The sequence below is a fragment of the Rubripirellula tenax genome (genome assembly GCF_007860125.1).
Lineage (GTDB): Bacteria > Planctomycetota > Planctomycetia > Pirellulales > Pirellulaceae > Rubripirellula > Rubripirellula tenax.
Window position 1 is genome coordinate 830,104 of record NZ_SJPW01000001.1, and the last position, 461,373, is coordinate 1,291,476.

Annotated in this window: 362 protein-coding genes, 5 tRNA genes, 1 other RNA gene and 1 pseudogene; 180 read left to right on the forward strand and 189 right to left on the reverse strand. The window is 57.2% G+C overall.

Features of this window, described 5'->3' with window-relative positions; genetic code table 11:
- Positions 1-500 precede the first annotated feature (500 nt).
- The 8 genes from Poly51_RS03020 (at position 501) to Poly51_RS03060 (ending at position 7,678) form a co-directional block, all read left to right on the forward strand.
- Positions 501-1,013 carry a hypothetical protein gene (locus Poly51_RS03020; protein ID WP_146454082.1) on the forward strand — a complete coding sequence of 171 codons (513 nt, stop codon included), beginning with the start codon at positions 501-503 and terminating at the stop codon, positions 1,011-1,013.
- A gap of 96 nt (positions 1,014-1,109) precedes the next feature.
- Positions 1,110-1,424: a hypothetical protein gene (locus Poly51_RS03025; protein ID WP_146454084.1), complete on the forward strand. Its 315-nt coding sequence runs from the start codon at positions 1,110-1,112 to the stop codon at positions 1,422-1,424.
- Between the two features lie 1,552 nt (positions 1,425-2,976).
- The gene (locus Poly51_RS03030) at positions 2,977-3,564 is read left to right on the forward strand and encodes a PEP-CTERM sorting domain-containing protein (protein WP_186775310.1); all 588 of its coding nucleotides are present in this window, start codon (positions 2,977-2,979) and stop codon (positions 3,562-3,564) included.
- A gap of 100 nt (positions 3,565-3,664) precedes the next feature.
- Positions 3,665-4,102 (forward strand): hypothetical protein, encoded by a 438-nt coding sequence (locus Poly51_RS03035; protein WP_146454088.1) that lies wholly within the window; start codon positions 3,665-3,667, stop codon positions 4,100-4,102.
- Between the two features lie 107 nt (positions 4,103-4,209).
- Positions 4,210-4,551 carry a zinc ribbon domain-containing protein gene (locus tag Poly51_RS03040; protein ID WP_146454090.1) on the forward strand — a complete coding sequence of 114 codons (342 nt, stop codon included), beginning with the start codon at positions 4,210-4,212 and terminating at the stop codon, positions 4,549-4,551.
- A gap of 157 nt (positions 4,552-4,708) precedes the next feature.
- Positions 4,709-4,891 carry a hypothetical protein gene (locus tag Poly51_RS03045; RefSeq protein ID WP_146454092.1) on the forward strand — a complete coding sequence of 61 codons (183 nt, stop codon included), beginning with the start codon at positions 4,709-4,711 and terminating at the stop codon, positions 4,889-4,891.
- 661 nt (positions 4,892-5,552) lie between these two features.
- A complete protein-coding gene (locus Poly51_RS03055; protein WP_146454094.1) occupies positions 5,553-5,948 on the forward strand; it encodes a hypothetical protein in 396 nt (131 codons plus the stop codon).
- Between the two features lie 641 nt (positions 5,949-6,589).
- Entirely contained in the window at positions 6,590-7,678 is a 1,089-nt protein-coding gene (locus Poly51_RS03060) for a transposase (protein WP_246114225.1), read from the forward strand.
- A 15-nt stretch (positions 7,679-7,693) separates the two neighbouring features.
- On the opposite strand, the gene Poly51_RS03065 is transcribed toward Poly51_RS03060, so the two are convergent.
- Positions 7,694-8,026, reverse strand: coding sequence for a hypothetical protein (locus Poly51_RS03065; RefSeq protein ID WP_146454096.1), 333 nt, complete (start codon positions 8,024-8,026; stop codon positions 7,694-7,696).
- A gap of 233 nt (positions 8,027-8,259) precedes the next feature.
- Positions 8,260-8,766: a MaoC family dehydratase gene (locus Poly51_RS03070; RefSeq protein WP_246114226.1), complete on the reverse strand. Its 507-nt coding sequence runs from the start codon at positions 8,764-8,766 to the stop codon at positions 8,260-8,262.
- Positions 8,767-9,018: 252 nt separating this feature from the next.
- On the opposite strand from Poly51_RS03070, the gene Poly51_RS03075 reads away from it, so the two are divergent.
- On the forward strand, positions 9,019-10,257 hold the full coding sequence (locus Poly51_RS03075; RefSeq protein ID WP_246114227.1) for an FG-GAP repeat domain-containing protein: 1,239 nt from the start codon (positions 9,019-9,021) through the stop codon (positions 10,255-10,257).
- Positions 10,254-10,622 (forward strand): nucleotide pyrophosphohydrolase, encoded by a 369-nt coding sequence (locus Poly51_RS03080; RefSeq protein WP_246114228.1) that lies wholly within the window; start codon positions 10,254-10,256, stop codon positions 10,620-10,622. The genes Poly51_RS03075 and Poly51_RS03080 overlap by 4 nt, the downstream gene beginning before the upstream one ends.
- Before the next feature lie 6 nt (positions 10,623-10,628).
- On the opposite strand, the gene Poly51_RS03085 is transcribed toward Poly51_RS03080, so the two are convergent.
- Both Poly51_RS03085 and Poly51_RS03090 read right to left on the reverse strand, forming a co-directional pair.
- Positions 10,629-11,294, reverse strand: a complete 666-nt coding sequence (locus Poly51_RS03085) for an MIP/aquaporin family protein (RefSeq protein WP_146454098.1) — start codon at positions 11,292-11,294, stop codon at positions 10,629-10,631.
- A 10-nt stretch (positions 11,295-11,304) separates the two neighbouring features.
- On the reverse strand, positions 11,305-11,829 hold the full coding sequence (locus Poly51_RS03090; protein WP_146454100.1) for an NUDIX hydrolase: 525 nt from the start codon (positions 11,827-11,829) through the stop codon (positions 11,305-11,307).
- A 14-nt stretch (positions 11,830-11,843) separates the two neighbouring features.
- On the opposite strand from Poly51_RS03090, the gene truB reads away from it, so the two are divergent.
- The gene (truB, locus tag Poly51_RS03095) at positions 11,844-12,860 is read left to right on the forward strand and encodes a tRNA pseudouridine(55) synthase TruB (protein WP_146454102.1); all 1,017 of its coding nucleotides are present in this window, start codon (positions 11,844-11,846) and stop codon (positions 12,858-12,860) included.
- A gap of 21 nt (positions 12,861-12,881) precedes the next feature.
- Here the strand turns inward: truB and Poly51_RS03100 are convergent, their stop codons facing one another.
- From Poly51_RS03100 to Poly51_RS03110, 3 genes are read right to left on the reverse strand one after another with little or no spacing between them, the layout of a single operon-like run.
- On the reverse strand, positions 12,882-13,697 hold the full coding sequence (locus tag Poly51_RS03100; protein WP_146454104.1) for a glycerophosphodiester phosphodiesterase: 816 nt from the start codon (positions 13,695-13,697) through the stop codon (positions 12,882-12,884).
- On the reverse strand, positions 13,694-14,593 hold the full coding sequence (locus tag Poly51_RS03105) for a lipase family protein (protein WP_222435777.1): 900 nt from the start codon (positions 14,591-14,593) through the stop codon (positions 13,694-13,696). Before Poly51_RS03105 ends, Poly51_RS03100 begins: the two co-directional genes overlap by 4 nt.
- Before the next feature lie 15 nt (positions 14,594-14,608).
- A complete protein-coding gene (locus Poly51_RS03110; RefSeq protein ID WP_146454106.1) occupies positions 14,609-15,202 on the reverse strand; it encodes a hypothetical protein in 594 nt (197 codons plus the stop codon).
- A gap of 128 nt (positions 15,203-15,330) precedes the next feature.
- Between Poly51_RS03110 and Poly51_RS03115 the strand changes: the two genes are divergently transcribed.
- The 4 genes from Poly51_RS03115 to Poly51_RS03130 all read left to right on the forward strand — a co-directional run bounded on the left by Poly51_RS03115 (position 15,331) and on the right by Poly51_RS03130 (position 21,162).
- On the forward strand, positions 15,331-15,723 hold the full coding sequence (locus tag Poly51_RS03115) for a hypothetical protein (protein WP_146454108.1): 393 nt from the start codon (positions 15,331-15,333) through the stop codon (positions 15,721-15,723).
- A 51-nt stretch (positions 15,724-15,774) separates the two neighbouring features.
- Positions 15,775-16,236 (forward strand): FKBP-type peptidyl-prolyl cis-trans isomerase, encoded by a 462-nt coding sequence (locus Poly51_RS03120; RefSeq protein ID WP_146454110.1) that lies wholly within the window; start codon positions 15,775-15,777, stop codon positions 16,234-16,236.
- 155 nt (positions 16,237-16,391) lie between these two features.
- Positions 16,392-17,984, forward strand: coding sequence for a citramalate synthase (gene cimA, locus Poly51_RS03125; RefSeq protein WP_146454112.1), 1,593 nt, complete (start codon positions 16,392-16,394; stop codon positions 17,982-17,984).
- 73 nt (positions 17,985-18,057) lie between these two features.
- Positions 18,058-21,162 carry a valine--tRNA ligase gene (locus Poly51_RS03130; protein ID WP_146454115.1) on the forward strand — a complete coding sequence of 1,035 codons (3,105 nt, stop codon included), beginning with the start codon at positions 18,058-18,060 and terminating at the stop codon, positions 21,160-21,162.
- Between the two features lie 23 nt (positions 21,163-21,185).
- Here Poly51_RS03130 and dgt read toward each other — a convergent pair whose 3' ends face one another.
- Entirely contained in the window at positions 21,186-22,328 is a 1,143-nt protein-coding gene (gene dgt, locus Poly51_RS03135) for a dGTP triphosphohydrolase (protein ID WP_146454118.1), read from the reverse strand.
- Between the two features lie 240 nt (positions 22,329-22,568).
- On the opposite strand from dgt, the gene uvrA (Poly51_RS03140) reads away from it, so the two are divergent.
- The 14 genes from uvrA (Poly51_RS03140) to Poly51_RS03205 all read left to right on the forward strand — a co-directional run bounded on the left by uvrA (Poly51_RS03140) (position 22,569) and on the right by Poly51_RS03205 (position 43,078).
- Positions 22,569-25,079, forward strand: coding sequence for an excinuclease ABC subunit UvrA (gene uvrA, locus Poly51_RS03140; RefSeq protein ID WP_146454120.1), 2,511 nt, complete (start codon positions 22,569-22,571; stop codon positions 25,077-25,079).
- The gene (locus tag Poly51_RS03145; RefSeq protein ID WP_146454123.1) at positions 25,076-25,930 is read left to right on the forward strand and encodes a hypothetical protein; all 855 of its coding nucleotides are present in this window, start codon (positions 25,076-25,078) and stop codon (positions 25,928-25,930) included. The genes uvrA (Poly51_RS03140) and Poly51_RS03145 overlap by 4 nt, the downstream gene beginning before the upstream one ends.
- The gene (locus Poly51_RS03150; protein WP_146454125.1) at positions 25,927-27,345 is read left to right on the forward strand and encodes an NAD(P)/FAD-dependent oxidoreductase; all 1,419 of its coding nucleotides are present in this window, start codon (positions 25,927-25,929) and stop codon (positions 27,343-27,345) included. Before Poly51_RS03145 ends, Poly51_RS03150 begins: the two co-directional genes overlap by 4 nt.
- A 490-nt stretch (positions 27,346-27,835) precedes the next feature.
- Entirely contained in the window at positions 27,836-28,039 is a 204-nt protein-coding gene (locus Poly51_RS03155) for a hypothetical protein (RefSeq protein WP_186775312.1), read from the forward strand.
- Positions 28,040-28,881: 842 nt separating this feature from the next.
- A complete protein-coding gene (locus Poly51_RS03160; protein ID WP_146454129.1) occupies positions 28,882-29,736 on the forward strand; it encodes an OmpA family protein in 855 nt (284 codons plus the stop codon).
- A 233-nt stretch (positions 29,737-29,969) separates the two neighbouring features.
- The gene (locus Poly51_RS03165; protein WP_186775313.1) at positions 29,970-32,969 is read left to right on the forward strand and encodes a dockerin type I domain-containing protein; all 3,000 of its coding nucleotides are present in this window, start codon (positions 29,970-29,972) and stop codon (positions 32,967-32,969) included.
- A gap of 123 nt (positions 32,970-33,092) precedes the next feature.
- Positions 33,093-35,150 (forward strand): phenylalanine--tRNA ligase subunit beta, encoded by a 2,058-nt coding sequence (pheT, locus tag Poly51_RS03170; RefSeq protein ID WP_146454135.1) that lies wholly within the window; start codon positions 33,093-33,095, stop codon positions 35,148-35,150.
- Between the two features lie 25 nt (positions 35,151-35,175).
- Complete coding sequence (locus Poly51_RS03175; RefSeq protein ID WP_146454137.1) at positions 35,176-36,156, forward strand: ROK family protein; 981 nt, start codon at positions 35,176-35,178, stop codon at positions 36,154-36,156.
- Positions 36,157-36,159: 3 nt separating this feature from the next.
- Positions 36,160-38,085 (forward strand): 6-phosphogluconolactonase, encoded by a 1,926-nt coding sequence (locus tag Poly51_RS03180; RefSeq protein WP_146454139.1) that lies wholly within the window; start codon positions 36,160-36,162, stop codon positions 38,083-38,085.
- 98 nt (positions 38,086-38,183) lie between these two features.
- The gene (locus Poly51_RS03185) at positions 38,184-40,508 is read left to right on the forward strand and encodes an alkaline phosphatase D family protein (protein ID WP_146454141.1); all 2,325 of its coding nucleotides are present in this window, start codon (positions 38,184-38,186) and stop codon (positions 40,506-40,508) included.
- Positions 40,509-40,587: 79 nt separating this feature from the next.
- Positions 40,588-41,196: a lysophospholipid acyltransferase family protein gene (locus Poly51_RS03190; RefSeq protein WP_146454143.1), complete on the forward strand. Its 609-nt coding sequence runs from the start codon at positions 40,588-40,590 to the stop codon at positions 41,194-41,196.
- Positions 41,197-41,338: 142 nt separating this feature from the next.
- Complete coding sequence (locus Poly51_RS03195) at positions 41,339-42,454, forward strand: hypothetical protein (RefSeq protein WP_146454145.1); 1,116 nt, start codon at positions 41,339-41,341, stop codon at positions 42,452-42,454.
- A 94-nt stretch (positions 42,455-42,548) separates the two neighbouring features.
- Positions 42,549-42,812 carry a hypothetical protein gene (locus Poly51_RS03200; protein WP_146454147.1) on the forward strand — a complete coding sequence of 88 codons (264 nt, stop codon included), beginning with the start codon at positions 42,549-42,551 and terminating at the stop codon, positions 42,810-42,812.
- Positions 42,809-43,078 (forward strand): hypothetical protein, encoded by a 270-nt coding sequence (locus Poly51_RS03205; protein WP_146454149.1) that lies wholly within the window; start codon positions 42,809-42,811, stop codon positions 43,076-43,078. Before Poly51_RS03200 ends, Poly51_RS03205 begins: the two co-directional genes overlap by 4 nt.
- 54 nt (positions 43,079-43,132) lie before the next feature.
- On the opposite strand, the gene Poly51_RS03210 is transcribed toward Poly51_RS03205, so the two are convergent.
- A complete protein-coding gene (locus tag Poly51_RS03210) occupies positions 43,133-44,242 on the reverse strand; it encodes a DNA glycosylase AlkZ-like family protein (RefSeq protein ID WP_186775314.1) in 1,110 nt (369 codons plus the stop codon).
- Positions 44,243-44,417: 175 nt separating this feature from the next.
- Between Poly51_RS03210 and Poly51_RS03215 the strand changes: the two genes are divergently transcribed.
- The 4 genes from Poly51_RS03215 (at position 44,418) to nadA (ending at position 49,429) form a co-directional block, all read left to right on the forward strand.
- A complete protein-coding gene (locus tag Poly51_RS03215) occupies positions 44,418-45,098 on the forward strand; it encodes a histidine phosphatase family protein (RefSeq protein WP_146454154.1) in 681 nt (226 codons plus the stop codon).
- A gap of 2 nt (positions 45,099-45,100) precedes the next feature.
- Positions 45,101-46,291 (forward strand): hypothetical protein, encoded by a 1,191-nt coding sequence (locus Poly51_RS03220; protein ID WP_146454156.1) that lies wholly within the window; start codon positions 45,101-45,103, stop codon positions 46,289-46,291.
- Positions 46,292-46,402: 111 nt separating this feature from the next.
- Positions 46,403-48,178 (forward strand): M48 family metallopeptidase, encoded by a 1,776-nt coding sequence (locus tag Poly51_RS03225; protein WP_146454158.1) that lies wholly within the window; start codon positions 46,403-46,405, stop codon positions 48,176-48,178.
- A gap of 135 nt (positions 48,179-48,313) precedes the next feature.
- A complete protein-coding gene (gene nadA, locus Poly51_RS03230; protein ID WP_146455149.1) occupies positions 48,314-49,429 on the forward strand; it encodes a quinolinate synthase NadA in 1,116 nt (371 codons plus the stop codon).
- Positions 49,430-49,552: 123 nt separating this feature from the next.
- On the opposite strand, the gene Poly51_RS03235 is transcribed toward nadA, so the two are convergent.
- Entirely contained in the window at positions 49,553-50,806 is a 1,254-nt protein-coding gene (locus Poly51_RS03235) for a M64 family metallopeptidase (RefSeq protein WP_146454160.1), read from the reverse strand.
- A 149-nt stretch (positions 50,807-50,955) separates the two neighbouring features.
- On the opposite strand from Poly51_RS03235, the gene Poly51_RS03240 reads away from it, so the two are divergent.
- Entirely contained in the window at positions 50,956-52,458 is a 1,503-nt protein-coding gene (locus Poly51_RS03240) for an aldehyde dehydrogenase family protein (protein ID WP_146454162.1), read from the forward strand.
- 98 nt (positions 52,459-52,556) lie between these two features.
- Here the strand turns inward: Poly51_RS03240 and Poly51_RS03245 are convergent, their stop codons facing one another.
- Both Poly51_RS03245 and tig read right to left on the reverse strand, forming a co-directional pair.
- Complete coding sequence (locus Poly51_RS03245) at positions 52,557-53,657, reverse strand: hypothetical protein (protein ID WP_146454164.1); 1,101 nt, start codon at positions 53,655-53,657, stop codon at positions 52,557-52,559.
- A gap of 322 nt (positions 53,658-53,979) precedes the next feature.
- A complete protein-coding gene (gene tig, locus Poly51_RS03250) occupies positions 53,980-55,485 on the reverse strand; it encodes a trigger factor (protein WP_146454166.1) in 1,506 nt (501 codons plus the stop codon).
- Positions 55,486-55,760: 275 nt separating this feature from the next.
- Between tig and Poly51_RS03255 the strand changes: the two genes are divergently transcribed.
- Together Poly51_RS03255 and Poly51_RS03260 are read left to right on the forward strand one after the other, a co-directional pair.
- A tRNA-Gly gene (locus tag Poly51_RS03255) sits at positions 55,761-55,833 on the forward strand.
- A gap of 61 nt (positions 55,834-55,894) precedes the next feature.
- Positions 55,895-56,896: a ketoacyl-ACP synthase III gene (locus Poly51_RS03260; protein WP_146454168.1), complete on the forward strand. Its 1,002-nt coding sequence runs from the start codon at positions 55,895-55,897 to the stop codon at positions 56,894-56,896.
- A gap of 27 nt (positions 56,897-56,923) precedes the next feature.
- On the opposite strand, the gene Poly51_RS03265 is transcribed toward Poly51_RS03260, so the two are convergent.
- Positions 56,924-57,310 (reverse strand): translation initiation factor, encoded by a 387-nt coding sequence (locus Poly51_RS03265; protein WP_146454170.1) that lies wholly within the window; start codon positions 57,308-57,310, stop codon positions 56,924-56,926.
- A gap of 377 nt (positions 57,311-57,687) precedes the next feature.
- On the opposite strand from Poly51_RS03265, the gene Poly51_RS03270 reads away from it, so the two are divergent.
- Together Poly51_RS03270 and Poly51_RS30930 are read left to right on the forward strand one after the other, a co-directional pair.
- Complete coding sequence (locus Poly51_RS03270) at positions 57,688-58,002, forward strand: hypothetical protein (RefSeq protein ID WP_146454173.1); 315 nt, start codon at positions 57,688-57,690, stop codon at positions 58,000-58,002.
- Between the two features lie 334 nt (positions 58,003-58,336).
- Positions 58,337-58,660: a hypothetical protein gene (locus Poly51_RS30930; RefSeq protein ID WP_222435778.1), complete on the forward strand. Its 324-nt coding sequence runs from the start codon at positions 58,337-58,339 to the stop codon at positions 58,658-58,660.
- 378 nt (positions 58,661-59,038) lie between these two features.
- Here the strand turns inward: Poly51_RS30930 and Poly51_RS03275 are convergent.
- The 7 genes and pseudogenes from Poly51_RS03275 to panB form a co-directional block, all read right to left on the reverse strand.
- Positions 59,039-59,290: pseudogene (locus tag Poly51_RS03275) on the reverse strand (dockerin type I domain-containing protein); the annotation flags it as partial.
- A gap of 553 nt (positions 59,291-59,843) precedes the next feature.
- A complete protein-coding gene (locus Poly51_RS03280) occupies positions 59,844-60,659 on the reverse strand; it encodes a PEP-CTERM sorting domain-containing protein (RefSeq protein WP_186775315.1) in 816 nt (271 codons plus the stop codon).
- Positions 60,660-61,769: 1,110 nt separating this feature from the next.
- On the reverse strand, positions 61,770-63,764 hold the full coding sequence (locus Poly51_RS03285; protein WP_146454180.1) for a vWA domain-containing protein: 1,995 nt from the start codon (positions 63,762-63,764) through the stop codon (positions 61,770-61,772).
- The gene (locus Poly51_RS03290; protein ID WP_146454183.1) at positions 63,761-64,654 is read right to left on the reverse strand and encodes a DUF58 domain-containing protein; all 894 of its coding nucleotides are present in this window, start codon (positions 64,652-64,654) and stop codon (positions 63,761-63,763) included. The genes Poly51_RS03285 and Poly51_RS03290 overlap by 4 nt, the downstream gene beginning before the upstream one ends.
- Positions 64,655-64,712: 58 nt before the next feature.
- Positions 64,713-66,248 (reverse strand): sulfatase family protein, encoded by a 1,536-nt coding sequence (locus Poly51_RS03295; RefSeq protein ID WP_246114229.1) that lies wholly within the window; start codon positions 66,246-66,248, stop codon positions 64,713-64,715.
- A 46-nt stretch (positions 66,249-66,294) separates the two neighbouring features.
- Complete coding sequence (locus Poly51_RS03300; protein WP_146454186.1) at positions 66,295-66,780, reverse strand: hypothetical protein; 486 nt, start codon at positions 66,778-66,780, stop codon at positions 66,295-66,297.
- A gap of 15 nt (positions 66,781-66,795) precedes the next feature.
- Entirely contained in the window at positions 66,796-67,620 is an 825-nt protein-coding gene (gene panB, locus Poly51_RS03305) for a 3-methyl-2-oxobutanoate hydroxymethyltransferase (protein WP_146454189.1), read from the reverse strand.
- Between the two features lie 215 nt (positions 67,621-67,835).
- On the opposite strand from panB, the gene Poly51_RS03310 reads away from it, so the two are divergent.
- The 7 genes from Poly51_RS03310 (at position 67,836) to miaA (ending at position 75,377) form a co-directional block, all read left to right on the forward strand.
- Complete coding sequence (locus tag Poly51_RS03310; RefSeq protein WP_146454192.1) at positions 67,836-68,630, forward strand: hypothetical protein; 795 nt, start codon at positions 67,836-67,838, stop codon at positions 68,628-68,630.
- 10 nt (positions 68,631-68,640) lie between these two features.
- Positions 68,641-70,326 carry a formylmethanofuran dehydrogenase subunit A gene (locus Poly51_RS03315; RefSeq protein ID WP_146454194.1) on the forward strand — a complete coding sequence of 562 codons (1,686 nt, stop codon included), beginning with the start codon at positions 68,641-68,643 and terminating at the stop codon, positions 70,324-70,326.
- A complete protein-coding gene (gene fhcD, locus Poly51_RS03320; protein WP_246114230.1) occupies positions 70,323-71,267 on the forward strand; it encodes a formylmethanofuran--tetrahydromethanopterin N-formyltransferase in 945 nt (314 codons plus the stop codon). Before Poly51_RS03315 ends, fhcD begins: the two co-directional genes overlap by 4 nt.
- Positions 71,264-71,989, forward strand: coding sequence for a GltB/FmdC/FwdC-like GXGXG domain-containing protein (locus tag Poly51_RS03325; protein ID WP_146454196.1), 726 nt, complete (start codon positions 71,264-71,266; stop codon positions 71,987-71,989). Before fhcD ends, Poly51_RS03325 begins: the two co-directional genes overlap by 4 nt.
- Before the next feature lie 275 nt (positions 71,990-72,264).
- Entirely contained in the window at positions 72,265-73,383 is a 1,119-nt protein-coding gene (locus Poly51_RS03330) for a TlpA disulfide reductase family protein (RefSeq protein WP_146454198.1), read from the forward strand.
- Positions 73,384-73,425: 42 nt separating this feature from the next.
- Positions 73,426-74,328, forward strand: a complete 903-nt coding sequence (locus tag Poly51_RS03335) for a metal ABC transporter permease (protein ID WP_146454200.1) — start codon at positions 73,426-73,428, stop codon at positions 74,326-74,328.
- A 65-nt stretch (positions 74,329-74,393) separates the two neighbouring features.
- The gene (miaA, locus tag Poly51_RS03340; protein ID WP_146454202.1) at positions 74,394-75,377 is read left to right on the forward strand and encodes a tRNA (adenosine(37)-N6)-dimethylallyltransferase MiaA; all 984 of its coding nucleotides are present in this window, start codon (positions 74,394-74,396) and stop codon (positions 75,375-75,377) included.
- Here the strand turns inward: miaA and Poly51_RS03345 are convergent.
- Both Poly51_RS03345 and Poly51_RS03350 read right to left on the reverse strand, forming a co-directional pair.
- Positions 75,374-76,813, reverse strand: coding sequence for a DUF1501 domain-containing protein (locus Poly51_RS03345; protein ID WP_146454205.1), 1,440 nt, complete (start codon positions 76,811-76,813; stop codon positions 75,374-75,376). The genes miaA and Poly51_RS03345 overlap by 4 nt on opposite strands.
- A gap of 7 nt (positions 76,814-76,820) precedes the next feature.
- On the reverse strand, positions 76,821-79,496 hold the full coding sequence (locus tag Poly51_RS03350) for a PSD1 and planctomycete cytochrome C domain-containing protein (protein ID WP_246114231.1): 2,676 nt from the start codon (positions 79,494-79,496) through the stop codon (positions 76,821-76,823).
- Positions 79,497-79,825: 329 nt separating this feature from the next.
- On the opposite strand from Poly51_RS03350, the gene Poly51_RS03355 reads away from it, so the two are divergent.
- Positions 79,826-80,632 (forward strand): CpsB/CapC family capsule biosynthesis tyrosine phosphatase, encoded by an 807-nt coding sequence (locus Poly51_RS03355; RefSeq protein WP_146454207.1) that lies wholly within the window; start codon positions 79,826-79,828, stop codon positions 80,630-80,632.
- Between the two features lie 13 nt (positions 80,633-80,645).
- Here Poly51_RS03355 and Poly51_RS03360 read toward each other — a convergent pair whose 3' ends face one another.
- Both Poly51_RS03360 and Poly51_RS03365 read right to left on the reverse strand, forming a co-directional pair.
- Positions 80,646-81,410 (reverse strand): metal ABC transporter ATP-binding protein, encoded by a 765-nt coding sequence (locus tag Poly51_RS03360; RefSeq protein WP_315853652.1) that lies wholly within the window; start codon positions 81,408-81,410, stop codon positions 80,646-80,648.
- Complete coding sequence (locus Poly51_RS03365) at positions 81,407-82,438, reverse strand: metal ABC transporter solute-binding protein, Zn/Mn family (RefSeq protein ID WP_146454209.1); 1,032 nt, start codon at positions 82,436-82,438, stop codon at positions 81,407-81,409. Before Poly51_RS03365 ends, Poly51_RS03360 begins: the two co-directional genes overlap by 4 nt.
- A gap of 172 nt (positions 82,439-82,610) precedes the next feature.
- On the opposite strand from Poly51_RS03365, the gene Poly51_RS03370 reads away from it, so the two are divergent.
- Positions 82,611-83,168 (forward strand): GNAT family N-acetyltransferase, encoded by a 558-nt coding sequence (locus Poly51_RS03370; protein WP_146455159.1) that lies wholly within the window; start codon positions 82,611-82,613, stop codon positions 83,166-83,168.
- Positions 83,169-83,249: 81 nt separating this feature from the next.
- Here Poly51_RS03370 and Poly51_RS03375 read toward each other — a convergent pair whose 3' ends face one another.
- From Poly51_RS03375 to yajC, 7 genes are all read right to left on the reverse strand, one after another.
- Complete coding sequence (locus tag Poly51_RS03375) at positions 83,250-84,293, reverse strand: FAD-binding protein (protein ID WP_146454211.1); 1,044 nt, start codon at positions 84,291-84,293, stop codon at positions 83,250-83,252.
- Positions 84,286-85,743: an FAD-binding oxidoreductase gene (locus Poly51_RS03380; RefSeq protein ID WP_246114232.1), complete on the reverse strand. Its 1,458-nt coding sequence runs from the start codon at positions 85,741-85,743 to the stop codon at positions 84,286-84,288. The genes Poly51_RS03375 and Poly51_RS03380 overlap by 8 nt, the downstream gene beginning before the upstream one ends.
- Complete coding sequence (locus Poly51_RS03385; protein ID WP_146454215.1) at positions 85,740-86,873, reverse strand: pyridoxal-phosphate-dependent aminotransferase family protein; 1,134 nt, start codon at positions 86,871-86,873, stop codon at positions 85,740-85,742. The genes Poly51_RS03380 and Poly51_RS03385 overlap by 4 nt, the downstream gene beginning before the upstream one ends.
- Before the next feature lie 76 nt (positions 86,874-86,949).
- A complete protein-coding gene (locus Poly51_RS03390; RefSeq protein ID WP_146454217.1) occupies positions 86,950-88,632 on the reverse strand; it encodes an L-lactate permease in 1,683 nt (560 codons plus the stop codon).
- A gap of 25 nt (positions 88,633-88,657) precedes the next feature.
- Complete coding sequence (locus Poly51_RS03395) at positions 88,658-89,632, reverse strand: 2-hydroxyacid dehydrogenase (RefSeq protein ID WP_146454220.1); 975 nt, start codon at positions 89,630-89,632, stop codon at positions 88,658-88,660.
- Positions 89,633-89,751: 119 nt separating this feature from the next.
- Positions 89,752-92,988 (reverse strand): protein translocase subunit SecD, encoded by a 3,237-nt coding sequence (gene secD / locus Poly51_RS03400; protein WP_246114233.1) that lies wholly within the window; start codon positions 92,986-92,988, stop codon positions 89,752-89,754.
- A gap of 66 nt (positions 92,989-93,054) precedes the next feature.
- Positions 93,055-93,477 (reverse strand): preprotein translocase subunit YajC, encoded by a 423-nt coding sequence (gene yajC / locus Poly51_RS03405; RefSeq protein WP_146454222.1) that lies wholly within the window; start codon positions 93,475-93,477, stop codon positions 93,055-93,057.
- Between the two features lie 212 nt (positions 93,478-93,689).
- Here yajC and Poly51_RS03410 point away from each other — a divergent pair, with 212 nt between their 5' ends.
- From Poly51_RS03410 to Poly51_RS03435, 6 genes are all read left to right on the forward strand, one after another.
- Complete coding sequence (locus Poly51_RS03410; RefSeq protein WP_146454224.1) at positions 93,690-94,757, forward strand: DegT/DnrJ/EryC1/StrS family aminotransferase; 1,068 nt, start codon at positions 93,690-93,692, stop codon at positions 94,755-94,757.
- 6 nt (positions 94,758-94,763) lie between these two features.
- On the forward strand, positions 94,764-95,474 hold the full coding sequence (locus Poly51_RS03415) for a hypothetical protein (protein WP_246114234.1): 711 nt from the start codon (positions 94,764-94,766) through the stop codon (positions 95,472-95,474).
- A gap of 189 nt (positions 95,475-95,663) precedes the next feature.
- Positions 95,664-96,803 carry a lactonase family protein gene (locus Poly51_RS03420; protein WP_146454226.1) on the forward strand — a complete coding sequence of 380 codons (1,140 nt, stop codon included), beginning with the start codon at positions 95,664-95,666 and terminating at the stop codon, positions 96,801-96,803.
- 169 nt (positions 96,804-96,972) lie between these two features.
- Complete coding sequence (gene rimO / locus Poly51_RS03425) at positions 96,973-98,388, forward strand: 30S ribosomal protein S12 methylthiotransferase RimO (RefSeq protein ID WP_146454228.1); 1,416 nt, start codon at positions 96,973-96,975, stop codon at positions 98,386-98,388.
- Positions 98,389-98,835: 447 nt separating this feature from the next.
- The gene (gene pgsA, locus Poly51_RS03430) at positions 98,836-99,429 is read left to right on the forward strand and encodes a CDP-diacylglycerol--glycerol-3-phosphate 3-phosphatidyltransferase (protein WP_246114235.1); all 594 of its coding nucleotides are present in this window, start codon (positions 98,836-98,838) and stop codon (positions 99,427-99,429) included.
- A gap of 57 nt (positions 99,430-99,486) precedes the next feature.
- Positions 99,487-100,338 (forward strand): CPBP family intramembrane glutamic endopeptidase, encoded by an 852-nt coding sequence (locus tag Poly51_RS03435; protein ID WP_246114285.1) that lies wholly within the window; start codon positions 99,487-99,489, stop codon positions 100,336-100,338.
- Between the two features lie 95 nt (positions 100,339-100,433).
- Here the strand turns inward: Poly51_RS03435 and Poly51_RS03440 are convergent, their stop codons facing one another.
- The gene (locus tag Poly51_RS03440) at positions 100,434-102,278 is read right to left on the reverse strand and encodes a hypothetical protein (protein WP_146454232.1); all 1,845 of its coding nucleotides are present in this window, start codon (positions 102,276-102,278) and stop codon (positions 100,434-100,436) included.
- Positions 102,211-103,695 carry an IMP dehydrogenase gene (gene guaB, locus Poly51_RS03445; protein WP_146454234.1) on the reverse strand — a complete coding sequence of 495 codons (1,485 nt, stop codon included), beginning with the start codon at positions 103,693-103,695 and terminating at the stop codon, positions 102,211-102,213. The genes Poly51_RS03440 and guaB overlap by 68 nt, the downstream gene beginning before the upstream one ends.
- A 385-nt stretch (positions 103,696-104,080) precedes the next feature.
- Here guaB and Poly51_RS03450 point away from each other — a divergent pair, with 385 nt between their 5' ends.
- Positions 104,081-104,722 carry a hypothetical protein gene (locus Poly51_RS03450; RefSeq protein ID WP_146454236.1) on the forward strand — a complete coding sequence of 214 codons (642 nt, stop codon included), beginning with the start codon at positions 104,081-104,083 and terminating at the stop codon, positions 104,720-104,722.
- A 298-nt stretch (positions 104,723-105,020) separates the two neighbouring features.
- Here the strand turns inward: Poly51_RS03450 and Poly51_RS03455 are convergent, their stop codons facing one another.
- The gene (locus tag Poly51_RS03455) at positions 105,021-106,439 is read right to left on the reverse strand and encodes an oxidoreductase (protein ID WP_146454238.1); all 1,419 of its coding nucleotides are present in this window, start codon (positions 106,437-106,439) and stop codon (positions 105,021-105,023) included.
- Between the two features lie 213 nt (positions 106,440-106,652).
- On the opposite strand from Poly51_RS03455, the gene Poly51_RS03460 reads away from it, so the two are divergent.
- The gene (locus tag Poly51_RS03460; RefSeq protein WP_222435779.1) at positions 106,653-107,486 is read left to right on the forward strand and encodes an AraC family transcriptional regulator; all 834 of its coding nucleotides are present in this window, start codon (positions 106,653-106,655) and stop codon (positions 107,484-107,486) included.
- Between the two features lie 4 nt (positions 107,487-107,490).
- Here the strand turns inward: Poly51_RS03460 and mutL are convergent, their stop codons facing one another.
- The 6 genes from mutL to Poly51_RS03490 form a co-directional block, all read right to left on the reverse strand.
- Positions 107,491-109,434: a DNA mismatch repair endonuclease MutL gene (gene mutL, locus Poly51_RS03465; RefSeq protein ID WP_146454242.1), complete on the reverse strand. Its 1,944-nt coding sequence runs from the start codon at positions 109,432-109,434 to the stop codon at positions 107,491-107,493.
- 174 nt (positions 109,435-109,608) lie between these two features.
- A complete protein-coding gene (trxA, locus tag Poly51_RS03470; RefSeq protein ID WP_146454244.1) occupies positions 109,609-109,938 on the reverse strand; it encodes a thioredoxin in 330 nt (109 codons plus the stop codon).
- 128 nt (positions 109,939-110,066) lie between these two features.
- Positions 110,067-110,753, reverse strand: coding sequence for an NUDIX hydrolase (locus Poly51_RS03475; protein WP_146454246.1), 687 nt, complete (start codon positions 110,751-110,753; stop codon positions 110,067-110,069).
- A gap of 10 nt (positions 110,754-110,763) precedes the next feature.
- The gene (locus Poly51_RS03480) at positions 110,764-111,510 is read right to left on the reverse strand and encodes a sugar phosphate isomerase/epimerase family protein (protein ID WP_146454249.1); all 747 of its coding nucleotides are present in this window, start codon (positions 111,508-111,510) and stop codon (positions 110,764-110,766) included.
- A gap of 210 nt (positions 111,511-111,720) precedes the next feature.
- Positions 111,721-112,458, reverse strand: a complete 738-nt coding sequence (locus tag Poly51_RS03485) for a hypothetical protein (RefSeq protein WP_146454251.1) — start codon at positions 112,456-112,458, stop codon at positions 111,721-111,723.
- Positions 112,459-112,489: 31 nt separating this feature from the next.
- Complete coding sequence (locus Poly51_RS03490; protein ID WP_246114236.1) at positions 112,490-113,041, reverse strand: rhomboid family intramembrane serine protease; 552 nt, start codon at positions 113,039-113,041, stop codon at positions 112,490-112,492.
- Positions 113,042-113,257: 216 nt separating this feature from the next.
- Here Poly51_RS03490 and Poly51_RS03495 point away from each other — a divergent pair, with 216 nt between their 5' ends.
- Positions 113,258-114,091, forward strand: a complete 834-nt coding sequence (locus Poly51_RS03495; RefSeq protein WP_146454253.1) for a phytanoyl-CoA dioxygenase family protein — start codon at positions 113,258-113,260, stop codon at positions 114,089-114,091.
- A gap of 87 nt (positions 114,092-114,178) precedes the next feature.
- On the opposite strand, the gene Poly51_RS03500 is transcribed toward Poly51_RS03495, so the two are convergent.
- Positions 114,179-115,027 (reverse strand): peptidase C39, encoded by an 849-nt coding sequence (locus Poly51_RS03500; protein ID WP_146454255.1) that lies wholly within the window; start codon positions 115,025-115,027, stop codon positions 114,179-114,181.
- 217 nt (positions 115,028-115,244) lie between these two features.
- Complete coding sequence (locus Poly51_RS03505) at positions 115,245-116,291, reverse strand: aldose epimerase family protein (protein WP_146454257.1); 1,047 nt, start codon at positions 116,289-116,291, stop codon at positions 115,245-115,247.
- Positions 116,292-116,516: 225 nt separating this feature from the next.
- On the opposite strand from Poly51_RS03505, the gene Poly51_RS03510 reads away from it, so the two are divergent.
- Positions 116,517-117,584: a tRNA dihydrouridine synthase gene (locus Poly51_RS03510; RefSeq protein ID WP_146454259.1), complete on the forward strand. Its 1,068-nt coding sequence runs from the start codon at positions 116,517-116,519 to the stop codon at positions 117,582-117,584.
- Between the two features lie 83 nt (positions 117,585-117,667).
- Here the strand turns inward: Poly51_RS03510 and Poly51_RS03515 are convergent, their stop codons facing one another.
- The 5 genes from Poly51_RS03515 to Poly51_RS03535 all read right to left on the reverse strand — a co-directional run bounded on the left by Poly51_RS03515 (position 117,668) and on the right by Poly51_RS03535 (position 123,431).
- Positions 117,668-119,323, reverse strand: a complete 1,656-nt coding sequence (locus Poly51_RS03515) for a COG1470 family protein (RefSeq protein ID WP_146454261.1) — start codon at positions 119,321-119,323, stop codon at positions 117,668-117,670.
- Positions 119,324-119,391: 68 nt separating this feature from the next.
- Entirely contained in the window at positions 119,392-121,068 is a 1,677-nt protein-coding gene (locus Poly51_RS03520) for a type II secretion system protein GspD (protein WP_246114237.1), read from the reverse strand.
- Between the two features lie 27 nt (positions 121,069-121,095).
- On the reverse strand, positions 121,096-121,572 hold the full coding sequence (locus tag Poly51_RS03525) for a hypothetical protein (protein WP_146454266.1): 477 nt from the start codon (positions 121,570-121,572) through the stop codon (positions 121,096-121,098).
- Positions 121,573-121,662: 90 nt separating this feature from the next.
- Positions 121,663-122,181, reverse strand: coding sequence for a hypothetical protein (locus Poly51_RS03530; RefSeq protein WP_246114238.1), 519 nt, complete (start codon positions 122,179-122,181; stop codon positions 121,663-121,665).
- A 530-nt stretch (positions 122,182-122,711) separates the two neighbouring features.
- The gene (locus Poly51_RS03535; protein WP_146454268.1) at positions 122,712-123,431 is read right to left on the reverse strand and encodes a response regulator transcription factor; all 720 of its coding nucleotides are present in this window, start codon (positions 123,429-123,431) and stop codon (positions 122,712-122,714) included.
- Positions 123,432-123,749: 318 nt separating this feature from the next.
- Between Poly51_RS03535 and Poly51_RS03540 the strand changes: the two genes are divergently transcribed.
- The 4 genes from Poly51_RS03540 (at position 123,750) to Poly51_RS03555 (ending at position 129,097) form a co-directional block, all read left to right on the forward strand.
- Positions 123,750-124,505, forward strand: a complete 756-nt coding sequence (locus Poly51_RS03540) for a TrmH family RNA methyltransferase (RefSeq protein ID WP_186775317.1) — start codon at positions 123,750-123,752, stop codon at positions 124,503-124,505.
- A gap of 173 nt (positions 124,506-124,678) precedes the next feature.
- The gene (locus Poly51_RS03545; protein WP_246114286.1) at positions 124,679-125,599 is read left to right on the forward strand and encodes an AAA family ATPase; all 921 of its coding nucleotides are present in this window, start codon (positions 124,679-124,681) and stop codon (positions 125,597-125,599) included.
- Between the two features lie 170 nt (positions 125,600-125,769).
- Positions 125,770-126,921 carry a DUF58 domain-containing protein gene (locus tag Poly51_RS03550; protein WP_146454274.1) on the forward strand — a complete coding sequence of 384 codons (1,152 nt, stop codon included), beginning with the start codon at positions 125,770-125,772 and terminating at the stop codon, positions 126,919-126,921.
- On the forward strand, positions 126,914-129,097 hold the full coding sequence (locus Poly51_RS03555; protein ID WP_186775318.1) for a transglutaminase family protein: 2,184 nt from the start codon (positions 126,914-126,916) through the stop codon (positions 129,095-129,097). Before Poly51_RS03550 ends, Poly51_RS03555 begins: the two co-directional genes overlap by 8 nt.
- 24 nt (positions 129,098-129,121) lie before the next feature.
- Here the strand turns inward: Poly51_RS03555 and Poly51_RS03560 are convergent, their stop codons facing one another.
- The 3 genes from Poly51_RS03560 to Poly51_RS03570 form a co-directional block, all read right to left on the reverse strand.
- Positions 129,122-130,114: a diguanylate cyclase gene (locus Poly51_RS03560; protein ID WP_146454278.1), complete on the reverse strand. Its 993-nt coding sequence runs from the start codon at positions 130,112-130,114 to the stop codon at positions 129,122-129,124.
- 96 nt (positions 130,115-130,210) lie between these two features.
- Complete coding sequence (locus tag Poly51_RS03565) at positions 130,211-131,356, reverse strand: PAS domain-containing sensor histidine kinase (RefSeq protein WP_146454280.1); 1,146 nt, start codon at positions 131,354-131,356, stop codon at positions 130,211-130,213.
- Positions 131,357-131,739: 383 nt separating this feature from the next.
- The gene (locus Poly51_RS03570) at positions 131,740-133,860 is read right to left on the reverse strand and encodes a glycoside hydrolase family 172 protein (protein ID WP_246114239.1); all 2,121 of its coding nucleotides are present in this window, start codon (positions 133,858-133,860) and stop codon (positions 131,740-131,742) included.
- Between the two features lie 370 nt (positions 133,861-134,230).
- Here Poly51_RS03570 and Poly51_RS03575 point away from each other — a divergent pair, with 370 nt between their 5' ends.
- The 3 genes from Poly51_RS03575 (at position 134,231) to Poly51_RS03585 (ending at position 138,274) form a co-directional block, all read left to right on the forward strand.
- Entirely contained in the window at positions 134,231-136,213 is a 1,983-nt protein-coding gene (locus tag Poly51_RS03575; RefSeq protein WP_146454282.1) for a sensor histidine kinase, read from the forward strand.
- Positions 136,201-136,881, forward strand: coding sequence for a response regulator (locus tag Poly51_RS03580; RefSeq protein WP_246114240.1), 681 nt, complete (start codon positions 136,201-136,203; stop codon positions 136,879-136,881). Before Poly51_RS03575 ends, Poly51_RS03580 begins: the two co-directional genes overlap by 13 nt.
- Before the next feature lie 181 nt (positions 136,882-137,062).
- Entirely contained in the window at positions 137,063-138,274 is a 1,212-nt protein-coding gene (locus tag Poly51_RS03585; protein WP_146454286.1) for a DUF1559 domain-containing protein, read from the forward strand.
- Positions 138,275-138,755: 481 nt separating this feature from the next.
- Here Poly51_RS03585 and Poly51_RS03590 read toward each other — a convergent pair whose 3' ends face one another.
- A complete protein-coding gene (locus tag Poly51_RS03590) occupies positions 138,756-140,567 on the reverse strand; it encodes an ATP-binding protein (protein WP_146454288.1) in 1,812 nt (603 codons plus the stop codon).
- Positions 140,568-140,755: 188 nt separating this feature from the next.
- Here Poly51_RS03590 and Poly51_RS03595 point away from each other — a divergent pair, with 188 nt between their 5' ends.
- Complete coding sequence (locus tag Poly51_RS03595; protein WP_146454290.1) at positions 140,756-141,784, forward strand: AAA family ATPase; 1,029 nt, start codon at positions 140,756-140,758, stop codon at positions 141,782-141,784.
- An 88-nt stretch (positions 141,785-141,872) separates the two neighbouring features.
- On the opposite strand, the gene pgsW is transcribed toward Poly51_RS03595, so the two are convergent.
- The 3 genes from pgsW to pgsB all read right to left on the reverse strand — a co-directional run bounded on the left by pgsW (position 141,873) and on the right by pgsB (position 144,834).
- On the reverse strand, positions 141,873-143,018 hold the full coding sequence (gene pgsW / locus Poly51_RS03600) for a poly-gamma-glutamate system protein (protein ID WP_146454292.1): 1,146 nt from the start codon (positions 143,016-143,018) through the stop codon (positions 141,873-141,875).
- Positions 143,015-143,497, reverse strand: coding sequence for a poly-gamma-glutamate biosynthesis protein PgsC (gene pgsC, locus Poly51_RS03605; RefSeq protein ID WP_146454294.1), 483 nt, complete (start codon positions 143,495-143,497; stop codon positions 143,015-143,017). The genes pgsW and pgsC overlap by 4 nt, the downstream gene beginning before the upstream one ends.
- A 137-nt stretch (positions 143,498-143,634) precedes the next feature.
- Positions 143,635-144,834 carry a poly-gamma-glutamate synthase PgsB gene (pgsB, locus tag Poly51_RS03610; RefSeq protein WP_146454296.1) on the reverse strand — a complete coding sequence of 400 codons (1,200 nt, stop codon included), beginning with the start codon at positions 144,832-144,834 and terminating at the stop codon, positions 143,635-143,637.
- Positions 144,835-145,166: 332 nt separating this feature from the next.
- Between pgsB and Poly51_RS03615 the strand changes: the two genes are divergently transcribed.
- Together Poly51_RS03615 and Poly51_RS03620 are read left to right on the forward strand one after the other, a co-directional pair.
- Entirely contained in the window at positions 145,167-146,411 is a 1,245-nt protein-coding gene (locus Poly51_RS03615; protein ID WP_146454298.1) for a metallophosphoesterase family protein, read from the forward strand.
- Positions 146,408-150,160 carry an ATP-binding protein gene (locus tag Poly51_RS03620; RefSeq protein ID WP_146454300.1) on the forward strand — a complete coding sequence of 1,251 codons (3,753 nt, stop codon included), beginning with the start codon at positions 146,408-146,410 and terminating at the stop codon, positions 150,158-150,160. The genes Poly51_RS03615 and Poly51_RS03620 overlap by 4 nt, the downstream gene beginning before the upstream one ends.
- Before the next feature lie 106 nt (positions 150,161-150,266).
- Here the strand turns inward: Poly51_RS03620 and Poly51_RS03625 are convergent, their stop codons facing one another.
- The 5 genes from Poly51_RS03625 to Poly51_RS03645 all read right to left on the reverse strand — a co-directional run bounded on the left by Poly51_RS03625 (position 150,267) and on the right by Poly51_RS03645 (position 156,100).
- Positions 150,267-150,614, reverse strand: a complete 348-nt coding sequence (locus Poly51_RS03625) for a histidine kinase (protein ID WP_146454302.1) — start codon at positions 150,612-150,614, stop codon at positions 150,267-150,269.
- Positions 150,611-151,459 (reverse strand): sugar phosphate isomerase/epimerase family protein, encoded by an 849-nt coding sequence (locus Poly51_RS03630; protein ID WP_146454304.1) that lies wholly within the window; start codon positions 151,457-151,459, stop codon positions 150,611-150,613. The genes Poly51_RS03625 and Poly51_RS03630 overlap by 4 nt, the downstream gene beginning before the upstream one ends.
- A gap of 23 nt (positions 151,460-151,482) precedes the next feature.
- Positions 151,483-152,166, reverse strand: a complete 684-nt coding sequence (locus Poly51_RS03635) for a hypothetical protein (protein WP_146454306.1) — start codon at positions 152,164-152,166, stop codon at positions 151,483-151,485.
- Between the two features lie 46 nt (positions 152,167-152,212).
- The gene (locus tag Poly51_RS03640) at positions 152,213-153,703 is read right to left on the reverse strand and encodes an oligosaccharide flippase family protein (RefSeq protein WP_146454308.1); all 1,491 of its coding nucleotides are present in this window, start codon (positions 153,701-153,703) and stop codon (positions 152,213-152,215) included.
- A 135-nt stretch (positions 153,704-153,838) separates the two neighbouring features.
- Positions 153,839-156,100, reverse strand: a complete 2,262-nt coding sequence (locus Poly51_RS03645) for a DEAD/DEAH box helicase (RefSeq protein ID WP_146454310.1) — start codon at positions 156,098-156,100, stop codon at positions 153,839-153,841.
- Positions 156,101-156,431: 331 nt separating this feature from the next.
- Here Poly51_RS03645 and Poly51_RS03650 point away from each other — a divergent pair, with 331 nt between their 5' ends.
- On the forward strand, positions 156,432-157,601 hold the full coding sequence (locus tag Poly51_RS03650) for a hypothetical protein (RefSeq protein WP_146454313.1): 1,170 nt from the start codon (positions 156,432-156,434) through the stop codon (positions 157,599-157,601).
- Positions 157,598-158,581: a hypothetical protein gene (locus tag Poly51_RS03655; RefSeq protein WP_146454315.1), complete on the forward strand. Its 984-nt coding sequence runs from the start codon at positions 157,598-157,600 to the stop codon at positions 158,579-158,581. The genes Poly51_RS03650 and Poly51_RS03655 overlap by 4 nt, the downstream gene beginning before the upstream one ends.
- A gap of 4 nt (positions 158,582-158,585) precedes the next feature.
- Here the strand turns inward: Poly51_RS03655 and Poly51_RS03660 are convergent, their stop codons facing one another.
- Together Poly51_RS03660 and Poly51_RS03665 are read right to left on the reverse strand one after the other, a co-directional pair.
- Positions 158,586-159,536 carry a ribose-phosphate diphosphokinase gene (locus tag Poly51_RS03660; protein WP_146454317.1) on the reverse strand — a complete coding sequence of 317 codons (951 nt, stop codon included), beginning with the start codon at positions 159,534-159,536 and terminating at the stop codon, positions 158,586-158,588.
- Complete coding sequence (locus tag Poly51_RS03665) at positions 159,529-160,278, reverse strand: sugar phosphate nucleotidyltransferase (protein ID WP_146454319.1); 750 nt, start codon at positions 160,276-160,278, stop codon at positions 159,529-159,531. Before Poly51_RS03665 ends, Poly51_RS03660 begins: the two co-directional genes overlap by 8 nt.
- A 144-nt stretch (positions 160,279-160,422) precedes the next feature.
- Between Poly51_RS03665 and Poly51_RS03670 the strand changes: the two genes are divergently transcribed.
- Positions 160,423-161,343 carry a lysophospholipid acyltransferase family protein gene (locus Poly51_RS03670; RefSeq protein WP_146454321.1) on the forward strand — a complete coding sequence of 307 codons (921 nt, stop codon included), beginning with the start codon at positions 160,423-160,425 and terminating at the stop codon, positions 161,341-161,343.
- A gap of 51 nt (positions 161,344-161,394) precedes the next feature.
- On the opposite strand, the gene Poly51_RS03675 is transcribed toward Poly51_RS03670, so the two are convergent.
- The 7 genes from Poly51_RS03675 to groL (Poly51_RS03705) all read right to left on the reverse strand — a co-directional run bounded on the left by Poly51_RS03675 (position 161,395) and on the right by groL (Poly51_RS03705) (position 170,837).
- Positions 161,395-163,275, reverse strand: coding sequence for a HEAT repeat domain-containing protein (locus Poly51_RS03675; protein WP_146454324.1), 1,881 nt, complete (start codon positions 163,273-163,275; stop codon positions 161,395-161,397).
- A gap of 47 nt (positions 163,276-163,322) precedes the next feature.
- Positions 163,323-164,606 carry a Gfo/Idh/MocA family protein gene (locus tag Poly51_RS03680; protein ID WP_146454326.1) on the reverse strand — a complete coding sequence of 428 codons (1,284 nt, stop codon included), beginning with the start codon at positions 164,604-164,606 and terminating at the stop codon, positions 163,323-163,325.
- Positions 164,607-165,005: 399 nt separating this feature from the next.
- A complete protein-coding gene (locus tag Poly51_RS03685; protein ID WP_146454328.1) occupies positions 165,006-165,593 on the reverse strand; it encodes a nucleotide exchange factor GrpE in 588 nt (195 codons plus the stop codon).
- A 17-nt stretch (positions 165,594-165,610) separates the two neighbouring features.
- The gene (gene dnaJ, locus Poly51_RS03690; RefSeq protein WP_146454331.1) at positions 165,611-166,753 is read right to left on the reverse strand and encodes a molecular chaperone DnaJ; all 1,143 of its coding nucleotides are present in this window, start codon (positions 166,751-166,753) and stop codon (positions 165,611-165,613) included.
- A gap of 219 nt (positions 166,754-166,972) precedes the next feature.
- A complete protein-coding gene (gene groL, locus Poly51_RS03695) occupies positions 166,973-168,592 on the reverse strand; it encodes a chaperonin GroEL (protein WP_146454333.1) in 1,620 nt (539 codons plus the stop codon).
- A 121-nt stretch (positions 168,593-168,713) separates the two neighbouring features.
- Complete coding sequence (locus Poly51_RS03700; protein ID WP_146454335.1) at positions 168,714-169,010, reverse strand: co-chaperone GroES; 297 nt, start codon at positions 169,008-169,010, stop codon at positions 168,714-168,716.
- A gap of 135 nt (positions 169,011-169,145) precedes the next feature.
- Positions 169,146-170,837: a chaperonin GroEL gene (gene groL, locus Poly51_RS03705; protein WP_146454337.1), complete on the reverse strand. Its 1,692-nt coding sequence runs from the start codon at positions 170,835-170,837 to the stop codon at positions 169,146-169,148.
- A 274-nt stretch (positions 170,838-171,111) separates the two neighbouring features.
- Here groL (Poly51_RS03705) and Poly51_RS03710 point away from each other — a divergent pair, with 274 nt between their 5' ends.
- Positions 171,112-171,306: a hypothetical protein gene (locus Poly51_RS03710; RefSeq protein ID WP_146454340.1), complete on the forward strand. Its 195-nt coding sequence runs from the start codon at positions 171,112-171,114 to the stop codon at positions 171,304-171,306.
- 46 nt (positions 171,307-171,352) lie between these two features.
- Positions 171,353-172,723, forward strand: coding sequence for an NADP-specific glutamate dehydrogenase (gene gdhA / locus Poly51_RS03715; RefSeq protein ID WP_146454342.1), 1,371 nt, complete (start codon positions 171,353-171,355; stop codon positions 172,721-172,723).
- Between the two features lie 11 nt (positions 172,724-172,734).
- Here gdhA and Poly51_RS03720 read toward each other — a convergent pair whose 3' ends face one another.
- A complete protein-coding gene (locus Poly51_RS03720; RefSeq protein WP_146454344.1) occupies positions 172,735-173,697 on the reverse strand; it encodes a hypothetical protein in 963 nt (320 codons plus the stop codon).
- A gap of 331 nt (positions 173,698-174,028) precedes the next feature.
- Between Poly51_RS03720 and Poly51_RS03725 the strand changes: the two genes are divergently transcribed.
- The 4 genes from Poly51_RS03725 to Poly51_RS03740 all read left to right on the forward strand — a co-directional run bounded on the left by Poly51_RS03725 (position 174,029) and on the right by Poly51_RS03740 (position 181,299).
- Complete coding sequence (locus tag Poly51_RS03725; protein ID WP_146455173.1) at positions 174,029-176,074, forward strand: ATP-dependent DNA helicase; 2,046 nt, start codon at positions 174,029-174,031, stop codon at positions 176,072-176,074.
- Positions 176,075-176,204: 130 nt separating this feature from the next.
- Entirely contained in the window at positions 176,205-179,210 is a 3,006-nt protein-coding gene (locus tag Poly51_RS03730; RefSeq protein WP_146454345.1) for a DUF1553 domain-containing protein, read from the forward strand.
- Positions 179,207-180,622 carry a DUF1501 domain-containing protein gene (locus tag Poly51_RS03735; protein ID WP_146454347.1) on the forward strand — a complete coding sequence of 472 codons (1,416 nt, stop codon included), beginning with the start codon at positions 179,207-179,209 and terminating at the stop codon, positions 180,620-180,622. The genes Poly51_RS03730 and Poly51_RS03735 overlap by 4 nt, the downstream gene beginning before the upstream one ends.
- Positions 180,623-180,918: 296 nt before the next feature.
- Positions 180,919-181,299, forward strand: a complete 381-nt coding sequence (locus tag Poly51_RS03740; RefSeq protein ID WP_146454349.1) for a DUF3127 domain-containing protein — start codon at positions 180,919-180,921, stop codon at positions 181,297-181,299.
- Between the two features lie 179 nt (positions 181,300-181,478).
- Here the strand turns inward: Poly51_RS03740 and bioB are convergent, their stop codons facing one another.
- Positions 181,479-182,492, reverse strand: coding sequence for a biotin synthase BioB (bioB, locus tag Poly51_RS03745; protein ID WP_146454351.1), 1,014 nt, complete (start codon positions 182,490-182,492; stop codon positions 181,479-181,481).
- Positions 182,493-182,640: 148 nt separating this feature from the next.
- On the opposite strand from bioB, the gene Poly51_RS03750 reads away from it, so the two are divergent.
- On the forward strand, positions 182,641-183,171 hold the full coding sequence (locus Poly51_RS03750; protein WP_146454353.1) for a hypothetical protein: 531 nt from the start codon (positions 182,641-182,643) through the stop codon (positions 183,169-183,171).
- Between the two features lie 8 nt (positions 183,172-183,179).
- Here the strand turns inward: Poly51_RS03750 and Poly51_RS03755 are convergent, their stop codons facing one another.
- Entirely contained in the window at positions 183,180-183,698 is a 519-nt protein-coding gene (locus tag Poly51_RS03755; RefSeq protein ID WP_146454355.1) for a gamma carbonic anhydrase family protein, read from the reverse strand.
- Complete coding sequence (locus Poly51_RS03760) at positions 183,695-184,351, reverse strand: toprim domain-containing protein (protein WP_146454357.1); 657 nt, start codon at positions 184,349-184,351, stop codon at positions 183,695-183,697. The genes Poly51_RS03755 and Poly51_RS03760 overlap by 4 nt, the downstream gene beginning before the upstream one ends.
- 120 nt (positions 184,352-184,471) lie before the next feature.
- On the opposite strand from Poly51_RS03760, the gene Poly51_RS03765 reads away from it, so the two are divergent.
- The 3 genes from Poly51_RS03765 to Poly51_RS03775 all read left to right on the forward strand — a co-directional run bounded on the left by Poly51_RS03765 (position 184,472) and on the right by Poly51_RS03775 (position 188,650).
- Positions 184,472-185,065 carry an RNA polymerase sigma factor gene (locus Poly51_RS03765; protein WP_146454359.1) on the forward strand — a complete coding sequence of 198 codons (594 nt, stop codon included), beginning with the start codon at positions 184,472-184,474 and terminating at the stop codon, positions 185,063-185,065.
- A 61-nt stretch (positions 185,066-185,126) separates the two neighbouring features.
- Positions 185,127-186,740 carry a protein kinase domain-containing protein gene (locus tag Poly51_RS03770; protein WP_146454361.1) on the forward strand — a complete coding sequence of 538 codons (1,614 nt, stop codon included), beginning with the start codon at positions 185,127-185,129 and terminating at the stop codon, positions 186,738-186,740.
- On the forward strand, positions 186,737-188,650 hold the full coding sequence (locus Poly51_RS03775) for an SHD1 domain-containing protein (RefSeq protein ID WP_146454363.1): 1,914 nt from the start codon (positions 186,737-186,739) through the stop codon (positions 188,648-188,650). Before Poly51_RS03770 ends, Poly51_RS03775 begins: the two co-directional genes overlap by 4 nt.
- A 39-nt stretch (positions 188,651-188,689) precedes the next feature.
- On the opposite strand, the gene Poly51_RS03780 is transcribed toward Poly51_RS03775, so the two are convergent.
- Positions 188,690-189,928, reverse strand: coding sequence for a hypothetical protein (locus Poly51_RS03780; protein ID WP_146454365.1), 1,239 nt, complete (start codon positions 189,926-189,928; stop codon positions 188,690-188,692).
- 449 nt (positions 189,929-190,377) lie between these two features.
- Between Poly51_RS03780 and Poly51_RS03785 the strand changes: the two genes are divergently transcribed.
- The 5 genes from Poly51_RS03785 (at position 190,378) to Poly51_RS03805 (ending at position 198,919) form a co-directional block, all read left to right on the forward strand.
- Positions 190,378-191,652: a trans-sulfuration enzyme family protein gene (locus tag Poly51_RS03785; protein ID WP_146454367.1), complete on the forward strand. Its 1,275-nt coding sequence runs from the start codon at positions 190,378-190,380 to the stop codon at positions 191,650-191,652.
- Positions 191,653-191,779: 127 nt separating this feature from the next.
- Positions 191,780-192,934, forward strand: a complete 1,155-nt coding sequence (locus tag Poly51_RS03790; RefSeq protein WP_146454369.1) for a trans-sulfuration enzyme family protein — start codon at positions 191,780-191,782, stop codon at positions 192,932-192,934.
- A gap of 9 nt (positions 192,935-192,943) precedes the next feature.
- Positions 192,944-195,391 carry an efflux RND transporter permease subunit gene (locus tag Poly51_RS03795; RefSeq protein WP_146454372.1) on the forward strand — a complete coding sequence of 816 codons (2,448 nt, stop codon included), beginning with the start codon at positions 192,944-192,946 and terminating at the stop codon, positions 195,389-195,391.
- Positions 195,392-195,562: 171 nt separating this feature from the next.
- Positions 195,563-197,725 carry a protein kinase domain-containing protein gene (locus tag Poly51_RS03800; protein ID WP_146454374.1) on the forward strand — a complete coding sequence of 721 codons (2,163 nt, stop codon included), beginning with the start codon at positions 195,563-195,565 and terminating at the stop codon, positions 197,723-197,725.
- A gap of 42 nt (positions 197,726-197,767) precedes the next feature.
- Positions 197,768-198,919 carry a hypothetical protein gene (locus tag Poly51_RS03805; protein WP_146454375.1) on the forward strand — a complete coding sequence of 384 codons (1,152 nt, stop codon included), beginning with the start codon at positions 197,768-197,770 and terminating at the stop codon, positions 198,917-198,919.
- A gap of 33 nt (positions 198,920-198,952) precedes the next feature.
- On the opposite strand, the gene Poly51_RS03810 is transcribed toward Poly51_RS03805, so the two are convergent.
- The 3 genes from Poly51_RS03810 to Poly51_RS03820 form a co-directional block, all read right to left on the reverse strand.
- Entirely contained in the window at positions 198,953-200,287 is a 1,335-nt protein-coding gene (locus Poly51_RS03810; protein ID WP_186775319.1) for an MFS transporter, read from the reverse strand.
- Positions 200,288-200,354: 67 nt separating this feature from the next.
- A complete protein-coding gene (locus tag Poly51_RS03815) occupies positions 200,355-201,656 on the reverse strand; it encodes an aminotransferase class I/II-fold pyridoxal phosphate-dependent enzyme (RefSeq protein WP_146454379.1) in 1,302 nt (433 codons plus the stop codon).
- A gap of 234 nt (positions 201,657-201,890) precedes the next feature.
- Positions 201,891-203,720 (reverse strand): peptidylprolyl isomerase, encoded by a 1,830-nt coding sequence (locus Poly51_RS03820; RefSeq protein ID WP_246114241.1) that lies wholly within the window; start codon positions 203,718-203,720, stop codon positions 201,891-201,893.
- Between the two features lie 572 nt (positions 203,721-204,292).
- Here Poly51_RS03820 and Poly51_RS03825 point away from each other — a divergent pair.
- The 3 genes from Poly51_RS03825 to trhA all read left to right on the forward strand — a co-directional run bounded on the left by Poly51_RS03825 (position 204,293) and on the right by trhA (position 207,637).
- On the forward strand, positions 204,293-205,993 hold the full coding sequence (locus Poly51_RS03825) for a S41 family peptidase (RefSeq protein ID WP_186775320.1): 1,701 nt from the start codon (positions 204,293-204,295) through the stop codon (positions 205,991-205,993).
- 73 nt (positions 205,994-206,066) lie between these two features.
- On the forward strand, positions 206,067-206,960 hold the full coding sequence (locus Poly51_RS03830; protein ID WP_146454384.1) for an alpha/beta hydrolase: 894 nt from the start codon (positions 206,067-206,069) through the stop codon (positions 206,958-206,960).
- Positions 206,957-207,637 carry a PAQR family membrane homeostasis protein TrhA gene (trhA, locus tag Poly51_RS03835; protein ID WP_246114242.1) on the forward strand — a complete coding sequence of 227 codons (681 nt, stop codon included), beginning with the start codon at positions 206,957-206,959 and terminating at the stop codon, positions 207,635-207,637. The genes Poly51_RS03830 and trhA overlap by 4 nt, the downstream gene beginning before the upstream one ends.
- A gap of 86 nt (positions 207,638-207,723) precedes the next feature.
- Here the strand turns inward: trhA and Poly51_RS03840 are convergent, their stop codons facing one another.
- Entirely contained in the window at positions 207,724-208,926 is a 1,203-nt protein-coding gene (locus Poly51_RS03840) for a HEAT repeat domain-containing protein (protein WP_146454386.1), read from the reverse strand.
- Between the two features lie 178 nt (positions 208,927-209,104).
- Here Poly51_RS03840 and Poly51_RS03845 point away from each other — a divergent pair, with 178 nt between their 5' ends.
- The 3 genes from Poly51_RS03845 (at position 209,105) to uvrA (Poly51_RS03855) (ending at position 217,037) form a co-directional block, all read left to right on the forward strand.
- Positions 209,105-209,899, forward strand: a complete 795-nt coding sequence (locus tag Poly51_RS03845; protein WP_146454388.1) for a phosphoadenylyl-sulfate reductase — start codon at positions 209,105-209,107, stop codon at positions 209,897-209,899.
- Between the two features lie 42 nt (positions 209,900-209,941).
- Positions 209,942-210,370 carry an Rrf2 family transcriptional regulator gene (locus Poly51_RS03850; RefSeq protein WP_146454390.1) on the forward strand — a complete coding sequence of 143 codons (429 nt, stop codon included), beginning with the start codon at positions 209,942-209,944 and terminating at the stop codon, positions 210,368-210,370.
- Between the two features lie 262 nt (positions 210,371-210,632).
- The gene (gene uvrA, locus Poly51_RS03855; protein WP_146454392.1) at positions 210,633-217,037 is read left to right on the forward strand and encodes an excinuclease ABC subunit UvrA; all 6,405 of its coding nucleotides are present in this window, start codon (positions 210,633-210,635) and stop codon (positions 217,035-217,037) included.
- Between the two features lie 6 nt (positions 217,038-217,043).
- Here uvrA (Poly51_RS03855) and Poly51_RS03860 read toward each other — a convergent pair whose 3' ends face one another.
- From Poly51_RS03860 to Poly51_RS03870, 3 genes are read right to left on the reverse strand one after another with little or no spacing between them, the layout of a single operon-like run.
- A complete protein-coding gene (locus Poly51_RS03860) occupies positions 217,044-217,238 on the reverse strand; it encodes a hypothetical protein (protein WP_146454394.1) in 195 nt (64 codons plus the stop codon).
- A gap of 34 nt (positions 217,239-217,272) precedes the next feature.
- Entirely contained in the window at positions 217,273-219,501 is a 2,229-nt protein-coding gene (gene feoB, locus Poly51_RS03865) for a ferrous iron transport protein B (RefSeq protein ID WP_146454396.1), read from the reverse strand.
- Positions 219,502-219,546: 45 nt separating this feature from the next.
- Complete coding sequence (locus Poly51_RS03870; RefSeq protein WP_146454398.1) at positions 219,547-219,777, reverse strand: FeoA family protein; 231 nt, start codon at positions 219,775-219,777, stop codon at positions 219,547-219,549.
- 249 nt (positions 219,778-220,026) lie between these two features.
- Between Poly51_RS03870 and Poly51_RS03875 the strand changes: the two genes are divergently transcribed.
- Both Poly51_RS03875 and pyrE read left to right on the forward strand, forming a co-directional pair.
- A complete protein-coding gene (locus Poly51_RS03875; RefSeq protein WP_246114243.1) occupies positions 220,027-221,325 on the forward strand; it encodes a L,D-transpeptidase family protein in 1,299 nt (432 codons plus the stop codon).
- A gap of 146 nt (positions 221,326-221,471) precedes the next feature.
- Positions 221,472-222,026, forward strand: coding sequence for an orotate phosphoribosyltransferase (pyrE, locus tag Poly51_RS03880; protein WP_146454399.1), 555 nt, complete (start codon positions 221,472-221,474; stop codon positions 222,024-222,026).
- Between the two features lie 5 nt (positions 222,027-222,031).
- On the opposite strand, the gene Poly51_RS03885 is transcribed toward pyrE, so the two are convergent.
- The 3 genes from Poly51_RS03885 to Poly51_RS03895 are packed head-to-tail and all read right to left on the reverse strand — an operon-like array spanning position 222,032 to position 224,736.
- Positions 222,032-223,729, reverse strand: coding sequence for a sulfatase-like hydrolase/transferase (locus Poly51_RS03885; RefSeq protein WP_146454401.1), 1,698 nt, complete (start codon positions 223,727-223,729; stop codon positions 222,032-222,034).
- 19 nt (positions 223,730-223,748) lie between these two features.
- The gene (locus Poly51_RS03890) at positions 223,749-224,435 is read right to left on the reverse strand and encodes a DUF2461 domain-containing protein (RefSeq protein WP_146454403.1); all 687 of its coding nucleotides are present in this window, start codon (positions 224,433-224,435) and stop codon (positions 223,749-223,751) included.
- Positions 224,428-224,736 (reverse strand): hypothetical protein, encoded by a 309-nt coding sequence (locus tag Poly51_RS03895; RefSeq protein ID WP_146454405.1) that lies wholly within the window; start codon positions 224,734-224,736, stop codon positions 224,428-224,430. The genes Poly51_RS03890 and Poly51_RS03895 overlap by 8 nt, the downstream gene beginning before the upstream one ends.
- Before the next feature lie 231 nt (positions 224,737-224,967).
- On the opposite strand from Poly51_RS03895, the gene tmk reads away from it, so the two are divergent.
- The 5 genes from tmk to speA all read left to right on the forward strand — a co-directional run bounded on the left by tmk (position 224,968) and on the right by speA (position 230,162).
- Positions 224,968-225,570 (forward strand): dTMP kinase, encoded by a 603-nt coding sequence (gene tmk, locus Poly51_RS03900; protein ID WP_146454407.1) that lies wholly within the window; start codon positions 224,968-224,970, stop codon positions 225,568-225,570.
- A 203-nt stretch (positions 225,571-225,773) separates the two neighbouring features.
- A complete protein-coding gene (locus tag Poly51_RS03905) occupies positions 225,774-226,919 on the forward strand; it encodes a hypothetical protein (protein ID WP_186775322.1) in 1,146 nt (381 codons plus the stop codon).
- Between the two features lie 280 nt (positions 226,920-227,199).
- A complete protein-coding gene (locus Poly51_RS31715) occupies positions 227,200-227,298 on the forward strand; it encodes a 50S ribosomal protein bL37 (RefSeq protein ID WP_390621734.1) in 99 nt (32 codons plus the stop codon).
- A 46-nt stretch (positions 227,299-227,344) separates the two neighbouring features.
- Positions 227,345-227,863 (forward strand): 3-hydroxyacyl-ACP dehydratase FabZ family protein, encoded by a 519-nt coding sequence (locus Poly51_RS03910; RefSeq protein ID WP_146454409.1) that lies wholly within the window; start codon positions 227,345-227,347, stop codon positions 227,861-227,863.
- Between the two features lie 379 nt (positions 227,864-228,242).
- Positions 228,243-230,162 (forward strand): biosynthetic arginine decarboxylase, encoded by a 1,920-nt coding sequence (gene speA, locus Poly51_RS03915; RefSeq protein ID WP_146454412.1) that lies wholly within the window; start codon positions 228,243-228,245, stop codon positions 230,160-230,162.
- 85 nt (positions 230,163-230,247) lie between these two features.
- On the opposite strand, the gene Poly51_RS03920 is transcribed toward speA, so the two are convergent.
- The 3 genes from Poly51_RS03920 to Poly51_RS03930 all read right to left on the reverse strand — a co-directional run bounded on the left by Poly51_RS03920 (position 230,248) and on the right by Poly51_RS03930 (position 232,428).
- Positions 230,248-230,466: a hypothetical protein gene (locus tag Poly51_RS03920; protein ID WP_246114244.1), complete on the reverse strand. Its 219-nt coding sequence runs from the start codon at positions 230,464-230,466 to the stop codon at positions 230,248-230,250.
- Between the two features lie 29 nt (positions 230,467-230,495).
- Positions 230,496-230,939 (reverse strand): HU family DNA-binding protein, encoded by a 444-nt coding sequence (locus Poly51_RS03925; protein ID WP_146454415.1) that lies wholly within the window; start codon positions 230,937-230,939, stop codon positions 230,496-230,498.
- A gap of 466 nt (positions 230,940-231,405) precedes the next feature.
- Complete coding sequence (locus tag Poly51_RS03930) at positions 231,406-232,428, reverse strand: DUF4272 domain-containing protein (protein WP_146454417.1); 1,023 nt, start codon at positions 232,426-232,428, stop codon at positions 231,406-231,408.
- A 180-nt stretch (positions 232,429-232,608) separates the two neighbouring features.
- On the opposite strand from Poly51_RS03930, the gene Poly51_RS03935 reads away from it, so the two are divergent.
- Positions 232,609-234,162, forward strand: a complete 1,554-nt coding sequence (locus Poly51_RS03935; RefSeq protein ID WP_146454419.1) for a hypothetical protein — start codon at positions 232,609-232,611, stop codon at positions 234,160-234,162.
- 23 nt (positions 234,163-234,185) lie between these two features.
- On the opposite strand, the gene Poly51_RS03940 is transcribed toward Poly51_RS03935, so the two are convergent.
- The 5 genes from Poly51_RS03940 to Poly51_RS03960 all read right to left on the reverse strand — a co-directional run bounded on the left by Poly51_RS03940 (position 234,186) and on the right by Poly51_RS03960 (position 241,536).
- Positions 234,186-236,114: a PDZ domain-containing protein gene (locus Poly51_RS03940; RefSeq protein ID WP_146454421.1), complete on the reverse strand. Its 1,929-nt coding sequence runs from the start codon at positions 236,112-236,114 to the stop codon at positions 234,186-234,188.
- The gene (locus Poly51_RS03945; protein WP_390621742.1) at positions 236,111-237,091 is read right to left on the reverse strand and encodes a S1C family serine protease; all 981 of its coding nucleotides are present in this window, start codon (positions 237,089-237,091) and stop codon (positions 236,111-236,113) included. The genes Poly51_RS03940 and Poly51_RS03945 overlap by 4 nt, the downstream gene beginning before the upstream one ends.
- A gap of 122 nt (positions 237,092-237,213) precedes the next feature.
- Entirely contained in the window at positions 237,214-239,061 is a 1,848-nt protein-coding gene (locus tag Poly51_RS03950; RefSeq protein ID WP_146454423.1) for a S1C family serine protease, read from the reverse strand.
- Positions 239,062-239,135: 74 nt separating this feature from the next.
- A complete protein-coding gene (locus tag Poly51_RS03955; protein WP_146454425.1) occupies positions 239,136-240,323 on the reverse strand; it encodes an NPCBM/NEW2 domain-containing protein in 1,188 nt (395 codons plus the stop codon).
- An 82-nt stretch (positions 240,324-240,405) separates the two neighbouring features.
- The gene (locus Poly51_RS03960) at positions 240,406-241,536 is read right to left on the reverse strand and encodes a glycosyltransferase family 4 protein (RefSeq protein ID WP_146454428.1); all 1,131 of its coding nucleotides are present in this window, start codon (positions 241,534-241,536) and stop codon (positions 240,406-240,408) included.
- A gap of 205 nt (positions 241,537-241,741) precedes the next feature.
- Between Poly51_RS03960 and Poly51_RS03965 the strand changes: the two genes are divergently transcribed.
- The 5 genes from Poly51_RS03965 to Poly51_RS03985 all read left to right on the forward strand — a co-directional run bounded on the left by Poly51_RS03965 (position 241,742) and on the right by Poly51_RS03985 (position 245,144).
- Positions 241,742-242,209, forward strand: a complete 468-nt coding sequence (locus Poly51_RS03965; protein ID WP_146454430.1) for a hypothetical protein — start codon at positions 241,742-241,744, stop codon at positions 242,207-242,209.
- Between the two features lie 78 nt (positions 242,210-242,287).
- A tRNA-Ala gene (locus tag Poly51_RS03970) sits at positions 242,288-242,360 on the forward strand.
- Positions 242,361-242,502: 142 nt separating this feature from the next.
- Complete coding sequence (locus Poly51_RS03975; protein WP_146454432.1) at positions 242,503-242,868, forward strand: hypothetical protein; 366 nt, start codon at positions 242,503-242,505, stop codon at positions 242,866-242,868.
- Between the two features lie 226 nt (positions 242,869-243,094).
- Complete coding sequence (locus Poly51_RS03980; protein ID WP_146454434.1) at positions 243,095-244,006, forward strand: DUF1559 domain-containing protein; 912 nt, start codon at positions 243,095-243,097, stop codon at positions 244,004-244,006.
- A 226-nt stretch (positions 244,007-244,232) separates the two neighbouring features.
- Positions 244,233-245,144 carry a PEP-CTERM sorting domain-containing protein gene (locus Poly51_RS03985; RefSeq protein WP_146454436.1) on the forward strand — a complete coding sequence of 304 codons (912 nt, stop codon included), beginning with the start codon at positions 244,233-244,235 and terminating at the stop codon, positions 245,142-245,144.
- Between the two features lie 20 nt (positions 245,145-245,164).
- Here the strand turns inward: Poly51_RS03985 and Poly51_RS03990 are convergent, their stop codons facing one another.
- The 4 genes from Poly51_RS03990 to Poly51_RS04005 all read right to left on the reverse strand — a co-directional run bounded on the left by Poly51_RS03990 (position 245,165) and on the right by Poly51_RS04005 (position 250,082).
- Entirely contained in the window at positions 245,165-245,659 is a 495-nt protein-coding gene (locus tag Poly51_RS03990; RefSeq protein WP_146454438.1) for a hypothetical protein, read from the reverse strand.
- Between the two features lie 7 nt (positions 245,660-245,666).
- A complete protein-coding gene (locus Poly51_RS03995; RefSeq protein WP_146455183.1) occupies positions 245,667-245,969 on the reverse strand; it encodes a P-II family nitrogen regulator in 303 nt (100 codons plus the stop codon).
- A gap of 74 nt (positions 245,970-246,043) precedes the next feature.
- Positions 246,044-247,744 (reverse strand): aldehyde dehydrogenase family protein, encoded by a 1,701-nt coding sequence (locus Poly51_RS04000; protein ID WP_146454439.1) that lies wholly within the window; start codon positions 247,742-247,744, stop codon positions 246,044-246,046.
- 28 nt (positions 247,745-247,772) lie between these two features.
- A complete protein-coding gene (locus Poly51_RS04005) occupies positions 247,773-250,082 on the reverse strand; it encodes an SO2930 family diheme c-type cytochrome (RefSeq protein ID WP_146454441.1) in 2,310 nt (769 codons plus the stop codon).
- Positions 250,083-250,588: 506 nt separating this feature from the next.
- Here Poly51_RS04005 and Poly51_RS04010 point away from each other — a divergent pair.
- From Poly51_RS04010 to Poly51_RS04020, 3 genes are all read left to right on the forward strand, one after another.
- Positions 250,589-251,281 (forward strand): PEP-CTERM sorting domain-containing protein, encoded by a 693-nt coding sequence (locus Poly51_RS04010; RefSeq protein ID WP_186775323.1) that lies wholly within the window; start codon positions 250,589-250,591, stop codon positions 251,279-251,281.
- 350 nt (positions 251,282-251,631) lie between these two features.
- Positions 251,632-253,566, forward strand: a complete 1,935-nt coding sequence (locus tag Poly51_RS04015; RefSeq protein WP_146454445.1) for an FG-GAP repeat domain-containing protein — start codon at positions 251,632-251,634, stop codon at positions 253,564-253,566.
- A 64-nt stretch (positions 253,567-253,630) separates the two neighbouring features.
- The gene (locus Poly51_RS04020) at positions 253,631-254,710 is read left to right on the forward strand and encodes a type II secretion system F family protein (protein ID WP_146454447.1); all 1,080 of its coding nucleotides are present in this window, start codon (positions 253,631-253,633) and stop codon (positions 254,708-254,710) included.
- Positions 254,711-254,855: 145 nt separating this feature from the next.
- On the opposite strand, the gene Poly51_RS04025 is transcribed toward Poly51_RS04020, so the two are convergent.
- A complete protein-coding gene (locus tag Poly51_RS04025) occupies positions 254,856-255,452 on the reverse strand; it encodes a hypothetical protein (protein ID WP_146454449.1) in 597 nt (198 codons plus the stop codon).
- Between the two features lie 297 nt (positions 255,453-255,749).
- On the opposite strand from Poly51_RS04025, the gene Poly51_RS04030 reads away from it, so the two are divergent.
- From Poly51_RS04030 to Poly51_RS04045, 4 genes are all read left to right on the forward strand, one after another.
- Positions 255,750-257,594, forward strand: coding sequence for a YVTN family beta-propeller repeat protein (locus Poly51_RS04030; protein WP_146454451.1), 1,845 nt, complete (start codon positions 255,750-255,752; stop codon positions 257,592-257,594).
- 50 nt (positions 257,595-257,644) lie between these two features.
- A complete protein-coding gene (locus Poly51_RS04035; RefSeq protein ID WP_146454453.1) occupies positions 257,645-258,424 on the forward strand; it encodes a class I SAM-dependent methyltransferase in 780 nt (259 codons plus the stop codon).
- A 220-nt stretch (positions 258,425-258,644) separates the two neighbouring features.
- Positions 258,645-260,333, forward strand: coding sequence for a BBP7 family outer membrane beta-barrel protein (locus tag Poly51_RS04040; protein ID WP_186775324.1), 1,689 nt, complete (start codon positions 258,645-258,647; stop codon positions 260,331-260,333).
- A 256-nt stretch (positions 260,334-260,589) separates the two neighbouring features.
- Positions 260,590-264,897: a beta strand repeat-containing protein gene (locus tag Poly51_RS04045; protein WP_146454458.1), complete on the forward strand. Its 4,308-nt coding sequence runs from the start codon at positions 260,590-260,592 to the stop codon at positions 264,895-264,897.
- A 169-nt stretch (positions 264,898-265,066) separates the two neighbouring features.
- Here Poly51_RS04045 and Poly51_RS04050 read toward each other — a convergent pair whose 3' ends face one another.
- From Poly51_RS04050 to Poly51_RS04060, 3 genes are read right to left on the reverse strand one after another with little or no spacing between them, the layout of a single operon-like run.
- Positions 265,067-265,528 carry a hypothetical protein gene (locus Poly51_RS04050; protein ID WP_186775325.1) on the reverse strand — a complete coding sequence of 154 codons (462 nt, stop codon included), beginning with the start codon at positions 265,526-265,528 and terminating at the stop codon, positions 265,067-265,069.
- A 56-nt stretch (positions 265,529-265,584) separates the two neighbouring features.
- The gene (locus Poly51_RS04055; RefSeq protein WP_146454460.1) at positions 265,585-266,826 is read right to left on the reverse strand and encodes a competence/damage-inducible protein A; all 1,242 of its coding nucleotides are present in this window, start codon (positions 266,824-266,826) and stop codon (positions 265,585-265,587) included.
- Complete coding sequence (locus tag Poly51_RS04060; RefSeq protein ID WP_146454461.1) at positions 266,792-267,352, reverse strand: DUF6702 family protein; 561 nt, start codon at positions 267,350-267,352, stop codon at positions 266,792-266,794. Before Poly51_RS04060 ends, Poly51_RS04055 begins: the two co-directional genes overlap by 35 nt.
- Positions 267,353-267,492: 140 nt before the next feature.
- Here Poly51_RS04060 and Poly51_RS04065 point away from each other — a divergent pair, with 140 nt between their 5' ends.
- Positions 267,493-269,199 (forward strand): HEAT repeat domain-containing protein, encoded by a 1,707-nt coding sequence (locus Poly51_RS04065; RefSeq protein WP_246114247.1) that lies wholly within the window; start codon positions 267,493-267,495, stop codon positions 269,197-269,199.
- Positions 269,200-269,285: 86 nt separating this feature from the next.
- On the opposite strand, the gene Poly51_RS31160 is transcribed toward Poly51_RS04065, so the two are convergent.
- Positions 269,286-270,008, reverse strand: coding sequence for a Dabb family protein (locus tag Poly51_RS31160; protein WP_146454465.1), 723 nt, complete (start codon positions 270,006-270,008; stop codon positions 269,286-269,288).
- Between the two features lie 372 nt (positions 270,009-270,380).
- Between Poly51_RS31160 and Poly51_RS04075 the strand changes: the two genes are divergently transcribed.
- Positions 270,381-270,806 (forward strand): ACT domain-containing protein, encoded by a 426-nt coding sequence (locus tag Poly51_RS04075; RefSeq protein ID WP_146454467.1) that lies wholly within the window; start codon positions 270,381-270,383, stop codon positions 270,804-270,806.
- Positions 270,807-271,080: 274 nt separating this feature from the next.
- Positions 271,081-272,424 carry a family 16 glycosylhydrolase gene (locus Poly51_RS04080; RefSeq protein WP_146454469.1) on the forward strand — a complete coding sequence of 448 codons (1,344 nt, stop codon included), beginning with the start codon at positions 271,081-271,083 and terminating at the stop codon, positions 272,422-272,424.
- An 80-nt stretch (positions 272,425-272,504) separates the two neighbouring features.
- On the opposite strand, the gene Poly51_RS04085 is transcribed toward Poly51_RS04080, so the two are convergent.
- On the reverse strand, positions 272,505-273,947 hold the full coding sequence (locus tag Poly51_RS04085) for a DUF1501 domain-containing protein (RefSeq protein WP_146454471.1): 1,443 nt from the start codon (positions 273,945-273,947) through the stop codon (positions 272,505-272,507).
- 39 nt (positions 273,948-273,986) lie between these two features.
- The gene (locus tag Poly51_RS04090) at positions 273,987-277,130 is read right to left on the reverse strand and encodes a PSD1 and planctomycete cytochrome C domain-containing protein (protein ID WP_186775326.1); all 3,144 of its coding nucleotides are present in this window, start codon (positions 277,128-277,130) and stop codon (positions 273,987-273,989) included.
- A gap of 34 nt (positions 277,131-277,164) precedes the next feature.
- Between Poly51_RS04090 and Poly51_RS04095 the strand changes: the two genes are divergently transcribed.
- Entirely contained in the window at positions 277,165-279,723 is a 2,559-nt protein-coding gene (locus Poly51_RS04095; RefSeq protein ID WP_186775327.1) for a PVC-type heme-binding CxxCH protein, read from the forward strand.
- A 25-nt stretch (positions 279,724-279,748) separates the two neighbouring features.
- Here Poly51_RS04095 and Poly51_RS04100 read toward each other — a convergent pair whose 3' ends face one another.
- From Poly51_RS04100 to Poly51_RS04120, 5 genes are all read right to left on the reverse strand, one after another.
- Positions 279,749-280,162: a hypothetical protein gene (locus tag Poly51_RS04100; RefSeq protein WP_146454478.1), complete on the reverse strand. Its 414-nt coding sequence runs from the start codon at positions 280,160-280,162 to the stop codon at positions 279,749-279,751.
- Between the two features lie 207 nt (positions 280,163-280,369).
- A complete protein-coding gene (locus tag Poly51_RS04105; RefSeq protein WP_186775328.1) occupies positions 280,370-280,963 on the reverse strand; it encodes a hypothetical protein in 594 nt (197 codons plus the stop codon).
- A 190-nt stretch (positions 280,964-281,153) separates the two neighbouring features.
- Positions 281,154-281,747 carry a hypothetical protein gene (locus tag Poly51_RS04110; RefSeq protein WP_186775329.1) on the reverse strand — a complete coding sequence of 198 codons (594 nt, stop codon included), beginning with the start codon at positions 281,745-281,747 and terminating at the stop codon, positions 281,154-281,156.
- 103 nt (positions 281,748-281,850) lie between these two features.
- Positions 281,851-281,926 (reverse strand) — tRNA-His (locus Poly51_RS04115).
- Positions 281,927-282,143: 217 nt separating this feature from the next.
- The gene (locus Poly51_RS04120; protein ID WP_146454483.1) at positions 282,144-283,820 is read right to left on the reverse strand and encodes a sigma-70 family RNA polymerase sigma factor; all 1,677 of its coding nucleotides are present in this window, start codon (positions 283,818-283,820) and stop codon (positions 282,144-282,146) included.
- A 297-nt stretch (positions 283,821-284,117) separates the two neighbouring features.
- Here Poly51_RS04120 and Poly51_RS04125 point away from each other — a divergent pair, with 297 nt between their 5' ends.
- Both Poly51_RS04125 and Poly51_RS04130 read left to right on the forward strand, forming a co-directional pair.
- A complete protein-coding gene (locus Poly51_RS04125) occupies positions 284,118-287,096 on the forward strand; it encodes a [protein-PII] uridylyltransferase family protein (RefSeq protein WP_146454485.1) in 2,979 nt (992 codons plus the stop codon).
- A 72-nt stretch (positions 287,097-287,168) separates the two neighbouring features.
- Positions 287,169-288,596 carry a sulfatase family protein gene (locus tag Poly51_RS04130; protein WP_146454487.1) on the forward strand — a complete coding sequence of 476 codons (1,428 nt, stop codon included), beginning with the start codon at positions 287,169-287,171 and terminating at the stop codon, positions 288,594-288,596.
- 7 nt (positions 288,597-288,603) lie between these two features.
- Here the strand turns inward: Poly51_RS04130 and Poly51_RS04135 are convergent, their stop codons facing one another.
- Positions 288,604-288,978: a GxxExxY protein gene (locus tag Poly51_RS04135; protein ID WP_315853659.1), complete on the reverse strand. Its 375-nt coding sequence runs from the start codon at positions 288,976-288,978 to the stop codon at positions 288,604-288,606.
- A 268-nt stretch (positions 288,979-289,246) separates the two neighbouring features.
- On the opposite strand from Poly51_RS04135, the gene Poly51_RS04140 reads away from it, so the two are divergent.
- Complete coding sequence (locus Poly51_RS04140) at positions 289,247-290,656, forward strand: sulfatase family protein (protein ID WP_146454491.1); 1,410 nt, start codon at positions 289,247-289,249, stop codon at positions 290,654-290,656.
- Positions 290,653-291,222 carry a DUF2585 family protein gene (locus tag Poly51_RS04145; RefSeq protein WP_246114249.1) on the forward strand — a complete coding sequence of 190 codons (570 nt, stop codon included), beginning with the start codon at positions 290,653-290,655 and terminating at the stop codon, positions 291,220-291,222. The genes Poly51_RS04140 and Poly51_RS04145 overlap by 4 nt, the downstream gene beginning before the upstream one ends.
- A 4-nt stretch (positions 291,223-291,226) precedes the next feature.
- Here the strand turns inward: Poly51_RS04145 and Poly51_RS04150 are convergent, their stop codons facing one another.
- From Poly51_RS04150 to Poly51_RS04180, 7 genes are all read right to left on the reverse strand, one after another.
- Positions 291,227-292,024 (reverse strand): hypothetical protein, encoded by a 798-nt coding sequence (locus tag Poly51_RS04150; RefSeq protein WP_146454493.1) that lies wholly within the window; start codon positions 292,022-292,024, stop codon positions 291,227-291,229.
- A gap of 15 nt (positions 292,025-292,039) precedes the next feature.
- Positions 292,040-293,323, reverse strand: coding sequence for a YiiX/YebB-like N1pC/P60 family cysteine hydrolase (locus tag Poly51_RS04155; RefSeq protein WP_146454496.1), 1,284 nt, complete (start codon positions 293,321-293,323; stop codon positions 292,040-292,042).
- An 8-nt stretch (positions 293,324-293,331) separates the two neighbouring features.
- Positions 293,332-294,237 carry a dihydroorotate dehydrogenase gene (locus Poly51_RS04160; RefSeq protein WP_146454498.1) on the reverse strand — a complete coding sequence of 302 codons (906 nt, stop codon included), beginning with the start codon at positions 294,235-294,237 and terminating at the stop codon, positions 293,332-293,334.
- A 64-nt stretch (positions 294,238-294,301) separates the two neighbouring features.
- A complete protein-coding gene (locus Poly51_RS04165) occupies positions 294,302-294,931 on the reverse strand; it encodes a phosphopantothenoylcysteine decarboxylase domain-containing protein (RefSeq protein ID WP_246114250.1) in 630 nt (209 codons plus the stop codon).
- An 8-nt stretch (positions 294,932-294,939) separates the two neighbouring features.
- Entirely contained in the window at positions 294,940-295,302 is a 363-nt protein-coding gene (locus tag Poly51_RS04170) for a TerB family tellurite resistance protein (protein ID WP_146454501.1), read from the reverse strand.
- A gap of 155 nt (positions 295,303-295,457) precedes the next feature.
- Entirely contained in the window at positions 295,458-297,476 is a 2,019-nt protein-coding gene (locus Poly51_RS04175) for a hypothetical protein (RefSeq protein ID WP_146454503.1), read from the reverse strand.
- A 201-nt stretch (positions 297,477-297,677) separates the two neighbouring features.
- The gene (locus tag Poly51_RS04180) at positions 297,678-298,223 is read right to left on the reverse strand and encodes a shikimate kinase (RefSeq protein WP_186775330.1); all 546 of its coding nucleotides are present in this window, start codon (positions 298,221-298,223) and stop codon (positions 297,678-297,680) included.
- Between the two features lie 9 nt (positions 298,224-298,232).
- Here Poly51_RS04180 and Poly51_RS04185 point away from each other — a divergent pair, with 9 nt between their 5' ends.
- Together Poly51_RS04185 and Poly51_RS04190 are read left to right on the forward strand one after the other, a co-directional pair.
- Positions 298,233-299,615: a GDSL-type esterase/lipase family protein gene (locus Poly51_RS04185; RefSeq protein ID WP_186775331.1), complete on the forward strand. Its 1,383-nt coding sequence runs from the start codon at positions 298,233-298,235 to the stop codon at positions 299,613-299,615.
- A gap of 49 nt (positions 299,616-299,664) precedes the next feature.
- Positions 299,665-300,888 (forward strand): hypothetical protein, encoded by a 1,224-nt coding sequence (locus Poly51_RS04190; RefSeq protein ID WP_146454509.1) that lies wholly within the window; start codon positions 299,665-299,667, stop codon positions 300,886-300,888.
- Between the two features lie 114 nt (positions 300,889-301,002).
- Here Poly51_RS04190 and lptB read toward each other — a convergent pair whose 3' ends face one another.
- The 3 genes from lptB to Poly51_RS04205 all read right to left on the reverse strand — a co-directional run bounded on the left by lptB (position 301,003) and on the right by Poly51_RS04205 (position 307,321).
- Positions 301,003-301,818, reverse strand: a complete 816-nt coding sequence (lptB, locus tag Poly51_RS04195) for an LPS export ABC transporter ATP-binding protein (RefSeq protein WP_146454512.1) — start codon at positions 301,816-301,818, stop codon at positions 301,003-301,005.
- A 142-nt stretch (positions 301,819-301,960) separates the two neighbouring features.
- Positions 301,961-304,006, reverse strand: coding sequence for a signal peptidase I (gene lepB, locus Poly51_RS04200; RefSeq protein WP_146454514.1), 2,046 nt, complete (start codon positions 304,004-304,006; stop codon positions 301,961-301,963).
- 231 nt (positions 304,007-304,237) lie between these two features.
- Positions 304,238-307,321, reverse strand: coding sequence for a vitamin B12-dependent ribonucleotide reductase (locus Poly51_RS04205; RefSeq protein WP_146454516.1), 3,084 nt, complete (start codon positions 307,319-307,321; stop codon positions 304,238-304,240).
- A 230-nt stretch (positions 307,322-307,551) separates the two neighbouring features.
- On the opposite strand from Poly51_RS04205, the gene Poly51_RS30275 reads away from it, so the two are divergent.
- The 4 genes from Poly51_RS30275 (at position 307,552) to Poly51_RS04220 (ending at position 311,211) form a co-directional block, all read left to right on the forward strand.
- A complete protein-coding gene (locus Poly51_RS30275; protein ID WP_186775332.1) occupies positions 307,552-307,692 on the forward strand; it encodes a hypothetical protein in 141 nt (46 codons plus the stop codon).
- A 290-nt stretch (positions 307,693-307,982) separates the two neighbouring features.
- Entirely contained in the window at positions 307,983-308,411 is a 429-nt protein-coding gene (locus tag Poly51_RS04210) for a DUF2780 domain-containing protein (protein WP_146454519.1), read from the forward strand.
- A gap of 229 nt (positions 308,412-308,640) precedes the next feature.
- A complete protein-coding gene (locus tag Poly51_RS04215; RefSeq protein ID WP_146454521.1) occupies positions 308,641-309,477 on the forward strand; it encodes a sugar phosphate isomerase/epimerase family protein in 837 nt (278 codons plus the stop codon).
- Positions 309,478-309,939: 462 nt separating this feature from the next.
- The gene (locus Poly51_RS04220; protein ID WP_146454523.1) at positions 309,940-311,211 is read left to right on the forward strand and encodes an HD-GYP domain-containing protein; all 1,272 of its coding nucleotides are present in this window, start codon (positions 309,940-309,942) and stop codon (positions 311,209-311,211) included.
- A 487-nt stretch (positions 311,212-311,698) separates the two neighbouring features.
- Here Poly51_RS04220 and Poly51_RS04225 read toward each other — a convergent pair whose 3' ends face one another.
- The 3 genes from Poly51_RS04225 to Poly51_RS04235 form a co-directional block, all read right to left on the reverse strand.
- Entirely contained in the window at positions 311,699-313,357 is a 1,659-nt protein-coding gene (locus tag Poly51_RS04225) for a SpoIIE family protein phosphatase (protein ID WP_186775333.1), read from the reverse strand.
- 327 nt (positions 313,358-313,684) lie between these two features.
- A complete protein-coding gene (locus Poly51_RS04230) occupies positions 313,685-314,509 on the reverse strand; it encodes a PEP-CTERM sorting domain-containing protein (protein WP_146454527.1) in 825 nt (274 codons plus the stop codon).
- Positions 314,510-314,687: 178 nt separating this feature from the next.
- Entirely contained in the window at positions 314,688-315,932 is a 1,245-nt protein-coding gene (locus Poly51_RS04235) for a DUF1559 family PulG-like putative transporter (protein ID WP_146454529.1), read from the reverse strand.
- A 355-nt stretch (positions 315,933-316,287) separates the two neighbouring features.
- Here Poly51_RS04235 and Poly51_RS04240 point away from each other — a divergent pair, with 355 nt between their 5' ends.
- The 3 genes from Poly51_RS04240 (at position 316,288) to Poly51_RS04250 (ending at position 319,839) form a co-directional block, all read left to right on the forward strand.
- On the forward strand, positions 316,288-317,409 hold the full coding sequence (locus Poly51_RS04240) for a cysteine desulfurase family protein (protein ID WP_261344102.1): 1,122 nt from the start codon (positions 316,288-316,290) through the stop codon (positions 317,407-317,409).
- Between the two features lie 571 nt (positions 317,410-317,980).
- A complete protein-coding gene (locus tag Poly51_RS04245) occupies positions 317,981-318,412 on the forward strand; it encodes a hypothetical protein (protein ID WP_146454533.1) in 432 nt (143 codons plus the stop codon).
- Between the two features lie 362 nt (positions 318,413-318,774).
- Positions 318,775-319,839 carry a hypothetical protein gene (locus tag Poly51_RS04250; protein ID WP_146454535.1) on the forward strand — a complete coding sequence of 355 codons (1,065 nt, stop codon included), beginning with the start codon at positions 318,775-318,777 and terminating at the stop codon, positions 319,837-319,839.
- 20 nt (positions 319,840-319,859) lie between these two features.
- Here Poly51_RS04250 and nusB read toward each other — a convergent pair whose 3' ends face one another.
- The 4 genes from nusB to Poly51_RS04270 form a co-directional block, all read right to left on the reverse strand.
- A complete protein-coding gene (gene nusB / locus Poly51_RS04255) occupies positions 319,860-320,267 on the reverse strand; it encodes a transcription antitermination factor NusB (protein WP_146455189.1) in 408 nt (135 codons plus the stop codon).
- 155 nt (positions 320,268-320,422) lie between these two features.
- Entirely contained in the window at positions 320,423-321,379 is a 957-nt protein-coding gene (gene hemQ / locus Poly51_RS04260) for a hydrogen peroxide-dependent heme synthase (RefSeq protein WP_246114252.1), read from the reverse strand.
- Positions 321,380-321,389: 10 nt separating this feature from the next.
- Positions 321,390-321,791: a hypothetical protein gene (locus Poly51_RS04265; RefSeq protein ID WP_146454538.1), complete on the reverse strand. Its 402-nt coding sequence runs from the start codon at positions 321,789-321,791 to the stop codon at positions 321,390-321,392.
- Positions 321,788-322,243: an acyl-CoA thioesterase gene (locus Poly51_RS04270; protein WP_146454540.1), complete on the reverse strand. Its 456-nt coding sequence runs from the start codon at positions 322,241-322,243 to the stop codon at positions 321,788-321,790. The genes Poly51_RS04265 and Poly51_RS04270 overlap by 4 nt, the downstream gene beginning before the upstream one ends.
- 99 nt (positions 322,244-322,342) lie before the next feature.
- Between Poly51_RS04270 and msrA the strand changes: the two genes are divergently transcribed.
- Together msrA and Poly51_RS04280 are read left to right on the forward strand one after the other, a co-directional pair.
- The gene (gene msrA, locus Poly51_RS04275; RefSeq protein ID WP_390621743.1) at positions 322,343-323,080 is read left to right on the forward strand and encodes a peptide-methionine (S)-S-oxide reductase MsrA; all 738 of its coding nucleotides are present in this window, start codon (positions 322,343-322,345) and stop codon (positions 323,078-323,080) included.
- 15 nt (positions 323,081-323,095) lie between these two features.
- Positions 323,096-323,608 (forward strand): hypothetical protein, encoded by a 513-nt coding sequence (locus tag Poly51_RS04280; RefSeq protein WP_146454544.1) that lies wholly within the window; start codon positions 323,096-323,098, stop codon positions 323,606-323,608.
- A gap of 5 nt (positions 323,609-323,613) precedes the next feature.
- Here Poly51_RS04280 and Poly51_RS04285 read toward each other — a convergent pair whose 3' ends face one another.
- A complete protein-coding gene (locus Poly51_RS04285; protein ID WP_146454546.1) occupies positions 323,614-324,402 on the reverse strand; it encodes a polysaccharide deacetylase family protein in 789 nt (262 codons plus the stop codon).
- A gap of 163 nt (positions 324,403-324,565) precedes the next feature.
- Here Poly51_RS04285 and Poly51_RS04290 point away from each other — a divergent pair, with 163 nt between their 5' ends.
- Positions 324,566-325,858 (forward strand): glycosyltransferase family 4 protein, encoded by a 1,293-nt coding sequence (locus Poly51_RS04290; protein WP_146454548.1) that lies wholly within the window; start codon positions 324,566-324,568, stop codon positions 325,856-325,858.
- Positions 325,859-325,917: 59 nt separating this feature from the next.
- Here Poly51_RS04290 and Poly51_RS04295 read toward each other — a convergent pair whose 3' ends face one another.
- Positions 325,918-327,198 (reverse strand): M14 family metallopeptidase, encoded by a 1,281-nt coding sequence (locus Poly51_RS04295; protein ID WP_246114254.1) that lies wholly within the window; start codon positions 327,196-327,198, stop codon positions 325,918-325,920.
- A gap of 477 nt (positions 327,199-327,675) precedes the next feature.
- Between Poly51_RS04295 and Poly51_RS04300 the strand changes: the two genes are divergently transcribed.
- Entirely contained in the window at positions 327,676-328,632 is a 957-nt protein-coding gene (locus Poly51_RS04300; RefSeq protein ID WP_186775334.1) for a sugar phosphate isomerase/epimerase family protein, read from the forward strand.
- A gap of 144 nt (positions 328,633-328,776) precedes the next feature.
- Here the strand turns inward: Poly51_RS04300 and Poly51_RS04305 are convergent, their stop codons facing one another.
- The 7 genes from Poly51_RS04305 to odhB all read right to left on the reverse strand — a co-directional run bounded on the left by Poly51_RS04305 (position 328,777) and on the right by odhB (position 338,502).
- Positions 328,777-331,242, reverse strand: a complete 2,466-nt coding sequence (locus tag Poly51_RS04305; RefSeq protein ID WP_146454550.1) for a serine/threonine protein kinase — start codon at positions 331,240-331,242, stop codon at positions 328,777-328,779.
- A 3-nt stretch (positions 331,243-331,245) separates the two neighbouring features.
- Positions 331,246-331,866: a sigma-70 family RNA polymerase sigma factor gene (locus Poly51_RS04310; protein WP_146454552.1), complete on the reverse strand. Its 621-nt coding sequence runs from the start codon at positions 331,864-331,866 to the stop codon at positions 331,246-331,248.
- A 229-nt stretch (positions 331,867-332,095) separates the two neighbouring features.
- Positions 332,096-333,004 (reverse strand): histone deacetylase family protein, encoded by a 909-nt coding sequence (locus tag Poly51_RS04315; protein ID WP_146454554.1) that lies wholly within the window; start codon positions 333,002-333,004, stop codon positions 332,096-332,098.
- Positions 333,004-334,734, reverse strand: a complete 1,731-nt coding sequence (locus tag Poly51_RS04320) for a hypothetical protein (RefSeq protein ID WP_146454556.1) — start codon at positions 334,732-334,734, stop codon at positions 333,004-333,006. The genes Poly51_RS04315 and Poly51_RS04320 overlap by 1 nt, the downstream gene beginning before the upstream one ends.
- 165 nt (positions 334,735-334,899) lie before the next feature.
- The gene (locus Poly51_RS04325) at positions 334,900-336,420 is read right to left on the reverse strand and encodes a carboxypeptidase M32 (RefSeq protein WP_146454558.1); all 1,521 of its coding nucleotides are present in this window, start codon (positions 336,418-336,420) and stop codon (positions 334,900-334,902) included.
- A gap of 32 nt (positions 336,421-336,452) precedes the next feature.
- A complete protein-coding gene (locus Poly51_RS04330; RefSeq protein ID WP_146454560.1) occupies positions 336,453-336,998 on the reverse strand; it encodes a hypothetical protein in 546 nt (181 codons plus the stop codon).
- 208 nt (positions 336,999-337,206) lie between these two features.
- Positions 337,207-338,502, reverse strand: coding sequence for a 2-oxoglutarate dehydrogenase complex dihydrolipoyllysine-residue succinyltransferase (gene odhB, locus Poly51_RS04335; RefSeq protein WP_146454562.1), 1,296 nt, complete (start codon positions 338,500-338,502; stop codon positions 337,207-337,209).
- A 360-nt stretch (positions 338,503-338,862) separates the two neighbouring features.
- Between odhB and Poly51_RS04340 the strand changes: the two genes are divergently transcribed.
- Positions 338,863-340,029: a deoxyribonuclease I gene (locus Poly51_RS04340; RefSeq protein ID WP_146454564.1), complete on the forward strand. Its 1,167-nt coding sequence runs from the start codon at positions 338,863-338,865 to the stop codon at positions 340,027-340,029.
- Positions 340,030-340,142: 113 nt separating this feature from the next.
- Positions 340,143-340,545, forward strand: an RNA gene (rnpB, locus tag Poly51_RS04345) — RNase P RNA component class A.
- An 11-nt stretch (positions 340,546-340,556) separates the two neighbouring features.
- On the opposite strand, the gene Poly51_RS04350 is transcribed toward rnpB, so the two are convergent.
- From Poly51_RS04350 to Poly51_RS04360, 3 genes are all read right to left on the reverse strand, one after another.
- Positions 340,557-340,766: a DUF5989 family protein gene (locus Poly51_RS04350; protein WP_222435782.1), complete on the reverse strand. Its 210-nt coding sequence runs from the start codon at positions 340,764-340,766 to the stop codon at positions 340,557-340,559.
- Positions 340,767-342,716, reverse strand: a complete 1,950-nt coding sequence (locus Poly51_RS04355; RefSeq protein WP_146454566.1) for a carbamoyltransferase family protein — start codon at positions 342,714-342,716, stop codon at positions 340,767-340,769.
- 125 nt (positions 342,717-342,841) lie between these two features.
- The gene (locus Poly51_RS04360; RefSeq protein ID WP_146454568.1) at positions 342,842-343,132 is read right to left on the reverse strand and encodes a hypothetical protein; all 291 of its coding nucleotides are present in this window, start codon (positions 343,130-343,132) and stop codon (positions 342,842-342,844) included.
- A 469-nt stretch (positions 343,133-343,601) separates the two neighbouring features.
- Here Poly51_RS04360 and Poly51_RS04365 point away from each other — a divergent pair, with 469 nt between their 5' ends.
- From Poly51_RS04365 to Poly51_RS04400, 9 genes are all read left to right on the forward strand, one after another.
- The gene (locus Poly51_RS04365; protein WP_146454570.1) at positions 343,602-343,817 is read left to right on the forward strand and encodes a hypothetical protein; all 216 of its coding nucleotides are present in this window, start codon (positions 343,602-343,604) and stop codon (positions 343,815-343,817) included.
- Positions 343,818-343,876: 59 nt separating this feature from the next.
- A complete protein-coding gene (locus tag Poly51_RS04370; protein ID WP_146454572.1) occupies positions 343,877-345,400 on the forward strand; it encodes a Do family serine endopeptidase in 1,524 nt (507 codons plus the stop codon).
- 129 nt (positions 345,401-345,529) lie between these two features.
- Positions 345,530-346,915 carry a sensor histidine kinase gene (locus tag Poly51_RS04375; RefSeq protein WP_146454574.1) on the forward strand — a complete coding sequence of 462 codons (1,386 nt, stop codon included), beginning with the start codon at positions 345,530-345,532 and terminating at the stop codon, positions 346,913-346,915.
- Positions 346,912-348,273, forward strand: a complete 1,362-nt coding sequence (locus tag Poly51_RS04380; protein ID WP_146454576.1) for a sigma-54-dependent transcriptional regulator — start codon at positions 346,912-346,914, stop codon at positions 348,271-348,273. The genes Poly51_RS04375 and Poly51_RS04380 overlap by 4 nt, the downstream gene beginning before the upstream one ends.
- 183 nt (positions 348,274-348,456) lie before the next feature.
- Positions 348,457-348,726: a hypothetical protein gene (locus Poly51_RS04385; RefSeq protein WP_146454578.1), complete on the forward strand. Its 270-nt coding sequence runs from the start codon at positions 348,457-348,459 to the stop codon at positions 348,724-348,726.
- A 2-nt stretch (positions 348,727-348,728) separates the two neighbouring features.
- On the forward strand, positions 348,729-349,289 hold the full coding sequence (locus tag Poly51_RS31535; RefSeq protein WP_261344103.1) for a type I restriction-modification system subunit M N-terminal domain-containing protein: 561 nt from the start codon (positions 348,729-348,731) through the stop codon (positions 349,287-349,289).
- 46 nt (positions 349,290-349,335) lie between these two features.
- Complete coding sequence (locus tag Poly51_RS31540; protein ID WP_261344107.1) at positions 349,336-350,208, forward strand: SAM-dependent methyltransferase; 873 nt, start codon at positions 349,336-349,338, stop codon at positions 350,206-350,208.
- 115 nt (positions 350,209-350,323) lie between these two features.
- Entirely contained in the window at positions 350,324-350,695 is a 372-nt protein-coding gene (locus Poly51_RS04395; RefSeq protein ID WP_146454580.1) for a Fic/DOC family N-terminal domain-containing protein, read from the forward strand.
- Positions 350,696-351,021: 326 nt separating this feature from the next.
- Positions 351,022-351,867, forward strand: coding sequence for a hypothetical protein (locus Poly51_RS04400; RefSeq protein WP_186775335.1), 846 nt, complete (start codon positions 351,022-351,024; stop codon positions 351,865-351,867).
- A gap of 243 nt (positions 351,868-352,110) precedes the next feature.
- On the opposite strand, the gene Poly51_RS04405 is transcribed toward Poly51_RS04400, so the two are convergent.
- The 6 genes from Poly51_RS04405 to Poly51_RS04430 form a co-directional block, all read right to left on the reverse strand.
- Positions 352,111-352,572, reverse strand: a complete 462-nt coding sequence (locus Poly51_RS04405) for a nuclear transport factor 2 family protein (RefSeq protein WP_146454582.1) — start codon at positions 352,570-352,572, stop codon at positions 352,111-352,113.
- Between the two features lie 43 nt (positions 352,573-352,615).
- Positions 352,616-353,236 (reverse strand): ANTAR domain-containing response regulator, encoded by a 621-nt coding sequence (locus tag Poly51_RS04410; protein ID WP_146454584.1) that lies wholly within the window; start codon positions 353,234-353,236, stop codon positions 352,616-352,618.
- A gap of 9 nt (positions 353,237-353,245) precedes the next feature.
- Positions 353,246-353,713, reverse strand: a complete 468-nt coding sequence (gene cynS / locus Poly51_RS04415; protein ID WP_222435783.1) for a cyanase — start codon at positions 353,711-353,713, stop codon at positions 353,246-353,248.
- Positions 353,714-353,793: 80 nt separating this feature from the next.
- Positions 353,794-354,726, reverse strand: a complete 933-nt coding sequence (locus tag Poly51_RS04420) for an ABC transporter ATP-binding protein (RefSeq protein WP_146454586.1) — start codon at positions 354,724-354,726, stop codon at positions 353,794-353,796.
- Positions 354,716-355,627 carry an ABC transporter permease gene (locus Poly51_RS04425; RefSeq protein WP_146454588.1) on the reverse strand — a complete coding sequence of 304 codons (912 nt, stop codon included), beginning with the start codon at positions 355,625-355,627 and terminating at the stop codon, positions 354,716-354,718. The genes Poly51_RS04420 and Poly51_RS04425 overlap by 11 nt, the downstream gene beginning before the upstream one ends.
- An 87-nt stretch (positions 355,628-355,714) precedes the next feature.
- Entirely contained in the window at positions 355,715-357,130 is a 1,416-nt protein-coding gene (locus tag Poly51_RS04430; RefSeq protein ID WP_146454590.1) for a CmpA/NrtA family ABC transporter substrate-binding protein, read from the reverse strand.
- Positions 357,131-357,471: 341 nt separating this feature from the next.
- Here Poly51_RS04430 and Poly51_RS04435 point away from each other — a divergent pair, with 341 nt between their 5' ends.
- Positions 357,472-357,819, forward strand: coding sequence for a hypothetical protein (locus tag Poly51_RS04435; RefSeq protein WP_146454592.1), 348 nt, complete (start codon positions 357,472-357,474; stop codon positions 357,817-357,819).
- Positions 357,820-358,243: 424 nt separating this feature from the next.
- On the opposite strand, the gene Poly51_RS04440 is transcribed toward Poly51_RS04435, so the two are convergent.
- Positions 358,244-358,317: transfer RNA gene (locus Poly51_RS04440), tRNA-Asp, on the reverse strand.
- A gap of 299 nt (positions 358,318-358,616) precedes the next feature.
- Between Poly51_RS04440 and Poly51_RS30280 the strand changes: the two genes are divergently transcribed.
- From Poly51_RS30280 to Poly51_RS04455, 4 genes are all read left to right on the forward strand, one after another.
- Positions 358,617-358,784 carry a hypothetical protein gene (locus Poly51_RS30280; RefSeq protein WP_186775336.1) on the forward strand — a complete coding sequence of 56 codons (168 nt, stop codon included), beginning with the start codon at positions 358,617-358,619 and terminating at the stop codon, positions 358,782-358,784.
- A 134-nt stretch (positions 358,785-358,918) separates the two neighbouring features.
- Complete coding sequence (locus Poly51_RS04445; RefSeq protein WP_146454594.1) at positions 358,919-359,245, forward strand: DUF6793 family protein; 327 nt, start codon at positions 358,919-358,921, stop codon at positions 359,243-359,245.
- A 121-nt stretch (positions 359,246-359,366) separates the two neighbouring features.
- Entirely contained in the window at positions 359,367-361,820 is a 2,454-nt protein-coding gene (locus tag Poly51_RS04450) for a hypothetical protein (protein WP_186775337.1), read from the forward strand.
- A 28-nt stretch (positions 361,821-361,848) separates the two neighbouring features.
- Entirely contained in the window at positions 361,849-362,790 is a 942-nt protein-coding gene (locus Poly51_RS04455; protein WP_146454598.1) for an ABC transporter ATP-binding protein, read from the forward strand.
- A 105-nt stretch (positions 362,791-362,895) separates the two neighbouring features.
- On the opposite strand, the gene Poly51_RS04460 is transcribed toward Poly51_RS04455, so the two are convergent.
- Entirely contained in the window at positions 362,896-363,765 is an 870-nt protein-coding gene (locus Poly51_RS04460) for a Vgb family protein (RefSeq protein ID WP_246114255.1), read from the reverse strand.
- Positions 363,766-363,930: 165 nt separating this feature from the next.
- Between Poly51_RS04460 and Poly51_RS04465 the strand changes: the two genes are divergently transcribed.
- Together Poly51_RS04465 and Poly51_RS04470 are read left to right on the forward strand one after the other, a co-directional pair.
- Positions 363,931-365,286, forward strand: a complete 1,356-nt coding sequence (locus Poly51_RS04465; protein WP_146454602.1) for a DUF6666 family protein — start codon at positions 363,931-363,933, stop codon at positions 365,284-365,286.
- 136 nt (positions 365,287-365,422) lie between these two features.
- The gene (locus Poly51_RS04470; RefSeq protein ID WP_146454603.1) at positions 365,423-366,430 is read left to right on the forward strand and encodes an alpha/beta hydrolase; all 1,008 of its coding nucleotides are present in this window, start codon (positions 365,423-365,425) and stop codon (positions 366,428-366,430) included.
- Here the strand turns inward: Poly51_RS04470 and Poly51_RS04475 are convergent.
- The 6 genes from Poly51_RS04475 to rpsB all read right to left on the reverse strand — a co-directional run bounded on the left by Poly51_RS04475 (position 366,415) and on the right by rpsB (position 372,858).
- Positions 366,415-367,845: a hypothetical protein gene (locus tag Poly51_RS04475; protein ID WP_146454605.1), complete on the reverse strand. Its 1,431-nt coding sequence runs from the start codon at positions 367,843-367,845 to the stop codon at positions 366,415-366,417. The genes Poly51_RS04470 and Poly51_RS04475 overlap by 16 nt on opposite strands.
- Positions 367,842-369,194: a GDSL-type esterase/lipase family protein gene (locus Poly51_RS04480; protein WP_146454607.1), complete on the reverse strand. Its 1,353-nt coding sequence runs from the start codon at positions 369,192-369,194 to the stop codon at positions 367,842-367,844. Before Poly51_RS04480 ends, Poly51_RS04475 begins: the two co-directional genes overlap by 4 nt.
- A gap of 247 nt (positions 369,195-369,441) precedes the next feature.
- A complete protein-coding gene (frr, locus tag Poly51_RS04485; RefSeq protein ID WP_146455202.1) occupies positions 369,442-369,981 on the reverse strand; it encodes a ribosome recycling factor in 540 nt (179 codons plus the stop codon).
- 85 nt (positions 369,982-370,066) lie between these two features.
- On the reverse strand, positions 370,067-370,819 hold the full coding sequence (pyrH, locus tag Poly51_RS04490; protein ID WP_146454609.1) for a UMP kinase: 753 nt from the start codon (positions 370,817-370,819) through the stop codon (positions 370,067-370,069).
- Between the two features lie 119 nt (positions 370,820-370,938).
- The gene (gene tsf / locus Poly51_RS04495) at positions 370,939-371,922 is read right to left on the reverse strand and encodes a translation elongation factor Ts (protein WP_146454612.1); all 984 of its coding nucleotides are present in this window, start codon (positions 371,920-371,922) and stop codon (positions 370,939-370,941) included.
- A 162-nt stretch (positions 371,923-372,084) separates the two neighbouring features.
- Positions 372,085-372,858: a 30S ribosomal protein S2 gene (gene rpsB, locus Poly51_RS04500; RefSeq protein ID WP_246114256.1), complete on the reverse strand. Its 774-nt coding sequence runs from the start codon at positions 372,856-372,858 to the stop codon at positions 372,085-372,087.
- Positions 372,859-373,266: 408 nt separating this feature from the next.
- Here rpsB and Poly51_RS04505 point away from each other — a divergent pair, with 408 nt between their 5' ends.
- From Poly51_RS04505 to Poly51_RS04520, 4 genes are read left to right on the forward strand one after another with little or no spacing between them, the layout of a single operon-like run.
- The gene (locus Poly51_RS04505; protein WP_146454614.1) at positions 373,267-375,699 is read left to right on the forward strand and encodes a PSD1 and planctomycete cytochrome C domain-containing protein; all 2,433 of its coding nucleotides are present in this window, start codon (positions 373,267-373,269) and stop codon (positions 375,697-375,699) included.
- On the forward strand, positions 375,692-377,128 hold the full coding sequence (locus Poly51_RS04510) for a DUF1501 domain-containing protein (RefSeq protein ID WP_146454616.1): 1,437 nt from the start codon (positions 375,692-375,694) through the stop codon (positions 377,126-377,128). The genes Poly51_RS04505 and Poly51_RS04510 overlap by 8 nt, the downstream gene beginning before the upstream one ends.
- Positions 377,129-377,172: 44 nt before the next feature.
- Positions 377,173-380,058 carry a PSD1 and planctomycete cytochrome C domain-containing protein gene (locus Poly51_RS04515; protein ID WP_146454618.1) on the forward strand — a complete coding sequence of 962 codons (2,886 nt, stop codon included), beginning with the start codon at positions 377,173-377,175 and terminating at the stop codon, positions 380,056-380,058.
- A 4-nt stretch (positions 380,059-380,062) separates the two neighbouring features.
- Complete coding sequence (locus tag Poly51_RS04520; RefSeq protein ID WP_146454620.1) at positions 380,063-381,517, forward strand: DUF1501 domain-containing protein; 1,455 nt, start codon at positions 380,063-380,065, stop codon at positions 381,515-381,517.
- Positions 381,518-381,548: 31 nt separating this feature from the next.
- Here Poly51_RS04520 and Poly51_RS04525 read toward each other — a convergent pair whose 3' ends face one another.
- Positions 381,549-383,129, reverse strand: coding sequence for an adenylate/guanylate cyclase domain-containing protein (locus tag Poly51_RS04525; protein ID WP_146454622.1), 1,581 nt, complete (start codon positions 383,127-383,129; stop codon positions 381,549-381,551).
- A 356-nt stretch (positions 383,130-383,485) separates the two neighbouring features.
- Between Poly51_RS04525 and Poly51_RS04530 the strand changes: the two genes are divergently transcribed.
- From Poly51_RS04530 to Poly51_RS04535, 3 genes are all read left to right on the forward strand, one after another.
- Positions 383,486-384,259, forward strand: coding sequence for a GAF domain-containing protein (locus tag Poly51_RS04530; RefSeq protein ID WP_186775338.1), 774 nt, complete (start codon positions 383,486-383,488; stop codon positions 384,257-384,259).
- Between the two features lie 548 nt (positions 384,260-384,807).
- Positions 384,808-385,041, forward strand: coding sequence for a transposase (locus Poly51_RS31665; RefSeq protein WP_315853653.1), 234 nt, complete (start codon positions 384,808-384,810; stop codon positions 385,039-385,041).
- Positions 385,041-385,496 (forward strand): hypothetical protein, encoded by a 456-nt coding sequence (locus tag Poly51_RS04535; RefSeq protein ID WP_315853654.1) that lies wholly within the window; start codon positions 385,041-385,043, stop codon positions 385,494-385,496. Before Poly51_RS31665 ends, Poly51_RS04535 begins: the two co-directional genes overlap by 1 nt.
- A 30-nt stretch (positions 385,497-385,526) precedes the next feature.
- Here the strand turns inward: Poly51_RS04535 and Poly51_RS04540 are convergent, their stop codons facing one another.
- Positions 385,527-386,288: a PEP-CTERM sorting domain-containing protein gene (locus Poly51_RS04540; RefSeq protein WP_146454626.1), complete on the reverse strand. Its 762-nt coding sequence runs from the start codon at positions 386,286-386,288 to the stop codon at positions 385,527-385,529.
- Between the two features lie 720 nt (positions 386,289-387,008).
- Here Poly51_RS04540 and Poly51_RS04545 point away from each other — a divergent pair.
- The gene (locus Poly51_RS04545; protein WP_146454628.1) at positions 387,009-387,743 is read left to right on the forward strand and encodes a hypothetical protein; all 735 of its coding nucleotides are present in this window, start codon (positions 387,009-387,011) and stop codon (positions 387,741-387,743) included.
- A 53-nt stretch (positions 387,744-387,796) separates the two neighbouring features.
- Complete coding sequence (locus Poly51_RS04550; RefSeq protein ID WP_146454630.1) at positions 387,797-388,207, forward strand: hypothetical protein; 411 nt, start codon at positions 387,797-387,799, stop codon at positions 388,205-388,207.
- Between the two features lie 356 nt (positions 388,208-388,563).
- Here the strand turns inward: Poly51_RS04550 and Poly51_RS30940 are convergent, their stop codons facing one another.
- Positions 388,564-388,977, reverse strand: coding sequence for a PEP-CTERM sorting domain-containing protein (locus Poly51_RS30940; protein WP_222435784.1), 414 nt, complete (start codon positions 388,975-388,977; stop codon positions 388,564-388,566).
- A gap of 837 nt (positions 388,978-389,814) precedes the next feature.
- Between Poly51_RS30940 and Poly51_RS04560 the strand changes: the two genes are divergently transcribed.
- On the forward strand, positions 389,815-395,433 hold the full coding sequence (locus tag Poly51_RS04560) for a Calx-beta domain-containing protein (protein WP_186775339.1): 5,619 nt from the start codon (positions 389,815-389,817) through the stop codon (positions 395,431-395,433).
- On the opposite strand, the gene Poly51_RS04565 is transcribed toward Poly51_RS04560, so the two are convergent.
- A tRNA-Arg gene (locus tag Poly51_RS04565) sits at positions 395,434-395,507 on the reverse strand.
- On the opposite strand from Poly51_RS04565, the gene Poly51_RS31545 reads away from it, so the two are divergent.
- From Poly51_RS31545 to rsmH, 6 genes are all read left to right on the forward strand, one after another.
- Entirely contained in the window at positions 395,480-395,611 is a 132-nt protein-coding gene (locus Poly51_RS31545) for a hypothetical protein (protein WP_261344104.1), read from the forward strand. The genes Poly51_RS04565 and Poly51_RS31545 overlap by 28 nt on opposite strands.
- Positions 395,612-395,621: 10 nt before the next feature.
- A complete protein-coding gene (locus Poly51_RS04570; protein ID WP_146454636.1) occupies positions 395,622-396,941 on the forward strand; it encodes a homoserine dehydrogenase in 1,320 nt (439 codons plus the stop codon).
- Positions 396,942-397,126: 185 nt separating this feature from the next.
- Positions 397,127-397,909 carry an ATP-binding cassette domain-containing protein gene (locus Poly51_RS04575; RefSeq protein ID WP_146454638.1) on the forward strand — a complete coding sequence of 261 codons (783 nt, stop codon included), beginning with the start codon at positions 397,127-397,129 and terminating at the stop codon, positions 397,907-397,909.
- Positions 397,906-400,137, forward strand: a complete 2,232-nt coding sequence (locus Poly51_RS04580; RefSeq protein ID WP_146454640.1) for an ABC transporter permease subunit/CPBP intramembrane protease — start codon at positions 397,906-397,908, stop codon at positions 400,135-400,137. Before Poly51_RS04575 ends, Poly51_RS04580 begins: the two co-directional genes overlap by 4 nt.
- A gap of 86 nt (positions 400,138-400,223) precedes the next feature.
- Positions 400,224-401,162, forward strand: coding sequence for a sugar phosphate isomerase/epimerase family protein (locus Poly51_RS04585; RefSeq protein WP_146454642.1), 939 nt, complete (start codon positions 400,224-400,226; stop codon positions 401,160-401,162).
- On the forward strand, positions 401,152-402,054 hold the full coding sequence (gene rsmH, locus Poly51_RS04590) for a 16S rRNA (cytosine(1402)-N(4))-methyltransferase RsmH (RefSeq protein WP_315853655.1): 903 nt from the start codon (positions 401,152-401,154) through the stop codon (positions 402,052-402,054). The genes Poly51_RS04585 and rsmH overlap by 11 nt, the downstream gene beginning before the upstream one ends.
- Positions 402,055-402,082: 28 nt before the next feature.
- Here the strand turns inward: rsmH and Poly51_RS04595 are convergent, their stop codons facing one another.
- The 3 genes from Poly51_RS04595 to Poly51_RS04605 all read right to left on the reverse strand — a co-directional run bounded on the left by Poly51_RS04595 (position 402,083) and on the right by Poly51_RS04605 (position 404,891).
- Positions 402,083-402,796, reverse strand: a complete 714-nt coding sequence (locus Poly51_RS04595; RefSeq protein ID WP_146454646.1) for a hypothetical protein — start codon at positions 402,794-402,796, stop codon at positions 402,083-402,085.
- A gap of 157 nt (positions 402,797-402,953) precedes the next feature.
- Positions 402,954-403,373: a hypothetical protein gene (locus tag Poly51_RS04600; protein WP_146454648.1), complete on the reverse strand. Its 420-nt coding sequence runs from the start codon at positions 403,371-403,373 to the stop codon at positions 402,954-402,956.
- Between the two features lie 144 nt (positions 403,374-403,517).
- Positions 403,518-404,891, reverse strand: a complete 1,374-nt coding sequence (locus tag Poly51_RS04605) for an EF-hand domain-containing protein (RefSeq protein WP_246114257.1) — start codon at positions 404,889-404,891, stop codon at positions 403,518-403,520.
- Between the two features lie 143 nt (positions 404,892-405,034).
- Between Poly51_RS04605 and Poly51_RS04610 the strand changes: the two genes are divergently transcribed.
- The 3 genes from Poly51_RS04610 (at position 405,035) to Poly51_RS04620 (ending at position 408,223) form a co-directional block, all read left to right on the forward strand.
- Positions 405,035-406,588 carry a sulfatase family protein gene (locus tag Poly51_RS04610; protein ID WP_146454650.1) on the forward strand — a complete coding sequence of 518 codons (1,554 nt, stop codon included), beginning with the start codon at positions 405,035-405,037 and terminating at the stop codon, positions 406,586-406,588.
- A gap of 122 nt (positions 406,589-406,710) precedes the next feature.
- Complete coding sequence (locus Poly51_RS04615; protein ID WP_146454653.1) at positions 406,711-407,382, forward strand: YqgE/AlgH family protein; 672 nt, start codon at positions 406,711-406,713, stop codon at positions 407,380-407,382.
- 22 nt (positions 407,383-407,404) lie between these two features.
- Complete coding sequence (locus Poly51_RS04620; RefSeq protein WP_146455208.1) at positions 407,405-408,223, forward strand: metallophosphoesterase family protein; 819 nt, start codon at positions 407,405-407,407, stop codon at positions 408,221-408,223.
- A 76-nt stretch (positions 408,224-408,299) separates the two neighbouring features.
- On the opposite strand, the gene Poly51_RS04625 is transcribed toward Poly51_RS04620, so the two are convergent.
- The 16 genes from Poly51_RS04625 to hflX all read right to left on the reverse strand — a co-directional run bounded on the left by Poly51_RS04625 (position 408,300) and on the right by hflX (position 423,294).
- A complete protein-coding gene (locus tag Poly51_RS04625) occupies positions 408,300-410,024 on the reverse strand; it encodes a Na(+)/H(+) antiporter subunit D (protein WP_146454655.1) in 1,725 nt (574 codons plus the stop codon).
- A complete protein-coding gene (locus tag Poly51_RS04630) occupies positions 410,008-410,277 on the reverse strand; it encodes a heme biosynthesis HemY N-terminal domain-containing protein (RefSeq protein WP_146454657.1) in 270 nt (89 codons plus the stop codon). Before Poly51_RS04630 ends, Poly51_RS04625 begins: the two co-directional genes overlap by 17 nt.
- Before the next feature lie 23 nt (positions 410,278-410,300).
- Positions 410,301-411,824 (reverse strand): proton-conducting transporter transmembrane domain-containing protein, encoded by a 1,524-nt coding sequence (locus Poly51_RS04635; RefSeq protein WP_146454660.1) that lies wholly within the window; start codon positions 411,822-411,824, stop codon positions 410,301-410,303.
- The gene (locus Poly51_RS04640; protein ID WP_146454662.1) at positions 411,821-413,302 is read right to left on the reverse strand and encodes a monovalent cation/H+ antiporter subunit D family protein; all 1,482 of its coding nucleotides are present in this window, start codon (positions 413,300-413,302) and stop codon (positions 411,821-411,823) included. Before Poly51_RS04640 ends, Poly51_RS04635 begins: the two co-directional genes overlap by 4 nt.
- Positions 413,302-413,751: a sodium:proton antiporter gene (locus Poly51_RS04645; protein WP_146454664.1), complete on the reverse strand. Its 450-nt coding sequence runs from the start codon at positions 413,749-413,751 to the stop codon at positions 413,302-413,304. Before Poly51_RS04645 ends, Poly51_RS04640 begins: the two co-directional genes overlap by 1 nt.
- Complete coding sequence (locus tag Poly51_RS04650) at positions 413,748-414,188, reverse strand: Na(+)/H(+) antiporter subunit B (RefSeq protein ID WP_146454667.1); 441 nt, start codon at positions 414,186-414,188, stop codon at positions 413,748-413,750. The genes Poly51_RS04645 and Poly51_RS04650 overlap by 4 nt, the downstream gene beginning before the upstream one ends.
- The gene (locus Poly51_RS04655; protein ID WP_146454670.1) at positions 414,185-414,748 is read right to left on the reverse strand and encodes a DUF4040 domain-containing protein; all 564 of its coding nucleotides are present in this window, start codon (positions 414,746-414,748) and stop codon (positions 414,185-414,187) included. Before Poly51_RS04655 ends, Poly51_RS04650 begins: the two co-directional genes overlap by 4 nt.
- Positions 414,745-415,146: a monovalent cation/H(+) antiporter subunit G gene (mnhG, locus tag Poly51_RS04660; RefSeq protein WP_246114258.1), complete on the reverse strand. Its 402-nt coding sequence runs from the start codon at positions 415,144-415,146 to the stop codon at positions 414,745-414,747. Before mnhG ends, Poly51_RS04655 begins: the two co-directional genes overlap by 4 nt.
- Positions 415,143-415,409 (reverse strand): monovalent cation/H+ antiporter complex subunit F, encoded by a 267-nt coding sequence (locus tag Poly51_RS04665; RefSeq protein WP_146455212.1) that lies wholly within the window; start codon positions 415,407-415,409, stop codon positions 415,143-415,145. The genes mnhG and Poly51_RS04665 overlap by 4 nt, the downstream gene beginning before the upstream one ends.
- Before the next feature lie 80 nt (positions 415,410-415,489).
- Entirely contained in the window at positions 415,490-415,972 is a 483-nt protein-coding gene (locus tag Poly51_RS04670; protein ID WP_146454672.1) for a Na+/H+ antiporter subunit E, read from the reverse strand.
- Between the two features lie 131 nt (positions 415,973-416,103).
- A complete protein-coding gene (gene carA / locus Poly51_RS04675) occupies positions 416,104-417,234 on the reverse strand; it encodes a glutamine-hydrolyzing carbamoyl-phosphate synthase small subunit (protein WP_146454674.1) in 1,131 nt (376 codons plus the stop codon).
- A 98-nt stretch (positions 417,235-417,332) separates the two neighbouring features.
- The gene (locus Poly51_RS04680; RefSeq protein ID WP_146454676.1) at positions 417,333-418,895 is read right to left on the reverse strand and encodes a glucan biosynthesis protein; all 1,563 of its coding nucleotides are present in this window, start codon (positions 418,893-418,895) and stop codon (positions 417,333-417,335) included.
- A gap of 30 nt (positions 418,896-418,925) precedes the next feature.
- Positions 418,926-419,909: an aldo/keto reductase gene (locus tag Poly51_RS04685; protein ID WP_146454678.1), complete on the reverse strand. Its 984-nt coding sequence runs from the start codon at positions 419,907-419,909 to the stop codon at positions 418,926-418,928.
- Positions 419,910-419,975: 66 nt separating this feature from the next.
- Entirely contained in the window at positions 419,976-420,971 is a 996-nt protein-coding gene (locus tag Poly51_RS04690) for an NADPH:quinone reductase (RefSeq protein WP_146454680.1), read from the reverse strand.
- Between the two features lie 222 nt (positions 420,972-421,193).
- A complete protein-coding gene (locus Poly51_RS04695; protein ID WP_146454682.1) occupies positions 421,194-422,021 on the reverse strand; it encodes an SDR family NAD(P)-dependent oxidoreductase in 828 nt (275 codons plus the stop codon).
- Positions 421,975-423,294 (reverse strand): GTPase HflX, encoded by a 1,320-nt coding sequence (gene hflX / locus Poly51_RS04700; RefSeq protein WP_146455214.1) that lies wholly within the window; start codon positions 423,292-423,294, stop codon positions 421,975-421,977. Before hflX ends, Poly51_RS04695 begins: the two co-directional genes overlap by 47 nt.
- Positions 423,295-423,593: 299 nt before the next feature.
- On the opposite strand from hflX, the gene Poly51_RS04705 reads away from it, so the two are divergent.
- Positions 423,594-423,857, forward strand: coding sequence for a hypothetical protein (locus tag Poly51_RS04705; protein ID WP_146454684.1), 264 nt, complete (start codon positions 423,594-423,596; stop codon positions 423,855-423,857).
- A 191-nt stretch (positions 423,858-424,048) separates the two neighbouring features.
- Here the strand turns inward: Poly51_RS04705 and Poly51_RS04710 are convergent, their stop codons facing one another.
- Positions 424,049-424,336 (reverse strand): lipopolysaccharide assembly protein LapA domain-containing protein, encoded by a 288-nt coding sequence (locus Poly51_RS04710; RefSeq protein WP_146454686.1) that lies wholly within the window; start codon positions 424,334-424,336, stop codon positions 424,049-424,051.
- A gap of 284 nt (positions 424,337-424,620) precedes the next feature.
- Here Poly51_RS04710 and Poly51_RS04715 point away from each other — a divergent pair, with 284 nt between their 5' ends.
- Together Poly51_RS04715 and Poly51_RS04720 are read left to right on the forward strand one after the other, a co-directional pair.
- Positions 424,621-425,493, forward strand: coding sequence for an ImuA family protein (locus Poly51_RS04715; protein WP_146454688.1), 873 nt, complete (start codon positions 424,621-424,623; stop codon positions 425,491-425,493).
- Complete coding sequence (locus tag Poly51_RS04720) at positions 425,411-427,186, forward strand: Y-family DNA polymerase (protein ID WP_146454690.1); 1,776 nt, start codon at positions 425,411-425,413, stop codon at positions 427,184-427,186. The genes Poly51_RS04715 and Poly51_RS04720 overlap by 83 nt, the downstream gene beginning before the upstream one ends.
- Before the next feature lie 545 nt (positions 427,187-427,731).
- On the opposite strand, the gene Poly51_RS04725 is transcribed toward Poly51_RS04720, so the two are convergent.
- From Poly51_RS04725 to Poly51_RS04750, 6 genes are all read right to left on the reverse strand, one after another.
- Complete coding sequence (locus Poly51_RS04725; protein ID WP_246114260.1) at positions 427,732-429,222, reverse strand: DUF1501 domain-containing protein; 1,491 nt, start codon at positions 429,220-429,222, stop codon at positions 427,732-427,734.
- On the reverse strand, positions 429,219-432,089 hold the full coding sequence (locus tag Poly51_RS04730) for a PSD1 and planctomycete cytochrome C domain-containing protein (protein WP_146454692.1): 2,871 nt from the start codon (positions 432,087-432,089) through the stop codon (positions 429,219-429,221). The genes Poly51_RS04725 and Poly51_RS04730 overlap by 4 nt, the downstream gene beginning before the upstream one ends.
- 45 nt (positions 432,090-432,134) lie before the next feature.
- A complete protein-coding gene (locus Poly51_RS04735) occupies positions 432,135-433,904 on the reverse strand; it encodes a serine/threonine-protein kinase (protein ID WP_186775340.1) in 1,770 nt (589 codons plus the stop codon).
- Positions 433,897-435,858 (reverse strand): NAD(+) synthase, encoded by a 1,962-nt coding sequence (locus tag Poly51_RS04740; RefSeq protein WP_222435796.1) that lies wholly within the window; start codon positions 435,856-435,858, stop codon positions 433,897-433,899. Before Poly51_RS04740 ends, Poly51_RS04735 begins: the two co-directional genes overlap by 8 nt.
- A 114-nt stretch (positions 435,859-435,972) precedes the next feature.
- Complete coding sequence (locus Poly51_RS04745) at positions 435,973-436,920, reverse strand: hydroxypyruvate isomerase family protein (RefSeq protein WP_146454698.1); 948 nt, start codon at positions 436,918-436,920, stop codon at positions 435,973-435,975.
- Positions 436,921-437,004: 84 nt separating this feature from the next.
- Entirely contained in the window at positions 437,005-437,751 is a 747-nt protein-coding gene (locus tag Poly51_RS04750) for an AraC family transcriptional regulator (RefSeq protein WP_146454700.1), read from the reverse strand.
- Between the two features lie 112 nt (positions 437,752-437,863).
- Between Poly51_RS04750 and Poly51_RS04755 the strand changes: the two genes are divergently transcribed.
- The 4 genes from Poly51_RS04755 (at position 437,864) to rpmA (ending at position 444,924) form a co-directional block, all read left to right on the forward strand.
- Complete coding sequence (locus Poly51_RS04755; protein WP_146455218.1) at positions 437,864-439,240, forward strand: DUF1501 domain-containing protein; 1,377 nt, start codon at positions 437,864-437,866, stop codon at positions 439,238-439,240.
- A gap of 232 nt (positions 439,241-439,472) precedes the next feature.
- A complete protein-coding gene (locus Poly51_RS04760) occupies positions 439,473-441,689 on the forward strand; it encodes a DUF1549 and DUF1553 domain-containing protein (protein ID WP_146454702.1) in 2,217 nt (738 codons plus the stop codon).
- Positions 441,690-441,699: 10 nt separating this feature from the next.
- Positions 441,700-444,507: a c-type cytochrome domain-containing protein gene (locus Poly51_RS04765; RefSeq protein WP_146454704.1), complete on the forward strand. Its 2,808-nt coding sequence runs from the start codon at positions 441,700-441,702 to the stop codon at positions 444,505-444,507.
- A 153-nt stretch (positions 444,508-444,660) separates the two neighbouring features.
- On the forward strand, positions 444,661-444,924 hold the full coding sequence (gene rpmA / locus Poly51_RS04770; protein ID WP_146454706.1) for a 50S ribosomal protein L27: 264 nt from the start codon (positions 444,661-444,663) through the stop codon (positions 444,922-444,924).
- 105 nt (positions 444,925-445,029) lie between these two features.
- On the opposite strand, the gene Poly51_RS04775 is transcribed toward rpmA, so the two are convergent.
- From Poly51_RS04775 to Poly51_RS04800, 6 genes are all read right to left on the reverse strand, one after another.
- Positions 445,030-446,223, reverse strand: a complete 1,194-nt coding sequence (locus Poly51_RS04775) for a hypothetical protein (RefSeq protein ID WP_146454708.1) — start codon at positions 446,221-446,223, stop codon at positions 445,030-445,032.
- A gap of 284 nt (positions 446,224-446,507) precedes the next feature.
- Positions 446,508-447,050, reverse strand: a complete 543-nt coding sequence (locus tag Poly51_RS04780) for a putative molybdenum carrier protein (RefSeq protein WP_246114261.1) — start codon at positions 447,048-447,050, stop codon at positions 446,508-446,510.
- 60 nt (positions 447,051-447,110) lie between these two features.
- Entirely contained in the window at positions 447,111-447,857 is a 747-nt protein-coding gene (locus Poly51_RS04785; RefSeq protein WP_146454710.1) for an RluA family pseudouridine synthase, read from the reverse strand.
- Positions 447,858-447,863: 6 nt separating this feature from the next.
- Complete coding sequence (locus tag Poly51_RS04790) at positions 447,864-449,642, reverse strand: SulP family inorganic anion transporter (RefSeq protein WP_146454712.1); 1,779 nt, start codon at positions 449,640-449,642, stop codon at positions 447,864-447,866.
- Between the two features lie 145 nt (positions 449,643-449,787).
- Complete coding sequence (locus Poly51_RS04795; protein WP_146454714.1) at positions 449,788-451,059, reverse strand: (Fe-S)-binding protein; 1,272 nt, start codon at positions 451,057-451,059, stop codon at positions 449,788-449,790.
- Positions 451,060-451,135: 76 nt separating this feature from the next.
- Positions 451,136-452,632 carry a Do family serine endopeptidase gene (locus Poly51_RS04800; RefSeq protein ID WP_146454716.1) on the reverse strand — a complete coding sequence of 499 codons (1,497 nt, stop codon included), beginning with the start codon at positions 452,630-452,632 and terminating at the stop codon, positions 451,136-451,138.
- Between the two features lie 277 nt (positions 452,633-452,909).
- Between Poly51_RS04800 and glgC the strand changes: the two genes are divergently transcribed.
- From glgC to Poly51_RS04815, 3 genes are all read left to right on the forward strand, one after another.
- Entirely contained in the window at positions 452,910-454,163 is a 1,254-nt protein-coding gene (gene glgC / locus Poly51_RS04805; RefSeq protein ID WP_146454718.1) for a glucose-1-phosphate adenylyltransferase, read from the forward strand.
- 97 nt (positions 454,164-454,260) lie between these two features.
- Positions 454,261-455,190 carry a GGDEF domain-containing protein gene (locus tag Poly51_RS04810; RefSeq protein WP_146454720.1) on the forward strand — a complete coding sequence of 310 codons (930 nt, stop codon included), beginning with the start codon at positions 454,261-454,263 and terminating at the stop codon, positions 455,188-455,190.
- Between the two features lie 156 nt (positions 455,191-455,346).
- Complete coding sequence (locus Poly51_RS04815) at positions 455,347-457,485, forward strand: peptide MFS transporter (protein WP_146454722.1); 2,139 nt, start codon at positions 455,347-455,349, stop codon at positions 457,483-457,485.
- Positions 457,486-457,552: 67 nt separating this feature from the next.
- Here the strand turns inward: Poly51_RS04815 and Poly51_RS04820 are convergent, their stop codons facing one another.
- Positions 457,553-458,575: a TonB-dependent receptor gene (locus Poly51_RS04820; RefSeq protein WP_146454724.1), complete on the reverse strand. Its 1,023-nt coding sequence runs from the start codon at positions 458,573-458,575 to the stop codon at positions 457,553-457,555.
- 555 nt (positions 458,576-459,130) lie between these two features.
- Between Poly51_RS04820 and Poly51_RS04825 the strand changes: the two genes are divergently transcribed.
- Positions 459,131-459,841, forward strand: a complete 711-nt coding sequence (locus tag Poly51_RS04825; protein WP_146454726.1) for a helix-turn-helix transcriptional regulator — start codon at positions 459,131-459,133, stop codon at positions 459,839-459,841.
- Between the two features lie 34 nt (positions 459,842-459,875).
- Here the strand turns inward: Poly51_RS04825 and Poly51_RS04830 are convergent, their stop codons facing one another.
- Complete coding sequence (locus Poly51_RS04830) at positions 459,876-461,345, reverse strand: RNA polymerase sigma factor RpoD/SigA (protein ID WP_186775341.1); 1,470 nt, start codon at positions 461,343-461,345, stop codon at positions 459,876-459,878.
- Positions 461,346-461,373: the final 28 nt, after the last annotated feature.

Sequence of the window (461,373 nt, forward strand, 5' to 3'; positions counted from 1 at the left end):
GAACGTGGGAGTCAACCTATGGCGCGGTCTTGAAGGCTAATGAGGCGTCGATACGACCTTACGCACCCAAAGCTACCACGAACCATCAATTGGCCGCGTAAACTCGCGCCCTGGCGAGACGACACCCCGTACGACATACTATTCTTCTGTTGCAATGAAATTAACATTTCCCGCGTCGAAAACGGCATGAACTATGTGGAGGCCACAGGCGGCCCAGAGTCCATGCAAAAATGGGTGAACAAAAACTATGACAACTTGAACATCTTCACGGACGCGAATAATATCCCCATGGAAATCAACAAAAGAGTGTTCCGACAATCTGACGAGATTTTTTCAGGATCGGATTCTGGGTGGGGCACGGCGATGATCGCGGAATAACAAAACGATGCACGCGAAGCCGGACTTGCGCGTGCCAATTGAAGCAATGATTTCCGTTCCGGCTCGGTGATCGTAACCGTTATCCGACTGGAGTTTCACCTCATCGAGTTGCAAGGTTCGCCATGAAAACGCTCACAAGCAGCACGCGTGACTACGCTTACTTCGTAGCTCCCGTGCTTACTGCGTTTACGGCTTTCGCTGCGTACGGAACACTGTCCGTCTACACTGGCTTGGTACCCGCAATCGAGCTAGCTGACGAGGCTAACTTCGTGCTGCCCCTGTTTTGCATTGCGTTGTTGCCCGCACTCGTTTGGTATGCCATTCGTTTGATTCACCCGATTTGTTGGACCGTTACGATTTCGACGAATTCAATACTGTTCTCCAAGAGCACTTCGACGGGCAATGATCTGTTGATTCAACGCCCGGAAATTCAGGCGTTCCTCCGACCTGCTAACTCCCTCCCATTTTCGGATCGAAGAGTTCCGCTTGTATTTCGGATGCGGGACGGTAAAACTGATCATGTGCCTCCTGAATACGTCATTCGTTTTGGCGTCCCGCAACTGCTTGATCTTGTCGATGCTGTTTGGGGATTTGGCTACGTTGAATCTCCCGAGCATGGCGAATGCGGCGGATAACCAAGCCATGCACACGGAGCACGGCTTGCGCGTTTTCACAAATAGATGCATCACTCTCCGTGCCCGGTGATGGCAGACGTTATCCGACTGGACGCCATGAATAACCGTAGCGACGCTACTGAACAATCGACTGACGACAAGCCGTACGTTCGGGTTCAATTTTCGATCTCGACCTTGCTCTACATCATGATCATTGCTGCGATCGGCTTGGCGGTGTACAACATCTCCCCTGATTACAAATTGCTCTCCGGGCTGAATGTGGTCTGCGCTGGATTTGCGTTTGCGTCGGCGTCGCACATTACTGGAATCTGGCCTTTTTCTGATCGTCTAACCCTGACTGAACTTGTTGCTCTATTCTTGTGCTGCCTAATTCTTAATGGCCTGCGCATTCCGCCTGTGACCACTCATTGAATGAACGGCTATGCCCAAGATCCCGCAAGGCCTTGCCCATGCTGGCGGCGTTCCGCCGTTGTTTGCTGCTCGCGCAGGGCATCGTGGCGACGTTCCGTCGATGTTTTCCGCTCGCGCGGCCCATGCTCGCTGGCGGTCCGCCTTGTAAACATAATTGCGGATAACCCTCCGATGCACCGGAGTCGGGCTTGCGGCCGTTTTCAAATGGAACATCAACACTCCCGACCCGGTGATCGGTAACGTTCTTCCAAGCACTACTGCCTGCTGTCGCCTGCGTTCTACCTACCTTACAATCACACTAAATCGGAACGGCAAACCTACCTAATCACCAACCGGAAATTCAACATGCCCAATAAACTTCTTTCTGCTTCAATGTTCGTCTTAGTTTTCATCTTGATCGCCGACGTTGCTTCTGCATGCGACCGGAGACGCCACCGATGTTGTTGCCAGCCTAGACGTTGCGTTGCGACATACCAATGCGCTGCTCCTCAACCCGCACACTGCGAAACGGTCGTTCATTTTCCAAACGGCGGTGCGTGCCTCACGGAAACCGCTGACTGCCTGCAACTCGATGCCACTGAGACGATTTATTCCGAAAGTTGTCCGATTGGCCGCGCTCGCAAGTACGAGGTTTGCAATTGGTACGGCTGCCATGATGAATGGAAGGCTCAGCGGTGGTCACCGCTTTCGCAACAATGGGTAGACTGTGGGCCATCATGGCTGACCAAACTGGAGGCATGTTCCTATGCTGCGTCACCTGGTTGCGCCGCTTTTCAGTAGTTGTCAAATATCAATCTGGAGTGTCGACAGATTGCAACACTCGGCCAGTCGTGAAGGAAGAACCATCGCATGCACCGGAGGACGGCAAAACGTTTTCACAAATGGAACGTCAACTCGCCGTCCCCGGTGATGCGTAACGTTATCCCAACTAATGCGCGGAGGTGCCGGCTGATCCTGCTTCGTTGCGGTTCGATCGGCAACACTCGACTGCCGGGGATGTCGGCCGACTTTGCTTCAAACGGTTTTCTCGAAATCACGTCCGAACGTGACGTACCGCATCGCCGGAAAATCTCTTGGTCGCGCTGATCTATTTTTTCCGGCGATGCGGAACGTCACGTTCTCGAAGTTGCTGCCCACGTTTCCCCATGCCCGAAGCTTGCGGTTCGTCCGGCATTGGAATGGTTTACTCCGCTGCAAGCTGCCGAAACGCGGACACTCTCGCCAATGGCTCCATTTGTCTTTTCCCACCGGGCCTCGCCATTGGCGAGAGAGTCCGCGTTTCGGCTCCCTTCGTTCGCCGTGCCCGACCCGCTGACGGTCGGCAACGCTCGAAACTTGCCGCACGATTCAATGCCCGCTATGCTGTCGAACGGTGGTCACCGCTGCCCATCGCTGATTCAATGCTCGATTCAATGCAATGGGATAACCACGGCATGCACCGGAGTGGCGGTGGCACGGTTTTCTCAAAATCACGATTTTCGCCGCCACCCGGTGATGCCAACCGTTATGCGTGAATCGTTGCCGCTGACCCCATACACTCGAGGAATACATGATGTTTAGACTGACTGCTTTGCTGACGCTACTCCTTACCGCCAACGCCTCGTATGTGAATGCGGATTTTGTCGACAGCTTCGACGTGGAGAATGGAGGAACTGGAGTGCTCGATTACACAAATTTCGAAAACTTTGTTATTACTGCAGGCTCCGTTGACCTTTTAGGTAATGGATTCTTTGATTATTACCCTGGAAACGGATTGTACCTCGACCTAAATGGCACATCGGGCGGCTCAGGATCGATTGAAACCAATTTTGATATCGCTCCCGGTCTGTATCGCCTTTCTTTTAACCTTGGAAATAACCGTGACTTTGCAGCCGAGAATATGGTGACCGTTTCGCTTGACGGCTACTCAGAAACTTTTTCCCGAACCGGAGTTGTTTCCTTAGAATCAATCGAACGTCTTATCACGGTTACATCTTCATCACGACTATCGTTCGTAACCCCCTCTTCTGATGCTGATTTAGGCGGCATCGTTTTGGATTCCGTTGCGGTTACATCCGTTCCGGAGCCCAGTTCTTCCGTTATGCTCGCGGCTCTGGCCTTCTCAATGTTTACATGGCGCAGGCACGCCAAACGCGCATAACAATGCCGTGCACACGGAGCACGGCTTGCAAGTTTTCACAAATGGAACGTCGTCTTTCCGTGCCCGGTGACGGCTGCCGTTATCCGCCTAGGAGACCATATTGAAGATCCATCACTCATTGCTGCCTCTTCTGTTGATGCTGTGTGTCGGGTGCGGCGAATCCAAGCCTGAGGCAACACTTTCGCTTGGGATGACCGAGACTGATGCTGTCACACAGCTTAAGCTTGTCGGCGCGACGGACATTAGCGATGGCATGCAAACAGCAATTCCTTACACTGGCGACGCTGTTGCGGACACGCCAGCAGCGAACAGTTCCAGTTGGCGGATGTGGTCAATTGACACTCCTGATGCGTCGATCGAAACAGCTTTCGAGCACGGCAAACTGACACAATTGAACTATTGGGATTGGCGCAATCGCAAAATGACGAGTTATCACCACACCATGGAATATGACGAACTATCGTCGCTTACTATCAACCCGAAGGACAACGATTTCACTGCGACTGTTGTTCAAACCCATAACGCAAACGACGGATAACAAAACGATGCACACGAAGCCGGACTTGCGCGTGCAAATTGAAGCATTGATTACCGTTCCGGCTCGGTGATCGTAACCGTTATCCGACTGAAGATGCAGGCTCCTCTATGACGCTTCCAGAAACAACGGTGGTCTATCGGTCACGCGACTACCAAGATGCGGAGGCATTTGCTGCTCATCTGGTTCAGGCTGGCATCAACGCGCGACTTGTCTCTCCACGGCAGGTTGGGCACGTTGGCGAGGGGCCGGTGTTCGATACCCTTCATGATGTACTCGCTTCGAACTGCAGTGAACCCGAAGTTCGTGAATTAATCTCGGACTGGCGTTCACGTTCAAATCAGGATGTAACTACACTCTCACCGTTCTGCTACCACTGTGGCTTTGAACTCGAGGCGGTGACACCAGCCTGCCCTAAATGCGGTAAACCTCTCGACTTTGGTGACGATTAGAAAACGGCGGATAACCACGTGATGCACGCGGAGTCGGGCTTGCGGCGGTCTCACCAATGGTAAGATTGTCTCTCCCGACCCGGTGATCACAACCGTTATCCGACTGAGAGATAACGTTTTCCCACTTGTCCTTCGACAATGCTACACCTCGACACCAATGAAACGCAACGCGATAGAGTGGAATGCAACAAAATGGGCACTCGGAATTGCGATTGTCGCTGGCGTGCTGCGGCAAAGCGGTTGGGGGTGGCAGGTGGGCGGCGATCTAGCCAACGCACTTGCACTCGCCGCTCTTGTTCTGGTAGCGGTCGTTATGGATGTGTTTCGCTCCCTGGATTGACTGCCGCGCTGAAACAACTCAGCATACCAGCTATTGCTGGATCGGCTACACTGCTGTGGCTGTTCCCCGTCCTGTACCAAAGCGGCGGATAACCATCGGATGCACCGGAGTGGCGGTGGTTCGCGTCTTGGCAATGGCAGAGTCTTTCGCCGCCACCCGGTGATCCGTAACGTTATCCGAATCGATCTTGTGCGCCCTAAGATGGTCTTGATTGAGCCTCAAGAATTGGTTCGCCAAATTTCAACCGCTATCTTGGAGCATTCTGTGTCCCGAATACAACGAATCGCTGAACGGTTGCTGCCGTCGCCATGGTTTCAATCCATGCAGGCGTCATCCCAGCAATGGATGATTCAATGCACTAAATGCGAATCTGAAAGGTCTGTTTGGGATGCCGGCGGCATTCGTTGGGGTGCTGCGTCCGTTGGAAAACGTATCATGGCCGCATGCTCATCTTGCCGGGCCGTTGTCCCCGCAAGGTACTACTATCGCGACTCCTCAGAGATCACGGCTGGTCACAATTCAACGAATGTCGGCGGATAACAATGCCGTGCACACGGAGCACGGCTTGCATGTTTTCACAAATGGAAAGTCGTCTCTCCGTGCCCGGTGACGGCGGACGTTATCCGAATGACATGCCACGATACATGGCGTTGAATTTACCGTGAAGCCTTCACTTGCAACTACCTCCGCCTTGACCGCATCCGCGCTGTGGCTTGTCGTCTTTAGGCTCAACTGGGGACTTGCGCTGTTCCTTGCAGCGATTGCCCCGCTCGCTCTAGGTGTTGCAAGACTCGTGCAAACCCAAGCGTCAAATCGCTGGGACTCGTTTTGGTTGATCTTCGGCGGCCTGCTGCTCGCTTACGCATTCGCTCCCGGCCCCTATGTGGGACTCGGACAACTCTACTACCAAGTTACTGGTTCGCCTGGCTTCTGGGGCGAGGCGTTTTCTGTCGTTTTTAGCCCTCACATGGCGCTGTCCGTCGGTCGCTTTGGAAGCGACCAGTTTAACACCGGACTCTGGGACTATATTGTACAATGGCAAATCCTTTGTTCATGACGTCCGGAAGATCCGACGTGGCTCCAGAACGGCGGATAACAATCGCATGCACCGGAGGACGGGTGGTTCGTTTTCTCTTCTGCTTGCATGCATTTCGCCCGTCCCCGGTGATGCGTGCCGTTATCGCGTCGGGGGTGATCGTTCAGTGCTCGTGATTGGTGCGCTTGATCCAGGGGCGTGATAGGTGCGCTCGAGTTGTGCTCGATCCGGAACGCTGATTTCAGTGCTCGATTCAGGACGGAAGACTTCACATGATGACGGTAGGGCAAGCCAATTGCCGATCCAAGCACGGACGTTTTGGGCCGGATCGAGATCGTGAGCAAACTGATTGCATCCGTGACTCGCCTGCGGTATTCTGGACTCTTCGGAGCCCATCACCGGTGGATTCCGGAGCGCCCCGATAACCAACGCGTGAACCGGAGAACGCGAGTTAAGCGATTTGGCCGTTAGAGACTTTCCCGCGTGTTCCCGGTTACGCGTAACGTTATCCGACTGGGCATACTCGATCCTGATGGACCGTCGAATCGTGCTTCCCACCCATAAAGCCAAAAAGGGACAGGCAACAACTTGGGTTGCCTACGGAGCTGGCGATCGGTAATTTATGCCTTGCCGACATAATCCACTCGTTTCGAGGCGGTCCCATGCCCAGGCTTGCTCGCGGTGAAGTCATTGATCCGGCTGAAATTCAGGTCGTCCATTGCATTCAACGCTGTGTCCGACGCGCTTTCTTGTGCGGCGATGATCCCGTCACTGGCCAGTCGTTTGAGCACCGACGGGAATGGATTCGGCAAAGGATGGAGTACTTGGCCAGTGTTTTCGCCGTCGACTGCCTGACTTACACGGTGATGCACAACCATATCCACGTGATTTTGCGGAGTCGGCCAGATGTGCTGGCTACGTGGACCGATGAAGAAGTGGCGCGGCGCTGGCTGCGTTTGTTTCCACACCGGCGTAACGAAGATGGTTCGCCCGCCGAGCCTTCGGCGCCCGAGATCAACATGATCGTGAACGATCCCGATCGGCTGTCCGAGCGGCGGCGAAGACTGAGTGACTTGAGTTGGTGGATGCGCTGTACGGCTGAAAACATTGCCCGCCGTAGCAATGCCGAGGACGGTGTGACCGGTCACTTTTGGGAAGGCCGTTACAAGGCGGTCGTTTTACTCGATGAAGCGTCGTTGTTGGCGTGCTCGGCTTACGTTGACTTAAATCCCGTTCGTGCCGCGATCGCAGCAGCGCCTGAGTCAAGCGAATTCACCGGGGCGAAGGACCGCATTGACGACTTGGCAACGCGTCAAGAAAGTGCCAGGAAAGATCGCTCGCGCATGAGTACTCATGATTGGGAACGAAGTCGCCGCCGCACCAAGAGTGGTTGGCTGAGTCCGGTTGAGATCAATGAGCGCGAAGATGCGATCGGCCCTGATGCGGACTCGAGTGGCCGTCGTGCGAGCAGGAAGGGCTTTCTGTCGATCTCGATGTTCAGTTACTTGGAGTTGCTGGATTGGACTGGGCGACAAATCAGCGAAGGCAAGAGCGGTTCGATACCGTCGCATCTTGCTCCGATTTTGGCGCGGATCGGCTTGGACTGTCACGGCTGGTGCGACTTGGTGAAGAAGTTCGGCCGGACTTTCAAGCGAGCAGCCGGAACGGCCGACAGCATGGCGAATGAAGCGGCCCGCCGCAGCCAAAATTGGCTGTGTTGCCCTGGCAATCCGCTCGCGCCAATCGCGTAGCTTCAAGCGACGTATCTATCGAGCCGATAGGAAGCACTGAAGGCTTCGCGCTGCGCCGTTGGCACCTGTGTTCGGCCTGCCTGGCAATGCCGGCTCAATCGCAACCGATTTCGGTGCGCGAGCAAGGTATTTCGCGATGCGTGAACAAAGCGGACAGCTCGAAAGCTTGTTGAAAATTGCCTGTCCCTTTTCTTTGTTTTCTTTGTTTTTCTTTTCTTTCTTTTGGGTGAGTTGGCCCTCGTTATTGCGATCCATCAAATCTTGCAATCGCTGGTCGGCTTGCTCAGGCAAGCGGAGCAGCGTGATGCTCTCGACCCATGGGCATGGTGCGACAACTGTCGTGTCCATCGGCCAATCTTCGGGTTGGGGTGTGTGGGGCCATTGCACCCACCGGAATTCAGCCCTGCGAAGCCCCGCTTTGAACGGGCCGCGGCGGGTGCGTTGGAGAATGTCCGCTGCCGTGAGGGAGGCAGCTCTTGGGGTACACAATCAAGCAATTTGAATCCAGGGTTTAAACGAACAGCGTCGCTGGCGATCCCTCTTTTGCGACCGGAGGCAGGCCCGTGATTTCCGCCGATCGACTACCTCGCCGGCAGTGTTCCTCGTTGCGTTTCTTCCTGTGTGGAAAGTCGTCTTGCGCGGGCCTTGGTTGCGACCAGCGAAACGAAGCGGCCGCGTTGGATGACGCGGCCTTCTTGATTGAGAAGTTGGCGAACCCATGTCACTCGACCGGCGCGGCGACCGTGTTGATCGATCGATTCGATCTCGGTGGAAACCTGGACTCGATCGCCAAAGAAAATCGGGGCTTCGAATCGCCAATCGGAAATTCCCACCAAGGCCAAGGTCGCGGCCCTGGGACGTTGGCTGCTCAGTCCCGCCAACACGCTCAGGCCGAGCAATCCGTGGGCCACCGGTTCACCGAACGGTGACGAATCGGCCGCCGGCGTATGCAGGGGATCATGGTCGCCGGACAGCGCCGCGAAATCGGCCACGTCGTCCGCCGTGATCTCGCGCCACTCGCTCATCCAGCGATCGCCGACTTTCATGTCTTCGAGGTAAAGCAGTTCGTTGTCGGTCGAGATTTCCAAAGCCGCCTCGATGGTTTAGTGAGTGCACTCCGCGTCTCCGACGTGGATGTCAATGACTACAATCATGTCGTGTGAAACCCATTTTCAACAGAGCGCTTCACGGCTTCGTGGCAAAACGAGCGATCAGCGGTCACGGTGGTCGCGATTGCATCAACCTTGCGCTCTGGGAAACCAGTACCTTTACGTGAGTGCTGAGTGGTTCCCTGCAGCCCCTATCTTAGTTGCCGATTCATCCGATTTTAGGATTTTGAAATGACAGTTCGACGATCCAGGCGGTTTTTTGTTGCTTTTTCCGCGGTCAGCATGATTCTGGGCGGGGCCGCCACAGCGGTGATCGGCGATGACAGCAACGTCGGGGACGGATCAAGTGTGCGATTTCGACCACGTCTGCTGACGCTCGATGCCAACGAAGGGATCGCAGCGGGAGATGTCGACGGCGATGGCCAGACCGATTTGGTCGCCGGCCGAAACTGGTTCCGCGGTGGCGACGGAACCGACGGCGGCAATTGGGAACCTCGTCCGCTGCGCGCGATCGATGACTGGAACGGCTACGTCGAAAGCAATGGCGACTACTTGATGGACGTCAACGGCGACGGTCGCTTGGACGTCATCGCGGGATCGTTCCTGCCCACGGAAGTTCATTGGTACGAAAACCCGGGCGACGAAGCACTTCGGTTGGGAAAGACGTGGCCCAAGCACTTGCTGGTCGATACGGGGAACTCGGCCAACGAAGGCCAGTTGATGCAAGATATCGACGGCGACGGGCGTCCCGAGTGGATCGTCAATAGCTGGAAGAATGATGTGCCGACGGTTGTGTGGCGATTGGTTCCGCGCGACAAGGGCGACGGCCAACGCGGCGGTGCGATGTTCGACGTGGTTTCGCATACGTTTGGTGACAAAGCCAACGGGCACGGCGTTGCCGTTGGCGACTTGAACAACGACGGTCGATCGGATTTGTTGGTCGGACAAGGTTGGTACGAACAACCGTCGTCCCAGCCATGGTCGGCGCCGTGGAAGTTCCATCAAGATTGGAAACTGCATTCGTCCGTCCCGATGATCGTTGTCGACCTGGACGACGATGGCGACGGCGACTTGATCTTTGGAAACGGTCACGATTTCGGTTTGTTTTGGTGGCAGAACGATGGTGCCGACGAAAACGGAACCGTCGGGTGGACCGAGCACGAAATCGACAAGCAATACAGCCAACCGCACTCGTTGGCTTGGGTGGACGTGACGGGCGATGGAAAGCCCGACCTGGTGACGGGTAAACGGTACTTCGCACACAACGGCAAAGACCCCGGTGGGACCGAGATGCCGTGCTTGTATTACTACGACTGGGATGCGAAGACCAAGACGTTCACGCGACACACGATCGAAGAAGGTCATGTCGGCACGGGCCTTCAAATCGTGGCCGAAGATCTTAACGGCGACTCGAAAACGGATATCGCCGTTGCCGGCAAGAGTGGCACCTACTTGATGATCGCCGAATGAACGACGACATGGCCATCAACCGCCAGGACCCGCCGCCGCTGTCGATCCGCGAGGCTCAAGACCGAGTCGACGAGTGGATCCGCACGATCGGCGTGCGCTACTTTCACGAGTTAACCAACTTGGCTCAATTGGTCGAGGAAGTCGGCGAGGTTGCGAGAATTTTGTCGCGATCGCATGGCGAACAGTCGTCGAAGGCGGGTGAATCGCCGGGCGACTTGGCTGACGAACTTGCCGATGTTCTGTTCGTGACGATTTGTTTAGCGAATCAGTCCGGGATCGACTTGACGGATGCGCTGGGCCGCAATCTGGACAAAAAAACGAAACGTGACGCCGACCGTCACAAGAACAACGACAAGCTGTTTTAGTTTCGGTTAAGCCGACGGGCTCAGCACACGGCGAAGGATGCCGCCGACAAGTGCGCCGACGATCGGGCCGGCGATGTAAACCCACAAGTTTTCCAGATGCCCCGATGCGATCGCCGGGCCGATGCTGCGGGCGGGGTTCATCGATGCAGCGGTCAACGGGCCGGCGACGAAGGCTTCCATCGCGATCGTCGCACCGACGGCGATGCCCGCGGTGATCGATTCTTCTTTCGCGCCGGTCGAGACTCCCATGACGACGAACATCAAGATCGCCGTCATCATCGCTTCGACCGCAAACCCGGCTATCGGCGTCAATCCGGCCTTCACCGTGGTCGCGCCCAACAACGATTCATCCAGCCCCAGCACCGACCGAATCGCCAAGGCGCCCAGCAGGGCGCCCCCGCACTGGGCGGGCACGTACGCAACGGCGTCTTTGATCGGCAATTTCTTGAAGCACGTGAACGCGATCGTGACCGCCGGATTCATGTGCGCACCGCTAACGCCGCCGACCGCATAGATCATGGTCATCACGATCAATCCCCACACGGTTGCGACGCCGACGTGAGTCAGCGCGCCGGTGCGGACATCGACGGCGATCGCGCCACAGCCGATGACGACCAGGAAAAACGTGCTCAAAAATTCAGACAGGCATCGCGTCGGCAACGGTGTCAGCATGGCAGCGAACTCATTTCGAAAGTGCAGGCGAATACAGAAACGCGTACAAACCGATCAGCGATTTCGCGTCACGGATTTTGCCCTCGGCAATGTATCGAGTGACTTGGGATCGCGAGGCAACGTGATTCTCGATTTGCTCGACGGCTTCCCGTTGGTGGTCTCCGGCCGACAATTCGGTGGCGACGTACAAGTGCATCAACTCGTCACAAATCCCGGGTGCGGAATAGAACTCGTGCAGCTTGGCTAGTTTCCCGGCCCGGTAACCGGTCTCTTCGATCAATTCGCGAGCCGCCGTGGTTTCGACGGGTTCACCGGCTTCGCGAGTCCCGGCGGGCAATTCCAAAAGCGTTTCGCCAACGGTCGGTCGCTGGTTCTCGATCAACACGACCGTGTCGAGATCGATCAACGGCAACAGCACCACCGCGCCGGGGTGGCGGATGACTTCACGAACGTACGTCTTCCCATCGCTGCCGGTCAGTTCCATCTGGTGAACATTGAAGCGGGCGCCTTCGAAGATCAATTTTTCAGGATTCAATTCACGGTTCCTTCATGTCTTTCGGTTTGGCGGGGTACTGGTCCGGCTTGATTTTTGTAAAGCTATCCCGACTGTCCCGCCCGCAACACCCCGACGCATTTCAGACGACATTGTTCGGATTCATCAACTGTTATAAGCCGCCCGGCATGACGTCGCGCGACGCTGTAAACGTCGTCCAGAGACGACTCAAGGGACTACGTACCGACGACGGCGCGAAAGTCAAAGTCGGCCACGCCGGCACGCTCGACCCACTTGCCGAAGGCGTGCTGGTGATGGGTGTCGGCCGCGCCGTGCGATTGGTGCCCTACGTCCAGCAGCAGCCCAAGCACTATCGCGCGAAGTTTTTGTTGGGGCAATCGAGCGAATCGGGCGACTTGGAAGATGGAGTTCAATTGCACCCGGACCTGCCCGTCCCCACGGCCGGCCAATTGAATTCAGCCGCCGCCACGATGGTCGGCCAGATCCAGCAGACTCCGCCAGCCCATTCGGCGATTTGGATTGATGGCAAGCGGGCCCATGAACGCGTGCGCGCCGGTGAAGTCGTCGAAATGCCGACTCGAATGGTCAATGTCTACTCGATGCAGATCCTGAATTACAGCTTTCCCGAAGTCGACGTCGACGTCGTCTGTGGCGGTGGCACCTACATTCGGACGATCGGGTTGGATTTGGGTTTGGCGGTGGGCTCGACCGCCGTGATGGCCCATCTGCGACGCGAAGGAGTGGGAAGTTTCGTTCACACCAAATCGGTATCGATCGAACGGCTTCGCGAAGACGACATCGAACCGATGTTGCTGCCACCGTCGATGGCGATTTCGCACATGCCGCAAGTCGCCGTCAACGAATCGGAATCGACGCGGCTCGGCCATGGGCTGTCGATTTCGATCGTCAACGACGTCGACGAAAGTGTGGATCCCGATGCCGAAATCGCAGCGGTCACCGAAGGTGGACAGATTCGCGGAATCGTGACGCGTCGTGAGGGTGCGTGGTGGCCCAAGCGAGTTTTCCCAGTCGAAGTGGAAGCGAACGACTGAGAACGCGTGACGCGAAGCGAACTAGCGCAACCCCTCGCCGATCACGGCGGGGACGTTGGTGGTGATGCCGATGCTGCCCAAGTCGGCGAAGTATTTGGCGTCGGCCACCGCGTCGACCGTCCAAACATGGAACTCGCCGCATCCGCCTTGCTTCATCGTCGCGACGAAAGCCGCATCGATAACGTCTCGGTTGGCTTGCATCCCGACGCCATCGGCTCCGATCCGCGAAATGGTGCTGACGATTTCGTCGGCGGTGGGGTGGAACGGAGCCGATGGAGTCGACTGCTTGAAACCGGTCAACCAATGGACTCTTTGTTTTGGCCGTTGCTTCTTGATCATGGCGACGGTATCGGCGTCAAACGCGATCACCAAAAATCGGATCGGCTCGTTTTGAAAACGGTCGATCGTTTCGATCAGTCGCGGCACGATCGACGCGTCCGATTTTAGCTCGATCACGATCGTTTTTCCGTCGGGTACGGTTTCGATCACGTCGTCCAGCGTGGGGATCGGTTCACCGTCGAACGACGCGTTTTTCCATCGTCCGTATTCCAGCGAACGAAGCTCGGCAAGCGTCGATGTTTCGACCGGTTTTTTGACGCCCGCCGTTCGTCGCGTATCCGCATCGTGAATGCAGACGATGTGGTCGTCGGCCGTCAAATAGAAATCGCCTTCGATGCCGTCGGCGTTCTGTTGCCAGGCCAACCGAAAAGCCGACAGCGTATTTTCAGGCGCATCATGCGACGCGCCTCGATGGGCAACGATCATTTGGGCATCCACCATCGAAGCAAACGACAACCAGGCAAGAACGGCGATGAAGGTGCGGCGAAACGAAATCACGCGACGTCTCCGTCGTTCAAGCGAGCCAAATAATTGTGCATCAAGTGCGACGGCATCCCCTTGGACAACTCGCCCCAGATCGCGTCGGCGATCGTCGGACTGATCACGCCCTCCATCGCACTGTCGATCGTCGCATTGGCCGTGGCGGTGGCGACATTCGAAATCACTTCGGCGGCTTTGACCAGCGACGACTTACCGACCACGATTTCGGTTTCGCAGTGGTTGTAGTCGTTGCTAAGCAGACTCATCATCGGCAGCCGCGGCACCAAGTCACCGGCATCGACGTAGCGATAGATTCGCCGTGGAAACTCGCGAGCAAACGCGTCGGCCGCCGCTTGGTTACCGATCATCGGTGCGCCGAAGGTAACGACTTGGTGAACGGGAATGAATTGTTGATGCAACCGCCACGCGCACAACAGCGCCAGCGCGCCACCGAGACTGTGCCCGGTCACCCACAATGGGCGTTCGCGTCGTCCAAAGACTTCATCGATCCGGTCATACAGCGGCGCCCAGATCTCGGCCAACGCTTCCAGGAACCCGCGATGAAAACGGGCTCCGACACCGGCGGCGGCAAAGTCGGTTCCGATGCGGCCTTCGGGCAGCACCAGAAAATTCCGTGCGTTGGTCAGCAGCCAATCTTTGACGCCATCGATGGACGTCGGCGACTGGGACCCTCGGAACGCGACGACGATGGAACCGTCGTTCTCGCCCACGAAGGCCTGCGTGTTATCGATGCTGACCAATTCGCCGACCAAACCCAATTGTCGGCGAAACTGCTTTGTCGCATCTTCGGGCCCCAGGTACGCCAAGTCGCATGCCGTGGCCAGATAGTGTGCGTGGTGTCGGTTGTGTTTGGCTTTGGCGTCGAGCATGTTGGTTTTTTGAGTCGAGTGCATGAGGGTTCTCTGCGGCTACCGGAACACGCGGCGGCCTTCACCAGCCGCTTTCCATTTTTCGATCGCTTCGTCGGACACCGTGGTTTCTCGCAAGTCCAAGCGTCGCAGGTCGGGCAAGCGTGACAAGTGTCGTTCCAGCCCCTCGTCCGTAATCTTGGTGGCTCGCAGTCGCAACGTTTGCAGCCCCGTCAATTTCGAAAGTTCCGCCATTCCCCCGTCGGTCACGGACGAGTCGTTCAAGTCCAATTCTCGCAGGTTCGCCATCGAAGACAAATAGCCGAGCGTTTGGTCGGTGACGTCCGCGTTCGCCATTTGCAGCACGATCGTTTCGGGATGGTTGCCCAAAACGGCGTAGCTCTCGCCGTCCCATCCAGTCAATGTGATGTGCTTTTCGCCCTGAACGAGTGCGATTCGCGGACCCAAATCGACGTCGCCAATGCGCGTGTAAATCGCCGGCGTCGCGATCGCGATCACGCCAAGTCCGATCATCATCAACGGAAACTGCGTGCGACTCCACCGTCGCAACACGACGGTCGCCAACAACCACGCCAAACCCGACCCCACCAGGATCAAGCCGGCGTAAAACAGAAACTCGGTCGCCAAGTACATGCGTTGAAAGGCCTGTGGGAAAATACGTTACGAGACAAACACCAAGCGGCAACTCATTCGTGCGGTTAGCTTAAGATAGATATAACGTGTCGCCCGCCCATTCCGAACGCAACCACCGGGTCCCTAATGTGAATGTTTTATCGATCAGTTGGATCTACATGATCACGACGTGCCTTACCTTCTTCTTTACGATCGGCGTTATCTTTTATATTGTCGCGAAGGTCAAAGACGGGACGGGAGCCAAGACGTATGCGATGATCGGCTTCGGCATGCAGTTGTTGCTGACGGTCATCGTTACGTTCAGCCCCATGGTGTTGGCCAAGGTGATCAGCGTTGACTCATACGGGACCGTGTTTGCGTGGCAAAACGTCGTCTTTCAGGTGTTGGCCATGGTCGCGACGGGCTTTCTGGTTGCGGCGATTGTGACCGGACGCGACCGCCGCGCCCCTGCAACTGATCCGTCGCTGGGTATTCCCCGGCCTAACACCCCCCCAAGCGACAATCCTTACTCGGTGAATTAGAAAACGGGCGTGTTTTCCTACTCCTTGCGAAATTTCCTTAAAACAAAACCCATGCAAAACCCAATTTCTCTGCTCACTCGCCGGTTCATGCTCTGTATCGCTGCCCTGGCATGCTTGTCGGCCGTCTCTTGTAGCGGACCACGACGCGGTCCCAACGAAGTTGATGCGGATGCGGAGACCGAATTCACGACGACCGAATCGGGGCTGAAGTACCGAATGCTGCGGAAAGGCTCGGGAAAACAACCCACCGCGAACTCCCGCGTGAAGGTCGACTATGCCGGATGGCTCGACAGCGGCCAGTTTTTCGATTCGTCGTACGACCGCAGTGAGCCGGCCGAGTTTGGGCTGGATCAGGTCGTTGCCGGCTGGACCGAAGGCCTGCAATACGTCAAAGAAGGCGGCATGATCGAGCTAGAAGTGCCCTCGGATCTCGGCTACGGCCCCAGCGGGCGGCCCGGAATTCCGCCCAACGCGACGCTTCACTTCAAAGTCGAATTGCACGAGATCCGGTGATCCCCCGTCGGCCGCGCCGAGTCGGGAAAAGGGACTGCGATTGACACGAAAACCCTGGTCCGTATGCTTTCGACACTGATAGACGACCCTAATCTACCCCCGAGGCCTCCATGGGTTCGGGGGTTTTTTCGTTATCTGCCCTTTCGAAGTATTCCATGACTGATCGACCGATCCAGATCTACGACACGACCCTTCGCGACGGTTCGCAGGGCGAGGGTGTTTCGTTTTCGCTGCAGGACAAACTGAACATCGCCCGTCGATTGGCCGAAATCGGCATCAACTTCATCGAAGGTGGCTACCCGCTGTCGAACGAGAAAGACGTCGCGTTCTTCAAGCAAATTCGAAAAGACAATCTGGGCGACTCGAAGATTTGTGCCTTCGGAATGACGCGTCGTCGTGCGATGAAAGCGGCCGATGATCCGGGCATGAAGGCGCTGGTCGCCGCCGAAACGCCTTGCATCACTTTGGTCGGCAAGACGTGGGATTACCACGCGACCGACGTATTGAACGTCACGCTAGAAGAAAACTTGGCGATGATCGGCGAGAGTGCCGAATTTCTTGGCCGCGGCGCCGAAGTGATCTACGACGCCGAACACTTCTTTGACGGCTACAAAGCGAACCCCGAATACGCCATCGAAACGTTGCGTGCTGCCGCGTCGGCCGGGGCGAAGTATTTGGTGCTGTGTGACACAAACGGTGGAACGCTTCCCGAGCAAGTCGCCGAAGTCACCCGCGCGGCCATCGATGGCACACGCGATTACGAAGTTCGCGTCGGCATTCACACCCACAACGATGGCGAACTTGCAGTCGCCAATTCACTGGCCGCCGTCGATGCCGGCGCCAGCCAAGTTCAGGGCACGATCAACGGCATCGGCGAACGATGTGGCAACGCGGATTTGATTTCCGTGATGGCCAACTTGGCGCTGAAAAAGAAGGGCTACCAAGTGCTCGGCGGTCGCGACATGAAGCACCTGACCGAATTGAGCCGGTATGTTTACGAAACTGCCAACCTGCAATGGCGGGGCGGCCAACCGTTCGTCGGCCAAAGTGCATTCGCGCATAAGGGCGGTATGCACGTTCATGCGATCAACAAAGCCGCGAAGACGTACGAACACATCGACCCGGCCCTGGTCGGCAACGAACGCCGGATCCTGGTCAGCGAATTGTCGGGCCGCAGCAACATCGTTGCCGTTGCGACGAAGCACAATATCCAAGACGACCGTGAATTGATGGACAAGATTTTGTCCGAAGTCGTGCGGTTGGAAAACCAGGGCTACCAGTTCGAAAACGCGGGCGCATCGTTCGACTTGTTGATCAAGAAACTGTCCAACACGTTCACGCCCCACTTTGAACCGATCAAGTACCGCATCGTCGCCGGTGATCGCGACTCGTCCAGTGGCGGAGTATTCGCCGAAGCGATCATCAAGTTGAAAGTCGGCGAGGAATTGTGGTTCGACGCGGCGGAAGGGCACGGGCCGGTCAACGCGCTCGATGCGGGACTTCGCAAGGCTCTCTCCGGTGCGTTCCCTTGCTTGCACGACATGAAGTTGATCGACTACAAGGTGCGCGTGGTCGATTCGGGTGCCGGAACCGCTGCGGCGATTCGCGTCAACATCGAAAGCGGCGACACGAAAGAAACCTGGGGCACGATCGGTGTCAGTGACAACATCATCGCGGCCAGTTGGCAGGCGCTGACCGATGCGGTCGAGTACAAGCTGCACAAAGAGCGATCAGCCAACAGTGTTTAGGAGCTCGGCTTTGCTCTCCGATTCCGAGTTCTCCCAATACCCAATACCTAAACCCTAAAACCTATCTCGCCCGATGAACGACGACTCGACGATCCCGACTCGATTTGAACATGCCGACGCGGCCGAGCGAATTGCGGCCCAATGGGATCTTGCAAAGTGCGCCCACGCGGAAGTGAATCCGAATAAAAAGCCCTTCACGATCGTGATCCCGCCGCCCAACGTCACCGGCGCGCTGCACTTGGGACACGGGCTGAACAATACCCTGCAAGACATGGTCATCCGCACCAAACGCATGCAGGGCTATGAAGCATTGTGGATGCCCGGCACCGACCACGCAGGCATCGCGACCCAGGCCGTCGTCGAACGACGGCTGAAGGAGAACGAAAATCTGACCCGCCATGACTTGGGTCGCGAAGAACTGGTCAAACGCATCTGGGCCTGGAAAGATCAATACGAAAAACGCATCCTCGGGCAACTCAAACGGATGGGGTGCAGTTGCGATTGGGAACGTGTCCGGTTCACGCTCGACGATCGCTGCGCCGCAGCCGTTCGCGCCACGTTCTTCGACCTATTCGGTAAGCAACTGATCTATCGTGGCAAGCGGCTGGTCAATTGGGACACGTTTTTGCAGACGGCCGTATCGAACGACGAAGTGGAGAATGTGACGCAAAAAGGTCACTTCTATCACTTCTTTTATCCCGTCATTGATCCCAAGGCCGGTGAACCCACGCGTGTCGAAATTGCCACGACCCGACCGGAAACAATGTTGGGCGATACTGCGGTGGCCATACACCCCGACCCGGAAAGAGCGTTCGATAAGGTCGCGGCCGAGTTGCAGGCGAAGCTCGCCGAGGCAACGCCCAAAGAAGAACCGTTGGTGCAAAAACAAATCGATGAACTGGAGTCGCGTCGCAAGACGATGTTGCCAGGGTTGATCCAATTGCGCGACATGGCCGCCGACGGACGCATGCTGATGCTGCCGCTTGTCGATCGGCCGATCCCGTTGGTGGCCGACATCTGGGCCAAGCCCGAACTGGGGACCGGATGCGTGAAGATCACGCCCGCGCACGACCCAAACGATTACGAAGTCGGAAAGCGAGTCGGGCTGCCGATGATCAATATTTTGAACCCGGACGGAACGCTGAACGCAGAAGCTGGTGCTTACGAAGGGCTGACGATTCCCAAGGCTCGCGTCGCCGTGGTCGAAGCACTCGACGAATTGAAATTGCTGGGCGACATCGAAGATCGTGACATCGAACTGCCGCACAGCGACCGCAGCAAGACGCCCATCGAGCCTTACTTGGCCGACCAATGGTTTGTCAAAATGGACGAACTGGCCGAATCGGCAATGACATTGGTGCGTGACGAAGACGTCAAGATTTTCCCCACGCGGTATCGTAAGAGCTACCTCGACTGGTTGAGCGAAAAACGTGACTGGCCCGTCAGCCGGCAATTGTGGTGGGGACACCAGATTCCGATCTGGTCCAAAACCGGATTGTCGGACGCCGAACTGAAGGACATCGTTGCCAAAGTCGACGAAGTCATTGGCAAGGGCGTTGATACGGCCAGTCACCAAGTCGATACCGCCGAGGACGGGACGCACGGAATCTTCGTTTGCTTGATGAGCGAAGGCGACGATCGTGAATCGAAGATCGAAGCGCTCGGGCTAGAACGTGACCCCGATGTTCTGGACACCTGGTTCTCGTCGGCGCTGTGGCCGCACGGCACCTTGGGCTGGCCCGAAGCCACCGAGGAACTGAGCTACTTCTATCCCACCAGCACGCTGATCACGTCGCGCGACATCATCACGCTTTGGGTCGCGCGGATGGTGTTGATGAGCTGGAACAATCTTGGCGTGGTTCCGTTCAAGGAAGTCTTCATCCACCCGAAGATCTTGGACGGATTGGGCGAGACGATGTCCAAGAGTAAGGGCAACGGCGTCGACCCGAACGACATCGTTGACAAGTTCGGACCCGATGCTCTGCGTTACGGGCTGGCTCGCTTGGCAACGGACACGCAAGACGTGCGGATGCCGGTCCAGTACGAATGTCCGGCGTGCGAAAAACTGATCGACCAAACGAAGAAGAATCGATCGCTGCCCAAAATGGCTTGCCCGGCATGTAAAGCCGAGTTTTCGACGCAGTGGGCCGAAACGGAAGCCGACAAGGCGTTGCCCAAGGGCGCCGTCGTCAGCGAACGATTCGAAACGGCGCGCAACTTTGTCAACAAATTGTGGAACGCGGCCCGGTTCGTGATGATGAACCTGGATGGTTACAAGCCGCAAGCGATCGATGTCGACAAGCTGCCGCTGGAAGACCGATGGTTGCTAAGCCGATTGTCGACCGTCACGTCGCAAGTCACCGAAGGCATCGAGTCGTATAAATTCGCCGATGTGACGCGGGTACTCTACGACTTCGCGTGGGATGAGTTCTGCAGCTTCTATGTCGAAATCGCGAAGCCACGATTGGCCGATGATGAACAACGGGCGCTGACCCAATCGGTGATGGCGTACGGACTGGACACGCTATTGCGATTGTTGCACCCGACGATGCCGTTTGTGACGGAATCGATCTGGGGATACCTGAACGAGCTGGCGCCGGAACGCGGTTTGACGCAGACGACCAAGGCCGGTCCGTTTGTGATGACGTCGGCGTGGCCCGAAGTGATCGCCGATCACCATGACGAATCGATCGAACAACAGTTCGCCGAGTTTCAAGAAGTCGTCGGTGCGATTCGGAAGATCCGCGCCAGCCAAAACATCGCGCCCCGAGAAACGTTGCCGGTCGCGATTCGCTGCAGCGAGTCGTCGACGGCGCGGTTGTTGCCGATGCGGACGTACTTGGAAGGTCTGGCCGGCGCCGAAGTCGTCGAGATCAGCCCCGATGCGAAGCCTTTCGAGACCGATGGGCCGCTGTCGATTCCCTCGATCGATATCGACGTACACGTCGACTTGGAAAAGTTCATCGATGTCGAAGCGGAGCTGGCGAGACTGGAAAAACTGCACGCCAACCTGATCAAACAGATCACCGGAAAGCAACAGAAGCTGAACAACGAGAGCTTTGTGTCGCGAGCGCCCGAGGAGGTCGTTCAATCCGAACGCGATAGCCTTGCCGACTTGGTCAAGCAGCGCGAATCCGTCGAGGGCGACATCGCAAGGTTACGCAAAAAAACGCGTTGATCAGCCGGTCGTCGGCACGCCGGTTACCAATCGGCCAGCGGGCCGGCGTCGTGCGCGGTCGCGTTGATGTACTGTTTGTCGCAAAACGAATCGGTCATTCCGGCCAGATATTCGCCCACGACTTTTTCGATGGGCGATCGTTCGGCACGTACGCGGAATCGCAGTGGTAAGCGACTCGGCTTCTTAACCAGCAGATGGAACAATGTCCGCAACCGATCGGCTGCCGCATCGCGAACGGGAATCAGTCGTTTGTGGCGGTAAACGGCGTCGAACAAGAACGCTTCGAGTTCGCTGCGCTCGCTGCCGACCAAGTCGCTGTGTCGCAGCCGCAGACCGGCTTGGCAAACCTCGCCGCTGCGGTGGCCTTCGAAAGGTCGAAGCTGATCGATTGCAACTTGCAGCAAGTCGCTGACTTGCAGGTCAATCAATTCGTGAACCAGCAGTTGCCGAAGTTGTGTCGTCGGCAGCATGCCGTGTTTGTCTCGAACCGATTCCAACGCCCGTTGAACGACGGCCAATTCCGACAACTCGTCGATCGACAGCAATCCCATTTGTAACGCATCGTCCATGTCGTGCGCGTCATAAGCGATCGAGTCGGCGAGGTCGACGATCTGGACTTCAAGAATTGGCGCCCGCCCGATGGCGGCTTCGGCCTTGTGCGCTCGTGTATCTTGGCCGGCCAATGTTTCTCGCGAAAGGTTCAGTCCGTCGAATCGGCTGTACCGTTGTTCCAGTTCGGTCACGATCACCAACGCGAAACCGTTGTGAGAAAACCCGCCGACCGATTCCATGGCTTCGCTAAGCACGTCTTCGCCACAATGACCAAACGGCGGGTGCCCGACGTCGTGCATCAAGGCCAGGGCCTCCGTCAGGTCTTCGTTCAATCGCAGGACGCGTGCGATCGTTCGGGCCACCGATGCGACTTCGAACGTGTGCGTCAAACGAGTGCGGTGATAGATGCCCATCTCGCCGGTGAAGACCTGCATCTTGCCGCTCAATCGTCGGAACGCGCTGCTGTGCAGGATCCGATCTCGGTCACGGGCAAATGGGCCGCGGTACGCGTGGATGGGTTCGTCGTGAATACGGCCTTCGCTGTCCCGGCTATGCATCGCATAAGATGCCAGCAGCAGGTGTTCGCGATCGGCAAACCGTCGCAGGTCGATCATCGGCTGAATTTCCGCCTGTTCCAACGTTCGCCTCGGAGTGTCATGTTAGGTAACGCTTCGGCCTTGACTCAGCGGGCCGTTTCGGAATTGTAGGTTGCCGTTGGGCATTGGGGGGGAATCAGTCGCCGGTCGCGTGACGGACCCTTTGCGGTCCTGACGCAGGATGGAAAATACTCTCCCAACCCTTACGATCCTACCACCCGGCCTCGAAAACGCCCACACTGATATACGGTCATTGCTTTGTCCGCAGCCATCGAAATTCGCGGCGCACGCGTCCACAATCTGCAAAGCGTCGACATCGACGTTCCGCGAGATGCGGTCACGGTGATCACCGGCGTCTCGGGCAGCGGCAAGAGTTCGCTGGCGTTCGATACGTTGTACGCCGAAGGCCAACGGCAATATATCGACAGCCTGTCGGCCTACGCGCGGCAGTTTTTAGACCAGATCGCCCGTCCCGACGTGGACTCGATCGACGGGTTGGCGCCGACGCTGGCCATCGACCAAAAGGCGGGCCAGTCCGGCGGCCGCAGCACCGTCGCAACGGTCACCGAAATTTACGACTATCTACGCCTGCTGTACGCGCGCATCGGTACGCCCCATTGTGCGAATTGTGGCAGCGCCATTGCCCAGCAATCGGCCGACGACATCCGCGCATCGCTGATCGGATTGCCCGAGAAAACGAAGTTGACCTTGATGGCGCCGATGATTCGCGGGCGCCGCGGCGAACATCGCGAAGTCTTCGAAACGATTCAAAAGTCGGGACTGATCCGCGCTCGTGTCGATGGCCAGACCTACTTGTTGGAAGAAGTGCCGGTGCTTGCGCCTCGCAAGAATCACACCATCGAAGCCGTCATCGACCGATTGGTGATCCGCGACGGTATCGATTCGCGGTTGCACGATTCCGTCGACTTGGCACTCCGCTTGGGTGAAGGCTTGATGTCCGCCATCGTTCAAAAACCGGACGAAGCCGAAGGCGAAACGATCTACAGCACGTCGATGGCGTGCGTCGAATGTGGATCCAGTTTCGAAGAACTCGAGCCGCGAACGTTCAGCTTCAACAGCCCCTACGGTGCCTGTCCCACGTGTGACGGTTTGGGAAAAGTCGGCGATGGCGACGATGCAGACATGTGCTCGGATTGCGAAGGTTCGCGTCTGCGTCGCGAAGCGCGGCGAGTCACGATCGGCGCCGTCTCGATTGATGCGCTCACCGCGATGCCGCTGTCCGATGCAAAAGCTTGGATGGAGACCGTCACGTCCCATACGTCGGCGCTGGCCACCAAGGTCGCCGAACCGATCGTGCGAGAAGTCAGGCGGCGGTTAGAGTTTCTGATGCGTGTCGGGGTCAGCTATTTGACGCTCGACCGGGCCGCCGATTCGCTTAGCGGTGGCGAACTGCAACGCGTGCGTTTGGCCACCAGCATCGGCAGCGGACTGGTGGGCGTTTGCTATGTCCTGGACGAACCATCGATCGGGTTGCATCCGGCCGACCACGATCGGTTGATCGACTGTATCCGCCAACTGCAAGTCCAGGGCAACACCGTTGTGATCGTAGAACACGACGAAGCGACGATGCGCCACGCCGACTTTTTGGTCGACGTCGGTCCGGGGGCCGGCAAGCATGGCGGCCACATCGTCAGCCGCGGAACGCCCGACGAAGTCGCCGCCGACCCGAACAGTTTGACCGGCCAGTACTTGCGAGGCGATCGCCGCCTTCCGATCCCCGCCACGCGGCGTGAATCGAAACAATGGCTGACGATTACCGATGTGACGACGCACAATTTGAAAAACGTCACCGCCGAAATTCCATTGGGCACTTTGGTTGGAATCAGCGGTGTGTCGGGCAGCGGCAAGAGTTCGTTGATCAACGATACGCTGTATCCCGCCTTGGCGAAAAAGTTGGGTTTGGTGTCGGCAAAGCCGGGGCCGTTCAAGAGTCTGCGCGGCGCTACGGCGATCGACAAACTGATCCCAATCGACCAAGCACCGATCGGTCGCAGTCCGCGCAGCTGCCCGGCAACGTATGCGGGGGTGTTGGATGAAGTTCGCAAAGTGTTCGCGAAGACGCGCGAGGCGAAAACGCGAGGGTTCTCGACCAGCCGATTCAGTTTCAATTCCAAAGAAGGTCAATGCGAATTGTGCAAAGGCCACGGCGTCGAACGCATCGCGATGAATTTTCTGAGCGACCTGTTCGTGACTTGCACGCGTTGCGGCGGCAAGCGGTTCAACCGACAAACGTTGCAAGTGCGATTCAAAGGGGCCAACGTCGCCGATATCTTAGAAATGTCGATCGACGCGGCGTCCGAATTTTTTGAAAACGTGCCCAAAATTCATCGCCAGCTCGTTTCGCTGCAAGACGTCGGGCTGGGTTACGTGCATCTGGGGCAAGCCAGCACGACGCTCAGTGGTGGCGAAGCCCAGCGGATCAAGTTGGGAACCGAACTGGCAAGAGTTTCGACGGGAAAGACGCTCTACCTGCTAGACGAACCGACGACGGGTCTGCACTTTGCCGACGTCGAACGGTTGGTAGGCGTGCTGCAGCGACTGGTCGACGGTGGCAATACGGTGCTTGTGATCGAGCATCATATGGACCTGTTGGCGGCCTGCGACTGGATCATCGACTTGGGACCCGAAGGCGGCGTCGGTGGAGGCGAAATCTTGGCCGCCGGGTCTCCCGAAACGATCGCGAAAACAAAGAAGAACGCAACCGGAAAGTACCTCGCGATGACCTTGGCGTCGGGACAGGCGAAATGAACAATCGCAACCCGTCACTGGATCCGGATCGCCCTTACGCCGTCGTCCGCGAACGGGAACCGGACGGCCGGGGCGGACAAGTTGATGTGACGACCGTTTTTTTGACCGCGTCGGAGTGCCCGATCGGTTGTTCGATGTGCGACTTGTGGCAAAACACCTTGCAGATTCCCACGCCCTCCGGTGCAATCGTGCGTCAATTGGTTGCGGCGATCGGTGATGTCTCACCCAGCGGTTGGATCAAACTTTACAACAGCGGTAATTTCTTCGACCCGCAAAGCATCCCGCCGAGCGACTATCGGGCAATCGCCGAGCGGCTAGCGGGCTTCGATCGCGTCATCGTTGAAAACCACCCAAAGTTTGGACGACGCCGATTGAGCGAATTTCGAGACTCGATCGATGCCAGGCTTGAAGTCGCCGTGGGATTGGAGACGGTCCAACCACGATGGCTGGACCGTTTGGGAAAACAGATGTCGCGTGGGGATTTTGATCGCTACGCGAGTTTGCTTAGGACCGAAGACGTCGATCTGCGAGTCTTCTTGATTGTGGGTGTGCCGGGTGTCAGCGCACGGGAAGCCATTCGATGGGCGCGTTTGTCGGTTCGCCACGCCGTCCACGTCGGGGCGCGTCACGTCAGCTTGATTCCAGCTCGCGCGGGTCACGGATGGAACGGGCGTTCGGACGAGCTGCCCGCGATCACAACGCCGGACCTTGCCGACTTGTTGGCGTCGTCGATCGACGACGCCGGCGGTCGCGCGTCCGTGACGATGGACTTGTGGGACCAGGACGTCCACGATCGGATGGTTGGCCAGATGAATGTTTGGAACTTGAATCAGCGAGTCACTGTGTCATGAACCGTATCGACGTTGCTGTCATCGGATCGGGATTCGCCGGGTCCATCATGGCCCGCGTTCTGGCTTCGCGAGGCTTGACGGTCGCGATGATCGATCCCCATCTTCATCCACGGTTCGCGGTGGGCGAGTCGTCGACACCCATCGCCGATTCGATTCTGCGGCGATTGGGAACGACCTACGGGCTTGACGATTTGGTGTCGCTGTCGACGTGGGGCGGCTGGATATGGGACCATCCGGATCTGACCTGCGGTCGCAAGCGTGGGTTCAGCTACTTTGCCCACGAAAAAGGGATGCCTTTTTCGGAAGCGTCGCTCGGCGAGCAGAGTTTGTTGGCCGCGGCCAGTCCGTCGGACGATGTCGCCGACACACATTGGTACCGCGCGGACGTTGATTTGCATCTTTGCCAGCAGGCAACCAGCGAGGGTGTTGCGTTGGCGGCCGGATTCTCGGTGGTTGGGATCGAGCGTGATGGCAACGGATGGAAACTCGAGCTGCAATCGTCCGACGAAACGGGCGAACGGTTGAGCATGCGGGTGGACTGGGTCATCGATGCCTCGGGCCGCGCCGCGGTGCTCGCAAAGGCCTTCGCCGCCCGAGACATGGCCGACCGAATGCGGACGCGGACGCACAGCACGTTCGCGCACTTGCACGGCGTTTCCCGTTGGGCCGATGCGCTGGACAGCCTCGGCATCGACGGCAAAGATCCCTTCGATTGCGACGATGCGGCTCAGCATCATCTGCTGGGCAACGGGTGGTTGTGGATGCTGCGTTTCGGCAACGGCGTCACCAGCGTGGGATACACCGCGCCGCTTGAATCGTCGCTCGATTGGACGGGCCATCCGTCCATTGATGCGATGATGAAGGCAGCGTGGTTGGTGCATCCAGGGATCGGCTGGCACCAGACCGAGCGACTGCAACGCTGGTACGATCCCCTGTGCGCCGAGCGCGCGATCATGTTACCGACGGCCGCGTTGACGATGGATCCAATGCACAGCACTGGCATAGCGCATGCGTTGGCGGGCATCGAACGAGCCGCATGTGTGATTTTAGATGGGCACTCGGCGGACGATTACGCGGCCAATTTTCACCGCGAGACCATGCTGTTGGACCGAATGATCAGCACGGCCTACCACGTCATGGACGACTTTCCCCGTTTTGCAGCCGCCTGCATGGTGTACTTCGCCGGCGCGATCGCGTGCGAGGAACGGCTGCAAGCCGGTGAAACGCCAGCAGCAATGTGGAGTGCCGACGACTCCGCGTTCGTCAGCGCCGTTGAGGTGGCATGCGCAGCGATCGAAAACCGCGAGATCGCTGATTTCGAATCGCGAGTACGAGAAGCGATCGCCCCGTGGAACACCGCCGGGCTAATGGATGCATCGGTAAACAATCGATATGCCTACACCGCAACAAAGTAGTGTGTGAATTACAGGGCGTGCGAAAGGGATGTTGCATCCATCGCGGACGAACTCCTCGGATGCAAGACTCTGCGTGCATCCGTGTTTATCTGTGGTTCCAAGTGGGACACCACTCTCCGGCCTTAAACGCGAGGGTCGCAGGCGGTCGTCCGCTCGCCATTCAACCCTCCATGCTCCGCCGGAGCGACGCGTCGCGCGACCTAACGCTATTGTCAACTCCATCGCCCAATTCCATCTACCCCAATTCCTAAACTCTGCGGCTCTGCTTACTTGCGTCTCTGCGTCGAATCGATCTCAATCCGCCGCACAACATGGTTTTAAGGCTAGTCGCTTCGCGATCACCTTCGCTCTTTGGCGACGTACGTTGACCTTGGTAGAATCACTCAAGCTTTAGAGTCAATCGCTTCGTTCACGGAGGTGATGGAGAACCTTTGCGTTGTGCGACCTGCCGCACATCTTTGGAACAACCAGAAGACAATTGATCGCCAAAATGGCTGCAAACCGAAAAGACCCAGCTGCGAAGTTCTACTACTTCATTGACATCGACTTGTACTCCCGTCAGATCGTGAGCTGGGACTCAGGCACGCAAAACAACGTTGATTTTGGCGAGCTCAAGAATGGCTGTTACCGCGTGTTTCTGTCAAAAGGGCAGTACAACAAACTCGTCAAGCAACTGGAAGAAGCCCGAGCGTAGTCGCTCCTCGTCTGAGGCTCCTGCTTGGTTCACCGGTCGCACAACATGGGGTTTTCTCATAGTCGCTTCGCGATCACCTTCCATGTTTCGCAGTTCGGACTTTTGGGGGTAAGCTGGTTAGCGATTCTGAGTCAACCGCTTCGTTCAGGGCGATGACTTGAGATCCTTCCGTTGAAAAAACTGGCTGGTGCCTATGGACGGTCCAAATCCTTACGAATCGCCTGCAATCGTTACGGAGACGCCGTCTCCGGAAACTGTGTATTCTCAATCGCTCCATTGGTTTGCGTTCGCTTGTCTGGTAGTGGCACAAATACCTTGTGCTAATCGTCGTTTTGCTCCCCGCAATGGTCGTTTTTATTTGGCTGCTCTCCTTCACACTTGAACAACTGATTGGTGGCTTCTGGACTACGGTTGTTCTCCTCACAATTGGTCTCAGCTCATTTGCGAGTTTAAACCTGCCGCTTTTTCGGCACCGCAAAGGCTGAGACGCGTTCATGCGACGGGCGACTCTTGGGTACTGCTGTTCACGAACTCGAACTCGAAATCTTGTTTCCGAGAGGAGCGTTTGGAAGGGGGGCGGATTCGCGTGCTTGGTGCGTTATTTTTACGGCCAAACATTCGCTTTATTTGCGGGCAGGCGGTCGTGGTCGTTTGCTTGCGAGCGAAAGCACATACGGTGATTCGAGTGTGCGGTCGGCTTGGATACCGGGTTGGCATTTTCGTGCGTCGGCTACCGACTTTGGCGGATTCGGAAGTACCTTTGCCCGAAATTGGTCTTGCCGGCGGTGGGGACCAATTCTTAAGGTCCGGCCATCCCCTGTCTGTGACTTTAGGAAAACAGGATGTTTTGCCTACAATTCTTCCGCCCAGCTCTGCCGACGACCGCCAGTCTTCTGGTGGCTATTTGCATGATTTCGTTGGCCGGCTGTAGCCAGAATCCCTATTGGGCTGCTCCTGGGGGAGCCGCTTGGAACATGCCTCAGAACGCGGCGATCTCGCAAAACGATGCTCGACTTGCAGAGTTGAATCGGCGCGTCCAACTGCTGGATGACAACAACCGCCAATTGCATACCCAGTTGGCTCAAAGCGATCAACAAATCCAGGTCTATAAAGACGAATCCGACCTGCTGAGAAACCAACTGGCGGCCGTCACAACACAAATGGAATCGACCGCGATCGCCGCTCGCGACGCTCAAAGCCAAGTTCGCGGCATGCAGGCATCGACCCAAATTCGCGGCGGTGCGGTGATTCAGCCGAACACGAATTTGACGCAAATGGCCAGCCGGTTGAACTTGGGCGGCATTCCCGTCCAACAAGACGGCGAAGTGATCCGCGTAGCTGTCCCGTCGGATCAGCTTTTCGCACCGGGAACGGCACAGCTGACGCCGCAAGCCGCGTCAACGCTCGATCCCATCGCAACTCAATTGGCCCGGGCATTCCCACGCAACCGTATTGGAATCGAAGGCTACACCGACAACGCGCCCATCTACGGTGGCGGCTATGCGAGCACCCATCAATTGACGGCAGCTCAGGCGTCGGCGGTACTGGATGTGCTGAGCCGCCGAAACGGGATGCCACCGAACCAACTGTTCACCGTGGCCCAGGGTTCCAACAATCCGCGTCAGTCCAACGAAACGCCTGCCGGACGGGCCGCCAATCGACGCGTCGAGCTGGTCATCTATCCGGACAATTACTAGTCTCCTGGTACTAGTCCTCTGTGCGGCCGCGTCCACCACGGACCGTTCGAAAGCCGGGCTGACATGGCATGGAACGCCAGGCGAAATTCGCCAAATTTCGGGTGAAACGCCTTTCATTGGGCTTCTTTGTTAAGCAAATTCCAGGGAATCGGGAACTCTTTCCCCCCTGAAGGGCGTCTAAAATGGCTCCTTCTAAAGTTTGCTTGTCCGATATCGGATCCCGAGGCGTGGTGATGAAAAAACGTCGATCGAATTTCGAGTCTCTTGAGACTCGCCAACTCCTTGCCGCGGGTCTGGAATCTTGTGTGGCCGCGGATTTTGGCGTTGCCGTACCCCCATCAAGCGACGTGTTCGTTGTTGGTGACAATCGAATCGGTGAAAGCCGCATCGCGGTCGGGATGGGCTCGGACGAACCGGCGATCGGGTACGACATTGCCTTGCCGGTTCTCTTCAACCCGGCCATCGATTTCGAACGTTACGACGCCCTACAGCAGCATGGCGATCGCATCTACGCGATCGACCGGAACCCGTATTCGCAGACGTCGGCCTTGTTCGTTTTCAGGCCCAACGACGAAGGTGCCTTGGAAGCGATTGCCGAAGTTCCGTTGGATTTTTTTGTTGAACGCATGATCGTCGATGGTGATCAAGTTTTGTTGCTGGGCCGCGCGTCCCCAATCTATTATTTGACCACCGCCGAAACGACGGCTGAAACGGTGACACCGGGACCCCGCGTCGATGGAACGATCGCGGTAACGATCACGTTGGGCGAAGAAACCAACGTGGTTCGCCAATCGCTGGACGGCGTGTTCCAAGATGCACACTACGACGACGGTCGGCTCGTCTTGACGTCGGCCGACTATGACTATGATCTGCCCGACGTTGCCGGGATTCCTCCGTTCACATGGCTATTACGGGCCTTTGAATTGAGTGACGCAGGCTTGCAAGAGACGGCGACAATCGAGCTTCCGTATGTGGTTCAGACCCTACTTCGTGGCAATGAGTTGTTTGTCGTGACTTCAATTTCAAGTCACTTCGAAGACGCGTTGCCCGATGAACCGGCGCCGGATGACTCGCCGGACGACGCGTCCGGGACTGCGTCGCGGGATATTCCTTCCTTCCGACGCGAGTCGTCACTGACGCGTTATCGGTTCACCGACGACGGAATCACGGAAGTCAGCAGTTCGTCGCTGGGCAGTGGTGAGTTCATCAGTCTGCGTGTTTCAGAAGACGCGACAACGGCGGTCGCGATTCGCGTCGATCAGGCGCCCTTTTCGCAGCAGTCGATCGTCGACCTACTGTCGTTTTCCGACGACTCGACGGACGTCTTTGAAACCGTTGCATTTGATTCGTTTCATCCAAGCATTTTGCATGCCGATTCCGACTACTTGGTCCTGCAAGATTGGAACGACGACGTCGTGATGATTATTTCGCTCGACCAAACGGTTGATCTAGCGTTGGAAGATCGCGTTCACAAAATTGAGTTCGGAGTCGCCGACGTTTGGAGTCTCAGTGCGGCGAGACTTGGTGACAGCCTTGTCGTGGCCCTGCCTTGGTCGACATCGCGTCCCGCCGATGATTCGACGGACATGAGAGCGCCGACGCAGTTGATTCCTGGTGCGGTAGTGACGATTGATTTGCCGTCAGCCGAAGTCGTCGCGAGAACGTCGCTTGAGGGAGGATTGTTGATTTCACAGTTCTTTGTGATCGATGCCGAGGAGCAGCGTTTCGGTTTCGAACAATACAATCCAGCCGCCTTCACAACATCACGTTCGTTTCAGTTCGGTCGGTTGAATGCGAACGGTTTGTTCGAGTCCGAGCACGCATTCACGCTGGATGAACAAGCCGAGATCGAGACAACGACTGACCACTTGGCTGTGACGACGAGTGATCAATTGATCATCCGACGCTGGAGTGATTTCGAGAACCCGATCGCGTTTCCGCTGGGTGATCCTGATCCGGTAACGACGGCGGTGAACGATACCTATTCGCTGCCGACGCTTGGCGAGGAATTCCTGCTTGAAGTGCTGGCCAATGATCAAATCGTCGGCTGGAATGGAGACGCCCAGATCGTTGAACTGATCGGCGCACCCCAGGGTACCGAGATCGTCCGTTGGCGGTCCATTTCAGTTCCGGTTTCAGCCCTGCGAGGTGTCGACTCGCTTGAGTTTCAGTACACGATCCAGTCGGGTACCCAGACGTCTACCGCGACCGTTCGCATCGAAGTGATTTCGGTCGATCGCGATCAGATCGATGCACTCGTCGATGCCGTTGTCGCTCGCGCGGCCGAGGATTTGGGTGTGTCCGTCGAGGAGATCGAACGAGGCTCTGTGCGTACCGATTACGAGGCAACGCCGCCGATCGTTCATTTGACGGTGTCTACGGTTGACGATGTGGCCAAGTACACCGTTGACCTGGACGGTCAGATCGAACAGCAATCCGTCGAGCAGCGAGAACTGTTGGTCGAATTGGCACTGCGTGCCGTCGATGGATTGGGGGACTCGATCACGACGATTCACGAGGGCGATGACTTCTGGTTGGAATTGACCGCGAAGGATCTGCGACCCGATGGGGATGGAGTGTACGCAGCGTTCTTTGACTTGGTCGTCCCCGAAGACCAACTGGCGCTGACTGGCAGATTGACGTATGCCGACGAATTCGGGCCGATCGGTCCTAGCAATATCACGCGGGCCCGGATCGACGATTTGGGCGCGATCAGCAGCGAGGTCACGCACCCCGGAAACGGTTTGCAATCCGTGCTGAGGGTTCATGTAATTGCGATGGCGGCCGGCGAAGTAATGCTGTTGCCCAACCAAGCCGATGAAGTCGGCCACGAAACGTTGCTTCGTGGCATCAACGAAGAGCCACCTGCATCAAGTATTCGCTACGTGCCGCTCGGGCTGACGATCTTGCCAGCTCTGGTCGACGATCCGCTGGATATTGATGGTGATGGAAAAATCAGTGCCGTCGATGCCCTGCGCGTGATCAATTTCTTGGGCCGTTACGGTTCGCTGACCATTGACGATGTCCTTTCGTCCAGCGGCGAAGTCGACGCCAACGGAGAGTCACGTGTTCAATTCGATTTCACCAATCTGCGCCGGATGGATGTCAACCGAAACGGTACGATCACGGCCCTGGATGCGCTGGTGATCATCAATCGATTGGGCCAGGTAACCACGCCGGCGGACGCCGAATCGATCGACGAGATCAAGCTGGTCACGCAAATCGGCGACTGAGAACGCAGGGGCGGTCGATCTCCGCTCGGTACGCCGCCAACACCTGTCTGGGAACGTGGACGAACATCCGATAGATTACCGGGCTCCCGATCTATCCCCGTGTTTGACGCGTGAAATCCCGCCATGCTTGTTTCGCTGAAATGGTTGACGAAGTACATCGAATTGCCGATGAGCCACGAAGAATTGGCCCTCCGGCTTAGCCTTTCGGGGCTCAATCACGAAGAAACGACCGAGATCGGTGGCGATGTCGTCGTCGATTTGGAAGTAACCAGCAACCGGGGCGATTGCTTGGGACACCTCGGTGTCGCTCGCGAGATCGGCGTGCTGTACGGGTTGGACGTGGCCACGCCGGCACCCAAACTGAGCTCGGGTGGTCCTAAAGTCGACACTCTGTTGTCGGTTGAAAACCAGTTCACCGAAGCCTGTCCGCGATACACCGCGCGAGTGATCCAGGGCGTCAAGGTTGCCCCCAGTCCGGCGTGGTTGGTCGAAGCACTGCAATCCGTGTTTTGGAAACGACGCATCGATGGAACGATCGAAACGTACCAACCGATCAACAACGTCGTGGACGCGACCAACTTTGTGATGATGGAATGCGGCCAACCGCTGCACGCGTTCGACTATGACAAAGTCGGCGGAAAGAAGATCGTCGTTCGTCCTGCGGCCAAGGGCGAAAGGATGGAAGCGATTGACCACCAAACGTACGACCTGGACGATTCGGTATGCGTGATCGCGGATGCGAGGGATCCTCAAGCGATCGCCGGCGTCATGGGCGGCGCAGCATCCGAAGTCTCCGATGCAACGACAAGTCTTGTCATCGAAGCCGCCGTGTTCACTCCGTTGTCGGTTCGCCGAACCGCGCGGCGATTGAAGCTCCACTCGCCGTCGTCTTACCGTTTCGAACGCAAAGTGGACCCCGTCGGTGTCGAGTGGGCTTCGCGACGCGTTTGCGAAATCATCGTCGACATCGCGGGCGGCAAAGTCGCCGACGGGATCATCGATACCGCTGCTGCATTGACACCCAATCCGCCGGTCGTGTTACGCCAAAGTCAGATCGAACGCATTCTGGGCATCAAGATCGATGCCGCCGAAGTCCAACGCATCCTGACGCGATTGGGTTGCCAACCCGGCAAGTCCGATGCGGCGTCAACGGTCTATGTGCCTCCGTCGTGGCGTCATGATTTGACACGCGAGGCGGATCTGATCGAAGAGGTCGCGCGAATCCATGGATACGACAAGATCCCCGAAGACGCACCGATCCCGGTCGCACCGAGTTCGAAACGAGACTTTGACACGGCGATGGAACGTGTGCGGACCGTGATGATCTCGGCGGCGATTAGCGAAGCGATGACGCCCAGCGTCGTGACGGCGAAATTAGATCAATCGCTCAGTCCGTGGACGACAAAACCCGCGCTGCAAACCGAAACGCCGATGCTCAAGGGTGCGCGCTCGCTTCGTCGATCGCTGATTCCCAGCTTGCTAGAAGGCCGTGCCAAGAACTGGTCATCCGCTTCGATCAGTGCAGACCTGTTCGAGATCGCGCACATCTATTTGCCATCGGGCGAAGGCGACGACACGTTGCCATCCGAACAGTATTCGTTGGGTATTGTTTCCGGCAACGACTTCTTCATCGTCAAAGGCACGATCGAAACGCTGTGCCAACGGATGGGTATCGACGGGCGATTGGAAGTCGAGCCGACCGATGTTCCGGGGTTTGCGAAAGGTGCCGGCGTCTCGTTAAAGATCGGTGATGCCCACCTGGGCTATCTGGGCATCGTCGATGCGAAGGTACTCAAAGGATGGAAATTGCCGGGGCCGGTCGTCGTCGCCGAGATTTCGTTGCCGACGCTGTTGGAACGGTCATCCTTGGTGCCCCAACAGAAGGCGGTCAGTATGTTTCCATCGATCCAACGAGACTTGAATTTCGTCGTCGCCGAATCGGTACGTTGGGTCGATCTTGAAAACGTCGTACGGGCAGCCGTGGGCGACTCGTTGGCCGATGTCAACTATCGGGAAACGTATCGCGACGAAGCAAAGGATGGAAAAGGTCGCAAACGCGTCCTTTTGTCGGTCCAATTGCAACGCCACGACCAAACGCTCAGCGGTGAACAGGCCGACGAGTTGATCGGAAAAGTGATCGCAGATTGCGGCAAAGAGCTTTCCGCCCAACTATTGTCATAGTCTTTTACCGATCGCAAATCTGAACATGCAACCCCCAAAACTTCTCGGTGACCTGTACCTCGGCATTGATGTCGGTGGCACCAATGTCAAAATCGGATTGGTGGATGACGCCGGAAATGTCTATGCCAGGACGGCCACCGCGACACCGCCACTTGGAACGCCCGAACGGGTGTTTCAGTTCGCACATCAATTTGCCATCGAACAATTGCGGTCTCATGACGTTCCGGCAACGCGATTGAAGGCCGTCGGATTGGCGGTCCCCGGTGTTCTTGACACGCAGAGGTCGGTGCTCCGCGAAGTTGTCAATTTGCCCGGTTGGCTGGGCGAGTCGCTGAAACAGATTCTTTCCGATGTGACGCGATTGCAAGCAGCGGTTGTCAACGATGCCAACGCGGCCGCGTACGCCGAACACGCGCTGCGAAATCTCGGCAACCAATCGCTCGCGCTGGTCACGCTTGGCACCGGAGTCGGATGTGGTGTTGTGGTCGCCGGACGCCCCCATGGTGGCGACCACGGGTGCGCTGGCGAACTTGGGCATATCGCGATCGACTTCAGCTCCGACGCAATCCCTTGCACCTGCGGCAGTCGCGGCCACTTGGAAAGCTATGCCGGATCGGCCGGTGTCGTCGCTCGGTTGCAATCGTTGTGGACCGATAACGCGGAATCCATGCCCGCAACGACGATCGAAATCGCTAGCCGTGCCGAACAAGGCGATCCGCTTTGTTTGCAGGCGATCGACGAGACGGCCATGTACGTGGGGCGAGCCATCGGCATGATGGGCCAGACCGTCAATCCGGCCGTCGTGCTGATCGGCGGCGCGATGACATTCGGTGGCAACGAAACCTCCACCGGCCTTCGTTTTTTGGACGGCATACGGAAATCGGTGGTCGCAACGACGTTGGTTCAGGTTGGTGGTAATTTGAAGATCGAGTATGCGTCGCTTGGAAATGATGCGGGTATGCTTGGCGCTGCACGGGTAGCGAAACGAACTTTCTTGGAAGGATGATCGATGGTTGCGAGTCCCAACGAACGAATTGCTTGTCGAATTTTCTCGCGAGCGTCGGACGCATCGATCGCCGCCGCAGCCGAGATCGCAAATCTGATCCGCGCCAAGTCGTCACGTGGTGAACAGACCGTGCTGGGCTTGGTTGCCGGGTCGTCCCCGGTTGGCGTCTATACCGAATTGGTACGATTGCATCGTGCCGGCGAGTTATCGTTCGCCAGCGTGGTGACGTTCAATTCCGATGAGTATCATCCGATGCATTCGGGTGAACTGCAAAGCACGTCGCGGTTCATGCACGATCATCTGCTCGATCACGTCGACATTGACCCGGCCAATGTGTATTTGCCCGATGGAACGATCCCCAAAGACCAAGCCGCCGCGTTTTGTGCGCGATACGAGCAATCCATTCGCGATGCCGGCGGAATCGACATCCAACTGCTGGGCGTCAATCGCGCTGGGCATATTGGATTGAATGAACCCGGTTCCGATCGCAGTTCGCGAACCCGTTTGATCACGCTGGACACACCGACGCGAACCGATGCGGCGAGCGACTTTTTTGGTGCCGAAAATGTCCCGCGTCATGCGATCACGATGGGCGTCGGAACGCTGTTGTCGGCACGCCGCATTTTGATGCTGGCGTTCGGCGAAGGCAAAGCAGACGTCGTTGCAAGGATGGTCGAAGGTTATGCCGGCGCGAACGTGCCGGCGACGTTCTTGCAAGATCACCCGAGTGCGGAAATTTTGCTGGACGAAGCATCTGCGTCGGCGCTCACTCGCATCCGATCTCCGTGGTTGTTGGGTGAAGTGGCTTGGGACGACGCGGCGATCCGACGGGCAGTGATCGATTTGGCCGAGGGTTTGGACAAGGCGATTCTGAAACTGACCGATGGTGACTACAACGAGAACGGGTTGCAGGATCTGTTGGCTGCCCATGGCAACAGTTACGACATCAACTTGACCGTGTTTCGACAGTTGCAATCCACGATCACGGGCTGGCCCGGCGGGAAACCCGAACATCGAAAACGACCGGGCGATCGTCCCGGGCATCGCGACGACATTTTTCCCAAACGCGTGATGGTGTTCTCGCCGCACCCCGACGACGACGTCATCTCGATGGGAGGAACTTTGATTCGATTGGTCGACCAGGGGCACGACGTTCACATCGCCTACCAGACGTCGGGAAATATCGCCGTGTTCGATGAAGACGCGCTTCGGTTTGCCGAGTTCGTCGAAGACTTCTGTAGCGAATTCGAAATCCAAGCCGACGGGCTGGATCAGCTATCCCAACACATCGATAGTTTTTTGCGAAAGAAACAGCCTGGCCAATTGGACAGCGATGAAGTCCTGCGGATCAAGGGTTTGATTCGACGCGGCGAGGCTCGCCAGGGCGCCCGCTGCTGTGGCGTGCCGGATGCCAACCTGCATTACCTTGACCTGCCGTTCTATCAGACCGGCCGAATCACCAAGAGTCCGCTGTCGAAAAAGGACGTCGATATCACGGTGGATTTACTTCGATCGACTCAGCCGCATCAGATCTACGCGGCTGGCGATTTATCGGACCCGCACGGAACGCACCGCACGTGTTTGTCGGCGATCCTTCAGGCCTGTGTGATCTGCCAGAACGATCCTTGGTACGAAGCATGTGCGGTGTGGATGTACCGCGGCGCTTGGCAAGAATGGTCGCCGCATCAAATTGAAATGGCGGTACCGCTTAGCCCGTTGGAAGTATCTCGCAAACGCGTCGCGATCTTCAAACATGAATCGCAAAAGGATCGAGCCCTGTTCCCCGGTTCGGACATTCGCGAGTTCTGGCAGCGGGCGGAAGCACGAAACGCCGACACGGCGATGCGCTATGATAAACTGGGTCTCGCCGAATACGCCGCGATCGAGGGCTTTGTACGCTGGGACGGAAAGACCGGCATCGACTTGTAGAATTTCGTTACAACCCGTGTTCTGCCACGGCAGGAAACGTCTTGGCCAGAGCGCTCTGTTCTGACTTGCAACTCACTTTTCACCCCGATCAAAACAGTATGACACCACTGACACGACGATTCGCACTGAAGTGCATTGGACTTGGCGGCGCATGGATCGGTTTTGCACCGAAGGTTTCGGCTCAAGACACCTTGACGGCCACGACCAGCACGGCGGCTTCGGTTTCTTGGTCCAACACCAACGACCGCGTATGGTTGGGCGGGAACGTTTGGGCGAACCCGATGGAAAATTGGCGCGTCGTTGACGGTGCCGCCGAGTGCCAATCGGCGGGAGGCAACCGAAACGTGCATTGTTTGACGCACCAAGTCACGAACGCGAAAGGATCGATGTCCATGTCGGTCGTCATTCGCCAAATCGAAAAGAAGATGTCCGACGGCGGAGTCGGGTTTCGCATCGGCGTTCGATCCGACATTGGTGACCACCGTGCGAACTGTTTCGCTGGCGGCGGAATCAACGCGGGAATCATTGGCGGCCAACTGGTGCTCGGCAACAAGCGGCAAGCGATCGATGTCGATGTCACGAAAGATACGCTGCTGTCGTTGATCGCAGTGCCCGGTGATGGCGGCGGAGTCGAATTGACGTTGGCGGTCGCTGATGACGAAGGCAACCCGATCGGCCAAATTTCTCGGATGGTCGATGCCGATGCCATCTTGGGCAACGTTTCAATCGTCAACAACTTTGACGGAGCCGCCAAGGTCAGCCAAGGGGCACGCTATCGGTTTAGCGATTGGTTGATTGATGGTGATGCGTTCGAAGCGAAACCGGAAAACGCGTTCGGTCCCATTTTGTGGTCGATGTATTCGCTAAGCGATTCACGGTCGGATGAGGGCTTTGTGTTGAAGTCCAGTGTGCTGACCGGGCCGATGGGCGACGACGACAACCAGCAAGCTGAATTCTGGGTCCAACGTGACGGCCAATGGAAGTCGATGGGAACGGCCAAGCTAGACACGGATGCCTGGACGGCAACCATTCGAATCCCCAATTGGGACGAAACGAAGGAAACAACGTACAAATGGGTTTACGTCGAAAAGCATCGTGATGGAACGGAAACGGTCAACGAATGGGTGGGAAGGATTCGTCCGAATCCTTCGGGACGGCCCCTTCGGATCGGTGCGTTGACATGCCAAAACGATTACGCGTTTCCCTACGAACCCGTTGCCAAGAATGTCGCCAAGATGGATCCCGACTTGGTCTATTTTTCCGGTGACCAGATTTACGAATCGCACGGTGGCTACGGAATCATCCGCCAACCCGCCGTGCCAGCGATTTTGAACTACTTACGCAAGTACTATCAGTTCGGCTGGTCGTTTCGCGAAGTGATGCGAGACCGTCCAACGATTTGCTTGCCCGACGACCACGATGTTTTTCAAGGAAACATTTGGGGCGAAGGCGGCGCGCCGATGGATGTCGACGACGGTGGCGCGTCGTCCAACGGCGGCTATATCGAACCGGCGCGGATGGTCAATGTGGTTCACATCACCAACACGGCGCACCATCCCGATGCCTACGATCCGGCACCCGTCAAGCAAGGGATCAGCGTCTACTATGGCGACATGGTCTACGGCGGCGTCGGCTTTGCGATCCTGGCGGATCGTCAATTCAAGAGCGGGCCCCAGCACGTCGATACCGGCAGTGGCCGCGCGGACCACGTCCACGATCAGGGCTTCGACACTTCGGTCTTGGACAAGCCGGGATTGATTTTGTTGGGCGACCGCCAGGAAGCTTTCTTGAAACATTGGGCCAACGATTGGCGCGGTCACTCGATGAAAGTGCTACTCAGCCAGACCGTTTTCGCCGGTATGGCGACGCACCACGGCGGTTACGATGGTTACTTGAAAGCCGATTTGGATTGTGGCGGTTGGCCGCAAACGCCTCGCGACCGTGCGATCGAAATCCTGCGACCCAGCAAGGCGCTGCACATCAACGGTGATCAACACCTGACGTCGCTCTGCCAGTACGGTGTCGATCGTCAACGCGATTCGAATTGGTCATTCTGTACGCCGGCGATTGCGGTGGGATATCCGCGTTGGTGGCGAGCCGACGAGATGAACATGCCGCACGCCAACCGGCCCAAGCATGGAAATTCCGACACCGGTGAATACTTAGACGGACTGGGCAACAAGGTTTACGTGTACGCGGTGGGCAATCCCGAAGTCGCGACAAAAAAGAACCGCTACGAAAAGGCTCACCAAAAGGCCAGTGGATTCGGGTTCGTGACCATCGATACGGACGCGAAAACGTACTTCGTCGAAGCGTACAAGTTCGCGATTGATCCGGCCGACGGAAATCCCGATAACCAGTTCCCGGGCTGGCCGGTGACGATACACCAAGATGAAAACGCAGGCGAGAATCGCTTGCAGTGATGGGCGGGCGAACAATGGTGTTGGTGATCGCGCCGATGGCGTCTGATCAAACCACGGACACCCGGGTAGAATGTCCACGATGACGTTGACTAGCCATGCAATCGTACTGCTTGCGAAGTTGTTTAGCGGGTTCACGGTCCGGTGGGTGGATTGCCAACCGGACACGTGCCAGCGAATCTACTTTGCCAATCACACAAGCCACCTGGACGCGGTGGTGTTGTGGTCTGCGCTGCCGCGTGAATTGCGGGCGGTGACGCGTCCGGTCGCGGCCAAAGACTATTGGTCGTCCAGCTGGTTCAAGCAGCACTTGGCCCACAGCTTCAACGCCTTGCTGGTTGACCGCAAAGAGATCAAGGTCCACAAGAGTCCAATCGACATCATGTTGAAACAGATGGGCGACGTTTACTCGTTGATCATGTTCCCCGAAGGCGGACGATCATCGGGCGAATCCGAAATGACGGACTTCAAGAGCGGGCTGTTTTATATGGCCAAGAAACGCCCGGACTTGGAACTGGTTCCCGTCTATATTGATAACGTGAATCGGATTTTGCCTCGCGGCGAGATTTTGCCGGTGCCGCTGTTGAGCTGCATCACGATCGGGCCGCCGATCTTCTTGGAAACGGGCGAGCCGAAGCACGTGTTTCTGAAACGGGCCAAAGCCTCGGTCCAACGGCTCAAAGAACTGTGATGCAGCGCTGCCAAAGATGCTGTAGCAGCCACGCGAATCGACCGAAAATTCGTCGTGGAAAATTCGTGAGGCACTTTGGCTGATCATCGGTATACTTTGGGGACACGCCCGTTCGTCATTCGCCACCGCTGGTGGGATGCCCATGCCACTTGTGCCCTCGTCGACTCCGCCCCAGCCTGATCGGTTGATTCCCGACGCCGCGCCGCCGTGGGCCGTTCCCGTCGGATCGGTCGCTGGCACTCGGTTTAGTTTGTCGTATGGCATTTTCATCGCGGCCGGTATCGTGATGGCGGTGGTCGTGATGGCTTCGGGACAACCGGGCAATGGTGACCTTCCGCTAACTGCCGCAATTGCAACGGCAATCTGGGTCACCGGTTGGGGCACGCAAGTGTTGGCGTACACCGCCATCGCTTGGATGGTTGGCATGCGAGTGGGTGAAGTGACGCTTGGTTTGATCGGTCCCGAGTCGCCACCGCGCCGATGGTCGGCCGTTTCAGCCATTACCGTTGCAATGGGGACCATGATATCGTTGTTGGTTTTGGTGATGGTGTTTCGTTGGATCGGTGGCGGCTTTCAAATGCCGACGATCGGCCCTGCGGATTCCGAAACGATCCCGGGCACCGGCACCATCGAGGCATTGGCGATGGGATCACCCGACGCGATTTGGCGGGCGGCGGCGTGGCTGTGTTCGCTGCAATTGTTGTGTCAAATGTTCCCGCTGCCGAGAACGTTGGGGCGACAGACTTTGGCCGCACTGACAGCGATCTGTGGGCGACGTTTGGATCTACCGACTCAAGTGCAACTTCTCGGTCGTGGCTTAATCGTCCTATCGATGCTGACGTTGGTTTCGGCCATTTGGTTTCTGTCCGAAACGGCAAACAGTTCCTCCGTCGAACGGGTGCCTCGATGGCCGTTGCTGTTTGCGTTGAGCATCTTGCTTTGGATTTCGTCACGCCGCAGTGACGTGTCCGAATCGCTGCGCGGTTTCGCACTGGCGTCGGACACCGTGTCGCAATCGGCGCCGGGTCGCACCAACGTGATCACCAAGATCCGCCAGTCGGCTACCAGTCGTCGACGACACAAAGACTTGCAGGCCGCTGTCCTTCGCGAACGGACCGAAGCGGTCGATGCGGATAGGTTGGACGGCATTTTGCAACAGCTTCACAACGAGGGTATCGACTCGCTCAGCGACGAAGATCGAAAGATTTTGAGCCGCGTCAGCGAACAACTTCGCAAAGCTCGCCAGCAACAGTCCTAGTCGTCGCCTTCCGCCGCAACACCTCGGCCGCCGTTGGGCTAGAATCTGCATCAAGATTCCCACTCACAGCCAACGTTGATCAAGGCCCGACCGGATGCGCCCATCGCTTTTCGTCGTCTTTCTTTTTCTCGGGGCCCTCTGCGGCTTCCCAGACGTAGCCTTGGTTGCCCAAAAAGTGGTCGATCTAGCCGCCATCGCCGGACTGATGGTCACCATCATTTTAAGGATTGAGCGGAAAACAACTGTCGTAATTCCGGCACTTTTGCCCGAGATGTTCGCGACGGACAAGAGTGCCCATCATACATTTATTTCCCGCTCGATCCTTAGCCAAGTGCTTCCTTTGCGAGCCGACCTGTGATTTGGAAATCAACCGCGGACGAACGGAGTACCGTATCGGCCGGCTGCATTCTGGCGATCGGATCGGCGCTGGTGACTTCGTTCATGTTATTCATCAACGGTTCGTTGGTGATGGCTCTGATCAGCGTCGTTTCACAAGCCGGTCCCGAATGGGCTTCCAACGCACAGTTGTCGCAATTCCTGCTCTTCACGTTGCCGGTGATTCTCGTGATCATCGAATGGATGATGATCGATTACGTTCGAACGCGTCTGCGCCAACGACGTTAGTTTGTCTCGCTTCATCACCCAACGAATATCGGTGCGGTTTCAACGTGACGCGATTCAAAGCGTAAGCTCCCAAGATCCACTTTCAAGGCCCAGGAACTTCGTCATCGCTTCCACCTCGGCTTCTGCTAGCGAACGAAAGTCCTTCGCCCTAGGCCGGCCTTCGACGTATCCGAATTCAACGTGCAAACGATCGTCGACGACTTTCGCGTTGGCCCAGCCAACCACTTGATCTCGCCACAGTACGGGCATCGCATAGTAGCCCCGCTCACGTTTCGCCTGCGGGACATACGCTTCGAATCGATAGGTCCAATCCCAAAGCATCTCAAATCTCTCGCGATCGCGGACCAACGGATCAAAGGGAGCAAGGATTCGAACTCGCGAGGGAATTTCGTCTGCCATCCAATCCCTTCGTCGCCAAAGATAGGTGACACCCGCGACTTCGACTTCGGCCAACGCCCCTGTCTGAACCAAGGACTTCACCGCAGCTAATCGGTCGGCGCGCGACGGAAGCAAATGGTTGTGGCTTCGCAGTTCGGAAACAAGAAAACGCTCGGTCGTCGGTCCAAAGACAAAAGAAGTCGTTAGGGCGAGATGGCGATATCGTTCCAACGCATTGGAAGGTTGCTCGCCCGGTTGCTCATCGGTGTCCGAGGGAACTTCGTAAACCCGAATTCCCTTTTCCCGACGACTGACCCGCAAGTATCCATGATGATGAAGTCGGTCTAAGGCTTGCTTCGTTTCCTGTGACTTGCCGCCCCAATAGTTCGTCACGGATTTGCGACCGAATCGATCGTCCAATCCACGCGGATGAACCTCGCCCATTTCGGTGACCGCGCTGAGAACGTCACGTTCCAGTTTCTTTAGCTTAGGATGCGGTCGATGTCGAAGGCTTCGCCAGACCTCGGGCGTCATGATCCCATAAGCGAACAAGTAGCCTTCTTCCGCATCCAGTTGGGGGAACCTTTGTTCCAAGTCTCCCGCACCGTATCCGACAACACGTTGCCGTAGCACCAAATCCTGAGCCCGGGCCGGTGATCGAATCGGGTCAGCCTGGACGAAATGCAATTTCTTCAAAGCGTCGGCGACACGATTGAATTCAGGGAATGAACCAGCAACCACGCGCCGCCGGAACTCGCGTATTCCCAGTGCTTCAACCATCTTCATGTCCGACTCCAGCATTCCATTGGGGTATCACTTCGTAGAACGAAACGGTCGATGACCCTAACGCGATAGATTCGATAGGATAGGGCCTTTGCCCACAAAACCAAGACTCAACAATCCTCAGTGCGAGCCCGAATCGTCGGCGCTGGCGCGGCGGTTCGCAGAGAATTTTTCACCCATGCAACTTTATCTGATTCGACACGCCGAAAGTGAGAACAACGCGCGGGCACCGTACTTGCGAGTCGAAGACCCGGCTATTACCGCGGTCGGTCGGTTGCAGTCCGAATGCCTGGCATCGTGGATCAAGTCGCTGTGGATCGACCATCTGATCACCAGCCCGTTCCTGCGCACCCTCCAGACGACTCGGTTCGTTACCGACGTGAACCCCGCAGGCGTCAACATTTGGCACGATGTGTTCGAACGAGGTGGCTGTTTTCGTGGATATGGCCCTGATGCGACGGAAGGCGGCATCGGTTTGGGGCGTCACGAGGTCGCGCGGCACGTTGTCGAAGACGCGACGCGCTGCGTCGTCGATGAATCGATCGGTGAATTGGGTTGGTGGGGCGGCAAGCCTCGCGAAACGGACGAGGAAGCGCAGCAACGTGCGACGCGAGTCGTGCGTCGCTTCGTTGATACGTTCGGTTCGTCGGGAAAGACGGTTGTCGCCGTGATTCATGCCGACTTCAAACGCGCGTTGTTGGCCGACATGCTTGGCGTGACGGCTGATCCGACCATTTTCGGGGCCCTCCGCAATACCGGAGTCACTAAACTGGATTACGACGGCGATCGTTGGACGCTTGATTGGTTCAACTCCGTCACCCATTTGCCCTCGAAATTGATCACTGGTAACGAAACGTAGCGATGACAGGCTCTTCACCGGACCAAGTTCGGATCGCACGATTGGAATCGTTGGGGGAAACCAGCGTGACGCAACGCAGCGATGTGCTGCGATCGACGAATCCGATCGTCGGACTGACCAGCAGCCGACTCGGTCGCGACGTGTTTGTTCATCGACGACTGTGTCAGTTTCTGTGTCGCAGCCTGCTCGATTGCCGAACCGCAGACGCCAGTGTTGCCGTCGCAAAAGGGTCGGCGATCGAGCCCTGGGCCGTTCGCGCGGCCAAGCTCTTCAACGTCCCGCTGCTGTTGATTTCCGTCGATGAGAATGACGGTGACATAAGCGATGTCGTGATCCGCGGAATGAAGGTCTCGCGAGACGCTGCGGTCATCACGCTATCCGATCGTGTCGATGCGATTCACGTCCGCAAGGGCGGTAACGTCGAGCGTCACTTGCGCGATCGCATCCTGCGATTTCGCGATGCATCCACTCGCGTGGCGGTATCGGTTGACTCGGGTGACGCGTCCCAAGGGCTGATCAAGGACGGTGCGATCGGATGGTATCTGGGTGGACGCGACGAAGATCCCGCGCCTGATTTGCCACTCGATGCGACGCAATTGCCACGTGGCCCGACGCAGTGGATGCACACCGACGGTCAGTGGCTGGTGCATTGCACGCGAGCTCGCCAGGGGCCTTGGCCAGGGGAAACTGTCGACCAGTATCGAGATGCCGTTCTGACGGATCATCCCCGTGCGACGCGGCGAGGCCCGATCGATGCACTGCAGCGCATCGTGCAATCCCGATCCTTGATTGCGTCGGCCGTCACGACCGCAAAGAACGCACCGGTGGTCTGTTTTTCGTCGCTGCCGATGGCCCAGATTCTACAGCGACGATGTTTCCGGCCGCACCTGGGTCGATGGGACTACGAACCGTTTGGAATCGCAATTCGCACCTCCGCACTTATCAAGATGGGTGTAAAACCCGTCATTTACGGACAACCCGGCGATCGATCGGCTATGCATCCCGAGGACCGCTATCGATTTCAAGCTGTTGGGAAAACCTACGACTGGCGTTCCGAACGCGAATGGCGATCGAAAACCGGAATCGACCTGGGAAGCCTGTCGCCGGATGATGTTCGCGTGTTTGCGAAGACTTCCACCCAGGCCCGTGATTCCCTTCACGGTTGTCCATGGCCGGTGACGTGGATCGAGTGACTCTTTTGAAACGGTCAAAAGGAAACACATCGCGAACACAACAGTCCGTTCATTCCATGGGGTATCATCGAACCCGTCGTACTTTGGCGCGTTGGAAGAGAGGGAAGGGAAATGAGCGAGACATTTCAAATTGCCTGTACCGAGTGCAAACAACGCCTGAAGGTGCGTCAATCGGCTCGAGGCAAGGTGGTCGCCTGTCCGAAGTGCAAAACGAGAGTACGCATTCCTTTGGCGAAGCCCGATCGTCCGTCGTACCCTTCGACACCCCAAGCAAACCTTCCAAAACAATCTCGGCAACAGCAGTCACCTCCGACCGCCGGCGCGCTGCAACCAACGAACACGCCCGCGCCAGGCAAGATGGCGAGCAAAGACGACGAAGACTTGCCGGTGGGTAAATTGTTGGGCAGTGTTTCCATTCCATCGCCCGAGTCGTTCGACTTTGGTGCAGTACCGCAGACCGAAGCCCAGCACGCCGATCAGCCCGATGACTTCTTTGGCATCGCGATGCCGCCCGCCCAAGCAACACCGTTTGTCGCACCAAAATCGCGGTCCGCGACAACACCGGCCATCGCCCCGGGGTCGACGCCCAAAGCAATTCAACAAGATTTGTCAAAGGTCATCACCCAGCAACTGACGGGCAGCATTCCCAACCACCGCGTTTCGCTGGGTTACCGGATCGGATTGTCGGTCAACGCAGTCTTTATGTTGATGCTGCCGATGGCCTATCTCGGTTTGATTTTGCTAAGCATCTATGGCATGTATCACTACACGTTTGACGTGATGCCGACGATGCTGCAGCGATTGCCACGCGGACGTGTGGCGATCATTGCGATGGCACTTTATTTGACGCCGATCATCGCCGGCATCACCGTGATCATCTTCATGATCAAGCCCATCTTTGTTGCCATCATTCAGCCCGGTGACCCTAGAAAGCGTTCGATCAATCGCGAAAATGAACCGTTACTGTTTGAATTGGTAGACCGCATTTGCGATGTCACTGGCGCACCGAAGCCCACTCGCATCGACGTCGATAGTGAAGTGAACGCGTCGGCATCGTACGGCCGAGGGCTGCGAAGTCTGTTCAGCAACGATCTGGTTCTGACGATCGGTGTCCCGCTTGTCGCCGGTTTGAACTCGCGAGAGTTTGCCGGAGTGCTGGCCCATGAATTTGGGCATTTTTCGCAAGGCGCGGGAATGCGAGCGAGTTACCTGATTCGTTCCATCAATCTGTGGTTCGCGCGAGTCGTCTACCAGCGTGACGGATTGGACGAAGCCCTGGACGAAGCGATTGCCGAGAGTGAAAACGGATTCGGGCTGATCCTGTTGGTCGCCAAGTTGTGCGTGACGCTTGTCCGGGGCGTGATGTGGGTGTTCATGATGATCGCCCACGCAACAAGTTGCTTTTTGATGCGACAAATGGAATTCGACGCCGATCGCTATGAAGCATTCGTCAGCGGAAGCGACACGTTTGCGTCCACAAGCCGGTCGATGCGACTTCTGGGGCACGCGCAACATGCGGCCATGATCGGTTTGACCGACTTGATCGACAAAGCAGTGATGATCGATGATCTGCCCAAGATGATCAGTGTGCTCGAGCGTTCGATGGCCCAGAAGTCGCGCCAAAGAATCTTGGACGGCGGCGAGAACGAACGAACGGGCTTGTTCGATTCGCACCCTTGTGATGCCGAGCGGGTCGTGGCTGCGGCGAAATGGAATGCGCCGGGCATGTGGACCGTCGAGCGACCGGCTCGCGATTTATTTCGGCACTACGACGGGCTTTGCCGCGGCGTCACGCAAGACTTCTATCGCAATCAAATCGGCCGTTTGATCGACCCGAACGAGCTTCAGCCCGTCGAGCAGCATCTGGCGGGCTTTTCGGCTTGGTGACCAGCCCGGGGGTCCCCGCCTACGTCCATCACCGGCGGGAGCCTATAATTCGGACGATATCCGCTTTTTCGCCCGTTCGAAGGAACCCGACCGTTGACGACTGACAACCTAGTCAAGCTGAATGCCAATCCCAAAATGGTTCACGAATTGGCACCGTACAAGACGCTCAGCAGCGACGAACTGAACACTCGCATTTCGGCGGTTCGTGAACAACTTGGCGAGCGTCTGTTGATTCTGGGGCATCACTACCAGCAAGACGAAGTCATTGCCCAAACCGACCTGCGCGGCGACTCGTACAAGTTGTCCGAGATGGCGGCGGCAAGTAAGGCGTGCCGAACGATCGTGTTCTGTGGCGTTCACTTCATGGCCGAAACGGCTGACATTTTGGCGAATCGTCCGGAGAAAGTTGCCGAACGCGACGGGGCGAAAGTGACCGTGATCCTGCCGGACATGGCGGCGGGTTGTTCGATGGCCGACATGGCCGGCATTGCGCAGGTTGAAGCGGCTTGGGCCGACATGGCGGAGGTGATCGATACGAAAAAAGTCATTCCGGTGACATACATCAACAGCGCGGCAAGTTTGAAAGCGTTCTGTGGTCGCAACGGCGGCATCGTTTGCACCAGCAGCAACGCGGCGGCCGTTTTGGATTGGGCATTCGCGCGTGGCGAACGCGTGTTCTTCTTTCCCGACCAACACCTCGGTCGAAACACCGCATTAAAGATGGACATCACCGAAGAACAGATGCCCGTGTGGGATCCGTACGCGCTGGAGATGGGCGGCAACACCGACGAGCAAATCCAAAACAGTAGAGTGATTCTATGGAAGGGGCACTGCAGTGTTCACCAGATGTTTCGCGCCGAACATGTACACGGTTTCCGCAAACAGCATCCCGGCATCCAAATTTTGGTGCACCCCGAGTGTCCGCGCGAAGTCAATGACTTGGCCGACATCTCTGGCAGCACCGGGAAGATCATCGACACCGTTCGCAAATCGCCGGCGGGCACCAAGTGGGCGATCGGGACGGAGTTACACCTGGTCAATCGATTGAAGGCCGAACATCCCGAGCAAGAGATTCACTTTCTTAGCCCCGTCCTATGCATGTGCGCAACGATGTATCGCATCGACTTGCCCCACTTGTGCTGGACGCTCGAGAACTTACGTGACGGGGCGGTCGTGAACGAAATCAAGGTCGACGACGAAACCACCAAGTGGAGTTTGATCGCGTTGGAACGAATGTTGGCCGTCAAGTAACGGGCCAGCCAACGTGGTCCCGCAACTCCGTTCGCGGAACGGAAACGGCAAAGCAGTTTACGTAGGTAAAAAGTACACCCAGCGAACGGAGTCGCAGGGCCACATAGGGTTACCCGAATACTTCTACTTCTTGCGGCGATGGCGGATTGCGATTGGTAAGGCTAACGCAATCGAAAAGAACGCCAACGAACTCGGCTCAGGCACAGCGACGACCTGCAAGTTCCACGAAACCGTCTGTGACAACTGTGACGGATCCGAACGCCACCAATCGAAGCTTCCACCGGTGAAGGATGAATCCAACAGACTGTCGTAGGCTCGAGCCGACAGCGTGTAGTCACCGCTAGCGAGTCCCAGCGACGCGATGTCAAGCATCGTTCCCGTCATTCCGCTGTCGACACCATCGATCAACCATTGGACGTTGATGACGCTGTCGTCGATCACGTCGACCCAAGCGTCATCGGAAATCGACAGCGTAAACTCGGTGTTCAGCCAATCGTCCAACGGATCGACCTCGTCATAAATCTTTGCGATGAAAGCTTCGCGACCGACGGCGTCCAGCGGCCGATTCAAGTTTCGCATCAGCGAGTTATTTGACGGCCTATAGATGCCTTGTTCAAAATAGCGGCCGCCTTCGTAGTAACCGATCGGTCCAATGTTGTTGTCGGGGTCGTCGTATCCGACCCATCGATCCCACTTTCCCGTGTTGGGGTTGGCAGTCACGTTCACTTCGCTCGGTTCGCTGCCCGATGCTACCGTACCGGCGGTGAAATACTCATCGGCCAACCTTGCAAACGAATGGCCGACTTCGTGAACGGCGACTTCGCGAGCGCTTCCGTTGCCACCGGCGTACACGGCCCACTGGCCACCACCGCCACCGTATTTCGCGTTGTTGACAATGCCGATTCGCATATCAACGTCGATTCCCGTTCCCGCGATCGCAGTGTTCACCGCCGCGTTAGCAAGCGAGGTGCTGAAGTACAGTAGCCGGTCGACGCCTCCGCCGAACGCGTAACTCGAATTCAACGCCGTATCGCGAACGATCCCGTTGATCGGATCATCGGCGCCGGATTCGTTGCTGATCACATCGACGCGGTGCAGGTTGAAAAAATTCTGGTAACGCGGAAAAGGATCCTTGCTGCCGAAAAAATAACTGACCGCCGAATCGATGTGGGCGGAATACGTCGTATTGATTTCCCCGGCCGTGTACCCGTCACCGATGAATACTAAATCGACGCGATTGGATGATTCACCACTCCGCGCAAGCGTCGTCAACTCAGCGGCGGCAACGGGGTTGTTGGATACCGATGGTATCGCAGACCAAAAAAACGACATCACAAAGAGCGGCATCAAACTTGGACGCATAGCAATTGAACGCATAGCAGTTGGGTTCCACGATAGAATGCGAGATGAGAGAGCGAACGCGGGTCGCGCTTAGGAAAGTCTAACGGGCTGACGTTCGCGAAGATACCTCGATCACCATCGTCCCAGAGGTATCCGAATCCCCCATCCCCATGCGAGGTCCTGCTATGTCCACCGCTGACTTGTCCGTCGTCCCCGAGTCATTGCGATCATTCCTCGGTACGCCGAAACAATTGTTGATTGACGGCCGATGGGTCGATGCAAAGAGCGGGAAACAGTTCGACGTCTACGATCCGGCGACGGATCAAGTCGTTGCCCGTGTCGCCGAAGGTGATGCCGCTGACGTCGATGCTGCTGTCTCCGCCGCTCGCCGCGCGTTCGATTCTGGGCCGTGGTCCAAGATGACCGCGTCGGATCGGGGACGCCTGATTTGGAAGGTCGGCGAGTTGATCGAACAGAATGCCGATCAATTGGCGGCACTGGAAACGATCGATAACGGTAAACCGTTCGGCGTCGCCAAAGCGGCTGACGTGGCCTTGGCCGCGGATATGTTTCGCTACATGGCTGGCTGGGCAACGAAGATCGAGGGCAACACGATTCCGCTGAACGTTCCTTATGCTCCGGGACGCGAGTTCCATGCGTTCACGTTGAAAGAACCGATCGGAGTCGTCGGCCAGATCATTCCCTGGAATTTTCCGTTGTTGATGGCAGCTTGGAAATTGGGTCCCGCGCTGGCGACGGGCTGTACGGTGGTGTTGAAACCGGCGGAACAAACTCCTTTGTCAGCGCTGCGATTGGGTGAGCTGTTGCTTGAAGCCGGCATCCCCGACGGAGTCGTCAACATCGTGACCGGGTTCGGCGAAACCGCCGGCGCTGCGATCGCATCGCACGATGATGTCGACAAGGTCGCATTCACGGGATCGACGGAAGTGGGCAAGCTGATCATCGGCGCGGCAACCGGAAACTTGAAAAAGGTCACCTTGGAATTGGGCGGCAAGAGTCCCAATGTCGTTTACGACGATGCCGATTTGGATCTGGCGATCGCCGGTGCGGCGGACGCGATTTTCTTTAACCAAGGACAAGTATGCAGCGCGGGTTCTCGTTTGTACGTTCAAAACGGAATCTACGAAGACGTGGTCGCGGGCGTCAGCGAGATCGCGAAAAATCTGAAAGTCGGAAGCGGCTTCGATGCCGGCACACAGATGGGGCCGCTCGTTTCACGCGAACAATTCAATCGCGTCACCGGATACTTGCAGGCGGGTATCGCTGAAGGCGCCGAAGCGTCCGCTGGCGGCGCGGCGATCGATGGCGCCGGTTATTTTGTCCAACCGACGGTGCTGAAAAACGCGACGGGCGACATGTCGATTGTTCGCGAGGAGATCTTCGGTCCCGTCGTCGCGGCGATGCCCTTTCGTGACGACTCCGAAATCGTCGGCAAAGCGAATCAGTCGGCGTACGGTTTAGCCGCAGGCATTTGGACTCGCGATGTTTCCAAGGCTCATCGGTTAGCCAAGGCGGTGAAGGCGGGGACCGTGTGGATCAATTGCTACAGCATCTTCGACGCGGCGTTACCGTTCGGCGGCTACAAACAATCGGGTTGGGGCCGCGAGATGGGCCACGCAGCACTCGAAAACTACCTGCAAACCAAATCGGTTTGCTTGAGTTTGTAGTGCTCTGTGTCGACTCCGTTAATACCCCACGCGGTTCCATGGTGGATCGGAACTTTCATGATGTCGGATGGCCGGCACCATGAAAGCTCTTCGCCGAGTTATCGTCGACCGTGGCCTCGATGACCTCGGTGGTGGCGTCCATGGCCGTTGCCGCCCGAGTGATTCGATTGTGAACCGAGTCCAAGTTCGGTCGTTCCGCCAATCGCGGCGGTCTCGGCAATCGTGACCACGTCTAGCTCGTTGGTGCTGACAACACTCAGGTCACCATCAATGGCTCCGTCGACTGCAACGGTGTTGTCGCCGCCAGTGAGCCGAATCGAAACATCGTCACCGACCGTCGCACCGCTGCCGATAGCGACATTGTCGTTTCCGTCACCACCATGGAACTTCAGGTCGTCTTGGATCGACCCGTCGAGCGAAAGCGAATTATCGCCGTCACCAAGCGAGATGGACGCAGAGTCACCAACGCTTGCCGTTGCCAGAATGTTCACGGTATCGGCATCAACGCCACCGCGAACTGCCAAGTCATCGGCGACTTGGCCTGCGATATCGACAACGTTGTTGCCATTGCCTAGTTTGATTTCGGCATCATCGCCTACCGTCGCAGCATCGCCGATCGAGACAGTGTCGTCGCCGTCGCCGACGCGGACATGCAGATCGCGACCAACCGCACCGTCGATCGAAACCGAGTTCGCGCCGTCGCCCAGACGGGCGCTTAAACTTCGGCCGATCGTCGTTCCGGCTTCGACAACCAGAGCATCGTCACCATCACCGGCGCGAACGCTCAGATGGCCACCAATCGCGGATCCGGCGACAAGCGTAAATGAATTGTTTCCGGCACCCAGCGAGGCGTGGATCCGATCAATCGCAACCGAGCCCGCCGAAAGGTCCACCGACACCGCGTCGTCCGTTGCCGAACCATCGGCGTCCAGTCGAATGTAGATGTCGTCGGAAACGCCTTCGACAAGCGTCACAATATCAGACTCAATCGCCGCAGCATCCGGTGTCTCGGGGTCCACAGGTGTCGCTGCTGATTCGGTGACTTGCAGCGTCCCATCGCCAAGGTCAACGATCGCGATGGCGCCTTCGGCGGTCCCATCGATAAACAAGTCACCATTAACAACTTCGATCGAAGCAGCGAGACAACGGCGGGTTTCAAGAGTTTCTAGACGGCGCAATTTTCTTGTTCGTGTTCGCATTTCTTCGACTCGTTTAAATTAGACAGAAAAGTAGATCGAGCGCTCCATTGCATTCGACTAAGGTGAAGAGGACGTTTCCAAGTGGAAAGTGTCACATAACTATGAAGATAAATTCAATTTGAATCCAGCGTCGTCAATCGTTGGGCGCACGAACAACACCCTGCACAGGCTGGGCGGCCTCAGTAGATTGCGTCGGTGGGTGCCGCGACGGCAAGCGGGTGGTTTTATTTGAAGCGAAGCGAACGATGGGTCGAGCCATAAAAAAACCTCGGCAAAGAATTTCTCTGCCAAGGTTTTTCGATCTGTAGTTAACCGACTCGCATCAGTCTTCCGGATCCCGTTCGGTTTTCTTTTCGGCATCCTTGGGAGTGTCGTCGGCATATTTCGCCGTCGGGATCGCTTCGCTGTCCTTGGTCGGCAACACGTTGTGGTAGACCGCGAACTCGCTTGGCTCTTCGCCCGCTTTCTTGTCGACCGGTTCTTCGGTGACCTTGGCGCTTTCGACAACCAGTTCGATGACTTTACGTTCGACGATCTGGTTGCGCAGGGCATCCATTTGTCCTTGCTTTTCCAAGCGGGCACGGACGCGGCGTTCGGGCATATCGCTTTGTTGGGCGATCAACGCGATCTCGGCGGCGTAATCGGCTTCTTCGGCGTCGATCTTTTGCTCTTCCGCGATCTGTTCCAGAATGAAGTGTTCACGCAGCGCAGCTTCGGTCGTTGCTTGTGCGTTTTGGCGCGAAGCGTTCACGAATCGGCGAATCATGTCGTCGTCGAAACCGTTGCGGCGAAGTTCCAAAACCTTTCGCTCCAATTCGCGACTGGTTTGGCGTTTCACCAACGTTGCCGGCAGTTCAAAATCGGCCGATCCGGTCAACAGATCGACGACTGTCTTGCGAACCGCTTGTTGAGTTCGGTAGTCAGCTTGACGAGTCAACGAATCGCGAACGAAGTCACGCAGTTCTTGCTCGGACTCGAAATCGCCCAGCTCTTCCAAGAACTCTGCCGTCATTTCGGGATGCTCTTGCTTCAAGACTTCGACAACCGTGAATTCGGCGTCTAGCTCCTTGCCACGCATCGCTTCGTCGTTGGCACCGTCGGCGACTTTGACTTTGCCCTTGCGGGTTTCGCCTTCTTTGACGCCGGTCATCAACTTCGCGAAGTCTTCGCAAACGGCGTCCGAGAAACTCAAACGATCGTCCAAGTCGACACGTTCTTCGTCCATCGTGGTCAGCACTTTGCCGCCTTCTTTGAACTTCGCGGTGACCAGCAACTTGTCGCCGGCTTCGGCCGCCGCATCCGTGGCTTCCAGCGTCGCGTAACGGGACAGGACGCGGTTGAGTGCTTCTTGAACATCATCGTCGCTGATCGTTTCGACCGGCTTGTTCAGTTTGATGCCCTTCCAGTCGGGCGTCTTGAATTCTGGACGAACTTCGATTTCGAACTGGAACTTGAAGTCGCCTGATTCGGGAATCTTGATCGCGTTGTAGTCAAAGTTCGGCTCGCCGATCGCGTTGAAGCTGTCGGCCTCGGTGATCTGGGCCAGGCTGTCCATCAACAGCGAACCCTTGACCTGTTCTTCGACGCGGTCCTTGAATTGCTTTTCAACAAGCTTGCGAGGAGCGCGGCCACTTCGGAACCCGGGCACCTGTGCCTCAGGAACCAATTCGTCGTAAGCGTTCTTGAGATATCGCTGAACTTCGGACTGTTCGATCGTCACGATCACTTCCCGCAGGCATGCCTGCGGGCTTTCGACTTTAATATCCAACTTCAGCGGTGTCTTTTCTTCAGCGACGTCGGTGAGTTGGGTCTCGGCGGAGGTGGACATCGGTGCGAAAGACCTCGGTTCTTTTTCTTAGGGCGTAGTGGGTAACGTTCAGCGGTTACGTTCAACACGGGAGTTTACCGAGAAATAGCGAAAACCGGCAAGCGGGGTCCGGACGGGACTTTTCGAATCTCGCGAAGTCCTTCCCGCTCCTTCGCGATTCCTCGCTCAAACGCTCGGGTTCCGGAATTTTTCGACCCGTCAAAAAAAACGTTGCGAAGAGGCCTTGCCGAGTGCCGATGCGATCTTATAATCTGCCTCTCAATCGAGAATGATTTGCGGCTGTAGCTCAGTTGGCAGAGCATCACGTTGCCAACGTGATTGTCGTCGGTTCGAATCCGATCAGCCGCTTTTTCTCTTCTTTTCCCCCACCGGGCGGTGTTAGTCCCCAGGGATAGCCCAGGGATAGAACGTGCCGTACGCTCAAATCGGGAAGATCGCTGTTCATTTCCCACAGCGGATCGAAACCAACGCGATGCTGGCCGACCAGTACCCGCGATGGGACATCCCCCTGATCGAAGAGAAGACCGGAATCCGACAGCGGCACATCGCCCAGCCCGATGAAACGGCAAGCGACTTGGCCGTTGCCGCCGCAGAAAAGCTTTTCGCTTCGGGTGCGATCGACCGAAAAAATGTCGATTTTGTACTGCTGTGTACCCAGACTCCCGATTATCCACTGCCCACGACCAGTTGTTTGGTCCAAGACCGGCTGGGCCTGCCGACGCGATGTGGCGCCCTGGACTTCAATCTTGGTTGCAGCGGATTTGTTTACGGGCTGGCGATGGCCGATGGATTGATCCAGAGTCGGGCCGCAAAAAATATCCTACTTCTGACTGCCGAAACTTACAGCAAGTACATCGACGAAGATGACCGCAGCCTGCGAACGATCTTTGGCGATGCGGCGGCGGCAACGCTGATCACCGCCGGCGATCAAAGGTCGCTTTGGGGTTTCCAATTTGGCAGCGATGGCAGCGGCGGCGATATGTTGATGGTCGGCGACGGCGGAGCGAGGTCCGAAACCGGTGCGATCAAGCCACGGCACCGCAAGCGATGGAACAGTCGTCTGTATATGGACGGGCCGAGTTTGATCAATTTCACCGTTGACGCCATCCCGCGACTGGTCGACGAGATCCTAGCCGACAACGGGCTGACCGATGCGGACATTCACAAGTACCTGATGCACCAAGCGACTTGGAAAATGTTGGACCAATTGCGCAGTCGGATGAACGTCAGCGACACGCGATTACCGATCGATATGGCTGAAATCGGAAACACCGTATCATCGACGTTGCCGATTTTGATCGACCGCTTGCGATCACGAGGCGAGTTGGGCGAGGGCGAAACGAACATGCTTGTCGGTTTCGGCGTCGGTTTGTCTTGGGCCGGTTGTCTGTGGAAAGAAACGACAGCCTGATCGGCGCCAGTCGCACCGCCCGCGGATTCATTTCGCCGTCACGCGGAATCCCATCTCCGCCAGCGACTTGCGAACTTCGGCGGCGTGATCACCCTGCAGTTCCGCCAGGTCTTCTTTCGCTTTGACGGTCCCACCGCTGCCGCATGATGATTGCAGAGCCGCCAACAAAGCGGACAGGTCGTTCGCCTTAGCCGCCAACCCCGTGACCACCGTAACCTGCCGCCCGCCTTTTCGTTTCTCGACGCGAACGACCGCCGTCTGCTCGCCAGGCAGCAACCGATCTGCTTTCACCTGAGCAGCCGCAGCAGCGTCCGCCTTTTGCTTATCAGTACACTGGCAATCCGATTCCACTTTGCCACAGAGATCGCACTCGGGCGGAATATCAAAAGCGGTGCCAGCAAAAAGTCGAGTCATGGAAGGTCTTTAAAAAGTCACGGCCGTAAATGAGATGACAGTCATAAGTCTATCGAAAGCGACAACCCGCGTCCCTCAAGGCAAATCAGATCCGGGTAAGCCTATTTTCACACGCCCAACCTTTCCTCTCGTCTGCCGACTTCTCCGTGCTTGCTTGATGCCGCAACGAAATTGGCGATACAATCCGCGGTCTGGTCGCAGGTCAAAATTCGAGACGAGACCGTAAGCCACTTGCACCGATTCGAAACCGAAATAAGACGACCTGTCCCGCCTATTCGCAGGGCAGCCCAGCTAACGGGAAGTCGCCGGTATCGAGTTGCGGTCGTCACGAATGACATGAATTATCGATGATACAGCCCACGTCAGGACAAATACGCATGGCAGAAAAGCTCCCGGTTCAAATCGACAATGACATGGCGGCACTCGCTGGAATCAAGCTTGAGGCATGTGCCGCGTACTACAACGGCGACGATGAAATTCGCATCCTCGGCGAGGCGGTGACGGCGAATGGTAAATCGATTGAAGACTACCGCGAAATGCAAGCCGTCGCATACGATGCGGACGGAGACATCATAGGGAGAAGCTACACTAACTGGGGATCATTTCAAATACGCCAATCGTTTGAAATATACATTGATGAACTTCCTTGCGACCCAGTACGCGTTCGAGTGTTTCCATCCAAGAGTGATTGATTTGGAAGCGTCCAAGAAATTCTTCAATGTTGAAAGTTGGTCTCCCGAAGGGCAGAATTCAGCCTTTCGCAATCTTCAATTTTCGTCAGGTGCAACCGCCGGGGAGACCATCATGAACGAAGTTTCAGCAAAATCGAATGAACGCTAAAGGACCGTCCGTAAATAAGTTACCGTATTAGCGAAACGGCGCAAGCCGTCCGGTGCCGTAAAACCGGAGGGCTTGCGCCCTGCCGCTACAATTCGATCCGGTAACTTATTTTGGGACGGTCGCTAAATTGTATTTTTAATCGTCATCGTCGTGATTGGCATACCGATCGTCATCGTGACGTCGAAGTTGGTCGACTTCGCGTTCCGATTGTCGTCCGGCTCATTTTCACGTATTGAAAACAGGTCTCTTCGCTTCGTTTGCCGAGCTGGTTTTCTTGCTGTTGCGGTCGGTGTTTCAATTCCAGTTTCACTTTCACTCCAGCCGCTTTTGCCCGATTTCCGCGCTCAAGGGGACGGTGGTGTCGGGATGGCGCACAATGCACTTTCAAATGCTGCTCTGTTCGCTGCAGTTCCGTGCGGGCTGATGCTCGCTGCGGCCTTGATGCTGTCCCGAGCGGTGCCCGCAATCCCTGAAGCACCCAAGGATCCGTTCGAGGCTGACTCGACGTAGATCCCGTTGCAACGAAAAACCATGCCCTGCACCGGAAGCTCGGCGCTTGATGCTTGAGCGGTTGGAAATGCGACACCTGCTCGCTGCCGACATTGCGATTGATGCGAATAGTGCCGCGACGCAGAGCGAGTCATCCTTCACCGCAGCGGCTCAGGTCGGCGGCTCAGGTCGGCGGTGCAGGCGACGAGTTCGAGAGTGTCTTGTTCAATAACGCGTCGTTCAACGTCCTTGCCGTTCCCGAGCCAGGCAGGATCGCGTTCCTAGCAATCGTTGCGCTGGCGTTTACCCGACGCCGCTACCATGGCTGAACGTGTTCGGGAATCTGATTCTTCCGCGATGCGAGTCCATTGACGTTGATCGTCAAGGAATGCGTTCTCGCTAGAACAATGTTGCTACCGGATCGAACTGCGGCCGAAAATCGTCGTCTTCGCTACAAACTTCATCAATCAGCGGCAGCACCGTTCTCTCTTGCCGCATTCGATAGATCACCTGCAACGCATCCAGCGTTGATAGCCTTCCATCACCCGAAACGGCGAGCGCTGTCGATGACGGCGTGGCCGCGAAGCCAAGTGATTCTCGGGCAAGCACGTTGATGATGTTCAACGCATCCAGGCTCGTGACGTTGCCATCGAGGTTGACATCGAATCAGTTCCACGGAATCTGGAACGGGCGGTTCACTGCCGCAAGCCGAAAGCGTTGTCATGTATCCGACGACGGGCCCGGATCCATTGGGGCCAGGCAACAAGTCGGCGACCACGGTCGCCGGCGGCGAATCGCTTTCGCTCGCCCAAAGTTCTTGGCCGAACCGCAGATCCACATGAACGAATACATGTCTCGCGCCAAGATTAGCAAGCTCACCATCGGAGTTGCTGTATCCATGAGCCGAGGCAAGGTTGCGAGGCAACTTCAACGTCGGAACCCGCCAACAGATTCCGAGACTCGAGGGTCTCGAATGAAAAGGCTCGTCGCGACGCGCGGTACGTCGACTTAAATGAGAAGGCGGGGACGATCGCGAGCAGTTTTACGACTAAGGTAACTCCTCATCGTAATTCTCCGATGCAACCGTCCGCTCCCTGAAATGGCCCCGACCGCGAAGGAAATAGATGTACGATCGGTACTCTTCCTCGTCGCGAACATCTCGGACAAAAGTGCCCGAGTTACGACAGTTATTTTCCGCTCAATCCTAAGCTCGGCGACGACGGCGAACCACGTAGCCTAGGCCTGCGAGGCCAACCAATGCGATCGAGCTGGGTTCAGGAACAGCAACCACAGTGAGGTTGTCTAGCCAGAAACCAGAGTTTCCGCCTTGGTTGAAGTTGACGCTGCTGAACTCCAGTTGGCTGAGATCCGTTGCTGCCGAATTCTGGCCGAAAGTCAACGTTGAACCCGCAGTTCCGCCCGATAATCCATAGGTCACTAGTCCGTCGAGAACAGAAATGGTCAACGTTTCCAATCCTCCCGGCTTCGAAGTATTGTTAGTGCCGATCCAACCACCTCCAATGTTGTCGTAGACCAATGTCCCTGCGGGTGTACCCGCGGTGGACGCGGTGCGAAGGTAGGTTGTGTCACCTGCTTCGCGGGCATAGACGAAGCGAGTGCCATTACCGCTTCCAAAGCCAATCCAAGCTTCGAAAACTTCGTCCCCGCCCGAGCTCAAGCCACGAACATTCAACGCCTTAAAGGCTCCGCTGTTCTGTGTTCCAAAGGCACCCACATCAAAAGTCGTCACCGCGCCATATCCGTTGGTGATATTCGCCGGGGCGAAGTTTGCGTACAAACGATTCGTAGCCGCTGTTCCGCCGAATGATGTACCCGCAGATGCTTCGAACGCAGTGCCTAACGGGCCGTTAGCCGCGGGAATTGTATTCCGAGTATTTGCGTCATTGCCGGTCGTGAACGCGCGATCGACGCCAGCGCTGATAAAGCCGTATGTGGCTGGTGATCCTTCAATCGCAAACGTCCCAATGGAAGGACTGCCCAGATCTGCAGCTGCGTTCACCGCTCCAGCAACTCCGCCGTCGAAATCGTGAGAAAAAATCACGTCAGCGGAGCAAATACTGGGCGAGTAGCAGAGTCCAATGCCGAGGAAGGCCAACATTAACTTCTTCATAAAAAATGACTCACTTGTGAATAGGTGAAGCAGGACAGCGTGTGGGGAACCAAAATGTTATTCGACGGATAATATAGTCCCACGCGAGGGTGCATGGGGCGAGGTTTGTTCGGATTTTCGTGATTTCGCAAGGTTTTTCGGCGACGTCGTGGGTTACATCTGCCTTGTGACCCCATTTTGGATGGGGTGCATTTGTGCACGGTTGCGAGAAATTAGGGAATCGGTGTGGTATTCTTAGATCGCACGCATTGACTCCTGCTAGCACCCACATCACGAATGGGAACTTGGCAAGCCTGCGAGGGTGCCGGTTGGGGGGCTGGGTTTGGAACCTCTATGATTCCTTTTTCGCCCCACTGATGAATGCAGACTTTTTCGTATTGCGAGTAGCAGTGACGTGGATCGAATAACTTTGCAGTTCGATCTCTAAGTGCGGAGCTAAAGGGTGTACTCCTGTTTCGTCGGCTGCTTTGCAGCTTACATCCCGCGAGCGGAGTCGCGGGTCCACGTAGGGTTGCCCGTTTTGGATCACCCTTCGTGGCCCTGCGACTCCGTTCGCAGGGTGTACTCCTGTTTTGTCGGCTGCTTCGCAGCTGACATCCCGCGAGCGGAGTCGCGGGTCCACGTAGGGTAGCCCGTTTTGGATCACCCTTCGTGGCCCTGCGACTCCGCTCGCAGGGTGTACTCCTAGTTTCGTCGGCTGCTTTGCAGCTGACATCCCGCGAGCGGAGTCGCGGGTCCACGTAGGGTTGCCCGTCTTGGATCACCCTTCGTGGCCCTGCGACTCCGTTCGCAGGGTGTACTCCTCGTTTCGAAAGCTGCTTTGCAGCTTACGTCCCGCGAGCGGAGTCGCGGGTCCACGCAGGGTTGCCCGTTTTTGGATCACCCTTCGTGGCCCTGCGACTCCGTTCGCAGGGTGTACTCCTTGTTTCGTTTGCTGCTTTGCAGCTCACCCACCCGCGAGCGGAGTCGTGGGGCCACATCGGGTTGCCTGAAAAATTTTTATCCGACTCGGCGGCTGAAGACCCACCATTCGGCCGCCAGCAGGCCTAGCACTCCCATCAATGCCCATCGCCAGTACTCGCGGCGTTGTTCGATGCCGCCGGTTGCTGCTTCGACGGCTTCATAACCCAATTCGACGCTAGGGGCGACCTTCAAGTCGCTTTCGCCTCGGTCGAACAGATTGATTGCGAACGAATCGGCCAGCCGATCGCCGTCTTCGATGCGATAGTTGCCCGGCACATCGACGCCGACGATTTCGATGACTCCATTGGGGCCGGGCGTTAAATCTCGCGTCGTCGTGTCACCGACGCGGCGCAGTTTCGGATCGGCGATGGCACTCTCTAATCGTACTCGCACGGTTTCACCCGGGCGCAGCGACGGCGATCCGGTTGCTTCGGCGGCGCCGGCCAGGTATCGCAGTACGTTCAGCACGAACACTGGCCATGATCGTTCGGCGTACCAGTTCGTGTTGGTTTGAGTCAGGCCGTCGGCGTCGGTCGAAATGATCTCGAACCCCAGCACCATGTCTTGGAAACCGTCACGCGGCGCGATCACCAACATCGCTCCCGCATCGGCGGCAACCAACTCGGTCGCGCCCGCCGGCCCAACGACGCTGCGACCTTCGAAGATCAGTAACGAGAACAGTTCCAGAAACCGCATCATCGGATGCGTGCGATCGATGTCGATCAACGAGACCGTCGAGGGTTCCGACCCCCAATTCCAATCGTCCGTTGTCTCGTCGTCATCGGCGGGCGGCAATGACCCGATGAAGAACGTGTTGGTCAGCGGCATTTCCTTCGGCTGGCAGCGGTCGAAAATCACCAAATCGTCCGTGCCCGCGTCCGCTCGATTCACCCACGCGTCGGACCCCAAGTAAGACGGCAGCACAAATTCAGCTTCGCAAATCTTGGCCGCTTTCTCTGTCGCCAAGCCCAGTTCCAGCGGCGTGTTCCCGGGTGTGACGACCAGCACGCGGACATTCCGTAGCGGCGATAGGCCCGCATAGGCGACGTTGTCGACCGCAAGATCGTCTTTGATATCCAGAGACAGGCGTAAAGCAACGCCTTCGTCGTTGTCGATCACGAACGATAGTCCGGTTTGTTCGCCTGGATCGAGTGAAACCGTTGCCGCGTCCAGGAATTCAGTGTCCATCGCCAACGTCGCTACCGTCTCGATCGGTTCGCTTCCCAAATTCACGACCGTTGCAAAGGCTTGCACCTGAGAAGGCTGTTCGATGTTACGTTCCGCCGAAAACGCCGTGATCGCGACGTTCTTGTGGCTTTTGCCGCCAATCGCGATGTATTGGGGAACCAAGTTGCCGAGACTGAATTCGGTGACCGGTTGAAAGCTGCCGTCGGAAAAGATCAGCAAATCGGCCGGCATGGCATCCGCGACTTGGACGTCGTTGATGTTGCCGACTTCGCTGCTGCGTCGCGGATTGGCCAGTCCGTCGGCGGCCTTCAGTGCACCAAGAATATCGGTCGGATTGTTCGTGACTTCCACGCGCTGCAGTGCTTCACGCAATCGCCGCCGATCCGACGTGAACGACTGGACCGTGTCGGGGCGATCGCTGAACGTGACCAGCATTGCAGTTTCAGTATCCGACATGCCTTCGATCCGACCCAGGATCATCTCTTTCGCCGATTCAAACCGTGTTTTTCCGTTGGGCGCATCGGTCGACTGCATACTGGCAGATGTGTCCAGCAAGTAAACAGACCGCCCCTGGGACGACGCTTCGCCGCGGATTCCCGGACGAAACAACGCGATCCCCGCCAGCGCGACGGCCAACAATTGCAGGAATAAAAGCAGGCTGCGCCGCAGCCGTTGCAGCAGACTGTTGACGTGCAAATCCTCAATCGTGCGTGACCAAAGATAGGTGCTGGGTACTTCGACCGGTTCACGGCGCAGCTTCAAGAAACACAGCAGCACGATGCCGACGGGGACCGATGCGAACAGGGCCCACTGCCATGGGGCCAGTGAAGAAATCCAGCTCATCGTACGACTCCCCGTTCTCGCAAGTATCGGGTCACGATGGTTTCCACGGGAACATCGGTTCGTACTGGGATGTAGACGATGCTGCGGCGACTGCAAAATTGTTTCGCGCCGCCGATGAACGACTTCACCGTTTCTTTGTATTTGTCGATCACGTACTGGTTGATCGTGATCTCGGCCGCGTCGCCGTCTTCGATGTCGATCAGCTTTCGGTCACCCCGCAGCGGCGGATCGATTTCTTCGGGCGACAAAATGTGCATCACAAACACGTCCATGCGCCGCCCGATCAACATCCGCAGTGCCGATTCATAGCCCGCCTTGTCCATCAAGTCCGTCAATAACACACAGATGCCGGTTCCGCCCGCGCGAAGCGAAAAATCTTTGACACCGTCGTGCAGTGAGACGTTGTGCCCCGGTTCGATCGACTCGAGATAGTTCAGCATCTTCCAGAGGCTTGCCCGTCCCCGCAGCACCGGTGCCCGGCGGCCTTCGGGACCGAGCGCCGAAACGCTAATGCGGTCGGCGCGACACATTCCGACGTAACCCAGCGCGGCGGCTAATTGCTTGGCAACGTACAACTTTGTCGGGTCGCCGAAGTTCATCGAGTCGCTGGCATCGATCAACGCGAAGAAGTGCAGGTCTTCTTCTTCCAAGAATAGTTTCAAGAACAGTTGGTCCAACCGCGCGTACAAGTTCCAGTCGATCAAACGCAAATCGTCACCGGGGACATAGTTGCGGAAGTCCGCGAACTCGACGCTTTGGCCTTTGCGTTTGCTGCGCCGTTCGCCCTTCATTCGCCCGCGGAAGACTTTTCGCGAAACCAATTCCATGCGTTCAAGCCGCCCGAGCAATTCGGGGCTCAGCAACGTTGAGGGGGTCGCCAGTTTCGCCATGGTTGTCGTCGTGCGTTCGGGGTTGGACGTTGAGGACTGGACACTTGAGCATGGCCGGTTACTGCCACCGCAGTGGCAAACGTTCGTCGTCGGGAAGCAATTCGCCGGCCGGTCGAATTCCACTGCCTTCGCGGTTTGTCAATTTGTCACCCAGGTCGTCACGGGCAACTTCGGCCGCGGCTTGCAATTTCGCCACTTCATCGGGAAAAGCATCCATCACGTTGGTCGTTTCGGCGACGTCATTGTCCAAGTCGTAAAGTGCAAGCGTTGCGTTCTTTTGTTTGTAGGCGACGGGCAGTCCCTGCATGCCGCCGGGGTGTCCGTTGAGGGTGCGGTAGTTGTGCGGAAAAACCAACTTGAATCGCTCGTTGCGAACCATTTGCAGTTGGCCGCCGCCGTAATATCCGTAGAACGCAGCGTGCGGCGAAACGGCGTCGTTCTCGCCGAACATCAGCGGCGAAATGTCGTGGCCGTCGATCTTGTGGTCCGGCAAATCGGCATCGATCAGCTTGGCAACCGTTGGCAAGATGTCGATCGTGCTGCACAGCTTGTCACACGTCGTGCCGGCCGGGATCTTGCCCTTCCACCACATGATGGTGGGTTCCCGATAACCTCCTTCGAACATTGTGCCTTTGCCCTCACGCAGCGGCGTCGCCTTGCCTGAGTCGGTTCCGTACGACAACCAAGGTCCGTTGTCGCTGGTGAAGATGACCAGCGTGTTTCGTTCGACGCCGATGTCTTCGATCGCGCCAAGAACTTGGCCGACGGACCAATCCACTTCCATCACGACATCACCGAATAGTCCCACACCACTTTTGCCACGGAACTTTTCCGATGCGTACAGCGGAACATGAACCATCGGATGCGGCAGATACAAAAAGAAAGGCTGGTCGGCGTGATCTTTGATGAAGTCGACCGCCCGCTCGGTGAACTCGCGAGTCATCTGTTCCTGGTCGGCCGGTTGCAGATCATCGTTGACGATCTTGACGCCCGCTTCGGTCGTGGCGCGAATCATCGGCAGTGCCGGCCAATCCGGTTTTGCATTGGGATTGTTTTGCCGCTTGGCGATCGATGCGGGGTGACGCGGCCACATATCGTTGCTGTAGGGGATCCCATAGAACTGGTCAAAGCCATGACGTGTGGGCATGAATTTCGGTTCGTGGCCGAGATGCCACTTGCCGAAGATGGCTGTCGCGTAGCCCTTGGATTTGCACAGTTCCGCCAGCGTCGTTTCGTTCTCGGAAATGCCGATCTTCGACTTCGGTCCCAGCGCGCCGCTGATTCCGATTCGCTTGTGGTAACAGCCCGTCATCAGTGCTGATCGCGACGCCGAACACACGGCCGACGAAACCACGAAGTCCGTGAACTTACAGCCTTCGTCCGCCATTCGATTCAGATTCGGCGTCTGATACCCCTTGGCCCCGAACGGATTGATGTCGGCGTACCCCATATCGTCGATGAAAATCACGACGACGTTGGGCGGGGGTGACTGTGCAGTTGGAGACTGTGCAGCTGGAGACTGTGCAACGGTCGACTGATTTTGGAAAACGGTCAACACTGTCAAAGCAGTCAGCATCCACTGGAAACGTTGCATCGATGTCTCAAAAGGAAGGATGAAAAGTCGGTGAGCCCGCCGACGTCTATTCCACGAACTCGAATTTGCTGACGCCACGTGCACCGCTGGGCAGTTGACCGGTCACGACGACGTCCTCCACATCGTACTTTACTGGGTTGAAGCGTTGGCTGCTGCGTTTGTCCGTAAAGATACTCTGCGGCATCGTCAGCGTTTCGCCGACTTTTAACGGAGCGCCCTGGATCATCAGATACTGGCCGTTGATATCGATCGTCAGTTTCGGGATCTCGTGATCGGATGCGTTCTTGACGATCACAACCTCGGTGACCATCGCACCGTTGCCGCTGGTCGTTACGACCGGTTCGTTGCCAAGGGTGACCTCAACGGGCAGCGGCGGGCCGCCGACGCTGGACGGAAACAGCGAATAAACCGCCAAGCCGGCAACGACCATCGAGGTCAGACTTGCGATCAGGCCGGTTCGCGTCAGCCGCATTGTCGGCGCGATTTTGGGCTCGGAAATGACTTCGTTCGCATCGGGAACAGACGGACTCATTCAGGAAATCGTTGGCTAGAAGGATTCTTTGTCGGCGGGAAATTCGCCACGTCGGATCGAGTCGGCGTACGTCGCCGCGGCATCGCGAATGACGGACCGAACGTTGGCGGTCTGTCGCACAAACTTCGGCAGGTATCCGGAATGGAAACCGATCAAATCGTGCGTCACCAACACTTGGCCTGTCGTATTCTTCCCGGCGCCGATGCCGATGGTGGGGACGGACACCGCGTCGGTGATGGCTTTGCCGATGTCGGACGGCACACATTCGATCAGTACCGCGAATGCGCCCGCGTCTTCGGCAGCTTTGGCGTCGGCGATCAATTGTTGTTCATTCCGCTGGACTCGGTAACCGCCATCGACATGCACGTTTTGTGGACGCAGCCCGACGTGTGCCATGACGGGGATGCCGGCGGTCACGATCGCGTCGATGCGTTTGGCTGCTTCGGCGCCGCCTTCCAGTTTGATGGCGTGGCACTGGGTCTCTTTCAGGACACGAGCACTGGCGGCGATGCTGCGCCGGATCGACAACTGGCCTTCGGGAAACGGCAAATCGACGACCACCATCGCTCGCTTGGCCGCCCGCCCGACCATTTCGGCGTGGTACAGCATTTGGTCCATCGTGACGGGCAAGGTCGTCGAATGGCCCTGAACGACCATGGCTAGCGAATCGCCCACCAACAGCACGTCGATGCCGGCTTCGTCCAGCACTTGAGCCATCGGGAAATCGTAGGCCGTCAGCATCGAAATCGATTCGCCATCGCGACGCATTTTGGCCAAAGTGCGGATCGTTACCCGCGATGGAGGCGTTGACGATGTGTCGGGCGTGTTCGGTCGAGACATCGAAGATCTTTGTGAGGATGGGGCGGCGGTCAATAATGACTCATCTTACCGGACAACGGTTGGTTTCAAACGGGGCCAGCATGCAGCGATCGTGTCATCGGGAGGGCGACAATGGGTGCCGATCGACGTACAATGGCGATTCGGACAAGAGCCCGATCGTCGACCGACTGGACGTAAAAACTACGGGCGAAACGCCCTCAACGAGGTTCCCAATGATGTCACGTTTCTTCCATCGATTCGTTGTCGCTGCCGTTGCGGCGATGGTGATCGCCAACTTGTCCAGTAGCGGCGCGGTCGCCCAAGACGGGGTTGCCGATGTCGGTTCGAATATGGTCACCGAGTTCAAGGGCAAGCTGAAGTCGTTTCAGCGTGGCGTGGTCATCGTCGTCCGTGATGATGACACCGAAGTGATGGTACAGCCCCCGGATTCGCCCGATGCGCTCGTGTTTGTCGCCGAAGCTAAACCGGCGTTCCTGCAACGCGGCATGATGGTCCGATTCCGCGGCGAATTTACTCAAGCCGGCGAAGCGACCAAGCCGATCACCAAAATCGAATTGTTCCAACCAGTCAACGGGAACCTGTCGGGACACGCTCGTGAAAGCTTCATCCCGGGTATCTATGGCGATCGCCGAGGTCGCAATGAACCGGCGCCGCCGGTTGCCGAAGTCAACGTGGTCGGCGGTTTGCTTGGGATGGATGGGACGGGAATCATGGTTCAAGCCGGTAAAGTCCCCGTGCGTGCTCCCGTTGCACCCGACGCGAAGTTGGAAGTCCGATTCAATAATTTGTCGCTAGCCCAAGAAGGCGACATTGTCAGCGTTTCGGGTTTCTATCAACCACCCGACGAAACCAAAGTCAAAGCCGAACGGATCGTGATCACGACCGATCGCGTCTATGGCGAGCCGACGGACATCAAGCCCGTTCGGAAAACTCGCCGTACGACGACCCGGCGAACGGATGCGGAAGCTGCCGCTGATAACGCGGACGTTACCGAAGCGGCGGCTGAGTAAGACGCCTGCAATGCGAACAAGAATCCGATTCGGCCGTTTGATTGATCCGGCTACGGGAATCGACGGAGTTGCCGATCTGTTGATCGACGGTGATCGCATCGTCGAGATCGATCGTGCGCCCGATCCAATTTCGATTCCAAATTCGAAACACTGCGATGAACGAATCATCGATGCATCGGGATGCGTTGTGATGGCGGGCGCGATCGACCTGCATACTCACATCGGTGGCGGCAAGGTTTCGATCGCGCGGATGTTGCTGTCCGACGAAATTGCTTCTCACGCCGCTGCAGCCAATTCGCTCGCAGCCGAATGCGAGTACCTGCCCGCGGCGGACGTGACGGCCCGGCGTTACCTAGACATGGGTTACACGACGTGCTTCGAGCCGGCCGTGATCCCCTGTAACGCCCGTTCGGCGCACGCGGAAATGGCGGACGTCGTGGGCGTCGACACTGGCGGCTACTGCTTGCTCGGTAACGACGACGTGTTGTTGTCGATGATCGCCGATGGTTTGCCGCAACCGCTGATCAATGACTACGTCGCCTGGATGGTGGCGGCGACTCAGTCGATCGCGGTCAAAGTCGTCAACCCGGGCGGAATCAACGCGTTCAAGTTCAACGTGCGGACTTTCGACGTCGATTCGCGTCACCCCAAGTACGACATCACTCCGGGCGACGTGATTCGGACGCTTTGCCGCGCCGTTCACGAGATCGGTTTGGCGCACCCGCTTCATGTTCACTGCAGCAACTTGGGTGTGCCGGGCAATATCGAATCGACGCTCGCAACAATCCGCGCCGCCGACGGATTGCCGATCCATTTGACGCACGCGCAATTTCATTGCTACGCAGCCGATGGTCCTTACAAAATGTCGTCGGCCGCGGCCCAGTTGGTCGAAGCCATGCAAACGCATCCCAACGTCACCATCGACGTCGGCCAAGTCATGTTCGGCCAAACGGTCACGATCAGTGCCGATTCGATGCACCAACACGAGAATTTTCGGTTCGCCGATCCGAAGAAGTCAGTCCTCGTCGATGTCGAATGCGAAGCCGGTTGTGGCGTCGTTCCGTTCCGATACCGTCGTCGACAATTTGTCCATTCGCTGCAGTGGGCCATCGGATTGGAACTGTTTTTGATGATTGAGGATCCGTCACGCGTTTTCCTGACCACGGATCACCCCAACGGTGCACCATTATCGACGTACCCGCACTTGATCGCTCTGTTGTCGGATCGAAGCCTACGCGAGACGGCGCTGGCCGAAATCAACGCTGATGCAGCCGCGTCGAGTGAATTGAAGGGAATCACGCGGGAATACAGCTTGCCCGATATTGCAACGATGACCCGTTCGGCGCCGGCTGCGATCTTGGGGCTCTCCGACCGCGGAAATTTATCAGTGGGCTCGATCGCCGACGTCGTCGTCTATCAGCAAGACAAGAACATCGAACGGATGTTTTCAACGCCAAAGTTTGTCATTCGCAGTGGCCAGATCGTTCGAGGTGCTGGTGCAGCAGCCTCGTCAACGCGCTCGACGACGTTGAAGGCCAATCTGGATTGCCAACGCGACGATGCGGACGTATTCGCCGATCGCTATCACGCGACTTCAACGATGGATATGCGGCGACTGTGGATCAGTGATGACGAAATGGAAAACGTGATCGGATCGTCGCCGGTGACGACTTTGACGAAAGCTCGTATCCAATGAGCGAAACAACGATGCTAGTCAACGGAATTCCGATCGAATCGGAATTCGCCGAAGCGTTCGACATGAAGGCGACACGCGTCATCATCACCGGACATGACCGGCAATGGGCCCTGGACGGGGCGACCGCGATGACGGGATTCGGGACCAGCGTGATTGCGTGCGGCATTGAAACCGCGATTGAACGAGAGTTGTCGCCTGACGAGACTCCCGACGGTCGCCCGGGATTCGCAATCTTGGCATTCGCCGTTTCGGGTGCCGAAATGGAAAAACAGATTCCCCGCCGAGCCGGCCAATGCGTTTTGACGTGTCCCACGTCCGCCATCTATGCCGGCATCTTGGGTGACAAGTCGTTGCACCCGAAACGGATCCCGTTGGGCAAGATGATTCGTTACTTTGGTGACGGCCACCAGATCAGCAAAGTCACACCCGCCGCTGGGTACGCGAAGGGGCGAAGGTTTTGGCGAGTCCCCGTGATGGACGGCGAGTTCGTGTGTGAACACGATGTCGGACGCGTCGACGGAATCGGTGGCGGAAACTTTTTGCTGCTCGGTGATTCGGTCGAGGGTGTTTCGATTGCCTGTCGCGCGGCCGTCGCGGCGATGTCTGGTTTGCCCGACGTCATCACTCCGTTTCCCGGCGGCGCGGCACGAAGCGGTTCCAAGGTCGGATCGAAATATCCTGCCCTGTTTGCTTCGACGAATGATGCGTTTTGCCCGACGCTTCGAACGGCGACGGACTCGCTGCTTCGCGACGGCGAAACGGCGGCGTTGGAAATCGTAATCGACGGTTTGTCGTTTGACGCGATCGCGAACTCGATGAAGGTCGGCATCACGGCGGCCTGTGAAGCGGCCGCAGACAAAGGACTGTTGCGAGTCACGGCCGGCAACTACGGCGGCAAACTGGGCAAGCATCATTTTCACTTAGCCAAGGTGATGCAATGACCGTTTGGACGATGACGCGAAAGAGGAATTCGCCGACTTCGGCGGTGGATTTTTCACACATCCACATGGATTTGCTGGCGGGACGATCGATTGATTCGATTCGATCTTTGCCGTTGGGCGACGGCGCGATTGACGACCACTTCGAAGTGTCATTGGACGATCGCGACTCGAATACAAAGCGGATCGTTTTGCGTGGTGACTTCACAGACTTTCACCATATCGGCGCGCATTTGTCGGCCGGCGAGATTTGGGTGGATGGCAACGCAGGTGACCATTTGGGCGCTGCGGCGGACGGGAAACGCGTGGGGATGTTGGGGGGACGGATCACGGTCACCGGGAATGCAGGCGACCACCTCGGCCATCGAATGCGTCGCGGCGAGATCTGGGTCGCGGGGGACGTGGGGCGTTTCGCGGCGGCGAGCATGATTGCCGGAACGATCGTGGTGGCGGGACGCCTGTCCACCGATGCGGCCATTGGGATGCGACGGGGCAGCCTGTTGGTCAACGAAATGCCGACGTTGGCGGACGGACGTTTTACCGCAGCGCTCGAAAGGGAATACTTGATCGCCTCGCTAATCGACTCGCCACAGGCATCGCCAAACAACGCAGCCCCCCAAGCCGATTTTGGTTCGATGTGGGACCGTTTTCGGCACAAACGCGTCTTGGTGCGTCGAGGCGATCGCGCGGTCCAAGGACAAGGTGAAATAGTTTCGCCCCTATGAACTTGGTTTCCCTGGTCCCCAGCGGGTGGTTCGATCTTCCCGTTGGACACAAACGCCCAACGGACATTCAACGATAGAGTCGGAATTCACTTCCAAAGGGACATATCCAAGGCAACTTTGCGCAGATCTATCTGGGCGAGAATGCTACTATCCGCGTAAACTACCCCTTGTCGAGGCGACTGAGTCTGCTTTCAACGCCCATTTCAATGTGACGCTCAGCATCTTTCACAGTGCGGCTTCACACCTTCCACACGACATGAGTCAACTTCCTCACTATGAAAAATCGAACGCTCCTTTCTGCAATGTTGGTCGCTGCCGTTTCTTGGACTGCGATTTCATCGAACAACGCTGACGCGAAAGATCTGGGGATTGGCTCGAAGGCGCCCGCAATCGATGTCGAGCATTGGTTGGAAGTCGGCAAGAAAGAAGCCGCCAAGGTGACGACGTTCGATGAAGGCAAAATCTACGTCATCGAGTTTTGGGCCACCTGGTGCGGCCCGTGTATCGGCAGCATGCCGCACTTGGCCGAATTGCAAAACGAATACCGCGACCAGGGCGTTCGCATCGTCAGCATCTCGGATGAAACCATTGACGAAGTCAAAGATCTACTCGGCAAAGAACATCCCGATTCTGGAAAGACTTTCGCTGAAGTCACGTCGGCTTATTCGTTGACCACAGACCCAGATCGATCGGTCTATGAAGACTACATGGAAGCGTCCGATCAACAAGGCATTCCAACCGCGTTCATCGTCGGCAAGACTGGTTTGATCGAGTGGATCGGACACCCCGGAAACATGGACGAACCACTCGAAGCCGTGGTCAAGGATTCATGGGACCGCGAAGCGTTCAAGCTAGAGCTGAAGGCACAAGAAGAGCTGCAAGAAAACATGGTGAAGGTTGACGAACTTGCTAGCGAAGGAAAGTTCGACGAAGCGATCAAGTTTACCGAAACGCAAATCGAATCGGCGGCCAATGAGATGATGAAAGATCATTGGGGTTCTATTCGCCACAGCTTGAAGTTGTCGTCGGACAAGTTGGATGATGAAACACTTGCGTTCTATCGCGAGCAGATTGGTGAAATGAAAGGTGACCTCGGCGGTCTGATCCGATTCTCTTATGCGATCATTGGCGTCGCCCAAGACGGTCGAAATATCGGACCCTTGGCTAGTGAAGCCGTGAAGGCGCTCGAGGGCGAATCGAAAGATGTCGCCAAGGAAGCACAAGCGACTTACCTCAGCACGATCGCGATGCTGCATATGGCGGACGGCAAGGGCGATGCAGCGATCGCCACGATGGAAAAAGCAGTGGAGGCCGCCGACGTTCGTCAAAAGCGACGGTTGACGCCAATGCTAGAAGAGTTCAAGAAAATCAAAGCCGACGAAGAATCCAAGTAGCTTCGGCAATCTATCGCCAACGTCCGCATCGCCGCGTCACGCATGTCACTTTTCGATACCGTCTTTGCCTACAACACTCTCGTCGTACTGGCGGGAACGATGTTGCTTGGTGTCGCCGCGGGGATCACGGGAACGTTCCTGTTGCTTCGCGGACGTGCGCTTGCCGGTGATGTGATCGGGCACGCCGCGTTGCCCGGTGTGGCGATCGCGTTCTTGGTGTATTCGATGGTCGCGCCCGGCGCGGGCAAGAGTCTGCCCGTGATGTTGTTGGGCGGCGCGATCAGCAGCGGACTGGGAATGCTCTCGGTACTTTGGCTGCGCCGTGTCGCACGCTTGCCCGAAGACGCGGTGCTTGCGATCGTGCTGAGCACGTTCTTTGGCGCGGGTGTCGTTATCATGCCCATCGTCCAAGCGTCGCCGACGGGCAGCCAAGCCGGGTTGCCCGGATTCATTTTCGGACAAGCCGCGTCGATCCGCCAAGCCGACGTGATGCTGCTTGGTTCCATCGCGATCGTGACCATCGTGACGGCCATGATGCTGTTGAAAGAATGGACGTTGATGTGTTTCGACGAAGGGCTGGCTACCGTTCTTGGATATCCCGTTCGTTTGTTGGACCTGTTATTGATGTCGCTGGTGGTCGCCGTTTGCGTCGCCGGCATGCAATCGGTGGGTCTGCTGCTGATCGTTGCGCTACTGATCATTCCGGCAAGTGCGGCGCGGTACTGGTCGGATTCGATCCGCCCCAACATTTGGATCTCGGCCGCAATCGGGGCGATCTCGGCTGGGCTGGGATCGCTGGCCAGTGCGATTGTGCCAAAGTTGAGTACCGGGGCGATCATCGTCGTCGTCGCGGCAGCAATGTTGGCGTTCAGTGTTGTCGTTGGTCGCCGGCACGGATGGCTGGTCACGCGGTGGTCGGGTCGACAGGACTTGCCAAGCATCTAAAATTGTCGAACGCGTCGGTCGAACGAAGGTGACGACGTTTGTATTTTGGATGAAGCCCCATCGACATGCCCGCACACTGTTTCGAATCGCTCGCCGCCCAAGCCATCGTGTTGGCGGGCCCGACGGCGTCTGGAAAAAGTGCACTTGGTATCGAACTGGCTCGGCTGGTCAACGGCGAAATACTGTCTCTTGATTCGATTGCTGTTTACCGCGGCATGGATATCGGCACGGCGAAACCAACGGCGGCGGAACAGAGTGCGGTGCCGCATCATTTGATCGACTTGGTCGAGCCGACCGAGGAGTTCAGCGTCGTTCGATATTTGCGGGCCGCGCATGCGGCAGTCGCGGATGTCCGCAGTCGCGGTCGAACTCCGATCTTTGTCGGCGGGACGCCGATGTTCTTGAAGGGGGTTCTTCGTGGCTTCGATCCGGGACCGCCTGCGGACTGGGAATTTCGTGAAGCGGTCGAAGCCGACTTGCAAGCTCATGGCGTCGATGCGCTACGCGACCGTTTGCAGCAAGTCGATCCATTGGCGGCCCACCGAATCGGCAAGAACGACGCACGAAGAATGATCCGTGCGCTTGAGGTGGCACGGTCGACTGGACAACCGATCAGCCATCGGCAAATCCAATTCGACCGCCCCATCGCAGCATCCAAGTGCCGAGTGGTCGCGCTCGGATGGCCGCGGAAGATGCTACACGAGCGCATTGCCGCCCGTGTCGAAGCGATGTTCTGTGGCGGGCTGGTCGCCGAGGTGCAAGGACTGCTCGACCGACACGACGAACTTTCCCGGACCGCGGCGCAGGCCGTAGGGTACCGTGAAGTCATCGACCATTTGAAGCGAGGCACTCGCATCGAAGAAACGATCACCTATGTGGCAACGCACACGCGTCAATTGGCAAAGCGTCAAGAATCATGGTACCGATCGTTCAGTGAAATTCGCCGAATCGAGGTCGACGAATCCTTCGACGTCGTCGGCGTTGCGAATCGAATCGTGGATCAGTTTGCAGAACAATCCGACCAAGCAAACCGTCGCAAATCGAGCTAAGCCAAGACTTCGTCCACGACACGGCCGTGGACGTCGGTCAATCGAAAATCGCGGCCGGCGTAGGGATACGTCAATCGTTTGTGGTCGTAGCCCATCAATCGCAGCACCGTCGCGTGCAGGTCGTGAACATGGACGCGATTCTCGACCGCCTTGAATCCAAGTTCGTCGGTCGCGCCGACCGCTTGGCCTCCTTTGACGCCACCACCGGCAAGCCAGCATGTGAACCCATAGTGGTTGTGATCGCGACCGTTCATTTTGCCTTGGTTGGATCCCTCTTTGGGCATCTCGACGACCGGAGTCCGCCCGAATTCGCCACCCCACATCACCAACGTCTCGTCCAGAATCCCGATGCGTTTCAAATCGGTCAGCAACGCGCCGATTGCCCGGTCGACCGTTTCGGCATTCTTGCGATGACGGACTTCAAGGTCGTCGTGGTCGTCCCACGGTTGGCCGGCGCCGGTGTAGAGTTGTACGAACCGAACGCCGCGTTCCACCAATCGGCGGGCGATCAATGCTTGCCTTGCAAACGCGCCTCCGCCGTACAACAAACGCGTCTGGGCGGTTTCTCGCGATACGTCAAACGCATCGGCGGCTTCGCTTTGCATTCGATAGGCCAGCTCGAATGATTCAATGCGCGACTCCAACTTGGCGTCGGCACCGCGGTGCGCCGCGTGAGCCCGGTTCAAGCGGGCCAACAGATCCAATTGTTCGCGTTGATCGTGCGGCGCGACGCCACGACTTTGGATGTGATCGATCAACTGCTCGACGCGTTCGCCCGCGGTATCGACGTAGGTCGCTTGGTACTTCCCCGGCAGAAAACCGTTCTGCCAATTCTGGGATTCTTTGATCGGATAACCGCCCGGGCACATTGCAACGAACGCCGGCAAGTTCTCGTTCTCGCTTCCCAAACCGTACGTCAGCCACGACCCCATACTGGGACGCACCAATCTTGATTCGCCCGTGTTCATCAACATCAGTGACGGTTCGTGATTGGGTACGTCGGCATGCATGCTGCGAATGACGCAGATATCGTCCATGTGCTGTGCCGTGTGCGAGAACAACTCGCTGACCGGCAACCCGCACTCGCCATAGTTTTGAAACTTGTACGGCGAAGCCAGCACCGCGCCCGTCGGACGTTCGGTCTTCAAGTTTTCCATCGGAGCCGATTTACCATTCAATCTGGCTAGCTCCGGCTTCGGATCGAATGTGTCCACTTGGCTGGGGCCGCCATTCATGAACAAGTGGATGACGTGCTTGGCTTTGGTGGGATAGTGAATGGGCACTGCCCCGATGGCCAAGGTCGACGCAGAATCCGCGGCCGATGCTTCGCGACCGACCAAATCGAAAAGTGCCAACGAACCGAAACCCACACCGCAATCGCGCAGCATCTCGCGACGTGTTGTTGGCTGCGGAAAAAGGGATTCACTTGGATGCATAATCGGGTCAATCCACAAACGCGAATTCGTTGCTCATCATCAACACATGAGCCAACTGGGCCCATCGGTTGAGCGGCTGATCGCCGGTTACCGATTGCGGCCCCATGAAGTCTCGTGCCGTGTTGGTTTCCAGGATCTCTCCACTAACGCCGCTCAATTGAACCGTCATTCGCAAAAAGAACGAATCCGACGTATCGCTCGGGCCAGGGCTGACCGCCAAATCGATCGTCTGACCCGCTTTGACGCGCCCGGTGATCGGTCCCACCGGACGTTGGTTCCCCTTTTCGGTCGCGAAGAACTTGCGTTTTCCGCCGATCCAGATCCCGACCTGGATTCCGTCGCCATTGTCGTTGTCGCGATGACCGACTTGTCCGCGAACCTTCACAATCGCATCCACAGGCGACGTCAACCGCCTTACCACGGCCAGGTCCGACGGTCGCGGCGAATGGCCGTTTTCGCGATCCAAAAAAGCGTACCCGCTTGGCGATGTATCTGGGAACGTCGGTGAAGTTTGCCAACGGTCACCGGTGAAATGGGTGAACGGCTGAAACTCGGTGACGGATTGATCGCCATCGACACGTGCGACGCCGTAGCTCCACATCGATCGCGGATCCATCGAAGGTCCCAACGGTGATGCGGGTGTCTTCAGAAACTCGATCGCCATCGTCGTTTCGTAATCCGACGGAGACCTACGCAGCACGCGTCGAAACAACGATTCGATTCGTTCGTTCATGGATGCGTTGTCGATTCCGACATTCGCCGCAGATGCAGTTTGGCGCGCCAAGTCCAGCACTTGCGGGCTGTTCATCAGAAACAGGGCTTGTTGGGGGACGGTCGTGAAGTAACGCTGCGGCGAATGGGTATCGGGGCTGGCGAAGTCAAACGTCCGAAACAACGCCGGCAAGTTTTGTCGATCGATCATCGCGTAGATCGTTCGACGGGGAGTGGGCGTCGGCAACGTGATCTCAAGCGGCGGGCCGCCGAGGCGTGCGTCCAACGATCCGGCAACGTATAGCAGCGAGTCCCGCAGTGACTCGAAATCGAGTCGCCGTCGGTTGCCTCTCGCGAGCCAGCGATTGTCGGGATCGGCGGCGATGGTCGGGGCATCGGTTGCCGATGATTGACGATAGATCCGCGTGGACACGATGCGGCGAACGGTTCGCTTGATGCTGAAGTGCTCGACGAAATCGGAGGCAAGCTCGTCCAGTACTTCGGGGACAGCGGGTCGTTGCGTTCGAAAGCCAAAGTCGCTTGGCGAATCCACCAGCGGCTTGCCGATCAAATGTCCCCACAATCGGTTGACCATCACACGAGCGGTCAACGGGTTATCGCGTGCAACGATTCGCTGGGCCAATTCCCATCGACCACTGCCATCGGTGAAACGCGGCTCGTTTGGTTTCTGCAATGAGGTCAGGAACTGGCGAGGTGCCAGCGGCCCGTTGTTTCCGGCTTGACCGCGAATCAGAACCGGTTGGTCCCCAACTTTCGCTTTGTCGGTCATCATCAACGGGCTAGCACCATCGTCGGGTTGCCGGCTGCTGGCCAAGACACCGAACAGCGAATAGTAGTCGGTCGTCGGAATCGGGTCGAATTTGTGATCGTGGCAACGAGCGCACGTGACGGTCAAACCGAGCAGCCCGCGAGTGATCACGTCGATGCGGTCATCGGTGACGTCGAGGCCGTTGATGAATTTTCGACCGAGCGTCAAGAATCCCATCGCATCAAGGTTCCCATCGGCGTTGTTGGGATCCGTTCGGTCGCCGGCCAATTGGTGTTCTATCATGCGATCGTAAGGCATATCGCTTGCCACTGCGGCGATCACCCAATCGCGATAGCGCTCGCTGCCTTTGATGCGGCGTTCTTTACCGCCAAAGTCGTATCCGACGGTATCGGCATAGCGAGCCACATCCAACCATAGCCGCCCCAATCGCTCGGCGAACGCGGGACTGGCCAACAGTTCGTCGACCAAACGCATGTATCGATCGGGCCGCTCGGATTGTTGGTATTCGGTGATCTGCTGGGCGGTGGGTGGCAACCCCGTCAGATCAAAATGCAAACGCCGAACCAAGTCACTATCGTCGGCTTGCCGGATCACATCGACGCCTGCGGACTTAGCCGATCGCCTGGCCCACGCATCGAGGACATCGCGATCACTCGAAGCTCCATCGATAGCTCCGCGAGGTGCATCGGGATGCACCGGAGCGACAAACGCCCAGTGGGTTTTCGGATCACGATCCATCGGCGACGTCGCAGCTACGGTCGACGTTGCCTGGCGAGGATCAGCGGCTCCGCTTGCGATCCAATGCCGCAGTATTTCGATGGCGTCGTCGCTAAGCTTGCCCGCGGGCGGCATTTGCATTTCGGGATTGTCGTACGCCACGACCTTGATCAGCAAACTGTTCTCCGCATCGCCGGGCACCAACGCAGCACCGTGAAGGCCGCCGATTCGCATTCCGACCGCCGAATCAATCAAGAACTGCCCCGCCGATTCACCCGTTTCGGCGCTGTGGCATTCGTAACAGTGATCGACCAGTAAGGGACGAACCTTGGACTCAAAGAAATCGACACCGTCGTCCGCGACGACTCGCGGACCGACGAAAGCGACGATCAGCATCGAAACGATCTGCAGGGACGCCCATGATGGTGAAGGGCGAATAGCGACGCAATGAGAACGAACAGGCATGAACAGCGGCTTGAAACGCGGGGAAAGCGATTGCTGTCGAATGAGGCGGGGATGCCTTGTGAACTTGCAATTGGAAGCAATGTCATCGGGGCACAAGCTTCATTGTAGCTAGCCGGCACCCGTTCATGAAGACTTGGAAAAAATCCGAATTGCCACCGAGGGGGCGGGATTCGCCCAAAGAACTCCAGCGACGGCATGGATATCGCGTTGCCGGCTCGATCTGGGCGAGTGGATGGGATGGTACAGACTTTTGGCCCGGACATTGCAATGCACCCTTCCGATGCGACATGCAATTTCGCCGTCGCTCGGTCACGCCAGGAGTCGCCAGAATGGGATTGTTTTGGAATCATGACGTCGCCGTCTGTGAGATGGCTGACATCAACAGCGGTATCTTCCGATGCTCGGCGGACGGGAACGTCCACTGGCCCAAGAGTCTGCGATTCGCCGAACTCGCAGCCGAAGACGGCATCCGACGCGCTGTTGCGGTAACAAACTTTGGAACGATGGACACCGTCGTTCGTCGTCTGGGATTGTTCAACGCTCTCTTGATTCGGCATCGTGTCGAACTCGAAGTTAAGGCAGCCGTCGAGTTTTCGCTCGGCAGTGACTTGTTCAATCAGATCGTACGGGCGGCAACCGTGATGGGTGGTTTGAATCGGCACTACGTGATGCTGCGAATTCACCCGGGTACGTCGCTGCCCATTGCATCGGTTGTCGAGACCATTCGAAAGATGCACTTGAGAACGATCTTGGTCGCGCCTGAACGTTGTGATGCATTGGTGCATCGACCGACCGAGTGGAAACGACTCGCGTCGGCAGGCGCCCTCATTCAATTCTCGGCCAAGAGTCTGCTAGATGAATCGAATCCGCGACGCATCCGATTTTGTCGATCGATGATTCGCGAAGGTCGGTGTCACTTCATCGGTACGGAATTGGGCCGCGACGATGGCACGTCGGTCTCGCTCGCCGAAGCATTCCGTGTGATCGCACGCTGGGCCGATATCGAAACGGCAACGAACTTGTGTTGGGGAAACACGAACTGCGTCTGGGAAAACCAGCCCGTTCAAGTTTCCGACCGATTCAATCGCTCGGCCGGAAGACAATGGTTTCGTCGGCCCACCAAGTTGGCGGCTTAGCACTTCGTCCGAACTATTCGTCTTTGTTGTCGAATATCAGCAGTTTACCGCCGTAGGCTTCTTTCAATAGACGCGGTCGCATGACTTCTTTGGTTGGACCCTCGGCAATGATGCGTCGATTCAGAAGTAGCACTCGGTCAAAGTAATCCGCGACCGTGTCGAGATCATGGTGGACAACCATCGCGGTTTGCCCCGCGTCGCGAAGTCGGTGAAGGACATCGATGATCGTTCGCTCGGTCGACGCGTCGACACCGGCCAGCGGTTCGTCCATCAAAAACAGTTCGGCACCTTGAACCAGCGACCGAGCCAAGAAGACTCGCTGTTGCTGGCCGCCCGAGAGTTGGCTGATCTGACGTTTGCGAAGATCCTGCATTCCGACGCTTCGCAGCGCTTCGATGGCCTGCTCGCGATGCTTCGATCGCACCGGCCGTAGCCAACCGATCTTGCGGTAAAGTCCCATGCAAACCACGTCCAATGCGGTGACCGGAAAGTCCCAGTCGACGGTCGTCCGCTGCGGCACGTAGCTGACGCGACCAGCCACTTCGCCGAACGTTTTTCCAAAGAACTCAAACTTTCCTTCCGCAGGCTCGATCAAGCCAAGCGAAGCCTTGATAAGCGTGCTCTTTCCCGCGCCGTTGGGACCAACGATTGCCGTCAACGTGCCCGGCGGCGTTGAAAAGCTGACGCGTTCCAAGACAGGCTGGCTGCGATAGGCGATCGTGACATCGATCGCGCGAAGCGGACACACGGTCGGCGGTGCTGCATTCGATTCGATCAATCGTTCGACTCCGATTCAACGGATTGTAATGTGTCGTCTGTCGGGACCGATCCGCCGAGCGCAGTTGCGATCGTCGAAAAATTGTGTCGCATCATTCCGATGTAGTTGCCTGTCGGGCTTCCCGTGGCGCCCATCGAATCGCTAAGCAGTTCCCAGTCGCTGCTGACCGTTTGGCCGCGACTGCGGGCGCCTTCGACGATCGCCTTGACTTGTCGGGGCGAAACACTCGATTCAAAGAACACGGCGGGAACCTTTCGCGTTGTGATCAAGTCGACCAATCGGTTGACGTCGCGAATTGCGGCATCGCTGATCGTTGAAACGCCTTGGACCCCGTGAACTTCGATTCCGTATCGCTTGCCAAAGTAGCGAAACGCGTCGTGTGCCGTCACCAGGATCCGCTGCGACGATGGAATGCTTTCGATCGCCGCGGCACCGAACCGATCCAGCTGCGCGAGTTCGGCGCGGTAGGCGGTCGCTCTTTCGCGGATGGCTTCGGCGTGCTCGGGCATCAATGCGATCAGCCGCTGGGCGACTTGCTCGACCGCTTCGCTCCACAGCGTTACGTCCATCCAAATGTGCGGGTCGTGAACGCCGGCGTCAGCGTCGAGCAATCGATCGTGGGGCAACCATTCGCCGATGGCAATCGTCGTGCCCTCGTCGCCACTACGGCTTTCCAGGACTTCGCCCAAGCGACCTTCAAGATGCAGACCGTTGTAAACGACAATGTCGGCGCCGCGCAGTTGGACGGACACCGACCGCGATGGCGAGTACAGGTGAGGATCCACGCCGGGTCCCATGATCGTTTCAACACGCGCATCCGGTCCCATCAAAGTTGAAACCATGTCACCGACCATTCCCGTCGTCGTGACAATCACCTTCCGAGCGTCGCCGCCGTTGCCCGTCGATGTCGCATTTGAGTTGCCACAACCGCCCGATAAAAGGGCAGCCCATAGCATCGCTAATGACACCAAAATGGCAGTCACGAAGCGGCGGTCGGAGGATGAAACGGGCGTTTTCGCGTTTTTCACTTGAAAAGACTCTCAGAAAGGCGTGTTTACGAGTACTCAAATATAATTGTTTGGCTAGCCAAAAACTAGAGAGGTTTTGATGCAAGTTGCGTGCCGCTAGCAATTTCGATCAACTCGCTAGCGTGTGGTAAACTTGGGTTTCGGTGGCTTGGCCTGCGGTTTGGGGATCGACATGGGACTGACGTACTTCAAGCGATTTCGAATGGAATACGATCTGTTGGATTGGCGTTTCGCCGATGCGACCGTTCCAGCCGGCTATGCCTTGATCCCGTTCAGTTCCGGAATCATGCGAGAACACGCGACGGCGAAGTATCAAAGTTTTCGCCAAGAACTGGACGCCAATGTGTTCCCCTGTCTGGGGCGTCGCGACGGCTGCATGCGTTTGATGCGAGAGATCTCGTCACGAGACGGTTTCGTGCCCGGCGCGACTTGGCTGTGCCGCCATCGCGATCCGGCGACCGGACACTGGAATCCCGTCGGTACGATTCAAGGGTTAGAGATCGAAGGCTGGGGCGCGATCCAGAATATCGGAATCGATACACTCCACCGCGGTCGCGGGCTGGGCACGATCTTGATGGCTCGCGCGGCCGAAGGATTTCGCGAGGCCGGATTGACGCGAATGCACCTGGAAGTGACGACCGACAACACCGCCGCGATACGTTTGTACGAACGGATCGGATTCAAGCGAGCCCAAGTGGTTTACAAAGCCGCCGAAGTTGCCGGTGTCTAGTTCGCGGTTGGTTTGCACGTCTCTTGAAACCGAGATCGTTTTGGCACTTCAACGCGTCCGCTAACATGGTTTTACGCTGGCTCAACCGGGGAACCGGCCATGAGGTTCCATCGCCGTCTTGATGTTTCGTGACATGTGGGACGTGTGAATTTTTCCAACGATCGATGCACTCCATTCGCCACGCACTACCAACCCGGGCACGCCCAACTTTGTCAGTTTTGCGTCAAGGTCCGTCACGTCGTCGGTCGCGATCCAGGTGACGTTTCCGGCCGCGCTGACATGATGGTCAAGACTCGAAAATACCGTCGATGCAGTTGGCACTTTCACCACATGAGATCGATGGGGCGCGAACGTCAATTCGGTTACGGAATGCCAGAATGCTTCGCACGATTCCAATTCGGAAACGTCGCCCGTCCATCGGCTTGTGATCTCAGACGCAATCGCTTGATTCGCCTCCTGGGGCCCGGCGATTCGCAACAACACCTTCAGCTCATTCGGTCGCGCATCGATGGCATCCAGTTCCCAGCGGCTGGAGGCGGCTTGTTGGATGCGATCGATCAACTGGGTGTAGGACTCACAAGCCACCGACAACGTGAGCGTCGATAGCGGCTTCGGGAAGACCTTGAACGTCAATTCGGTCATCACGCCAAGCCGTCCGAGGCTGCCGACCATCAACTTCGGGATATCGAAACCCGCGGCGTTCTTCACAACTTTGCCACCAGATCGAATGACTTTGCCGTCACCCGAGACGAAGACGCATCCGATGATGAAGTCACGGACACCGCCGAATCGAAATCGACCCGGACCCGACAATCCTGACGCGACCGTGCCGCCAAGCGTCGCGCCGGCATCGACCAGCATCGGATCGAACGGCAAGTACTGATTTCGTTCCGATAAGACGTCGCGAACTTCGTCGATTCGCGTTCCGGACCTTGCGGTAAACGTGAATTCAGAGGGCTCGTACTCGATGATCCCGGTCATTGCAGATAGTGATACGAGGGTAACACCGGAGCCTGGGGACATTGCCGGCTTAGTTCGGTTGCCGATTGCCACGACGTGCTCGCATGAGGCAATCGCATCGACCAGATCACTTTCGCAGGTTGGTTTCAACAGAGGCTCATTCACGCTGAATCACTCCTGCTTTTTCCAGCGGATGCAGCCCCGTCATCGCCAACGCGGGCGCCTCGGTACCGGGAAACATCTTGCCGGGGTTTGCGATCATCTTGGGGTCGAAGGCGCGTCGCAATCGATCGAACATGTCCACTGTGTTCTCGTCAAACATGTGCGGCAAGAAGTCTCGTTTCTCCATCCCCACGCCATGTTCGCCCGTGATCGATCCGCCCATGGCGATGCACAACCGCGACAACTCGGCCGCGACGGCTTCGGCCCGGTGCAGCATTCCGTCGACGTTTCCGTCGAACAGGATCAACGGGTGCAGGTTGCCATCGCCGGCGTGAAAAACATTGGCGATCCGGATGCCGCTATCACGTGAAAGTTTTTCGATCGCGACCAATGCCTCGCCCAGTCGTTTGCGAGGTACGACCCCGTCTTGAACCAAAAAATCGGGACTGAGTCGACCGACGGCGGAAAAGACGCTTTTGCGGCCCTTCCAAATTCGCATCCGTTCTTCGTCGTCTTTTGCAACCATCTCTACGACCGGCTTCGTTGCGGCGATGACACGGCTCAACTGTTCTCGCTCGAACGCGATCTTTTCTCTTGGGCCTTCCAGTTCGACGATCAACACCGCCGCAGCACCGCGAGGGTAATCGCACTTCACAGCCGCCTCGGCTGCCTCGATCGAAAGCGCGTCCATGATTTCCATCGCTCCCGGCAACAATCCGGAATCGATCACGGCCGAGACGGCATCGCCGGCAGCACGAAGCGAGTCGTAACCAACCAGAACGGTGTGGAACACTTCTGGCTTGGGCAGCAGTCGCAACGTGATCTCGATCGCAATCCCAAACAGTCCTTCGTTGCCGCAAAACAATCCCGTGTAGTCCGGTCCGACGGACTCGGTGCTGGTGCTGCCTATCGTGACGACCTCGCCGGTGGCCGTTACCGCTTTAATGCCCAAGACGTGATTGGACGTCATCCCGTATTTCAAACAATGAGCGCCACCCGAATTGAATGCGACATTCCCGCCAATCGTGCAAACCGATTGACTTGACGGATCCGGGGAAAAATAAAGCCCGTGCGGCGCGGCGGCTTGCGAGACTTTCAAGTTAACCACGCCCGGTTCGACGACTGCTGTTCGCGATTCGGGATCCAGCTTCAGGATTCGATTCATGCGGTTGAGTGCGATCACAATCCCGTCGGCCACGGGTAGCGAACCGCCCGATAAACTGGTGCCCGAACCCCGTGCGACGAAGGGCACGTCGTTGTCGAAACACCAGCGAACGGCTGCGATGACTTCATCTGCCGTTTCGGGAATGACCACCGCCAGCGGCTTGGCACGGAACGCGGTCAATCCATCGGATTCGAACGCAGACCGGGACGCTTTATCGTTGACGAAACGTTGCACCGGAAACAGCTTTCTCAATCCGGCCAATCGGTGGTCGCTCGCGGTGCTGCTCACGTCGAACTCATGCATTCCTTAAGCGCCGATAACAGCGTGACCACGTTGCGGTGCGTCGCGCCGTATCCCATCAAGCCGATTCGCCATGCTTTGCCTGCGAAAACGCCAAGCCCGCCGCCGATTTCGATGTCGTATTCGTTCAGCAATCGCGTTCGAATGGCTGCTTCGTTGATTCCCTCGGGCGTGGCAACACAATTCAGCGTCGACAGTGAGTTTTCGGGAATGTACGTCAATCCGAGCTCTTCCAAGCCCTTGCGAAGGTCCAAGTGGACGGTTCGGTGGCGGGCGATGCGTTTTTCAAGGCCTTCTTCGAGCACGATTTGAAGGGCTTCGCGCAAGGCGTACACCATGTTGATCGGCGCGGTGTGGTGATAGGCTCGTGCACCGGAACTGGCACCACCGCCCGTGTAATAATTCTTCAGCATTGAAACGTCGAGATACCAACTTTGCGAGGGCGTCTTGCGAGCTTCCATCTTTTCGATCGCGGCCGGCGAGAACGAAACCGGCGATAGTCCTGGTGGGCACGACAGGCATTTTTGCGTTCCGGAATAGATGGCGTCGATGTTCCAGTCATCCACCTTCAACTCGTGTCCACCCAGCGACGTGACGGCATCGACGGCCAACAGCATTCCCGCATCGTGAACGATCTTGGAAATGCCTTGGATCGGTTGCAGTGCGCCGGTGGATGTTTCGGCATGTACGATGCCAAGCATCGTTGCTTTGGGATGCTTCGAAACGGCTTCGGCGATCGCTTCATCCGTAAACGTTTGCCCCCAAGGTACTTCGACGACGTGCACGGTCGCGCCACATCGTTGCATGTTGTCTTTCATGCGGCCACCGAAAACGCCGTTGATACACACGATGACTTCGTCACCGGGTTCGATCAAGTTGACCAGAATCGCTTCCATGCCCGCCATTCCCGTCCCAGAGACGGGGAACGTCAATTGGTTCTTGGTTACGAAAACGTCACGCATCATTTGACACGTTTCATCCATGTATTGGATGTACTGTGGGTCAAGGTGGCCTAGCGTTGGGGAGCCAATCGCACGCAAGATGCGATCGGGTACGGTGCTGGGCCCCGGTCCCATCAGTAGGCGTTGGCGTGGGTTCAGGGTGGCGTAAGTTGTCATGGAGAGATCGGAAGTTTGAAGTGAGAGGGTGTCGTTGTTTGGACGGTACGTCAAGTGATCGTGTTAGGCAACCGTGTCAGGTGATCGCGAGGCCCAAGACCGCCGCACACGCAATGTAATATAGAAACACCTTCGCCGTGACACGGATCACTTCGCCCTCGCGGCCGATCAGCCCCACCACGGCACACGCAGCGACGACGTTATGGACGCATATGACGTTCCCGGCGGCGCCACCGACCGCTTGCAGGGCCACCACCCAAGTCGGATCAGCACCGATTTGTTCGGCCACCGAGAACTGGAATCCGCTGAACATCATGTTCGAAATGGTGTTGCTACCGGCCACGAATGCCCCCAACCCTCCGACCAGTGCGGCGAAGGCCGGCCATGCGGTCCCGCTAAGATTCGCAACCCCGGACGCCAATTCATCGGGCATCGATGCGAAACCCGCAGCGCCGCCCCCGGAATGAATGAAGACTTGCACCATCGGCACCGTAAACACCAGCGCCGCCGAAGCCAGGATGATCATCTTTGCGGAATCACGGATCGCTGTTCGGATTGCCGACCGATGCATGCCATGCAGGACGGCAGCAAAGATACTTGCGAGAATGAAGACGGTTCCGGGCAAGTACAGTGGTTGCACCGGAGAAATGTTGACGGAACTGCCCAGGAAGTTTGCCCACGTTGATGTGTCGGCGGGAATCGCGAATGACTTCATCCACGTCCCCAGGCCGAGCAAGGGAAGTCGCGAGGCGACCAACAACACGGCAATCACCAGATAGGGAAGCCAGGCCCTGAACGGTGACAAGTGTGCCGGCGGTTCAGCGAGAGTCATTTCGGTAGTGCCGTGAAACGATTCGTCCCAGGTCGACGAATCGGCAAAGTCCCAAACGTCGCCTTCGGGAAACAAGAATCGGCGTTTCGCGGCGGGAACGACGATTGCGAGCCCGACTAGCGAACCGATCAGCGACGGAAATTCGGGCCCCAGCAAGATCGCAATCGCAACGTAAGGCAACGTCATCGACAGTGCTGCGAATAGGGAAAACTTCCACAATCGCAGTCCCTCGCGGTAGCTTCGGTTCGCACCAAAATTGCCCGTCAGAATACTGACCAGAATCAACGGAATCAGCGTTCCGATGATCGCGTGCAGCAGAGCGACTTTCCAACCGATGATGGGAAGCAACTCCGTCCACGACGCCATGCCCAACCGTTGGGCGTAGTCAACAACGTTGGGGTTGCCGTCCAAGCCTTTCGCGACGCCGACTAAGATCGGCGTACCGACGGCGCCGAATGATACCGGCGTGCACTGGATCACCATGCCGGAAACGACGGCGGCTTTGGCGGGAAAGCCGAGTCCGACCAGCAACGGAACGCACACGGCGGCGGGAGTTCCGAAGCCGGCAGAGCCTTCAATGAAGGAGCCGAACAACCAAGCAATCAGGATCACCTGTACTCGGCGGTCAGGCGTCACGTCCGTGAACCCGCGGCGAATGACCGAAAGTCCACCGCTTTGCCGCATCGTGTTGAGCAGCAGAATCGCGCCGAAAATGATGTACAGCAGCGTCGCGGTGATCACCAAGCCACCGGCCGACGCGGCGGCGATCTGGTTCAAATCGACTTGCCAATAGAAATAGGCAACCGCTGCGGCCGTCACGTAGGCCAACGGCATGGCGCGAGCGGCGGACCATCCCAAACCAACCAGAAAGACCCCGGTCACGATGATCGGCAACAGCGAAAAGAACGATGGCAGCAACTCGGACATCACGAACTCCGGTACGGTGGAGTCGCTAGTCTAACGCATCCGGATTGACCAGATTGGGTGGGACTTCGCCTCGACAGGCAGCCAAACAGTTCTCGGCGGCCATGTTTCCCATCTTCGTCCGAGTGCCGATCGTTGCACTGCCCAGGTGTGGTGCGATGACGGCGTTGGGCAGATCATACAGCTCGGGTTCAAGTTTTGGTTCTTGCTCGTACACGTCCAAGCCGGCAAAGGCGATCGTACCGTCTTTTAATGCGTCGACCAGCGCGGCTTCATCAATGATCGGCCCGCGTGCGGTGTTGATGATCGTTGCGGTGGGTTTCATCAACGATAGCTCGCGGGCACCGATCAAGTGTTGTGTTTCGCTGTTGAGTGCGACGTGTACCGAAACAAAATCGGACTGTTTCAGCACTTCGTCCATCGTCGCGTAGGTGACGCCCATCGCCGACTCGGCATCGGCCGACAATCGTGTTCGGTTCCAGTATAAAATCTTCATATCGAAACCTTGGGCGCGACGAGCGACGGCTTGAGCGATGCGCCCGAATCCGATCAATCCCAAGGTTGCGCCGGATACGTCGCTTCCCAAAAACTGAAGCGGCCCCCAGCCTTCCCACTTTCGTGCTCGCACGAACTGGTCGCCTTCGACCACTCGTCGGGCCGACGCTAACATCAAGGCCCACGCCATATCGGCGGTCGTATCGGTCAACACGCCGGGAGTGTTGGTGACGGGAATCTTGCGGCGTGTAGCCGCTGTGACATCGATATTGTTAAAGCCGACGGCGAAGTTGGCGACGACCTTCAATTTCGGATTGGCGGCCAAGATTTCATCATCGATCGTGTCGGTCAACAAACACAACAGCCCGTCGACGCCATCGATACCGGCGATGATTTCCGACTTGGTCAGATACCGATCTTCGTGGTTGTAAGTCAGTTCGGAGTGTTCGCGAAGGATCGCCATCGACTCGGGTGGCAGTTCACGAGTCAGAAAAATTTTGGGCTTCATCTCGACCACCCTTCGTGGCCCCGCGACTCCGCTCGCGGGGTGTAGAGTGTTTCTTTCTTTGAACTGATTTGCAGTTCATTTCCCGCCAGCGAAGTCGCGGGTCCACGTAGCGTTGCCCGTTAGGCGGTGGCAGCTTTCTTTTCGCCTCGTTCGACCAACCACAACAGGATCGGGCTGGCGATAAAGATCGAACTGTAAGTACCGACGATGACGCCGATGACCAACGAGAACGCGAAGGCATGAATGCCGTCGCCACCGAATGCGTAAAGCAGAATCACAACGATGAACGTCGTCAACGATGTTAGCAACGTTCGGCTGAGCGTTTGGTTGATCGACGAGTTGATCATGTCGCTGGTCAATCGGGGAGCCTTGCCCTTCGTTTCTCGGATGCGGTCGAACACCACGATCGTATCGTTCAGCGAGTAACCGATGATCGTCAAGATCGCCGCGACAACCGTCAAGCTGATCTTAAAGGGGTCGATCAGCAGGAAGCCGAAAGCGTCGGCCAACCAGTAGCTGACCGCGATTGCGCCCAATGTGATCAACACATCGTGGATCAAAGCGACCACCGCGGCAAAGCCATAAATCACGCGTTGGAATCGGAACCAGATGTATCCGATGATGCACAACAGGCTGGCGAACAGGGCACCGAATGCGCGTCCGATCATGTCGCCGGCGACACTGGCGCCGACACTGCTGCTGCTGATCCAGACGGGATCCGAATCAAGTGAGGTCTTGAACGACTCCATGATCTTGTCAGCATCAGCTGCTTTGATCGGCATGTCGACTTTCCATTTCTGGAACGTCAATGATGAATCGGCAGTCCAGTCCTCGCTGCCCGCGCCGATCGGAGTCAATTCGATCGACCGCGCCGCCATGGGAACACCCACTTCTTTGGCCGCCGCCAACAACGAATCTTTCAGCGTCGACGCATTGAGCAAGCCACCCTCGGCGTCGCCTTCGACGCCCAATTCGATCATCGCACTGCTGTTGACGATGATATCCTCGGACGCAGCGGGAGCACTGACTGTTTCGGCAACGCCATCGGTGTCTGTGGCTTCTTGGGCACGTGCCACTGCCAACATGACCCCGTTGTCATCCGATGGTGCGAAGTAACTTTGGTCGGTCGGTTTCGCACCCGTTGGGGTGATCGAAACGTTGTAGGTGACCAATTTGACGCTTGGATCTGCGGCAAACGCTTTCGCGATCGCGGCTTTCAATTTGTCCACTTCGTCGAATGACGAATCGACCTTGTAAACCGTTTGTGCTTCGACGCCATCCATCGTGACACCGTTGACGGTGTATGGCACCGCTTCGGTGCCCTTGTCGGTGACTTTAACCATTTCGGGGCGAACGATATCGCGAACTGCGTCGGTCTTGGTTGGTTTGTCCAACCGAAACTGGACCGACGAACCGCCGGCGAAGTCGATGTCAAAGATACTCTCGCCGCGAGCGAACAACGATACAACGCCCAATGCAACCAAGACGGCCGAACACATCAGTGTCAGGCGGCCCTTGCTCATGAAGTCCAACCCTTTTTCGCCCGACACGGCGGCTCGAAGCGAGTTGACGCCGTCCGACATGTTGAGCGACAGGAAGCCACGTCGTTCGGCCAGGTCAAACAGGGTTCGCGAAACGTAAATCGCGGTGAACATCGAGAACAAAATACCCAAGATCAACGTGACCGCGAAACCACGAATTTGGTCGGTACCGATCGCGTAAAGCACGATCGCCGTGATCAACGTCGTCAGGTTGGCGTCGACAATGGTGACCGTTGCCTTGGCAAAACCATTACGAATCGCCATGCGAGACGCGGCACCCTTTTTCAGTTCTTCGCGGATCCGTTCGAAAATCAGCACGTTGGCGTCGACCGACATACCGACGGTCAAAACCAAACCGGCCAAACCGGGCAGAGTCAGCGGTTGGTTGATCAAAACCATCGTCGCCAAAATCATTCCCAGGTTCATGATCAACGCGATGCAGGCGATGATGCCAGCGAAGCGGTAGTAGATCAGGATGAAAACGAGCACCATCAACAATGAAACGGTGATGGCCCAAACGCCTTTGGTGATCGTATCACGACCGAGCGTCGCGTCGATTTGATTTTCGGCAATCGGCTTCTTGGTCAGTGCGGCGGGCAATTGGCCGGCCTTCAAGATTTGCACCAACGATTCGACTTCTTGGCGAGTGAAGCGACCGGTGATACGGCCTTCTTTGCGAATCGGCGACTGAATGCTGGGGGCGGAAAGCAAGTTGTCGTCGAGTACGATGCCCAACTTGCGAGTCCGTTGGCCGATCGGAGCATTGTTGGTCGTCAGTACGAAGAATCGGTTCGATCCGGCATCGGTCAGGTTGAACGCGACTGCGGGCGAACCCTTTTCGTCGAACGTGCTGGCGGCGAACGCCAAGTCTTCGCCCGTGATATCGATCAAGGGATCGACAATCATCAGGGCTTCGATGCCCGACATACCTTGTTGGTCGATGAAAGCAGCAATCGATTCGGCACCTCGCAGTTGTGGCGGCAGATTCAGAATCTCGCCGGTATCGGGATTCCGTACGATCGCATCGCCGACGTCGACTCGCAATGGACCCAGTCTTCCGTTGTCTTTTTCACGGTCGACGTTCGCCCAGAACGCGACAACCGATTCGTCTTCCAGCCCTGGATCGCGAATCAGCTCATCCAATCGGGCCGCGCGGTCTTTCGACGACGCTTGTTCGATGGCCAGGTTGATTTGTGGAGAGTGGTCGGATTGGTTGGCCAGAATCGCGAATCGCAAAATACCTGCTTCTTCAACCAGTCCCTTGATTCGATCGACTTCGCGCTGATCGACTTCGGGGACGATGATTTCGATTTGTTTTTCACCGTAAGGGCGAATGACGATTTCTTGAGTACCCGACGGGTTGATACGACGCGAAAGCGGTTCAAGCAAGTCTTCCGACGTGACTTGCCCCATGCCTTCATCTCCACCTTTGCCCAGCTTGCTGGGGTCCATTTCGTAAACCAGGATCGTGCCCCCACGGAGGTCAACGCCCAGGCCGGGTCGAGATTTGGCGAGAACCACGCCGCTGGCGGCAATCGCCAACAGGATCCAGCCGAAGCGGGTGCCGTAGCTGGGCATCTTCAGCGACTTGGCCAAGAAATTGCCGACCACGAATGGCAGCACGATCACGGCCAGCGCGACCGCAACAGCGATGTACTGGTCCCATGATATGCCGGTTTCGTTCAGCGTGTTTGACGCGTCAGAGGCCATTTGCTCGGCCGCCGCAGCAACCGTCGCGGGGTCGGTTTGCGCCAGATTAAAAAAGTTCAGAGCCGAGTCGGCAGAGACCAGATTGGTCATGAAAGAGCAGTCCATCGTGTACTTGTATCGGAATCGGTGCGGGGTGGGCTGGGCGACCGGCCATCAAAAGGGCTTCGCCACCTAGCCGTCGTCCTTGGTTGAGTCAGTTTGATTTTCTTTGCCGGATGAGTCTTTATCCGTCACGATTCGCGAGATCGCGGATCGGTTGACTTTGATGCGTGTGTTCCCATTTTCGTCAATTCTTAGCGTGATAATGTCGCTGTCCGCCGAAACCGCCGCGACAATCGCGTGGATCCCGCCGATGGTGACCACGCGATCGTTTTTCTTGATCGCCGCCATCAATTTCGCTTCATCTGCTTTGCGACGGCGTTCGGGCGCGATCACGATGAAGTAGAACAAAAACAGCAAGCCGGCGGGCAGCAGAAAAGGCGAAAGAAAGTCGCCCGATCCACCATCTCCGGCCGGCGCAGCAGCGGCCGTGCCAGCGGCGTCTTGCGCCACCAGTTGCACTTCAAATGCGAACCGATCAATGATGCGAACCATGGACAAACGAAGTCGCCTTGCGTTTCGAGCCGATGAAAAGGGAATGCGGCATGATATGGATACCCAAAAATCGTCACAAGCCCAGCACTTGTAAGGGAGTTAGGATTCAACGGCGAAACACGAGGCATTGGGCCGACAACGCAGGCTGGACAATCTAGGCCGCGAAAACGCGGACACGCCCGGTCGAGACTTTTCCCAAAAGATCACCCAAAATGACGCTAAAACTTCCCGTCTGGCCGCCCGATTGGCCGTCGATCGGTCGAGCCGCCGCGGATTCCTTCGCTTCGGGCGATTGGGGCCGTTACGGGGCCACGGCCTGTGGATTGCTGCAATCGCGATTGACCGAAATAACAGGGGCCTCGGCCAGCCGGTTGGTGTGCAGCGGTTCAGCCGCCGTCGAATTAGCGTTGCGGGCCGCGGGAGTCGGCCCCGGTGACGAGGTCATCACGGCGGCGTTCGACTACCCCGGAAACGTCCGCGCGATCGAATTGCTGGGTGCCCGTCCGGTGTTGGTCGATTTGTCGGCAAATTCGCCCTGCATCGACTTCGATGGCGCCGCGGCGGCAGCATCGCCGCGCGTGCGTGCGGTGATCGCATCGCATTTGTTCGGCGTTTCGGCGGATGTCGTGGCGTTGAAAGCCACCTGCGAACAACTCGGGTGGACGTTGGTCGAGGATGCGTGCCAAGTGGCGGGAATGATGATCGACGGTCGTGCGGCCGGCTCGATCGGGCACTTCGGAACTTGGTCGCTGGGCGGCAGCAAGTTGATCACATCGGGCAGCGGCGGAGTCGTGTTTGCCAACGACGATCGCTCGGCCGCCCGTTTGACGCCGATTCTGGATCGCCCCAGTGACGCGTTTGGGCTCTCGCCGTTGGCCGCCGCTGTCGTGCTGCCTCAGTTGGACCGGTTGGACGAAATGAATCGCCGCCGAAGTGAGACGGCCGTGTTTCTTCGCGATGAGGTCACGCCGCGATTGCCGGGGTGGGTCTGGGAGAGCGGCGTTCGGAATGTGTCGGCGTTTTACAAGACGGCGTTCACGGTGGAATCGGCGCAGGCGCGGTTGCGGGTCATCACGGCTGCGGAAGAACTGGGTTTGCCGATCGGCGTTGGGTTTCGGTCGATGGCGGATACCAGCGAGCGACGTTGTCGCAAACCGGTACCGCTGGACCGTTCGCGAATGCTGGGCGAACGACTGTTGGTGCTGGATCATCGCGCCCTGATGATTGACGCAAGCGATCGGGACGAACTTGCCAGGTTGATGTTGGCCACCGCCGGCTAGGCCACTATGTTCGATCAACCCGCCGGATCGAACATGGAAACGACACTTCATCACCAATTGAAACTCGGTTACGCCGACGATCCTTCGCAAACCGAAGTCGTCCTGGGCAACTATCGCATCGACGCGATGCGGCGGTGCCAGGAATCGGGCGACGAGTTGATCGAGGTTCAGTGCGCGTCGTTGTCGGCGATTCGTGACAAGTGCCACAACCTGCTGAAGCGGCATACGCTGCGCGTCGTCAAGCCGGTCGTCATCCGCACGCGGATCGTCAAGTTGACGAAACCGGATGGGCCGGTGAAGTCGCGGCGCTTGAGTCCCAAGCGGGGCAGCGTGCTGAACGTGTTCGACGAAATGATTTATTTCACGCGAGTCTTTCCGCACGTGAATCTGACCATGGAAGTGCCGTTGATCCATGTCGAAGAGGTTCGCGTGCCGAGCCAAAAGAAGCGACGCCGCAGTTGGCACAAAGACTACAAGGTCGCCGACGTCAAACTGGAATCGATCGAGTCCGTGATCGAGCTGAAGGTGCCGTCCGATCTGTTGTCGCTGCTCGATTTGCCCGACACGTTTACGGCGTTCAATACGGCTGATTTGGCTGCCGCGATCGACCGACCGAGGTGGCACGCCCAACAAATCGCCTATGTATTACGCAAGACAGGTGCGATCGACCAGACCGGCCGGAACAAATCCGGCGTCGTGTACCAACGAGCAGCCTAAGCGGACCACCCCGTCTTTGCCGTCACCCTACGTGGCACTGCGACGTGGCCGTGCGACGCCGTTCGCAGGGTGTACAGTGCTTCTACCGCGAGCGGAGTCGCGGGTCCACATTGAGTTGCCCGGGTTGCCCCGCGGTGTGCGCCAGACGATGATCGTGGGGTTCATCCGACCCTTTCGAGTCCCACCGCCATGCGTTTCACCTCTGTCACCTGTTTCTTGTTGGCCTTGATCATGTCGCCCTCACCAACTATCGCCGACGATAACGTCGCAAAGAATATCGACGTTTGGATTGGTACCGGGAACTCCAATCTGTCGCGTGGCATCTACCACTGTCGACTCAACACGCACACCGGCCGATTGACCGACCCGACGCTGGCGGCCGAGATGGCGGGGCCCGGTTTCTTAGCGATGCACCCGAGCGAGAAAGTCGTCTATGCCGTCGGCGATCTGGATGGCAAACCCGTCGTCGCAGCCTACACCGTCGACGGCGATCGCCTGACCCTGATCAACTCACTTGAGATCGGCGATGGCGGAGCCGCTCACGTTGCCGTCGACCCGACCGGCAAAACGTTGCTGACCGCGCAGTATGGCGGCGGAAGTGTCGCCGCGTTCTCGCTGAACGCCGACGGCTCGTTGAAAGTACGAACGGCGCTGATCAAACACGAAGGCGGTTCCGGCGTTGTTGCCAATCGTCAGGAAGCCTCCCACGCCCACTGGGTCGGATTTTCGCCCGACAATCGGTTCGCGTTCGTGCCCGACTTGGGATTGGATAAAGTCGTTATCTACAAACTGGATGTTGAAAACGCGGCCATCACGCCTCATGGCAGCGGCAAAGTTCCGGCCGGCGGCGGGCCTCGGCACATGAAGTTTCATCCGTCCGGAAAGTTCATCTTTGTTCTGAACGAATTGTCGCTAAGCGTCACCGTGTTCGACTACAACGCCGAAGCCGGCACGATGACTCCCAAGCAAACCATCCCGACCGTGTCGAAGCAATTGTTGGCGAAAGAGAAATTCAAAAGTGGCTCGGAAATCCGAGTCCACCCGTCGGGCCAGTTCGTCTTTGCGGCCAACCGAGGCCACGACACCATCACGGTCTTTCGAGTCAACCAGTCGACGGGGCAGTTGTCGGTGATCGAAGTTGAAAACGCTCGCGCGGTCACTCCACGGAACATCAATTTGGACCCCAGCGGCAATTGGTTGCTGGCCGCGGGTCAGGATTCCCATACGCTGGCGTCGTTCAATGTGGACGGTTCGACCGGCGAATTGACCTACAACCAATCGGTCGTGATGGCCCCATCGGCGATCTGCGTGCTGTTTGGGCACGAATAAGTAGAGCCATAAAATACCAGCCCGAATCGCCGGAGAGTATCGTCGCGTGCACTCGCTGGCGGTTCGGGCTCGTATATCGGCGTGTCGTTTGCGTGTTTTTGACGGCTATGGTTTAATTCGGGGCTACACCAGCCTCCAAACAAACCGACGTTCAAAGCACCCCCCCTCGATGCAGCTCCCCATCGTAACTGACTCGCAAACGCTTCCCGGCAAGGCTCCGGCCGCCTCCACGGACGGCGTTCGTGGCCGATATGCCGTGATTTCGCTGGGTTGCCCCAAGAACTTGGTCGACACCGAACAGATGCTCGGTCGTTTGGACGAAGACGGTTACGCGATGGTCGACTCTGTCGATTCCGCTGATTTCGTCGTCGTCAACACCTGTGGCTTCATCGATTCGGCTCGCGAGGAATCCTATGGGGCGATTGATGAGATGTTGGCGCTGAAGAAAGCAGGCAAGATCAAGAACGTCGTCGTCACCGGTTGCTTGGCCGAACGGCAACAGGGCAAGCTGCTGGAAGACCGCCCCGAAATCGACGCGATGATCGGAGTCTTCGGCCGCAACGAGATTGTGTCGGTGATCGACCGGTTGCAATCCGGCGTCGAAGAACAAGAGAAAGTGTTTCGTCCGGCGCCGATCAAGCCGCTGTCGGATGCCGTTCGCCGCGCCGTCACGCCGCGACACTTTGCGTATCTGAAAATCAGCGAAGGCTGCGACCGGCTTTGCACGTTTTGTGCGATCCCCAAAATGCGCGGCAAGCACTACAGCAAGCCGATCGAACAAGTCATCGACGAAGCCAAGCGGTTGGGCGACAGTGGTGTGCGTGAAGTCGTCATCGTGGCTCAGGACACGACGTACTACGGCAAAGACCTGTACGGCGAACCGCGGCTAACGGAATTGCTGACCGAATTAGACAAGATCGAATCGATCGACTGGATCCGGCTGATGTACTTTTATCCGATGTACATCGACGACGCGTTGATCGATGTGCTTGCCAATGCGAAGCGGATTCTGCCGTACATCGACATGCCGCTGCAGCACGCTTCGGACACGATGCTAAAACGCATGTCGCGGAAAACGACTCGCTCGTCGCAAGAAGCGATCTTGGCCGAACTGCGAGCGCGTATCCCCAACCTGATCATGCGTACGACGTTGATCACGGGTTTCCCTGGCGAAACCGAAGATGACATCGACCAGCTTTGTGACTTTGTGGCCAAGCAAGAGTTCGAGCACCTGGGCGTGTTCACGTACAGCATCGAAGAAGACACGCCAGCAGCGAAATTGCCCAATCGCGTTCCGGCGGAAGTCGCCAAAGCTCGCTACGACCGCGTCATGGAAGTCCAGCAAAAAGTCGCGTTCAAATGGGTCAACAGCCGTATCGGTACGGTCGAAACCGTCATCATCGACTCGCCGCTGCCGGACCAGGAAGGCGTTTGGATCGGTCGGACTCGAGGTGAAGCCCCCGATATCGACGGGATCGTCTACGTGTCGGGTGTCGATCCGGACGACCCGCTTGAAATCGGCGATATGATCGATTGTGAAATCGTGGCGTCGGACGGGTACGACCTGGTGGCGGCGCCCTTGTAGAAAGAAATGGAAAACCCTAGCAGCCTGTTGAAAAAGGGGACCGACCCTCTCCGACGTTTCGAATTCATAATGTTTCAGCAACGTCTCCAAAGGGTCAACGTCTCCAACGGGTCAGCCCCCTTTTTCAACAAGATGCTAGGTGTCCTTACGGCTCCGTTGGCAGGGTGTACGGTGTTTCTTTCGTGAACTGCGTTGCAGTTCACGTCCCGCGAGCGGAGTCGCGGGTCCACATCGGGTTGCCCCAAATTCAGCCACCTTACGTGTCCCTGTGACTCGGTTGGCAGGGTGTATTTGAGTCCTATGGTGCTTTCAGCTGTCATCCCACGAGCGAAGTCTTTGGGGGCACGTTGGGTATCCTGAAACGTCCTGGCGCAACGTCCCCACCTTGGCGGGCTCTGTTGATTCGAGGACAACGTACATACGCCGATGGCCCCTGTGACCCCTTCCATGACCATGACCACTGCGATGAGTTCGAAACCGGGATCGATCTATAACGTCCCCAACGCACTGACGACGGTTCGATTCGGGTTAGCCATTGCCGTTATGGTTTTGATCCCGATGGGGCATTACGTTTCCGCGCTGGTCGTGTTCTCGATCGCGGTCTCAACGGATTGGATGGACGGCTACTGGGCTCGCAAATACGGTCAAGTCACCAAGCTGGGCCGGATTTTCGACCCGTTCGTTGACAAGATCATCATCTGCGGCACGTTCATCGCACTGGTCGAAGTCGCGGATGCCGGCGTTGCATCGTGGATGGCCACGATCGTGGTGGCTCGTGAATTGTTGGTGACCAGCTTGCGTGCGATCATCGAAGGCAGCGGTGGTGACTTCTCGGCCAACCAATTGGGCAAATGGAAGATGGTGCTGCAATGTGCCGCCGTGATCTCGATCTTGCTGGCGCTGATCTACCCCGCGATCGCGTGGCTGGGGACGGCCGGACAAGTCTTGCTGTGGTCTTCGATCGCGCTGACGCTCTATTCGGGCTACGTCTACGTCGTCGCTGCATCCGAAGTGATGCGCGAGCCCCCTTCGCAAACTTAATTCGTCCCAAAGTCAGCGCCCATGCCTGTGGAAGATCCACCCGCCGCCCTCGTGGCTATGAATCTCGCGCTGCTGATGGCGATGGCGTACAGTCTGATGTGCTGGGCGAAGTGGATAGCAAACTACCGCAGCGATTTGTCGGCGCTGCCGTCGGCGATGTTGCCGCCGCGACCTCGTGAGCGGCCGTTTTGGAATCCCGGCGACGCGCTGATCATGATGGGTTCGATGCAGGTGATCGCCGGATTGGCGGTCGGCGCGTTGACGCTTAGCGGCTTGGCGTCGCGTGGCACCGACACAAAGTCGCCCGAAGGCGCGGCGTATCTGATCACCGTGACTCTTGCCGCCGGTGTCGTCGCATCGTTGATCACTTTGGTTTGGTTACGGTTCCGTGATCGCGATGCGGTATCGAAGTTGTCGCTGCGGCTGAACGATGAAGACGGCATTTTGGGGTTAAAGGCGGCGCTGATGATCTTGCCGCCTGTGTTATTGATCAGCGCGATCGCGTCCCAGTTGGTGACTTACGAACACCCCGTACTCGATTCGATGGCGGGACTGAACGATCCTCTGAAGTTCTCGATGATCTTCATTGGCACCGCGATCGTGACCCCGTTCGTCGAAGAATTTTTGTTCCGCGTTCTCTTGCAAGGCGGACTGGAACGTATCGCCGATCCGATTGCCGAAGAAGGCGAACAGTGGCGGCCGCGATCGTATTGGCCGATGGTGGTATCCAGTCTCGTATTCGCGATGATGCACTTGGGCCAAGGCGCCGCGCCGATACCGCTGTTCTTCTTGTCGCTCGGTCTGGGATATCTCTATCGCCAGACCGGAAACATCACGGCGCCGATGATCGTTCACATGGTTCTTAACGGGACCACGATCTTGATGGAAGGCATTCGCGTGATGGGGTAACTGTGGCGCTGGCACGCCGCGACAGGGTTCCGAACTGCTTTGCAGTTCGATCCCCGCGAACGGCGTTGCGGGTCCACATCGGGTTGCCCATCTTTTTATGGGAGCAACCAAAACGCACCTGTGACGGCGGCCGTTTGGTACAGCGCGCCTCGCAGGCTGATCGGAATCGGTGGCGTTATCCACGGAGCACAATTGCCCGGTCGATAATAGCCAAGCGAGTACGTGCATTCGTTGGGCTGGTGAACACCCATCTTGTACGGCAGCACCGCGATGTTGCCGAAGAAGTGAGCCGTTTGCACGAACGGTTCCAAAACCGGACCGTGTGTGTGGCCGTATCGTTCCAGGTTCACGTCTTCAAAGTAAAGCGGCGTGTGACAAAGGTTGGATGCCTTCCACGTCATCGTCATCGCTGTCCACGTTCGCGGCGTGTATGCGACTTGTTCGATCAAGCATTCTTTGGGCAGTCCCCAATTGTCAGAAATGTAGGCCAGGTCGGCTTCGCTCAACCGGTTCATCGCCAACTCTTCGGTGGTACCGAAATCAGTTTCGATCACGGCTTTCTCGTAAGCCAAGTCGCGTAGGCGGCCCGAAGCCAGGGGAGCACCGTCAACGTTACGCCACTGGCGAATCGATTGCTTTTCGTCGAAGTCGTCTTTCAAGCGTTCGTATCGTTTCTGTTCCATTTCATCGGGACGATAAGGCGGGCTGATGTCCAGCGAAATCTTGTCAATCGTTTGGTATGCAATCCGTTCACGGAAATCACCGCACGTGATCCCCGTTGGCGTCTTCATGTCGTCGTCAAAGCCGCCGTCGTCTAGACTTGACTTGCGATCGCCACTTGCCGAGCGAGGGTCATTCAATTGATCCCGATCTCGCGAGTCGGCTTGGGAGTCGTCCGCATCGCGCCGCGGAAACGGATTGTCGAACATGCCCTTCTCGTCATCTGTTCCCGATCGTTTCGGCGCTGGCAAATCACGAACGTCGTCTTCTGTTTCCGGTGCGTTGTCGCGAAGCATGTCACGCAACGATGGCCCCTCTTCGACGCGCGGTGCGGGTTCCGCTTGCGGCGCGGGTTTGACCGGCGATGGGTCAGCCGTTTCCGGGAAGCCGAACGAATCTCGCAAATCGTTCATCGGCCGCGACTCGTTCGGCAACGTCGGCGCCGCTTGTGGTTGTGGCATGGGTTCCGGAGTCGGTGTCGGAACCGGTGCCGCTTCGGGTTCGGGAAACAAGAATCCGTCGTCGATCGGGTCGTCGGCGATCGACGGAGGTGCGGCGAATGCCGGCGACGTGTTTTGAATCGGCGTCAACTCTGACGCCGACGAAGGCGATGGAGTAGGCATCGACATCGGCTCGGGAGCATCGCCGAAAGGATCAGCAAAGAAATCCCGAGCGCTGCTTGGTGCCGTCGACGGGTTTTGTGCAATCCGCAAATTTGACGGTAGCGACAACAGTTCATCGACCCGTGCCGGTTGCGTCATCCACGCCGCCTGGGACACCGAGCGAAGGCTGGGTGCATCGGTGCTGACTTGCAATCCACTGGCCGGAGCAACAGCTTGTTGGTTCGCCGCGACGACTTGAGACTGTGACGCGACGGCTCGAGTTTGTGGCGTGGCCGCTTGACGCTGTGCCGCGACCGCTTGGCGCTGTGGCGCAATTGGCGCGGCCGCTTGGCCCACCGGTTGCGGTGCCACGTTGGGGCTTCGTCGCCACTGAAGTGCTGGCGCGGCTCGCCCGACGGTTGGTTGGGGCGTTATCATCCGCGTGCCTTCGCGAGGCACCGGGCGAAGACCGCCGGGATATCCCGCAGGTGATTGGGCCATCGCAGCCGACGGCGCCATCAGCGCCATCGCCAGCGCGATCCTTACGAACTTAGCTCGCGTCGCCCGAGTTGACGTCGGGGCTGTAGTTGGGTGCTTCTTGCGTGATCGCGATGTCATGCGGATGGTTCTCCCTAACCGTCGCTGCCGAGACGCGGATGAAACGTGCATCCGTTCTCAGTTCTTGGATCGTCCGTGTTCCGATGTATCCCATGCCCGCTCGCAACCCGCCTACCAATTGGTAAACGTAGTCACTGAGCGGACCTTTGAACGGTACGCGGCCTTCGACACCTTCGGGGACCAATTTGCCCGCCTCAGTGCCTTTTTGCCGATACCGATCACTGCTTCCCTTCACCATCGCGCCCATCGATCCCATCCCTCGGTACGACTTGAACGTTCGACCTTGGTACAAAATCATTTTGCCGGGACTTTCGGTCAGGCCTGCGAACAGGCTGCCGATCATCACCGTGCTCGCGCCGGCCGCGATCGCTTTGGTAATGTCACCGCTGAACCGAATCCCTCCGTCGGCGATGACTGGCTTTCCTCGTTTCTCTGCTACCTTCATTGCATTCAGAATCGCCGAAATCTGTGGCACGCCGACGCCGCTGATCACTCGCGTGGTACAGATCGATCCGGGGCCGATTCCGACCTTGATCGCGTCCGCACCTGCGTCAAGCAGGGCTTCGGCACCCTCCGCCGTCGCGATGTTTCCCGCGATGACGTCGATGTCCCAGTTTCTCTGATTCTTAATCTCTCGAACGGTATCGATCACGTTCTTGCTGTGCCCGTGAGCCGAATCGACGGTCAGCACGTCGACGCCTTGCCGAATCAGCTTCTCAGCCCGTTCGAAGTCGCCGACGCCAATCGCCGCACCGACTCGCAAGCGACCCTGCGGATCTTTGCAAGCACGTGGGAACCGCTTCATCATGTCGATGTCGCGGATCGTAATAAGTCCCGTTAGTTTTCTATCTTCGTCAACCAGCAGAAGTTTCTCGACCCTTTTTCCCGTTAAAATCTTCTCAGCTTCCTCAAGCGTTACATTCCCCACTGCCGTCACCAAATTATCACGAGTCATGACTTCGCTGATTGGGAGGTTTGGGTCTTCTAGGAAGCGAAGGTCGCGGCGGGTCAGAATCCCCACCAAAGTCTGGTCATCGTGCACAATCGGGATGCCAGACACGTTTGCGGTGTCCATCAGCTCGGCGGCGCGGCGAACAGGGACCTCGGGCGAAAGTGTCAGCGGCTCGAAAATAATCCCGTTGGCCGAACGCTTGACCTTGGTGACTTCTTCGACTTGGTCGTCTGTCGTCAGATTCTTGTGAATAACCCCTAGACCGCCCTCTTTCGCCAAAGCGATCGCCATGTCAGCTTCGGTGACCGTGTCCATGGGCGACGAGATCAATGGGATCTTCAGCTTGATCCGCTCGGTTAGATAGCTGCTGACGTCGACTTCGCTGGGCACCACTTCGCTGTACCGGGGCAGCAACAGGACATCGTCAAAGGTGACACCGAGCGGTCCGATTTTGTCTTCCGACATGGGTTGCGTTTCCGAGGAAATGGGGGTCTGGGAAAGGCAACAAATTATGGCGGAATCCATGCACTGCCGCCAGTAGCCACGCCTGAACGTATTCGCGGACTCGAACGGGCAACCCTACGTGGCCCTGTGACTCCGATCGCAGGTTGTACTTTTGTGTTCCCGTCGGCTGCTTCGCAGCCAACTTTCCGCGAGCGGAGTCGCGGGTCCACGCAGGGTTGCCCGTTTTGGGATCACCCTTCGTGGCCCTGTGACTCCGCTCGCAGGGTGTGCTTTGTGTTCGTCCGCTGCTTAACCGCCGTAGCTTTTCCGATCTTGTGTAGTTACCCTAGTCGTTTCTGTAGTCGCTTTGCAGAAACAATTTTCTTCGTCGATGGAAGCTAGCGGTATGTCACGAATCTTCATCCTTCTTGCCACCCTTTTTTTCGCTCTGTCAACAACTCGAATCGACGCGGCGATTGTCACTGTCGTGACAAACGGAACCGTAGTTAGGGGGGGAGGCTCTTTGCCTGACGTTGAATTGGGCGATCCATATTCACTGACCATCACCGTCGATACGTCTCGCTTGCCAAGCGTTATTCCAGCTGAACAGTCGTTTTTCGGTGATTTCATCACTTCCGCTACTCTAAGCGGATCTAGCGTAATCGAATTTAGCACTCTGACCTTAGGGTCCTCAAACTTTATAAGCTTTTTCGGGGACCGAATAGGTCTAATGCGCGCCAGACTGCCAAGCGAAATGTTCCAACTTGATTCAGAGAATTACTACAGTGAGTTATCCGTTGATTTCATAGGCGGAACGGCTGGCTTTGATAGGAATGATGTTCATGGCACCTTTGTTGATGAATTGAACTCTGGCGTCGATCCGCGTTTCTCTATTACGACAGCACGTTTTGACAACGGGTTTGGAAGTGGGTTTACCGTCGGTGGCGGGAGCCTTTTCGCTGTCGCCGTGCCCGAACCATCTGTATTTGCGTTGGGATGCGGGATATGCACCGCAGTGCTTTTTCGCCGCAAACGCTTGGTTGGTTAACAACGCAATTTAAGAAACGCCACCCAATTGATTCCAAATTGGGCGCACGATGGAACGATTAGCAACTCGCTAGAAAGCGGATGTGTTGGTTGCTATCAGCGGCCTCGGTGCAAAGCAAATTAGTGGTCTGGTCCCATTGTTAATTAGATTGATACCGGACGGCTTGCGTCGTTTCGCTAACAAATTCAGCGGCCGGGCGCGAGCCCTCCGATATGCCAACCCGAAAATCGAATTGGATTAAACCACGAGTATTAAAACGCTGTCCGTCCCGGGCATTTCTATGTTGGCTCAGTAACTCCTACGTCAACGCCTGCACCAACTTGCGTTCTGGCATCGCCTTGTAGAACGGATCCAGCGGGAAACATCCGCTGATCATTCCGTTACGGGGCGCGGTCGTGCATTCGCTGAACGTGCGACAGACCTTCTTTCGCTGCTGTTTGACGCCCGCGATCACGTCGGCCGGCAATTCCGGGTATGACAACACCATCCGTCCCAACCCGATCGAATCGACCCAGCCGGCCCGTACAACCGCTTGAGCGACGTTAGGCAACCAGTCCTGCAGATACGTGTACCCCGAACCCACGAACGTCATGCCCGGATGCGAACGTCGCAGTTCGGCGGTGGCTCGCAATTGTCGAGCCACGCCCACCAACGGGTCTTCGGGCGGCAAGTACCCGTCGCTGGGCGGGAAGTACGCCGGACGCTGAATATGCGGCGTCGAGTACGGGCTGCCCGCGGTAGTGCAGACCATCTTCACGCCGATGGATTCCAACAGCGATAAAAACTTCGATGGTTCATCCAGATCGATTCCCATTCCGCTGGGATCGGCACCCCACACCAATCGCGGATCGGCGCCCGGCACTGGTTCGCCGACGCGGTCTTCGCCTGGGTGATGAGGCATGAAGTCATAGATACTCAGCCGCACGCCAATTTTCAGCGACGGAGCGGCCGCGTTGATGCCCGCAACAATGTCACGGACGAATCGTGTGCGGTTTTCGAAGCTGCCGCCAAAGTCGCCCTTGCGATCGACACCGCTGAGCAACTCGTGACCCAGATACCCGTGACAGTGTTTGACATCGACGAAGCGATAACCCGCCTTTTCCGCTCGAACCGCCGCCGCAATGAAATCGTCAATCAACCGTCGCAAATCATCGTCGCTGATGATGGCCGAGTCGTCCGTCACTTTCACGCGTGGGTCAAGTGCCGGGTTGCGTTGTGCCGTTCGAGGTTCGGCCGTTGCTTTCTCATTCGGCTTGGCCCAACGACCCGAGTGCGTCAACTGCAGACCGACGTACAGATCATCGGTTCGACCAAAACGTTCTTCGTGCGCCGACATCAACTCGTTGCGCAAACCTTCGATCGCCGAAAGATTCGCTTCCGTCATCAGCAACTGATTCGGGTTGGCTCGTCCGTCGTGCCGCACCGCAACCGCTTCGCCACCCCAGATCCACTTGGCGCCGCTGATGCCAAAATTCCGCCATCGACGAACCGTCAAATCCGTCGGTGCGCCGTCGTTGGTGCCATCCCAGCCTTCCATCGGCAAAATGCAAAATCGATTGCCCACGTTGACGCCGTCGACATCCATCGATCGGCCAAGCGGTGACTCGTCGCCCGATGCAACCGATTCGTCGCAAGGCAGATCGACGCCGATCTCTTTCAAGTAATCAGTGAAGGCTTGAAACGATTTGAAACTAGCGACGCGAGGATAAACGCTCATCGGTTCTTTCTGATAATGATGCAAGTCCAATCGTAGCCGGAGTCGCCAGACGACATCGGGCATGCCCAGGAAAATCGAAGTCTGACGACTCCGGCTACGGTTGAACCGGAAATTTGAGCTGCGGTAGATTACTAGGAATACTAGACAACGGCTGCCGAATCTTGGAAAATCGGCCAATGTTTGAATTTGCAAATCGGGCAATTGGCCATCTGTATGAACGAACGATTGAACGACCGCGCGGTTGCCGAACGCTTGCCGCGCTGGGGCGTGCTGGTGATCGAGTCTCATCACGGTCCCGAATTCACGATGGATTGGCGAACGCACCCGTTCATCAAAGTCGTCTACGTGCTGCGCGGCGGAGGAACGTTTCACCTCGGAAATCGCGATGATTTGTTCGCAACGGGCGACGTCGTCGTGGTCGCACCGGGAGTGCGAAATCGAATCGTCGATGCACCCGGATCTGCATCCAGCTTGTATGTGGCTTGCGTTGCACGAAGCCATTTGAAGTTCGACACCACCATCATCGACCGAATCCACACTCGCGTGATCCACGGCGACGGACACTTTGCAAGTCGGGTTGCCACGTTGCTGCGGCGAATGGTTCACTCGCAAGACAATACGTCTCCCGATCGGCCGATCGCGATGGTAGCCGATGCGATGAAGTTGATCCAATTGACGGCAAGTCGACCTGAAAGCTCGCCACGGCGCGATAAGAATGCCGGCGATCTGTTACAGGATGTCGGTCGCTATATCGAGACACTGCCGACACGCTTCTTCGAAGATACGACCATCGATGAAGTTGCATTGTCTCTGGGCATGTCGCGCCGATCGTTCACCGATGCCTTTCAAAAGCTGACGGGCGAAACGTGGCTGACGTACGTGCGACGACTCGCGATCCAGCACGCGCGTAGCCGTTTGAGTGAAACCGAGCTTCCGATCGTATCGATTGCGTTCGAGTGTGGCTTCAACGACCTGTCGACGTTCTATCGCCAGTTCAAGTCACAGTGCGGCGTCAGTCCGGCGAAATATCGAACTCAATCAAAGTGAAACCCTAAGCACGTCCGCGAGGTCCTAATCGGCCGAACATGCGATCCAGTTCGTCGCGGCTAAAGAATAACGCGGTCGGACGCCCGTGAGGACAATGATGGGTGTCTTGATAGAGGTCTTTTTGTTCCAACAAACTGATGATCTCTTCCGACGCCAGCGGGTCACCGGCCTTGACCGCCGCTTTGCACGCGATCGTCGATAACAAGTGATTGAGAAGATCCTTTGCGTCGGGTTGCTTGCCCGCCGACATCAACGCCTCCAATACGACTCGCAGCATATCCGCCGGCGAGCCGTTCTTCAGCATCGCCGGGTAGGACTGGATCACGATCGTTTCGCCGCCGAAGTCATCGATCTCTAACCCGACCTTCGCCAACGTTTCTTTCGCGTCGAGCGCGGCGGTCCGTTCGGCCGGAGTCAGCGATACCGGCTCGGGGACCAGCAACCGCTGAGCCTCCAACGATTTGCCTTCGCCTAGCACCTTTGCACACACACGCTCGTACAACACGCGTTCGTGCAACGCGTGTTGATCGATCACAACCATCCCGGCTTCGTCTTGGGTGACCAAGTAACGGTTGTGAACTTGAAAGCCGAGGTAGCACACCGACGGCGATGCTGGGCGATCCGAATCGGTGACATCCGAGGACGCGGCCGAATCACCCGATTCATTCGACGCAACTTCCCACGGCGCAATATCGTTGCCGGATGCAGGGATTGAACTACCGCCGGGATACGGTTGGAACGCGGGGATGCCGGCGGGCGGCAGAGTCTGTGTGGTGGCGATGGGCTTTTGTATGCCAGTACGGGCCCAGTCGATGACGGATTGCCGTTGCAGTTGCTCGGACAGGGCTGGGGAGCCGGCAATCGGTTGCACCGGAGCCACGGTGGGAGACACCGTGTCGTCACCATGAGCCGGTCCCGGGCCGACGCGGTGAGTCATATCGGTGCGCAAAAACTGGTGACGTAGCGTTTGAAGCAATCGGGCGTACACTTTGCCGCCGTCGGTGAAGCGGACTTCCAGCTTGGTCGGGTGAACGTTCACGTCGATCAATTCCGGCGGCATGTCCATCCGCAAAAAGCAAACGGGGAACCGGCCAACCATCAACAATCCACGGTAGGCTTCGCCGAGTGCGTGCTGCAATGACCGGTCGCGAATGTGTCGCCCGTTCAGGAACAAATATTGCATCCGATTGTTGCCGCGGCTGACCGACGGATCGCAAACGTAACCGCTGATCCGCACGGGATCGTCGTCGTCGCGGATCGGAATCAGCACGCTGGCGATCTCGTCACCAAAAAACGCACCGATCCGGTCGGACCAGCGCGTCGAAACGGGCAGATCGTAAACGATCTTGTCGTTGTTGATCAGCACGAAATGGACTTGCGGGTTGGCAAGCGCCAACCGCGTGAACGCTTCGACGATGTGTCCGCGCTCGGTGCCGGCGGTCTTCAGGAACCGATGCCGCACCGGAGTGTTGAAAAACAGATTCTTGATCTCGATCACGGTACCGACCGGGCATCCACATGGCGCCGGTGATTCGATCACGCCGCCGCGAACGGTCACTTCGCTGCCACAATCGTCGCCCTCGGTGCGACTGCGGATGGTCATATGCGAAACGCTGCCGATCGACGCCAGTGCTTCGCCGCGAAACCCGAGAGTGCGGACGCTGAACAGGGAATCGTCGTCGGGAAGTTTGCTGGTCGCGTGAGATGCAACGGCTAGCGGCAATTGATCAGCGGTCATTCCGCAACCATCATCGCTGATCCGAATCAACTCGGTACCACCGCCGGCAATCGTGACTTCGATACGGTGGGAACCGGCGTCGATGCTGTTTTCGACCAGTTCTTTGACGACCGATGCGGGCCGTTCGATGACTTCGCCCGCCGCTATCTGGTTGACCAAATTGGGTGGCAATTGGCGGATCGTCGGCAGCACTCGGGTCGTTGTGTTCATACGCCCGAATGTAATGGTTGGTCACTCAACCACAACCACAAATCGGGCAACCCGATTTGGAACCGCGACGCCGCTCGCGGGCCGTGAACTGCAAAGCAGTTCACGTTGAATGAGAAGAAACACCGTACACTCTGCGAACGGAATCGCAGGGCTAGGTAGGGTGATCCGTTCCGACTAGGCCGATGCGCCGGTCAGGGCTTCTTGCAGGGCGCTCTTCGGGCGGACGCCGACAAAGCTTTCGGAAATTTCGCCGTTGCGGAACACCAACAGCGTTGGAATGCTGCTGATGCCGAACTTCTGGGCGATTCCCGGATTGTCGTCGATGTTGATCTTACCAATCTTTACGCCAGGATTTTCGTTGGCCAATTCGTCGATCATCGGAGCGATCTGACGGCATGGGCCACACCAGGGAGCCCAAAAGTCGACCAAGACGGGCGTATCCGATTTTAGAACTTCGGTGTCGAAGTTGTCGTCGGTGAACTCTTTGACGGCGTCGGAAGCCATAGGAAATTCCTTCGTAAACGGAATGGAGGAGTATTCGGTCTCGTGTGAGTTCAATTTATACATCGCTGGGGATTGCGAGCAATTCCCCAGACTCAATGACCGCCCCGGTCGGCGATCCGCCGTGGCAGTCAATCGAACTGATTTACATAGGGGAGCAATAAATGGGCCAATTGATCCAAAATCATTCCCGTCGCCCCCCAAATCTCGTGCCCGTCGTACCGAATCGCGCCGGCGCGAAACCGCATCGAACCGGCGTCAACGGATTCGTCGGACGCCGCATCGACACGTTGGATCGGGCGAGTTTTGACGATCGCAGCGCGGTATTTGGGGTCAACCAGAACCCTAAGCGGCAGAGAGATCACGTGTTCGACCTCGATCGGATCCGGTTTCCAAACGCCACGGGGCGGATCGATCACCATCACCACTGGATGTACGACGTTGCCACTGGCATAGACGTATTGGCTGGCCAATTGGCCACAAAACGCCTGCACGTTTGGCAACACGCCAAGTTCTTCGTCGAATTCGCGAATCGCAGCTTCGCGAATCGACTCGCCGGGATCGACTTGCCCACCCGGCAACGAAATCTGTCCGCCATGATGGGACAGCGTCATCGGCCGAAGTGTCAACGGAATCGTCCAACCATCATTTTGGTCGCGGTACAGCGCCACCGCGACTGCTGCAACTCGCGATCGACTTGGCACCGGGCCGCGATGGCGGCCGTAGGACAAAGTCGGCGAAATCGGTGAACGGAAACGGCGGCCGGATGTGGCAGCCAAGCATCGCTCGATCAGTTCCGCCATTTCCCGTGAGTTCATCGCTGCTGAACTAAATCAGAGTTTCGAGCAATCGTCGCAACTTGCGAAGTTCGACACGGTGATCGTGCTCTTCCATCGGAACCATGTGAGCGGTCAAGGCGCGATCGTAACGATCGCGAACAAGCTGTGTCACGATCTTTCCGTAATCGACTTCACCCTGTCCAACGCTGACTTGAAATGCGTCCGGGCGAGTATCACGCAGGTGAACGTTGCAGACGAATTTCAGGATCTTGTCCAGACTTTTCGACTTGGCCGGACCGGCAATGTAAACGCTGGGGTCAAGCGTGATGCCCAGCCCATCGACGTTGTTGCACAAGACCATCAGCGTGTCGGGGTCGTCGCTCAGGCAGCCCAATTGGCTGCGGACGCTGACGCGAACGCCCTCGCCTTCGCCGACCTTGACCAGCCGCTGCAACCGTTCGACTTCTTCGTTGAACGGGGTCCCGTGTTCGCCCGATGGAACAGTGATGTTGACCACCTTGGTCTGTTTGGCCAGGTGACAAATCTTGGCGAAGTCTTCGTAGTGCTGTTCGCCCGTCGATTCCAATTCGACGCTGTAGCCCGAAATATCCAGGCGATGCGAGTGACGCAGATACTGCGCGGCTCGATCCAAATCTTCGATCAATTCACTCGGTTTGACCTTGCCCGACTCATGCAGCGCGATCTCGATCGAAGTGAATTCCAGATCCGAAAGAATCTCGATCACCTCTCGCAACTCCATTCCCGGCCAGCACTCGGTCGATGCTGCAACAAACACGTTTCGTCCTTCCCTAACTATCGATATTGTCCGTCATTGAATCCGCAAACCGCCCAAAACGCCACGGCTTGCAGAAGTCACACAGCTTACCGTGGCAAGCCCCGGTAGCAACAGACCGGTTTTCGGATTGGAGGCGGGCCAAGTGCATCCCACGGTTTGGCTCGAACGTCATGAAAAGTCGAGCCTCCTGAAAAGAAGGGCGAATCTTCGCTAGATCGAAGCCGGAGACTGGTAGGGATTCAATTCTTTTGAAATGCCTCGGCTAACTTCTTCCGGGGCCAATTCCATCACTCCACGCACCTTTGTCATGTGGTCAAAGTACAAGCCGATCACGCGATCACAGGCGTCGATCAGAGCCGACTTGCTGTCGATTGGCTCGAACGTCCAACCCTGGGCGTCGAACGATTGTTGGTGTGCCGCGAAAATTTCAAGGAAACTCTTGCCAGTCATGTACGTTCCCTTTGCATACGGACTGGGATCAAATTCGCGGCGCCCGTTCGTCGTGACCACGAGACGATCGTTAGCCAACCAGGTGATGATGGAAACTTTTTTCGCCGACGCGCCATCGTCCGCTCGCGAGGAAGCGAAGCTCATCATGTACTTTCCGCTCTGGTGACGCATGAACACACCAACGCCCGAGATGTTCATCTGATTGCCGGCGACGGATGTCATATGTTCGATCATCGGGTCCACAAAACCCTGCTCTTGGCCCGATTCGATCGCCGCTGAAATGTCGTTTTTCGCAAACTCGGGACACTGATCCACTGGGATGGTCGAATCCGTGATCGACGGATAGCGAGGCAAAACCGTCGGCTGCCATCGCACAATTCCGATCTTAGCCAACGGCCAAATGACCGCGGCCAGCAACTGGTGGGGGTAGGCGACGCGAATGAATTCGCGATATCCCAATCGAAACGGATACATGTGATAGAACGTCGGTGCATTCATGACGCGTGCATACTCCGTCGTAGCTTGTTGGCTAAAAGAAACTTTGGGCTTTCTGGGTGGTCGCGATTCCGATGACCACTCCGCTGATGGCACCGCACAAATGGCCGTCCCAGGAAATGGCTGAACCGAAACTGGGGATCACGCCGAAGACCAGCGTGCCGCCGAAAAAGAAACCCACCATCAGGGCGATCGCGACCGACACAAGCTGCTTTTCGCGAATGCCGACGGTGATCAAGTAAGCGATCAATCCGAACACCAATCCGCTGGCACCGATGTGATTGGCGCTGCGTCCGAAAATCCACAGCAAGACGCCACTGCTGATGACGATCGCGACAACAATCAGCCACGCCCGATGACGCGATGCGATCGTCAATCCGACCAAAATCGCCAGCGGGATCGTGTTGGAAATCAAGTGCCCGAACCCTTGATGCAGAAACGGACTGAGCATGATTCCAGGTACGCCGTGCAGCATTCGCGGTTGCAGCCCGAACTGGTTCAAGTCCGCGGGGATGATCATGTCGACGATGCGGATCAACCACATCACCAATAGGAAGATGACGACGGGATAGGCTTGCGTCTTCACAATACCGGCACCGACCCAGGCGTCGGCCCAGCGCTGATCACGCTACGATATTCGTGAACCGTTGCTGAATCGGTCATTTTTACCGGAGGCTTGGCGTGAATGAAGTAAGGTCCATTTGATTCTAGCGGCTATGGTGCAAAGATGCCGACTTGGATCATCCATTGAATTGAGAAATAATCGCCTCCGTCCCAACTCACCCCCTGACGTGCCAGCACGATGACTAGCAAAATCGACGAGATACCGAATCCGACGCCCACACAGTTAGCCGAACTGCCACGGCAAATGGGTTTCTTTCCGGCCATCAACGGCGCACCCAAGACGCTCAGCCCGGCACAGATTCAACAGTACAACCATGACGGTTACTTGATGCCGTTCGACGGGCTCGACGCGACCGAAGCCCGCGAGACGCGCGCTTTCTTTGACGGCGTGCTGTCGGCCTACATCGAACTGGGCAAAACAAGCTACTCGATCAGCACCGCACACTTGCGTTTCGCACGCATCTATCAACTGGTCCAACATCCGCGAATCCTTGACGCCGTTTCCGACTTGTTGGGGCCGAATGTGGTTTGCTGGGGTTCGCACTTCTTTTGCAAGATGCCGCGAGATGGTAAGCGGGTCCCTTGGCATCAAGACAGCACCTATTGGCCGCTAAGCCCCACCAAGACCGTGACCGTTTGGCTTGCCATCGACGACGCCGATCCGGAAAACGCGAACATGAAGTTCATTCCTCGATCGCACCTTCACGGCTTGATCGACTACGACGAAACCAACGATGCCGACACGGTGTTGGACCTGGCGGTCCAGAACCCGCATTCCTACGGTGACGGCGAAGTGGACGTGGCGCTCAAGGCCGGCCAGTTCTCGATGCACTCGGACTTGTTGCTGCACGGATCGGAAGCCAACGCGTCCGACCGACGTCGATGCGGACTGACGATCCGGTACGCCGCCGCCGATGTCACGACATGGTACGATTGGCACAAGAAGGGGCTGGTCGTCCGCGGCGATAATATCAGCGGCCAGTGGGCCAATCCACCGTCGCCCGATCACTAACGCAAGTGCCACTAACGCAAGTGCCACTAACGCAAGTGCCACTAACGCATGTGCCACTAACGCATGTGCCGCTCACGCACCCTCGGATCACTTTAAGTAAATCGCGTCGCCGGTGAACCGTTTGCGAAACGTGGTATCGGACCACAATGTGCGGCCGAAGGCGGGGTCCATGACGATCCAATTGCCGTGCCGGTCGCGACCTTGAATCACAACCGCGTGGCCCTCGGCCGTTGGACCAAAGAAGCGTCTTGGTGAACCGGGAACATGAGACGATCGGAATTCGACCAACGCAATGTTGGGCAACTGATCACCCGAACGCCACGTCGACGGATCCGATGAAGCCACCGCGGGTCGCTTCGTTTGCCCGGTCGTCGCGATCGAAAGTCCTCGAAACAGGCCCAGAGGTTCCGTGCCCATTGAACTGGTCAAACACGCCGTGACCATCGCGGCTTCGTTTGCATCGACGTTGGCAAAACGAAGCAGTGTTGCCCCGGCGGCGGCTGCACACGTCGACGGATGACTCTGCAAACAAATGCCGTCCCGCCATTCCGAAGCCGCGTCTGTTTTCGCCGGCGCGACGACAGGCCGCATCACCGGGATCAACGTGTAGCCGGCGGTCAGGACCATCATCGCAACGACGGTCGCCGGCCGATGCCATCCGCCGAGCGACACCATCGTGCTGGCGATACCCGCGGTCAACGACAACAAGACCGGCATCCCATTGGCCCAAAACACGACCGAAGCGTGGGGAACGATGGACGCCCAAAGCAAGTTTCCGGCCGCTGTCCACGCAAACGAAAGGGCAGCGAAGAGGGACAGCAAAAACCATAGCTGGCGGCGGCCCGGAGACTTCAAACCGGTACAGCGGCCAAGGTGATAGGCCAAGACCGATAGACCGGTGATTGAGATCACGCCGATAACTAGGTCTGTGGACATTGGTTGCACTCGTTGGCGGAATGGCGATCTGTGAAGAACACGTTAACATTCCGCGAATATTTCGCCAACACAAATCTTGGCTCTGGGACCACTGTTTCAAGCTTTCTTGGCATCGTTTTGTAAGCCTAGGACACGAAACTTGCCCAGCGCGCACAAAAAAACCCACGACAACTTGTCGTGGGTGAATTCGGCGAATCACATTCCTGACGGACGGAAACTACTCGTCATGGGCTACTGTAAACCGGTGTACCGTCGTTTCACGCAGCGTCTCGCCGGGCTTCACTAGCGTGGTCGGAAAAGTTGGACGGTTCGGGGTGTTGGGATAGTGCTGGGTCTCCAAACAGAACGCGTCGTGGCTGGCGGCGCCAGCCGACCCTTCGGTCCCGGGTAAGTGGTTCGCCGTATACAACTGCATGCCGGGCTGGGTTGTTTCGATCTCCAGAACTCGCCCCGAACCGGGATCGACGACGCGCGCCGCTAATCGTAGTTCGCCAGGTTTGCCACGAACGACGAAACAGTGGTCATAGCCCTTCGTTGCCGCCAACGAATCGACGTCTTTGCCGAACGCGCGCGGTGATCGAAAGTCAAAGACAGTTCCGTCGACGGTGTTGATCTTTCCGGTCGGGATCAAGTCGTCGTCGACGTCAAGAATTTCGTCCGCTTCGATGGTTGCGACGTGCCCCATCGCCGAACCGGAACCCGCGCCGCCCAAGTTCCAATAGCTGTGATTGGTCAAGTTGATGTGGGTCGGTGCATCCGTTGTGGCCGTGAAATCCACCGTCAACTCGTTGTCATCGTTCCACTGATAGTCGACGGTGGCGTTGACTTCGCCGGGGAAACCTTCTTGGCCATCGGGGCTGGTCAAGTTGAACTTCACTCCGACGGCATCGTCCGTCTGGTATGACGCCGCCTCCCACAACTGGAACGTGAAGTTCTTTTTGCCACCGTGCAAGTGATGCTTGCCCGCATTGACGGTGACCTGATGATCGACGTCACCGATCGAAAATTTCCCTTGATCAATGCGGTTACAGAATCGACCGACGGTGCTGCCAAAATACGGGTGACTGCCCAAGTAGGGCGCAAGCGTATCGAAGCAAAGATTGACGTTGGCCAAATTGCCGTCGCGGTCCGGCACATTGACTTCCAACAAAGTCGCTCCCCAATTCATCAGGCTGATCGAGTTGCCGCGTGAATTTTTGAGGATGAATTTCGTGACCGGTTCGCCTTGCTTGGTGGTCCCGAAGGCTTCGCTTTGAATCGTCATGGAGAGAGTTTTCGAGGATGGATTGGAGGGAAATGGGGCGGGCGTGTCCGCCAGTACTGAACCGGCGCCGTTGGCAAATGCAAGAACTATGGTCAAGATGATGCATGCCCATCGGTCACAAAGCAACATGATGTCGGTTTCCTGAGTTCGAGACAGACCCCCGCTCACCGACGAAATGTGATCGTCAATGGCCGCGCCAGCCTAACAGATCCGAGAATCCTTGACATGAATGCAGCCGCCGCGATCGAACCGCTAAAAATTGGCGATGTGGTGATCGGATCGCCGGTCGTCCAAGCGGCCCTGTCCGGCTACAGCGACCTGCCGATGCGTGTCATCGCCCGGCGGCATGGTGCCAGCTACACGCTTTGCGAAGTCATGTTGGATCGGTTTCTGTTGCAGCTGGGCAATCGCGAAAAGACACGTCACTTTCTGGACATCCATCCCGACGAACCGCCCGTCGGCGGACAGTTGATGGGGGCCGAGCCTGAGCAGTTTTCGTTGGGTGCGTTGAAACTTGCCAATGCAGGCTTCGACATCATTGACGTCAACTTTGGTTGCCCGGTCAAGAAAGTGCTGGGCCGTTGCCGAGGCGGATTTCATTTGTCGCAACCCGCCGTCGCGATCGAGATCCTGCGGCGGACGCGCGACATCGTTCCGGATCACATTCCCGTGACGGTCAAGATGCGGCGTGGCATCGATGATTCGCCCGAAGCTCGCGATCAGTTCTTTGAAATCCTCGACGGCGCGATCGACGCCGGCCTGCATGCCGCCACCGTTCACGGTCGCACCGTTGTCCAGCGATACGTCGGGCCAAGCCGTTGGGAGTTCTTGTCGGAAGTCAAGTCGCACGTCGGCGACCGATTGAAAATCTTGGGCAGCGGCGACCTGTTCACCGCCGCCGATGGATTCCGAATGATCCAGCAGACCGGCATTGACGGTGTCACCGTCGCGCGAGGCGCGATCGGCAACCCATGGATCTTTTCGCAATCCGTGGCACTCGCCGCCGGAAAATCGCTGCCTGAGCCGCCGACGATTTTTGAACAGGCTGCGGTCATGCGAGAGCACTTTACGCTGTGCGAACAAACGTATACACCCGAGCGTGCACCGATGCTGATGCGCAAATTCTGTATCAAGTATTCCGCCAGCCATCCGAACTTCAAAGTCGTCCGCGAGTCCTTCGTGCGAATCAAGTCGCGTGAACAATTCGAATCGGTCATGCAGGAGTACTACAGCGCCGACGGACCGGGACAGTATCTGCCACGCGAAGTTCATGGGTCGATGGAAGAATGCTAAACCGACTTGGTAAATGAAAAACGCCGCGTTCATCCGACAAGATGAACGCGGCGTCAGATCTACTCAGCCACAAGCCAGTGATTTCATTCTGTGGCAGATTCGCTGATTTGCGGATCCAAATCGATCACCAACGTACGCTCCACCGGAACCTCGTCGGGCGTTGTCTTCAGCGACAGTGCGATTTGGTACTGACCGGCCGTCAAGGTGCTTTGCGGCACGAAGGCCAATTCACGCGTTTCGCCCGGACGTAACCAGCGACCGAAGCCGTCGGCCAGGTCCATCGTCCGTCCCGAACCGTCGGCGACCTGCAAATCGGCGTGCACCGGCACGAAACCGGTTCCGTTGTTGGTCACGATCAAACCGAACGACGTGAAGCCGTTCTTTTCCACCTTCGCCAACTCGCCGACGGTGACGTCGGTCTTCGGAGCGTCGCCGAACGACATCGCCAACGGAATCGACTGGACCGATTCCCCGCTTTCGTCGTCTTTCACTCGCAGCCGAATGTCACCGTACTTCGTCTTTTCCGCGTCGCTGGACGACGACACGGCGATCCGAATCGTCTTGGTGCGTCCCGGGCGTACATCAAAGTTGTCCGACGATAGGGTAACGTCGTTGATCACGTTGCCATCCAGATCAACCAGCTCTGCGACGACGTTCTTCGGTCGTACCGAGTTATTGGTGAAACGCAGATTGCCCGAACGGCTTGCGCCAGCAATGTCGCCGACTTCGATTTGTGCGGGTTGAACCGACAACTCATGATCTAAGTAGGCTTGTCGGACTTCCAGCGCTGGATAGTCGCCTTGACCGACATTGACGTTGAACTCTTGATTGACCAAGCCACGTCTGCCGTTGGTGACTTCCAGTCGTAGCGTTTGATCGCCCGGAAACAACAGTTCATCCACCGGCGCCGAAACTTGCACGCGGCTTTGGGGCATGACGCGAACCAGATACCGTTCTTCGCCCTGCAAGTTGACTCGCGATGGCAGCATCATTTGAAAGGGTTTTGGACGCGACGTCGTCGCCGACTCGATCGTGCCGCGGACGTTGCACTCGAATGCGAAATCCGTCGGATTGACCAGGAACGTTTGAGCAACCGGCATCCCCAGGTTGTTTCGGACGCTGCCATGTTCGAACTGCAAACGATTCATCTGGCTGACGTCCTTGACGCCCGTTTCGATATCAATGCGCAGTACGTACTGTGTCACAAAGCGAACGCCGGCGGAGATTCGAGTCGGATCATTCGGGTCGGCCTTTTTCTCGGCGACGTACCCGTTGTCACGCACCAGGACGCCAAAGGAAAGGTAGTTCGACAACGCCAACGGGACCGTGACCTCGCCTTCCAAATATGTCGATTCACCCGGCGCCAGCTCGAATTCCGTTGGCGTCGTGAATCGAAGTTCGTCGGGCGCGGCCGCCAGATCATCATGCAGAATGATCCCCGTCACTTCTTGCCGCAATTGGACCGGCATGACCGTTACATTCATCGCCTTGCCCGTCGACTTGATTTCAAAGCGAAACGGAATCGTGGTACCACGACGCGCTTCGAAACGGTGTACGATCGGTTCGATGTGGAACGATGGTTCCACCGACTGGGTCAGCGTGACACGTCTTTCGCCGCCGCCAAGGTCTTCGACATCTGTCTTAGATTCAGCGAGCGAAACGTTTTGGGTGGCAATCAATCCGAGGGCCATCGATAGGCCGAAACGAAATCGAAGACCCGTGCATCGTGGGGCGAGCATGGCGTTTGCGATGGGTGGTGGGTGAGCGGGCGATAACCTGCCGAGCCAACCAGTTCGCACTTCGCGCTTCAGTGCGCGAGTTCGAAACCGCGCGGAGCAGGTTTCACAATTCGAGGTGAAATGAAGATCACAACTTCCGCGTCGCGCGTTTGTTGTTGTGTCGTCTCGAAAAGATAGCCCAGTAGGGGAATCTTGCTCAGTCCGGGTATTCGATTCACTCTATCAATCGTCTCTCGCTGCACCAAACCGCCGATCACAATGGTTTTTCCGTCTTTAACGTGAACGGTGGTTGATACCGACCGTCGGTTGATGATCGGGAACGGATTCAGTGCCAATTCCGTATTCGCGTTGCGAACGTCTTCACTGACTTCTGCTTTTTGGATGTCGATGGTGACAATGTCGCCGCGGATGCGGGGGGTAATGTCCAGACTGATCCCCGATTCAACGGTTTGGATTTCTTGCTGAAAGAAAAACGAACTGTTGTCGGCGTTGTTGCTCGAGTTGGGCTGGACACTGAAGAATGTTTCGCGGTTGATCGCGATCGTCGCTTGCTTGTTGTCCTGCGCCATGACGTGGGGTGACGCGCGAATGGTCAAGTATCCGTGTTCATTCAGAAGCTTGACGAACGTGCTTGTCTTTGCGAAGTCATCAAAGATGGCATTGGCGCCCGCGCGACTGTAGCTGGAACTGAGTGCCAGTCCTGTGGCGCCAAGCTTCAATGCGTTCTCGCCGTTGAGTTCAACAGCGTGCTGCCAATCGAGACCGAACTGGAATCCACTATCAGGTGCGACAACGCAAATGATCGCCTCCAGAACCACTTGCGGAATCGGTTGGTCGACCGTTTCGAAACGCTCGACGATTTGCTTCGCCAACCTTCCCGGTGCCTCGACCACGATCAAGTTCGATCCCGCGATCTCCTGGACAAACGGAGCCAAGCCCTTAGGAACGGTATCGATCAACGACTTTGTTTCCAGGTGCTGCGGTCGATACTCGATCCGCTCGGAAATGTACGAAAATAGCGGTGATTCCGGGTCCGCTGGGCCCACAAAGTGCTGTTTGCCATGCTGGGCATAGTACAACCCCAAAGGCATCAGGACCTTTTCGATTGCTCGATCAAGGGGCAAGTTGTCCAACCGCGTATTGACGACACCACGGACCTTTTCGTCCATCACCAAGTCAATGCCCGCGTCTGCAGAGATCGTTAACAGTACCTCGCGAACATCGGTTTCGATAAACTCGTCGTCGATGACGTACGGTTCCTCGGCGTCGAGGTAGCCCTGTACTTGTCGAACAACGCGAAATGGCTTTGTTTCGTCATCGCCAAAATAGGTTGTGTAGTCGTCTTCGCCCATCCGCTCTTTACGCACGGGGGCTTGGACGCGACGGGCTTTCGCGTCGACCAAATCTGCTTGTTCCACATCACGTGATCCGATCACATGTGACCCGATGACTTGATCGTCGATGATCCGTTCCTCGATTAAGCGATCATCAATGATCTGTTCGTCGATGATCGATTCACCCGGCGCCAAGTCATGATGGTCAAGCGCGGATCCGTGGCCCATTTCATCGCGGGCTTTGACATCGAAGTCGGGCATCGAATGATCAAGCGAATCTTGTACCAATTCGCCGATCGTTGGCCGCGGTGGCAAGGGTCTCGCGGCACAGCCCAAGGTCACGCACACGCAAAACGCGACCGTACCGATTGCCGCATGGGCGATCGAACAATTTCGTTTTCGGCGGGGCATCCTTGCGTGAACCAATGAAGTCCTTTGTTAGTTTCCTGTAATCGTTAAGACGACCGTCGCACAGTGTTTGCCCTCGACCACTTGTGCCCCATCGATCCCAACTGTCAGATCCACTTTTACTTCGCCGTTGCCTGCGATGCCCATCGCAACTGACGCTTCATCTTTCCGATTCGAAATATTTGTTCGCGCCACCGCGTGGCGTGGCGAAACCTGGACCACACCCAATGACCCGGTCACCGTTGCGGAGATCGAAGCATCGTTTTGAATTTCAGGTAGCTCGGTATGGTGGAACGCCGACGTCGTCCATTGCAGAACGATGGCCCGTTGGTTGACGCGGACGCGGCAATCGGCGCCGCCGATCAGTCCGCTCGAGACGCCACCGGATCGCGTCGTCATATCCACCCGCACACCCGACCCGCCCAAACGAGAAATATCGCCGATGCCGACTTGCGAAGTCAGCATGGCGATGGCGATGGCGGCGAGTTGTCTTGTCCAGCGGACCATGGGGTTCCGAATTTCGTTGTTCTACGCGATAAATCGCCGAGCCTCTTTCGAAGCCCGGCGATTCATCGTTTTTCGACTGTGAGATCGAAGTTAGTTCGCTGTTACGGTGCCCGTAACCGTTGTTTCATAGTCGCCGGCGGGGAACGATCCGAAGCCGTCGGTGATGAAGCTGACTTCCAAGTCCATGTTGGCCCGGCCGAAGCCGTTGGACGAACACTGAACCGTTGCGACGCCGTCATTAGAGGCGTAGTCGGTCGTGTCGGTTGCTTGGCTGACGGTCCAAGCGGCTGAACCGACGGACGAATTGATTGCCAAAGCCAGTTTGGCGTTACGACGTGCGGTGTTGTCGAGGGTGTGACGGAACGCTTGTGTTGTCGAGAATGACGCGGTCACGCCAGCCAACGAGTTGCCTTTGACGACCCACTGTTGCAGTGGGAAAATTTGATCCAGTTCGGATTCGTCGTGGGTGATTGCTGCTGCAGCAGGAGCCACGATCGAGATCGCACCGGGGACGGTGACGGTGAATTTTTGAGTTGCAGTCGTTTGACCGATTGCACTGCCAGCGGTCGAAGCGAGCAACAAAGCGAAGAAAGCGGTTTTCATATTCATGGGTGTGTTCCTGTGTGGCGACCAAGTGTTGGGCTTGATCATCGATTGAGAGGGAGAAGAGTTTGGATACAAGTTTTGTTTTCAAACGTTTCGGACCCCGATGGCCTGGAGCGGCATCGACGGACCTTCCTTCAGTCCCCTACGATTTCTCTGCATTGCTTGCGGAGAGCCGTAGTGGACTCTAGGAACTCGGTAGCACTCAGGTCAACCGAATCCGAAACGAATTTGAGCTTTGTTCATTCGCACCTTTCGTTTCCCCGCCGTGTGAAACTCGTTGACGCGTTGTCAGCAAGTCGTGTTTCAGGTGGTCGTTTGTCGTGGTGTTGCTTGAACGCTTGAAACTTATGTCGGTGTTTCACGCCGGCAAGGAAAACGAAACGGAAGTCTTGGTAAGCCCGACAAGGACTGCAATTTCGCGGGTTCGACCTGACAGACGGTGATTCGGAGTGTCGGGACGTTTTGCTGCAGTCTTGTCAGGATCGGCGAAAACCCTGACAGGGAGATCGGCGAATCGTTCCCCGGACCGCTTGTCATCCCTGCCTTACCGGCGAGTGATGACGTGCGAATCGCACCAATTCGTGACGATCCTTCAATTGATGTTTCCGCATCACTCGCGATCGATACGTTTCCACGGTCTTCACGCTCAGGAACAATTCGCTGGCGGCTTGCTTGTTGGTCATGCCGTCGGCAATCAAGGTCAACACTTCGCGTTCACGAGTTGACAGGTCGATGTCCGCCGCCGATTGCTCGGCGTCGTTGGACCAAGTCGCCGCGGCCGAAATCGTTGCATCGCTTGATGCAGCCGCATTCGCGACGACATCGATTTTGGCATGATCCTTTTTCGGGGATCCGACGCCGTGGTGTTTGTGGCTGAAAAAGACTCGCCCGTCGTGGATGCTTCGAATCGCCCAAGTCAGTTCGTCGGCCGAGGCGTCTTTGATCAAGTAGCCGGCAACGCCGCACTTGACCAATTCCGCGGCCAGATTGGGACTGTCGTTGCTGGTGAACACCAAGATCGATTGATCGGCGAAACGGTTTCGGTATCGAATCAACCCTTCAATAGGGTTGGTACCGCAGGCGCCTGGGTCAATGATCGCAACGTCGGGACGAAATTGCGGCGTCGCATCAATCGCTTCATCGATCGTGTCGACTTCGCCGACGCAATCAAGATCGTCGGACGACTGACAGGCTAATTTGACCCCGGCACGTGTCATCACATGCGGATCAACAATAAGAACGCGAATGGGCATGGTACAATTTGGGGCTTACAACGTGTGTGCCCCACACGCTGCTTTGTGTTTCTATTTGGACTGCGAATACGACGAGTACCCCGATCGCATAGCGACATGGCGGCCCGATCTCTTGACGGTCCGCCATCTCTGCACCCAAATGTTGCTGATAGACAACCCAGTGATGCGTGGAATCAACACAATCGACGTCGTCCCGAACGAAAACTGTTCTATTCACGCTAACTTTGGCAACTGTAACGATTGTCTGACGTCTCGCAGAATGCCGCAGATAGATAAAGTATGCCCCGAATCCAGATCCATGACCTAGCGGATCCACGCTTGTCGCGCTATCGCGACTTGCAGACCGAGGCCGGTCGATCGGCAACCGGTACGTTCGTCGTCGAAGGCGGATTTTGTGTTTCCAAACTTGCGCAGAGCCGTTTGAGCATCAGGTCCGTCGTGGTCCAGCAAGGACGTCACGAAGATGTGCTTTGCCAATTGCCCGATGATGTTTCCGTCTTTGAAGTTTCTGCATCCGACATTCGGGAATTGGTCGGATACGACTTCCACCGCGGAATTCTGGCCGAGGGGGTGCGTCCGCCCGCCGCACTGCTGAAGGACGTGTCGTTCGATGCCGCGGATCCGCCGCTGGCTTTGGCGGTGTTCGGCGTGTCATTGACCGAAAATTTGGGAAGCATGATCCGATCGGCAACCGCTTTGGGAGTCCATCGATTGGTCATAGGACCGCGAACGGCGGATCCTTTCTCGCGTCGCTCGATCCGCGTCAGCATGGGGACGGTTTTCGAGCAATCGGTCTTCTATGTGAATGACACGTTCGCCGAGTTGACCGCGCTGGCGACCGATCACAACATTCGCGTTGTCGCCACCACGTTGGGGCCCGGAGCGATCGCGTTGGATCAATTCCGACGCGATGACCGCCCCATCCTTTTGGTCATGGGCAGCGAACCCGACGGGGTCGGCCGCGACGTCGAGGCGGCCGCGACTGACCGGATCACGATCCCAATGAAGTTGAACACCGATAGCTTGAATGTTTCCGTGGCCGCAGCAGTATTCATGTACGGGCTGACAAAATAGCCGACAATTGCATGCGGCTTTTCAAGTCACCTACAATGTCGGACGCCTCCGCCTCTTCAATCATCTCATCTGAACCTGTCGAGACTTCCTTGTTTCTTCGAAAGCACGCCGAGGGCAGTCCGCCCACCCCTTCGAATGTCGATCCAGTCACGGATTCGACGGACGATTCACCGCTGGCCAAATTGAACGACGTTCGGTCGCGATTGCGTAGCGTCATTCGCGGAAAGGACGCCGTGATCGACTCGGTGCTGACGGCCGTCTTGGCGGGCGGATCGGTGCTGCTTGAAGACGTTCCCGGTGTCGGAAAGACGACGCTGGCCAAGTCGTTGGCGGCATTGATCCAACTCGATTTTGGTCGCGTCCAATGCACGCCCGATCTTTTGCCTGCCGACATCTTGGGCAGTTCGGTCTATCAGCCGTCGAATCAGCAATTCGAATTTCGCGCCGGTCCGATCTTTTGCAACCTGTTGATCGCCGACGAAATCAATCGAGCGTCACCGCGAACTCAAAGTGCGTTGTTGGAAGCGATGGCAGAATCGCAAGTCACCATCGACGGCGAGTGCTATCGACTGAAACAGCCGTTTCTTGTCATCGCCACCCAAAATCCCAGCGGTTTCGAAGGAACGTTCCCCTTACCGGAATCGCAACTTGATCGGTTCCTGATTCGGTTGTCGATGGATTACCCGGACGCAGAAAGCGAGGTCGATCTGTTGTTGGATCGAACGGCCGACGACCCGCTGGATCAGTTGACACCGGTCATGCAGCGAGACGAATTGTTGATGCTGCAATCGATGGTCCGAAATGTGACGGTGGATCGAAAGGTGGCCGAGTACTTGGTCGAATTCGTCGGACGAACTCGGATCGATTCTCGGTTGCGGGTTGGATGCAGCCCGCGAGGGTCACAAATGTTGTTGCGCGCCTCGCAAGCCCGCGCGGTGCTGATGGGGCGAAGGTTTGTGATGCCGGACGACGTTCAAGCCATGGCCGAACAAACGATCTCGCATCGCGTATCGGCAAGAAGCGTTTCGGCGACCAATCGTGAAACCTCGCTGATCATTGCCGACCTGATTCAGCAGGTGGAGGTGCCGGTGTGAGCGTAACGGCGATATCAGACGCGTCGACGAAGTCACCAACGGGGCGAGCGCAAACATCACCACTCACTGTGACCCCCCGGTCTCGGCGGCGACGTGCATTGCGACTATCGCGTTGGATCGGAAGTTGTATCACCTTTCCCTTTTTCTTTGTCCGATCGATCCGCCGTTCGATGACGGGCGCGTCCGTCACGCTGTTGTTGATTGCGATCGTTTCGATCAACATCGTTTGGGGTTACCCATGGATGGGAATGTTCGCTGCGACGACCTCGATGCTGTGCGTCGGATGGTTCATCAATCGCTTGATGTGTCCCAAATTGAAAGTCGACTTCTCGTTACCACGGTCGTCGCCTGCCGGACAACCGTTTCCGGTCGAAATGCACCTGCGCAATCAAGCGAAGTTGCCCGCCATGGATCTGACCGTGGACTTTGCACGCCCCAAACGTCGACGGGGTCGTCAAGCCGGGGAGGCCGACTTTCGTTCCGTCCATCAAAAACCATCGCTATCCTTGATTCCGCCCGGGCAACGCCGCCATGTGTCGTGTTCGTTGATTTCCAACCAACGTGGTGTTTGGCGATTGCCCAGCGTGTCCGTCGAGTCGATGTTCCCGTTTCATTTGTTCCGGTCGCAACGCGCCATCACCTCGACACCCGAGATCGCGATCACGCCGCGACTTCTTGCCGACGATGATGGTCCGATCGCAAAAGGCCTGCTCGATGCGTTGGGCGGATGGTCACATCGATTGCTTGCCGGCGACGCACTCGATTACACGGGCAGCCGCGAGTACGAAGTCGGCATGCCGGTACGACGTTGGGATTTTCGGTCGTGGGCCAGGTTGGGCCGCCCGATCGTGCGAGAGTTTCAATCGCCGTCGATACAGGTTGTCACGATCGTCGTCGACACCTCCATCGCCGCCAACGCTCACGCATCGCCTGCTCATCCGGCAAACGAAGCCCGTTCGGAAATGCTTGAGCGACTGCTGTCGTTGGCGGCGGTAGCGGTGACAGACCTTTGTCGACGCCAAGTTCGCGTTCGATTGTTTGTGACCGGCGAATCGACGGAATCCACGAACCCCTTTCAATCGGCGCCGGTCGCGATCGACAACGAACCCTTGTTGATTCAATTAGCAGCAGCGCAACAGGTTGCACCGGAACTTGCCGACACCAGCATCACGGACGCCGTGGCCAACCGCGGTTCCTCGCCGATGCTGATCCTAACGACAAGAGTCACATCCTTCGAAGGCCAGTCCGTACCAGGCTCGCTCACAACCATTCGCATCGACTCATCCCATGACCCCGTTGGTCAGAGTGCCCGCCATGACTGAACAGGCAAAATTCGAAAGAGCGAAATTGCTGCTTGGCGCTTTGCTGGTCGCCGAAATGATGTTTCTTGCATCGACGTTTTCAGGTCTCTCCGTCATTGGGCCGTTGACGTTGTTGGCCGTCGCCGTGGTCGCGGCTAGGCACTTTTTCGGAACGTCGGGATCGGCGGTTGTTCTGAAACGATCGGCGGTGCCTCGTTCGATCAAGTGGATGTTGCAGTTCGCGTTCGTTTTGGCGGTCATGGGTTTGACGTTCACGTGGCGGGTATCCGGGCGAATGGGCGTCGGCGCGAACGTGATCTCCCTTGGCGTCGACGTCGTTGCGCACGTTGCGTTTTTCATCTCGCTCGTGGTTTGGGTTTCGCGTCCGGAGCGGGGCCACGTGTCGCTGTTGCCACTTGGGTTGACGATGATGATGCTTTGCGTGGCTGCAGGGGGTGTCAGCCAATCCTTGGCGGCTCAAACCACTGTTGGGCTGGTCTCTTGCGTCGGATTCTGTGCCGCTTCGCAGATCATCTTAGCCGCGAAGCAGGGTCGCGCCACCAAACCGCTGTCGTACGTGAATGCCGATCACGAGAAATCGGCTTGGCTGGGGCCGATCTGTGCAGTGCTCGCATTGTCGGTATTGATGATGGTGACAAGTGCCGTGGCCAGTGTCACCGAGTCGATGCTGCCGGGTATCCAAGACGATCTCAAGCATCAGCTCCAAGCGTCGTTGGATGTGATTGGCGAACAGAGCTACGTTGGCGGAACGCGATACGTCAGCGGCAGTCGACTTGGTTCGGTCCGGGAACACTTGACCATTGACCCGCAAGGCTTGGCACTGCGCGTGTTTGCCAATTCGCCGCCGGGATACTTGCGGGGCACGGTGTTCGACGTCTATCGATCAAGCCGTTGGTATTCATCAAGCAGAGGCAACCGAGACGGTGACAACCCCGACGTCGCGGAGGGCGATTTTGTTTTAGAGCCTTCGGGCGTTGCAGCAACATCCACTAAAAGCACGCTCCGTCGGAAATTGAATCGCTTCGTACTACGTCCCGAGGTGGCGAATTCGCCATCCGTGAAACGTGCGGTCACATTGGAAATTTACGCCGACCCGACCAAAGGTCGTACGGTCTTTCTGCCGTTGACGACCAGCTGGATCGAAGCCGCCAGCCAGGAAATCATTGTCTCTCGATCCATTGCCATCAAGGTTGGCGTTGACGTATCGCTTCCCTGCGTCGCCGGCGTCTCGGATCGGCTGGCCGCCCAAACGATTGCCCCGGGGCAACGTCGCGCGCTAGAGGATATCCCGCGTGGCCTGACCGACCTTGTCGCGACCATCACCGACGAAGTGTGCGAGGGCGCGACAACGTCTCGTCAGAAAAGTGAAGCGATCAGTAATTACTTTCAGAAGAACTTCCGCTACGGCCTGAACAAGACCAAGGCTCCGTCGCGAGTCGACCCGCTGGCGTATTTTCTGCAAACACGTCACGTAGCGCACTGCGAGTACTTTGCTTCAGCGACCGTGCTGATGCTGCGCCATGCCGGAATTCCGTCGCGATACGTGACCGGATATGTCGCCGATGAATTGGGCGAAAGCGAACCCGATTTATGGTTGGCGAGAAATCGAGATGCACACGCTTGGGCCGAAGCCTTTGACGAGGAATCGGGACAATGGTTTGCGGTAGAGTCGACGCCGGGACGCGTCTATCAGACGATTGCGGCGGATGCCAGCGACAATGGCGACATCTTCGATGGGTCATCCGATTTGGTGACTGCCGTTTCCGACAACGAAGGGTGGCTGTCACGAATCGCCGGATACTTGTTTGCGATGCGAGTGACGGATTCGTTGCTGTTTCTCTTTCGAATCGCACAACTGCCGCTCGTTTGCGGACTGGCCTACATCTGGTGGACCAAGTTTTGGAAACCGTCGCGGGCGGGTATTAACTTTTTGGACCAACAATGCCGCCGTCGGTTGGAACAGGTCGATCGACGATTGAAAAAGCTGTCGCTGGTTCGGCGCCCCACCGAAACGCTGTACCAGTTCGCCGACCGCGTCCAACAACATGCGACCGAATTACAACCTGCTCTGTCGCTGTCTCGGCACGAAACCATGAACTTGGCCGCGTCGTGGTACCGCACGTATGCCGACGCTCGCTATCAGGGAAAGTTGCCGCCGGAATTCGAATCTGTTTAAGGCGGACCCTTTTTCACGCTCGCTTCAAGCCGAATCTCCGGCATCCGGTCGGGCTTCTGTAACGGGAGCAGCACTCGCAGTCACGTCGTGAAATTCGCCATCCTGGTTCTTCACCAATCGGTCGCGACCGCGTCGCTTGGCTTCGTATAGAGCCGCGTCTGCTCTTTCGACGATCGACAGAGTCGTATCGCCGGGCATGACAGCGGCCAGGCCGCCGCTGGTCGTGACGCTGAACTTGCCTTCGCCGACGACGGCTTCTTTGACGCGATGGACGCACCGTAGCGCTGCAATCTGGGCACCTTCGATCGGCGTCATAGGCATCACAACGCCAAACTCTTCACCACCATAGCGCGCGAAGTGATCTGATTGACGTCCTTGAAACGCGATCGCTTTCGCAACGACTTTGAGCGCCTCGTCGCCAACCGTGTGCCCCCATTTGTCATTGATTTTTTTGAAGTGATCAATGTCAAGAATCGCGACCGAAAAGGGGAATCCATGTCGGTTGAAATCGTGCATGCGTCGCTCTACTTCACTGTCAAACGACCTGCGATTTCCTAGCCCAGTCAACGAATCAATCAACGCATCTGTGTTTGCTTGATTGAGTCTGTTTTGTCTGGCGATCGAGTGCGTCAACATCCGACTTAACAGAGAACCCACCACGTGCTGCTTGGGCAAATAGTCTTGAGCACCCGCATCGATCGCGTTGATCGCGGTCTCATTTCGCTCGTCGCCTGTTAGTACAACGATGGGGGTTTCGGGCACGTGAGCCCTCAACAAGGCGATCGCATCCGTGCCATGGTTGTCCGGCAAGCCGAGATCAAGCAGGATGACATCAAATGTCTCTTTTTTGAACGCCTCCACCGCTTCCGCCAAGGTGGCAAGGTGAGTCAGCTTCACGAAAATTTCCGGCGAACGCTCCAGCATCGCCCCAATGAACTCGGCATCATGCGAACTATCTTCGATCAATAGCAATCGAATGGTTTGGATGTCAGAAGTTTGGGTTTCTTGTGGCGTCATTGCAGGTCCAAGCGGGCAAAGGGTAGCCGGAGTGTACCACACGTTGTTGCCCGAATCAGTGTTCGGACGCCTGGGGAAAGACGCCGAAATGCACGTTTACGTTCCCGAGCCGTTCGCTTCGATCGATGCCGGCCACGTGAACCGAAACGTCGTGCCAAGACCGTTGGACTCGACGCGGATGATACCGCCCGCATCCTCGACGATTCTTTTCACGATCGACAGACCAATCCCGCTAGCCTCGTCGCCATCGTTTGGGCTAAGCGTTTGAAACATCTCGAAAATTTTCTTATGAAAACGAGGTTCAATCCCACCTCCGTTGTCAGCGACCGAGAATTCATCGACACCGTCGACGACGCGGTGCGAGATTCTGACCTCGCCGTCGTCGGTGGCACGGTGCTTGACGGCGTTGGATATCAAATTCTGCAGTACCCGAAACAACGCGATGTTGTCCGTTTTAAGGGTTGGCATGGGTTCTTCGATGATGATCTTGAAAGATTCAGGTCGCTCAAGGGATTCCTTAATGCGCAAGCAGTCATCGCCAATATTCGCAACCTTGTACGAAGGCTGGTGTCGGCCGAGTCGGGCGTACTCGAGAATCCCTTGAAGTAACTGATCCATGCGACCGATACGCTGATCCAGTTGGGCCATCATCTTTTTGGATGATTCCGGCAAAATGTGCATGCAGTCTTCACGAAGCCACGACACCATCAACCGAAGCCCGCGCAGGGGCGATCTCAAATCATGAGACAGAATGCGAGCCAGTTCTTCCAAATCCGCATTGCGACGCTCGATCTGGGCCGTGCGGGCCGCAACACGAGACTCGAGTTCTCGATTGAGTTGCTGCAATTCTTGTCGCGTTTGATGCAGTTTGGTAACGTCCTGCCAGACGGAGCGACTGGCGATGATCTTTCCCGTATTGTCACGAACCGACGACACGTTCAGTACTACGGGAATGCCGTTCCCATGCGAGTCCGCAAGCGTCAGTTCCGCGCTGCGAATCTCGCCCGTTTCCAAGAAATCCTGGAACTTGCGTTTCACTTCGTCGTGGCAATCGGGGTGATAGAGCGAGAAAATCTCGGTACCAACGACGGACTCGCGAGATCGCTGCAGACGGTCCAACAAGGTTTGGTTGCACTGCACAATAAAACCTGTGCTTGCATCAACCGAAACGTACATGTCGGGCGAGTGGTTGAACAGATCGTAATAAATGTCTTCGTTCGACGCCTCTGGCTCAGTTCTCACGACGGTAACCTCGTCAACAACACTGGGATGCAGGCCGAAACTCTACGCTCGCTTCGATATTTGTAACGGAAACTGCGACGCAGGATCCAGGTCCCTACGTTCTCGCTACGATCGGGCACGGACATTCGCTTGTTGAATTTGGCATTTGCAATGCGAGAAGTGCACGCGAGCGAGTCTCAGCGTTTTCTGATCCGTCTGCAACAACGTAAGACCGAGAACCGTGATTCACTCGCGTGCGCGTCGTGCTTGTATTCTCAGCTCTGTTCATCCTGGAAAATGAGTCGCCTGCACAATCGCGAGCTTGAGAAAGTCTGCAAACCGCATCGCGACGGCTGCGTTGACTACGAGATGATTGAAGGCAATAGTCCCCAAACTGGAAACGACTATTCCACCGGAGTCAGCGTCACGCAGTCAAGGCCGAAGAATGCGTCTTTGCTCTGCGGATTTTTGCCGACCAATTCTACACGCAACACATAGGCACTATTCACAGAGTCACACGTGCCCAACTGAATCGCTTCCGACGGAATCGGTTTGGCGGCATAGAGATCCACATCCGGTGCGACCTGTTTGCCGTTGACCGACAGACGCACAATGCCGAAGTCTTGACTCCTTGTTGCATGCAGTACCAGTTTCTCTGCGGAAGGACTGGACGCCGGAATACGAAGCTCCACGACATCACCGACTTGGGCATCCTTGAACAGCACGTGAGTATCCAGATTCCAGGTGCCCTTCAATTTCAGCTTTCTTAGATTCTGTGGCTTCAGTACGACCGTTTCCGATTTTGAAACGACTTCCATTTTTTCGCACTCGACTGCGTTTTTGAATTCAGTCGCATTGGAACTTGCCTTTGGTGCGGTTTCCACTTCAGGGTCCGCTGTACTCATGTCCGGTAGTGGCGGAACATTGAGCGCCTCGACGGGATCGGGTTTGTTGCTCGATGTCGTATCCGCGTCGCCATACCAGTATGCACCAACCCCGTAGCCCATTTCGCAATCCGTCCAGGACCAAACCTCCATGTCTAGTTTTAAAGAACTAGCAAACGGCATCGTATCGAGTGATCGCGTGCGAGTTTCGGTGCTGAAGCCTTTTGTGTTTTTCTCGTTGCCTGGCTTTCGATTCAGCTTGTTGTACTTGTGGCTGAACGGTTGAGCATGAAAAGGATGCTCGTAGAAGTCGGTGCTGCGACCGCCCCACGAATACGCGTAGTAGTCTTCCGTGCCCGTACCAAAGATCGAAGGGAACGACTCGCCGTCGACGAATATCTTCTCGTCTCCCTCGCCCCACCATCTTTCAACGGGGTTCATGATCGTCAGGGTGTCACCGACGTAAACGCCGCGACCTTTTAATGTGACGTAGTTCCAATCCGAGTAAGGCCACGTCTGCACGGGGTATTGCCCTCGCCATCCTGAGTGGAAGTACATGCTGGAAGAATCCCATTTCCAATCGCCGACCGTTGCGGATAGTTCAACGTCTACTGGCACGTCACCCAAGTTCACGACAGAGACATTCGCGTTGTCTCGGTACGGCATGACCCATCGGCAGCTCATCTTGCCGTCGGCATCAACCGTACGGTACCAACCCTGAAAGGGATTCAATCCGATGCCACCCCCGAAGAAGTCGCCGATGGGACACCAAACCGTTTCCTTGTCGTCAAAGCTGATTTTTAAAACGACATGCCGAGTCACATTCGGATCATCGTAATTGCCAAGCTTCACGGACAACTCTGTGATGGCGGCCTCGCGCGCGGGCAACGAAACCGACTCCTCTTTGCCACCGCCAATGGACTTTTTCAGATCCACCACTTCACCCGCAGCGGATGCGGTCGGATTCAAGAGTTTCTGGCAAGCCGTGTCGATCATCGGTTTCGCGGCCGTGAAGTCTTCCATCGAAAACGTCTTCACGGCGACATCGTCCGAATATTCTCGGTAGGTCAACTGAAAGAAGAACGGCTGGTCCGACATCGTCACCTTGCAGCCTTTGGCATAGGGGATCGGGAAGAACGAAACCGCCGAACGCAATGACTCGTGGGCCAGAGGAAACGGAATCAGCCCCTTGCCCTGAAACAGATCGAACATGTTTCCTTCGATCGCCGGCTCTGAATCACCGTCCAGGTAAAACCGAATGATGACATCGGTGCCTGGCTTCAGTTGGTCTCGCCAGGGAACCCAAAATCGCGTGATCGCTCCGGCCCCTTCGTGCTCCATCACCACGTACTCTTTACGTCCACCGGTCTCTTCGACGCGAACGTAATTCTTGTGGCTATCGTTCGTGCTGCGATCGATGTTGTCGAACCAACCCTTGGGATCATCGGGAGTTTTGGAAGCACGGTTGTAGCTGCTCGCCTGCTTCAGTCGGAAATCATGATTCGGGTAACGTGCAACGCTGTCACGGTCGGTCATCTCGTGCAACAGCGACGTCATCGTCACCGGTTCATCACCCAAGGATTCGGTGACAAACAAAAAACCAAGGACGGCGACGACGGAAAAAGTAAATCGAAATGGCATGTTGATCATTCGTCTGGGAGTAATTCGCTGCTTGACTGGCTGACGACCCGACGCCCAAGTTTTCCAGCGAGCCAATCTGTTGGCAAGTCGCTCAGATTCGGAAGCGGCCGAGTTTGTGGCTTCCTACGTCGTGACTTCGTAAGAGCTTTGAACGCCATCTTATCAAAAGACCCGCGTTGGAATGCTTTTTGACAATATTAGCCTGACGTAACTTGCCCTCATGTCCACCAAACTGTTGACACTCGAATGCCTTTCACGAATTCCTCGTCTCGAGAACCGGTCTGACGAGGGAACCGAATCGACATAGCGGTTAGAATGAGGCACTTGTCGATTCAAACGCATTTGGTCCCAATGGCATCGCCTACCCAGCATGAAGTGGATTCTTCTACTAGCGTTGCAGACAACATGGCTTGTGATGTCACATGCAACATCGCCGTATCAAGCCCTGTCTCGTACACAGTTGGAGACGCTATACGCAGAGAGATTGGCGGAAGAAAAAGAACTCGCATCGGCGACCTTTCGAAATGGCGTCGGAAATCTGGGGTGGCAATCGAGTTCGCATCCCGATGGCAACGTTACCGAGTGGGCTCGTGTTGACTTTGAAGACGAAAGCCTGATTGATCTCGTCGTGTTGACTCCGGTTCTTTGGCGAGATTCCTTAGGCGTGATCCAGGCTGACGGATTCCCACTGGAATTCAAGGTATTCATCGGCAAGCAAGGTGACCTAAAAGGAAAGGAGGTCGCATCGCTGGGCCTACGCGATGGTCTGTTGCCTCGCAATTCGCCGGTGATGATCCCCATCCCTCCGACGCTGGGGTCATGGGTCCGTGTGGAAGCGAATCAGCTCTCTCAAGGCATACTCGACAAACGATATCGGTGCCAAGTTTCCGAAATCATCGTGTTCTCGGGTGAAGAAAACGTCGCGTCGGGATGCACAACGGCAGCCTCATCGGTGGGTTGGACCCGCATCAGCCAATCGATCAACAGCAACACGCTGGTCGATGGTTTCATGCCGTATTTGATGGACGCGGCTCTGGGAGACGGTAGCACTCCCTACGTTACGTTCTTTCTGGCCAAGGACCGCGTATCGTTCACGTTTGACTTGGGAACAGTCCGACGGATCAACCGCATCCATCTTCATTCCGCAGACCAGAATGCAAACGTTCCCAAAATTCACCATGCCGATTATGCCTTACCCGACCATCTTGTCATCAGTGGGGCCAACCAGGCCGATTTTTCAGACGAGGTGCTGCTGACAGAGTACAAAAAACAATCCATTTATAACTCTGGTCCGATTCTGATGCGGAAGTTCGCTGCGCGGGAATGCCGTTTCGTACGGTTGACTGCGATGCAGGGCTACCAAGCTCCCGAAGCGAGCAAACGATGGCGCTGCATGGGATTTGCAGAAGTTGAGATTTTTGAGAACAGCCGAAACGTAGCAGCCAACGTGTTACCAAACGTAGATGGGCCGGCCGTGACCAAGGATGGCCAGTTACGGACACTCACCGACGGCCAAAACCATTTTGGACCGATTCTGACACTGCGAGAATGGATGTCGCAATTGGCGCGTCGGCATGACCTCGCGATCGAGTTGTCACAGGTGCGAACGGAAATCGATCGTCGAAGCGTGATACAGAATCGCAACTTTCGTTGGGCACTTGGAATCATCGCGGGGATGATTGCCGTGAGCATCGCGATATTGGTGTGGGCACGTATCAATCAAGTTCGCCAGGCCAATCATTTGAAACGGCGATTCGCCGCCGATCTTCATGACGGCCTGGGCGCCGACCTCCATTCCATTGGCCTGCTCAGCGACCTTGCGCAGGATGCGGCGGAGTCTCCTGCGATGCTGAAGTCAATGCTCACCGAGATTCGCAGTGTGACCAAAGACGCCTCGGCCTCATTGCGGTACATGAGTCGTACTGAGAAGGAGGACGCTCCATATTCCGACCTGATGCGTCTGATGAAGCAGGCGGTTGAGCGAATTGCGGTGGGACTTGATCATCAGCTTGAAGCAAACGGGACGGAGCATCTTGAATCATTGCGACCTCAAACTCGCGCCGACCTTCTGGCGTTCTACAAAGAGTGCATCGTGAACATCAGTCGCCACGCATCAGCGACCAAACTGATGACGACTCTACAGGTTTCCCCGCAAGAGCTCCGGTTGACTGTCGCCGATGACGGACAGGGATTGCCGACTGCGACCGATCGCGACATTCCAGCATCACTATTACGCCGAGCGAAACTGTTGGGTGCTCAAGTGCGTGTCGACACGGCACCGACCGAAGGCACCTCCGTGCACCTTGTACTTCGTCGTTCCCAATGGACCGGCTGGCGGAGGTGGTTCCATTGAACGAGATCACAAAGGCGATCTTAATCGAAGATCACCCCAGCTATCGACGCGTCATCGAGCTGACCATCGATGGTGATCCAGCCATCGAATTGATAGGCGTTTTCGGTACGGCCGAGATGGCTGTCCAGAGGTTGGGCCGATTGGATGCAGTAGAAAGACCGCACGTCATTTTGTTGGACCTGAATCTTCCGGGGATCAGCGGGATTGAGGCAATTGGGAAGATCTTAGCCATCGCCCCACACGCCAAAATCATCGTGCTGACTCAATCCAGTGCGAAAAAAGACATCCAGGATGCGATTCAACGTGGGGCGGCTGGTTACTTGCTGAAGTCGGCGACGGCCAAAGAAATCGTCGATGGCATCAAGACGGTCGCGGCCGGGGGTGGGGCGCTTGACGGCGAGGTCGCTCGGTACGTCATGGAAATGGTCAAAGGACCGCCGACCAAGACCGACCCCAAGCTCGTTTTGTCCCCACGCGAGCGAGAAATCCTAGTGCTGCTTAGCAAGGGCATGGTGAAGAAAGAAATCGCGAGCGAACTGGGGATCGGCTACGGCAGCGTGGCGACGTACATCCGGCGACTTTACGAGAAGCTGAATGTGCAAAATGCACCCGCCGCGATTGACATGGCGCATCGGCTTGGCGTCTTTCCTGATGATCGGCACGGGTGAATCGATCGAGTCGATGAACTGGGGGCCAAGAACGGGAGGCCAAAATCAGAGCCAAAAAACTTCCCCGATGTCCACCAAACGATAGACATTGCCCCCGCAGGACTAGGACTAAAGTTAGGAGGTGCCTTTTACTCGAGGCCCAAATGTGTCCTATTTCCTTATGTTTTTCGGAGATCGTGTTATGAACACAAAGCGTTTCCAGCAAAACGGCTTTACGCTCGTCGAGCTGTTGGTCGTGATTGCCATCATCGGAGTTCTCGTCGGACTTCTGCTTCCAGCGGTGCAAGCGGCTCGTGAAGCCGCTCGACGAATGAGCTGCAGCAACAATTTCAAGCAGATCGGGCTTGCACTTCACAACTATCACTCGGCCTACAAGCAGCTTCCCATGATTCAGAATGGGACCGTACCGGGCGGTTTCGCCGGTGACGGTCAGTTCGACGAATCCACCGTCGCGAACTTGATGCAGTTAAGCGTCCTCGTCAGCCTTACTCCGTTTATCGAGCAGCAAGCGATTTGGGAACAGATTTCAAACCCGAATGTTTTTGACCTCAACAACCCTACGACTCCTCGCTCACCTGCATGGCCGTCGATGGGGCCAACGCCTACTTTTGAAGGCACGCCGAACGACGGCTATCAACCTTGGATGACCGAGCTGCCAAGTTTTCGGTGCCCCAGCGATCCAGGCGTTGGCTTACCCGCAATGGGACGAACCAATTACGTCGCGTGCACCGGCGACACATTTTGGAACATGGACCGTGGTCCACTTTCAAATGATCTGCAGCCCAATCAAACGCGGTCGATCAACATGCAGGCATGTGCGCGCGGCGTCTTCGTGCCGCACTACGCCACAAAGTTCCGCGACATCTTGGACGGCACCTCCAACACCATTGCCATGGGGGAAATTGCAACGGACCTGGGCGATCGCAATGTGCGGACGATTGCTGTGGGTGCGGGCTGGAACGGAATGCGAAATAATCCAAGCACTTTTAGAAGCCAGCAAGTTGACCCTCTTCGCCCTCAATTTTGGAATGCTACCGCAACCACGGGAGCAGCCCACGAAGGCCGCGGCTACAAATGGGCTAACGGGCAAGGTGTTTACGGTCAGTTCAACACGATCCACCCGCCGAACTCACCCATCCGGGTCGGCAACGGCGCGCGGAGCGCCGGCCTTCTGTCGCCGAGCAGCCAACACCAGGGCGGTGTCCACATCCTGATGTCGGACGGTGCAATCAAATTCTTTACGGACTCGATCGAATCCGGGGACCAGACAGCACGGGTAGTCACCCCAACAAACGCATCGCCACACGCCGTGGCCGGCTCGCAAAGCCCTTACGGGCTGTGGGGCGCACTCGGCACCAAGGGCAATAAAGAAGTGATCGATACGGAAATTTGATCTCACTCAATGGCAGCGTATCACGGCTTACGGCCTCCGGTAAATTGACAAGAACCATCTGGCTGGCTCGGATCACAAGGCCAGCCAGATGGTCATTCTTTTTGCGGTTCCCTCGCTAACAAGCTCAAAAATCTTCATTCCCTACCAACGCAAGAAAGTTCTCGATGAAATCGCTCCTCATGTTGTTGTTTACCGCTTGTCTCTTCGCTGCGTCAGGTTGTGGCAGTGACGGCCCAACGGTAGTCCAGCCAGACCCCGAAACCCGAACGTATCCTCAAACTGAGGTCGGGGAATCGATGGAAGAGTCGAATTAGTAGGTGACGTGCGGAAGTCGAAACGCAGCGTGAATCCAACTGAAGCGTCTGTCATGAATGGCAGACGCTTTTTTTACGATTGCCAATCACATCGTGATATCCGATGCCGCTCTTCGCGTCGCCGCGTTCTGTCGTTCGTCAAGTCGCCTCACGCGACAAGTTTGCAACTACAGCATCGTGTCGTTTCGGGCCAACTCGGACAGATTGGTGCTCGCATCTGGAAAATGCAGCCGAAAGCACGTGCCCCGGCCGATTCCCGGGTCGACGATCGTGATCTCGCCGCCGTGTTCACGCATGATCTTCGCGCTGACCGGCAACCCCAGTCCCGTGCCCCGCATCCCCTTTCGCGACTCGAACAGCGAAAAGATTTTTTCCCGATCTTCCGGTGCAACACCTGGTCCGTTGTCGACCACATCGACGGTCCAGCCTTCGCCTGCTTGATATCGAGTACGCACAAAGACTTTGCCCGGTTCGGGTTCCGAGACGACCGATTCGTCGTCCCCGTCGGCGTCGAAATCTTCCTCGCGGGTTAGGCGGCCCGATGCGGCGTCGATTGCGTTCGTGACCAGATTGATCACCGCCCGGTGAATCGCATCTGGATCGAAGTTTGCCAGCGGCATCGACGTGGCCAAATCGCTACCGATCTCGACCTGCAACTCTTCGGCTCGTGTTTTCATCAGCTCGACGACGTCGGCAACGGTTTCGTTCAAGTCGGATTCGACTTTCTCCGGTTCACGCTCTTTGCTGAACGTCAGCATGTCCATGACCAAGTTCGAAATGCGGTCCTGATTTCGATCCACGATCGACCAACCGCGACGAACGGCATCGGTGTCATTGCGTTCGAGACCGGCTTCGATCAGGTAACTGCCACCGCTGATCCCTTGCAGGATGTTCTTGATGTGATGCGATAACGTTGCGATGGTTTGGCCCATCGCAGCAAGCCGCTCGCTTTGAACCAGCGCCGAGTAATAGAACGTATCCTCGATCGCCAGCGCCGCCTGGTGTCCGATCGCCGTGATCAAACGCAAGTGGTCATCGTTGAAGCGAGTTTTGTTGCCGCTGGCGATGTATTGGCCCGGCGACGTGTAGGTGTCGATGTAAAGCGTGCCGACGATCGCGTACCGGCCTTGCAGCGGAACACACAATGCTTCTCGCACGCCACCTTGGACGATGGATGCGGCGGACTCAAAGCGGATATCGTCTTTGGCGTCGCTTGTGCGGACGCCCTCTTTGTGCTTGATCACGTAATCAAGAATCGTTTGGCTGATTGCAATTGGTTTGCCGCGGACTGAATTGGTCGGATCTTCGCGATCGCAACGAGCGGCTGGGCGAAATTGGTCGGTGGCGACGTCGCGTAGCATCACGCAACCTCGGTCCGCCTCGACCCAATCAAATACCAATCGCAAAATCCGATTCAACACCTCATTCAAATCGTCGGTGCGTCCGACCGCGATTGCGGTCAAATACATCACTTCCAGCGAACGGTCTGCTTCGGATCGCCGCACCGCCGCGCCGCCGCTTGTATCGCCGATGACCTTGCTGTCGGATGAAGATTGCGACAAGGACGACACGATGCGGCTGGCGTCGTCGGTGCTCTTCAAAACGATGTCGACGCCATGGGCCGCATTCATCAAGTCCGCGTTGGTGGACCCGGTTTGCTTCGCAGCATTTTGACCAGCGCCGATTTGTCTGGTACCGGTATAGATCATCAGTGTGCTACCGATTTCGATACGGTCGCCGCTTCCCAAGACGTGTCGCATCACGCGGTTGCCGTTGACGCGAGTGCCGTTGCTGCTGCCGAGATCGACGATTTCGTAGGAACCGCCATCGTCACGTTGGATCTGGGCGTGCGATCGAGACGATTCCGAGTCGAGCAGTTGGATATCGCAGCCGCTTTCGCGTCCGATTCGATACAACGGCAACGAAAGCTGAAAATGCTTTCCCTGGTCGCGGCCTCGGACAACAAACAACGACGGCATGAATCAACGGGGGAAGGGGGGCGTGGACGCCACAAATCGGACGGCAAATTCGGCCAGGAAACATGCAAAATACGAATTGGCCGGCAAAGCGATGGAGCGATCCAGCTAATATAGCGGTCTCCCGCACGGTTTTGCATCGTGACGACGCGAGCGGGCCAGTTCTTTCCTCTGCCAAATGATGTCCCACCATGGTGAACCCTCCGCCGATCGAATCGGAAGACGACCTCGTTGCCGCAAAGCATCTGCTAACCGCCTGTCAAAATATTCGTGAACAAGTCGGGAACGTTGTCGTCGGACAGGACGAGGTGATCGAACAGTTGCTGATCGCGATTTTGGCTCGTGGGCACTGCTTGCTCGAAGGCGTGCCGGGGCTGGCCAAGACGTTAATGGTGAAGACGTTGGCCGAGAGCATGGATTTAAAATTTCGCCGCATTCAATTCACGCCCGACTTGATGCCGGGCGATATCACCGGCACCGAGATCATCCAGGAGGACCCGCAAACGGGTCACCGACAATTCAAGTTCGAGCGGGGCCCCGTTTTCACTCAGATGCTGTTGGCCGACGAGATCAACCGCACGCCACCGAAGACACAAGCGGCTCTTTTGGAAGCCATGCAGGAACACGAAGTCACCGCCGCGGGAAAGACGTACCGGCTGGATGAACCGTTCTTTGTGCTGGCGACGCAAAACCCGATCGAACAAGAGGGTACCTACCCGCTGCCCGAGGCACAGCGCGATCGTTTCTTGTTCTTGGTCGTCGTCGATTATCCAACGCGGGATGAAGAAGCCGAGATCGTCGAACGCACCACGTCGTCGTTCAACAGTGCTGCCCGAGCGGTGGTGACCGGCGAAGAAATCATCCAGTTCCAAAGAACCGTGCGTCGCGTTCCGCTGCCGCCGCACGTCAAAGACTGGGTGCTCGATACCATCCGCGCCGTTCGTCCGCGTGACCCCCAAGCCAAGGATTGGGTCAAGCAAATGATCGAATGGGGGCCCGGGCCGCGTGCCTGCCAACAATTGGTGCTGGCGGCCAAGGCCCGTGCGTTGTTGCAAGGCCGAACTCACGTGACCATCGACGACGTCGAGACGTTGGCGCACCCGGTGCTACGTCACCGGATCGTGCCGACGTTTGCCGCAGACGCCGATGGCATCACGGTCGACGACTTGATCAGCCGACTGATCAAGGAACAACGAAAGACACCGGCGAAGGTGCTGTAAAAAAAAACGCCGTCGGGCAAGTCGGGCTGATGCCCAACTTGCGCCGCCGGCGATTTGATGTCGCGGGGAAATCGCGAATGTGCGCGGCCTAGACCATCGGTTCAGGCGACGATGCAGCTTTCTTTCCGCCGCGGCCTTTGACGAACCGATAACCAAAGTCGGTCAACACAAGCGCTCGCAGCGACAGCAGGATCAGAATCAGAACCGTTGCCGTCCACAACTTGTTGTAGCGTGTCTGATTGTAGATCCCGCCTTCGCCGATCGGCGGCATTTGTTGCGGGGCCAATGGCAAGCCGTACTTGAAGGCCATGCGATCGATTTCGACAACGTGGATGATGGGCGTGCCCTTGGTCATGAACCGCGTCATCACCGAATCGATTTGCAACACGTCGCGCGTCGCCGACAAGTTCAATCCCGGCTTATAGGCTCGCTTGCCCATGCTGCGGCCGACTGAAATCGTACCGCCACCGACGTTGATGTACGCCTTGTAATCTCGGCCACCGGATTGCTTGCGATAAATCTGCATCCGTTCTTCGATGGCTTCGACGTAATCGGTCGACGTCAGCAGCGGCAACTTGTTTCGCTTGATCGCTTTCTTGACCATGTCGCGGGCCTCGGTCGTCATCCCCAGTCCGATGTCTTGGTAGCCACCGATCGAGCACGCGACCGCTTTAAACGGCAGCAGACCTTCTTCGTACAACAAGCTTTCCATGTCGATCCACATGAAGTCGGGGTTGTTGGCGCCCCATTGGCTCGACCCGGCGCTGGCGATGATGACGGGTTGGGCACCCACCGCCTTCAAAGCCGCACAAACGTTGACGTTCATCCCGGGGAAAGATCCCGAGTAACCGACGGCGACCAAGTCACCCGATTTTACGCCCGCCCCGATCAATTGCTCGACAATCACTGCGGCAAAGTTCGGATTGACGGCGGTTTGCTTCGCACTCAGCCGTCCTGTCAACGTGGTCACAGGGCTCATCATTTGACCGATCATGCCCGATCCTGATGGATCGATCGAGTCGTCGGCCAACTGCGACATGTGCATTTTCTCGGCTTTGATCGCCCGCATCATTTCCAATGCCAACCCGGACGCTTCCATTTTCGCGTCGAGGTCACCTTGTGGGGCTCGCGTGCGAAATCGTTCGACCGATGCGAGGCCGAGCAGCGAGAACGCCGCCATCAACCAAATGACCGTCTGCGATACTTGTCGTGGTCTCCAATAGAGTCGTTTCATAGTACGAACTCCAATCCCATTAGAATCAGAACCAATCGAACGACCGTCGAGGCGGTCAACAGGATGCCCAAAGTTTCGACAAGACCTTGTCGATCGATCCAGATCGCAATCAGTCCGGGGATGATGTAACCGATCACTTCGTAGTCCGTCGATTCATCCAACAGGCTAAGGTCGGACGGGTCGATCGCTGACGATTGAAACAAACTGAATCGTTCCATAAACACGCCGACCAAAAATCCGATCAATACCATCAACACCGTTCGGCGTTTTCCGTAGATCGCGATCATGTTCGACAGGGTGTACACGATGTAGTACGTGACGATCGCCGCGGCGAAAGTGACGATGACGTTGAGCGGTCGGTCGAGCGACAGAGCGATGTAGCCCGGTACGACCATCCCGCCGGCCGCCAGGCCGAACAATTCCGAGAACAGCAGGCTGACCGCCAGACCGATCCCGATTGCGACGGTAAGAGTATCCATGGGACGTTGGTTCGTTTGTGGTTGCAAGAGAGAGTTGAGAAATACGTGTGAGCCTGCGGCGCCGCTTCGCAGAATCAAACCGTGACGCTTGTTGCATGTTTTGTTGACGCACCTGCATACGGCAATGCAGGAGTTGCTTAAAAGGCGCGTTCGCCAACGGTGCTGCGGTTGCGGAAGTAACGCACGATTTCCAAACCGATGCCGCCGATGTTCATCATTCCCATGACCATCGAAGATCGCCCGCCGAGCTCGACGGCCTTTTCAAAAATCTCTTGCGGCGAGTCTTCTTCGGCCATCACCAACTTGCGCGGATCCAGTCCGCCCGCGGTGGCGTATTTGGCGAAAATGTAAGTGCCCGAGCCGATCAGGATGTAGTGATCCGCCGGACGCCACTGGGCGCAGACTTCGGCCAATTGTTTCGATCGATCAGGTCGGTCGAATCGGCAATTGAAGATAATGATGCGTTTACCACTATCGGGATAACGGTCGCACGCCATGTCCCAAATGCGTTCAGTCGATTCGGGGTCGTTGGCGGCAAAGCCGTTGACGAACACGATCTCGCGACCAAAGAAGTTAATTTCGGCGGTCGTCATGATGCCGGGATCCGGCGTCATGTTCCACATGCCCTGCAAGGCCTTGTTGCGATCGATTTTCAGATCTTTCAACACTCGCAACGCCAACGCCACGTTTTCGGCATGTTCGATGAACGAGAACTGTGACAACTCAAGCGGTGTGATCGCCGCGACCTCTTCTTCGCTGACCGCAATCAATTCCGTTTCCCGTTCATCGGTGACACGGCGGAACGTTTCCAAGTGACGTCGTTCGGCGGTGTAAAGCCGGCCCTTCTTGGGCACCATGCCCAACAAAGCCAGCGCCACGTCATGCTCGGTCGGTCCCATGACGTCCAAGTGGTCCGCTCGGGCGTTGGTGATTACCGCATGGGTGGCGTGTACCAACCGGAATTCGCAAAGCCATTGCAAGTACGGCACAAGCGCCATGCACTCCATGACCAAGGCTTCGCTTTCCATCTCGGCCGCCGCGCGGACAATACGGATTTGTTCAATGACATTCGCGCGAGCCGGGCGGAAAACCGGATATTCCGAACCGTCCGGCAAAATCATCCGGGCAAGGGTGCCGGTCGTCTTGGCGCAAGTCCGAACGCCCCCGTTTCGCAATCCGGCCGCGATCAAACGCGTTACCGAAGATTTTCCGCGGGTTCCGTTAACGTGGATCCGTAGCGGAATGGTGTTGAGGCGACGCTGGTGCACCAGCGATTCGAGCGCTCCGAGACCGATCAGAGTACCCGTGGTACCCAGAAGGGCGAGTGATCCGTCCATCAGATGTGTTTTGATTACCTTCGCGAAACGCGAAAAAGCGATGTGGTCGATCCGCCACGTTCGGATGCCGTCAATGACGGCAACTTTTACAGATAAGTTGAATAGAAAAGAAAGGTCAGATGGCGATTATTGCAGGAAGAAATCAATGGTCTAGCGGTGGATCTCAAGATTTTCAAAAACAGGCAAGAAATCCGACCTCCCGACGCTCCACCGTGGAACATTGCCCTTTTCCCCCGTAAAAACCAACCTTGGCTCGGTTTCACGAATTCGTTTACACTGGCCGGTGAACGCTCACACGAGGTGAGCCGTCATGACAAGCAGGGAGGGAACCAATGCCGGGCGAGTCATTCCGCTTTATCCACGCCAGCGATTTTCATCTTGAGACTCCTTTGGGAGACCTCGATGCGCTGCCACCCCATTTGCGTGAAGCGATGGCCGAAGCACCGCGCCGTGCGGCGGCGGCGGTCTTCGAAGCCGCGCTTGTGGACAACATTGATTTCGTCGTTTTGTCGGGCGACCTGCTTTCGCCACAATCGGCCGGCCCGCATGGAATGGCCATGCTGCTGGACTACTTCGACAAGCTGCACGCCAAACACAAACCGGTCTTTTGGACCGCCGGCACGGCCGACGATCCGGCGAAATGGCCCGAATCGGTGCCGTTGCCGCCCAACGTTACGCTGTTCCCCAAGAACCGCGCGGTCTCCATCCCCGTGGAACGAGCCGGACGGACGATCTGTCACGTGGTCGGACGCAGCAGCGAAGGACGCAGCGTTTTGCACGTCCCCAGCTATCGCACCGATCCCACCGACGAGTACACCGTCGCGGTCGGTTACGGCACCGCCGATGCCAACGCCTTGGCCGAAGGACGATTTGACTATTGGGCCCTGGGCGGACAACACGATCGCGAATCGATCGAAGGTGGCGCCGAGGGCGCAGCGGTCTATTGCGGTTCACCACAAGGAAGATCGCTGGACGAATCGGGCGCCCATGGATACAGCATCGTGGACGTCGACGCCGATCGCACCACTCGAGTGCATTCGATTGAATGTGATTCGTTCCGATACTGCGAAGTCGCACTGACCGCTGCGGACATCAACGCCGTCGGCGGTATCCGCAACGTGATGGGTGAACGCATCGTTCGATTGCAGCACGAAAACGGCGGCCGTCATCTGCTGGTCGGCTGGGACATTTCGGTCACGGACAACGAATCGATGCTGTCGATCGGCGACAGCGAAGAACTGATCGCGTGGGTCCGTCGCGAATACGGACACGGTTCGCCATCGGCTTGGACGTGCAACTTAAAAGTCCGCGCGCCACGCAACTATCCCAAATCGTGGCACGACGAAGACACGATCCTAGGCGATTTTTTGCGAGCCGCGGACAAACACCGCAAGCTCGATGGTCGCGATTTGAATTTGGCACCGTTCACGGAAGAATCCGCGTCGATGCCGTCCAACATGGCCACGATGCTGGCCGAAGTCTCGTCGTCAGACCGCTCTGACTTGCTCGATCAAGCCACACTGTTGGGCGTCGAAATGCTTCGCGGTGGCAAGCCAAACCTGGTGCAAAAATCATGAGAATCAAAGACATTCAAATTGACGGCTTTGGTGTCTGGACCGGTTTATCGGTCGACTCGCTGCCCGATGGCATGACGTTGTTCTATGGTCCCAACGAGGCCGGCAAGACGACGTTGATGCAATTCATCCGCGCGATGTTTTACGGATTCACACCCGACCGACGCGACAAGTACTTGCCACCGGTTCACGGCGGTACCCCGGGCGGCGCGATTCGCGCTACCGGACCCGGCGGCGGCTATCAAATCCGCCGACACAGCCAACTGACCGACAACGGCGTCAACGGGCAATTGACCGTCACCGGACAAGACGGACTCAGCCAGGGCCAACACCGATTGCAAAGTTTGTTGGGACAGATCGACGAGCCGATCTTTACGAACGTCTTCGCAATCGGCATGCGCGAACTTCAAGAATTGTCGACGCTCGACGATACGTCGGCGGCCGACGAACTGTACAAGCTGTCCAGCGGACTTGATCGCGTTTCGTTGGTCGACGTGCTGCGTAATCTGCGCGGTGGCCGAAAGGCACTGGTCGGCAAAGCATCGGCGGACGACGAAGCGGAAGTATCCAAAATCGCGACCCTGATCGCCAAACGCGAACGGCTTCGCGACGAAGTCAGCCAGTTGACGCGCGGTGGTCGCCGATGGAGCGAATTGGCGTCTCAGCGCCGCAGCCAATTGCAAGAGATCGAACAACTGACCGAGCGCACCGGCGTTTGGGAACGTGAGGCGCGCAGTGTCGAAACGGCAACCAGCGTTCACGAAATTTGGCGCAAACGCGATCTGATCCGCCAACAAATCGCGGACCGCGAAGCCGATATTCACTTGCCCGACGAAGCACCGGGCCAACTGGTCCAGATCGACGCTTCAATGGAAGAACGGCGCCAGAAGCTAGAAGAAATCAAATCGAAACGACGGGCGATCCGCGACAAGGCGGAACAGTTGCCGGTCAGCCGACGCATGCTGGACCTGCAAGGCCGGATCGAAGCCGCATCGGAACAAGCGACTTGGGTTGAAGCCCTCGAAGAACAAATCGAACGCATCGACGACCAGATCGAAAAGGCCAAGAAGCAACTTGAAAACGATGCCGAGAAACTTGGCCTCGATGAACAGGACCAACGATCTTTGCTAGAAGGCGATTCTTCGCAACTGCCGGACCTTTCGCGACAAACCTTGAGCGCGCTTTCGGATCCGGCGAAACTGGTTCGCGAACAAGCGTTTCTACTAAAGCAGTCGCGCAACGAAGGGGCCGGCCACAAGACTCGCGCCGACAAGTTGGGCGAGTCGCTTAACGAAGTCCTGCAACGGGCACGGTCGACCAATCTGCAGCAAGCGATCCGCACCCAAACCGAAACGGTCACGGCGCTGAAGCATCGCATCCAAGTCGGCGAGCACCTTGAAAAGCTGAAGCGACACTACCGCGAACTTGAACGCGAAACCGTTGATCTGACGACGGCGGAAGTGCTGCCGGTCGATCGGTTCATTCTGTTGTCGGTCCCGTTCATCGCCGGTGGCATGTCCCTGATCTACGGGTTTGCGAACTTCTTCAACATCAACTGGTTGGTCAGCCGACCGGACCCAACGTGGGGCATGCTTTGCATGCTGTTCGGTTCGATGGCCATGTTGGCGTTCTATTGGGGACTAGAGAACGGTAAACGTTCGACGTCGCTTGACCGCGAAGATTGCGAACGACAAATCGACACGCTTCGTCGCCAAATTCGCGAAATCGAAGGTGAACGCACCAGCATGGATTCGACGTTGCCGACCAGCGGTGAATCGCTGGAACTGCGTCTGCGTGAATCCGAGCAATTGTTGGCAGAACTGGAGGCGTCGCTACCGACGTACCACAATCATCAAGCAGCACTCGAGTCCTACAAGACCGCGCGGAACCGTGCCAGCAAGGCGGCCGAAGGCTTGAAAGATGCCCGCCGCCAATGGTCATCGACGCTGGAACGATTGGGATTGAGTGAGTCGTTGTCGTCGTCGAGTGTCCGCAAGCTGAGCGAGGGCTACGAGACGCTGCAAGCGAGTCGCCGCCGGTTGGACGAGCTGGCTGCCGAAAAAGACCAGCGCCGCCGAGAACGTCAATCGATCGCCAAACGGATCGAATCGTTGTACTTGGAAGCCTTGGAAGTCAACGAAGAAGCCGCTCGCGGTGCAGCCGACGTGGACGAGGTGACCGAAGCGTCGATGGCTAACCGCTTCAAACCGCGCACCAGTCCGTTGGACCAACTGAACCATTTGCACGAAGAACTGTCGCGACAAACGCACTGGATTAAACGCCGCCGCGAGTTGAAGGAACAAGACGTCCAACTGAAACGGCAGCAAAGTGCGCACCATCGGGCACTCGAACGGGCCGACCAACAACGCCGCGCCTTGTGGGCCAAGTGCGGTGTCGCGACGCCCGAACAGTTCTATCAAATGGTCGACAGCAAAGCCACGCTGGCCGAATTGCGAAAAGAACTGACCGACTTGGATAAACAAATCCGTACCATCGTCGGCCAACACGTCGACTACGACGAAGTGGCTCGCGAGATCGAAGGCGCCACGGCCGCCGACCTGGAACGACGATGGGATTCGCTGACGACGCGCATGACCGAAACCGAAGAACGCGTCGGAACGCTACGCACGTCGCTGGGTGAATTGGCTCAAGAGATGAAACATCTCGGTGACGACAATCGCTTGTCGGTGACTCAATTGGAACTCGGATGCGTCGAACGACGTATCGAAGCGATGGTCCGCCGTTGGCAAACGCTAGGAATGGCGAGCTGCTTGTTGGAAGACGTTTGCGGCACATTCGAACGGGAACGCCAACCCGAAACGCTTCGCGAGGCTTCATCATTCTTGGGTCAATTGACCAACGGGAAGTACAACCGGATCTGGACTCCGCTTGGCACCAACCAGTTAAAGATCGACGACGCCGACCAAAAAGCGTTGCCGCTGGAAGTGCTCAGCCGTGGAACACGGGAAGCCGTTTTCATCGCACTGCGATTGTCTTTGGCGGCCGCCTACGCTCGCCGTGGAGTGATGTTGCCGTTGGTGCTGGACGACGTGTTGGTGAACTTTGACCGCGACCGTGCGATCCATGCGGCACGAACGCTGAAGACGTTCGCCGAACTCGGACACCAAGTGATGATGTTCACCTGCCATGAACACATCGTCGAAATTTTCCACGACATCGAAGTCGAAGTCCGTTTGATGCCCGCCCAAGGTACGCCCGGTCGCGCGACCATTCTTGAACCCGAAGAACGATACGAAGAAGAAGTCGAGTACGAGGAAGAAGAGTACGAAGAGGAAGAAGAGGTTCTCGAAGCCGAGCCGGAACCCGAGCCGCAACCGGTCGTCGTCAATATCGAAGCTCCCAAACCGAAACCGGCACCGGTACCCGAGCCGAAGGTCGAAACGAAGATCATCTACGTCGAACGACCCGAGCCCAAACCGGTTCCGAAACCGAAACCCCAAAAACGTGTTGTCGAATACGTCGAACGGGTGGAGCCGATGTATGTCGAACCACAGCGGGCTTTAGAACCCGAATACATCGAAGAAGAGTACGTCGAAAGGGAGCCTGCGATCGGTTGGGCATGGTTCGAACAAGAACCGGGGCGCCGTATCGAAGACGCCGAACACGCTCTAGCGGCAATCGCTCGAGACGAATGGTTGGATGCGGGACCCGACGAAGTGCCCGACGATGTTTGGAACCGTGACGAACACCAAGCCAAGTGGTGGAATGGCGACAAGCTGTCGAACCGATAGAGAATGGCGGAACGAAGCGTGTCCGCCGGGATCTGTTCCGTCTGCCCTCGGGCACGCCCGTGACGAGCGTGCCGGTTGGTCGTCGTGGATTTAATTTCCAGATTCGTTAGTCAAACAGCGTCGACAACATCGCGTCGAATTGACCGTTGGTGATCACGGATTCGATGCCGGCATCTCGGGCTGCTTTCAATTTCGGCACTTGGACGTGTGGACCGTAAGCTATTAACTTGGCGTTGGGGCATCGCTGACTGCATTCGCCCACGATCGTGCCGACGATACCGCTGCGTGTCGACAAATCAACGATGACATAGCGGACATCATTAAGGTCACCGTCGGGCAACCGGCCACCCAGACCGAAACCCCAGCCTGCACGTTCGGCGGCCGACTTGACTCGAGAACCGAAAACCAAGTCGCCCGACAACATCAACACGCGATTCGTTGTTTCGTCGTTCATGATGTGCGTTTCTCGATTTCGCCGCGCATGAACTTCAAGCCGTTCGTGGCCAGCGACATTTCATCGGGGTACATCTTGCGCCAAATCTTGGTTGCCGCTGCGATCTCGGGCAGTGACAAACCGAACGCTTCGATCACCATCCAACCGTCATAGCCCGAGCCCACGATCGCATCGAAGTTTTCGTCCCAGCGGATCGCTCCATCGCCGGGCGTGCTGCGGTCATTCTCGCTGATGTGAATGTGACAGAGTTTGTCGCCACCCGCTTTGACGGCGGCCGTCACATTTTTTTCTTCGATGTTACAGTGAAACGTGTCGTACATGATGCCGCACGCTTCATGATCGACTTCGCGTGCAAAACGCGTCGAGTCGGCGTGGGTATTCAAGAAATAACACTCGAATCGATTTAGCGCTTCGACGCCTAGCTTGACGCCGACTTTGCCTGCGTGCTCGGCGACTTGTCGCATGCTGTCGACGCCCCACTTCCACTCGTCGGCAGTCGGGCCGGCGCCGCTGAAGACACCGATGGCGGAGTGATATGGACCGACCAGAGTCTCCACGCCCGCGGCCGCACACGCATCGAGAGTCTTCTTGGTTAGCGAGACGCCCAGATCGCGAACGGCCTTGTCGGGCGAGATCGGATTGTCGCCTTCGTTGCGAATCGTAACGGCAGTTCGGGCAAGACCGAGCGAGTCGAGTTGTTTGCCCAGCGACGCGTAGTCCAGGTCCAGGTTGAACATCGGCAGTTCGACGCCATCGTAACCCGCCGCTTTCAGTTTCTCGCAAACCGGCAACAAGGCGTCTGTCACTTCGCCGCTCCAAAGCAGCAGGTTCATTCCGTATTTCATCGCGATCAATTCTCTTGGGTTAACTAAACAGTACTGCGAAAGCCGAACGGGTCCGAACCGTCCGGCGGCGTCAGCATTCGGATTCGACGAGATTCTACCAGCTTGTCGGCCTGGGCGAGCCATCCGACCAGCGACTCGGGCAATTCGCTCAGCCCGACACGTTTCATCACCTGGTTGATCCGCATCAACAGTTTTTCGTGGTCCAGGTAGTCGTACAAAAATTGGACGTCACAGTATCGCTGCATCACCGGCACCAGCCCTAAAACCGATTTCCCCGTGATAGCAACCACACATTTTTGGACGACTTCGGCGTCGGCGGCGGCCACGGCGTCATAGTATTTTCTGCCGATTTCCGGGTCGTCGCGAATCCAATACGAATCCAACAGCATTTCGATCAAAATGTGTCCGACGAACATCGGGCGAAAGCCGGTATCGCCAGGCAATAAATCACGCAGCTCGACAGCCAATCGCAAGTTCGTTTCCACGAACGCTTCGGTGCCGTGGAACCAACGGTCGTCTTCGATGTGCCGGATGATTCCGCTGGCAACGGCGGCCAAGTCGGGATCGGGGCTGTCGACGTGCTGGGCCGCCAATTTTCCGCGAGCGCGAACCTTGCGATCCACAACGCTCATCCAATCCGGCACGCCGGTCGAAATCGCCAGCAACGGTTGGTCAAGATAGGGAATCGCATGGCATAGAAAGTTCATGCGAAAGAGCGTAACGGTCGCCGCAGCGTCCGGCCACCCTTGATGACTAGCTCGTCGGTTGCGATTGAGGCCTCAGCCTTAGCGTCAGATACGCGACTCCTTCATCGCACCAGCCGCGGACTTCGACACTGCCCACGCATGCGATCACGACACAGGCCAATCCGATCCATGGACCGGCCAACAAGGTGGCCGGCAATACGGACAAAATCAACAGTGTCAGGTCCAAACGGAATCCGAACTTTGCCATTGCCAACCACAACGCTAACAGCATGACGCCGTTGGCGACCAAAGTTGCAATGACGGCGCCCTCGAGTCCCCAGATCGGCAGCAACCAATAGTTCAACAACACGTTCACGACCAACGCGATCCCGATTGCGACGGCGACCCATTTTCCCTTTTCCGACACCCACAAATAGTCTTGCCCGATCGTCGCCAACGATACCCAGATGCAGAAAACAAAAGTCATCGGCATCAGCTGCAGACCGGCCGCGTAGCGGTTTTCTAAAACGACCTCGAAGAACCAGGGCGACATGACAAGAGCGGCGGCCGAGCCGGCCGTGAAAAACGCAGACGCTGCGAACAGGATCCTTCGCAAATTTTCGCGGACCTGTTCTTTGCGACCGGCTTCCCAGTCGGCCGTCAGGTACGGCATCAACACACCGCTGACCATGGTCGCCAAGCTGGTCAACAAAACGGGAATGATCCGGCCGCTATGGTATTGGCCCACGGCCGCTTGCGTCGACATTTCGCCGCCCGGCAACATGTGCAAAATCATGTAGCGGTCCGAAAGTGCGAACACATTGGAAAGTAAATTCATCGCCCACAGCGCGGCTGCATACGGCATCAACCGACGCCACATCGATGCCGGATCGAACGGTTCTTCGCTGATCGGTAAGCCCGCCCAACCGCGGTACAGCGAGTTCAATCCTGGCAACGTCGAAATGACAGTCGCCGCAATGAACGCATAAACCAGTCCGGTCAGACCACCACCGGCGGTCAACCAAACGATCCCCAAAACGGTGAACGCGACCGACTGGACAAACTGCATCATCGACGCGACGCGAACTTGTCGCAGTGCCGACACCATCTGGTAGACGAAGTTGAAGACCACGATCGCAACCACACCGGCGCCGACGCTGTAGACCAGCGACATGCTTTGGGGTTCTAGAAACACGAGCCACCCGAAAAAGTCGGGGAAGACCATGATGCCGACAAAGAACGCGGCGCCCAGCGAGACCGTGACCCAAAGGATGCGACGGACCAACGGCGTCAAATGCCCGCGGACGCGGTAGTGTTCGACGTAGCGTGGCAGGGTGCCGGGGATGCCCAACAGCATGACGGGCGTGATCATTGTGATAAAGTCGTAAGCCATCGACCACTGGCCGACGACCGCATCATCAAGCAAACGACAAAACCAGATGCCGCGCAAAAAACCCAGTCCGCGTTGGACAATGGTCATCGCCAACATCACCGCCATGCCGATGGCAAGCGAGTCGGCGACGAAGCTGGAATCAGATTTTTGAGTCGTGTCGGACACAGAGTTTCATCGAAGGGGAATGATTCGATGAAATTTTGCTCGGCCGTTCGGTTCCCGCACTCGCCATCCGTTCACAGGGTCGACAAAACGTCACCATGAACCACGCGGGAACCGGTTGTAGCGATTGGGCGGATCTTACTTGGAGTGCTTTCCCTTGCCCGACTTCATCTTGCCGGGTTTGTGCTTGCCCGATTTCGGCTTGCCGCCGTGATGCTTGCCGCCGCCGTATTCGCGACCGGCGCCCATGTCACGAGTGATGTTCAACCGCTTGCCCATCACCCACGTGTTCTGCAGCGTATTGAAAATGTCGTTGGGCATGCCTTCGGGAAGGTCCACGGTCGTGAAGTGATCCTGAATGCTGATCGGACCAATGAACTCGCTGTCGATGCCGGCTTCGTTTGCGATTGCGCCGACCAGGTTGCCCGGTTTGACGCCATCGGTGCGGCCCACTTCGACGCGGAATCGCTGCATACCCGGACGCACCGGACCAGCGCGTCGTGGCCCGCGCTCGTCGCGAGATTCGCGTCCGCCGTCACGATCACGATTGCCACTGAAGCCGCCGTCGTCAAAGTCACCGCGTTTCGATCGAGGCTCGGCCTTCGGACGATCTTTGACCAAGAACGGACGCCCGCCATTGATCTGGTCCGCCAGTGCGGCGGCGACTTTGGCGATCGACGTGCCGGTTTCTTCGCAGTACTTGCCGATCAGTTCTTCATAGAACGTGACATCGCGGTCGGCTAAAGAACGCGTGATCTTGGTTTTGAATCGATCAATCCGTTTGTTGTTGATGTCTTCGGTCGAAGGCCAGTCACAGATTTGTATCTGTTGGTTGGTCAGTCGTTCGATCGACCGCAATTTGCCACGCTGAGCCTGGGTCAAGAAAATAATCGCTTCGCCGCTGCGACCGGCCCGACCGGTGCGCCCGATCCGGTGGACGTAGGATTCGTTGTCGTGCGGCAAATCAAAGTTGATCACGTGGCTGATTCGCGGCACGTCCAAACCACGCGCGGCAACGTCGGTGGCGACGACGATGTCCAAGCGGCCGGACTTCAATTGTTCGATCGTGCGTTCACGTGCTTTTTGGGCCATGTCGCCGTTCAGTGCCGCGGCGCTGTAACCCATCGTTATCAACTTTTCGGCAACGACCGTCGTCGACTCTTTTGTTTTGGTGAACACGATCACGCCATCCGTCTCTTCGACTTCAAACAATCGGCGAAGCAATTCCAGTTTCTCGCGCGGCGTCGCATAGATCGCCCGTTGATTGATCGATTCCGCCGTCATCGTCTTGCTGCTGATCGTGACGGTGTGCGGGTCACGCAAATGTTGATCAGCGATGCGGCGAATCGGCGTCGGCATCGTGGCCGAGAACAGGGCGACTTGTTTTTCCTCGGGGCATTGTTGCAAGACGAACTCGACGTCCTCCAAGAATCCCATGTTCAGCATCTCGTCGGCCTCGTCCAACACCAAGCATCGAAGATGCTCCAGCGACAACGATCCACGCCGCACGTGATCAATCACGCGTCCGGGAGTACCGACGACGACGGAAACGCCTTTGCGAAGTTGTCGCAATTGGGGCTCGTAATCTTGACCGCCGTAAATCGCCGCGATCGAAAATCCTTTCAAGTCGCCCGCGTAGGTTTCAAACGACTTGGCAACTTGAACGGCCAACTCGCGAGTCGGCGCCAGCACCAATACTTGGGGTGACGGAGCACGTTTTTTCAGATTGGCCAAGATCGGCAGCGCGAACGCGGCCGTTTTGCCGGATCCGGTTTGCGATTGGGCGACGATGTCACGGCCGGCCAACATCGGCGGAATGATGGCTGCTTGAATGTCCGACGGAGTGGTGTAGCCCGAACGGACGATGGCTTCTTGAACCGAGCGAGGCAGATCCATACCTGCGAAAGTACCGGCGAGATCATCCGGTTCTTCGTCGTCATCGGTCGACTTGTCAGCGTCCGTTGGTTCGGTGGCGTCAGCCTTCTTGACTTCGACTACTTTGACTTCGACTTCTTTTTCAGCGACTACTTTGACTTCGACTACTTTTTCGGCGAGAGCCTCAGGGGCGTGACTGACCACGGCTTCGCTTGAAACGACTTCGGCAATGTCGACCTCTGCAGCAACGTCGACTTCCGCGGCAACGCGTTCGGTCTTCGGTGGGGCAACAACGGGTGCCGCTTCGACGTTGACTTCAGCTTCTGCTGCAGCTTGCAGGGCGGCCAGTTCTTTTTCTTTCCGGGCGCGTTCTTTCTTTTCCTTCTTCTTCTTTTTTTTCCTTGCTCGCTCGGCATCCGCGATCGCGTCGGCCAACATCGGGTCGGGAACGGCGCGAAGAACGATACGGCGTCCGCCGCGAGGGTAGTGGGCGGGTAATTCCGAGGCAGGCAGCGAAGACGACATGGAGGGCTTTGAACGAAGTGAGAGAGATACCACTGCGCAGACCTAAAAGAGACAACGCTGGGATCGATGACGCCAGAGAAGCCGGCGTGGCAGACCTTAAAAATACGTGCTGGACGGCCTTTTCACAACTCAAACCCCACTGTGGAATGAATTTACGCAGCTTTCCAGCGGCGGTTATGACGGTCAAAGAAAGCCCAGTGATCGCGCACGGTGATACCAAGCCCCCTTAGTCGCTATCCGAGCGAAAATTTTGCGGCCCATTTGGTCTTTCGAAGTTGGCCGTCGCTTGCCGTATAATCGGTGTTTCTGATCGTCCTGTCTTGGAGTCTCCATGCCAAACAAACGAGCGTCCGTCCGAAATTCTGGTCGATCGGTCCCTCTCGTTGCCGCCTTCGTCGGTTCGTTGCTAGCGGCGGGCATCACCGCGTTCATCACGTTCCCATCGGAGAACCTACCGGATCCGCCGGCGGTGCCAGCCTCGCCCACCACGTCACCCCCAGCGTCGATCGTGGAAACGCCCGCAAAGGCGGAAGGCTCTCAATCGCTTTTGATCGCAAAACGGGGCCAGTTTTTTGACGAGCAAGTCGAGCCCCAGATCGCAGCCACCGACGCACTGAACCGGGCCGCGGCAGATCGATGCATCACACGACTGAGTCGCCTGATCGACGGCTACCAATCCCAAGTTCCACCGTTTGTCGACGACCTTACCAGTTGGTCGACGCGATTTTCGATCGTCTCGCAGTTACCCGGTCAATGGTGGAACACCGACGACCGGGTCAGCGTTTACATCAGCGACAAGTTCGAATCGCATCTGTTTTCCGAACAGGGTCTGACCGAAGACATCGGCGCAATCCTGCAGGACTTTCGCAGCGAAGTCGACGCCAACCAAAAACGGATGCTAACCTCCGTCCATGCTTCGTTGTCCACATCCGACTTGCCGGACATCAACCTGGATTCGTACCGGCCGTTCTTCGAAAAGGTTGCACACGACTTGCAAACGTATTCGGCCCAGCAAGGCGCTTCCAGTGTGACCAGCGGAGTGACCGCAATCTTAGTCAGCGAAGCCGGCAGCTACGTTGCCGTTACGGTCGTGGGCAGTTTGTTTGGTCGCGTCGCGGCAACCGGTGCCGTGACCGCGGCCGTGGGTGCGGGAGCAACCGCCACCGGTGGCGCGGCCGGAGCGGGCGGTGGCAGCGTCGTCGGTCCTGCCGGAACGGTCGTCGGATTGGTCGTCGGGCTCGGTGTCGGCATGGCGATCGACTGGTACATGACGGACCAATTCCAGGTTCAATTGTCTTCCCAGATGACGTCGTATCTGGATTCGCTTCGACAATCGCTTCTGTACGGATCACCGATGATCGACGCGACGATCGAACCATCCGAATCCAATCAATTGAGCGGTGGCGTCACGGCGGCGCTGCCGATCGTATGTGACGACCTGCTGTCGGCCTATCGCGAACGTTTCTATCAACAGATTGTCCAACCCCAGATTGAACGATGAAAACAGATTTCGCTCGCCGGCTCCGGTGCAAATCCTTGTGTGTTTCCGCCGCAGTGCTTGGCTTTGTCGTATTCACTTCCACGGCACTCGCCAATCCACCAGCGATTGCGTCGTCGGTTACGAAGGCGATCGTGAAATATTTTGGCAAAGAGGGTGCAAGCGAAGCGGCGGAGTACCTGTCGAAGACGGGCGGACGCCAACTGATGCAGCGGGTCAGCGCCACGGCGGCTCGCGAAGGCGGCGAAGAAACGGTCGAACGTGTCGCAGCGCTCGCTGGCAAGCATGGCCCCCAAGCGATCGCGGCTCTCGACAACGCTCCCGCCGTGACGCCAATTTTGACGGCGCTGGACGATTTGCCCGCTGAACAAGTGGGCGCAGCGATCACCCAACTTGCCGCCGGCGCGCCGGGCCGCGAACTGGCACAAGCCACCATGAAGTTCGGATCGAAAACGCTGCAAAGCGAGTTGAAACATCCCGGTGTGGGTTTGGTTTTGGTTCGCAGCCTGGGCGATGACGGCGCGGACTTGGCGGCGAAACTGGGGACCGATCAAGCCATCGTGGTCGCTCGGCATGCCGATGATTTGTCAAAGTTGCCGACAACGGCGCGGCAAGGCATGATGTCGATGATGCGCGAAGACGCGACCCGTATGGTCCAATTCATGGGCCGCTTCGCCGAAGCCAATCCGGGAAAAACTTTGTTTACAGTCGCCACCACGGCGGTGATTCTGGCCGAACCCGAACGGATCCTCGGTGGCGATGAAATCGTATTCGATGCCGATGGTAACCCGATCGTCGTCAGCAAATCGGGATTGATCGGCCGCACGGTGGGTGCGACCGGATCCATCGCCGAACACGTTTCGTCACAGTACGTTCGGCCCGCGTTCTTGACGCTGTTAACATTCGTCACCGCGTTTGCGGCGCTGTGGGCAGGGTTGAAGCTTTGGCACGCGCACAAGCATGCGACCAAGGCCGGCGATTGACAAATTATCGTTCGCGAAACAGCTCGCTGATCGATTGGTCGTGGTGAATACGCTTGATCGCTTCGGCCAACAGCGGGGCGACGCTCAATTGCACCAAGTTGGGCAACTGCTTTTCCGCCGTGATCGGAATCGTGTCGGTGACAATGATCGAATCGATCGGCGCGTCACGCAATTTTTCGATGGCCGGTCCACACAAGACGCCGTGGGTAGCCGCGATGTGGATCTCTTTAGCGCCCGCGTTGTGGACCAACCTTGCTGCGCCACAGATCGAACCGGCGGTGCTGATCATGTCGTCGAATAGCAGCGCGACCTTGCCTTCGATCGGACCACCGATGATAGTGTTCTGTTTCGTTTCTAGCGCGTTGGCACGTTGCTTATCGACGATCGCAAGCGATCCGCCCAAACGTTTGTTGTGTCCGAGCGCGCGTTTGATACTGCCTTCGTCGGGGCTGACCACCACGATCAGATCGTCGACCAAACCCCGTTCGCTGAAGTATTCGTTCAACACCGGGGCCGCGTAAAGGTGATCGACCGGAACGTCAAAGAAGCCTTGAATCTGTGCCGCATGCAAATCCATCGTCAAGACGCGATCGGCACCGGCGCGGGTGATGATATTGGCGGCCAGTTTTGCCGTGATCGGTACGCGACCTTCGTCTTTGCGGTCCTGGCGGGCATAGCCGTAATAGGGCACGACCGCTGTGATGCGTTCGGCACTGGCTCGCTTGCAGCAATCGATCATGATCAACAACTCGAACAAGTTGTCGTTGACCGGTGGTGAAGTCGGTTGAATCAAGAACACATCGCGACCTCGGACGTCTTCGTCCAATTTGCAATAGTTCTCGCCGTCCGGGAATTTGCCCAGCGTGATCGCCGAGGGCTCGAGATGCAGGTGGCGGCAAATTTTGTTCGCCAGGTCTCGGTTCGCTCGGCCGCTGAAAATTTTCAGTTCACGCATAACCCATCGTCCGCATCTTTTCGTCGACCAACCGAAGTTCGTCGGGGTTGTTGATCGAAAGCGATTCGCATTGCTGCAAAACCGCGATCGCCTCGACCGGCCGTCCCGCTTCGCGGAGTAATCGTGCACTATCGGTCAGGTAGTATTCGGCTTGTGCGTTATCGCAACTGAGTTGGTTCAGCGAATCCAGCAGATCGGGCGTCTGGAACAAGTAGGTGCTCATATTCACTTCCTTGACCGCTCGCTGCTGGTCCGTCGCGTCTTTGTGTTCGACGATGCCCATGAAATTCCCATCGGCATCGCGAACGATTCGGCCCAATCCGGTCGGATCGTCTTTTTCGAGCGTCCCCAGCAGTAGGGCCGGCTGGGTTTCACGGAAGTGGTCGAGTAGCTTTTTCAGGCTGGTCGGCTGGATCAACGGCGAGTCGCCTGCGACCACGATCGTCGGCCCGGTCTGGCTTTCCAGCGCCGGCCGGCACATTTGCACCGCGTGCCCGGTGCCCAGTTGCTCGGTTTGTTCGACATATTCGATCGAATCTTTGCGGCCGGCCAGTGCTTCGCGGACCTTATCGGCTTCGTAACCCACGACGACGATTTTTCGATGAATTCCCGCTTTTTCCAAGGCATCCAGCACGAAATGGATCATCGGCCGATCCACGACGGGGCACAAAACCTTGGGCAGATCGCTCTTCATACGGGTGCCTTTTCCGGCAGCGAGCACCACAGCGCAGGCATCATTCATTCGACGCGGTTCCAATCGTTATCAAAGGGCGTGAATCTGTCGACAATCAGGGGATGCCTAAGATGGTGAACGGTGAAGGCTAAACAAACAAGGCGGGCCCAATCGATCTGGACTGGCAATGCCGGAATTAGCGAAGATTATCGAATGATGAAACTCGCCATCGACTTCGCCGCTTACGCCCTGGTCCGACTTTTGGTCGCCGTGATCCAGACGTTACCGGTCGATATGGGCGACTCGTTATGCCGATTTTTGGCGTGGTTGGTCGGCGAAAAGCTTAAAATCCGTCGCCGAGAAACGGACCAGAATCTGTCGCTGATCTTTCCTCAGGCGGACGAGGCCCAGCGCCGACATCTGCGGCAAGCAATGTGGCACCACCTGTTGCTGATGGTCTGCGAGATCGCTTGGGTCCAGCGACGTCTGCATCTGGTCAATTATCGCGATCACGTCACTTTTCAAGGCAATCGCGAAATGCTGACGCGGATGCTCTCTGAGCGACCGACCGTGATCGTCACCGGTCACTTTGGCAACTTTGAAGTGGGCGGTTACCTATCCGGATTGATGGGAATCCAAACGCTGACCATCGCACGGCAACTCGACAATCGATTCATCCACCGTTGGGTCGACCGATTTCGCAGCGCCAAGGGTCAAAAGATGGTCGACAAGGAAGGCTGCGCCGCGGACGTCGATCGACACCTCAGCAGTGGCGGCATCCTGTCGTTGTTGGCGGACCAGCACGCCGGCCCGAAAGGGTGTTGGGTCGACTTCATGGGCGCGCCCGCGTCTTGCCATAAAGCACTATCGTTGTTCTCGCTCAGCACCGGCGCCCCCATGATCGTGGGTTCCACGCGTCGCGTCGGTGCCCGGCCGATGCAGTTCGAAATTTCCGTTCACGCGGTGGCTGATCCGGCCGTCGACCAAGACATTTGCAGCGGCGTGACCTCGCTGACAAACTGGTACAACGACCACCTTGAAGGGGCCGTTTCCGATTCGCTGGAACAATACTGGTGGTTGCACCGGAGATGGCGAAAGCCACCACCCAAAGTCGCCAAGCGGCTGGCCGCATAGTCGAGAACTACGAATCTCGCAATGGAAACTCCAATGGAGACCGGGCAGGGTTCAGCGCTTCGTCCCCTCGGAGTCGGCAACCGTGATTGCAACCGTGATTGCGGCCTTGATTGCTTGGATCGTCACATCGACGTTGCCCCGCAACGTTTCGTTGTCCTGCAGCGAGCTCGCCATTTGTAGTCCTTCGGGCGTTGGGTTGCGTCTGAGCACGTCGAGCACCAGCTTCCGCTCGTCATCGCGATCGGCAATCGCCAAGGCGTTGCGGCAGACCTCCATTCGCTCGCGGGTCGTCATGTCCAATTGCCGAGCGATGCGGATGTATCCTCGCAAAACGCGGATCTGGTACTTGCGGATGGTGAGTGTCTTGGACAACTCTAGCAATGGTGTGGCGGCGTCGGCGGTAAGCCAACCGCCGAGCAGACGCGTGGCGGCGTCTTGCATCGTGTCATCGTTGCTCTTCGCGGCATCCACGACGGCCCCGAGTGCCTTGGTTCCGCCGACCAATGCAAGCTGATCAAGCAAGACGACGCGAGCGACGGGCGAGACTTCGGACATCGCGGAAGTGAGTGTCTGGACGCACCTGTCTTGTGGCATCCGGACGCAAGCCGCCCCAAGAGTCTTCTGAACGATCGCAGAGTCGTCGGACTGCAGCGACGTGCTCATCAAACCGATCAACGCGGGCAGATCGGTAATCGTCGTCGTTCGGCCCAGCGCCTGAATTGCGGACTGACGCATCGAGGCATCGTCGCTATGGGTCAGTCGCAACAGGAACGGTGTCGCGGTTGCGATGTTTCGCTTCGCAGCCACTTCCACCGCCGACAGGACCATCGCGGGTTGGTCGCTTATGAGTCTCGCGACGACTTCGGAATCGATGCCGTCGCCCGGCAATCGGACGAGCGCCGCTTGGGCTGCGTTGGCCATCGCGACATTGTCGGTCGAGGCTAAATCGAGCAAGAGCTTCGCGGTGTCGTTGTCACCCAATCGTGCCAACGCACTGATCGCCGCAATACGAGTATCAGACGCGTCATTCCCCACGGCTTTCACGACGATCGGCAAAACACTGTCGTCACCAAGCTCGCCCAGCGTGATCAACAGCAGTGCTTGATTCTCGGCGGACTGCCCCTCCAATCGCGAAGCCAATTCGGTGGCCAGTTTCGGTGCCTTGCCGATTCGACGAACGGCTTGAAGTGCGATCCGAAACTGTGCGGAATCACCGGAGTCGAGCATTTCAAGCAACAAAGGCACGCCCGCCGTTCCTTGATTCGCGACGGCACTGTAGGTCGCCGCCCAGTGAAGTTCCTGTGGTAGATCCGCGCTTCGAAGTAGGTTGCAAAGCGAAACGGCCTGTTGCGTTTCTCCGGCGGCGACCAATCGCCTTGCACAGACAAGACAACCTTGTGCGATTGAAATGCGTGACGATCCCGCCGCCTGCGCGAACGACTTCTTAAGCTGGTCCGCGGCCTCAATCGTGCCGATTGCCCCAAGTGCTCGAGCCGCAGCGTTCTGAACGGAAGGGTTTTTATGGTTAAGCAGTTCGGCAAGTAAACCCGTTGCTTGCAGGTCGCGTCGTTTTCCGATCGAGTTCAAGACGCCAACGAGTCTGTCGCCCGCCAGCAATTTCGCTGCTTCACGCAACGCCAAATCGACCTCCGGTGCCGAAATGTTCTCCAAGGCGCTGCGCGCGTACGTCGATAGCTGCTCGTCGTCCAGTAGCACCGCCAAAGCCGATACCGCGTCGGCGGTTCCGTTGATCGCCAACTGCTGGCACGCTTTCGCCTTTTCGAAAACCGGGCCGTCGGATTCAAGCACCGCGACCAACTCACCGGCGTCCGTATCCGGAACCGGCAAAGTCACTTGGCCGTGCAAGTGGGGCGAGCAAACCGTCAGCAAAAATACGAACGGGAACCATTTGATGATCGATTGAAATTTCATGGCTGGTAAATCTTGGAAACGCGAAATGGAAGTTGCGGACTTTTTGTTTAAACCGTCCACGGTTCACGCATCGCGCGCGATCTCATCTTGTTCGCTTCGTCATCACCCACGAACTCCTCGGCAATCGGATCAAATGTCAGCTTGCGTCCCAACTTCCACGCAATCGCAGCCGCGTGACAGGCGATGTGCGACTTCCGCATGATGTCTTCGTTCGTGTTCGTCTTGCCTCGCGACTTCACGCAATCGAGAAAGTTTCTTGTATGTGTGGAAGGCGTCGTTCCCGCGATTGTGGGATCGGGAAGCTTCGCGCGCAGCGAGTCGATTGAGACAGCGATACGGCCTGAGTCTCCCGTTTCGACCCAACCGTCGTCGCCTTCAAATCGGACGGGGCAGGTTCCCAATCCCAGCCAACCGTTACGCCGCAGTACCAGTTTCAGACCATCGGCGTAGCGACATTGGATCGCGTTGTCGTCCTCGGTATCGAGTGGTTCAAACTCGATCGGGCCCGAATCATCAGCACCCGCCGCCGCCTGACAAAGATCCAAGGTGTGGGCGCCCCAGTCCAGCAACTTCGCCCCCGAATCGAAATCGTAATGACCACGCCACTGGCCATCGACGTACGCTCGGTTGTATGGTCGCCAAGGTGCTGGGCCGAGCCACATGTTCCAATCGATTTCGTCTTTCGGCGGTTCGGGCTGAGCCGGCAACCAATCGTGTCGATCCTGCAGCTTGTAAATCGAAGCGTGAAGCGTATGAAGTCTCCCCAGCTTCCCGGATCGAGCTAGCCCGATGGCGTGGATGAAGTTGGAGATGCTGCGGCGCTGCGTGCCGCACTGAAAGACGCGTCCCGTTCGCTTGATCGTATCGGCCAATCGCTGAGCCAAATCGATCGTGATCGCACACGGCTTTTCGCTGTAGACGTCCTTGCCTGCTTCCGCCGCCATCATGGAAATCGGCGCGTGCCAACGGTCGCCGGTCGCGATCAGCACGGCGTCAATGTCTTCGCGAGCCAACAGTTCGCGGAAGTCACGATAAGTATCGCAGGCATCGTCGCCATTCTGCTGGTCGGCCATCTGCTTCACGGCCGAGCGCCGGTCAGCACGCACGTCAGCGATAGCAACGAACCGCACATCGGGTTGCGGCAGCATCGTTTCAAGTACTTTCGTACCTCGATTTCGGATCCCAATACCGCCAAGATGAATCTTGTCACTGGGCGCGACGAAGCCAGGACCACCAAGGGCCGAACGTGGCACGATCCAGGGTGCGGTCACGGCAGTAGCTGCCGCAGACTTCAAGAGTTGTCGCCGGGGAATGGATGCTTTTATTTTCATCGTAGTCTCTCGTTTCACAATTCTGTTGTGACTTTGCTGACACCAACCGCTTGCCGTTGATGGCTCCATCAGATTTGCCAATCCAGTCTAACGTGGCCGCGATCGAGATACTGCTTGCCCCAAAGCCGTCGCGGGGGGGCGACTGATAGACGAGCGGTCGCCCGCCATGATTGATGGGCCGAATAGGCAACCGGAATCGCGCATTGCGACCGTTGGGCGTCAGCGCGTCGTCGACGGACGAGTAGGAGTGGATGGGGGCGTTGGGCTGTTCGCGTTCACTATGCGGTTGCCGCGTAACTCGCTTCGGCGATTCACGACCTAGACCCCGTATAACCTGTTTTGCGCCGTCGGCGCGGGAAGCAAAACGGGCGCAACATTTACACACGCAACACCAGCCTATTAGCCTTCCGTGTCACCGTTGCCCGTGCTGACGATGACTTGGCTGGGGCGGATGACGCGATCGTGCATTTGGAAGCCGGTTGCCGCGACGTGCGCGACCATGCCCGCCGGTTGATCCGAGGGCATTTGCGAGATCGCTTCGTGATAGTTCGGATCGAACAATTCACCCAACGCAGGAATTTCGCGGATCGAGTGCTTCGCCAGCGTGTCGTCCAACTGTTTCGCAACAATCGCGATGCCGCCCTTCAGTCCGGCAACGGCTTCGTCGTCGCCGGCTGATTCCATCGCGCGGTGCAAGTTGTCGCGAACTTGCAGCATGTCGCTGACCAACGGCACGGCCGCGAATTTCAACTGGTCTTCGAAATCGCGACGCATCCGTTTGCGAAAGTTCTCGGCTTCGGCCTGAGCCATCAGCACTCGCTTGTCGGCCGAATCGGCGGCTTGCCGCAACCGGTCCATCTCGTCGTCGCGAGTTTCGGTGAATTGAACGGTTGCCGACTGGCCGCCTTCTTCATCAGAGGCTTCGAAAGCGGCATCAGTTGCTTCGAATTCGTCGTCGATTTTTTCGTCGTTGTTTTCGTTAGTCATCGGATTCGATGGGGTTACTATTCTTGAGGTTTCAATTCGGTATCAAAGAACGTTTTGAGTTTGCCCAGGAAGCTGGTTCGCTCTGGCAACACGGCTTGATGGTCCAGGTCCGCCAATTCGCGAAGCAATCGCTCTTGTTCAGCGTTCAGTTTCTTCGGCACTTCGATGAAGACTTGGACCAGCAGATCGCCCGCCCGTCCGCCGCGAGGATCGACGACACCTTTGCCGCGAAGCGTGAACACTTCGCCGCTTTGGGTACCACGTTCGACCCGCAGCACTTCGGGACCGCTGAGCGTCGGGACTTGGATCTCTGCACCGAGCGCCGCTTGCGTGTAGGAGATCGGTAACTGCAAGATCAGGTGGTTACCGTCACGCTTGAACAGCTCGTGCGGTTTGACGGTCACGAACACATAGCAGTCGCCGACCGGGCCGCCATCGGGGCTGGCCTCGCCTTCACCCGTCACGCGCACTCGCATACCGTCATCGACGCCAGCGGGAATCGTGACGGTCAATTCTGCCTTCTTGTTTTCCAGCCCTGTGCCTCGGCAATCGCTGCACGGTGAGCCGATTTTTTGGCCGCTGCCATGGCAATCGGGGCACGCCGTTTGGACGCGCAGGATGCCGGCCGATTGAATGACTTGACCGTGACCAGCACAGGTGCCACAGGTCGTTGGCTTGCTGCCCGGTTCGGCACCGTTGCCGCCACACGAATTGCATTTGACGCGTCGGCGGAATGAGATGTCTTTGTCGACACCGCGGGCGGCTTCTTCCAAGGTCAACGTGACATTGACGCGAATGTCGGCTCCCTTGCGAACGCGTTTTCGACCACCTCGTCCGCCGCGGTTGCCGAACAGATCGCCGAACATGCCACCGCCGAACATGTCACCGAACGCTTCGAAGATGTCTTCGACGTCGCCGTATTGGTGAACGCTATCGACACCAGAATGACCGTACTGGTCATAGCGGCTGCGTTTTTCAGCATCCGAAAGTACTTCGTAGGCCTCGGTGGCTTCTTTAAACTTGGCGACCGCCTCTTCGTCATTGCGGTTTTGGTCTGGGTGGTACTTGATCGCCAGTTTGCGATAGGCGCGATCGATCTCCGTCTTCTGAGCCGAACGCTCGATGCGAAGGATTTCGTAATAGCAGGTCTTTTCGGCCATGAATTGTTCTGGGTTAGTCCCGACGGGACGATATCGATTTGCCAGGGAAATGAATCGCTGGTTCAAGGTGCAAACGTATCAAAGCCCCGGCGGGGCGACATAAACGCGGTTTGTTATGTCGCCCCGCCGGGGCTTTGAACGGTTCGCGTCGACCGCGTGCCAGGGGCAATCCGCCCCTGGCGTTTGGTTGCTGCTGTGCAGCTAAAACGAACAGAAAACTTACAGCACGACGCCTTCAACGGCGCGTCGTTCTTTGTCTTCTTTTTCCAGGTTGGTGACCAGTGCTTCGGTCGTCAACAACAGACCTGCGATGCTGGCCGCGTTGGACAATGCCGTTCGCACGACCTTGACCGGGTCGATGACGCCAGCCTTGATCATGTCGGTGTACTGGCCGGTGTGGGCGTTGTAACCGATGGTCAAACCCTTTTGGCGAACTTCGTCGACCACGACGCTGCCGTCGATGCCGCCGTTGTCCGCGATTTGACGCATCGGTGCGTCCAGGGCTTTCAGCACGATATTGACGCCGACCTTTTCGTCGCCCTTGGCCTTCTTCAACGCTTCTTCGACTGCTTCATAGCAGCGAACCAGCGCGACACCACCGCCGGGAAGAATTCCTTCTTCGACCGCAGCGCGAGTCGCGTGCAAAGCGTCTTCCAAGCGAGCCTTGGTTTGCTTCATCTCGGCTTCGGTTTCCGCACCGACGCTGATGACGGCAACACCACCGGCCAACTTGGCCAAACGCTCTTGGAACTTTTCCTTGTCATAGTCGCTATCGGTTTGCTCAATCTGAGCACGGATCTGTGCAACTCGCTTGTCGACGTCGGCTCGCTTGGCGGCGCCCTCGACGATGGTTGTGTTGCCCTTGTCGATCGTGATCTTCTTGGCACGGCCGAGTTGTTCCAGCGTGACGTTTTCGAGCTGGATGCCCAAGTCGTCGCTGATCAACGTACCGCCGGTCAGCGTCGCGATGTCGCCGAGCATCGCTTTGCGACGATCGCCGAAACCGGGTGCCTTAACAGCACAAACATTCAACGTGCCACGCAGCTTATTGACGACCAAAAGGGTCAACGCTTCCGCGTCGACGTCTTCGGCGATGATCAACAGCGGTTGGCCGGTGCCGGCTGTCTTTTCCAGCAGTGGCACCAGGTCGCGAATGTTGCTGACCTTCTTTTCGTAAAGCAGGATCAAAGCGTTTTCGAGGTTCGCTTCCATCGTGCCGGGATCGGTGATGAAGTAGGGCGAGATGTAGCCCTTGTCGAACTGCATGCCGTCGACGTAGGTGACTTCCATTTCGCGGCTCTTGCCTTCTTCGACAGTGATGACGCCGTCCTTGCCGACACGCTCGAGCGCGTTGGCAAGCATTTCGCCGATCTTGTTGTCGTTGTTGGCCGAGATCGCACCCACTTGAGCGACTTCTTGCTTGCCGTTGACGGGACGTCCCATTTCAACAAGTCGAGCCGTAGCGGCGTTGACCGCTTTGTCGATTCCGCGACGGATCGCGGCCGGGTTGCTGCCGGCAACGATGTTTCGAAGGCCTTCTTTGAAGATTGCCCGAGCCAAGACCGTGGCGGTCGTGGTGCCGTCACCGGCCAAGTCGGACGTCTTTTGAGCGACTTCGATCACGAGCTTGGCGCCCATGTTTTCGAAGCGGTCTTCGAGTTCGATTTCTTTCGCGACGGTCACACCGTCTTTGGTCACGGTCGGTCCGCCGAACGACTTGTCGATGATGACATTGCGTCCGGTTGGGCCCATCGTGATCGCGACAGCGTTGGCCAACTTCTCGACACCGGCCAACATCCGGGCACGAGCGTGGTCTTCAAAAAGCAGTTGTTTTGCCATGATTATGAATTCTCTTTGAATATTTTTTAGGGGAGATGAAATGGGCACGAGGTGGAAGGAATCAGGTACTGAGGATTTCGTTTTCCTGATACCTGAAACCTAAATCCTGACACCTATTTCCCTAAAGCACTTTTGCCAAGATGTCGCTTTCGCGAAGGATCTTCATTTCGACGCCATCGACTTCGATGTTGCTGCCGCCGTACTTACCGAAAATGATCGTGTCGCCAACCGCGACCGACAATTCACCACGAACACCGCTGTCCATCAGTTTGCCCGGGCCGACGGCTACGATCTTGCCGCGTTGAGGTTTTTCTTGAGCCGAGTCGGGAAGGACGATTCCGCCCGCAGTGGTCGATTCGGCGTCTTCGGGTTTGACAACGACGCGGTCATCCAAAGGACGAAGGTTAAGTTTGGCCATGATTGTTCTCTTCGATTGAAAGTTGTTTTTGATTTGAAGTTACTAGGTGACGGGGCGAGTAGGTAACAGGATTTAGGTAACAGGCGACAGGTTTTCGCTGTTACCTGTTACCTGTTCGCTGTTACCTGATTTTCACTACATCATGCCGCCCATGCCGCCCATGCCACCCATGTCCATGCCGCCCATTCCGCCGCCGCCCATACCATGGTCGTGGTGATGGTCGCCGCCCTCTTCTTCCTCGACAGGGATGTCGACGACAAGAGCATTGGTGGTCAGCAACAGCGATGCGACGCTGTTGGCGTTGGTCAGCGATGTGCGAACGACCTTAGCGGGATCGACGATGCCGGCAGCCACCAAGTCGCAATAGACTTCTGCGTTGGCGTCGTAACCGTCGGTCTTGCCCTTCATTTGCAAGACGCGATTGACAACGACAGCACCGTCAAGGCCTGCGTTGTTAGCGATCGCACGCAACGGTTGATCGAGCACGTTGCGGATCACGCGGACGCCCAGCTTCTGGTCGCCTTCGGTTGCCTTTTCGAGCTTATCGATCACGGCGCGGCAGCGTAGCAATGCGGTTCCGCCACCGGGAACGATGCCTTCTTCCAAAGCCGCTTGAGTGGCCGCACGAGCGTCGTCGATCAACGCTTTGCGTTCCTTCATTTCGGTTTCGGTTGCTGCACCGACGTTGATTTGAGCAACGCCACCGGCCAACTTGGCCAAACGTTCTTGCAGCTTCTCTTTGTCGTAATCGCTGTCGGTGTTGGCGATCTCGCGACGGATCTGTTCGACGCGAGCCTCGATGTCTGCCTTCTTGCCGCCGCCGCTGACGATGGTCGTGCCTTCGCTGGTGATGCGAACTTGCTTTGCACGACCGAGGTCCGAGATCTTGACGCTTTCCAGGTCAATTCCCAAGTCCTTGAAGATCGCCTTGCCGCCGGTCAACACGGCAATGTCGCCGAGGATGGCTTTGCGGCGATCGCCGTAACCGGGTGCCTTGACCGCACATACCGACAAGATGCCGCGCATCTTGTTGACGACCAACGTTGCCAGGGCTTCGCTTTCGACATCTTCGGCGATGATCAAAAGTGGCTTCTTCGCCTTGCTGATCGCTTCCAGCAGCGGAATCATTTTCTTGTTGCTGCTAATCTTTTCTTCGAACAGCAAAATATGACAGTCATCCAATTCGACACTGACGTCGTCTTGGTTGGTCACGAAGTGTGGCGACAAGAAACCGCGATCGAACTGCATGCCTTCGACAAAGTCGACATAGGTTTCGTTCGATCGGCCTTCTTCGACAGTGATGACACCGTTCTTACCGACTCTGGTGAACGCGTTGGCAAGCACTTCGCCGATCTCGGGATCGTTGTTTCCCGCGATGGTGGCGACTTGCTTGATATCGCTCTTGCTGTTTTCACGGATCGGGGTCGCGAGCTTGGCGATTTGATCGCAAGCCGCGTCGACCGCCTTGGCCATGCCGCGAGTCAGTGCCATCGGGTCGGCACCGGTCGCGATCATCTTGATGCCCTCACGGAAGATCGCTTCAGCCAAGACGGTTGCCGTCGTGGTTCCGTCGCCGGCGACATCGTTGGTCTTGCTGGCAGCTTCTTTGACCAATTGGGCGCCGAGATTCTCAAGCGGGTCGTCCAATTCGATATCTTCGGCGACAGTGACGCCGTCCTTGGTGACTTTGGGCGAGCCCCAGCCTTTGTCCAGCACTGCATTGCGGCCGCGTGGGCCCAAGGTGCTGCGGACGGCTCGCGCCAATTTGCTGACGCCGGCCAAAAGTGGGCCACGGGCGTCGTCGTCGAAAACGATTTGCTTTGCCACGACGTTTGTCTCCTGTTAATTGGTCTGTGAAGTATTTAAGTGGTTTGTTCGTTGATCGGTGTCGAGTCAGGCTGCACCGGTGGCAGCAGCCAAGACCCGAGCCACCCTTGTTAGCAACCCGCGTGCCGGTCGCCTCGGATTTAGTCGCAAGGTGTTTCCAGCAAATAACTTGCGTGCGTTTTAGTGATTGCCGCATCAGGCCCCTTGTGACAACTTGGCAGCAACACCAGGGACCCCGCCCAGGTCAAGGCACGGGTAACAGGTTGAAGGGCGAGTGACTTTCAAAATCTACAGAGCCGAAAAGTACAAGCACGATCCGCAAGCGAGTGGATTTGCGGCGATTTCGGGTATTCACTCGTTTGCGCCTCGAGCCTGGATGCGCCAGATTGCCGGAACTGATTGGCCTGAGTATGCACCGGCACAGCACGGTACGGCAAAGCACGGTACGGCCGGATCGGAAACGCTATGATTTCCCCTAATGTCTTGTCTTCGACACCCCCAAGAAGGATCGCTTGATGTCGCTCTCAAAGAAACCGTCCGCGGAAGTCACTGCCGAAATCGATTCGTTCATGCAGGGGCTGGAGAAGCGGAACCCCGGCGAAGTTGAATTCCATCAGGCCGTCCGCGAGGTGACCGAATCGCTGATGCCGTTCGTCTTGGAGAACCCGAAATACAAAGACGCTCAGATTCTTGAACGGCTGACCGAGCCCGATCGAATCATCATCTTTCGGGTCACCTGGGAAGACGACGCTGGTAACATTCGCGCCAACCGGGCCTGGCGAGTTCAGTTCAATAACTCCATCGGTCCCTACAAGGGCGGGCTGCGGTTTCACCCCTCGGTGACGCAAAGCGTGTTGAAGTTCTTGGGCTTCGAGCAAATTTTTAAAAACAGTCTGACCGGCTTGCCGATGGGCGGCGCCAAGGGCGGATCGAACTTTAACCCCAAGGGCAAGAGCGACCGAGAGGTGATGCGGTTTTGTCAGTCGTTGATGATCGAATTGCACCGGCACATCGGCGAAGACACCGACATCCCGGCCGGTGACATCGGCGTGGGCGGTCGCGAGATCAGCTATCTGTTCGGCCAATACAAACGACTGGCAAACAAGTTCGTCGGCACGTTGACGGGAAAGGGCCTTTCGTTCGGCGGATCGCTGGTGCGCACCGAGGCGACGGGCTACGGATGCGTTTACTTTTGCGAAAACATGTTCCAACGAATCGGCGATTCGATCGATGGGAAAACGGTTGCCATTTCGGGCAGCGGTAACGTCGCTATTTATGCTGCGGAAAAAGCGACTGAGCTGGGCGGTCGCGTCGTCACACTCTCGGACTCGGGCGGTTTTATTCACGACCCCGATGGGATTGACGCCGAAAAGTTGGCGTTCGTCAAAGACCTGAAAGAGGTCCGGCGCGGTCGCATTTCGGATTACGTCGACAAGTATCCAAAAGCAACGTTCCACTCCGACGCACGACCGTGGAGCGTACCTGCACAGGTAGCCTTGCCTTGCGCGACACAAAATGAACTGGATTTATCGGAAGCAAAAACGCTGCTGAAGAACGGAGTCATGGCGGTTGCCGAGGGTGCCAATATGCCGACCGAATTGGATGCGGCCTACGCGTTCCGTGAGGCGGGGATTTTGTTTGGGCCGGCGAAGGCTGCCAACGCGGGCGGTGTCGCGGTGTCGGGTTTGGAACAGAGCCAGAACGCGCTGCGATTGTCGTGGAGTCGTGAAGAAGTCGATACGAAATTGAAAACGATCATGAAAGAGATTCATGAAAAGTGCGTCAAATACGGCAGCGACGGCAAGCAGGTTGACTACATCGACGGCGCGAACCTGGCGGGCTTCGTCAAGATTGCCGAAGCCATGCTTGCCTACGGCGCCGTTTAGAACGACAGCGTTTAGAAAGTCGGTGATTGGGGACGCGGTCCGAAGGATTGCGTCGCGATCATGCGAGGGTCCGAGATCGGTTGGCCGGTAATCATCAGGTAACCAACGGCCAACATCAGCATCCAAAATGGCGTCGCGACCAACAGCCCGATGTAGCACGCCAGCAGTCCGGCGAACGAAGCGATCATCGTGATCACCAACAGCAAGACGGACGTCAATTTGTTTTGCAGCGTGATTCCGAACGATGCCTTGAGCGCGCCAATGGTGTCGCCTTTCTGGTCAACCAGTACATACGCCCACGACCACAGCAGCCAGTACATCACAAACATCATCGGTAACAACACAACGACGGCAAGCACGATCATTCCGATCGCGACTCCCTCGCCACCGCCGGCCGTCACGATCAGGGCAACGATTCCGCCCACCAACGCGACAACACCACCACAGGCCAAAATTAGCAAGAACAAGCCACCTAAGAAACGTCCAAAAACGTTGATCGGTGGAAGCAGTTTTGACAGCGGCGAATTTTCGTTACGGGCCACCGCCAAAGCGACGCCGCAAAAGCCAAGGGTGAAGTACGAGCTGAGCAGGTTGAAGAAGATGCTCGACAGGCCTGACAAGGCTGCAGCGACTTCCTTGTTGCCGCCCATCCCTGCAACAAGTCCGACGATGTTGGGGCCGAAGGCGGCGGCGATGCTGATCGCAAACACGATGGCGTATCCACCCACCAATGTCCCCCAGCGTTCTTTGAAAATCGCGAACGCAGCACCAAAAATCTCTTCGACGCTGCGTTGACCGACCTGCAGTTCACCGATCTGCGTCGACCCAGGCGTCGCAACCGACGGTTGGTATGGATTCGGCACGTAGGAAGACGTTTGCGGCTGCGATGATCGTGTCGCGCCTCCAATACTTCCGCCAATCGGTTCACTGTACGGGTTGGAAGATGGCGTGCTGGATACGGGCGTGTCAGGCACGGGGCCAGGCGTCGGTGTTGATTGGGCGGCAGCCGCAGCGATAGCAAATTGGGCCTGACAGGCGGGGCACTTCCCCATTCGTCCCGCCGCACTGTCGGGCAGTTCGAGCAGTCGATTACACGAGGGGCACGTTTGGCGAAGCATGCGATGGGCTCGATCTTCGAGGAGATTCGGAGGACAAAATGGGACCGTGGCGGCGACTTGCCGAGCGATGTTTTACCCGATCCGGCGATTCGTTGCCGGTGCCAAATGGCGTGGTTACTGGTATCGTGTCTGGATCGACCGTTTCGACGTTGGTCGCCCGCTCGTTTCCCTAAAAAGTTTGCCCCGCGTGAGTGACGATTTGTCCGTCGATTCGATCCTTGGCCCCGACGGAGCGATCGCGCGCCGTTTGGAAGGCTACGAGCCGCGCCAGCAACAGATCGAGATGTCTCGCAAAGTCGCCGAGGCGCTGCGGACTGAAAAACACCTGATCGCCGAAGCCGGCACGGGCACGGGCAAGAGTTTCGCGTATCTGATCCCCGCGATCCTGCATGCGACGGAAAACCAAGTCGCGGTCGAAACCGAAGAGACCGGCGAAGGCGACGGCGAGACCACCAAGCGTGGCCGACGCATCGTGATCTCGACGCACACGATCGCGTTGCAGGAACAGTTGGTCGCCAAAGACGTGCCGCTGCTCAACGCCGTCATTCCTCGCGAGTTTTCGGCGGTGCTTGTCAAAGGCCGTTCCAACTACATCTCCATTCGCCGCATGGAACGCGCGATCGCGAAAGCGACGACACTGCTTTCGACGGACACTCAACATTCGCAATTGCGTGCGATCAAGGCATGGTCGAAAGAAACGGCGGACGGATCGAAGTCGACGCTGCCGATGCGGCCTGATCCGGTCGTTTGGGACGAGGTCGTTTCGGACACCAGCAATTGTTTGGGCCGAAACTGTAAACACCACAAAGAATGTTTCTACTTTCGCGCCCGCCGCCGCGCGATGAATGCCCAGTTGATGATCGTCAACCACGCGATGCTGTTTTCGGATATGGCGTTGCGTCGGCAAGGCGTTTCGATCCTGCCGGATTACGACGCGGTGATCTTGGACGAATGCCACACGATCGAAGCCGTCGCGGGCGACCACCTAGGGCTGCGGTTGACCAGCGGCCAATTCGATTACTTGTTCGATCGGCTGTACAACGACCGGACTCAAAAGGGACTGCTCGTCGAGAAAAACTTGACGACGCTGCAACAGATGGTCGATCGTTGTCGTTTCGCGTCGACGAACCTGTTCGCGGATTTGCTGGATTGGTACGACGAAACAAATACCAAGAACGGTCGCGTTCACAATGTGGACATCGTTGACAACCCGCTTAGCGAAGTGATGGAATCGCTGGCCGGACAGCTGCAAAAACAAGGCGCGGCACAGAAGACGGAAACCGATCGCAAAGATTTCGAGTCCGCGTTTGATCGCATGATGTCGCTCGCCGGCGGGTTAAGGCAATGGCTTCGCCAAGAGGTTGCCGACTCGGTCTATTGGATCGAGCGAAGCGGTTCGCGCCGCGGAATGGATCGCGTTACCCTAGCCGCGTCGCCGATCAACGTCGGTGAGACGCTGCGAAAAGAACTTTTCCAAAACGACATGATCCGCAGCGTCATCATGACCAGCGCTACGTTGGCGACGGGCAAGGATGACTTCAAGTTCTTTCGTTCGCGGATCGGGCTAACGAGCGGCTTATCGGTCCAAGTCGGCAGCCCGTTCGACTACGAAAAACAAGCGAAGCTGGTCGTCGTCACGGACTTGCCCGATCCGTCGAAGGAACGGGAAGCCTTCGAGAAATCGTTGCCTAACCAAATCAAACGATTCGTCGGACACACCGATGGTCACGCGTTCGTGCTGTTTACCAGTTACGGGTTGTTGAAACGCTGTGCCGAGGCGTTGGCGCCGTGGTTGTCCGAGCGGGACATGCAGCTGTATACGCAAGGCGGCGAACAGAGTCGGACGCAGTTGCTGGATGCGTTTCGTCGCGCCAGTCGCGGAGTACTGTTTGGGACGGATAGCTTTTGGCAGGGCGTGGACGTGCCGGGCGATGCGCTGACGAACGTGGTGATCACGAAGTTGCCGTTCGCAGTGCCGGACCATCCGCTGCTGGAGGCGAGGTTGGAATCAATCAAGGCCGGCGGCGGCAATCCGTTCGGCGAATATCAACTGCCCGAGGCGGTGATCAAATTTCGCCAGGGGTTCGGGCGACTGATTCGCACTCGAACCGATACAGGCATCGTGGTTGTGCTGGATCCGCGCATTCGAACGAAGCCGTATGGTCGCACGTTCGTCCAGTCGCTGCCGGATCTTCCGGTTCATTACGTTTCGAGGATCAAGAAAAAGAAGTAGTTTGCGCTGCGAGAAAATTCGGTCGTGGCATGATGTGGCGAGGGTGTAAACTGCTTTGCAGTTCGATCCCGCGAACGGAATCGCGGGTCCACATAGGGTTGCCCGTTTGTACCTTCCAAGTCCCTCGCTCATGCACCTTCGCCTCTTCATCCCGTTCCTGCTGTTGGCCGCGCCTGCGTGGGCCGAGACGGTCACGTTCAATCGTGACATTCGGCCGATCCTTTCTGAGAATTGCTTTCACTGCCACGGTCCGGACGAAGCGAAACAGGAAGCCGGACTGAGGCTGGATATTGCCGGCGAAGCTGATCTCGACGAAGTCATCTCGCGGATCACTTCCGACGACGTCGACCTTATCATGCCACCGCCAGATTCCGAGCGTTCGCTGACACCGACGCAAATCGAGCGTGTCAAACAGTGGATTGCTGAGGGCGGTGAGTATCAGGGCCACTGGGCGTTCATTTCGCCGACACGCCCCCGGCTTCCCGATCCGGCGAATCGATCGCTTGCGCCGATCGATCAATTCGTCCAGCGGAAACTCGACGAGCAAGGTTTTACGCCTGCTCCGCCGGCTTCCAAAGAAACGTTGATCCGCCGAGCCACGTTCGACGTGATCGGTTTGCCGCCGACGATCGATGAAATCGACGCGTTTCTTGCCGACGAATCGCCTGACGCGTACGAGACTCTGATCGACGGACTTTTGGCACGAAAAGAATTTGGCGAGCGGATGGCGTCGGATTGGCTGGACGCCGCGCGGTACAGCGACACGTACGGGTTTCAAGTAGATCGCGATCGCTTCGTCTGGCCATGGCGTGACTGGGTCATCGATGCGATCAATGACAACCTTTCCTACGACCAATTCATCACCCAGCAATTGGCGGGCGACCTGATGCCGCCTGCTGAGACGCCCCAAGCGACTCGGCGCCAGATCTTGGCAACCACGTTCAATCGCTTGCATCCGCAAGAATCTGAAGGCGGCAGCGTTCCCGAAGAGTATCGAATCGAATACGTGACCGACCGGGCCCAAACGGTCGCGACCGCGATGATGGGACTGACGTACGAATGCTGTCGTTGCCACAACCACAAGTACGACCCGATCAGCCAAGAAGAATATTTTCAGTTGACGGCGTTCTTCGACAACATCGCCGAAGCTGGTTTGTATTCGTACTTTACCGATGCGATTCCAACGCCAACCTTGCGTTTGCCGACACCCGATCAAGAGACGTCGCTCGCCAACGCGGAAACCACAGTCGCGGCCGTCGAGAAATCGATCGTGCAGCGGCAACATCGACATCGCCCGTTCTGGAAGGAACAAATCGAAAGCGGACGTTTCGTTGACTTCAAGTTTGCCGAGCCGATTTATCGTCTCGAATTCGATCGCTCGCCGTCCGGCGGAAACAAAATTGTCGAAGGCGTCGACGGCGACGCGTTTTTGTTGACCGGCGACGATGCCGTCCCTACTCCGGTCGGCAATTTCGATCGCAGCGAACCGTTCTCGGTTTCCATTTGGGTCAAGACGCCCGACGCAAAGGAACGCGCCGTCATCTTCCATCGATCGCGGGCGTGGACCGATGCGGCCAGTCGCGGCTACGAGTTGTTGATTGAAGACGGGAAATTGCAATGGTCGCTGATCCATTTTTGGCCCGGCAACGCGATCAGCATCAAGGCGGTCGACCAGATTCCGATCGACCAATGGATCAACGTGGTCGTCACCAACGACGGATCGAGTCGCGCGGATGGCCTTGCGATCTTCGTCGACGGCAAAAAGGCAAAAGTCGACGTCGTTCGCGATGCGCTGACGAAAAACATCACCGGCGGCGGTGGTGACACGATCGCCGTCGGCGAACGATTCCGCGACCGTGGCTTCAAGAACGGCAGTGTCGATCGGTTGCAGGTGTTCGACGTGTCGCTAACAGACTGGGAAGCGGCCAAGGAAGCGAATCGTTCCATGCATTCGCCGGGCGCAATGCTCGACCACGCGATGGCACGGCACGATGCGGAATTACAATCGCTTGCATCGGAGTTGACTTCGACCCGCCAGCAGAAATGTGGTATCGAAGACGGCATTCAAGAAATCATGGTCATGCAGGAACTCGACCGACCTCGCCCCAGCCAAGTGCTGGGCCGAGGCGAGTACAGCCAGAAGGGTAAACTCGTGACGCCGGGAACACCCGCGGCACTGTTGCCGTTCCCGAAGGACGCACCGTCGAATCGACTGGGGCTTGCCCAATGGTTGGCCGACCCACGGCATCCGTTGACGTCGCGGGTCGCCGTCAATCGATATTGGCAAATGCTTTTTGGAACGGGTCTGGTTCGTACGCCGGAGGATTTCGGCAGCCAAGGGATACCGCCGACGCATCCGGAACTGCTCGACTACCTTGCCGTCGAGTTCATCGAGGGCAACTGGGACACGAAAGCGATCTTAAAACAGATCATGACGTCGCGGACTTATCGGCAAGACAGTTTCCATCCCGACGACTCAGTCGCGCAGTCCGATCCCGACAACGTGTGGTTGGCTCGGTTTCCGTCGTATCGATTGCCTGCCGAGATGCTGCGTGACGCGGCGATCGCGGTCAGTGGCCGATTGGTCAAACGGGTCGGGGGCGAACCTGCACGGCCCTACGAAGTCGAAGTCTCGTACAAGCCGGTCGATCGCGATAGGAGCGATGGACTGTATCGCCGTAGCGTTTATACGTACTGGAAACGAACGGCTCCGGCGCCGGTGATGATGACGTTGGACGCATCGACGCGAGATGTGTGTCGGGTCAGCCGCGAACGCACGGCGTCTCCGATGCAAGCCTTTGTCATGCTGAACGGGCCGCAGTACATCGAAGCATCGCGAGGCTTGGCTGAACAAATTTTGCGATCGATTCCGAGTGATCGCTTGATCGAAGATGGAATCGCAATGGCGTTCCGCACGCTGACCAGTCGACGGCCGTCCGACGACGAGACTCGGTTGCTCGGCGAGCTGTTTGAATTGCAATCGAAGTACTTTGCTGCGGATTCATCTCGAACGGAAGCGTTCTTAAAGATCGGTGATGCGGCAGCGGACGGCCAGCTTAACGCAAACGCGCTGGCGGCGATGACCGTGGTCGTCGGGACAGTCATGAACTACGACGGAAGCATGGTGAAACGATGAGCGGGTTTTCGAGACGAAGTCTTTTGCAGTCGACGGGACTGGGGTTCGGCGCGTTGGCGACGAACCATTTGTTGGCGAGCCATTCGGAGGGAGCCGCCGGCGGCATTCTGTCGGCGCTGCATCATGCGGCGAAAGCGAAGCGGGTCATTTTCTTGTTCATGTCGGGCGCTCCGTCTCAGTTGGATTTGCTGGACTACAAACCGCTGTTGAACGAAAAACACGGCACGGAATTGCCCGACGAGGTGCGTGGGACTCAGCGATTGACGGGCATGAGCGGTAATCAGTCGAGTCTGCCGCTGGCGGGCTCGCCGTTCAAATTCGGCCAGCACGGACAGGCCGGAACGTGGGTCAGCGAGCTGTTGCCACACACGGCGTCGATCGCTGATGACATTTGTGTGATCCGTTCGATGCAAACCGAAGCGATCAATCACGGGCCGGGTGTGACGTTCATGCAAACGGGCAGCATGATCCCGGGTCGACCCAGCATGGGCGCGTGGATGGATTATGGACTTGGCACGGACAACACCGACTTGCCGGCGTTCGTGGTGATGACGACCAAGGACCAAAATTACGGGCAACCCTTGGGCGCGCGACTTTGGGGCAGCGGTTTTTTGCCCAGCAAGCACCAAGCGGTTTCGTTTCGAAACGGCAAAGATCCGGTCTTGTATTTGTCGAATCCCGATGGCATCGATCCGGCCAGCCGGCGAGCGGCGATGGACACGCTTGGCAAATTACACGATCTAGAATTGGCGCGTCACGCCGATCGTCAAATCGAGACTCGAATCGCACAGTACGAACTGGCGTTTCGAATGCAGGCGTCGATCCCCGAAGCGACGGACTTTGCCGACGAGCCGGCCGATGTGGTGGATTCGTACGGGCCAGACGCGAAGGCGCCGGGCACGTTCGCGGCCAATTGTTTGATGGCACGTCGGTTGGCCGAACGCGGTGTTCGGTTTATCCAACTGTACCACAAGGGTTGGGACCACCACGGCGGCTTGCCAGGCAGTCTGCCTAAAAGTTGCAAGGCGACGGATCAGCCGTCGGCGGCACTGGTGAAAGACCTGAAGCGGACGGGGTTGCTCGATGACACCTTGGTGATTTGGGGCGGGGAGTTCGGGCGGACGAATTATTGCCAAGGTCGTTTGACGGCGACCAGCTTCGGTCGCGATCACCACCCACGTTGTTTTTCGATTTGGATGGCGGGCGGCGGCATCAAACCGGGAACCGTGCACGGCGAAACGGACGAATACGGCTACAACATCGTCGACAAGCCGGTCCATATCCACGACCTGCACGCAACGATCCTGCACCAGATGGGCATCGACCACGAACGACTGACGTTCAAGTACCAGGGGCGAAACTTCCGTTTGACCGACGTCCACGGCCACGTCGTCCAAGACATTCTGACCTAAGTGGGCAGCCCTACCAGCCTGTTGAAAAAGGGGGCTGACCCTTTGGAGACGTTGCTGAAACATTGTGAATTCGAAACGTCGGAGAGGGTCACACCCCTTTTTCAACAGGCTGCTACGTGGCCCCGCGACGCCGTTCGCGGGGATCGAACGGCAAAGCAGTTCACAGCCCTGTCACGGTGTGCCCGGGCCACACAAATGTTCGATTGAATAGCCACTAAAACGATCCGCCCGAACTCGCTACACTCTCTGTCTTACGAACCTTACGACGTTTCAGTTAGACGAGAGAGAGTGACAGGATGAGCGAAGCCAAAGTTACCGGCGTAGTGCATTTGATCGAAGAAACCAAGACTTACGGTGCGAAGGGCTTTCGCAAGCGGGTTGTGGTTTTGGAACAGGACAAGGGCAGCTTCACCAACTACGTGCCTGTCGAATTCACCCGCGATTCGTGCGATACCGTTGATGATTTGAATGTTGGTGACGAGGTCGAAGTACAGTATCGATTGAACGGTCGTCGCTGGCAGAAGGACGAGCAAAGCGAAGTCAAGTTCTTCGTCAACGTCGAAGCCACGTCATTTCGCGTGACGGGCGACGGGGCAGACAGCCACACGATGCGCGAGCGTACCAGCGACCCCAACGACGCCTTCAGCGAAGCCGGCGACGACGAAGCGCCGTTCTGAGGAATCGGTATTGGGGGTTGGGTTTCAGGTTTTAGGAAATGTCGTTGACCCTTTTTCCTAATTCCTATCTTTACCCCCGCTTGGTAACCCTATGTGGACCCGCGACGCCGTCGCGGGAATCGAACTGCAAAGCAGTTCTTAACGTCGCTATGGCGTGCCAGGGACACGGCCGTGCTGAACTATGCACCCATCTTCGTCGTGACTTCAAAGCCCATGTCCGCGATCATGTCGTAATCGGATTGAGGGGCCTGTCCCTTGGTCGTCAAATAGTCGCCCACGAACAGGCTGTTGGCCACGTAAAGTCCCATCGGCTGCATCGATCGCAAGTGGATTTCGCGACCACCGGAAATACGCAGTTCTCGCGTTGGGTTCACGAAACGGAACATCGCAAGCGCTCGCAAGCAATCGTTGGGCGACAAGTCCGCATTGCCTTGCATCGGCGTTCCCTCGATCGCGTTCAAGAAATTCAGCGGAATCGACTGCACGCCAAGTTCTTGCAGATCAAACGCCATCGAGACGACGTCCTCGTGCTTCTCGCCCATGCCAATGATGCCGCCGCTGCACATCTCCATGCCCGCATCGCGGACGTGACGCAGCGTTTGCACGCGATCGGCGTAAGTGTGCGTCGTACAGATTTCGGCGTAATGATCTTCGCTGGTGTTCAGGTTGTGATTCACGCGATCGACGCCGCACGCTTTCAAGCGATCCGCTTGCTCTCGCGATAGCAGACCCAAGCAGGCGCAGATGTCGAGTCCGTACTTCTGTTTGATTTCCGGCACGATCGTTTCGACGGCACTCATTTCTCGCTCGTTCGGACCGCGAGCCGAGATGACCAAGCAATACGTTTTCGCGCCACGTTCTGAAGCGATCCGGGCAGCGTCGAGCAGGTCATCCCGTTTTAGGATGTTGTGTTTGGGAACGGGCGCGGTCGAGATTTTCGATTGGCTGCAATAGTGACAATCCTCGGGACACAGGCCGCTCTTGGCGCTCATCAAGAAGTAAAGCTGCACCGTGCGGCCGAAATACTTTTGGCGGATTCGGAACCCGGCGGCCAAAAGAGCCAGCACGTCGGTGTCGGGTGCTCGCAGGATCGCCAGTGCATTTTCACGGCTGATTGGCTCGCCGGCCAAGACTTGCTCGGCCCATTGATCGTATGGATTACCGATTTCGGGTTTGGTTTCGACGTTCAGCATCGCGCCAGGTTACCTTGGTGGGTGAGTTGCGATCGGGGGAAGGATCGGCCACTATGGTGCCGCCCAACACGGCCGGAGACAAGTCGGCACAGCCTTTTCTCACTTATTCATCGAACGTTTGTCGCAGAAGCCTTAAAATCAGTCCGCCATGCACCCCATTTTCCTCCGCATCGGATCGCTCGCCGAGATCCACGCCGCGACGGCAACCATGCCGCTGGAGCGGGGGCGTCGCGTGATCGCCCGGACGGGTCGAGGAATCGAATTGGGCGAAGTGATCGGCCCGTGCCGCGACCCAAACGCGTCCGTCAAATCGCAAGTCACGGTCGTTCGAGGGACCACCGACGAGGACGAATTGCTGATCCGTCGCCTGAATCGGCACAAACGCGAAGCAATTCAGTTATGCCGAACGGCTTTGGCCGAAGCCGGATCCAAGGCATGCCTCTTGGATATCGACCAGATCTTTGACGGCGGGACCCTGCTGATGCATTTTCTTGGCCCGGCCGATGATATCGCCACGTCGATCACGCAAGAGATCGCGAAGAAGTACGAGTCCATCGTCCGCAGTCGCCACTTCGCCAAATTAATGCAGGACGGTTGCGGCCCCGACTGCGGCACCGCCGAAGGTGGCGGTTGCGGCACCAGTTGCAGCGGGTGCGCCGTCGCCGCGGCTTGCAAGTAAGGGTTCGGCTACGAGGGTGTCGTCGACTGGTTTCGGTACGCGTTGGCCGCCGCCACGTAGTGGTCGGCCGCGTGTTTGGCCCGAGCGATGTTCGCGGGTGTCAGTTCGCGGATCACCTTTGCCGGTACACCGACCGCCAAGTGACCGGGTGGGATTTCCATGCCTTCGGTCACGACCGCGCCCGCGCCGACGATCGCACCCGCACCGACTTTGGCACCGTTTAGAACAACGGCGCGGATCCCGATCATCGCTCCGTCGCCAATTGTGGCGCCGTGGACCACCGCTGCGTGCCCGATCGTGACGTCGTCACCGATCACGCACGGATATTCAGGGTCGGCGTGCAAGACGCACAAGTCTTGCACATTAGACCGTTCACCGATGACGACACTTTCGGTATCGCCGCGAACAACCGCACCGAACCAAATGCTTGCACCGGAGCCCGCCGTCACGTCGCCGATCACTGTCGCGTTCTTAGCAATGAAAACGGATTTGTGTACCCGTTCAGGATGAAACGTCGCGTCGATCACTGTAGACCTCCACAGAACATTCGTATTGCCGCTTCGGCATCGTCGGCCGCCAACGACTGGATCGTGCGGGTTGCCGGGTCGATGCAGGTCGTCACGAGCGCCGATTCGTTCATGCTGGCCAATCCCCGATAGCGTTGGCTGGTGTAACGCACGCCCTTTGCGTCAAGCGCGTCGCGGATCTTACCGTAGTGGTCTTCGTTGTAGGCGTGCAAGCGATCGTCAGTATCCGGTGAAGTGATCTCGTACAGCGGTGGTCGGGCGACCCAGATCCGGCCGTCGTCCAAGATGGGGCGCATGAATCGATAAAAGAACATCGACAGCAGCGCGCCACAATGGATGCCGTCGGCGTCGGGATCGAACAGCATGATGATTCGGTCGTATCGCAGTTTCGTTGGATCGAGTGTGTCATCCCAGCCCGCGCCGATCGAAGATGTCACGGCCGTGTACCACGGATTGCGAGCGACGGCTGACTTGCGCGCCTTTACCGCGTTCAGCGGCTTGCCTTGCATTGGCAGCACTGCTTGCGTTTCCGAGTCTCGGGCGCGAACGACCGATTTCGATGCCGAATCACCTTCGACAATGAACAGCTCGGCACCCGAACCGACACCGCTGGCGCGACATTCGTGCAGCTTGGTCGGAACGATGCGAAACATGGTCTTCTCGGTTGTTTTTCAGTCGGCAGTCAAAACAGCTTTGAGCGATCCTACCGCGCTGGGCTATACTTCTCTATCCTTCGACCGCTGCGGTTCTTGTCTCCTTGATTGCTGGTTCTAGTGAACGCACCCGACGCCCCCGAAACGCGATTGAGTCTGCTGTTTCGCGTCGGTGACGGCGACGACCAGGCGGCTTGGGACGAGTTTGTTCAGATTTACCATCCGGTGATTTACCGAACCGCCCGATACAAAGGCTTGCAAGACGCCGACGCGATGGATGTCGCCCAAACAGTGCTGATGTCGGTTGGCCGGGCCCTGGCCAAGCGGCCGCACGATCCCTCGCGCGCTCGTTTTCGAACGTGGTTGAACACGGTGACTCGAAACGCTGCCATAAACGCGCTTCGCGGCAAGACGCTGGATCGGGGCACCGGCGACTCGGGCGTCCAAGCGATGTTAAACGCGGCCGAGGCCAAGCCGCTTGATGACGGCGACGTCTTGGAGCGTGAATACCAAAAAGAACTGTTCCGCACCGCCGCCCGCTTGGTCCAGCCGGAGTTTGCCGGCGACACGTGGCAAGCGTTTTGGCGAACCACCGTCGACGGCGAACCGATCGCCGATGTCGCCCTCGATTTGGGCAAGCAGCCCGGCAGTGTGTACGCGGCCCGAAGTCGGATCATTCGTCGATTGAAGCAGGAGATCGAGCGGTTGGGATGATTCGTCGTGAATCTCCACACGCGGTGCTGTCAGAATCCGGCGGCTCGGTTGTAGAACGTCTATGGAAAATTTTACCGCCCAAAACTCTCCGTGCGACTCCGATCGCATCGACCGGTATTTGTCCGGCGAGTGTGACCGAGGGGAATCCGGAGAATTCGAACGCCATTTGGACGAATGCGATGAATGCCGACAAATCATTGAACGTCGCGCGGCGGAGGAATCGTTTTGGCGATCGGTGTCCGAGAATTTGGACACGCGTCGTGATATCGGCTCGCACGCGTTGATGTTGGATGGTTCAGCATCGCCGTCGGTTTCACAATCGATGGATGATTCCGTGAACCAACGGTACCTGGAACAATGGCTCGAACCGGCGACGAACGACGATACAGTACCGGCGAATGGAAGTGATGTCCTCGGGCGATTGGGCAAATACTGGGTCACGGGCATCGTGGGCGTCGGTGGAATGGGATTGGTGCTCCGAGGCTACGATCCGCTGGCGCAACGCAGTATCGCCGTCAAAACGCTTCGCCAGCATTTGATCGTCAACCCCGAATCATCGCAACGATTTTTGCGAGAGGCGAAGAACGCGGCGTCGATTCGCCACCCGGGTGTGATTCCCATTTATGACGTCGGTACTTGGCGCGACGTGCCGTTCCTGGTCATGCCGTTGATCGAAGAAGGGTCGCTAAGGACGTATGCGATCGAGCGAGAATTTTCTGTGGAAGACATCACCGGCGTCGCGCGCCAGATCGCTGCCGCGCTAGCCGCCGCGCACGATAAACAATTGGTTCACCGTGACCTGAAGCCGTCAAATATTCTGTTGCTCGGCGGAATCGAACAAGTCGTTTTGGCCGATTTTGGTTTGGCTCGCGCGATGGATGACGAATCGTTGACCGTATCGGGAACGTTGGCGGGCACGCCGGAATTCATGTCGCCTGAACAAGCTCGCGGTGACGCGGTCGACGGACGCAGCGATTTGTTCAGCCTTGGCAGTTTGGTCCATTGGATGGCCACCGGTCGAACTCCCTTTGCGGCCGAGTCTTCGTTCGCGGTCCTGTCTAAGATCGTTCACGACGACCACGCGCCGATCCGAAACGTTCGTCCTGAGTTGCCGCCTTGGATCGATCGCTTGGCGACACGGTTGTTGGAAAAAGATCGTGAGCGTCGACCCGAAAACGCCGGCATCGTTCTGCGATGGATCGAACAGGCGGCCGACCATGATCGCGACCCACAGCGGCACCGACTGCCCAACGCATTGTCGACGGCGACGGAGCCACGCTTCCTGCGCGGGAAAGCGATGGTGGGCACAACGATGGGGATCATTGCACTGTTGCTTTGCGGAGCGATCGGTGCTTGGATGATGCCTCGTCATTCGATCATGGACGGTAGCGAACCCACGGAATTCAAACCCACCGTCGTTTCCGCGGCCCCGCTAGATGACTTGGATCGAGTCAACTTGATTGCCGATTTACGCGATGGCAAGCGGGTGCCACAGTGGTTGCACCGACTGGTGCCGTTGCCGGCCAGCGAAATTCCTAGTGAAGCGATCGAGGTGATCGCTGCGTTGGTATCCGGCGATCGTTCCGCATCGCTGTCTCCGAGTGCAATGGATGCGGCCAACGAAATTTTAAACAAAAATCCCTTCGAAGAAACCGTCGAATTGGAAGGCCGATGAAAACCTTGCTCCTGTGTCTGTCAATGATGTTATTCGGTTGTGTCACAACGTCTCCTCCGGTGATGTCCCAAGAGGCGTCCCTACGTTCGTGGACCGATATCACGGGGCGATTCAAAATCAACGGCCGGTTGATCGAAGTCCGTGATGGCGATGTCTTTCTGCAAGACTCGGCGGGAAAGACGATCAAGATCGCGGTGTCGCGTTTGAGCGTCGACGACCAGAAGTATCTCGAAGCAGGGGACAACCCGTTTCAGATGGTCGACGATGGCGAAGCCGTTGATTCGCCGACGGATAAACGAGCGGAATCCGGTTCAAGTCTGGGCACTTGGTCGTCGATTCGGAAAACCCGTTGGGATCGGGCTCGAGACATCGTGACGCTTGCGGCAACTCGTTGGAATCCGCCCGTGATTGACGCGGACCTAAGTTACATCCCCGTCCGAGCACCGCTGACTAAGAAGGCGAGCTTTCACGAGAAGTCGCACCCGATCGTGGTCAATGTCGCGATCGGCCGCGCGGTCATCGGTTACACAACGACGTTCGCGGTTCCGAAACCGCAAACGCGTTTATCGTTGATCGATTTGAAAACCGGTCGCAGCGTCCATTCGGATACCGTCGAAGCCGACATGCGTCCGATCGCGTTGTTGGACGACGGAACATCGATTGTCATGGCGGGCAACGCAAACGCTCGAGGAGAATTCGAAAAGAAAGACTCGATGGAAGTTTGGCAATTGGCCAACAAGCAACTCAAACGCTCTGGATCGTGGACTCCCTACCCAGATGATGATACTTCGTACAGTCGGAAAGCCGACGGTGAAATCAAATCGGGCGGCACTATCGATGCAGACTTGATATATACCGTGACCACGAAGGGCCACGTGGCGGTCTGGCGGATCGAGACGCAGTCGCCGGTGTGGCATGGTCGACTTCATTCCCAGTTTTTCGACATCGCACTCTCGACCGACCGGAAATTGATGGCGATCGTTGACAATGAAGTTGTGACCGTACTTGATCCGGTGACGGGCCGCTTGATGGGCCAGCAGGTGATGCCCGAGGGCAGTCGTGTGTCTTGGCCGCGGATCGCGTTCACGCCGAACGGGAAACAGGTGATCGTCAGCTCGGGAAGTCGGCTAATGCGACTGGATCTGGCCCGCGGCGATTGGATCGGACAGGTGGATTTGGATCGCGCGATTTCACTCAATCAGGAGTTCGCGGTGCCAGCGTCCGACTTTGTGCTGACCGACAATCGGATGCTGTTCCACATGCCCACGCAAACCGACCTTTGCCAATACTCCGGCATCGAATCGATGGCGATGGTCGGCAAGTATGCGATGGTGGTCGTGCAAGCGAGCGAAAACGGTTCGCTTTTGCCAACTGAAATGCCGACTCCGATGGCCGCCCAAATGCTTGACCGCGCGATGTCCGATCCCGAGTCGTTCGTGGTTCATCCGGGAGCGAAAGTTTCCATCGATGTGACAGAAATACAGCCCGAGTATCGTGACCAAGTAGCTATCGACCTGAAGGCGGCGGCCACTGCATCAGGCTTGGTCGTCGACGAATGGGGTACGTTGGTGTTGAAGGCAAAAATCAACGGTCCAAGACAAGACGCGATCAATTTTACGGGTCACGGATCTTACATCGTGACTCTGTATCAATCCTTCGTTGATCTGCGCTCAGGCGACGATCTGCTGATTCGTCGCAGCGACGCCAACTTGTCGCCCCACATGTATTTCGACAATCCACGTTCGCTCGAGCGGGCGATCGAACAACTGGGCAAACAACCGAATTTGAATATTTTTTCGGCGATACGCTTTCCGAAATTCATGTCGCTGCCCGAACCATCGGCAACGACCCATGCAAACACAACCGCGCTGACTCACGCTGCGTTTACCTCGCGGGGCGTATCGGAATAGATAGAACGAACGACCCGGGTTGAATCACGCGGGGCTCGACTACGACCCTTCGACTTTGTCCGCCTTGACCAGCAGTTGATCGATTTTTTCTCGGGTCTTGGCTCGCGCTTCTGGGTCGTTGCCGGGGTATGCGATGTCGCCCATGATAAAGCCGTACGTCGGGTGCGTTTGCAGATCACCGAATCCAAGTTCGGTCAAGTCGGCGTCGTAAAGAATCGCGATCGTTGCCATGGCGACGTCACGAAGTTCGGTTCGCACCGCATCGCCGAACACTTCACCCGTTTCCGAAGCCGGGCGTGAATCTTCCAACAACGGCAGCACCAGCAACGCGTGTTCCCGTTTCCCGAACCGGGCGATCACTTGCAGCGCCGTCGACAACGTGTCGGCCTGGTTCGCTTCGGTCAACGTAGCAACGGCCAATGGCAACGCGTCGGCGACGTCCCACGTCATCCCGGCTGTCAACGCTTCGTAGCGATTGGAAAGCGTGCTGCGAATCAGCCAACGGCCAAGCAGCGCACGGAACGAGGGTGCCAGTTGGCCGTTGCGGGCGATTTCGCTGGCGCCCGTTTTCTGTAACACACTCAACAGCACTGTTTCGTAACCTACCGTGATTGGAACTTTGGGGTCCACCGTTGGAAGCACCATCGCGAAGGTGTCGGCACGAGTCGGAAACTTGCGTTCGATGAATGTTCGGTTCTGGACCGTTGCGATCGCCTGTTCTAGCGCGATCACCCGGTCGCGGGTGGAGCCGTCCATCGACGCGGTCAGCGTCGGATGCGCCTGCGTCAATTCGACGAACATTTCGCGGATCGTGCCGTTGTCGCCCAGCATCGAACGAATGACTTCCCAACCAGCAAAGTCGACGTCGCGACCGGCCAAGAAATCGTTGATGCGAGTCTGCATGTCGCCGACGGTCAATTGACGAACGATCTGCTCGGCTCGTAAGCGGACTTCCGCGTCTTGGGTTTCCGCAATCCGGTCGCGTAGTGGACCGACCACGTCCAGCCCCATGTCCATCAACTCGGCGGCAGCCCGTTCGCGTTTTGCAAATTCACCGGATGCCAACTGATCGATCAAGGTGTCAAACTTGGCTTGTTGTTCTTCGTCGAACACTACCACGGGTGCGACGTCGGCATCCTCGGCGCCTTCGACTCCGTCCGGCAACTCGACCCTGTCGATTGCTTCGTCGGCGGGCGATTGAGCGAAGCCGACATGGGGTACCAGGGCGATCAGGATCGCGGCGTATAGCCAGCGAGATGCGGTGGGGATTGGAGACAACTTGCGATCCTTGAACGAAGTGCGAAAACAACCTTCTGATTCTATACGCCAGGGGGGAAGCGGGGAAAGCCAAACCCCTGGGCGGGGAGCCTATCTGGCCCCGGCGCCCGTAGTCTCGGCGCCCGTAGTCTCGGCGCCCGTAACTCCGGCATGCCGCGACAGGTTACCGAATTGCTTTGCAGTTCGATTCCCGCGAGCGGAGTCGCGGGGCCACGAAGGGTTGCCTGTTCTTCATGCTCGTGGCTTGGAAAGGTTTGTCGGTGATGGGGATTGGCCACCGCGGACACAACAAAGTGTGATGCCACCCCGGTGAAATCGGTTGTCAATTCGTAATCCTGTGGCTACTCTTGAAAGACTGACGCGGGTGAAACGTTTCGCCCAAACGCGTCCCCTTGAGGGATTTGCGGCCGATTGCAGCCTTTACCTGCTAAAGAGCCATGCCAACGAACATGTCTATTGATCGTGATTCTTACCTGTCGTCCGACTCGGTTTGTGGAGACGACGCACCCCCGCCGCACCTGGTGGAACGGGCGGACGACCGGCCCACCTTTTCGGGACACGGCCTTTCCACACAAAGTGTCCACGGCGGGGAGCAACGTCAAAAGCCGGAAGGGTCGATCACCCAGCCGATCTTTACGACGTCGACTTACACGTTCGAGTCGACCGCGGATCTGCTTCGCTTTGTCAAAGGCGAAGACATTCGCGAGGAATACGGTCGCTATGGCAGCCCCAACGAGAAGAGCGTCGAAGCCAAGTTGGCGGCGCTCGAAAACGCCGAAGATGCCATCGTCTATTCGTCCGGCATGGCGGCCATCGTTGGTCTGTTCATGACGAAGCTGGAAAGTGGCGACGAGATCGTTTTCTTTGACCAGTGCTATCACCGCAGCCGCGAATTTTGTTCCAAGCACTTGGCCCGCTACGGCGTTGTGACGCATCAGGTTCCGACCGGCGACTTTGCCGCGATGGAAGCGGCGATCAACGACCGAACCAAGATGATCGTCAGCGAGTCGCCGACCAACCCGCACCTGACCTGCATCGACTTGGAAAAGTTCGTCGCGATCGGCAAAGCGAACGAAGTCGAAACGTTGATCGATGCCACGTTGGCGACGCCCTACAACTTGCGACCGATCGACTTTGGCGTCGACTATGTTTGGCATTCGGCGACGAAGTACTTGGGCGGCCACAACGATCTGCTGGCCGGTTCGATCGCCGGTCGTCGCGAATTGCTGGACCCGGTACGAAAGCTTCGCGGTGTGCTGGGCAGCGTGAACTCGGCCCATAATCTGTACTTGCTCGAACGAGGCATGAAGACGTTCGAGTTGCGGATGCAACGTCACAACGAAAACGGCCTCCGTATCGCCGAGTTCTTGGAAGCTCACCCGCGCGTCGAACGCGTTTACTATCCCGGCCTGGCTTCGCATCCGACGCACGCCATCGCGGCCGCCCAGATGCGTGGCTTCGGCGGATTGATCACGTTCACGGTGAAGGGTGCCGATTGGGAAGCGACTGCACGCGTCGTCGACGCAGCCAAGATCGCTCGCATCGCGCCGAGTCTGGGTGGAGTCGAAACGTTGATCGAGCAACCTTTGGTGATGAGCTATTACCACTGCACACCCGAAGAACGCGTACGATTCGGGATCGACGACAACATGATTCGATTGTCGTGCGGCATCGAGAATACCGAAGACTTGATCGCCGACTTGAAGCAAGCCCTCGACGCGTAATCGCAACGTCACATGCCTTTGTTCAATAGGCTTGCGTTCGCCAGGCATTCTGCCTGTCTGCTCCTCCTTGGCGGCTAGCTACCCGTCTCACAAATTACGATAGGCATTCAGCCTGTCTTGTCCCACCATGACCGACCCAAAACACTCCTTCCGTACCCGTGCCATTCACGTCGGAAACGCAATCGATCCGGCAACCGGTGCGGTCGTTCCGCCGATCCACTTGGCCAGTACGTTTCGCCAACCTGGCGCCGGCGAATGGGGCGAGTTCGACTATTCACGCAGCGGCAATCCGACGCGAACCCATTTGCAAACCACGCTCGCGTCGTTGGACGGTGCGGCCGGCGCGCTCGCCTTCTCGACCGGCATGGCCGCGATTCATTGTGTCACGATGATGTTGTCGGCCGGCGATCATGTCGTCGCCGGTTGTGACATGTACGGCGGCGCGTATCGGTTGTTGCGCAAAATTTGTAACCGCAGCGGCATCGAAGTCACGCTGGTCGACTTGACCGACCTGGCCGCTGTCAAAGCGGCGATGACGCCGAAGACTCGGTTGGTCTGGGGTGAAACGATCGGCAATCCGCGCATGACGATCCTGGACCTGAAATCGGTCGCCGACATCGCTCACGCAAAGGGAGCCATTTTTGGCGTCGACAATACGTTCGGGACACCGGCATTGGTGCGGCCCATCGAACATGGCGTCGACATCGTTATGCACTCGGCGACCAAGTACTTGGGCGGACACAGCGACTGCCTGGGCGGCACGTTGGCGTCGGCGACGAAAGAACTTCACGACCAACTGTATTACATCCAAAATGCGACCGGCGCAGTCTTGGATCCTCTGAGTTGCCATTTGGTGGCCCGTGGGTTGAAGACTCTTGATTTGCGAGTTCGTGAGCAATCGTCGACGGCATTGAAATTGGCCACTTGGTTGGAATCACATTCGCAGATCAAAACGGTGTTGTATCCCGGTTTGGAATCGCACCCCCAACACGCGTTGGCGGCGAAGACGCTTGACGGAGGCTTTGGTGCGATGGTGACGTTCGAATTGGACGGTTCGATCGAGCGGACCGCGAAAGTTTGTGAATCAACGAAGCTGTTCCACCTTGCCGTCAGCCTGGGGGCGGTTGAATCGTTGATCGAACAACCAGCGACGATGTCGCACGCCAGCTATGATGCCGCCGATCGCGCCCGGTTCGGCATTTCCGACGGTCTGATACGATTGTCGGTCGGCTTGGAGTCCTTTGATGACTTGCAGGACGATTTGGCAACAGCAATCGGATAGGAATCGACCATGACGGACGACGAACGACTGAGACGGCGATATCTTCGCCAATTGAAGGTCGGCGTTGTCGTCTTGGCACTTCTTACAATTCCCGCGATCGTGCATTCGCACGCTGCGATCCAATCACTGTTCAACCGTCCGGCCGATTGGGTTCCCGATTCGTTGACCGAAAAGGCTGAGTTCAATGATTTTTTGGACCATTTTTCAGTCGCCGAACTGATCATGGTCGGTTGGGAAGAATCCGACTTGGGTTCACCCTCGTTGGACGCGGCTGCGGCGGTACTGAAGCCGTTGTGCGACGAAACGTACGACGCCCAATCCGATGCCGACGTTGTCGCGGCACTGCCGAATCCGGCGCCACAGTGGATTGCCAACGTTCGCCAAGCTTGTGGAACCGCGACGCCGCTGCACTGGGCGCACAGTGGCACCGAGACGCTCGATCAATTGATGGAAGCGACCAGCTTGAAGCGCGATTCGGCAGTGACTCGGTTGCAAGGAACCTTGGTCGGACCCGATGGCATGCAAACGGCCTTGGTCGTCTCGATTGCCGACAAGGGACTCGCCAAACGTCGATTTCTCATCCCCGCGATCCGTGAAATGGTGGCCGGGCTGGTCGACAAAGAGCCCACCGAGATCGCCGTCGTCGGCGGCCCATTCGAAGGCGCCGCCGTTGATTCCGAAAGCATTCGTTCGATCCAACGTTTCTCTCCTCCGTCGGCCGTCGTCGCCGCCGTGCTGTGTCTGTTGTGCTTGCGCTCGATTCCGTTGACGACCGCGATCGTGGCCGTTGCCGTGATCGGCGAAGGGTTGGTGTTGGCCGCCGTTTATTACACCGGCACACCGATGAACGCGATTTTGATTGTGTTGCCGCCGCTGGTGTTTGTGTTGACGGTTTCCGCCGGCATTCACCTGAGCAATTACTACTTAGACATCGTTCATGAGTTTCCCGGCGTGTCGCGCGCCGATGCGGCAAGGCGAGCGATGAAGGCCGGCGTGTGGCCGTGTGCGCTTGCCACGGGAACGACGGTGATCGGTCTCAGTTCGTTGATGCTGGTCCGGTTGGAACCGGTGCGCGTCTTCGGGGGTGTGGCATCGCTTGGCGTGACGTTGACGCTGTTGCTGCTGATCTTGATCTTGCCAGGCGCGATGGTTTTGACGAAACCTCGGGAATCGAAGATCAAACAAGAAAACGAAAAACCGAACGGACTTCGCGCCTTCGCCGCCAATTGGATGCGCCGCCGATTGGCCAGACCATGGCCGATGATTATCTTCTTTTTGATTCTAGCCGCCGGCTTGTCCATCGGTCTGGGACGATTGGAAAGCACCGTCAACGTGCCGCGCATGTTCTTGCCCGACAGTGACATCCGCCGCCAATACGATTGGGTCGAAAAGCACATCGGGCCCACCGTGACGGGCGAGTTGTTGTTGACGTTCCCTCTACTGGTCGAAGACGATGACCCGCTGGAACGATTGGCGGTCGTTGCCAAGGCGCATTCGGCGGTGCTGGATCAAGGCGCGGTCGGCGGGGCATTGTCGGCGATGACATTTGTGCCGCCCATCTCAGGCGGCCGCAGTTTGTCGGCCACTGCCCAGCGCAGTGTCGTTCGGAAACTGATTCGCGATCCCGATTCGTCGCTGGGACGATTGGGATTCATCGCCCGCGACGGCGAACGCGAGATTTGGCGGATCAGCATTCGGATGCCTCAGTCTGAATCGTTGGACATGGGCAGCCAAATCGAGGTGATCGAATCAACGGTCGCCGACCAGATGCAAGCCTTGGCAGGAAGGGACATCGTGTTACCCGGCGACGTCACGCTGACCGGCAGTATCGTGATCGTTCAAAAGTCGCAAGAAATTTTGTTGCGAGATTTGTTCCGCAGCTTTGTGGCCGCGTTCGGTTTTATCGCGTTGGTGATGATCTTGATGCTGCGCAGCATCGTCGGCGGACTGATCGCGATGGTGCCCAATCTGTTTCCGACGATCGCCTTGTTCGGATTGATGGGGTTGATCCGGTTGCCGTTGGACATCGGTTCAGTCATGTCGGCTAGCGTCGCATTGGGCATCGCGGTCGACGACACCGTTCACCTGCTCAGCCGATTCGGTTCGCGTCGCGCCCGTGGGCTAGGCCAGATTCGTGCGGCCTTTGGCGCGCTGTCCCAATGCGGTTGGGCGATGTTCCAAACCACACTCGTGTGCGGCACGTCGCTGATGGCGTATTGGTTCAGCGATTTCGTACCGACCAGCAACTTCGCGTTGTTGATGTTCGGCTTGCTAACGATGGCGTTGATGGGCGTCGTTTTTCTGTTGCCGGCAATGATGTCCAGCGTGCTGGGGCGTTGGCTGGCACACACGATCGGCGCTGACCCGACCGCCAGTGTGTATGCCGACGAACCGGCCGAAGATTCGCCCGCCGACGTGCGCAGGATGCAGACTCACCAAGAAAGCCGTCGGCGATGAAGTCGGCCTGTGGTCGTTGAGCCCCCGAGGCAGCCTGCTATCCCCCGTCACCGCGATTTTCGGACAGAAGCCGTCGCGGAAATCGCCGTTCGTTACCGGTGCCCACGTAAGCTATAGTTCAGCATCGCTGGTCACCAATCCAACATCCTTCCCGCGGCACAACTGATACCGATGGCTCCGCAAACGACCGATCCGAAAACCGTTACTCCGAACGTCGTTCACGCGGGTTTATTGGGCTCGATCCTGGAAAATCCCCGCTGGCGGGACCAGCTTGACGGGATCCCGTTTGACGAAAAGACGATCGAGCTATCGACGCAACTACTCGACGAACCGACCCACCCGAATTGGAATTTGGCGTCGGCGCCGAATGTCCAAATGGAAACGCTCGAGTTTGCGATCGACGATACGGTCTCGATCGATTTGCCACCGGATGTCGGCTTCGTTCCACGCCGCCAGATCGCCAACATCGGCACGGCATCGGTCGAAGACACCGACTATCGCATCGTCGGCCAATTGGGCGCAGGCGGGACAGGCGTCGTCTTTCAGGCTCACCAACGCGCCGTCGATCGTGAAGTCGCGGTCAAAATGTTGCGGGCTGAATTGGCGGTCAAGGCATCGTCGCGAGAACGTTTTCTGGCCGAGGCACGCGTCATTGGCGGACTCGACCATCCCAACGTGATCGCGTTACACGAAGTCTATGCTGACAAAGCGGGTGCCTTGTTCTATTCGATGAAGTGCATCGACGGCACGAGCTGGGACAAGCAGATCGGCGAACTTTCGCCCGAACAGAACATGGAAAATTTGATGCGGGTCGCTGACGCGATTCGCTACGCTCACTCGCGAGGTTTGATTCACCGCGACATCAAACCCGAAAACGTGATGTTGGGTCGATTTGGTGAAGTCTTGTTGGCCGATTGGGGTTTGGCGATCCATTATGGCAGCACCGGTGAACGCAATGACGCGCAGATGTCGATTGGTGGGACGCCCGCCTACATGGCGCCCGAGCTGGCGTCCGCATCGGCAGGCGACATCACGTTTCAAACCGACGTGTATTTACTGGGCGCGATTCTGTTCCAAATTTTAGCGGGCAAACCGCCGCACAGCGGCAAAACGTTATTGGAGTGCTTGCAGGCGGCCGCCAATAACGTTCTGCAACCCACTGACGTCGAAGGCGAATTGATGGACATCGCGTTGACCGCGATGGCAACCGATCCGGCCGATCGGTTTGACAGCGTCGACGCTTTTGTTGCCGCCATCAAAAATCAACGTGAACACGAACAAAGCGCGCGATTGGTCCGTCGCGCGATCCGGCAAGTTGCCAACCAAGACGACGCCGCCGATGCGATCGATCGATACCGTGACTACGGGATTGCCGACGCACTGTTGGGTGAAGCGATCGAGACCTGGCCCGACAACCAAAAGGCTCACGAAGTCCGCCGTCGCATGCAATTGGAATTCGCGAGGATCGCTACCGAACGAGGTGACTTTGATCTGGCGACCAACCTTTACGCTGCTGCCGGCGAATCGGAATCGGACGAAGCCGAGATGGTCAAGTTTCACCGGATGCGACGCGACGCCAGCCAGAAAGCAGTGTCTCGTTATTCAACGCTGTTCACCCATTCGCCCGATGCCGGCTTGCTGGTTCAAGTGGTGAGTGGAAAGATCGTCGAATCCAATCAAGCCTTTGCAAAGTTGTTCGGTTACACCCCCGATCAAGTTGTCGGCGAACGAATCGGCGAATTGAATCTATGGGTTTGCCCCAAACGCCGCACCCTGATGGTCGATCGCGTCAAACAGTACGGAGCCGTCGATGATTTTGAAGCCCAGTTCTATCACACCGATGGCCACACGATCGACGTGCTGATCGGCGCCCGCGTGGTCGAGGTTCAAGGCGAGAAAATGTTGGTGTCGACGATGCGTGACATCTCGCAACGGAAAGTCGCAGAAAACGAACTGAAGCGAAGTCGAGCTCGATTGCGAGACCTGCAACGAATGGCGGGCCTGGCGACATGGTCGTACGACGTCGTGACCGATTCGGTGACGTGGAACACCGAAGCGTTCGAATTGGCCGGCCGCGCTCGCGAAGAGGGTACGCCGACCAAAGAAGAATACCTGCAGATGATCCATCCCGATGACCGAGGACGACTGCAACTGGCGCTCGAAATGGCACTCGAATCAGGCGCCGCCTACGAATTATCCGTCCGCCAAAAAGTCGCCGGCGGTGACTATCAATACGTCCTGGTCCGCGGTCAACCGATCCTGGATGACGCAGGAAAGACGATCGAAGTGTACGGCATCGTCGTCGAAAGACCGCAGCGCCAAGTCGAACGGTAGCAGTATCAGGACTCGCTCCAATCTCCAACGAGAAAACCAACGATGAGTATCCGTGAATATGCCGGCTGTCGGCCGTGTGTGCTGTTTTGTTTTCTTTGGGTCGCCTTCGGCTGCTTCACGCAAGACGTCTCGTCGCAGTCGCCGTCCGCGGCGTTGGACGCGAAACCGGCGCGGAAAAAGGCTGGCGTCAACACGCAATTTTACGTGGATCCGGGTTGGAGTTCTGAAAGATTCCCCGATCACGCGATGTGTTATCGAACCGCTGCCGATCTCGCCGAGATTTACGCAAAGGCAAGTCGTGACAAAGGCACGGCCGTTGTTTCGTACGAAAAACCCGTCGATGGATCACTAAGGATTGTCGGAACTGGGCATAGCTTCATGATGCCGGGTTATTCGACATTGCCGATCATCACAAGCTCGGCTGGGCTACGTCAGCCCGCGCCGGTCTTGCATGTTGGCGGCGGAGTGACGGGCAGTTCACGCTACAAGTGGGAACAAGAGAACGGAATTTTCAGTTTCGATCAAAAACCAGTTCCAAAGCTGCTGAGCTCGATCGCGGGCGGAAAGTGGGATGCGATGATGTGGGGCCCCTTTTTTCATGATCGCAAGGAATACTATTCGTGTTGGATCGACTTTTGTCGCAAGCACGATCAGGACATGAAGTTTTATCTTTCCGATGCGTGGCCGCAACTCGATCAACTCAATCCGATACCTACCACCGAAGACGAGTTGACCGATGCCGTGGTCGCTCGCATGCACGCCGAAAAGCGAGAAGCGTATGGTCCGATCATTCGCGAACTGAACGACATGTATGGGGACTGCGTCTTCGTTTTGCCGACATCGCGAGCGATGGTGCTTGCGGTGGAGTACTACCATCGTGGGGAACTGCCCGGCGTCGAAGGGATTCACAAAGCGGTGGGCGGACACGAGCGTTCGCTGTGGCGAGACCGACTTGGACACCTCGGCCATGGAATGGAATCACTCGAGGGCTACGTATTTTACGCGACCCTGTATGGTCGTTCGCCCGAATTGATCGAAAGAGATGTTCCGTTTCCTCAAAAAGGAGATTACCCCAGCACCAACCTTGATCGGGTTTTTCGGAAAATCGCTTGGCAAGCCGCGATCAGCGATCCCATGTCCGGCATTGTCGACAAAAACAAAAACGGCATTGCCGACGCCCGTGAACGAGACTGATTCGACGGATCGAAATCGACCGACATTGTTTGGTCAATGCACTTCGGTGTGTTTGGGTTCGTCGGGTAGGCTGGCGACGACGGGGGTGTCGAGGGTTGCGCTGTTGGGGCGGACAGAGAGGGTTCTTAGGCCGATTTCGTCGTTGCCGGTTTGGATATCGGGGACTTTTGATAGCAGCAGCAACGCCGCGCCACGGCCGATCGAAGACGCGCAAAATAGGACGCCGTAGCCCAAGTAGCTGGTTCCCATCGCGGACAAGATCGCGCCACCAATCAGCGCGCCCGATACAAACGCGACGGTGTTGATCAGGTTGTACATCGTCAACAAGCTGGTGCGTTCTTCCACTTTGATGGCATCAAAGAACAACAAGAAGAACGCCAGTTCATAGGCGGCCCAGAATACGCCCGATGCGACTTGCACGACGATGATCCACGTCAGCGAATCCGAAATCATCCACGCCGCCGACATCGGTGTAATGCCGATGCCGCCGATCCACAACAACTTGCGAGGGCCGATCCGGTGCGCGGTTCGTCCCCACAACGGCAGCGAGATCACTTTGGCTAGGAACGCGACCGAGATCAGGGTGACGTACTGGCCGTAGCTATGACCCAGCTTTTGAAACATGAACGGTGTGAAGTAAGGTCCCGCGATCTGGGCGGCGACTTGCACGGCAGCCAGATACATCAGCAGCTTGCCGCTGTCCTGGGTGCGAAGGAGCCGAAACGCTTTGGCCAGCGGGATCGTTTGCATGTTGGCCGGGATCGGCGTCGGTTCGCTTTGCAGCGTCAGCATCGCGACGGACAAAAACCGGCAAGCCCCGGCGATGGCGAACAAGATGGCGTAGGTCGAAAGGACTCGATCGTTTTGACTGGCCCATTGCAGGCCCAAGCCGCCCGCCAAGACTCCGACGAACACGGCGACCTGTGACGCGCGGGTGCGGAACGCAAAGTAACGCGGGCGAATCGACGGCGGGACCACAGAGCCGATCCACGTGTTCCACGCCGGGCCTCCGGCCAGCCCCGCGCCCCAATAGATGCTGACGATAACCAATAGGCTGATGCCGCTGATCGATCCGCGGTAGGCCGCAACCATTAGTGGCAAGAACACCAGCCCTTGGATCGATGAACACAAAACGACCCAGCGTTTGTGCGAGCCAATGATTCGAATTAGCCGTGGCGATACCAGTTGCAGTAGTCCGCCGACGACCAACGGCAGGCTCCCGACCAGCCCGGCCATCAATTCGCTCACTCCGACGGCCAGCGCGAACGCAACCAGATACGTTTCGCCGAACCCGACCATGCCGCCGAATGCCGTTGCATCGGCGCAGCTTGCTCGCAAGTCCGTTCGCAACCGTCGCCGTCGTGGCATTAGGAACGAGGTGGCGTGGCGGGCAGAGAGACTCACTGTCGACTTTGCGAAAGGAACACGAAAAAAGCTATTTCGCAACAGCGGGTGCTTGGGCTAAGCATTTGCCGATGTGCCGCACCGCTTGACGCAGTCGTTGTTCATTTTCGACCAACGACATGCGCAGGAATCCTTCGCCACCGGTTCCGAAACCGCTGCCGGGGCTGACGGCGACGTTGCCTTCTTCGAGCAGCTTCATCGCGAAGTCCATCGTGCTCATCGCACTCTTCCACGGCTCGGGAATTTCCGCCCAAACGAACATGCCTGCTTTGGGCGGCGTAACGTTCCAACCCAAGCGGCGCAAGCCGCTGACCAGCACGTCGCGACGTCCTTGGTAGATCACGCTTTGCTTTTCGACGGACGCTTCGGTTTCGCGAAGCGCAACGATCGCGGCGATTTGAATCGCTTGGAACATTCCGTAGTCGTAGTAGCCTTTGATCGTGCCGAGGCCGCGAATCATTTCGGCGTTGCCGGCACAAAAACCGACTCGCCAACCGGCCATGTTGTATCCCTTGCTCATCGTCGTGAACTCGACGCCGACGTCTTTGGCGCCGTCGGCCGACAAGAAGCTGGGTGGCATGTAACCGTCATAGGCGACGTCGGCATAGGCGAAGTCGTGAATGACCATAAAGCCGTATCGTTTTGCCAATCGCACGACTTCGACAAAGAAGTCCGGTTCGATGACGGCCGACGACGGGTTGTGGGGATAGTTGACGATCAGCACTTTCGGGCGTGGCGCCATGTGTTCGCACGTGTAGGCCACGTTGCGAAGAAACAGATCGGGATCGGCGACATCCAGCGACACGACGTTGCCGGCGGCCAAGATGACGCCGTACATGTGGACGGGAAAAAACGGCGACGGAATCATAGCGGTGTCGCCGGGGCCCATCAGCGCCAAGCACATGTGCGAGAAACCTTCTTTGCTGCCCAAGCAAGAGATGATCTCGTGTTCGGGGTCCAAGCGAACGCCATACTTGCGGTTGTACTTGCTGGCGACTTCGCGGCGCAGGTTGGCGATGCCGTTGGACTTGCTGTAACCGTGGTTGGTGGGGTCCAGCGCCGCCGACGTCAATTTGTCGATGACGACTTGGTCCGGGGGATCCGACGGATTGCCCATGCCCATGTCGATGACGTCGTCACCGGCTCGCCGTTTCTGGTACAGCAGATTGTTGATGCGCCCAAACATGTAGGGCGGCAGTCGTTCGACGCGCGAGGCAAATTTGACCGCAAACGGTTCCGGCACCGGGTCGGTGATCGGCATATCGATCGCCGGGGCGTCGATATTGGGGGTGTCTCGGAAGTCGTGGGGTTCGTTTTCGCGGTTGTCGGTCATAATGAAGACTGTGTGGCTCGAAGGCGAGATGGCCCGCAACATTCTCGCGGAACCTCTCGGACATTCTCAACCAGACACGCAATTAAGCCCAGGGGTTAGCGACAAAATTGCCCGGTCGCCACGTTGCCGGGTGTACTGGACGAGCCAACGTCGGGTTGGCACCTGGTAAGACAGGCGTTCAACCCTTCGATTCGGCAACGACAGACATCAGGCCTGTTGGTGGTTTTGCCGTTCCTAGCGAGCTTCCGCGACCCGTGGAGCCTCGTTCGCAGCGGTCAGGAAGTTGTCGATTTCGGCTTTGGTTCGAAGATTTTCGATCCGGTCGGCCATCAGTCGACGCAGCTTCTTTTCCTTCAAATCACGCACCAGTTCGCTTTGGACCGCTGTGGGGTCGGTGACGACAGGTTCGGTGAACCCTTGGCAACGCAGAATGATGTACTTGCCACCCGTCGCGATGATGCCGCTTAGCTGGCCTGGCTTCAACGAGAAAGCTTCTTTTTCCACGGCTGGTTGGCCGCCATGTTTTCGGATCGGCGGTACTTTGCCCATGTTGCTGGACGAGACCGGTTCGACGCTGTACTGAGACGCGAGTCGTCCGAAGAAATCGTCGGTCGCATTGTCGCGAGCCATTTCCCAAATCTTTTGAGCGCTGCGTTGGTCCGACAGGACGCACGCCAACACTTCGACGCGAGGACCATAGGCGGACTCGAAACCTTCTTTCAGGTCGGCATCGGTCAGCACCAAGTCGTCTTCGACCAGTTTTGTCAGTGCGACGCTGGGCCACACGGAATCTTCCATGTAGACGTTCCGAGTCACGTTACCGGTGGACAGCACTTGTTGCATCCAGGCTTCGGTATCAGGCGTGCCATCGTTGCGGAGGATTCCGTAGCTGGTTGCTGCACGGGCGATTTCTTCTTGCAGGTCCGCGTCGGTGACTCGCTTGCCGGCTTGGCGAAGGGCTTGCGTCAGCAGCTTGCGATTGATTTCACCCTCGAGCACTTCTTCGCCGTGGCGTTTGATGCACTCTTCGCCGATCAATCCCAACGTGATCTGTTCGCCGTTGATGATCGCGCCGGCGCCGGGATACTGTTGTTCCAGTTCCGGTGTACCGAGCACCTTGATGACGTTCGCTTCTTGTTGCAACTTGGAAAACAATTCGGTTGCTGCCGAACGCATTTTTTCGTCGCGAATTCGGTCGCTGATTTGTTCGCGGATGGCCGGCATGGCTTGCGGGCTTGGCGACGTGGCGGGAATCCGACGCACGGCTTGTAACATGATCCATTGGTCGCCCAATTGCATGACTTCCGAGATGTCATCGTCTTGCAGCCCAAAGGCGGCTTCTTCCAAGCGAGTGTCGCCGCTGTAACGACGCATCGGCGGGATCAGGCCACCGACACTGGCACTGGATTCGTCTTCACTGAACTGTTTGGCTAAGTTTGCGAACTGGCTTGGATCGGCCAACGCTTGTTCACGCAGTTTTTGGATTTTGCCTTCGCTGTCGCACATGATCAGGCGGCATTTGACGGCTTCGCCGAACTGAGCGACGAAGGCTTGGTTGAATTCTTCTTGAGTTACATCGACCTTATCCGCGACCAAGCGGCGCAGGGCCAGCATCGGCCAGATGATTTCGCGACTGTATTGGTTCGGGTCGATGTTCCGTTCTTCCTTCAGCAGCTTCAGATAGCTGTCCATCGACAAACCGAACTTCGACGACAAACGGCGAATTTCGTCGGTGACGTCTTGCTTGGTGACTTCGATGCCATTGTGCTGGCACGATTGCAGGATCAAGTGACGGTTGATCATGTTGTCGATCACATCGGTGCCGTACCGCTGGACGGCTTGATCGGCCAACGTCTTCCGCGAGATCGGGTCCGCATTGACGACCGCAACGATGTTGTTCGTCGAGCCTTGGCTGGCCGCGGGTAGCGACTCTTGGCCGTTGGCGGGCGACTGGGCCGTCATCAGGACGATCGCGGCCGCGATGATCGCGGAAGGCAAAAGTCGGCGAAGCGAGCGGATGAATTGGGTCATGATCGTAAGTTGGCGGGCGGATTGCAGTGGCATCGTCGGTCACTCCTTTGAACCGAAGGTGGAATCGATGAGCGGAGGTTAGAAAAATTCGAGGTTTCACTCAAGTTCAATCTTTTTCTGGCCGAAACCCGAAACCCGTCGGCCGCAGTCACGAACTGCTTTGCAGTTCACGTCCCGCGAGCGGAGTCGCGGGTCCACGTCGAGTGCCGATTTGCCTTGCTGGTGGACAGCGCCTATCGTGGTTGTGACGCCGCGGCGTTCCTGTGATGGAGCGTCGTGATCAGTGCTGGGAAGCGCTTGCGGTGCGAGTTGAATGGATGGTGAAACATGCCGCCGTGAAACTTGCCGAGACGTGCAAAATACTTTTGCCTTGTTTGCACGGATCACCCGAACAATCGGGGCGACTATTCATCGACCTTTCCGTCTTTGATGGCCGCGCTGAATTTTCAGGGTCACCGCCCATTTGGTTTTTTGACCAAGCATTCTTTGTGACCTATGTTTCCGTGGCCAAGCCTCCCAGCATCCAATGCTCGGCCACGAAACACGCGGCGCCTCCCCTCGCCCGTGTGAGCCTCCCCCCAGTGATGCCGATGGATTTTTCGCGCATGGATCTTGTCGCACGCCTCGCCGGTCGCTTTTTGTTCTGCACTTCATTCGTTGTGCCCGCGACCGTCATTATTTTCGGCCAGTCATTTTTGACGTGCGGTCACGTACATGCGGAAGACTTCGTTAACCCAACGGTTGTGGCTCCGTCGACCGCTCCGGCCATCGACGGTGAGCAAGCGGCCATCATCAAGGGGCGTGAACTCGAAGCGAACCACATGTGGGGCGAGGCGATTCGCCACTACGAAAAAGCCACGCGAGAGTTCCCCGAAAGCGTCGGCTTGTATCAGCGGATGGTGATCAGCCGCTTGCATCACGATGTCAATCGTCGGTACCAAGACCAGAGCTACTTGGCGTCCATCCGCGAATTGAGCACGACGCAAGCCTTGGATCTGTATTCCGAAATTCTCGCTAACCTGCAAACGCATTACGTCGAAGACGTCGACTGGGCTCGAGTCTTGATCCATGGCACCGCGTCGTTGGAAGTTGCCCTATCGGAAGAAAAATTCGTCGATCGATTGCTCGGCAGTGCGGATCCACAACGTGTCGAAGCGTTCCGGCAAACGATCCACCACAAACTACAAGGTCGCAGCACGGCGACTCGGTTCGACTTGCGAGCCAGTGCGGCCTTTGTTGCTGCCGAAGCGAACGCCGAACTTGGTTTGTCGGGCACCGCAACGGTGCTGGAGTTTCTAAGCGGTGCCGTTTCGACGCTGGACCCGTACACTCGATTGCTTTCGCCGATGCAGTTGGAAGAAATGTTCTCCAACATCGAAGGCAACTTTGTCGGTCTGGGTCTAGAGCTAAAAGCAAAAACTGATCACCTGCAAATCTTGTCGGTCATCGAAAAAGGACCCGCCGAAGAAATCGGTATCCGCGGCGGCGAGAAAATCATCGCCGTCGAAGGCATTCGCACCGACGAACAAGAACCCGGATACGTCGCTGATCTGTTGCGAGGCCCCGAACACAGTTACGTCGCGATCACCGTCGTCGGAACCGATGGCACTCAACGCGATGTGAATGTTCAACGCCGTCGCGTCGAAGTTCCTTGTGTCGAAAACGTCCACTTTGTTGATCCGGTCACCCGCGTCGGCTATCTGCGGTTGACCAACTTCCAGAAAACGACGACGCGTGACGTCGAGCGTGCACTTTGGGATCTGCAACGTCAAAAGATGCAGTCTCTGATCATCGATGTTCGTGGCAATCCCGGTGGCTTGTTGTCGGCTGCGGTCGAAGTGGCTGATCGATTCATGAGCGACGGGCGAATCCTGACGACGCGTGGCCGAAATGTTCGCGAGAACTTCGACTATGCCGCTCACCGACCCAACACGTGGAACGTTCCCCTGGCCGTGCTGATCGATGGCGACAGTGCAAGTGCCAGCGAGATCTTCGCCGGTGCCATCGCGGACAGCGGTCGTGGTGTGATCGTCGGCGAAACCAGCTACGGAAAAGGAAGCGTTCAAGGCATCTTCCGGATGCAGTCGGCAACGTTCGGGCTGTGTTTGACAACGGCCAAGTTCTACTCGCCAAGCGGTCGAGCGATCAGCCACAACGGCGTTGTGCCGACGGTTCCGGTTGCCAGTACGCACATCGCGGCCCGCCCGGACGACGAAGGCCGACTGACGCTGGACACCGAAGACGCGGTGCTACAGAAGGCCATTGAACAACTGAGTGGCCGAAACATGATCAGCCGCCTGCCGTAGTCCGGTTGCTGACACCGTTTTGGTATAAGCTGGGCGTCGAACCTTCGATTCCCATTCCGACCGATCGCAGCCCATGCAACGTTTCCACCTATTCTTAATCCTGCTTAGCGTCATCGCATCATCGGTCATGGCCCAAGACGCCGATCAAGTCCTAAGCGTGTGGCCCAAGTCGCCGCCGCAGTGGACACCGCCGACGGAATCTGAACGCGACACGTCGGGTGCAGACGGACGTCCCGTCGCCGGAAAACCCGTGATTCGACTTGGGTTTGTTTCGACGCCGCAAGTTCACGTTTACCGCCCCGCTGAAAACGACACCTCGACGGCGGTCGTCATCTGTCCCGGCGGCGGTTTTTCGATTCTGGCGTGGGACTTGGAAGGCACCGAAATTGCTCAGTGGTTTCAATCCATCGGCGTTACAGCCATCGTACTGAAGTATCGCGTGCCAACTCGCGAAGCCGACCCACGATGGAAGGCACCCGTCCAAGATGTTCAGCGGGCGATCAGCATGATCCGCGCCGGCACGATCGAGGGCGTGCGGCCGTCACGTGTGGGGGTACTTGGTTTTTCCGCCGGGGGAAACACGGCTGCCCACGCCGCGCTGGCTAGCGAGCGTCATTATGATGCTGTCGATTCGGTGGACGGGGCGAGTTGCACGCCGGACTTTGCCGTCCTGGTCTATCCGGCTTGGTTGGTTCAAGAGGACGATTCGAGCCAGCTGATCGATACGTTGGCGGTAGATGAGAATTCGCCGCCGATGTTTCTGGCACACGCGGCTGATGATCGGATCGATGCGGCCAGCAGTGTGACCATGTTTACGACGCTGAAGCAGCATGGCGTTGCGAGTTCCCTTCACGTCTTCGCGACCGGCGGCCACGGTTTCGGCGGTCGCATCGCAGGCGCCCCGACCGACGCGTGGCGTGGGCTCTGCGAAAGTTGGATGAAGAGCAAAGGTTGGTTGGCTCCGTGAGCGTCACGTCGGAATCTCGCCAGCAAACGTCCAAGTCCGTCGAACTGCCGCCGCCACCGATCAAGCCGGACCAGGAATGGGCGAACGCGTGGACGCACGGCGCCGCATCAGCGATCAGCCTGTACCTGGCGTACCTGTTGATTCGCGAAGCTTCGGTTATCAGCACGGGAATGGCCGTCGCCTGTGCCGCGTACATGGCATCGGTTTTCGGCACCTTCTTTTGTTCAACGCTATCGCATGTCGTTCGACGACAACCGCTGCTCAACACGATGCGAGCCTGGGACCAAGCGATGATCTATACGATGATCTCGGGCACCTACACGCCGATCGCATTTCGGTACTGTACCGATGAAACTCGCACGCCGCTCTTGATTGCGATTTGGATTTCCGCGGGCGTCGGATTCTTTTTCAAAGTGTGCCACCAACACCGCGTGAATTCGATCGGCACAGTTTCGTATCTGTTGCTGGGTTGGTTACCTGCGATACCGTTGGTCGGGCAAGTACCCGGTGTGTTGGTCGCCTGGATGATTGCCGGCGGCGTTCTTTACACAGCGGGCGTTTCACTATTGGTCAACGATCATCGCGTCCGCTATCTGCACGCCGGGTGGCACCTGTTTGTGATGGCCGCGGCGACGTGCCACTTTTGGGCGATCTGGAAACACGTTGTCCCCGTCTAGATTCGGCGTATTGCTGGTTGATTAAATCTGCAATGCATCAGCTACCGATCACTGGTCTACCGATCACTGGTCTACCGATCACTGGTCTACCGATCACGGCGCAGATCGCCGCTGAACGCCGTTTTCTTGGCGGCGAAGTACGCCTGCCATGCCCGTTCGTCGTAGCCGAAATCGGCGTCCGGTTCGATCTCTTTCAACAGCGCCAGCACCGCCGTGTTGTTGCTGGTCGATTTATTCACGATCGGTTGGGAACCGCTCGACATTCCGTTCGCCCCGTTATCACCGAATCCCACGTTCATTCCGGCGCCAGCGGGCCCGGTCGTGGTTTGGGTCGTTACCAGCGCGTTGACATACTCCATCGCCATCTCGGGATCGGGAAACCACGACAGCGCGCGGGCGGCGCGATTGACGGTGTCGTGGTCATTCGCCTTCAACATCGGCAAGTAAGTTGCCGCGGCCGACGAAGCACCGTATTCCTGTAAGTGCTTGAGCGCCGCTTCACGCAGCGTAGCGTCGGGCTCTTCGATACCCGCACGCACGAGCGCTTGGACGGACGTGCGGTTCTTGAAGCGACCCAGCAAGTCGATCCAAACGCGGCGCAGACCCGATGATTGCGAACGGTTGTTTCGGGATCGCAGCAGTTGATCGGCGATCGCACCCGCAGCCATTGGGTCGTTGATCGCACGCAGCGTATCCATTGCTTCGCCTGCTTTGGACGATCCCTTGGTGACGATGCCGACCAAACGGCTGACGTCACGCTTCCATGTCTTCGTTTCGATCTCGGATGCTTCGGCGGTTTCGTTCAGCGCGACCGCCTCGGGAAGCTCCCAACGGCCGCCCACGGATATCATTCCTCGATCGTGCATCAGATCGACCGAGCGGATCCATTTGCCTTCGTGCTTTTTGAAACCCAACGCCGCGCGGGCTTGTGGGTGGTCGGGGTCGAGTTCGACGGCCCGCTGCAGATGAAACCGTTTGTAGTATTGGGCTCGGCCGGGAACGTTGTTGCCCGTCACGCACCAAATGGCCAATTTGTAATTCAATTCGGCGTCGTCGCCGGTTTTGGCGGCCAGTTCTTGATATTTCGCCAGTTCGCCCGAATCCACCATGCGGCGAACGCGACTTCGTGGCAAAGCCACCTGGATTTCGTCGTCCACTTCGACAACCACGAAATCGCCCTGCGACTTGATCTCGCCGCTGAGGTGTCCGCCGCCCGAAATCTCGATCGAATCAGCGTAGATCGCAGCGGGCATCAGCAGCATGGATCCGGCAATCAGTCGTCGCAGCATGGCGTTTATCCCGGGGTAGACCAATCGTGTGTGGGAACAGCGCCCGTTTGACTCAATTGTAGCATTAGTGGCGGACGATAACCATACTTGACTATCTTGATCGTGTTTGTAATCTATCGTGAAATCGCTTCACTCGAGGCCCGATGCGATGTCTGCCCAATCCCTTCCGAACCGCCCTATGAACGCAAATTCGTCACAACCGGACCCGCCGCTGCAGGTCTTTTCGATCGATTCGGGCGAGCCGCGTGGGGCGTTGGCGGCTGATCCGCCGTTGCATCCGACCGACGAATTCTTGGCGGAACTGGCCCGAGATAGCTTGAGTCTGGAATCCGCGACGCCCCAGGAAATCCTGAAGTGGTCGGTCGAGCGGTTCGCGCCCAAGTTCACGATGGCGACGGCGTTTGGCCCCGAGGGCATGACGATTCTTTACATGTTGTCCGAAATTGCGCCGGACACGCCGGTGTTTAATTTGGACACGGGTTATCAATTCAAGGAAACGCTTGAGCTGCGCGAGACTGTTAAAAAGCGTTACGGCATCGAGGTCGAGTACAAGTTGCCCGACACGACGGTGGCCGAGTACGAAGCGATGCACGGCGGACCGCTTTACGCGACGAACCCCAACCAATGCTGCTTTGACCGCAAATTGCGGCCGTTGCACGGGGCTGCGAAGGGCCAGCACGCTTGGGCCAGCGCGATTCGCCGTGACCAATCGCCGGACCGAGCCAAGGCGCCAATCGTGGGTTGGGACAAGAAGTTTCAGTTGGTGAAAGTCAGCCCGTTGGCGAATTGGTCGAAAAAGGACGTGTGGGACTTAATCTTAAAGAACGACATCCCGTACAACCCGCTTCACGACCAAGGTTTCCCCAGCGTCGGATGTCAACCGTGCACGCGAGCGACCCAGCAAGGCGAAGACGAACGAGCCGGTCGCTGGTCCGGATTTCAGAAAACCGAGTGCGGACTTCACAGTTCGTAGTTTACGTCTCTTCGTCCTTGCCGAAGCCCGGGAGAAACCAAAATGCTGATTTCCGCACGCGCTCACTATGCTTCGCTGGCTTTGGTCGAACTTGCCGTCCGCAGCGATCAAGCCGCACCGGTGACGGTCCGCGATATCAGCGACCGTCATGGCGTTCCCGGCCCGTTCTTGGTTCAAATTCTGCGGACGCTTCGATCGTCGGGGTGGGTGCAAAGCGTCCGGGGCAGCCAGGGGGGATACCTTTTGTCGGTCGAACCGGCGTCAATCACGCTGCTGGATATTGCCGACGCGGTGGGTTGCGGCCAAGATTCGGGATGCAGTGTCGAGGGCAAGTCGACGATCGCAGACGAACGGCTGCAAGAGGTTTGGGACGAGGCCGCCGAAGCATCACGAAACGTGTTGGCATCGGTGACTTTGGCGGACATGGTGGGGCGAAGCGTCGAAGCTGACGCGGCGATGTTCTATATCTAGCAAAACGCAGGCCACGGTACGCCGTTCGCCGGTCCACATCAGGCTGCCCGTTTTGGATCACCCTTCGTGGCCCTGCGACTCCGCTCGCAGGGTGTGCTCTTTGTTCCGCAGCTGCTTTACAGCTTACGTCCCGCCAGCGGAGTCGCGGGGCCATGTCGGGTCGCCCTTTCACCCCCCCCTCGTAAGGAGCTCTGCGCGACCAGATGGGAAGACTCGAATTCCGCTCCCTACGCAGGTTGCCGAAATCGGGATAAACTCGGGCATGACAAATATGGAAATTACGGTCAAAGGTGCCCGCGAACACAACCTCCGCGACGTCAACCTGACCCTGCCACGAGGGCAATTGATCTGTTTCTCCGGCGTCTCCGGCAGCGGCAAGTCCTCGCTTGCTTTCGACACGTTGTACGCCGAAGGCCAACGTCGCTACGTCGAGAGCCTGTCGAACTATGCCCGCCAATTCATGGGCCAGATGCCCAAGCCGGACGTCGATTTGGTCAGCGGTCTGTCGCCGTCGATTTCGATCAGCCAAAAGTCCAGCGGCAACAACCCGCGATCGACCGTCGGCACGATTACCGAGATCTACGACTTCCTGCGCGTCCTTTACGCCCGCGTCGGTTCCGGATGCTGTCCCAAATGTGACGTCCCGATCGCCGCGCAAAGCCAGGATGCGATCGCGTCGCGAATTTTGTCGTTGCCCGACGAAGCCACCGTTTGGGTAATGGCTCCATTGGTCCGCGGTCAAAAAGGTGAGTTCCGCGATCTGTTCGAAGACCTGCGAAAACAAGGGTTCACACGAGCCCGAGTCGACGGCGAAACCATCCGCCTTTCCGAACCACCGACGCTGGATCGAAACAGCCGCCACGATGTCGAAGTCGTCGTCGACCGCATCGAACCGGAGGCTCGTGACCGCGGCCGAGTCACCGAGGCAGTGATCTTGAGCTTGAAGTTGGGCGAAGCCACGTTGATCGTTTCGCTTTCCGAAGTAGACGACCCTTCGACCGGTCCGGTCAAGCAAGACATCTTGTACTCGTCGAAATACGCGTGCAATTCTTGCGGTCAAAGTTTCAAGCCACCGACGCCACAACTGTTCTCGTTCAACTCGCCGCAAGGCATGTGTACGACGTGCGACGGGTTGGGCCGCTTGTACACGTTCGTGCCCGACTTGCTGATCCCCGACGACACGTTATCGGTCAAGAAGGGCGCGATCTGTTTGTTGGGCAAATGGGCCGATCTGGGACGCTATCGCCAACACATTTACAAAGGCGTCGCCGAAGCGATCGATCAAGCGCTCGAATTTGACAAAGGCACGATGTTGGAAGCCCCTTGGCGCGACCTGCCCGACGATGCTCGCCGTGTCTGGTTGTGGGGCACCGACGATTCGTTGGAATTCGTTTGGAAGGGCGGATCGAAAGCCACCAAGTACTCAGGTGCATTCGATGGTTTTATTCCTGAGTTGGTCGATCGGTACAAGACCAGCAAGAACAAGATGCAATTGCGTCAGTTCGAAAAGCACATGTCGACACTCGATTGCCCCGATTGTCGTGGCAAGCGTTTGAACGAACAGGCCAGTTCGGTCCACATCACATCGCGGTCCCTCGGTGCGTCGAAGGCGTCCAAGATCGAAGGTACGCCGAAAACGCTACCCGAACTTTGCGAACTGCCCGTCGACGAGCTCGCCGAATTCTTTGCCGACATCGAACTGGGTGAAACGGAAGCCAAGATCGCGTCGGAAGCCCTGAAGGAGATTCGTGCGCGGATCGGTTTTCTGTTGGGCGTCGGACTCGAATACCTGACACTCGGCCGCACCGCGCCCACGCTATCGGGCGGTGAATCCCAACGCATCCGGTTGGCCGGTCAAATCGGTTCCGGTCTGGTCGGGGTCTTGTACATCCTGGACGAACCGTCGATCGGGCTGCACCCGCGGGACAACGATCGATTGATCGAAACGCTCGAGCGACTTCGGGACACGGGCAACACTTTGATCGTCGTCGAACACGATGAAGACACGATGCGGGCCAGCGACCTGATCGTCGACTTTGGCCCTGGCCCCGGCATCAAGGGCGGTCGCATCGTTGCGTCGGGGACGATCGACGATGTGATGAACTCGCCCAAGAGCGTGACGGGGCAATTCTTGTCCGGCGCTCGCGCGATCCTGCCCGCTGAGACCCTTCGCCCGATCGACCCAGCGACGACGTTGTCGATCCGCGGCGCTCGCTTTCACAACTTGAAAAACGTCGATGTCGACATTCCGCTTGGCGTCGTCGTGTGCGTGACGGGCGTGTCGGGCAGCGGCAAGAGTTCGCTGATTGGCGGCATTCTGGAACCGGCGCTGCGTAACGCGCTCAACGGCGCCGAACAGGAAATCGGTCTACACCAATCGATTTCGGGACTCGAGCATCTCGACAAGACGATCGCGATCGACCAATCGCCGATTGGCCGCACTCCGCGAAGCAATCCGGCCACCTACGTCAAAGTCTTTGACGAAATTCGCAACCTATACGCCAAATTGCCCGAGGCAAAAACGCGTGGGTACACATCCAGCCGTTTCAGTTTCAACGTCGACGGCGGCCGCTGTGCCGCGTGCGACGGAAACGGTGCGACCAAGTTGGAAATGGACTTCTTGGCCGACATATGGGTGACATGCCCGGTTTGCCAAGGCCGCCGATACAACCGCGAAACGTTGTCCGTCGAATTCAAAGGGGCGTCGATCGCTGATGTTTTAGAGATGGACATCTCGCAATCGTTGAAGCTGTTCAAAAACATTCCCAAGATCGCCGAAAAACTGCAAACGCTGGTCGACGTCGGGTTGGAGTACTTGAAGCTGGGCCAACCATCGCCCACGCTTTCCGGCGGTGAGGCCCAGCGGATCAAGCTGTCGCGCGAACTTAGCAAACGTGACACCGGCAAGACGCTCTACGTGCTGGACGAACCGACGACGGGCCTGCACTTCGCCGACATCGAAATGTTGTTGAAGGTGATCCATCGATTGGCCGATCACGGCAACACGATCGTGATCGTTGAACACAACACCGACGTGATCAAAACGGCCGACTGGGTGATCGACCTCGGCCCCGAAGGCGGATCGGGCGGTGGACGTGTGATTGCGACGGGGCGTCCCGCCGATGTCGCGGTCGTTACCGAAAGTTACACCGGCGCGGCGCTAGCAAAATCGCTCGGCATCCAGCGCAAATCGCCGCCCAAACCGATCGTGCACCGCGAAATTGCCAAGGTCAATCCGCGCGCCCGCACTCACGTGGTCGTCGATGCAGCGTCGGAACACAACCTTAAGTCTGTCGACGTTGAAATCCCTCGCGACGCTATGACTGTCTTTTGCGGCCCCAGCGGTAGCGGTAAGTCATCGATGGCGATGGACACGATCTATGCCGAAGGGCAACGCCGATACGTCGAATCGCTGTCGTCGTACGCACGTCAATTCATCGGCCAAGTGCAAAAGCCGAAAGTCGATCGGATCGAAGGCCTTTCGCCGGCGGTCGCATTGGAGCAAAAGAATCTGGGGCACAGTCCGCGCAGCACCGTCGGCACGGTCACGGAAGTGTACGACTATCTGCGGATTCTGATGGCCCGCTTGGGCACGATGCATTGCCCCGATTGCCAAGTCCCCGTGGGAACGCAAACGCCCGACCAAATCGTTGACAAGGTCATGGCGATGCCCGAAGGCACGCGTGCAATGTTAATGGCGCCGATCGATGTCACCGCCGGCGAAGGCGCAAAGGACACGTGGCAGTCCCTGCGCAGCACCGGATACCAGCGCGTCCGCATCGACGGCGTCACCGTGGCACTGGATGACGCGCCGGCACTCGATCCACGAAAGAAACAAGTCGTCCAGGTGGTCGTCGACCGGATCGTCGTGCAACCGTCGGATCGTTCGCGGATCAGCGACAGCGTTGAACAAGCGTTGTCGTTGGGCGTCGGCGTTTTGGAAGTCGCGATCGCCGACGATGATCGCGCGGAACCGAAATGGAAAACGATCACGCACAGCCAACATTTGGTGTGCAGCAGTTGCGGTCGCTCGTTTATCGAATTGACGCCTCACCACTTCTCCTTCAACTCGGCCGTCGGTTGGTGCTCCAGTTGCGACGGACTTGGTACGCAAACGGGCACCAACCCGGCCGCGCTGATCGGATTGCCGACCCAGTCACTTGTTGAAGGTGCGGCGTTGTTGTGGCCCAGTGTCGAAAAATCGGTATCGCTTTGGATGCTGAGCGCGTTGTCGCGGCACACGGGTATCCGCATCGACGTCCCGTTCGAAAAACTGACCGTGTCGGAAAAACGAGTGCTTTATCGCGGCACCGGATCCCAGTGGATCGAGGTCAAACAATCCGATACGGGAACCGAACCAAAGAAATCGAAACCGGCCAAGAACCAAGCCGATTCGCAAATCTTCCGCTTCCAATTCAAAGGGTTCTACCCGGCGCTCGAAGAAGCGTCCCGTTTGACGCCGGGATTGCGCGGCAAACTGGAACAGTTCACCGACGAGATCGATTGCGCCGCGTGCGACGGATCGCGATTGCGTGAAGAAGCCGCCGCGGTTCGGTTTCGCGACCGCACGATCGCTGACTACGTTCACCTGCCGTTGGACCAATTGGCCGATGAAGTCAAAACGTGGAAACTTGACAAGCGAGAGAAAAAGATCGCAGGCGAGTTGGTTCGCGAAGTCGAATCTCGAGTGCGTTTCTTGCTGGACGTCGGGCTCAATTACCTGACCCTGCACCGAGGCGCGGCAACGTTGTCCGGCGGCGAGGCACAACGGATTCGCTTGGCAGGACAACTTGGCAGCGGCCTGTGTGGCGTGTTGTACGTTCTGGATGAACCGACGATCGGACTGCACCCGCGAGACAATTTGAAACTGCTCGGCGCGTTGCATCGATTGCGTGACCAGGGCAACACGTTGCTGGTCGTCGAGCACGATCACGATGTCATCGGCGGCAGCGATTACTTGTGCGACTTTGGTCCGAAAGCGGGACGTGGCGGTGGGCGCATCGTCGCTCGGGGCGCCCCCGACGCGATCGAACCACTGGACCAAAGTGTCACGATCGGATTCATCAACGGTACCGAATCGATCGCGATCCTCGCGGCGCGGCGTCCGGTCAAATCAAAAAGTGGCGAGTGGCAGACAAACCTGCTTCGCGTGATTGGTGCGCGCGAACACAACCTGAAGAACGTCACGCTCGAATTACCCCTGGGCGCGTTTACGGCGATCACGGGTCCCAGTGGCAGCGGTAAAAGTTCGCTGATCAACGGCATCTTGTACCCCGTGTTGGCACGCCGACTGCACCGCGCAAGACTGCGTCCCGGTCGCCATGAAAAAATTGAAGGCGTTCGCTACATCGACAAGGTCATCGAAGTCGACCAGTCGCCGCTCGGCAACACACCCAGCAGCAACCCGGCAACCTACACCGGCGTGTTCGACTTGATCCGTAACCTGTTCGCGGCGATTCCCGATGCGGCCGAACGCAAGTTCACGGCGCGAACGTTCAGTTTCAACGTGCCCGGTGGCCGATGCGAGACCTGCGAGGGCAGCGGTCAACTTAAAATCGAAATGCACTTCCTGCCCGACGTCTGGGTGCCGTGCGAAGATTGTCAGTCACGACGTTATCGCGACGACGTGTTGGATGTCAAACTGCATGGCAAATCGATCGCCGATGTGCTGGATATGCAGATCGGCGACGCCGTCGAACTGTTCGCCGGCCACACCAAAATCCAGCACATCCTGCAAACGATCTGCGACGTCGGGTTGGACTATGTCACGTTAGGCCAATCGGCGCCAACGTTGTCCGGGGGCGAAGCCCAACGGGTCAAGTTGGCGGCGGAATTGGCGCGTCCGGTGACGGGCAACACGCTTTATCTGTTGGACGAACCGACGACCGGATTGCACTTCCACGACATCGAAAAGTTGCTCGGCGTGTTGCAGCGGTTGGTCGACATGGGCAACACCGTCGTTGTCGTCGAACACAACCTGGACGTTATCAAGTGTGCCGACTGGGTCGTCGACATGGGCCCGGATGCGGGCGTCGAAGGCGGCAAGATCGTGTTTGCTGGGACTCCCGAAGACTTGGCGAAGGTGAAAGGTTCATTGACGGCGCCGTTCCTGGCCGAGGCACTCGGACAGCCCGCACCACCAACCCAGCGCCGCCCCGCCAAGCAAAAAGCAAAGCCGGCCCCCAAGATGCCGGAAACGAAAAAGACGATTGCACCGGAAAGCGACGATGATACCGATGCTCCGACCGTCACCGATCCATGGAAAGTGCTCGGTCGGAAATGGCATTCGCTTGGCAAGGGGTTTCCCGACAACGCGAAACCGGATTGGCCGTTGGAGATCGCCGATGCGACGCTTGCACTGTTGGAAAATGTCGCCGGCATCAACTCGCTGGATTTTCATTCGCCGAACAGCGTCACGGTAAAGCCCAAAGGCTCAAGCGTTCCATGGGCAGAGGTGGAAACGAAGACTCCCGAATCGCTAAAGGTCACGCTCGCGGGCCCACGTGAGGCGATTGATATGGACGGATTGCCAACGATGCGAGTCGACGGCCCCGTCGAACTGGGTGACTACACGATCATCACGTTGAACTTCACGGACGCGAAACACGTCCGCAGTCGCAAACTGAAATCGTTCTTAAAGAGCCACCTAGAACGATCGATACTTTGAGCGGCGTCAATCTTTTTTGCGGCCCAGCGACACGAGCGGGGTCGCATCGACGGCGTTGGGGTTTTTTACGCATGTGCCACAACCGCCGATTTGGCCGGCACCGTCTCGAGAGCCGCTAGAGACGATGCGATAGACGCGGCGGACCAGCCATGCGGCCGCGGCGGCAACGATCAGCGACGCGATTGCGGATTGCCAATTCATCGAAACACCCTTCCAGCCTTTTCAAATCATGACTTCAAAAGAAGCGTGAACCCACTTGGTAGGTTACCAGCGCGCCGACGTAGGCCAAAACGGTCATGTAGGTGAAGCTAAGGATCGGCCACGACCAGCTATTCGTTTCGCGGCGGATCACCAACAACGTGCTGACACATTGGGCACACAGCGCGAAGAACACCATGATCGAGAGCGCGACCGGAATCGTATAGACCGGCGATCCGTCCGGGTGCGTCGAAGCACGCATCGCGCCGGCTAAACCCTCTTCGTCCGCATCGCCACCGAGCGAATAGATCGTCCCCAACGTCGCGATGATGACTTCGCGTGCCGGGAAGCTGGCGATCGCACCGACGCCAATCTTCCAATCCCAACCCAATGGTCGTACCGCCGGTTCGATGGCGTGGCCGACGCGGCCCAAGGCGCTGCCTTCAAGCAAATCGGCCGATTCGGTTTGCAGTGCCAACTGGATCAACTCGGCTTCCGGTGAATCTTCGGCGATCGTTTCGAGTTGCGTTTCCAGTTCGTATTGGCGAGTGTGATCGCCCGGCCAGTAACCGGCGAACCAGATCACGATCGAAGCTGCGAAGATCAGCGTGCCCGCGCGAACGACGAACGCCAAACTGGCTTCCCAGACTCGCGACAACACGACTCGAATCGCCGGCACTTTGTATTCCGGCAACTCCATCACGAACGGCGCCACCTCGCCTCGCAAAATCGTCTTTTTCAAAATCCAAGCGACCGGAATCGCCGTCAACACGCCGACCATGTACATCGCCATCAGCACGATCGCCGGCATCGACAACCAGCCACCAAGAAACTTGGTCGCCGGCACAAATGCGCCGATCAACAACAAATAAACGGGCAAACGAGCACTGCAGCTCATCAGCGGCGCGACCATGATGGTTGCGAAACGGTCCCGCCGATTCTCGATCACGCGGGTCGCCATCACACCGGGTACCGCACACGCGAAGGAACTCATCATCGGCAAGAACGATTTGCCGCTCAATCCGAACAACGTCATCACTCGGTCGACCAAGAACGCGGCGCGGGCCATGTAACCGCAATCCTCTAGCACTGCTAAAAAGAAAAACAGTAACGCGATCTGGGGCAAGAAAATCAACACGCCGCCGACGCCCGCGATGACTCCGTCGGTCAGTAGACTGCGCAGCATCCCCGGCGCCATCATCGACGATACCGAATCGGAAACGAACCCCGTCGCACCGTCGATCATATCCATCGGAATCGACGAGAACGCGTAGATCGATTGAAAAATCAACAGCATCACCAAAACGAAACACACCAAACCGCCGATGCGATGCGTCAGCACCGAATCCAATCGATCGGTGATCTCGGATGAAGCCCGTCCCGTCTGTCCGATGACACCGTCTAGTTTCGTCTTTGCCCACGCGTAGCGAGCGTTGCATTCCATATCGATGGGATCGCCGACCGCCGTCGCCAATTTTTGGCGGGCTGCCATCAGTGGCGGCAACACGCCACCGCCAAGTCGCCGGATGACGCGTCTTTCCGATTCGCCGCCGCGGTCCAACAGCATCCGTTGGATCAAGTAGTCGTCCGGCAGCGCCGTTTCGGCAGTCGCCGATGGGCCAGTCGTGCAAGCGCCCGACAAAAGGGATTCGCGAAAATCACCGCAAACGTCATAGAACGATTCGGGAAGCGTTCGTTCGCGGGCCGGCGCCGGCCCTGGATCAACCAAGTGTTTTTCGATTGCTTGTTTCAGTTCGGCGATACCTCGGCGCTTCGATGCCGACGTCGGAATGACATCGATCCCCAGTTGCGCCGACAAGCGATCCACGTCGATCGTGATGCCTCGCGAATCGATCGCGTCGTACATGTTCAGCGCGATGACCGTGGGCTTGCCCAGTTCGAGCAATTGGCTGACCAAGAACAAGTTTCGTTGCAGTTGGGCCGCATTGACGACGCACACGATCACTTCGACCGGCGGTTCGTTTTCCAGATCGTCCGTCAGAACTTCGACGGCGACCAATTCATCAGGCGAACGCGGCGCCATCGAATACGTGCCCGGCAGGTCGACCAGCTCGATCGTTCGGGTGCCAACGCTGCATCGGCCGATCTTTTTCTCGATCGTTACGCCGGCGTAATTTCCCGTGCGAACGTTCAGGCCGGCCAAGGCGTTAAAGAGGGTGCTTTTACCAGTGTTGGGGTTCCCGACCAGCGCGACTCGCGCCGTCGTCACCGCCGCATTCCCCACCTGGTCCGATCCGATCGCCATGGGAATGATGCGGCCGCTTTGGGCGGCTCGCCCGCAAAAGAGAAATCAACCAATCGGTTGAACGAGAACTCGGCGTGCTTCGCCACCACGGACGGCGATGCGACAACCGTGAATCGAGCACTTCACTGGCCCGCCCAGCGGAGCACGTCGCAAATACTCAACCGCTTCGCCGGGAATGAACCCCATCTCGCGAAGCCGAGAGGCGATTCCATCAACACCATCAATTTGAACGATTTGTCCGCGTTGGCCGGGCAGCAGCTGATCGAGCGTCGTCAAGGTCGGAGTTCCTTTATTGAGAATCAGTCTCAGTAAGCGAAATCATCGCTGGTTGAGGAGCCGTTGTCAAGGGATCCGCTAAGAACGGGGATACAAACTTTGACTGAATTTGCGACTCGATACCCGTGAAATTGGGCTGGATAGATGGACAGGTGATTCGGTACGCTGCCCGGCGGAAAGATTCCAGTTCTATTCGGATCAACGACATGGGCCCCGTCACGTTTGCCGGCCCAGTCATGGAGGACAGTCGTGCAAACGCTGAAAACCGCTGCCATCGTCGTCTTGCTGATGACCGTTATTTACGGTGCCTATGTGTCGTTGACCACGCCGCCCGAACCGCTGCCGGCAGGCGTCGAGGACATGTTGGTCATTTCGGATGACGGCTCGTTGATGCTCGATTCGGCACTGCCACCTTCGCTGGGCGAGTTGGAAATCAACGCCGGATCGCTGGAAGGGTTACCCGAAATCATTCAGCCGACTGACTCGGTCGCCAGCAATTTGTTGGCGCCAAGTTCGTTACCGAATTCGGCACCGAGCTTCGCCAACCCGTCGACCACAAACCAATCGATGGAATTGCCGAGCAACCGCACCCCGGCAGCACCCGCCAGTTTCTCGATCAGCGACAGTATCGATGATTCGGCCATGAATAGCATCCCGGACATGGGTTCGAACTCGCCAAACTATCCCAATACCAACCGCGAGTTCGTCGTTCCGGATCCGGTTGCTTCACAATCCAAGTTCGATCCGAGTGCGGGAACCCGTTTCGCTTCATCCGAAAGTGCAAACGTTCCCGTCGCACAAGTTTCCGCGATCCGCGACGCCGTGGCCGGCGCCGTTTCGCTGGGCAGCAGTAGTTCCGGTTTGGTCAACGCGATCAAGATCGCCGATCGCCAGTACTCAAATGACCAATTGAAGGATGCGCTCGCGACGCTGAGCATTTTCTACACGGCGCCGAATCTGTCCGGCGAAGAACGCAGCGAACTGGTCCAACGCCTGGACTGGTTGGCCAAGGAAGTCATCTACTCGAAACGCCACTTGCTCGAAAGCGCTCATCGCGTCGGACAAAGCGAAACGCTGATCGAGATCGCCCAACGCTATGAAGTGCCGTGGCAGTTGTTGGCCAACATCAACCAAATCGAAGACCCCGTCACGGTGCTGCCGGGAACCGAATTAAAAGTCGTTCGCGGTCCGTTCCGCGCCGAAATCGACTTGGCATCTCGCGAATTGACATTATTTTTGGGTGACCTTTACGCGGGGCACTTCCCCGTCGCCGTCGGCAACGATCCGTCGCCCAAACCGGGAACGTTCACGGTCCAAGACAAGCAGACGACGCGAACATTCTACGACGCGGCAGGATCCCCGATTCCGCCGGGCAGCGAAGAAAATCCCTACGGTAACGCGTGGATCGACTTGGGAGGGCAACTGTGCATCCACGGCAGCCCTAGCCCACGTCAGCCGACGGAAAAAGGTTGCATCAGTGTCGCTGATGACGATGCCGACGACCTGTACGGCATCATCTCGCAAGGATCCTCGGTCGTGATCCGCTGAGTCGAATAGGACATAGGTGACAGGCAGTAGGTCGCAGGGTTTCACGATCAGGCTGGTCGATCCGACGAAAACAAATTGGTACGCTACGGCCGCCGAGTTCTTACTGATACTTGTTCCCTGTCACCTGTTACTTGTTACCTACTCCCATGTACGACCGCGACGAACTGATCCGATTGATCCAGAGTGAATCCCTTCGACGCGGCGACTTCACGTTGGCCAGCGGTAAGAAGGCATCGTTTTATTTGGATTGCCGGACTTTGACCCTGCACCCTAAGGGCGCAAACGTTGTCGCGGAGGGAATGCTGGAGGTCTTGCAGTCGCGTGATTCGATGCCGGATGCCGTCGGCGGCATGGCCATCGGCGCCGACCCGATCACGGCGTCGATCGTGACCATCGCCGGCCAACGCGATTTGCCGTTGAAGGGCTTTATGGTTCGCAAAGAACCCAAGGGCCATGGCACCGGCAAGCAAGTCGAAGGTCCCGTCGAACCAGGCCAACGTGTCGTGATCGTCGAAGACGTCATCACCAGCGGCGGCAGCGCCATCAAGGCAGTCGAAGCAGCACGACAATTCGGTTTGGTCGTCGACGAAGTCATTGCCATCATCGATCGATTGGCCGGTGGACGCGAAGCGTTCGAAGCGATCGGTATCAAGCTAACGACGCTGACCACGATTCGCGATTTCGGAATCGAACCGGAATAAGCGAGCTACGGCGATCCGAATCGGTTCGCCAGCCATTGGCCTAGCAAACCTCCGTCGTCGTGAATCTGGCCCGACTTGATCGAAACCGTTGCGCCGCGTTGCATGGATCCCTCGCTTCCGACGATTGCAACGTCATGGGTCATATAGTCCCGCGTGACGAAGACTCGGCTACGAAGATCGTCGTCGGATGCGTCGACCAAGTCGACGCCGTCCAGCGCTGTGGGCTGACTGATGTTGATGCCAACACTCGTTAGCAGCGTTGGCAACAAGTCCGCGTGCATCGTCGGCGTGTCGATCACTCGTGCCTTCACATCCGACCCCCAAATGATCGCGGGTGTCATGTTCTGCTGGGGTGACAATTTTGTGCCGTGACCGATTGTGCCGTCTTCCAAGAACGATTCACCGTGATCGCCGGTGACCATGACGATTCGTTTCTGCATCGACCGATCGTCGCCTACCGATGTGCCGACCAAGGCACCGATCATTCGGTCCGCTGTCATTGCCGCGTTTCGGTAACGGTTCCAGACTCGCGGTACATCGTCCGGTTTGAACGGAATCGTAAATCGATCATCGGCCGCGGGAGTGAACCGGCGGTCGTCCGGATAGCTGTCGTAGGTCGCATGCGTTGCGTACAGGTACAGCATCGCCAAACGAGGCGGCCTCGTTTCTTCGCTTTTGCGGTCCAAAAACCGGGCCGCCCCCATCGTCGCTCGACGGTCCGACGCCAATCCGTCGTGCGGTTCGATTTCGAATCGATCGAACTGCTCATCGCTGATGTAGCCGTCCATCCGAAACGTCCGCCAATCATCGTGTCCGGCAAAGAAACCCAACTCATAGCCGGCACTGCGAAACAGTCGATTCATGGCCGGTGAATATCGAATCGGATGGTCGTACCAAACCGCCTCCAGTCCGCTGACGAGGCTGAACATGCCATGGTTTGTTGCGTTACCGCCCGAATAGTGCTGGCGACACCAGATTCCTTCCTGGGCCAACCGCCACAAGTTCGGCGTCCCTTCGGCAGTGATCAATTCATGTCGAAACGATTCGACGACCACGATCAACACATCCCGATCATTCGGCGGCGCGATCACGTCGCGCTGGCCGACCAGCAAGCGATAGTCTTGTTCACGGTTGGCGATCGCCGATCGGAAATCCCAATCGCTGGTAACCGGTGGCATCTTCGTCGCCACCACGACAGCCTTTTCAAATTTAGGCGTGAACAAGATCGCGGCGAACCACCCGGCGGCGACGATCGCCAACCAAGGCTTCCATGCCAGCGACCGCGGTCGTTGGAACCGCATCGCAGCGGTTGCCGCGATCACATACACGGCGGAAAGCGCCGTGGGAATCGCGACCCCTTGTGCCACGTTCCACGATGCATATTGCAACAGACCTTCGCGTAGGTCCGTCACGACTCGCCACACCGACCACGACCAGATGTGATCGCCCATCCATCGAAAAAGGACGGCGTCGAACACAAACACGCATGGAAGGATCAAGCAGGCGATCGAAGCAACGGCGCGCAGCAGACGACGCCAACGCTCCGGCCCAATGTCGGCTACCGCTCCAAACGAAAACAGAACAGCGAGCCACCCGATAACGTCAACGACGGGGTTGGCAACCGAATCGCCAAACAAGTCAAGCGGATCGACAAAGCGGAACAACCCGATGGCAAAAGCGGCGAACAGGCATCGGAGCAACATAAGATTGTGCCACTAGGAATCAGTAGGGCACGCCGATCGCATCGCACAAGAACGACAACATCGGTTTCGCTTTCTTGATTCGGTCGATGATGATGGCGACAGCATCGGGGCCGCACAACTCTTTTTCAGCCAGCGGCGCGATCGCGATGAAGTCGATGCGACGCAGGTCTTCGATCATGGGGTGATCCTTGTCAAAGGCACGCGGCGACGTCTTCAGCTTTTCACCGGCAAGTGAAAATGTTTCGCGAAACGCTTTCTGGTCGCGTGCCTTGATCCATGCTTTCGAGTCTTGTGCGATTGCGTTTCGGAACGCCGCCAACTGGGGTGACGCCGGTCGCCACGAACCGGCACCGATGAAACAGTCACCCGGTTCCAGGTGCAGGTACACACCCGGCGCGTGAATGTTTTTGTCGGCTTGGTGGCGGATCGAGATCCCGACGTTCGTCTTGTAAGGCGTTTTGTCTTTTCCAAATCGAGTGTCGCGATAGATTCGCATGACGCTGCCGCCGTGCCCTTTGGGGACAACGCACAACATCGGCGCGGCCTTCATCAGCGGCTTTTCCAACCGCGTTACCAATTCGACCGCCGGCCCGCGCACATCGTTCTCGTACCGTGGCTTGTTTTCGGCGAACCAATCGCGGTTGTTGTTCTTTTTCAGTTCGCGCAGAAACCGAAAAAGCTTGGGCGACAATGGCGATTCAGGCATCGACACTGCCTGGTGTCACGGCTTCAAATCGGTTCCGGTACATCCACCGTTCCCACCAACGAGGCGTCCGCAAACGCAAATCGTTGGCATCAACGGTGTGTTGCTTGCCACGTCGCGTCCGCAAACGTACGGTTCCATCGGACAAAACTTCGTCGACGATCCAAAACTTATCGACCATGTAGAAGTAAGTTTCGCCACCCGATGCCGGTCGCACTTCGATAGCGCGCTCGCCGGGTGAAGTGCTCGACTTCTGTTTTCGGTAGATGACCCAATCGCCCGGCTTCAATTTGCTAACGTCCATGATGTCAGATTACGGCGGCAAGACAGAACAGAGAAACAGCGGCAAGTTTCTCAGAGAAAGAAATTCTGGTCGTTGATTGAAGCAAGGACAACCGTTGAAAACTAAAAATGGACGTTCATGACGGATTTCGTTCGCAAAAAATAGCTGGCCAGGGGTTCGCGGCGCGCGTCGACCAGTCGATGATGACACGAAGCCCACGCGAATGACGACCAACTTTGAGAGACACGATTGATGACGACCGGATTGTTTCTATCGCTCGACGGCATCGACGGTGTCGGCAAATCTACTCAGATCGGGCGATTAGCCGACCACTTGACGTCGCGCGGTCACGACGTGCTATGCGTGCGAGACCCCGGCACGACGACCGTCGGGACCCGGGTTCGTGAAATCTTGTTGGACTCGGACATCGTGATGCATCGGCGTACCGAAGCGATGCTGTTCATGGCCAGCCGATGTGAAATGATCGAGACGTTGATCAGGCCAGCATTGGCGGCGGGTAAGACGGTGATCTCGGACCGATTCCTGTTGTCGACCGTTGTCTATCAAAGCATCGGTGGCGACGTTCCGCCTGATTGGCTGTGGACGATCGGCCGATTGGCCAGCGGTGACTTATCGCCTGACATCACGATTGTGTTGGACATGCCGGCGGTCGACGCGATGGCAAGGATCGACCGACCAGCGGACCGAATGGAAGCCCGCGGCGTCGAGTATCTGGAATCAGTTCGGCAAGCTTTCTTGAAACAGTTGCCGCATGCCAGCGAGAAGACGGCCGTCATCGACGCCAATCAGAACGCCGATCAGGTCGCCCAAGACGTCCGCACGGTGCTGGAATAGTCCAAGTTTCACGCGGGCGAAACACCGAACCACCCGCGACTCCGTTCGCGGGACGTGAACTGCAAAGCAGTTCATGAAAAGGACACCGTACACCCTTGGGTGATCCGGATCCGAAAACGGCGACATTCGCCTATCGTCGGCATTGGCGATTCTCCTAGACTCCCAATCGCTTGGAACGAAACGCATTTTAGGGAGCCCTCGGCATGGAAGCCGACTCGAAACTGCGCGGCCATGTGGTCGCGTTTTGTGCTGTCATTGTCAGCGTGGTCACCGGATTGGCCGTGCATGATGCCTCGGCAGCCAACTTTCGGACTCAGAACTTTCTGATCCAAGCCCCCGATCCACAATTGGCTCGCGCGGTCGGTGACGCGGCCGAGCGTTATCGCAAGGACTTGGCGGTGTATTGGCTGGGCAGCGAATTGCCCACTTGGCCCATGCCGTGTCCCGTTGTCGTGGTCGCCGGCCCCCATTTAGCCGCGCAGGGCGAAACGAACTACTTCACCGCTCCCGTCCGCGATTTCCAGATGAAAGTCGTTGGAACTCCCGAGCGAATCCTCGACAGCGTGCTGCCTCACGAAGTCACGCACACGGTTTTGGCGACTCATTTCGGTCGCCCCTTACCCCGCTGGGCCGACGAAGGCATCTGCACCACCGTCGAACATTCGTCGGAAAAAAACAAACACGAAGCCAAACTGCGTGAATTCCTGAGCACGCGCCGCGGCATCGCCATGAATCAGTTGTTCTTGTTGACCGAATACCCCAGCGACGTGCTGCCGATGTACGCCCAGGGATTTTCGGTGTGCCGATTTCTGATCGAGCAACAAGATGCACCGACATTCATTCGCTTTTTGAGCGACTACATGGAAACGCCATCGTGGACGACCAATATCAAGAAACACTACGGATACGATTCGCTGGCCGAACTACAGCAATATTGGCTGGCGTGGGTTTCCGAAGGCAGCGGATCGGTAGAGAAATTTGCGAAGGTGGATCCACGAAGCCCGGCAACAGCGAGTTCGATCGCATTGGCTTCTGCCGAAGGTGATCGTGATGTCGCCGGTCCGATGTCGGTCCCCACATCGGGTGTTCGTCCGATGGCGATGGAGGGCCCCGCGACACATTTGGTCGCTCCGGCGAATTCGGCCGCGACGGCGCTCGCCAGCACATCCGCCGATGGCTGGTACCAACGCAAACGCCAGGAAGCCGTCAGCAGCGACCCCGCTTTGGCGGCTGTTCCGACGATCGCCACCCCCATGGTGCCGCCGTCGGTCCGCAATAGCGACCGCTACAAATCGGCTCAGCCCCAACCCGAGGTGCGTTTGGGCGGCGAATTTCCGCTTTATCGATAGAAACAGCGTTCGGCCCGACCTTTCGGGCCCAGGGCGACTCGGCTTTTCAAAATGCACAGAGCCGAAAAATACAAGCACGACGCGCAAGACGTTGAACCAGCGGCGATTTCGGTCATTCACTCGCCCGCGCTTCGTTCTTTTAACGATGCCGGCTCGAAAAAATGATTGGCCCTCGCTTGAGGCCACCGAGGCTACCGCTTCGGATCAAAAGCTGCTATTTTCTCGTGCTTCGTTCCACGAAGTTCACCAACCTCACCACTCTGACCCTTAAGTTTTTACGATGGCAAAACCGCATCGCAAGTTGAAGAAAGCCAACCACGGCGCTCGCCCATCCAACGCAAAAGCCCGCAAACTTCGCCGCCGCAAGGTCAAGACCTAGTCCAATTTGGACTTCGGTCGTCTGATCCCAATTGGGGAAAAGCACCTTGAAAAGCGAATTTATCATCAGTCTCGACTTACTGGATGTGAACAAGCCGATCGCCGATATCGAGGCGATTCGCAAGTTGAACCCACAACGTTTCGAGATGGAACAGTTGACGGCGATCCTCCACGAGGATCTCGACCGAAACGTCTGCGCGGCGGTCAAGGTCGTCACCGATGACGAATTTTGGTGCCGTGGGCACATGCCCGGAATGCCGCTGATGCCGGGCGTCATCATGCTGGAATCGGTCGCTCAATTGTCCAGTTACTTCACACAGAAGTTTGATCTGCTTGGGGCTGACATCGTCGGCTTTGGCGGCGTTGATGACGTTCGCTTTCGTGGCATCGTCACGCCCGGCGACAATTTGATCCTGATGGTCAAGCTGCTCAAGTCGCGCCGCAACCGCATGATCATTGCTGCGTTTCAAGGCGTTGTGAACGAGTCGATTGTGGTCGAAGGTACCCTGCGAGGCATCCCGATCCCGACCGCGGCGGTAGCCGAACAATTGGCTCGTCGCAGCTAGCGGCAATCTCTTCCGCATTCTTCACCGCAGTGAAGCCCGAAGCGCGCGAGCATATTTCGAAGGTCGCAGCGGGGTCACTCGCGAGCGTTTCGGGCTCGTATTTTCGGCTCGGTTCATTTCGAAAAAACGAGAAGCCCAGCGACCTCAGGCCCAGGGCAAATCAGTTTTTGAGACTGGCTAATTCGGATTGTCGTGGATTGCTCTGCAATCCAACGTGATCCACACGTTGGATCGGCGGAGCGATCCACGACGATCGTTGCCTAAGTTGAGAAACTGATTCGCCCTGACCTCAGGCCGCCCGTGCTTGTAATTGGTTGACCATGCTCGATAATTCGCGAGTTCGCATTGAATCGAAACCGCATGATGGGAAAGTCGCTGAATGAGCTTAGCCGTTACTCCGAAGTGGACGACTGAAGATACCGCCGAGTTGTATGACATTGCTCGTTGGAGTGACGAGTACTTTCACATCTCCGACAAAGGCACGCTGCAGGTTTCTCCCGATCGCGACCGAGCCAACTCGATCGACGTCAAGGAGCTGATCGACCGACTCGGCCAGCGCGGACTTGATTTACCGATCTTGATCCGATTCAACGGAATTCTGGCCGACCGGTTGAAGCGGCTGAACGATTGTTTCCAAGAAGCGATCGACGACCATGATTATCAAAATCGTTACCGTTGTGTGTTCCCGATCAAGGTCAACCAACAACGCGACGTCGTTCAGCAAGTGATCGCCCACGGTCGCCAGTACGGATTCGGCGTCGAAGCGGGCAGCAAGCCTGAACTGATGGCCGTCGTAGCGATGACCGACCCCGACATGCCGATCATTTGCAACGGTTTCAAGGACGACGAATTCATCCACATGGCATTGTTGGCCCAGCGAATGGGACGGACGGTGATTCCCGTCGTTGAAAAAGTCAGCGAACTGGACCTGATCCTAAAGCACGCCGAGAAGCTGGGCGTGCGTCCGACCGTGGGGATGCGAGTCAAGTTGGCGACGCGAGGCACCGGGCGATGGCAGGCCAGCGGCGGATATCGCAGCAAATTCGGGCTGACCGTTGCCGAAATGCTGGCCCAATTGGACCGGCTGATCGAATTGGGTATGGGCGACTGTTTCCAATTGCTGCACTTTCACGTCGGCAGCCAGATCGGCAACATTCGGCAATTGAAGTCAGCGATCTTGGAAGCATCGCGAATCTACGTCGATCTGTATCGCCGCGGCGCGGGGCTGAAGTACTTGGACGTCGGCGGTGGTTTGGGTGTCGACTATGACGGATCGCAAACCGACACCGATTCCAGCATGAACTACACCGTTCAAGAGTACGCCAACGACGTCGTCTATCACGTTCAAACGGTGTGCGACGAAGCGGACGTGCCGCACCCCACGCTGGTGTCCGAAAGCGGCCGCGCGATCGCGGCCCAACACAGCATGTTGGTGATGGACGTGCTGGGCGTCACCGCCCAAGGGAAGTTGCAAGACGAACCCTTCGAGTTGCCGGAAGAGTACGAGCAACCGGTCCACGACTTGTGGTTTTCGCTTGAGAGCTTGACCCAGAAGAACATTCAAGAAGTCTTCCACGACGCGCAAGTGTCACTGGACCTTTGCATGAATCTGTTCAGTGGCGGTTATCTGCCGCTGGAGCAGCGCGTCGTCGCCGAGAATCTTTACTTTGCGATCTGTCACGGGATCCAAGCAATCGGCCGCAACATGGGCGAATTGCCGGACGAACTTCGGCACTTGGACCGGCTGTTGTCGGACATCTACTTCGCCAACTTTTCGCTGTTCCAATCGATGCCCGATTCGTGGGCGATCGATCAACTGTTCCCGATCATGCCGATCCATCGACTGGACGAACAACCGACGCGTCACGCCGTGCTGGGCGACATCACATGCGACAGTGACGGCGAGGTCGACGGGTTCATCTGTGGCGGCAAACGCAAGAAAACGCTGATGCTGCACGAACTCAAACCGGGCCAACCGTACCAGTTGGCGGTCATGATGGTCGGTGCCTACCAAGAGATTCTTGGCGACCTTCACAACCTGTTTGGCGATACGCACGCGGTGCACGTCGATGTCACCGACGGAAACGTCAAGGTGCAATCGATCGTCAAGGGTGACACCGTGCAAGAAGTCCTCGGCTACGTCCAGTACGAGACGCGCGAGTTGATCGATAAACTGCAAGAAGCCGTCGAAGACGCGCTGCAACGAGGCGTACTCAACAACGAGCAGGCCGGCGAAACGGTCGCGTTCTACGAAAAGTCGTTGACCAACTACACGTATCTATCGACGCGCAAGGCGTAGCGATTTCGTCGGCTCAACAAGCAACTCAGGATCTACGATCCCCACGAACGCCCAACAACATTGGGCGATGCGCGGCGATGCCGACCTAAAGGATGCCGCCGTGAGTACGGATCGGGGTCAAGTGACTTGGCGAATCCAGGAACCAGAATCGTTCCCATTCATCGACGATCGAACGCAAGTCGTCCGAGGTGTACAGCAACTGTTGCACCCGACGTTCGGGGCGAGCCGAATAGATCGGCACGAAGCATCCGACCGTGGTCGTCAAGCAAGCGGCAAGCAGCGTCAATTGGATCAGGCGTCGCATCGATCGTTCCTCCGTGAACGGTTCGCTTCTTAGTCGTCCCATCGACCGCTGGGGCCGCCGGGCTTCGATTCCGAACCTTTGGGGGCATGGTTGCCACCGGGTCCGCTGGAATCGTCGGGGGTGTTCGTTATGGGTTTTGCCGAAATTGAAGGTTCAGAATCTTGGGACTCGGCAACACGTTGTGCTTCCGCTTCGTCAAGTTCCCGGACTTTCGCTTCCATGTGCTTGCCCGGTTTGAAGGTCACCACGTATTTGCGTGGAACATTGACCTGCTCGCCGGTTCGCGGGTTGCGAGCCTTCCGAGCGGCCCGAGGCTTGACCTCGAAAACGCCGAAATTCCGCAGCTCGATTCGTTGTTCTCGTACCAGCGACTCGATAATCGCGTCAAAGGTCTTCTGAACAATTTCCTTCGTCTGTTGTTGAGTCAGCCCAACCTCTTCCGAGATCGTTCGCACGATGTCTTTCTTGGTCACTCTGACTCCCTAACCTGCCGTGGACGAACGCCCATCGATCGTTGTAAACCCTTTGCCACTTTCAACTTAACACTCTACGAGTCTAAGTAGGGCAGGCCAGGTCGTCAAGATCGACGTCTGAAACCAGACGCGACAAGTGTGCCCCTACGCCTTTCAAACGCTAAATCAGCGTCCGAGACATCGGGTCACAGTGTCAGTATCGTCCGGCACAATCGTTAACCTTGAATCAATCGTCAGAATTAGCAGCCTGGTTTTGCCGATGCGGTCCAGGGTCACAAAACGTGCCGATTTTGGACACTTCTCGCTAATCTCCACCACAAAGCTGGCGGTTGGACTGCTAAAGGGTAGCAAATCATCGCACTTCCGAAACTTCACCCTCCTTTCCAAGGAGGCTCGACTCTCCCAGAGGGAGCGTGAAGGAAAATGACATTAGAGGTTAGCGAGAAGTGTCCGATTTCGCGACAACTCAGGTCGGTGTGTCGACTTCATCCCACGGCACGCCGCCGAATCGGACCAACCAATTCAGTGCATGTTGGCGCTCGCTCAGCACACCGCCGTCCAGCTTGACCTTGCATTCACGCTGCTCCATCGCCGCCGCTCGCGCAGCCCACAGAAGCCGCAGATTCATGTCCAGTGCGTCCAGAATCTGTTTCACCGGCCGTAACCGAACCGACGTCACAATCTCGCGATCGGCTTGATTGACCATCGTTTCGGCCACCAAAGGCACATCGCAAATCTCGTCCGCAAATTTAAGCTCGCTGTGCATCCCGACCGCCCACTGCAACGTGTACAGCGCCTCGTATCGCCACGCAAAATTGACGATCGATTGCTGATCGGGGTTGTCCGCTTCGATAAATCCTCGCTCCAGCGGGGTGAGGGCCTCGAATGCCATCGGCGATTTTGCTTTCAATTGGGCCGCGGGAATGCCTTTGCTCGCGGCCAATGATTCGGCCCGAACCGCCGTGATGAACAATGCAAGCATCCGCCAGCCGATATCGTCGTCCGACCGCATCGTGACTTCGCCGACACCGACGACCGGCGGCAATTCATGCGGAACGTCCAAACCCATCGCCGACATCGCTTGCCGAGTGTCGGCGGCGCGGTCGATCGCGTCGATCGGGAACGGCACCGTCGCGTTGCCTTCGGCTTCGCCCGTATCGCCATGGACCAAAATTCGTCGTGCCGGGTCGCGAAAAGACTGGTCGGTCGTCATCAGGATCGAATTCGATTGCCAACCCCAGACCGCCAGTCCGTCCAAGGCGTCATCGTCGATTTCGAAACGGTAGTGGTGGCGAGTCCGTTCCAAATGCCGCATCACCGCATAAACCGTCGCCGACATCTCGCGGCGGCCACGATCGCAGGCCAATCCCATCATGTCGCCCAAATGAGGCACCATGGCCGGATCGTCCAGTTCTCGATGCAGCGACAAGGTGTGCTCGAAATCGATTTCCGGCGGTTCGCGTAGTGTGCTGTAGGCGTTCACGATCATAACAATCTCGAAATTCTCTCGCGCGTTGATGCTCAGGCGGTATAAAAGAATCGTGGCATCCGGTCACCTGCAACCTGTCATATCGGGATCTGTCCGATAAAATAGGATTTTGAGGCGTCGATCGGATCGGCACCACCCGACGGTTTCGCACGTTTTTCTCAAAACCCTGTTCGCAACGCTATGCCACTCGCCCTGCAATGTCCGCGATGTCACGGTTCGGTCTCCGTCGCCGACGACGCGGCCGGCCAACGAGTGACGTGCCCACATTGTGAAAAACCGTTTTTGGCACCCGGCGTGGCCGCTTCCACGAAGGACGATGACGATTGGCTGAAATTGGATGATGACGCGATGCCCGCGGCCGTCCCAGTGGTCGCGGCAGCCGCGAAATCGTCGTCTCCCGAAAAATCACCGCCTGAAAAAAAGCCGCCGCAAAAATCACCACAAGCCAATACGCTCGGTTCTCTGCCGTTCGATGATGTCGATTTTGATAACGTCGACGTCGGTGACTTGAAAATGCCGGACCAGTTCAAGGTTCGCGATGCTAAACCGGTCACAAAGCCCAAAGGGGTGTCCGATGACGACGCTCTGTTGGCGGAGTTCACCAGTGACCTGGATGAATTCACCGCAAAAGCCGAAACCGTTCCTGCCGCAAAGGCGCCCGCCGCACCCGTGAAGCCGGCCGCACCCGTGGCGAAGCCCGTCGCACCGACACACGCATCCGAGTTCCGAGTCATCTGCAGCATCTGCAGTTCGGTCTCGTACGCTAAAGCTGCTCAATCGGGCAAGACGATCACGTGTCCCGATTGCCATTCGCCCATCCTGGTACCACCACCACCCAAGATCCGACCCAAAGTCGAGATGAACTTGGACGAGGCCGCGTCGTTCCAATTCGAACAAAGCCCGATCAATGATCGTCGCCCCGATCCGTATGCGAAATCGGCCGCCGACTTGTTGGAAGAAGCGTCGCGAGAAGAAGTCGTTAGCGGCCCACACAAGTACGAAGACGAACCCGACCTCAAAGAATGGTTCGTTAGCGTCTTTGGCGTCTTCACCGATCCGGGCGTTGTCATGCACTGGATTGCGATTTCGATTTTGGCCGCGGTGCCAGCGTTCTTCATCCTGTCGACCGACATATCGATTTTGCGATTGGCCATGATCGGCGGCGGCACCATCCTGGGCGGCATCGTCGTCAGTTGTGGGTTCGCGATCCTTCAATCGGTCGCCAACCAAGAAGAACGCGTTTCCGAGTGGCCGGTGTTTGATCCCTTTGGTTGGCTTGGCACGTTGTTCGTTGCTCTGGCCGCGGCGGGTGTGGCTGTCGTGCCCGTTTGGATGGCGTGCTCGTTTGTGTTTGGCCAAAGTCTGATCAGCGTCGCGATCACCATGTTTTCGGTCTACGCACTCTTCCCGTTTGTGCTGCTGTCGATGTTGGACATGGAAAGCCCCTTCGTTCCGTTCTCGGCCGAAGTCGCGCGCAGTGTTACCAAATGCCAAGAGTCATGGGGCGGATTCTATTTCAGCAGCGGTTTGCTCTTCGTCTGTCTGTTCTTGTTGTTGGCGACCCTGTCCACCATGGAACCACCCATCGCATCCGCGATCGCGATCTTTGCGGTCATCTTCATCGCGTTTACCTACTTTGCGATGATCGGACGCTTGGCGTACTCGATCGGCCAAAGCGTCAACGCACCGCCGATGGAAAACGACATCGATCGAACTCGCCAATTGCCGGACTGATTCTTGCCAGTGATGCGGCGCTATCAGATCGCCTGCAGCAGCCGAACCCAATCCAGCAATCCGAGCCGTTTGATCTTGCCGCCCAACACGACCGGATAGCCGGCCGATTTGATCGATGCGGACCAAGTCGGTAACGCATTTTCGTTTTCGACCGGCATCATCACCTGCAACGAAGCCGACGGCTCGTTCTCGCGAAGTCGCACCGCGGGCGGGCGAGTCTCACCCGACACGGCAACGCCAAAGAACGTTTTACTTTGCGAGATCGCGGCGGCCAGCGCCATCGAATCCGCAGCCGTTGCGTCGTTGCCGTGAACGCCGCCGACCGAGGCAACCGCAACCGCGACCGGGTTGATGGCAGCCTTCTTCGTCATTGCGGCGGCAAAACTTGCGACCACTTCCAACTCTTTGGGTTGCCATTTGGACGAGTCTTCGGGGGCGACCACACAGACGACCACGCCAGCGGTCTGTGCCGCCTGTTTCCAATCATCGGCAGTCGCTTCTGGGTTTCCGTCGCCCGGTCCGAGCAACAGAACCAACAATCCCATATCCGTCCACGATCCATCGTCCGACTTTGGCGCCACATAAAAAGCGGTGTTGGCAGCTTCCGGCAATTTGATCTCGGTCGTCGGCCACGGATCGACTTTTTCCCGTCGCCAAGATGCAGGCACGCTTTCGTCGATAACACCACCGATCGTTTGTGGCACCACGGACGCTTGCTCGGTCGCTTCGCCACGTTGGTATGTCAACGACAGCGGCTCGTCGGGCTGGGCCGAAATCAATTGGCGACGCAACGTGTCGGCATTGTCGATCACAACATCGTTGATCTTCAAAATCACGTCACCCGCTTTCAACGAATCGGCGGCCGGTGAACCGGGAACCACGTCCGCCAACGACGGCTCGCCATTATTGTTTTTAACGATCACGCCCAATCGTTGCGGCTCCAGCGGCGGAATCGTGTCCGCCAGCGTCACTTGCATTTCGATCGTCTTGCCCGCGCGCTGGACCTTTACCGGGACCACCTCGCCGGCATCAAAGCTGCCCAGGACCTGACGAATCCCTTGCTGACGTTTCACTTCGATACCGTTGACCGAAAGGACTCGGTCGCCGGCGCGGATGCCGGCCGCCTCGGCGGGCGACCGAATTCGCACTGCCGCAATCTCGGTATTCAATTCGTTGGGGTCTTTGCTTTTGGCAACGATACCAAGCAGCCCTTTCTTGATGGCTTGCCCCGATTTCAATCGATCCAATTTCTGGGCAATCACTTCGGCGGGAATCGCAAACGCAACGCCCGAGTCGTACCAGTCGGTCGAACTCTCGGCACCACCTTCGGCCACCGCCGGAATCAAAATGCCCAAAACGTTACCGTACAAGTCGACCAACGGAGCACCGTATAGCGACGCTGAAACGCGAGCGTCCGTTTGGATCGCGATCCCGTCCAATCGACCTTCCGCGCTAAGAATTCCGGTGCTGATCAACGGCACGCCCTTGTTTCCGTAGCGCCCGACCGCAATCGTGGTCTGCCCGACCTGCCTTTTCACAGCATGATCCAACGGCAACCCAACCAAGGGCTTGTCGGTTTTGATTTCTAACAGCACCAAATCACGATGCTCATCCCGCGCGACCACCTTTGCCGTTTCTCGCGTGCCATCGGAAAGGACCACCAAGATGCTGGCGGCCGGTTTCGATGCCACGATGCTGGACGCGATCACGTACGCAACGTCGCCATCGACATCGACGATTGCCCCCGACGTCGGGGCGTCTTGTTCGACTTCGCCTTGCCCGCCCTCGCTGGTCCCGATGATTTCGATCATCACCACCGAAGGCAGCACACGCCCGGACGCCGCGCGAACCGCCGACGCCATCGCCCGCTGGTACTGGGCATCGTCGGCATCGGATTCACTGCACGCAGCGAACGCCAGCAACAACGCGAAAATATTTTTCCACACACTCATGGTCGCAGCACCAAGTTCAAAATTTCGCTGTCACGTTGCACAGTAAGATTCAAATCGTCACGTCGGTCGATCGTTCGCAACCACCGAAGCAACCCACGCTGGCTCTCGACGCGCGTCCCGTTGACCAACAAGATCAAGTCGTCGGGGCGCAATCCCGCCCGCGCCGCAGCCGACGTTTCACGAACTTCATCGATGAACGCCGGCGTCGTTTCCAAAACATCGGGAACCATCACGACCCCCATTGTCACAAAGTCGTGTGATTTTCCGCGTTCCAGGATCGGTGTCTTTTCCGGCGGAGCCGATGTACGTCGACCCGCGATGATGTCACCAATCGTGGAACGAAGCGAAGCGGCCGGCATGGCATAGTTCAACCAAACACCGGTTGCCGAATCACGCAGTTCTTTCCCCAACATTCCGACCAATTGACCGTCGGCGTCCACCACCGCGCCGCCGGCGGCACCCGGATTGTTGGCGATCAGGTCCAAGATCAAAACATCACCCTGATAGGGAGTCTTGAATGTCCCGCGTCGCGCGTCCAATTGAGTCACCGAGGCAACACTGCCCTGCATCACGCTGGCCGGTTCGTCGCCAGTGGCAATGTTGAACAAGTTGCTGATCGCAATCACCGGGTCGCCCCACTGGACCGACGTTTCCGATTCGACTTTGAAGTAAGGCAGTTCGGACGCTTCGATCTTCAACACCGCCAACTCAAGCGACGGTTCAAAGCCGACGATCTTCGACTCGAAGCGACGACCATCGTCAAGTTGCACGATGGGTTCGACGTCAAGCACGTAACTCCAAGCCGTCGCGATGTGCCCGTCCGGCGACACTAAAAAACCCGATTGGTAGGCTTCGAGTCCCTTCAATCCGCCGGCACCATAGACCTTCACAACCCGTCGCTGAGCATCACGCGACCAAACGCCAAGGGACCCTTGGGCTAGCTGAGGCACCTGTGCCAACTGAGACACCTGCGCCATCGCGGGTGCCGAAATCAAAACGCACGTGATCAGCACGCCGAATCGGGTCATCACCGCGCGGGATGATGAAACACGACTCGCACGGGCGCGATGCTGTGATCGGAAAAACGATGCGGAAACATTCATGACTTCGGTTCCTCTTCGAGTTCCGATTCGGGAATCGAATTCCATGACGTGACATTCACCTTCAACAGCGTTGCAGTGCCGTATCGCAAATCCAACGCCGTCGGCATCGTTGTCACATCGTCGTTGTCACGGACGATCCACAATTCCGCCGGGTCTTCATCGCGATCGGCGAATGCTTCGATGGCTTCGACGACAGCCGAATCGGGATGCGACAGAAAACGCGTTTCGATCTCGCCATCGATGCCGATGACACAGTCGCGAAGTGGACGCTGACCGCCCAAAGGCATCGTACCCCAGTAGAACGTTTCGCCGAATCGATCCGGACCCACCGCGATCATGCGTCGCCAAGCGTCCAGCGCCGCCAACATGCCGACCGGCGACCGGCGGGTCACGGCTTCGTACAATTCGTTTTTTGTGTCGATCTGCACCGGACGATCGCCCACGAACATCACCATCTTTTTCGACGAGACACGAATCTTGACCGGCTTCGCATCGGCATCGGCTGTTACGCCCTCGATCACCCATGCCAGGGGCGAGTCCGCGTCGTTCGCTTTCGTGCTTTTTGATTCTGCGACTGGAAACTGATTCCGGAGCGATTCGATAAACGATCGTTGGCGAACTTGATTGAAGTGATAGTTCGCATAGCCTTTGCGTTCGATCAATTGATCCTTGATCGACTTCGGAATCTCGCCGCCGCCGTGCGCTTCATTCTCCGGTGCAGGCGTTGGTCCACCGCCTTCGAGATCCTTTTCGCCGTCGCCTTCATCATCGTTGGGCTCGGGTTCTTCGCGAGGCGGCGGAGGCGGAAGGGCACCGGCCATCTTTTCCAGTAACTCGTCTGGCGAATGCACGCTTGCCAATCGAACCAGCGTGTCGCGGCTTTCGCCGCTGATGCGATAGCGAATCGGAATCCGCCAACCGGCCGGGAACGTCGCCAACACGTTCTGAACATCGTTGGCCGTTTGCACGACTCGACCGTCGATCTCGGTGATCTCGGCGCCGTACCGAAGTCCGCGGCGATATGCATCGCTGGATTCCAAAATGTTCGTCACCCTGGCGCCACCATCCGGGTCGGTTCCGACGGTCGCGCCCAGCGTTGCGTGATCGACGATGCGGCCGGAATGCAATGCACCCAGAAAATTTTGGGCTTGGTTGATCGAGATCGCGTAGCCGACGCCCACATTCACTCGGCCACGTTTCTCGAACGAGCAACGGCCGACGATACCCAACAGTTTTCCGGTTGCGTCATAGATCGGCCCGCCCGAGTTGCCGGGGTTGATCGACGCATCGGTCTGCAAACAATCGCCGTATTCCAACAACGTCCCCGACGGATACTGATACCGACCGACGCCGCTAAGGATTCCGTAGGTGACCGTGGGTTGCAAGTTCGTCGCCAGCAAAAACGGGTTGCCGATCACCATGCACCAATCGCCCGGCTGGGCGGCCCGGCTGCTGCCGATCGTGGCGGCGGGAAAGTCGCTGCGTGGTTTGCCGTCCAAGCCGATCAACTGAATCATTGCCAGATCGCCGACCGGATCGATGCCGACGATCACGGCGTCGTAGATATTGCCATCGCTCAACCCGCATCGCATGAACGTTCCGGCGGGACTGGTGACGTGAAAGTTGGTCAGGGCATAACCAGCCGGCGAGACCAACACGCCGCTGCCGCCACCCCCGCCACCGGGCACAAACACGCTGACCGCGGAAGGCCTCGCGCGATCGATCGCCTCGATGCGACTGTTTTCCGCATCTCGCACGATCGCGGGAAGCTCCAACGGAACGTCCGCACACGCCAGCGAAGTCGTCAACAGCGCACAGAAGAACGCACGAACAAAAATGGTCATCAAACGAAGCTTCCTAAAAGTTTCTATCGAACGGCATCGATTCTGTGTCGATACGAGGTCTCACGTCAACAATCTCACTTCAACAGTCGCGGTCGCAGCACAACGATGCTGTCCCCGAGGTCTCCGTCGCCTCGACTATCGACTTCGATCGACAAACGTCTCGCACCGTTGACCGGGATTTCGAAACCGCGAAGTTCCGCGTCACCGAGCGACTGTTCCCAAACGTTTTTCCCGTCCATTTCGATTAGCACCATGACTTCACCGGCTGCCACCACGTCGTTGGCTCGGCGGACGCTGCCGGTAAAGATTTCAAAGCCATCGGCAACGCGATACTCGACTCTGCAGCCACCGTGCATCTGCAGGTTGCCTTCGTCGACGGTTGACGCCCCAAAGAAGGCTTGTGTCAACTCGGCGTCGACGCTGGTCGCAATGTAGGTTGATATCGTTGATGCGGCCGGCTTCTCGTTGGCCAGCATCGACATGCCGCTGGTGAAGCGCATCGAAGCGATTTGATTGGGCGGCAGCTCGTGTTCGATACCCGACGACAGCTTCATCCGCAGCGGTTGTTCGGCTTCGGAATCCAGCAGCGCCGCGACCGACCACGTGGAACCATAGATATCGTCGACTCGAATATCGGCTTCGTCATCCACGCGGGCACCGCCGCCAAAGATAACGCCTTCCAGTTTCTCGATCGGCGCCGCAACGGCGTCGCCTTCCAATACGAAGTTGACTTTTGCGTCTGCGATGGTTTCGATGATGCCCGACGCGGGATCCAGTTTGTCGCCGGGGCGGCGGATCACCATCACATCGCCGCGAGATTCTTTTTCTAACAGCCCCAACCACTGGGCGTCCGTCGCCGGTGAAGCGGGACGAAACCGGATCGCCTTGACCAACTTAACCGACGCGCGAATCGGACGCTGTCCACGCGGATCGATGACCAAGCCCGAGTCAGTCAGCGAAACGTCGTCGGCGGCTATCTTGGATCCGTCTGCCATCGTGACGCGAAACGTTGGACCGGTCGCATCGGTGTCTTCCGTCGGCATGACCGTTTGCAAATCGGCAAACGGAATGGATTGGATTTGGCCGTTGACTCTGACCCGCACCGACGAGCCAAGGATGCCGACCAGCGAACCTTCGATCGCGGGCCCGGCCTGAGTTGCCATGCGGACCGGCAATTCGGCGGCCAAAACGAGTCGGTTTGCCGGCAACGTCGCAAACATTGCAATGACGTAGACGAGCGTCTGCCATCGGGGTTCTATCATCCGGGTCGCGGTCAATTCTCGCTCCTGCGTTTGGATCGTTGCTTGGATACGTCCGTATTCTAGTGCAACCGGTCAATCGTCGTTAGCGTGCCGATCGGCCTGGTAACGCTGACGCTTCGCTCAATACCTGCTCGTACGCGTCCACCATTGCGTCCCATCCGAACCGCTGCAGAACTTCGGTGCCGGTTCGGCCCATCGATTCGCGATGCGGCGGGTCTTGGATCATCTGCTCGATGCCACCCGTGATGCCGTCGACGTTGTCAGCGACCAGTAGACCGTTGACGCCGTCATTCACAATCGCACCAGGACCGCTGGGGCAATCGACGCTGACACTGGGGACTCCCGCCGCCATCGATTCCATCAACGCCGACGGAAACCCTTCATAGCGACTGGGCAACACGAACACCGTCGCCGGGGCAAGTTCGCCCCACACCGGCCGCACCCACCCAGGCATGGTGACATGCGACTGCAGACCGAGTTGACGAACTTGAGATTCCAAGTCGGGCCGCTTCGTCCCCTCGCCCACGATTCGCAGAGTCCAATCCGGATGCCGCCGGTGGACGAGTGCGAACGCTTCGATCAACCGATCAAAACCCTTTTCAGTCTCCAGTCGTCCGATGCCAACGATGCGCCGGTTTGTGGTTGCGATCGTTCGATCCGAAACCAGCGGCGGAGCATCGACGGCCGACGCAATCACGTCGACCTTGTCCGGGCGGCGGCGGTTGGAATGTCGATCAAGGATCGACTGGAGGTACCCGGCCGCGGCATCGGTCTGAGCGATGACGCGATCGGCCCGTGGATACATTCGCGATCGTTGCCAACTGTAAAACCGACCGAGAGTCTGCTCAGCCGGATCACTTCGTTCGCTGATCACAATCGGAATTCCCGTCGGCGCGATCGCCATCACGGCCAAAATGTTGGTGCGGTCACAGAACGAAAGCACCACGTCGGGCCGAATGTCCTGCACCGCAGCGCGAAGGACACCGACCCGTCGCCGCAAATTCATGATCGCTGCGATGGGCGACCCGCTCTCGCCCATCACGTCCAACGGCCGCCGGACGACGCCTTCGACCGAGTGTCGATCGGTGGCCCCGTCGTCGAGCGTCACCAGCGTCACCCGGTGCCCCCGCTGGGCCAACCGCGTCGCCAGCCCCGCCATGACGCGTTCGGCGCCGCCGCCGTCGAGCGAATGAATTACGCAGGCGATGTCCAAAACTGTCCTTTTCTGTGGGAATGAGCGGGCGTCGCATCGGGTGGGGCCGGTGGATCCGAAAACGACGGATTCTCGGGCAACAATGGTTGAAGCGGCTGGGAGAGCGATTAGTTTGGAAGCAGATCAGTCGCGTGGGGGCGTGGACGGCGAAAACTTCTTTCGCGTGACCGTCCGATTCTCCATCTTGGTATGCAAAGGTCTTTCGATGAATAGGTATCTCATTGCGGCGTGTTCGCTGGTGGTCGCTTCCGTTCTGGGCTCCAACGATTTGAGCAGCAATGCCGCATCGGCCCAGGGATTCGGCGCCGGAGTCGGGTTTGTTCCCTTCGGATTCTACCAGCCATACGGTGCCCAATATTCGACGTCGATCCGGACACCTCCGTACTTTGCGACGAATCCGCCCGTGTACTACGGTGCTCGCCACGCACGACCGTATGGATTGAGCCCCTTCGCAGCCCCGCCGCAGGTCCAAGCCGGTGCCGACTACCACAGCCGCCTACGAAGCGACTTCCTGGAACCAAACGTCGCTACGCCCGGTCCGGCATCCACCGCACCATGCTGTAACCCGTACATCCACGGCAGCAACGCCAAGCCCGGCCCCGCAAAAATCGGCGCCGTCCAGAACAACCCGTTCGTAGAACCAAGCGAACGACTTGCGAAGAACGAAGCCTAGAATTCGAAAACTGACCAAAGCTCGAAAAGTTGGGCTGACAACTGTCCAATTGCTCTGATAAAATGAGCGGTGAAACCTGGGGTTGTAGCTCAGCTGGGAGAGCGCCGCGTTCGCAATGCGGAGGTCGAGAGTTCAAATCTCTTCAGCTCCACTTTACCGAAGCCCGACGAATCGAAACATTCGCCGGGCTTTTTCGTTTGCATCTTGAAACGATCGACGCTTCGCTGCGTAAAAAACATGTTGGAGGGGCGGTTCGATCGAACCGGAACGTTAAAAAGTGATAGGATAGTGCCATGAAAAAGTTAACCAACATCAATCGGGGCGTCGACGGCTGGACCGTTCGTATGGTTCGTGATGGGGTCGAATACTCGAAGTACTTTCGGTTCTCAAACGGCGGCATTCGGAAATCGCTGGCCAGTGCGATCGCTTGGCGGGACGAACAAATACGCGAATTGGGGGAACGACAATGGCGCAAGGGCCCGCGTACCAAAGCGATCAATAATTCGTCGGGAACCACGGGAGTCAGCAAGAACGTCTACGATCGCTGGGTCGCGAGTTGGCAAGAGGACGGCCGCCAACGATTCAAGACCTTCAAAACCAAGCGGGAAGCGGTTGCCCATCGCAAAGAGCAACTGGCGTTGACGTTGAAGGACGATTGACTCAGGCCGTTCTGAGGGAAGTTGCCCACAACACGCAGTTCCTAAAGCCCGTCCGCAACACGCGATCGATGTTTGAAAACACTTGGAATCGCGTCGGAACAGCGTGGTTTGCTATACGTCTGTCCGCTATAGTGTGACGTTGGGTTGGCGTGTCGCTCGCCCGATTTCACTCCGCCTTTCGTGGTGCGTTTGGAATCTCATTGCTCAAAGCGTCGAAAGCAACCTGATGCACCAGAGGACAAACCCTGCGTTCACGCTGGTGGAGTTATTGGTGGTGATCGCGATCATCGCCGTCCTTGTCGGGCTGTTGCTGCCCGCGGTCCAGGCGGCTCGTGAAGCGGCGCGGCGGATGAGTTGCTCGAACAACCTGCGCCAGGTCGCGCTTGCCGCGCACAACTATCACGCGGCCTATCGTCAATTTCCTCGCCGCGCTTCACCGACGCATCTTCACTCTTGGGCCGCCGCACTGTTGCCGTTCATCGAAGAAGGCGACATTTACTCGCGGTACGATTTTTCGGTTCGCTGGGACGCGCCCAAAAATCGTGACGTCATCGACAAGCACGTGGATACGTTTCTGTGTCCATCGACTCCGGACAATCGGATGCTCGATCGGATCAACGCCAACATTCGCACTGCACCGATCGGCTATGTACCGCATGAACATATCACCCGCGACATCATCAACGCGGGGTTCATCAAACCGCGAGTCAGCCGCATCGGCTTGATCTCACCCAGCATCACGCGGTTTCGCGATGTTCTCGATGGCACCAGCAACACCATGCTGCTTGTCGAGTGTGCCGGGCGGCCACAGTACTGGGTCGTCAATCGCCTTGGGCCGCCCACCAACAACAATGGTTGTGGCAATGCGAACGTCAGCGGTGGTCGTGCCAAACACGGCGGCTGGGCAGACGCCGGCAACTTCATCCCCATTCACGGATTCAGCGACGACGGCCTGAGTTGTTCGGGACCATGGCTGATCAACAAGACCAACAACAACGAAGCCTATTCGTTCCATACCGGCGGTCTACAAATCAACTTGGCCGACGGCAGCACGCGGTTTCTAACGGAGTACATCGACCGCGAAATCTACGCGTCGCTGATCACCAAAGCCGGGCACGAAGTGATCGAAGCGTTCTAGTTCGCCGGCTCGGCGACGTCGCTAGGCATTCTCGTCCAAAGACCCCACAACGGGTCCAGGCACTCCCCTATGAACACCGAAAGCCTGTACAGAATCCCATGGGGATGGCGGTTAAATCGATTTTTTCTGTTTGACCACGACTTTTCGACGCTAGAAAGGTGGAACAGTGGCGTCGGCAAGGCTAACATGACGCAATCGCACAGCACGCTTGTTCAAAGGACCACTCATGATTCAGCGACTCTTCTTTCTCTTCGCATTCGGTTTCGCGACGCTTGCCACAGGCGCAGCAAGTCGTGCGGACATGATGTTCGGAGTGACTTTTACCGCACAGGCGATGTCGGACCTTTCCGTATCTGATCAGGCACTGTTCACTTCAGGCTTGTCCTTCTGGGATGACATTATTATCAACCATCGTGATGGAGTCTCGCGAAGCTGGACGCTGACTGTCGACACGTTCTCGCAGGCGGCATCGGGTGGCGGGGTTCTGTTGGGATCGGCTGGACCATCGGGATTGGCGTTCTCGAACGTCGTCAGCGACGGTGGACCGGTGCCGAGCAACTCCCGATTCATTATCTCGACGGGCGGTAACGCTAATTTCAATATACACCCAGACGCTGGCTCGCTTTCTGCCGACACGGTCAAGCACGAGATTGGCCACGCATTGGGAATCGGAACGCTTTGGGAAGACAACGAAGTTTACAGCGATGGTACTGCGGGCAACAGCAATCGTACCCTGGCGGGCGGTACTCCAGGCCAATACGTCGGTGCCGCTGGGTTGGCGGCCTACCAGGCTGAGATTGTCGGCGCTTCCGGTGCGACGTTTGTACCCGTCGAACTCAGCGGCGGTTCCGGTACGGCCCACGGCCACTGGAATGAGGCTGACAACTTTGGTCAATCGCTGACTGGGATCGTCGACACAATGGGCCGTGACCGACGTGATGAATTGATGACGGGCTGGGCGAGCCCCAATATGGACTTCATCAGCAACACGACAATCGGATCCCTGTATGACATCGGATTCAACGTCAATGTTCAAGCTGTTCCAGAGCCTTCGTCGCTGGCACTGATCGCGATCGGGTTCGCAGGCGTTATGGGTGTTCGCACCCGCAAGCAACGTCGAGCCAAAGCGGACGCTTAGACCGTTCGCTGCTCAGACTCTTAATCACCGACATCCACGTCGGTGATGGTTTCGCCTTGTCCCGACCACTTGGGTGTGGGGTGTTCGACTTCACCTTGTCGGACCGTTGCTTTATCTGTCAGCAATCGCAGCTGGCTGGCCGAGTACAGCCGTGGGACCAGTGTTTCGTTGCGTCGCAGGCGGTACAGAATGCAGCCTTTGCGACGCACGAAGTGCATTCCCCAGACTCGGGCGACGAAGAGTTCTCTTTCCAGTCCCAACCCGATCGTTTCGACTTCATCGCCAATGTCGATGCCGTCCGACTTGACCGTCAACCACATGCACGGACGCAATCGAAACCGAATCTTTCCGTACGTGTAGTGGTAGTACACGCCGTCAAATCGGTCGCGACGAAAGACCCGTTCGCTGGGGAAGCACCGCGTTGCGATGGCGACGTCATCGGGGTGGATGAACGCCTGGCCGTCGGCGGGCCAACGTGGAATGCATCCGTAATCGGGAAGAACGGGCCACTGCATCGGACGCCTACAAGTATTCGCCCACGGGGAGCACAAAGACTTTTCCGTCGCCGATACGTCCGCTGCGGGCGACCGTGACGATCTTTTCAAGGATCTCGTCGCACCGGCTATCATCGACCCACATCGTGATTTCGACCTTGGGCACGAACACTTGCGAGTATTCGGTTTCCTGATACTCGTCCAAATAGCTTTTTTGCCGCCCGTATCCCTTCACCTCGGTCACGCTAAGCGCTTCGATGGGCGCCAACCGAAGACTCTTCAAGACCTTCTCGGCCAAGTGCGGACGGACGATGGTAACGATCTGTTTCATGCAACCATGATAACCGAAAACGGTCATGTCGACTCGACCGGGCACGCGGCGAACGGCACTTGCGGGGCCACTTCCTAGCCACGCATCGCGTGGAACAACACGGGCGGGATTCGCCACGGCGTTCGATGCAGATAAAGATTCACCAGACTGCGGGCAACCGATTCGGCACAGCGGTGTGTGGAGAACCACATCGGTTTGGGAAAAATCGTCAGCGGCGATGAAATCACACTCTGTTCCGGCTGGTTCAGCAAGAACGTGTTGTGGACGCTGCCGATACCGCTTTGAATATCGTCGAGCGTCGCGCCCGGGAAGGCGCCCCAAGGCGTGGACATCAACGCGAATGCGACGCCCGGCCATTGATTGATCCCGACGACTCCGTACTTCAATCGATCAACGGCTTTGTTCAGTTCGGCGTTTCGGGTGCGCTCGAAGTCTCGTGGCACCGTCAACGCCGCCGCAAGGGTGCCCCACATTTGATCGTTCGCGAAATCGACGGCATGGTTCAAAAACTCCGTCGGCGATTCGCCGTCCAAAGAAGTCTCGCCGAACACGCAAACGAACGACTCTTCTTTGCACAGATGCGGTTCCTCGTTGATCGAAACGCCGCGCCGAAACCTCCACGCCAAAATACCCGAGTCGTCGCTATCGTCGTTTGGCACCCCATCGTCGCCGGCGAATTTGGCGTATCGATCCTTGGCACCGGGGTAGTACGCGAACCGCTTCGCCGACCGCGCCAGCGTCTCGTCGATCAACTTCAAAAACAACTCGCGTTGGGGCCACGTCTTGGAAGTGATCAACATCTTGGTGGCGATGCAGTTGAACGAGGCGTTGCTGGTCACCGACGCCACAACGTTTTCGGCTTGAAATCGCAACTGACGCTCGGTGTACTGGCCCGGCACAACGATCCAGGGACTGACATTGCCCAGTTCGCTAGTGATTGGCTTGTCCAGCTTTGGTGTCTTGGCCGCTTTGCGCTGGCTCTGCTCTTGCTCGCTGCCGCCCCATACGATCGCGTCGTGGGTCCGGTCCGATCCGGTGATGTGAACTCGATCGACACCCTCCGCCGCGATCAATGCGGCGCCCACGCCCGAACCACCGTAAACGATTCGCAGTAATCCGGCGTCGACTAGCGGACGAAACGCTCGTTCGAACAGGGGGCCGACATATTCGTTGACGGGGTTCATCTTCAACAAAACCGCTTGGTTGTCTTGAAAGATTTTCGTCAGCGCATCGGTGATCGGAATCGACGAGATGTTTCCCGCCCCAAGAATCAAGGCGACCGACGGCGGTTCATTCATACCACCGGTTGCTCGTTTGAGCCCATCGCCAAATAAATCGTCAGCGTTCGTGTCCTTTGGCATTCGTACGTACGCCTTGATCGGACCGAACATCAGGCGATCGTAAAGATTGCGAGTCGGAAAGACGGGAACCCGCAAGTGACCGTTTTGTTCATACGGTTGGGCGGGCAACCGAGGTTTGCCGTGACGCTTGATGTCGTCGAGCGTTTGGTGCATCAGCCAAAGGTATCGCAGCGTAGGAACCGGACCCGTCGTGATGTCTTCGGCGCAAGCCGCGTCACCGGGGCTGATTCGTTTTGCCTGCCACGCCGCCGACACCCACTCTTCCCAGACTTGGGCGACTCCTGCGACGCAATCGAGCAGCAATTGCTGGCGTTCGCCGATACCCAGCTTGCCGAGCTTCTCTGCACCGCGGCGCAGATCTGCGATTGCGGCGGCATGTTCGGTTGAAAGTTCAGTCGCGACTGGGGATGGCACTGCCGAGTCCGTCGAGGTTGATGACACGCTACTTATCCTTCGGCATGGCTGTGATCCATTGTTCAATCAACGTCGCGCCTTTGGTCGGCACCATGTTACGTCCGACGCTCGGCATTCGTATGCCAGGCGTTGCCGATTGAATTCGGTAAAGCAAAATCGATTTGTCAGGTTCGCCGGGGACGATGTCGTAGCTGCGGCCACCCGAACCGTGACCTGCGGCAACGGGCGATTTCCACAGTCCAAACTTAGCCGGGTCCGATTGCTTGAATCGCAGATCGAGCCCCGACGTGCGAGCCGTGCCCTGAGGGCTGTGACAGTGGGCGCAATTGACGTCCAACCACGCGTGCGCACGCTGGTTCAATGAACCCGTGCTGGGGTCGTCCGAAACCGGCATGCGGTCTCGTTTCGCGGCAGGCGGCAGATCGACGAGCAAGTGTTTCTCGGCGAGATAGTCCAATTGATTCGCTTTGCCGTCGCCGAAGTCATAGTCGCGATTCATGTTCATCGCGGTGGGACCGATGGGGACATAGGCAGCGTTTTGCGAATGACAATTCAAGCACTGATTCGCGTTAGGGATTTCATATCGATTGGAAAGATGTTCGCCATCCTCGTTGATCCACGAAACGTTGACCTCACCGCCGCCCAACAGCAACGACGCGTCCGTCTGATCGTCATTCCACTGGTACGAGTACCCAAACCATTCGCCTTCTTCGATCAATTCGATTCGCGTTTCCAGCAAGCGTTCCCCCTTGGTCGTATCGGTGCCATCGACCGGGTACGCAAACGTCTTGGCGATCACGGTGCCCTCTGGAAAACGCAGGACGCCCGTATCCGTGTAGCCGATCGACGCACCATCGGGGACACGGATGAATCGGTACTTGGTTGCATGGTCGGTGAACAACGTCGTGTTCAGATCGTAGGGAACGACGCCCGCGACGGGTTGCTGAGTCGATCCGTTTCCTTCGAACAGCCCGAACTCACTCAGCCGTTTCGGCGCCGCGCGGTAAGCGAGTACCGTCTTGTCAGCAAGTTTCGTGGGCGGGTCATGGTCAGCCAGTGAAATCGGCGCGAGCGATGCGCGGGGCTTCGAATAAACCGACACGTCGCGCTCCGGCTTGTACGTGCCCGAGGCAAGACTGATGGGATTCAAATCAGCAAATTTGAAATTCAGGAACCTAGCCTTGCCGTTGTTGACGATCGAATGCTGCAGTTCATCGGGAAGTTTGCCGTCCACCAACCGTTCTGGGTTGACGACTCCGTCGAACAGGATGTCAGGAACCGGTGTGCCCAGCGTCGACAGCATCAGACCAAATTCGCCACTCGGCTTGGTGCCGCCGCCCGAGATGCGGTTGTCGTGGATCGAAACGGCTTCGGGGATCGAATCGTAGTCCGGATCGTTGACCTTCTTGCCACTGACCAAATAGCTGACCAATAGGATGCTGGCGGTTTGGTTGTCCGTGATGTCATTGTCAAAAGCTTCGACGTGATCCGTCGCCAAGATCATCAATCCGGTTCCCGGCGGAACCGCTGCGACGATGTTTCCGGGTGCTGCGAAGTTGACATGATTGTTGCCGCTGATTCGATTGCGAAACAGGCGAACGTTCCGGCCCGACTTCTGTTGCAATCCGGGCAAGTCGAACACCAACAAACCGCCCGCGTTGTCGGTGGCAACATTGTCGTACACATCGGCGCCGACGGTATTTTCGATTTCGATACCCGCCACGTTGCGTTCGGCGCGACAACCACGCACGATCACATCGCGACTCTGGCCGACATAGATGCCGGAGTCCGACGCACCGATGGCCACGCACGAATCGATCAAAACGTTGCGGCACTGGACCGGGTACAAACCGTAGGCTCCGTTGGTCGCAAGTGTTTCGCCCGTCCACTCGGTTCGGACGTCTCGGAAGGTCACGTTGCGTGCCCCGAGTACTTTGATGGCGTTGCCCGCCGTGTCCTCAATCGCCAAACCTTCGACCAGAAAGTTGTTGCCGGTGGCTTCGATACCCTGGCCACCGGAGAGTTGACCCTTGAACGTAAGCGTTGTCTTTCCCGATCCTTGCCCACGCAGAGTCAGGTTATCGGTCGTGATATCGATCTGGCGGTTGAACTGGAACAGTCCCGCGTCAAATTCGATCACATCACCGGGCACGGCCGAAATCAGCAACTCTTGCAATCGATACTGCACGTCGTCGCTGGGACTCAACCGATAGACGCTGGGCACGATTGCTTCGGCGGCCCCGGCGTGCGTTTTAGACGCCTCCGCCCGCGCTGGGGTAATGGGCGAAGCATGGAGGATTACCAAGAACAAACTGGCAACGAAGTAGGACCGATGCATGCGACGTTGCTTTCCTGTTTAGAAGCGAAGAATGGGGAGGACAAGCAACCCTTAGCCGGTGGTGGATTCCTATGCTTGCCGTTGCGAATGTTTGGGGCTATCGATTTTCCGCAATTCCTAGATTTACATGGTCGCCAACCTGAACTGCGAAAAAGCTCACGCCAATTTATGCCATCGAAACGAAATCGAAACGAAATCGGCGGGATGATCGCGTGTGGAGCTATGTCAGTCGCGACAGAATATGGAACCCGATCGGTCTCAAATATCCCTTGTCGACCTTCCGAGACGATCAAGAAAGTATGAAATACGCCGTCGATACACGCGTTGAATGTCGTCGGAAAACGCCAAGCCTCGGATGCCAATCGCGAAAGACGAGGCATGATCCAAAAGAGGGGTTGTGATGCGAATTTCCCAGAAAGCCCCCCCACCTTGCTTGAATGGCCCCGGCTGAACGCTTACTCTTTTTGTACATCTGTGAACTTCATTGTATTTGTGAAAGGCGTCTCGTGAAGAAGTACCTTTGTTCCCTCGTCATCGCACTGGCGATCACTTGCGTTTGCCCATCGTCGAATGCAGCCGTCGTTAGTTTCAATGATTATGCGAGCTATCAAGCAGCTCTCGGATCCAGTGCGGAAGTGGTCTTTGATTTCGATAACTTTTCCAGCGGCGCCGTGCTCTCCACTTTTGGAGGAATCACTTTCAGCGGCATTGACAACGACTTCTTCCAAGCCGTCGACGTTCAGGTTTTCGAAACGGATGCAGTCGGCGACACGATCAGCGGTGATTTCTACGTCGGTCGTGAACCGCGAGGAATATTTGACGGTTTTGCAACTTCACTGCAAAACGATACCGTTACGTTGAGTTTCGGATCCGCCCAAAAGGCCGTTGGACTTTTCGTGATTGCACCCAACAATCGAGGTGCAGTTCTGACAGGCGGCGGTACAGCCGCCGTCGCGGGCGCGGCGGATCCAATCGGTTTTCTCAATTCGAACCAAGCGTTCTTCGTCGGCTTGGTCGACGATTCTGGTCTTAACTCGATTAACTCGGTGACGCTCACCGGCAATGGTGGTGCTTACTATTTCGACAACCTCACGACCTCAGTGGCCGCGGTTCCCGAACCGGGTTCGTTCCTGTTCTGTGGACTTGCAGTTGCCGGTACAGCGATCTTGCGACGTCGACGAAACGCTCGACGAGCATAATGCTTCGCGAGACTTCGAAACGGAATATTTCAACCTACGAGTCGCTCATGAAAGAGCGACTCGTTTTTCGTTTCGAGACGGAGGAATGGGAAGCCCGCCGCTTGCAACTCGTAGATGTTGCCCTCGAAAAGTTGCGAGTAGATAGGAAGCGGAATGCGCTTTCGAGATGCGGCCGAAACGCTTAACATACTTCGCTGCCCACAAAACGATGTGCGGCGACCACCAGACCGAGATTGCGTTTGATCTTCGCAATTCGGATGAAGACCAGTCGAGAACGCTACCACAGGTTCGATTGATGGAATTTGGCGTGATCGGCTCCACTTTCTGAAGCGCGAAAAAGGGAGCCGTTGATGAATTCCAGTAACCGAGCGCAAGATCGCAACTTGGTCCTATTGATTCTGGCGACGGTCATCTTGGTTGGTGCGCTTTTGGTTGCCTTCGTCGTTCACTTGGCATCACGTCAAATATCATTGCGATTGGAGCAAGACTTTCATGCCGCTGTCGAGGCAATCGACGCAGGCGAAAGTGGGACGGCGACAAAGTTGTGGCGCAGCCTTCACCAGTCCGAAGACCACCAAGCACACGCGGACCTGATCAAGTGCGGCTTGGAGTTGAACAACGGCGATCCGGACGCGGCCATCCACAAGCTTGAGGGGATGAAACATGACGGCGAACTTGAGGCCGCCCGTTCCCTGTTCATCGCCAAAGCACTGATCCAGCTTGACCGAATAGACGACGCAGAGGCAACGTATCAAAGCATCCTGAAAACAGATGCCAGTCATAGCCGCGCCCAACGTGGACTCAAACAGATTGCCGCCATCCGAACGAAGGAGGAAGACACCCAGCAATTCTTTACGGACGTGAAGCCAATGGTTGACAAGTTCTGCGGCGACTGTCACGCGAACCCGCTGCCCTATAGCTTTCCCAAATCGCACTGGGCCGAAGAAGTCAAGCAAGGCTTCGAGCTGTACAAGCTATTTGACCGTCATGATTTGGAGGTTCCTGACCAAGCGCTAGTGACCAAGTATTTCCGACTCCAGGCTCCTACTGAATTTGACTTCAGCCCGGTTTTGGACCAACGCAGTCATGGACCGTCAACGGAGTTTGCGTTGCTGAAACCGTCCGCGCCGGCGATCGCGAATCCCGGCGTCGCGCACGTCGCCTGGGTGTCACTGGAAGAAGGCGAGCGACCCGTATTGTTGGTGACCGATATGCGAAACGGATCGGTATCGGCGTTTGATCCCAACCATCCCGACCGGGCTGCTCGAACACTGGCTCAACTTCGGAATCCGTGTCACAGTACGATTTGCGACCTCGACAGGGATGGAAATCTCGACGTGTTGGTTGCCGATCTGGGTAGCTTCGTGCCCGCGGACAATCATGACGGTCGGGTCATTTGCTTGAAGTCGGACGGTAAGAATGGCTACGAAGAAGTCGTGCTGTTGGACAACGTTGGTCGAGTCGCTGATGTCCAGCCCGGCGATTTCGATTCGGATGGCGACATCGACTTGATCGTCGCGGTATTCGGATGGAGGACGACCGGCAGTATTCAGTATCTAGAAAATACCAGCGATTCCGGCGACGAGTTCCAGTTCAAAGAACGCCAACTCGATCCCCGTCACGGAACGATTCACGTTCCGGTCATCGATATCAATCAAGATGGCCATCTCGATTTCATCGCGTTGATCTCACAGGCACACGAAGAGGTCGTGGCCTTTATCAATGACGGGCGAGGCAAGTTCTCGCCACAAACGCTTTACGCCGCCAACGACCCATCGTTCGGATCCAGTGGGATTCAATTGATCGATCTTGACCAAGACGAAGACATTGATGTGCTGTACACCAATGGAGACTCGTTCGACAGCGCTCTGATGAAACCGTACCACGGGGTTCAGTGGTTAGAGAACAAAGGCGATCTTCACTTCGAAGCTCATCGAGTGGCGAACGGGTTTGGTGTCTACCGAGCCGTTGCCGTTGATGTGGACGCTGATACCGACTTGGATATCGTCGCGGTGTCGGCGCTTCCGACGAAGGTCCTGGATCCGGATTTGGTGAAGACCACCGACTCAATCATCTGCCTAATCAATGACGGTCAACAGAACTTCGGCAAGCATGTGATCGAGCAAGGCGTCTGCTCGCATCTGACGTGCGATGTTGGTGATTTTGACCAGGACGGCGATATCGATTTCGCTACCGGACACGTCAACCTCTTTGACGAACTCATGAACATGCCGCCGATTGATATTTGGCTGAACCAGAGTGAGCCTGCCGACGCTGACAAATAGCACCAAGCGGAATGAAGCTTGTCAAAGGGCACACCCTTAGTCACTTGATGAAGATCGATCACCCATGAATCAAGTCCACGGCCGCGATCCGAGCCAAAGTCCGAATGCATCAGCGAATCGTGGTTCGGTGGAAAGCGAGATGCCGAAGTGGCTGTGGCGTCAGTTTCGCCGGCGCTCACGGATGGTGCTGAACAGTTTGCAAGGTCCGCCTTACAAAATGCTTGCGAGCTTTTGTCATGATTTTGGAATGTGTGTCCGGTCGACGGCAAGTATCGCCCGCAGCCTCGAATTGTGCTTGAAACCGATTCGCCGATCGAGGTTGGGGGCGCTCTGGATCGATGCGGCTGAAAAGGTTGCTGGTGGTTCGTCCATTGCCGAAGCATTGGCGAGCGGTGAGCCCAGGCTGCCGCCGTTTTTTCTTCCGGTCGTTCGGGCAGGCGAGATGTCGGGCAGGCTCGACGAAGCGTTTGGGTTCTTAGAGAGTCACTGCAGATTGCTTGCCGGTCCGGCAACTGCTTTACGCAAGTTGTGGTTGTTTCCGGTTCTGATCATGCTGTTCGGATCGGCGATCAAGGTATTGATGCACCTGGGGTTGGGCTCCGTCGGCGGTGCGATCACAACGCTGCTGGTCGAAGCGTTTTCGTGGGTCCAACTTGCGGTGATCGTTGCGGTCGTGCTGATGACGCCCGTGCGATATTTCTTCGACCAAGTTCGCTTAGCGATCCCGTTCGTCGGCGCGCTCGAGCGAGAAATCGCTGTCCATCGTTTCTTTCGAGTGATGTCGTTGCTTTACGGGGTGGGCGGCCATCGGGTGGAAATGATGATTCAAACGGCAGCGAAAACCGTTAGCAACGAAGCGGCCAGAAGCGATCTGTTGCAAGCCGGTTCCGCGATCGAGAACGGAGCGACGATCGCCGAAGCGTTCCGCCGAGTCAAAATGCTGACCGATGACGAAAAAGCAACGATCGACGTCGGCGAGATGTCCGGTGTTTTAGAACGATCGTTCGATCAGATCTCAAACGACACCGGATCCAGCATGCTCGCCAAGCTCAACATCATTCAGCCCATCCTGGTGCGCATCGTCACCGCAATGGTTGCGATGTCGATCATCGGTACAGCAATGGGAATCCTTTTGAGTGCATAAGGAAACACGCGAAGTCTTCAAAATAATTCGGCCACACTCGATGGGCTGACGGCTTGAGGAAGCACTCGCAAACGAAAAAAGCCCGACCGGATGAACGGTCGAGCTTTTCTAAATTCGTGGGACGCTTGGTCAGAACGACTTTGCGCTACTTGACAATCGCGGCCAAGTCGGCCATGCAGGTGTCGAGGCAAACTTCGCTGGCGCTGGCGAAGCCGTGGCTGGCGGTCACGGTGCCGTCGGTGGCGAAGGTCACGGTGACTTCGGCCTTCGGGTTGATTCCGTAATCGTCGGGACCGTTTTCGAATTCGTTAGGCACGACGAAGGGGATGTGCTTGGCCTTCGATGTCATGGCGAACTTCTTGGCCGATTCCGCAGCGGCTTCTGGGTTCTCGCCCATCACGTTGACGAAACATGCGAGCTTTTCGCCTTCGTGCTCGACCATCGCTGCGTCAAGTTTTGCAACCAATGCGGCGACTTCGGGGCCGGTCGAACGGGTGAAGATCACCACTTGAGGACGGCTGCCATTCTTGCATCGGTAGCACAACTTTTTGCCTTCGGCGACACCGTCATCTTCGGCGCCGGCAATTTTGGTAACCGTAAACGGGCCAAGGTGATCGCCGCCTTGAGGACCGCTCTTCACGTGGTCTGCGGTAGCGGCTTCTTCAGCTTGCGCTGTGCCGGTCACGCATGCGGTCGCCATCGCGGCAACCAGTCCAAGGCTCAACACAAAAAACTTCTTCACAGAGACATCCTTCAAAGGGAGGGAGCAAAATCGAGTTTGGATCAGATGGGTCCGATCGACTCGTGGTTCACAAGGTTGTTGCCATTGTAAGGCATACGGCTAGGTGTGGGGTGTAAAACCTCGTCCGGGCGAGGCGACGGTTAAGATCCCAGTTGTTTGGTATCCCCGTTGATTCGTTCGACCGATCCGCCAGACCCGGCTATGTTATGTATCAATGACCGTGCGGGAAGTCTTTCCGCCGCTCGCCCGAACTTTTTATGAATGATTCATCGCTTTCGAGGATGATTTGCTTCCAAAATGAGATTCAGACACTTGGCGAAAACCGGGCGAATACTGGCGTTAGTGGCTTTCGCCTTAGGTTTGTCGAACCACTTGGCCAACGGGTTGATCGCTGCCGAAACGGCGACATCGAAGCTGGTCGGTGTGGACCGATCCCCCATCGATCTGGTGATTTCAGCCGACCAGCAATGGATCGTGACCGCCAACGAGACTTCGGGGTCGTTGTCGTTGATCCGAGTGACGGATCGCCAAGTCATCGACGAAATTATCGTGGGGGACCATCCCGCCAATGTGCTTGGGACTCCCGACGGGAAGCACGTCGTTGTCAGCACGGCTTGGGACGGAAACCTGCATCAGCTTCGTATCGACGCCGATCGTGGCAAACTTGTCCTCGTCAATTCGGTCCACGTCGGTATGCAACCGTGTGGAATCGCGATTTTGCCTGATTCGACAAAGGCTTACGTCGGCTGCGTTGCCAACGCGGAAATCGTAGAAGTCGATTTGAATGCCGCCAAAGTCATTCGTCGCTTTTCGACCGGCAACTGGCCGCGTTACTTGACCCTGACACCGGACGGGAAACGGTTGGCGGTCGGACTTGCCGGTAACAGCGAGATCGCCGTCATCGAAATCGATTCGGGAAAAACGCTTTACACCGAGCCGCTGTCGGGTGGCATCAATTTGGGTCAGATGATCACGTCGTCGGACGGAACCTATGCGTATTTTCCTTGGATGGTTTATCGCACCAACCCGATAACGGTGCGCAACATCAAATTGGGCTGGGTCTTGGCCAGCCGCATGGGACGCGTACGTCTCGACGGCGCGGCGTACCGTGAAGCGGTTTCGCTAGACGTTCCTGAATTGGCTGTTGCCGATACGCACGACGTTGCGATCACTTCCGATGGTAAGCGATTGATCGCATCATCATCGGGTACGCACGAATTGTTGTCATACCGATTGCCCGACATGCCGTTCATTGCCGAAGGCGGCCCCGGCGACTTGATCGATCCCCAATTGCAATACAACGCCGATCGTTTCGAGCGCATCGAAGTCGGCGGTCGTCCGATGGGCATCGCGATCGCAGATGACGACCAAACAATTTTCGTGGCCAACTATTTGCGCAACAGTGTCCAAGTCGTCAGCCGTGACGAGGCAGCAGTGATCGCAGAAATCGACTTGGGCGGCGCGAAGACATTGACGCTGGCGAGAAAAGGAATGGAGATTTTTCACGACGCCGTGCGCAGCTTGGACCAGTGGTACAGTTGTCAAACGTGTCACGCCGGAGGTGGCACGAATGCGAAGATCATGGATACGTTCAACGATGCAACGGAGATGACGTTCAAGACGGTCTTGCCGCTGCAAAACGTGACTCGCACCGGTCCTTGGACGTGGCACGGTTGGCAAACCGACTTGGACGACGCGATGCATCGTTCGATCGTGTCGTCAATGCAGGGCGTCCGACCAGCGCCGGCGGACAAGTCCGCGTTGATCGCGTATTTGGAAACGCTCGATTTCCCGCCCAATCCGTTTCGCGGCGACGGGGGCTCGCTTTCCGAAGCGGCCGCGCGAGGCAAGGTAGTGTTCGAAAGCAACAAGGCGGCTTGCATCGATTGCCACCACGGATCAACCTTCACCGACGGCGAAATTCATGACGTCGGTACGGGGTCCAAGAGCGACCACTATCAAGGCTATAACACTCCGTCGCTTAACGGGTCGTACACCAAGGTTCGGTGGCTTCATCACGGTCGGGCGAAGAGTTTGTTGGAAGTCGTGACCGATTACCACAGCCCCGACAAAGTCAACGGAAGCGAGCCGTTGACGGACGGCGAAGCCGCCGACTTGGTCGCGTACTTGAAATCGTTGTAGCTCTTTGCATTGCCCGTTGACGGGCGTTCTCCTCCGCTTCGGAAAACTTGATGGCCGACTGGTACGACCACCCTCAATATTTTGACATGGTGTTTCGCGATGAAACGGATGACGAGGTGGTGTTCTTTGAAGAGGTCTTCGAGCGGTTCGGCGAAGGCGAGGTCAAGCGGTTGCTTGAACCGGGCTGTGGCAGCGGACGGTTGGTCGTCGCGATGGCGGCCAAGGGCTATGACGTGACAGGATTGGACTTGAGTCAACCAATGTTGTCGTACTTGCGAGGTCGCATGAAACGTCGCAAGTTGACCGGGACGGTCGTTCAGGGCGACATGACGGACATGAGTTTCCCGAAGGCGTTCGACGCCGCATTCTGTACGTTCAATACGTTCCGCCATTTGATCAACGAAGGGGCGGCTGAGAAACACTTGCGCAGCGTTGCCGCAAACGTTCGCGCCGGCGGTCTGTATATCTTGGGGTTCCATTTGATTCCGATGGACGCGGACCCCGATTGCACGGAACGATGGAAGGCGTCGTCGGGCGGTACCAAAGTCAGCGTGACGCTGCGGGTGATCGATTTTGATCGCAAACGTCGGCAAGAAATGTTGCGAGTATCGATCAAGGCGGTCAAACGTTCCGGCGCGGTCGAACGAATTCGCAGCGAGTTTCCGCTGCGGCTGTACACGCCGACTCAGGCGAAGCGATTGTTGGAGAAAGTCGCCGACGTGTGGCAGATCCGGGGCATCTATGACTTTGACTACGACCTGGATTCGCCGCGAAAGATCGACAATGATTTGACGGACGCCGTTTTCGTACTGGGGCGAAAGCCGTCGTGATGGGTTCGGTAAAGTGTTCCGATTGAGGGGACTTTGACGAATTTTCGGATTATTCCGATTTTGGGTCGATGTCTTGGATGCTTCTTGTCGATATCGCTAGGGAACCGGTCGGTGTGTACCGACGCGACTGCGGAATTCGCAGGCTGGTTTGTTCCCGGGGGGGAAATCGATTTCGGTGCTGTTTCACGACACGCCATCCAAGCATCCCATGGTGAAGCCCGTGCTTACCCTCAAAAATTCAATCTGTTTCTCCGTTGCCTTGCTAGTCTCGCTGACTGCGGGCACCGTGGCCGAGGGACAAACCTCCCAGCGTTCGAACTCGACGACAAAGACGCAAAGCGTTCGGACCAACGAGCGAGTCGCTCGAGCGAATTGGCAACCCACTCGCAACACCCAACCGGCGACCACCAAGTCACGGCCGTTGGTTGACGCACCGTTGGAGCCGGCGGCCCCAGAGCGGTCCGTCAAGAGTGCCGTCCGCCGCGTGAAACAGGTCGGCCACGGTATTCCGGTTCCGCCTTCGGACACGATGTCGATTATGGATTCACATGAAATCCTGGACGGCCAAGTGATGCTGTCGCCGATGGAAGGCGAGATCATCTACGAAGGTGACGTCAGCTACGGTAACGAAGTCAGCTACGGCGGCGACTCTTCCTGCGATGCGATGGGCGGCTGTGGATGCGGCGACGTTCTGTGCGGCGGCGGTTGCGATTCGATGGGCAGTTGCGGAGGCGGAACCTGTGGCGGAGCCGGATGCAGCACCTGTGGCGAACTGATCAGCCCCGCAGCTTGGCGTCCATGCGTCACGCTTTGCCTGCCTCAAGACGGTTGGTTCAGCGCCGAATACCTGGCTTGGTTCCAAGACGGGATGTCGTTGCCAGCATTGGTGTCGACCAGCCCCAACGGAACCAGCGAAACGCAGGCCGGTGTGCTGGGCGGACCCGCAACGGTTCTGTTCGGCGGCGACAAAGTGTTGGACAACTCGATCGACGGTTTCCGTTTGAACTTCGGCGTGTGGTTGGACAAGTGCCACACGTGGGGATTGGGCGGCGAGTACTTCCGAATCGGAGAAGCCAGCGAATCGTTTTCACGTACCAGCAGCGGATCGACCATCCTGGCTCGCCCGTTCTTCAACATCAATCCGACCACCGGCGCGGCACGTGAAGATGCCGAACTGGTGGCTTATCCCAACGTCGTTGCGGGCAACGTGACCGCTCGTGCGACCAGCGAACTGTTCGGAACCGGTATGCACCTTCGCTATCTGCGATGCTGCAACGAAGGTTGCACCAGCGGATTGTTCTGCGGATGCCCCGGGCACTTTTGTAGCCGTCAAGAAGCAATGTTCGGATACCGTTACTTGCAACTCGACGAATCCGTTGGGATCACCGAAAACCTTCAAGGCAGCAACCCGGTCGGTTCGTTCAACATCATGGACCGCTTCGAGACTCAGAACCAATTCAACGGTGTTGACTTGGGATGGAAGTACCGACGCACCCGCGGATATTGGACCGCCGATGCGATGCTGCGAATGGCTGTTGGTGTGACCAATCAAACGGTGCGAATTAACGGCTCAACGTCGATCGACGGTGGTGCGGCACAATCGGGCGGCCTCCTTGCTCAACGCGGAAACATTGGCAACTACGAACAAGACGAGTTCTCGGTGATTCCGGAATTGGACCTGAAGCTCGGCTACCAATTGACCGAACGCTTCCGTGCGACTGTTGGCTACACGTTCTTGTACTGGTCCAACGTGGTGCGTCCTGGCGATCAAATCTCGCGAGACCTCAACCCGGCCTTGTTGCCACCCGAACAACAACCATTCACCGGTGCAGTTCGTCCGAACTTCAAGTTCGACACGACTGACTACTGGGCTCAAGGCATCTCGATCGGTGGCGAATACCGCTGGTAGTTGTCACGAAGCCGACCGCGACGCAACGCTCACCGGTTCCGTGTCACCGGCCGGACTTGAGTCGACATTCAACGGACCAACATCGATTGGGCAGAAATCGTCAAGATTGCATGCCAATCCGGTTCGTTCCAAAAATACCGTTGAAGACTGTTGGGCCGATTGTCCGATAGTCACCCATACGGTCTGCCTCTTGATTTGCAACTTTGGCTATCGCCCCTTCGCATCCTAGCGTTCAAAGAAACATCGGAAGATCAAAATGGTCTGGAAAAATATCTTCAATCGTTTCGCTTCGTCGAAGCCCGCGAACTCGAAATCGTCGGCTTCTAAGAAGCGATCCAAGCGAAAGACCAACGATCGCCTGCTTCGCATGGAACACATGGAACGCCGCGAATTGATGGCTTCGGACCTGGGTGTGATCACCGGTACAACGTTCGTCGATCAAGGAAACGACGGTTTCACGCCGACGGACCCGCCCGTCTTGGTCAATGCGTCCGGCAACCTAGTCGCACCCGGAACTGCCGGCGCGACAGGCGTTCAAATCCAATTGTTCAACGATGACGGTACAACACCGGGCGCGTTCGACGGATCCGACACGCTGGTCGGCACAACGACATCGGATTTGTCGGGACGATACCGCTTCGACGGTCTTTCGGCCGGATCGTACTTCGTTCAACAGGGCACGGTGCCTCAACTGAGCACGCCTGCACCGTTGCTGGCCACGATCGCCGATGACACAGGCGTCCGCACCGCGTTGATCGACGACTATTCGGCCACGCCTACGACAGTGCTTGCCAACGGTGCCAACCCGAACCAATTCACTTCCGTTACGGCATCCGAAGCCATCGGCGGCAACCGAGACGTCACGGTCAGTCTGACTTCGGGCGGCAGTTTGCTGTTTGATGTCATCCCGGGATCCAGTCTATTGACGGTTTCGTCGGGTGGTGACGGTATCGGCAGCGTCGGCGTTCAATACGACGGCTCGGAGTCGACCGCGACACTGGATGCCACAGGCCTTCGCACCGGCGGTGTCGGAGTCTCGTTGGGTGGCGGTGCACCAACAGTCGACGTCGACCCCGATGGCGGACTGATCGCGCTGCTTCGCGCAGAAAATGCGGGTGACCAAATCCAGATCATCGTTCACTCGGATGCCACCAATTCGTCGATCGCAAGCGTTGCCATTCCCGCCGGCGCGACACTGCAAGAATTGTACGTCCCATTTTCGTCGTTCACGATCAACACCGGTACCGGTGCTGACTTCAACGACGTTGGCGCAATCGAAACCAACGTTCCGATCACGGTAACGAATAACGATGTTTTCGTTTCGATCGTCGAAGCGATCATGCCGGAAATTCAGACCGTGAATCTGGCAAACATTCAAACAGTGTCACTGGGCGGCACGCTGTTTACAGATAGTTCACAGGGCGGCCAGAACGATGGCATCCGACAGAACACCGAAGCCGGCGTTGTCGGTGTAACCGTCCAATTGTACGAACTGGTCGATCCCAACGGCACCGTCGATCCCGCAACCGCGACGCCGATTGCCACAGCCACAACGACTGCGGGCGGCGTTTACAACTTTGCCGGCTTGAACCCCGGCCACTATGCGGTTGTGGTTCCGGCATCCCAGTTCACCGCCGGCGCCCAACTGTTCGGCTTTGCCAACAGCACCGGCAACGACCCCGCACCCGACGCCGACAACAATGTCGACAACGATGACAACGGAACCGTCCTTGCATCGGGCGACGTGATCTCCAGCACGATCACGTTGGAATCGAATCTTGAACCGACCAACGACGCCGACACCGACGCCAACACAAACACCACGCTTGACTTCGGTTTCTTCCCACAAATCGACTTGTCGATCACCAAGACGATCGTCGCTGCGTCGTCGACTCTGGCGGCAGGCGGAAACGTCGTGTTCGACATCGTGGTGCAAAACGCCGGACCTCTGACCGCGACCAACGTCGTTGTGGAAGACGTGTTCCCGGCCGGCTTGACGTTCACCGGATTGAGCAACGCCTCTGGTGCGTTCACACAAAGTGTCAACGGTGCAACCGTCAGCGTCACGTTGGGCACCGTCGCCGCGGGTTCCACCGCGACGTTCCGATTGAGTGCCACGATCGCGACCAACCAAACTACCGACTTGACCAACACGGCGACGGTTTCGGGTACCGAGGTGGAAACGGTCACCACCAACAATACCGAGAGCGAACTGGTCGATCTGGTCTCGTCGGACCTGCGGATTGAAAAGACCGACTTGACCGACCCGGTCAACGCCGGCAATCAATTCACATACGAAATCACCGTCACCAACGATGGACCCGATGGCGCAGCCGGTGTGGTCGTGGTCGACCCCTTGCCCGTCGGAGTGGCATTCATCAGCGGCAACGTCGATGGCGCTGCCAACTTGGTCAGCTTCAACGCGACCTCTCGCGAAGTCACCGCAACCGTCGGAACGCTTGCCAATGCGGCAACCTCGACGATCACGCTGGTTGTCGAAGTCAGCCCCGATGCGGCCAGCCCGTTGATCAACACCGCTTCGGTAACGGCCAGCCCCAACACCGACCCGAATCCGAACAACAACTCGACCGACGAAGATACTACGATCAACCGCGAAGTCGATGTTGCAATCGACAAGACGGTATCGGGCACGGCCATCGCTGGTCGTACGGTGACTTATACGGTCGTGGCCACCAACAACGGTCCGAGCCAAGCTCGCGGTGTCACCGTGGTTGATACGCTTGATGCAAACTTGACTCTTGTCGCGGGCAGCTTCGACGCCGGCACGTCCGGTGTGACCGTGTCGCAGAGCGGCCAAACGCTGACCTTCGACGTCGGATTGCTGGATCCGTCGGAAACCCAAACGTTCTCCTTTGACGTCCTGATCGATTCGGCGGCGACAGGTGTGATTCCCAACTCGGCAACGATCAACACGACCGACACCGATTCCACGCCCGGCAACAATACCGACAGCGTCGATATCAACCCAGGTCGCCAAGTCGATTTGATCCTTACCAAAAACGTCGACAAAGCAACGGCCGTTCCCGGACAAGACACGCTGGTCTACACATTCATCGTCAGCCACGACACCGACAGCGTCAGTGACGCGTCGTCCGTCGTCGTCACCGATGTGATGCCCGCCGGATTGGCGGGCGTCGTGATCACCGCACCGACCGCGACGACCAGCAACTTTGCCAACGGCACGATCACCGTGAACTTCGATTCGCTGCCAATCGGCGAGACTCGCGAGTTTACCGTGACTGCAACGGTCAACAACGACGCAGTCGGCGATGCGTCGGGCAACATCGTCAATCCGGCTTCGGTGGCTTCGTCGGGCACCGACTTGGACACGACCAACAACTCGGCGACCGCGACGACCAACCTGACACCGGTCTTTGACATCACTGTCAATAAGACGGTCAACAATGCGACGCCCGCCGTCAACGGCACGGTGACATACAGTGTCGTTGTTGCCAACGACGGCCCAAGTCGCGCCACCGGCGTCGTCTTGACGGACGTTGTACCTGCTGGATTGACGCTGCAAACGGCGACACTCGATGGCGTCACCGGAACGCAGACCGGCAGCAATATTATCTTCCCCGCGATCGCGTTGGCACCCAATGCCACCGCCACAGCGACACTGACATTCACTGTTGCATCGACCGCATCGGGAACGATCACCAACACGGCCAACACGAACGACTTGTCCGCCGCCGGTGAAGACGACATCACCAACAACTCCGACACGGTCGATATCACGGTCACACCGGTCGTCGACTTGGCGATCACCAAAACCGTATCCGACGATGCGGTCGCAGCCGGCGATTCGTTGACCTACACGATCAACGTGGTCAACAACGGTCCGTCATCGGCGACCAACGTCATCGTCACCGACAACCTGCCGGCCGGTGTGACGTTGACGGGCGGCACACGACCCGACGGTTCAGCGTTCACCACGACGGGTGGCAATGGTGTCACGATCAACGGCAGCTCCATCACCGTCAACGGTGGTAACCTGGCCAGTGCCGGCACGTTCAGCTTTACGGTCACCGCGACGGTGAACGCCGGCGTCACGGCGGCCCAAGTCAACACCGCGTCGGTCGATTCGGACACCAACGAAACGGCTTTGACCAACAACACGGCAACGGCATCGACAACCGTCGATCCTCTGACCGGATCGATTGCCGGTAAGGTGTTCCTAGACGTCAACACCAACGGCATCTTCGACACCGGGGACACTGGCATCGAAGGTGTGTCCGTCCGATTGACGGGCACCGACGACTTGGGCACGGTTGTTGACCGTACGGTCCAAACCAACGCATCGGGCGACTACGTGTTCGCCCAACTGGCCGCGGGCACCTACAGCGTCATCGAAACGGATCCGGAAGCGTTTGACGACGGTGCGGAGTCAGCCGGAACCGGAGCCGTGTCGTCCAACACCGGCCAGGACACGTTCACGAACTTGCGAATCGCCGCCGGCGGGACCGCCGCAGCGTTCAACTTCGGGGAACTTGCGTTCGTCGACGCATTGTCGAAACGACGTTTCATCGCGTCAAACCGCTAACTCGAACGTTCGACGTCCGATTCGGATTTGGGTGGCGGGAGCCGGTGGAAATAACCTGAATCAGTTCACGGACGACGACACAACGTTCTTGAAGCGAAGAACGCTCGGCTTTCGGGGGGAAGCCGGGCGTTCTTTATAGACCTACTGAGGAATCGTGATCGCCGCGTCGCTACTTCTCCGGTGCATCTGCTGGGTCCGCTTCCGCTTTCACAATCTTACCAAGCATGTGTCCGCCGACCGCATCGTGTTGCCACGTTCCGGCGTAACGTCCCGAGTGGATCATGACGCGGGCGTCGAAGGTGCCCATGCCGGGAATCCACATCGCGTCAAGCGTGATCACCGGTGTGTCACCGGACCACAGGATCTTGATGTCCAGCGGTACTTCGCTGTCGACTTCGCCGTACTTGATGCGGGCCGTCAATCGATACTTGTCCGCCTCGGGCAATTTCTCGCACTTGCTGATCGTGTAGTGTTCCGTCTTGGGCGATTTGTCTTCTTTGCCGTCAACGGTGAACTTGCCAACAAACTGGGCACCCGACAAATAGCTTGCCAAACGCGTCTCGCGATTGCCCTCGTCTGCGAACGTCAACGATGCCAAAACCGTGCAAGCCGCAAGCATCCACCAACGCATGATTGTTTTTCCAATGTGAAATAAGGAACGTACTTGAGTCGACGACGACCCCGTTTCTAGTTTAACAGCTCACGCAGCCACGCCATCGCCGACTTGCCAATCCGCGCGTGAAGAATGTCGGGGTGCCCGCCAATGGTCAACTCGAATGGCTGTTTTTTCCCATCAGGCCCGATCGCCAAAATCTTCACGTCGGCGGCTGGTAGTGGCGTGTCCGACGCAACATCCAACGCCGGATACGCGTCTACCAACAACACCCAGCTGGAACCGAATTTGGTGCGCACTTGGTCGACCGCGTCCGAAAAATCCGATGCCGCAAACATTTGGACCAAGTCGTTTCGCGTCGCCAACGATAGACCGCCACGGTAGGCCGGAGAATCGCCCAACGACGCGAACCAGTCACCCAGCACCGCCGCGCGGCCCAATTCGATCACCGCCAACGATTCGTCACGCGCTCGCAATCTCGCCTCGATCGCGTGTTGCTGTTCGAATGATTCCCCGTCACCAAAGTAGAATTCAGGAACCAACCGCAGGATTTCTTGACGCGTCTGGGCGATCATCGCGTCGCACGTTTCGTCCGTGTCGGCAGTCGCCGTGATTCGTAACGAGATCGTTGCACCGCTGACCGTGATGCCAACGCGTGGTTCTCGGTCGCGAGAAATCATTTCGCCGAGCCGCTGCTCCATATCACTTTCGCCGGTTCCGAAAAACTTCATCACCGCGTGACGGATCCTCGAACCGCCACCCGACATCGCGGCAATTCGCGGCGCCACGGTCTCGTCGAACATCCGTTTCATTTCGGCCGGCACACCGGGTAGCGCAAAAATACGACTGGCTGGTTTGCCGGTTCGGTCGACGGCCAGGTCAATTCCGGGCGCGGTGCCTTGGGGGTTAAATACCTCGTCGCTGCCGACCGGAAACATTGCTTGGACGCTGTTCCGTTCGGGCATCGGTCGTTGTCGTCGGGCGAACATGCTTTCGATGTGCTTCATCGCCGACTCTCGCATTTCCAATGGTCGATCGACGACCGCTGCGAGTGCTTCGCGCGTCAAGTCGTCACGCGTCGGCCCCAAGCCTCCGGTTGCGACAACGATGTCGGCTCGCGCCGCGGCGATTCGAAACACGTCGACGTTGTCGGCCAAGGTGTCGCCGACGGTCGAATGGAACTTAACCGTCACACCCAGTTCGCCCACCCGTTGGCTAAGCCATTGGGCGTTGGTGTCTAGCCGGGCCCCCGTGGTCATTTCGTCGCCGATCGAGATCACTTCACAAGTCAGTTGGCGGCAGTGGGGCGTCGTCATGGTCAGGCGAGGTTGGGGAGGGGGATGCGTCGGCGGAATCAGATTCGGATTCGGCAGCCTGGGCGGTCGATTCATCGAGCCGAACTTTCGTCCGCACTGCGGTAATGTTCAAGGCACGTGGCGGTTGATGGTTGAGCACCAACACGCGATGCGTATAGTTCGGCTCGCGTTCGAACAATAACTGCTGGTCAACCCAAACAACAGGCCGCCCGTCGGCCGGTTCGATTTCAAAGTACCACCAAACGTGGGCCCCGTCGCGATCGCGACCGATCCAGTGGTACTTGCTGGGATCCGGGCGTCCCGACTTGGGCGGATCGGCGACGCGAAAGCGTCGCTGCAGATAGGCGATCGCCCAGCTCGAAACTTCGCCGTCGCCCTGGACCGACTTTTTGATCCAACGCTCGTCGTCGTTGTCCATGCGGATAGCGACCTCGAAACGTTTGGATTCGTCGTTCCATTCCACCTCCGTCACGGTCTCGTGAACCGGGTGCATTGCAAAAATCAATAGCAGCAGAGCTTGGCACATGGGTATCGGGTTTCCGCCATTGCGTGGGTTTCGGAGCCTCATTGTAGGGCCAGACTCGTATTGCTGCGAACGTCCCAAATGCTGTATCAAGCCGGATGATTGTGACCGTTTTTGCTTTGAAAATAGGGATGCGTGGCAGGATGCCGAAGCTCTCCGAAAGACCAAGACTACCGATCTTATTACTGGCGGCAGCCTGTGTTGCTGTGGCTGGGTGCTCGGTTTGGCGTGGCAAACCCGAAAAAGACGAGAACGAGGCGCTTCGCGCGTTGATGAAAGCACCTGCGCCGCCCGATTTGATTCGCGAAGCTGCGATTGCCAACGGGATGCAGGCGATCCAGGTCGATGGAGTCGGCGCGATCAACGGTCTGGTGGGCACCGGTGGCCCGGCCGACCCATCCATTTTTCGGGAACAACTTCTCGAAGAAATGAAACGTCGCGACATCGAGGACCCGAACCACTTCCTTGAATCACCCGATACGGCGCTGGTCCGCGTCCAAGCGACGATCCCGCCCGGAGCCCGCCGCGGCGATCCGCTTGACCTGCGAATTCTGGCACCGAAAGAAAGTCGCGCCGAAGACTTGGGCGGTGGTTGGTTGCTCGATACGCGTCTACGCCAACAGATGGCCGTGCAAAAGCAACTGATGCAAAGCTCCGTCCGTCAAAGCGAAGTGCTGGCGACCGGTACCGGACCGATCCTGACGCGAGCAGCCTATTCGCCATCGCAAGACGGCAATCTGAAAATCGAAGGCAACGTGATCTCCGGTGGCGTCGTTCAGGTCAGTCGAAAACTGGCGTTGATCTTGCGACCGCAGTATCGACACGTCGCCATGTCCAGCGGTATCGCTGCGGCCATCAATCGACGTTTCTTTTTCTTTGACGGAACAACGCGCCGAGGCATCGCCGAAGCCCTCGAGGACGACTTTGTCCAGTTAGAAGTTCACCCGCGCTACCGCGATAGCATTCCTCGCATGATGGAAGTCGTTCGCGCCATCGGAATCGAACCCGAAAACTCAGACACTCAAAAGCGGCTGACAACTCTGGGCACTAAACTTGCCAGCCCGGCAACGTCCGCCGACGCCGCGCTTCAATTGGAAGCACTCGGCGAGAGCGCGGTTCCGACGCTGTTGGAAGGCTTGAAGACGTCCAACCCGGAATTGAAGTTCTATGCTGCCGAGGCGCTCGCGTATCTTGATCGCACCGAGTCCGTCAAACCGCTGGAAGTGGCGATTCGCGACACACCCGCCTTCCGCGCTCCCGCGATGTTGGCACTTCAGGGTGTTAAGAGCCAAGACGCCATCGACGCGCTGAAACGGTTGATGGATCAACCGAGTATGGAAACGCGATACGGATCTTTCTGTTCAATCCGCCGTCGCTCGGACGGTCGTCGCCAATTGAACGGCCAATCGATGGGCGAATTCTGGGTATACCAAGTCAACTCGACCGCATCGCCAGCCATTGTGGTTTCGCTTCGTGAATCGCCGGAAATTGTGATGTTCGGCGTCCCGTCGCCACTGGTAATCCCTCAATTCATGCGAGGTCCCGGTGGGATCATGATCAAACCGGAATCCGACTCGCCCAACCAATTGCGGATCAGCCGGTTCCAGGTCGGTAAAGAAGACCAATTGGCCGTGGTGGACAACACATTGCCGTCGTTGATCGCCGGATTGGTTTCGATCGGCGGCGGTTACGGCGACGTCATCGAAGTGCTTCGAATTGCCAAGGATGAAGGTTACCTATCGGACCAGTTCGCGATCGATCCGCTTCCCAAGAGCATGCGGACGTACTATCGCGACGACGCGAACGCGGATCCCACTGTCGGTGATGAATTCGTGGATGCCGATCAGTAGGCAAAGGGATACATTTTCGCAAGCTGCTTCGACTGGGTTACCCTGCATGCGGAATCTACGATTCCGCTGGGTGCTTCGCTAACAAATCACTCGGCCCAGAAATCGATCACGCGAACCTTATCCAGGACGGGCAACAGAACTTCGACGAACGCTTCGTGATCAGCGTGCGGAAGATACGCCGCGCGGCCCTCTTCCGAATCGAACGTTACCATGAACGCGTGCGTGAATCCGTCGTCGTGTTTCTCGGGGCTGTTGTTGACGCCCCACTCAAACGCTTTGATGGAATCGATTTTCGATGGCAGTTGTGCGAACGCCGTTTCGACGGCGTGAATTTCTGCAACCGGCGCGTCGTCTTTGAATTTGAAGAAGACGGCATGCTTCAGTTCTTTTTCCAACGGGGCCGCCGATGGAGTTGCCCAATAGTCAACAACGAAGACCTCTTTCATGTGGGGCCGAAGCACTCCGCCAAACGCCGCGTGTTCAGGGTGTGGCAAGTATTCCGCTCGCCCGGCCTCATCGGCGAACGTCAACACGAATGCGTGCGTGAACCCGTCGTCGTGATCCTCGGGGCTGTTATTGGTGCCCCACTGGAACCCCTTGATGGAATCGATCTTGGTCGGCAACGCCTCAAACGCTTTCACAACGCCATCGACGTCCTCTTTGGTGGATGAATCCTTGAACGCGAAAAAGACAGCGTGCCGAAGAACCTTGCCGTCACCATCCGCCGCACCCGCGTCGGTCCCAACACACATCGACGCGGCAACCAGCGAAGCGGACAAACAAACCAAGCGGCGATACAGACGATTCATCAAGGGCTTTCAGTTAAACGGGTTCGAGCGACAGGAACAGACGCCCGACATTAACACGGACAGAGCAGGATTTCAAACAGGCGGGCGACTTCCGCTTGGCGAATCAGTTTTACGACCAAGGCAAAGATCGTCGTGGACCGCTCCGCCGATCCAATGCCTGGAACATGTTGGATTGCGGAGCAAGCCACGACAATCCGGACTGACCAGCTTCAAAAACTGACTTGCCCTGCCACAACGCGACGAAATATTGCCGTGCCTCACTCCGTCGGCTAGCATCCCCAGTCCAACGGCAACACCTCCTTTCGCTCGACGGTTACGCCTTCGTTTTGACGCGGCGTCTGCGAACCCTTTCGTCCGGGACAGTGATTTCCAATGAGCGGTGTTTCTGACCTTTCGACTCTGCTGGCGTCTCTGTCGCCTGTCGTGTCGCCCCACTTGTACGTGTTTCTGACGCGACCCGCCGCGACGTACGGTGCTGGTGGTGAGCTTGAGCCAATTGCCTCGTTCTGTGAACGCGAGGGACTCACAATCGTTGTCCGCAAAGATCGTGCTGATGCGGCGGGCGAGAACTATGAGGGGGAATACGCATTGATTTCGCTCAGCGTTCATTCCGATCTTCAAGCGGTCGGGTTAACCGCGGCGATCGCCGGCTCCCTCGCCGGGCGCGGGATCAGCGCGAACATCGTTGCAGCGTTTTACCACGACCATATCTTCGTGCCGTCATCACGGGCCGGCGATGCAATAGAAGTGCTTTCGCAGTTGGTTGCCAAAAACCAAACAAAGCCCCCGATCACGTAACCGGAGTTTTGTCAGCGTTCCGTTACGATCTCGAAGCGGCACGGTGTGAGGCTTTCGTCTAGCGAAACCGCGTCTACCAGTGGCGGAAAGCTTCATGGCGGCCGTAGCGGCGAGCGTGATTCTGAAATATCTCGCGGCAATACGAGCTCAGGGGCCTGGATGGGCTACGCTGTTGCTGGGCGGTTCCACGTAATTTGCGGCCGTCCAAAGTCAGCCCGAATCAAGAGTCATTCGTCGCTGCCGAATCAAAAAACAACGTTACCTTGGATGAATCATGCTTGCCTTGCTGTTACCTGCCAAGAAGCAATGTTTGTTACTTGCACTCGCATTACTTCCTACACAATGGTGTTCATTATCGGTCGCACAGGCGCCTTTTTCGGATCCCGAAAATTCTGGTGAATGGAAACTTGTTCCTTCGGTCAGCGATGAATTTAACGACGCGACGCTCGACTCTTCGAAATGGTTTGTCCAAGGCGTGGACGACAAATACGAGAACCGCTTTAAAGGCCGGGCTCCATCCCAGTTCGTGCCAGCAAACGTCGGCGTTAGCGATGGGGATTTAGTGATCACCTCCAAGTGGCAACCTGAATTCGGATTTGCGGACGAGCACTTTGGCGGCTTCAAGTACGAGAATGTCACCACCGGAGCCATCATCTCGAAGACTTCGTTTCTGTACGGCTATCTTGAAACAAGATGCAAAGCAGCCGACGGGCCGATTTCGAGTTCGTTTTGGACGATCGGCGGGAGGGGTGAATTGGATGTCTTCGAACACTATGGACTCAATCCCGACAGCACCGACGCGGGCAACCGATTGCAGTCTTCGTTCCATGACTGGAGAACTCCGGGAACACCCACGTATGGAAAACGCATTTGGACCAACGAGCATCAATTGCCGTTCCGGGTGGCCAGCGACTTCCATGTCTATGGATTGGAATGGTCGCCGCAAAATATCAAAATCTTTGTTGATGGAATCTTGGTTCGCTGTGCAAGCAAGAACGAAATCGGTGAACACTGGGTCGTTGACCAAGCACAAAAGGTGTGGCTGGATTCTGAAACGTTTCCTTGGGAAGTCGATCCAGGGAAACTCAAGCAAACCGACTTTCCAAACGGCGGTCAAAAGTTCATCGTCGACTACGTACGAATTTGGCAAAGCGACAAACCCGACGTCGCTTGCTCAGACAGCCCAACGTTGCTCAGTAACCCGATATTCGAAAGTAAGTTGGCGGACTGGCATGTCTCAGGCAAAGTCACTCTAAAGGAAGACGCTGCCAATAGTTGGGCGGGAAGCAATCATGTTGCTTTGGATGGTGGCGGCGAGGGTGCAATCGAACAAACCGTGCCCGTCAAACCCAACACAACCTACATCGTATCCGCTTACGCAAAATCGCCGGCGACGAATTACAAGGACGTCTACCATGATGCATGGTTGGGAGTCAAAAACTACGACGGCGATTTTCAGTCAGCTAGGTTTTTTAGGAGCTACTGGCATCGCAAGAGCCTTCAATTCAAAACGGGTCCGAAAGCAAAGACGGCAACAATATTTTTCACCAATCAATGGTCGGGCGAGCCGGTGCTGGTCGACAGCATTGACTTGATCGAAGCGGCAGTAGGACGATGAGCTTGCCGGCGAAGTTCGAACGGTCGCTCGTGATCCTTGTTCGCATCTCGGAACCGGTCGTATCAAGGCAAGCAAATTCGCTATGCGATGATGTCGTGGACCACACGTGAAGGCTCGACGCCGGTCAGCTTGATGTCGAGTCCCTGAAACGCTTTGCTGAATCGATGGTGATCGATTCCGAAAAGATGCAGCATCGTTGCGTGTAGATCGCGGACGTTGACGATGTTCTCGACCGCGTTGTAACCCAGTTCGTCCGTTGCTCCGTACGACGTGCCACCTTTCACGCCACCGCCGGCCATCCAAACGCTGAAACCGTTGATGTGGTGATCGCGACCGCTGCCCTGCGCCATCGGCGTTCTGCCGAACTCGCCGCCCCACAAAACCAGCGTGTCATCGAGCAGGCCGAGTCGTTTTAGGTCTTTGACCAACGCCGCGCTGGGGCGGTCGCAATCGCCTGCCGACGTGGTGAAGTTCTTTTCCAGATCGCCGTGGTGGTCCCATCCGCGATGGTAAAGCTGGACGACACGAACGCCTCGTTGCAGCAGTCGTCGCGCCAACAAACAATTCGATGCGAACGAACCGTCGCCGGGTCGTTTGACCCCGTACATGTCGAGAGTCTCCTGAGTCTCATCCGACATGTCGGCTAGCTCGGGGACCGCCGATTGCATTTGAAACGCCATCTCGTATTGAGCAATGCGAGTCGCAATCTCATCGTCTTCATGCTGTTTTTGCAGTAGTCCATTGAGCCGCTGGATCTCGTCGACGACCTGGCGTTGTGTCGATTGACAAACGCCATCGGGATTGCCGATGTAGTGAACCGGTTTTCCTTTGCTTTGAAACGCAACGCCCTGGAACTTGCTGGGCAAGAATCCCGCCGACCATTGCCGGGCCGATACCGGTTGAGCGCCGGGGCCCTGGGACGTCATCACGACATAGCCGGGAAGGTTCTCTGTCTCGGCCCCCAATCCATAAAGCATCCACGACCCCATCGATGGCCGACCCTTGATAATCGATCCGGTATTCATGAACGCGTGAGCGGTGTCGTGGTTGATCTGTTCCGTCTTCATGCTGCGCACGATCGTCATGTCGTCCGCAATGCCGCCGATGTGCGGAAACAGATCTGACATTTCCAATCCCGACTGGCCCCACTTCTTGAACTTCACAAACGACTTCCGTGCTTTTAGCGTTGCACCTTGCAGTTGTGCTAACTGTTGCCCCTCGGTGAACGAGGCGGGGAAGGGCTGGTCGTGGATCCGATCCAGTTCCGGCTTCGGGTCCAACGATTCGACGTGCGACGGGCCGCCGGCCATGCACAGGTGAACGATGCGTTTCGCCTTGGAAGCATGGTGGGGAAATCCGGGAAGGGCCGGCCATGGGTGTACGCTGCCGTCGGACGACGATGCCGTTGAAGTCGACGACATGATCGAACCCAGTGCCATCGAACCGATGCCGGCAAACGACTGCGATAAGAAAGTGCGGCGAGACCAGTCGCGACGAAGCGGTTGGGAGAACGACGGATTCATAGGGTTGGTTCAGTAAGGGCGTAGGCGAAGTCGTCGACGTTAGTAACGAGTGATGGTTTCATGCAAATTCAGGATCACACGGCAAACTTGACCTAACGCCGCCCGCTCGGCCGCATCGGGATCTTCGTCCACCGTGAAGCCCGAAGAATCGTCTGGGTGATCACGGAAATATTCCAACTGTGATTCGTACAGCGTCTTCAAGCCCGCCGCCTCTTCCGAACGCGGTGAGCGCGAAAGGGCGAAGTGAAACGCGAGATCAATCCGTTCGTCGAATGATCCATTCGGATTTGCGTTGATCAACCGATTCGAGAAAACGCGCGCGGCTTCGACGAACGACGGATCGTTCAGCAACGTGAGTGCTTGCTGAGGGCTGTTCGAGACCGTTCGATCGGCAACACACTCGTCGCGCGACGGTGCGTCAAAGTTGACGAGCATCGGATGCAAAAACGTTCGTTGCCAATGCATGTAAAGGCCTCGCCGATACTGTGCGAACGTGTCGTCGGCATCGTACGACCGATCGGGAAACTGCAGATTGCTGTAGTAGTCTTCGGGCTGATAGGGGAACACGCTGCGCCCGCCGATGATATCGGTCTGTAACAAGCCCGCGATCGCAAGTGCGTTGTCGCGAACCGATTCGGCTTCCAGTCGTCGGGCCGATTGTTGGGCCAGCAGTCGGTTGTAAGGGTCGATCTCTTTCAGGTCCGATCGAACGGCAGCGGCTTGCCGGTACGTGTTGCTGTTCACGATCATCCGCGTGATATTTTTCATGTTCCAGCCCTCGCGAAACTCACTCGCTAGGTAGTCAAGCAGTTCGGGGTGGCTGGGCCATTCGCCCTGACTGCCCAGATCGTCGAGCTTGTTCGATAAGCCTGCGCCGAAAAAGTGTTTCCAAGTTCGATTGACATAGTGACGGGCGACCAGTGGATTTTCGTCCGACGTCAACCATCGAGCCAAGTCCAACCGATTCAAGCGTCGATCGTCGGATCCGGCTTTCGGTTCCGAAACAGTACGGCCGAGAAATTCGGGGAACGCGGGCATCACAATCTCGCCGGACTCGTCCTGCCAATTGCCACGCGGCAAAACGCGAGCGACCGGAATGGCATCGGCCGGTACCGGTTGCGAAATCATTGTCAGTGCATATCCGCTGTGGCAATCAAGGATTCGGTCGCGAATCCGCTTGAAGTCGGACGATTGATCTTTGACTGGAACGACTGACGCATATCGCGCGGCGGCAACGATCGCCTTTGACGATGCGTCCATTTTCTGATCACGTTCCAAGTCGTCGATCGCGCCGGCAAGGGAATCGGGTGCAGTCGGTTGCCCTACCACGAAACGCGAAAACGGAGATACCGAAACGCGAAACTTTCCGATGTCGTCCGTCTTCAAGCGAACGATCAATCGCTCATGCGGATGCAGCGAAACAAGTTCGCTAAGGTGATAGACCGCCGTGTGGGGAAGCTGTGTTTCGGTCACGGGCAATTGCCAAACGGCGGGGCCGCTGCGCCAAGTTTCTTCCAGATAACGCGGGTCCAGCCCAGACCGGTACTGAGTCGGTTTCTGGCGATCGACTTGCCCCAATGCGATGGGAATTTCGCGGGTTTCGATCTTTCCGTCGCCATCGATCACATCATCACGCTGGATCGCCATGGCCATCGAGACAGCAAAGCGGCCGTCGGCGGAGCGTCCGACGAATCCGCCGTTGGCTTCATCGGGCAGAATTTCCAGTTGAACGGAGCGAAACGCGATCGCCTCGGTCGCAACATATTCCAATCGAATGACGTCCTTGCGCCGCGTTTTCCCCGTCGGAAGAACGTCCGCGTCGATGGTTTTGATTGGAGTCTCCTTTTCCGAGGAAACCGCCGTCGGTTTTACCGACATCCATCCATTGGGATGCGATCGCAACCAGTCTCGGGCGTCACGGGCCCACGCCAATGTTTCCGCGTTCAGTGGTGCATCGGAATCTGCTTCCGAGCCAACGGTCGATGCAAGGACATCTTCAAGCCGGGCGATTTCTTGCTTTAGCGTCGGAGACTCGAATCGCAACTCCGGTGGAAAGGGGAATTCGTTGTTGAAGCCCTCCAGGTCTTTGTTGGGGGTGTAACCGTAGCTGCTGTAGACACCCCATTGCCGCAGGTCATCAAAGAACGCGCCGAGCGAATAGAAATCCTTCGCCGTGAAGGGATCGTATTTGTGATTATGACACTCACAGCAGCCCGTCGTGGAACCCAACCACGCCGTACCGATCATCCGTACTCGGTCGGCCGTGTACTTCGCCCGATACTCGCCCGGCTGGGCGCCGCCCTCGCGAGTCATCATGTTCAAACGGTTCAGCCCGCTGGCGATCAACTGTTCGTCGGTCGGATCGTCCAGCAGATCGCCGGCCAATTGTTCCATCGTGAATTGATCGAACGGTTTGTTTTCGTTGATCGCGTTGATGACGTAATCACGATACGCAAAGATGCGTTGATTCTGGTCGCCGTGGTATCCGACGGTATCGGAAAACCGAACCAAGTCCAACCATTGGCTTGCCATCCGTTCGCCATAATGCGGCGACGCGAGCAACCGTTCGACCTGTTTCTCATACGCGTCGCTCGCAGCGTCGCCGACGAATGCATCGACTTCGTCGGGCGTGGGTGGAATCCCGATCAAGTCCAGGCTCAATCGTCTTAGCAGCGTCGCTTTGTCTGCCGTCGCAGACGGTTCGATTCCCTCGGCATCCAACCGTCGCCGAATGAAACCGTCGATCGCATTCCCGGATGAGGTCGCCGGCGGCGTCGGACGCACGATCGGCGCGTAAGACCAATGTTGTTCGTACTTGGAACCCTGATCAATCCAACGTTTGAAAATCGCTTTGTCATCCGCCGACAACTGATGGCGAAAGTCGGCTGGTGGCATCGGATCCTTGACGTCGATCAGACGCGCGTACACGGGTGACGCGTCGGCATCGCCGGGAACGATTGCCGATTCGGTTGCCAATTCGAACGAGTCCAACCGGAGTCCGCTTTCGTTGGTTTCTTCATCGGGCCCGTGACAGGCAAAGCACGTGTTCGACATGATCGGCCGAATGTGCGCGTTGAAACTGACTTGCTCAGAAATTCTTTCGTTCGTGGCGTCGGCGCCAAAGGCGTGAGCCACCGCAATTGCGGCAATGGCCGTAACGATCGGTCGAATCGGACGAAACATAGGTGCGTTCGGTTTTCGTTGCGTGGTTTTTCGGATGAACCCCACTATCATACCAGCCCGGCGATTGCTCGCGCGTTTGCGAATGGCGGGCATCAGCGTCGCGGTAACCGCTTCAACCGTAGATGAAAGTGACAACATGAACTGGCCTTTGTTCGGCAACGTTTGCATGCGATTCCTGCTCGCTTTCGGAACGGTGGCAATCAGCGTGACAGCCGCCGCCGCAAAACCTCCGGTCGTAATCGATCCCGACTTGACGATGGAGTTGGTCACTTCCGAACCGACGTTGGTGACACCCACGGGCTGCTGTTTCGACGACGCGGGTCGGTTGTTGGTGATCGAAAGCCATACGCACTTCCCACCCGAGGACTACGACGGCCCGAAGGTCGATCGCATTTACCGGTTCGACGACAGCGATGGTGACCGTATCGTCGATCGGCCGACGTTGTTTTACGAAGGCGGTGAAGCGTCGATGAACATTGCCAACTTGGGCGATGGATCGTTTGCCGTCGCAAGCCGCAGCCAGGTGATTCGTATCGCCGATCGCGATGACGATGGTCGGGCGGAAGCTCTCGAAGTCTTGCTGACTCACGAGACCAAAGCGAACTACCCGCACAACGGGCTGGGTGGTTTGACGCTCGGCAGCGACGGCTGGCTTTACGTTGGGCAGGGCGAGAATTTTGGCGAGCCCTATCAGGTCATCGGGTCCGACGGCTCGCGACAAGTCGGCGGTGGCGAAGGTGGGAACATTTTTCGATGTCGGCCGGATGGAAGCGACGTTCAACGTGTGGCGACAGGATTTTGGAATCCGTTCGGGTTGACCATGGACGGCGACGATCGATTCATTGCCGTTGATAATGATCCGGACGCGATGCCGCCCAATCGATTGCTTCATGTCGTCATGTCCGGTGACTACGGTTTTCAGTTTCGATTCGGACGCGCGGGAACGCATCCGCTGCAATGTTGGAACGGTGAGTTGCCGGGGACGCTACCGATGGTGACGGGCACCGGCGAGGCCGTTTGTGCCGTCGCGGTTGTCGGTGACCAACTGTGGACGACCAGTTGGGGCGACAATCGCATCGAACGCTACTCGATGTCGCCTCGCGGTGAGTCATTCCAAAGCGAAACAGAAGTCTTGGTTCAGGGCGGCGCCGATTTTCGGCCCGTCGGAATGGCGGTCGCGCCCGATGGATCCGTTTACATCACCGACTGGATCGACCGCAGCTACTCGGTCCATCGCAAAGGAAGGTTATGGCGAATCTCTCGCAAAGTTGATTCGCCACAACCGGCGACACAGTCAACATCGCCATCACCGGGAAGTGTTCACGCAAAGCATGATCCGCTTCAATCGTTGGCAAGCGACGATCCGTTTGTCCGACAATCGGGGATCGCTCGGTTGGCTTCCGAGGACCGACTCAGCAAGATTGACGCAAGCCGTCTGACGGCGGCACAGCAAGTCGGCGTTTTGACGGCATGGCGTTGGCGATCACTTTGTGATCCGCAATCGGTGTCCGATGCCATCGCGAGTCGGATCATTGCAGCCGGATTGCAAAGTGAATCAAGCGATGTGTTGGTCGCGTCGATGCGCTGGGCGACGGAGCGCGGTGACAAACAATGGTTGCCCGCGATTACGAACGTCATGAACCGCGACGACGGATCGGCGTCCACGTTTGCGGCCGCCATCGCATCGATCGCCTATCTCGAAACGGGATCTGCATCGGGCAAAACCAGAGACCCGGCGACCGAGCAACGGCTGTTCGAACTGGCGAGTGACGAATCACGCTCGCCCCAACTTAGGGCCTTTGCGGTGGAACGTATCCCGTTTGAATCGGATCTTCCGAGTGACGAAACGTTGGGAACTTGGCTCGTCAACCAACCCGATCGAAAACTGGCTCATGAAGTTGTCCGATTGCTGACCGCTCGGCGAGGCGATTCGGCAAACGAGGTTCTCGAGTCGATTGTTGGGAATCCGTCACTTGATCCGCAGACTCGCGCCGATGCCCTGGCGGGCTTATCGATGGACCACGCTCACGCTACCCATTTGATGCAGGATTGGGCATCGTCTGATCAACCCATTGAATTGAGCGCCGAAGCGGTACGCGTTGGATCCAATCCCGCGACCGACCATGGCACCAGCCCGCCGGCAAGCGATCTGGATGCTTGGGACGCGCTGGTCGGCGATGGCGGCGATCCGGACGCGGGTGCAAGAGTGTTTCTTAGACGTCAATGTGCAGCGTGCCACATGCACTCCGGGCGCGGCGCCCGAACGGGACCTGACCTGACGACATTGGCGGGCAGAATGTCACGGCGTCGCGTTCTCGAATCCATCCTGCAACCGAGTAAAGAAGTCGGGCCGTTGTACGTACCGTGGATGGTGTTGACGACCGACGGGATTGTCCGAACGGGCATCAAGTTGCATGCGCCTGGCGTCGGCCAAGCCGCTCGCTATCAGGGTGCCGATGGAACGATGTTCGACATCCCTCTAAACGAAATCGAAATACAGAAAGCAACGGAGACTTCGATCATGCCAACGGGACTGGAACGATCCATGAGCGTCGACGAGATGCGAGATCTGCTGAAGTTTCTAGTGCAATGAATCGCGTGCGGCGAACTCGTTTCGCCTATGAAATCGAATGCACGATCATCATGACAACAACCATCACGCAAAAGATCGCGATGCCAGTCGCTGACATCTTTCGGGCAAATGCTAGGCGCCCACGAATCACGCCGAATGCGGCGAACACAAGGCATACGCCGGAAACATCCATCCCGGTCGCGACGACGTGGTCGATAGTTTGACGGGGTATCGAATTGCGATGGTCGACGCCGGTGCTGGCGTGCATGGCAAGGCCCAAGACTAACGCAAAGAGTGCGACGAATAGCAGCGACCCGATCGCCATCACGCGAGGAAACGTCAACTCTTCCTCCGTCGCGGCCACCCTCGGATTTGGCCCCGCGACTTTCGTCGGCAACGAATCGTTCAGCGATGTGGTGAAAGGGTTGTTGTCGCTCGATTCCGGTTGAATAGAAGTCACTTCATTTGCTCATTTGGTTTTGCGCATTGCCGCGTGACTTCACAGGCTACGGAACGCGAATTGCCGGACCTTACTCATCGATGCAAACTCCATTGCCGGACGCGATTGCCATAAATCCGAGAGCTGGACGGAGACTGAAATTCAGGCGAAATCTAACACAGCCTCTCGGCTGAACGGCGGCTCGTAGGATTGCGACGACCGCAATTGCTACGGTTCAACTCGCGTTGGCGAATCGGGAGCCGGTTGGCTTACCGTTGCAACCAGATAGAAACCGTCGCCGGATGTCAAACCACCAACGAGCACGGGTTCGCCGAATTGAAACGAGTAGGTGCCCTGGATCGTTCGCTCTTTCACAAGCGGACTGGAAGCCGCGACGTCGTCGTTCGCCAAGCTTGACGACGTATAGTCGATCGTCATTGCGACCGAATCCGATGATCGTTTTGCAGTCACCTTGAGAATCGTACCAATCTCAATCTGCTCCCAACGCTGGCTAACACCGTCGCCATCGGAAGCCAGCACAGGCAATCGAATCCGCTCGCTGGAACGAAACTGGGACACGCAATCACTAAGCGTTGAAAGCCGGATGGTTCGAGCGGGTTTCGCATCTCCCTCAGTCAGCAAAGCAACAATCTCGCTGGGCGAAGAACTGGCATCCTCATCAATCTCAGCACGATATTCGCACACCGTCACGACCAGCTTCGATGCAGGTTCATCCAAGTCGGTCTCTGCCTGCGCGAGTATCGGGAGCAGCGCCGTTACCCCAAAGAACAACCAACCGATGGAGTGAGTTTTAATTCGCATGAAAATAGCTCTCGGTAGCGTAACGTGTGGTGACCAACAGGGACAGGAAAGGTAATCATAGCACTTCCGAAACGCTCGGCATGGGTTGACCCTCCTTTTCCATGAAGGCCGGTCGTAATCGAGGGGCATGGTCATCAAGTCAACAAACACAAAACGGATGGATACTGTGCAACGCTGATGTGCGCCATGGTCATCCGTCATTTTTAGAATTTCGCTTCAACGTGAAATCCTGGTCAAGATTGATGTCGTAAAACTCTGGGATCGTCACATCCACTTCCACGTGGATCAGCACACGATCAACGCTCATTGTTTTGAGAGTAACGGTTGACTTGCGGATCTCGGATTCCGCGACGAGGGATCCCATGTGATCACCGAAGGTCCGGACCGTAAATTCGCCGGGCAGCATCAAGGTGTAGCGTCGATCATGAGGCTGGGCTTCGCCTTTGCGATCGGGAGGAATTGGGAAAAGAGCGAATTGATCTCCAACGGCGGCGTCTTTGGGCAATTGGATGACAACTTCAAAGCCGCCGTGCTGACCATAGACTTCATGCTCGGGCCGATAGTGATGCAGCACGATGCAAGAACCATTGCCACGGATGTCACCGGCATACTGCCAGCCGAAATCCCAACGCTGTGTCGCGATACCGTTCGACCGATCGTTCCACAAAAATCGGTCAACGGCTTGATTGGGATCTTGTGGCCGAAGCCACTTCCAAGCACCAAATGTCACTGCCGAAAACGCAGCGAAAAGGAGAAGCGTTCGAATGGTGAAACGTGAGCTCAATGCAATCAGACGCTCAGCGTAGTTGACGGCCCCCGCCCGATCCAAGGACGTGTTTCCCAGGTCCGCTTAGAACCAGTTAGGCAACAACGTGCCTTGAAAGAAGGGGTGGAAGACGGGACTCGAACCCGCGACTTCTGGTACCACAAACCAGCGCTCTAACCAACTGAGCTACATCCACCGTGATCTGGGCGTGCCGCCGGGGACGGCCTGCCTGATGTCCCAAAATCTATCTTGATCGCCGAATCTGGTCAAGCGTCGTCCGATTCAGGGCATCCAGAGTACAGACGGCCGATTTATCGGGCGGGTTCGGCTAAAAATGTTGGGCCGAAAATGCCGGTGGCCGACCGGAGAACGGTCGGCCACGGCGATCTAATCGAAACCGGTCGAGTTCCTGGCTTAGAGGGCTTCGCTGCCTTCGAGCATTTGAATCTCGGCTCCGTCCAAGAAGCTGACCAGCGACTTGGCGCGATACGGTTGTTGCAGTTTGCGGACCGCTTTGCTCTCGATTTGGCGAACCCGTTCTCGAGTGACTTGGAAAATCCGTCCGACTTCTTCCAGCGTGTAGGTGTAACCGTCCGCCAAGCCGTAACGAAGACGCAGAATTTCGCGTTCGCGATAATTCAATGTTTCCATCGCCCGTTCGATCTGGACCTTCAACGCTTCGCGGTTCGTTTCCATCAACGGATCGATGTCGCGGTGGTCTTCCAAGAATTCGCCGAACACGCTTTCTTCGTGATCGCCGATCGGTTGATCCAGCGACAAGGGTTGGCGGCTCATCTTCAAAATGATTCGTGTATCGTCCAGCGACATGCCGCTGCGGGCACACACTTCTTCGGGCGTGGGTTCGCGGCCGTTTTCTTGGACCAAGTCACGCGTGATCTGGCGGACTTTGTTCATCGTGTCGATCATGTGAACCGGCACGCGGATCGTGCGGCTTTGGTCGGCGATGGCTCGGGTGATCGCTTGACGAATCCACCACGTTGCGTAGGTGCTGAACTTGTAGCCGCGAGCGTGTTCGAACTTGTCGACCGCCCGCATCAGTCCCGTGTTGCCCTCTTGGATCAAGTCTAAGAACGACAGACCGCGGTTGCGATACTTCTTGGCGATCGAAACCACCAAACGCAAGTTGCCGGCGGACAGGACTCGCTTGGCGGCATCGTAGTCGTCACGGTACGCATCGCAGCGTTTGATTCGACGCGACAAGGTCGCAGGCGTCTCGAACGTCAAACGCATCAGGTACGTCAGTTCGCTCTTCAATTCAGCGACGGTCGCCATGCCTGGCAACGCGAGCGATTCTTTGTCCGCCAATGTGGTGCGGATTTCGGTCATGCGTTCGTTGGCACGGCGCAGTTTTTCAAAAATCGGTTGCAGCCGATTGGTACGCAGATTCATTTCCTCGATCAATCGCACCGCTTTGTTGCGGCGAATGACCAAGTTCTTCCAAGCGGCCCGGCGTTGACGCATCGGGACCTTGCGGTTGATGGCCGTCATGTAGTCGGCGCGGTTTTGCGACAACAGGTGCTGGAGCGTTCGCACGTTGGGAACGATCCGCAACATGATCGCCTTCTTTTCCGGCGCGTTGGTCACGCTGACTTCGATCGTGCGGTCCAGTCGCAGGGTTTTGTCACGGACCTGTTCGAGCAACTTCAGGGCGCCTTGCAGCATGAAGTCGGTGGCCATCATCGTTTGACGATAGCGGTCGCGTGTCTTTTCGATCTGGCGGGCGGCCGAGACTTCTTGGTCGCGGGTCAGAAGCGGAATCTGGCCCATCTGCATCAAGTACATCCGAACCGGGTCCTCGGTGGGGTCGGCGGTGTATTCGTCGCGGCGACGCGGACGGTCGTCTTCGACGGCGACTTCATCATCGATCGCATCGGTCAAGTCTTGACCCATGACGCGATTTCGACGGCTGACGGATTCGTCGGCATCGAACGCATCATCTTGCAGACTGCGGCTGATAAACTTCTTTCCCACGAGCGGCTCCTCGTAACCTAGTTCGTAACGATCGGTTTGGTCCGAGAGAGTCCAAGCAGGAGCAGTGCCATCGCTCCAACTGGGTAGGGCATAAATCATAGCAAGTCGTTATCTGCAAAGAGGTTGCGTGAAAAGTAACCGAAAACGCCGACCCCTCGTGCGTTGTGAATTGTCCACACGATGACGTTGCCAAAAAACAACGTGTGTCGTGACGGTGACTCACCACAACGCGGCCGGCCGGGCCGTACGCGTCGCGTCAGTGCCAAAGGTTAGGTTACGTTCAAGGCCTACACGGTTCGTCGCGCGGGATTTACACTGTTTCTGACTGCGGCGGCCCCCGATGGTTCCCCATCGCCACTTCATTTCGAAAAGAAAACGTTCTCAGCCGATCGCACCATGGACGCCGAAAACCTTCAAATTGCCCTCCGCGAATGCCTCACGGACTCGATGGGCCCACTGCAAGACACCGAAAATGTGCTTCGGTTGATGAGCCGGTTTGTGCGGTCAAGTAAGGACCCAGACAACCTGGTCCAGTGGTTCCAGCGCGAGCCACTCGTCGCAGAGGTGCTCGGGCTGTTCTTTTCCAGCAACCCGGCGTTGGCCGAGCGATTGATCGCCGATCCACAGACCTTCGATCTGATCAGCGCAAGCCACCACCATTCCCACGACCCGGCGCCGTTGCTTGCCGAATTGACGCGGTTGCTGTCCACCATCGACCAACCAAAGCGTGCCGCGCTAGTGATTCGTAAGTTCTATTCGCGGCACATCATGCGGATCGCGTTTGGCGAATTTGTCCGCGGCGATTCACCCGACATGGTTGGACGCCAAATCGCCCATCTCAGCGACGCGATTCTGGATGCTGGCCTTCGCTTTACGCTGAAACGGCTCGCCGATTTGCGAGGAATGCCGGAGCGGGCCGACGGTTCGATTCCCGAAATCACGGTGATTGGTCTGGGGAATCTCGGCGGCGAGGAGATCGGTTATGCCTCGCCGATGCGTGTCATCTTTTTGTATGACGCGATCGATCATAAAAACGTTTGGCACGGCAAGTTCTATTCCGCGGTGGTTGCCGATACGGTCAAGCTGTTATGCGGTGATGCGAAACGCAACGAGGGTGTCGACATCGATCTTCGGGAAGGCCCCCGTCACGAAGTCGGCGTTCACATCTGTGGCTTTCGCGAAGCCGCGCGGATCTATGAAACCAGCGGCCGGACTTGGCAGCGATTGACGTTCATCAAGGCACGCGTGGTCGCCGGTTCACGAGACCTTGGCAAGTCGTTTCTTGCCCGGATGGAGCCCTGGATCTATCGTCAATTCATCAGCCGCGTCGACCGCGCCGAGATTCGGTCCATGCGGCACAAAATCAGTCGCCGCGCCGAAACGTCTACTTCGACAGATACCGATGCCCGCGACGTCGTCCACGATGCGGGCGGACGCGCCGATTTGGAATTGACGATTCAGTTCTTGCAATTGTTCTACGGCGGGCACGACCGCAGCATTCGAAAACATAACACGCTGGATGCGATCAATAGCCTGCATCGCGCCGGACATCTGGATGACGATACGCGAGTTCGTTTGGCGGACAACTATGCCAAGCTGTGTCGATTACAGCATCAATTGAGCATCGCCTTTGCCCCACCCATCACCACCATCCCGGCGGACGCCGGCGATCGCCAGCGATTGGCTTGGCAACTGGGACTCCGCAATCGTGATGCCGGCCACGGCGACGATGTTCGATTCGACGAAGTGCTCAAGGCAACGCTTATCATGAATCGGCAATTGATGAACGAGTTGCTGGTCGAATCGTTGGGCGAAGAAGCCGCTTCGCCTGCCGAAACGGACCTGTTGCTCGATCCGGATCCCGATCCGGACATGGTCGAAGCAACACTGAAACGTTACAAGTTGAAGCACCCGAGATCAGCGATGGCCGACTTGGCATCGCTCAGCACGGAAACGGTACCGTTTTTATCACCGCTGCGATGTCGCCACATTTTTTCATCGATCGCGCCCAAGTTGCTGGCCGAAGTCGCGCAAACGCCCAACCCCGATGCGGCGCTGCATTCGATGGTCAAGGTGACGGACTCGTTGGGTGCGAAAGCGACGCTCTGGGAATTGCTTGACGCCAGCCCCCCGACGATGCAATTGATGGTCCGGTTGTGCGCGGGGGCACCGTACTTGACCGATATCTTGACAGACAATCCGGGCATGATCGACGAGTTGGTCGATTCATTGGTGATCAATCGGTTGCCGTCGGCCGATCGGCTGGATGCTCACTCGATCGAACTGTGCAAAGGCGCGGCCGAGATCGATGATATCTTGCGCACCTTCAAATCGGGCGCGCACCTGATGATCGGCGTACGCGATATGTTGGGCAAGGAAACGCTTGAGGCGACGCACCAAGCGATCGGCGATTGTGCCGAAGCATGCCTGCGACGGGTGATTCAGTACGAGCAAGAAATCGTCGCCGATCAATACGGCGACCCTGTTGATGCGGAAGGCAACGCGTCGGAGATGATCACATTGGCACTCGGGAAATTGGGCGGACGCGAACCCAATTACCAAAGCGACTTGGACGCGATCTTTCTGTATTCGGTGGGGGGCGAAACCCAGCGGCGGATCGGCGGCCGTCGATCAACCACCACGAACCGTCGCTTCTTTAACCAAGTCGCCCGACAAGTCGTCTCGCGGATCAACCATCCCCATCCGAGCGGCCAGTTGTACGAACTCGATTCGCGTCTGCGTCCGGTCGATGAAAGCGGTCCGATCGCGATCACCGTCGACGAATTCTTGGACCAGTTCCAAACCGACGCCGCGCCGTTGTGGATGCGTTTGGCATTGTGCAAAGCCCGCGCGATTTCGGGTTCGCGAGTGCTGCGACGCGAAGTCGATGCATCCGTCGCAGCGGCGATTGCGACAACGGTTTGGGAGCCGGCAATGGCAACCGAGATTCGCCAAATGCGGCTCGATTTACAAGAAACTGCCCAGCCCGAGAATTTGAAACGCGGAGCCGGCGGAACGATGGACGTGGAGTACGTTGCCCAAATGTTGACCCTTCGGCACGCAAAGCAGACGCCGGCGATCCTTCGACAAGGGACGACGGCCTCGCTGCGCGCGCTGGCCGAAGCTGGATACCTTTCGGGCGATGACGCGGAGGGCTTGATCGGAGGTTATCGAACGCTTCGTCGGATCGAGGCAAGTTTGCGGTTGATGTTGGCACCGGCGCGGCACGCGATGCCGAGCGAGCCAGAACTGCTTAGCAATTTGGCGTTTTTGATGGGGCAACCCGATTCCAACGAAGTTCTTCGGCGATGCGAGTCGGCCAGAACGGGCAACCGCAAGATATTCGATCGCGTGTTCGACGAGGCGAGCGCGTAGAAATCCCAGCGTCGGTCTCGTCACGTGTTAGTCTGGTGCCGTGTTTCGATACTTCCTAACCCAGAGTATTCCATGCGACCGTTGTTCCTGATTCTATGCTGCTTGTTTTTTCCAACGTTGCCGATTGCCGCTGCGACAGAACGCCCGAACATCGTATTGATCTTCATCGACGATATGGGGTGGGGCGATTTTTCGTGTTTCGGGAACACCGAAGCCACGACACCGAATATCGATCGAATGGCCGAAGAAGGCATTCGCTTTCACAACTTTTATGTCAACTCGCCAATCTGTTCGCCATCGCGCGTCGCGATTTCGACGGGCCAGTATCCATTCCGCCACCGAATCAGTTCGTTTTTGAACAACCGAGCGGACAACGAAAAGCGTGGCATGGCGCAGTGGTTAAATCCGTCGGCGCCGATGCTGGCCCGCTACTTGCAACAGTCCGGCTACGCGACGGCGCACTGTGGAAAATGGCATATGGGCGGCCAGCGTGATGTCGATGATGCGCCGCCGATCACCGACTATGGTTTCGACCGATCGCTGACGAACTTCGAAGGCATGGGCGCAAAACTATTGCCCCTTACCGAAGTGCCGACCAAAAACGGTGGCGTCAAAAAGGGTCGGATCTGGGATAAGGCCGAACGATTGGGCGAGCCCGTGCGTTGGATGTTGCGATCAGAGATCACGGGTGGCTTTGTCGATGAAGCGATCGAGTTCATCGACGAGGCAACACAGAAGGATCAGCCGTTCTATGTCAACGTTTGGCCGGACGACGTGCACGCACCCTACTTTCCGACGATCGAAAATTGGTCTGTGACGCCGCACGGTTTGTACCTTTCGGTGTTGGAAGAAATGGATATGCAGATGGGGAAATTGCTCGATCGCATTCGCGACGACGACAAGCTGCGAGACAACACGTTGATCATGATTTGTTCGGACAATGGCCCAGATGACAACGGGGGAACGGCGGGACCGTATTCAGGGACCAAGGCGACGCTATTTGAAGGCGGCATTCGATCGCCGTTGGTCGTGTGGGGTCCAGGCCTGATTCCGTCGCCGCGGCGTGGAAGTGTGAACCGTTCTTCGTTGATCGCCGCGATCGATTTGGTTCCATCGTTGTTGACGTTAGCCAACGTCGATATGCCCGAAGCGACAGTTTTCGACGGCGAAAACCTTGCCGACACTCTGATCGGAAAGTCGGACGATTCGCGGAAGACGCCTGTCTTTTTCCGTCGTCCGCCCGACCGCAAAGATTTTCGCAAGTACACCGACCTTCCCGACTTGGCCGTCCGCGTCGGTGATTGGAAACTGCTTTGCGACTACGATGGTGGCCGCGCCAGACTGCACGACGTGTCGGCGGATCCGGCAGAGGCCAACGATGTTTCGGCGGACAACGCAAACGTCACCAAGCGTTTGGTGAACGCGGTGCTGAAATGGAATGCGTCGATGCCAGCCGACGCGGGCGACCCTGGGTACAACGCGACTGCAAACCGACCGTGAGTCGAGGTCACACCAGGGCAGTCGACCATCGGACGAATCGTTTGAATTCCAATTTGGCAAGCTTGAAATCGATGATCATTCCAACTCGCAAACCGGTCACTTTCAAGTAGTTCAACATCTTGCCAAGCTCGTGATCGGTAATTTTGTCAATCGTCTTTGCATCCACCACGACCGCATCGAAACAAATCAAGTCGGGGATGTAGAGGCCGACGTCGACGGCCTTGTAAATGATCGGGAAAGGTGGTTGCTGACTAACCGGAATGTCCTGGAGCCCAAATTCGATGACAAGTGAATTCTCGTAAACCTTCTCGTGAAAACCGTGTCCAAGCGTATTGATCACCTCCATAGAAGCCCCAATGATCCGATGCGTCTCAGTCTTCAGTAATGCGTCGCCACCATTTTTTAGTCCTTCTCAATTGGGAAATCTCAACCACAGATGGACACAGATCAGATCAGACATTCCAGACTCAAATCTGTGTCCATCTGTGTTTGTCTGTGGTTTTACAAAATAGGAATTCAATATGATTCAGATCCGAGCCACGTCGACGCTTCAACTAAGATGCGTCCATTGCTGCCTAGGCCTCTCACGTAATTTGCAATATCGAACAACGGCACTTGCCTTTGCGGTTTGCGCGGCACTGTTTTCACACATGCTCGATACCACGACGCTAGAAGCAGCAACTAGCAAACTTCCGAACATCGTCCTCATCCTGGTCGACGATATGGGTTATGGCGATCCAGCTTGCTTCAACGAACAGTCGAAGATCGCGACGCCGAATATCGATTCGCTCGCTCGCGACGGAATGCGATTCACGGATGCGCACGCCTCCGGACCACTGTGCCACATGTCGCGGTACGGATTGTTGACCGGGCGTTACCCGTTTCGCACGGATGTTTCCAAGTGGCCAAAGCACGCGCTGATCCGACCCGATCAGGCGACGATTGCGACCGTGCTAAAACGACGCGAATTTCGCACGGCGATGGTCGGTAAGTGGCACCTCGGATTCAACGAGAACGGTTACGAGAATGCGTTACCGGGTGGACCCGTGGACTGTGGATTCGATTCGTTTTTTGGAATCCGAGCATCGACGGATATCCCGCCCTACTTCTACATTTCGGGCAACCGGGCCGTCGATCCACCGACGGACTCGATCGAAGCGAATTCAAGCGAGGGATGGTCACCGATTCAGGGTGAGTTTTGGCGAGAAGGCGGAATCGCGCCGGGGCTGGAACTCGATGAAGTCCTGCCGCGATTCACCGACGAAGCCGTCTCGGTGATTCAAGCCCACGATCGCGAACAGCCGTTGTTCCTCTATCTGGCCTATCCCGCGCCACACACGCCATGGTTGCCCGTCGAAGCCTTTCGCGGCAAGAGTGGCGCTGGTATGTACGGCGATTTCGTGATGATGGTCGATGCACAAATCGGTCGTGTGCTGAAGTCGTTGGATGATGAGCGGATGTCCGACGATACGCTGGTCATCTTCACATCGGACAACGGACCGGTCTGGTACGCCGAAGACGTAGATCGATTTTCGCACGATTCGGTCGGCGGATTGCGCGGCATGAAAGCGGACGCTTGGGAGGGCGGGCACCGAATGCCTTTCGTTGCAAGATGGCCCGGCAAAGTCAAAGCCGGTTCGAGTTGCGATCAAACGATTTCGTTCGTCGATATGCTGGCCACGTTTGCCGCCGTCGCGCAAACGGAACTTACAGAAAACGAAGGACCCGACAGTTTCAGCATTCTGCCGCTGCTTCACGGGAGCGACGAACCGGTTCGATCTTCGTTGGCGTTGTCGAGCGGCAGCAAATTGAAAACGATCCGTAGCGGGCCTTGGAAATTGATTTTGGGCCTTGGTTCGGGAGGTTTTTCGAAACCCAGCAAGATCGCCGCCAAGCGAGGCGATCCATTGGGCCAGCTCTATCATTTGGAAAACGACCCGGCCGAAACCACCAACCTTTACAACGACATGCCGGACAAGGTGGCCGAATTGACGTCGATGTGGGACGCTATCGAAAACAACGAATCCAGTCGAACGGTCTTGCAGGGAACCAACCATTGAACGCCAACCAACGGACTCGCTGTGTTGCCTGGATTGTGGGCGTGACTGTGGTCATGGTCACGATTCTGCGAGCGATGAGGCGAACGTGGTGGTGTGCCTGTGGACGTCCGGTCCCATGGGCCTGGGACATTTGGACGTCTCATGCGTCGCAGCACTTGATCGATCCCTATTTCTTTTCACACGTGCTGCACGGCTTGATTTTCTTTGCCGCGTTGAACTTGCTGACAAAGGTTCCGACCCATGTGAAGTGGATCCTTGCGACTGTGATCGAAGCCGGTTGGGAGATTTTGGAGAACTCGCCGATCATCATCAACCGATACCGCGAGGGCACGATCTCGTTGGATTACTTTGGTGACTCGATCGCCAACTCGATTTTCGACGTGATCGCGTGCTTGTTGGGCTACGCGTTTGCTTCACGGGTCCGCCCGTTGACGGCGATCGCGTTTTTTCTGGTCGTGGAATTGGTGCTGCTGGTGACGATCCGAGATTGCTTGACGTTGAACGTCATCATGTTGGTTTCGCCCGTCGAAGCGATCAAAGAATGGCAGAGTGCGGGTGTCTCGTGACTGGCTACTTCACTGCGTTCTTGTTCACGTGCGGGTGATCGCGAAGGTGATCTTGGCAATACGCGAAATGGCCGTCGCACTGGCTGCAGTATCGAAAGTCGGCGCTTGGGTCCGTGGTGCTGTCGATGCCACAGACGTGACAAACGTGTCGCGGCGTCTTGGACTGTTTGACCTGTTTCTTGTTCCACGCCATTTTGCGTTGCAGACTAACACCGCGGCCAAACAGCCCGCGTCCGAAGAACAGCAAGTAGTTTCCGACTGATGCTAGAACCAACATCTTGCCAGCCAGTGGCGCGGCAAGAAACGTCAGAACGTACCAAGCCGCTTGCAGCCACGCCAAGTACTTGATCTTCACCGGCAGTACAAAGAACAAGAGAAATTCAAAGTTCGGGTTGTAGGTCGCAAAGGCCAAAAAGACGGTTGCTTCGAGGAAGAAACCGGTCACGGATTGGTCGTGCGCGATACCGGCGGCGATCAACGTCAAGATGAGTCCGACATACATGAATGAACAGTATCGGACGTTGCCCCATTGTTGTTCGAGCGCCGTTCCCATCATGTAGAAGATATAGAAGTAGAAGATCGCGAAGATCGGACTGCTCGTCGGCGCGACCAGCAAGAACGTTCCCAATCGCCAGACTTCGCCTTCGATCACTTTGTCCCAAATCAAAGTGCCTCGTTCGATCATCGTCGGGTCAACAAGACTGAAGATCCAAAACACGAACTGGCAACCGACCAGCAAGGCGGTCAGGTTAGGAATCGTGATCGGGCGAACGATCCGGTCGATTCGATCGAGTAAGTTCATATTACAGTAGCGAAGTTAAGAGTTGTTTTTCAGGGTGGCGACGGTCGCGTTCATCACGGGTGCCACATCGTGATCGGTCAACAAAGCGTCACCGAATCGCTGGCAGTAAACGGCAACTGTAGAGAAAGACTGCCCGGCAACTGCTAATTCCAAGAGGTCTTCGGCCGAAATCGTTTGCCGTCCGGCGCGTTTCTTCAATTCGAATGACATCCCGCCGAGGCCCTCGTAACTGCGATAGACGACTTCGGTGCAAACCATGCGATCGGATCGCGTGAAGTCGAAATCAAAGTCATACGGTTTACCAACATGCGAATGGGCGCGCCGGATGGCTTGATCGATTTGCGGCGCAGGGAGTGTCGGACGAATCAACGCGATCGCATCGTTTCCCAGCGGCGAATCCATTGTGCGGACTCGAACACCGTCTTTAAGTGATTCGACGACCTGATCGTTACCGACGTACATCGCCGCGTGTGGCCAGAAACCGGGCAAGAAGTAGTTCGTGACGGCGGCTTCTTTTCGCGTCACAAAGACGTCGCCGGGTTGAATGATCGCCGCGATGGCGTCCGCGACGTGGGCGGGCAATCGGGCGACGTGGCCGGGCTTGGTCGAAATGCTGCTGACCAATCGCGAACCCCATTCTTGAATGGCGTACACCGAGCGAGCGAAGCTCTGGCCGACCAATCGCTCACGCGTGTCTTGGCGAAGTTGATGAACACGAGCGCGGAGGTAACGCTTGGCACCGATCGCAACTCGTTCGCGCAGGACATCGATCAGCGAGACCAACCGCGCCACATTCTCGTCGGCCAACGACAACCGCTGGAAGAGTTCCCGATTGTCGTCATAGAAATGGTTCGCACGTCGAACGCCGATCGCATTTTTGGGATCGGTCAACGACAGTTGGATTGTATCGAAGCTGTTCCGGTCGATGCCAAACAACGAATACGATTCGTTCAGTTTTCGGCGCACCAGGACGTCTTTACCGAACTGGTCGCGAAGGGTGCGAGCGGCATCGATCAGGATCAGCGCCGACGTGTACGCCAGTGCGAACTCGGCCGCATTGTCTTCGCGTGCTTTTCCGGCCGTCGTGCGGATTGTGTGCAGGATTTCTAGCAGCGCCGCCCGCGCCATGTGGTACGAGACCCAAAGATGCGTGACCTGGTCGTCCTCGATCGGCGAGAAGAAACCGCGGTCGCCGGTCGCAAACTCCGCCCGCATCGATTCGGCACGCACACGCATTTCACGCATGTGTTGTGCAAGATTCGTGACGGTCGAAACGTCGGTCGCGGAAAGGGTCGTCATGAGTCGATCTACTTGTTCAGCGTGCGAACGCACTGGCCGACGGTGGTGGCACCGATCTCTGCCAAGGCGGATGGTAGTTCGTCGATCAGCCGCGTCGATACGGTCGGGTCATAGTAGTTCGCCGTTCCAATCTGAACGGCACTGGCGCCGGTCACCAAGAACTGCATCACGTCATCGATCGTTGCAATACCGCCGATCCCAATGATCGGGATGTCGACGGCCGAAGCGACTTGGTGCACACACCGAAGCGCGATCGGCTTGATCGCGGGGCCGCTCAATCCGCCCATGCCGTTACCCAGCATCGGCTTGCGTTTTCGCCAGTCAACGGCGATGCCTAAAACCGTGTTGATCAGGCAGACCGCGTCGGCGCCGCCGTCGGCTGCACCGCGAGCAATCTCGTCGATGCGAGTCACATTCGGCGTCAGCTTGGCCAGGATCGGCACGTCCGTCGCCGCGCGCGCCGCCGCGACAACGCTTTGGCATGACTTGGCGTTGGTGCCAAAGTCGATGCCACCGCTGACATTGGGACAAGAAAGGTTCAGCTCGATTGCCGAGACTCCCTCGCGTTCACCGACACGACGCGCCAACTGAACAAAATCGTCTTCGGTTCGACCGGCAACGCTGACCACAACCGACGTGCCCAATGCAGCCAAGTAAGGAAGGTGATTCTCTAAGAACGCGTCAACGCCGTCGTTGTCCAACCCGATCGCGTTGAGCAATCCGGCGGTGGTTTCGACCGTTCGCCAAGGCGCGTTTCCGACGCGAGGTTCGGCGGTGATGGTCTTTGGAAGCACCGCGCCGAGCCGAGGAACGTCGACGATGCCTTCCATTTCACGGGCGTAACCAAACGTGCCCGAAGCAACCATGATCGGATTCTTAAGCTGCAAACGGCCAAGCGATACGGAGAGGTCCACAGAGCTTTTCGGGTTCAGAGGAGTTGATTGTTAATGGTCGCATCGTTGCAATGTTGATGTCGCTTCAACGGATCAATCGATCGTGGATTTGCTTCAGCAACCGATCGGCAACGTGTTCTTTGGTGCCTTGGATGGCTTCGATGACCGCACCGTCGCGATCAAGCAGTTCGACTTCGTTGTCGGCCGCATCGATCGCCGCGGGACCATTGGACACCATCAAGTCACAATGTTTGCGTTCCAATTTAACGATCGCGCGGAAGTGTCGGTCTTCCGTTTCCAAAGCGAAGCCGACGACCCATTGGTCATGTCGTTTATTTTGGCCGAGCGTGGCGACGACATCGGGCGTTTCGACCAACTCGATGGCAAGCGGCTTGCCTGTCTTGGAAATCTTTTGCGTTTGCATTTCTCGCGGCATGTAATCACATGGCGCTGCGGCACCGATCGCGCCGTCGCACGTCTTGAATGTTTCGACGGCGGCTTGCAGCATCTCGTCGGTCGAGATGACGGGTATGACCGTTGCCGCGTTGGGGTACTCGACCGACACCGGACCCGAGATGACGACGACTTCGTGGCCAAGGTTCAGCGCAGCGGCGGCCAACGCCGATCCCATCCGCCCACTCGACGCGTTGGTCAAATAGCGAACCGGGTCAAGATATTGACGCGTCGGACCAGAGGTGATCAAGATTCGGGCCACCGCTTTGCTCACGAACTAAGCGTTTCGTCGATCAACCGCTGCACGTCGGCGGTAGAGATCGACATCTTGGCTGCCGCGAGCGCGAACAACCGTTTTTCGCTTTCGTCCAAATGGCCATCGGCGGCCATCATGCGGATCATGTCTTTGAGCAGCTCTTCGCTCGCTTCGGCGCCCGTCGGCAGTTCCAAGGCGGCCTCGTCGCCCAGTCCGAACTCGACCGCTTTCTGCAGATCGTATTCGTCTAGCCCCAGCTCGGCACAGCGGTCAGCCACCAAGTGGACTTCGCGTTCGCCTAACTGGCCGTCCGCGAAAGCCATCACGACGAGATTGCGGAGTTGCTGGCGGCGATGTTTGATTTCTTCGGTACTCATGCCGAAATGGTAACCCTACCACGTCCGTTAAACCAGTATCCCAGTCCACCGGGGTAGCTTCGTCGGCAGCCGCTTCGACGGGCGGAATCCGGGCGTGCGATAGGCTGCCGTCGCCGCGAAAAAGTGGTTTTTCCGAAATCACATGGCCGCAGCGTCTATTCGACGATTCGTACCGCGTGTGACGCCATCACGTGGGGCATGTTCAGCCCCGGCAAGTATCCGACCGTGCCGACCACATTGACTCGGCTGTTCAGATGCGACCGCAAGTTCACACCCGGCACGGGGGTCACGTAGGCAACAGTGCGGCCGGTGCCATCGGTCAACGCAAACGGTGGGCTGTGCGGTCGAGCCGAATAGACCTGAACAAGTTGTCCGCCATAGGTAGGCGTGTCGGCAGTTGCTGCGGTTTGGGTTGCAGTTGCCGGCGCGTTGTCAAACGACGCGATTGGAAGTTCGGGGACCGTCAGGCTGGTCGGTGTTCCGATCGGCATCGTCGCATCGGCAAGCACGACATCGCCTTGGTTTCGGATCATCGAGTTCCCGTCGCGACGGGTCGCAACGAGAGCATATTGTTCGGCGCGATCGGCCAAAAGTCTTGCCTGCGATGCAATGTTCGCATCGGTGGCGGATCGAGCGATCGTCCGAGCCGCAGTCGCAACAGGTTCGGTTTCAAGCGCCGAGGCTTGCCCGGCCATCAAACGCGATAATGTTATCGTCAATTGATCAACGCTCGCGTTCGCGGTTTCGCTTTTGATCTGTGCGATGCGCTGGGCGGGAACGACGTTCAACGTCGATGCCGTTGTTAGTAACGGGGAAGACGCCGCAGCCGCCGGCATGCTGCCGGCGGGCATCCATCCTGAAACCGCAGGACTCGCCATGGGTTGGGGAACCAAGTTTTGAGCCGGCATCGGTGCCTGGCCAGAAACCTGCATGATCGTTGACGCTGGGGGCGCCGGTGCGGGAAGGCTCATTTCGACCGGAATGCTCGACTGCGATACAACACTCTGCTGCGTAGCGACACTCGGTTGAGCAATCGCGGTGGTCGGCGTCGACATCGGTTGCGGTGCTTCAGCGCTTGCGACCGCATTGGAAGTTCGCGCGGCGCCGCTGGTCCAATTGTCATCGTTCGGCACCGGTGGGATCGCGGTGGTTGTTGACGTTCCGATCGGCGTCAAAGTCGGCCGCCCCAAGAACGCGACTGAGGCGATCAGACCTTTCCGCCGAGTGGGTTCATTCGCCACCGGCGGTTGCTGTGAGGCGGTTTGCTGTGAGACGCCCAGACTTGGCGATGGCGCCAGCGATGGAGGCGATTCAAGTTCGACCGATGCGGTCCGTGGGCGAGAGTCTTCGGCTTCGCTCGGCTCGCTTGATTTCCATGAGTCTCTTAGGCCGCTGCCAATCGGCATCAGTTCCATATCATCGGCGTCGTTCTCCAGCACCGATTCACCGGATGCTTGAGCAACACCGGACGGATGCGTTCGGCGACTCGAAGCGGGTTTCGCCGCGATCGGCTGCGCGGCGGGGCGTGCCGTTCGCTTTGGCTCGATGCTTTGCGTGCGAGGCGACGTGGGCCCGGCTTCGGCAAACATGATTTCGTTTTGCGATTGAGCGACTGCCATCGTTTCGATCAGCTGTTCGCTGTTGATCACGACTTGATCGCGGTGGATCCAGCGAAACTCGCCCGACGGCGGAACGATGCGGTACCACAACTGAGGCCCATCGGGTCCTTCGCGTTCGCTCTTGCCGATGATCGTGACCGGTTCGCCCTTGGACAACTGAACTTGCCAGTTGTACGAACGGGCGCGACCCAGGTGGGTGCCGATCCATGCGACGGTGCGATCCTCAATGACCACGCCTGTGTTGCTGGATTTTTCGCGTTCAACGGTGTCTGCGGGGATCCAGCTGAACGCCGACTCGGGCGGCCGAATGCCCAACCAACCGTCTTTGCCTTCGTAATAGACCTCCAGCGCTTGGCCATGGCGAAGTTCGTCCGTGCGATAGTCGGTCGCCGAAGGACCGCATCGGGCGTGCGACTCCTCTTGAGCCACGTAGACGGTGTACGGCTGGAACGATACCGATCCCTGGGCCATCACCGGCGATCCGAAGAGGATGCCAAAGGCGAACAGCAGGATAGGCGATAGTTTCGATATTGTTCGACGTCGTGACGATTGCATCGCGAGCGAGTCCTGAAAGGCGAATTTGAGCTTCTTTCAGTTCCCGATAATCTATCGCGGTCCTCGAAGACAAGATCATTCCCACCGTGGAACTGCTTTTGAGAGCTTGGCGGGACATCTGCCTTGCTATCAATAGACGCCCGCGGCCAAACGAGACTTTTTAGAACGGCGGATTCCCGTCCTTGCGGAACCACCTTGTTATCAGGCGTTCTCGCCTCCATTTCGTCCGACGGCTTCCATCACCAACTTCGCTACTTCGTCAACCGACTTGCCCGTCGTGTCGACGTGGTGGTCGGCGGACGCTTGGTACAAATCCCGTCGCTGGGCCATCAGGCGATGGATTTCTTCTCGCTGGGACAATTCCGTCAGCGCCGGCCGGCGCTCTGTCGTCGACGCATCGGCGAGCACGCGATCACAAATCTCCTCTGGCGTCGCATCCAACCAGACACGAATTCCCGTCGATTCGATCAACTCGCGATTCTCGGCACGTAGAATGGCACCACCGCCCAACGACACGATCGACGGCTTGCCGGCCGCGACGACGCGAAGTGCCTCGGTTTCGAGGTCGCGGAAATGCGACTCGCCGCCAGACGAAAAAATCTCGCGAATCGATTTTCCGGCGTTCGTTTCGATGACGTCGTCCAAGTCGATGGTCGCGACGGCCCAGGCGGCCGACAATCGAGCAGCGACGGACGTTTTTCCCGTCCCGCGAAAACCGGTCAAATAAAGATGGCGCGTAATGAACATGCTGAAACGATGACAAAAATAGTTGCCGACGACAAGCGAGGTCGCCGCCGAAGGGTGATGATCGCGATGGCCGTCACGCTTTCGCTTCTGCCGTTTTTCGCCATCGAGTGGGCGGTGCGGACGTTCGCGACGGTTCCCGACGCGGTCGACGTCGATCCCGTTGCCGGGATGGAGCATCTGCGCCCGTTGTTCGAATTGGATGCAGAATCGCAACGCTACGTCATACCCGATTGGCGACTGAAATTCTTTTATCCTGATTCGTTTGCCCAAACCAAGCCGGCTGGCACACGTCGCATCTTCGTATTGGGTGGCTCGACCGTTGCGGGGCGACCGTACGCGACCGAGACGGCGTTTTCGACCTGGTTGCGGTTGCGACTGGAAGCTGCCGCCCCGGAAGCAAAATTCGAGGTCGTCAATTGCGGCGGAGTCTCGTACGCCAGCTATCGCGTCTCGAAACTCCTTGACGAGGTGTTACGCTTCGAACCTGACGCGATCGTTCTGTACACCGGCCACAACGAATTCTTGGAAGACCGATCGTATGCCGCCGTCCGCGAACTCGGATGGGGGCGCCGAGCCGCCACACGCGTCGCCGCGCATTGGGCGACGGTCGGATGGTTGCAACGGAAATTCGCTTCGCACGCCGATCCGACCAACGCCGTGACGCTGTCGGCTGAAGTCGATACGCGACTGGATCACGTCGGTGGTCTCGATGCGTATCGCGACGATCCGGGTTGGCGGCGCGAAGTCGAGAGTCAGTTTCATCAAACGCTTACCAAGATGATTGACACGACGAAAGCCGCCGGTGTGCCGATGATCGCTTGTGTTCCGGCGGGCGACTTGATCAACACGCCTCCGTTCAAGTCCGATACATCGAATGCGCATACCAATGCGATGGCGTGCTACATGATCGGCCGCAGCCGCTTCGAAGGCGGTCGATCGGACGAAGCGAAGCAATTGTTGGTGATGGCCCGCGAAAGCGACTTGTGTCCCCTGCGCGCGACGACTGCGATCGTGGACTCGGTGCGTGTGCTCTGCAAACAATCGGGCGTCCCGGTGGTTGATACCGAGCGGATACTCGACACTCGTGATTTTCGCGGCGCCCGAGTGCCTGATGGGATCGTTGATCCTCAATTCTTTGCCGATCACGTACACCCCACGATCGCCGGCCATCAACGGATCGCCGACGCGATCGCCAATCAATTCGCGAGCTTGGGTTGGATCCAAATCGATGACGGCGCAGCGGATCGTTACGAGGACGCGGCGCGACGTCATTTGGATTCGCTCGACGAAACCTACTATGCCCGAGGCGACCAACGGTTGGCGGGGCTGAAGCGATGGGCGGCGGGGCGTGGTGGAAGCCCGATTGCGGAGGATGAAAAACCGCTAGAATGAACTGCTGTATGTTTGCTCACTCATGTGATTGCGGAAAGCGGAGTCATCGATGCGTCAACTGATTGCCCTGGTACTGTTCGTCGGATTGATATCGCCTCCGGTGTTTCATTTTGCCGCCGCCGACGAGGCGTCTCAATCAACGACGCCGCTGAGTCCCCAAAACATCGAACGCAGTCTTGAGCGTGACAGCCCGATCGATGCCGAAGAGATCGCCGCGGCCAGCAGTTGGGCGACCAGCAGCGGCGTCGTCGATTGGCTCGGTCCACTCGCGCCGGTTGCGCTGTCACCGTTCTTTGGTGTGATGTGCCTCTCGGGGCTTGCGTTGTGGGGCCCCGAATGGGCGACCGACAACGCGGTTCTGGGTGTTGCCGGGCCGCTACGTCACGAGTGGCTGTTTTTCATCTTCGCGGGTTTGACGTTGTTAACCAGTTTGCCGCGATTGACGAAAGTCAGTAAGCCGTTCGCACAGGCTGTTGATCGTTTGGAAACCTACGCGGTGATCGTCATCCTGTTGTCGATCAAGTTCGTGATGTCGATGGAAGCATCCGAAAACGCCGTCGACGGTCCGACCCAAATCGCGATGGTTCACTTTGGCATCGTCAGCATGTCGATCGACACGCTGTTGGCGATCGCGATGGTGATCAACGTGTTGGTGATCAATAGCGTCAAGTTCTTCTTTGAATTCTTGGTTTGGTTGACGCCCGTTCCGTTCTTGGATGCAATTTTTGAAGTCTGCAACAAGTCGTTGTGTGCAGCATTGATGGCGGTGTACGCCTACAGTCCGACGCTGGCAACGGGGATCAACTTGATGCTGTTGTTGGCGGCGGCGTTGATGCTGCGATGGATCGGGCGCTACGTCCGGTTTTATCGCACGATGGCGATTGATCCGATCTTGGCGACGTTGTGGTCCGGATTCGGTACGCCACGAAAACCAGAGTTGATCGTGTTCCCTCGATCGGAATTTGGTCCGTTCAAGGCGAAGAGTCGCTTGCGATTGGCCGGTCACGTTGATGGCGGATGGAAATTGTCCGAAGCGAACTGGTGGATGCCGGCCAAAGATTTCGCGATTACGAAAGACTTGAAACCGATCGTCGGAAACGGCTGGGCTGTCAACTCGATCACGATCGTCGATGAAAACGGAAACGAGTCGACGTTGTTGTTCAGTCGCCGATACAGCCGCGCAAAGCTTTCGACGCTGTTGCAAGAGTTGGGCCTCGATCAAGCCGAAGCCGACGAAGCGGCCCAGCAGACGATCAAAGCCGAATTTGCATGATCGGCATGAATGGTTCTAAAGGCCGTGCGAGAAAAAAGTGTGCGACCCCTTTTGCCGGGAACCGGCCCTTCGGGTGCTTCGCACAAAAGGGGGCGGACACTTGTTTTTCCATTCCTAAACGTCGGTGATTCGTCGCTCGGGCGCCGGGGCCGTTCGGAAGTGAGGCTTTGGGACGCCGGTGTGATTCTTGTCGACGCCGTCCAAGTCACCCAGGTATTCTTCGCGAACCTTCGGATGCTGTTTGACTTCATCGGGAGTGCCGTCGATCAACACTTGTCCTTGATAAATGACATAGCAACGATCGACCGTGCCCAGAATTTCACGAGCCGCGTGGTCGGTGATCAACACACTGATGCCGCTTTCACGCAGTTGCAAAATCACCTGTTGGATCGATTGAACGGTGACCGGATCGATGCCCGCGAACGGTTCATCCAGCATGACGATTTTCGGGTCGGAAACTAAGCACCTTGCAATCTCCAAACGCCGTCGCTCGCCGCCTGACAATCCGCCCGCTTTGCTTTTGCGTATGTGCGTGATGTTGAATTCTTCGAGCAGTTGATCGGTTCGGTCTTTGCGGGCCTTGCGATCCATTCCCAACAATTCCAACAGCGCCGAGATGTTCTGTTCGACGGTCAATTTCTTGAACACGCTGGGTTCTTGCGGCAAATAACCCATGTGCCCGTCGCGAGCGCGTCGAAACATTGGCCATGTCGTGACATCAACGCCGTCCAGATAGACGCGGCCACGATCCGGTTCGATCATTCCACAAATCATTCGAAAGCTGGTCGACTTGCCGGCTCCGTTGGGACCCAGCAACCCGACGATCTCGGCGCGGCCGACGTGCAGGTTCACACCGTCGACGACGCGGCGGCGACCGTACGTCTTTTGAAGCTCGAACGCTTCCAACACCCAAGGGTTTTCGCTACTCATGTTTGCATTCCATTGCTTAGGAGAAAAAAGTGTCCGCCCCCTTTTGCCGGGAACCGGCCCTGCGGGTGCTTCGCACAAAAGGGGTCGGACACTTATTTTCGCTCATTGCTTACCGAGGCAATTCGTTGACGCGACGTCTGTGCTATCGGATCAGTTTGATTCGTTTGAAATTGGGCGTGAACGGTACGGGCGAATTCCAAGAGTGCGGCCAGAACACGACCAGTGCTTTGCCGACCAGCAAGTCGCGCGGCACGTAGGAGTCTTTCGACCATTTCCAAGCGTCCTCGTTCACGCCACGAGGCAGCGGGAACTGGCCCTTGGTTCCAGCCCAACAACGTGCGTCCAGGCTCTCGGGGCTGTTGTCGCCCATCGGAAAGAACTGGTCCTGTTCCAGTACGAACGTGACCTCGCGCCGCGTCGGCCATCCGACAAAATCGTCCCAACGCTTGGGCGATCCTAGAATGGACTGAATTTCGCCAAGCCCGATGCCGTTGTTGGCTAAGCGAAACATCATGTTCATGTCGTAGTCAAAGATGCCGCCGAAGCTGCTGTCTTTGGTGGCGATGTAGTACTTGTCGCGACGTAGTTTCAAGTGTCGAACGGTTGCCTCGCCGCCTTCGACGGCAATGCCGACCGGAGACGCGTCCAGCGGATGTGCGGCCGTCCATCGCGGTCGATCTTCATCGCGGTTGCGAAATTTGCGTGCGTCGTAAGTCGTTGGCGAATCGAACGAGACCACTTTGTCATCGATCCACAGAACGATTTGGTCGTCACAATTGCTCATGCGAATCGCGTGTCGTGATCCGGCGGTTACACCGGTTGTGGCCGAAGGATTCGTTGTGCCATCCGAAAATGGAATCGCCGCCGAATCGCTGGCTAGCGCGTCGATGATCGACAACGTGGCTTTTCCAGACTTCAAATCGATCTGGCACTGGTACTTGACGCCGGCTTCGATCAATTCGATGGTTGCGGATTGCGTGCCGGTGGCCGTTTCCAAATCGGCGTCGAAGATCAAGTCGCCGACCCAGTGCAAACCATCCCGGCCGAGTTGTTGTCGGCCATTGTCTTGGCCGCCCCAGATTGCGACTCCGCGAAACTGCTCCGGACCGGCACTGCTGTCGTAGTCGCGGTTGAATTCGCCGTTGCTGTACCCGCCGTTGAGTGTCCTTTCCAAACCGCCACCGCCGGCTGCCGAAGGCCGATCGGCATACACGTAACCGGCCGGGACATGAATGTAAGAATCATAGGCATAGAAGTCGGTGATCGCGCCGCTTGCGTACGCGTCAGCATCGGCGAGCGACTTGCCTTCATCGGCGGCTTTCCATTGTTCGTCCGTCGCAAAGTGGTGGAAGTAGCGCAGCCATTTGGCGTCACCGGACGCGGACTTCACTTCGGCCGTCAGACCATCGGCACTTCGTTCGACGGTCCACGAGTCCGTTGGTGGCACGGTTGCGCCGATCGACCATGGTTGCCATCGACTGGGATAGTTCGACTTGATCAGCGTTTCGGATTGGTGGTCGGTGTCACAAACGGTCTGGCTCATGGCCAACAATTTTTCGGGCGCCTTTCGCAAAATCGCGGGCACTTCGTCGGTCCCCGTCGGACGCGCGTAAACGTCGCCGTGGGAGAGCGAGAGGGTTTCGTTTGGAAGGCCGACCAATCGCTTGATGTAATTCTGTTTCGGATTGCCCGGGTACTTGAACACGATCACGTCCCATCGATCGGGGTCGTTGATCATGTACTTGAACTTGCTGACCAAGATTCGGTCGCCGTTGAACGTAGCGTGGTTGGGATCGTCTTTCAGGTCCAACGAATTGACGTGGCGGCAATTCGGGCAAATACCGCCCACGACAACCAGGTCGGTTCGTGGACCCGACCGCTCGCGGCTGGCACCGACTTGAAATGGTTCGCCACAGCGGTCACAGGAAAGGTCCTTGTGGGCGCCCATCAACATTGGCGCCATTGATCCGGTGGGAATTACGAAGGCTTCGGCTAAAAAAGCACGAAAAAGCAGCGCCAGAATGAACGCGACCACGAATGCTTCGACGGTCTCGCGCTGGGCGGCGATGCGAAAGGTCTCGGTTCGTTTCTCGACCGGTGTGCGGGAATCGATGGTTTTGGAATCGATTTTTGCGGCCGCAGCAGCAGATTCCTGGGCGATTCGTTGAGCGTTCTTGCTGCGAGCCATCGTGGGGACGGTGCCTGGAAAGAGGGGGAATTCGAAATTCGCGGGCAAACCGGCATCCTAGCCATTTTGCCCGACTTACGGAACTTCGGTTTCCCAGCCCCGATCTTGGGCCAAAAATCGGCGCCAAAAATCGGGACCATAGCTTGTCAGCCCAAAAGCCACGCCGGAAACGTGGCCGGTCGGCCATGTATCCCGCCAGGGGAGGTCTGGCGGGGCTTCGCTTGGTGCCGGCTAGCTGCAACCCATGCTGTTGCCACAGTTGTGACACAGATAGCAGTTGCCGTTGCGGACGGTGATGCTGCCGCAGTTGTCACAGCTGGGGGCGTCGATCTGGAAGCGAGCGAACTGGTCGCCCTGTCCGCCCATCGAATCCTCGGTTTTCGCCGAGCCGTTGGAATGGCCATTGGCGTGGCCGTTTCCGTTGCTGGAGGATCCTTCGCCCATCGCAGCCATCAGGGTCGCACGTTCGGCTAGGGCGACTGCCGCACCGGCGTCCTCGCGGAGTCCTTCCATGACCGAGCTGGTGTTGACGCCCGAGGGACTGCCTGCGGCGTCGTTACCGCTGTTGGTCGCCTCGACGACGGGCATGTTGTCATGACCGCTCATGAACGTCAGCCCCAACCAGCGAGCGATGTAGTCGACGACGCTCTTGGCGATTCGGATGTCCTTGTTGGACGTGTGGCCCATCGGCTCGAAACGCGTGTGGCTGAACTTGTTGACCAACACTTCCAACGGCACGCCGTATTGAAGTGCGATCGACAACGCGGTTCCGAAGCTGTCCATGATGCCGCCGATCGTCGACCCTTCTTTGGCCATCGTGATGAAGATTTCACCCGGGCGACCATCGGGGTACAGACCGACGCAAAGGTAACCTTCGTGACCGGCGATCGTGAACTTATGCGTCACACTTTGACGTGTGTCGGGCAGTCGTTCGCGACGAGGCTTGTAAACGATCTTTTCGACGGTTTCGGTAACGACCTTTGCCGCCGCGTCGGCCGCCTTGCCTTCCTCGCTCTTGGTGTTCAGCGGTTGCGATTGCTTGCTGCCGTCGCGATAGATCGCGATCGCCTTCAATCCCAATTCCCAACCCCAGAAGTACGCGTTGGCGATGTCCGCCGGCGTCACGTCGTTGGGCATGTTGACCGTCTTGCTGATTGCACCCGACAAAAACGGCTGGGCCGCCGCCATCATCGTGACGTGCGCCTGCCACCGGATGCTGCGAATGCCGTTGGCCGGTTGGAACGCACAATCGAACACCGACAAGTGTTCCGGTGCAATCTCTGGTGCGCCTTCGATCGTGTCGTTGGTGTCGATGTAAGCCAGGATGACTTCGATTTGATCCGACGAATAGCCGAGGTTTTCGAGTGCCAATTGGACGGTACGATTAACGATCTTTAGCATCCCGCCGCCGGCAAGTTGCTTGTACTTGACCAATGCGATGTCGGGTTCGATGCCTGTTGTGTCGCAATCCATCATGAAGCTGATGGTGCCCGTCGGTGCCAGTACTGTTGCCTGAGCGTTGCGGAAGCCGAACTTTTCGCCGATTTCCAAAACGTCGTCCCACAACTTGCGAGCTGCTTCCTTCAACTCGGCGGGGCCGTCGTCGTTGATTTGGTCGCAAGCCTCGCGGTGCATTCGCATCACGTTCAACATCGGCTTTTCGTTGTTCGAATAGCCGTCGAACGGTCCGACGACCGAAGCCAATTCCGCACTGGTGCGGTTCGCTTCGCCGTGCAGCATTGCCGTCAACGATCCGCAAACACCACGAGCGGCGTCCGAGTCGTACGCCAAGCCGCTGGTCATGATGACGCTGCCCAGGTTCGAATAACCCAGTCCTAGCGGCCGATAACGATGGCTGTTTTCGGCGATCGGCTTGGTCGGATAGCTAGCGTGGTCGACCAGGATCTCCTGAGCGATGAAGAACAATCGTGAAGCGGCGCGAAAGCGTTCGGTGTGGAACGAACCGTCCGGCGAAACGAACTTCATCAAGTTGATGCTGGACAGATTGCATGCCGTGTCGTCCAGGAACATGTATTCGCTGCACGGGTTCGACGCGTTGATCGCGCCGCTGTTGGGGCACGTGTGCCAGTTGTTGATGGTCGTGTCGTATTGCACACCCGGGTCGCCACAGTGCCACGCACACTCGGCCATCTTGTTGAGAAGTTCTTTCGCGTCGTACGACGGCGGCGTGCCCTTGGCCTTGTTCGAAACCCAGCGCGTTTGGAACGATTGACCGGCGCGGACCGCGTCCATGTATTCGTCGGTCAAGCGAACGGACAAGTTTGCGTTTTGGAAACAAACGCTGCTGTAGGCTTCGCCGTTGAAGTTCGACTCGTAGCCTTCACGAATCAGCGCGTGCGCCTTCCTTTCTTCGTTCCACTTGCACTCGATGAATTCCAAAACGTCGGGGTGCCAGACCTTCAGCGATTGCATCTTGGCGGCGCGGCGAGTCTTGCCGCCGCTCTTCACAACACCGGCGATCGAGTCGTAGACCTTCATGAACGACAAAGGGCCTGATGGCGTCCCACCGCCCGACATGCGTTCGCGTTGACTTCGGATCGTCGACAGGTCGGTGCCCGTGCCGCTGCCGAACTTGAATAACATCGCTTCGCTGAACGCCAGCTGCATGATGTCTTCCATGTTGTCTTCGACGCTTTGGATGAAGCACGCCGAACCCTGTGGATACTCGTACGAGTTTTCCGGTTGGTCGACGTGACCCTCGGCCGCGTTCCAACGCCAATTGCATTTCGAACCCGTCACGCCGTATTGGGCATGCAGACCAACGTTGAACCAAACGGGGCTGTTGAAAGCGCCGTGTTGATGCAGGCACAACCACGTCAGTTCGCGATAGAAACGGTCGCCGTCTTCGGGGGTGTCAAAATAGCCATCCGCCAAGCCCCAGTCCGCGATCGTACGCGTGACGCGGTGGATCAATTGGCGAACACTCTTTTCGCGTTCGCCTTCGTTGGTCGGGTCGCCGTAAAAGTACTTTGACACGACGACGTTGGTCGCCAATTGAGTCCAACGGGCTGGGATTTCACAATTGGTTTGCTCGAATAGTGCCTTGCCGCTCTCGTCTTTGATCGCTGCGCTTCGCAGTTCCCACTCGACGGTCTCGAAAGGTGATTGGCCGGTTTCGGGACAAAACACGGTATCGATCTTCAATCCGTGGTCGCCGGTGCGCTGGTGGGTTCCGAATCGCGATCGAGCGTACTCGACGCCGTGTTCGGCATTGACCTTTTCAATCGCCGGGTCGCCCGAAAGATTGTTGTTGCTGTCTGACGAGTGGGTGCGTGCAGGGAGAACGGTCGCCATGGCTTTGAGACTCCTTAAGGGTCATCCGTGTTTTGGTGTCCGTCGCCAAGATTCGCTCAGTTTCCTTGCGAAGCGGCGTCCACCAACAATTGTAATAAGCAGATTCTGAAGATGAACGGTTGTCGATCACGTCGGGCCGGTGCTGGGGTGAGCTCGGTCGGGGGGGACGAAGTCGCAGGCATCAATCCTTCGACGCATTTCCCGAGGGCTCAAAGTTTCCCTAAACGTTAATGAAAGCACTACCCGTAGTCGGTTTCGGTGCCGAAGTTGACTACATGTGGACGACATGGGACGTGATCGTACCGATTGCAGAAGGCGTGTCAAACTCTTTCTTGTCGCCGCTGCTAAGTCTTGACCCGGTAGCACTTTAGGATCCCCGAATGGGCTCACGCGACCGTCGCCGGTAACCTCACACTGTTTCCGTAACATCAAGTCATCAATGTACTTAGCGAGATTTGCATGCAAACCGAACTCCGTCCGTCGAAAGGCCATGAAAACCGGAAAATTTCTGAGTCGAATCTCATACCGCAACAAGGCCGGCAAGATGGGCGAAATGGGCCGGCTGTCTTGCGATGCCTGCCCGGTTGCCGTCGGGGTTCTTCGGATCGATGATACTTTTGAACACTACTTACCCCTTCTTTAGATAAATGCGGAGATCCCCATGGATGAGTTAATTGCGCAACTGACCAGCAAGCTTGGAATCGATGAATCGGTTGCAAACGCAGCAACAGGAAAAGCGATGGCGTTGGTAAAGCAGCACGCTGGCGACGAACTGTTTGGCAAGATCGCTTCGGCGATCCCCGGTGCAGTCGAATCCGCAGCAACGGGCGCCTCGGACGCCGGTTCAGACGCGGCCAGTGGCGGCGCAGGCATGCTTGGCAAATTGGCGGGCATGGCATCGAGTGCCCTCGGCGGATCGGCCGGCGGCGGATTGGAATTGGGCGCCGCTCTGACCGGTGCAGGTCTTGAGCCGGACAAGATGGGCGGATTCGTTTCCATGATTGTCGGGTTCTTAAAAGAGAAGGCCGGCGCCGAGGTGATGGACCAGGTCATGGCCAAGTTCCCGATGCTGAAGACCCTGTTGGGCTAACCGGATCACAGTCGATTCTGTGGCCGCCGGTTCCACCGGCGGCACCGGTGTACCTGTGGCCGCCGGTGATGCCGGCGGCACCGGGTTCCTGTGGCACCGGGTTCCTGTGGCCGCCGGGTTCCTGTGGCCGCCGGTGATGCCGGCGGCGCCGGGTTGCTGACAACGTCTACCGTTTGTGGTCTACAAGCGGTTTGGCGATGATTCAAAATGTGATTCGAAAAGGGGTCTGATGAAGTACGCGATCTGCAACGAGACGTTCGGCGATTGGCCGCTTAGTGACGCGTTGGCGCTGGCGTGCGACGTCGGCTACACCGGATGGGAAGTCGCGCCGTTCATGTTGACCGACAAGCTCGCTTCCTATTCCGCGGGTGACCGAATCGCGTATCGCGAACAAGTCGAAGCCGCCGGGATGCAGGTCATCGGCTTGCATTGGTTGTTAGCCAAGACAAGCGGTTATCACTTGACCACGCCGGACGCGGATACTCGCAAGCGAACAGCTGCTTACTTGATTGATTTGGCGCGGCTGTGTTCCGATCTTGGCGGCGATCTGATGGTGCTTGGTTCGCCTCAGCAACGAAATTTTCCCGCGGAACAAACGATGCATTCGGCGATGCAGAATGCTGCTGATGTGTTGCAGGTCGTTGCACCGGAGCTTGAGCCATTGGGCGTGAAGATTGCCATCGAGCCGCTCGGTCGAGGCGAGGGGAATTTTTTGAATACCGCGGCCGAGGGTCGTCAGTTGATGGCGATGGTCGATAGTCCCAACGTCCAATTGCATTTGGATGTCAAAGCGATGAGCGACGAACCGACGCCGACGCCCCAGATCATTCGCGACAACGCCGAGGCGATGATTCACTTCCACGCCAATGATCCGAATCTTCTCGGACCAGGCATGGGAGACGTCGCGTTCGGGCCGATCTTCGAGGCGCTGCGCGACGTCGACTATCGAGGCTGGGTCAGCGTCGAAGTGTTCGACTATTCGCCCGGCATCGAAACGATCGTGCGAACCAGCATGGCCAACATGCAAGCCCAGGCCGACGCCACGGCCAACCGTTCACCCAAGTAGCCTTCAAGCGACTTCGTCACTTTGGCGCGGAGTGAGGTGGCTACTTCGATGTTTGATGTCGACTCGAAATCTTGGTTGCGATTGCGACGCATAGAATGACGCAAGCGGCGACGATGATGGCGGGTGCCACGTGAGTCGGTTCGGTGGCGTAGTGCAGAGGGCCGGGTTCGCCGTGGCCGGGGTGGGCTAAAACCGTTGCTGGAAACAGAGTTGCCGAGAAAATGGCAGCGGCGCGATGGAAATGGCTCACGAAGTTGGTCCGCGGTCGAGGTAGAAAAGGAACATGTCAGATCCTATCTTCTATGCGGCTGGCTGATTTTTGTCGAGCCACCGTGGGGGCGTTGTGACGATTCGGGTTGTAGGGGTTGTGCCGTAGAATCCAATTGCACTTTGGGGCGATGTGGCGGAGGGACGAAAAAACGCATTGATGGGGTTTTTCTTCGGCGATGAAGTTCCGTATTCATGAAATGCAAAAACGTACCGCTGTCGCTGCTAAAAGTCGGTGCGATCTTGAGTTCGCCGATTATCGATCCGGTTGATTCTCGCGTCAAATTGTTGGCCGAGGGGACAGTCATCACGGATGATTTCATGCGGCTGCTGGCATCTCGGCGAATCGAAACGGTGGTGCTCAACCAACGCGACATTGCGATCCTGTTCGCGTTCACGCCGCAAGGTCGTCGTAAAAAAGTTCCGCCGCCGCCCGCCTACATTCAGTCGCGCAAAGCCAATGACTTCTCTGACGCGCTCGACAGTCTCGTTGAGGACGGTGGGGAGTTGTCGCTCACCGAGGGTGAACGAAGTCTGTCTGACGAATTTGTGAAGCCGGCCGGTTGTGCGTATGCCAACGGGTTGACCATCCAGTGGGCGAACGAGTCGGACAAGCGGATCGAGTACGTCAACGAGTTCTTTGCCGACACGGCTGAAAAGGGCGCAAACATCGGTCCTCTTCGAATCACGTGCGCCGAGTTGCTTGATCGATTGGTGGAAGATCAAGACGCGCTCGTCTGCTGGGCGTGCGCACCCTATGAATCGGATTACCCGTCGCGACACGGTTTACATCTGGCCGCCTTGGCGATGGCGATCGGCGTCGAGATGGGATTGGGACGCACGGATTTGACGGAGTTGGGGATCGGTTGTTTGATGCATGATATCGGAATGCACGAAGTCGGGCTGAATATGTTCGACAACGCAGGTCCGTTGGTGCACGGCCAGTTGGTGCGGTTGGCTGATCATCCGGTCAAGGCGATCGACATCGCCGGTCGCTTTGGCAACGAGATTTCAAACTTAGCCAGATTCGTGATCTATCAACTGCACGAGCGTGGCGACGGCAGCGGTTACCCACGGGGATTGACGGCCGAATCGATTCATCCGCTGGCGAAGATCGCGGCGGTTGCCGATGCGTTCATCGGCATGTTAACGACCCGCAAACATCGCACTGCGATTCAGGGTTACTACGCCGTCGTCAATCTGCTGGACGAAATGAAAGTCGGTAAATTTGACCCCGCAGCGATACGAGCGTTGTTGAAGGCGACGTCGTTGTATCCGTTGGGCAGTCGCGTCACTTTGACCGGCCACAAAATCGGTCGCGTGATTCGCAGCGGCGGCACCGATTTCGTGATGCCGACGATCGAGATGTGGGACGAAGACTATCCGGATCGTCCGCCAGAAATCGTTAATCTTAAAGAATCACCTGCGTACCAAATCACCGGATCCGTTCCTGCCCGCGCGGCCTAGCAAAATTGCAGTCACCCTTCGTGGCCCTGCGACTCCGCTCGCAGGGTGTACGTTGTGCTTCCCATGAACTGCTTTGCAGTTCATATCCCGCGAGCGGAGTCGCGGGTCCACATCGGGTTGCCCGTTTCGGATCACGCTACGTGGCCCTGCGACTCCGCTCGCAGGGTGTACGTTGTGCTTCTCATGAACTGCTTTGCAGTTCATATCCCGCGAGCGGAGTCGCGGGTCCACATCGGGTTGCCCGTTTCGGATCACGCTACGTGGCCCTGCGACTCCGCTCGCAGGGTGTACGTTGTGCTTCTCTTGAACTGCTTTGCAGTTCATATCCCGCGAGCGGAGTCGCGGGTCCACAAAGGGTTGCCCGTTTCGGATCACCCTACGTGGCCCTGCGACTCCGCTCGCCGGGTGTACGTTGTGCAGTTCCCTTGAACTGCTTTGCAGTTCATATCCCGCCAGCGGAGTCGCGGGTCCACATCGGGTTGCCCGGTTAGTGCCTCAGTAACGACACGGCACCTCGTTCGCTCATCAGTGGCTGGTCGGCCAGTTGACGACGGATCGTTGCCAGCGGGTTCCGGTCTTTGTTGGTCATGGACGTGCGGATGTAGTTGCCCAGCAACCGCTGGTCGGCTTCTTTGCTGGCCATTCCGCGAGTGTAGGCCAACAAGGTTTCCCCTTCGAGCAACCGGAACGTCTTCATGACGGGACGCGCATCGATATGGCTGTTCAGCGGTTCGCCGCATCCATCGACTAGCGGGCGATAGCCGTAGCGATTGCCGATCATCGCCGTGATCGAACCGGCCGACGCGACTTCGCCTTCGCCCGTTTCCGAATCGATGCGAGCGTACAGCAGCGAGACGAGTTGTTCGCCGGTGCTGGTTTGCCACAGTGTGTCGCTGATCCGGCCCAGCATTTGTGCCGGCGTGTGTCGGTATCCGGTGTGCGCCGCCAATGCCGCGCGAGCGATGGTTGCGTGCATCACGCCGGTGACCGAGCAGTCGACCGCTTCCGCAATCGCCAGCATCATCGAGCCATCCGGCAATACGTCCCATGTATGCCAGCCGGTGGCCCAGTCGGCCGGCGATTCGATCATGCCGTCGACACGCCAATGATCCGCCAACACGGCCCCGACGGGCATCGACTCTTGCTGCCACGTTGCGAGATCGCGGACGGCGACGTTCTGTTTCTTGGTGACCGTTTCGTCGCGTCGATGCGAAGCGCTGTTCAGTTCCAAAGAGATTGCGGCGGCGACTAGGCGTGCCGCGCTGGAATCGCGTTCGCCGAATTCGGCCGTATCGTTGGCGAACAACCAGAGCGTTCCGATCGGCACGTCCGCCGACTTGATGACCACGCACACGCCGGCCGCGAACGATTCGGGTGCATTCCAGGTGTCGATCGAACCGGCGGCAAAGTCGTCGATCGTGACGACGTCGCGGACCATGGCTTCGAGGTCACCGCGGCTGCCGCGAAGCGGGCGCGGCGCTTTGGACAGCGTTTGTGGTGAGATGCCGAACGCGGCGCGAGCTTGCAAGTATTCGGTGTTATCGTCCAGCAAGTACAGGATGGCGGCGTCGCAGTCGGTCGCCTGACAGGCATCTGACATCAGCGTTTGGATTCGGTCGGCAAGGCGAGTCGCTTCGCCTTCGCCGGTGATCAGTGCGGCACGGGCTGCGAGTTCGACGGATTGGGCTCGGAGTGCCTCGCGAGTTTGTTCCAGTTCCGCGGTGATGCGGGCGGCCGATTCGGCCAGCTGTGTGGCGTCGGCTTTGCCCAGCCCGATCGTGATTTCCGGCCCGGCGTAGTGGGGGCGTCCGAGGCTGGGGCTGGCTGGATCGATAAAGGCTTCGACGCCAGTTGTGGGATCAACTCTATGTTCGGGGGCATTGCCGTTCAGGGCGTCCAGATCGGTCACTTGGTCAAAGACGCTCCCCAGATCAACATCGCTGACCGCTGGCAGCACCTGTACCGGTTCGTCGCGACGTTGGGCTCGTCGGTCCAAACGCCAACCTGTGGCACAGGAGAAGTCATTCCAGAACTGTTCGACGGCATCGAGCGGGGGGCAGGTAGGGAGGCCTGCTCTCGGTGCGTCAGCGTTTTGGTGGTCAGGTCCGCGGTGGACTTTCAAATAGTTGGGGAGCGTCTTTGTCACGGGAGGGAACTTGGATGTTGGTGCAAAGCGGGAGAGCGGGAGGGCAATCCGTGCCATGCTGTTGGGCCCAAGCGGTGGGAGGACTCTGTCTTAGAGAACCACTCGGTCGCACCAACATCCGATCGGTGCAAGAGTAGGTATCGCCCACCGCTACCGCTTTCCTGAACCCCCAAGCCCGCAAACTCAACGAACTCTGCCACCCCGCATGAACAATCCCACCAAGCCACAGCACCGACAATCTTGCCGCCAACGTAAGCCGTGAGCGCATAAAAAAAGCCCGGCGAACCGGGCTTTCGTTTTCGATGCGTTCTAGACCCGTCGGTCAGTTCAGGTGGCTTTCGCCGAACCCGCACGCCGGCGTCGAACCATCAATGCCATGCCAAGTCCGGCAACACCAACAAACGCCAACGACGTGGGTTCGGGAACGGCTTGGGCGGCAATGACTGAATCCGCCAGTTCGGTTGTTGCCAAAGGTGCGTAGATGCTGGCAAATGGATTCGGAGTATTGACCAGTTTGTCTGCCATCGGAATGGCTGAATAGTAGACGAAACCTACGCCAAAACTGTATTGGAAATCCACCATTTGGCTGGAGTTTGAGGTTGTCAGAATTGGCGTCAAATCGGGGGATGAACCCGGCTTCAGCGTTGCATATCCGTGGCTGGCAAAGATCGAACCTCCATCGGTTTGGTCGAGATTCGTATTGGTGACCTCGTTAGACACGCCCCTCAGCACGTCAGTGGCCAGGTTTGGATCTCGATTGAGATCATAGATGCCGGCTCGCGTGAAGGTGAAATCATTTCCCCCTGGCAAAACGGCATTGGCACCCGTCACTCTGCCGTCGCTGTAAATTAGCCCACCGCCATTGGAAACGAACAATGAGATCAGTGTCTTGTTGGTAGAGTTGGACAGCCATGCGGGCTGCGCAGTGTTGCTGTTGTTGAGTCCCCATACGATGTCAAAGCTCCCCAGGTTTGATAAGTCAGAGGCAAGAAGCTGTGCCGTGTAGTCCGGGTGATTGTTGATGACATTGATCGCCTCACTTGACGAATCACCGATGATTCCGAACGTCAGCATATCCCCGTATGCAGCAGTTGAAGCGCAGAGAAGCAAGGTGCTCGCAACGCAGTGAATCAGTCGATTGCAGATTGGCATCGTAGGTTCTCTTGGAATTCAATAAGTCAGAACGAAACATCGTCACCTGTCAAAGCGGGGGGGTCAACTCCTTTTCTTCGCAGAAATGAAAAAATCGGGACCTTCAGAAGGATGCAAGCACCTTGAGAAGGGTCCCGATTTTGAATTTCAGTCGATCGGATAACCCGGCCGCTCTAAACTAATTGCCGAGTTCGTCGGTTAGCACGAACTCTTTCCACGGCACGTCGCTGCTTTTACCCCGCGGGGTAAGAAGGGCTTGGTAGACGCGGTAATCGACCGACGATGTAACGAACCGTGTCGCTCCATCGGCAAATGCCGCGTTGACGCCGTCCACGTGAGCTGACGACGGACGAGCAAGGCTAGGAGCGTTTAGCAAGGTCGTGGTCATTTGAAGGTTGAAAATGTCTTCCTGGACCGTGTCGCCACCACCGTTGATTCGGTGTTGTGGAAACACATCGAAAACCATCGTCCCTGCAGGACTCGTTGGTGGGATTGGCGTAATGGCATTCAGCTGACTTGCTTTGGAGTCTTCGTAGTGCCAAACCATTCCGTTACCGAATCGCGAATACTGCAATGCTGGGCTCGTCGCGATGTCTTCTGTACCGGCGACCGGTGCAAGTGCTGCAGCTGCCGTAGGGAGTGCCGTTCCCGCAGCGGCGAGAAAGCCAGGTCGATGCCACGGAAGAGCTTGGACATTTTCGGAGAACAGAATGGTGAATCCCTGCCCGTCCTTCATGTCGTCAAGTGAAACGCTGGATGCCAGCGCGATTGAGGTGCCCATGCTTGTGATGCCGAGATACTTCGCGGTGAACACGCCGTTGGCCTTCGACTGCGATTCAAGATATGTTGCGACGGTAGTGCCCGCAGTTCCGTCCAGGACAGTGCGAACTTGCGACATCCCATTGTTCGAGACATAGCTGTTCTTGCCGTGGCTGCCTTCCGACACGGGATTGCTTGGGCACTGGTAGATTGCCAGGTTCGGGGCCGCAAGTTCGTGGAATCCTTCGCCGGACGCGCCGGTGGTTGCGTCAAGGTCACCATTGCCATCATTGATGATCGGGTAACGGTCTTGCGTCCAATGCTCGTAGGTTGGTTGGGCGTCGAGCCAAGGCAGTAACGAAACGCCAAAGCCGCCCACCTTGACATGGGCTGGCACCGAACCGCTGAAATTGCCGAGGTCAGACGGGTCCGAGCCGCCGTCAAAGTAGCCGAATTTCTCCACCCATCCTGGCATTCCACCCTTGGTGTTTTCGTACTGAACGCCGGCGAGGGCCAGGTTCTTCATGTTGGTGGCGCATTGGTTACGACGGGCGGTCTCGCGAGCAGCGTTGACTGCGGGGATCAAGAGTCCCATGAGGATTCCGATGATCGTGATGACCACCAGCAACTCGACGAGGGTAAAACCGTGTTGTGATCGTTTCATTAGGGGCTCCGGATGGAGAAGAGAGAAGAGAACAAGTGCAAATGAAGGGTGGCACCGACACCGGGTACAACGCGTACGTATCGACCCCATTATCGCAAATCAAGCGCCATAGTGCAAACGTTCTCTTGAAACAAACCTTGGCGACGGATCCGGTGACCCACCGCATTCATCTGCCAGCTCGCATTGTGCGACTACTATTTTTCAGCCAATCTTCAACTAACCTAGCTAAAACCCGTGTGAGGTTGACGGTCCCAGTCGGTGGCGAAATCTTTCTGGGTTTTTATTTTTGCTTTGCTGGCATGTTGAGTGGTCACTTGGTCACTAGCTGGTGTTGGCCCCCCGAACGGCGGTGTCCGTGATCTACCTAGATTTCAATCGAACCACGCCCATGGCGCCTTCGGTCATGGAGGCGATGAAGCCGTATTGGTTGACCCACTTCATGTTGCCCGGTCAAGGGCACCCGCATGCCCAAGCCGTCGGTGAGGCGCTCGAAAACGCTCGTGAAGGGGTGGCACTTTTGGCCGGGTGCGAGCCGTTCGAAATCGTTTTCACCGGTGGTGGGACCGAGGCGAATAACTTGGCGATTCTGGGGTTGCTAGCAAGTCAGCCCGCCGGGCATGTTTTGGTCACGGCGTTGGAGCACGATTCGGTCCTCGGTGCAGCATCAAGTTTGGTTCCCAAGGGCTGGGAGGTGGAGACCATTGGCTGTGACTCCGATGGTGTCGTCGACCCGGAGGTCCTTGCGGCGAAGATCCGGGCCAACACTAAAATGGTTTGCGTCCAATTGGCCAATCCGGTGATCGGTACGATCCAGCCGGTGCGGGATATCGCCGATCTGTGTCACAATCGGGGGGTGCCTGTTCACTGCGACGCAACTCAGGCTTTTGGCAAGATGCCGGTCGATGTGATGACGCTTCGGGCGGATACCGTTTCGATCAGCGGGCACAAGTTCTATGGGCCCAAGGGAAGCGGAGCGCTCTACGTTCGACGCGGGCTTCATTTGTCGCCGATCGGGTTTGGCGAGCCCCGAGAAATGGGGCTGCGTCCGGGTGCCGAGAATGTTCCCGCGTGCATCGGATTGGGTGCCGCGGCGTCGTTGGCCGCCAGGTGTGCGGGCGACGTGGAAGTGGGGATCGGCGATCTGAGGGACTATTTTTCTAATGGATTGATTTCGACCCTTGGCGACAAGGTGTCAATCGTCTGCGAGGACTCGATTCGGTTGCCCAATACGATGGCCGTCGAGATGCCTGGCGACGCCAAGCGAATCCAGCGGGCGGCCCGTCAATTGGCGATCGCAACGGCCCAGTCGGATTCGCCACCCGACGAGATCACCCGGGCGCTTCGGGCGGTCGGAAAGTCGAGTGCCCAGATCGGCCGGACGATCCGGTTGTCGCTGGGGTGGACCAGCAGTCGGGATCAGGTCGATCGGGCGATCGAGCTTCTCGCCGACGCCGCGGACGGCATCGTCGCCGCTTAGTCTGGGTTTCGTTGCCGGTCGGTTGCCATTCGGTTGCCGGGGCGACGCCACGAACTTTGGGCGGTGTTTCTTGAATCGATTGCCGTGGCCTCGGCCGCTGATGCGTTCTTTGTTGGGTCGGTGTGCCGGCAGTTCGCCGCGTCCTGCGATAATCCGCGGGCTTTTTTGCAAGCATTTTCGAGGTGGACACTCTGGATGTGCACTGCATTGCATGCCGCGCATCTAGGCAGGTGCTCCGGTTCCGTTGGAGGGGGTGTCTGTGCTTTGCTTTTGTGCAGTGTGTCTAAGGTGTTTCTGTGGAATGGTTTGTGGCTTGAGGTTTGACGCCTTGCAAGCATTGCCTCAACACCTCCCGACGCGTGCTCGCGAAGAGCAAAGGACACTGCCGACAATGCCTACACCTCAATCCCCGACCGGTTTTCGTTTTCATGGTGAAGACGCCTCATCGACTTCACCGGGCGGGCAGTCTCGTCCAGGTCTGGCGAACGGCGATGTCGCTCCCGGATCCGTGTCGCATAGTTCGGCCCCATCAGCCCAGGTCTCGTCGTTTGAATCACGTGCGGCAGAGGTCATGAAACAGGCTCAAGACGCATTTGCGAAAACGGGCAGCTGGGTGGTGTTCTTCCGGGAGATCTTGGGCAAGGAAGGTGTGGTTCAGTCTGCTTTTCCGGACACGGCCGGGTTCGTCCAGTTTCAGCAAGGCAAACAGTATGCCGAACTGCAAGAAATGGTCGCCGCACTGCGCAGTCAGGACTCGTCCAAGGGGGATGCCGCAGAGCCCGAGCGGATGATCACGATCCGCCTTCCGAAGAGCCTGCACGACATGCTGACAGATGAGTCCGAAGAGCTGAATCTGAGCATCAATAAGCTGTGTATCAGCAAGCTGCTGCAGCGCATCGAAAGCCGGTTTGTCCCCGTTCAGCAAGGGCGTCGACGCGGCCGTCGGCCTGGGCCACAAGGGCCGCGCAAAGCGGCAGTTGCTGAGCAAAAATCGAACGACTGAGGACGGTTCAAGGTCGGATGGACGCTGTCGAAAAGCGACGTCGAACTTCGCGGGTTGGGCACGCTAGTCATTTCGTGCTCGGTCGCGTCATTTCGGTTGGCATGCAAGATCTGCCGCGAGGTTCTTGAAGTGACGGTTGTGCTTTTGCGCGTCCCTTCTATCCATCGCTTCGCTTTTCGGTGTCAGTTCGGGTGGCTGAGCTGGCAGCTGCTCGCTTTTTCGGCGACTAAGGGTGAGGTCGAAGCAACAGGTGTTTTGGGGGCCGCAATGCTGCGGGCGATTACCAAGCGAGGGGTGTGCTTCCGGTCGTCGCGGTTCTACGCTGCACCAGTCATCCGCGTTCCCTCTATCCCACCAACATCATGCTGCTTCCTTCTTCGCTGGTGCGCCAAGCGGCACAGCAATTTCGCTTGCCGGTTTGGGTCGATGATCTAGGGTCAGTCGAGTCCCGGTTGGCCGATTTGGCTCAGTTTGATCGCGTGCGGTTGGCGGCTAGGCAGGGTGACCCGCGGGTGCTACTGGAGCAGTTTCGTAAGTGGGATATTGGGGTCGATGTGGCGTCGCTGTCAGCCCTTCGCGATGCAGTCTCGGCGGGATACGAAGCCAGTCCCGGCCGCCACGATATTTTATTTTCCGCTGATGCGCTGGGTGGCGAGACACTTGGGCATGAGGGGGCGCTACAGGGCTCAGTAGATTGCGGTTCGCCCGACATGATCAGTCAGTTGGGCGGGAGGTATCCAGGCACCGAAGTCGTCATTTCGGTCTCCGGAGACTCTCCGTCGTTTATCGGTCGAGGGATTCCGGTCGATCAGATCGAAGACAGCTTGTTGCGGGCGGACCAGGACGGCGTGATGGTCACTGGGCTGCGGATCGTTGTGGGTGAACACGATGGCGGACCGGGGGGCGGACCGGGGGGCGGAATCGCGGGCCAATTCGAGAAATGGGAATCGGTCATCGAACATGCGGTTGGGGCGATTGGTCGGATGTTGCGGACGTTGATCGTGCCGATCGTCAGCGGGCCAGCAGATTTTGAGCGCTGGGATTCGATTCGCAGTCGGGCGGCAGAGGCGGCGGGGCATCCGATCGAGCTGCAGGCGGACGCCGACCGCTGGTTGTGGCGAGGTGCGCGGGTGGTCGTCGCCGAGGTCTGCGGGATCAAAAAGTGGGATGGTCGTGTGATCGCGATGTTGGGCTTGAGCGAGGACGTTTCGATGCCCTCCGCCGCGGTGCTGGTGGCATCCGTCGGCGATGCATCCCAGCGAGAGAGCGTCGAAGTTGGGCTAGTCGGGCGCGTTTCGAACGGGCGGCCGGCCTGGATCGAGTTGCCGATGCCACGCGTTGGTGACTATGTGGCTTGGCTGGTTGACGGCCATCCTGCGGCCTCGATGAACCGAGGCATCTTGGCGTCGTCTGATTCGGCAGGTTGACGGTGAAGCGTGTGTGTACGCTACGCTTCTTTTTCTTTCATCAACCGATCAAGAATGCCGTTGACGAATCGGGGGCTATTTTTGTCGCCATACCGTTTGGCAAGCACGATCGATTCGTTCACGGCGACGCGTCCGGGCGTATCGCTGAACAGGATCTCGTAGCCACCTAGCCGAAGGACGTTGCGGTCAACGACTGGCATTCGCGGAAGCGTCCAGTTGGTCGCCAGTTTGGCCAGTTGCTCGTCGATTTCATCTCGATGGCTCAGGGTTCCGGCCAGTAGGTCACAGGCGAAATCGGTCAACGCCTTTCGGCCTTGCATCCGCGAACGGATGAACCGTCGTGACGACTCGGTATCTCGAGTACCGTTGATGTCCGATTCGTAAAGCATTTGCAGAACGATCTCGCGGGCGCGACGGCGAGTGGACATGCGGACCAGGAAGTCGAGGAAGGCGGAAACAGAAGAAGTTCGCGCCCAGCGCGAACGATCGAGCGACGGATTGTAGACGCTGGCGACCGAAGCGCGTATCCGGGCAAGCGGAAACGGCATTTACAATCGATCGTGCGGTTCGCAATCGCCAAGTCTTAATTCAATTTGCAGTGCTTGATGATGTCTTCGGCGCCGGCTTTGTATCCGACATAGAACGGACCGAATTCAGCGTATTTGGCGCTGGCTTGATCGAAACGCATTTTGTAGACGATCTCTTTGAGGTATTCGGGATTTCGTCCCCAAAGCGTCACCATCCATTCCCAGTCGTCGACGCCGACGCCGACCGAAATCAGTTGGCTGACCTTACCGGCGAACGCCATCCCGCTCTGCGCGTGCTCGGCCATCATCGCGTTGCGGCGGCTGAAGGGTTCAGTGAACCAGTTCGCGCCAACGACACGGCTCTTGTTCATGGGATAGAAGCACGCCGACGGCCAGTCCGGGAACTCCGGTCGCAACCGCTGTTCGTTCATCATCGGCAATCGACGTTCGTAGGCGGCTACCTTGGCCGCGACGGCGGGCGAATCAGCGTCTTCGCCACCGGTGACCAATCTGCGTTTGAATTCTTCGATCGATGGAACGTATTCACTGACCTCGCTCATTGAAACGAACGACCAAGCTGGTTCCACGTATCGGCCGATTCCCGGTGCCATGATCGATTGATGGACTCCGTCGACCTTGGCCGGGTCGGGGTCCATGACCATGACGGCGAAATCGGCGCGATGTCCGCTGATCCAGTAGGTTGCTAACCGAGCCGGACGATCCGATTCGGCTGGATGCAACGCATCATGCAGTTGCTGTTGCAACGCGGGCGAGAGCGGGCCGTCCATCACATCGCGGCGGAAGCGATAGAAAAAGTGGGCGACGTGCCATCCGTTTTCCAGAATCACGGACGGTTCCGGTAACGGCTCGCTGGGGCGCCCGTGGGCGCCAGGCCGACCCGAAGCCTCAGGTCGACCCGTTGGTTCCGGTCGTCCGGTTGGTGGGGTCGGCGTTTCGGGCGTGGGCGTCATCGAAGGCTTCTGTGACAGAAGTTTGTGAAGTAATCGTTTCATGATTCCCATCCTATCTATTTCTACCTGCGAACCAACCCATCACCAAACCGCCCATTGTCGTGGAAAGTGATTCGCCGACAATCCACCACCGGGGCAGCCCGGACATCGTATCCACGACGGCTTGGGAAATGCCGAACGCGATCGTGCAATAAGCCAAAATTCGTATCAGTGGCAGGTATCGATCGACATCGTTTGCGACGACCATCAATAGCACACCGACAAACCCGTAAAGCAGTGACAGATTGCGAGCCAAGTAAAACGTAAGCGGCGAATCGGGAAACGGTTCGAACCCCAGGAATTCGGCGGTTTCGACCATCCACTTTTCCGGCATGATCGCGGCACCGAACGCGAAAAGCGCAGCGATGCCGACCAGTCGGAGCATCCAAATCAGTCTGACGCGGTCTTTTTTCATGATGCCTGCCCCGGTGTTGTCTCCCACGGTGATCCCGGTGACGACGATAACAGCGTCATTCCCGCGGTGGCCTCGGTCGGGATCGACACGACTTTATGTACCCGCAAATCCACGTACACCCACCGTGTGGCGACCCGGGCCAGTATCTTTTGATCAGCTGGCCGCGAGATGACGGATTGCCGCCACGACGAAATTCGATCCAGTTCGCTGATCCAGGTTCGCACAACGACTTCATCGCCCGCCAAAGCCGCTGCCTTGTAGGTCACGTCGTGACGCCGAACCACCCATCCGAATCCGGCCGCGAGGGCTGCCTTGCTATCGAACCCGATCGCGGCGGTATGGGCGCTGGCCGCCCACAGTGTCCATTGCAGATACCGCAAATTGTGAACATGCCCCTGGGCGTCGATTTCTTCGTCAGGAACGGTGTGGTGAAAGTCAAAGTAAGTTGTCATGGCTATCAATGGAGCGATCCGAGATGAGCTTGCAACCCTGGGTGTCCATTGGCATAGAATGGAGACTCACGAAGTATTCAAAGTCACGAGCGAGCGATGTTGAAAATACCATCCCTTTTCAGGGCGTCGTCCCCCCTAGATCCCCATCCCCATCGGCGGGTGCTGACAACGGCATTGGCTGCCACCGCTGTTTTATTCGGTGTCGTCTTTGCTATTCCGGGCGACGCCCAAGTCAAAGGAGGTCCGCAAGCGAACGATGACTCCGTCGCGGACGTCTCTGATTCGACCGACGATTCGTCGAAAGAAATGGTTGCAACCCTGGCCGGCGGATGCTTTTGGTGTACCGAGGCGGTGTTCGAGCGGATGGAAGGCGTCCAGGACGTGGTCTCGGGATACATCGGCGGCAAGAATCCGAATCCCAGTTATGAACAGGTCTGCACCGGCCGGACCGGACATGCCGAAGCCGTCGAAATCTACTACGACCCGGCCAAGGTGAAGTTCGAAGAACTGCTCGAGGTATTTTTCAAGACGCACGATCCGACGACGCTCAATCGACAGGGCGCCGACAGTGGCACGCAATACCGCAGCACGATCTTTTACCACAACGCCGAACAGAAACGAATCGCCGATGCCTACATCACGCAACTCGATGCATCGGAGAAGCTGCCTGGTCCAATCGTGACCACGCTTGAGGAAGCATCCAAGTTCTTCACGGCCGAAGAATATCATCAAGACTATTACGCGAGAAATCCGAACGCTGGCTACTGTCAAGCCGTGGTTCGAGGCAAGGTCGATAAGTTCGACAGAGAGTTCGCTGATAAGCGAAAGTCTAAGTAGATAGAAGGCGCGACTATGGCATTTGGAATGCGGTTCTTGTTGGCGTGCGTCGTCGTCGCGGTATCGACTTCGATGGCGATGGCTCAAGTGATTCAGTTGCCGTCGTTCCACACCTTTTCATATTCGGGCAGCGTGCTGGTTCCCGATTCGGCAACGGCGTCGCTGGGCAGCGTTTCACGTTCGGCTTCGAGTTATCGCGGTCGCGGTTTCGGGTCATCGATCGGTCGTGGCGCATCCCACGCGGGTGGTTCGGTGACTGCGACCATCATCGATCATCGCGAAATCGATCGCCAGTTGCTCGGCGAGTCGGTGACTTCCACGCCAAGCATTGATCGCACGGAAGAAGGCAAGTCGCTGGTTCGCCACGCGCGAGCCATGTTGAAATCGGGCAACCGATCGGCGGCCAGTGTCAGTTACCAAATGGCGATTCAGGTTCTCGATGGTCGCCTAAAAGAACTGGCGACTATCGAATTCCGCCGCGTCTTGCCGCCGACCGATGCGAGAAGCGTCGGCGACAGGCTGCGCTAGGATCATTAAACCACCGCGCTTCGGCCAGTGATTCGTTCGTACCATCGGCCGTCGATTCTTAGGTTCACAAAGTTGCGATCGACCGTCTCGCGCAAGTCCCAACCGCTCCGTTGAATCGCCAAGGCTTGGGGCGCGGCGTGTTGCATCCCGGGGATCGCATTGGCGACGGTTTGGAAACCCGATTGGGCACAGAATGAACGAAGCGATTCGGAAAAATGGCGGCGCATTCCGAACGGATACGAAAAGTGATGGGGCGTCGCACCAAGGACGTCAGCCAGTTTCGAGCGGCATTCGGTGATTTCGCGTTGCGCTTCGTTGACGTCCAGATCGGTCAATCGGCGGTGCGAATGGGTGTGGGCGCCAATCGTGTGGCCACGCCGATCGATCTCGCGGACTTCGTCTTCGCTAAGAAGCTCTCCCGCAAACTGTGTTTGCAGGTGGCGGAGATACTTGGAACGATCGTCGTCGCTGTCGCGGCCTCGGAAATACAGTGTGTTCAGGTACACCGCGAATCGAATATCAAGCTCGTCGGCCAGATCCAACAATTCGTATGTCGTTCGAAAATTATCGTCGATGCTGAGGAAAACGAGCGGTCGGTCCGACGCCATGAACTCAGCCGGGTCGCCCGTGAAGTGATAGCCCAGGTCGCGAAAGGCTCGCGTCATTTCCGAAACGGCAGCAAACGCATCCGATTCGATCTCGTGGAAGTAGATGCCCAGCTTTTGGGGCAACGGACGCGAAAAGAACCGATGGTGAACGCTCCGAACGATATTTTGGAGAGCTTTCTTGGTCATTTGAAAATAGGGGGCGTGGGAAGCTTTTGTGGAGGGGGGTTGTAAAGTATAGTTTGGGTGCCGACCCAAATCGAAGGACCCTCTGGAGGAAGGAGTTTCTGGTGGTCGTCAGTGTCGTATCTGAGTCGATCCCACCCGAATCCTTTATCCCCAAAATAGTTTGATGCGAATTCTAGTCGCTCACAACTCACACAAAATTCCTGGTGGGGAACAGCGTGTGTTCGAAAGCGAGGTGGAATTGCTTCGCGAGGCGGGCCACGAGGTCTTCCTTCTGAACCCCCACAACGACGAATTGGACGGCCGCAAGCAGTTGTCGATCGCAGCGGAAACGGTTTGGAATCGCAGGATCGTCCGACAGATCAATCAACTGATCCCCAAGATTCGCCCGGATGTCGCCCACTTTCACAACGTGTTCCCGGTCCTCTCGCCGGCCGTGTTTTCGGCCGTCAAGCGTGCCAAGGTGTCGACGGTCTGGACGCTGCACAATTATCGGCTGATCTGTCCCGGCATGCTGCTGATGCGCGACGGAAAGCCGTGCGAAGAATGCGTCGGGAAGCGGTTTGCGTTCCCCGCTATTCGGCATCGTTGTTATCGCAACAGTTTGCCGGCGACGACGGTGATCGCGGCGACTTTGTCGGTCCACCGAGGCATACGCACTTGGCGTGACGACGTCGACCGATTCTTGGTGCCCAGCGAGTTTGCGCGTCGCAAGCTGACAGCGGGCGGAGTCCCCGAGGCTAAGTTGACGGTCAAACCCAACTTCGTTTCCGGTGAACCGGGCGTTGGTGGGGGCGCGGGCGGCTACTTCCTTTTCGTCGGCCGGCTATCGGAAGAAAAGGGTGTCCATTGCCTGCTGAACGCTTGGTTGCGATTGAAGAATCCGCTGCCGCTGAAGATTCTAGGTTCCGGAGAGTTGCCGTCGGATCTCCGTGACGCCATCGCCCGATTGGACAATGTCGAATTTCTGGGTTCGCGATCGGCCGAGGAAGTGATGCAGATGATGGCAGACGCTCGCGCGACGATCGTTCCATCGATCTGCTACGAGACGTTCGGATTGGTCGTTACGGAATCGTTTTCCGTCGGCACACCGGTCATCGCATCCGACATCGGCGCCATCGGCGAATTGATTGACCATGGCAAAAACGGGTTGAAGTTCGCGCCGGGGGATCCGCAGGCTCTCGCATCGGCCGTCGAGACGTTCGTTTCCATGGAACAGCAACCCTTGCGATCCGAAGCGAGGCTCTGTTACGAACGCGATTTTCGTGCGGCGACCAATCTAAAGTTGCTCGAAAACGTTTATCACGAAGTGATGCAAGCCAACGGGCAAATCGTCAGCGATCAAGTGGGACTGCCGAAAGGCTTGCGAGTCGACTTGGCGCAAAGAACGTCGACGACTGGCGAAACTCCGGCCCGTTCAACTCGTCCCGCCAAACCCGTCGCGCAGTCACGCGACTGAACCGGCGTACTGGAACGACATCGCCGACGCGTAGGACTGGCGATGTTACGACGACATCATCACTTCGATGAAACGACGGATTCGGATTTCCGTTTCAGCAACAGTCGCATCATTTCTTCGGCCGATTTGGCTGCGATGTTTCGGATCCGATCTCGATCCGTTTCGTCACCGAATTCATAAGTGATTGCGTGGATTCCGAGTTCTCGGGCGACCCAGGCCTTGCTGGTTGATCGGTGCGCGTTGTGGCCATCGTCACGAAGGACGTCGAACGTGGGCATGCGTTCGTCGAGCGCCGCCAACCACTCGGTCGTGAACCCACTTGGGAACAGGTCGTTTTCACGCGGCATCGTGTAGAAGACTTCGTTGTATGTGCTGTGGAAGTCGAGGAACAACCACAGTCGGCCGTCCTTGTGTTCGTTCAGCTTGATCAATTCGTCGTGGATCGCCTTCGTTTCCGGTTGGGTGAAATTCATCCAATCGCGATTCAGGTCGACGCCGTTCGCGTTGGCACGCCAATAACCTTTGGCGACTCCATCAGGGTTCGCGATCGGGACGACCGAGGTGTGAAATTTATCGCGAAACGCCTTCGCTAATTCGGTGTCAGCACAGATCGCTTCGACGAAGTGCATCATGCCGATCGTGCCGGTAACCTCAGGCGGATGTTGACGCGACAGAATGAAAATCGAATCGCCCGATTGGGCGTTTCCGATCGACATCTGGTAAAGGTTGCGTCCATCGACGGTCGTTCCGATGGTCGTGTCAGCAATCGCCAGGGCGTTTTCTTTGCCAAGAATTTTGCTGGCGTCGGCTTGGTTGCGAAGTTGCTCGATCCAGTTGGCGATGTCTTTGTTGCTGACCAGTTCTTGGCCGGCGATCCAAACGGCGCGGTCGCTAACGGGGATCTTTAGCGTGACTTCGCTGCCACCGGGATGTCGCGCGACAACCAATTGCTGGGCCGATTCCCAGTTTGTGCGGTCGTAGCTGATCTTGGGTTCGTATCGATGCGATCCGCCTTCGTAACGCAGTCGGACTTTGATATCGCGTTGGTTCGTCGATTGAACGCGAAACGCGTACCACGCGCTGTCGTTGGTATCATCGGCCTCGGGACGAATTACGATTTCGAAATCCGAACCGTTGTATTCGATCAAACGGTCGATTTTTCCACCGGGAAAGTCCGTTTCGAAACGAACGGCTTGGTCCTGTGAACGAAACTGTGTTGAAACCAGGGTCGACGCAGTCGGTCCGGGTTCGCCGTACGCCATGGGTGCGGCGAAGACGTAGATCCATCCGATGGCGAGAAACAGCGATCGCTTAACCGAGGCAGCGCAGCAACAAACCATGGTCAAATTCTTTCATGCGGTTCCCCCCCGCTAAATTGCTGGCTTCGCTTGATCAGCTTGTCACCCCGTCAGCGCAACGAGGGCCAGGCACGATCCAGCCCGAATGAAATCCGGGCAGAGTGAGGCGAGTTCTTAGTGAGGTGGGTTCACGCTGCCAAGCGTCCAACGCTTAGAAACATGCAATCGGGCGGGGAGGTCGCTTCCTGCGACAAAGGTGAGGGCAAACGGGGTTTCTCTCGCTTGCCATCACCTTTCAATCATACACTTAGGTACACCTGTCTCAAGTGTTTTCCGCGCTGCTCCGACCGGTTTCATCCGAATTGCTGGCAAATGCCGGCAATTTTACCGGCTAGACGGGTTTCAAGCCTTCCATTGGGCGGAAATTGAGCCATCGCAGGCCGCTGGGGCGCGTCACGGCGGTCTGGTGTATGTTGGCGATGTGTCGTTTTAGCTTCTTTCTTTAGGTAGCCTGCAACCATGCTTGACCGTCGTCATTTTGTAATCGCCGCCGCGGCAGCCGCTTCGTTACCGATGGCCCTGGCGAAGGGCCAGGTCACGGATCCCGACGAATCGATGCCCGTCGAATTTTCGCTCAACATGAGCACCATTCGGGGTCAGAACCTGTCGGTGCCCGACCAAATCGAAGTGGCTGCGAAAGCCGGCTACGACTCGGTGGAGCCTTGGGTGCGAGATCTCGAAAAGTTTGTGGCAGATGGCGGAACGTTGGCGGACGTTAAGAAACAGATCGAAGACGCGGGCATGACGGTCGCTAGCGCGATCGGTTTTGCGAACTGGATCGTTGATGACGATGCGGCGCGAGCGGCGGCGCTGGAAACGGCGAAGAAAGAAATGGAGATGGTCCGATCGATCGGCGGTGTTCGAATCGCGGCGCCACCCGTGGGTGCGCACACCGCAACTTCGGTTTCGCCGCCGTTGGAAACGATTGCTCGGCGTTACCACGCGCTGTTGGAAGTCGGCCGCGAGATGGGCGTGACGCCTCAGCTGGAACTATGGGGTTTCTCGCCAACGCTTTCGAAGCTTGGTGAATTGTCGTACGTGTCGACGGCGGCGGCGCATCCAGATGCCTGCGTGCTGCCGGACTTCTACCACATCTACAAAGGTGGCAACGATTTCGATTCGCTCGGCATGATCGAAGCCTCCCGAATGCACTGCTTCCATATCAACGACTATCCCGCCACGCCCGGCATCGCAGAGATCGCGGACAAGGATCGCGTCTTCCCCGGTGATGGCGTTTGCGAGTTGCCGAAGATCATTCGAGGACTGATCGACCACGGTTTCCAAGGCACTTTCTCGTTGGAACTTTTCAATCCAACCTATTGGCAACGCGATGCACTGGAAGTCGCCGTCGAAGGACTCGAAAAGTCGAAACGAGTGGTCGCCCAGGCGATGCAATTGCCGTCGACCGAAGTCTAACAGCCTGCCAGTACTACAGGTGCACTTTCCCTCAGATCGCTCTGTCAACGCTCGGCATGCTCTCGTTTTTCGTGTTGGACGAGAATTCATCAGGTCATAGCGAAGATCTTTCATCCCAAAGTGAACGAAGTGTGACGTAAGGTACTATTCGCCTCCGTGATGTCCCCACCACACACGCGCTTCGTCGACGGACCAGGGATACTTGACGCGTAGGCGGTCGATGTCTTGGCAGACCTCGCCAATGGTTGCGAAGCGGTCGCCCGGCTGTTTCGACATGCACTTGGAAATCAGCTCGGTGATCTCCGCAGGCACTTCTTCGCCTCGGTGGATCGCGATTCCGATCGGGTGTTCGGACAGGATCAGTGCGAACAGCGATTCAGGGTCCGATTCAATAAAGGGCGGTCGGCCCGACAACAGATAGTACGCCACGCAGCCGACCGAATAAATGTCGCTGCGAGGATCCATCACGCCGGGTTGGCGAAATCGCTCTGGCGCCATGTACATCGGCGTACCCGCCCAAATGGTTTCGCTTGTCTGATAGACGTTGGCGTCGGGTTCGAGTGGCTTGGCCAATCCGTAGTCGAACACCACGGCCCAATCGCCGACGGATGGGTCAAGCGACAGCATGATGTTTTGCGGTTTGATATCCCGGTGCAGCAGGTTCAACGAATGCGCCTCGGCAAGCGCGTCGCAAACTTGACGCATCACCGACAACATCCGCCCGATCGCTTGATGCCCGCTCCGTGCGACAACTTCCTGCAACGTCAGACCTCTCAGGAACTGCATCACACAATAGGCTTCGCCTTCGTCGCTGCGACCGTAATCGTGAATTTGAACGCTGTGCGGGTTGCTTAGACTTGCCGCCAAACGAGCTTCACGATCGAATCGCAAACGGTCTTCTTGGCTGTGTCGGTCGCCGCGCAGGACCTTCAGCGCGGCGTCGCGACCGAGTTGGCGGTGGTAGGCTTTGAACACCATCCCCATACCGCCACTGCCCAGTTCTTCTTGAATGTCGTAACGTGACAACGGGTGGTGGGCGGCGTGTTCGGCCGTTGATGAGCGAGCAATTTTTGTCGCTGCCAAAAAAGCGGTCAGCGACAACAAACTTCCCAACAACAAAAAGCTGAATCGAACAACCCGCACCGGGGCAAACGCTCGATCGGCGTTCTGTTCAACGATGACGCCCATGTCCCACTTGTCTAACCATCGCCACGCGCCAACGACCGACTCGCCGGAATAGTTCGCGTACGTCTCCGTTCGCACTTGAGGCCGAAGTCCAACGGCACCCGCAACGGCGACGGTGACAGGTCGAAATTGGCGCTGGATCGAATTTCGATTGTGCTCCGTCAATTCGAAACCGGGATCTGCAACGCGCAGGTTGGCGGCAATCTGGTCGGGTTCAATTTCCAATTTTCCACGGGTTGAATTCGATACCGCGTGCCCGCTTTCGCTCAACATCGTTCCGTCACGATTGATCGCGTAGGAATCCACTTGGCTGGAATCGATGACTTCCAAGAAGATCATGTTGAACTCTTCGAATAACCCCAAGCCACGGACCAACAACGACGCAATGATGCGGCCGTCGTCGTCTTGGATGGGTACGATGACGGCCATCACTGGTTTTTCAGTTTCGGGAACGAAGCCGTCGATATCGGCTTTCAATCGCTCGGGACCAAAGATGACCGTCGCACCACTCATGACGCGTGCTAGGTTCGCAGCGCCCGACGGATGAACGGGTTTGCCGATATCGGCGCCATCGTCGGACCAACTCGCCAACGTACGGTACGAGTCATTCCAGACAACGAACTTTACGTCTTCTACACCCGATATCTGCTGTAGCTGTTGATGAATTCGATCGATTTGAACGGCTTTGCGAAGTTCTTCGATCGGAGGATTGGTTTCCGCAATCGCGTTGAGTTCCACGATCGCCGCGCGCAACGTGGGTTCTCGCGACCACGACTGAACCAACGTCGCTTTCTCGCCCAGGAACCAATCGACCCGCAATGCAACACTGTTGATCACGCCGTTGAGTTCGGTGCGGATCGAACGCTGAATCATTGATTCCACTTCGCGATACGTCCACAAACCGATCATCGCGGTTGGCAAGAGAGCCGCGAGCCACAACCACCCCGAATTGCGTCGACGATTCGCGCGCGTCCGATTCGCCCAAATCGCGTTGCTGTTCGAAGCATGTTTCGGTGATTCGGTTTGCTTGACGCGGGGCGACGCGTGTGTTCGGTGGGCACCATGTTTGGTGATGGCTGCCGATCCACCGCCCGCTTTCCGTTCGGCGGACGGTTGGGTTTGTCCCGACGAGTCGCCGCGATGGGTTGTATCACCTTCGTGCGGCGACTGACGTTCTGCGGCAGCAGTACCTTGGATCGTTTCGACAAGCTTGGCCGGCGACATCGGTGCAACGACGGGTGCCGCCGTATCCCCCTCGATCTTCGCGAACTCGGCGTTGTGTTCCGCCAAAAGTGACAACACCTCGACGATCAGTTCCTGATCGCCATTGCTGTGACTGGCCACAAAGTCTCGTTGAGATTCGACCGGCAATTCTTCCGCAGCGAGAAACAGATCGCGAATTTTGGCGTATCTCGCCGCGTCCATGCGTCAGTTTTCCTCGGGCTGTGCGGTACCGTCCGAATTGACCGCACTGCCGCCGTCATCGTCTGCGGCATCGCTACAGCGTAGTTCCCGCCGCATCCACGCACGCGACATCGCCCATTCTTTCTCAACGGTCCGCAATCCAAGATTCATCTCAGTTGCGATTTCGCGCATGGTCATTCCGCCAAAGAATCGCAACTCAACGATCTTGGCCTGACGCGGATTCAATTCGGCCAACGTTTTTAGCAGATCATCCAGCGCGACCACATCGTCGTCATCGCTCAGTTTGAACGTGACTTCGTCGGTCAATTGTCGACGTTCCCAACCGCCGCCCCGTTTGAGCGATCGAACCTTCCTGGCATGGTCAACCAGAATGCGACGCATGACTGTTGCGCCGATCGCAAAAAAGTGCGTCTTGCCCTGCCAATTGATCCGCGATTGGTCCACCATCCGCACGTAAGCTTGGTGGACCAACGACGACGAACTGAGCCGATGTCGCATCGGTTCGTTTTGCAAAAATCGACCAGCCAAACGGCACAGATCGTCGTACATCAACGAAAACAGCTGATCGGTTCCACCCGCTTCACCGTCGGTGCTTTTGGTTAAGAGATCTGTGATGGACGTCATTGATAATATGTCGCGACAACGAAAGAGAAGTGGTGCAATGCACCCATGCATTATAACAGAGCGGGAACAGGATTCCCAAAGGGCGATGCCTGTTGATTTGGCCACCTATTGGATGCGAGGATCGCCCGAGAGTTCCGCCAAGAAAACCCCGGTCTTGCTGGCGTTAAGTGTATTTCGCAATCCCCACACCTTGCTACCTATCTTAACCAGGTTCGGGTCGATCGACGCGCTAAACCACCGAACGGCTGGCTCGGCTGGCCAGACTTACCGTCGACGCATGGATATCCACGATATCGTCGATTGTGCTGGCATAGCCGCCGGCCATCGCAATCGCCAGCGGAATGCCACGTTTTTGACACCATCGAATCACCGCCAGATCCCGCTGGACCAGTCCGTGTTTGGTCAGTTTTAGGCGACCTAGACGATCGTGTTCGTAGGGATCGGCGCCCGCCAAATAGATCGCTAAATCAAACGGACCGTTCCGAGAAACCACGTCAAGGGCAGATTCGAGTTCGCGAAGGTAGGTGACGTCATTGGTGCCGTCGGGTAAGGGGACATCCAAGTCGCTTGCCGTTTTCCGCAGGGGAAAGTTCCGGACGCCGTGGATCGAAAGCGTGAACGCAGTCGAATCGCCGGCAAGTATCTGGGCGGTGCCGTTGCCTTGGTGAACATCCAAGTCGATCACGCACGCGCGCTGGATTTCAAATTCGGCTTGCAGCGTGCGAATCGTGACTGCAGCATCGTTAAACACACAGTACCCTTCGCCGGCATCCGTCATCGCGTGGTGCGTGCCGCCGGCCAAGTTGACCGAGAAGCCGTCCGTGAGTGCCGCACGTGCGGCGGCGATGGTGGCGCCGGTGCTGCGTCGCGATCGAGAAACCATTTTCGGCGACCAAGGAAAACCGATCCGTCGGATTTCGGCGGTCGAAAGTGATCCGGTCTGGACCGCTTCGATGTAACGGCGATCGTGACAGCGAAGCAACTGTTCATCCGTCGCCTCGGTCGGAACGACCAACACATCGCTGGCATGTTCTTTACTGGCAACAACGCGAGCGCGGAGTCGCCTGTATTTGTCCATCGGAAAGCGGTGGCCCGATGGAAGCGGCAACTCAAAATGGTCGGTGTAAAAGATCCGCACTACAAAGGTTCGGCAACAGCCAGTTCGATGGTCGATTGTTCTCCGGTTCCAACGATTCGGCCCAACGCGATGACTTGGTCGGACAAGGGCATCGAAGCGCTGCCTGTGACAATGATTTCCGTTCCATTGCCGACCGTGATCGTGGGACTACCAGCGTTCGTGCCAGCCTTGCCAACGACCAAAATTCCCTTGGTCGTTCGACCGTTGTACGTAAACCAATTCGTTGCCGCGTTTTCGTACTTTGATAACAGCGGCGATTCCTTCACCCGCGTCAACAGTGCTTTCGCCGACTCGCTGTTTCCGTCCGCCAGCATGCCGACTTCCGAAATCTCACGATAAGTCATCGCCATCGCTTTGGTTCGAAGCGGATCCGAAGGCGACATCGCTAAGACTTGATCCAGCATTTCATTGGCTTCATCAACAGCAGCCGTCAACTCGGCCGATTCGGTTGGCGGCGTGTCCATGATGACGGGCTTGGAGAAAACGTCATCTGACGCGACTTTAGCATCAGGCTCGGGGGTTTCGTCCAGCGGATTCATTTCCGGTTGGGATGTCTCGCCGGGCATTGCGAAAACGCTGTTGGAGTCGGGCGCGGGAACGCCTGGCTGTGCATCGGGCAAATTCATTCCGCCTTGATCCACGTCCGGTTCGCTGGTATCCGATTCAGCGAAACTGCCATCGGGCAGACTCATCTCGGGAATTTCCAATTCGGGCGGTTGAATACCGGCCGCGTCGCTGATGGCGACCTCTGGGGCCGCCACACCAAGTTGGTCCAAAGCGTCGGATTCGATCGCATCCATGGCGACATCGGGGGTTGGAACTTCCATCGTCCGACCATCAAGATCCATTCCTTCGTCATCGCTATCATCCAACTGCATCGGGGCCGACGCGCGAACGCCTGTGTCCGCAGTCGCGGTCGATTTCGAAGGCCAGATCCCCAGCATCGACTCTCGCCCGGCAAGCGTTAGCAGGCCGTCGGCGATCGGCAACGAAAGCGCACCGCCGACGATCACGCCGACCGCGGTCTTCCAAGCCGCGCCACCTTTCGAGCGGCGGTTCGAACGCGAGACTCGCATTGCTGCGATGTCGGTTCCGTCACTCCACGAATCGTCATCGATCTCGTTTTCTTGGCCCGCCCATTGGTAATCCATCGGCGCATCGTCGATCGATGGAACGACATGTTCATCGTCATCGTGGTCGTCTTCTTCGACTTCATCTAACAGCTCGACTTCGTCATCGGCCATCGGATCCTCGACCGGATTTTCGTCCGTCGGAAAGGACCAATCGTCGCTCTTGATGGTTTCGTTGGCGACCGTTGCGTGAGTATCCACATTGCTGGGATCATCATCGTATGCATCGTCTATTTCGTGATCGTTGGCAGCTTGCGGGCTGCCAAACTCTTCTTCGTCGCCATCGATCAAATCGCTGGATTGAGCGGCAACGCCGGCCATTCCAACGCCCGCTCCCATCGCGGCCCCCGCTGCTGTCGCCGCATGGGCGAAACCCTGCGAAGCGACTTCGGCCACAGGACGCTCGATCGAGATCGGTTCCCCACCAGCGGACTTGACCACCAGCATCGGCGGAAGCGACCGCATCAAATCGGACATCTCGAACGTTTCGTGACACCAAGGGCATTGCCCATAGGCTCCTTCGGGCAATATTCCAGCCTGATCGGGGTCGACCGGCAATCGAAAGGGTTCGGCACAACGAGGGCAGTTCGAGACAGTCATAGCGGTCCTAAGAGAAAGTTGACGCTTGGATTGTAACTGACCGTCCGGTCGATTTCTGCACGTCGGTGGGGCAGTTTTTCAGCGTTCTCGATTCCGCCGGCCCGCTGGCGGAATGATCGTCACCTCGCTACCGAATTTATCCCACAAACATTACTGTCAAAAAGTTCACTCACCGTAAAGCGGGACCAGCTTATTTCGCAGATAGCCGACCAACGCGTCCGCCGACAGCGGCTTGCCGGTCGCCCGGCGGACCAGCTCGTTGCCGCTGAAGCACCGGCCGTGCCGATGAACATTCTCGATCAACCAATCCAACAGCGGTCGGAAATTGCCCTGCGCAAAATTCGCTTCCAAATCGCCGATCGATTCTGCGGCCGCGTCGTACAGCTGGGCCGACGCAAGGTTGCCCAGCGTGTAGGTCGGAAAATAGCCGATCAACCCGGCGCTCCAGTGGACGTCCTGCAGGATACCATCGGCATGACTGGGCGGTCGGATGCCGAGATCGCTTTCGTAACGATCGTTCCAGGCCTCCGGCAAATCGGCAACGGACAAGCTGCCGTCGACCAACTGCCGTTCCAGATCAAATCGAATGATGATGTGCAGGTTGTAAGTCGCCTCGTCGGCTTCCACCCGAATCAAACTGGGGCGGACCGTGTTGACGGCAAAATAGAAGTCGTCCAACGTTGCGTCGTTCAATTGAGGCGCAAACGTCGCCTTCGTCTCGTCGAGCAGGTGGCTCCAAAAGGCGCGACTTCGGCCGACTTGGTTTTCCCAAAGTCGTGATTGCGATTCGTGCATCCCGAGCGAAACGTAAGATCCCGGCGGCAACCCGAACCACTCGTCACGCATCCCCTGTTCATACAAACCGTGTCCGGCTTCGTGCAGCGTTCCAAAGATGCCGCTGGGCAACCACTGCTCTTCAAAGCGCGTCAAGATCCGAATGTCTTTCGGTCCCAACGTCGTGCAAAACGGATGCGACGTTTCATCCAATCGGCCGCGTTGAAAGTCGAACCCGATCCGTTCGGCGATCCGCCGGCTGAACTTTCGCTGCGCATCGATCGGGAACTTCTGTTCCAGCATCGCGACTTTGGGACGATTCGGCGCATCCTTGATGCGCGCGATCAAGTCCACCAACGGTCGACGCAGGTCATCGAACATTGCTTGAAGCTGATCGACACGAGCGTCGGGTTCGTATTCATCAAGCAACGCTTCGTACGCCGTTCGATCTGAGCCCTCACTCCAACGCTGACCGACTTCGCGTTTCAATTCGATAATTGATTCCAGCACGTTGCCGAACATCGAAAAGTCATCGGCTTTGCGCGCGGCATCCCATGTCTGTTGACCTTTGACCGTCGCTTCGGACATTTTCCGAACCAAGGGCGTGGGCAACTTGCGATCTCGGTCCCAGTCGCGATGCAATTCGCGAACGGTTGCTGCAGTGTCGCTGTGCGGTTCATCGCCCGCGACATCGTCGAGCAAACGGCAAAGGTCGTCGCCGTAGCCTTTGCCGGTGCGAATTTCGTGAACCAATCCACGCAGCATCGACACCTGTTCGGCGCGATAGTCACCGCCGCCAACGGGCATCCCGGTCCGTTCGTCCCACTCCAAGGTGTCCGCCGCCGTTTGCAACTTCATTGCTTGACGTGCTTGTTCGCACACGGAATCGAATCGAGCTTGTTTGGTATTCATAGACGGAAGAATAGCGTTTGCCACCACCGCCGCTAACCCAGCAGCAAACCGCCCCCGGTATCGCCTTCTTCCAGTTCCCGTCGAATCTCGCGCAGGCCGTACGCGCACATTTCGAATTGGTCGCTTAGCGACATCAGCACGTCCGACGACGGGCGAGTTTCGCCGCCGTCAATCTCGGCCGCGATCGCGTACGCTCGTTTGCCTTGTTGGCAGTAATCGAAAAACTGTTCCGATGTCGACGCAGCCTTCGTTGCCCGCAGACTCTCGGGATACATGCCCGACCAGAACAGAGTGAAGTCACCGATGTGGCGGTGGACTTCGCGGCGGGCCAGCCCGATCCGCTGTTCGGCCTCGCGAAACATCAGCAGCACTTCGGTCGCGGGGCGACCATTGGGCCGACGAATGCGGTGGATGTCATCGGTCCGTATGAACCGGATCATCATGTCCGCGACGTAGTCGACAAGCTGGACATCGACCACTCCCAATTTTGAGTGAAAGATGCACTCGCTCAGGCCAACGAAAAAACGTTCTATGGTTGAACGCTCTTGAGACTCATCACCAGTATATCCAGGCTCCATCGTAACCTCCTCGATACGTGAAATCGGAAGGGCCCGCTACCTGAACTCTACATCTAATAGGACTTCGGCGACAAGTCAAGACAAATGCTGGACTCGCCATCGTGGCGCGGCCCTGCGACGCCGACGCAGGGTGTACTTCGCGCTCATCAGCTGCTTTGCAGCTGACATCCCGCGAGCGGAGTCGCGGGGCCACTTGGGGTTGCCCAAGTTACAGCTCTAGGAACAACCTTGCCGGTTCCTCGATCACTTCCTTGATTGTCTTCAGGAATCCGACCGCTTCGCGCCCGTCAACGATACGGTGATCGTATGTCAGCGCCACGTACATCATCGGTCGAATCACGACTTGGCCGTCGATTGCGACGGGGCGTTCTTGGATCGAATGCAGTCCCAAGATTCCGCTCTGGGGCGGATTGACGATCGGCGTCGACAGCAGCGAACCATAGATGCCGCCGTTGGAAATCGTGAACGTGCCGCCCATCAAGTCTTCGGGTTGCAATCGGTTTTCACCGGCCTGTTTGGCGAAGTCACCAATCGTCGCTTCGATATCGGCGAACGACATCCGTTCGACATTGCGAAGAACCGGAACAACCAATCCTTTCCCGCCGCCGATTGCCACGCCGATGTCTTGATAGTTGCGATAGACCGCATTGCCGTCACGGATCTCGGCGTTGACGGCTGGGAATCGCCGCAGCGCCTCGACCGCCGCTTTGGCAAAGAACGACATGAAGCCCAGCTTCACACCGTGTCGTTCGGCGAATCGATCTTTGTATTGGCTGCGAATCTGCATCGTCGGCGACATGTCGATTTCGTTGAACGTCGTCAACAAAGCCGCCGTCTGCTGGGCTTCGACAAGCCGCGCCGCGATCGTTCGGCGAAGCATCGAAAGGGGTTTGACTTCTTCGGTGCGATGCGACGGGCCGTCGGTCACCAACGATGCCGGGGGGCCACGACGAACGGGCGCTGTGACCGCCGTTGCGGGTTTCGCAATCGCCGCCGCGGCGGGCTGACTCGCTTTATTTTGCACATAGGATTGGACGTCTTCTTTGAGCAGTCGGCCGCCCGGTCCCGTCGCCGGAACTTGGGCAGCGGTCAATCCGTGTTGGTCAAGCAATCGCTGTGCGGCCGGCATCACGAACGCGGCTGCGGATCCAGCGGCGCGCGACGCTGCAGGAGTGGTTGCCGGCGCCGGCGCTGGTGCCTTGCCAGCCGAGGTTGCTGGTGCGGCAGCCTTCGGCGGGGCCGATCCGCCGGCCGGTTGCTCGGCGACGCGAATCGTGGCGATGACTTCGCCGATCAACGCGAATTCTTCGGACGCCTTCGCGATCCCTTCCAAGAACCCCGAAGCGGGCGCGGGGATTTGGACGGACGCCTTTTCCGTTTCGATTTCTACGAGATCTTCACCTGACGCTACCCACTCGCCCTCGGTTTTCAACCATTGGCCGATTTGAACTTCGCTGATGGATTCGCCAACGGTGGGGACTTCGACCTGGATCGTTTCGCTCACAAGAACCATCTTTGGGAAGGTGAAATGGAGACACGGATGTTCGCAACGGCACGCGACACCGCGTTGCCCGTCTTGGCACCAAAATAGCAAGTTCACGGTCAAACGCCCAGCCGAAGGCGAACCGTGAAACGATGAAAACGGTCGAACGCGTCGGAACGCCACGTCGACCGAATTTGTCTGTCAAACCGAATTTAACGACGCTGACGCCAACGGCTTTTCGCACCGGTTGCACCCCCGCGTTTTCCCCGATCTGGCTCAAGTAACTCAGCCCGGGTCATGACCATGGCCGTCGACGTTCGATGCAATGAAACAGAGAAGTAGTCTCGATTTTGATTCGCCCCGCTGATGTTAGCGCCCGACATGTCCGATTCTCAAGGTGGAAGTCCGATCCAAGTCGCTGCCGTCGTGCTCCTGCTCGTCGGTGGTGGATGGTATTTCTTCAAGAACTACGAAATCGCAGGATTGGACAACGTTTCGGTCACTCCCAAAGAAACTTCGCAAAGCGACGGGCAGTTCGTAAACTACGTTGACGCACCCGTGATGATCGATCCTAACCGATCGATCCCCGATGGTAATTACGCTCCGCCAGCCAATCCGATTACGCTGACATCTCGATCAAACGCCGGATTGGGATTCGACGGACTCGGTGCCGAAGGCATCCGCGATTTCTCGGCGCCCAAAACGTCGCTTCCCACTGCCGCGGCGGCAGTGATCCCCAGCCCACGACGCTATCGCAGCGTGAAGGTTGCTTCGTGGGCGCTGGATGGTTTTGGCCCGACTAAGCTGAGCAATCTTGCCGTCCGCAAACACGTCACGGCCGTGATTCGTCAATTCGATGTGGTCGCACTGCAACAGATCGCGTCGATCGAACGCGACCTGGTTCCGCGATTGGTCGAAGTCATCAACGGAGGACAGGTCGGTTCGACGTTCCAGAACCGCTACGACTATGTCCTCGGCGAATCGTCGGGCCCGGCCGGACGTCAAGAACAATTGGCGTTCATCTTCGACACCAATCAAGTTCTTGTTGACCGCCGGCAAACTTACACGGTCGAAGACCCGACGCAACAGATGACCTACGATCCGTTGGTCGCGACGTTTCGCGCCGCGAAACCGGATTCGCAAACGGCATGGACTTTCTCGTTGGTCAACGTGCGAGTCGATTTGACGCGAGCCCAATCCGAAGTCGCGTTGCTGCCCAGTGTGCTGCATTCGGTTCGCGCCGATGGCCGCGGCGAAGATGACGTGGTGATGCTGGGGCTGTTCCAAGCCGACGACGCCTACTTGGTCCCCACGATGGGCGGCGGAGCAATGCGGGCGGCCGTCCAAGGGCGAGCAACCGATATCTACGGCCGCTACCAAACTAACAATATTCTGATCGACACGGTGCCAACGAGCGAGTTCTTGGGCCGTGCGGGCGTCTACGATTATGCCCGTGCCCAGGACATCAACCCAATCGAAGCAGAAACGGTAACCAGCCATCTGCCCGTCTTCGCCGACTTTACCGCCCACGAAGGCGGAGCGTTGTAGGGGAGTAGGTGACAGGTGACAGGCAGCAGGTGACAGTGAAGACCACACCGGTCGAGCAGACTCTCCACACAACACCTGTAACCCGTCACCTGTTCCCTGTAACCTATTTCCTGCGAGTGGGCGGGGCGATCGCTGGTGGTACGAGTTACCACTGGAGGAAAGTCCGGGCTCCGTAGGACAGGATGGTCGATAACGTCGACCGGCCGCGAGGCTAGGGAAAGTGCAACAGAGAGCAAACCGCCGAACGGTGGTTCGCCGATTCGAAAGAGTCGTCGAACCATGCGTGGTAAGGGTGAAACGGTGCGGTAAGAGCGCACCAGCGGTCGAGGTGACTCGATCGGCTTGGTAAACCCCATCCGGAGCTAGACCAAACAGAATGAAGCGGCGGTCCGTCGCGTCCCATCATTCGGGTAGGTCGCAAATGAGGCGGCGAGCAATCGTCGTGCACAGATAAATGATCGTCGACGACGGCAACAGCCGCCGTCACAGAACCCGGCTTACAAGCCCACTCGCTTTTCGCTCCCCCGTTAAAACAACGCATAGATGAACGGTGCAACCGGCGATGCCGCCAAGAACACCATGCCCATCATCAACACCGTCACGATCAAGATCGGTGCCAGCCACCATTTTTTATGGTGCCGCAAAAACGACGCGAATTCACGCACGATTCCCGGGTCGCGAGAGTAACGGTCATCGGCGTCACGCATTTTGGCTTCACTGCTTTCCGGTGGGTTCATTCAGTACGTTCGCAAGTGGCGTTTCGGATCGCGATCGGCATCGACGTGCCGCCAATAAGAACTCGTATCGTCCGACTCTCGACTCGTTCGTCCAACCCGGCGAGCCCAACCGACGGGTGTGACTACCAGATAATAGACCGCCGACAATCCGATCACACCAACGACTCGATTCCAAAGTCGAAAAATTTTGCGAGGCATATCCAACCAATGCCCCTTCACCACATCGAATGTAGGTGCGATCGCCCCCACTTTTGATCGGACGACAAAGTTTTCGATCACCAAAACGTCCAAGTCGGTCTTCAAGAAGCATCGAATCGCGTCATCCGGCGAACCCACAATCGGCTCTCCGCGGACGTTGAAACTGGTGTTGACCAACATCGGACATCCCGTCGCTTCGAAAAAGCATCTCAGCAAACGCTCGAACCTCACATTATCGCGAGCATCAACGGATTGCACCCGAGCTGTTCCATCGACGTGAGTGACCGCCGGCACATCGCTGCCTCGCATCGGATGAACAAACATCATGTACGGATTGGCCGCGTGCCCGCCCGTGTCCAGGCAAGCCTCGACATGATTGGCCAAGATCGCCGGCGCGAACGGGCGAAACGATTCTCGAAATTTAATCTTCTGGTTGATTCGCGATTGAGTCTCCGCGCCGCGCGGGTCTGCCAAAATGCTGCGATTTCCCAGTGCCCGTGGCCCGAATTCCATGCGGCCGTCGAACCGGCCAATCACCTTGCCATCCGCCAGATCCGCCACGACCGAATGTGCCAACGATTCATCGTCGAGTCGCTCGAACTGCAATCCTGATCGATCCAACGCCTCACGTACCGACGCGTCTGAGTACTCCGGCCCCAACAATGCGTCAAAGGGCGGTGATGAACTGACGCTGCGAGGTTGCCGCATGACTTGGTGCCAAACCAGCATGGCCGCACCGACGGCACCGCCCGCATCGCCTGCCGCAGGTTGAACCCAGACGTCGTCGAAGGGTCCCTCGCGCAGCAGCTTGCCGTTGGCGACACAATTGAGTGCAACGCCGCCCGCCAAACACAGCTTGGACTGCCCGCTGATTTCTTTCAGGTGGATCGCCGCCTTCATCACCGCTTCTTCGGTCACACATTGAATCGACGCGGCCATGTCACGATGAAACGCTTCGATCGTTTCGGATGGGTCGCGTCGCTTGCGACCAAACAGACGATCGAACTTCGCGTTCGTCATCGTCAACCCACCTCGATAGTTGAAGTACGACGAATCCAATCGGAATGATCCGTCGTCGCAGATGGATATCAATCGCTCACGAATCAGCGTCGCGAATCGCGGAGTTCCGTACGGCGCCAAACCCATCAATTTGTATTCACCCGAATTGACGCGAAACCCGGCATGATAGGTGAACGCCGAATACAACAATCCGATCGAATCGGGGAATCGGATCTCTTTCGACAGCTGAATCTTTTCGCCGCTGCCGATTCCGATCGTCGTCGTCGCCCACTCACCCACGCCGTCCATCGTCATGATGGCCGCCTCGTCAAACGGCGAAGCATAGAACGCGCTGGCGGCGTGCGATTCATGGTGTTCAAAGAACGCGATCGGGCCATGATACAAGTTGCCAAGACCGCGACGAACCTCGCGACGCACATGAAGTTTCTGTTGCAACCACGACGGCATCGCGGTCGTGAACGATCGCACACCCCGGGGTGCGATGTCCGCATACGTTTCCAACAATCGATCAAACTTCAACAACGGCTTTTCGTAGAAAGCCACATGATCCAAGTCGTCCGGTTTCACTCCCCCCAACTCCAAACAAGCCTGGATCGCTTCGGTGGGGAACGCAGCGTCGTGCTTGATCCTAGAAAACCGTTCCTCTTGGGCCGCCGCGACCACGCGACCGTCGACAACCAGTGCCGCGGCGGAGTCGTGAAAGAATGCGGACAGTCCCAAAATTGCGGTCATGAAATCGTATTCCTTCGCGGGGTGTGACGGAACAACACGGCATCACGCGGCAACATCCCGCGTTGTGGTCGCAGCATACTCGCTCGACGGTTCTTTCGCGTAGACGACGGAGCGTGAATTCGAAATCACTCACCTTGAAGCGACCACACACTGCCGACCTGTGCCTCCATCTGCGGATCGTGACGCTTGCGTTGCTCTCGATTGATCGGAAAGAAGTCGTTTGTTCCAAAGAACGCTTCCGATGATTCGGTGAAGTATTCTTTGTGATAGTTCATTCCATAAGCACGCTCCGTCATGCAGTTGTTCCGCTCGACCAATTCCGGATGACGGCCTGCGATTTTCAGCGAATCCCTGCCGGGATGATACGCGGCAGTCGGTCGAAAGCCTTCATGCTCAGGCGAGATCCAGATCGGCACGCTTCGAATCTGAGACGGCGCGTATGCGGGTACGACTTCGACGACAGTCCGCAGTGGCCCGAATCCGTTCAACCTACGCCAGCGGCAGTTCCCGGGCCTTCATCTTGGCATGGTATTCTGTCAGCCCCCGTTTCGCATTGCTCGTCCAGAGCCCGATACTCAATCGAACCAAGTGTCTCGCCATCGACCTTCGTTGGCAAACCATCGCCACCGTCCTGGACATCAAACGTCGCTGCCAAGAACGAAGCAACTGCTGCACGATCGGGGCATTCTGCCCCACTGCGATTTTGAGTCCCATTTGGCTCGCTCGATCCAACCTCAGGCAACGAACGTTCGCTCGCTTTTCGCGGACTTTTTTCTCCTTCGGATCACATCACGCGATTGGCACGGCGAGTGCTTCATGGTGAAACGTCGGTTGTTAGCAGCGTTCCGTCGCTACCGACGAAGTCCATCAAGGGAGACGTTCACGATGATTCTGTTTGCTAGTGATTCTGACGCGGATCAAGACTCGGTGACTGACCCGACACCGGACCAAATTCGTCGTCGGGCGGCCGCGATCCGTCAACGGTGGAGCGAAGGTCAGCGGAAACGTCGACACGTTGCATCTTTCAGTGCTTGGCTCCTGCCTGTCGTCCATGTCGCGGATGTGACTGCCAACGATTCGCAATTTTCATCGAGCGGATAGTCCGATGGAACTGATTTTTCAAAACCAAATTTAAAGCAACTCGTAAGGAACATGCGAAGATGAAACATTCACGATCCAAAATCTATGCGGCACTGATTGCGGCTCCGCTTACCGTCGCGGCAACTGGCTTGCTGATTGCGGCTGCGCCGGCGACCCATTCGGCCATGCCAACCGCAACCGCCAAGCCGCTGGCGATCTCGCCTGAAACACTAAACGTAGCAAACTCGCTTTCGGAAGCATTCCGCAACGTGGCTACTCATGTCTTGCCCTCGGTTGTCGCAATCGAAAACCGGCCCGACACGACGTGGCAGGCCAAGAAGCCCACCGTCAATGACGACGCCCTCGGACAAAACCCTTTCAAGGGAACTCCATTTGAAGACATGTTCCGAGGCCAGCCCGGCATGCAAGGCATGGTTCCGCGAGCACCTCGTTCACAAGGCGGCATCGGTTCGGGAGTCATCATCGACTCGGCAGGCGTCGTCTTGACCAACAACCACGTGGTGGAAGGCGGCGGCAAAGTCATCGTCCGGACTCAAGACGGCCGCGAATTCGTTGCCATCGAAGTCCTGACCGACCCTAAAACTGACATCGCAGTCGTGAAGTTCGAAGGTGACTCGAATCTGGTCGCGGCTGCGATTGGTGATAGCGACAAGATGGCGGTCGGCGACTGGGTCGTTGCGCTCGGGCAACCGTTCGGCTTGGAAAGCACCGTCACCGCTGGAATCGTTAGCGCGAAGAATCGTGGCATCGGGATTACCGATCGCGAGAACTTCATCCAAACCGACGCGGCCATCAATCCTGGCAATAGCGGCGGACCGTTGGTGAATCTTCGCGGTGAAGTGATCGGAATCAACACAGCGATATCGTCACGCGGTGGAGGCAACAACGGCGTCGGATTCGCCGTGCCGTCAAACTTGGCTCACTGGGTCAGCAACCAATTGGTAACTTCCGGCAAGGTGCAACGCTCGTACTTGGGCGTTGCCATCCAGCCGGTAAGCCACGAGTTGGCTTCACAGCTTGGCGTCCGAGCCCGCGGCGGAGTTGCGATCACGAATGTGATGACGGGGACGCCGGCTGAGAAGTCGGGTTTGAAAACCGGTGATGTGATTGTGAAGTTCGCGGGCCATGCAGTTACCACGCCACAGCAGTTACAGTTGGCTGTTGAGCAATCGACGGTTGGTCAAACATCAACGATCAGCATTGTCCGCGCTGGAAAGCCGATGGAATTGCCATACCTCGCTGAGTCAGTTCCCGGTGACTTTGGCTCAAGCGTCAGTCAAAAGAAGAATTCCGACGGTACAAAGTTGCAGTCGCTCGGAATTGAAATCGCACCGTTGACGAAGGATGTCGCCAAGCAGCTTGGCATGGAGGATCAATCGGGCGTCGTGATAGCAGCAGTGCAAGACGACAGCTCCGCATCGGAAGCCGGGTTGGAGCCCGGAATGGTGATCGCACAAGTCAACCGGCAAGACGTTTCCACGGTGGAGGACTTTGCACGGATCGTCAAGGCGGACTCTGACGGATCGATCCTGTTGTTGGTCCGAGGTGAGCATGGATCACGCTTCATCGTCGTCAATAACTGACAATCTCGCAAATCGCTAGGATGCAGCGGACTATATTTGGAGAGACGCGGCCAGTGTTCGTTTTACAATGATCACTGGCCGTTCTTTTTAATTTTTTGATTCGGCATGATGATGGTCGGAAGATAAACAATGAAACTCGCTGCAAAACTGATCTTGATTTTCATGCTTGGTGTGTTAGCGATTGTCTCGCTATTCACTTGGCAAACGATTCGACACCAGCACGCACGGGTACAACAACAGACGCAATCACACGCAAGCGATCTTGTGACCGCACTGAAGCCCGCCATCGAGTCGGCCTATCGTGATGGAGGAACGGTGACGATTCAAAAGGCAATCGAGTTTTCAACCCAGCGACTTGAACGTACACCGATGCGTTGGGTCGATGGTCGCGAAGTGCCGTCTGTCGGTAATCGCCTCACTTCTCGCGAGATTTCTAGTGTTACCATTACCAACAAGGACGGAGCCCGCGTCGCTTACTCGTACGTCCCGCTCAAGATCGACGGGGCTGATGCGGGGGCGGTCGAAGTCGCACAGACGATGACGGAGCAAGACGCACAGGTTCGCGATTCACTGCTGGCGTCCATTGTTTCTTTGTTGGGAGTCACACTGTTTTCGGGAGCTGTGATCTATTGCGGGGGTGTCCAATTGGTTGCCAAGCCGCTTGGTAAGTTGATCGACCAAGTCAACACGATCGGCGACGGCAAGCTCGCGCAACCGCCAGCCATTTCTAGTAACGATGAACTTGGGCGACTGGCTGGCGCAATCAGCCAAATGAGCCACCGGCTGAGCGAACAGCAAGACGCGATTCGGCACACCGACCGACTTGGAACCGTCGGAACACTGGCTGCGGGAATGGCACATGAACTGGGAACACCGCTGAACGTTGTGTCTGGCCGTGCGGGGCTGATCGCCAGCGGCAAATTGTCGTCCGAAGAAATCACATCGAGCGCCCAAACCATCAAAATGGAAGCCGATCGGATGACAACCATTATTCGACATCTGCTGGACTTTGCGCGACAAGCACCATCGACTCGGGATACGGTCGACTTGAATGAGATCACGATTCAAACTTGCGACCTGATGGAGCCGCTAGCGAAAAAGTCTGCTGTCGAATTGAAACGGATTCTTGACGACGAACCCGTTTATATCAGCGGCGACCCCGCTCAACTTCAGCAGGTACTTACCAATCTGATCGTCAACGCGGTCCAAGCAATGCCGGATGGTGGCGAAGTGAAAATCACGTTGGAAAAACGAGCCGATCAAGTACGCCTTGGTGTCGCCGACACAGGCCATGGCATACCAAGCGAAGACCTCGGCCGTGTATTCGAGCCGTTCTTCACGACCAAGGATGTCGGCGAGGGAACCGGTTTGGGATTATCGATCGCGTACGGTATCGTCCGCGAACACGACGGTGATATCAAAGTCGAAAGCGACCCAGGGAACCAAACTCGTTTTGTCGTCACGTTTCCCCTCATTGAACAAAATGACAATGGCGCAATGAAAGCACCCCAATGAACGAAGAAAACGCCCCTCCTCGCGTGCTGATCGTCGACGACGAAAAGAGCATGTGCGAGCTGATCGAAACCGATTTGCGTCTGCGCGACATCCACAGCCATTGGTGCCAGTCGGCTTCGGATGCGATCAAGGCGATGCAAGAGCAGGACTTTGATGTCGTCTTGACGGATGTGCGAATGCCGGGAACCACTGGGCTGCAATTATGCCAACAATTGACTCAGCTTCGTCCGGACATCCCCGTGATCGTGATGACTGCATTCGGAACACTGGAAACCGCCGTCTCTGCAATCCGGTCGGGTGCTTACGACTTTATCACCAAGCCCATCGAAATGGACTTGTTGGCGATCACACTCAATCGCGCCATCGCACATCGACGACTGACCGAACAAGTGCGACTGCTGGAGGCCGCGTCGGGCGATATCAAATCGTTTGGCGAAGTGCTTGGCCAAAGCGATCCGATGTTGAAGCTATACGACCAACTGCAACAAGTCGCACAGTCCGATGCTGCCGTCCTGATCACGGGGGAAAGTGGAACCGGAAAAGAACTCGTCGCCCGCTCCATTCACGCCAATAGCCGTCGAGCCAAAGAGCCGTTCGTCGCAGTCAACTGCGCTGCGCTGTCCGAACATTTGTTGGAAAGTGAACTGTTTGGACACGTCAAAGGAGCATTCACGGACGCGAGAGGAGAGCGACGCGGTCTGTTTCTGGAAGCCAACGGAGGCACGCTGCTGCTGGACGAGATGGGTGAAATGCCGGTCTCGATGCAAGTCAAGTTATTGCGAGCCCTTGAAGAACGCAAAGTGCGACCCGTGGGCAGTGACAAAGAGTCTGAATTTGACGTACGTGTTTTAACGGCCACCAACCGTGACCTCGAATCCGCTGTCGCCGAAAACCGCTTTCGTGAAGACCTTTACTACCGTATCAATGTGATCGGGCTCGAGCTACCACCACTCCGCTCGCGCGGTACCGATATCCTGCGACTCGCCAAGCACTTCCTCCACCGTTTCGCCAACAGCGAAGGCAAACCCCTGGAAGGTTTCGCCGATGGCGTCGGGGAAAAACTAATGAGCTATTCGTGGCCCGGAAACGTACGCGAACTGCGCAACGTCATCGAACGAGCGGTCGCGCTCACACGCCACAACAAAATCACGGCCGAAGACCTGCCCGAGAAAATTAGAAATTTCAAAGGCGGCACCGTCTTCATCGGCGGTCTCGACCCAACCGAACTGGTGTCGATGGAAGAAATCGAAAAACGCTACATCGCCCACGTCGTCGAAGCCGTCGGCGGCAACCAAACCCAAGCCGCTCGCATCCTTGGACTTGATCGCAAAACCATCTACCGCAAATTGAAAGACTAGCTCCGCTTTGTGACTCCGCCTCGCTATCGCTTCGCGAAGAGTAACAAGGATGGACGAGAACGAGAAGAAGCATGACCCGAGGAGCCGAAGCGAGTCGAAGGACTTGCGAGTGTAGTGCCAACGGTGGCTCAAAACACTTTGCGGTAAGGCATTCGCATTCCGTTCACTTTGACCCCATGGGTGATGCCTGAGACAGTAGCAACGGAAGCACTGAGGGGTACTGATAAGGTCCCAAGTAGCGGTGGTTCCGATACACTCCCCGCGTTGCTCGGACAAGAATACGGCGTCGACAAACCTGAGCATGTTTGGTTTCTTGCCGACGATGAGCTTGTTCACTTTGAGGGCGAGACCTATGCCATCGTGAAGCAATGGGGGCGACGAACCGAAAAGGCTTTGAAATCCCTGATCGAGACATTCAAGCCGACTGACATCTCCTATGAAGTTGAAAACTAGTTTTGTCCATCTCAACGACCATCAAGTCCATCCAAGACATCATGCGTAAGGACGCGGGCACCTATGGGGATGCCCAGCGGATCGAGCAGCTTGCTTGGATGTTCTTCCTGAAAATCCTTGACGATCGAGAGACCGAAGAGGAGTTGCTTGACGATGAGTTCAAGTCGCCGCTGCCGCAGAAGTATCGATGGCGAAACTGGGCTGCCAATGACGAAGGCATGACCGGCGACACGCTGTTGGATTATGTGAACAACGAGCTGCTTCCAAGACTCAAGTCGTTGCCGATCTCTGCCAAGAACCCTCGCAGCGTTGTGATTCGCGCGGCATTCGACGATGCCAACCAGTACATGAAGAACGGCACGTTGATGCGGCAGGTCGTCAACAAGATCAACGAGATTGATTTCAATAATAGTAAAGACCGGCACCTGTTCGGCGATGTCTACGAACAAATCCTCAAAGACCTGCAATCCGCGGGCAACGCGGGCGAGTTCTACACGCCACGAGCGGTCACCCAGTTCATGGTCCAGCAGACCGCGCCGCAGCTCGGCGAGCGAATCCCTTGACCCCGCCTGCGGCACCGGCGGCTTCCTGACCGCCGTCATCGACTATATCCGCGAAGAAACCGGCCAAGTCAAAAAGCCCGCCCACGAAGACACGCTTCAGGAGAGCATTCACGGCGTCGAGAAAAAGCACCTACCGCACATCCTCTGCACCACCAACCTGCTGCTGCATGGCATCGACGTTCCGTCACAGATCCGCCACGACAATACGCTCAGCAGACCGCTTCGCGACTACGGTCCGAAAGATCGCGTCGACGTCATCGTCACCAACCCACCGTTCGGCGGCATGGAAGAGGACGGCATCGAGCTGAACTTCCCCAAAGCGTTTCAAACTCGCGAAACCGCCGACCTGTTCCTCGTCCTCATTACCCATTTGCTCAAGGACGGCGGGCGCGGAGCCATCGTGCTGCCCGACGGCACGCTGTTCAGCGAAGGCGTGAAAACGCGGATCAAAGAAAAGCTAATGGACGAGTGCAACCTGCACACCATCGTCCGTCTGCCCAACGGAGTCTTCGCTCCGTACACGGGCATCAAGACCAACCTGCTGTTCTTCACCAAGGGCACGCCCACCAAAGACATCTGGTTCTACGAGCATCCGTATCCGCACGGTGCAAAGAGCTACAACAAAACCAAACCGATCGCGGTCAGCGAGTTTGACGCGGAAAAAAAGTGGTGGGGCAAGCCCGACACGCGTGGTGGATTCAAGGGACGCAAAGAAAGTGAGCTGGCATGGAAAGTCACAGCCGCCGAGATTATTGAGAATGGCTACAACCTCGACATCAAAAACCCACACAACTCCGACACTGGCCCCGGCGATCCCGACGACCTGCTTGCCGAACTGGAGTCGATCCGCACCGCCAGCCGCGAGACGCTCGACCAACTGAAGAGCGAACTGGCTACGGCTTTGGCTAGCCAAACCTGACCGCTATTTCAAAATACAGCAAAAAGTTAAAATAAACCCGGGCGTTCGAGGCGGATATTTCAGGCGCCTGAAATAACGTCATGACCGCAATCAAAATGCAGCAAGCGTAAACATCATGAGAGCCGGCAGTTACGTCAAACAGCCAACGAATTACCGAGCTTTTATCCCCGCTCACCTGCCCCCCAATCCAGCCATCATCCTGGATGCCGAGCTTTTAAAACTGCTTTCGGATGCTGATCGAGCACTGGGCCGTCTGGATGGGGTTGCCACTGTGCTGCCCAATCCAGACCTGTTTGTCGCGATGTTTGTTCGCCAGGAAGCGGTACTCAGTTCGCAAATCGAAGGAACACAAAGCACGTTGCAGGACATCCTTGCCTACGAAGCCGACGCGGAACAAACCACACAGCCGGGGGACGTCGAAGAGGTCGTCAACTATGTCGCCGCCATGAATCATGGCCTACGACGACTACCCGGGACAATCCGCTAACCAACGACACTCGCGCATAAAAAAAGCCAGCAGATATAGGGACCTCCCGAAGGTGTCCACACGGCATGGAGCCGATTTTTGTCTGCCAGCTCTCGTAAGTATACGATCCCAAAATGGCGAACGCAAGTTTGACGCAAATAGCCGCTCCAAGAAGAGTGCACCTGACGGTTTGCGATTGGCATGGTCTTTGGTCGGGAAACAGATCAGAATCCTGGTTGTCGTGTTGAACGTCGGTAAACCAGGAGGGCTAGGATGGCGGCAGGTATCAGCGATACGATCGCGGCGGCCCGAAGCCGGAGTCCGGTAGTTTCTGGAAAGAAAGTCGCATGGCGATTCTGCTGTCGATGAAAACGAAGTCGCACCAGGAGGACCCCAACGCGGAGTTACCCGACTTCCTGCAGGACGTTTGCATCGCCAAAAAGCACGCTCAAATGGGCAGCGTTGCTGGTCAGAACCCGTCAGGCCCGCGTGCCGATGCCCCCGAGGAGCCTCCCTGGCAGCGGCCTGAACTGCTCAGCAAAGAGGTCGTCGCGAGTGGTAAAACTTGGAAGGAGTTTGGGCCGATGGTGGCCAGTTCGGCTTGGTACGCGGGCTTCTTCAAGGCGACCGAAAAGGTCTTCGTTTCCGATGGTTCCTCGGCGATCGAAGAGATGCAACTGAAGTGGTTCGGCAACTTCACCAGCGTGTTGGATATCATGCACGCGCTGTCTTACAGCTTGGCTGCTGCCCGGGCAATCTACCGTGACCAGACGGAATCGTGGGACTGCTACCGTCGTTTTGCCAAGTTGATTTGGCAGGGCAAGGTTGACGCCGTGATTGCGGAACTGGCTGAGCACCAAAAGACCCTTGGTGATCCACCTGCCGATGTGAGCGATACGGATGTGCGGGAGATCGTTCGCCGATCGCGGGTCTACGTATGCAATCATCGCAGTCGGATGAACTACCCGGAGTACCGCCGACGTGGCTATCCGCTCACCAGCTCGATCATGGAATCGACGGTCAAACAGGTCAACCGCCGAATCAAGGGAAGCGAAAAATTCTGGTCCAACGCCGGTGGAGAAGCTGTTCTAGGTCTGCGAGCGGCCTACATTAGCGACAGTAAGCCAATGGAAAACTATTGGAAACACACCCAGAAAAATGCAAACGGCTGCCGGGCCTACCTCGCCGCATGAGATTGCAAACTGTCAGGTGCACTCGGATTACCGGCCATGTGTCGCTCGCCCGGATCGAGTAGTCGAGTGAGCGACCGATGGCTGATGTCGATGCCGAGCAGCGTCTGCTTTTGTGGAAGACGTCGGAGCGGAGACACGCGAGAAGCGAAAATCTCTCAAAATCCAACCCGCAAATTCAGCGGAAGAGCCCTTCTTTTCCATCCGCTTAGCTTTGACGTGTTAGCAATGCCAGAGCCGCATTCATTACATTCCTAGCTCGGTCAGTCCCGGGTGATCAGCTGGCCGCGGACCTGGGGCATCCCAGAAGAATTTTCGATCGGTTTCATTGATCTCAATATCATTGATGCTGGCTTGTCGCTGTTCCATTAGGCCTTCGGGATTAAATTGCCAATTCTCATTCCCATATGCTCGGAACCACGCGTCAAATTCGTTGCGGTATTCGTATTGAAATCGGACTGCGATGCGATTGTCACCAAACGCCCAGAGTTCCTTGACCAATCGGTATTCAAGTTCTTGGCTCCACTTTATGGTCAAAAACTCACACACCGCATCGCGCCCTGAGAAAATTGCGGATCGGTTTCGCCATTGGGTGTCGACCGAATACGCCATCGAGACTTTCTCGGCGTTGCGCGTATTCCACGCGTCTTCTGCCATACGGATCTTTGCAATCGCAGTTTCTTGATTGAAAGGTGGAACTATGGACATCGTCGCCTTCTAAAAAAATGAGAATGGAAGGTGCAGGGGAATGCTAGCAGTAGTGCCCTAAAATAATTCCCTCGGCGATCACGTTTAGCTTCTTGTTCTCGTCCATCGCCATTTTCCGCATCGTCCGATACGCCTCGGACTCGGAAAGCGAGTGCTTTTCCATCAACAACGACTTTGCTCGGTCCAGTCGCTTTTGAGTTCCAAGTTCTTTTCGATACGCGTCGGCTTCGGCGCGGACACGCCGGTAAGCATTGAACGTTGCCATGGCGAGCGCGATCGCTGGCTTTACCGTGTTCAAGTCAACGCTGTCGACCATGTAAGCACAAACGCCAGAATCGACTGCTGCATGCACCGTTTGTGCGTCTTGATCGTGAGCAAACATCAAGACCGGCGTCGGCCGCTGCTCACGAATGGCACGAAGCTGTTCCAAGGTGTCGCGGTTCGGGCTATCCAGTTCAATCAGGACAACATCCGGTGCTATACGATCAACCAACGAAAACACGTCGCTTAGTCCTGAAGTTGCAAACACATTCACGTAGCCACTGTCCCGGAGTATTTTCTCCAGGATGTCGCGACGCGGCGTTGATTGGTCGACCAGCATCAACTTAAGCGACGACGTCGACTTCATTGATGCGAACGAAGTGTCGGAATCGATGGCGTTCAAGCGATTGACCTAAAACTTTTTGTAGGGCAAGAACTTTCCGCTGAATGTGATTTTCACGCGATCACCTTTGGGGTCCGGTTCGCGATCAACGTCAATCGAAAAGTCGATCGCACTCATGATACCATCTCCAAATTCTTCTTGAGCGACACCTTTCATTGCCATCCCGTAAACCTGCATGATTTCGTAAAAGCGATAGATGAAAGGATCACTTGGGATCGTTTGCTCTAAGCATCCGCGATACGGATACGCTTGCAAAACCTTGCATTCCATTTCGGTCAGCTCAAGAACTTCCGACACGGCTGCACAGTCTTCTGCTGAGAGCGAGCATTGGCCAGTGAGAGCGGCGGCTACCCACACTGGGTTTTGACCGACCTTGGCTGCCAAGTCATTCCAAGTGAGTCCTTTGGCAATTTTGATCGACTCAATTTTGGTGACGATGGTTTCAAGCGACGGTACGGTTTCTGTCATCGTGGTCATTTTCATGCTCTCGTTGAGGAAAGAGAATAGTGAAATGCGCGTGCGAGCCAGCCACACGCTTCAAAAAGGTAAACGCATCTCTAGGAATCAACGTGTCCTTGGATCGCTGATGTTGGGTAAGCCTCCATGGCGTGGGCCGTGTCGTCCAAAGCCGTTGGACGACGGTTGTGATCGATTAGGAATCGCAAGATGCGAGCACGAAGCTTCATGTAGTCATCGGATTCGATCAACAACTCACGTGTTCGCGGTCGAGGAATATCGACATCAATGATTTCTGCGATTCTCGCGTTGGGTCCATTGGTCATCAATGCGATGCGGTCACTCAGAAGGATCGCTTCATCTACGTCGTGAGTTACCATGCAAACGGTGGCGCCAGCCTTATCCCACATACGAACAAGTTCGTCCTGGATCGAACCGCGGGTGAGCGCGTCGATTTGAGCGAACGGTTCGTCCAACATCAGGGCTTTCGGCTGGACCGCAAAGGCTCGTGCCAAGCCGACACGCTGACGCATTCCGCCTGAAAGGTGCGCGGGCATCTTCTTGCCGATGTCACCGAGGCCCATCAACTGCAAATACCGGTTCGTGTGTGCGATCACATTCGCTTTGGACCAGGACGGAAAAGCCGACTGAACTGCCACGCGAACATTCTCGAACGCCGACAGCCAGGGCATCAGGGCGAAAGACTGGAATACCACCATTCGGTCGAGGCCCGGGCCCTTGATTGGCTTATTGTCCACGAGCACTTCGCCGGTGGTTGCGGAATCAAATCCCGCTAGAATGTTCAGCAAAGTGCTTTTGCCACAGCCACTGTGACCGATGATTGAAACGAATTCACCGTTTGCAATTTCAATCGAGACATCTTCGAATACGCAGACTTCGCCCTCGCCGGTCAGCGACGGGAAAACCTTCGATGCCGAGCGGACCGACAGTTGTCCTTGGCTCGATTGGTCGGACCCTGAGTCGTTTACACGAACTTCGTTCGCTTTTTCTTCGGGGGGAGTTTTAAGTTGCATAGCTGGCCGCCTTTGACAGTTTCGATAAGAGTAAATCCATCAAGAATCCGACGACTCCCATGACGAGGATCGCAAACAGCACTCCGGCGATGTCCAGGTTGTTCCATTCCATCCATGACAAGTAGCCAACCCCCAATTCGCCAAGGAGCATTTCTGCAGGAACAACCGCAACGAGCGCGGATCCGAAGCTGATTCGCAGGCCTGCGACGATGGCGGGAGCAGCAGCGGGCAAGATCACGGTGAACAGACGCCGGAACCATCCGAATTCCAGCATCTTCGATACTCGCAGATAGTCCTTGTCAATCGACGCCAAACCGAAAGCCGTATTGGCCACCGTCGGCCAGAGGGATGCCATGAACACAACGAGTACCGCTGTGATCGTGGGCTTCTGGACGGTGTAGAGCAGCAACGGCATCCACGCCAATGGCGAGATCGGCTTTAGTACCTGCAAAAATGGATTGACGGCCGCAAAGATCACGGGGTTAAGCCCAATGATCACGCCGACGATGATCGCCACGAAACTTGCCAGCAAGAATCCAATACTAAATCTCGCAACGGTGTACATGATCAGGTGCCCAATCCCATGATCGTTCGTTCCATTCTTGTGAAACGGATGCGAAAGTTCCTCAACAACTTTTGCACCAACAGCAAGTGGACCTGGTAGTCCCGTCATCTTGTCCGCATTAAAGATGTAGTCGCCCGCCTCATTGCGAACGATGTCACCGTTGAATTCCATCAGCATCAATTCGTCATCGGTTTTCCCGGCCGGATCAAATGCGGGTTTCGAAACTGCGTACTGCCAACCGATTAGCAAGGTGGCCAGAATAAGGAAGCTCAGAAATTTCGCTTGCCACCACTTGGGGTCACGGGGCAGACGCCATGTTTTGGGATTGGATATCATCGATTTGCGTTTCAAAAGAGAGGTCGAAGTCGTGGTGGCTTCCTGCGGGGCTGAAAGCCACCACGCGATCGAGTTGACATCGTTTGTTTAGATGTTGTTGATTGGGAAGCTCGCCAGGTACTCTTCTGGCTTGTCCGGATCAAACTCCTTGCCCATGATGATGTGCTTCTTGTATGTCTCCTTGCGGTCCGCGTACCCCATCTCTTTGGCAAGCTCGTTGCACTTCGTTGCCAAGTAGACTTCTTCGGCGATCGCCTTGTAGTCAAACTCCGTGTCCACGTGCTTCCAACGCTTCATCTGGGTGAGAATCCAGATCGCCATGGAGTGCCACGGCATGGGGTCAAAGTCGATTCGGTCAGGATCGTTTCCAATCCCTCCTTTCCCGTCGGCGTATTTGCCAGTGAGCACTTGTTCAAGCACCGTGACAGGCTGGTTCAAGTAATTCCGCGGGGCGATCGCTGATGCGATTTCCTTTCGGTTCTCACTTGCCGAAGCGTAAGCGGTTGCATCGACGATGGACTTGAACAACGCCAAGAATGTGTTGGGATGTGTGTTGGCAAACTCCTGTGAGATCGCGAAGGCACAGCAAGGGTGACCTTCCCAAATCTCTTTCGAGAGTTTGAACAGGAACCCAGCATTCTCGTACACAGCTCGTTGGTTAAACGGATCGGGCGCGAGATAGCCATCCACGTTACCAGCCTTCAGGTTGGCAACCATTTCTGGTGGCGGTACGACACGGATCTGAACATCCTTGTCAGGATGAAGACCACCTTCGGCCAGGTAGTAACGCAAAAGGTAATTGTGCATTGAATACTCAAACGGCACACAGAACCGGAAACCCTTCATGTCTTTGGCTTCTTTGACTCCTTTGTGCTTGTTCGCCAGCGTGATCGCCTGGCCATTGATGTTTTCAATTGCCGGCATATAGAACGGCACCTTCGGCGATCCCGCTCCAAGTGTGATGGACAGCGGCATCGGTGAAAGCATGTGAGCCGCGTCGACTTCTTTGGTAATCGCCCAGTCACGAACCATCGCCCAACCACTGGCTCGGCGCACTTTGGCATTGAGTCCGTGCTTCTCATAGAAACCCATCGGCTCGGCCATGATGATAGGCGTCGCGCAAGTGATGGGAATGAAGCCGATTGAAAGATCTGGCTTTTCGATCTGTCCCACTTCCATCGCCATCGCTTTTGCGGTGTCGAACGGGAAGATGTCTTTGACGATACTGGCAACAACACCAGCCCCGGCTGCGGCCAATACTTTTCGACGCGAAACATCACTTTGACCGAAGACGGCTTTCACGACCGCTGTCTCGATCGCTTGGCTCATCGCGTCTTCGGATGACATGCTCGGGGCATCGACTTCGTCTCTCGTATTTTTGTCGCCCGCACTTGCGGTGTGTTCGCAGGTTTCGTCTGCGGCATGAACGTGTCCACATCCTGCATGATGCTGATGTTCCAATGATTTGTTGGGATCGAACGGATCGCGGTTGAAAATACTCATAGGATCTACCCTAGGGTGGCTTGGAGGCTGCCGCAGGAACACTACCTGGGCGGACGACAGACCGAAGGGTCCGACGTGAGAAAGCGAAACAACGACGCGCTCGCCAAAAGAGCTGTTCAAAACACCCAGTGCTTTACAGCCGAGTCTGGTTGATTGCAAAGGCCGTGCCAGAACATTGTCCCCCACAAGAGATCTGATGCCTCACGACGTGAAACTCAGCTGTTTCAGGGCAAGAGATAATTGCTGCAATTGTGCAATTCCTGAGTTGGCCGGTCGAGTTTAACATTTGACTGCTCAAATCAATTGCATCCGGTGCACTATGCGTGAGCAGAGACGCTTCGGTGCGCTTAAGATTAATCGAACCACTTAAGGGCTGGACGTTTCAAACGCTGTTTAACTTGAATGCCATCGCGAAGAAGGAGATCACAATAAAGGCATACGGATGCACTGCCCCAGAGCGATCGATGGTGGAGCAGGCGATCGAAGGTTGGGAAACATTCGCTAAGTCCAAAGAACAGTTCGCACGCGAGACACTTGTCACGCCGGCGGCTGTGGAAGTGATCCCCGAGTTTCTTTTGCGAGGGACTCACAGGCTCGATGCACGAAGCTCCGACTGCAATGAATCCGAGAAACTCTCGCGCCGACTTGCTGATTCACTCAAGGAACATTTGGTTTGTGTTCAGCGGTGAATCTGAGTCACTGGCGGCAGGGAACGGAGCCCGCCGGCATCCACTCTCCTGTAAGTCGGTGGTACTTGTCGTGGCTAGCTTCATTGCCGAACTTTGCGAGGTAGTGCTCCTTTCCTCCACGCTCAACGACGGCATAGGCACCAGCCTTCCGTCTTTCCTTCCGATACTTTGATAGGGAGCTTCTGCCCATGTTGGACGAACCCTATTTTGAGCACGTACCTTTCCGCAAGACTGTTGGTTCGTTCGATAACTGGGAAAGAGAAAATGACTCACTGAGAAGCTTCCCGCATGACCTCAAATTCGGCGGCCACGTCACCAACCCGGTACTGCACCGGTTTTGACCAATTGGCAAGAACGTTCCACACTGACGCCAGGGGAAAAGAAAAGCCTCGGAAATATGAAATTTCAGAGGCTTGAGTCGAAGCGACGCGGACGGGACTCGAACCCGCAACCTCCGGATCGACAGTCCGGGGCTCTAACCAATTGAGCTACCGCGCCGTGGCGAATTCACTTGCGTGGATCGCCTTGGCTTTTTGAGTTGTTGTGCGGGAATTATATCGGCCGTCGCGAGGCTCGCAAGTGCTGCAACGACTCAATTGACGGTTGTTACGAAGGTTCCGGTTTTTCGGGGTTCCAATGCGTGAAAGACGGTCAATTTTGCGGGCTTTTCGCCTTCCAACCCAAAGTCAGCGACCTAACTTTTGGCACAAAGACGTTGTGGAAGCAAAATTTGTTTTCAACACACATCCCTTTTTGCTTCCCCCCCTGACATCGAACCCGATCTCCGAAAGAGTTCCATGATTATCGAACTTCTGGCTTTTTCGCTCACAACGTGGTTCTTCGACGCCTGGACCGAACTGGTTCGCTACTTCAATACGATGAATACCTGGCAGTGGGGCATCGTGTCGGCATCTTCGGTCGCTTTCGGCTTCCTCTGTCTCCGCGGACACAAGATCCGCGACTGATCCCGTTTTCGCGTTGTCATCGTTCTCTTTCAAGGATCGGTTCATCGCTCAGTTTCGACGCGCGCTTTAGTTGCGTGGTGAGGGTCCGCCGGTATCATGGGTAAATCTGCCCAAGAGACTCTAGGAGCCCTCCGATGCCATTGTTCGAAATCGAAACCGAAGCCCACATCATCATCACCTGGGCTGACTCCGAAGACGAAGCCCGCGATGTGGTTTCTGACGCTTACCCGCACGACGAAGTGCTGCGACTGACCAAACGACCTCGCGATACATGGGTCATCAGCAAAGGCGTCCTAGGTTTGACCACCACGAAGGTCGACCCGTGTTTGGTCGCCCGCGATTGCCTGAGTCGCTCGGCGGGCGACAAGGTCAACGCGATCCGTTTGTATCGCATGGAGACGGGCAGCGATCTTGAAAATGCTCGCAAGGCCATCGAATCGAACATGGTCATCGGTTGGTAGGAATGGGTTTTAGGCGTTAGCGATTAGGTTTTAGAATTCAGGAACGAAAAGAGCGCTGATGCACCAATCTCATCTTTTCTTAGAACCTGATCGCTAGCGCCTAACATCTACTGACCGCCCTATGCCGCGTTTTTCACTCCTTCTCGCGATGCTGTTTGTGCCCTTGATCGTCGGGTGCGAAGGATGCCGTCGTGATCCGCTTGCGGACAAAGACAAAAGCGAAGAAGAGATTCCCGTCGACGCGTTCACGACGCTCTCACCGGATCCGTTTCCCAGCGCAGGCTTGTTGTCCGAAGGCGGCGCGCCGGCCGGCCGTGCGGTGAAACCTGGGCACTGGATCACTTCGTCGATTTCGATCCGAAGCAACCAAGATGACTCGCGCGGCGAAATGGTCTCTCGCGCCGAAGCGGGAGGTGTGAATTTTAATACCGGCGAATCAAGTTCCCGCGATGCAGCGGTCTCGATCCCCAATTCGCGTCCCGTCGTTTTGCCCAAAGGCCAGATGCGACGATTCGACTATCGGATCCTGTTGCCCACAACCGGCGGTGGCGATCGGAATCGGTGCGTGATGGGAGGCAAGTTCATTCCCAGCGACCGCGCCGTTTCGATCGAGATTCCGCCGATGCCATTCGTGGCGATGGAGCCCGAAGAATACTTCATGGTGGTGCTGACCAATCGGCCCGAACGGTTTACCAAAATACGCAAAGCCGATTGGATCAAACCGTTTCGCTCGGAATTCGATTTCCCGATCAATGGCGCGAACTATCGAGTCATCATTGCATCGACCACAGATATCTTGCCGCTGGCGGAAACGATGCTGGACTGGACCAACACGGCGGTCGTGATTTGGGACGACGTCGGCGACGACGTGCTGACGCCCGATCAACGAACGGCCATGTCCGATTGGATTCGGTTCGGCGGTCAATTGATCATCAACGGGCCTGACGCGTCGGATGCGGTTGCGCGTGGCAGTCTCAGCGATGTGCTGGCGTTCAAGCCGACGGGCAACGTCGAACTGGACATCGCGGCGGGCGAGACTCTATTAACGCAGTGGCAAGTGCCGACCGATGCGAGTACGGCGCAGCAGATCGCATTGTTAAAAGCCAAATCGGGCCGCGTCGGTGTCGCCGGGCCGGTCGTCGATGGAGCCGCGGCGCTGAAGGACTCGGCCGGGCTGGTCGTCCGCCGACAAATGGGCCGCGGCTTGGTCACGCAGACTCGCTTTGATCTGACGAGTGATTGGATCGTCGACTGGGAGTCTTACGACAGCTTTTTCAATAACGCCATTCTGAATCGCCCGCACCGCAACTATTCCCGTGCCGGCACGGATGCGGAAACCGGCGTCGATTCGGTGAGACAGTTTCATATCGCAAACGGTTCATCATCGGCCGAGGCATCGATGAACACGACATTTCGCATCGCATCGCGCGACGCACTTCTTCGCGCGACGGGCGGCTTCGAGCCGGACCAAACGCCGGCCCATTCACGTGACGAAAGCGAATCGACATCGAAACTCGCTGCGATTGATGCGTATACCCGAACCGACGGGGCGACCGGGATCGGCGGATGGAAGGACACCAGTGATCTGATCAGCGTGTGTGATACCGTGCTGCGCAGCGAGTCGGGAATTGAAATCCCGCCGAGTGCATTGGTGGTTCGCTCGCTGGGCTATTACCTGTTGATCCTGGTGCCGTTGAACTTCATCGTCTTTCGGCTGATGGGGCGACTGGAGTATGCCTGGCTGGCGGTACCCTTCATCGCCATCGGTGGCGCGGTGTGGGTGGCGCGGGCAGCCCGCTTGGACATCGGTTTTGCGCGCAGCCAAACCGAATTGGCGCTGTTGGAGATCCAGCCGAATTATCCGCGCGCTCACTTGACGCGTGTCGACGCTATCTACAACTCGCTGTCGAGCACCTATCGATTCAACTTTAGCGCGATCGATGGATGCGCCGCGCCGATGCGAAACGGTCTGTCCCCGTCCGGATCGGGAACGCCCATGTTCAACACGTCGTTCAACGAAGGCCCTTCGTTGACCGGATTCTCCGTCGGAAGCAACCAGGTTCGGATGCTACATGCCGAACAGATCGTCGATGTCGGCGGTGCGATCGAGATAGATTCGGATGGCAAGTTGGTGAACGGAACGTCGCTCGAAATTTCGGATGCTTTCGTTGTCGAAAAGTCAGAAGACGGATTCGTTCGCGTCGCGGTCGTGGGGTTGGTGGGCCCGTCGGCACAGATCGGGATCCGTTTCCGCGATTCGTCCGAGGTCAACGTCAGCGACGAGTTGCCGATGCAGACGGCAAAGTTGATTCGCAGGCTAGCCGCCCCGTCTGCGATGCCCAACGGCGAGACTCGATTGGTCGGTCGTGTCGGCGCGGCCATCGATGGAATGAACGTGCTTCCGAAGGCAAACCAAGTGACCGCACAAACGATCGTCCTGGCGTATCTGCGACACGCACCGTACCGTTCCAGTCGCCCCGACCTGAACTTAAAATCCGACGTCAGCCCGCAATACCGATCGACAACGGACATCAATGCGTCAAAAGACGCGTCCGATTCTGACGTAGAACTTTGAACCACCGATCCACTCGTCGAGACCCAACATGATCACGCTTCGCGGATTCGGAAAAGACTACGGTGACTTCTGTGCCGTCGAAAATATCGATCTTCAAATCGACGCCGGTGAAGTGTTTGGATTCATCGGACCCAACGGAGCCGGCAAAAGCACGACCATCCGATTTCTGGCGACGCTGCTGCGTGCCAGTCGTGGCAGCGGCACCGTTGCCGGTTGCGATGTGATGGGCGACCCGGTCGGCGTACGTCAGGCAGTCGGATACATGCCCGACAACTTTGGTGTCTACGACGGGATGCGTGTCTGGGAGTTTCTTGACTTCTTTGCGGTTGCCTATCGAATCGGACGAACGGAGCGCAAGCAGATCATCGACAACGTACTGGAGTTGTTGGATTTGACGCACAAACGAAGCGACTTCGTCAACGGCTTGTCGCGCGGCATGAAACAGCGACTGTGTTTGGCGAAGACCTTGGTTCACGATCCGCCGGTATTGATCTTGGATGAACCAGCCAGCGGCTTGGACCCGCGCGCTCGCGTGGAGGTAAAGGCGTTGCTAAAGGAGCTTCGCAAAATGGGCAAAACGATCTTGATCAGCAGCCACATTTTGACGGAACTGGCCGACTGCTGTACTTCGATCGGAATCATCGAACGCGGGCAACTGTTGATGCACGGCCCGATCGATAGCGTGTATCGAAAGATCCGCCGCAATCGCTTGGTGGAGATTCAGTTCATCTCGGGCGAAGATGCTGGCATGTCGATTCTGCGCAGCAGTGAGGCGCTGCGATCGCTCGAGGTCTTGCCGGGCCGATCCGACACTAGCCGTGTCGTCGCCGAATTGGAAACCGACGACGAGGGACTTGCCGTTCTGATGGAAACCCTGATCGCGGCCGGCGTAAGAATGAAATCATTCAATGACCGCGACCCAACGCTAGAAGACGTCTTCATGACCGTCACCAAGGGCCTAGTAACGTAGGAGTAGGTGACAGGTGTTAGGGGACTTGCTCGGAAATCGCTTCGGCATTCACAGTGCCTAAAATCACACTCCCGTTCGCGGGAGGTTCGGCACCCTTCCTGTTACCTAAAACCTTTCCACCGCTTTCTTCGTTTTTCGGTCGAACTGGTAGATCTGTTTTTGTTTTGGATCGGCGACGTAGATCGAATCTTTTGTTGCCGCGATTCCGACAGGCCCGACGAGCGGGGCCCCTTCGTACCACTTCTCCGTCTTTCCGTCGGCCGTGAAACGCCAAATCGTTTTGCCGTAGTTGTCGGTCACAAATCCCTCGTCCCCCGACCAAGCCAAACCGGTTGGAAATTGATACGGCCGGTCGGTGATGACATTGGTGACTTCGCCCGTGGCAACATCGATTTTGACGACTGCATTCGCGTCGGGCGTCACTGCCCATAGGTTTCCGTCATCATCGAACGCCAGCCCACGTGCGTTCACCCGGGCAACCAATTCGGGCTTCCCGCCTTCGACCGGAAATTTGAACGTGGCGCGTTTTTCTGCGTCGCCAACGTACAGCGTCTTCTGATCGGCATCCAAACAAATCGCCATTGGGTTGCCGATGTATCCAGCCGTTAACGGAACCAGTTCGGCGCCGGCGGATGCAATTCGATAGATCTCGCGTGTTGGCGAGTCACCCACAAAGATGCCTCCCGTCGGATCGATCGCAATACAGCGGGGCCGATTCAAGGGATGGCGAAGCAAGTTCGACCCGCGAACAAACAACTCCGTTGTCTCGCCAATCTTCCACACGCCCGGTAAATCCAGATCCACCGCGTAGATGGATGAGTCCGATTCGTCGACGACCACGCTCAACGGATACTGGGGACTCATTTTTAGATCGACTTCACGCTCCGCCGGACTATCCGCGGTTGCCGTCGCATCTGCTGCTTTTGCGCCATCTTCGGACACGTCTTGCCCGACAACGCCAACCAACGGCGTCATGGAAAACAGCGTGAAACACGCCCAAGTTTGGCAAGTTGTACGGATTGAGAAGGTTTTGCTCATTGTGCTGGTTATTCGGGTCGATAAAGAGAGGGAACAAGATCGGGGACGGATGCGTGCGCATAGCGGCATCCGTAAACACGAACGCTATCTGAGACGAAAGATATGATAACGTCAGACGTAACTCGCCGCAGAACGATTGCGACCAGCTTTTTGTTGGCCATGGCAATGACGACGATCGGCGGGTCGGCGCTGGCCGCGGGAAACCAGCTTCGTACCCCCCAAAAAAAACGCACGTCGACGATCGCTCGAGCGGCCACCGGCCAAGTGCGACCTGCGCTTGCCGAAGCTCCACTCGATGGCACCCTGATCCGAAGTAAAGCAGCCAACCAGGTCCGGCAAGTCGGTTTTTTAGACGGATGCACCAACGGGTGCGGGCCGGTCTGCGACTGCTGTGACAGCGGCCCCAGTTGTGGCATGGAATCAAGTTGCGGCATCGAAGCCGGGTGCGGATTCGAACCAGGATGCGGTTTCGACAATGGCTGTGGTGTCGAAAGCTGCCAGAGCTGCGGCCCGCCCACCTGTGGCATGGAGTCGTATCTGGGTGAACCGGCCTGTGGAATGGAAATGTATGGCGATTGTTCGTGCGATGCGTGCTGTGGTCCGAACAGTATTCCGGTTTGTCTGCCGCTGCTGAGAATCAATTGGTGTCGCTTCCAGTTCTTTGCGGGTGTGCAAGGCTTCAAGGGCCCAATGAACTTTGCGAACACGACCGCCGCGAATCCAAATTCGCGCAGCGGATCAGGCAGCTTCGGATTCTACGAAGGACTCAATGAAGGCCGTTCGCTAAAGAGATGGTTGGGATGGGACATGGCTGCCCAACTGGGTTTCCGTGCGACTCAATCGAACCTGTCAGGTGCCGAGTTCACCGACGAAACTCGCAATCAAGTTTTCGTCACGGGCGGTTTGTTTCGCCGCGTCGACTACGGCCTGCAATACGGATTGGTATTCGACTATTTGAACGATGATTGGTGGTACCAGGGTCGTATGACGCAACTTCGTGGTGAAGTCAGCTGGAAGACCGCCGATTGTCACGGATTCGGTTTTCAATTCATGTCAGGCCTCGGCGATGACTCATCTGACACATTCGTCCGAAACAGCGCCGGCGTGCTCACTCGATCGACGATCAACTTTGAACCCACCGACCAGTACCGCTTGTTCTATCGACGATTGTTGGCCGGCAGCGGCGACTGGACAGCGTTCGGCGGATGGACCGATCGAAGCGATACGATTTTAGGTGCGGGGATGAACCTGCCGCTTCGCCAGAAACTGATGTTGTCCTTGGGATCGACGTACCTGATCCCGAATCAAGACAGCACCAATTTCGGCAATCGTGAAGAGAACTGGAACATCTCGATGGGACTTGTTTATCGACCGGGTGGCCCGATGGGCTGTGGTCGCTATTGCCGACCTCTGTTCGACGTCGCCGACAACGGCACCTTTATGGTCAACCAGAAATAGAATGCTGTCGACGAAACGACCGTACCGCTTGACCACATTGCCGTGGCACACGGTGCGAGACGTCTCGTTTGACTAAGATAGGCGATCTCGCGGCGCGTTCGCGTCGTTTGGGTTTCCTCTCGCACGAAAGTCCTCCATGATTCGGTTTGCTTGGGTTGTCATTTTGCTGAGTTCTGCTGTCGGCTTTTCGCAGGATAGTTCGCCACAAGTTGAACCTGTACGCACGGCGTCCGACGGCCCATTCATTCCCGAAGCCGCGTTGCCGGGTGGGATTGTGTTGCCGTTGTACGCGCCCGATTCACCGATGCTCGACCCCAGTCGCATCCATGAAGCCGAGCGGTACAACACGACCGGGACCTACGATCGACTTCTCAACACGTTGAACATTCACAATCCGTCGATCGAAGTTCACTTGGCGGATGGTCGTGAAACGAATGGTGCAGCTGTCATCGTCGCCCCCGGTGGCGGACACAAGATACTTTGGCTTGGACCCGAAGGACTCGACTTGGTTCCCTTCTTTGCCGAGCAGGGTGTGTCGACGATCGTCCTTCGCAATCGACTTCGCGTCGATGGCTATGATCCAATGAGTGATGCCGTGAACGATGCGTTTCAAGCGATCCGTGTCGTCCGTGCCCATGCGGAACAATGGAATCTTGATCCGAACAAAATCGGTATGATCGGATTCTCGGCGGGCGCCGAATTAGCAGCGCCGGCGGCGCTCTTTTTTGACGACTTTCAAAACAACCATCGTGGTGCTGGCGATCCGTTGGCAAACGTTTCCCCGCGTCCTGACTTCGTCGGCCTTGTCTATCCGGGACCGACGCCGATGACGCGTGAACCCAAGACGGCGATCCCCAAGAATGTTCCACCCAGCTTCATTGTTTGTGCGGGCGCCGACGACAAGGTTCATGCGATTTGGGCAAACGACTATTTTTCACCGATGCTTCGCGCTGGTGTGCCCAATTTAGAAATGCACATCTACGCTCGCGGCGGCCACGGCGGATCGATCGGCGATCGAGGCGGAATTCCCTTCGGAACTTGGCCCCAACGTTTCAACGAATGGTTCATGGACCTTGGCTTCCTTGGCCCCCTTGGTGAAACCACGAAAGCCGCCCGCGATGTCGACGCCTACTCGGCCCGTTGATCTCGGCCGGTATCGTCACCGGCAATCGCGATGTTTTGCGGGAGTTCGAATTGGTGCCCTCGACTTTCCATGAAGTGCATCTGGTACCCGGCCGTATTGGGGAAAACTATCAAGTCACCGGGATAAACCGAACGCGAGAAACGGAATCGTCGCGGACTGATGAAGTCGTCCTCGGCGCAATAGTTTCCAGCCAAAAACCCCGTTAACGATGTCCCCCGCACCTCGCGCGCATTCGGTAACAGAATCGGATCGATCGCGAAATCAACCGACGTCGTCCGGCAATGCGTTTGGTTCATGTCCAACATCACAACGACATCGCCGCTTGCCATTGGCTTGATCGAGACAACACGCGCGACCGTGATACCGCATCCATCCAATAACGCTCGGCCGGGCTGGCAATGAAGTCTCAGGTCGTTGTCGGCAAGCGATTTGGCGATTCCGTCGCCGTCTAGAATTTTCCCGAACCAGCTCGCCGCCTCGTCGGCTTGCCACGTGGGATAGTTTCGCAGCACCTGTGCGTAGTTCCCGTCGATCTTGGATCGGCCGTAGGTATGGTTCGGCAACAGAACAGCGTCTGTATCGTCGCCATCGATTTGTCGATCGACACGTCGGTGAAAATCGATCCAGTCATCGGATCGTTCCAGATACTGCACCGGCGCGCCGCCGCCGATATCAACAAACTCGATCGGATGACCGTGTTGCCGCAAGGCGGTTGTCAGTTCGATCGATTGACGGATGCCCACGACGCGTTGGGTGACTGACGTGCCATCAAGATGAAAGTGAATGCCTCGAACCGATATCCGATTGGCAACGTCGCTATGTCGCTGCATCAACGACCGGATCTGCGCCGCGGCGTCCGCGATGTCGAAACCGAAGCGTGATTCGTGCCGCCCCTTGGGAAACGCGAAACCGCTGATTCGAATCGAAACATTCACTGCTGCGTCGGGATGACCGACCAAGAAGCGGGCGACGGTATCCGCGTCTTCGACACTGGCGACGACGACGATCGCACCGACGGTTGCTGCTGTGGCGACCAGCGATTCTGATTTCACGGACGCGGTGACGACGATCCGCGACCCTGAAAACCCGGCTTCGATGCCTGCCATCAATTCCGTCTCGCTTGCCACATCGATGCCAATGTTCGCTCGAAACGCTTCGGTGGCGTACCACGAACATTTATTCGCCTTGCATGCGAAGTGCATCTCCAACGCGATGTTCCGAGCCGCAGCGACGGATCGTATCGACGTGATGTTGGCCTGCATTTGCGACGGAACGTGCACGTGCAACGGAGATCCATGGCGAATCAAAAGGTCGTCGAGCGACTGCACATCGATCAGTTCAGCCAGCATCCACGGCGCCAACTTCGGCGTCAATCTCGCTACGCCCTCGCAATATTCCAGCGGTCCGTGTTTCACTCGGGTCGGCTGATTCGAATGCGACGGTATTCGATTTGACCTCGATCTCCTTCGACGCCGATCGGACCGCGTGGTGGAATTTCAAACTCGGCTTCTAAGATTTCGCCGTTGCAAACGCACTTTGCTTTGTTCCCGACGACGGTGACTTCAAGATCGTTCCAATTACCCGATCGAAACTGCTTCAAGTCCTTGTACGGCCCGGCGAGCGGGAAATCACGGACTTGCAATTGCTTGCCTCGAAGGAACACGCCGCTGTCGTTGCCGACGCCGGCGCGAAATTGAAGACGAAGTGTGAAGTTGCCTTCGAAGTCTTTCGTCGTGTAGAGCTGTTGAATCTTCCGGCCTTCTGGTGGCGTCGTGACGACCAATCGACCATTGATCGCTCGAAAACGACCTTCGGTTGTCGACGTTCGTCCGTCAAAGCTGATGTCTTGTTCGACCAACGGCCAAGTCACCGAAGTGTCGCGTTTGATCCAATTGACGCGGCCCTTTCGCATCGATTCGGGAGTGACACGGTAACCCCATCCGGTCAGATCCTTGCCATTGAACAGGCTCGTGTACCCAGCTTCGCACTGAAAGTCATCGGCTTCGGTTTCGACGAAACCGAGCGTTGCAAAAATCGGCATCAACGCCATTCTCCATTTCGCGTAGCCGTCGCCGTTGGGGTGCAACAGATCTGGAAACTCATCTGCCTTTGCATCGCCATCTTTGCCGGCGAACAATTGGTAGGTATCGACGACGGTGATTTGTGCATCACCGCGGACAAGCGAGGCTAGGGCATTGTTGATTTCTTGCACGTCGTCGGCCGAACGCGACTTGGTCTCGTCACTGGGCATGACCAGGCACAGGACGATGGGCATTTCCGAATCGTGACGTTTCAGTTTTTCCAGGATCAGGCCGACGTTGCCGGCGATCGTTGCGGCATCGGCGTGTTCTTCCAGATCGTTGGTCCCCATCAGCATCACGACGGCCGCAGGATCAAGTGCGATGACTTCCTCGTCGACGCGAAGCAGCATGCCGCGAGTGGTATCACCGCTGATACCACGATTGGCGACCTTGGTGTTCAGGTCCTCAAAACGTCCACCGAAGTCGTCGCCCCAACCTTGAGTGATGGAGTCTCCAAAAAAAACAATCGCACCTTGGTCTTGTTCCGCACGATCGGCAAATTTCGAGCGACGGCGATTCCATACGTCGCGCATCCAATCGTAGCGACGAATCGGGCCGGCGCCTGGAAGTCCTTCGTCGGTATCGGGAATCGCGAAACGCAGCTCCGGTGCAGCCTCTTGTCCTTGGGTGGTTCCGCTTTGGAGTAGCGTGAATAACAGCAGGTGCAGAACGATGAAACGCATGGAGGGAAGTCCGAAAAGGGGCGGAAGCGGGAGGGCGTGGCCCTGCGACCCCGCTCGCAGGGTGTACTTTGTGTTCACCAGCTGCTTTTCAGCTGACGTCCCGCGAACGGAGTCGCGGGTCCACATTGGGTTGCCCTTCGTGGCCCTGCGACTCCGCTCGCAGGGTGTACTTTGTGTTCACCAGCTGCTTTTCAGCTGATGTCCCACGAAAGGCGTCGAGGGTCCACATCGGATTGCCCGATTTGTACTACGCTTCGGTGACTTCCGTTTCGCGGGACTTTGCCAGTTCGCCGGCTTGAGCTTCGTACTTCTTCGTTAGCTCTTGGACTGATTCCTTCAGCTTGTCGCGATCGTCTTCGCTGATCTCTTTGTCTTTTTCCGCGGTGTCGGCCGCCTTGTTGGCGTCGCGGCGAATGTTGCGGATCGAGATCTTCGCATCTTCGGTCAGTTCCTTGATCCGGCTGACCATCTTCTTGCGAACTTCCGTTGACAACGGCGGCACGTTCAACCGAATCATGCGTCCATCGTTTTGCGGATTCAGTCCGATGTCGCTGACGACGATCGCTTTTTCAATCTCTTTGATCGTCGTCGCGTCGTAGGGCCGAATCACAATCTGTTGCGGTTCGGGAGTCCCGATTGATGCCAGTTGCTTTAGCGGCGTCGACGAACCGTACACATCCACCTTGATCGAATCGACCAGGCCTGGCGTCGCGCGACCGGTTCGGATCCCGGACAAGTTGTGCTGCAGAACAGAGAGCGCCTTTTCCATGCGTTCTTCGGCGTCCATCAGGGTTTCGTCGGTTGTGGCCATGGGAAGATCCTTTTCGATTGAAGATTGACAAAGAGGTAATATTGTAGCGTCAGCCGAGTACTCACGCGGGCTTGCTGCTGCCGATCCAGGTGCCGACCGTATCGCCGTTGATCGCCTTGACGATGTTGCCGTCCTTCTTGAAGTTGAAAACCAAGATCGGCTTTGCGTGTTCGTTGCAGAGTGCGATCGCGGTCGCATCCATCACTCGCAAATTCTTCTGAATGACTTCATCGTACGTCAGCGACTCGTACAGAACCGCATGCGGATTTTTTTCCGGATCATCGTTGTAGACACCGTCAACTCGCGTCGCCTTCAACACCACGTCGGCATCCAGTTCCAATGCCCGCTGTGCGGCTGCTGTATCGGTCGTCACAAACGGATTGCCGATACCGGCCGCAAGAATGACGACGCGGCCTTTTTCCAAGTGCTCAATCGCACGGCGTCGAATAAAGGTCTCACACATCTTGTCCATCGGCACGGCCGACATGACGCGTGTTTTCAGTCCGATCGATTCAAGCGTGTCTTGCATCGCCAGCGAATTGATCACCGTCGCCAACATGCCCATGTAGTGCGCGGTTGCTTCTTGAACGAGCGCGTTGGCGCCAGAGAATTGGCCGCCGCGAAGAATGTTGCCACCGCCGATCACGATTGCAATTTGGCAACCAGATTGGTGAGCACTTTTGATCTGCTGGGCGATCTGCCCCGACTCTTCGCCGCTGATTCCGCGGCCACCCGAGTCGGCAAGACTCTCGCCGCTCAACTTTAGGATGACGCGTTTGTAATGAAGGTTCTTTGAACTGTCGTCGTTTGGCATCAGGGTCGATCGCAGGGAGTAAAGCGTGAAGAACGAATGCGGCCTTATGTTACACAAAAAAACCTCGCCGGACCGATGGGGGTCGACGAGGTTTTCAGTGAAACGGCGTGGGCGAGCAATTAGCCGCCGACGGAGACGCGGTGGAACGCCAATACCTTGGCGTCGTCGCTCAGCGCTTTGATGGCAGCTTCAACCGTCTTGGTGTCATCCAAGGCATAGAACTGGCTCAGCAAGCAACGTTCTTGGTCAAGCAACGTGTTGTCGGCGACGAACCGGTCCATCTTTCCAGGAACAATCTTGTCCCAGATTTTCTCCGGCTTGCCTTCGGCAGCCAATTCCGCCTTGATCGCGTCTTCGGCCGCCTTCAAAACCGCATCCGTCAATTGACGCATGCTGGCGAATTGAGGAACGTTTTTCTGGGGCTTGCCCAAGTTTTCGCGTTCGTTGACTTCGTTTTCGGCGATGATTTGAGCACGCAAGGCTTCGGTCTCTTTCTCGACGAGCTCTTCATCAAATTCGCTGGGGTGCAAAATCGATGGCTTCATCGCAGCGATGTGCATGGCGACACCACGGAAAAACTGCGGAGCCTCGGCATGACCACCGTCTTCGTACGAAACCAAAACGCCAATCTTGCTGCCGGCGTGGATGTACGAAGTGATATGGTCGCCTTCGACGACTTGGAAATCCGAGACTTCGATCTTCTCGCCGACCTTGCCGGTTTCAGCGATCAATCGCTCACCCACCGTGCCACCGTCGAAGGGCAACGCAGCGACTTCTTCTTTTGTCTTGCACTTGTTTTCGAACGCCAGTTTGGCGATTGAGTTCGCCAGTTCGATGAAGGCATCGTTCTTGGCGACAAAGTCGGTCTCGCTGCTGAGCGCCAACAATTGGCCTCGTTTGCCTTCGGTCAGCGCGACGACGACACCTTCGTTGGCATCCCGGTCTGCACGTTTCTCAGCAACTTTTTGGCCTTTCTTGCGCAGGTAATCTAATGCGCCTTCCATGTCGCCGCCCGATTCCTGCAACGCTTTCTTGCAGTCCATCATGCCGGCGCCGGTTGATCGTCGTAGCTCGCTGACGTCTTTAGCCGAAATCGTTGTCATGTCTCTCTCTTCCTACTCAAACTGTCGTGCGTATGAAATGTTTTTGAAAACGCCGCGAAGCATCGCGGCGCTGGGGGGATTGTTTGCGTCGCCGCCAAGGCCAGGACAGTGCCTGGCCCTCGGAAGTTCGCTGGTCGGCCGGTCAAACCGGCCGTCCGTCGATTACTCAGCAGCGGCTTCGACGACCGGTTCGGCCGCGGCTTGCGGTGCTTCGGCGGCCTGTGCGCCACCGCCATCGGATTTATTCATTGCCAATTGCCCCTTGCCGGCGTTGATCGCGTCGGCCAATTGCTTCAGGATCAATTCGACGCTGCGGATACCATCGTCGTTACCGGGAATCGGCAAGTCGATTTGCGACGGATCGCTGTCGGTATCGATCAGGGCAACGGTCGGGATGCCCAATCGTTTGGCTTCGCGAACTGCGTTTCGTTCTTTACCTGGGTCAACGATGAACAAGCACTCGGGCAAGCGGTTCATCGAACGCAGCCCGTTCAAGTTACGGTACATCTTGCGGTACTCGCGATTGATCGTCGACTGCATTTTCTTGCTGTAGTCGTTGATCTTGTCGCTGCCGCGAAGATCTTCCAATTCTTCCAACCGGGTCAGTCGGCTGCGAATGGTACGGAAGTTGGTCAGCGTACCACCAAGCCAACGTTCGCTGACGAAAGGCATGCCGCATCGCAACGCTTGTTCTTCAACCGCTTCGCCGGCTTGACGTTTGGTTCCGACGAACAGGATCAAGCTGCCACCGGCGGCGACTTGACCGAGATACTTTTTGGCTCGGAGCATGCCGCGAAGTGTTTCGCGGATGTCCATGATGTGAATTTGGTTTTTGCGGCCGAAGATGTACGGGGCCATCTTCGGATTCCACAAACTGGTGCGGTGCCCAAAGTGAACACCAGCTTCGATCATCTCTTGAACAATCGGATTTGCCACGTCGTCGTTTCCTAAACTTTTGCCGTCACGGGCTACGAGAAACCGAATCGCCCAAAAGGCAAAAGCTCGGCATCCAGAGCATCAAGATCGCGGCCAAATGACCGTGAATCTTATCGCCCTTCGTCCCATCTGTGTCGGCGGGTGAATGAAAGGAGGCCCAGTGAACATACCGGGACCACCATGAGAGCGAAGATCGTACCGGAACCGGAAAAATTCGGCAAGGGATCCCGAATTCGACCGGCAGTGCACAAGTGAACACATTGCGAGGCGAGCCATCCGGCTTTCGCGATGCGAGAAATGGGCGGATCAGGCTTTATCGCCTGATGGTTTGGATCGAAAGGGTTAAGATTGTTGAATGCTCCACTGTTTTGCCCGACGTTCGATCCCCGCCACGCCAAAATCAACTGAATGATGCATCGATTTTTCGTTTGGACGCTCCTGTTCGTGACGTGGCCCATCGGCCCCGTATTTTCCGAAGAGGCGACGATTGACCCGCTGTCGTTCAATGACGACGTGCGGCCGATCTTGTCGAACCATTGCTTTGCCTGTCACGGGCCCGACGAAAAGCATCGCGAGTCGGATGTGCGGCTGGATGTTCCTGACGAAGTCGATTTGGATGAAGTGATCGCTCGCATCACTTCGGATGACCCCGATGTGGTCATGCCGCCACCCGAATTGAATAAACCGCTGCGTACCGCGCAGATCGAGACGATGCGTCGTTGGATCGACGGCGGTGCCGGCTACGACCAGCACTGGGCTTTCGTAACACCAGCGGCCGTGCCGGTTCCCGAACTGGCGACGACGGCGATCCCGTCGGGCGTCGATTCGCGCGACTGGGACGATTCGGCGATCGATCGTTTCGTGCTGGCTCGATTGGCGGCGAAGCATCGAACGGCGAGCGGGCCGGCCGACAAGCAGACATTGATTCGCCGAGTGACGCTGGACTTGACCGGCCTGCCGCCTTCGATCGATGAAGTCCAAGCGTTCGTCGACGACGATTCCGACGAAGCCTTCGCAACTGTGGTGGACCGGTTGATGGCATCGCCACACTACGGCGAACACATGGCCCGATACTGGTTGGACTTGGTTCGCTTTGCCGACACCAACGGACTGCACCACGATCACTATCGCGAGATGACGCCTTACCGCGATTGGGTGATCGATTCGTTCAATGACAACTTGCCCTTCGACGACTTCATCAAATTTCAAGTCGCCGGCGATCTGTTTCCCGATCCCAGCAAAGAGCAGTTGATCGCATCGGGCTTCAATCGCCTGCATTTGATCATTGATGTTGGAACCGCGCTTCCCGAAGAGAGTTTCTTTCGCAACGTCGTCGACCAAGTCACGTCCGTTGGTACTGCGTTCATGGGTTTGACGGTCCAGTGCGCGGTTTGCCACGACCACAAATACGACCCTATCACCCAGCGTGACTTTTACCAACTGTACGCGTTCTACAACAATTTCGATGGCGCACCGGAAACGGGCCGTCGAGGCACCATCGACTTCAAACGCGGACTGCAATGGCCATACTTGGAATTGCCCAGCGACGAGCAAAAGGCCGAACGCAAGCGTTTGGACAAGCTGGTCGCCGAACTGGGTAAAGAAGAAAAGAAGCTGAAACAGAAAAAAGAGAAAGACGCCACGGATGAACAAAACCTTAAAGACGTCTCTGAACGTTTTGCGAAAGCAACCAAACAGCGTGACGCTTTGTTGTTGCAGATTCCCGCAACGTTGGTGATGAAGGAACGCGACGAAGTTCGTCAGGCGCACATTCTGATCCGCGGCGGTTATGACCAACCGGGTGATCCGGTCCAGCGACAAACGCCCGGCTTCTTGCCGCCGCTCAAAACATCAGGCGCCGATTCGAGCGAGGTGCCGACGCGGATGGACTTGGCGGAGTGGTTCACTTCGCCCGAGCAGCCGCTAACCGCGCGAGTCACCGTGAACCGGTTTTGGCAACAGTTTTTTGGTGTCGGCTTGGTCAAGACGGCCGAGGACTTTGGCGCGCAAGGTCAATCGCCTTCGCACCCCGAACTGCTCGATCATTTGGCGACGCGCTTCACCGCATCGGGATGGGACGTGAAAGCACTGGTGCGGTCGATCGTGATGTCCAGCACTTATCGACAAACGTCGACCGCCGACGCGGAAGCGTTTGGCGATGATCCGGATAACCGATTGCTCGCACGCGGATCGCGGTTTCGATTGGACGCGGAAGTCATTCGCGATCAAGTGCTTTGCGTCAGCGGATTGTTGAATCCAGAAATGAGCGGCAAAAGCGTCAAGGTGCCGCAACCTCGCGGATTGTGGGAGACCGTCGTGATGCCAAGCTCCTATCCCAACACGTTCGTCCCCGACGAAGGCGATCAAATTTTTCGCCGCAGCATTTACACGTTCTGGAAACGGGGAATGCCGCCGCCGCAGATGACGATCTTCGACGCTCCGTCGCGTGAAAGCTGTATCGCTCGACGCGAACGGACCAACACGCCGTTGCAAGCGTTGTTGATGATGAACGAGAAACAGTACTTCTCGGCCGCGATGAATTTTGCACGCTCGTTGCGGGCCCGCTCGGACCTGACGACAACCCAAAGAATCGCATCGGCTTATCAAACGATCACGTCGAAAATGCCAAGCGACGCGGCGTTGGAAACGCTCGCCGAAGCCTATCAGCAATTTGAAGCAACCTATACAGCGGATCCTCAAGCGGCTGCGGCGATGATCGAATCATCCACGCTGGCCGCCGTCCGCGCGATCGACGATTCGACGGCGCAAATCGAACTTGCCGCGATGACGATGGTCGTCCACTCGATGTTCAATCTCGACAGGATCAAAACTCATGAATAACGGACGCCGACAATTCCTGCGCAGCACGTTCGAAGGACTCGCAGCGGCCGGACTGGGAACAACCGCCTTGGGTTCCTTGATCGGCCAACAGCACGCCAGTGCCGCCGGCGTGATGAACGGGCTGCATCATCCGGCGAAAGCAAAGCGAGTGATCTTTTTGTTCATGGCCGGCGCGCCCAGCCAAATGGATTTGTTCGATTACAAACCGGGACTGACGGAGCTGTTCAAAAAACCGCTTCCTCCGTCGGTCAGCAACGGCCAACGCGTGACGGCGATGACGCGTGGAAAGGAGCAATTGATTGCTCCGTCCATGTTCAAGTTCAACCAGCACGGCGACAGCGGGACTTACTTGAGCGAACTGTTGCCGCATCTGGCGACCAAGATCGACGAGATCTGCTTGATCAAGTCGATGAACACCGATGCGATCAACCACGATCCCGGCAAGACATTGATCTGTACCGGGTCGGAAATTCCGGGCAAGGCTTCGTTAGGCGCTTGGCTGAGCTATGGGCTCGGGCGAATGAACGAAAACCTGCCGGACTTCGTCGTGCTCAGCTCGGCGTTTTGGTCGGGCGACCAAGCGAACATTCAAGCGCTTTACAGCCGATTGTGGGGATCCGGCTTCTTGCCGACGAAACACCAAGGGGTTTCGTTCCAACCCTCGGGCGATCCGGTTTTGTTCCTATCGGATCCCGACGGTGTCGATCGCACGACAAGGCACAAGATGCTGGACCTGGTTTCCAAGCTGAACCACGAACACTTGGTCGAAGTCGGTGACCCCGAAATCATGACCACGATCGCTCAGCAGGAGATGGCCTTTCGAATGCAGGCGTCGGTTCCCGAGCTGGTCGATCTGTCGGACGAACCGCAACACGTACTCGACTTGTACGGGCCCGAAGTCGCCAAGAGCGGATCGTTCGCGCGAAACTGTTTATTGGCGCGACGCATGGCCCAGCGCGACGTGCGCTTCGTCCAACTGTTCCATCGCGGGTGGGACCATCACCGAGGTTTGCCGAAAAAGATTCGCGGACAATCGATGGATGTCGACCAACCATGCGCCGCCTTGTTGACCGACTTGAAACAGAATGGTTTGCTGGATGACACTTTGGTCGTGTTCGCGGGCGAGTTCGGACGAACGACCTATTGCCAAGGCGAACTGACAACGACGGAATATGGTCGTGACCACCATCCGCGATGCTTCACCGCGTGGATGGCCGGCGGCGGAATCAAACCCGGAATCTCATACGGCCAGACAGACGAATTCAGTTACAATATCGTTGAAAACCCCGTTCATGTTCGCGACTTCAACGCAACGATCTTGCACCAGTTGGGAATCAATCACAACAAGTTGACGTTCCCGTTTTTGGGGCTGGATGAAAAGCTGACGGGAGTGAAAGAGACCCACGTGATCCACGATATTTTGGCGTGACCGAAACCGTTTCGCCAACTTCGCACTGCCCGCCCGGTCGCCTCATGCGCATTCTCACTTTCATTCTTGCGGTCGCAGCCTCGTGGAATCACGCGGCCGCGCAGGGGCCGTTGTCCTACAACCGCGATGTCCGCCCACTGCTGTCGAAGCACTGTTTTTCGTGCCACGGTCCCGACGAAGCATCGCGGGAAGCCGGATTGCGGTTGGATGTGCCCGACGGAACCGGCACAATGGAAGCCGACGCCGACGAACTACTTCGCCGAATCGAGTCCACCGATCCCGACGAAATGATGCCGCCGCCAACGGCGAACAAACCCATTGACGACGTAAAGCGGGCGATCCTGAAACGATGGATCGACGATGGAGCACCCTACGAACAACATTGGTCGTTCGTCCCACCGACAAGACATCCAGTGCCCTTGGGTGTGCACCCGATCGACCACTTCGTCGATGCGAAGTTGGCGGCGGTCGGCCGACATCGCAGCGACGCCGCCGATCCGGCAACGTTGATCCGGCGGCTGCATTTGGATTTGATCGGGCTGCCGCCGACCCCCGAAGTCGCCGATGCGTTCGTGGCGGATCCATCGCCGCAAGCGTATACCGCGATCGTGGATGACTTACTTGCATCACCTCGCTACGGCGAACGTTGGGCACGGCGTTGGTTGGACTTGGCTCGCTATGCGGACACCAACGGCTACGAAAAAGATCGCGACCGCAGCATTTGGCCGTACCGTGACTGGGTCATTCGCGCGATCAACGACGATGTACCCTTTGACCAATTCACGATCGAACAAATCGCGGGCGATCGGCTGCCCGATCCGACGGTCGACCAACGCGTCGCGACAGGGTTCCATCGCAACACGATGCTGAACGAAGAAGGCGGCATCGATCCGCTGGAATTTCGCTACCACGCGATGACCGATCGCGTCGCCACGACGGGTACAACATGGTTGGGGCTGACGACTGGATGTGCCCAGTGCCACACACACAAATATGATCCGATCACGCACCACGACTACTTCGGCATCATGGCGTACTTGAACAACGCCGACGAACCCGACTTTTTTTTGCCATATGAATCCAAAGCGGAGGATCGGCAATCCGAACTCGATCAAGCCGACAAGCTAGAAAGCGAACTAGCGAGTCACTGGCCTGCGGCCACGAAATCGTCCGAACAAAATCTCGAAGCCGCCCTCGCGACGTGGATCGAAAAACAACGAACCGGATTGGCGGCGTGGACAACGATGGTTCCGACGTCGATGTCGGCTAATGTGCCGTATCTGACGCTCGAAGACGACGGCGCGATCTTCGCGGCCGGCGATACATCCAAGCACGACATCTACACCGTCGAATTTGCGGGTGCCGACTTTCCAATTCAAACCCTACGATTGGAAGCACTGGCCGACCCGCGACTGCCCGCCGGCGGACCGGGATCGACTTATTACGAAGGATCTAAGGGCGACTTCTATCTGACCGAATTTGAGCTTTCGAATGCGAATAGCGATCCAATTGAGATCACCGAAGCCTTCGAGAGCTTTGCAAAAAACACTTTCGGCAAGAACAAAGTATCGGCTCAATTGGCGACGGACGGCGACATCCAAACGGGATGGTCGGTCGATTCCGAAGGTGCGGGCAAGTCTCATGTCGCGGTCTTTCGATTGCAGACACCGATCGCTGCCGGTTCACCGTTCAAGTTGCAAATGCACTTCGGTCGGCACTATGCCAGTTCGCTTGGCAAGTTTCGCATCAGTGCTTCCGAAGGCACATCGATCCGAACTGCCTTCGTCCACACAAACGAACTGGCAACCGCACTAGCGAACGACGACGCGGCCGAGAGCCCGATCGTGCGAAGTGCCTTCCTAATGGATGCACCGGAGTTGAAGGAGCATGCCGATGAAATTCGCAAACTGCGCGAACCCAAGCGGGGGCCGATGACGCTGGTGTTTACGGAACGTCCGCCCGGACACGCTCGGCCGACCTACTTGCATCATCGCGGCGAATACACCCAACCGACCGAGACGGTCGAAGCCCATCTGCCCGAAGTGCTGTGGAAAAGCGACCAGCGGACCAGCGACAAGTCGATGCCCGGCAATCGGCTAGAGTTTGCGCAATGGTTGGTCAGCCGCGACAACCCGTTGACCGCTCGCGTCGTTGTCAATCGTCATTGGGCGGCGTTTTTTGGCACGGGGATCGTTTCCACCTTGGATGATTTTGGGATGCAGGGCGAGATCCCCAGCCACACCGAATTGCTCGATCACCTGGCGGTCGAGTTCATGGACAACGGGTGGTCGATCAAGTCACTGCACCAACGGATCGTCACCAGCGGAACTTACCAACAATCATCTCGCGTCCCGGCGTCGAAAGCCGGCGACGGTGTCGATCGGTTGCTCGGCCGCTTCCCACGAAACCGATTGGACGCGGAAATCATTCGCGACTCGGCGCTCGCGACGTCGGGATTGTTGAGCGACAAAATGTACGGCCCTCCCGTCCGACCGCCCCAACCCGCTGGCGCTGTTTCGGCGAACTACAAGAAATCGACGTGGCAGGCCAGCGAAGGCGAAGACCGTTACCGACGCAGCGTTTATACGTATCAAAAACGGACGGCTCCGTTTGAAATGTTCACGACGTTCGATGCCGGGTCGGGCGAAGCTTGCCTGGCCCGGCGCGACGTGTCGAACACGCCACTTCAAGCGTTGACGTTGATGAACGATCCGATGTTTGTCGAGATCGCCCAGGCTTACGGGAAACGGATGGCGGCCGTCGAAGGTGATTTGAATTCGAAAATCGACGAAGGCTTTCGCTGGCTGATGACTCGCTTGCCGACGGATACAGAACGGGAATGGATCGCCGACTTTCAGTCCAAGCACAGCGACTGGACCGCGACCGCCCGCGTGCTGTTGTGCATCGACGAAGCGATCACAAAAAATTGAATCGATGAAAGTGAAAACGATGTTTGAGAATCAAGACTTCGCCACATCAACGTCGCGACGACACTTTCTGGATCAATGCGGTGTCGGGCTGGGGAAAATCGCCGCTGCGGGATTGTTGACCCAGTCCATGACTGGCAGCGGCAATGCGGGCGAGCGGCCAAGTCCGTTATCCCCTATGTCGTCGCACTATCCCCCAAAAGCCAAAGCGGTGATCCATTTGTTCATGGCCGGCGCCCCCAGCCAGCTGGAACTGTTCGACCCCAAGCCGACGCTCTCGCAACTGGAAGGCAGCCCCTTGCCACCCTCGGTGATCGGTGACCAACGTTATGCGTTCATTCAACCGGACGCCGCCGTGCTGGGGCCTCAGTTCAAATTCGATACCTACGGCCAGTCCGGTGCAGTGCTGGGCGAACCGATGAAAGAGCTCGGCCGCGTCGCCGACGATATATGTTTCATTCGATCGTGTACCACGGACCAGTTCAATCACGCGCCGGCACAGATTTTCTTCAACACCGGCTTCTCGCAACCCGGCCGGCCCAGCATCGGATCATGGGCACTCTATGGCCTGGGCAGCGAAACGCAGGACTTACCCGCATTCGTTGTGATGAGCACCGGTGACGGGATCAGCGGCGGCACGACGTTGTGGTCCAGCGGATTCATGCCGACCGTCTACTCGGGCGTGCAATTTCGCAACGGCCGCGAACCGATCTTAAACGTGGCAACGCCTGACACCTTTGTCGATGAGATCCAACAAGACACGTTCGAATTGATCAACCGTTTGAACGAACGACGACTCGACAGCGTCGGAGACCCAGAAATTGCGACGCGGATGGCGTCTTACGAAATGGCGGCGAGATTGCAAACGTCTGCACCGGAGCTGATCAATTTCGGCGATGAAACGAAGGCGACGCTTGACATGTATGGCTGTGAGCCCGACAAGCCCTCGTTTGCCCGATCATGTTTGCTGGCGCGGCGGATGGTTGAACGGGGCGTCCGATTCATCAATATCTACCATTCGGGATGGGACGCACACAGCAACGTGAAAGGAAACACTGAAAGCCGCTGCAAAGAAACGGTCCAAGCAACTGCGGCATTGATCGAAGATCTGAAACGCTGCGGTCTGCTCGACCAGACTCTGGTGATTTGGGGCGGCGAGTTCGGTCGCACGCCGATGATTGAAACCAATCCGGCGCTGGGGCGAAAGGCGGGGCGCGACCATCATCCGCAAGCGTTCACCATGTGGATGGCCGGCGGGGGTGCGAAACCGGGGATCACCTACGGGGCAACGGACGAATTCGGATTCAACATCACTGAAAACCCGGTTCATGTCCACGACATCCAAGCCACGATCCTTAGACTGTTGGGTTTCGACCACGAGCGATTGACGTACCACCACGCCGGCCGAGACTTCCGCCTAACCGACGTTCACGGCCGGGCAATCGATGCGTTGATGGCGTGACAGCCGGTCTGCAAAGAAACGGTTCTCGTTGTCATGAGCCATTCTTCGGGGCGAAGAGTCGGAGTGGTTGGTCTTTCCCTTTGACGAGTTGGGGTGGCAGAGGAATCCACGCGGACGCATCGACCAAGGCTGACTTTGTTGATTCAGTGATCAACAGATTGTGGCCGGCTAGTTTTGTGGCCGCCTCGACTCGCGCGGCGACGTTGACGGTGTCACCGATCGCCGTGTACTCCTGGCGTTTGGGCGAACCGATACTTCCGACCACCGCGGGCCCCGTGTTGATGCCGATGCCGATTTGCAAGTCGTCCCAGCCGGCATCGTGAAAAAGAGACGTCGACTGCTGGACGCACGCCCGCAGCGCCATTGCTGAATCGACCGCATCCTGTGCATGACGCTGTGTGTTTGCTCCGACACCGAATATGGCCATGAATCCGTCGCCCAGAAACTTGTTGACCATCCCGCCGTGCGACTCCACGCATTCGACGGCTTCACGAAAAAACACGTTCAAGGCGGAAACGACTTCGCTGGGCGAATGGTTCGACGAGTACTGTGTAAAATTTCGTACGTCGACAAACATCACGGTGATGACTTGTTCGCGACCGGTCAACTGATCGCCTTGGCGGATGATCTGCCGAGCGGCTTCTTGGCCGACGTGACGGCCAAAGGTTTGCTGCAAATGCTCGCGTTGTCGCAATCCTTCGACCATCGAATTAAAACTGTTGATCAGGTGTCCGAATTCGTCGGCACAGAGCAGATCAATATGTATGTCCAGGTTGCCCGCTTCGACTTCCGAAGCGGCGCGGCGCAATTGCTGTACCGGCCGCACGACCAATTTGCCAAGCATCCAACTGGTGGCAAACCCGAATGCGATCGCAACCACGCCGACAGCAACCGCAAACCAGGGTGCCAGGTTTTCGTCATCCGGCAGCAGTAGGATCAGGACCAGCGAAATGACGGGACTGACCACCGACGACACGGTCCACAGAACGCCTCGCAGTGTGATGTTCAAGGGGATGATTCCAGGCACGCTAGCGGGCATCGTTTCGATCGTCGGATCTTCGGAAGAAAACACGACGGGAAACAGAGCGTGCTGAATCGCCAGTTCCACGGCAAAAAAACTGTGCGTCACCGCAATCATCGCTGCGATCAAAAACGATGTGACCAAATGAGCAATGACGACGCCCAGCAACGGTTCGGGCAAAACGTACAACGACGTGATGAAGACCGGAATGCAACTGAGCCATCCCAGGGACGCAACCAACAGAAACCACCAAGGCAGGTTGACGACGACCCGCTGAGCCCGCCGGAGCAGATCCGTCGACACCGGATTTCTCGCCAACAAATCGCGGTACACCGGTCGCACCCACACCAGTGGTAGCACAAAGCACAACACGGCAATCGGATAGATCAGCACGTTGAACCACAGTACGCAATCGTCGAATCGGATCCGCTGGGCATCCGACAAAATCGGAAAGATTTGGTTGCGGTTGTAGAGCACGTTGAACAGACTGCCGATCGCATTGGCAACCAACGGCGACGTGCAAACGAACAGCAAACCATGCCGCTGTAAAAAACTCCACTGCGGCTTCGCGCGATCTTGAAAGTCAGGCATCCGTCATCCAAGCAAACGTGTCTGAAAGCAACCGGAAACGATCTATGCCGCCAAACCGGACACAGTGCCGCCAAGTCTAGACGGAAAACAAATCGCCCAGTTGCAATGGCGAGCAAAACGATTCAGCTTGGCTTGCCATTCGGTCTCATCAAGACATACCTACACCCGAGCTCGAGGTGTCCGGTGACGAAGGCTCGCAGGCCTTACTTCCGATGAATCCATTTCGCCGGATATTTGTGTAAAACCTGCCCGAGCGTCCCAGCATGACGTAGGCTTTTGTGGGCGAATCCCTTATGTCTGCGAAATGGTGCTGGGAAATGCCCGTTTCGCGACATTCACCGTTTGGGGCAAATCAGATGCACGCCGTACACGCGCCGAGCGATCTCGTCGATCACATCTATCAGCTTTCCTTAAAAATCGTGGCAGGTGCTTCGCTAGCCGAATCGCTTGACTTCGTTTTCGAGTCCTTTGGCGATCTGGTTCCGTACGATCGTATCGGTTATGCCGAGATTGACGAAACCAAGAATATTGCTCGCGCGGTTTGGAGTCGATCAACGCACGGCACGCTGCTAAGGCACGGGTACGTCGCGTCCCTTCAAAACTCTTCGTTGTCGATCGTCTTGAAGTATCGACAGCCTCGGATTTTGAACAACCTGCCTGAGTATCTGGAGAAACGACCTGATTCGCGGTCGACGCAGCTTATCGTGAAGGAGGGAATCCGATCGTCCATGACCTGTCCGCTGTTCGTTCGCGACCGACCCCTGGGCATTCTTTTCTTTAGCAGTCGCCAGTGTGATGCATACGACGATTCGCACGTGGTGATCATCAAAGACATCTCGATCCACTTGGCGATGTTGTTGATGACGTCGCAACCCCTGGCGACTCTTCCTCCAGCGTCGCAACCCCAATCATCGCAAGCCGTGTGCGAACCGCCCCAGCGGGAAGACGAATTGTATTTTTCACAATTAAGACCGGGAATGCGTTTGGCCGATCCGATCCGTTTTGGAAACGGCGGACTGTTGCTTGCGTCCGAAACGGAGCTGACACAGGTGACGATCGATCGACTGGTTGCTTTGATGCAACAGGGTATCTTGAGCGTCTCGACGGTCCGCGTTCGCTACGATGCGTAGCGTTCCGCGATCGAGAATCCAATTCCCTCGCTTTGGCCCGATGTAGGTTTCTTTGCCCGCCTGCTCGATGTTCGTTTGCGTGATTGGCGTTGGCTTCGACGAGATGCGTTGCCGATTGATCAGTGCCGATGCGAAGTGCTTGTTATGATCCAACCAACTCGCCGCCGTTGGCGTCGCCGGTCGCACGAAAGTGTCGTTGGCAATCTGTGCGTTGGTCAGCACGGCGACTTCGTTGCCGAGAGAAACGCCGGTACGAATGATCGATAGCGCCGTTGTTGATTGAGGAGAAAAAGGGTCAGGAGCCGAATTGGTTGACTGGGCAATTTGGTTTCGCTACGTTGGTCGCAATCAAGTATTCGTAAGCTGGACCAAAAGCGATGCCACGACCGCCTCGTGCCGATGCCGCCGGTGAGATCTACCACGTGCTGAACCGTGGGAGAAAAAGTCAGGAGTGGGGGAAAAAGGGTCAGGAGCCGAATTGGATGACTGGGCAATTTGGTTTCGCTACGTTGGTCGCAATCAAGTATCCGTAAGCTGGACCAAAAGCGATGCCACGACCGCCTCGTGCCGATGCCGCCGGTGAGATCTACCACGTGCTGAACCGTGGAAACGGACGACAGGCTGTGTTCCACAAGAATGTCGACTATGAGGCGTTTGAGCGGGTGCTAATCGAAGGGCTCCAGAAGTTTCCAGTCCACCTGTTTGCTTACTGCTGGATGCCTAATCACTGGCACATGGTGCTTTCGCCCCAGCGAGACGGGGCGATGAGCCGATTGATGTGATGTATTGGGTGACCATGACGCACACCGCCCGACACCACGCCCACTACCACCAAAGCGGCTACGGTCATCTGTACCAAGGCCGCTACAAAAGCTTTCCGGTCCAGAGCGACGAACCTTTTTTCGTTGTCTGCCGCTATGTCGAGCGGAATGTCTTGGCGGCTGGACTGTGCTGCAAAGCGGAAGATTTGCGTTTTGGTAGCCTTCACAACTGGTCGCACACAGGCGGTTCACTTGTTCCACTGAGTCGCTGGCCGATGTCTCGCCTTCCCGGATGGATTGAGCGTGTCAACCACCCGGTTAGTGAGAAGGAAGAAGAGCAACTGAGGCGAGCGATCGATCGGGGGCAACCCTTTGGAGACGCCGGTTGGGTCGAAACGACCGCCCGCCAATACAACCTCGAGTCCACCCTCCGCAAACGGGGCCGCCCGCGGAAGTTTGCCCAATCCACCAATTAAGCTCCTGACCCTTTATCTCTCTCTGACCCTTTATCTCTCTTTTATCCTCTCCTGACCCTTTATCCTCTCCCGAAACTTGATCAGCCCAACCGCCAACCCTGCGGCGGCAAGGAAGAGAAAGCTCGATGGCTCTGGGACTGCGGTAGCGAAGCTGATCTGGCTAATTTTAAGAGTACCTTGCGATGGAATGCCCTCTATATCGAGAGTCAGGTTGTACGCGTTCGACAAATCGGCGTTGCTCAGTCCGGACATCGGAACCAATACTTGAAAAGGCGCGAACGATTCGAATATAGAAAACGCGACTGAATCCGAGCCCGTCGTTGATGAAACTCTGAGTAACGCATCCACAGGCCCAACGCCAAAAATAGGCGGACCAACGCCAAAACTAGGCGTACCGCCAAATCCCGCGTGCTCAAAATCGATTACGTAATTGCTGTTGGCGTACTGGGAGATGTCGAAGGTTTCGACGCCATTTCCAGGAAGGTGAGTCAATTCTATTCGACCGCGATCGTTTGGAGGGAGTTGGAAGCTCAACGAAGGCATGTACCGCAACGATCCCGTGCCAGACGTGTCAACCATCGAAAAAAGGGGGCCAGAATCCCTCTCAGCTCGCAATGTTAACGTACGTTTTCCAAATAGGACTTCGTTTGGATCAAGTCCGCCGATAGATGATGAACCGGCGACGTTTGATCCTGTGGACACGACTTGGCTTCCGACGCGGAAGCTATCGATGACGACCGCAGAAACGGGGATCTGAAAAACCACGACAATTAACAGACTCAGGCTACGCATCGATGACCTCTCGATTCGAAGTAATTGGGCTTCGCAATTTTTCAACTCCAAGAAATTACTATCCGTAACGCTGGCATGCATTGCGTTGGCGTCGAGTTGACTTCTATCGGGTTTGGGATGTGACGAACAGGTCAACACCGGCAAGATCGGCAACCTCACGTTCGCCAATCGCGTTAACCGGAAGGAAACGCTTTGCGTGGGGTCAGGCTCGGGTTTCGGGTTTCAAGTGAGTCCGGGTAAGGTGCTTGCGTGCCACGCACCGCTACGGCTCGCTTAGGGGCGGCGTCTGGTGCGTGACGAGCACGCACCCTACCTGGACTGCGCGGTCGCCGACTCGCGGCCGCGATTTTTGGCCCGAGCCAGTCGAATCGAGGGCCAACGGTCGAATGCTCAGCAATTCGTCCTAGCCGACCTCCGCCATCAGGAAACATCAAAGTGCCCTGTCTCCAGTCGTTTCTCACGCGATGAAAAGGCTGATCGTGTAAACTACATCGCTCGATCGACGGACACGTGTGCTGGCGTGGCATTGGATGGACTGGCTTTGAACTTGAATGGCTCGGATACGTGACGCAAGAAGACTTTTCGCCGAGCATTGAAGTTCGTTACCAGTTCTTCCCGACTCCTTGGGCTGACGGGGTTTCGCGTAGGGTGTTTGAGCTGCTGATTGGTCCCGACAAAGTGTACCCTGCAACGAAGTGGGGGAACGAAGGGAAACAGAGTTTGCCAAAGGATCTGGCTGAAGTGATCGACTATCTGACCCAATGGTACGATGCGTCGCACAAGGGGAATCGCATCCCACTGTTCGCCGACCAACGGATGTCCGATTTGTCGACCGAGCGTTACTACTTTAACCTGCTGCGTTCCGAATGGGGTGACCACTCGAGGTTTGGGGAGTTGCTGTTTTGGGCGAAGCACCTGGATCTAATCTTCCCGGCGCGGAGTGCGACGAGCGAGCAAGTGATGCACGCGATCACGGAAGTGGCTGTCATCACCGCAGCGCCTCTTGTTTCGATTGACTACCGGCGAAGCACAAAGGAGCGTACGATCACGCTTGACTCTCGCCGCGAATGCACTCGCGTCGTCCAAGGCACCATTCACGGCAGCGCCTCGATGGGTCCGTGGCGAGGATTGCATCGAATTCCCTGGCGGCTTGTTCTGGGCAAGCACATCGCTGCCACGATTGGCCAGGACAGGCTTCGTCGACTTCCTTCGGACCAAGCAATCGAATTCGGAAACGGCATCTGGATTCTGCAAACGTCAGTCCATCCCGCCGACTCAATCACCGACGAAGGCCGCGCTGTCGAACGCCAAATCATCGACGTATTGGGACCACAATTCTTCGCCTGTACCGAGCGGAATGAATTGGCGAAAGTGAAGCCTGAGTTTCCTGTGGACCTGATTCCACAGGATTCGAGCTTGTATGAACGGTACGGCGAAAGGTTGAAGCCGCTGTAGAAGTCGTGTCGACCAGTCGTCGAAATGCACCTATAGAAAATCTTGAGAACGCCGTGACCAGCAAAGCAAAAACAGAAACCCTAGCCGAATCCGAATCTACCAAACGCAAACGCCGTACACGCTTCACGATGGTTCTGCGTCGCGTGCATTTGTACGCGGGATTGTTTCTGCTGCCTTGGGTTTTTCTGTACGGCATCACTGGCGCGATGCTCAATCACTACGGTTTGTTCACGGATTCAAATATCGTTTCCGTTCCCTCGTCTACGCTCGCTGACTCGGCATTGGAAAACTTTCCGTCTGCTGATGCGCCGGGCGATCAGGTGATGGAACAACTTCGGATCGCGTCGCCAGGAAACGCTTTGCGTGGGGTCAGGCTCGGGTTTCGGGTTTCAAGTGAGTTCGGGCAAGGTGCTTGCGTGCGACGCACCGCTACGGCTCGCTTAGGGGCGGCGTCTGGTGCGTGACGAGCACGCACCCCACCCTGGACTGCGCGGTCGCCGACTCGCGGCCGCGATTTTTGGCCCGAGCCAGTCGAATCGAGGGCCAACGGTCGAAAGCTCAGCATTTCGTCCAAGCCGACCTCCGCCATCAGGAAACATCAAAGTGCCCTGTCTCCAGTCGTTTCTCCCCAGTCGTTTCCCCAGTCGTTTCCCCTGTCGTTCCCCAGTCGTTCCCCAGTCGTTCCCCAGTCGTTCCCCAGTCGTTTCCCAGTCGTTTCCCAAGCGGACACGTCAAAACGGCGCAGGAGAATCGACTGTCATCTCTCCCCAGACGCATTCGGGTGAGAGGTGACAGATCCGTACTCGAGGTTGCAGGACCGCTACGTTTTCCGTCGACTGCGTCGGGTAACGATACCCGCTGCGGCGATCAGCAGGATCGCCGAGGATGGTTCTGGCACGGCTTTGACATCTAGTATCAGTGTCACTCCGCTTGCCGGTGTATCACCAAACACCCCGGCCGAATTGGTTGCGACAGGTTGACTACCTGCAATTGCGATCAATCCAGACGACAAATTTAGATCGATCAACGCGACTGCGTTCAGATTGAAATCGATATCGGTATTATCGGGGAACCCTGAGGAAACTGTCCCGCTGCCGTACACGTTTCCGCTTGCCAAATCACCAAAGTTTGCGGTCCCAGCCGTCAACGCGGGGATGGATCCTGCATACGAATGAAATGAGATCGTGACATCTTCGAATCGACCGACATCGCCGCCGGAATTCGCACGCAGCACGGCAGACGTAATCGTACCATTGATCCCGGATAAATCGAAAATCGCATAATCCCGAAATTCAAAATTAGGATTCGAAATGAAAGAGCCTACCGCGTATTCATTGCGCAAGTGAAATGCTCCGTGTTGAGTATAAGATCCGACATCTGTCGCTCCAAGGCTCACTGGTGCCGCGTGCATTTGGCCGCCACTGAATAACGTGCCGATTACCGCAATGAGTAGAGTCAATTTCATGCTGATTACTTATAGAAGACTATCGTAGATGACTATCGATAATTCGATAGCTAAATCGCAGCATAGCCATCATCAATCGAGCACGCAATCATTTTTCATCTGCTTACAATTCGGCTTGCTCCAATTGAACAATGTAGTCAGGCACTATTTGCAACATTTCCATCAACGACCCTTGATCCCTTTGACGTTTCCTTACGCTGACGATGCACTGGCAATACTTCTTGAGAGCTATTTGGGGACAGAGAGCTATTTGGGGACAGGGCACCTTGAAACGCTTTGCGTGGAGTCAGACTCGGGTTTCGGGTTTCAAGTGAGTTCGGGTAAGGTGCTTGCGTGCCAAGCACCGCTACTGCTCGCTACCGCTACTGCTCGCTTAGGGGCGGCGTCTGGTGCGTGACGACCACGCACCCTACCTGGACTGTCCCCAGTCGTTCCGGTCCCCAGTCGTTCCGCGTGGTCAGAACCGGCTGAATCCACGTCGCCGGGCGACTAGTGCGCAGCTTCGCCAGTCGCTACCGTTTACGCATTCCCCGCACTCGGTTTTAGATGCGACTAGAATGCGCGGTGCGCGTGGGAGTTGATGCGAAACCCAACCCGAGGATGCTGATGAACCGCCGTTTGTGGAATAAGCCTTCCCGCCCCAACCGTAGAACGACTCGAAAAGCCCGATTCGAATTGCTCGAGGGTCGCCGCGTTCTGGCGGCGATCGCCAGCGGCCAGTTGGTCAGCGACTCGGTCGACACCGGGGCGAATCAAACCGACAGCTACACGTTCTTTCTGGCTGTCGGTGATTCGGTACGTGTTTCGGTGGGTGAATCGGCTTCCAGCAGTGCGTCGCCGAAATTGGAACTCTTGGGTCCGGAATCGTTCGTCGTCGATTCCGACACCGGTAGCTCCGAAGCGCTGATCCAATTGAGCAACGTCACCACCGCGGGCACCTACACGGCCGTCGTTTCGGATGACAACAACGACCAATCACTCGACTATCGGATTCGTCTGTTTGTGACGCCCGCCAGCACCACACTGGTTGGATCGCTCGACGGCGTCTTAGAAAACGATACGCCGCTCAGCCGCGCGGTTTCTGTCGGTGGATTCAATGTCTTTCAGTTTCGCCCGGTCGTGGGCGGCCCCCTGTCGGTCGCGGTCAACGAGACGCCCGCCAATCCCGCCCCCACGTCGGCGTCGCCGAAGATCGAAGTGTTCAACAGTGCCGGCGATTTGATCGCCATGGATATCGATACGCAAACGGCACAAATCAATATCGCCAGCGTCACCACGTCTGACATCTACACGGCGATCGTCAGCGACGAAACCAACGATCGTGGCTTTGCTTTTTCGATTCGTGCAACCGGAATTCAAAGTCTGAATAACGTGTCGCCGACGGTCAGTGACATCGCCGATTTGACCGTAGCGGTCGGTACGACGATCGATCCGATCGCTTTCACGATCGGCGATACGGAAACCAATCCAAACAACCTGACCGTTGCCGTCACTTCGTCGAACACGAATGTTGTGCCAGCGACGGGGATCTCGCTCTCAGGAACGGGCGTCAATCGCCAAGTATCGATCGTTCCGGCGACCGGCCAAACGGGCGCTTCGACGATCACCGTGACGGTCACCGACGGCGCCGGGGCGACCGCGACGGATACATTCGAGCTTACGGTTGAAGTCCCCAACACGGATCCAACCCTTTCCGATATCGCGGATGTCGCGGTGATTCAGGGATCCGCAATCGATCCGATCACGTTCACGATCAACGATGCCGAAACACCCGCCGCGACGCTGAATGTTTCGTTCACTTCCACGAACGCCGCGCTGCTGCCCGCTTCGGCGATCACTTTGGCCGGCAGCGGTGCGAACCGCCAGATGACACTTGCACCCGTCGTCGGCCAGTTCGGATCGACAATGGTCACCGTAACCGTTACCGACGCGGGCGGAAAAACGGCGTCGGATACGTTCAGTGTGACGGTCGCGTCGAACAACGGTGCGCCGACCATTTCGAACATTGCCAACGTGACCGTTCCCTTCGGATCGCCAAGCGATGCGATCCGTTTTTCCGTCATCGATGGCGAAACGGTCCCCGAAGCACTCACCGTTTCATTCACTTCATCGAATGTCGCCCTGGTGCCGCAAACGGGATTCGCGCCCAGTGGCACCGGATCGAACCGCCAAGTTGTCATCACTCCCAATGCGGGCCAATCCGGTACATCGATCATCACCGTGACGGTGACGGACGCAAGTGGATTCACCGGTTCGGACACTTTTATACTGACCGTTACACCGGAGAACGTCGGTCCAACAATTTCGGAAATCGCTGATCAATCGGTCGAGGTGGGCACCACGTCGGCCGATGTCAACTTCACGATTGCCGATGACACCACGGCGACGGACAGTTTGGGTATCGCGCTGACATCGTCGGACGAAACGTTCTTGCCGACGGCGAACGTGGTGCTATCGGGAACCGGCGCTGTCCGAACGTTGACGCTGACGCCCGTTGCCGACGTCCTGGGTTCGTCGGTCGTGACCGTGACGGTTACAGATGCCGACGGCGTCGCGTCGGTCCAGACGTTTACGTTCGAGGTCGTTCCGGATCCGAACGAGTTGCCGACGATCTCCAGCGTTCCCGACTTGACGCTGTTTGCGGGAAACTCCGTCACTGGGATTCGATTCACGATCGGCGATTTGCGAACGACTGCCGCCGAACTGGTCGTCACCTCCACTGCGTCGGACACCGGATTGATCGCCCCGGAAGGTTTTGAGTTTTCCGGCGAAGGGGCCACTCGTTTCTTGTCGATCACTCCGACGGGAACGCAAACGGGCACCTCCACCATCACCGTTACGGTGACCGATGGTGACGGTTTTGTTGCGACCGAAACGTTTGATGTGACTTTGGTTGACTCGCCATCGATCGGAATCATGCCTGCGACCGGCGCGTTCGTCGATCCAGATGATCGCCCGGGACTTGGTCCGCAACCCACATCGTGGCAGCAGCAACGCAGCGAGATCCGTGAGCTGGTGATCGATTTCCCGTTCGCCCTTTCCAGCTTGACCATTGATCAGTTTACGATTGTCAATCGTGGCGTGAACGCGGACATCGACATGGATACCGTGGTCACCCTTCGCGATGATCAACTGACCCTATCGGCAGACGGACGCCGCGCGACGCTCGCGATCGAAAGTGGTCAGCTGCGTGACGGAGCGTATTCGTTGCTGTTCTCCGGCCGAGGCCGAGGAGGTTCATTCACCGATGGAAGTCCAGCGATCGGCGATTTCCGAATCGATGCGACTTCTGAAAACGGGCTTTTCGTTTTGGAAGGCGACTGGAACGGCAGCGGCGACGTCACCAACGATGACTTCGCAACGTTTGTTTATTGGTTCGGCAGCCAGTCGCCGTCGGCGCCCCAGTATGTGGACACGAACGGCTCGGGAGCGGTCAACATTCAAGATTTCGTCCCCTTCGCGAACAACTTCGGCAAACAGATCGCGTTCCCAGGCACAGGTTCGGCGTCAAACAACACCGACGGTGGAACCGAGATGCCGGGAGCAATCAATAGCTCGGCGGTGCTCGATTTCCTGCCTGTCGGCATCGACGTGGTCGAGCAAACCGATGGGTCCAGCTTGGCCGTCGTCGAAGGCGGTCAAACCGTGCGCGTGAACGCTTCGATCACTTCGTCGGAGTTGCCCGTGCTGGGGTTCCAACTGAACTTCGGCAATTCAACAACAGAGCTCGGCTTTGCGAACTACGACGCCGGATCCGACTTTACGTTCGCGGCCGACCCGACGCTCGACTCGGCATCCGGCGACCGATTCGTCAGCGGCGGAGCGACCACGGCGTTTTCGGTTCCTCCGACGCGATCCTTCGGCAGCTTCGACGTCACCATACCCACCGATCCCGGCTTCTATCGTTTGACGGCTGCGTTCACCGATGGCGATGAAACTGAAAATTCTCTGCTCGCGACTGCCGACGACCAATCGCTCGCGATCACCGATTTTGGCGACTTGGTGTTTCAAGTCTTCGGCGACGTACCGACTCTGTCGCTGGCCGAATCGACCCAAGTCGTCGGCGAAAGCGACGGACTGGTCGCATTCGATGTCACGCTTTCCAAAGCGTCGGTATTTGACATTACCGTTCCGTACGCGGTCTCCGGCACCGCGACCGCCGAAGACGACTATCTGGTCCCACGCGGTTCGATCGTGATTCCCGCCGGGCAAACGCGAGCAGCCATTTCGATCGGTTTGGTCAATGATCAAATCGCCGAAGCCAACGAAACGCTTATCGTCACCATCGGCACGCCGATTGGTGCAAGCGTCGCGGGTAATTTGATTCACACCGCAACGATCGACGACGATGATTCGACCGCGGTCGATCGCCCGACCGTGTCGATCAGCCCGGCGTCGCAACAAGTCGCCGAGAACGCATCGTCGCTGATGTTCAACGTCAACCTTTCACAAGCGACGACGGTGCCGGTGACGGTTTCCCTGTCGTACGGTGGTACGGCCGTCGTCGGCGAAGATTATCAAGCGGCGCCAACGTCGGTGGTGATCCCGGCAGGCGAAACGACCGCCGTCGTCATGATCAACGTGATTGACGATGACATCTTCGAATCGACGGAAACGCTGATCGCGACGATCGGCTCGCCCGTGAACGCGGCGCTCACTGGAAACTCCGTCTACACGGCCTCCATCACCGATGATGACGACGACACGCAAGTGATTGTGCCAACCGTTTCGGTGGATCCAGGATTTCAAACGGTTCTGGAGAACGTCGGCTCACTCTCCTTCGCGGTCACGCTGTCGGCTGTTTCCGAAACCGATGTCACGATTCCCTTCACGGTGACCGGCACCGCCACGGCGACCGACGATTACACGGCGCCCGTGTCACCGTTGCTGATCCCCGCGGGTCAAACGTCGGCAACGTTGTCGATCGCGATTGTTAACGACGGCATGGCCGAGCCCGACGAAACGATCGTTGTGACGCTCGGCGAACCGACCGGCGCGACGCTGGCCGAAAACAGAGCTCACACGGCAACCATTGCCGCCAACGACGACGTGATTGTTACTCCGACCGCCACTTTCTCGATCGCCGCAACGTTGGCCGACCAAGCCGAAGGCGATATCGGGACGACACCGTTCACCTTCACGGTCACCCGCAGCGGAAACACGTCGGGTGAGTCCACGATCAACTACTCGGTGACCGGTACGACGGACGCCGGCGCCGACCCCAATGATTTCGCCGCGGATGAATCTGGCGGCGAACTTCCGTCAGGATCCGTGATGTTCGCGGACGGCGAAACGTCCGCCACGATCACCGTCAGCGTCTCCGGTGATACGACCGTCGAATCGACCGAACGGTTTTTGGTCACGATCGTCGATCCGTTATCGGAAGTCCCGGTCGCAGCCGGTCAAGCGGAAGGCGTCATCCGTGACGACGATCGCGTGTCGTCGGGCGTTCGTTACATCCGACCCGCACAAGTCGTCGGCTTGCACGTGGTGCCGGGTGATGACGTGACCACGGTGATCATGTTTCAAGCGATGGCCACAACGTCGGTCACGGTAACACCGGTCTCGACGGCTTCGTTGACCGAGAGCATTCGCATCATCAACCGCAACCTGGAAACGATCAGCACGTTTGTCGGCGGTGTGGCCGAAGCATCCGTCGAGGCGGGCAACCTGTACGCGATCATCATCGACGGTCGCACCCAGACTCGGACGTACTCGGTTCGATCGTCGATGGGTGATTCTTCGCTTGCGAGCGCTCTATCGAATAACTTCATCGAACCGACCGACACTAACGCCGACGGCGAAACGACGGCTCGTGACGCGCTGCTGGTGATCAACGAACTGGCCCGCACGTCGACGCGCGGCGAGGCTGAGTCTCTGGCCGGTGATCGACCGATCTCATTCCCCGATGTCAACGGTGACCAACGCGTTTCGGCAAGGGATGCGTTGATGGTGATCAACCAACTCGCTCGCCAACGAGTCCAATCGACCATGTCGGCCACCCAGCCGACCGGGATCCGATTTACAACGTTGATGGAGTTCGAAAATGACTCATCAACGGATTCACCCGGCACCATCGATGCCGGAGTGCAAACCGGTGTGGAAGCCGACAAAATCGCCGCCTTCGACACTCCATCACCGCTCGTGCCGGCCACGGTCGATGTGGTCATGTCGACCCTCGACGCGGCGATTTCGGATGATGTCACCGGCGATGGAGAAAACTAGCACGCCCGGCAGGATTCGAACCTGCGACCGCCGCATTAGAAGTGCGATGCTCTATCCAACTGAGCTACGGGCGCCCGCGGCCGTGATTGTGACCGGATTGACGGTCGTTGGCAATGAGTTGCGGGACTTTGGAAAGCCCATGCCGACACGGGTCGCGGACTCGGGACTGCCCGATTAAGATCCTCAGCATGGAAAAAACAAACATCGCAATCGTTGGGATGGGCACCGTCGGCACCGGCGTTGCCCGCTTGCTGCTGGATCACGGCGACCGCACGTCGCGTCACGCCGGACGCATTCTGTGGCTGAAAAAAGCCGTCGTTCGTGACCTGTCCAAGCCGCGCGATATCGATTTGCCCGACGGAGTCGTGACGGACTCGATTGCCGACGTGATCAACGATCCCGAGATCACCGTTGTGGTGCAGTTGATCGGCGGTCTCGAACCCGCGCGGACGATCATGTTGGACCTGATGGCGGCCGGCAAGGACATCGTCACCGCGAACAAAGCACTGTTGGCCCAACATGGCCCCGAATTATTCAACCGAGCCCGCGAACTCGGTCGGACCATCGCCTTCGAAGCATCCGTTGCTGGCGGCATCCCGATCATTGCCAATATCAGCCAGTGCTTGTCGGCCAACCAGATTGTGTCGCTCGAAGGCATCCTAAACGGCACCAGCAACTTCATCGTCACTCAAATGGACGAGCGTAGTGCGTCGTACGACGACGTCGTTCGCCAGGCCCAAAAACTGGGCTACGCCGAAGCCGATCCGGCGATGGACGTTGACGGAAGTGACGCGGCCCAGAAGTTGGCGATCCTGGCACACTTGGCATTCGGTGCAACCGTCGACTGGAATGACATTCCGCGCGTTGGCATCGATGGGTTGGCCGCCGATGATTTGCGATACGCCCGACAACTGGGTTACCGCATCAAACTGCTGGGGGTCGCGAAACTTGCCGAAGACGGACTTGAACTTTCGGTCGGCCCGACATTGGTCAAGATCGGGACACCGCTTGCCGAAGTCCGCGACGCGTTCAACGCCATCCGCGTGATTGGCGATGCGGTCGGACCGGTGTTCTATCACGGGCTGGGCGCCGGCCAGATGCCCACCGCTTCGGCGGTTGTTGCCGACTTGATCGACACCGCTGTTGGTCGTACTCGATTGACGTTTCAAACGTTGGAGTATTTTTCGATCGACCAGCCACCGCGAGTCAAACTACGCGACGCGGATACGTTGGTCGGACGCTATTACTTCCGACTGCCGGTTTCGAATCATCCGGGAACGCTGGCTTCGATCGCAACGGTCCTTGCCAAGCACGGCATTTCGATCGCCTCGGTCATTCAGCACGAATCGCCCGGCGATGATAACGAAGCCGATGTGACGATCGATCCGGTTACGCTGGTTGTGATGACGCACGCGGCAACCGCCGGGGCGGCCCGCAAAGCGACGGACGAGATCGAGTCGTTGTCGACGGTGACCGGACCGGTCGTTCGCTTGCAAGTCAAAGACTAGGCCCCCACCCACCGATGCGTGCGACGTACGCGTCGTACCGGTTAATCGGGCGAGGCCCCTTCGAATAGCTCATCTTCACCGACTCGGATGCTTCGCAGATCCCGTCGGCAAGCTAACCTCAACAATGAGCGAGTGCCGAAGTGCGCGCTCTCGATTCGCTTCTGCGCTCCTGAAAAGAGATGGCCGTGATCCACGTTCAACACCTGACAAAGACCTACGAGGATCTGAGCCGGGGAACTTTCGTGGCAGTCGACAGCGTCTCATTTTCGGTGAAGCCGGGCGAAATCTTTGGATTGCTCGGCCCCAACGGTGCTGGCAAGACGACCGTCATGCGGATCCTATCGACGGTGTTGACGCCGACGTCGGGTATCGCGACCGTCGCCGGTTACGACGTGATTCGCGACGCGGCGGAAGTCCGCCGTAACATCGGTTTCGTCAGCAACAATACCGCCATCTACGACCGCATGACGGCGTGGGAAATGGTCGACTACTTCGGCCGATTGCACGGGATGCCCAAGGCCCAACTCAAAGAGCGGCTCGAAACGCTGTTCACCCAGCTTCGCATGAATGAGTTTCGCGACGTTCCGGGATCAAAGATGTCGACCGGGATGAAGCAAAAAGTATCGATCGCCCGCGCGATGGTGCACGATCCGCCGGTGCTGATTTTCGATGAAGCCACCCTTGGGTTGGACGTCTTGGTTGCCCGCAACCTACTAAGCGTTGTTCGCACACTTCGCGATTCCGGCAAGTGCTTGATCTTCTCGACGCACATCATGAGCGAGGTCGAACGGCTTTGCGATCGCATCGCGATCATGCACCGAGGCCGAATTTTGGATTCGGGAACGTTGGTTGAATTGCGGTCACGCCATCAAGAAGACGACTTCGAAGAATTGTTCTTCGGGCTGCTGAGCCGTCACGAACAAACTGAACTCGACGAATTGGTCGACATGCAAGGAGCAGCGCTATGAGCGTGAACTCCGAAGAGAAACGGAAAGCAGCTCGCAAGGCGGGCAAACCGCGATTGTCGGCCGTATGGTTGATCTATGCGCGAGAAATGCGAGACCAACTTCGCGATCGCCGAACGTTATTCACGATCGCCATTTTGCCGATCCTGCTTTATCCGCTTGTCGGGACGCTGTTGCTGCAGATCGCACAATTCACACGGCAACACCAAACGTCCGTTTGCGTCGTCGGAACCGACCACCTTGAAGACGTGCCACCACTGATCGATCCCGAATCGCGAACGTTTGCGGAAGGATTGACCGACCATGACGAACGCTTGGAATTGATCACGTTCCATTGGAAAGAAGCTTCGATCACCGGCGATCTTGACGAAAAAACCGCAGGCTGGGTTCGCGACGGCGCGTTTGATGTTGTGTTGGTCATTCCGCCCGAATTTGCCGACGCCGCAAAACGCTCAAGTGATGAATTGGCGTCCGTGCGATTACTCTACAACGTCGCATCCGACCAATCGATGGTGGCGCGCGACCGTGTGACACGCATCCTGACGAACTGGCAAAGTGGTTGGGTCAAGAATCGGCTGGTCGACTCGGGCATCGACATCCGGATGCTTTCGCCCTTCAAACTGTCCGACATTGACATTGCGCCCGAACGCACACGAGAAACGGCGCTGTGGAGCAAACTGCTGCCGTTCATCATGTTGGTGTGGGCGATGACAGGAGCCTTTTACCCGGCGATCGACTTGGTGGCCGGCGAGAAAGAGCGTGGGACGCTGGAAACGTTGCTGTGCAGTCCTGCACTGCGAAGCGAAATCGTGTGGGGGAAACTCGGCGCAGTGACCACCTTCAGCATGCTGACCGCGATTTTGAATTCGCTCAGCATGCTGGTGACCAGTTCGTTCGTGTTCAAACAGATCGGCGTCGGCGGAACCATCGGCGCACCGCCGATCGTGCCAATGCTGTGGTTGTTGGTTGCGCTAGTGCCGCTGTCGTCGTTGTTCAGCGCTTTGGCGCTCGCCGTCGCCGCGATGGCTCGCAGCAGTAAAGAAGGCCAATACTATTTGATGCCGCTGATGATGGTGACGTTGCCCTTGGTGATGTTGCCGATGTTGCCCGGCACCACACTGACGGGCGGAACCAGTCTGATTCCGGTAACCGGCATGTTCTTGATGGTTCGCGCCTTGGTCGAAGGTCAGTATGCCCACGCACTTTGGCACTTACCGATGGTCGCTTGTGTGACCGCAGGATGCTTGTGGTTGGCGGTATCGTGGGTTCGGCGGCAATTCGAAGACGAAGCTGTCCTTTTTGGCGGCAGCGACCAATGGGAACTTCGCGGCTGGGTTCGTCACCTTTGGCGGGATCGACAAACCGCGGCGACTCCGGCGCAAGCGTTTGCTTGCGGTGCGATGATTTTGGTTGCGTTGTTTTTCGGAAAACTCGCCGTCACCGAAATGCCGACCACGATTGCCGGATTTTCCAAACTGATCCTGTTGCCACAAATCGGCATGATCCTGGCGCCGGCTTTATTGATGGCGACCATGATGACGACGTCGCTGCGGAAGAGTTTGCGAATTCGCATGTCACACTGGACAACGCTGCCGATGGCCGTGTTGTTGGGAGTCACGCTACACCCGTTCTATGTGATGCTGGCCCAATGGATCAGCTTCACCTATCCGATCAGCGAACAAGCCATCGAAGCGATGAAACCGTTCACCGATCAAATCGCATCAGCACCTTGGTTGACGGTCGTGTTCTTGATGGCGTTCGTACCCGCCGTGTGTGAAGAACTTGCGTTCCGCGGATTCATTTTTGGCGGGCTGGTTCGTGAACGTCACCACCTACGCGCCGTGATGATTTCGGCATTGATGTTTGGGATTTCGCACGGCGTGTTACAGCAATCGATCGCGGCGACCGTGATGGGATTGCTGCTGGGATTCATCGCCCTTCGGACGGGAAGCGTCCTGCCCGGAATTTTGATTCACTTCACCAACAATGCGTTGTCCGTTTCGATGGAACGAATCGCGGACGGTTCCTGGCAAGGCGCGTCCATCTTTTTAACTTCGACGGAAACGGGACCGGCCTATCAGCCGATTTGGATCGTCTGCAGTATTGGTATCGCGATCACATGTGTCCTGTATTTCGCTACCCTGCGTCCCGATGCTCATGATGCGGAATCCGATGGGCTGGAAAGCGACGCCGAAATGATCGATCCGACAGCCCGCTTGCTGGTCGGATAATCGCCGGAACATTAGGATACGGACTCTGGTGCGAATGGGCGGCACGCCCATTTTGCAATCCCTTGCCTTTAAATGGGTCCGTCTTGATGAATGAGTCCTCGCCTGCCGCACGTCGGCGCTTCTTGCAAACGATTGCCTTTGGCGCCGCCGGACTGTGCGCATCGCCATTGGGATGGTCCGACGATGCTGTCGATTCCACGGCCCAACCGTGGCTTCGCAAAACGCTCAAGGTCGGAATGCTCGGCAAGCAAGGCACGTTGGCCGAACGATTTGCGAAGGCGAAGCAAGCGGGATTCGAGGGCGTCGAACTGAATGTGCCGGGCATCGACGTCGACGATGCAAAGGCCGCCGCTGCAGCCACCGGGATCATTTTGGATGGCACCGTCGGCGGATACCATTGGCAACAGCGTCACAGTGACCCCGATCCCAAAGTTCGTCAGACTGCGCTTTCCAAGCTAAAACAAGGCATCGAGGAAACTGCGGCGGTGGGCGCCGACACGATGCTGTTGGTACCCGCACATGGAAACGACGGAACCGAGGCCGAGGTGTACGAGCGGGCGATGGCGGCGGTTCGCGAAGCGATTCCAGTTGCCGAAGCCAACGGGGTTTCGATTCTGATCGAAAACGTTTGGAACCATTTCCTTTACCAGCACGACGGCCCGTCGGACCAAACGGCGGATGCCTTGGCGTCGTTCATCGACGCATTCGATTCGCCGTGGGTGGGCGTCCAATTCGACATCGGCAACCACTGGAAATATGGCAACCCGGCCGATTGGATTCGGACTCTCGATCATCGCATCAAGAAGCTCGACATCAAGGGCTTCTCGAGAGCCGAAGACAAGTTCACTAAGATCACCGAGGGCGACATTGATTGGCCGTCGGTCGAAACAGCACTGCACGACATCGGATTTACCGGATGGTTGGCAGCCGAAGTTGCCGGCGGAGACCTGGATCGTCTTCGCGAGATCAATGATCATATGGAAGAGTCCCTTCACTGCAGCCAAAGTCTTTCGCGTGTCAACTGAATCGCAAGGCGTCGTCGAAACCGTTCACGTCCCCGTCATGCCCGATGAAGTGGTTCATTGGATGACGGAGCATGCGCCGCGAGTGATGGTGGATGGAACGTACGGCGGCGGCGGACATTCAAGCCTGCTGATAAAAAAATTGCCGCCCGGTGAAGGGTTCATGATCGGACTCGATCGCGACCCGGCGGTCAGCGAGCGCGTGGACACCGAGTCACACGACCCGCGATTGACCGTTTTCTTGGGCAGCTACGAACGAATCCCCAAAGCGCTCGAAGCACTAGAAATCCCCAAGGCCGACGCGATCCTGTTGGACGTGGGTTTGTCGAGCGATCAGTTGGCTGATGCCAATCGAGGATTCAGCTTCACCGTCGACGGCCCTCTGGATTTGCGTTTCGATCCGGAATTCGGAGATCCGGCGTCGGACTGGTTGGCGTGGAAAAAAGAAGACGAGATTGCCAACGCGATTTATCAGTACGGCGAAGAACGCTGCAGTCGCCGGATCGCGAAAGAGATCGTCACGCGGCGGCGCAAAGAGAATCCGGTCAAGACGGTCAACGACCTGGTCGAAATTTGTCGTCGATGCGTGCCGCCGAGTAAGAATCACAACATTCACCCGGCGACGCGAACGTTCCAGGCGCTGCGGATCGTTGTCAATGACGAACTGGGAATTATGGAACGGACATTGAAAGCTGCACCCGAGTGGTTGGCGCCCGCCGGACGCTTGGTCGTGATCAGTTTCCATTCACTCGAAGACCGCATCGTGAAGAACGCGTTTCGCGATGACGAGCGGTGGAACATTCTGACCAAAAAGCCGCTGCGACCGACCGACGACGAAGTTCGCATGAACCCGCGATCACGAAGCGCAAAGATGCGAGTGGCCGAATTGGCGTGAAAAAAGAGAACGGGACGCGAGCGAAATGTTATGCGTCGTCTTTCAGTCGCGCGATGATCTTATCGTCTTCGACTCGGATACTTTCGAAGCGACGGATTGTTTTCGCGTTCTTCTCGTCCTTGTAAATATCTTTGGCCAAATTTTCTTTCTTCATCGCGTCCATGAAGACATCCGGCAAGGGTTCGCCTTTGACTTCGGCCGTTACCAAACGCACAATCAAGACGCCGTCTTCCAATGAGACATCAAACGTGCCAGAGCCGTTTAGAAAACGCCCTTTCGATGCGGGTAGGAACGATTCGACGGGGATACTGATCTCTCCCTTGATCATGCCTTCGTCGATGCTGACAAGCAGTTTGCCACGCAGTTTTTCTTCGCCGTTGATCAACGCGTTGATGTCGTCCGCCGTCAGTACCAACTCGCGTACCGCCGCCGATTTGACGGCATCCGATTCGGTCAGTTCCGCTTGGGAAGAAGAGGTGTCGACCGTGGAAGCCTCTGCGGAAGCCACCGCGGAAGAATTTTCCGCCAAGTCGGCTTCTTCGCTGGCGCCGTCCGCCGTCGTCGTGCCTTCGCTGTCGTCGTCGAGCGACGCTTGGAAACTCTCCAGACGCGTTTCCAATTCCGCCATCTGGTCGTCCGAGTACTCGACCACCGGCAACTCAAGCGGCGCGGTCGCCGTATATTTCTCGACCTGCTTTTTGTAGGCCGAGTACGTCGCAAAACCGGCGCAAAGAATCAGCATCAGGCCGCCGACGAAAACGCCGACACAGCCCAGCACGAGGCAGCGGCCGTTCTTTGATTCCGCCGGGGGGGTGGGATCCGGGACCGTCCTTTCGAAGGATTGATTCGAATCGAACGGATTGGGCGGCGGGCTGGAGACGGCTTCCGTCACGGCAGGACTAGCCCACCGACCACATGTTTTGGAACCACTCTACCCGGTCAATTCGTCGGGGGCTGTAGTTCGTGGTGACATTGAACTTCTGGTTGGCCAGAAAACCGATAAACGCTTTGTAGGGCACTTCGGCGTGCTGGGCGACCAAATCGACCATCTCGCTGTCAGGTTTCCAGGCGTACAGGACTTTGTTGTCCTTCTCGAACTGGCTGTCCAGATATTCCGCATTCGTGCTGCTGGTGACGACGAAATCACAGCCTTTTTTGCACAAAAACCCCAGAAGCGAAGCCGACAACGCACGCGTCATGGCGAGGTCTTTGTCGCAGGATGCCGAAGCGATATTCCAGATCGAGATGTAACCTTCCTCGTCCAAATCCTCAGGCGCAACCTTGATGGCGACGTCTTCTAAACCTTCTCCGACCGACATAGATGTTCCTTCGCAGACTTGATAACCGAGATCTCTAGCGATCTCATTATAGCGTCACAACGGAGCGAAGATAAGGTCCACAGGCACGGACCCAGGGCAACTGTCTTTTTCAAAATGAGACCGCAGGTGCCAGCCAACCTCGCGTCACTTTTTCTGCTGACGCGACTGCATCCACATCGCATATTCCTCGACCGTGATCCGTCCGTCCCGGTTCGTATCCGCCGCAGCGGGGCTCATCAGCATTTTTTCCCACTCCGACGGAGTCAGGGCACCGTCGCTGTTTTTATCGTATCGTTCGACGATTCGGCGGACGACTTTTACGTACTTTTCGTCGGCCTTCCCCCCCGAAGCAGCGGCAGCCGCCGAGGGCGCGGCGGAATTAGACGAAGCGACCGGACTGGCCGCAGCCATCAACTGGGATGCTGTGCCTTTTTCGACCGCTCGCATGGCTTCGTCGGATGTGATCACACCGTCGCGATTGAAGTCGGAATCGAAGAATTGGGCCACCAGTTCGTCGTTCCATTCGCTCGCGAATTCCGCCATCGACACCTGTCCGTCTCCGTTGGCGTCTTTGTCGGTAAAGTATCCGGGCAATCCTTCTGGCGCCGAACGCCCGGCCGTATCCCGATAGGACTGGCGACCCGCGAAAACATCGACCGTTTCGGTGGCCGAACCGCTGTCACGTTCTCGCTTTTTCTCGCGTTTGACCTTCTTGGCATCCTCTTCCCCCTCGCGCCGTCGTGCATAGCGAACAGCCAATTCGTCGAGCGTCAGTTTTCCGTCGCGATTGCGGTCAAAGTCCATCGGATTTCCCGACATACGGCTGCTCAGTTCATCCTTTTCAATGAAACCATTCCCGTTGCGATCGTACCGACGCATCGATTCACCGGCCTGGGCGCGGTCGGCGTCAGTGACTGGCACGGACAACATTTCGGCTTTCGGGCCAAAACCCAAAATCGGTTCGGCCAGCGATTCTTCGCCAAAACCGGGAACCAACAATTCGGCCATCAGCGCCGCATCGGCCGCATCTCGGCTGGACGTTCCGCCGCCCCGCGACGATGAATCGTCACCGCCACCTCGCATCTTATCAAAGCCCTCTTTGACCTTTGCGATCGGAATCGGTTGACCCGCCTTGATGCTGGGGTCGGATTGCTGCATGCGGCTGATCAAGAATTGAGCCGGTCCCTGTTGTTCTTCGGGATCGAGCACGCCGTTTTTATTGGTATCCAGCCGTTCCAAGAATGAGCTCGGATCAAAGCCGCTGCGACCGCCACCACCACCTCGGTCGCCGCCACCGCCACGATCACCACCTCCGCCGCCCCGGTCGCCGCCGCCAAAGCCACCGCCCGGCGGTCCGCCGCGATCGCCGCCGCCAAAACCGCCACCGCCTCCGCGATCGCCGCCACCGCGCCCTCCTCGGTCGCCACCACCTCGGTCGCCACCGCCCGGTGGTTGAGCAACAAGGGTGATCGTCATGGCAAGGGTCAGGGCCAGTGAGGCCAAAAAACGTGTGTTCATGTTCAATTGAACCAACCGTCGCGATCGAAGTTTCGTGGAAAAGCGGGCCACCGAGCTCATTGTAGTTGGGTTAGCATAGAGCCCGAGGTATCTATCATCCCCGATTTGACCTCAATTGAACACAAACGTGGAGCAAGGATTTAATGCGGTCGAATTTCGCAGTTGTATTGGTTCTGTCGGTCTTATTCGTCTTAACGTCTGCCATAGCGGGTTCCGCCGAACTGCCCGCCACGCCGACTCGCGACGGGATCAAGCCACGCAACGTGATCTTTGTCCTGACCGACGACCATCGCTATGACGCAATGGGATTCATGGGGCATCCTTTTTTGGAAACTCCGAACCTAGACAAGTTGGCCTCCGGCGGCGTGCATCTGAAGAATGCATTTGTGACCACTTCGCTGTGCTCGCCCAGCCGCGCGTCGATTCTGACAGGACTGTACACGCACAAGCACCGTGTCATCGACAACAATCGCTTGGTCCCCGAAGACACCGTCTTCTTTCCGCAATACCTGCAACGCGCCGGCTACTCGACCGCCTACATCGGCAAGTGGCACATGGGTGCCGCCAACGACGACATCCGTCCAGGATTTGACCATTGGATCAGCTTCAAAGGTCAAGGAAACTATTTGCCGCCGGGACCGAAATACACATTGAACGTTAATGGCAAGCGAGTCAAACAGAAGGGATACATCACCGACGAAATGACGGACTATGCCGTCGATTGGTTGGACGAACAAAAGGACACTGGCAAACCGTTCTTCATGTATTTGTCGCACAAAGCCGTCCACAGCGACTTCACGCCCGCCGAGCGTCATGCCGGTCGGTATGCGAACGAAGACCTAAGCTTCCTGCCTCGGGGTGAAGGCGTCACGGCCGAAGCAAACGCACCGCGCTGGGTCCGCGATCAACGAAACAGTTGGCATGGCATCGACTTCAGCTACCACAGCGACAACGGACTCGATTACCTGTATCGAAGGTATTGTGAAACGCTTCTTGCAGTCGACGATAGCGTCGGCCGCGTGATGCAGAAGTTGAAGGACATGGGCGTTCACGACGAAACACTTGTCATCTACATGGGCGACAACGGTTTCATGTGGGGCGAGCACGGCTTGATCGACAAACGAGTTTCCTACGAAGAGTCGATGCGAGTTCCGATGATGGTGCATTGCCCCGAACTGTATCAGGGTGGAACCGTCGTCGACCAAGTGATCGGTAACATCGATGTCGGCCCGACCGTGCTGCACGCGGCCGGATTGCAAACACCCGACTACATCGACGGCACCAGCTTTTTGGATCTGCCCAACCAACCGAAGATGGATTGGCGCGAAAACTTCCTTTACGTGTACTACTGGGAGAAAAACTTCCCGCAAACCCCGACTCAGTTTGCCTTGCGTGGTGACCGGTTCAAGTACATCACGTACTACGGATTGTGGGACGCCGACGAACTGTATGACCTGACGACGGATCCGGGCGAAAAGAAAAACCTGCTTTACGATCCCGACTATGCGTCGGTCGCTAAGGAAATGGAAAACGAGCTGTACAAAATGCTCGGCGACGCCGGAGGAATGGACATCCCGATGAACCAACCCCAAGGCAACTCGCAAAACAAACGCTGGGTCGACAAAGGTGGAAAAAATGCCGCCGAGTTCCCCGCCGCGATCGTCGTGGACGAACCGCTGAATAAAAAAGCGAAATGACCCAGTGACACGAGAAGCCGTTTTTTTCGCATTGCCGTCGCGTTTGCAGGCGGCGATGCGTTTATACTTCGGATGCGGCGACCGGCGACACTTCCTTCTTCCTGATCATTTGGAATCGACCCATGGCATCAAATCTCTCTGGTCGATTGTTGATTGCATCACCTTATCTCGATGACGGGAATTTCCTTCGATCGGTCGTGTTTATCATTCGGCATGATGCCGAGGGTGCGTTCGGATTGACCATCAATCGCCCCACCGAACGCCGATTCCGTGATTTGGTGGAGATGTCGCCCGCCGAAGGCCGGCCTCGCGAGGACGACGATATTTATCGCGGTGGTCCCGTCGATGGACCACTTTTGGCGCTGCATGATCTTGCCGGTGTCGGCGAACCGTGTGGGCCATACGATGCAGCGGGCCAACCGCTTTCACCGGGCCAAGTGTATAGCGAAGGTTCGAAATTCACCCTGCATGATCATCCCGCCGAACCGTGGGGTTCGATGTCCATCGAATTGGGGAATCCGCCAGCCTGGATCACCGGCGACGACGACCATTTGCGAATCTTGCTTCGTCGACCTGATGCGCGGGTGCGATACGTGGCGCACTACAGCGGATGGGGGCCGGGGCAATTGGACGAGGAGCTGCGAGTGGGCGGTTGGCTGGCAGGCGACGCCGATCCAGATATCATTTTCGGTGACCCCGATCTATGCTGGGAACGAGCGGTGCGGCAATGCGGTCACGATATCCTGACCGAGATCGCGCCGGGCGTCCGATTCGGCGACCCCGAATTGAACTAACCAACGCCGTGGACGATTTGTGATGCGAAGATTTGCGATTGGCGACATTCACGGCTGTGCCAAGGCGCTCCGTGCGCTGATTGAAGCGATCGAACTTGACCCCAAGGACCAACTGGTTTTCCTTGGCGACTATGTTGATCGTGGTCCAGACAGCCGCGATGTCATCGATCAGATCATTGCGCTGAAATCGCGATGCGACGTCATCACGCTTCGTGGCAATCACGAAATCATGCTGCAAGGCGTCGTGTTGGGCGGACTGGATGATCGGGTCTGGCTTGCCAATGGCGGCCAAGCCACCGTGACTAGTTACGGAGGCACGACGAATAAGATCCCAACCGATCACTTGGAATTTTTTCAAGACTTGAGAGCGTATCACGAGACCGAAACGGACATCTTCGTCCACGCCGGTTATACGCCTGATGCGCCAATGGTGTCGCACGACGACATCACGTTGTATTGGAACCACTTGCCGACGCCGCTTCCGAATCCCCATCAAAGCGGTCGTCGAGTCATCGTCGGTCACACGCCGCAGCCCGACAATCGAATATTGGATGCCGGACATCTGGTTTGCATTGACACGTACTGCTTCGGTGGTGGTTGCTTGACCGCGATGGAAGTCACAACCGGGCAAACGATCCAGATCAACCGGCACGGTCACCTGCATCGTCCACCCCTGGTTTCGGCGGCCCACCATTTGAAGAAAATGGGGAAGAACTTTTCGGAGTTCTGTCGGGCGAAATGGGGCGGCAGCGGCGCGACTCGCTTGACCGATCCGTCTCAGTTGGCGGACCTGCAACGTTCGGTCGGCCCATCAAAACTGGCCCAAGATCCCGATCTCTGAACGCCGAACGATTCGGTAGCGGATCCCGATGACCACCCATTCAAGGTCGGCAAGGATCGACTGGTCGAAATGAGGGCTAGAAGTAGTAGATGCCCAAACACGTCGCCAGCAGCACCGTGGTCCAAAATGCCATCGTTCCGCTGGACCATGTTCGACCCAAAATTCCGTTTTCATCGAACGTTGATTTCGCGTTTTGATAAAAGCTTTGCAGGACCACGTTCGTGTCGCCACGCATGCTGCCGCCGACAGTGTCGACCGTCACTCGCAAGCCTCGCACAAACTTGGGCAGCGCCCGGCGATAGACCCAGTCGGTGTCCAGCACCGTCGCTCGCTTCTCGTCGGGATACAAACCCGATTTCATCAGAAACACGAACGCCAAGCCGGCGAACATCAACAACTGCAATTGGGTGACCACGTGCGTCACCGTATACGGATGGTAGTCGACGTCGAACGGAAGGATCCGGTACAGCAGCGGATAGGCGACGCCCAGCCCGATGCAAAACGCAGCCGCAATCGCCATCGCGACCAGCATGTTTAGCGGTGCTTCGTCGACCCGCTTGCCGCTGTCGTGGGCAAAGAACGCGAAGAACGGAATCTTGATCCCCGAGTGCTCCATCACGCCCGCCGAAGCGATCAGCAGCACGATCCAGACCCAGAACAAATGGGCTTCGCCGGCCGCCGAAATGATCATCGACTTGCTGATGAATCCGCTCAACAGCGGGAACCCCGAAATCGCGCCCGCACCGATCATGCAGTACGCCGTCGTCCAGGGCATCGATTTGTGCAATCCGCCCAACTCCGTCGCCTTCGTCGTCCCGACGCGCAACATGACCGCGCCCATCGACATGAACAACAACGATTTGTAGATGATGTGACAGAACGCGTGTGCCACGGTGCCATTGAGCGCAAGCTCGCTGCCGATACCGATGCCGACAACCATGAACCCCAGTTGGTTGTTCAAGCTATACGCCAAGACTCGCCGTAAATCATTTTCGATCACCGCAAAGACGATCGGAAACAACGTCATCGCGCAACCGATCCAGATCAACGGTTCGTATCCGGCGAAACCGCGAATTAGCGAATAGACAGCCAGCTTGGTCGTGAACGCACTTAGAAAAACCGTTCCCGTCGGCGTCGCGTTGGGGTACGAGTCTTGCAACCAATTGTGCAACAGCGGGAATGCACACTTGATTCCGAAAGCCAACAGAACCAAGATTCCCGCCGGCGAAAGCGATTGGCCGTCGACAACGAAACTTTCGAACGCCAACGATCCGGTTTGCACGAATTGGAAAATGGCACCCGACAACAACAGCACGCCCGAGGCGACTTGGATGATCAAGTACCGCATGCCCGATCGGTAGGCCGTTTCGGTGTTGGTCGCCCAGACCAAAATGACGCTCGAAATCGCCGTCAATTCCCAATAAACGAACAGCGTCACCAGGTCGCCCGCGCAAGCCGCGCCGATCGCGGCGCCTGCATACACCATCGCAGCGATTGACTGTTTCGTATCGCGAAGATGCAACGCGTAGATCGCCGCAACGATCGCCGCGATGTGGAACACCAACGCAAAAACGCGACTGAATTTGTCGACACGAACCATCTGCAGCTGGGCGCCGAACAGTTCGATGTTGCCAAACGTGACGTCTTCGGAAAACGAAAAACGGTACAGAAAGCTGACCAGACTGATCGCCGAAACGACCAACACGCCCAAGCTGTGCATCGTGCGGGGCACGGCCAACAAGAGTACCAGCGCGCCGGCGATCATGATCCATCCGGGCGGCAAGTTAGCGACGACGTTCATAGTAGTCCTCTGGCTTGCTGACGATCAACCGAAGCAATCGACCCAAAAAAACGATCACCACAAAGGCGATGAAACCGAACCACGCTTGAAAGCCGAACGATGTTTCGAGATCGAAATGCGGATGCGGGTTTTCGTAAAACCCGTCGGCGATCACCAAAACGACGCACGACACCACCAGTGCGCCGGTCAACTTTTTGATGTTTTGCGGTCGTTCGAACCAGCTTGGTTCAGAATCGGTGGATGGATTTGTCATAGTTGGATTCAACGCCAGATGCTTCACTGAGTGATCGGCAGCAACACTTTGTAGATGGATTCGGCCGCAAAGAACAACCAAACGCTGCCCAGCGCCGTGATGCATAGCGGAAGCACGCATGCGAGCGGCGCTTCGTGGATTTCATCAGTTGATTCGGCGTGGTGGTGATCGTCGTGCTTTTCTTCGTTGTGCTTTTCTTCGTCGCTGCGTTCAAGCGGTGACATAAACGCCAACACGGGAATCGGCACCAAGTACGCGATGTTCAGCAGCGAACTGATCATCAGCGCGGCCGTCAACGTGTAGTGCCCGCTTTCGACGGTGCCGACCGCCAAGAACCATTTGCTCCACGCGCCGCCACCGGGCGGCAATCCGATGATGCTGATCGATGCGATCGCAAAGGCCGCGAAGGTGTACGGCATCTGGCGACCGAGTCCCCGCATCTCGCTGATATTTTTCTTGTGAGCGGCAACGTAGATCGCCCCGGCACAAAAGAACAACGTGATCTTGCCGACCGCGTGCATCGCGATGTGCATCCCGCCACCGACGACGCCCGACGGATTCGCCAGCATCGCCCCCAGCGTGATGTAGGCCAGTTGTCCGATCGTTGAATACGCCAAACGGGCTTTCAGATTATCTTTTGTCATTGCCACCAGCGAAGCCACCAGCAGCGTGTAGCCCGCCACATACATCAACCAAACGCTGACGCCGGTCGATTGCAGCAGGTCGATCCCGAAAATGTAGACGGCGACCTTCATGACGGAAAATACACCGACTTTGACGACCGCCACCGCATGCAGCAGCGCGCTGACCGGTGTCGGCGCGACCATGGCGGCCGGCAACCAGCGGTGAAACGGCATCAGCGCCGCTTTGCCGATCCCGAACGCGAATAGACCCAACAGCACGCCAAGACCGGTTTGCGAAATCTTGTCCGCTTCGTAGGCCGATTGCAAAATGCCGCCCGGTCGAAAATCCAACGTTCCCGCGACTGACCAAGTCCACGCGATCGCCAACATGAAGAACGCAACCGACGTCGAAAGCAGGATGCCCAAGTAGATCCGTCCGCCGCGGCGGGCGTCTTGGTCACCGTGATGCGTTACCAACGGATACGTCGACACGGTCATCAATTCATACGCGACAAACAACGTAAACAGGTTCGCGGCGAACGCCGACGCCATGGCCGCAAAGATTGCCAAGGCGAAACAGCCAAAGAATCGCGTTTGATGTTTTTCGTGATGTCCCCGCATGTAACCGGCGCCGTAGATCGTGGTCAGAATCCACAATCCCGATGCAACCATCGCGAACAGCATGCCCAGTGGTTCGACTTCAAAGCGGATCGCAAAACCGGGCAAAATTTCGCCCAACGCCCATTCGGGGCGCGCTCCGGCAAACACGGATCGCGACAGCATCGCAACGACAACGAACAACACCGATCCGATCACCACGGTGCTGGTTTCGCGCAGGTTCGGGATCTTGCCGAACGCAAAGTTGAAAGCGAACGCAACGAGCGGAAGTGCCAGTGCGATGATGATTTGATTCTCAGGCGTCATTGGGTTGGTCCTCCCAACAACATCGTCGCCGCTTCGGCAGCCAATCCGGCCGAGTATGTCGTCCAGACGCCAAACACGATCACCAGACTGAGCACGAAGTAGGTCGGCACCAGCATCTGCAGCGGCGCTTCGGTTGCTTGTTTGACTCGTTCGGACGGTTCGGCAAAGTACAACGTTTCGACGACTCGCCAAACGTAAATCAGTGCCAGCAGAGAACTGATCAGCATCAGCACCGCGACCGGCCATCGGTTTGATTCCAGCACCGCGGTCAACAGCAACCACTTGCTAATGAACCCAGCCGTCATCGGGACACCGATCAAACCCAAACCGCCGATCGCCCACGCGAACGCGGTCCACGGCATGACGCGTCCGGCGCCCTTCCATTCACTCAACTGAACCGATCCCAAACGGATCGCGAAGCATCCAACGACCATGAACAGTCCGCCCTTGATGATGGCGTGGTTGAACATGTGAACGATGCCAGCGGTCAAACCGGTTTGGCTGTTCATGCTGATCCCCAGCAACATGTATCCGATCTGGGCGACACTGCTGTAGGCCAATAGTCGCTTGACGTTGTCTTGAAAAATGGCGGCCATCGAAGCGGCGAAGATGCCCACCAGCGCCAGCACTCGCAGTGCCGAATCGAGCGGCAGGATGTCGAACGCGAACTCGGGCGTGATGATGCCGTAGATCAATCGGATGAACGCGTAAACGGAAACCTTGGTCGCGGTGGCCGCGATGAAAATGGTGACCGCCGACGGGGCATACGTGTACGCGTTGGGCAACCAGGTGTGCAGCGGAAAGACCGCCATTTTTACGTACAAACCGATCGTCAAAAACGCCAACGCCACCAACATCGTTCGTGGTCCGTCGGTCGTATCGATCCGCGAAGCAATGTCGGCCATGTTCAGCGTGCCGGTCATTTGATAAAGCAATCCGATGCCGATCAGAATGAACGTTGCGCCGATACTGCCCAGGATCAAATACTGCAGCGCCGCAAGTGGCGCCCGCCGCGTTCGACCGAGCGAAATCAGGGCGTACGACGAAAGCGACGAGATCTCTAAAAACACAAACACGTTGAACAAGTCACCGGTCGCGACCATGCCCAGAAGTCCGGTCACGCATAGTAGAAACGTCGCGTAAAACAACGTTTGCTTCGACTTTGGAATCTCGCTGTCGACGCTGTCGGGGGCATAGACCAACGTGACGACGGCCATTCCCGAAACAAATAGAATCACGAACGCGCTAAGCGAATCGATGACGTATTCGATGCCGTAGGGCGGTTCCCAGCCACCGATGTCATACCGAATGACTCCGGTATTTATCACTTGCGCCATCAACATCATCGCGATGGCAAACGTTCCGATCGACGCCATCAGCGCGATCACATGGGCAACGTATCGATTGCCGACAAGCACGCAAAGCGGCGCCGCCACCATCGGCAAAACGATCAACAATACTGGCAGGTTCGGTTCCATCACGATGCCTTGTCCCACTCGGTGCGGTCGAGTTCAAGGATCTCGTCTTCTTCGATCGTTCCGTAGTCTTCGCGGATGCGAACGATCAGTGCGAGCGCCGTTGCCGTTGTTGCGATGCCAACGACGATCGCCGTCAACATCAATACGCTGGGCAGCGGATTGGAATAGATTTGTTCGGCGACGTGTGACGCCGCGTCGGACGATTCATCGTGCCCGTGACCGTGCCCGGCCGCCAGCGCCGGTGGGATGATCGGCGCCGTGGCACCATCGATCTTGCCCATCGTGATGTACAGCAAGAACACCGACGTTTGGAAGATGTTCAAACCGATGATCGTTTTGATCAGATTCTTGCGTGCGATCACGATGTAAAACCCGGTCATCATCAAGAAGACGACGACCCAGTAGTTGAACAAATCGCGAAACGTTTCGAGTGTGTCCGCCAGGATCATGTGGTCTGCCGTCTTCCCGCGAACGCATAGAAAATCATGACCATCACCGAAGTCACGGTGACTCCAACACCCAATTCGACCAGCAGAATGCCCAAGTGTTGTCCGCTGGGCACGTGCCACTGGGGCATGAAATGATGTTCAAGGACGTCGTAGTCGAGAAAGTTTCCGCCCATCACGACCGTTAGCAAACCGGTGCCCGCGTAGATCATGACGCCGGTGGCCATCAGTCGTTCGATGATCCGCGGCGGTGCCACCTTTTTGGCGGAATCGAGTCCGAAGACCAAACCGTACAAAATGATTGCCGATGCGAAAATCACGCCTGCTTGGAATCCGCCACCGGGCCCATAATCGCCGTGGAATTGAACGTACAACGCGAACAGCAGGATGTACGGAATCAGCAGTTTGCTGACAACGCGTATGATTGGAAATTCGGTCATTCGTTCGACTCCGCTGTGCCGTCCGGCTTTGCTGTGCCGTCAGTACTGCGACGCAAGATCAGTAGCACGGCCAATCCGGCGGTGAATACCACCGTCGTTTCGCCCAGGGTGTCATAGCCTCGGTAGCTAGCCAGCACTGCCGTCACCACGTTGGGAAGCCCGTGCATGTCGGCTTGCGAACGTTCGACGAAACCGGGGTTGGGGTGCAAGTGAATCGGATCATCGGCCGCGCCCATCGGTGGCATGTCAAGCGTGCCATAGACCAGCGCGCAACCGGTCACGGTGACCACCAACAAAGGCATCGGCGAAAATCGCGTGGGTGCCTTCTCGACCTTACCCGTCAACGCCAACGTGCTTAGCATCAACACCGTCGAGATGCCCGCGCCGACGGCGGCTTCGGTGAACGATACGTCGGGCGCATCCAGCAGCAACATCCAGCTGGCCGACAGAAAACTGTAGATGCCCGTGAACATGATCGCGGCCCACAAATCGCGAATCCGCGCGATCGTAACCGCCGTGGTCGCCAACAGGCCCAGAATCGCAAACTCGATCAAGTTCATGCGTCGGTCTCCATCGCGTCGGCCGACGATTCATCTCGCCGGGGCGTCCGAACATCCAATTCCGGTTTTAGTCCGTTCGCCAGTGCCGAGTGGGCCAGCGCGTGACAGGAACTCGGGCTCGTGACCATCAAGAAAAACAGAATCGCCAGTACCTTGAACGCGACCAGGACGGAATCGGATTGGAACACCAACCCCAACATGATCAAACCGGCACCCATCGTGTCGGTGATGCCCGCGCCGTGCATTCGTGAAAAGAATTCGGGCAATCGCAAAATGCCGATGCCACCGATGACCGCGAACGCCGATCCCGCCAACAACAGCGTCCAACTGATCGTGTCCAGCGCGATCGGAATCCAGCTTTCGATGCCGCCGGGTTGCAACGTGGCCAAAAAAATCACAGCGATTCCTCGCTAAACGTGCCCGTTGTCGTGAATCGCAACAGCGCCACCATGCCGATGAAATTCATCAGGCTATAGAGCAGCGCCAGGTCAAGAAAATCGGTACGGCCACTCATGAAGCTGACGACCGAAATCAACAGCACTGTTTTTGTGCCGAACATGTTCAGCGCCAACACGCGATCGAAAACCGTCGGGCCAAGCATCGCCCGTGTCAGTGCCAATGTCATCGTGACCAGCACCGCAGCGCTGGCGACGGCAAACATGCTTGGGAAGGGAAAGACAGTCGCGGAATCCGTCGCGTGGGTGATCGGTTGGGCGCTGGCGATCAGCATTGAAAACGGATTCACTCTGAACGCTCCAATCGACAGATCCTTCGATCGATGTCACCGGACATGTCTTCGTCAGCGTCGGAGATGGACAACGCGTGAATCATGATTTTGTCTTCGATCAAATCGACCGACACCGTACCCGGCGTCAGCGTGATCGAATTTGCCAGGATTACACGACCGAGTGCGCTCTTTTGGTTCGACTGAATGGTCACCACGTTGCGGTTGAGCGGCATGTCGCGCGACAAAATGATTTTGGCGACATGGACATTCGATTCAACAATTTTGAATGCCAACCACGGCGCGAATTGCGTGAAGGGACGCAAGCCGAGTTGAGCCGGCGCGCCTTCTTCGTCGACAATTCGCATTCTCGCCGACAACCAAAGACTCAACACACACGACCCAAATCCCAGTCCAAGCAGAAAGGGATTGTCGAAGTGCCCGGACCACAACAGCCAGTTGGCCAGCAGGGCGACGCCGAGGGAAATGGTGTATTTCACGCTACTCGTTGCGGTGGGATATCTCGAATCGTCGATCCATTCGACGGTAACACGACTGCCACGAAGTCGGGATCATACAAAGATTCACCGGTTCATGGCGAGGCGAGATTCGAGGGATGCCAGCGTCGCTGTCAAACTGCCGCAGCAGTCAGCAGATCCTGGAACCGGTCGAACAGATAATGACTGTCGTGCGGTCCGGCGGCCGCTTCGGGGTGATACTGAACACCGAATGCGGGATGGGTTTTGTGGCGCACGCCCGCAACCGTATCATCGTTCAAGTTACGGTGTGTGATTTCAAGGTCTGCGGGCAACGAGTCGGCGTCGACTGCGAAGCCGTGGTTTTGCGTGGTGATCTCAACCTTGCCCGTCGTCAGATCCATCACCGGTTGGTTCGCACCGCGATGGCCGAACTTCAACTTGAAGGTCTTCGCGCCACATGCCAGTGACAACAACTGATGACCTAAGCAGATTCCAAAAATCGGTGTCTTCCCCAACAGCTCGCTGATCGTCTTGATCGCATAGTCAAGCGGCTCGGGGTCGCCGGGACCGTTGGACAGAAACACACCGTCGGGCGACAGTTTCATGATCTCGGCCGCTGTCGTGTCGCCGGGTACGATCGTGACCTTGTAACCACGCGACGCAAAGTGTCGCGGAATGTTCCACTTCATGCCAAAGTCCATGCAAACGACGTGGGTGCCGCCACCTGAATCGACGGCCGCACCGATTTCACAAGCGGTCCAATCGTCAAGTTTTTCGTCCCAGGATGTGACGGACTTGCTCATCACTTCGCGAACCAAATCGCGTCCGACCAGGCTGGGTGCGGCTTTGGCTTTGGCAATCAACGATGCATTGTCGGCGTCCGTGGTCGACAAAATACCTCGCATCGCTCCGGCGGTTCGGATGTGCCGCACCAACGATCGTGTGTCGATACCCGACAACGCGATGACGTTGTGCTTTTTCAAATAGGTGTCCAGGTCGCCGCTCGCGCGATAGTTGCTGTGGATCCGGCTGAGCTCGCGAACGATAAACCCGGACAGCGACGGAACGCGGTGTTCGACATCGATTTCGTTGACGCCGTAGTTGCCGATTTCCGGGTACGTCATCGTGACGATTTGGCCGTGATAGCTGGGATCGGTCAAGATTTCTTGATAACCGGTCATCGACGTATTGAAAACAACCTCGCCGGTCACTTCGCCAGCCGCGCCGAACGATTGGCCAGGGAATACGGAGCCGTCTTCAAGAACGAGTTTTGCGGGAGTCATGGAAAATCAGCGGGAAACAACGGGGCAGGGTCAAACCGAGGAATTTACAACGCTTTTAGCTTATTCCAAACGGCGTTTTTAGGTAAGGAGCGGTGAAATTACCGTGTGTAGACGTCTGGGTAGACAAATTGCGGCTCGTCGTGAGGGCAAAGATACGAGAAGGTCTCCGAGACCGGCTGCCCGCGGTGACGCAGCGTTGCCTTGATCTCCATGGGTGCCGGTTCCGAGGGCGTTGCGACCATTTTTAGCAGCCAGTCGCCGGTTTGCGTCTTGGTCAGCTTTTGTTCGGAAATGGCACCGCGAACCGTGGCGATCGCGACGTCGATATACGCGGTTGCGGGGATTTCGCGGATCACTTCGCCCGCAAAGCGGACCGTCAATGCAATCGACTCGGCGCCGCGTTTCAGTTCCAGCGACGTCGCCCGAGCGACGTTGGATTGCCCGCCATGGTCGCCCCCGAAAAACTCGACCGTGTATCGAAGCCGCAGGGGGGCATCCGTTGTGGGGGGTAATTGGGGGATCCAGTAGGCACCAAGATTGTCGATGCCTTCGTGAGCACCGGGCAATTCCAACAGCTCGATGCGGCCCGCACCCCAATCACCGTGCGGCGTAACGAACACACTGGGCCGTTTGTTGTACAACGCGTTGTGATCGTCGAAATGAAAGAACGAGGTATTCCGCTGCATCAAACCAAACCCGAGCAAACGATCGGTCGGAAACGAAGTCACCGAGGGATACGGCGGTCGGGCGATCGCTCGCCAGGTCCAGTCGCTATGGGCCGCCTCGCCGGTGCGAATCAATAGGCCGTCGGAATCATGAACCGACGGCCGCGCGTCTTTGGGCGGACCGCGCAAACCATCGCCCCAAATCCACATGCTGGTCAGCGGTGCGATGGCCAGCTTCTTGGGGACTCGGCGAAAATGAAGTGACGATCGAACGTCAATCGACGTCGTCGTCGCGCCGGGCATCAATTCGAACTGGTAAGCGCCGCAGACGGTGGGGCTATCCAGTAACGCACGCACCGTGACGGACTTTGCATCCGGGGTGGGTTCGTCGATCCAAATCGCACGATAGAACGGAAACTCTTCGGCACCCTCGGTTGCAATGTCGATCGCCAAACCACGTGCCGACGCACCGTAAACGTTGGATTCACTGCGGGCGCGAAAATAGCTGGACCCCAAAAACGTCAAGAATTCTTCTTCGGCGCCCCTAGGAAAACGTCCGGCGATTTTGATTCCCGCATGACCGGCATCAGCGATGGATTTCGGATCCAAGCCATGAAGATCATAAGTGAAGTCGTCCGTCGAAAACGGGATCAACCGGTTTCGATCGTCTTCGCGAACGAACAACCAAACGCGGTCGCGCTGTACAAACCCTTGGTGGAACGTTTCGATCCAGAAAGGCCGATCCGTTCCCCACCACGTCGCATTCTCGATCTTGTATTGAATCTTGACGTATTGGTCATACACCATTGCCGCCAAAGATTCCGGCACGGCACGCCGAGGTACAAAATCCGACGATGCGGTCTGTTTTGCTAACTGATCCAAGTCGTCAAACGTTTCGACTTGCGAGTATCGGGCGACGGCAACCAACGCCTCAGAATCCTCCGCCCCCGCAAGCGAAGTGAACGTGAAAAACAGTACGACACTCAAAAAACGCATGAGTTCCTATCGCCGATTCGTTTCGAAAGACTATTCGTAGATTGGGAAAAATGTGTTGAACGCAGCTTCGCAAAAATCGCCGGGGTCATTGAATCGACGATGACGGTCGAGTCCTGCGATTCGCTTCATGTGGTCATCCGACAACGTGAAATCGAAGACCGCCAAATTCTCTTTCAAACGATCAACGTTCGAAGTCTTCGGAACCACCGACGTGCCTCGCTGGACACCGAACCGCAACAACACCTGTGCCGGGCTTCGACCAACGTCCGTCGCGATCGACTTGATCGTGTCGTGTTCCAACAGCGATTCACTCGCCTCGGCCATGTTCAACTGAAAATACGACTGTGCCCCTAGCGGCGAGAACGCGGTCACGGCGATGTTGGACTGGTCACAAAACCGCAGCAGTTTTTCTTGGGTCAGATACGGGTGCATTTCGACCTGCAACATCGCCGGCCCAATTTCGGCTTGATTGTCCAAATCGCGAAGCAACGAAACACCGAAGTTGCAAACCCCGATGTCACGCACCAATCCGTCGTGAACCAACGCTTCCATCGCCCGCCACGTATCGATGATCGGGATCGGCTGCGTTTGGACGGTCGGATTCGGCGCATCGGGATCGGCAAACCAACCTGGTGGATAACGTTTCTCGATCGGCACAAAGGCTTGTGCGATCGGAAAGTGGATCAAGTACAGGTCCAGATAATCGACCTGCAAGTCTCGCAACGACTTTTCCAAAGCCGGCCGCACGTGATCGGGATGATGAAACGTGTTCCACAGTTTGCTGGTGATCCACAGGTCTTCGCGAGCGACGGCGCCGTCGCGAAAAGCAGCCGATAACCCTTCGCCGGTTTGAATCTCGTTGCCATAATCGGCGGCGCTGTCGAAGTGACGGTAGCCGCAATCGATGGCGCTGCGAACGATGTCGGCTGTGATCGCGTTTTCGATCTTCCACAGGCCAAGCCCGACCGAAGGCATCTCTCGGCCCGTCGCCAACTGGATCGTTTCAAAGCTCATGCAGTCTTCCCAAGTTTGTTTTCGCAGTGACGGTTGCGGCGCTGAACATCCGCAGTAAGCAGCGTATCAGTCGACCGTCAGCACGATCTTGCCCATCAGTTCACCGGATTGCTGCAGTGTCGCTTGTTCTTGCAAACGGTGTGCTTGGGCGGCTTCGCTAAGTGGTAGCGTTCGGCCGATGGTGGCTTTCAATTTTCCCATCGCCAACCAATGGTTGATGTCCTCAGCGGCTGCTCGAATTTCGGACGCCGTCGCTTTGAACATCGCAAACCCGTGTAGCGAACATTCTTTGACATAGAACGGGCCGACCGGAAACGACGGTCGGGCATCACGACCGGCCATCAATACCATCCGGCCACGGCCCGCCATCAGGTCGACGGCCAAATCAAAATCGGGTTCGCGGCGAGTCTCCCAAAACACGTTGACGCCCTTGGGGGCTTCGCGTTTGACCGCTTCGGCCAAGGATTCGGTTTGGTAATTGATCGTCACGTCAGCGCCCAGGTTCTTGACGGCTTCGCATTTCGATTCGCTGCCTGCGGTGGCAATCACCGTTGCGCCGGCCACGCGCGCCATCTGCACGACCATCGAACCGACGCCGCCGCTGCCGCCGATCACCAAGATGGTTTCGCCGCCTTGCAAATCGGCTTCGCGGAACAGACCCAAGTGAGCCGTCACGCCCACCAGGGCGCACGCGGCCGCGTCGACGAACGAGACTTCATCGGCCAACGGATAGCACCAGTCTTGTGAGATCACGATCTTCTCGGCGAACGTTCCTTGTCGCCCCAGCAATCCTTGGTTGGTACACCAAACTCGGTCGCCCACTTTCGCGTGATGGACGCCTTCGCCGACGGTTTCGACGACACCGGCCGCATCGCAACCGGGGATGTAGGGCTTCGGCAAATCGAATGCGACCACGCCGCTGCGGACGTAGGTATCGATCGGGTTGACCGAAACGGCATGGACGCGGATCAGCACTTCGCCGCGGCCGGGCGTGGGTGTATCGAGGTCGCCGAATTGAATGACGTCGGGCGCACCAGTCGCGGTCAGATAGGCAGCTTTCATGAGATTCGTTCGCGGTTCGAGTAGCTCGGGATGACCACACGTCAGTTTACGGCTTGGCGACGGATTTGTCGTGTGAGCTACTTCCGTTTCCAGATCCAATCCGTTTTTGAAACTGGGTAGTCCGGATTGTCGTGGATTGCTCCGCAATCCAACGAGTTCCAGGTGTTGGTTCGGCGGAGCGATCCACGACGATCGTTGCCTAAGTTGTAGAACTGGCTAGCTCTACTTCTGTTTCAGAATCGCATTCATGATCGGCGGAGCTATGCGGTCGGCATAGACGAGTGCTTTGCCGCCAAGGCTGAGGATGACTTCGCTGCGGCGTGCCAGAATCGCCGCCATTGCCGCACGGGCGACGCGGTCGGGCGTCCAGCTGCCGATGCTGGACGACGTTTGGTCGGCGCCGGTGTGAACCAACGCGTCGAAAAACTCGCTGTCGGTGGTGCTGGGGCTGACCAGGGTGACCTGGATACCGCGCGGTGCCAGCTCGGCTCGCAACGAATCGCTCCATCCGTGCATCGCAAACTTGCTGGCACAGTATTCACTTTTGTTCGGCACGGCGCGGTGGCCCAACACGCTGCTGATGTTGGCGATCACGGCGGCGGGCGATCTCGCCAGATGCTTGATCGCGATTCGTGTCAGTTCGGCGGGCGCAAAAAAGTTGACTTCCATCACTTCGCGCAGCCGGGCCGGCGAAGCATCGGCGAACGGACCGATCGCGCCGACGCCCGCATTGTTGACCAGCAAGTCGACCGCGCCGCCACGCACGTTTGCTGCGACATCGATGATCGATTCGCGCACGCCGCCATCCGTAATGTCGCCAGCAACGGGAATGATCTTGCCGACGGTTGCCCGCTGGCGAAGTTCTTCCAATCGCTCGCGCCGCCGGGCAACGGCGACGACCGTTGCGCCGCGGTCCGATAGCATTTCGCAAAGACAGCGTCCGATGCCGCTACTGGCGCCGGTCACGATGGTGACGGCGCCGTCGGGATTCAATCGCACGCGATCAAGCCACTTCGCTGGGCGCGTCGCCCATCGGCAGATCACCGACATCGACATCGTCGTGATGGACCGTGCCCATTGGCATTGTCCGCCGTGACGGATCGTCGATCGGGCGAATGTCCTTGGCCGATTTGTGAACCGGCCCCATCGCGGCGACGGGCATGCGGACGTGGACGGTGGTGATCTGGTCGCCGAATTCTCGCGACAACACTTCGCCTTTGGCTGACAAGTACGACAACAGTTTCCCGTCCGTCACGGCGACATCGACTTCGACGTCCAAGAATTCGCGTCCAAGTGCTTCGCCGACCGCTTCGGTCAACATCGTCAAACCTTTGTTCGACTGGGCGCTGACGGGAATTGCGTTGGGGTAACGGTCCAGAACGCGGTTCAACACCGCGGGGCTTTCGATCGCGTCGATCTTGTTCAGCACCAACAGCGTGTCTTTTTCCTCGATGCCCAATTCCTTTAGCACTTCGTAGACCGCCGCGATCTGTTCAAAGACAGTCGCGCTGCTGGCGTCGGCGACGTGCAGCAAGAGCTCGGCTTGGCGAGTTTCTTCAAGGGTCGACTTGAAACTGGCGACCAACGAGTGCGGCAAGTTGCGAATGAAACCAACCGTATCGCTTAACAGCACCGTGCCCCAGCCGGGCAATTGCCATCGTCGGGTTCGCGTGTCCAACGTCGCGAACAGTTTGTCTTCGGCCAACACGTCGGCATCGGTCAGCGCGTTCATCAATGTGCTCTTTCCCGCGTTGGTGTAACCGACCAACGACACCGTCGGCGATTCCTTGCGAGCGGCAACTTGACGTTCTCGACGACGTTCGACTTGCGACAACTCGGCTTGCAAATCGTGAATGCGTTTCTGGGCGATACGACGGTCGACTTCCAATTGCTTTTCGCCGGGCCCCCGCATGCCGACGCCCATCGCTTGCCGCGACAAGTGCGTCCACATCCGTTTCAACCGCGGCAGCGAATACTCGAGTTGTGCCAACTCGACCGCCAATCGTGATTCGTGCGTCCGCGCGCCGGCCGCAAAAATGTCCAGGATCAATTCCGTCCGGTCGATGACGCGGGCACCGGTGGCTTGTTCGAGATTGCGAACCTGAGCGGGTGACAGGTCGTTGTCGAAGACGATCAGGTCGGCGTCGTACCGTTCAACCATCAATCGAAGCTCTTCGACTTTTCCTTTGCCCAAGTAAGTCGAATGGTTGGCGGCCGAACGTCGTTGGATCAATTCATCAACGACTTGAGTGCCGGCGGTGGTTGCCAAACCGTGCAGTTCTTCCAACGGATCGGCCTCGACGGGTTCGCCGGGCATGATCATACGTGCCAAGATGCTGCGTTCGGGCGAGTCGTCTTGGACTTGGTGGGGTTCACGCGCAGTGATAGGTGACGCTCCTTATATGAAAAGCCGTGGTTGATTCCACAACTGCATTATAGCTGAGAGAAACCAAAGCAAGAAGGTTCGGCCGGATCGAGCATCAAATCCCCATTACCTAACACCTAATCCCCAACACCTATTCCGCCACCCTTTGACCAGACGTGTCACGGGCTTAGCGAAGAATCGTTTTTGTCGAGCCAACGGAGGCTCGGCGGAAACAAATTTTTGCCGGAGACTTCCCGATGACCCAAATGTTGCTGTTCGATTCGGTCGCTGAAACCACTGCCACCCCGATCGTCCCTGTCGTGAATGTGCCCGTCGCCCAACCGGCCGCTGAGCCCGTTTCGACCTCTGCGATAGCCCAGGTATCAGCCAAACGGTCTGGCGAAAAACGCGAAGAAGGCGGGCTGAACCACATGGGCGATTTGGCCCGATTGGTGCTGCTGCGGTACGACTTGGTCGCCAAACGCCGCGAGCAAATGGCCGCCCGCCGACGTGCAAGGTGAGGCTGCGGCGAACGTCCGGCTTAGGTGATTCAGTTTTGGCCGTGTTTTACAATGACTTCACTCTCCCTCGGGAGAGTCGAGCCTAAGCGAGGAGAGGGGGAGCGTCTGCTCGAATCCTCCCCTCGCTTAGGCTCAGACTCTCCTTGAAAAGGTTGGTAAATCTAAGTCGGACGCTCTCGCAAGCGGCCGGGTTACCTGAGCGGCGACGTGTCCTGGGAAGCTCCTGTTTTGCCGGCGTCCTTTTTGGATTCCACCACGACGACTTCCTTTTTCGTCGACTTTCGGTTTCGCAGCATTGACGCGGTCACCAACGCCCCGAACAAGAACCCCACCGCCGTGGAAACCACCAATAACACCGATAACGGGAACGCGGCGTCCATCCAAAGCAGCCGCACGTCCGTCAAAGCATTGTTCTGGAGCGCCATCGATAAGGCCAGCAGGATGCCGACGATCAGAAAGAACCAACGAATTTTCTGCATCCGAGTTGCCTAAAAAACCGACTTAAAGATACTGTACGCAGTTACACCAAGTTGCTAGCATTGGGTGTTCTGCCGTCCACCTGACTTTAATCCAACCGAGCTCGACCAGGGAGGTGAACCGAGTGGCATTCCAACAAACGTTCGCCTTCGCCCAGGATTTACCCTCCCCACGGGAGGGTCGAGCGTCAGCGAGGGAAGGGCTAGCACCGATCCCTCCCCGCTCGTTCCTCGCGACCCTCCCGAAGGAGGGTGAGGCAAAACGAGTCGATCCGACCGAAGGGAAGGTGAAGCCGTCCGCTTCGCCCCAACCTGAAGATACCACGCCGCCGAGCCGTGAACAGATTTTACAGCAACTGCGTGTCCAAGCTGGCTGTATCAGCACGGTCGAAGCCGCCGCCGGGCCGACCGTCGAGACCTTTTCGGCTGGCCACTCCGACATCGACGCGATGTTGCCTCGCGGCGGATTGAAAGTCGACTCGGTGACCCACTGGATCGGCGACAATCATTCCAACGCCACCTGCGCTCTTTCGTTGGTGACCGCCGCGGGCCGCATCGCTGCCCACCCGGGCCCCTTGGTGGTGGTGGCGCGCGAAGCCGACTTCTATCCGCCCGCCGCGGTCTCGTTGGGGATCCCGGCGGATCGAATCATTTGGGTCCGGCCCAATTCGCATGCCGACGCGGTTTGGTCGATTGACCAGTCGCTGCGATGCGAATCGGTCGCGGCGGTGTGGTCCGTCGTCGGCGCCCAATTGGATGACCGCGACGCACGACGATTTCAATTGGCGTCCGAAACCGGCGGTACGCCTGGATTGTTCGTCCGCCCGATCGTGACGCGCGGCCGGCCCAGTTTTGCGGAAACGTCGTTCCACGTCGCCATGGCCCGAGACGTTCGATTCGAATCGAAAAAGCAAACCGCCTATCCGGCACTGCGGGTGACACTAGATCGCTGCCGAGGATCAGCCGGCGGTACAGCGACAACGGTGTTGATCGACGATGGCGGTCGCTTGATCAGCCTGACCCAAAACAGTGCCGCCCGCGACACAACGAACAAACACCTTCGATCGGTTCCTTATCATGAAACGGCTGCTGTGCGTTTGGCTTCCGAATTGGCCCATCCAAAGACGAAGACTCGCCCAGCCGAGCGCCGCCGAGCCTGAGTCGGCGACTGCAACAGGGTCTGAGCCTGAGTCGGCAACTGCTTCGGTTTCACCCGATCCGCTGCTGCTTTGGGACGATCGTTCGCGGCGAGGCCGGTTGGTGGTGGCGTGTTGTCCGCGAGTTCGGTCGGCGCGAGTTCGTGTGGGGATGTCCATCGCCCAGGCACACCAAATGTGCTTGGCGGCGGAGCTGGATGATGTCGTCGTCCAGCGCCACGACGAACACCTTGACCGACAACAACTGGACCAAGTCGCATGGTGGATGCAGCAAACCATTTCGCCGATGGTCGCCATCGAGTCGCTGGACACGCACCCATGGGCCGGCCATTTGCGGCACCAATGCGAATCGCTGATCTGTGACATCGCCGGCATCGCCCATCTGTTCGGCGGCGAAGCGGGCACGCTGGACGCGGTCACCACGCTGTTAACATCGATGGGCTTGGCCGGTCGGTTGGCGATCGCCGATTCGGTCGGTGCGGCTTGGGCGGTCGCCCACACGCGGATCGCCAAATCGCACGCCGCCGAAGACCGCTGCTTCATCGTGCCACCGGGCGACGACCGCGCGGCGATCGAAGACCTACCCGTGACCGGACTAAGGATTGCACCGGAGACTGCCGAGACGCTCGGTCGACTGGGTGTCGAGACGATCGGCCACTTGTTACGGTTACCACGAAGCGGGATCGCGCCACGACTGGGCATCGGTTTGGTGAGGCGAATCGAGCAGGCGCTCGGTGAAGTCGACGAACCCGTCGGGGTATATCACGCCGAGGCCGAGCACAGCGAAACGTTGTCGATGGAGTATCCGACAACGGACTCGCGAATTTTGGCCGATCGAATCGAGCGGCTAACCGACCAGGTAAGGGCGGGCTTGGCGACACGCCAGCGTGGGGCACTACGCTTAACATGTCGCCTGGATCTTTCGATCCACCCGCCACTGACCCTGGATATCGGTTTGTTCGCGCCGTCGGCCGACGCGAAACATTTAAGTGGTCTGTTGGTTCATCGTTTGGAACAAATTCGTTTGCGATCCGCTGTCGAACGGTTAACGGTTTCAGTCACGTTGACTGGTCCGCTTCGTACGGTGCAAACACCGTTGTTCGAGTCGGCGTCGCCGACCCGATCCACCTCATCCACTCACTCGCTAAGCGGTTCGTCAATCAGCCGACTGATCGATTCGCTGAGCGGTCGACTCGGGCGTAATGCCGTTGTCGAACTCAAACTGACGGGCGATCCGTTGCCCGAAAACGCTTACCAAACTTTTCCTATGGCCGGAAATCTCATCGGCGATTCGAATCGATCCGGTCGACACCGGCGAAGTCATGCGACTCACCGTCGTTATTCCTCATTCCATCCGTCACCGACCGACGCGATGCGCCGGCCTGTGGCCCTGCTAAAAAATCCGCTGCCTTTGTCGATCGCTTGGGCGGACTCATCATTCGCCTGCGATACGTGTCTTCCTACATTGCCCGAGCGATTGCGAATCCACGGAGTGACCCATCGCATCGTCCGCCATTGGGGACCAGAAAGAATCGAAACCGGATGGTGGAAAGGCCCTTCGATCAACCGCGACTACTACCGGATCGAGACCGATCGCAATCAGTGGTGGTGGATCTTTCGCCAAACCATTTCAAAAGTGGCCGGACAGCCATCCGACGCGACGTATCGCTGGATGCTGCACGGACATTTTTCCTAGTCAAGTGATTCTCTGCTGGCAAAGGGCATCGCCGAAGCGACCCTATGTCATCTTGTGCCTCTCATGTACTGCCCTACGGGACCAAGTTTCGTGCCTCAAGCATCAGGCGGTTGTCCGCGGAAATCAATTGGCGAACACGGTACCCCTACCTGTTCACCCACGCCCGGACAAGCAACTGCTCACCCGTGATCGGTGAGAACGCTTTGACAACGATTATCGCCGACCGCTTTCGGTCAATCGATGCTCGCAGGTTACTTCGCGAGAAAAGAAAAGGTTTGGATGAGACGAAATTATCTTTATTTTCATATCGAACGTTTTTCACAAGATCTTAACAAAGCAAAAAACCGACTCCCAAGACCCGCCTAAGGGAAAAGATTTCGGCATCAGTAGCACCCTGGACAGCTCAACTGCCTCATAGACATTACGCGACATTTTTGCGATTAGCCGCAATGAAAAATCAGAAACTGACCCATTTTTCACCAAAAGTCACTGCTCAGTCGCCGATTGGGGGCAAACAACACACATCCGCCAACGCCAAATCTGGATCAAGCCAAAATCGCCTCTACGACACGTGCCTCTTTCACGCCAGTCAGCTTTTGATTCAGGCCTTTGAACGGGTAGCTCATCTGTTGATGATTGAAACCCATCAAATGCAGTAGCGTCGCATGCATGTCACGTACTTGCACCGGATCGACGGCGGGCGTGTAACCCACCGCATCGGTTTCGCCATGCGTGTAGCCCGATTTAACGCCCGCGCCGGCCATCCAGATCGTGAACGCGTCGGGGCTGTGATCACGCCCCATGAAAGCCATCTCTTTGCCGCCGCGATTTTCTCGCATCGGCGTCCTTCCGAATTCACCGCCCCATACGACTAGCGTGTCTTCCATCAATCCGCGACTCTTCAGGTCAGCCAACAACGCTGCGATCGGCTGATCGGTTTGTTTGCACTTGTCGACCAGTCCGAACTCGAGTGCTTCACTTTTGCTGGATCCATGAGTGTCCCAGCCCCAATCGTAAAGCTGAACAAAGCGGACTCCGTTTTCGACCAACCGGCGTGCCAACAAGCAATTGTTAGCGAACGACTCTTTCTCGGGATCGGCGCCATAGGCCGCCAGCGTCTGCGCAGACTCGTTCTTCAGGTCCATCACCTCCGGTGCAGATGCTTGCATGCGGAACGCCATCTCGTATTGGGCGATCCGCGTCAACGTTTCGGGATCACCGAACGATTCGTGCGAATGCCGATTCAATTCGTCTAGCGTATCCAGCACCCGTCGCCGTTCTTCGCGAGTCACTCCGTTGGGATTCGACACATTCAGCACCGGATCACCCTGCGATCGACACTGCACGCCCTGGTAAACCGATGGCAAAAAACCGGCACTCCAAAGCGCCTTCCCGACTCGCGGCAACCGCCCACCCGATAACAGCACGATGAAACCGGGCAAGTCGGAATTCTCGGTACCCAGTCCCCACGTCACCCAAGAACCGATCGACGGCGACCCCATTTGCGAGGTCCCGGTGTGGACCATCAATTGGGCCGGCCCGTGGTTGAATTGGTCCGTCTGCATCGTCTTGATAAAACACAGATCGTCCGCGTGAGAAGCCAAGTGAGGCATCCGATCTGAGAACCACGCACCGCAGTCACCGTGCTGTCGAAAGGGGAACTGCGGTCCGAGCATCTTGGGCGTTCCGTTGATGAATGCGAACCGCTTGCCGTCCAAGAAAGATTGTGGACAGTCTTTCCCGTCAAGCATCTTCAAGTCGGGCTTGTAATCGAACAGTTCAAGCTGGCTGGGCGCACCTACCATATGCAAGTAGATGACTCGTTTGACCTTTGCCGAAAGCGGCGGTGCCAGGGGGCTGAGCGGATTGTCGCGTGCATGCTTTGGCAACACAGCAGCATCGGTCGCAGCGGATTGCGACGCCAGCCATAACGCCCCCAAGCCGGTCGTCGAGTCTCGCAGGAAATGCCGTCGCGTTCGATCTTCCAGCGATTGACGAAAACACTGTTGCCCAATCGTTTCTTTTCGTTTCATCATTTGCTCATGATTTCATCAAGGTTCATCAACACCGAAGCAACGTCGCGCATCGCGTCGCCGCGACTGGATCCGTGATCGACCGATTGTTGAAACAGGTTCTCGATCGCTGAACTTTCCGCCGCATCGGGCTCTCGACTCGCCACCGCCAAAAAACCGAATCGGATCTTTTGGTTCAAATCGCTTCCATTCGATTCCATCCGTTGGGCCAATGCGTTCGCACATTCAACGAATGTCACATCGTTCAAAGTTACCAGCGCTTGCAGCGGAGTATTCGATCGCAGCCGCCGAGGACTACAAAATTCTCGCGACGGTGCATCGAACGTCGACGTCATCGGGTACGGAATGCTGCGTTTGGTGTAGGTGTAGATCGTCCGCCGATACCGGTTTCGGTCGCCCGGACCAGCGGTTTTCCATTTGTCAGCGGCAAACGGTTTCCAAATTCCATCGGGGATGGGCGGAAACACGGGCGGCCCACCAAAATCGTCGGACAACAAGCCCGACGCTGCCAGTGCCTGGTCACGGACCATCTCTGCAGGCATCCGGAAACGCGGACCACGAGCAAGCAAACGGTTCTCTGGATCGTGGTCCTGCACGTCCGCGCGGATGGCGGCCGATTGACGGTACGTCCGGGAGAGCACGATTGATCGAATCAGTTTCTTCGTACTAAAACCCTGAGTCGTAGCGAACTCGATCGCCAAGTGATCTAGCAACTGGGGATGCGAAGGCGTTTCACCGCTGGTGCCAAAATCTTCCTCGGTCGCGACCAACCCGATCCCGAACAGGATCGACCACACGCGGTTGACGGCAACCCGCGCGGTCAGCGGGTTTTCAGGCGACACAAGCCACTTTGCCAACGCCAAGCGATCTTTCGGCGCGTCGTCGGGCAGTCGACCGAAGGCAAGTGGTATCTGCGGCACAACTTCGTCACCCTTGGTTAAAAACAGGCCGCGGATGAACACGTGGGTCGGTCGCTTCAGATTGGCCGGACGTTCGGCCATGACCGGCGTTCGGCTCGATGCAATCGATCGGCGTACGCCCTTGAGCTTCTTGAGGTGATTTCGGCTGGTGATCAAATCGTCGGCGGCCAGTTTTTCCATCAGGTCCGGTTCACTGGAGGCCTCGAAATATCCACGGCGGGTAACCAGCGGGAACGCACCCAGCATCTGCGCCTTGTTGGACCACTTCAGCTCTAAGTGTGATTTGGCGGTTAACGATAGGGGGCTGCGAAGCACAAACACGGCGGATCGGGCGTGGTGAATGCGGGAGTATGCGGCAAATCCGTCGCTGTTCTTTGCATTGAGGCTCTGCTCGGGATCCTTCATCGGATGCGGTTCGTCGCCGATCACTCGCGTGAACGCGACGGGCGTACGAGTCCCGTCGGCAGCGATCAACGCGGCTTCGAAGTGCGAGACCATGAAACCCCATTCCGAATCCGCTTTGGCCGTATCCGGATGGCGAGGCAGGAACGTCGCACGTATCGCAGAGATCGTTTCATGCTGACCCGGCAAACTCGCGTCGATGGTCATGGCGGTACCCACCGAAAGGGTATCCAACGTTACGAACTCGGTGCGTCCGTCGCGTGTCTCGGTCTTGACCTTCGTTTGTTCGGTTGCCGCAGCGGTGAAGTCATTGATCGGCCACCATCCGTCGTCTTCGTCCGCAACGATGGCACGTTCTCGCGCCCAAAGCGATTCTTCGAGGGCATTCACTTGGTTGTCCATTTCACCGGCCCGGGCAAAGTCTCTGTCGTCCAACGGTACGCTCAACAGCGGGTACTCTTCGTTCAAATCGCAATCGACGGTGTTGTTGAAGAACGCCGCGAACTGATAGAACTCTTCGTGGTTGATCGGGTCGTAGGGATGGCTGTGACACTGAACACAACCAAACGTGATGCCCTGCCACGTTTGCCAAACGGTGCTTACGCGATCTAAGACCGCGGCGATACGAAACTCTTCATCATCGGTACCACCTTCTTCGTTGGTTTGCGTCAATCGATTGGCGGCGGTTGCAAGCCGATCGTCGATCGTCGCATCCGGCAACAAGTCGCCGGCGATCTGTTTGATGGTGAACTCGTCATACGGCATGTCGTCGTTGAAAGAACGGATCACCCAATCGCGGTACTTCCAAATTTCGCGGCGGCCGTCTAAACCGAGACCGCGCGAATCGGCATACCGAACTTGGTCCAGCCACACCGACGCCCAACGGTGTCCGAAACCGGCACGACGCAGCAGGTCATCAACCTTGGTGCGGTACGCCTTTTCTCCCGAATGCTCGGCCGCGGCGATGAAGTCGTTATGCTCGGACGGTGTCGGCGGAATGCCGGTCAAGTCCAAGGTGACTCGGCGCAACCATTGGGCTGGCGACGCATCTGGTGCTGGCGCAATGCCTTCGTTCTCTAGCCTTGCCAAGACGAACGCGTCGATCGATCCACGGGGCCAACTTACATCGCCAACTCGCGGCACCTCGATCGATTTGGGAACTTCATAGGACCACGGTTGTTGCCACGATGCACCTTCGGCAATCCAGGTTCGAAACAACGCGACGGCTTCGTCCGACAACGGATGTCCGTGTTCGGGCGGCGGCATGACTTCGTATTCGTTGGTCGACGTGATGCGCTGGATCAACAATGAATCGTTGGGGTGCCCCGGTTCGATCACCAAGAGTGCTTCGTCGCGATGGATGAACGAAATGTCAGCCGCCTTCTTCACTCCACCGTGACAGGAAACGCAGTGCGCGTTAAGCAGCGGGCGAATATCCCGGCCAAAATCAACCGTTTCGGCTGAACCGACGGAAACGAACGAGAGCACCAGGACAAGCGGCCCGAGTGGATGAAGCGTCGTCGAGTTGCTCGGAAAGGTCAAAGGCATTTTGATTCGCATGAAAGCTGTATTGGGACACCGTGTGAACACAGTCTACGTCGATTGCGATTCGAGACCGAAAACGCTGATGTCCGAGAAAAAGGCTTCACCACCTTCCGCCGCCAGTCGAAGCACCGGGGTGGATTCCGCAACGACGTCGAAACTGCCCAGCAGCTTGCCGTCGTGATAGGCAAACCATCGCTGGCCAAACTGACTCCATTGGACGTCTTGCCAGACCGGCGATTCGGAATCTGGGGACTGATCCGCCGCATGTCCCGCGTGTTTGACCCATTCGCCATCGATGCCGGCGCGACGACCCAATTGTGCCTCGCCGCGAGTCAGCCGCACGCACCACTGGATGGTTTCGTTTGGCGATTCGGCCTCGAATGCCAGCTGGACCTCCGCCGCGCCCGCTGTACTGGTGTCGACACGAACGCGAACGCCGCGTCCAACGGCGGGGCCACTCAATTCCGACGGCAATTCCGAAATGGGATGCGAAATCAAACCTTTGCCGGCCAGAACTCGAGACCCTTCGGCATCTGCTCGCACGCTCCAGACGGATTGGTGATTCGTCCAACCGGCGAGGGACTGGCCATCGAACAGCGGCTGGGACCAAAGCGTCTCAATCGACCTCGGTGGCTTTACGTCGGAATTTTTCTTTGAAATCAGCAAGCCGCCGACGCCAACGATGCTTACGATCCCCGCGACCAACGCGGTGATGACGGTTCGGCGATGGAGTCGCGACGGTACGATCGACGTGCCCGACTTGGCTACACTCGACTCCGGTGCATGCACTTGCGCATCGATGCGGCGAATCAGAGTCGCGTAGTCCGCGATGCGTTTCGACGGATCCGGTTGGATCATGTCGACGATCAACTCTCGCACAGACGTCGGCACAGTATCCGGAAACTGTTCCCAACGCGGTGGCTCGCCAGTCACTTTGGCCAACACGAGCGAGTGAATCCGCACGGAATCGTACGGTGGTACGCCCGACAGCATCGTGAACAACGTCGCGCCGAGTGCATAGATATCCGCGCGATGGTCGACCGGATCGCCGGTCAATTGTTCCGGTGCACAATACATCGGCGTTCCAAGTGTGGCGCCGGTCACGGTCAATTGATCGTCTTCGATACCGCCGGGGTCGTTGAAGCGAGCCAAGCCAAAATCCGCGATTTTGACCAGCGGCGCCCCGGGTGGAAGATCGTAACCGGCCGGGGCATCGGCCAACATCAAGTTGGCCGGCTTGATGTCGCGGTGAATGATGTCGTGAGATGCGGCGTAGGCCAATCCCATCGCGGCTTGTTTGACAATCGATAAGGCGTGAGCCAGCGGCAGGCGGCCACGTTCGATTCGCGATCGCAGATCGCCGCCACGCACCCACTCCATCACCAGATAAACGCGACCGCGATGCGTTCCCGAATCAAACGCCGAAACGATATTGGGGTGCTGCATTCGTCCGATCGCGGTGGCCTCTTTTTGAAAACGCTGCAATACACCCGACTGGGTCGACCGGGCCTGTAAAATCGCTTTGACAGCGACATCGCGACGAAGCCGTTCTTGATGCGCGCGGTAAACGACACCGAGGGCTCCTTGCCCAATCACATCCAACAATTTGTATCCCGGCGCCAAGTCCTCCGGCGACATGAAAGCTTCGGTGATCTCGATCGCCGTCGGCGACATCCAACCGCCTTCCAGTGCGATTCGCTGGGCCGGCCCGTCACCGACCGCCAACCGCGCGGTGATTTGTGTCGCGCCGTCCTGACTGACCAGGGACCGATCCACCGCCGTGCCGACGAACTTTTCATCCGCCTCGCGATCATTCACGGAACGCATCCGAGTCCGCGTCGCTGGGCATTCGCCAATCGCCACGCGGCGACAGACTGACCGAGCCGACTTTTGGGCCGTCGGGAACGCAGTTGCGTTTGAACTGGTTGATAAAGAATCGCTTAAAGAAACCGTCTAACGTCGTTGCAATGGTTTCTGATTCATAGGTTTGATCGAACTTCGCATGCGAAGCTAAATACAGAATCTTGTCGCGATCAAAACCGTTGCGGACAAAGTGGTACAAGAAAAAGTCCAGCAACTCGTAGGAACCCACCGTCGCCTCGGTCGCTTGGCGGATCGTCCCGTCCGATCGCGGCGGCAACAACTCGGGCGAGATCGGCGTGTCGGCAATTCGGTGCAGTACTTCTCGCAGCGGACCGTCGTGATCGTGGTCGGCGGCATACCGCACCAAGAAACGGACCAAAGTTTTGGGAATCGACGTGTTGACGTTGTACATCGACATGTGATCGGCGTTGTAGGTTGACCAGCCGAGTGCCTGTTCGCTCATGTCGCCCGTGCCCAGCACGAAACCGCGGCTCATCAACAGCATCGTGCGAATCCGCGCCTGAACATTCTCGAACGTCAGATCCTTGGCGTCGTCGGAAACTTGGTTCAGCGTCGATTGCAATCCGTCGACTTTGGTTTCATCGTTGATCGAGATGCCGAGCGGTGAATGCGCGAGCGATAGAAATGTGTCGAGACACAATTGACGGATATCGATCAGTTCGGGACGAATGCCGGTCAACTCGATCAACTGATCGGCGCTGGCACGGGTGTGATCCGTCGTACCAAAACCGGGCATCGTGATCCCGGCAATGTCCGTTCGCGGTTTCCCGATCGCATCACAAGCTCGGATTGCGACCAGCAGCGCTAGAGTACTGTCCAGTCCACCCGAAACGCCGATCGACAACGTCGTATTCTTGCCCAAACGCGACAATCGCTTGATCAACCCGGCAGTCTGAATCGCAAAAATCTCGGCACAACGAGCTTCCAATTCGTCGCTTTCGTCCGGCACGAACGGGTGCGCATCTAAGTGACGCAGCAAATCCATTCGCGGCAGAGGCCCCCGATCTTCATCGACTTCGGGAAGCTCGATCGTCACCGTACGAAAGTCTCGGTGAGCCCGAGTCATCGCATCATCGAACGATCCGATGACGCGCCGGTCGTGGGCCAGACGCTGCAGGTCAACGTCGCGCGTCACGATCGTTTCGCCGACGTGCGAGGGATCTACACCATCGCCAACACGGCGAGATTCACCCAGAATGCCGCCGTTTTCGGCGATCAAGCAATGGCCGCCGAAGACCAAATCCGAAGTGGATTCGCCTGGACCGGCCGACGAATAGACGTAAGCCGCGATGCATCGGCCCGATTGACTTCGTACCAAGTCGCGGCGCCACGACGCTTTGCCAATCGTTTCGTTGCTGGCCGACAAATTCACCAGCACATTGGCGCCCGCGATCGCGGCGTGCGAGCTGGGCGGAATCGGTGTCCAGAAGTCCTCACAGATTTCGACCGCGATGACCGCATCACCCTGACGCACCAAAATGTCGGTTCCGAAAGGAACGTCATCCCCAAACAATTCGATCGTTTTCGGATCGGCCCCCGTCGAAGCTCGAAAATGGCGCCCTTCATAAAACTCGCGATACGTCGGCAAGAACGTCTTCGGTATCACAGCCTCGATGTTGCCGCCTGCCATCACCGCGGCAACGTTCATCAGCGAGTTGCCGACGACCATTGGCAATCCGACAATCACCACTTTCCGGTGCAAAGATGTGTGCGCTGCAATCTCGGCAAGTGCATCCATCGCCGATTCGATCAATGCATCCGACGCAAACAAGTCTCCGCACGTGTAACCCGTTAGACCCAGTTCGGGCAGAACGACAAGATCTGCGTCGACCCCGTCGATCATCCGCATCGAAGCCGCGGCGTTGGCCGCCGGATTGGCAATGGACATTGCCGGCGCGGCGGCGGCGATACGAAAGAAACCGTGATTCTTCAAGGGACCGAGTTCTGGGGTTAAATGGCGTAAGGAATGGGATTCGGCCGAAAAGTTTCGAAGCAAGCGATGTTAAAAGTCATCGGATTTGCGATAGGCCGCGATGACGGCCTTCTCGCCTTCGACGCCGTTCTGGCTATTGCCGTGCTCCATCCCGATCACGCCGGTGTATCCCTTGGAGTGAATGTGAGCGAAGACATTTTGGTAGTTGATCTCGCCCGTGTAGGGTTCTTTTCGTCCCGGGTTGTCGCCCGATTGGAAATACGCGATCTCGGACCAACACGCGTCGATGTTGGGGATCAAGTTGCCTTCGGTGATCTGTTGATGATAGATGTCAAACAGAATCTTACAGGACGGGCTATCGACGGCCCGACAGATTGCAAACGCCTGATCGCTGCGTTGCAGGAATGTTCCGCCGTGATTGGCGTATGGATTGAGCGGCTCTAGCACCATCACCAAGTCGTGTTTGTCGATCACGTCGACACATCGCCGCAGCATGTCGATCACGTTGGCCGTTTGGTAGCCTTCGGCAAGTAGCGCCTTGCCGTATTTATTCCACTTGTCATCGACGTGTTGTTGATCGATGCTGCCGGGCACGACGGTGAACCACGTTGCGCCGACTCGCTTGGCGACTTCGACGGCGTCGTTCATCGCCTTCATGATTTCGGCGGTCGATGCGTCATCAGGTCGAGTAAACGTTGGCTTGTCAAAGTTCGCGTAGGCAACGAAGACACCCATATGCATGTTCAATTTGGCCAGCGTCTCGCCAATCTTGGTTTGCATTTCGGGCGTTTCGGTTAGCAGGCCGTTGTATTCGAGCGCCGTGAATCCTTGGTCGGCACAGAACTTGATTTGGTCGATCACATCGTTACCGGCCAGGACCTTGAACATCCCGGGGTGTGGCGCGTAGGCGAGCTTGAACTTCGTTGCTCGGGTGGCGGCAGCTTCTTGGGCGAGCGCCGGCGTGGACAACAAAGCGGTTCCTGCGGCGATCGTTTTGATCATGTCGCGGCGTTGCATATCGGTGGTCTCGGATGAGGGATTCGCCTGAAGGATGGATATGACGCCAGTATAGCTGAATTGGTCATTCTCACTTTACCGAACTCACTTTACCGATCGGCGAAACTCGGTCGGCGTCATCCCCATCCAACGACGAAACGTTCGCGTCAGATGAGCTTGGTCGAAAAAGCCCGTATCCAACGCGACTTCGCTGATCGGTGCGTCGGTTTCGGTCAGCAAGCGACTGGCTTGGTGGATGCGAACACGCTGCAGATACTCCGACGGGGGAATCTGAAACTTGGTTCGGAAGCGGCGGTTCAATTGGCTTGATGACAATCCGACCGCCTTGGCGATCTCGGCAACGCTCAGCGGGCCCCCGTACCGCCGCGCTATCAGCGTGGTCGCTCTGCCGATCGGATCCGGTTGGCCGGTGCTGGCGTCGTTGTTGTCGGTCGAATACATGACTCCGGCGATGCCAATGACGGCGCCGGATTTGTCACGCAGCGGGATCTTTGTGCTGATGAAGGTGCTCAACTTTCCGTCGCCTGACGGCACCAGCCAGACTTGTTCGGCCAATTCGCATCCCGAATCGATGACGCGGCGATCCTCTTCCTGGTACTGCAGTGCCCAGTACAGCGGGTGCAGTTCTCGGTCGGTCTTGCCCGTCACTTCGTCGACTGACGTGAAACCACGCATTTTCAGCCAGGACCGGTTGCCGGCGACGAATTGGCCGTTGGAATTCTTGGCGTAGGCGTAAACGTTGGGCAAAAAGTCGAGTAGCCGCATCAACGTGGCTGGGTCGTCCAAAGAGGCAAAGAAATTCGCTCGCAACTGAAGCTTCTCGGTATCCATGCGCGATTTGTACAAACAAATGCGCGATCACTGCAATCCGGCTTGGGAAGCGACATGTACCATGGGGTCTTCCGAAGGTGAGGATTTCCCCGTCGCTTATGAGTCTGTCCCGATGCTGAATTTGACGTCCCGCGGTTCATCGCACACCTGCAACGGCACTCGTCGTCGCGATTTTCTGCAGATCGGTGCTCTTGGGGCGATCGGGCTGGGGCTGCCCGAATTCCTGGCCGCGGCCGAACGAGGCGTTGTTGATCCGTCCAAGGACAAACGGTCCTGCATCATGATCTTCAATCTGGGCGCGCCCAGCCAATTGGACACGTTCGACATGAAGCCGAATGCGCCGGCGGAAATCCGCGGCCCGTTCAAACCGATTTCGACCAAGGGAGATTTCCAAGTCAGCGAAATCCTGCCCGGTCACGCCGAGGTTGCGGACAAGTTTTCGATCGTCCGTTCGTGCTATCACACCGCCGCGGCCGTCCACGACGCGGGATGGCAGATGATGCAAACGGGCCGGCAATTCAATGGCGGCGTCAACTATCCGCATGCCGGCGCGGTGCTGCAATACATTCGAGGCCGGCGCAGCGACTTGCCCGCCCACGTGGTGCTGCCCGAAACGATGGGGCGAGGTGGAGGGAATCTTCCCAACGGACAAGCGGGCGGTTTTCTGGGCAAGGCGTATGACCCGTTCTCTTTGATGGCCGACCCGAGCGTCGAAAACTTCAAGGTTCCCGACCTGCTGCCGCCGAAGACGTTGGGTGATGTACGGATCGATCGACGGCGTCGAATGCGGGCGGCGATCGAGAGTCGCATGGCCGAACTGGAAGCGACTGAGTCGGCCAAGATGTTGGACAAGAACTTCGAAGCCGCCTACCGATTGATGAACAGCCCGCAAGCTCGCGAGGCTTTTGATTTGACGAAAGAACCTACCGCCGTTCGCGAACGCTACGGCTTGAATCGGTTCGGCCAGAGTTGTTTGTTGTCACGACGTTTGATCGAAGCGGGCGTTCGGTTTGTCACGATCAACACGTTCTTGACGGTGTTCGGCGAAATCACCTGGGACATCCACGGCAGCAAACCGTTCACGACCATCGACGGCATGAAGAACATCGTCGCGCCGATGTACGACCAAGCCTATTCGGCATTGATCGCGGACTTGGATCAACGTGGATTGCTGGGCGATACGTTGGTGTGCGGATTGGCCGAGTTCGGACGGACACCAAAGGTGAATCCGGCGGGCGGGCGAGACCACTGGCCCCAGTGTTTCAGTTGCACGTTTGCCGGCGGCGGTGTTCAAGGCGGTCGCGCAATCGGTGCAAGCGATCCGATCGGCGCCGTGCCGGCAGATCGACCAACGAACCCGGGCGAGATCATCGCCACGATCTTCAAGAGTCTGGGCTTGGACCTGCACGCCGAGATGCCGGGCCCCGGCGGACGCCCGTTCCCGTTGGTGGATTTCGGTGTTCGCGAAATCAAAGAACTGTTCGCCTAACAGCCTATTGAAAAAGGGGGCTGACCCTCTCCGACGTTTCGAATTCACAATGTTTCAGCAACGTCTCCAAAGGGTCAGACCCCTTTTTCAACAGGTTGCAAAGCCGGCCACCCTGTGTGGACCCGCGACTCCGCTCGCGGGACGTGAACTGCAAAGCAGTTCACACCAAAAGTCATGACTATCAGAGCACGCCCTGCGAGCGGAGTCGCGGGCCACCGAGGGTTACCCGTTGATGCATCGTATCACCACCTGCGTTTTTTTCCTTGCCGCTTGCATCACTGCTTGTGCCGATGACGCACATCCCATCAGCTTTCGTAACGACGTGCAAAGCGTCTTGACGAAAAGCGGCTGCAATATGGGCGCGTGCCATGGGGCGCTCGCCGGCAAAGGTGGGTTCCGATTGTCTTTGAAGGGCTACGATTCCGACGCCGACTATATCGCCATCGCTCGCCAAGCCCGCGGCCGACGCATCGAGATGGCCGACCCAGGCCGTTCACTGATTTTGGCGAAACCGACGGGCGCACTGCCTCACAAAGGCGGCATCAAACTGCAAGCAGGATCGGCGGACTACGACGTGCTGGCCCAGTGGATCGCCAACGGCGCCGCGCCGCCGACCGACGCCGATGCAAAATTGGTACGGATCAGCGTTTCGCCGGAAAACGCCCTACTTTCACCCGGCGACACGTCATCGATCGCGGTCACCGGGCACTACGACGACGGCACCACCAAGGACGTGACGCATTGGTCGCAGTTCACCGCGACGGACGAAGCCGTTGCCAGCGTTGACGGTGACGGAACGGCGCTAGTAAGAGGCAGTGGCGAAGGGGCGGTCTTGGTGTGGTTCGGCAGCAAAATCGCGCTGGCTCGGATGACGGTTCCTTACCCGTTTGACGTCCCCGAATCCGTTTTCGCCGATGCGCCGCGAACCAACTTCATCGACGAACTGAACCTAGAGCAACTCAAGACGTTGCACCTGAGCCCGTCGCCGCGTTGCGACGACGACGAGTACCTGCGACGGGCGACCGTGGACACGATCGGACGACTGCCCAACGATGGCGAACGCGAAGCCTATTTCGCCGACACTGCCGACCAACGTCGGGCGAGGTTGACCGATCGATTGCTGGCCAGCGAAGACTATGTCGACTACTGGACCTACAAGTGGTCCGATGTGTTGGTCATCAACGGAACACGGCTTCGCCCGATCGCCGTGAAGTCGTACTACCAGTGGCTGCATCACGCCGTCGAACAGAACCAACCGTGGGACGAGATCGTTCGGGAAATCCTGACTGCGAAAGGGAAAAGCGACGAGCACGGGGCAACCAACTTCTATGCGCTCAATCAATCGCCCGAAGACATGACCGAAAATGCGTGCCAGGCGTTCCTTGGGTTGTCGATCGGATGCGCGAAATGCCACAACCACCCACTCGAAAAATGGACCAACGACCAGTACTACGCAATGGCCAACTTGTTCGCACGGGTTCGGGCGAAGGGCTGGGGCGGCGATGGACGCAACGGCGACGGGCTGCGAACGGTCTACGTTTCGGCCAGCGGTGATTTGATTCAACCCAAGACCGGCAAGCCTCAACCGCCGGCGCCGTTGGATGCCGAACCGCTTGCTTTCGACGACCCGAGCGATCGTCGGGATGCGTTGGCGGACTGGCTAACCGATGCGGACAATCCGTACTTCGCCCGCGCGATCACGAACCGCGTTTGGGCGAACTTCTTCGGGCGTGGCTTGGTCGAACAGGTCGACGATCTGAGGGCCAGCAACCCGGCATCCAACGAACCCTTGCTGGCCGCAGCAGCCCAGCATGTGATTGACGCCAAGTTCGATTTGAAGCAATTGATGCGAGCGATCCTGGCGAGCGAAACGTACCAACGCAGCAGTCTGCCGCTTCCCGAGAACGCCGACGAGCAGAAGTACCTCAGCCGCTACTACCCACGCCGAATGATGGCCGAAGTTCTGCTCGATTCGATCGACCAGACCCTCGGGACGGTGACGTCGTTCACGCGATTGGCTTTCCCGGGTGCCGATTTCCAGGACACCGACTTCTACGAGAAGGGAACGCGCGCAATCGAACTCTACGACTCATCGGTCGATTCGTACTTCTTGCAAACGTTCGGACGTAACCCGCGCGAGATCACGTGCGAGTGCGAACGCAGCAGCGAACCCAGCATGGTTCAGGTACTGCACCTGTCCAACGGAAACACGTTGAACGGAAAACTCGAAGACAAAGAGAATTTCATCGGCAAACAGATCGAAGCGGGCGCCGATGACGCTGCCATCATCGAATCCTTGTTCCAGCGAGCGCTGGTTCGATCGCCCACCGCGGATGAAATGAAGTCGCTTTTGGATGTCGCACGCGAATATGGCGACGACCGAGCGACGGCGCTGCAAGACGTCGCCTGGAGCATTCTGACCAGCACCGAATTCGCATTCAATCATTGAGTATTCCCCTATGTCACCGATCACGCGTACGCTCCTGATCCTCCTGTTCGCAATCGTCACGCGGGACGCCACGTGGGCCGTCGCCCCGGTCGATTACGCCCGCGATGTATTCCCCATTTTTCAAACCTATTGCATCGGGTGCCATGCCGAAGGTGACGAAGAAGGCGGGTTCGTGATGGAATCCCATGCCGGGTTGATGGCCGGTGGGGAAAACGGCGCGGCGATCACGGCGGGCGAACCGAACAGCAGCCGCTTGTTCTTGATGGCGACTGGCAAGTTGGAACCAGTGATGCCGCCGGATGGTGAAGAACGACCCAGCGAAGAAGAACTGGCAACGATCGCGGCGTGGATTGAACAGGGGGCGATTGAACAGGGTGCGATCGGGCCCGACGGTGACGTGCCCATCAAGCGTGAACTGCGGACTCCCAAGATCGCGACGAACGAAAACGTTCGGCTTCCGGTCACGGCCATTGCCACGTCGACCGATGGATCGCTTCGCGCGGTCGCAAGATTTGCGAAGATCGAAGTGATCGACAACCACGACAAAGTCATTCAAACCATTTCGGGCGCGTTCGGCAAAGTCAACTCGCTCCACTTTTCAAACGACGCGGCTCGGTTGCTTGTAGCGTCCGGTACGACAGGTGCGTACGGGGAAGCGTTCCTGTTTGACGTCGCCACCGGCACGGTGATTTCTCAGTTGGTCGGGCACCGCGACGTTCTCTATTCGGCCGAGTTTTCGCCGGATGAATCGATCATCGCAACCGCAGGATACGACCGGACCATCATTTTGTGGGATTCCGAATCGGGTGAAGCGATTCGTAAGTTGACCGGGCACAATGGGGCGATCTTCGACCTGGCGTTTTCGCCCGACGGTAAGGTGCTGGTCAGTGGCTGCGCAGACGACACGGCCAAGGTTTGGAACGTCGCGACGGGCGAGCGTTTGGATACGCTCAGCCAACCCGAAGGCGAAGTCTTTGACGTTGCCGTCACGGCCGATGGCAAGTTCGTTCTCGCCGCCAGCGCCGACAATCGGCTGAGAGTTTGGCGCCTGAGGTCGATCGACAAGCCGCGGATCAACCCGATCGTGGCGACACGCTTCGTCGACGAAGCGCCGCTGGTCAGGATGGCGATTCTGCCGGACGGGAAATCCGTTTTGGTGATGAGCGAGGCGGGCAACATCAAAGTCATTCGCACGTCGGATTGGACACAAGTGGCATCGTTGGAACCGGTCGGTGCGGGCGTCAGCGATTTGTCGATCACCGGCGACGGCACGATGGCTTGGGTCACAACGATGAACGGTGATGTTGTTCGAAGGGCGTTGCCGAAAGTCGCCGACCAACGATCTGAATCCTCGGAAACCATCAAGCCGGTCTACCTGGACTTGGGCGAGTTGACGAAATTGAGCGAGGCTGGCGAAGCGGACGGATTGCGAACTGTGACCGACGTGCCGCGAGGTGCGGTCGCGTCGGGAAAGATCGAATCGGCCGACGATACGGACTACTTTCGTTTCACTGCCCGCGGCGGCGAAGTCTGGGCGATCGAGACGGATGCGAAAAAGGTCGGCGATAACGAATCGCGGATCGATCCCATCGTTGCGATCCTGGATGACGGGGGTGCGCCAGTTCTAAGGACGCGACTGCAAGCGGTTCGTGATTCGTACTTTACCTTTCGCGGCAAAGACAGTTCGCAAACGGGCGACTTCCGTGTCTTCAATTGGGAAGAGATGAAGTTGAACGAGTTTCTCTATTCGGGCGGCGAAGTCACTCGGTTGGCGGTCTATCCTCGTGGGCCGGATTCTGGATTCAATGTTTACCCGAACGAGGGTTCTCGGTGGACGTACTTCGGGACGTCGCACACGACGCACGCATTGGGGGAACCGGCCTTTGTCGTCCGCCCGTTGGGCAAAGGAGAATCGCCAACGGCTAACGGGTTACCCGTGTTCGACATCTACTATGAAAACGACGATGACCCAATGCGATTGGCAGGATCGTCCAGTCGAATTCTGTTCACCGCGCCGGCCGACGGGATGTACACGATCCGTGTCGGTGATACTCGAGGTGAAGGCGGAAACGACTACACCTACGAAATGACGCTTCGTGCGGCCACGCCGTCGTTCGATCCCAAGATCGACATGATCGATAAGCCGTTGAAGCGCGGCGCAGGCCGTGAAGCAACCCTGCGAATCGATCGCCTGGACGGGTTCGATGGCCCGGTCACGTTTGACGTTTTGGGAATGCCGGATGAAGCAGTCTCGAACTTTCCAGTCACGATCGAGTCGGGCCAGCGTTTTGCCCACGCCGTCGTCTGGATCGCCGAAAACACGAAAGGCTGGGACGGCGAAGTTTCGCCGCAAGTCGTCGCCCGGGGAAGGGTTGCCGGTCGCGTGATCGAACGGCAAGTCGGAACACTCGGCAAGTTGACAGTCACCGATCGCCCCAACGTCATCCCCACGATCGTGCCGATCGGCGAACCCACGATCGTGCCGATCGGCGAACCGAGTTCGGGTCACTCGTCGAATTGGACATTGTCGGTCCGGCGGGGCGAAACCGTTGCGGCGAAAGTGGTTCTGGACCGTAGAGCCGACTTCAAGAACGAGGTCAGCTTTGGCAAGGAAGAATCGGGTCGCAACGCGGCTCACGGCGTTTACGTTGACAACATCGGCCTGAACGGGCTGTTGGCATTGGAAGGGATGACGGAGCGGGACTTTTTCATCACCGCCGATCCGGTCGCCAAGCTGGGAAAGCGGACATTTTTCCTCAAAGCCAACGTGGATGGTGGATTGACCACCCACCCGATCAACATCGACGTGCTGCCTTAGGGGGAGCCAACGAACTGAGCCCAAAATGATTGGGCCCGAAATGATTGGGCCCGAGGCGTTGGCGGTCCCCCTTGAGAATTTTGGGGACGTTCGTTATCCTTGCCGCTCTCACCCAACAAATTCAACGTTTTTTACGATACAGGACGCCTCGAAATGGCACACAAAAAGGGACAGGGCTCCAGCCGTAACGGTCGCGATTCGAACGGTCAGCGCCGCGGAGTCAAGAAGTTCGGTGGTGAAGCTGTCATCGCAGGCAACATCCTGATCCGCCAGGTCGGTACCAAATGGCACCCCGGTCGAGGCGTCGGGCAAGGTAACGACTACACGCTTTACGCGTTGATCGATGGCAAAGTGATGTTCGACCGAAAAGGTCGCCGTATCAACGTGGTCGCCAACGAAGCTGTCGCAACCGCTTAGTCTGCGATCGCCCGATCTGATTCAAATAAAACGCCTCGTCATTGAACGAGGCGTTTTTTTGTTTGCCCGTGTCGCTGGATGCACAGTCTTTCGAAAGGCCGTCGATCAGCGAACCAAATTCGTCGCACCTTGGATCACCGGCCGCGTTGCGATCGCCGGGACGGCGTCATCCAATTCGGCTCGTGCCAGCAATTTCGCCCCCGCGTCGCTCGGCTGGTCATCCGTTGGCGGCATCCACTTAGCGACGGTTTCGATCGCGGCCTTGGCAACGGTCCCCGTCGACTTGAACATCGACGCCAACACTCGCCCGATCGCGGCGGGGCTTTCCAAGCTCGCGACTTCGAATGAACGAACGGCGGATTGGAAGTTGCCGGCGACTTGGTCGATCAAGCAATCCGGAGATGATTGGATCGACGATGCGGTCGAAGCAAAGCAGGAGTCCATCAACTCGTCCGCGAACGCTTGCTCTAACATCGAATCGACGGTCAAGGCTTTGTCGTTGCGTAGACAAAACGAACGTGACGTCGCTGCCGAAAACATGCTCCATCGCTTCAGGTCTCGTTTGGACCAGTCGTAGGCGAAGTAGTCTTCTTCGATCGTTGCGACGAAAACGGATCCGCCGATCAGCGGATCGATCGGCTGGATTTCGATCGCGGGTGACTTAGGAATGAGCGGAAAAGAAGTGTCTGACCCCTTTTGTGCGAAGCACCCGAAGGGCCGGTTCCCGGCAAAAGGGGTCGGACACTTTTTTCTCGCAAGGCCTTTAGCGGCCACTGCATCGGCCAGTGATTGCGATTGAGCGTCCGACACGAAATCACTGAACCAAGCCTGCAGCTTCTCGACACTCGCGAGCGACCCTTCGACGTAAGGGCCGACCATGGCAAACGGTTCCACGAACTGTTGAACCTGAATGCCGGTTGCCGCTACGGCGGTCGTCGCCAGTGCCGCAACGGTCAATCCGCTGGTTTCTGTCACGGGATCCGCTTGGCGAGGGACGGGGCACGAGTCATGCGTCGCGAAGTCTCCCGCCGGTGCCTCAACCCAACCACACAGCTCTTCGGTCCCACTCAGCTCGACGGGACAGCAAACACTCGGCTGCCCGATCGACGCCGCTTCGTCGTCATCCAGAGAATGGTTCGATCGATCGGTATGCATCATGCCAGGGACAGGGACTTTGTATCCCGAGTCGCTGAATTGGTCAGCGCGGGCAACATCGCCTGCAGTGGCGGCGACGGTCGAACCGGCGACGAGAGCAGCAAGTGCGATGCGTCGAATTCGTTGACAGATGCGATGGATCATGATCGGACGTTCCTGAATATTTGAACGCGGGCGAGGCAGCCGCGGTGAGGGACCGACCGCAGGACCGGGGGGCGTCCGGCGGCATCGGTGCTTGGTTAATTTGGCGGGGGACAACACAAGCGAGCAACCTATCGTCCGGTAACGCGTCGCACTGCGGTGACAGAAGTGCTATCGGCGACTTTGACGCCCAGGCTGGCCTTTACGAGCCGGAAAGATGCATCGAATATCGATGACCGGTTCGGTTGTGCCGAATGATCGACCATTGCGTGAACGGCAAAGTTGCTTCATTCGCGAAGCAGTTCGCGCAACACCGCGAGCGCGCGATCATAGATCCCCGGCGCCGACTGGCTTCGCGAACCGGCGATGTTCAACGTCTTGGGGCGAACCCTTTTCAGCCACCTTTTGGCCTCGTCCAATTCATCGGTATCGATGCGAACGACGAAGTACGGACGACGGTAACGTTTGCAAACCTCACGCGTCAGCAGCGTACCACCCTTCAAGACGCGTTCGTGAAGTATCAGCGTCGCATCGCTATCGATCACGTTCTGGGCTGTCCTTGGCGGATACTTGCGTGACGTATGTTCGGTCAGTTGATAGCGAGTCGGAATGCTACCGTCTTCTGCCAACCGGCCTTTCGGACACCACCCGCCATGCTCGATCCCGCTTTCGATGGCAAAATCGAGACCCGCGCGGTCCACGCCCGTTTGACCACCCGACACGATCCGCGTCGGACGATAGGGCGAGTCATCGATCGGACCGTCACTCGGTTCGACATCTTCGTCAAACAAGCCACTTTCGTATTGGTCGTTTTCGTTAGGATCGGGCACAGAACGTCGATTCGATTGCAACGCAGCGGATTCGATCGGGTCACAGATTTGCGACCCGACTTAAATCTCAAAGCTACGTTTTACCCGATTCCAAAGCGTCTCGGGTTTTCCGAGTATCGAGGCCCACGTGTCCCAAGAATCTGGAACGGGAGAAACAAATTCCATCGTCGTCTTCAGCGTCGGATGATCGACCTGCAATCGCCAACTGTGCAGTGCGATGCCGGGTGCAAATCCTCGACGCCCACCGTATTTGACGTCGCCGAGGACGGGGAATCCACGATCAGCAAACTGGACGCGGATCTGGTGCTTGCGGCCGCTGATCAGTTGGATCGCCAGCACGGTCGCTGATTCGGTTCGGCCTAGGACCAAGTATCGCAGCGCCGCTTCTTGTGTGTTTTTTCCGTCCGGAACCACGCGCATCCGCTTGGCCGGTTCGTCTTTGCGAACATGGTCGACCAAGAAGCCCTCGTCGCCTTCGATTTCATTGTCGACACCAAAACCGCCTTCGACGATCGCCAAGTAGATTTTGCCGGCGCCGCCGCCAGATTTGTCAGCGAACTGTGGCGTCAATCGCGAGGCCGACTTGCTGGTCCGCGCCAACACCAACGTGCCTGTCGTCATCGAGTCCAAACGGCTGACGACGCCGATGAAGACTTTGCCGGGTTTTTGATGCTTGATGCGAACATAGTCGCACGCCATTTCATGCACCGTCGGCATTCCCGGTTCGGCACCCATCGTGGCGATGCCAGCCGGTTTATTGACGACCAACAGGTGGTTGTCCTCGAAAAGGACGGAAAGGTTACTCATGGCGGTCTATGCCAATCGGTCGCTGGCGATGTGATATTGCGGATCTTCGGAAACGTTGACTTCGACCAAATCGCCGGCATTGTCCAACAGTCCGCGACACTCTTCGCTCAAGTGTGTCAGGTGCAGTCGCTTGCCAGCGGTTTGGTACTTTTCAGCCAACCCGTTGATGGCTTCCAAGCCGGACTGATCGTAGACGCGTGTGTAATAGAAGTCGATGACCACGTCGTCCGGATCGTTGGCAACGTCGAACATATCTTTGAACGATTGGACCGACGCAAAGAATAGCGGCCCGTGCAATTGATAGATCTTGCTGCCGAATTCATTCATCTTCACGTCCGCACCCATGTGCGTCGCGTGCTGCCATGCGAACACGAGGGCCGACACGATCACACCCAGGATCACGGCCGAAGCCAGATCGTGCATGAACACTGTGTATCCGGCGACCAATACCATCACCAACATGTCCGAGGTCGGCATCCGGCGGAACATCTTTAGCGACGCCCACTCGAACGTACCGATCACGACCATGAACATCACACCGACCAGGGCCGCCATTGGAATCTGTTCGATCCAGGGTGCCAAAAACAAAACGAACAACAGCAAGCAAACGGATGCTGTCACGCCCGACAATCGACCGCGTCCGCCCGAATTGACGTTGATCAACGATTGCCCGATCATCGCGCATCCGCCCATCCCGCCAAACAATCCGCACGTCACATTCGCGACGCCCTGGCCGATACATTCGCGGTTACCTTTACCGCGTGTTTCGGTGATTTCATCGATTAGCGTCAGCGTCATCAGCGACTCGATCAAGCCGACGCCGCAAAGAACAATGGCGAACGGCAGAATGATTTTCAGCGTCGTCCAATTCAGCGGCACCATCTCGTAATCCAGGAAGAACAAACGGGGCAGCCCGCCGCTGATCCCCGATCCACCGTCGTCGGTCGATGCGATCGCGGCTGCAACTTTGTTCGCGGCTGCCTTCACGTCGTTCGTTTCGTCAACCAAGCTCGGTTTTTGAGCGCTGACCAACGTCGCATCGGTACCTTGCGACAAGTCGATTTCGAGTGCCGCATCACCTTGTAGCATTGCCAAGTCAGCTCTCGCATCGGCGACGGCTTTGGCTTTCGTGTTGGTACGAAGCATGTCGCCGACGGTTGCCAGTGCATTGGGTTGCCCCGGTTCGACGCCACGATTGATTGCGATCGAGATCAACGTGATCGTCAAGATTGCAGCCAACGACGGCGGAACTGCTCGCGTCAATTTTGGTAGCCAGGCAATGATCGCCATTGTCAATGCGACCAGCCCTAACATCATTCCCAGTCGACTGCCCGTCAGATACACCAAGTTGCCGTCATCAGACAACGTTTTGAAACTGCCCAACTGGGCAAGCCCGATGACGATTGCCAATCCGTTGACGAAGCCCAGCATGACCGAGTGCGGCACCATGCGAATCAGCTTTCCTAGTCGCCCCATGCCGATCGCGATCTGGAAAATGCCACAAAGAATTACCGTTGGAAACAGGTACTCGACGCCGTGGGTCGCAACCAACGCGACGACGACAACAGCCATGGCGCCGGTGGCTCCCGAAATCATTCCTGGCCGCCCACCGACAACGGCGGTGATCAAGCCCAAAAAGAATGCCGAATACAATCCGATCAGCGGCGAGACACCCGCCACAAAGGCAAATGCGATGGCTTCGGGAACAAGCGCGAGGGCAACCGTGATACCGGACAGAACGTCGTTCTTGATCGAGCCAGATTGTTGACGAAAAAAATTGAGCATCGGGTCGCAGGGCAAGGAGGGAGTTCATCTATGGCGAAAAAGAACTCTAACACACCCACTAAAAAACGATAGTTCTTCAGACATTGCGAGTGCTTTCGCCCCATTAAAGCAGCCGGGCACCCCGATCGGCCCCCACAATCGGCGATCAACGATACGCGTCGCGAAGCACCTGCATCGTGTGCTTGACCTCGATTTTCGATCCGGTCTGTTTCAAGTGAATGGCCAACTGCGTCATGCATCCGATATTGCCGGTTGCAACGACATCTGCATCCGTCGCGATCACGTTGGCGGCCTTCTGCTGTCCAAGCGACGCGGCGATTTCGGGCTGGTCCATGTTGTAGGTCCCCGCCGAACCACAGCACAAATGCGAATCGGTAATTTCAAGAAGCTCCAGTCCAGGAACCATTCGCAACAGCGATCGGGGTTGCGACCGCACCCCTTGAGCATTCGACAAGTGGCACGCGTCGTGATAGGCGACTCGCAAAGGCAGACGCGTGTCGGGACGTTCCGCCAAGTCACCCAACGATACTAAGAACGCCGAAACATCGACGACGCGATGACGAAACGCATCGGCGCGAGACTGGTCGGCCGTGCCTTTTAGGATCAGGTGGTATTCATGCATCCCGCTGCCACAACCGGCCGCGTTGGTCACGATCGCATCGACGTCATCGGGAAACGCATTCAGATTTTGACGTGCAAAGTGTTGCGCCGCCGGAAGGTTCCCGACGTGCCAGCTTAGCGCGCCACAGCACGTTTGATTCCGCGGCACGATCACTTCGACACCGTTCCGCGTCAGCACGTCGATGGTGGCCGTGTTGATATCAGGATCCAAAACACTTTGCGCGCACCCCGTCAGCAGCGCGACCCGAGCCCGCCGCGTGCCGATCGCCGGATTGACCTCGGCCCACGTTTGCTTGGGCGGCAATCGGTCGGGCAACAGTTCCAGCATCACGCGTAGAAATTCGGGCATCAGCGACTTGGGCAACATCGACGCAAACGGCTTCACCAGCCGCCCCGACATTGCGGCCAAACGAAACCGAGTCGGGTAGGGCAGCGTCATCTGGGCAATCGTTCGGCGCATTCGATCGGCGATCGTTCGCGTTCGCTTCGGTTCCATGATCGCGCGAAAGGGACTGATCAGATCGCGATAGGGAACGCCCGATGGACACGCCGGTTCGCACGCCAAGCATCCCAAGCACGGATCCAAGTGTGGCGTCGCCTGGTCGATCGTCAAAGTGCCCTCGAGCACTTCTTTCATCAACACGATTCGGCCGCGCGGCGAATCGGCTTCTTGACCGAGTTCTTGATAGGTCGGACAAGCCGCCAAGCAGAAACCACAATGAACGCACGTGCTGACCGCGGCGACCATGTCCGGCCCCAACGCTCCGTGATCATCAGGTCGGATGTTGTGGAGCATCGGGTGTTACTTTCGGGCTTTGGTTACAGGTGCGGATCCGCGAGCGGCGTCGCGGACCGGACACAGCTTAACGCGTTTACTCGCCGAATCCGATCGGCAACATCACACGCTGGTTGCCTCGGCGAACGATCAGCCTCAGGATTTGGCGAGACTTTTCGGCTTGTGCAAAAATCTTTGCCAATTGAGGCACCGACATCAGGTCGGTACCGTCGGCTGATTCGATCACGTCGCCGGCTTGCAGTCGCGCGTCCGATGCGATGCCTTCGTCACGCACGCTGCTGACGATCAAGCCGCTTTGCAGACCCGTGTAACCATATTGCTGGGCCGTTTCCGGCGTGACCGGCACAAGCTCGGCACCGAACTGCTCATCGAAGCCGGTGAACATTGCCATCGCTTCTTCGGTGCGTTCACCCAGCTTGACCTGCAAGTTCAACATTTGCCCGTTGCGATTGACTTCCATTTTCACGGTCGACCCCGGCGCCCGGCTAGCCACATAGTTCTTCAACTGGGTACCGCCCACGATCTCGCGACCGTCCAATTTTGTGACCACGTCGCCTGGTTGCAAACCGGCTTTCGCGGCCGGCTGGTTCTCCAGCACGCCGCCGATCAAGCCGCCGATGCGAACTTTCAAATCAAAGCTATTCACGCTCTCGGGTGTCACGTCGACGACTTGGGCGCCCAAGAAGCCGCGGTGGACCTCGCCGGTTTCAATGATCTGGTTCAAGACCGGCGCCGCCAACGAAACGGGGATGGCGAAACCGATGCCGGCGCTGCCGCCCGATCGCGACAGAATCGCGGTATTGATACCGACCAACTCGCCTCGCAAGTTCACAAGCGGACCGCCCGAGTTGCCTGGGTTGATCGCCGCATCGGTTTGCAAAAAGTCTTCGAATCCTTCGCCGTCGGCAATGATCCGTTGGACGCGGTTCTTGCCGCTGATGATCCCAGCGGTAACCGTTTGGTCCAACCCGAAGGGGCTGCCGATCGCCAGCACCCAATCGCCGACGCGGATGTCATCACTGCTGCCCATCATCGCCGCACGCAGGCCCGTCAAGTTCACCTTCACGACGGCCAAGTCCGATTGGGGATCCGTTCCGACGATGGTTCCCGTTTCGATGCGGCCGTCGGAAAACTCGACCGTCAATTCGTCCGCATCTTCGATGACGTGGTTGTTGGTCAAGATGTAGCCATCGGCGCGAACGATCACGCCGCTGCCCATGCCGCTGGACTCGCGTTCTTGCAATTGGCCACCACCGCCGCCAAAGAAGTCCTCGAACCCGGGTGGCAATCCTTGGGGACTGCGGCGGCTGCGCGTACGGACGATTTGTTTTTGCTTTGTTTTGATGCTGACGACACTCGGACGCATCAATTCGGCCACGTTACGAAACGCCGTCGAAAGGTTGTCAGCCGTCGTCAGGTTTTGGCGTTGAACGGCTCGAGCTTCCGGCGGCGCATCTTGCCCAATCGCTTCATTTTGCAAACTCTGGGGCAGCGACATGACGACGCCCGTGGTCAAGGACCCGACCAACATGGCGGCCAACGCAAACGAAACACTCTTCCAATAGTTGGGCATCAAGAAGTTCTCCTCAGGAGGTAGTTTTAAAGTCAGTCGCGTGGATGGGGCATTCATAGACCCACAACCGTATGGCCGAACGCCCGACGCATCCACCTATTCATTTATTTTCATTCCAACTTGGTCCGTCAAGCAAACGTCAACCATTTCTTTTTTCTCGCGTCGCACGAATCGCTTGCCGTCTGCTACTCTTAATGACTGCAATGCCATCCAGGGACTGCTCTCCTCTTTGGCACGAAGACTCGAAGCGAAACCATTGGATGGAGTTCGATCTAAAATGCGCGACACTTTGACAGTGATTCTGGCTGGCGGTCGTGGTTCAAGGCTAGAACCGCTGACCCGCGATCGGGCCAAGCCAGCCGTTCCATTCGGTGGCCTGTACCGGATCATCGATTTCGTGCTCAGCAACTGTCTTAACAGTGGCATGCGCAAAATTTTGCTTTTGACGCAGTACAAGGCACAATCGCTCGATCGTCACATCCATTTGGCGTGGCGATCCTATTTTTGCCGGGAACTGGGCGAATTCATCGACGTCGTTCCGCCACAGCAACGGTTTGCCGATAACTGGTACGTCGGAACCGCCGACGCGGTTTACCAAAACATTTACGCGATCGAACGGGAACAACCACGCGACGTGGTGATCCTGGGCGGCGACCACATCTACAAGATGAACTACGGGCCGATGTTGGAATTCCATCGCCGGATGGGAGCCGACATCACCATCGGTGCCCTACGTGTGGACCGTAACGAAGCGAAAGAGTTCGGCGTGATCCAGGCCGACCTTGACCACCGCGTGATCGGGTTCCAAGAAAAACCGACCGACCCCATTCCCACGCCCGATGACCCCGAAGTCTATATGGCTTCGATGGGGATCTATATTTTCAACGCCCGCTTCCTGTACGAACAGCTTTGCAACGACGCGACCAACGAAGCCAGCGACCACGACTTTGGCAAGAACATCATTCCCGGCGCGATCGAGAACTTCAGCGTCTATGCGTTCCCGTTCTTGGACGAAAACCGAAAACGCGACGCCTACTGGCGTGACGTTGGCACGATCGATGCCTACTTCGAAGCCACGATGGATCTGATCGGTGTCGATCCGCAACTGAACCTGTACGACGAGCATTGGCCGATCCGTGCGTTTCAGCCGATGTTGCCACCGCCCAAATTTGTGTTCGGCAGCGAAGGCGGACCTGCGACGCGACGCGGCGAAGCACTCGATTCACTCGTATGCCAAGGTGCGATCATTTCCGGCGGCAGTGTCGCTCGAAGCGTGATCGGACCGAACGTGCGAATCAACAGCTACTCGCTTGTCGAAGACTGCATCTTGTTCGATGAAGTCGTCGTCGGGCGCCGTTGTCGATTGAAGCGTGTGATCGTGGACAAGGGAGTCTGTATCCCCGCGGAAACCGAAATCGGATATGATCCCGAAGCCGACCGGGCTCGAGGTTTCACGGTTACCGAGAGCGGGCTGGTGGTGATCTCGCGAGGCGACGAATTGTCGTTCGCACCCGATCATGCCCACGCATAAGACTCGGCCGATTCCAGAAATGTAGCGTGGACTGCAGACACTTTTTTCAAAAATGACGCGGGCCGGAGCGCCGCGTTCCTACGATTTGAAGACGCCCATGCCGTTCGCCATCAATTCTCCTCTGCTCGTGGGCATCGCCCTGGGCATGATCGTCTTGGCCGTCGGCGCCGCGATCGGCTATCGCATCGGGCGGCGTCGGCAATCCGGTGACGGTCATCAGATGACCGCGGAAGAGCGACAAAAGATGCTGCAACTGCTGCAAGAACTGGGTGCCTGGACCCACGAGTACTCGGGCAATGTGTCGGAATACCAAGACCAACTTGGTCGGCTCAGCGCCGCGGTCGAAAAGGGCGGTGTCACGTCTCCGTCGGAAGTCCGAGTTTTCACCGTGCTTCAGCAGATCATGGAGAGCAACGAGCACCTCAAGTCGCGTTTGGATGAAGCCGAAGAGCGACTTGAAAAACAGACTCGCCAAATCGCGTGCTATTTGACCGAAGCGCGAACCGACGGTCTCACGGGGCTGTTCAATCGCCGCGCCCTCGATCAACGCCTCGACGAATTGATGACCGGCTATCGTGCCGGCGGCCGATCGTTTGTCATCGCGCTAATCGACATCGACAAGTTCAAGGCCATCAACGATGCGCACGGGCACCCCGGCGGCGATCAAGTGCTAAAACAATTGGCGTCGCTGATGAGGACCCAACTGGATGGCGCGATCATGGTCGCCCGATTTGGCGGCGAAGAGTTCGCGGCCATCTTGGACGGACCTTTGAAGGTGGCCGCCGATCGCATGAATGATTTGCGGAAAACGGTCGCTGGGTACGAAATGCTGGCGGGCTCCAAAACCATCGATGTGACGATCAGCGTCGGACTGAGCGAGCCGCGTGAAGACACCATCGTTGCCCCCGTGCTGCGCCGCGCCGACGAAGCGCTTTACACCGCCAAAAACATCGGCCGCAATCGAGTCTATTACCACGACGGCCGCGATTCGATCTTGGTCGGAGCACCCGAAGTGGCGAAGCAATAGAGCCGCATTCTCGACCGACGGCTGCCAAGGCAGGAACCGGCAACGCGCCGCGCCGCTATAAATACCAGCGATCAGCCGGCCGACGCCCTTTGAACTCAAAGACTCACTCTCACAAACCACTAGCGTCTCCAGAGCATCCGAACAAAGACTTCCGCCATGAGCAACACGACGAGCGCCAGCAATACAAGTTTGAACAACAGGATCGATGAACAAGCCTTGTTGTTCGGGCACCCAACCGGGCTTTACACGCTATTTTTCGCCGAGATGTGGGAACGGTTTTCGTACTATGGCATGCGAGCCCTTTTGATCTTTTACATGATCAAGGGATTCCTCGGCTACGGCGACCAGCAGGCTTACACCGTCTACGGTGCCTACACGGCGCTGGTCTACATGACTCCGTTCATCGGTGGAATGCTGGCCGACCGGATCCTTGGAAAACGGATTTGCGTGGTCATCGGAGGCCTGCTGATGGCGGCCGGCCACTTGCTGATGACGATCGAATCGGAATGGCCCTTCTTCTTTGCTCTCGCGTTATTGATTTGCGGCAATGGTTTCTTCAAGCCCAACATTTCGACCACGGTCGGATCGCTGTATCGCAACGGAGATCCGCGACGCGACGATGGTTTCAATATCTTCTATACGGGGATCAACCTGGGTGCATCGATCAGCCCGCTGTTGTGCGGATACGTCGGCGAAACCTACGGTTGGCACTACGGATTTGGCTTGGCCACGATCGGAATGCTGATCGGGTTGGCGGTGTTTGTGATGCCCAATCTGATCACGTCAGTCTTGATCTTCGCCGGTGCGTTGGCATCCGCGGCTGGCTTGTTGCTGTTCCGACCCGACAACGTCTGGGCAATTTCGATCAACATCTTTGTTGCGTTCTGTTTGATGACCGCCGCGGTGATCGCGTGCAAGGCGTTGTCGCGTGGCGGACTGCCCGCGTGGGCCGGCGGACGCCCCGAAGGCGTGACCGGACGAAACGATTGGAAGATCTATCTGGGCATTGCGATCGCTGTTCCCGTCTTTGCGATGTTGGTATCCGGATTCTCGCCGTTCACCCAACCCGTCGGCATCGCCGAAACCAAAGCGGAACAATTGAACAGCCGAGTCGAGCTGCTGAAAAAATTCGATGTCCAGCCGGACATCATCACCGAAGTGGAAAAGATCGGCATCGATGGTGAACCGAAGCTCCGCGGAAAGTCCTTTCAATTTCTGGATGCCGAATGGATCGATAGCATCAGCGCGAAGGGCGGCTTGGGCGCAATCGCGGGAGTGTTTTTGGCCGAAGTCAGCAAGCCAGCCGGTCTTGTTCTAACGCTTCTTGGCATCCTGGCGTTCGGTTACTTGATTCGCGAAACGGTTCGACTTGAAAAGATCGCTCGCCAGCGAATGACCGCGGCTTTGATTTTGATTTTCTTTCAGATGCTGTTCTTTGCCTTCTTCGAACAGGCCGGCAGCAGCGTTAACAACTTTACCGACCGCAATATCGACCGAGTCGACGAGGTCGATGTGGTGACGCCCGACATCGTCGGCCAAACAATTCGGTTGCAGCCGACCCAAGCCCAGTTGGGCTACACGCGTGGCGATGAAGTGTTCACGCTGTCGGATCTGGATGGACTTCGCAAATACGTTCAACCGACGCAAAAAACCGACTTTGAAATCAGTTGGAACGTGACTGAGGACAACATCGGAATGGGAATCGCAAGACGCATCGACGAGCTTCCCGCTTCGATATTCCAATCCTTCAATGCCGTTTTCATTTTGATCTTTGCATTGGTATTTAACTGGATTTGGTCAACGCTGCGGAATAGAAAACTTGACCCCAGCGCGCCGGTGAAATTTGCTCTCGGTCTGATTCAATTGGGGCTCGGTTTCGGCGCGTTCTATTTGGGCGCCCAATCGTGCAACGAACAGGGAATGGTAACCATCGCGTGGCTGACCCTCGGAATCTTGTTGCAAACCACGGGTGAACTATGCCTGTCGCCCGTCGGATTGTCGACGATGACGAAACTGAGTCCGAAGGTCCTGGTCAGCACGTTGATGGGAGCATGGTTTCTGGCCACGGCATTCAGCCAATACTTGGCCGCGATCATCTCGCAATTCACCAGTGTTGGCGGGCACGGCGGCGGTTCAGAAGGCGATTTTCCATCGCCGCTTGAAACGGTCAATGTGTACGGCGATGTGTTCAAGCAGATTGCTTTCACGGCAATCGCCAGCGGCGTTGTATGCCTGCTGCTAGCCCCATTGCTGACCAAGTGGATGCATACGGATTCTGTTGAACCGGCCGAGTAATGGTGCGGCCCGTATCGTTGCCCGGACTGCTCATTACCCCGGAATGCGTTGTGCCGGACGACTAGAACTAAAACTGCCAAGCCGCGCGGATTCCGACCGCGTCGGTCAGGTCAATTTCAATGTCTTGACGGTCGTATTCGATGCTGCGACCGAATGTGTAATGCGTTTCAACGGCGAAGCCGCGATTGCCGGCGCCGATGACTTCGTAGCCGCCCAGAATTTCAAAGCCGCGAACAGTCAATTCGTCCGACTCCCCGCTGTCGCGTTTGACAGCCCACGTGTTGCCGCCGATTCGGGCACCGACGAACGCCCATCCCTCGGCCTGTCCACCGTTCTTCCACATGCGGCGGGCGATGCGGGGACGCGGCATCGTAAAATCAAACTTCCACCAAGGCGTCGGCTGATAGACCACCCCGAACGCTGGCAGCAAACTGAAGTCGTTGCGATCGAAGTACACGACTCCCGCCGAAACGGTCCACTCTGGACACGGTTTCCAATTCAGGAGCGCCAGACCGAAAAGTCGAAATGCGTTATCCGAAGTTTGGAAGTCGCTGCGAATCGACGGGGAAACGATCAAGGTGGTCGAGAAAACTTCGGACCATTTTTTCTGATTCAATAGGGTCACGCCGGTGTCGTAGACGCTTCCGGGAACATCGATGTCCGACGGCAACCCGAGACTGGGATCGCTGAAGTCAGGTCCATCAAAATGGTCAACGCGAAAGTAGGGGCGCAAACCAATGATGTTGTCCATCGAAACCGGTCCGCCCGTCAAAACGTCAACCGGTATCCCGAAGCTAACGCGGGCTTCTTCAAACGTCTGGTTCATGCCGGCGGAATTCCCGCCAACGTCGGCCAAATATCCGCCAAGAACTTCGGCCCCTTGATAGAAGCCGCGGCGAAATTTCTCGACGGGGACTTCGATCGCTTCGGATGGCGAGTAGATGATCGGTGGATTCAGTTCGAGCACGTCGCCGGACTGAAAAAGCGGTGTTGCAGAAGCACCTGTTTGACCGAAAGCTCGCCCCGTTGCCATCACGAATGAGGTAACGCCAACAGCGATAGCAACCGCCCGAATGATTGATTGACTCATGTATCGCATGACAGCCCTGTCGTACCGTAAATCCGCTCCGCTTGCAGTCTTCGCTTCGTTCCTACTGCTATCAAATCTAGGACACGACAGGCAAGTCGAAACCATGCGAAGGCCGTGGCTGTGGTTGCGCGATGTACCCTGATGAGAGTTCTCAGTCAGATTGCTGATGCATCGATGGCACGGCTGTTAATTTTTTATTTTTTCACAATCCATCTGTACACTACGCTAAGATGGGCTTCCTTAGGGAAGAACGGGGGTGACGATCCCGACACATGAGAGGGAAAAGCGAAAAAACTTCTGTTCGACGACAGTTTCCGATGCGGGCATGGACTCCGAAGTGCGATACTATTTATGGAATTGCAGGACTCGCTTCTGCAATTCTGAGAACCTTGCCAGTGCCCCGGCAAAGTTCTCTGTGGTGCTCGGCAGGTTTGGAACTGCCCCTTTCGGCCTGTCGCAGCACTACTTTCTTCGCACTCTCTGCCGAACTGTATGCATCGCCAATCATCCATTCGATGCCTGGCAAGTTCACTTCAATGACGGGGTCCAAGACGCGTGAAAACGTATCAATCTTACGGCGGATTCGAAAATATCACAGAGTTTGTCGCAGACTGTCGCGATCTTCGGAATGACATTGTTGAATCGTTGCAACGTGACTCGTCCGTTTCGACCATATTGGAAGGCATGGCCGATGCTGTGTACATCAAATCGTCCGATGGAACGGTTTTAGATAGCAATCAAGCCTATCGGTCCGCGTTCACACCTGGGATCTCCCCGACCGGGCGACAAGGTTCCGCGTATCTCGATGAAAAGATTGCAGCCGTATCAAATGCTTCCGACCAGCTGATCATGTCGGGTGCAGACACACTCATTTTCAACCATTTCGGCCACGACGCGGCGGGGAAAGCGATTTCCATGCGGACGTTCAAGGCTTCCCTTTTGGGACTTGGCCAACCACGACATTGCATTCTTGGATTGACTCGCATCCGTTTCATGGAAACCACCGATTCCCATTTACGATTGATGCCGCTCTTCGGTTACTGGGAGATCTTCAGCAAGCTGAAGATTCGGGACCAGAAGATCGCGGCTGCAGTGGCGCGAGGGGAAAAGACGAAGCACATCGCCGATAGTCTATCGGTTTCCGAAAAAACGATTGAAAACGCCCGCAACAGCATCTTGAAAAAGCTGCAACTTGACCATCCGATCGATCTGATCAAGTTGTTGGTGCGGTTGCAGGACAGCGGGTTCGGCGACTTCGGGGTTTGAGCGGTTGGTCGGCAATCAGTTCAGAAATCGGCAATCAGTTCAAAAACTGTGCCAAATTTTCAGTCACTTGCGCCCCCTTCAGCTTTCCGATGGCCGCGCGTTCGATTTGACGGACCCGCTCGCGGCTCAATCGAAACTCTTCCGCGACTTCCGCCAAAGTGTGTGGGAAGTGCGTCCCAAAGCCGAATCGCATCAGCAAAATCTTACGCTCGCGATCGCCAAGCATGCTCAGCAGTTCGGTGCAACGCACTTTCAAATCGTTGGCATCGGCCTTTTCCGGCGGAGTGTCGTCGGCACGATCGGGCAGTAAATTTCCGAACTCTTGGTGCGTGCCACCGGAAACGGATTGATTCAAACTTACCGGCGTTTCCGCAACACGTTCGAGAACCGACAACCGTTCGGTCGACGTGTTGGTTAACTGGGCAAGTTCGTTCTTCGACGCCCTACGTCCGGTTTGCTGAAAAAACTTCGTCTTCACTCGCGACAGCTCGTTCAGCTCGCTGATGACCTGTGCGGGCACCCGAACAGCACGGCCTTGCTCGGCGACGCCGCGTCCGATCGCCTGACGAATCCACCACGTCGCATAAGTCGACAACTTAAATCCGCGACGGTACTCGAACTTCTCCACCGCTCGCATCAACCCGGCATTACCCTCTTGGATCAAATCCAGGAACGACACACCGCGATTGCGATACTTTTTTGCCACTGAGACGACCAGGCGCAAATTCGCCTCGACCAATCTACTTTTGACGTCCAAGTAGCGATTGTATGCGGTCTCTATTTTCTTCATCCGCCGCTCTAACCCGCCAATCGAATGAAGGGTAGGACCGAGCAGCCGGATGTATTCTCGACGCACCTCGCCCGCGATCGCGACGTCACTGTGACCGTGCATACCGCGAATTCGAAAAACACGTCGTTTCAGTTCCCCGTACATCTCTTCCAGCAGAGGCAAGCGAACCTCGAACTCTTCCAACAACTCGATCGAATGCTCACGTCGTTTAACGAATGTTCGGTGCGCAACCTTGCGGCGCCGCGACGATACCGAACGGCTGGATGTCAGGTGAAAATTTTCGCGCATCGACTCCCGAACACCAGCGATCGTTCGAAGGTTTTGGGGCAATCGGTTGACGAGCGACCGCTTCGCTTGTGCATCGGACACCGAATAGTCCAAAGCACGATCGGCGCGTTTCGCACCGCCGGCGACTGCCGAAAGCTCACGAACGACTTCTTCGGCAACGAATCCAATCCGCAACATTTCGCGACGAAAAGCTCGCCGCGCAACGTCCATCTTCACCGCCAAGCTCAACTCGGCTGCGGGCGACAGCAACGGTGTCCGGGCGATTTCTTCGAGATACAACCCGAGCGTATCGGCTTGATCGTCCGCATAAGTGGTACGGGCCGGTGCACGCTCAACCCGATCTTCACGTTCGCGACGAGCAGCGACCTGAGGCGAATGCCCGGGCGTTTGCGGCAAAGTCAAATCAGCTGTGTATAGAGAAACCATTGGCTTACCTGTTTCCAAAAACGAATGT

Coding starts and splice junctions, on each gene's coding strand:
- Poly51_RS03020 (WP_146454082.1), top strand. CDS start 501: ATGAAAACGCTCACAAGCAGCACGCGTGACTACGCTTACTTCGTAGCT.
- Poly51_RS03025 (WP_146454084.1), top strand. CDS start 1,110: ATGAATAACCGTAGCGACGCTACTGAACAATCGACTGACGACAAGCCG.
- Poly51_RS03030 (WP_186775310.1), top strand. CDS start 2,977: ATGTTTAGACTGACTGCTTTGCTGACGCTACTCCTTACCGCCAACGCC.
- Poly51_RS03040 (WP_146454090.1), top strand. CDS start 4,210: ATGACGCTTCCAGAAACAACGGTGGTCTATCGGTCACGCGACTACCAA.
- Poly51_RS03045 (WP_146454092.1), top strand. CDS start 4,709: ATGAAACGCAACGCGATAGAGTGGAATGCAACAAAATGGGCACTCGGA.
- Poly51_RS03060 (WP_246114225.1), top strand. CDS start 6,590: ATGCCCAGGCTTGCTCGCGGTGAAGTCATTGATCCGGCTGAAATTCAG.
- Poly51_RS03065 (WP_146454096.1), bottom strand. CDS start 8,026: ATGGACACGACAGTTGTCGCACCATGCCCATGGGTCGAGAGCATCACG.
- Poly51_RS03075 (WP_246114227.1), top strand. CDS start 9,019: ATGACAGTTCGACGATCCAGGCGGTTTTTTGTTGCTTTTTCCGCGGTC.
- Poly51_RS03080 (WP_246114228.1), top strand. CDS start 10,254: ATGAACGACGACATGGCCATCAACCGCCAGGACCCGCCGCCGCTGTCG.
- Poly51_RS03085 (WP_146454098.1), bottom strand. CDS start 11,294: ATGCTGACACCGTTGCCGACGCGATGCCTGTCTGAATTTTTGAGCACG.
- truB (WP_146454102.1), top strand. CDS start 11,844: ATGTCTTTCGGTTTGGCGGGGTACTGGTCCGGCTTGATTTTTGTAAAG.
- Poly51_RS03105 (WP_222435777.1), bottom strand. CDS start 14,593: ATGCACTCGACTCAAAAAACCAACATGCTCGACGCCAAAGCCAAACAC.
- Poly51_RS03110 (WP_146454106.1), bottom strand. CDS start 15,202: ATGTACTTGGCGACCGAGTTTCTGTTTTACGCCGGCTTGATCCTGGTG.
- Poly51_RS03120 (WP_146454110.1), top strand. CDS start 15,775: ATGCAAAACCCAATTTCTCTGCTCACTCGCCGGTTCATGCTCTGTATC.
- cimA (WP_146454112.1), top strand. CDS start 16,392: ATGACTGATCGACCGATCCAGATCTACGACACGACCCTTCGCGACGGT.
- Poly51_RS03130 (WP_146454115.1), top strand. CDS start 18,058: ATGAACGACGACTCGACGATCCCGACTCGATTTGAACATGCCGACGCG.
- dgt (WP_146454118.1), bottom strand. CDS start 22,328: ATGATCGACCTGCGACGGTTTGCCGATCGCGAACACCTGCTGCTGGCA.
- Poly51_RS03145 (WP_146454123.1), top strand. CDS start 25,076: ATGAACAATCGCAACCCGTCACTGGATCCGGATCGCCCTTACGCCGTC.
- Poly51_RS03150 (WP_146454125.1), top strand. CDS start 25,927: ATGAACCGTATCGACGTTGCTGTCATCGGATCGGGATTCGCCGGGTCC.
- Poly51_RS03155 (WP_186775312.1), top strand. CDS start 27,836: ATGGCTGCAAACCGAAAAGACCCAGCTGCGAAGTTCTACTACTTCATT.
- Poly51_RS03160 (WP_146454129.1), top strand. CDS start 28,882: ATGTTTTGCCTACAATTCTTCCGCCCAGCTCTGCCGACGACCGCCAGT.
- Poly51_RS03165 (WP_186775313.1), top strand. CDS start 29,970: ATGAAAAAACGTCGATCGAATTTCGAGTCTCTTGAGACTCGCCAACTC.
- pheT (WP_146454135.1), top strand. CDS start 33,093: ATGCTTGTTTCGCTGAAATGGTTGACGAAGTACATCGAATTGCCGATG.
- Poly51_RS03175 (WP_146454137.1), top strand. CDS start 35,176: ATGCAACCCCCAAAACTTCTCGGTGACCTGTACCTCGGCATTGATGTC.
- Poly51_RS03180 (WP_146454139.1), top strand. CDS start 36,160: ATGGTTGCGAGTCCCAACGAACGAATTGCTTGTCGAATTTTCTCGCGA.
- Poly51_RS03185 (WP_146454141.1), top strand. CDS start 38,184: ATGACACCACTGACACGACGATTCGCACTGAAGTGCATTGGACTTGGC.
- Poly51_RS03190 (WP_146454143.1), top strand. CDS start 40,588: ATGACGTTGACTAGCCATGCAATCGTACTGCTTGCGAAGTTGTTTAGC.
- Poly51_RS03195 (WP_146454145.1), top strand. CDS start 41,339: ATGCCACTTGTGCCCTCGTCGACTCCGCCCCAGCCTGATCGGTTGATT.
- Poly51_RS03200 (WP_146454147.1), top strand. CDS start 42,549: ATGCGCCCATCGCTTTTCGTCGTCTTTCTTTTTCTCGGGGCCCTCTGC.
- Poly51_RS03210 (WP_186775314.1), bottom strand. CDS start 44,242: ATGAAGATGGTTGAAGCACTGGGAATACGCGAGTTCCGGCGGCGCGTG.
- Poly51_RS03215 (WP_146454154.1), top strand. CDS start 44,418: ATGCAACTTTATCTGATTCGACACGCCGAAAGTGAGAACAACGCGCGG.
- Poly51_RS03220 (WP_146454156.1), top strand. CDS start 45,101: ATGACAGGCTCTTCACCGGACCAAGTTCGGATCGCACGATTGGAATCG.
- Poly51_RS03225 (WP_146454158.1), top strand. CDS start 46,403: ATGAGCGAGACATTTCAAATTGCCTGTACCGAGTGCAAACAACGCCTG.
- nadA (WP_146455149.1), top strand. CDS start 48,314: ATGGTTCACGAATTGGCACCGTACAAGACGCTCAGCAGCGACGAACTG.
- Poly51_RS03235 (WP_146454160.1), bottom strand. CDS start 50,806: ATGCGTTCAATTGCTATGCGTCCAAGTTTGATGCCGCTCTTTGTGATG.
- Poly51_RS03240 (WP_146454162.1), top strand. CDS start 50,956: ATGTCCACCGCTGACTTGTCCGTCGTCCCCGAGTCATTGCGATCATTC.
- Poly51_RS03245 (WP_146454164.1), bottom strand. CDS start 53,657: ATGCGAACACGAACAAGAAAATTGCGCCGTCTAGAAACTCTTGAAACC.
- tig (WP_146454166.1), bottom strand. CDS start 55,485: ATGTCCACCTCCGCCGAGACCCAACTCACCGACGTCGCTGAAGAAAAG.
- Poly51_RS03265 (WP_146454170.1), bottom strand. CDS start 57,310: ATGACTCGACTTTTTGCTGGCACCGCTTTTGATATTCCGCCCGAGTGC.
- Poly51_RS03270 (WP_146454173.1), top strand. CDS start 57,688: ATGGCAGAAAAGCTCCCGGTTCAAATCGACAATGACATGGCGGCACTC.
- Poly51_RS03285 (WP_146454180.1), bottom strand. CDS start 63,764: ATGAGCTGGATTTCTTCACTGGCCCCATGGCAGTGGGCCCTGTTCGCA.
- Poly51_RS03290 (WP_146454183.1), bottom strand. CDS start 64,654: ATGGCGAAACTGGCGACCCCCTCAACGTTGCTGAGCCCCGAATTGCTC.
- Poly51_RS03295 (WP_246114229.1), bottom strand. CDS start 66,248: ATGCAACGTTTCCAGTGGATGCTGACTGCTTTGACAGTGTTGACCGTT.
- Poly51_RS03300 (WP_146454186.1), bottom strand. CDS start 66,780: ATGAGTCCGTCTGTTCCCGATGCGAACGAAGTCATTTCCGAGCCCAAA.
- panB (WP_146454189.1), bottom strand. CDS start 67,620: ATGTCTCGACCGAACACGCCCGACACATCGTCAACGCCTCCATCGCGG.
- Poly51_RS03310 (WP_146454192.1), top strand. CDS start 67,836: ATGTCACGTTTCTTCCATCGATTCGTTGTCGCTGCCGTTGCGGCGATG.
- Poly51_RS03315 (WP_146454194.1), top strand. CDS start 68,641: ATGCGAACAAGAATCCGATTCGGCCGTTTGATTGATCCGGCTACGGGA.
- fhcD (WP_246114230.1), top strand. CDS start 70,323: ATGAGCGAAACAACGATGCTAGTCAACGGAATTCCGATCGAATCGGAA.
- Poly51_RS03325 (WP_146454196.1), top strand. CDS start 71,264: ATGACCGTTTGGACGATGACGCGAAAGAGGAATTCGCCGACTTCGGCG.
- Poly51_RS03330 (WP_146454198.1), top strand. CDS start 72,265: ATGAAAAATCGAACGCTCCTTTCTGCAATGTTGGTCGCTGCCGTTTCT.
- Poly51_RS03335 (WP_146454200.1), top strand. CDS start 73,426: ATGTCACTTTTCGATACCGTCTTTGCCTACAACACTCTCGTCGTACTG.
- miaA (WP_146454202.1), top strand. CDS start 74,394: ATGCCCGCACACTGTTTCGAATCGCTCGCCGCCCAAGCCATCGTGTTG.
- Poly51_RS03345 (WP_146454205.1), bottom strand. CDS start 76,813: ATGCATCCAAGTGAATCCCTTTTTCCGCAGCCAACAACACGTCGCGAG.
- Poly51_RS03350 (WP_246114231.1), bottom strand. CDS start 79,496: ATGCCTGTTCGTTCTCATTGCGTCGCTATTCGCCCTTCACCATCATGG.
- Poly51_RS03355 (WP_146454207.1), top strand. CDS start 79,826: ATGGGATTGTTTTGGAATCATGACGTCGCCGTCTGTGAGATGGCTGAC.
- Poly51_RS03370 (WP_146455159.1), top strand. CDS start 82,611: ATGGGACTGACGTACTTCAAGCGATTTCGAATGGAATACGATCTGTTG.
- Poly51_RS03385 (WP_146454215.1), bottom strand. CDS start 86,873: ATGACAACTTACGCCACCCTGAACCCACGCCAACGCCTACTGATGGGA.
- Poly51_RS03390 (WP_146454217.1), bottom strand. CDS start 88,632: ATGTCCGAGTTGCTGCCATCGTTCTTTTCGCTGTTGCCGATCATCGTG.
- Poly51_RS03395 (WP_146454220.1), bottom strand. CDS start 89,632: ATGAAGCCCAAAATTTTTCTGACTCGTGAACTGCCACCCGAGTCGATG.
- secD (WP_246114233.1), bottom strand. CDS start 92,988: ATGGACTGCTCTTTCATGACCAATCTGGTCTCTGCCGACTCGGCTCTG.
- yajC (WP_146454222.1), bottom strand. CDS start 93,477: ATGGTTCGCATCATTGATCGGTTCGCATTTGAAGTGCAACTGGTGGCG.
- Poly51_RS03410 (WP_146454224.1), top strand. CDS start 93,690: ATGACGCTAAAACTTCCCGTCTGGCCGCCCGATTGGCCGTCGATCGGT.
- Poly51_RS03415 (WP_246114234.1), top strand. CDS start 94,764: ATGTTCGATCAACCCGCCGGATCGAACATGGAAACGACACTTCATCAC.
- Poly51_RS03420 (WP_146454226.1), top strand. CDS start 95,664: ATGCGTTTCACCTCTGTCACCTGTTTCTTGTTGGCCTTGATCATGTCG.
- rimO (WP_146454228.1), top strand. CDS start 96,973: ATGCAGCTCCCCATCGTAACTGACTCGCAAACGCTTCCCGGCAAGGCT.
- pgsA (WP_246114235.1), top strand. CDS start 98,836: ATGACCATGACCACTGCGATGAGTTCGAAACCGGGATCGATCTATAAC.
- Poly51_RS03435 (WP_246114285.1), top strand. CDS start 99,487: ATGAATCTCGCGCTGCTGATGGCGATGGCGTACAGTCTGATGTGCTGG.
- Poly51_RS03440 (WP_146454232.1), bottom strand. CDS start 102,278: ATGACATCGCGATCACGCAAGAAGCACCCAACTACAGCCCCGACGTCA.
- guaB (WP_146454234.1), bottom strand. CDS start 103,695: ATGTCGGAAGACAAAATCGGACCGCTCGGTGTCACCTTTGACGATGTC.
- Poly51_RS03450 (WP_146454236.1), top strand. CDS start 104,081: ATGTCACGAATCTTCATCCTTCTTGCCACCCTTTTTTTCGCTCTGTCA.
- Poly51_RS03455 (WP_146454238.1), bottom strand. CDS start 106,439: ATGAGCGTTTATCCTCGCGTCGCTAGTTTCAAATCGTTTCAAGCCTTC.
- Poly51_RS03460 (WP_222435779.1), top strand. CDS start 106,653: ATGAACGAACGATTGAACGACCGCGCGGTTGCCGAACGCTTGCCGCGC.
- mutL (WP_146454242.1), bottom strand. CDS start 109,434: ATGAACACAACGACCCGAGTGCTGCCGACGATCCGCCAATTGCCACCC.
- trxA (WP_146454244.1), bottom strand. CDS start 109,938: ATGGCTTCCGACGCCGTCAAAGAGTTCACCGACGACAACTTCGACACC.
- Poly51_RS03475 (WP_146454246.1), bottom strand. CDS start 110,753: ATGAACTCACGGGAAATGGCGGAACTGATCGAGCGATGCTTGGCTGCC.
- Poly51_RS03485 (WP_146454251.1), bottom strand. CDS start 112,458: ATGAATGCACCGACGTTCTATCACATGTATCCGTTTCGATTGGGATAT.
- Poly51_RS03495 (WP_146454253.1), top strand. CDS start 113,258: ATGACTAGCAAAATCGACGAGATACCGAATCCGACGCCCACACAGTTA.
- Poly51_RS03500 (WP_146454255.1), bottom strand. CDS start 115,027: ATGTCCACAGACCTAGTTATCGGCGTGATCTCAATCACCGGTCTATCG.
- Poly51_RS03505 (WP_146454257.1), bottom strand. CDS start 116,291: ATGACGATTCAAAGCGAAGCCTTCGGGACCACCAAGCAAGGCGAACCG.
- Poly51_RS03510 (WP_146454259.1), top strand. CDS start 116,517: ATGAATGCAGCCGCCGCGATCGAACCGCTAAAAATTGGCGATGTGGTG.
- Poly51_RS03515 (WP_146454261.1), bottom strand. CDS start 119,323: ATGCTCGCCCCACGATGCACGGGTCTTCGATTTCGTTTCGGCCTATCG.
- Poly51_RS03520 (WP_246114237.1), bottom strand. CDS start 121,068: ATGCCCCGCCGAAAACGAAATTGTTCGATCGCCCATGCGGCAATCGGT.
- Poly51_RS03525 (WP_146454266.1), bottom strand. CDS start 121,572: ATGGTCCGCTGGACAAGACAACTCGCCGCCATCGCCATCGCCATGCTG.
- Poly51_RS03530 (WP_246114238.1), bottom strand. CDS start 122,181: ATGAATATGAAAACCGCTTTCTTCGCTTTGTTGCTCGCTTCGACCGCT.
- Poly51_RS03535 (WP_146454268.1), bottom strand. CDS start 123,431: ATGCCCATTCGCGTTCTTATTGTTGATCCGCATGTGATGACACGTGCC.
- Poly51_RS03550 (WP_146454274.1), top strand. CDS start 125,770: ATGACGGGCGCGTCCGTCACGCTGTTGTTGATTGCGATCGTTTCGATC.
- Poly51_RS03555 (WP_186775318.1), top strand. CDS start 126,914: ATGACTGAACAGGCAAAATTCGAAAGAGCGAAATTGCTGCTTGGCGCT.
- Poly51_RS03560 (WP_146454278.1), bottom strand. CDS start 130,114: ATGACGCCACAAGAAACCCAAACTTCTGACATCCAAACCATTCGATTG.
- Poly51_RS03570 (WP_246114239.1), bottom strand. CDS start 133,860: ATGCCATTTCGATTTACTTTTTCCGTCGTCGCCGTCCTTGGTTTTTTG.
- Poly51_RS03575 (WP_146454282.1), top strand. CDS start 134,231: ATGAAGTGGATTCTTCTACTAGCGTTGCAGACAACATGGCTTGTGATG.
- Poly51_RS03585 (WP_146454286.1), top strand. CDS start 137,063: ATGAACACAAAGCGTTTCCAGCAAAACGGCTTTACGCTCGTCGAGCTG.
- Poly51_RS03590 (WP_146454288.1), bottom strand. CDS start 140,567: ATGCCGTCGTTGTTTGTTGTCCGAGGCCGCGACCAGGGAAAGCATTTT.
- Poly51_RS03595 (WP_146454290.1), top strand. CDS start 140,756: ATGGTGAACCCTCCGCCGATCGAATCGGAAGACGACCTCGTTGCCGCA.
- pgsW (WP_146454292.1), bottom strand. CDS start 143,018: ATGAAACGACTCTATTGGAGACCACGACAAGTATCGCAGACGGTCATT.
- pgsC (WP_146454294.1), bottom strand. CDS start 143,497: ATGGATACTCTTACCGTCGCAATCGGGATCGGTCTGGCGGTCAGCCTG.
- pgsB (WP_146454296.1), bottom strand. CDS start 144,834: ATGGACGGATCACTCGCCCTTCTGGGTACCACGGGTACTCTGATCGGT.
- Poly51_RS03615 (WP_146454298.1), top strand. CDS start 145,167: ATGCCGGGCGAGTCATTCCGCTTTATCCACGCCAGCGATTTTCATCTT.
- Poly51_RS03620 (WP_146454300.1), top strand. CDS start 146,408: ATGAGAATCAAAGACATTCAAATTGACGGCTTTGGTGTCTGGACCGGT.
- Poly51_RS03625 (WP_146454302.1), bottom strand. CDS start 150,614: ATGAACGACGAAACAACGAATCGCGTGTTGATGTTGTCGGGCGACTTG.
- Poly51_RS03630 (WP_146454304.1), bottom strand. CDS start 151,459: ATGAAATACGGAATGAACCTGCTGCTTTGGAGCGGCGAAGTGACAGAC.
- Poly51_RS03635 (WP_146454306.1), bottom strand. CDS start 152,166: ATGAACTTTCTATGCCATGCGATTCCCTATCTTGACCAACCGTTGCTG.
- Poly51_RS03645 (WP_146454310.1), bottom strand. CDS start 156,100: ATGTCGTCTTCGCTGCCTGCCTCGGAATTACCCGCCCACTACCCTCGC.
- Poly51_RS03650 (WP_146454313.1), top strand. CDS start 156,432: ATGCCAAACAAACGAGCGTCCGTCCGAAATTCTGGTCGATCGGTCCCT.
- Poly51_RS03655 (WP_146454315.1), top strand. CDS start 157,598: ATGAAAACAGATTTCGCTCGCCGGCTCCGGTGCAAATCCTTGTGTGTT.
- Poly51_RS03660 (WP_146454317.1), bottom strand. CDS start 159,536: ATGCGTGAACTGAAAATTTTCAGCGGCCGAGCGAACCGAGACCTGGCG.
- Poly51_RS03665 (WP_146454319.1), bottom strand. CDS start 160,278: ATGAATGATGCCTGCGCTGTGGTGCTCGCTGCCGGAAAAGGCACCCGT.
- Poly51_RS03670 (WP_146454321.1), top strand. CDS start 160,423: ATGATGAAACTCGCCATCGACTTCGCCGCTTACGCCCTGGTCCGACTT.
- Poly51_RS03675 (WP_146454324.1), bottom strand. CDS start 163,275: ATGAAATTTCAATCGATCATCAAATGGTTCCCGTTCGTATTTTTGCTG.
- Poly51_RS03680 (WP_146454326.1), bottom strand. CDS start 164,606: ATGAAAATAAAAGCATCCATTCCCCGGCGACAACTCTTGAAGTCTGCG.
- Poly51_RS03685 (WP_146454328.1), bottom strand. CDS start 165,593: ATGACTAACGAAAACAACGACGAAAAAATCGACGACGAATTCGAAGCA.
- dnaJ (WP_146454331.1), bottom strand. CDS start 166,753: ATGGCCGAAAAGACCTGCTATTACGAAATCCTTCGCATCGAGCGTTCG.
- groL (WP_146454333.1), bottom strand. CDS start 168,592: ATGGCAAAACAACTGCTTTTTGAAGACCACGCTCGTGCCCGGATGTTG.
- Poly51_RS03700 (WP_146454335.1), bottom strand. CDS start 169,010: ATGGCCAAACTTAACCTTCGTCCTTTGGATGACCGCGTCGTTGTCAAA.
- gdhA (WP_146454342.1), top strand. CDS start 171,353: ATGTCGCTCTCAAAGAAACCGTCCGCGGAAGTCACTGCCGAAATCGAT.
- Poly51_RS03730 (WP_146454345.1), top strand. CDS start 176,205: ATGCACCTTCGCCTCTTCATCCCGTTCCTGCTGTTGGCCGCGCCTGCG.
- Poly51_RS03735 (WP_146454347.1), top strand. CDS start 179,207: ATGAGCGGGTTTTCGAGACGAAGTCTTTTGCAGTCGACGGGACTGGGG.
- Poly51_RS03740 (WP_146454349.1), top strand. CDS start 180,919: ATGAGCGAAGCCAAAGTTACCGGCGTAGTGCATTTGATCGAAGAAACC.
- bioB (WP_146454351.1), bottom strand. CDS start 182,492: ATGCTGAACGTCGAAACCAAACCCGAAATCGGTAATCCATACGATCAA.
- Poly51_RS03750 (WP_146454353.1), top strand. CDS start 182,641: ATGCACCCCATTTTCCTCCGCATCGGATCGCTCGCCGAGATCCACGCC.
- Poly51_RS03760 (WP_146454357.1), bottom strand. CDS start 184,351: ATGTTTCGCATCGTTCCGACCAAGCTGCACGAATGTCGCGCCAGCGGT.
- Poly51_RS03770 (WP_146454361.1), top strand. CDS start 185,127: ATGGAAAATTTTACCGCCCAAAACTCTCCGTGCGACTCCGATCGCATC.
- Poly51_RS03775 (WP_146454363.1), top strand. CDS start 186,737: ATGAAAACCTTGCTCCTGTGTCTGTCAATGATGTTATTCGGTTGTGTC.
- Poly51_RS03785 (WP_146454367.1), top strand. CDS start 190,378: ATGTCTATTGATCGTGATTCTTACCTGTCGTCCGACTCGGTTTGTGGA.
- Poly51_RS03790 (WP_146454369.1), top strand. CDS start 191,780: ATGACCGACCCAAAACACTCCTTCCGTACCCGTGCCATTCACGTCGGA.
- Poly51_RS03795 (WP_146454372.1), top strand. CDS start 192,944: ATGACGGACGACGAACGACTGAGACGGCGATATCTTCGCCAATTGAAG.
- Poly51_RS03800 (WP_146454374.1), top strand. CDS start 195,563: ATGGCTCCGCAAACGACCGATCCGAAAACCGTTACTCCGAACGTCGTT.
- Poly51_RS03805 (WP_146454375.1), top strand. CDS start 197,768: ATGAGTATCCGTGAATATGCCGGCTGTCGGCCGTGTGTGCTGTTTTGT.
- Poly51_RS03810 (WP_186775319.1), bottom strand. CDS start 200,287: ATGCCACGACGGCGACGGTTGCGAACGGACTTGCGAGCAAGCTGCGCC.
- Poly51_RS03815 (WP_146454379.1), bottom strand. CDS start 201,656: ATGACCGACAACCGCGAAAACGAACCCCACGACTTCCGAGACACCCCC.
- Poly51_RS03820 (WP_246114241.1), bottom strand. CDS start 203,720: ATGCCACTGCAATCCGCCCGCCAACTTACGATCATGACCCAATTCATC.
- Poly51_RS03825 (WP_186775320.1), top strand. CDS start 204,293: ATGGATCTTGTCGCACGCCTCGCCGGTCGCTTTTTGTTCTGCACTTCA.
- Poly51_RS03830 (WP_146454384.1), top strand. CDS start 206,067: ATGCAACGTTTCCACCTATTCTTAATCCTGCTTAGCGTCATCGCATCA.
- Poly51_RS03840 (WP_146454386.1), bottom strand. CDS start 208,926: ATGCTGCGACGACTGATTGCCGGATCCATGCTGCTGATGCCCGCTGCG.
- Poly51_RS03845 (WP_146454388.1), top strand. CDS start 209,105: ATGAACGCAAATTCGTCACAACCGGACCCGCCGCTGCAGGTCTTTTCG.
- Poly51_RS03850 (WP_146454390.1), top strand. CDS start 209,942: ATGCTGATTTCCGCACGCGCTCACTATGCTTCGCTGGCTTTGGTCGAA.
- uvrA (WP_146454392.1), top strand. CDS start 210,633: ATGACAAATATGGAAATTACGGTCAAAGGTGCCCGCGAACACAACCTC.
- Poly51_RS03860 (WP_146454394.1), bottom strand. CDS start 217,238: ATGAATTGGCAATCCGCAATCGCGTCGCTGATCGTTGCCGCCGCGGCC.
- feoB (WP_146454396.1), bottom strand. CDS start 219,501: ATGGCGATCGGATCGGACCAGGTGGGGAATGCGGCGGTGACGACGGCG.
- pyrE (WP_146454399.1), top strand. CDS start 221,472: ATGTACGACCGCGACGAACTGATCCGATTGATCCAGAGTGAATCCCTT.
- Poly51_RS03885 (WP_146454401.1), bottom strand. CDS start 223,729: ATGTTGCTCCGATGCCTGTTCGCCGCTTTTGCCATCGGGTTGTTCCGC.
- Poly51_RS03890 (WP_146454403.1), bottom strand. CDS start 224,435: ATGCCTGAATCGCCATTGTCGCCCAAGCTTTTTCGGTTTCTGCGCGAA.
- Poly51_RS03895 (WP_146454405.1), bottom strand. CDS start 224,736: ATGGACGTTAGCAAATTGAAGCCGGGCGATTGGGTCATCTACCGAAAA.
- tmk (WP_146454407.1), top strand. CDS start 224,968: ATGACGACCGGATTGTTTCTATCGCTCGACGGCATCGACGGTGTCGGC.
- Poly51_RS03905 (WP_186775322.1), top strand. CDS start 225,774: ATGGAAGCCGACTCGAAACTGCGCGGCCATGTGGTCGCGTTTTGTGCT.
- Poly51_RS31715 (WP_390621734.1), top strand. CDS start 227,200: ATGGCAAAACCGCATCGCAAGTTGAAGAAAGCCAACCACGGCGCTCGC.
- speA (WP_146454412.1), top strand. CDS start 228,243: ATGAGCTTAGCCGTTACTCCGAAGTGGACGACTGAAGATACCGCCGAG.
- Poly51_RS03920 (WP_246114244.1), bottom strand. CDS start 230,466: ATGCGACGCCTGATCCAATTGACGCTGCTTGCCGCTTGCTTGACGACC.
- Poly51_RS03930 (WP_146454417.1), bottom strand. CDS start 232,428: ATGATCGTGAACGCCTACAGCACACTACGCGAACCGCCGGAAATCGAT.
- Poly51_RS03935 (WP_146454419.1), top strand. CDS start 232,609: ATGCCACTCGCCCTGCAATGTCCGCGATGTCACGGTTCGGTCTCCGTC.
- Poly51_RS03940 (WP_146454421.1), bottom strand. CDS start 236,114: ATGAGTGTGTGGAAAAATATTTTCGCGTTGTTGCTGGCGTTCGCTGCG.
- Poly51_RS03945 (WP_390621742.1), bottom strand. CDS start 237,091: ATGGCGCAGGTGTCTCAGTTGGCACAGGTGCCTCAGCTAGCCCAAGGG.
- Poly51_RS03950 (WP_146454423.1), bottom strand. CDS start 239,061: ATGACCATTTTTGTTCGTGCGTTCTTCTGTGCGCTGTTGACGACTTCG.
- Poly51_RS03955 (WP_146454425.1), bottom strand. CDS start 240,323: ATGATAGAACCCCGATGGCAGACGCTCGTCTACGTCATTGCAATGTTT.
- Poly51_RS03965 (WP_146454430.1), top strand. CDS start 241,742: ATGAATAGGTATCTCATTGCGGCGTGTTCGCTGGTGGTCGCTTCCGTT.
- Poly51_RS03975 (WP_146454432.1), top strand. CDS start 242,503: ATGAAAAAGTTAACCAACATCAATCGGGGCGTCGACGGCTGGACCGTT.
- Poly51_RS03980 (WP_146454434.1), top strand. CDS start 243,095: ATGCACCAGAGGACAAACCCTGCGTTCACGCTGGTGGAGTTATTGGTG.
- Poly51_RS03985 (WP_146454436.1), top strand. CDS start 244,233: ATGATTCAGCGACTCTTCTTTCTCTTCGCATTCGGTTTCGCGACGCTT.
- Poly51_RS03990 (WP_146454438.1), bottom strand. CDS start 245,659: ATGCAGTGGCCCGTTCTTCCCGATTACGGATGCATTCCACGTTGGCCC.
- Poly51_RS03995 (WP_146455183.1), bottom strand. CDS start 245,969: ATGAAACAGATCGTTACCATCGTCCGTCCGCACTTGGCCGAGAAGGTC.
- Poly51_RS04005 (WP_146454441.1), bottom strand. CDS start 250,082: ATGCATCGGTCCTACTTCGTTGCCAGTTTGTTCTTGGTAATCCTCCAT.
- Poly51_RS04015 (WP_146454445.1), top strand. CDS start 251,632: ATGAATTCCAGTAACCGAGCGCAAGATCGCAACTTGGTCCTATTGATT.
- Poly51_RS04020 (WP_146454447.1), top strand. CDS start 253,631: ATGAATCAAGTCCACGGCCGCGATCCGAGCCAAAGTCCGAATGCATCA.
- Poly51_RS04030 (WP_146454451.1), top strand. CDS start 255,750: ATGAGATTCAGACACTTGGCGAAAACCGGGCGAATACTGGCGTTAGTG.
- Poly51_RS04035 (WP_146454453.1), top strand. CDS start 257,645: ATGGCCGACTGGTACGACCACCCTCAATATTTTGACATGGTGTTTCGC.
- Poly51_RS04045 (WP_146454458.1), top strand. CDS start 260,590: ATGGTCTGGAAAAATATCTTCAATCGTTTCGCTTCGTCGAAGCCCGCG.
- Poly51_RS04050 (WP_186775325.1), bottom strand. CDS start 265,528: ATGCGTTGGTGGATGCTTGCGGCTTGCACGGTTTTGGCATCGTTGACG.
- Poly51_RS04055 (WP_146454460.1), bottom strand. CDS start 266,826: ATGACGACGCCCCACTGCCGCCAACTGACTTGTGAAGTGATCTCGATC.
- Poly51_RS04060 (WP_146454461.1), bottom strand. CDS start 267,352: ATGTGCCAAGCTCTGCTGCTATTGATTTTTGCAATGCACCCGGTTCAC.
- Poly51_RS04065 (WP_246114247.1), top strand. CDS start 267,493: ATGCCGAAGCTCTCCGAAAGACCAAGACTACCGATCTTATTACTGGCG.
- Poly51_RS31160 (WP_146454465.1), bottom strand. CDS start 270,008: ATGAATCGTCTGTATCGCCGCTTGGTTTGTTTGTCCGCTTCGCTGGTT.
- Poly51_RS04075 (WP_146454467.1), top strand. CDS start 270,381: ATGAGCGGTGTTTCTGACCTTTCGACTCTGCTGGCGTCTCTGTCGCCT.
- Poly51_RS04080 (WP_146454469.1), top strand. CDS start 271,081: ATGCTTGCCTTGCTGTTACCTGCCAAGAAGCAATGTTTGTTACTTGCA.
- Poly51_RS04085 (WP_146454471.1), bottom strand. CDS start 273,947: ATGAATCCGTCGTTCTCCCAACCGCTTCGTCGCGACTGGTCTCGCCGC.
- Poly51_RS04090 (WP_186775326.1), bottom strand. CDS start 277,130: ATGTTTCGTCCGATTCGACCGATCGTTACGGCCATTGCCGCAATTGCG.
- Poly51_RS04095 (WP_186775327.1), top strand. CDS start 277,165: ATGAACCCCACTATCATACCAGCCCGGCGATTGCTCGCGCGTTTGCGA.
- Poly51_RS04105 (WP_186775328.1), bottom strand. CDS start 280,963: ATGCGAATTAAAACTCACTCCATCGGTTGGTTGTTCTTTGGGGTAACG.
- Poly51_RS04120 (WP_146454483.1), bottom strand. CDS start 283,820: ATGATTTATGCCCTACCCAGTTGGAGCGATGGCACTGCTCCTGCTTGG.
- Poly51_RS04125 (WP_146454485.1), top strand. CDS start 284,118: ATGGACGCCGAAAACCTTCAAATTGCCCTCCGCGAATGCCTCACGGAC.
- Poly51_RS04130 (WP_146454487.1), top strand. CDS start 287,169: ATGCGACCGTTGTTCCTGATTCTATGCTGCTTGTTTTTTCCAACGTTG.
- Poly51_RS04140 (WP_146454491.1), top strand. CDS start 289,247: ATGCTCGATACCACGACGCTAGAAGCAGCAACTAGCAAACTTCCGAAC.
- Poly51_RS04150 (WP_146454493.1), bottom strand. CDS start 292,024: ATGAACTTACTCGATCGAATCGACCGGATCGTTCGCCCGATCACGATT.
- Poly51_RS04155 (WP_146454496.1), bottom strand. CDS start 293,323: ATGACGACCCTTTCCGCGACCGACGTTTCGACCGTCACGAATCTTGCA.
- Poly51_RS04170 (WP_146454501.1), bottom strand. CDS start 295,302: ATGAGTACCGAAGAAATCAAACATCGCCGCCAGCAACTCCGCAATCTC.
- Poly51_RS04175 (WP_146454503.1), bottom strand. CDS start 297,476: ATGCAATCGTCACGACGTCGAACAATATCGAAACTATCGCCTATCCTG.
- Poly51_RS04180 (WP_186775330.1), bottom strand. CDS start 298,223: ATGTTCATTACGCGCCATCTTTATTTGACCGGTTTTCGCGGGACGGGA.
- Poly51_RS04185 (WP_186775331.1), top strand. CDS start 298,233: ATGACAAAAATAGTTGCCGACGACAAGCGAGGTCGCCGCCGAAGGGTG.
- Poly51_RS04190 (WP_146454509.1), top strand. CDS start 299,665: ATGCGTCAACTGATTGCCCTGGTACTGTTCGTCGGATTGATATCGCCT.
- lptB (WP_146454512.1), bottom strand. CDS start 301,818: ATGAGTAGCGAAAACCCTTGGGTGTTGGAAGCGTTCGAGCTTCAAAAG.
- lepB (WP_146454514.1), bottom strand. CDS start 304,006: ATGGCTCGCAGCAAGAACGCTCAACGAATCGCCCAGGAATCTGCTGCT.
- Poly51_RS04205 (WP_146454516.1), bottom strand. CDS start 307,321: ATGGCGACCGTTCTCCCTGCACGCACCCACTCGTCAGACAGCAACAAC.
- Poly51_RS30275 (WP_186775332.1), top strand. CDS start 307,552: ATGAAAGCACTACCCGTAGTCGGTTTCGGTGCCGAAGTTGACTACATG.
- Poly51_RS04210 (WP_146454519.1), top strand. CDS start 307,983: ATGGATGAGTTAATTGCGCAACTGACCAGCAAGCTTGGAATCGATGAA.
- Poly51_RS04215 (WP_146454521.1), top strand. CDS start 308,641: ATGAAGTACGCGATCTGCAACGAGACGTTCGGCGATTGGCCGCTTAGT.
- Poly51_RS04220 (WP_146454523.1), top strand. CDS start 309,940: ATGAAATGCAAAAACGTACCGCTGTCGCTGCTAAAAGTCGGTGCGATC.
- Poly51_RS04230 (WP_146454527.1), bottom strand. CDS start 314,509: ATGCCAATCTGCAATCGACTGATTCACTGCGTTGCGAGCACCTTGCTT.
- Poly51_RS04235 (WP_146454529.1), bottom strand. CDS start 315,932: ATGAAACGATCACAACACGGTTTTACCCTCGTCGAGTTGCTGGTGGTC.
- Poly51_RS04245 (WP_146454533.1), top strand. CDS start 317,981: ATGAAACAGGCTCAAGACGCATTTGCGAAAACGGGCAGCTGGGTGGTG.
- Poly51_RS04250 (WP_146454535.1), top strand. CDS start 318,775: ATGCTGCTTCCTTCTTCGCTGGTGCGCCAAGCGGCACAGCAATTTCGC.
- nusB (WP_146455189.1), bottom strand. CDS start 320,267: ATGTCCACTCGCCGTCGCGCCCGCGAGATCGTTCTGCAAATGCTTTAC.
- hemQ (WP_246114252.1), bottom strand. CDS start 321,379: ATGAAACGATTACTTCACAAACTTCTGTCACAGAAGCCTTCGATGACG.
- Poly51_RS04265 (WP_146454538.1), bottom strand. CDS start 321,791: ATGAAAAAAGACCGCGTCAGACTGATTTGGATGCTCCGACTGGTCGGC.
- Poly51_RS04270 (WP_146454540.1), bottom strand. CDS start 322,243: ATGACAACTTACTTTGACTTTCACCACACCGTTCCTGACGAAGAAATC.
- Poly51_RS04280 (WP_146454544.1), top strand. CDS start 323,096: ATGGCATTTGGAATGCGGTTCTTGTTGGCGTGCGTCGTCGTCGCGGTA.
- Poly51_RS04285 (WP_146454546.1), bottom strand. CDS start 324,402: ATGACCAAGAAAGCTCTCCAAAATATCGTTCGGAGCGTTCACCATCGG.
- Poly51_RS04290 (WP_146454548.1), top strand. CDS start 324,566: ATGCGAATTCTAGTCGCTCACAACTCACACAAAATTCCTGGTGGGGAA.
- Poly51_RS04295 (WP_246114254.1), bottom strand. CDS start 327,198: ATGGTTTGTTGCTGCGCTGCCTCGGTTAAGCGATCGCTGTTTCTCGCC.
- Poly51_RS04300 (WP_186775334.1), top strand. CDS start 327,676: ATGCTTGACCGTCGTCATTTTGTAATCGCCGCCGCGGCAGCCGCTTCG.
- Poly51_RS04305 (WP_146454550.1), bottom strand. CDS start 331,242: ATGGACGCGGCGAGATACGCCAAAATTCGCGATCTGTTTCTCGCTGCG.
- Poly51_RS04310 (WP_146454552.1), bottom strand. CDS start 331,866: ATGACGTCCATCACAGATCTCTTAACCAAAAGCACCGACGGTGAAGCG.
- Poly51_RS04320 (WP_146454556.1), bottom strand. CDS start 334,734: ATGACTGTCTCGAACTGCCCTCGTTGTGCCGAACCCTTTCGATTGCCG.
- Poly51_RS04325 (WP_146454558.1), bottom strand. CDS start 336,420: ATGAATACCAAACAAGCTCGATTCGATTCCGTGTGCGAACAAGCACGT.
- Poly51_RS04330 (WP_146454560.1), bottom strand. CDS start 336,998: ATGGAGCCTGGATATACTGGTGATGAGTCTCAAGAGCGTTCAACCATA.
- Poly51_RS04340 (WP_146454564.1), top strand. CDS start 338,863: ATGTCCGATTCTCAAGGTGGAAGTCCGATCCAAGTCGCTGCCGTCGTG.
- Poly51_RS04350 (WP_222435782.1), bottom strand. CDS start 340,766: ATGAACCCACCGGAAAGCAGTGAAGCCAAAATGCGTGACGCCGATGAC.
- Poly51_RS04355 (WP_146454566.1), bottom strand. CDS start 342,716: ATGACCGCAATTTTGGGACTGTCCGCATTCTTTCACGACTCCGCCGCG.
- Poly51_RS04365 (WP_146454570.1), top strand. CDS start 343,602: ATGATTCTGTTTGCTAGTGATTCTGACGCGGATCAAGACTCGGTGACT.
- Poly51_RS04370 (WP_146454572.1), top strand. CDS start 343,877: ATGAAACATTCACGATCCAAAATCTATGCGGCACTGATTGCGGCTCCG.
- Poly51_RS04375 (WP_146454574.1), top strand. CDS start 345,530: ATGAAACTCGCTGCAAAACTGATCTTGATTTTCATGCTTGGTGTGTTA.
- Poly51_RS04380 (WP_146454576.1), top strand. CDS start 346,912: ATGAACGAAGAAAACGCCCCTCCTCGCGTGCTGATCGTCGACGACGAA.
- Poly51_RS04385 (WP_146454578.1), top strand. CDS start 348,457: ATGCCTGAGACAGTAGCAACGGAAGCACTGAGGGGTACTGATAAGGTC.
- Poly51_RS04395 (WP_146454580.1), top strand. CDS start 350,324: ATGAGAGCCGGCAGTTACGTCAAACAGCCAACGAATTACCGAGCTTTT.
- Poly51_RS04400 (WP_186775335.1), top strand. CDS start 351,022: ATGGCGATTCTGCTGTCGATGAAAACGAAGTCGCACCAGGAGGACCCC.
- Poly51_RS04405 (WP_146454582.1), bottom strand. CDS start 352,572: ATGTCCATAGTTCCACCTTTCAATCAAGAAACTGCGATTGCAAAGATC.
- cynS (WP_222435783.1), bottom strand. CDS start 353,713: ATGACCACGATGACAGAAACCGTACCGTCGCTTGAAACCATCGTCACC.
- Poly51_RS04420 (WP_146454586.1), bottom strand. CDS start 354,726: ATGCAACTTAAAACTCCCCCCGAAGAAAAAGCGAACGAAGTTCGTGTA.
- Poly51_RS04425 (WP_146454588.1), bottom strand. CDS start 355,627: ATGATATCCAATCCCAAAACATGGCGTCTGCCCCGTGACCCCAAGTGG.
- Poly51_RS04430 (WP_146454590.1), bottom strand. CDS start 357,130: ATGAGTATTTTCAACCGCGATCCGTTCGATCCCAACAAATCATTGGAA.
- Poly51_RS30280 (WP_186775336.1), top strand. CDS start 358,617: ATGATTATCGAACTTCTGGCTTTTTCGCTCACAACGTGGTTCTTCGAC.
- Poly51_RS04445 (WP_146454594.1), top strand. CDS start 358,919: ATGCCATTGTTCGAAATCGAAACCGAAGCCCACATCATCATCACCTGG.
- Poly51_RS04450 (WP_186775337.1), top strand. CDS start 359,367: ATGCCGCGTTTTTCACTCCTTCTCGCGATGCTGTTTGTGCCCTTGATC.
- Poly51_RS04455 (WP_146454598.1), top strand. CDS start 361,849: ATGATCACGCTTCGCGGATTCGGAAAAGACTACGGTGACTTCTGTGCC.
- Poly51_RS04460 (WP_246114255.1), bottom strand. CDS start 363,765: ATGACGCCGTTGGTTGGCGTTGTCGGGCAAGACGTGTCCGAAGATGGC.
- Poly51_RS04465 (WP_146454602.1), top strand. CDS start 363,931: ATGATAACGTCAGACGTAACTCGCCGCAGAACGATTGCGACCAGCTTT.
- Poly51_RS04470 (WP_146454603.1), top strand. CDS start 365,423: ATGATTCGGTTTGCTTGGGTTGTCATTTTGCTGAGTTCTGCTGTCGGC.
- Poly51_RS04480 (WP_146454607.1), bottom strand. CDS start 369,194: ATGCGTTTCATCGTTCTGCACCTGCTGTTATTCACGCTACTCCAAAGC.
- frr (WP_146455202.1), bottom strand. CDS start 369,981: ATGGACGCCGAAGAACGCATGGAAAAGGCGCTCTCTGTTCTGCAGCAC.
- pyrH (WP_146454609.1), bottom strand. CDS start 370,819: ATGCCAAACGACGACAGTTCAAAGAACCTTCATTACAAACGCGTCATC.
- tsf (WP_146454612.1), bottom strand. CDS start 371,922: ATGACAACGATTTCGGCTAAAGACGTCAGCGAGCTACGACGATCAACC.
- Poly51_RS04505 (WP_146454614.1), top strand. CDS start 373,267: ATGATGCATCGATTTTTCGTTTGGACGCTCCTGTTCGTGACGTGGCCC.
- Poly51_RS04510 (WP_146454616.1), top strand. CDS start 375,692: ATGAATAACGGACGCCGACAATTCCTGCGCAGCACGTTCGAAGGACTC.
- Poly51_RS04515 (WP_146454618.1), top strand. CDS start 377,173: ATGCGCATTCTCACTTTCATTCTTGCGGTCGCAGCCTCGTGGAATCAC.
- Poly51_RS04520 (WP_146454620.1), top strand. CDS start 380,063: ATGAAAGTGAAAACGATGTTTGAGAATCAAGACTTCGCCACATCAACG.
- Poly51_RS04525 (WP_146454622.1), bottom strand. CDS start 383,129: ATGCCTGACTTTCAAGATCGCGCGAAGCCGCAGTGGAGTTTTTTACAG.
- Poly51_RS04530 (WP_186775338.1), top strand. CDS start 383,486: ATGCACGCCGTACACGCGCCGAGCGATCTCGTCGATCACATCTATCAG.
- Poly51_RS31665 (WP_315853653.1), top strand. CDS start 384,808: ATGCCACGACCGCCTCGTGCCGATGCCGCCGGTGAGATCTACCACGTG.
- Poly51_RS04535 (WP_315853654.1), top strand. CDS start 385,041: ATGTATTGGGTGACCATGACGCACACCGCCCGACACCACGCCCACTAC.
- Poly51_RS04540 (WP_146454626.1), bottom strand. CDS start 386,288: ATGCGTAGCCTGAGTCTGTTAATTGTCGTGGTTTTTCAGATCCCCGTT.
- Poly51_RS04560 (WP_186775339.1), top strand. CDS start 389,815: ATGAACCGCCGTTTGTGGAATAAGCCTTCCCGCCCCAACCGTAGAACG.
- Poly51_RS31545 (WP_261344104.1), top strand. CDS start 395,480: ATGCTCTATCCAACTGAGCTACGGGCGCCCGCGGCCGTGATTGTGACC.
- Poly51_RS04570 (WP_146454636.1), top strand. CDS start 395,622: ATGGAAAAAACAAACATCGCAATCGTTGGGATGGGCACCGTCGGCACC.
- Poly51_RS04580 (WP_146454640.1), top strand. CDS start 397,906: ATGAGCGTGAACTCCGAAGAGAAACGGAAAGCAGCTCGCAAGGCGGGC.
- Poly51_RS04585 (WP_146454642.1), top strand. CDS start 400,224: ATGAATGAGTCCTCGCCTGCCGCACGTCGGCGCTTCTTGCAAACGATT.
- Poly51_RS04595 (WP_146454646.1), bottom strand. CDS start 402,796: ATGCTGATTCTTTGCGCCGGTTTTGCGACGTACTCGGCCTACAAAAAG.
- Poly51_RS04600 (WP_146454648.1), bottom strand. CDS start 403,373: ATGTCGGTCGGAGAAGGTTTAGAAGACGTCGCCATCAAGGTTGCGCCT.
- Poly51_RS04605 (WP_246114257.1), bottom strand. CDS start 404,891: ATGAACACACGTTTTTTGGCCTCACTGGCCCTGACCCTTGCCATGACG.
- Poly51_RS04610 (WP_146454650.1), top strand. CDS start 405,035: ATGCGGTCGAATTTCGCAGTTGTATTGGTTCTGTCGGTCTTATTCGTC.
- Poly51_RS04615 (WP_146454653.1), top strand. CDS start 406,711: ATGGCATCAAATCTCTCTGGTCGATTGTTGATTGCATCACCTTATCTC.
- Poly51_RS04620 (WP_146455208.1), top strand. CDS start 407,405: ATGCGAAGATTTGCGATTGGCGACATTCACGGCTGTGCCAAGGCGCTC.
- Poly51_RS04625 (WP_146454655.1), bottom strand. CDS start 410,024: ATGAACGTCGTCGCTAACTTGCCGCCCGGATGGATCATGATCGCCGGC.
- Poly51_RS04630 (WP_146454657.1), bottom strand. CDS start 410,277: ATGACAAATCCATCCACCGATTCTGAACCAAGCTGGTTCGAACGACCG.
- Poly51_RS04635 (WP_146454660.1), bottom strand. CDS start 411,824: ATGACGCCTGAGAATCAAATCATCATCGCACTGGCACTTCCGCTCGTT.
- Poly51_RS04640 (WP_146454662.1), bottom strand. CDS start 413,302: ATGGAACCGAACCTGCCAGTATTGTTGATCGTTTTGCCGATGGTGGCG.
- Poly51_RS04645 (WP_146454664.1), bottom strand. CDS start 413,751: ATGATCCTGGCGGACACACTCGAAACGTTTCGCGATTTGTTCAACTAC.
- Poly51_RS04650 (WP_146454667.1), bottom strand. CDS start 414,188: ATGACCGAATTTCCAATCATACGCGTTGTCAGCAAACTGCTGATTCCG.
- Poly51_RS04655 (WP_146454670.1), bottom strand. CDS start 414,748: ATGAACTTGATCGAGTTTGCGATTCTGGGCCTGTTGGCGACCACGGCG.
- Poly51_RS04665 (WP_146455212.1), bottom strand. CDS start 415,409: ATGTTTGCCGTCGCCAGCGCTGCGGTGCTGGTCACGATGACATTGGCA.
- carA (WP_146454674.1), bottom strand. CDS start 417,234: ATGACTCCCGCAAAACTCGTTCTTGAAGACGGCTCCGTATTCCCTGGC.
- Poly51_RS04680 (WP_146454676.1), bottom strand. CDS start 418,895: ATGCGTTTTTTGAGTGTCGTACTGTTTTTCACGTTCACTTCGCTTGCG.
- Poly51_RS04685 (WP_146454678.1), bottom strand. CDS start 419,909: ATGAGCTTTGAAACGATCCAGTTGGCGACGGGCCGAGAGATGCCTTCG.
- Poly51_RS04690 (WP_146454680.1), bottom strand. CDS start 420,971: ATGAAAGCTGCCTATCTGACCGCGACTGGTGCGCCCGACGTCATTCAA.
- Poly51_RS04695 (WP_146454682.1), bottom strand. CDS start 422,021: ATGTCGGTGATCTGCCGATGGGCGACGCGCCCAGCGAAGTGGCTTGAT.
- hflX (WP_146455214.1), bottom strand. CDS start 423,294: ATGATCATGCCCGGCGAACCCGTCGAGGCCGATCCGTTGGAAGAACTG.
- Poly51_RS04705 (WP_146454684.1), top strand. CDS start 423,594: ATGACCCAAATGTTGCTGTTCGATTCGGTCGCTGAAACCACTGCCACC.
- Poly51_RS04710 (WP_146454686.1), bottom strand. CDS start 424,336: ATGCAGAAAATTCGTTGGTTCTTTCTGATCGTCGGCATCCTGCTGGCC.
- Poly51_RS04720 (WP_146454690.1), top strand. CDS start 425,411: ATGAAACGGCTGCTGTGCGTTTGGCTTCCGAATTGGCCCATCCAAAGA.
- Poly51_RS04725 (WP_246114260.1), bottom strand. CDS start 429,222: ATGATGAAACGAAAAGAAACGATTGGGCAACAGTGTTTTCGTCAATCG.
- Poly51_RS04730 (WP_146454692.1), bottom strand. CDS start 432,089: ATGCCTTTGACCTTTCCGAGCAACTCGACGACGCTTCATCCACTCGGG.
- Poly51_RS04740 (WP_222435796.1), bottom strand. CDS start 435,858: ATGTCCATTGCCAATCCGGCGGCCAACGCCGCGGCTTCGATGCGGATG.
- Poly51_RS04745 (WP_146454698.1), bottom strand. CDS start 436,920: ATGCAACGCCGCGACATGATCAAAACGATCGCCGCAGGAACCGCTTTG.
- Poly51_RS04750 (WP_146454700.1), bottom strand. CDS start 437,751: ATGGATACCGAGAAGCTTCAGTTGCGAGCGAATTTCTTTGCCTCTTTG.
- Poly51_RS04755 (WP_146455218.1), top strand. CDS start 437,864: ATGCTGAATTTGACGTCCCGCGGTTCATCGCACACCTGCAACGGCACT.
- Poly51_RS04760 (WP_146454702.1), top strand. CDS start 439,473: ATGCATCGTATCACCACCTGCGTTTTTTTCCTTGCCGCTTGCATCACT.
- Poly51_RS04765 (WP_146454704.1), top strand. CDS start 441,700: ATGTCACCGATCACGCGTACGCTCCTGATCCTCCTGTTCGCAATCGTC.
- rpmA (WP_146454706.1), top strand. CDS start 444,661: ATGGCACACAAAAAGGGACAGGGCTCCAGCCGTAACGGTCGCGATTCG.
- Poly51_RS04775 (WP_146454708.1), bottom strand. CDS start 446,223: ATGATCCATCGCATCTGTCAACGAATTCGACGCATCGCACTTGCTGCT.
- Poly51_RS04785 (WP_146454710.1), bottom strand. CDS start 447,857: ATGAGTAACCTTTCCGTCCTTTTCGAGGACAACCACCTGTTGGTCGTC.
- Poly51_RS04790 (WP_146454712.1), bottom strand. CDS start 449,642: ATGCTCAATTTTTTTCGTCAACAATCTGGCTCGATCAAGAACGACGTT.
- Poly51_RS04795 (WP_146454714.1), bottom strand. CDS start 451,059: ATGCTCCACAACATCCGACCTGATGATCACGGAGCGTTGGGGCCGGAC.
- Poly51_RS04800 (WP_146454716.1), bottom strand. CDS start 452,632: ATGCCCAACTATTGGAAGAGTGTTTCGTTTGCGTTGGCCGCCATGTTG.
- glgC (WP_146454718.1), top strand. CDS start 452,910: ATGCGCGACACTTTGACAGTGATTCTGGCTGGCGGTCGTGGTTCAAGG.
- Poly51_RS04810 (WP_146454720.1), top strand. CDS start 454,261: ATGCCGTTCGCCATCAATTCTCCTCTGCTCGTGGGCATCGCCCTGGGC.
- Poly51_RS04815 (WP_146454722.1), top strand. CDS start 455,347: ATGAGCAACACGACGAGCGCCAGCAATACAAGTTTGAACAACAGGATC.
- Poly51_RS04820 (WP_146454724.1), bottom strand. CDS start 458,575: ATGAGTCAATCAATCATTCGGGCGGTTGCTATCGCTGTTGGCGTTACC.
- Poly51_RS04830 (WP_186775341.1), bottom strand. CDS start 461,345: ATGGTTTCTCTATACACAGCTGATTTGACTTTGCCGCAAACGCCCGGG.